This window comes from Microbulbifer sp. MLAF003 (assembly GCF_030012965.1).
Classification (GTDB): domain Bacteria; phylum Pseudomonadota; class Gammaproteobacteria; order Pseudomonadales; family Cellvibrionaceae; genus Microbulbifer; species Microbulbifer variabilis.
In genome coordinates this window covers 2,006,886-2,468,258 of sequence record NZ_CP120232.1, presented here as the reverse complement: position 1 = coordinate 2,468,258, position 461,373 = coordinate 2,006,886, and the positions used below count along the sequence as shown (strand labels likewise).

The 461,373-nt window shown below is 48.0% G+C and carries 400 protein-coding genes, 3 tRNA genes and 14 pseudogenes (2 of these 417 running past the window's edge); 152 read left to right on the top strand and 265 right to left on the bottom strand.

Annotated elements, in window-relative coordinates; genetic code table 11:
• From P3339_RS11890 to P3339_RS11880, 3 genes are all read right to left on the bottom strand, one after another.
• On the bottom strand, nt 1–2,066 hold the 5' portion of the coding sequence (locus tag P3339_RS11890) for an efflux RND transporter permease subunit (RefSeq protein WP_282950588.1). It extends 1,075 nt beyond the left edge of the window; only the first 2,066 of its 3,141 coding nucleotides appear in the window; the start codon lies at nt 2,064–2,066; its stop codon lies beyond the left edge, outside the window.
• Nucleotides 2,060–3,595 carry an efflux RND transporter periplasmic adaptor subunit gene (locus P3339_RS11885; RefSeq protein ID WP_282950587.1) on the bottom strand — a complete coding sequence of 512 codons (1,536 nt, stop codon included), beginning with the start codon at nt 3,593–3,595 and terminating at the stop codon, nt 2,060–2,062. The genes P3339_RS11890 and P3339_RS11885 overlap by 7 nt, the downstream gene beginning before the upstream one ends.
• 184 nt (nt 3,596–3,779) lie before the next feature.
• Nucleotides 3,780–4,181 carry a hypothetical protein gene (locus tag P3339_RS11880; protein ID WP_282950586.1) on the bottom strand — a complete coding sequence of 134 codons (402 nt, stop codon included), beginning with the start codon at nt 4,179–4,181 and terminating at the stop codon, nt 3,780–3,782.
• A gap of 506 nt (nt 4,182–4,687) precedes the next feature.
• On the opposite strand from P3339_RS11880, the gene P3339_RS11875 reads away from it, so the two are divergent.
• Nucleotides 4,688–5,173, top strand: coding sequence for a hypothetical protein (locus P3339_RS11875; RefSeq protein WP_282950585.1), 486 nt, complete (start codon nt 4,688–4,690; stop codon nt 5,171–5,173).
• Between the two features lie 83 nt (nt 5,174–5,256).
• On the opposite strand, the gene P3339_RS11870 is transcribed toward P3339_RS11875, so the two are convergent.
• From P3339_RS11870 to P3339_RS11845, 6 genes are all read right to left on the bottom strand, one after another.
• The gene (locus P3339_RS11870) at nt 5,257–6,246 is read right to left on the bottom strand and encodes an alpha/beta hydrolase (RefSeq protein ID WP_282950584.1); all 990 of its coding nucleotides are present in this window, start codon (nt 6,244–6,246) and stop codon (nt 5,257–5,259) included.
• A gap of 129 nt (nt 6,247–6,375) precedes the next feature.
• The gene (locus tag P3339_RS11865) at nt 6,376–6,942 is read right to left on the bottom strand and encodes a DUF1993 domain-containing protein (protein WP_282950583.1); all 567 of its coding nucleotides are present in this window, start codon (nt 6,940–6,942) and stop codon (nt 6,376–6,378) included.
• Between the two features lie 85 nt (nt 6,943–7,027).
• Nucleotides 7,028–8,194 (bottom strand): AMP-binding protein, encoded by a 1,167-nt coding sequence (locus tag P3339_RS11860; protein WP_282950582.1) that lies wholly within the window; start codon nt 8,192–8,194, stop codon nt 7,028–7,030.
• Between the two features lie 23 nt (nt 8,195–8,217).
• A complete protein-coding gene (locus P3339_RS11855) occupies nt 8,218–9,240 on the bottom strand; it encodes a methyltransferase (protein WP_282950581.1) in 1,023 nt (340 codons plus the stop codon).
• A gap of 234 nt (nt 9,241–9,474) precedes the next feature.
• A complete protein-coding gene (locus P3339_RS11850; protein ID WP_020415438.1) occupies nt 9,475–9,888 on the bottom strand; it encodes a GNAT family N-acetyltransferase in 414 nt (137 codons plus the stop codon).
• Nucleotides 9,889–10,140: 252 nt separating this feature from the next.
• On the bottom strand, nt 10,141–11,355 hold the full coding sequence (locus P3339_RS11845; RefSeq protein ID WP_282950580.1) for a CaiB/BaiF CoA transferase family protein: 1,215 nt from the start codon (nt 11,353–11,355) through the stop codon (nt 10,141–10,143).
• Nucleotides 11,356–12,078: 723 nt separating this feature from the next.
• Here P3339_RS11845 and P3339_RS11840 point away from each other — a divergent pair.
• From P3339_RS11840 to P3339_RS11830, 3 genes are all read left to right on the top strand, one after another.
• Entirely contained in the window at nt 12,079–12,909 is an 831-nt protein-coding gene (locus tag P3339_RS11840) for a TauD/TfdA dioxygenase family protein (protein WP_282950579.1), read from the top strand.
• 318 nt (nt 12,910–13,227) lie between these two features.
• The gene (gene pcp / locus P3339_RS11835) at nt 13,228–13,896 is read left to right on the top strand and encodes a pyroglutamyl-peptidase I (RefSeq protein ID WP_020415443.1); all 669 of its coding nucleotides are present in this window, start codon (nt 13,228–13,230) and stop codon (nt 13,894–13,896) included.
• A 33-nt stretch (nt 13,897–13,929) separates the two neighbouring features.
• Nucleotides 13,930–14,841, top strand: coding sequence for an SMP-30/gluconolactonase/LRE family protein (locus P3339_RS11830; protein ID WP_020415444.1), 912 nt, complete (start codon nt 13,930–13,932; stop codon nt 14,839–14,841).
• A 94-nt stretch (nt 14,842–14,935) separates the two neighbouring features.
• On the opposite strand, the gene P3339_RS11825 is transcribed toward P3339_RS11830, so the two are convergent.
• The 4 genes from P3339_RS11825 to P3339_RS11810 form a co-directional block, all read right to left on the bottom strand.
• Complete coding sequence (locus P3339_RS11825) at nt 14,936–17,815, bottom strand: fascin domain-containing protein (RefSeq protein WP_282950578.1); 2,880 nt, start codon at nt 17,813–17,815, stop codon at nt 14,936–14,938.
• Between the two features lie 182 nt (nt 17,816–17,997).
• Nucleotides 17,998–18,384 (bottom strand): hypothetical protein, encoded by a 387-nt coding sequence (locus P3339_RS11820; RefSeq protein ID WP_282950577.1) that lies wholly within the window; start codon nt 18,382–18,384, stop codon nt 17,998–18,000.
• 733 nt (nt 18,385–19,117) lie between these two features.
• On the bottom strand, nt 19,118–19,417 hold the full coding sequence (locus P3339_RS11815) for a single-stranded DNA-binding protein (protein ID WP_282950576.1): 300 nt from the start codon (nt 19,415–19,417) through the stop codon (nt 19,118–19,120).
• A gap of 732 nt (nt 19,418–20,149) precedes the next feature.
• Nucleotides 20,150–20,734: a DUF6940 family protein gene (locus P3339_RS11810; protein ID WP_020415448.1), complete on the bottom strand. Its 585-nt coding sequence runs from the start codon at nt 20,732–20,734 to the stop codon at nt 20,150–20,152.
• Between the two features lie 622 nt (nt 20,735–21,356).
• Between P3339_RS11810 and P3339_RS11805 the strand changes: the two genes are divergently transcribed.
• Complete coding sequence (locus P3339_RS11805) at nt 21,357–21,977, top strand: hypothetical protein (protein WP_020415449.1); 621 nt, start codon at nt 21,357–21,359, stop codon at nt 21,975–21,977.
• A gap of 393 nt (nt 21,978–22,370) precedes the next feature.
• Here the strand turns inward: P3339_RS11805 and P3339_RS11800 are convergent, their stop codons facing one another.
• The 4 genes from P3339_RS11800 to P3339_RS11785 form a co-directional block, all read right to left on the bottom strand.
• Nucleotides 22,371–23,624, bottom strand: coding sequence for a tyrosine-type recombinase/integrase (locus P3339_RS11800; protein ID WP_282950575.1), 1,254 nt, complete (start codon nt 23,622–23,624; stop codon nt 22,371–22,373).
• A 110-nt stretch (nt 23,625–23,734) separates the two neighbouring features.
• Nucleotides 23,735–24,007 (bottom strand): class I SAM-dependent methyltransferase, encoded by a 273-nt coding sequence (locus P3339_RS11795; RefSeq protein WP_282950574.1) that lies wholly within the window; start codon nt 24,005–24,007, stop codon nt 23,735–23,737.
• Nucleotides 24,008–24,100: 93 nt separating this feature from the next.
• Complete coding sequence (gene proA, locus P3339_RS11790) at nt 24,101–29,899, bottom strand: anti-phage protein ProA (RefSeq protein ID WP_282953533.1); 5,799 nt, start codon at nt 29,897–29,899, stop codon at nt 24,101–24,103.
• Between the two features lie 1,672 nt (nt 29,900–31,571).
• Nucleotides 31,572–32,120, bottom strand: coding sequence for a cysteine hydrolase family protein (locus tag P3339_RS11785; RefSeq protein WP_282953532.1), 549 nt, complete (start codon nt 32,118–32,120; stop codon nt 31,572–31,574).
• A gap of 114 nt (nt 32,121–32,234) precedes the next feature.
• Here P3339_RS11785 and P3339_RS11780 point away from each other — a divergent pair, with 114 nt between their 5' ends.
• The 3 genes from P3339_RS11780 to P3339_RS11770 all read left to right on the top strand — a co-directional run bounded on the left by P3339_RS11780 (nt 32,235) and on the right by P3339_RS11770 (nt 35,644).
• Nucleotides 32,235–33,197, top strand: coding sequence for a GlxA family transcriptional regulator (locus P3339_RS11780; RefSeq protein ID WP_282953531.1), 963 nt, complete (start codon nt 32,235–32,237; stop codon nt 33,195–33,197).
• Nucleotides 33,198–33,800: 603 nt separating this feature from the next.
• Nucleotides 33,801–34,814: a cytochrome-c peroxidase gene (locus tag P3339_RS11775; RefSeq protein ID WP_282953530.1), complete on the top strand. Its 1,014-nt coding sequence runs from the start codon at nt 33,801–33,803 to the stop codon at nt 34,812–34,814.
• 653 nt (nt 34,815–35,467) lie between these two features.
• Nucleotides 35,468–35,644 (top strand): hypothetical protein, encoded by a 177-nt coding sequence (locus P3339_RS11770; RefSeq protein WP_282953529.1) that lies wholly within the window; start codon nt 35,468–35,470, stop codon nt 35,642–35,644.
• 333 nt (nt 35,645–35,977) lie between these two features.
• Here the strand turns inward: P3339_RS11770 and P3339_RS11765 are convergent, their stop codons facing one another.
• The 6 genes from P3339_RS11765 to P3339_RS11740 all read right to left on the bottom strand — a co-directional run bounded on the left by P3339_RS11765 (nt 35,978) and on the right by P3339_RS11740 (nt 40,616).
• Nucleotides 35,978–36,280 (bottom strand): hypothetical protein, encoded by a 303-nt coding sequence (locus P3339_RS11765; protein ID WP_282953528.1) that lies wholly within the window; start codon nt 36,278–36,280, stop codon nt 35,978–35,980.
• Between the two features lie 68 nt (nt 36,281–36,348).
• Nucleotides 36,349–36,984 carry a hypothetical protein gene (locus P3339_RS11760; RefSeq protein ID WP_282953527.1) on the bottom strand — a complete coding sequence of 212 codons (636 nt, stop codon included), beginning with the start codon at nt 36,982–36,984 and terminating at the stop codon, nt 36,349–36,351.
• Between the two features lie 181 nt (nt 36,985–37,165).
• Nucleotides 37,166–37,459: a PAAR domain-containing protein gene (locus P3339_RS11755; protein ID WP_020413592.1), complete on the bottom strand. Its 294-nt coding sequence runs from the start codon at nt 37,457–37,459 to the stop codon at nt 37,166–37,168.
• 2 nt (nt 37,460–37,461) lie between these two features.
• A complete protein-coding gene (locus tag P3339_RS11750; protein ID WP_020413591.1) occupies nt 37,462–38,040 on the bottom strand; it encodes a DUF6931 family protein in 579 nt (192 codons plus the stop codon).
• A 16-nt stretch (nt 38,041–38,056) separates the two neighbouring features.
• On the bottom strand, nt 38,057–39,964 hold the full coding sequence (locus P3339_RS11745) for a type VI secretion system Vgr family protein (RefSeq protein ID WP_282953526.1): 1,908 nt from the start codon (nt 39,962–39,964) through the stop codon (nt 38,057–38,059).
• Between the two features lie 163 nt (nt 39,965–40,127).
• Nucleotides 40,128–40,616: an Hcp family type VI secretion system effector gene (locus P3339_RS11740; protein ID WP_282953525.1), complete on the bottom strand. Its 489-nt coding sequence runs from the start codon at nt 40,614–40,616 to the stop codon at nt 40,128–40,130.
• 435 nt (nt 40,617–41,051) lie between these two features.
• On the opposite strand from P3339_RS11740, the gene P3339_RS11735 reads away from it, so the two are divergent.
• Entirely contained in the window at nt 41,052–41,246 is a 195-nt protein-coding gene (locus P3339_RS11735; protein WP_282953524.1) for a hypothetical protein, read from the top strand.
• A 306-nt stretch (nt 41,247–41,552) separates the two neighbouring features.
• Here the strand turns inward: P3339_RS11735 and P3339_RS11730 are convergent, their stop codons facing one another.
• Nucleotides 41,553–42,497: an urea transporter gene (locus P3339_RS11730; RefSeq protein ID WP_282953523.1), complete on the bottom strand. Its 945-nt coding sequence runs from the start codon at nt 42,495–42,497 to the stop codon at nt 41,553–41,555.
• A gap of 490 nt (nt 42,498–42,987) precedes the next feature.
• A complete protein-coding gene (locus tag P3339_RS11725; protein ID WP_282953522.1) occupies nt 42,988–45,033 on the bottom strand; it encodes a S8 family peptidase in 2,046 nt (681 codons plus the stop codon).
• A gap of 544 nt (nt 45,034–45,577) precedes the next feature.
• On the opposite strand from P3339_RS11725, the gene P3339_RS11720 reads away from it, so the two are divergent.
• Nucleotides 45,578–46,075, top strand: coding sequence for a hypothetical protein (locus P3339_RS11720; protein WP_282953521.1), 498 nt, complete (start codon nt 45,578–45,580; stop codon nt 46,073–46,075).
• 182 nt (nt 46,076–46,257) lie between these two features.
• Here the strand turns inward: P3339_RS11720 and P3339_RS11715 are convergent, their stop codons facing one another.
• Nucleotides 46,258–46,824 (bottom strand): carboxymuconolactone decarboxylase family protein, encoded by a 567-nt coding sequence (locus P3339_RS11715; RefSeq protein WP_282953520.1) that lies wholly within the window; start codon nt 46,822–46,824, stop codon nt 46,258–46,260.
• Between the two features lie 138 nt (nt 46,825–46,962).
• On the bottom strand, nt 46,963–47,625 hold the full coding sequence (locus tag P3339_RS11710) for a peroxiredoxin-like family protein (protein ID WP_282953519.1): 663 nt from the start codon (nt 47,623–47,625) through the stop codon (nt 46,963–46,965).
• Nucleotides 47,626–47,826: 201 nt separating this feature from the next.
• Between P3339_RS11710 and P3339_RS11705 the strand changes: the two genes are divergently transcribed.
• Nucleotides 47,827–48,720, top strand: a complete 894-nt coding sequence (locus P3339_RS11705; RefSeq protein WP_020412755.1) for a LysR family transcriptional regulator — start codon at nt 47,827–47,829, stop codon at nt 48,718–48,720.
• 173 nt (nt 48,721–48,893) lie between these two features.
• Here P3339_RS11705 and P3339_RS11700 read toward each other — a convergent pair whose 3' ends face one another.
• From P3339_RS11700 to P3339_RS11630, 15 genes and pseudogenes are all read right to left on the bottom strand, one after another.
• A complete protein-coding gene (locus P3339_RS11700) occupies nt 48,894–49,643 on the bottom strand; it encodes an alpha/beta hydrolase family protein (protein ID WP_040628594.1) in 750 nt (249 codons plus the stop codon).
• Between the two features lie 315 nt (nt 49,644–49,958).
• Complete coding sequence (locus P3339_RS11695) at nt 49,959–50,855, bottom strand: peroxiredoxin family protein (RefSeq protein WP_020412757.1); 897 nt, start codon at nt 50,853–50,855, stop codon at nt 49,959–49,961.
• A gap of 746 nt (nt 50,856–51,601) precedes the next feature.
• On the bottom strand, nt 51,602–52,171 hold the full coding sequence (locus P3339_RS11690) for a dihydrofolate reductase family protein (protein WP_282953518.1): 570 nt from the start codon (nt 52,169–52,171) through the stop codon (nt 51,602–51,604).
• A gap of 12 nt (nt 52,172–52,183) precedes the next feature.
• Nucleotides 52,184–52,402 (bottom strand): hypothetical protein, encoded by a 219-nt coding sequence (locus P3339_RS11685; RefSeq protein WP_282953517.1) that lies wholly within the window; start codon nt 52,400–52,402, stop codon nt 52,184–52,186.
• Nucleotides 52,395–53,138, bottom strand: coding sequence for a DUF899 domain-containing protein (locus P3339_RS11680; protein WP_282953516.1), 744 nt, complete (start codon nt 53,136–53,138; stop codon nt 52,395–52,397). The genes P3339_RS11685 and P3339_RS11680 overlap by 8 nt, the downstream gene beginning before the upstream one ends.
• Nucleotides 53,135–53,617 carry a VOC family protein gene (locus P3339_RS11675; protein WP_282953515.1) on the bottom strand — a complete coding sequence of 161 codons (483 nt, stop codon included), beginning with the start codon at nt 53,615–53,617 and terminating at the stop codon, nt 53,135–53,137. Before P3339_RS11675 ends, P3339_RS11680 begins: the two co-directional genes overlap by 4 nt.
• Nucleotides 53,618–53,738: 121 nt before the next feature.
• Complete coding sequence (locus P3339_RS11670) at nt 53,739–54,098, bottom strand: cupin domain-containing protein (RefSeq protein WP_282953514.1); 360 nt, start codon at nt 54,096–54,098, stop codon at nt 53,739–53,741.
• Between the two features lie 151 nt (nt 54,099–54,249).
• Entirely contained in the window at nt 54,250–54,876 is a 627-nt protein-coding gene (locus P3339_RS11665; protein ID WP_282953513.1) for a YdeI/OmpD-associated family protein, read from the bottom strand.
• 37 nt (nt 54,877–54,913) lie between these two features.
• Entirely contained in the window at nt 54,914–55,381 is a 468-nt protein-coding gene (locus P3339_RS11660) for a VOC family protein (RefSeq protein WP_282953512.1), read from the bottom strand.
• Between the two features lie 19 nt (nt 55,382–55,400).
• Nucleotides 55,401–55,793 (bottom strand): YciI family protein, encoded by a 393-nt coding sequence (locus tag P3339_RS11655; RefSeq protein ID WP_282953511.1) that lies wholly within the window; start codon nt 55,791–55,793, stop codon nt 55,401–55,403.
• 47 nt (nt 55,794–55,840) lie between these two features.
• The gene (locus P3339_RS11650) at nt 55,841–56,491 is read right to left on the bottom strand and encodes a dihydrofolate reductase family protein (protein ID WP_282953510.1); all 651 of its coding nucleotides are present in this window, start codon (nt 56,489–56,491) and stop codon (nt 55,841–55,843) included.
• Nucleotides 56,492–56,599: 108 nt separating this feature from the next.
• Entirely contained in the window at nt 56,600–57,073 is a 474-nt protein-coding gene (locus P3339_RS11645) for an SRPBCC family protein (protein ID WP_282953509.1), read from the bottom strand.
• A 313-nt stretch (nt 57,074–57,386) separates the two neighbouring features.
• Nucleotides 57,387–57,731: an ArsR/SmtB family transcription factor gene (locus tag P3339_RS11640; protein WP_020412768.1), complete on the bottom strand. Its 345-nt coding sequence runs from the start codon at nt 57,729–57,731 to the stop codon at nt 57,387–57,389.
• A 260-nt stretch (nt 57,732–57,991) separates the two neighbouring features.
• Nucleotides 57,992–58,372 (bottom strand): annotated as a pseudogene (gene arr / locus P3339_RS11635) (NAD(+)--rifampin ADP-ribosyltransferase); the annotation flags it as partial.
• A gap of 15 nt (nt 58,373–58,387) precedes the next feature.
• A pseudogene (locus P3339_RS11630) lies at nt 58,388–58,684 on the bottom strand (NAD(+)--rifampin ADP-ribosyltransferase); the annotation flags it as partial.
• A gap of 626 nt (nt 58,685–59,310) precedes the next feature.
• On the opposite strand from P3339_RS11630, the gene P3339_RS11625 reads away from it, so the two are divergent.
• Nucleotides 59,311–59,799: an SRPBCC family protein gene (locus P3339_RS11625; RefSeq protein ID WP_282953508.1), complete on the top strand. Its 489-nt coding sequence runs from the start codon at nt 59,311–59,313 to the stop codon at nt 59,797–59,799.
• Between the two features lie 339 nt (nt 59,800–60,138).
• On the opposite strand, the gene P3339_RS11620 is transcribed toward P3339_RS11625, so the two are convergent.
• The gene (locus P3339_RS11620) at nt 60,139–60,912 is read right to left on the bottom strand and encodes an SDR family NAD(P)-dependent oxidoreductase (protein WP_282953507.1); all 774 of its coding nucleotides are present in this window, start codon (nt 60,910–60,912) and stop codon (nt 60,139–60,141) included.
• 431 nt (nt 60,913–61,343) lie between these two features.
• Between P3339_RS11620 and P3339_RS11615 the strand changes: the two genes are divergently transcribed.
• Nucleotides 61,344–61,658: a hypothetical protein gene (locus P3339_RS11615; RefSeq protein ID WP_282953506.1), complete on the top strand. Its 315-nt coding sequence runs from the start codon at nt 61,344–61,346 to the stop codon at nt 61,656–61,658.
• A 41-nt stretch (nt 61,659–61,699) separates the two neighbouring features.
• The gene (locus P3339_RS11610; RefSeq protein WP_282953505.1) at nt 61,700–62,560 is read left to right on the top strand and encodes a M12 family metallo-peptidase; all 861 of its coding nucleotides are present in this window, start codon (nt 61,700–61,702) and stop codon (nt 62,558–62,560) included.
• A 227-nt stretch (nt 62,561–62,787) separates the two neighbouring features.
• Here the strand turns inward: P3339_RS11610 and P3339_RS11605 are convergent, their stop codons facing one another.
• Nucleotides 62,788–65,280: an HAD-IC family P-type ATPase gene (locus P3339_RS11605; RefSeq protein ID WP_282953504.1), complete on the bottom strand. Its 2,493-nt coding sequence runs from the start codon at nt 65,278–65,280 to the stop codon at nt 62,788–62,790.
• 3 nt (nt 65,281–65,283) lie between these two features.
• Between P3339_RS11605 and P3339_RS11600 the strand changes: the two genes are divergently transcribed.
• The gene (locus P3339_RS11600; RefSeq protein WP_282953652.1) at nt 65,284–65,409 is read left to right on the top strand and encodes a hypothetical protein; all 126 of its coding nucleotides are present in this window, start codon (nt 65,284–65,286) and stop codon (nt 65,407–65,409) included.
• On the opposite strand, the pseudogene P3339_RS11595 reads toward P3339_RS11600, so the two are convergent.
• A pseudogene (locus P3339_RS11595) lies at nt 65,409–65,519 on the bottom strand (hypothetical protein); the annotation flags it as partial. The gene P3339_RS11600 and the pseudogene P3339_RS11595 sit on opposite strands and share 1 nt — an antisense overlap.
• Before the next feature lie 113 nt (nt 65,520–65,632).
• On the bottom strand, nt 65,633–66,280 hold the full coding sequence (locus P3339_RS11590; protein WP_282953503.1) for a hypothetical protein: 648 nt from the start codon (nt 66,278–66,280) through the stop codon (nt 65,633–65,635).
• Nucleotides 66,281–66,893: 613 nt separating this feature from the next.
• Between P3339_RS11590 and P3339_RS11585 the strand changes: the two genes are divergently transcribed.
• Both P3339_RS11585 and P3339_RS11580 read left to right on the top strand, forming a co-directional pair.
• A complete protein-coding gene (locus P3339_RS11585) occupies nt 66,894–68,246 on the top strand; it encodes a hypothetical protein (RefSeq protein WP_282953502.1) in 1,353 nt (450 codons plus the stop codon).
• A gap of 184 nt (nt 68,247–68,430) precedes the next feature.
• Nucleotides 68,431–69,000 carry a carboxymuconolactone decarboxylase family protein gene (locus P3339_RS11580; protein WP_020412778.1) on the top strand — a complete coding sequence of 190 codons (570 nt, stop codon included), beginning with the start codon at nt 68,431–68,433 and terminating at the stop codon, nt 68,998–69,000.
• A gap of 3 nt (nt 69,001–69,003) precedes the next feature.
• Here P3339_RS11580 and P3339_RS11575 read toward each other — a convergent pair whose 3' ends face one another.
• From P3339_RS11575 to P3339_RS11510, 14 genes are all read right to left on the bottom strand, one after another.
• Nucleotides 69,004–69,600 (bottom strand): LysE family translocator, encoded by a 597-nt coding sequence (locus P3339_RS11575; protein WP_282953585.1) that lies wholly within the window; start codon nt 69,598–69,600, stop codon nt 69,004–69,006.
• Between the two features lie 80 nt (nt 69,601–69,680).
• A complete protein-coding gene (gene hypE / locus P3339_RS11570; protein WP_282953501.1) occupies nt 69,681–70,718 on the bottom strand; it encodes a hydrogenase expression/formation protein HypE in 1,038 nt (345 codons plus the stop codon).
• The gene (gene hypD / locus P3339_RS11565) at nt 70,681–71,811 is read right to left on the bottom strand and encodes a hydrogenase formation protein HypD (RefSeq protein WP_282953500.1); all 1,131 of its coding nucleotides are present in this window, start codon (nt 71,809–71,811) and stop codon (nt 70,681–70,683) included. Before hypD ends, hypE begins: the two co-directional genes overlap by 38 nt.
• A complete protein-coding gene (locus tag P3339_RS11560) occupies nt 71,808–72,056 on the bottom strand; it encodes a HypC/HybG/HupF family hydrogenase formation chaperone (protein WP_020412782.1) in 249 nt (82 codons plus the stop codon). The genes hypD and P3339_RS11560 overlap by 4 nt, the downstream gene beginning before the upstream one ends.
• A gap of 5 nt (nt 72,057–72,061) precedes the next feature.
• Nucleotides 72,062–74,368: a carbamoyltransferase HypF gene (gene hypF / locus P3339_RS11555; protein ID WP_282953499.1), complete on the bottom strand. Its 2,307-nt coding sequence runs from the start codon at nt 74,366–74,368 to the stop codon at nt 72,062–72,064.
• Nucleotides 74,358–74,630: a hydrogenase/urease maturation nickel metallochaperone HypA gene (locus P3339_RS11550; RefSeq protein ID WP_282953498.1), complete on the bottom strand. Its 273-nt coding sequence runs from the start codon at nt 74,628–74,630 to the stop codon at nt 74,358–74,360. The genes hypF and P3339_RS11550 overlap by 11 nt, the downstream gene beginning before the upstream one ends.
• Nucleotides 74,612–75,115: a hydrogenase maturation protease gene (locus tag P3339_RS11545; protein ID WP_282953497.1), complete on the bottom strand. Its 504-nt coding sequence runs from the start codon at nt 75,113–75,115 to the stop codon at nt 74,612–74,614. Before P3339_RS11545 ends, P3339_RS11550 begins: the two co-directional genes overlap by 19 nt.
• Nucleotides 75,093–76,403: a Ni/Fe hydrogenase subunit alpha gene (locus P3339_RS11540; RefSeq protein ID WP_282953496.1), complete on the bottom strand. Its 1,311-nt coding sequence runs from the start codon at nt 76,401–76,403 to the stop codon at nt 75,093–75,095. Before P3339_RS11540 ends, P3339_RS11545 begins: the two co-directional genes overlap by 23 nt.
• A 15-nt stretch (nt 76,404–76,418) precedes the next feature.
• Nucleotides 76,419–77,123 carry an NADH-quinone oxidoreductase subunit B family protein gene (locus P3339_RS11535; protein ID WP_282953495.1) on the bottom strand — a complete coding sequence of 235 codons (705 nt, stop codon included), beginning with the start codon at nt 77,121–77,123 and terminating at the stop codon, nt 76,419–76,421.
• A 94-nt stretch (nt 77,124–77,217) separates the two neighbouring features.
• Nucleotides 77,218–78,024 (bottom strand): FAD/NAD(P)-binding protein, encoded by an 807-nt coding sequence (locus P3339_RS11530; RefSeq protein WP_040628575.1) that lies wholly within the window; start codon nt 78,022–78,024, stop codon nt 77,218–77,220.
• Entirely contained in the window at nt 78,021–78,503 is a 483-nt protein-coding gene (locus P3339_RS11525; RefSeq protein ID WP_020412789.1) for a cyclic nucleotide-binding domain-containing protein, read from the bottom strand. Before P3339_RS11525 ends, P3339_RS11530 begins: the two co-directional genes overlap by 4 nt.
• Complete coding sequence (locus P3339_RS11520) at nt 78,500–79,402, bottom strand: 4Fe-4S dicluster domain-containing protein (RefSeq protein WP_282953494.1); 903 nt, start codon at nt 79,400–79,402, stop codon at nt 78,500–78,502. The genes P3339_RS11525 and P3339_RS11520 overlap by 4 nt, the downstream gene beginning before the upstream one ends.
• 35 nt (nt 79,403–79,437) lie before the next feature.
• Complete coding sequence (locus tag P3339_RS11515; protein WP_282953493.1) at nt 79,438–79,674, bottom strand: hypothetical protein; 237 nt, start codon at nt 79,672–79,674, stop codon at nt 79,438–79,440.
• Nucleotides 79,675–80,017: 343 nt separating this feature from the next.
• Entirely contained in the window at nt 80,018–81,151 is a 1,134-nt protein-coding gene (locus P3339_RS11510) for a hypothetical protein (protein WP_282953492.1), read from the bottom strand.
• 412 nt (nt 81,152–81,563) lie between these two features.
• Between P3339_RS11510 and P3339_RS11505 the strand changes: the two genes are divergently transcribed.
• On the top strand, nt 81,564–81,980 hold the full coding sequence (locus P3339_RS11505) for a YbaN family protein (RefSeq protein WP_020412792.1): 417 nt from the start codon (nt 81,564–81,566) through the stop codon (nt 81,978–81,980).
• Between the two features lie 914 nt (nt 81,981–82,894).
• On the opposite strand, the gene P3339_RS11500 is transcribed toward P3339_RS11505, so the two are convergent.
• Together P3339_RS11500 and P3339_RS11495 are read right to left on the bottom strand one after the other, a co-directional pair.
• Nucleotides 82,895–84,046, bottom strand: coding sequence for a hypothetical protein (locus P3339_RS11500; protein WP_282953491.1), 1,152 nt, complete (start codon nt 84,044–84,046; stop codon nt 82,895–82,897).
• A gap of 98 nt (nt 84,047–84,144) precedes the next feature.
• Complete coding sequence (locus P3339_RS11495; RefSeq protein WP_282953490.1) at nt 84,145–85,284, bottom strand: hypothetical protein; 1,140 nt, start codon at nt 85,282–85,284, stop codon at nt 84,145–84,147.
• A gap of 459 nt (nt 85,285–85,743) precedes the next feature.
• Here P3339_RS11495 and P3339_RS11490 point away from each other — a divergent pair, with 459 nt between their 5' ends.
• Genes P3339_RS11490 through P3339_RS11480 form a run of 3 tightly spaced genes read left to right on the top strand, consistent with a single transcriptional unit; the run spans nt 85,744 to nt 89,916 of the window.
• On the top strand, nt 85,744–87,381 hold the full coding sequence (locus P3339_RS11490) for a VRR-NUC domain-containing protein (protein ID WP_282953489.1): 1,638 nt from the start codon (nt 85,744–85,746) through the stop codon (nt 87,379–87,381).
• Between the two features lie 10 nt (nt 87,382–87,391).
• Nucleotides 87,392–89,566, top strand: coding sequence for an ATP-dependent DNA helicase (locus P3339_RS11485; protein WP_282953488.1), 2,175 nt, complete (start codon nt 87,392–87,394; stop codon nt 89,564–89,566).
• 5 nt (nt 89,567–89,571) lie between these two features.
• Entirely contained in the window at nt 89,572–89,916 is a 345-nt protein-coding gene (locus P3339_RS11480) for a helicase C-terminal domain-containing protein (RefSeq protein ID WP_282953487.1), read from the top strand.
• A gap of 53 nt (nt 89,917–89,969) precedes the next feature.
• On the opposite strand, the gene P3339_RS11475 is transcribed toward P3339_RS11480, so the two are convergent.
• The 4 genes from P3339_RS11475 to P3339_RS11460 all read right to left on the bottom strand — a co-directional run bounded on the left by P3339_RS11475 (nt 89,970) and on the right by P3339_RS11460 (nt 96,588).
• On the bottom strand, nt 89,970–91,937 hold the full coding sequence (locus tag P3339_RS11475; protein ID WP_282953486.1) for a hypothetical protein: 1,968 nt from the start codon (nt 91,935–91,937) through the stop codon (nt 89,970–89,972).
• Between the two features lie 401 nt (nt 91,938–92,338).
• A complete protein-coding gene (locus tag P3339_RS11470) occupies nt 92,339–95,161 on the bottom strand; it encodes an efflux RND transporter permease subunit (protein ID WP_282953485.1) in 2,823 nt (940 codons plus the stop codon).
• The gene (locus P3339_RS11465; protein WP_282953484.1) at nt 95,158–95,457 is read right to left on the bottom strand and encodes an efflux RND transporter permease subunit; all 300 of its coding nucleotides are present in this window, start codon (nt 95,455–95,457) and stop codon (nt 95,158–95,160) included. The genes P3339_RS11470 and P3339_RS11465 overlap by 4 nt, the downstream gene beginning before the upstream one ends.
• Nucleotides 95,458–95,466: 9 nt before the next feature.
• Nucleotides 95,467–96,588: an efflux RND transporter periplasmic adaptor subunit gene (locus P3339_RS11460; protein ID WP_282953483.1), complete on the bottom strand. Its 1,122-nt coding sequence runs from the start codon at nt 96,586–96,588 to the stop codon at nt 95,467–95,469.
• A 95-nt stretch (nt 96,589–96,683) separates the two neighbouring features.
• Between P3339_RS11460 and P3339_RS11455 the strand changes: the two genes are divergently transcribed.
• From P3339_RS11455 to P3339_RS11435, 5 genes and pseudogenes are all read left to right on the top strand, one after another.
• Complete coding sequence (locus tag P3339_RS11455; RefSeq protein WP_282953482.1) at nt 96,684–97,250, top strand: TetR/AcrR family transcriptional regulator; 567 nt, start codon at nt 96,684–96,686, stop codon at nt 97,248–97,250.
• Nucleotides 97,251–97,269: 19 nt separating this feature from the next.
• Nucleotides 97,270–98,169, top strand: coding sequence for an ABC transporter six-transmembrane domain-containing protein (locus P3339_RS11450; RefSeq protein WP_282953481.1), 900 nt, complete (start codon nt 97,270–97,272; stop codon nt 98,167–98,169).
• 388 nt (nt 98,170–98,557) lie between these two features.
• Nucleotides 98,558–100,798: pseudogene (locus P3339_RS11445) on the top strand (ribonucleoside triphosphate reductase).
• Between the two features lie 2 nt (nt 100,799–100,800).
• Nucleotides 100,801–101,427, top strand: a complete 627-nt coding sequence (locus P3339_RS11440; RefSeq protein ID WP_282953480.1) for an anaerobic ribonucleoside-triphosphate reductase activating protein — start codon at nt 100,801–100,803, stop codon at nt 101,425–101,427.
• Nucleotides 101,428–101,555: 128 nt separating this feature from the next.
• The gene (locus P3339_RS11435; RefSeq protein ID WP_282953479.1) at nt 101,556–102,344 is read left to right on the top strand and encodes a CLCA_X family protein; all 789 of its coding nucleotides are present in this window, start codon (nt 101,556–101,558) and stop codon (nt 102,342–102,344) included.
• On the opposite strand, the gene P3339_RS11430 is transcribed toward P3339_RS11435, so the two are convergent.
• Nucleotides 102,271–103,044 carry an FMN-dependent NADH-azoreductase gene (locus P3339_RS11430; RefSeq protein ID WP_282953478.1) on the bottom strand — a complete coding sequence of 258 codons (774 nt, stop codon included), beginning with the start codon at nt 103,042–103,044 and terminating at the stop codon, nt 102,271–102,273. The genes P3339_RS11435 and P3339_RS11430 overlap by 74 nt on opposite strands.
• A gap of 121 nt (nt 103,045–103,165) precedes the next feature.
• Here P3339_RS11430 and P3339_RS11425 point away from each other — a divergent pair, with 121 nt between their 5' ends.
• On the top strand, nt 103,166–104,044 hold the full coding sequence (locus P3339_RS11425; protein WP_020412806.1) for a LysR family transcriptional regulator: 879 nt from the start codon (nt 103,166–103,168) through the stop codon (nt 104,042–104,044).
• Between the two features lie 85 nt (nt 104,045–104,129).
• On the opposite strand, the gene P3339_RS11420 is transcribed toward P3339_RS11425, so the two are convergent.
• The 4 genes from P3339_RS11420 to P3339_RS11405 form a co-directional block, all read right to left on the bottom strand.
• Nucleotides 104,130–104,339: a cold-shock protein gene (locus tag P3339_RS11420; RefSeq protein WP_020412807.1), complete on the bottom strand. Its 210-nt coding sequence runs from the start codon at nt 104,337–104,339 to the stop codon at nt 104,130–104,132.
• 300 nt (nt 104,340–104,639) lie between these two features.
• On the bottom strand, nt 104,640–105,467 hold the full coding sequence (locus tag P3339_RS11415; RefSeq protein WP_020412808.1) for an SDR family NAD(P)-dependent oxidoreductase: 828 nt from the start codon (nt 105,465–105,467) through the stop codon (nt 104,640–104,642).
• Between the two features lies 1 nt (nt 105,468).
• On the bottom strand, nt 105,469–106,437 hold the full coding sequence (locus tag P3339_RS11410) for an SDR family oxidoreductase (protein WP_020412809.1): 969 nt from the start codon (nt 106,435–106,437) through the stop codon (nt 105,469–105,471).
• A gap of 13 nt (nt 106,438–106,450) precedes the next feature.
• Nucleotides 106,451–107,794, bottom strand: coding sequence for a flavin-containing monooxygenase (locus tag P3339_RS11405; RefSeq protein WP_282953477.1), 1,344 nt, complete (start codon nt 107,792–107,794; stop codon nt 106,451–106,453).
• A gap of 117 nt (nt 107,795–107,911) precedes the next feature.
• On the opposite strand from P3339_RS11405, the gene P3339_RS11400 reads away from it, so the two are divergent.
• The 5 genes from P3339_RS11400 to P3339_RS11380 all read left to right on the top strand — a co-directional run bounded on the left by P3339_RS11400 (nt 107,912) and on the right by P3339_RS11380 (nt 114,337).
• Complete coding sequence (locus P3339_RS11400) at nt 107,912–108,199, top strand: AraC family transcriptional regulator ligand-binding domain-containing protein (RefSeq protein ID WP_282953476.1); 288 nt, start codon at nt 107,912–107,914, stop codon at nt 108,197–108,199.
• A 5-nt stretch (nt 108,200–108,204) separates the two neighbouring features.
• Nucleotides 108,205–108,915, top strand: a complete 711-nt coding sequence (locus tag P3339_RS11395; RefSeq protein ID WP_282953475.1) for an AraC family transcriptional regulator — start codon at nt 108,205–108,207, stop codon at nt 108,913–108,915.
• Between the two features lie 294 nt (nt 108,916–109,209).
• A complete protein-coding gene (locus P3339_RS11390) occupies nt 109,210–110,862 on the top strand; it encodes a radical SAM protein (RefSeq protein ID WP_282953474.1) in 1,653 nt (550 codons plus the stop codon).
• Nucleotides 110,863–111,146: 284 nt separating this feature from the next.
• Complete coding sequence (locus P3339_RS11385; RefSeq protein WP_282953473.1) at nt 111,147–111,692, top strand: hypothetical protein; 546 nt, start codon at nt 111,147–111,149, stop codon at nt 111,690–111,692.
• 407 nt (nt 111,693–112,099) lie between these two features.
• The gene (locus P3339_RS11380; protein WP_282953472.1) at nt 112,100–114,337 is read left to right on the top strand and encodes a multicopper oxidase family protein; all 2,238 of its coding nucleotides are present in this window, start codon (nt 112,100–112,102) and stop codon (nt 114,335–114,337) included.
• A gap of 216 nt (nt 114,338–114,553) precedes the next feature.
• Here the strand turns inward: P3339_RS11380 and P3339_RS11375 are convergent, their stop codons facing one another.
• The 4 genes and pseudogenes from P3339_RS11375 to P3339_RS11360 all read right to left on the bottom strand — a co-directional run bounded on the left by P3339_RS11375 (nt 114,554) and on the right by P3339_RS11360 (nt 118,233).
• On the bottom strand, nt 114,554–114,988 hold the full coding sequence (locus P3339_RS11375; RefSeq protein WP_282953471.1) for a MarR family winged helix-turn-helix transcriptional regulator: 435 nt from the start codon (nt 114,986–114,988) through the stop codon (nt 114,554–114,556).
• A gap of 258 nt (nt 114,989–115,246) precedes the next feature.
• Entirely contained in the window at nt 115,247–116,056 is an 810-nt protein-coding gene (locus tag P3339_RS11370) for a MipA/OmpV family protein (protein WP_282953470.1), read from the bottom strand.
• A 325-nt stretch (nt 116,057–116,381) separates the two neighbouring features.
• On the bottom strand, nt 116,382–117,446 hold the full coding sequence (locus P3339_RS11365) for an FAD-dependent oxidoreductase (RefSeq protein WP_282953469.1): 1,065 nt from the start codon (nt 117,444–117,446) through the stop codon (nt 116,382–116,384).
• Nucleotides 117,447–117,688: 242 nt separating this feature from the next.
• Nucleotides 117,689–118,233: pseudogene (locus P3339_RS11360) on the bottom strand (MarR family winged helix-turn-helix transcriptional regulator).
• Nucleotides 118,234–118,719: 486 nt separating this feature from the next.
• Between P3339_RS11360 and ectA the strand changes: the two are divergent.
• The 11 genes and pseudogenes from ectA to P3339_RS11305 all read left to right on the top strand — a co-directional run.
• A pseudogene (gene ectA, locus P3339_RS11355) lies at nt 118,720–119,169 on the top strand (diaminobutyrate acetyltransferase); the annotation flags it as partial.
• A 42-nt stretch (nt 119,170–119,211) separates the two neighbouring features.
• Complete coding sequence (ectB, locus tag P3339_RS11350; protein WP_282953584.1) at nt 119,212–120,507, top strand: diaminobutyrate--2-oxoglutarate transaminase; 1,296 nt, start codon at nt 119,212–119,214, stop codon at nt 120,505–120,507.
• A 112-nt stretch (nt 120,508–120,619) separates the two neighbouring features.
• Nucleotides 120,620–121,024: an ectoine synthase gene (locus P3339_RS11345; protein WP_282953468.1), complete on the top strand. Its 405-nt coding sequence runs from the start codon at nt 120,620–120,622 to the stop codon at nt 121,022–121,024.
• A gap of 24 nt (nt 121,025–121,048) precedes the next feature.
• A complete protein-coding gene (gene thpD / locus P3339_RS11340; RefSeq protein WP_282953467.1) occupies nt 121,049–121,966 on the top strand; it encodes an ectoine hydroxylase in 918 nt (305 codons plus the stop codon).
• Between the two features lie 62 nt (nt 121,967–122,028).
• Nucleotides 122,029–123,459, top strand: a complete 1,431-nt coding sequence (locus tag P3339_RS11335) for an aspartate kinase (RefSeq protein ID WP_282953466.1) — start codon at nt 122,029–122,031, stop codon at nt 123,457–123,459.
• A complete protein-coding gene (locus P3339_RS11330; protein ID WP_282953465.1) occupies nt 123,444–124,361 on the top strand; it encodes a TPR end-of-group domain-containing protein in 918 nt (305 codons plus the stop codon). The genes P3339_RS11335 and P3339_RS11330 overlap by 16 nt, the downstream gene beginning before the upstream one ends.
• Nucleotides 124,362–124,427: 66 nt before the next feature.
• Nucleotides 124,428–125,846: a sodium/proline symporter gene (locus P3339_RS11325; protein ID WP_282953464.1), complete on the top strand. Its 1,419-nt coding sequence runs from the start codon at nt 124,428–124,430 to the stop codon at nt 125,844–125,846.
• Between the two features lie 528 nt (nt 125,847–126,374).
• Entirely contained in the window at nt 126,375–127,838 is a 1,464-nt protein-coding gene (gene betB / locus P3339_RS11320) for a betaine-aldehyde dehydrogenase (RefSeq protein WP_282953463.1), read from the top strand.
• A 12-nt stretch (nt 127,839–127,850) separates the two neighbouring features.
• Complete coding sequence (gene betA, locus P3339_RS11315; RefSeq protein WP_282953462.1) at nt 127,851–129,524, top strand: choline dehydrogenase; 1,674 nt, start codon at nt 127,851–127,853, stop codon at nt 129,522–129,524.
• A 123-nt stretch (nt 129,525–129,647) separates the two neighbouring features.
• Nucleotides 129,648–130,865: a BCCT family transporter gene (locus P3339_RS11310; protein ID WP_282953461.1), complete on the top strand. Its 1,218-nt coding sequence runs from the start codon at nt 129,648–129,650 to the stop codon at nt 130,863–130,865.
• Nucleotides 130,866–130,928: 63 nt separating this feature from the next.
• On the top strand, nt 130,929–131,642 hold the full coding sequence (locus P3339_RS11305) for a TorF family putative porin (protein ID WP_282953460.1): 714 nt from the start codon (nt 130,929–130,931) through the stop codon (nt 131,640–131,642).
• Nucleotides 131,643–131,698: 56 nt separating this feature from the next.
• Here the strand turns inward: P3339_RS11305 and P3339_RS11300 are convergent, their stop codons facing one another.
• On the bottom strand, nt 131,699–133,330 hold the full coding sequence (locus P3339_RS11300; protein WP_282953583.1) for a BCCT family transporter: 1,632 nt from the start codon (nt 133,328–133,330) through the stop codon (nt 131,699–131,701).
• Nucleotides 133,331–133,647: 317 nt separating this feature from the next.
• Here P3339_RS11300 and P3339_RS11295 point away from each other — a divergent pair, with 317 nt between their 5' ends.
• The 4 genes from P3339_RS11295 (at nt 133,648) to P3339_RS11280 (ending at nt 138,154) form a co-directional block, all read left to right on the top strand.
• Nucleotides 133,648–134,592, top strand: a complete 945-nt coding sequence (locus tag P3339_RS11295) for a M15 family metallopeptidase (protein ID WP_282953459.1) — start codon at nt 133,648–133,650, stop codon at nt 134,590–134,592.
• 221 nt (nt 134,593–134,813) lie between these two features.
• Nucleotides 134,814–136,115, top strand: coding sequence for a diaminobutyrate--2-oxoglutarate transaminase (ectB, locus tag P3339_RS11290; protein ID WP_282953458.1), 1,302 nt, complete (start codon nt 134,814–134,816; stop codon nt 136,113–136,115).
• A gap of 64 nt (nt 136,116–136,179) precedes the next feature.
• Nucleotides 136,180–136,956, top strand: a complete 777-nt coding sequence (locus P3339_RS11285; protein WP_282953457.1) for a hypothetical protein — start codon at nt 136,180–136,182, stop codon at nt 136,954–136,956.
• Nucleotides 136,931–138,154: an acylphosphatase gene (locus P3339_RS11280; protein WP_282953456.1), complete on the top strand. Its 1,224-nt coding sequence runs from the start codon at nt 136,931–136,933 to the stop codon at nt 138,152–138,154. The genes P3339_RS11285 and P3339_RS11280 overlap by 26 nt, the downstream gene beginning before the upstream one ends.
• Nucleotides 138,155–138,241: 87 nt before the next feature.
• On the opposite strand, the gene P3339_RS11275 is transcribed toward P3339_RS11280, so the two are convergent.
• Together P3339_RS11275 and P3339_RS11270 are read right to left on the bottom strand one after the other, a co-directional pair.
• A complete protein-coding gene (locus P3339_RS11275; RefSeq protein ID WP_282953455.1) occupies nt 138,242–139,939 on the bottom strand; it encodes a BCCT family transporter in 1,698 nt (565 codons plus the stop codon).
• A 291-nt stretch (nt 139,940–140,230) separates the two neighbouring features.
• Nucleotides 140,231–141,292 (bottom strand): DNA-binding protein, encoded by a 1,062-nt coding sequence (locus tag P3339_RS11270; RefSeq protein WP_282953454.1) that lies wholly within the window; start codon nt 141,290–141,292, stop codon nt 140,231–140,233.
• Nucleotides 141,293–141,485: 193 nt separating this feature from the next.
• Between P3339_RS11270 and P3339_RS11265 the strand changes: the two genes are divergently transcribed.
• From P3339_RS11265 to P3339_RS11240, 6 genes are all read left to right on the top strand, one after another.
• Nucleotides 141,486–142,493, top strand: a complete 1,008-nt coding sequence (locus P3339_RS11265; protein WP_020412830.1) for a site-specific integrase — start codon at nt 141,486–141,488, stop codon at nt 142,491–142,493.
• A 334-nt stretch (nt 142,494–142,827) separates the two neighbouring features.
• Complete coding sequence (locus P3339_RS11260) at nt 142,828–143,526, top strand: SDR family NAD(P)-dependent oxidoreductase (RefSeq protein WP_282953453.1); 699 nt, start codon at nt 142,828–142,830, stop codon at nt 143,524–143,526.
• Between the two features lie 69 nt (nt 143,527–143,595).
• Nucleotides 143,596–144,342, top strand: a complete 747-nt coding sequence (locus tag P3339_RS11255; RefSeq protein WP_282953452.1) for a flavodoxin family protein — start codon at nt 143,596–143,598, stop codon at nt 144,340–144,342.
• A 680-nt stretch (nt 144,343–145,022) separates the two neighbouring features.
• Nucleotides 145,023–146,321 carry a thiamine pyrophosphate-binding protein gene (locus tag P3339_RS11250; RefSeq protein ID WP_282953451.1) on the top strand — a complete coding sequence of 433 codons (1,299 nt, stop codon included), beginning with the start codon at nt 145,023–145,025 and terminating at the stop codon, nt 146,319–146,321.
• Nucleotides 146,258–146,728 (top strand): thiamine pyrophosphate-dependent enzyme, encoded by a 471-nt coding sequence (locus P3339_RS11245; protein ID WP_282953450.1) that lies wholly within the window; start codon nt 146,258–146,260, stop codon nt 146,726–146,728. Before P3339_RS11250 ends, P3339_RS11245 begins: the two co-directional genes overlap by 64 nt.
• Nucleotides 146,729–147,069: 341 nt before the next feature.
• Nucleotides 147,070–147,915: a mechanosensitive ion channel family protein gene (locus P3339_RS11240; protein WP_020412834.1), complete on the top strand. Its 846-nt coding sequence runs from the start codon at nt 147,070–147,072 to the stop codon at nt 147,913–147,915.
• 68 nt (nt 147,916–147,983) lie between these two features.
• Here the strand turns inward: P3339_RS11240 and P3339_RS11235 are convergent, their stop codons facing one another.
• Nucleotides 147,984–148,871 (bottom strand): LysR family transcriptional regulator, encoded by an 888-nt coding sequence (locus tag P3339_RS11235; RefSeq protein WP_282953449.1) that lies wholly within the window; start codon nt 148,869–148,871, stop codon nt 147,984–147,986.
• Between the two features lie 137 nt (nt 148,872–149,008).
• Here P3339_RS11235 and P3339_RS11230 point away from each other — a divergent pair, with 137 nt between their 5' ends.
• Together P3339_RS11230 and P3339_RS11225 are read left to right on the top strand one after the other, a co-directional pair.
• Nucleotides 149,009–149,737: an SDR family oxidoreductase gene (locus tag P3339_RS11230; protein ID WP_282953448.1), complete on the top strand. Its 729-nt coding sequence runs from the start codon at nt 149,009–149,011 to the stop codon at nt 149,735–149,737.
• Between the two features lie 91 nt (nt 149,738–149,828).
• Nucleotides 149,829–150,326 carry a DUF1097 domain-containing protein gene (locus tag P3339_RS11225; protein ID WP_282953447.1) on the top strand — a complete coding sequence of 166 codons (498 nt, stop codon included), beginning with the start codon at nt 149,829–149,831 and terminating at the stop codon, nt 150,324–150,326.
• On the opposite strand, the gene P3339_RS11220 is transcribed toward P3339_RS11225, so the two are convergent.
• The gene (locus P3339_RS11220; RefSeq protein WP_282953446.1) at nt 150,323–151,249 is read right to left on the bottom strand and encodes a LysR family transcriptional regulator; all 927 of its coding nucleotides are present in this window, start codon (nt 151,247–151,249) and stop codon (nt 150,323–150,325) included. The two genes, P3339_RS11225 and P3339_RS11220, sit on opposite strands and share 4 nt — an antisense overlap.
• Nucleotides 151,250–151,352: 103 nt before the next feature.
• Here P3339_RS11220 and P3339_RS11215 point away from each other — a divergent pair, with 103 nt between their 5' ends.
• The gene (locus P3339_RS11215) at nt 151,353–151,946 is read left to right on the top strand and encodes an FMN-dependent NADH-azoreductase (RefSeq protein ID WP_282953445.1); all 594 of its coding nucleotides are present in this window, start codon (nt 151,353–151,355) and stop codon (nt 151,944–151,946) included.
• Nucleotides 151,947–152,024: 78 nt separating this feature from the next.
• On the opposite strand, the gene P3339_RS11210 is transcribed toward P3339_RS11215, so the two are convergent.
• Both P3339_RS11210 and P3339_RS11205 read right to left on the bottom strand, forming a co-directional pair.
• Nucleotides 152,025–155,195, bottom strand: coding sequence for an efflux RND transporter permease subunit (locus tag P3339_RS11210; RefSeq protein WP_282953444.1), 3,171 nt, complete (start codon nt 155,193–155,195; stop codon nt 152,025–152,027).
• Nucleotides 155,196–155,206: 11 nt separating this feature from the next.
• Nucleotides 155,207–156,382 carry an efflux RND transporter periplasmic adaptor subunit gene (locus tag P3339_RS11205; RefSeq protein ID WP_020412842.1) on the bottom strand — a complete coding sequence of 392 codons (1,176 nt, stop codon included), beginning with the start codon at nt 156,380–156,382 and terminating at the stop codon, nt 155,207–155,209.
• A gap of 249 nt (nt 156,383–156,631) precedes the next feature.
• Here P3339_RS11205 and P3339_RS11200 point away from each other — a divergent pair, with 249 nt between their 5' ends.
• Entirely contained in the window at nt 156,632–157,315 is a 684-nt protein-coding gene (locus tag P3339_RS11200) for a TetR family transcriptional regulator (RefSeq protein ID WP_282953443.1), read from the top strand.
• 380 nt (nt 157,316–157,695) lie between these two features.
• On the opposite strand, the gene P3339_RS11195 is transcribed toward P3339_RS11200, so the two are convergent.
• The 18 genes and pseudogenes from P3339_RS11195 to P3339_RS11110 form a co-directional block, all read right to left on the bottom strand.
• Complete coding sequence (locus P3339_RS11195; protein WP_282953442.1) at nt 157,696–158,109, bottom strand: hypothetical protein; 414 nt, start codon at nt 158,107–158,109, stop codon at nt 157,696–157,698.
• A gap of 301 nt (nt 158,110–158,410) precedes the next feature.
• Nucleotides 158,411–158,725, bottom strand: a complete 315-nt coding sequence (locus P3339_RS11190; protein ID WP_282953441.1) for a hypothetical protein — start codon at nt 158,723–158,725, stop codon at nt 158,411–158,413.
• Between the two features lie 54 nt (nt 158,726–158,779).
• A complete protein-coding gene (locus P3339_RS11185) occupies nt 158,780–159,316 on the bottom strand; it encodes a pre-toxin TG domain-containing protein (RefSeq protein ID WP_282953440.1) in 537 nt (178 codons plus the stop codon).
• Nucleotides 159,317–159,353: 37 nt separating this feature from the next.
• Nucleotides 159,354–159,818: a hypothetical protein gene (locus P3339_RS11180; protein ID WP_282953439.1), complete on the bottom strand. Its 465-nt coding sequence runs from the start codon at nt 159,816–159,818 to the stop codon at nt 159,354–159,356.
• A 9-nt stretch (nt 159,819–159,827) separates the two neighbouring features.
• Nucleotides 159,828–165,953, bottom strand: a complete 6,126-nt coding sequence (locus tag P3339_RS11175; RefSeq protein WP_282953582.1) for an RHS repeat-associated core domain-containing protein — start codon at nt 165,951–165,953, stop codon at nt 159,828–159,830.
• A gap of 233 nt (nt 165,954–166,186) precedes the next feature.
• Nucleotides 166,187–166,387, bottom strand: a pseudogene (locus P3339_RS11170) (SpvB/TcaC N-terminal domain-containing protein); the annotation flags it as partial.
• 1,370 nt (nt 166,388–167,757) lie between these two features.
• Nucleotides 167,758–168,732: an isoaspartyl peptidase/L-asparaginase family protein gene (locus P3339_RS11165; protein ID WP_282953438.1), complete on the bottom strand. Its 975-nt coding sequence runs from the start codon at nt 168,730–168,732 to the stop codon at nt 167,758–167,760.
• A 68-nt stretch (nt 168,733–168,800) separates the two neighbouring features.
• Nucleotides 168,801–171,560, bottom strand: coding sequence for a TonB-dependent receptor (locus P3339_RS11160; RefSeq protein WP_282953437.1), 2,760 nt, complete (start codon nt 171,558–171,560; stop codon nt 168,801–168,803).
• Between the two features lie 163 nt (nt 171,561–171,723).
• On the bottom strand, nt 171,724–172,419 hold the full coding sequence (locus tag P3339_RS11155) for a gluconate 2-dehydrogenase subunit 3 family protein (RefSeq protein WP_282953436.1): 696 nt from the start codon (nt 172,417–172,419) through the stop codon (nt 171,724–171,726).
• Nucleotides 172,419–174,215, bottom strand: a complete 1,797-nt coding sequence (locus P3339_RS11150; protein WP_282953435.1) for a GMC oxidoreductase — start codon at nt 174,213–174,215, stop codon at nt 172,419–172,421. The genes P3339_RS11155 and P3339_RS11150 overlap by 1 nt, the downstream gene beginning before the upstream one ends.
• A gap of 266 nt (nt 174,216–174,481) precedes the next feature.
• A complete protein-coding gene (locus P3339_RS11145) occupies nt 174,482–175,396 on the bottom strand; it encodes a sugar phosphate isomerase/epimerase family protein (protein WP_282953434.1) in 915 nt (304 codons plus the stop codon).
• A 10-nt stretch (nt 175,397–175,406) separates the two neighbouring features.
• Nucleotides 175,407–175,610, bottom strand: coding sequence for a twin-arginine translocase TatA/TatE family subunit (locus tag P3339_RS11140; protein WP_282953433.1), 204 nt, complete (start codon nt 175,608–175,610; stop codon nt 175,407–175,409).
• 4 nt (nt 175,611–175,614) lie between these two features.
• A complete protein-coding gene (locus P3339_RS11135; RefSeq protein ID WP_282953432.1) occupies nt 175,615–176,328 on the bottom strand; it encodes a 3-keto-disaccharide hydrolase in 714 nt (237 codons plus the stop codon).
• Between the two features lie 79 nt (nt 176,329–176,407).
• Nucleotides 176,408–177,418 carry a LacI family DNA-binding transcriptional regulator gene (locus P3339_RS11130; RefSeq protein WP_282953431.1) on the bottom strand — a complete coding sequence of 337 codons (1,011 nt, stop codon included), beginning with the start codon at nt 177,416–177,418 and terminating at the stop codon, nt 176,408–176,410.
• Nucleotides 177,419–177,474: 56 nt separating this feature from the next.
• Entirely contained in the window at nt 177,475–178,794 is a 1,320-nt protein-coding gene (locus tag P3339_RS11125) for an MFS transporter (RefSeq protein WP_282953430.1), read from the bottom strand.
• Nucleotides 178,795–178,850: 56 nt separating this feature from the next.
• Nucleotides 178,851–179,912, bottom strand: coding sequence for a sugar phosphate isomerase/epimerase family protein (locus P3339_RS11120; RefSeq protein ID WP_282953429.1), 1,062 nt, complete (start codon nt 179,910–179,912; stop codon nt 178,851–178,853).
• Nucleotides 179,913–180,135: 223 nt separating this feature from the next.
• The gene (locus P3339_RS11115; RefSeq protein ID WP_282953428.1) at nt 180,136–181,287 is read right to left on the bottom strand and encodes a Gfo/Idh/MocA family protein; all 1,152 of its coding nucleotides are present in this window, start codon (nt 181,285–181,287) and stop codon (nt 180,136–180,138) included.
• 292 nt (nt 181,288–181,579) lie between these two features.
• The gene (locus P3339_RS11110) at nt 181,580–182,836 is read right to left on the bottom strand and encodes an FAD-dependent oxidoreductase (protein ID WP_282953427.1); all 1,257 of its coding nucleotides are present in this window, start codon (nt 182,834–182,836) and stop codon (nt 181,580–181,582) included.
• 268 nt (nt 182,837–183,104) lie between these two features.
• On the opposite strand from P3339_RS11110, the gene P3339_RS11105 reads away from it, so the two are divergent.
• From P3339_RS11105 to P3339_RS23450, 8 genes are all read left to right on the top strand, one after another.
• The gene (locus P3339_RS11105) at nt 183,105–183,647 is read left to right on the top strand and encodes a lipocalin family protein (protein ID WP_282953426.1); all 543 of its coding nucleotides are present in this window, start codon (nt 183,105–183,107) and stop codon (nt 183,645–183,647) included.
• A gap of 787 nt (nt 183,648–184,434) precedes the next feature.
• Nucleotides 184,435–186,534, top strand: coding sequence for a carboxy terminal-processing peptidase (locus P3339_RS11100; protein WP_020412860.1), 2,100 nt, complete (start codon nt 184,435–184,437; stop codon nt 186,532–186,534).
• An 85-nt stretch (nt 186,535–186,619) separates the two neighbouring features.
• The gene (xthA, locus tag P3339_RS11095; protein WP_020412861.1) at nt 186,620–187,435 is read left to right on the top strand and encodes an exodeoxyribonuclease III; all 816 of its coding nucleotides are present in this window, start codon (nt 186,620–186,622) and stop codon (nt 187,433–187,435) included.
• A 104-nt stretch (nt 187,436–187,539) separates the two neighbouring features.
• Nucleotides 187,540–187,959, top strand: coding sequence for an arsenate reductase ArsC (locus P3339_RS11090; protein WP_282953425.1), 420 nt, complete (start codon nt 187,540–187,542; stop codon nt 187,957–187,959).
• A gap of 19 nt (nt 187,960–187,978) precedes the next feature.
• Entirely contained in the window at nt 187,979–188,323 is a 345-nt protein-coding gene (locus P3339_RS11085) for a metalloregulator ArsR/SmtB family transcription factor (RefSeq protein WP_020412863.1), read from the top strand.
• A gap of 85 nt (nt 188,324–188,408) precedes the next feature.
• Nucleotides 188,409–189,416 (top strand): ArsJ-associated glyceraldehyde-3-phosphate dehydrogenase, encoded by a 1,008-nt coding sequence (locus P3339_RS11080; RefSeq protein WP_282953424.1) that lies wholly within the window; start codon nt 188,409–188,411, stop codon nt 189,414–189,416.
• 57 nt (nt 189,417–189,473) lie between these two features.
• The gene (locus tag P3339_RS23455; RefSeq protein ID WP_353056905.1) at nt 189,474–190,001 is read left to right on the top strand and encodes an MFS transporter; all 528 of its coding nucleotides are present in this window, start codon (nt 189,474–189,476) and stop codon (nt 189,999–190,001) included.
• Complete coding sequence (locus P3339_RS23450) at nt 189,941–190,717, top strand: MFS transporter (protein ID WP_353056926.1); 777 nt, start codon at nt 189,941–189,943, stop codon at nt 190,715–190,717. Before P3339_RS23455 ends, P3339_RS23450 begins: the two co-directional genes overlap by 61 nt.
• A gap of 457 nt (nt 190,718–191,174) precedes the next feature.
• Here the strand turns inward: P3339_RS23450 and P3339_RS11070 are convergent, their stop codons facing one another.
• Complete coding sequence (locus tag P3339_RS11070; protein ID WP_282953423.1) at nt 191,175–191,780, bottom strand: cytochrome b; 606 nt, start codon at nt 191,778–191,780, stop codon at nt 191,175–191,177.
• Nucleotides 191,781–192,018: 238 nt separating this feature from the next.
• Here P3339_RS11070 and P3339_RS11065 point away from each other — a divergent pair, with 238 nt between their 5' ends.
• From P3339_RS11065 to P3339_RS11055, 3 genes are read left to right on the top strand one after another with little or no spacing between them, the layout of a single operon-like run.
• Nucleotides 192,019–193,458 carry an alpha/beta hydrolase family protein gene (locus P3339_RS11065; protein WP_282953422.1) on the top strand — a complete coding sequence of 480 codons (1,440 nt, stop codon included), beginning with the start codon at nt 192,019–192,021 and terminating at the stop codon, nt 193,456–193,458.
• Nucleotides 193,459–193,511: 53 nt separating this feature from the next.
• Nucleotides 193,512–194,606, top strand: a complete 1,095-nt coding sequence (locus P3339_RS11060; RefSeq protein ID WP_282953421.1) for a sensor histidine kinase — start codon at nt 193,512–193,514, stop codon at nt 194,604–194,606.
• Between the two features lie 15 nt (nt 194,607–194,621).
• The gene (locus tag P3339_RS11055; protein ID WP_282953420.1) at nt 194,622–195,338 is read left to right on the top strand and encodes a LytR/AlgR family response regulator transcription factor; all 717 of its coding nucleotides are present in this window, start codon (nt 194,622–194,624) and stop codon (nt 195,336–195,338) included.
• Nucleotides 195,339–195,456: 118 nt separating this feature from the next.
• Here P3339_RS11055 and P3339_RS11050 read toward each other — a convergent pair whose 3' ends face one another.
• The 8 genes from P3339_RS11050 to P3339_RS11015 all read right to left on the bottom strand — a co-directional run bounded on the left by P3339_RS11050 (nt 195,457) and on the right by P3339_RS11015 (nt 201,728).
• Nucleotides 195,457–196,860 (bottom strand): FAD-binding oxidoreductase, encoded by a 1,404-nt coding sequence (locus P3339_RS11050; protein WP_282953419.1) that lies wholly within the window; start codon nt 196,858–196,860, stop codon nt 195,457–195,459.
• 214 nt (nt 196,861–197,074) lie between these two features.
• Nucleotides 197,075–197,593, bottom strand: a complete 519-nt coding sequence (locus tag P3339_RS11045) for a DUF6962 family protein (protein ID WP_502867331.1) — start codon at nt 197,591–197,593, stop codon at nt 197,075–197,077.
• 447 nt (nt 197,594–198,040) lie between these two features.
• A complete protein-coding gene (locus P3339_RS11040) occupies nt 198,041–198,466 on the bottom strand; it encodes a hypothetical protein (RefSeq protein WP_282953417.1) in 426 nt (141 codons plus the stop codon).
• A gap of 89 nt (nt 198,467–198,555) precedes the next feature.
• Nucleotides 198,556–198,681, bottom strand: a complete 126-nt coding sequence (locus P3339_RS11035) for a hypothetical protein (RefSeq protein WP_282953416.1) — start codon at nt 198,679–198,681, stop codon at nt 198,556–198,558.
• A 62-nt stretch (nt 198,682–198,743) separates the two neighbouring features.
• Nucleotides 198,744–199,844: an alanine racemase gene (locus P3339_RS11030; RefSeq protein WP_282953415.1), complete on the bottom strand. Its 1,101-nt coding sequence runs from the start codon at nt 199,842–199,844 to the stop codon at nt 198,744–198,746.
• 98 nt (nt 199,845–199,942) lie between these two features.
• Nucleotides 199,943–200,014 carry a hypothetical protein gene (locus P3339_RS11025; protein ID WP_282953581.1) on the bottom strand — a complete coding sequence of 24 codons (72 nt, stop codon included), beginning with the start codon at nt 200,012–200,014 and terminating at the stop codon, nt 199,943–199,945.
• 25 nt (nt 200,015–200,039) lie between these two features.
• Nucleotides 200,040–201,332: a D-arabinono-1,4-lactone oxidase gene (locus P3339_RS11020; protein WP_282953414.1), complete on the bottom strand. Its 1,293-nt coding sequence runs from the start codon at nt 201,330–201,332 to the stop codon at nt 200,040–200,042.
• A 6-nt stretch (nt 201,333–201,338) separates the two neighbouring features.
• Complete coding sequence (locus P3339_RS11015; protein ID WP_282953413.1) at nt 201,339–201,728, bottom strand: c-type cytochrome; 390 nt, start codon at nt 201,726–201,728, stop codon at nt 201,339–201,341.
• Between the two features lie 716 nt (nt 201,729–202,444).
• Between P3339_RS11015 and P3339_RS11010 the strand changes: the two genes are divergently transcribed.
• Both P3339_RS11010 and P3339_RS11005 read left to right on the top strand, forming a co-directional pair.
• Nucleotides 202,445–202,630: a hypothetical protein gene (locus P3339_RS11010; RefSeq protein ID WP_282953412.1), complete on the top strand. Its 186-nt coding sequence runs from the start codon at nt 202,445–202,447 to the stop codon at nt 202,628–202,630.
• 123 nt (nt 202,631–202,753) lie between these two features.
• Nucleotides 202,754–203,167, top strand: a complete 414-nt coding sequence (locus P3339_RS11005; protein WP_282953411.1) for a hypothetical protein — start codon at nt 202,754–202,756, stop codon at nt 203,165–203,167.
• Between the two features lie 486 nt (nt 203,168–203,653).
• On the opposite strand, the gene P3339_RS11000 is transcribed toward P3339_RS11005, so the two are convergent.
• Nucleotides 203,654–204,223 carry a DJ-1 family glyoxalase III gene (locus P3339_RS11000; protein WP_282953410.1) on the bottom strand — a complete coding sequence of 190 codons (570 nt, stop codon included), beginning with the start codon at nt 204,221–204,223 and terminating at the stop codon, nt 203,654–203,656.
• 241 nt (nt 204,224–204,464) lie between these two features.
• On the opposite strand from P3339_RS11000, the gene P3339_RS10995 reads away from it, so the two are divergent.
• A complete protein-coding gene (locus P3339_RS10995; protein ID WP_282953409.1) occupies nt 204,465–205,370 on the top strand; it encodes an aldo/keto reductase in 906 nt (301 codons plus the stop codon).
• Between the two features lie 14 nt (nt 205,371–205,384).
• Here the strand turns inward: P3339_RS10995 and P3339_RS10990 are convergent, their stop codons facing one another.
• The gene (locus P3339_RS10990) at nt 205,385–205,783 is read right to left on the bottom strand and encodes a hypothetical protein (protein ID WP_282953408.1); all 399 of its coding nucleotides are present in this window, start codon (nt 205,781–205,783) and stop codon (nt 205,385–205,387) included.
• Between the two features lie 160 nt (nt 205,784–205,943).
• Nucleotides 205,944–206,771: a S1/P1 nuclease gene (locus P3339_RS10985; protein WP_282953407.1), complete on the bottom strand. Its 828-nt coding sequence runs from the start codon at nt 206,769–206,771 to the stop codon at nt 205,944–205,946.
• A 239-nt stretch (nt 206,772–207,010) separates the two neighbouring features.
• On the opposite strand from P3339_RS10985, the gene P3339_RS10980 reads away from it, so the two are divergent.
• Nucleotides 207,011–210,148: a TonB-dependent receptor gene (locus P3339_RS10980; RefSeq protein WP_282953406.1), complete on the top strand. Its 3,138-nt coding sequence runs from the start codon at nt 207,011–207,013 to the stop codon at nt 210,146–210,148.
• A gap of 78 nt (nt 210,149–210,226) precedes the next feature.
• Here P3339_RS10980 and P3339_RS10975 read toward each other — a convergent pair whose 3' ends face one another.
• The 17 genes from P3339_RS10975 to P3339_RS10895 form a co-directional block, all read right to left on the bottom strand.
• Nucleotides 210,227–210,661, bottom strand: coding sequence for a response regulator (locus P3339_RS10975; protein WP_282953405.1), 435 nt, complete (start codon nt 210,659–210,661; stop codon nt 210,227–210,229).
• A complete protein-coding gene (locus P3339_RS10970; protein WP_282953404.1) occupies nt 210,633–212,435 on the bottom strand; it encodes a sensor histidine kinase in 1,803 nt (600 codons plus the stop codon). Before P3339_RS10970 ends, P3339_RS10975 begins: the two co-directional genes overlap by 29 nt.
• 45 nt (nt 212,436–212,480) lie before the next feature.
• Nucleotides 212,481–212,684 carry a DUF2788 domain-containing protein gene (locus P3339_RS10965; RefSeq protein ID WP_020412887.1) on the bottom strand — a complete coding sequence of 68 codons (204 nt, stop codon included), beginning with the start codon at nt 212,682–212,684 and terminating at the stop codon, nt 212,481–212,483.
• 108 nt (nt 212,685–212,792) lie between these two features.
• A complete protein-coding gene (locus P3339_RS10960) occupies nt 212,793–213,065 on the bottom strand; it encodes a hypothetical protein (protein WP_020412888.1) in 273 nt (90 codons plus the stop codon).
• A 204-nt stretch (nt 213,066–213,269) separates the two neighbouring features.
• Nucleotides 213,270–213,755, bottom strand: a complete 486-nt coding sequence (locus P3339_RS10955; RefSeq protein WP_020412889.1) for a type II secretion system protein M — start codon at nt 213,753–213,755, stop codon at nt 213,270–213,272.
• 45 nt (nt 213,756–213,800) lie between these two features.
• Nucleotides 213,801–214,205 (bottom strand): GspL/Epsl periplasmic domain-containing protein, encoded by a 405-nt coding sequence (locus tag P3339_RS10950; RefSeq protein ID WP_282953580.1) that lies wholly within the window; start codon nt 214,203–214,205, stop codon nt 213,801–213,803.
• A gap of 41 nt (nt 214,206–214,246) precedes the next feature.
• The gene (gspL, locus tag P3339_RS10945) at nt 214,247–215,020 is read right to left on the bottom strand and encodes a type II secretion system protein GspL (protein WP_282953403.1); all 774 of its coding nucleotides are present in this window, start codon (nt 215,018–215,020) and stop codon (nt 214,247–214,249) included.
• 130 nt (nt 215,021–215,150) lie between these two features.
• On the bottom strand, nt 215,151–216,875 hold the full coding sequence (gene gspK, locus P3339_RS10940) for a type II secretion system minor pseudopilin GspK (protein ID WP_282953402.1): 1,725 nt from the start codon (nt 216,873–216,875) through the stop codon (nt 215,151–215,153).
• Between the two features lie 5 nt (nt 216,876–216,880).
• Nucleotides 216,881–217,264 (bottom strand): type II secretion system minor pseudopilin GspI, encoded by a 384-nt coding sequence (gene gspI, locus P3339_RS10935; protein ID WP_020412893.1) that lies wholly within the window; start codon nt 217,262–217,264, stop codon nt 216,881–216,883.
• On the bottom strand, nt 217,254–217,841 hold the full coding sequence (gene gspH, locus P3339_RS10930) for a type II secretion system minor pseudopilin GspH (RefSeq protein ID WP_282953401.1): 588 nt from the start codon (nt 217,839–217,841) through the stop codon (nt 217,254–217,256). The genes gspI and gspH overlap by 11 nt, the downstream gene beginning before the upstream one ends.
• A 21-nt stretch (nt 217,842–217,862) precedes the next feature.
• Nucleotides 217,863–218,291, bottom strand: a complete 429-nt coding sequence (gene gspG / locus P3339_RS10925; RefSeq protein ID WP_020412895.1) for a type II secretion system major pseudopilin GspG — start codon at nt 218,289–218,291, stop codon at nt 217,863–217,865.
• A gap of 186 nt (nt 218,292–218,477) precedes the next feature.
• Nucleotides 218,478–219,695, bottom strand: a complete 1,218-nt coding sequence (gene gspF / locus P3339_RS10920) for a type II secretion system inner membrane protein GspF (RefSeq protein WP_020412896.1) — start codon at nt 219,693–219,695, stop codon at nt 218,478–218,480.
• Nucleotides 219,696–219,697: 2 nt separating this feature from the next.
• A complete protein-coding gene (gspE, locus tag P3339_RS10915) occupies nt 219,698–221,194 on the bottom strand; it encodes a type II secretion system ATPase GspE (RefSeq protein WP_020412897.1) in 1,497 nt (498 codons plus the stop codon).
• Nucleotides 221,191–223,218, bottom strand: a complete 2,028-nt coding sequence (gene gspD, locus P3339_RS10910) for a type II secretion system secretin GspD (RefSeq protein ID WP_020412898.1) — start codon at nt 223,216–223,218, stop codon at nt 221,191–221,193. The genes gspE and gspD overlap by 4 nt, the downstream gene beginning before the upstream one ends.
• A gap of 58 nt (nt 223,219–223,276) precedes the next feature.
• The gene (locus P3339_RS10905) at nt 223,277–223,960 is read right to left on the bottom strand and encodes a type II secretion system protein N (RefSeq protein ID WP_282953400.1); all 684 of its coding nucleotides are present in this window, start codon (nt 223,958–223,960) and stop codon (nt 223,277–223,279) included.
• Nucleotides 223,961–224,170: 210 nt separating this feature from the next.
• On the bottom strand, nt 224,171–225,100 hold the full coding sequence (locus P3339_RS10900) for an electron transfer flavoprotein subunit alpha/FixB family protein (RefSeq protein WP_282953399.1): 930 nt from the start codon (nt 225,098–225,100) through the stop codon (nt 224,171–224,173).
• Entirely contained in the window at nt 225,100–225,849 is a 750-nt protein-coding gene (locus tag P3339_RS10895; protein ID WP_282953398.1) for an electron transfer flavoprotein subunit beta/FixA family protein, read from the bottom strand. The genes P3339_RS10900 and P3339_RS10895 overlap by 1 nt, the downstream gene beginning before the upstream one ends.
• A 353-nt stretch (nt 225,850–226,202) precedes the next feature.
• On the opposite strand from P3339_RS10895, the gene P3339_RS10890 reads away from it, so the two are divergent.
• Nucleotides 226,203–227,840 carry an electron transfer flavoprotein-ubiquinone oxidoreductase gene (locus P3339_RS10890; RefSeq protein ID WP_020412902.1) on the top strand — a complete coding sequence of 546 codons (1,638 nt, stop codon included), beginning with the start codon at nt 226,203–226,205 and terminating at the stop codon, nt 227,838–227,840.
• Nucleotides 227,841–227,974: 134 nt separating this feature from the next.
• On the opposite strand, the gene P3339_RS10885 is transcribed toward P3339_RS10890, so the two are convergent.
• From P3339_RS10885 to P3339_RS10865, 5 genes are all read right to left on the bottom strand, one after another.
• Entirely contained in the window at nt 227,975–230,704 is a 2,730-nt protein-coding gene (locus tag P3339_RS10885; RefSeq protein WP_282953397.1) for a TonB-dependent receptor domain-containing protein, read from the bottom strand.
• Between the two features lie 120 nt (nt 230,705–230,824).
• Nucleotides 230,825–232,474: a beta-helix domain-containing protein gene (locus tag P3339_RS10880; protein ID WP_282953396.1), complete on the bottom strand. Its 1,650-nt coding sequence runs from the start codon at nt 232,472–232,474 to the stop codon at nt 230,825–230,827.
• Between the two features lie 471 nt (nt 232,475–232,945).
• A complete protein-coding gene (locus P3339_RS10875; protein ID WP_282953395.1) occupies nt 232,946–233,509 on the bottom strand; it encodes a DUF1285 domain-containing protein in 564 nt (187 codons plus the stop codon).
• Nucleotides 233,502–234,185 carry a TetR/AcrR family transcriptional regulator gene (locus P3339_RS10870; RefSeq protein ID WP_020412906.1) on the bottom strand — a complete coding sequence of 228 codons (684 nt, stop codon included), beginning with the start codon at nt 234,183–234,185 and terminating at the stop codon, nt 233,502–233,504. The genes P3339_RS10875 and P3339_RS10870 overlap by 8 nt, the downstream gene beginning before the upstream one ends.
• A gap of 345 nt (nt 234,186–234,530) precedes the next feature.
• Nucleotides 234,531–235,277 (bottom strand): hypothetical protein, encoded by a 747-nt coding sequence (locus tag P3339_RS10865; protein ID WP_282953394.1) that lies wholly within the window; start codon nt 235,275–235,277, stop codon nt 234,531–234,533.
• A 280-nt stretch (nt 235,278–235,557) separates the two neighbouring features.
• On the opposite strand from P3339_RS10865, the gene P3339_RS10860 reads away from it, so the two are divergent.
• The 6 genes from P3339_RS10860 to P3339_RS10835 all read left to right on the top strand — a co-directional run bounded on the left by P3339_RS10860 (nt 235,558) and on the right by P3339_RS10835 (nt 239,495).
• Nucleotides 235,558–236,406 (top strand): acyl-CoA thioesterase, encoded by an 849-nt coding sequence (locus P3339_RS10860; RefSeq protein ID WP_020412908.1) that lies wholly within the window; start codon nt 235,558–235,560, stop codon nt 236,404–236,406.
• 71 nt (nt 236,407–236,477) lie between these two features.
• Nucleotides 236,478–236,554: transfer RNA gene (locus P3339_RS10855), tRNA-Pro, on the top strand.
• Nucleotides 236,555–236,786: 232 nt separating this feature from the next.
• Nucleotides 236,787–237,236 carry a phosphate-starvation-inducible PsiE family protein gene (locus P3339_RS10850; RefSeq protein ID WP_020412909.1) on the top strand — a complete coding sequence of 150 codons (450 nt, stop codon included), beginning with the start codon at nt 236,787–236,789 and terminating at the stop codon, nt 237,234–237,236.
• Between the two features lie 305 nt (nt 237,237–237,541).
• Nucleotides 237,542–238,756: a hypothetical protein gene (locus P3339_RS10845; protein WP_282953393.1), complete on the top strand. Its 1,215-nt coding sequence runs from the start codon at nt 237,542–237,544 to the stop codon at nt 238,754–238,756.
• A gap of 487 nt (nt 238,757–239,243) precedes the next feature.
• Nucleotides 239,244–239,317: transfer RNA gene (locus P3339_RS10840), tRNA-Cys, on the top strand.
• Between the two features lie 91 nt (nt 239,318–239,408).
• Nucleotides 239,409–239,495 (top strand) — tRNA-Leu (locus tag P3339_RS10835).
• A gap of 359 nt (nt 239,496–239,854) precedes the next feature.
• Here P3339_RS10835 and lepB read toward each other — a convergent pair.
• Together lepB and P3339_RS10825 are read right to left on the bottom strand one after the other, a co-directional pair.
• Nucleotides 239,855–240,505: a signal peptidase I gene (lepB, locus tag P3339_RS10830; protein WP_282953392.1), complete on the bottom strand. Its 651-nt coding sequence runs from the start codon at nt 240,503–240,505 to the stop codon at nt 239,855–239,857.
• Nucleotides 240,506–240,699: 194 nt separating this feature from the next.
• A complete protein-coding gene (locus tag P3339_RS10825; protein ID WP_282953391.1) occupies nt 240,700–241,248 on the bottom strand; it encodes an NADPH-dependent FMN reductase in 549 nt (182 codons plus the stop codon).
• Between the two features lie 247 nt (nt 241,249–241,495).
• On the opposite strand from P3339_RS10825, the gene P3339_RS10820 reads away from it, so the two are divergent.
• From P3339_RS10820 to P3339_RS10810, 3 genes are all read left to right on the top strand, one after another.
• Complete coding sequence (locus P3339_RS10820; RefSeq protein ID WP_020412931.1) at nt 241,496–242,035, top strand: Dps family protein; 540 nt, start codon at nt 241,496–241,498, stop codon at nt 242,033–242,035.
• A 523-nt stretch (nt 242,036–242,558) separates the two neighbouring features.
• Entirely contained in the window at nt 242,559–243,101 is a 543-nt protein-coding gene (gene sigZ / locus P3339_RS10815; RefSeq protein ID WP_020412932.1) for an RNA polymerase sigma factor SigZ, read from the top strand.
• A gap of 65 nt (nt 243,102–243,166) precedes the next feature.
• On the top strand, nt 243,167–243,868 hold the full coding sequence (locus P3339_RS10810) for a glutathione S-transferase family protein (protein ID WP_026305039.1): 702 nt from the start codon (nt 243,167–243,169) through the stop codon (nt 243,866–243,868).
• Nucleotides 243,869–243,949: 81 nt separating this feature from the next.
• Here the strand turns inward: P3339_RS10810 and P3339_RS10805 are convergent, their stop codons facing one another.
• Nucleotides 243,950–244,369 (bottom strand): GFA family protein, encoded by a 420-nt coding sequence (locus tag P3339_RS10805; RefSeq protein ID WP_020412934.1) that lies wholly within the window; start codon nt 244,367–244,369, stop codon nt 243,950–243,952.
• Between the two features lie 148 nt (nt 244,370–244,517).
• Nucleotides 244,518–245,681: a dipeptidase gene (locus P3339_RS10800; RefSeq protein ID WP_502867324.1), complete on the bottom strand. Its 1,164-nt coding sequence runs from the start codon at nt 245,679–245,681 to the stop codon at nt 244,518–244,520.
• A gap of 187 nt (nt 245,682–245,868) precedes the next feature.
• Between P3339_RS10800 and P3339_RS10795 the strand changes: the two genes are divergently transcribed.
• Complete coding sequence (locus P3339_RS10795; RefSeq protein ID WP_282953389.1) at nt 245,869–246,342, top strand: LEA/WHy family protein; 474 nt, start codon at nt 245,869–245,871, stop codon at nt 246,340–246,342.
• Nucleotides 246,343–246,458: 116 nt separating this feature from the next.
• Here P3339_RS10795 and P3339_RS10790 read toward each other — a convergent pair whose 3' ends face one another.
• The 14 genes from P3339_RS10790 to P3339_RS10725 form a co-directional block, all read right to left on the bottom strand.
• Complete coding sequence (locus tag P3339_RS10790; RefSeq protein WP_282953388.1) at nt 246,459–247,415, bottom strand: lipid A deacylase LpxR family protein; 957 nt, start codon at nt 247,413–247,415, stop codon at nt 246,459–246,461.
• A 56-nt stretch (nt 247,416–247,471) separates the two neighbouring features.
• Complete coding sequence (locus P3339_RS10785) at nt 247,472–248,041, bottom strand: alkaline phosphatase family protein (RefSeq protein WP_353056904.1); 570 nt, start codon at nt 248,039–248,041, stop codon at nt 247,472–247,474.
• A gap of 40 nt (nt 248,042–248,081) precedes the next feature.
• Nucleotides 248,082–249,179: a sulfatase-like hydrolase/transferase gene (locus tag P3339_RS10780; protein WP_282953386.1), complete on the bottom strand. Its 1,098-nt coding sequence runs from the start codon at nt 249,177–249,179 to the stop codon at nt 248,082–248,084.
• 257 nt (nt 249,180–249,436) lie between these two features.
• Entirely contained in the window at nt 249,437–250,003 is a 567-nt protein-coding gene (gene pgsA / locus P3339_RS10775) for a CDP-diacylglycerol--glycerol-3-phosphate 3-phosphatidyltransferase (RefSeq protein WP_020412939.1), read from the bottom strand.
• 104 nt (nt 250,004–250,107) lie between these two features.
• A complete protein-coding gene (uvrC, locus tag P3339_RS10770; protein WP_020412940.1) occupies nt 250,108–251,922 on the bottom strand; it encodes an excinuclease ABC subunit UvrC in 1,815 nt (604 codons plus the stop codon).
• 41 nt (nt 251,923–251,963) lie between these two features.
• Nucleotides 251,964–252,617 (bottom strand): response regulator, encoded by a 654-nt coding sequence (locus tag P3339_RS10765; protein ID WP_026305042.1) that lies wholly within the window; start codon nt 252,615–252,617, stop codon nt 251,964–251,966.
• Between the two features lie 601 nt (nt 252,618–253,218).
• Nucleotides 253,219–254,235 carry a UDP-N-acetylmuramate dehydrogenase gene (murB, locus tag P3339_RS10760; protein ID WP_282953385.1) on the bottom strand — a complete coding sequence of 339 codons (1,017 nt, stop codon included), beginning with the start codon at nt 254,233–254,235 and terminating at the stop codon, nt 253,219–253,221.
• A gap of 12 nt (nt 254,236–254,247) precedes the next feature.
• Nucleotides 254,248–255,015 (bottom strand): 3-deoxy-manno-octulosonate cytidylyltransferase, encoded by a 768-nt coding sequence (gene kdsB / locus P3339_RS10755; protein ID WP_282953384.1) that lies wholly within the window; start codon nt 255,013–255,015, stop codon nt 254,248–254,250.
• Entirely contained in the window at nt 255,005–256,039 is a 1,035-nt protein-coding gene (lpxK, locus tag P3339_RS10750) for a tetraacyldisaccharide 4'-kinase (protein WP_282953383.1), read from the bottom strand. The genes kdsB and lpxK overlap by 11 nt, the downstream gene beginning before the upstream one ends.
• A 9-nt stretch (nt 256,040–256,048) precedes the next feature.
• Nucleotides 256,049–257,629 carry a lipid A export permease/ATP-binding protein MsbA gene (msbA, locus tag P3339_RS10745; RefSeq protein ID WP_282953382.1) on the bottom strand — a complete coding sequence of 527 codons (1,581 nt, stop codon included), beginning with the start codon at nt 257,627–257,629 and terminating at the stop codon, nt 256,049–256,051.
• On the bottom strand, nt 257,581–257,877 hold the full coding sequence (locus tag P3339_RS10740) for a hypothetical protein (protein WP_282953381.1): 297 nt from the start codon (nt 257,875–257,877) through the stop codon (nt 257,581–257,583). The genes msbA and P3339_RS10740 overlap by 49 nt, the downstream gene beginning before the upstream one ends.
• 87 nt (nt 257,878–257,964) lie before the next feature.
• Complete coding sequence (locus P3339_RS10735) at nt 257,965–258,384, bottom strand: ExbD/TolR family protein (protein WP_020412947.1); 420 nt, start codon at nt 258,382–258,384, stop codon at nt 257,965–257,967.
• A gap of 15 nt (nt 258,385–258,399) precedes the next feature.
• Nucleotides 258,400–259,023 carry a MotA/TolQ/ExbB proton channel family protein gene (locus P3339_RS10730; RefSeq protein WP_020412948.1) on the bottom strand — a complete coding sequence of 208 codons (624 nt, stop codon included), beginning with the start codon at nt 259,021–259,023 and terminating at the stop codon, nt 258,400–258,402.
• A 177-nt stretch (nt 259,024–259,200) separates the two neighbouring features.
• Complete coding sequence (locus P3339_RS10725; RefSeq protein ID WP_282953380.1) at nt 259,201–261,555, bottom strand: DNA internalization-related competence protein ComEC/Rec2; 2,355 nt, start codon at nt 261,553–261,555, stop codon at nt 259,201–259,203.
• Between the two features lie 372 nt (nt 261,556–261,927).
• Here P3339_RS10725 and P3339_RS10720 point away from each other — a divergent pair, with 372 nt between their 5' ends.
• Nucleotides 261,928–262,866, top strand: a complete 939-nt coding sequence (locus P3339_RS10720) for a porin (protein WP_282953379.1) — start codon at nt 261,928–261,930, stop codon at nt 262,864–262,866.
• A gap of 133 nt (nt 262,867–262,999) precedes the next feature.
• On the opposite strand, the gene P3339_RS10715 is transcribed toward P3339_RS10720, so the two are convergent.
• Nucleotides 263,000–264,484 (bottom strand): bifunctional 2-methylcitrate dehydratase/aconitate hydratase, encoded by a 1,485-nt coding sequence (locus P3339_RS10715; RefSeq protein WP_282953378.1) that lies wholly within the window; start codon nt 264,482–264,484, stop codon nt 263,000–263,002.
• A gap of 340 nt (nt 264,485–264,824) precedes the next feature.
• Here P3339_RS10715 and P3339_RS10710 point away from each other — a divergent pair, with 340 nt between their 5' ends.
• The 13 genes and pseudogenes from P3339_RS10710 to P3339_RS23445 all read left to right on the top strand — a co-directional run bounded on the left by P3339_RS10710 (nt 264,825) and on the right by P3339_RS23445 (nt 276,663).
• A complete protein-coding gene (locus P3339_RS10710) occupies nt 264,825–265,442 on the top strand; it encodes a Crp/Fnr family transcriptional regulator (protein ID WP_020412953.1) in 618 nt (205 codons plus the stop codon).
• 118 nt (nt 265,443–265,560) lie between these two features.
• Nucleotides 265,561–266,121, top strand: coding sequence for a cytochrome P460 family protein (locus P3339_RS10705; RefSeq protein WP_282953377.1), 561 nt, complete (start codon nt 265,561–265,563; stop codon nt 266,119–266,121).
• Nucleotides 266,122–266,345: 224 nt separating this feature from the next.
• Nucleotides 266,346–267,644: a prephenate-dependent tRNA uridine(34) hydroxylase TrhP gene (gene trhP / locus P3339_RS10700; protein ID WP_444901520.1), complete on the top strand. Its 1,299-nt coding sequence runs from the start codon at nt 266,346–266,348 to the stop codon at nt 267,642–267,644.
• A gap of 499 nt (nt 267,645–268,143) precedes the next feature.
• On the top strand, nt 268,144–269,394 hold the full coding sequence (locus P3339_RS10695) for an efflux RND transporter periplasmic adaptor subunit (RefSeq protein WP_282953375.1): 1,251 nt from the start codon (nt 268,144–268,146) through the stop codon (nt 269,392–269,394).
• Nucleotides 269,395–269,429: 35 nt separating this feature from the next.
• A complete protein-coding gene (locus tag P3339_RS10690; RefSeq protein ID WP_282953374.1) occupies nt 269,430–270,146 on the top strand; it encodes an ABC transporter ATP-binding protein in 717 nt (238 codons plus the stop codon).
• Nucleotides 270,143–272,578: an ABC transporter permease gene (locus tag P3339_RS10685; protein WP_282953373.1), complete on the top strand. Its 2,436-nt coding sequence runs from the start codon at nt 270,143–270,145 to the stop codon at nt 272,576–272,578. The genes P3339_RS10690 and P3339_RS10685 overlap by 4 nt, the downstream gene beginning before the upstream one ends.
• A 93-nt stretch (nt 272,579–272,671) precedes the next feature.
• Entirely contained in the window at nt 272,672–273,148 is a 477-nt protein-coding gene (locus P3339_RS10680) for an alpha/beta fold hydrolase (protein ID WP_282953372.1), read from the top strand.
• Nucleotides 273,149–273,159: 11 nt separating this feature from the next.
• Nucleotides 273,160–273,624, top strand: a complete 465-nt coding sequence (locus tag P3339_RS10675) for an alpha/beta fold hydrolase (protein WP_282953371.1) — start codon at nt 273,160–273,162, stop codon at nt 273,622–273,624.
• Nucleotides 273,621–273,896: a TehB family protein gene (locus tag P3339_RS10670; RefSeq protein ID WP_282953370.1), complete on the top strand. Its 276-nt coding sequence runs from the start codon at nt 273,621–273,623 to the stop codon at nt 273,894–273,896. Before P3339_RS10675 ends, P3339_RS10670 begins: the two co-directional genes overlap by 4 nt.
• Before the next feature lie 204 nt (nt 273,897–274,100).
• Nucleotides 274,101–274,559 carry a nuclear transport factor 2 family protein gene (locus P3339_RS10665; RefSeq protein WP_282953369.1) on the top strand — a complete coding sequence of 153 codons (459 nt, stop codon included), beginning with the start codon at nt 274,101–274,103 and terminating at the stop codon, nt 274,557–274,559.
• Nucleotides 274,560–275,105: 546 nt separating this feature from the next.
• Nucleotides 275,106–275,714 carry a hypothetical protein gene (locus P3339_RS10660; RefSeq protein ID WP_282953368.1) on the top strand — a complete coding sequence of 203 codons (609 nt, stop codon included), beginning with the start codon at nt 275,106–275,108 and terminating at the stop codon, nt 275,712–275,714.
• 50 nt (nt 275,715–275,764) lie between these two features.
• Nucleotides 275,765–276,262, top strand: a complete 498-nt coding sequence (locus P3339_RS10655) for an arsinothricin resistance N-acetyltransferase ArsN1 family B (protein ID WP_282953367.1) — start codon at nt 275,765–275,767, stop codon at nt 276,260–276,262.
• Between the two features lie 84 nt (nt 276,263–276,346).
• Nucleotides 276,347–276,663, top strand: a pseudogene (locus P3339_RS23445) (heavy metal-binding domain-containing protein).
• Nucleotides 276,664–276,741: 78 nt separating this feature from the next.
• Here P3339_RS23445 and P3339_RS10640 read toward each other — a convergent pair.
• Nucleotides 276,742–277,203: an FAD-dependent oxidoreductase gene (locus P3339_RS10640; RefSeq protein WP_282953365.1), complete on the bottom strand. Its 462-nt coding sequence runs from the start codon at nt 277,201–277,203 to the stop codon at nt 276,742–276,744.
• Nucleotides 277,204–277,217: 14 nt separating this feature from the next.
• The gene (locus P3339_RS10635) at nt 277,218–277,802 is read right to left on the bottom strand and encodes an FAD-dependent oxidoreductase (protein ID WP_282953364.1); all 585 of its coding nucleotides are present in this window, start codon (nt 277,800–277,802) and stop codon (nt 277,218–277,220) included.
• Nucleotides 277,803–278,335: 533 nt separating this feature from the next.
• On the opposite strand from P3339_RS10635, the gene P3339_RS10630 reads away from it, so the two are divergent.
• Together P3339_RS10630 and P3339_RS23440 are read left to right on the top strand one after the other, a co-directional pair.
• On the top strand, nt 278,336–279,451 hold the full coding sequence (locus tag P3339_RS10630) for an agmatine deiminase family protein (protein WP_282953363.1): 1,116 nt from the start codon (nt 278,336–278,338) through the stop codon (nt 279,449–279,451).
• Between the two features lie 18 nt (nt 279,452–279,469).
• Nucleotides 279,470–280,045 carry an EamA family transporter gene (locus tag P3339_RS23440; protein ID WP_353056925.1) on the top strand — a complete coding sequence of 192 codons (576 nt, stop codon included), beginning with the start codon at nt 279,470–279,472 and terminating at the stop codon, nt 280,043–280,045.
• 65 nt (nt 280,046–280,110) lie between these two features.
• Here P3339_RS23440 and P3339_RS10625 read toward each other — a convergent pair whose 3' ends face one another.
• The 8 genes from P3339_RS10625 to P3339_RS10590 form a co-directional block, all read right to left on the bottom strand.
• Nucleotides 280,111–280,356 carry a DUF2164 domain-containing protein gene (locus P3339_RS10625; RefSeq protein ID WP_020412969.1) on the bottom strand — a complete coding sequence of 82 codons (246 nt, stop codon included), beginning with the start codon at nt 280,354–280,356 and terminating at the stop codon, nt 280,111–280,113.
• A gap of 172 nt (nt 280,357–280,528) precedes the next feature.
• Complete coding sequence (locus tag P3339_RS10620) at nt 280,529–283,156, bottom strand: TonB-dependent receptor (protein WP_282953362.1); 2,628 nt, start codon at nt 283,154–283,156, stop codon at nt 280,529–280,531.
• A 444-nt stretch (nt 283,157–283,600) separates the two neighbouring features.
• The gene (gene prpF, locus P3339_RS10615) at nt 283,601–284,779 is read right to left on the bottom strand and encodes a 2-methylaconitate cis-trans isomerase PrpF (RefSeq protein WP_282953361.1); all 1,179 of its coding nucleotides are present in this window, start codon (nt 284,777–284,779) and stop codon (nt 283,601–283,603) included.
• Nucleotides 284,780–284,782: 3 nt separating this feature from the next.
• The gene (gene acnD, locus P3339_RS10610; RefSeq protein WP_282953360.1) at nt 284,783–287,380 is read right to left on the bottom strand and encodes a Fe/S-dependent 2-methylisocitrate dehydratase AcnD; all 2,598 of its coding nucleotides are present in this window, start codon (nt 287,378–287,380) and stop codon (nt 284,783–284,785) included.
• Between the two features lie 126 nt (nt 287,381–287,506).
• Nucleotides 287,507–288,634, bottom strand: a complete 1,128-nt coding sequence (prpC, locus tag P3339_RS10605) for a bifunctional 2-methylcitrate synthase/citrate synthase (protein ID WP_282953359.1) — start codon at nt 288,632–288,634, stop codon at nt 287,507–287,509.
• An 84-nt stretch (nt 288,635–288,718) separates the two neighbouring features.
• Complete coding sequence (gene prpB, locus P3339_RS10600) at nt 288,719–289,597, bottom strand: methylisocitrate lyase (RefSeq protein ID WP_282953358.1); 879 nt, start codon at nt 289,595–289,597, stop codon at nt 288,719–288,721.
• Nucleotides 289,598–289,600: 3 nt separating this feature from the next.
• Entirely contained in the window at nt 289,601–290,101 is a 501-nt protein-coding gene (locus P3339_RS10595; protein ID WP_282953357.1) for a GntR family transcriptional regulator, read from the bottom strand.
• Complete coding sequence (locus P3339_RS10590; protein ID WP_282953356.1) at nt 290,101–290,265, bottom strand: GntR family transcriptional regulator; 165 nt, start codon at nt 290,263–290,265, stop codon at nt 290,101–290,103. Before P3339_RS10590 ends, P3339_RS10595 begins: the two co-directional genes overlap by 1 nt.
• Nucleotides 290,266–290,583: 318 nt before the next feature.
• On the opposite strand from P3339_RS10590, the gene P3339_RS10585 reads away from it, so the two are divergent.
• Entirely contained in the window at nt 290,584–291,108 is a 525-nt protein-coding gene (locus tag P3339_RS10585) for a DUF2062 domain-containing protein (protein WP_020412976.1), read from the top strand.
• On the opposite strand, the gene P3339_RS10580 is transcribed toward P3339_RS10585, so the two are convergent.
• From P3339_RS10580 to P3339_RS10550, 6 genes and pseudogenes are all read right to left on the bottom strand, one after another.
• On the bottom strand, nt 291,101–291,514 hold the full coding sequence (locus P3339_RS10580) for a hypothetical protein (RefSeq protein ID WP_282953355.1): 414 nt from the start codon (nt 291,512–291,514) through the stop codon (nt 291,101–291,103). The two genes, P3339_RS10585 and P3339_RS10580, sit on opposite strands and share 8 nt — an antisense overlap.
• 11 nt (nt 291,515–291,525) lie before the next feature.
• Complete coding sequence (locus P3339_RS10575; protein ID WP_020412978.1) at nt 291,526–292,785, bottom strand: lipoprotein-releasing ABC transporter permease subunit; 1,260 nt, start codon at nt 292,783–292,785, stop codon at nt 291,526–291,528.
• Nucleotides 292,778–293,530, bottom strand: coding sequence for a lipoprotein-releasing ABC transporter ATP-binding protein LolD (lolD, locus tag P3339_RS10570; protein ID WP_282953354.1), 753 nt, complete (start codon nt 293,528–293,530; stop codon nt 292,778–292,780). Before lolD ends, P3339_RS10575 begins: the two co-directional genes overlap by 8 nt.
• A gap of 72 nt (nt 293,531–293,602) precedes the next feature.
• Nucleotides 293,603–294,844, bottom strand: coding sequence for a lipoprotein-releasing ABC transporter permease subunit (locus P3339_RS10565; protein WP_020412980.1), 1,242 nt, complete (start codon nt 294,842–294,844; stop codon nt 293,603–293,605).
• 51 nt (nt 294,845–294,895) lie between these two features.
• Nucleotides 294,896–296,533, bottom strand: coding sequence for an alpha/beta hydrolase (locus P3339_RS10560; protein WP_020412981.1), 1,638 nt, complete (start codon nt 296,531–296,533; stop codon nt 294,896–294,898).
• A gap of 131 nt (nt 296,534–296,664) precedes the next feature.
• Nucleotides 296,665–298,198 (bottom strand): annotated as a pseudogene (locus P3339_RS10550) (alpha/beta hydrolase).
• 273 nt (nt 298,199–298,471) lie between these two features.
• Here P3339_RS10550 and P3339_RS10545 point away from each other — a divergent pair.
• The 3 genes from P3339_RS10545 (at nt 298,472) to asnS (ending at nt 301,221) form a co-directional block, all read left to right on the top strand.
• The gene (locus P3339_RS10545) at nt 298,472–298,750 is read left to right on the top strand and encodes a hypothetical protein (RefSeq protein ID WP_282953351.1); all 279 of its coding nucleotides are present in this window, start codon (nt 298,472–298,474) and stop codon (nt 298,748–298,750) included.
• Between the two features lie 434 nt (nt 298,751–299,184).
• On the top strand, nt 299,185–299,658 hold the full coding sequence (locus P3339_RS10540; protein ID WP_020412984.1) for a L,D-transpeptidase family protein: 474 nt from the start codon (nt 299,185–299,187) through the stop codon (nt 299,656–299,658).
• Nucleotides 299,659–299,814: 156 nt separating this feature from the next.
• Complete coding sequence (asnS, locus tag P3339_RS10535; RefSeq protein ID WP_020412985.1) at nt 299,815–301,221, top strand: asparagine--tRNA ligase; 1,407 nt, start codon at nt 299,815–299,817, stop codon at nt 301,219–301,221.
• A 60-nt stretch (nt 301,222–301,281) separates the two neighbouring features.
• On the opposite strand, the gene P3339_RS10530 is transcribed toward asnS, so the two are convergent.
• On the bottom strand, nt 301,282–303,003 hold the full coding sequence (locus P3339_RS10530; RefSeq protein ID WP_282953350.1) for a GMC family oxidoreductase: 1,722 nt from the start codon (nt 303,001–303,003) through the stop codon (nt 301,282–301,284).
• Between the two features lie 947 nt (nt 303,004–303,950).
• On the opposite strand from P3339_RS10530, the gene P3339_RS10525 reads away from it, so the two are divergent.
• The 3 genes from P3339_RS10525 (at nt 303,951) to P3339_RS10515 (ending at nt 305,715) form a co-directional block, all read left to right on the top strand.
• Nucleotides 303,951–304,334: a hypothetical protein gene (locus P3339_RS10525; protein ID WP_282953349.1), complete on the top strand. Its 384-nt coding sequence runs from the start codon at nt 303,951–303,953 to the stop codon at nt 304,332–304,334.
• A 286-nt stretch (nt 304,335–304,620) separates the two neighbouring features.
• Nucleotides 304,621–305,262, top strand: coding sequence for a hypothetical protein (locus tag P3339_RS10520; protein WP_020412988.1), 642 nt, complete (start codon nt 304,621–304,623; stop codon nt 305,260–305,262).
• 183 nt (nt 305,263–305,445) lie between these two features.
• Nucleotides 305,446–305,715 (top strand): DUF1330 domain-containing protein, encoded by a 270-nt coding sequence (locus tag P3339_RS10515; protein ID WP_282953348.1) that lies wholly within the window; start codon nt 305,446–305,448, stop codon nt 305,713–305,715.
• Between the two features lie 134 nt (nt 305,716–305,849).
• Here P3339_RS10515 and P3339_RS10510 read toward each other — a convergent pair whose 3' ends face one another.
• From P3339_RS10510 to P3339_RS10460, 12 genes are all read right to left on the bottom strand, one after another.
• On the bottom strand, nt 305,850–306,722 hold the full coding sequence (locus P3339_RS10510) for an alpha/beta hydrolase (RefSeq protein WP_282953347.1): 873 nt from the start codon (nt 306,720–306,722) through the stop codon (nt 305,850–305,852).
• Nucleotides 306,723–306,905: 183 nt separating this feature from the next.
• Nucleotides 306,906–308,258 carry a M23 family metallopeptidase gene (locus P3339_RS10505; RefSeq protein ID WP_282953346.1) on the bottom strand — a complete coding sequence of 451 codons (1,353 nt, stop codon included), beginning with the start codon at nt 308,256–308,258 and terminating at the stop codon, nt 306,906–306,908.
• An 18-nt stretch (nt 308,259–308,276) separates the two neighbouring features.
• Nucleotides 308,277–309,773 carry a M23/M56 family metallopeptidase gene (locus P3339_RS10500; protein WP_282953345.1) on the bottom strand — a complete coding sequence of 499 codons (1,497 nt, stop codon included), beginning with the start codon at nt 309,771–309,773 and terminating at the stop codon, nt 308,277–308,279.
• 21 nt (nt 309,774–309,794) lie between these two features.
• Nucleotides 309,795–310,172: a BlaI/MecI/CopY family transcriptional regulator gene (locus tag P3339_RS10495; protein ID WP_020412993.1), complete on the bottom strand. Its 378-nt coding sequence runs from the start codon at nt 310,170–310,172 to the stop codon at nt 309,795–309,797.
• 461 nt (nt 310,173–310,633) lie between these two features.
• Complete coding sequence (locus P3339_RS23435) at nt 310,634–310,798, bottom strand: GNAT family N-acetyltransferase (RefSeq protein WP_353056902.1); 165 nt, start codon at nt 310,796–310,798, stop codon at nt 310,634–310,636.
• 815 nt (nt 310,799–311,613) lie between these two features.
• Entirely contained in the window at nt 311,614–312,063 is a 450-nt protein-coding gene (locus tag P3339_RS10490; protein WP_282953344.1) for a L,D-transpeptidase family protein, read from the bottom strand.
• A gap of 513 nt (nt 312,064–312,576) precedes the next feature.
• A complete protein-coding gene (locus P3339_RS10485; protein WP_282953343.1) occupies nt 312,577–315,705 on the bottom strand; it encodes an efflux RND transporter permease subunit in 3,129 nt (1,042 codons plus the stop codon).
• Nucleotides 315,702–317,063 carry an efflux RND transporter periplasmic adaptor subunit gene (locus tag P3339_RS10480; RefSeq protein ID WP_282953342.1) on the bottom strand — a complete coding sequence of 454 codons (1,362 nt, stop codon included), beginning with the start codon at nt 317,061–317,063 and terminating at the stop codon, nt 315,702–315,704. Before P3339_RS10480 ends, P3339_RS10485 begins: the two co-directional genes overlap by 4 nt.
• Complete coding sequence (locus tag P3339_RS10475) at nt 317,053–317,745, bottom strand: TetR/AcrR family transcriptional regulator (protein ID WP_282953341.1); 693 nt, start codon at nt 317,743–317,745, stop codon at nt 317,053–317,055. Before P3339_RS10475 ends, P3339_RS10480 begins: the two co-directional genes overlap by 11 nt.
• Before the next feature lie 321 nt (nt 317,746–318,066).
• A complete protein-coding gene (locus tag P3339_RS10470) occupies nt 318,067–319,464 on the bottom strand; it encodes a tryptophanase (RefSeq protein ID WP_020412999.1) in 1,398 nt (465 codons plus the stop codon).
• An 875-nt stretch (nt 319,465–320,339) separates the two neighbouring features.
• Nucleotides 320,340–320,705: a VOC family protein gene (locus P3339_RS10465; protein WP_020413000.1), complete on the bottom strand. Its 366-nt coding sequence runs from the start codon at nt 320,703–320,705 to the stop codon at nt 320,340–320,342.
• Nucleotides 320,706–320,893: 188 nt separating this feature from the next.
• Nucleotides 320,894–322,033 carry a CaiB/BaiF CoA transferase family protein gene (locus P3339_RS10460; RefSeq protein WP_282953340.1) on the bottom strand — a complete coding sequence of 380 codons (1,140 nt, stop codon included), beginning with the start codon at nt 322,031–322,033 and terminating at the stop codon, nt 320,894–320,896.
• Between the two features lie 143 nt (nt 322,034–322,176).
• Between P3339_RS10460 and P3339_RS10455 the strand changes: the two genes are divergently transcribed.
• Nucleotides 322,177–322,494: an Mpo1-like protein gene (locus P3339_RS10455; protein ID WP_020413002.1), complete on the top strand. Its 318-nt coding sequence runs from the start codon at nt 322,177–322,179 to the stop codon at nt 322,492–322,494.
• A gap of 7 nt (nt 322,495–322,501) precedes the next feature.
• Here the strand turns inward: P3339_RS10455 and P3339_RS10450 are convergent, their stop codons facing one another.
• Nucleotides 322,502–323,926, bottom strand: a complete 1,425-nt coding sequence (locus P3339_RS10450; RefSeq protein ID WP_282953339.1) for a TyrR/PhhR family helix-turn-helix DNA-binding protein — start codon at nt 323,924–323,926, stop codon at nt 322,502–322,504.
• A gap of 195 nt (nt 323,927–324,121) precedes the next feature.
• Between P3339_RS10450 and phhA the strand changes: the two genes are divergently transcribed.
• From phhA to P3339_RS10430, 4 genes are all read left to right on the top strand, one after another.
• Nucleotides 324,122–324,928 (top strand): phenylalanine 4-monooxygenase, encoded by an 807-nt coding sequence (gene phhA / locus P3339_RS10445; protein ID WP_020413004.1) that lies wholly within the window; start codon nt 324,122–324,124, stop codon nt 324,926–324,928.
• Nucleotides 324,929–325,230: 302 nt separating this feature from the next.
• A complete protein-coding gene (locus P3339_RS10440) occupies nt 325,231–325,401 on the top strand; it encodes an Lrp/AsnC family transcriptional regulator (RefSeq protein WP_282953338.1) in 171 nt (56 codons plus the stop codon).
• A complete protein-coding gene (locus P3339_RS10435; protein WP_282953337.1) occupies nt 325,350–325,706 on the top strand; it encodes an Lrp/AsnC family transcriptional regulator in 357 nt (118 codons plus the stop codon). The genes P3339_RS10440 and P3339_RS10435 overlap by 52 nt, the downstream gene beginning before the upstream one ends.
• A gap of 86 nt (nt 325,707–325,792) precedes the next feature.
• Complete coding sequence (locus tag P3339_RS10430) at nt 325,793–326,962, top strand: cation:proton antiporter (protein ID WP_020413006.1); 1,170 nt, start codon at nt 325,793–325,795, stop codon at nt 326,960–326,962.
• 21 nt (nt 326,963–326,983) lie between these two features.
• Here the strand turns inward: P3339_RS10430 and P3339_RS10425 are convergent, their stop codons facing one another.
• Genes P3339_RS10425 through P3339_RS10415 form a run of 3 tightly spaced genes read right to left on the bottom strand, consistent with a single transcriptional unit; the run spans nt 326,984 to nt 332,796 of the window.
• Nucleotides 326,984–330,139, bottom strand: a complete 3,156-nt coding sequence (locus P3339_RS10425) for an efflux RND transporter permease subunit (protein ID WP_282953336.1) — start codon at nt 330,137–330,139, stop codon at nt 326,984–326,986.
• Nucleotides 330,132–331,361 (bottom strand): efflux RND transporter periplasmic adaptor subunit, encoded by a 1,230-nt coding sequence (locus P3339_RS10420; protein WP_282953335.1) that lies wholly within the window; start codon nt 331,359–331,361, stop codon nt 330,132–330,134. The genes P3339_RS10425 and P3339_RS10420 overlap by 8 nt, the downstream gene beginning before the upstream one ends.
• Nucleotides 331,351–332,796, bottom strand: a complete 1,446-nt coding sequence (locus tag P3339_RS10415) for an efflux transporter outer membrane subunit (RefSeq protein WP_282953334.1) — start codon at nt 332,794–332,796, stop codon at nt 331,351–331,353. The genes P3339_RS10420 and P3339_RS10415 overlap by 11 nt, the downstream gene beginning before the upstream one ends.
• Nucleotides 332,797–333,116: 320 nt before the next feature.
• Here P3339_RS10415 and P3339_RS10410 point away from each other — a divergent pair, with 320 nt between their 5' ends.
• The 5 genes from P3339_RS10410 (at nt 333,117) to P3339_RS10390 (ending at nt 337,843) form a co-directional block, all read left to right on the top strand.
• Complete coding sequence (locus P3339_RS10410) at nt 333,117–334,301, top strand: acyl-CoA dehydrogenase (RefSeq protein ID WP_020413010.1); 1,185 nt, start codon at nt 333,117–333,119, stop codon at nt 334,299–334,301.
• 222 nt (nt 334,302–334,523) lie between these two features.
• Nucleotides 334,524–335,141, top strand: coding sequence for a trimeric intracellular cation channel family protein (locus tag P3339_RS10405; RefSeq protein ID WP_020413011.1), 618 nt, complete (start codon nt 334,524–334,526; stop codon nt 335,139–335,141).
• 60 nt (nt 335,142–335,201) lie between these two features.
• Nucleotides 335,202–336,881 (top strand): alpha/beta fold hydrolase, encoded by a 1,680-nt coding sequence (locus tag P3339_RS10400; protein WP_282953333.1) that lies wholly within the window; start codon nt 335,202–335,204, stop codon nt 336,879–336,881.
• A gap of 129 nt (nt 336,882–337,010) precedes the next feature.
• Nucleotides 337,011–337,379, top strand: coding sequence for a sulfurtransferase (locus P3339_RS10395; RefSeq protein WP_282953332.1), 369 nt, complete (start codon nt 337,011–337,013; stop codon nt 337,377–337,379).
• Between the two features lie 107 nt (nt 337,380–337,486).
• Complete coding sequence (locus P3339_RS10390) at nt 337,487–337,843, top strand: sulfurtransferase (protein WP_282953578.1); 357 nt, start codon at nt 337,487–337,489, stop codon at nt 337,841–337,843.
• 151 nt (nt 337,844–337,994) lie between these two features.
• Here P3339_RS10390 and P3339_RS10385 read toward each other — a convergent pair whose 3' ends face one another.
• The gene (locus P3339_RS10385) at nt 337,995–338,735 is read right to left on the bottom strand and encodes a YopT-type cysteine protease domain-containing protein (RefSeq protein ID WP_020413014.1); all 741 of its coding nucleotides are present in this window, start codon (nt 338,733–338,735) and stop codon (nt 337,995–337,997) included.
• A 325-nt stretch (nt 338,736–339,060) separates the two neighbouring features.
• Nucleotides 339,061–339,684: a peptide-methionine (S)-S-oxide reductase MsrA gene (msrA, locus tag P3339_RS10380; protein ID WP_020413015.1), complete on the bottom strand. Its 624-nt coding sequence runs from the start codon at nt 339,682–339,684 to the stop codon at nt 339,061–339,063.
• 164 nt (nt 339,685–339,848) lie between these two features.
• Between msrA and P3339_RS10375 the strand changes: the two genes are divergently transcribed.
• Nucleotides 339,849–340,376, top strand: a complete 528-nt coding sequence (locus tag P3339_RS10375; protein ID WP_282953331.1) for a DnaJ domain-containing protein — start codon at nt 339,849–339,851, stop codon at nt 340,374–340,376.
• Here the strand turns inward: P3339_RS10375 and P3339_RS10370 are convergent, their stop codons facing one another.
• From P3339_RS10370 to P3339_RS10360, 3 genes are read right to left on the bottom strand one after another with little or no spacing between them, the layout of a single operon-like run.
• Nucleotides 340,377–341,171 (bottom strand): methyltransferase domain-containing protein, encoded by a 795-nt coding sequence (locus tag P3339_RS10370; protein ID WP_282953330.1) that lies wholly within the window; start codon nt 341,169–341,171, stop codon nt 340,377–340,379.
• On the bottom strand, nt 341,161–341,499 hold the full coding sequence (locus P3339_RS10365) for a nucleotide pyrophosphohydrolase (protein ID WP_282953329.1): 339 nt from the start codon (nt 341,497–341,499) through the stop codon (nt 341,161–341,163). The genes P3339_RS10370 and P3339_RS10365 overlap by 11 nt, the downstream gene beginning before the upstream one ends.
• Nucleotides 341,486–342,217 carry a DUF599 domain-containing protein gene (locus P3339_RS10360; protein ID WP_020413020.1) on the bottom strand — a complete coding sequence of 244 codons (732 nt, stop codon included), beginning with the start codon at nt 342,215–342,217 and terminating at the stop codon, nt 341,486–341,488. Before P3339_RS10360 ends, P3339_RS10365 begins: the two co-directional genes overlap by 14 nt.
• Before the next feature lie 175 nt (nt 342,218–342,392).
• Between P3339_RS10360 and P3339_RS10355 the strand changes: the two genes are divergently transcribed.
• The 4 genes from P3339_RS10355 to P3339_RS10340 all read left to right on the top strand — a co-directional run bounded on the left by P3339_RS10355 (nt 342,393) and on the right by P3339_RS10340 (nt 348,722).
• Complete coding sequence (locus P3339_RS10355; RefSeq protein WP_282953328.1) at nt 342,393–345,302, top strand: insulinase family protein; 2,910 nt, start codon at nt 342,393–342,395, stop codon at nt 345,300–345,302.
• 119 nt (nt 345,303–345,421) lie between these two features.
• On the top strand, nt 345,422–346,165 hold the full coding sequence (gene cmoA, locus P3339_RS10350) for a carboxy-S-adenosyl-L-methionine synthase CmoA (protein ID WP_020413022.1): 744 nt from the start codon (nt 345,422–345,424) through the stop codon (nt 346,163–346,165).
• A 6-nt stretch (nt 346,166–346,171) separates the two neighbouring features.
• On the top strand, nt 346,172–347,149 hold the full coding sequence (gene cmoB, locus P3339_RS10345) for a tRNA 5-methoxyuridine(34)/uridine 5-oxyacetic acid(34) synthase CmoB (RefSeq protein WP_282953327.1): 978 nt from the start codon (nt 346,172–346,174) through the stop codon (nt 347,147–347,149).
• Nucleotides 347,150–347,336: 187 nt separating this feature from the next.
• Nucleotides 347,337–348,722 carry an L-serine ammonia-lyase gene (locus P3339_RS10340; protein WP_282953326.1) on the top strand — a complete coding sequence of 462 codons (1,386 nt, stop codon included), beginning with the start codon at nt 347,337–347,339 and terminating at the stop codon, nt 348,720–348,722.
• Between the two features lie 121 nt (nt 348,723–348,843).
• On the opposite strand, the gene P3339_RS10335 is transcribed toward P3339_RS10340, so the two are convergent.
• Nucleotides 348,844–349,743, bottom strand: a complete 900-nt coding sequence (locus P3339_RS10335; RefSeq protein WP_282953325.1) for an NAD(P)/FAD-dependent oxidoreductase — start codon at nt 349,741–349,743, stop codon at nt 348,844–348,846.
• 116 nt (nt 349,744–349,859) lie between these two features.
• Between P3339_RS10335 and P3339_RS10330 the strand changes: the two genes are divergently transcribed.
• Nucleotides 349,860–350,273, top strand: coding sequence for an Rrf2 family transcriptional regulator (locus P3339_RS10330; protein ID WP_282953324.1), 414 nt, complete (start codon nt 349,860–349,862; stop codon nt 350,271–350,273).
• A 302-nt stretch (nt 350,274–350,575) separates the two neighbouring features.
• Here P3339_RS10330 and P3339_RS10325 read toward each other — a convergent pair whose 3' ends face one another.
• The 9 genes from P3339_RS10325 to P3339_RS10285 all read right to left on the bottom strand — a co-directional run bounded on the left by P3339_RS10325 (nt 350,576) and on the right by P3339_RS10285 (nt 358,894).
• Entirely contained in the window at nt 350,576–351,499 is a 924-nt protein-coding gene (locus tag P3339_RS10325; protein ID WP_282953323.1) for a DMT family transporter, read from the bottom strand.
• 173 nt (nt 351,500–351,672) lie between these two features.
• Nucleotides 351,673–351,876, bottom strand: a complete 204-nt coding sequence (locus P3339_RS10320; protein ID WP_020413028.1) for a Sec-independent protein translocase family protein — start codon at nt 351,874–351,876, stop codon at nt 351,673–351,675.
• A gap of 276 nt (nt 351,877–352,152) precedes the next feature.
• Nucleotides 352,153–352,806, bottom strand: coding sequence for a hypothetical protein (locus tag P3339_RS10315; protein WP_020413030.1), 654 nt, complete (start codon nt 352,804–352,806; stop codon nt 352,153–352,155).
• A 1,002-nt stretch (nt 352,807–353,808) separates the two neighbouring features.
• The gene (locus P3339_RS10310) at nt 353,809–354,267 is read right to left on the bottom strand and encodes a hypothetical protein (protein WP_020413032.1); all 459 of its coding nucleotides are present in this window, start codon (nt 354,265–354,267) and stop codon (nt 353,809–353,811) included.
• Between the two features lie 836 nt (nt 354,268–355,103).
• Nucleotides 355,104–355,436, bottom strand: coding sequence for a hypothetical protein (locus P3339_RS10305; protein WP_282953322.1), 333 nt, complete (start codon nt 355,434–355,436; stop codon nt 355,104–355,106).
• A 682-nt stretch (nt 355,437–356,118) separates the two neighbouring features.
• On the bottom strand, nt 356,119–356,583 hold the full coding sequence (locus P3339_RS10300) for a DUF2489 domain-containing protein (RefSeq protein WP_282953321.1): 465 nt from the start codon (nt 356,581–356,583) through the stop codon (nt 356,119–356,121).
• Nucleotides 356,583–357,194, bottom strand: coding sequence for an AEC family transporter (locus P3339_RS10295; RefSeq protein WP_282953320.1), 612 nt, complete (start codon nt 357,192–357,194; stop codon nt 356,583–356,585). Before P3339_RS10295 ends, P3339_RS10300 begins: the two co-directional genes overlap by 1 nt.
• Entirely contained in the window at nt 357,119–357,511 is a 393-nt protein-coding gene (locus P3339_RS10290) for an AEC family transporter (RefSeq protein ID WP_282953319.1), read from the bottom strand. Before P3339_RS10290 ends, P3339_RS10295 begins: the two co-directional genes overlap by 76 nt.
• A 6-nt stretch (nt 357,512–357,517) precedes the next feature.
• The gene (locus tag P3339_RS10285; RefSeq protein WP_020413037.1) at nt 357,518–358,894 is read right to left on the bottom strand and encodes a DNA recombination protein RmuC; all 1,377 of its coding nucleotides are present in this window, start codon (nt 358,892–358,894) and stop codon (nt 357,518–357,520) included.
• Between the two features lie 228 nt (nt 358,895–359,122).
• Here P3339_RS10285 and murI point away from each other — a divergent pair, with 228 nt between their 5' ends.
• The 5 genes from murI (at nt 359,123) to P3339_RS10260 (ending at nt 366,184) form a co-directional block, all read left to right on the top strand.
• Nucleotides 359,123–359,956: a glutamate racemase gene (gene murI / locus P3339_RS10280; RefSeq protein WP_282953318.1), complete on the top strand. Its 834-nt coding sequence runs from the start codon at nt 359,123–359,125 to the stop codon at nt 359,954–359,956.
• A 102-nt stretch (nt 359,957–360,058) separates the two neighbouring features.
• On the top strand, nt 360,059–361,954 hold the full coding sequence (locus P3339_RS10275; RefSeq protein ID WP_282953317.1) for a hypothetical protein: 1,896 nt from the start codon (nt 360,059–360,061) through the stop codon (nt 361,952–361,954).
• Entirely contained in the window at nt 361,924–362,757 is an 834-nt protein-coding gene (locus P3339_RS10270) for a PD-(D/E)XK nuclease family protein (RefSeq protein ID WP_282953316.1), read from the top strand. Before P3339_RS10275 ends, P3339_RS10270 begins: the two co-directional genes overlap by 31 nt.
• On the top strand, nt 362,754–365,291 hold the full coding sequence (locus P3339_RS10265) for a UvrD-helicase domain-containing protein (RefSeq protein ID WP_282953315.1): 2,538 nt from the start codon (nt 362,754–362,756) through the stop codon (nt 365,289–365,291). The genes P3339_RS10270 and P3339_RS10265 overlap by 4 nt, the downstream gene beginning before the upstream one ends.
• Nucleotides 365,207–366,184, top strand: a complete 978-nt coding sequence (locus P3339_RS10260; protein ID WP_282953314.1) for a PD-(D/E)XK nuclease family protein — start codon at nt 365,207–365,209, stop codon at nt 366,182–366,184. Before P3339_RS10265 ends, P3339_RS10260 begins: the two co-directional genes overlap by 85 nt.
• Before the next feature lie 368 nt (nt 366,185–366,552).
• Here P3339_RS10260 and P3339_RS10255 read toward each other — a convergent pair whose 3' ends face one another.
• From P3339_RS10255 to P3339_RS10230, 6 genes are all read right to left on the bottom strand, one after another.
• Complete coding sequence (locus P3339_RS10255; RefSeq protein WP_282953313.1) at nt 366,553–367,761, bottom strand: PDDEXK-like family protein; 1,209 nt, start codon at nt 367,759–367,761, stop codon at nt 366,553–366,555.
• A 207-nt stretch (nt 367,762–367,968) separates the two neighbouring features.
• Complete coding sequence (locus tag P3339_RS10250; protein WP_282953312.1) at nt 367,969–371,100, bottom strand: type I restriction endonuclease subunit R; 3,132 nt, start codon at nt 371,098–371,100, stop codon at nt 367,969–367,971.
• Nucleotides 371,093–372,274, bottom strand: a complete 1,182-nt coding sequence (locus tag P3339_RS10245; protein ID WP_282953311.1) for an AAA family ATPase — start codon at nt 372,272–372,274, stop codon at nt 371,093–371,095. Before P3339_RS10245 ends, P3339_RS10250 begins: the two co-directional genes overlap by 8 nt.
• A gap of 1 nt (nt 372,275) precedes the next feature.
• On the bottom strand, nt 372,276–373,424 hold the full coding sequence (locus P3339_RS10240; RefSeq protein ID WP_282953310.1) for a restriction endonuclease subunit S: 1,149 nt from the start codon (nt 373,422–373,424) through the stop codon (nt 372,276–372,278).
• A complete protein-coding gene (locus tag P3339_RS10235; RefSeq protein ID WP_282953309.1) occupies nt 373,421–374,965 on the bottom strand; it encodes a type I restriction-modification system subunit M in 1,545 nt (514 codons plus the stop codon). Before P3339_RS10235 ends, P3339_RS10240 begins: the two co-directional genes overlap by 4 nt.
• Before the next feature lie 101 nt (nt 374,966–375,066).
• Nucleotides 375,067–375,270, bottom strand: a complete 204-nt coding sequence (locus tag P3339_RS10230; protein WP_282953308.1) for a helix-turn-helix domain-containing protein — start codon at nt 375,268–375,270, stop codon at nt 375,067–375,069.
• Nucleotides 375,271–376,882: 1,612 nt separating this feature from the next.
• On the opposite strand from P3339_RS10230, the gene csrA reads away from it, so the two are divergent.
• On the top strand, nt 376,883–377,071 hold the full coding sequence (gene csrA / locus P3339_RS10225; RefSeq protein WP_282953307.1) for a carbon storage regulator CsrA: 189 nt from the start codon (nt 376,883–376,885) through the stop codon (nt 377,069–377,071).
• Between the two features lie 166 nt (nt 377,072–377,237).
• Here the strand turns inward: csrA and P3339_RS10220 are convergent, their stop codons facing one another.
• The 8 genes from P3339_RS10220 to P3339_RS10185 all read right to left on the bottom strand — a co-directional run bounded on the left by P3339_RS10220 (nt 377,238) and on the right by P3339_RS10185 (nt 382,274).
• Nucleotides 377,238–377,513 (bottom strand): hypothetical protein, encoded by a 276-nt coding sequence (locus tag P3339_RS10220; protein ID WP_282953306.1) that lies wholly within the window; start codon nt 377,511–377,513, stop codon nt 377,238–377,240.
• 341 nt (nt 377,514–377,854) lie between these two features.
• Nucleotides 377,855–378,145, bottom strand: coding sequence for a hypothetical protein (locus tag P3339_RS10215; protein WP_282953305.1), 291 nt, complete (start codon nt 378,143–378,145; stop codon nt 377,855–377,857).
• 401 nt (nt 378,146–378,546) lie between these two features.
• Complete coding sequence (locus P3339_RS10210) at nt 378,547–378,780, bottom strand: hypothetical protein (RefSeq protein WP_282953304.1); 234 nt, start codon at nt 378,778–378,780, stop codon at nt 378,547–378,549.
• Complete coding sequence (locus P3339_RS10205) at nt 378,777–379,196, bottom strand: Tse2 family ADP-ribosyltransferase toxin (protein WP_282953577.1); 420 nt, start codon at nt 379,194–379,196, stop codon at nt 378,777–378,779. Before P3339_RS10205 ends, P3339_RS10210 begins: the two co-directional genes overlap by 4 nt.
• Nucleotides 379,197–379,932: 736 nt before the next feature.
• On the bottom strand, nt 379,933–380,094 hold the full coding sequence (locus P3339_RS10200) for a hypothetical protein (protein WP_282953303.1): 162 nt from the start codon (nt 380,092–380,094) through the stop codon (nt 379,933–379,935).
• A gap of 82 nt (nt 380,095–380,176) precedes the next feature.
• On the bottom strand, nt 380,177–380,482 hold the full coding sequence (locus tag P3339_RS10195; RefSeq protein ID WP_282953302.1) for a hypothetical protein: 306 nt from the start codon (nt 380,480–380,482) through the stop codon (nt 380,177–380,179).
• Between the two features lie 91 nt (nt 380,483–380,573).
• Complete coding sequence (locus P3339_RS10190) at nt 380,574–381,581, bottom strand: hypothetical protein (RefSeq protein WP_282953301.1); 1,008 nt, start codon at nt 381,579–381,581, stop codon at nt 380,574–380,576.
• A gap of 87 nt (nt 381,582–381,668) precedes the next feature.
• Nucleotides 381,669–382,274 (bottom strand): hypothetical protein, encoded by a 606-nt coding sequence (locus tag P3339_RS10185; protein ID WP_282953300.1) that lies wholly within the window; start codon nt 382,272–382,274, stop codon nt 381,669–381,671.
• 917 nt (nt 382,275–383,191) lie between these two features.
• On the opposite strand from P3339_RS10185, the gene P3339_RS10180 reads away from it, so the two are divergent.
• Nucleotides 383,192–383,515 (top strand): hypothetical protein, encoded by a 324-nt coding sequence (locus tag P3339_RS10180; RefSeq protein WP_282953299.1) that lies wholly within the window; start codon nt 383,192–383,194, stop codon nt 383,513–383,515.
• Nucleotides 383,516–383,717: 202 nt separating this feature from the next.
• Here P3339_RS10180 and P3339_RS10175 read toward each other — a convergent pair whose 3' ends face one another.
• From P3339_RS10175 to P3339_RS23805, 5 genes are all read right to left on the bottom strand, one after another.
• Complete coding sequence (locus P3339_RS10175) at nt 383,718–384,233, bottom strand: YcxB family protein (protein WP_282953298.1); 516 nt, start codon at nt 384,231–384,233, stop codon at nt 383,718–383,720.
• A 480-nt stretch (nt 384,234–384,713) separates the two neighbouring features.
• The gene (locus P3339_RS10170) at nt 384,714–384,923 is read right to left on the bottom strand and encodes a hypothetical protein (RefSeq protein ID WP_282953297.1); all 210 of its coding nucleotides are present in this window, start codon (nt 384,921–384,923) and stop codon (nt 384,714–384,716) included.
• Between the two features lie 3 nt (nt 384,924–384,926).
• Entirely contained in the window at nt 384,927–385,340 is a 414-nt protein-coding gene (locus P3339_RS10165) for a hypothetical protein (protein ID WP_282953296.1), read from the bottom strand.
• Nucleotides 385,341–385,969: 629 nt separating this feature from the next.
• Complete coding sequence (locus tag P3339_RS10160; RefSeq protein ID WP_282953295.1) at nt 385,970–386,212, bottom strand: hypothetical protein; 243 nt, start codon at nt 386,210–386,212, stop codon at nt 385,970–385,972.
• Nucleotides 386,213–386,319: 107 nt separating this feature from the next.
• Entirely contained in the window at nt 386,320–386,673 is a 354-nt protein-coding gene (locus P3339_RS23805) for a DUF6559 family protein (RefSeq protein WP_502867323.1), read from the bottom strand.
• Nucleotides 386,674–387,169: 496 nt separating this feature from the next.
• Here P3339_RS23805 and P3339_RS10155 point away from each other — a divergent pair, with 496 nt between their 5' ends.
• Nucleotides 387,170–388,051, top strand: coding sequence for an SDR family oxidoreductase (locus P3339_RS10155; RefSeq protein WP_282953294.1), 882 nt, complete (start codon nt 387,170–387,172; stop codon nt 388,049–388,051).
• Here the strand turns inward: P3339_RS10155 and P3339_RS10150 are convergent.
• On the bottom strand, nt 388,046–388,951 hold the full coding sequence (locus tag P3339_RS10150) for a LysR family transcriptional regulator (RefSeq protein WP_282953293.1): 906 nt from the start codon (nt 388,949–388,951) through the stop codon (nt 388,046–388,048). The genes P3339_RS10155 and P3339_RS10150 overlap by 6 nt on opposite strands.
• A 101-nt stretch (nt 388,952–389,052) precedes the next feature.
• Here P3339_RS10150 and P3339_RS10145 point away from each other — a divergent pair, with 101 nt between their 5' ends.
• Nucleotides 389,053–389,487: a PACE efflux transporter gene (locus tag P3339_RS10145; RefSeq protein ID WP_282953292.1), complete on the top strand. Its 435-nt coding sequence runs from the start codon at nt 389,053–389,055 to the stop codon at nt 389,485–389,487.
• A 95-nt stretch (nt 389,488–389,582) separates the two neighbouring features.
• Here the strand turns inward: P3339_RS10145 and P3339_RS10140 are convergent, their stop codons facing one another.
• The 3 genes and pseudogenes from P3339_RS10140 to P3339_RS10130 form a co-directional block, all read right to left on the bottom strand.
• Nucleotides 389,583–389,921 (bottom strand): hypothetical protein, encoded by a 339-nt coding sequence (locus P3339_RS10140; protein WP_252085638.1) that lies wholly within the window; start codon nt 389,919–389,921, stop codon nt 389,583–389,585.
• A 114-nt stretch (nt 389,922–390,035) separates the two neighbouring features.
• Nucleotides 390,036–390,827 (bottom strand): annotated as a pseudogene (locus P3339_RS10135) (IS1595 family transposase).
• 209 nt (nt 390,828–391,036) lie between these two features.
• Nucleotides 391,037–391,204 carry a hypothetical protein gene (locus P3339_RS10130; RefSeq protein ID WP_282953291.1) on the bottom strand — a complete coding sequence of 56 codons (168 nt, stop codon included), beginning with the start codon at nt 391,202–391,204 and terminating at the stop codon, nt 391,037–391,039.
• 211 nt (nt 391,205–391,415) lie between these two features.
• On the opposite strand from P3339_RS10130, the gene P3339_RS10125 reads away from it, so the two are divergent.
• From P3339_RS10125 to P3339_RS10090, 8 genes are all read left to right on the top strand, one after another.
• Complete coding sequence (locus P3339_RS10125; protein ID WP_282953290.1) at nt 391,416–391,772, top strand: hypothetical protein; 357 nt, start codon at nt 391,416–391,418, stop codon at nt 391,770–391,772.
• 397 nt (nt 391,773–392,169) lie between these two features.
• Nucleotides 392,170–392,607 carry a transposase gene (locus P3339_RS10120; protein WP_282953289.1) on the top strand — a complete coding sequence of 146 codons (438 nt, stop codon included), beginning with the start codon at nt 392,170–392,172 and terminating at the stop codon, nt 392,605–392,607.
• 1,096 nt (nt 392,608–393,703) lie between these two features.
• Nucleotides 393,704–396,583, top strand: a complete 2,880-nt coding sequence (locus tag P3339_RS10115; protein WP_282953288.1) for a hypothetical protein — start codon at nt 393,704–393,706, stop codon at nt 396,581–396,583.
• 2 nt (nt 396,584–396,585) lie between these two features.
• The gene (locus P3339_RS10110; protein WP_282953287.1) at nt 396,586–396,834 is read left to right on the top strand and encodes a hypothetical protein; all 249 of its coding nucleotides are present in this window, start codon (nt 396,586–396,588) and stop codon (nt 396,832–396,834) included.
• Between the two features lie 200 nt (nt 396,835–397,034).
• Nucleotides 397,035–397,514 carry a hypothetical protein gene (locus tag P3339_RS10105; protein WP_282953286.1) on the top strand — a complete coding sequence of 160 codons (480 nt, stop codon included), beginning with the start codon at nt 397,035–397,037 and terminating at the stop codon, nt 397,512–397,514.
• A gap of 67 nt (nt 397,515–397,581) precedes the next feature.
• Entirely contained in the window at nt 397,582–399,252 is a 1,671-nt protein-coding gene (locus tag P3339_RS10100) for a hypothetical protein (RefSeq protein ID WP_282953285.1), read from the top strand.
• The gene (locus tag P3339_RS10095) at nt 399,249–402,584 is read left to right on the top strand and encodes a hypothetical protein (RefSeq protein ID WP_282953284.1); all 3,336 of its coding nucleotides are present in this window, start codon (nt 399,249–399,251) and stop codon (nt 402,582–402,584) included. The genes P3339_RS10100 and P3339_RS10095 overlap by 4 nt, the downstream gene beginning before the upstream one ends.
• Complete coding sequence (locus P3339_RS10090; RefSeq protein WP_282953283.1) at nt 402,482–404,764, top strand: hypothetical protein; 2,283 nt, start codon at nt 402,482–402,484, stop codon at nt 404,762–404,764. The genes P3339_RS10095 and P3339_RS10090 overlap by 103 nt, the downstream gene beginning before the upstream one ends.
• A gap of 174 nt (nt 404,765–404,938) precedes the next feature.
• Here P3339_RS10090 and P3339_RS10085 read toward each other — a convergent pair whose 3' ends face one another.
• From P3339_RS10085 to P3339_RS10075, 3 genes are all read right to left on the bottom strand, one after another.
• A complete protein-coding gene (locus tag P3339_RS10085) occupies nt 404,939–405,613 on the bottom strand; it encodes a hypothetical protein (RefSeq protein ID WP_282953282.1) in 675 nt (224 codons plus the stop codon).
• Nucleotides 405,614–405,873: 260 nt separating this feature from the next.
• Entirely contained in the window at nt 405,874–406,956 is a 1,083-nt protein-coding gene (locus P3339_RS10080; protein ID WP_282953281.1) for an alpha/beta hydrolase, read from the bottom strand.
• A gap of 20 nt (nt 406,957–406,976) precedes the next feature.
• Entirely contained in the window at nt 406,977–407,660 is a 684-nt protein-coding gene (locus P3339_RS10075) for a C1 family peptidase (protein WP_282953280.1), read from the bottom strand.
• Nucleotides 407,661–408,499: 839 nt separating this feature from the next.
• Here P3339_RS10075 and P3339_RS10070 point away from each other — a divergent pair.
• The 3 genes from P3339_RS10070 to P3339_RS23800 all read left to right on the top strand — a co-directional run bounded on the left by P3339_RS10070 (nt 408,500) and on the right by P3339_RS23800 (nt 410,691).
• Nucleotides 408,500–409,867, top strand: a complete 1,368-nt coding sequence (locus P3339_RS10070) for a hypothetical protein (protein ID WP_282953279.1) — start codon at nt 408,500–408,502, stop codon at nt 409,865–409,867.
• Nucleotides 409,867–410,316 carry a hypothetical protein gene (locus P3339_RS10065; protein WP_282953278.1) on the top strand — a complete coding sequence of 150 codons (450 nt, stop codon included), beginning with the start codon at nt 409,867–409,869 and terminating at the stop codon, nt 410,314–410,316. Before P3339_RS10070 ends, P3339_RS10065 begins: the two co-directional genes overlap by 1 nt.
• A gap of 204 nt (nt 410,317–410,520) precedes the next feature.
• The gene (locus tag P3339_RS23800) at nt 410,521–410,691 is read left to right on the top strand and encodes a carbon storage regulator (RefSeq protein ID WP_502867330.1); all 171 of its coding nucleotides are present in this window, start codon (nt 410,521–410,523) and stop codon (nt 410,689–410,691) included.
• 311 nt (nt 410,692–411,002) lie between these two features.
• On the opposite strand, the gene P3339_RS10055 is transcribed toward P3339_RS23800, so the two are convergent.
• The 5 genes from P3339_RS10055 to P3339_RS10035 all read right to left on the bottom strand — a co-directional run bounded on the left by P3339_RS10055 (nt 411,003) and on the right by P3339_RS10035 (nt 414,996).
• Entirely contained in the window at nt 411,003–411,527 is a 525-nt protein-coding gene (locus P3339_RS10055) for a hypothetical protein (protein WP_282953276.1), read from the bottom strand.
• Between the two features lie 74 nt (nt 411,528–411,601).
• Entirely contained in the window at nt 411,602–412,024 is a 423-nt protein-coding gene (locus P3339_RS10050; protein ID WP_282953275.1) for a hypothetical protein, read from the bottom strand.
• A gap of 590 nt (nt 412,025–412,614) precedes the next feature.
• On the bottom strand, nt 412,615–413,067 hold the full coding sequence (locus tag P3339_RS10045; RefSeq protein WP_282953274.1) for a hypothetical protein: 453 nt from the start codon (nt 413,065–413,067) through the stop codon (nt 412,615–412,617).
• Nucleotides 413,054–413,728 (bottom strand): response regulator, encoded by a 675-nt coding sequence (locus P3339_RS10040; RefSeq protein WP_282953273.1) that lies wholly within the window; start codon nt 413,726–413,728, stop codon nt 413,054–413,056. Before P3339_RS10040 ends, P3339_RS10045 begins: the two co-directional genes overlap by 14 nt.
• A complete protein-coding gene (locus P3339_RS10035) occupies nt 413,728–414,996 on the bottom strand; it encodes a sensor histidine kinase (protein WP_502867322.1) in 1,269 nt (422 codons plus the stop codon). The genes P3339_RS10040 and P3339_RS10035 overlap by 1 nt, the downstream gene beginning before the upstream one ends.
• Before the next feature lie 189 nt (nt 414,997–415,185).
• Here P3339_RS10035 and P3339_RS10030 point away from each other — a divergent pair, with 189 nt between their 5' ends.
• On the top strand, nt 415,186–416,013 hold the full coding sequence (locus P3339_RS10030; RefSeq protein WP_282953271.1) for a DUF2306 domain-containing protein: 828 nt from the start codon (nt 415,186–415,188) through the stop codon (nt 416,011–416,013).
• Nucleotides 416,014–416,370: 357 nt separating this feature from the next.
• Here the strand turns inward: P3339_RS10030 and P3339_RS10025 are convergent, their stop codons facing one another.
• The 4 genes from P3339_RS10025 to P3339_RS10010 form a co-directional block, all read right to left on the bottom strand.
• Nucleotides 416,371–417,135, bottom strand: a complete 765-nt coding sequence (locus P3339_RS10025; protein WP_282953270.1) for a hypothetical protein — start codon at nt 417,133–417,135, stop codon at nt 416,371–416,373.
• Nucleotides 417,136–417,225: 90 nt separating this feature from the next.
• Nucleotides 417,226–417,438, bottom strand: coding sequence for a GNAT family N-acetyltransferase (locus tag P3339_RS10020; RefSeq protein WP_282953651.1), 213 nt, complete (start codon nt 417,436–417,438; stop codon nt 417,226–417,228).
• Nucleotides 417,387–417,731, bottom strand: coding sequence for a GNAT family N-acetyltransferase (locus P3339_RS23425; RefSeq protein ID WP_353056900.1), 345 nt, complete (start codon nt 417,729–417,731; stop codon nt 417,387–417,389). The genes P3339_RS10020 and P3339_RS23425 overlap by 52 nt, the downstream gene beginning before the upstream one ends.
• Before the next feature lie 89 nt (nt 417,732–417,820).
• Nucleotides 417,821–418,105, bottom strand: a complete 285-nt coding sequence (locus P3339_RS10010; protein WP_282953269.1) for a hypothetical protein — start codon at nt 418,103–418,105, stop codon at nt 417,821–417,823.
• Between the two features lie 684 nt (nt 418,106–418,789).
• On the opposite strand from P3339_RS10010, the gene P3339_RS10005 reads away from it, so the two are divergent.
• A complete protein-coding gene (locus tag P3339_RS10005) occupies nt 418,790–419,284 on the top strand; it encodes a DoxX family protein (protein WP_282953268.1) in 495 nt (164 codons plus the stop codon).
• A 437-nt stretch (nt 419,285–419,721) separates the two neighbouring features.
• Here the strand turns inward: P3339_RS10005 and P3339_RS23420 are convergent, their stop codons facing one another.
• From P3339_RS23420 to P3339_RS09935, 14 genes are all read right to left on the bottom strand, one after another.
• Entirely contained in the window at nt 419,722–420,114 is a 393-nt protein-coding gene (locus tag P3339_RS23420; protein WP_353056924.1) for a VOC family protein, read from the bottom strand.
• Nucleotides 420,115–421,100: 986 nt separating this feature from the next.
• A complete protein-coding gene (locus tag P3339_RS09995; RefSeq protein ID WP_282953266.1) occupies nt 421,101–421,547 on the bottom strand; it encodes a GNAT family N-acetyltransferase in 447 nt (148 codons plus the stop codon).
• Nucleotides 421,548–421,593: 46 nt separating this feature from the next.
• Nucleotides 421,594–422,229: a LysE family translocator gene (locus P3339_RS09990; RefSeq protein ID WP_282953265.1), complete on the bottom strand. Its 636-nt coding sequence runs from the start codon at nt 422,227–422,229 to the stop codon at nt 421,594–421,596.
• Between the two features lie 76 nt (nt 422,230–422,305).
• Nucleotides 422,306–422,770, bottom strand: coding sequence for a thioesterase family protein (locus P3339_RS09985; RefSeq protein ID WP_020413081.1), 465 nt, complete (start codon nt 422,768–422,770; stop codon nt 422,306–422,308).
• Entirely contained in the window at nt 422,767–424,164 is a 1,398-nt protein-coding gene (gene sthA, locus P3339_RS09980) for a Si-specific NAD(P)(+) transhydrogenase (RefSeq protein WP_020413082.1), read from the bottom strand. The genes P3339_RS09985 and sthA overlap by 4 nt, the downstream gene beginning before the upstream one ends.
• 144 nt (nt 424,165–424,308) lie before the next feature.
• Nucleotides 424,309–424,551 carry a (Na+)-NQR maturation NqrM gene (gene nqrM, locus P3339_RS09975; protein WP_020413083.1) on the bottom strand — a complete coding sequence of 81 codons (243 nt, stop codon included), beginning with the start codon at nt 424,549–424,551 and terminating at the stop codon, nt 424,309–424,311.
• On the bottom strand, nt 424,551–425,609 hold the full coding sequence (locus P3339_RS09970; RefSeq protein ID WP_282953264.1) for an FAD:protein FMN transferase: 1,059 nt from the start codon (nt 425,607–425,609) through the stop codon (nt 424,551–424,553). Before P3339_RS09970 ends, nqrM begins: the two co-directional genes overlap by 1 nt.
• Before the next feature lie 14 nt (nt 425,610–425,623).
• Nucleotides 425,624–426,847, bottom strand: coding sequence for an NADH:ubiquinone reductase (Na(+)-transporting) subunit F (gene nqrF, locus P3339_RS09965; RefSeq protein ID WP_020413085.1), 1,224 nt, complete (start codon nt 426,845–426,847; stop codon nt 425,624–425,626).
• A 17-nt stretch (nt 426,848–426,864) separates the two neighbouring features.
• The gene (gene nqrE, locus P3339_RS09960; protein WP_020413086.1) at nt 426,865–427,473 is read right to left on the bottom strand and encodes an NADH:ubiquinone reductase (Na(+)-transporting) subunit E; all 609 of its coding nucleotides are present in this window, start codon (nt 427,471–427,473) and stop codon (nt 426,865–426,867) included.
• Nucleotides 427,474–427,476: 3 nt separating this feature from the next.
• Nucleotides 427,477–428,133, bottom strand: a complete 657-nt coding sequence (locus P3339_RS09955; protein WP_020413087.1) for an NADH:ubiquinone reductase (Na(+)-transporting) subunit D — start codon at nt 428,131–428,133, stop codon at nt 427,477–427,479.
• 2 nt (nt 428,134–428,135) lie between these two features.
• Nucleotides 428,136–428,918, bottom strand: coding sequence for a Na(+)-translocating NADH-quinone reductase subunit C (locus tag P3339_RS09950; RefSeq protein ID WP_020413088.1), 783 nt, complete (start codon nt 428,916–428,918; stop codon nt 428,136–428,138).
• Nucleotides 428,911–430,122, bottom strand: coding sequence for an NADH:ubiquinone reductase (Na(+)-transporting) subunit B (locus P3339_RS09945; protein ID WP_020413089.1), 1,212 nt, complete (start codon nt 430,120–430,122; stop codon nt 428,911–428,913). The genes P3339_RS09950 and P3339_RS09945 overlap by 8 nt, the downstream gene beginning before the upstream one ends.
• 2 nt (nt 430,123–430,124) lie before the next feature.
• On the bottom strand, nt 430,125–431,465 hold the full coding sequence (locus P3339_RS09940; RefSeq protein WP_026305059.1) for a Na(+)-translocating NADH-quinone reductase subunit A: 1,341 nt from the start codon (nt 431,463–431,465) through the stop codon (nt 430,125–430,127).
• A 394-nt stretch (nt 431,466–431,859) separates the two neighbouring features.
• On the bottom strand, nt 431,860–433,323 hold the full coding sequence (locus tag P3339_RS09935; RefSeq protein WP_040628710.1) for a glyceraldehyde-3-phosphate dehydrogenase: 1,464 nt from the start codon (nt 433,321–433,323) through the stop codon (nt 431,860–431,862).
• 301 nt (nt 433,324–433,624) lie between these two features.
• On the opposite strand from P3339_RS09935, the pseudogene mfd reads away from it, so the two are divergent.
• Nucleotides 433,625–437,103, top strand: a pseudogene (gene mfd, locus P3339_RS09930) (transcription-repair coupling factor).
• A gap of 130 nt (nt 437,104–437,233) precedes the next feature.
• Nucleotides 437,234–438,205, top strand: a complete 972-nt coding sequence (locus tag P3339_RS09925) for a CsiV family protein (RefSeq protein WP_169337107.1) — start codon at nt 437,234–437,236, stop codon at nt 438,203–438,205.
• 623 nt (nt 438,206–438,828) lie between these two features.
• On the opposite strand, the gene P3339_RS09920 is transcribed toward P3339_RS09925, so the two are convergent.
• The 6 genes from P3339_RS09920 to P3339_RS09895 all read right to left on the bottom strand — a co-directional run bounded on the left by P3339_RS09920 (nt 438,829) and on the right by P3339_RS09895 (nt 445,030).
• Nucleotides 438,829–439,044, bottom strand: a complete 216-nt coding sequence (locus P3339_RS09920) for a cold-shock protein (RefSeq protein WP_020413094.1) — start codon at nt 439,042–439,044, stop codon at nt 438,829–438,831.
• Nucleotides 439,045–439,343: 299 nt separating this feature from the next.
• Complete coding sequence (locus P3339_RS09915; protein ID WP_020413095.1) at nt 439,344–440,426, bottom strand: mechanosensitive ion channel family protein; 1,083 nt, start codon at nt 440,424–440,426, stop codon at nt 439,344–439,346.
• A gap of 213 nt (nt 440,427–440,639) precedes the next feature.
• Complete coding sequence (gene nagZ / locus P3339_RS09910; RefSeq protein WP_282953263.1) at nt 440,640–441,554, bottom strand: beta-N-acetylhexosaminidase; 915 nt, start codon at nt 441,552–441,554, stop codon at nt 440,640–440,642.
• Nucleotides 441,555–441,595: 41 nt separating this feature from the next.
• Nucleotides 441,596–442,228, bottom strand: a complete 633-nt coding sequence (locus P3339_RS09905) for a TetR/AcrR family transcriptional regulator (protein WP_020413097.1) — start codon at nt 442,226–442,228, stop codon at nt 441,596–441,598.
• A 381-nt stretch (nt 442,229–442,609) separates the two neighbouring features.
• Nucleotides 442,610–444,034, bottom strand: coding sequence for a class I adenylate-forming enzyme family protein (locus P3339_RS09900; RefSeq protein WP_282953575.1), 1,425 nt, complete (start codon nt 444,032–444,034; stop codon nt 442,610–442,612).
• 357 nt (nt 444,035–444,391) lie between these two features.
• The gene (locus tag P3339_RS09895) at nt 444,392–445,030 is read right to left on the bottom strand and encodes an LOG family protein (protein ID WP_020413099.1); all 639 of its coding nucleotides are present in this window, start codon (nt 445,028–445,030) and stop codon (nt 444,392–444,394) included.
• A gap of 164 nt (nt 445,031–445,194) precedes the next feature.
• Here P3339_RS09895 and lexA point away from each other — a divergent pair.
• A pseudogene (gene lexA, locus P3339_RS09890) lies at nt 445,195–445,799 on the top strand (transcriptional repressor LexA).
• A 77-nt stretch (nt 445,800–445,876) separates the two neighbouring features.
• Here the strand turns inward: lexA and P3339_RS09885 are convergent.
• The 5 genes from P3339_RS09885 to P3339_RS09865 all read right to left on the bottom strand — a co-directional run bounded on the left by P3339_RS09885 (nt 445,877) and on the right by P3339_RS09865 (nt 450,151).
• Nucleotides 445,877–446,134: a hypothetical protein gene (locus P3339_RS09885; RefSeq protein WP_282953262.1), complete on the bottom strand. Its 258-nt coding sequence runs from the start codon at nt 446,132–446,134 to the stop codon at nt 445,877–445,879.
• 105 nt (nt 446,135–446,239) lie between these two features.
• Complete coding sequence (locus P3339_RS09880) at nt 446,240–446,728, bottom strand: DUF6586 family protein (protein WP_020413101.1); 489 nt, start codon at nt 446,726–446,728, stop codon at nt 446,240–446,242.
• Nucleotides 446,725–449,412 (bottom strand): type I DNA topoisomerase, encoded by a 2,688-nt coding sequence (topA, locus tag P3339_RS09875; RefSeq protein WP_282953261.1) that lies wholly within the window; start codon nt 449,410–449,412, stop codon nt 446,725–446,727. Before topA ends, P3339_RS09880 begins: the two co-directional genes overlap by 4 nt.
• A 215-nt stretch (nt 449,413–449,627) precedes the next feature.
• Nucleotides 449,628–449,933: a hypothetical protein gene (locus P3339_RS09870; protein WP_282953260.1), complete on the bottom strand. Its 306-nt coding sequence runs from the start codon at nt 449,931–449,933 to the stop codon at nt 449,628–449,630.
• Nucleotides 449,885–450,151 carry a hypothetical protein gene (locus tag P3339_RS09865; protein WP_282953259.1) on the bottom strand — a complete coding sequence of 89 codons (267 nt, stop codon included), beginning with the start codon at nt 450,149–450,151 and terminating at the stop codon, nt 449,885–449,887. The genes P3339_RS09870 and P3339_RS09865 overlap by 49 nt, the downstream gene beginning before the upstream one ends.
• Nucleotides 450,152–450,293: 142 nt before the next feature.
• Between P3339_RS09865 and P3339_RS09860 the strand changes: the two genes are divergently transcribed.
• Nucleotides 450,294–450,737, top strand: coding sequence for a universal stress protein (locus tag P3339_RS09860; protein ID WP_020413104.1), 444 nt, complete (start codon nt 450,294–450,296; stop codon nt 450,735–450,737).
• A gap of 40 nt (nt 450,738–450,777) precedes the next feature.
• On the opposite strand, the pseudogene P3339_RS09855 reads toward P3339_RS09860, so the two are convergent.
• Nucleotides 450,778–452,648 (bottom strand): annotated as a pseudogene (locus P3339_RS09855) (ATP-binding cassette domain-containing protein).
• 158 nt (nt 452,649–452,806) lie between these two features.
• On the opposite strand from P3339_RS09855, the gene P3339_RS09850 reads away from it, so the two are divergent.
• On the top strand, nt 452,807–454,819 hold the full coding sequence (locus tag P3339_RS09850) for a transglycosylase SLT domain-containing protein (RefSeq protein WP_020413106.1): 2,013 nt from the start codon (nt 452,807–452,809) through the stop codon (nt 454,817–454,819).
• Here the strand turns inward: P3339_RS09850 and P3339_RS09845 are convergent, their stop codons facing one another.
• Nucleotides 454,820–455,077 (bottom strand): glutaredoxin family protein, encoded by a 258-nt coding sequence (locus P3339_RS09845; protein WP_020413107.1) that lies wholly within the window; start codon nt 455,075–455,077, stop codon nt 454,820–454,822.
• Complete coding sequence (locus P3339_RS09840; protein ID WP_282953258.1) at nt 455,077–455,940, bottom strand: FHA domain-containing protein; 864 nt, start codon at nt 455,938–455,940, stop codon at nt 455,077–455,079. Before P3339_RS09840 ends, P3339_RS09845 begins: the two co-directional genes overlap by 1 nt.
• A 334-nt stretch (nt 455,941–456,274) precedes the next feature.
• On the opposite strand from P3339_RS09840, the gene P3339_RS09835 reads away from it, so the two are divergent.
• Genes P3339_RS09835 through P3339_RS09825 form a run of 3 tightly spaced genes read left to right on the top strand, consistent with a single transcriptional unit; the run spans nt 456,275 to nt 459,602 of the window.
• Nucleotides 456,275–457,207: a PP2C family protein-serine/threonine phosphatase gene (locus P3339_RS09835; RefSeq protein WP_282953257.1), complete on the top strand. Its 933-nt coding sequence runs from the start codon at nt 456,275–456,277 to the stop codon at nt 457,205–457,207.
• A gap of 17 nt (nt 457,208–457,224) precedes the next feature.
• Nucleotides 457,225–458,925: a serine/threonine-protein kinase gene (locus P3339_RS09830; RefSeq protein ID WP_282953256.1), complete on the top strand. Its 1,701-nt coding sequence runs from the start codon at nt 457,225–457,227 to the stop codon at nt 458,923–458,925.
• On the top strand, nt 458,913–459,602 hold the full coding sequence (locus tag P3339_RS09825; protein ID WP_282953255.1) for a formylglycine-generating enzyme family protein: 690 nt from the start codon (nt 458,913–458,915) through the stop codon (nt 459,600–459,602). The genes P3339_RS09830 and P3339_RS09825 overlap by 13 nt, the downstream gene beginning before the upstream one ends.
• An 82-nt stretch (nt 459,603–459,684) precedes the next feature.
• On the opposite strand, the pseudogene rlmKL reads toward P3339_RS09825, so the two are convergent.
• Nucleotides 459,685–461,373: pseudogene (gene rlmKL, locus P3339_RS09820) on the bottom strand (bifunctional 23S rRNA (guanine(2069)-N(7))-methyltransferase RlmK/23S rRNA (guanine(2445)-N(2))-methyltransferase RlmL); it runs 500 nt beyond the window's last position.

The window sequence follows — 461,373 nt, the reverse complement described above, 5'->3', positions numbered from 1 at the left end:
AAGACTTTAATCCCCAGCTGGCTGCGAATCCCTGTGGCGAGCATTTCAGTACGGGTTTGGATTGGCATCCACCAGATATTGGGCATACCGGGGTAGCGCAGCTTTTCATCCATTTCCGCCAGCAGCTGGTCCCAGGTCATACCGGGGCGCCATTCATTCTTGGGTTTTAGGGTAATCACTGTCTCCACCATGGATAGTGGTGCAGAGTCAGTAGCACTATTGGAGCGGCCAATTTTGCCAAAGACACGCTCGACTTCCGGAAAGGTTTTCAGTTCTTCATCCATTTGCTGCAAAACTTTTCCCGCTTCGGTAACGGACATTCCGGGTAGCGCGGTAGGCATATACAGGATACTGCCTTCATTGAGCGGCGGCATAAATTCACCGCTCAACTTGCTGATGGGGTAGGCCACGGAAACCAGAGCTAATACTGCGAGAGTGGCTACAACTTTGCGTTGCCGTACGCAGAAGTGAATCACTGGCTGCAGTGTATGAACTAGGGCGCGGGAAATTGGGTTTTCCCTGGTGCGAATTTTCCCGCGCATTAGCAGTACAGCGAGGGCTGGGATCAAGGTGATTGCCAATAGGGCGGCGAAAGCCATGCTGTAGGTTTTGGTATAGGCGAGGGGTTTGAATAATCGGCCCTCGGTAGCTTCCAGTGCGAATACCGGCAGGAAAGAAACCGTGATAATAATCAGGGAGAAGAAAATACTCGGTCCGACTTCCTGCATTGCCCGAACGATTAGCGTTCTTTTCTCGCCCGGAGATAACTCCTTATCGCCATCGGCTGCCAGCTTTTTGTGGATGTTATCCACCATTACCACTGCCGCATCCACCATGGCACCGATGGCTACGGCAATGCCTCCCAGAGACATAATGTTGGCGGTAAGCCCTTGTAGGGACAGTGGAATAAAGGCCAGTAAAACAGCAATCGGTAGAGTGATTACAGCTACCAATGCGGAGCGGGCGTGGAGCAGGAAAATAGCGATCACGGCGGCGACCACTAGCATCTCTTCAATCAGGGTGTTTTTGAGATTGTCGATCGCGCTATTAATCAATTGTGAGCGATCGTAGGTCACTACCAGCTCAACGCCTTCCGGTAGGCCTGCACGGATTTGCTCGATACGCTCTTTAACTCTCTCAATAACCTTTAGGGCATTTTCACCGTAGCGCATCACTACGATGCCACCTACGGTCTGGCCCTCGCCGTCCAGTTCGGCAATGCCGCGCTGCATTGCGGGCCCCAGGGTGATATCCGCTACTTGATCCAAGGTTACCGGAATCTTTGCCGCATTGACCCCGATCACTACCTCTTTGAGATCATCGATGCTGCGGATATAGCCGCGCCCTCGCACCATGTGTTCGTGGCCTGCGATCTCCAGTACCCGCCCTCCGGTATCGTTGTTACTGCGGCGAATAGCCTCGACCACTTTGCCAAGTGGGACCTTGAACATCTGCAAGCGATGGGGGTCGATTTGGACCTGGTACTCCTTTTCGTAGCCGCCAATCGAGGCGACCTCGGCAACGCCCTCGACAGAAGTTAGCCAATAGCGCAATTTGAAATCCTGCAGCGCGCGCAGCTCTTGCAGGTCGTTGTTACCGCTTCGATCAACCAGTGCGTACTGGAACACCCAGCCGACTCCAGTGGCATCGGGGCCTAGAGTAGGCTGAACATCCTCTGGGAGTTGGTCGGCTACCTGGTTGAGGTACTCCAGAACCCGTGAACGGGCCCAGTAAATATCCGTGCCATCTTCAAAGATGGCATAGACAAAACTGAGACCGAAAAAGCTTTGGCCCCGCACATATTTGACCTTGGGCAGCCCTAGCATTGCGGTGGAAAGCGGGTAGGTGATTTGATCCTCCACCAGATCCGGGCTGCGACCTGGCCAGTCTGTCATCACGATCACCTGGGCGTCAGACAGGTCCGGAATAGCATCCAGGGGAACACTGGTTAGCGCCCGATATCCGGCCAGGGCGGCGATAGCAACAAGCATCAGAGTGATCCCGGGCTTACCGGCACAGGCCCCAATAATTCGGGCAATCAGCCCTTTGGGTTCGGAATTTACCATTGTTGTACCCCTGATTTGAGGCGGCTTTCTGCCGCGATCAGGAATACCCCAGAGGTGACAATTTTATCCCCAGCCTGGAGGCCAGAACGAATCACAATTCGTTCGCTGTCACCGTAACCAGTGCGTACCTGTACGGGCTCCAGACGGCCCTGGCCCAGGTCCCGAAAGACGATACGCTTCTTACCGGAAATCAGCACTGAATCCCTGGGTACCACCAGGAGATTTCCCAGCTCGGCACTCAACATGATGTCCGCAAACAGCCCTGGCCGAAGTTCACCGTTGGTATTGGGCAGGGTCACACGTAACCGTGCACTGCGGTTGCTGTGATTCAGGAAAGGGTCAATCTGGGTGAGAGTGGCTGGGATTTCCTCATGGTAGACGTTGGTTAGACGCACCTTGGCCGGCATCCCTTTTTCTATCAGCGGCAGCTGATCTTCGTAGGCGTGGGCTTCAATCCAAACCTGGCTGAGGTCGGCAATACGAAGGAGGTTGTCCCCCTTTTTGAATGCAGAACCCGCAACGATGTTCCTCTCAATAATGACACCACCGGCAGGTGCGAAGATCGGGATATAGTCCTGAGCTTTTTGCTGTTCAACCAGCCAGTCGATTTGCTCTTCTGATAGTCCCCACAGAAGCAGGCGCCTTCGCGCCGCTTTCTCCAAGGCATCGCCACGGCGGCGCGCTTTCAGATATTCATCCTGGACGGCGAGTAGCTCCGGGCTGTAAACAGAGAACAGTACTTCGCCACGCTCAACCTGCTTGCCTTCAAAATCCGCATCCAACTCACCAATCCAGCCGTCGAAGCGCAGGCTGATATCCCGCAAACGGGTTTCGTCATAGGTCACCTGGCCGTGCAGGTGGATGGGTAGGGTGAAAGGCTGTCGTTCGACGATGCCGGTTTTGATGCCAATAGCTTGGCGCCGACCGCTATCTACCACGATGCTGCCACTTTCGAGTTCATCGTGGCTAACTGGCTGGAGGTCCATACCGCAGATGGGGCAGGTACCGGGCTCTGCAGCGCGCACAGAAGGATGCATGGCACATGTGTAGTAAGCAGTATCGGAGGCTTCCGGTGCTGACTTTAAGCGCAAGCCTTTGCGATTGGTGCTCATGTCAAAGGCCAGGTCTACATGGCGATCGTGGCCAGTTGCCACATCAACCACCATGGGCCAAGAGCCTACCATGGCTAGCTCTATCTCCCCTGAGAATACTCCGGGGCTGGTTTCATAGACTTCGGCTTGAGCACGCATTGCCGGCATGGCACCCATGGCAGGCATCTCAGCCACTGCGCGGACTTCAGCGCCTGTAACTGGCCGGTTCTCCATATCTCTCACTTCAATACGAATCTGGTTCTTGCCAGCGCGAGGCTGCAGTGGGTCCACGGATACCGCAATCCGGAAAGGGCCAGCAGGAATAAACTCCACACTGTCGGATACAACCAATCCGGCTGTTTTCTTCCAATAGAAAGCGGTACCGACCGCCAGAAATACAGCGAAAGCAACTAAGCCCAGCATTTTTGAGCGGCTCATAATACACCTCCAGAAAAGGAAGTGATGAGTATTTGGGCGCCAAAGGCACCGACCATTTCTTTGCTACTGGGGGTAGCAATGGCTTGTTGGGAAATCAAAGGGTTCACTCCTGGAACAATCTTTCTGAAGCCCGTCAGCAACAATGAGGCTGCGGGATATTTCGCACATCAGAGAGAGGGAGTGATCAGATACGCAAGCGCAGAGTTTCAAGCCAGGTACGATTACCTGGAGAGGCATGAGAAGAAAGGGGTTCGAAGTCAGGTGATTCCGCTGGCGGAGCCAAAATCTGGGGCCACCGATAGGATGGCGGAGGTGCTAACTGGGGTAACTCAAGGTTCAGGAAGGCGGCAGTGAGAGCGACTTCATGGTCATCTAATGAGGTCTTGAGGGAGACCTGGGCATCATACTCGCAGCAATCTTCATCTGATTGAGAGCCTTTGGCCAAGTGGTCACAACAGCATTCTGCTGCCGGCTCCGGGCTATCCATCATTTCGCAAGCGAGCACGGTCTGCACCTGGAACATCAGCAGGAGCAGGGCCGCCATTGCAACTAGCTTGGCGCGGAATGTGGATGGGTAGCTCTTCATTACCTATAAATCATACAACAAGGACAGTCTGTTCGACAAAGGCGAGATAATCGAGCCCATTTTGTAACTCTAGGGCCTATGACACTAAGTAAAGGAAACGGTAGTGCGCATCCCGTTAGGGTAAATGGTTCTGCCGAGGGCTCAAGGAGCTGTAATGACTCTCGTCAATTTTGTAGAGGTCCCTCTTAGACTGCTTTCGATTGGGCTGTAAAAAGCCCAAGGAGCCGATATCGACTGGTTAAAGCCAATCTCAAAACGATATGAAGGAAAAAGGATTTGCAGTGGCGAAAAATTAGGTACTCTTCAAACACCAGTCAGGGCTTCTAGCTTCCCGCATTGAGACACTTGGGTTTTTCATTCTTGATTATACTTACCTATGATTGATAACTCGCTTATTGATCATGTGGCAAGGCCTTGATTTTGTGGTAGTAACAATGGCTGGAAGATGGATCTTAACTTGTCTTGTCGCATTTCTCTTTTCACTGCCCGCCCTATCTGAAGACTTTGTGACCGAACCACAAAACTACAGTCCAATCGCGAAAATGACTGATCTTTGGTTGAGGGGTGAAATATCCAGAAGGCAGATCAGGGAATTGGCCCTACGAGGGCGATATGTAAACAACTCTGAAGCCAACAATGCCTATGTATCCTTTTATCTTGATAATATGCAGATAGTGGCTCGCGGAACTTCTGTGTCTGGGCGCTCTGCGCAAATCAATATTCAAGTTAATGAATCCAAATTTGACCTGGATTATGATCTTGTATCAATGCACTTACTCATAAACGGACATGGTAGTGGCCTATCCAACGAACAAAAGTTCCTCTTGATCGTTATGAGTTACCGGCTGGCGGCGGAAGGGTGGAGCAAATCTTTGGGAGTAGATCAGATGGAGAAAAGCCTTATCTACCGCACACTGAATTATCTTTCCAAAATGCCGACAGACTACAAAATGTGGGGTATGGCTAAGGAGATCCAATATCCATTGCATTAAAGTACAATTCTTATGCTCCCAATAAAAATTTCAATGGGGCAATTGCTGATTCAATGACTTTAGAAAGTATTCTGGCCCTAAAGTTAATATGCGCTATTTGTATTGAGCCACTTGATAACTGCATTATGCTCGTTCTGTCCTATTGTAGTCATACTCAAGTGATTCCTATTGTGAACTTGGATTAACTCGAGATTTTTTTTATTTAGGCCCTTATAGTTGCTGTAAGGAGAAATACGATCTGAATCTGAGGATATTAAAAGCACAGGGACCTTTGAGGACTTTATAAGAGATAATATGTTTGTTTGATCCAGGTCAATATTCGATTTTTTCAGAGCTAAGGTAGCACTTTTACGAATGTCTTTCTCTGGGATAATTCTGCTAAGCAATGGGTGACTAACCCTCGCGTAATTATATAAGGCCTGATCAAATTGGAGCATGGGCGCTAATAAAATAGCCCCACTGATATCTACTCTCATATTAGAGATGTATGCAGCTGTTAATGCACCCATTGAACTCCCGACAATATATATATCTTCATCCTTGATTACTCCTTCTTCGATCAGTTTATCGATAAGGGAGTTAATATACTTACTATCATCAACCCCATATTTTTTGTTACCACTTGAGTCACCATGGCCGAGAAGATCTGGGACAACAACCTGGAATCCAAGAAAGCGAAAATATAGTGCTGAATTCAGCATGAACTCTTTGGAAGCACGAAACCCATGTAATAAAAATACAGTGCCAGAAAATGTCTTTTCTAAAGAATCCCTATTTAAATTAAGGTTTACAATACTTTCATTGCCATCTGTCTCAAACTTGACAGAGTATTGAAGTTTTTGTTTGTTTAAAGGTGGTCCATAATAATAGCTGATGCAAACATCTTTTTTTGCTGGGCAATACCTCTCCTTATTGAAACCTAAATCTTCAATTTTCTCTGTGGTGATTATTTCAGTAAAAGGAAAGCTCTCTGAGCTTTCTATAAGGCTGGCAATTCTTTGAGAGCAGGCAATAAGGGCCGGGCATAATATGATGGCGGCGAATAGTATATTTAAATTAATTCTAAATTTCATTGTTATACTATTTTATATTTTCCTATTGACGATTTTGGTGTTTAATTTTGGTCTGTAAGTTAAGCAATTCTTTTGTGAAAAAGTGTGAGATATACAGGAGTTTCTGATAAATGCTTGAATAGTTATATATTAATCGTGTTCAGGATGGTAGATCCTAAGATAAGTAAATGCATGCTGGACATAGTCCGCTTTTCCAAGATCAATCTTCTTTGCCCTTAAAATGGCATATGCTGTATTAAGATGAAAATAGAATTGGGGAAGGGCCCAATCTCTCGCATATTGCTCGCCTGTCATATCGAAAGTCATTCCATTTGGAAGCTCTAATTCGATCATTTGATCAGTACACATATCAAGCGCACCGGGTTCAAGACTGCGCAGAACTGTTAGTGCTTCGTTGATTCGTGTGCAAGCTGCTGAAATAGAACCTGGTTGAGCCCCTGCATTCTGACCTTCGCGTGCTAAGTGGTCTAAATGGTCGGGAAAAAGCTCTCTTCTCAAGCGAAATTGGGCCTCTTGAGCTTGCAGGCACGCAAAGCGTATTTGGGATGAAAGAGGGTACATATCCGGTGTGAGTCTGGCAGACAGCAACTCTTGAGCCTCTTTTTCAGGGAGCTGCTTACAGGCCTTATCCAGCCAGCTCGATAAAGCCTGTAACATTTGTATATATGTGGGTATAAGGAGGCTTGATAGTGACATGGTCATTTTCCTTTTACATTAAGGGTAGCTCCTTATCAATTAAACACAGTACTCCCCCTACATTGAGCACTAAAACCAGAGAGGTCTATTTATTGCTATCACTTATATGAACGATGGGAGGCACTTTGTTAGTCCTTTTGACTCTCCTCAGCCTTTCAACTTGCTTTACGATAAAGGCTCCAGGGTATTGCTGTGCAACCGATGCCAAGTTGTGAATCCTTGTCAACACTCGATTACGAATCACTTCGGGATCGGCGCTGCCGGTAAATATCAATGTAAGCTCGCTTGCAGATTTACGTGTTTCCCCATTTTGGGTGAGAACCAGCTGGGCCTCCTCCACGTCATTCTCCCTTGTAGCGATATCAAGTATTTGCCCAATACTTAATAGTGCACTACATAGGCTCACATCATCGTCTGCACGCCCCTCAACCAGTAACGCTCTTGGGCGGCCACACCGACAAGTGGTTTGCTGTATTAAATCTCCTAAGCGATAGCGTATTAATGGCACCGTCCAGTCGTTACCTATCCGGGTGAGTAATGCACCCTGCTCGCTCGGCTCAATGAGCTGTCCTTCAAGCAAATGATACTTTTCCAAGTCACATTTTGGCGTGTTTATTGCAATACTATTGGTTTCCACGGAGCCGTAATCACACCAGAAGCCAGCGTTTGGAAACACGCTTTGTACAGTATCGTATTTGGCTTTCGTCCAGGGTTCAGCCATCCAAATGATCGTATGGATAGGGAGATTACCGCCTGAGTTTTTTAGCCCCTGGGCGAAGTCGGCGAGGCCTGTAGGTGCGCCAGCTAGTGTATTTACGCCAACATCTTGTAATACTTCTAACCAGGCTGTGAGTTCCGATGGGATAAATGGGCCCGTGGGTGCGCTTACTGACTGGCTTTTCTCGGCAAGGGTCTGGATAAAATAGTGGGCTCCCCACAAGCGGCCGGGATTGAAGAGGTTTAGTACTACGCTGTCTGGCCCAAGAGGTCTCCATTCCCTTAGGAGTCTCGCAGTAGCTTGGTGATAGGGAGTGTAAGTAAGTTTGGGTTTTCCGGTCGTACCTCCACTAGACATCAAGATTGCGCCGGCCGTAATTGCATTCGCTTTTGATACCTGGAGAATTTCTTCGGGGCCGCTGATGTGAAGGTCTTCAATTTTTGAGGCGGAATCCGGCACAGTCAAAGCGCCAAGCCGGGAAAGTTTTTGAGCCTGTGATAAGACTTCTTGCCAGTCTAAATGCCCAATGGACATTAGAATCTCTCCCATTGTTTAAGTTACGGCTTTATAGCTGAGACTACGGCAAAATACCCAAGTGCTTTATGACATTGAGGGTTCTCAAATCCTGCTTGATTAAGTAACTGGAATAGTTCCTCTAAAGAGAGGAGTTGCGCTCCATGATTCATGAAAAGATGAAAACTAAATAAAACTGGAGTAAGTTTGGTTATATTAAAGAGCATGTCATGAATAAGGACACTACCGCCTTTTGGCAAGGCCGCGTAAGCCTTACTCAATAGCTCTATGCTGGTGTCTGGTTTCCAATCGTGCAGCACATTGCTAAAACAGACCCCATCGCAACCAGTTGGCCAATCTTGCTTGAAGAAATCTCCCTCTACTATGCTTATCTGTTGCTTCTTAGCAAACTTATCTACATATTTTTTGGCTGTCATACAGACAGGAGCAAGATCAAAAAGAAGAGCATTGCGTTCCGGATATGCATCACAAAATGCCAATGCGATAGTGCCTGACCCAGCACCAGCATCGAGTAAGGTTTGAATATTGCTAAAGGCACCATTCTGAACCGCTGAAACAGCTGAGGCAAAACCTTGTGAGTGCATCAGGTGGGTGAAAGCCGCCGCTGAATCACCATCCATTTCATCATGTCGCCACATATCTGTTACAGAGCGACCCCTGCATTCAAGCTCGTATTCATGTTTCAGGCTGGTGAGAATCTTTTTATTAAGATGGTTTACATTATAAATATTGAACGGATCCAGGAGAACTTCTCCCCAGTAGTACTGGCTATTCCTATCCAGATACTGCTTGGCGAGTTCCGTATTTTTTAATTGATTGCGTGTAACATTGATATACCCTAAGTGTTGAAGCAGCAAGATAAACAGGTAGATTCCTTTACGGCTTAATTGCAGTTTGTTGCTCAGCTTCTCGCAGGTATCAAAGCCACCGTCAATAAGCCCAGTTATATCAAGCTGAGCTGAGACCATCAGGCAGGCAAAGGTGTAATTACCCATTAAGAGGTCCCACATTGGGGCATCTGATGTTGTAGGCGCTTTTATTTGCATCAGGCTATCCTTTTTGTCAGTAGGTGCCCAAATTCACAAGATAAATTAGCCTAAACAGCTGAAACTTTCAGTGAAGTTATCTCAATTAGATGTCTCCAGCTGAAGATAGGGATCATTTGATTAATTTTCCGTCAATGACAGTCAATAGGGCGACCGCTCCTTGATACTTATCCTTGTGTTCAAGTTTGAGTGAATCTGGGATGGCACTATGCCAGCCCTCTTTATTTGCTCAGACTACAGCTCCTTGACCATAAAGTACTTACATCCTTCTTTAGGGTATCCCTCTTGAACCCACTTAACTTCATAGCCCTGATTTTTATAGAATGGCATGGCCTGGAAGTTCAAAGTATCTAGTAAGCATTTTTTACAACCACGTTGTTTACCGGATATCTCAATTTTGCTCAATAGTTGGCTACCAATATTTTGCCCCCTTAGCTCTTCAGATACCCACAAAGTGTCTAGTAATAGCCAATCACCGAATGACCTTGCGGCTGCTCCGGCTATCACTTCACCAGAGGCATTTCTAATCTGAACAGCAAGGGGAAGCCTTTCTTTAACTTCCCAGTTTCTCCAGTTGAATTCATCAAGTTTTTTATCCAGAAAGTCGATTAATTCTTGTGCTGGGTTTTCAAGTACTTCTATATCCATTGTGATTGCCTTCCGGGCCAGAGTATAAGTTGAAAAAATTTTAGTTAATTTTTTCCGTATTTAATAAAGTTTGCTCTAAAAAATCAATCTTGATTTTGACTGCACCTGAAAGGAATACTGCCTGAAATAGCCAACCATTTAAAATAATTTTTACATGAACTGTGCTTAAGGTAATCAAGGATATGCGGAACAGGTCTCCTAATTGTAAAAGTGGTCAAGTTGATATAGATTCGATGTTGTTGTGAATTTACTTTATTGGCAAAAGATAACTCCAGCTTTTTGGAGATTGTTGATTTCTTTCTCTGTTATTCCAGCTTCAATTAAAATGTTTCGTGTATTCTCACCATAAAGAGGTGCTGTCTGGAATTCCACCGAGGGCGTACCCGGTATAGAAAAAGGCGCACAGAGGAACTCAATACTTTTGCGATCTGTACTACGGGAGTAGGGAACAGAGAGAATTTTATCGTTGTTGCGGACGTAGGGGTTGTCCAGGGCTTGTGCAATATCATAAACGGGTGCGCAGGGAACCTTACCTTCCATCTGGGCAGCCCAGTTAGCATTTGTTTTCTTCTGGAAATGATTGTCAAGCGATGCCGTTAGCTCCTCCCGGTGCTTCATTCTACTCTCGTTGGTTAGAAAACGTGCATCGTGCTTAAGAGAATCATCCCCCAGTTCTTGGCACAGAATCTCCCAGAACTTCTGTGTTAAACAAGCTACATAGAACCAGCCATCGGCGGTTTTTACCAATTGGCACGGTGCTTGTGATGCGTGTGCGGAGCGAGGCTGCTTTCCTGGAACTATCCCCTCATTGAGAAACCATAGGCCTTGATAGCACAAGCAGTTCAGTGCAACATCGAACAAGTTAGTATCAAAGTCGCCACCTTTTCCTGTAATTTCGGTACGCAGCAGTCCTGAGACTGTACACAGGGCGGCATACACGCTGCCTAATAAATCAACAACAGATACACCAACTTTGGTAGGTATTGATCCCGGCTCGCCGGTTACAGACATCCAGCCTGTTTCAGCCTGCATAAGGAAGTCATAGCCAGGCCAACTTTTCCTTTCATTGTCCCGGCCATACCCTGAAAGATGTGTACAAACGATTCTCGGGTTGACGACTTTTAACTTCCTATAAATAACTCCTAATTCTTCCGGCAGGGAACCGCGGAAGTTATCGATTACTGCATCTGATTTCTCAACAAGACTGAGAAAGACCTTTTTCCCCTCTGCCGACCTGATATCCAGGGCCAGGCTCTTCTTATTGTGCAAAGTAGACTCGCCAGATTCATTATCTTCCTGACTCTCATCAAGGAATAATGTGCCCATTCTTCTTAAGGGGTTCCCACTTTGTTTGGGATCCTCAATATTAATTACTTCGGCGCCCAGCATGGCTAACAGAGTGCCATGGAAGGAACCTGCTCCCCAGGTTTCGAAGGAGAGAATGCGCTTATTTTTTAGCGGCAACATGATGGAAATTTGAACTCTCAGGCAGTAAATGGCACACTTTTGCGGATTTTCGCAAAAGTAACTTGTATCGTTAGATTACTTATAGACCACAGTGTTTATAGATAGGCACGGACAACCCTCTAATTGCAACCTTGTGTCCAACCATCATTATCAATCTGTGGGTAAAACCCCAAGCAATAACAATAGGATACTCGATAGAATTTGTTTGAATAAAATAGTTTACCTGCTGGAATTGGGCAGCTTTTTCCAATCCTATGCCAGTATCTATATGCATCCTGGAGAAATGAATCTTTAAGTCTTTGCTCACTTCATCTCAGTAACTTTAAACTTTGTTAATTTATGTAAATAACTTTATTCTTTGGCTTTTATTTTAGTAGTTATTATTTAATTTTTAATATAGGAAGCTCGCACTGCTCGAAATAGCAATGCTAAATCATAGGTTAACTCTGTAAGTTTGAATGTTTATACCCAAAATGACCACGTATTTAGATGAAAATGACATTGAGTTCTTGGTAGTCATAGGTCAAATATGTACATAGGATGGCGTTAATATCAACCTTAAAGGGTCAGAAAATATAAGCAACTATTTGAAACAGGCTAATGATTGAATCTGTAGATGAATTGATATTATTTTAAGGAACGCCTGAAGTTCATTATATCGGGTTGATCATCTTGCTGAATAATTTATTATGCGGGTGACATCTAAAAAAAGCGATTCCTATCATGAACATCTCCCAGTATTCAAAAGGCTGTGGTGCACTCGTGGAAGGCGTACAGCTGGCCAATTTATCCGATGCCGAGCTTGGTGATCTACGCCGGGCCTTCGCCGACCATGGTGTGTTGTTTTTTCGTAACCAGTCCCTTTCCCCCGATGATCATCTAACCTTCGCCCACCGCTGGGGTGAAATTGTTATTAATAAGTTTTTCACACACACACAGGAATACCCTGGCATTGCTGAAGTACGTAAGGAAAAAGATCAGGAGACTAATATTGGCGGCGGTTGGCACACAGACCACTCTTATGATCAAAAACCCGCCTTAGGTTCCATCCTTGTAGCCAGGGAGCTACCCAAAACCGGCGGCGATACTCACTTCGCTAATCTGCAAAAAGCTTATGAAAGTTTGTCCGACGGTCTTAAGAAGACGCTGGAAACACTAAGAGCCGTGCATTCTAATGTGCATGTTTATGGTGAAGACGGTTACTACCAGTCGACAGACCTTGCTTCGCAACTTGGCGGCGTTGATGATGTGGGCGAGGCAATACATCCGGTAGTGATACAACACCCTGATACTGGGCGCAAGATTCTCTACGTCAATCCAGGGTTCACCCTTTGCTTTGAGGGGTGGACCCCGGAGGAGAGCAGGCCACTCCTTAACTACCTGTTCGCCCATGTGCTTACCAATGGATTTACCTGTCGGTTTAATTGGGAGCCTGGGTCGGTTGCATTCTGGGATAACCGCTCTACCTGGCATTCCGCGGAAAATGATTATCCAGGCCAGTTCCGCCTGATGCACCGTATCACACTTGCTGGTGGCGCATTACAGGGGGTGTGATATGAGGGTGGGTGTTAAATACACCCACCCTCAGCGAGGGCGCGTGTCGCCAGGCATTGGACGACATGCCCAGGTATAAGCCTACAGATAGGGCTTTAGTTAATGGAGCCCCAGTTCACGTCTATCTGAAAACGCTTCTGCTGTCTTTCTACAGATCTATGGTTCAAAACAGCATCTTAATTGGCATATTGTGCCAATCAAACACATCAGCAAAGTCTTTCTTTTAAGTCTGAGGCCTTAAAAGTTTCTATTCTTGAGAAATAGAATCAGACAACACATTTCTGAAGGCCAATTTCAAACTGCTCAAAGAGTATTGTCATGAAAAAGGTTTTAGTGACCGGCTTTGAACCATTCGGGCATACGCCAATAAATCCTGCAGAGTCGGTAATGCGTGTTTTGGATGGTACCCGTATTGGGAATTCAGATGTATTTGGAATCCTGGTTCCTAGTAGCTTCTTTGAGTGTATTGACGTAGTAACTAGCGCTATAGATGAGCTCCGTCCACAAATAGTGATAATGATGGGTGAATATGGTGGGCGATCGATGGTTACTGTAGAGCGAATTGCTCAAAATTTTAACGATTCTACTCGATATAACCTGAAGGACAATCGTGGCGTAGAGATGCAGGGCGCACCTACGGTTGCCAATGGACCGGTAGCCTATCGTAGTAATCTTCCTCTTAGAGCTATGGTAAGGGCAATGCGTGAAGCTGGAGTGCCTACAGATATTTCGGATAATGCCGCCACTTTTTGCTGTAATCACTTGATGTATGGCGTTTTGCACTTTATTGCCAGCAATCAGCTGGATATACGCGCAGGGTGGATTCACCTTCCGCAATTACCTCAAGTAGCAGCTTTGCCCGAAAACCTTGGTACACCCAGCATGTCCAGAGAGACCTCAGCACTTGGTGTCCATGCTGGAATAGAGGCCGCATTGCTACATACTGAGGATATTGATGTTCCTATTCCATCCAAATTTCAAGTCTAAGATTTACTGAAACTATTAAGAAGGGTTCTGACAATGGAGATTGAATGCCTTTGGGAGTGTAACGATGGATTGGGAGAAACACCCATCTGGCATGCAGAAGATACTTCTATCTACTGGGCGGATCATGTCGGCCCTTCGGTTGATTTAGCTGGGCCTCGGCGGCCATCGATTCGGCGGCTAAACATCTCTACTGGTGAAAGAAAGACCTGGGAAATGCCGGAGCAGGTAGGGTCCTTTGGTTTCCGTAAGGGAAGAGGGTTAGTTGGTGCTGCCAATACTGGGTTTTGCACCATTGACCTCGAAACAGGAGAGTTTGAGACAGTTGTTGATCCGGAACCGAATTTACCCCAAAACCGGTTAAATGATGGAAAAATTGACCGAAGAGGGCGTTTTTGGTGCGGTAGTATGGATACGCAATTGAAAGGTAAAGTCTCTCATTTATATTGTCTTGAGCCTGATTTTAGCGTGCGCAAGGTTGCTAAGGACTTTTCCTTTGTATGTTCCAATGGGATTGCCTTCGATCCGGAGGACACTCGTATGTACTTCGGCGATACCATTGGTGGTATGGTCTATGTATTTGACTTGGATATGGATGAGGGCCATATCAGTAATCGAAGGCCATTCTTTTCAGTTGAAGATCGCAAGCCCGCGATTGTAGATGGCGCAACAGTCGATGCTGAAGGGTACTATTGGTTTGCTTTGAATCTTGGCGGTAAGATTTTAAGGATTGACCCTAAGGGCCGCCTTGACCGTGAGATTGACCTACCGATCCGGAGTCCCACCTGTGTCACATTCGGTGGCGACAATTATGAAACGCTCTACGTTACTTCACAGCAATCATTTGTAACTCCTGAGGAGCTGGCCCGCCACCCGCAGCCAGGTAGTATTTTTGCTATTCATGGCCTTGGTGTTCAGGGGCTCCCGGAGCCAAAATTTGGAGCTTGAAAAGCCCACCAAATAATTTTCTAGATGCATAATCCCCCAAGATTAGGGCACCCAAACCCAGTAAGAATGGGTGTGGGTGCCCGCTTGGTGCTTGTTAGTTACCGTTTAGGTCGTAAACAACAAATTTCTCCCAGGAACCTAATGCTTTGCGATTCGCATTAGCCCGGCCATCTGATTCCGCAACGATATAGTTACCATGTTCCGGGTTGTATAAGGAAATTACGTCACCATTTTGTAAACAGCCCGAATTGTCTGAGTGATTGATCAACTTAAATGTTTCCCAGCTGTACCGAGCGGTTCTATCGACATCTAAAGCACCACTTTGTTGGGCACTGTAATAATAACCATCGGTGCTTTGCAGCCACACTTCATCCCCGTCAATCAGACAACCCTGTTGCAGGCTATTTCCTGTAAGGACAATAGTCTCATGGCTACCAATTACTGAGGCATTGGCGTTGGCTGTTTTTCCATTACCTCCATTACCTGCCGCGCCAAGATACTTCCCATGGGCTCCTTTAAGTGCCACTTTTAAGGATTTAACTGGGGGCTTTCCGACAGCCATATAACCTACAACTGCCTTTATAGTTTCCTCTTTATTACTGTTTGCCTCCTGTACCATCAGGCTCATTTCAAATGTGCCAGTTTTCTTATTTCTGACACGTGTGCTTAGTGTTTCATCCCTGTCACTACCTTGTACTTGGCTGATCAGTAAGTAATCCTGTAAGTCGACCCCGACAGTTTCAAAGTCCGGGGAGCCACTCAAATTATCTTCCAGTGCAACAGCGCCAATATGAAGCTTCAATCCATTGGCAATTGAGTAACTACCAGCCTCCATCACCACATAATGCACCACTTCCGATGTATGGATGCCGTCGTTCCAGGCAAACTCTGCAACACGCACATCGAAGCTGGTTGAAGTGATATTGCGAATCTCAGTTGTTATCGGGTCAGTGCCGGCAATACCAATGACTGAAGCAAACACCACAGGGTTTTCATAACTGAAGTCCAACTCTATAGTGGTCCATTCGTGATTTATTCCGTTAGCCTTATCAGCCTCACCACCAACAAAGCGCCGGTTAGTAAAACGCACTACATCGACCTTTTCACCTTCATGGATCAATTCCATATCTTGTGACTGGTCTTCTACGTTAATCAGATAGCATTCACCGTTATCGGCCTCTGCCATACGTAATATTGTTGGATCAAAACCGTTAAAGCTTACATTTTGATGTAAAAGCACATCGTTTGAACTCTCGCAATTACCATGACCCGTATTAGTTTCTGTGTCTGTTACATTATTGACCTGGAATCCACTCACCGAAGCCATTTCGATAGTAGATGTGTTATTAGCACTGGCCAGTTCCCACATTTCTCTATCAGTCAAATCATCTACGTTTGCTTCCCAGCCAAAACTTAAGGTCTTTCCATCGACCTCTAAAGTTGTCTCCCATACATGGCGGGTCTCTGCCCAGCTCCAGTACCATTTGCTTTTGATCTTGGCTTGCGAAACAGTGAAAATGAAATTACTAAAGCTTTCGTGAGTCTGGGTATTACCAACAACTGTTGCCCAGACTTGTTCATCAGCACTACAGCTGTAAATTTCTACAACCTCCTCATTACGAATAAAGGTTTTGGTATCCAGGCAGTGACGATAAACAGCCACATAACCATCACCCTCACGTGCAAACAGCCAGTTCTGGAAACTGGTTGTTTCATCGAATTGCTCCGTTGGCCAATGCAAATTTACTGGTGCAGTTAGAAAGTCATCTACAGGTAAAAAGTCCGTTGCTCTGTTAACACCATCCATAAAGCGCAGCTCCATCGCAGGTTTATACAAAACCAGGGCTACATTCTCATTTTGCTTTATATAGGGTAAGTGCGTGTTCATTTGCTCCTGGCCACCAGCCTTCCAGCCTCCGTATTCCGCACCTGACCGAGTGTAAACCGGTATAGTACCGGTTGTTGCTATCCAGGGCAGCTGCTGCCAACCTGCATTCCCCGCATGGAAATCCTGGTATGAGGATAATTGCACATTGCCATGGCGATACAGATCCATGGTTTTTTCTGAAATAATTGAGCTTGTGGTGAAAGGTGCACTGGTTTCAGTAAGAAGAACACCTGACATATCGACTACGTCATCTGCCAGGTTAGACTCCACAATCAAATCTTCCAAAAAGAAGTTCAGACCGGCAAGTGGATTCAGGTAATATTCCAGCATCTCATCAATGAGTTCTGGATGGGCATAGGCGCCGGCAGATTGAGAGAAAATCAACTTATCTTGGAGGTCCAACCCAGCCCATACGGTATCAACTTCAGAGATAGGATGGCCTGAAGAATAGCTTATGTTAATCTCACCATTCAGTTTTTCAAGGCGATTATAGGCAACACTGCTTACATCAAGTGTAGTCATGGCAAAAATATCCATATGGGTACTACCCGTAAAATCTTGTGGACCTTTGCCAGTAATCAAAGCGGTATATCGTGCGAACTTATTATTCAAGAAGTTAAGATCTTGGTGAACACCCTCATAGGTCCTTGAATCGACGGCTATAGCAGCACCAAGGTCGTTGGTGACCATAGCGATATCATTAAGAAAAATAAGGGCAACCTGTCCAGCCAGGGTTTTAATCTCTGTATCCTGGGCATAGTCGTATAAATTTAACAATGCTGTCAGGGAAAATGGGCTATAGACATTTGAAGTGGACTCATATATTCCAAACTGCTTTTTAACCTCCAGATAACGTACGAGACGCTCCCTTAGTTTTTCGGGTCCACCACCTATATCCCAACCTTCCATTTCAGATAGTAACCAGCTGGAAGATAGCCACATAAGTACGTGATTTTCAGAAGTGTAAACTCGCTTTCCTTCAGTATCTTCGTCCTGCCAATAAGGGAGTTTGATAATTTCACTCAGGATAATATCATCGTACTCATCACTCTCCGCCAATAGCCTAATATATTCTATCAGGCGCATATCAGGGTTTTTGTAAGCGTGCTTTCCTGGTGTAAAAAGATCGGTCAGCCCCCGAGCCAGAGCCTCTTTATCCAGTGGTAAATCAAAATAAGCCCTGAGTACATAATGATCGTTATTAGGTTCGGCTTTGGCTGAATCAAGAACGCGTTCGATATAAGCTACCTGCCGATCACGGAAGGCATTTAAATATGCAGGATGCGAGGAAGTATCATAGTCTGTAAGGCTCCACTGCCGCGCACCGTCCTCGGAATTCTGCCCCCCGTGGTGAACCAGTCCGATATATCGAGATTCAGGCCGAAGTAATTTAATGCCGTGACTGTACCATCGGCAACGCCGTAGAAGAAATTAAGTGAACCTTCAACCACGGTCGTTAGTCCATCGTATATCCACTCACCGGTATCTACAAAGAAACCAATTGCTGCCGTTACACCATCCTCTACCGTTGTAACTATATCCTCAATAACCTCTTCAACTCTCACTTCAACAGTGTCCCAAGTATCAACAACCCAGGTTGTAAATTTGTCCCACAATCCTGCATGGGCGTATGCTGGTAAGATTAGAACAAACATAAGTGCGATACATACACCTATTTTTTTGAGCTTCATGATCAAGTCCTATATTATTTTTTTGACCAAATAGAAGTAACTCTTTGGAGGAAGAACATATTTCGTTAAAAATTAATCATATAATTTAGGGGGTCCTATAAGTTTCATGTGATGCCGCATATTAAATTATTATTGGCTAAAAGAAATAATGGATGCTGGCTGTTCGAACTTCAAAATTCGTTCAGCAATGTAAGACCTTGTTGTTGATCGGGTCAAACAGAGATGGCGTATAGTGAGAAACTGATCTCACGAAGCTCTTAAAAGTTGTTTCTACAGTCTCATGAAATATAGCGTTAACTATTTCGTAATATTTGTGGGCTTCTGTGTTGAGAAAATGACTTCGAGGGGCTCGTGCAAATGGTTTATCTAATTTAACCTAATTAGTAGAGGCATGACTGTCGCAACTAAGATGTGGGGTGCCAAGGGGCTAGTACCTAAATTGGTCTTACTCAAGTACAGTAGATGTACTCAGTAGTATAAGCATGCGAAGTAACCACTGCCCATAAGTTTTTCTCATATTCCGATTTTGGTGCTTTAATGAAGGGGCGAAATTTATAGTGACTTATAATAAAACCTGGATGTACAGTAGAGTAGGGTGGTCATTTTATTGAAACTACTTTTCATACTGATGCCGGAATTACTCAAGGGAATGATATCTGCATGCTCTATCAAGAAGGTTATAAGGGGTTAAATTTAACTAACAGTTCTCAATTTTCCAATCATCAATAATTTGCACATCCTTAATTACAATTTCCGCAGTAGTACGATCGTTGCCTTGCTGATCTTTTCTCATTCGATGCTGCAGCTTTCCTTCTAGATCAATCAGCGAGCCTTTGCGCCCATAATTAAGCAGATATTCAGCCTTGTTTCCATACGCAATACAGCGATGTGTTTCTGTCTTTTCTTGTGCTTTTCCGGATTGGCGGTCAGACCAAGTTTCACTGGTAGTGACATTGAATGCTATTGCAGTTTTTTTAGGCGATACTCTCAAAGTCAATTGTTACCCTGCCCATTAAGAATATTCTATTTTTTGAGCGGCGATGTGCCATAATTTAAGTCCGTGCCAGAATTTTAATTAATAGCTTAAGGTGCAAATAGTAGGAGGTGTATAGCTATTCTGGTGTCGGGTTGTCACTTTTATTAGGCTTTTGTTGCCTGCTGGATTTGCGGTCTTCATTGGAGTTCTTTTCAGTGGGGAAGTTTTTATTTTTTGAGGGGATATTATTTTTCTCTAAGTTCTTTTTGGGTATATTTTTGTGGTATGACTTTATTATTATCATTTTTGCTCCTGGTAAGAGAGTATGTTGAGTTTTGTGAATAATATAGTGACTTGTTTATTTTCCGGCCTTGTCTGCTGTTGCTTCCTGTTTTTGTTCAAATCAATATTGTTTTCTCAAGGGGATAGCGCAAAAGATAATTATTTTATATTTACGATTGATGCTGATTGCTGGATCACAGCTTCTTGCATATCTGACGTTATTTTCTTTACGTTGGCAGATTAGAGAATTGAGCAAACTGAGTATTTGCTCTATGCAAAGAATGTATGTAACAGAAACGCAGAAGTTTACTGCAGCGATGAAACCGGCATTCGCAGTAATTGCTAACTAAGCGTCGCTATACGCCAAAAGCGAAAACGCGAATTATGAAGTTAAGTGCTAAGCGCACTCAATCTAATAATGTTCAACCTGTGGCGTTTCAAGGATATGCGTCAGGTTTAGGCTAAACTAATCTATTTATTGGGCGGCTTTCTGAACTCTGTATAATGATAATATTTTGGCCTACTATCGAAACGAATGTGTAACCATGCAACACCTCCGCCCGCTGTGCTTAACCAAACAGGATTATTTGAAGCTAGCTTTAGACCTAAGCCACCAACTGTACTCCAAAGTTCATGCTGCTGCCTACTGGGTGCTGTATTGGTAAAGGAGGCTAAGTGACAATAATTTACAGCGGTTTCTTGATTTGAAGGCACTACAATAGTGGCATCTTTGCCAAGATTTTGAAACCAAACAACGGACTTTGATGTATCACGAATATATGCCTCGAAAGGGCTTGAGTTGGGTGTTTGATCTAAAGATGGCGCATCTAAAACGACAAACTCAAATATTCCTTGCAGTGATTTCTTGGTAAATCCTGGTGTCTCCCATCTATACGCCTGATATGGAATCGCCTGAAGCGAAGAGATTAAAAAGTTCCTAAATTTCGCGTTATCCCGAAGGTACTTCAGCGCCTCATAAAATGTAACAGCCTCTCGATTATTATTAATAGTAAAGTGATACCCATTACTTACCTTAGATTTACTTAGATTCCACATATTACTTACCACTGACCTTGCTCACAAAAAGTAAACAAAAATTTACTTGCATTTTGCATTGTTCCAGCAATTATCTTTCTTAATCATGAAAAGCCGAATGACCTAACTTGACAGCAGGTGTTGATCTCTTAGCGACACTATACATTGCGATAACTAATATATTTACAATTACTTTTTCTTTTGCACGAATTTAGCTCTATATCTGTTTTTGTTTTTTATGGTAACTGTCGTATAAGTTTGAGACAAATTTTCTCAACAGCATGGCAGAAGTGCGAATTCTGCTTCAGGGCTATCTCACACATGTTAGTAATAGCTAAACGCCCTAGAGCGTCATCAACAGAATAGACAGAGTAAATTATAGACAATGAGGACGTTTCTAGTATCAAAGGTTTGTGATATGTGACTTCCATCAAAGCAAAAAGTTACAATCGCATTGACTTTTTTTTCATGGCGGTACGATCGCCTCATTGCAATGGATTTGAATAAAAATGGATTGCAATTGAATAATAACGGTACTTACAAAATGGAGTACCACAAGGATTGTCTTACAAGGTTGTGTGTGATAGCAGTTTTGGGCTGCTATTAGTTGACTACTGCTTTGTATCTTAGGAGTTTTCGCCTTATGGCAAGAGGCTATTTGAGAAGTTACCCGTTCTCAGTTAGGTTAAGCCCGTCTGCACTCAGTAATTTAGCGATTGTACAGTTGAATTACGCATATACGGGTGTGATGGAAATCACAACTGGAATCATTGATTTATGTGGCGCAGCCGGGACTAACCCGCACTACAACACGAGAACACCTATAAAGCATGATATTTTTCCTCAATTCGTCGGCACTCATAATGTCGCTCCAATTGTACATGGAGGAAGAGGTAGCGGTAATACGAGCCATCAACAGTTAGCTCGTGTCATTATGGCTCAAAACAATCGCTTAGCATCGTCGGAAGATGATTTTTGTGGTTTCACTATTAGGTTCAACGGTAAGCCAAACGCGGATTTTTCAGGGACATCTCGATCCTTGAATATGGGCATCGGATTTTCCAATGGAGAGCTCGAACTCTGCTTGAGAAATGCCATTATGCAAAAAGTTGCTTCCGTAATCCGTTTATACGGGTGGACCAATTTGACTTACGCTCCACCTCGAGCTGACCCTAATGCGGCCAATGCTGCACGAGGCCGCGGGATTCATGCCGCTGGACTGCTTGCCAGTATTCAGCAACTCAACCGCACGCCAGCTATTTAACGTGCTCCATTTTGGAAAAAGAGTACGGTTAATATACTGATCACTTAATTAGTGATAATGCAGGTGTAGAAATTTTCTGACAAAACCCTGTTATTAGTAGAGGGTGGTTGGAGCGCCGAACAAGGAATGTTTGGCGATATACCGTCTGTAGATGGCAGGAGCTTGTATTAGTAGCTAATAGCTGAAAAGGCGTGAATTCGATACTATCATCTAAAGCTAAACTAATTACTACTGATTGGCTTGATAGCTTCTGCCGAATAAATCACATTGCTTGACCTTGGACTGACAGAACACCTTCTGAAAACTACCAAATGTCAGATCAACTTTGGATTACGACAACTTAGGCTGTCATTTAAAATGGAAGCTTGTCGGTAGAGTAGGGCGGCGGTATTACTACCGCACTTCCTTTACTCGTTTAGTTCGTCCACTCTCGTGCCGCTCACGCATATCTGAATCAATATACCGATCAGTGGTGGCCATACTGGCGTGGCCAGCGTCATCACGGACATGCTCACGGGGCCGGTATTTTACATCCTCTGAGATGCCGGTATGCCTTAACCAGTGCACTGTTGCCGCTTTTAAGTCCTCAGCGTCCTCTCCCAAACCTTCTTCAACCATCCTCTGGTAGGCAGCATCAAAACAGCTCTGTACGATGATCCGTACTTGTCGGGTGCTGGTAACAGGTCCCTTGCCGCGGGACTTTTGTAACAAGGGTGTTTGCTCGTTGATACTCGGAAAAGCAGGCAGTTGTAAGTGGATTCTATAGCGTTTCAGTGCATTCAACATTTGATCGCAAACAGTGATTGCTCGCCCTTTGTTACCTTTACCTGTGACATGGAACCACCAGTTTCCGTCGCGATCTTTCTTGAAATCGCCCATAACAGGTGCAGACCTTTCATCGGCAACCAATTCCGAGATTCGCAGGTACATGGCGAATAGGGCGTTCATAATAAACAATGTACGTTCATGGTCACCAGGTGACATTTCAGCCATGACTTCGGCCGTTTCCAGTACATAATCCCATTGCAGATTACTGATACGTCGTACGACTTGGTTTTGCTGTTGGCGCCGCACAAACTTACTTTTCTGTCGGATAAGAGCTACGGGGTTGGCTGGGACCAAGCCTTCCTGATAAAGGAAATCAAACAAGGATGATAATGCGGTAAAAATACACTTGATGGCAGCCTGGGACGGACGAAAGTCTTTGGGTGAAGGCGTTTTGCCAGCTCGAAACTCAACCTTGGAAACATTGACCACAAATGGTCGCCAGTCTGCATTCACAAAGCGCTGACCATTTCTGGTTTTAAACCTGGCTACATTCTTAGTACCGATCCAAGCAATCGGCGGTTCAATGCAAAACTGTACAAAATCCTCAATGTGTTCACGCTTCAGCGTCATAATCGAAATTTCCTCTACGCGCCACGCCCATTGCAGCAATCGTTCGATCTCTCGGCGGTAACTGTTAAATGTTGCTTGGCTGCCGTTATAGCTGTAGAGAAACTTCAGCGCGAATTCCAGATCAGTGTCAGCGCCGGGAATCTGCTTGTTAATATACTGGCTCGATGAAAAGCTCGTGTAGCGAAATGGATTCTCAAGATTGCTGAGGTTGTCGATGATTGGCGCAGGCGGCTGGTTGGTGGCAGACATAGAAGTTTTAAATTGTTGTTGGAATGCGGCCAATTATACGTGGAAAACACTCCAATATAAATATTCCGATATTCACAAATATCGGAATTAACACAACCCATTGATCTCCCTCATGTTTTCAATTTTTTCTTGGCAGCTAATTCCGATAACCAAGTCTGACCCTGTTTTCCGAACGATTGATCGCGGTGTTCGTACCGAACCGTGATCTGGTCAAGCTCTCCGATGATTTCCTGTAGTGCTCCCATGATGCTCTCTGTCTGTTTTAAGTCCCTGGTTGTTAGGTTAACCAGGTCGGTGTTAATGCTCGCGAGGAAGTCCCGAAGTGGCTGAACCTCGTTAGCAAAAATGGTTAAGTGCAGATCGAACGGCGCTGGGTTATCCACTAAGATTCCAGCTCCTGCACATCCGTCGCAAAGTCTCCATTGCCTGTCTATGCCTATCCCTGCGCATGTACTACAAAGCCTCAACACTTTCAGCTAGTTCACGGTTGATTCCTCAGTAACCTGGTCAACCCATGCTTGAAACTGCTGCAGCGTCTTAGAGTGTCGGCGTTTCAACCGGAATTCGTTGCATATGTATTCGACAGGTTTTTTTGGCGATTTTTCAATGGCCAATCGAGCAAGTCCCAAGGCTTCGGGATGAGGTATTTCTGCCCAGTCCCTCTCCTCTTCCCAAGGTGCGAGCCCTCGCCAAGGGATTTCATCGACGATGTCATTCGGTGATAGCCAAACTACGGGCTTATGAATGTTATCTCTTTTAATTCCTGCCCAGGGGGTGAGCAATTCCAATATGTGCTTGAGCTGTTTTTTACTTGTCCTTGATAGGCCATGCAGGTTGGCAATATCAAGTGCCAATTCATGAAGTGTAATACCATTTTTCTGGGAGAGAATTGATTTCGCTATACCCACAAGTGTTTCCTTGTGGTCATCGTCGAAGTAGCACAAATGGCTATATTCGTCGGATGATATCATCTCTTCTGTGCGCTCGGCCTCTTCTGCCAAAATATCTTTCACAGGTTCATTGTTAGCTGGGCTAATCTGCTCGACGCCTGGGGCTGACCTTCTGTCCTCTTCTAGTATTTCATTTAACCTGCGATCAATTTTATCGATCGCCTCTTCCGGATCTTGAAAATAGTCTGTAGACCACAGTCTTACTAATCGCCACCCAAGGTTTTCGAGAACAGCGTGACGCACTCGATCGCGATCTCTTGCTGAAGGAGATCCGTGATACGTTGCTCCATCACACTCAACGCCTGCCAAATAAACACCTGGATGGTCTGGATGTATTATTCCCAGATCAATTCTGAACTTACTAACTCCAATCTGAGTTTGAACCCTCCACCCCTTATCTCGTAGTGCCCAGGCTACAGATTGCTCAAAATCGCTATCGAATTGGTCTACCCCATAATCTGCGGTCGCTTGCTCTGCTAGAGCAATAGGCCCCTTCTCAGCAAATTCTAAATAGTGTTTTAGATGTTCAACTGCCAATGCCGACGTACGGCTAAGATCAATCATTGAAGAGTCAAAACTCGAGAATATCAGTACTTCACTGGTAGCCCTTGTGATCGCTACATTTAAACGGCGTTCGCCACCGGACTTATTCAATGGCCCAAAGTTCATACTCATCGTTCGGCCATGTGCTTCGGTAGGTCCGTAGCCCAGGCTGAGGATAATAATGTCACGTTCATCCCCCTGCACAGACTCCAGGTTCTTAACAAAAACTCCATCATAAGTATCAGTAGACTGAAAATATGGTTCTATGTGGGGATGTTTTCTACGGGCATCATCCAGTAAATCTTCTACTGTTCGCTGTTGCTCGGTATTCAGAGTTACGACGCCGATAGTCTGGGAAGTGTTTGCAGGATTGGTCAAACGTCGAACAATTTCATCAACGACTGCTGCCGCTTCAATAGGATTGTTCCTTCCTTTACCTTTTGAATAAACGCCATTTACGCGATGTAGTGTAACTGCAGACTGCTTGGTGTCGGACGATGGATATGTAACGAGCGAGTTCTCGTAATACTTACTGTTGGAGAAGGCAATAAGTGTTTCGTGCCGGCTTCTATAGTGTCCCTTCAGTCTCAAATGAGGCAGTCGTGCGGCTAGAGCCTGATCCAGAATAGATTCAAGGTCTTCTTCATCTGGATCATCTACATTCACTGCCCCACTAAAGAAGCTGGTCGGCGGCATCTGTTTAGGGTCACCGACCACAATCACATTTTTCCCTCGGGCAATTGCCCCTACTGAATCCCACGTAGTCATCTGCGATGCTTCATCAAAAACGACCAAATCAAAACCGTTAAAATCTGAGGGTAAAAATTGGGCAACTGACAATGGTGACATCATCATACAGGGGCATAGGTCCAGTAATCGCCCGCCCATTTCATTGAATAATGAGCGCACTGGCTTATGGCGTGTTTTTTTCTGCAGCTCCCTAGCCAATAGCCCAAATTCTTTAGGGCTACTTTTGGCGAATGGATCCGGAACCGCCTTTGCTGCGATCGCTGCCACATAGTCACTGGTTGTTATGGAAACTTCTTCGTCGAGCTTTCGGAAGTCATCAATCAATTGCTCATGTGTAGAGGCCTTAAACTGCCGCAACTCTTCACTCTGATCGATGAGCTGTGGCGCCAACCAGCGACAGAATGCCGTGAGAGCCTGATCTTCAGCATCGTCCGACAGAATAGTTCTGGCTTCTAGATCTTTGGTGAGATTATCGAGCTTGTAACGTGACAGTTCTTCTTTCGCTGAAAGCCATTCACTCCACGCCTTGAATTTGACTGCTCCAGTGAGCAACTGCTGAATAGCTGGTATTACCTCTTCTAACGTGGCGTTTTCATCAAACGAAAGCTCTAGTTTTTCAGCTTCTTCAGCTATTGCCTTGTAGGTTGACCAGTACTGTTTAAACTCATGTTTCTGTTTTGAAATATTAGAGTTTTCGAGAAAATCACGTCCATCAACTAGCCTTGACTTAATCGCAGTAAGCAAGACGGCAGGATCGTCGGTTAGCGCTACTGCGTCGACCAGAGCGTGATACGCTGATTTTCCTATTGATGCTGATTGTTGAAGGCTTTCAGAGCTGGTCTCCCAGCCATGCCAGATGTTGTCAGATTCGAACCGGCCTTTAAGGGAGTTTATGTCCTCCTGAAGTGCAGCAGCTTTTCCCAGATCAGGAAGGACGTCAAGGTCGCTGAATTTAGAGTATCCGAGCTTTTTCACTGCCCCGTTTATCTTGAATTTGACCAAGACCCGCTTAAACCAACTCTCTTTGGCTTCCTCGTACATTTCCACCCATTCGGATACAGGGCTTTTAGCTAGCATTTCTGCTGTAACCTTATACTCTATAGTCTCGAGGGCTTTATCAAATGAGGCTTTAGCTCTGCTTAATTCTTCTAGATCGTCTAACGATTCCTTCACGCCTCGTTTAACGATATAGCCGAGGGAGTTTGATTCGGCTAGCTCAACGAGGTTTGCCAGCTGATTGGCACGAACAAGATTGTGCGGTGTGTTTTCCGGCAGCTTAAGGTTGAAGCTGGATACAAGAGTCGCTGCAGAACGGTAGACTTCGTTGAGCGACGTTTGATATCGGTTTAAACAGTCCAAAACCTGGTTTTGCCACGCGTTAGACCAGCTTTTTGCGCGGATTATACGAAACGGTGTAGGATCCAATCGGGATATATCGTTATACGCCAATGCAGACTCTTTAACTGCAGCCAGCATATCATCTAGCTTTTCTTGGCTGTTAACTGGTGCACTGTCGAATCCAAGGGGCCAATTAATACTTAGTGAATGTTTGTCTTTGTAACGCACATCTCTAGCAATCGCATCACGAGCGGAGATGCCATATATCGATTTTTTGTGAAGTACCTTTACAAAACCATTGAGTTTATCTCGTTTCTCTTTGAGTGCTCGAACGGAATCAACCCATCCGGCGCTCTGCGACTCGTCGCGTTTATCGGTAGCCATCCTCAGCTGTTCCAACACGGCTTTTTTATTGGCTTTATTACTGTGTAGCTCGAGGCACAAATGGTCGAGTCCAACCTTTTCCATGCGCCGATAAACAACGTTTAGGGCCGCCATTTTCTCGGCGACAAATAGTACCTTTCTACCGAGTGCAAGATTGTGGCAAATGATATTTGCAATGGTTTCCGATTTACCTGTGCCAGGAGGGCCTTCAAGCACGAAATCTTGGGGTCTACCAGAGGCCTCTACCGCAACTAATTGGGAGCTGTCGCAGTTGAGGGGTGTGAATACCTTTTCGGGATCGACCTTCTCATCAACTTCATCCCTTAGAACGAAGCTAGCGTCCTGAACATAGGCATCCTGGGGATGGTCAACGAGGTGTTTAACAAAAGGGTTATCTTTCAAGTCGTCGAGGCGATCTTTCAGATCCATCCACATTAGATATTTCGCAAAGGAAAACGACGCAAGCACCAACTCTTCGACAACTTCAAACCCAGGTTGTTCAGCAATCGCTGCACGTACTGTGTTCCAGACAAGAGCCACATCTACACCGGACTCATCTTCAGGCATAGATTCTCTGAACTGATTCAGGTCTATATTGTGCTCAGTGTTCAGAAACTCAATGAGCGTCATATTAAAGATCGGGCTTTCATCAGGTAACTGACGAACTTTGACGGGTGCTCTCGCACTGCTACGTGTAAGTTCTGCCGGGATCAGGATTAAGGGGGCTCGGTATGAACGATCATCCTGCGGATTCTCCTTCCAGCGCAGCATGCCCAAAGCCAGATATAGCGTGTTAGACCCGCCCTCCTCTAGATCATTCTTAGCCTTCCGAAGAAGATTGACTGCATTTTGCTCGAGTTTCTTCCTGGACATGTTGGCAAGGAGAACATGCTTGTTGAGCTGCTCTAAAGCGTATTCCCGATGAATATCGGACCCAGCCTGTAGACGAAAGGTCTCTCCACTGCGCTCCCTGTCATTGAGAGGACTTTCTTCTGAAGATAGGAATTTGAACGACGCGCCGTCAGCGAGACTATCCTCCATTGCACCGATATCAGGACAGTAGAGCTTTATTGCCACAGCGCGGTCTTTTAATGACAATAATGAATTGCGTTTTGTTAGATCAAGCAGCTTCCTTTGCCAAGTATCAATACGTGTATCTGGTGTTTCATCGATAACTTGTTCATCCGCTCTGACCGGAGGAAGCGGCGGAATAATCGGTAAGCTCAGTGCTGTATCTGAGTCGGAAGGCTTTTCCTCCGGCTGTTCTTCAATGGTGGAAATTGGCTTAATCTTTCTCGCACGGGCCTGTTTAATGTCAATCAAATAGACGAAGTCGACCTCTTTGTCCTCGCTGACTAGGTTCCGTGCGTGCTCCTTAGACTGCTCAAAGGTCACAGGCGAATCATTAGTGACAAGCGTGCTTTCAAAAAGTACTAGATCGCGTGCATCAATACGTTTACGTAGATCCATTGGATCATCATTGGTTAAAACAGGAAAATGCTCATCGATAAGCCAGACACCAACGAATGCGTGATTTTTCGTTATCGCTACCACCGGATTTAGGCCCATTGCTTCTAGGCAGCTGGCAAAAAGCAGCGATGTGTCAAGGCAGGCCGCAATTTTAGAGGCGCTGATGTCAGCGGCTAGCCGTATACGTTGTCCGTACCTGGCAAAGCCCTGCGGTGGTGTAACGTAGGCAATTCGTTGAGCGAATATAACGTTCCACAATGCTGCGGCCATCATGTAGGGCTTTTCACGAGTATTAGATTGGTAGCCATCGATGCTTCTTCCGTGTCCACCGTTTTCCAGCATTTCCGCGACTTGCCGTAATAAAGATTCAACATACAGCCCGTTGGGTTTCACGAAGGCAGCCAACAGGTCTGGCTGTCTACTTTCCCCGCCCCAAAAGTTGGCCGGAAGGACCTCAATGGTAAATCTAGAAGTCGTTAAGGCCTCATCAGTGTTGTCTCGTAAATTGACTGAAAGTGAAACGGAAACCTTCATTTCTTCTGTTAAATTAAGCAACAAGTCATGTGACACGTTGAGCGGGCGTTTTTGAAGTGAGATCACCTGTCCTGGACGAATTTCATCGATAGACCATTCTTCTGGCGCGAAGATTTTGGGATCCGAACGTAGCGTGACAACCAAGTTCTTTAACGGTGCAATTGGTGCATTTTCCACTGGCTTTTCGGGTGCCGTCGGCGCGTACAAGCTAATAGACCTGAATATGGGATACGCATTTTGCTGTGCGGCCAATGAGAAGGTGGATAAGTGATCTATCTTTAACTGAACAGCGGGCTCAGATGCCATTGGTTCATCCGTATTCGTAGAATTCATGTCAGAACTTTTCTTTCAGAATATCTTGCTAAAAAATTATTGCTATACCGCAACCGCGGTTCGATCAAATACCAGTCGCAATGGCAGTTTATTTAATGAGCCAGAACAACGCGAGCCGTATGGAGGCCGCTTCTGCCAAGGCCTTTTAGCCCAACTATTTAGGCTCTATGAAAATCCACTCCGTCCAAAAAATGTGCCTCATCCACAGTCAGCATATTGGTGTAGATTTCTGTATTGTCGACCGACTTATGCCTCAATAGCTGACTCACATATTTCAGCGGTCGACCATGTAACAACAAATGGATGGCAAAGGGCGCGCCTCCTACTCTTTCGACCAATGCATGAATATTCCGATTGACCGCTTGTCGGCACATCGGAAAAACTCGCTCTCTTTTTTGAAGTAGCCCGCGTAGAGGTAACTCTGGAAGTGATGTTCCAGAGTGAGCTTGGGTGAGCGCTGCAGGGCCTTTTTGGTCGACCTACTGGGACGCTGTTTCAGCGTTTTCAAACCCACAGGATGAAAGAATTGGTTTGATCGAAGGGTTGGAAACCCGCTGTCGCTGTACCTTTTTTGTACCATTTCGTCCTTGGTCCGTGACGCAGTCCAAGTCCCATTATGCGCCTCTATTTTACCTGGTACAATTGATAGAGATCAAAAAATAGCGGTTAAAAAACGATCCACAACCGGCGCACCATTTTACTTATATATGGTGCACTTATGATCAAATTTTCAACACATAACTCATTGGCACCGCAGTAACACCATACTTCGGTAAAACCACAGCGAGCATTTGACTTTCGAATGTACTGGGCTTTTAAGTATCCACTGGCAAAATCAGAATTCCATTTATTCGCCTAGTAACTTAATACAAGTCTTTTAATTGACGATATTTACTTAGGCCACAACTTTGCCCCTAGATCATTAGTGGTGGGTAAGTGTCACTTCTTGGATAGCAATCGTAGCGGGATAGGTGAACGACTATCTTTAGTTTGTGTAAATGAACCTCATAAAGCATGAATCAATAAGCGAGATGGAGGGGCGTCACTAGGTTCTAGAGGAATACTGTACACTTATTGATCCAATGTCAGCGTCAGGGTGCCTCCCCGCATTAAGAGGTGTCTAGAAGGAAGCTGATCAAGCTAGCTTTCAAAGAGTTTCCAACCTGTAGCATCCGGGTCCGGATATCTTACTTTTCCCACCTGTTTGAGGTGTTACCTGAATTTGCGTACTGATCCGCTCTTTCAAGGCAGAGATATGCGAAATCACACCAATAAGTTTGCAAGCTTGTGAGAATCTCCAAAGCCGTATCGAGTGCTTCCTCACCATGAATGGTGCCACCCAACGGGTTGGCATTGGACAGTGGTATCACGTACCGGAAATGTGGAGTCCTCCACGACCTTTGAAGTCGAAACAGATGAAATTGAATTTTAGTTTCAAGATAAAACAAGCTAAACCTCTTCACGCACATAAACTATGTGCTTTAAAAGCCAAGTCGACAATCTTTAAGTATAAAGAAATTTATCAAGAAGTAGAGCTGTTCATGCAGCTCGAAGAAGGACTTTAGGCTTATATAGCCTAAAGTCCTTAGCGATAAAGGTATAGCAGTATCGCGTGTGGTTTAACTCTAAGGTGCAGGCAAGTTAATTACTTTGCTAAGTATTCGTCAGCACTGATCACCTCTGCATAAGCAAATTGCAGTGCAGCCATATAAGCTGCATGTATATGTGCAGCGGGAATATCGACACCATTGAAGTACATGTCCCGACTGGCGCAAGCATCGTGAATAACGGTATTTTCATATCCAAAATCACTTGCCGCTCGGGTGATAGCATCGATACACATATGGCTCATCGCACCGACAATGACCAATTTATTAACACCTAGCTCATCCAAGCGCTTTTTAAGATCCGTACCTTTGAAGCTGTTAACTTCATTCTTGAGTACTACCGGCTCACCTTCAACAGGCAGAAGGCTTTTGTGAATTTTCGCACCCTCACTACCGGCAATAAAGAATGGAGCATCCTCACTGAGAAATTCATGGCGAACATGAATAACTGGCCACTGCTTTTTGCGAAACTCAGCCAGCACTTTTGCGGCTTGGTTTGACGCTTGGCCAATGCCTTCAAGAGTCCACCCTCCTCCTTCAAAGTAGTCGTTTTGCATATCGACGACGATTAGCGCTGTCTTGCTCATAAGGTTGTCCTTTGGTTGTGTCTTTGAAATGTACAAGCGCATGTTAGGGCGATGGGCTAAGATACAGACGTGGCAAGACCGACATAAAACAGGCAAGAACTGACAGGGGGGCTAGTGACCCAAACAATCCACATTGCAATACTGATGATCCCCGGAGCGGCTCGGTCGGCGACTTATGGCCTAATCGATCTGTTCCAAACCGCAAACCACATCTGTCAGGAGTCAATTCCAGAACCCAAGGCGCTATTTGAGGTATCACGCTGGCTAATTAATGACGGAAAAGTCATACCCGAGAAAAAAGGGGCTTCTAAAGACCCAAATATCGTTATTGTACCGCCGGTACTTGAAGGTCAGGAGTACATGGAGCCACCGACAGATGTCACTACCTGGTTGTTAAAGCGACACAAAGAGGGGGCCGTAACCTGTTCCGCTTGTGCTGGGGCTTTTATGTTGGCCGACGCAGGACTATTAGATGGACGCCAGGCGACCACTCACTGGCGACTGGCCGATGCCTTTAAGCAGAAGTTCCCGGATATAGAGCTGAATATCGATTCCATCCTGATTGCAGACCCGGATGTTGTCACCGCAGGAGGTGTAATGTCTTGGATTGACCTTGGGTTACATCTGGTCGGACGATACATGCCTCCCCATATAGTGATGGAGTTGGGACGTTTCCTGTTGGTGGATACGGGAACCCGTTACCAAAGTTATTACCGCAGTTTTCTACCTCCTGTAGATCATGGTGATAAAGCAATTTTAAAAGTACAGCAGAAAATTCACCGGGATTATCAACAACCAATCTCTGTTGCAGAGATGGCTCAACTCGCCAACCTGGGCGAGCGCACCTTTCTACGAAGATTTCAAAAGGTTACCGGCTATAGACCCGCCGAATATCTTCAACAGCAACGTCTGCAAAAAGCTCGCGAACTATTGGAAACAGGCACATTGCAAGTCGAACAGATCGCTTGGCAAGTGGGATATGAGGATGTCAGCGCATTCCGGAAAATGTTTCACAAACAGACCTGCCTCTCCCCTAGGGAGTATCGACAGAGATTTTCAGGTGGCTACAAAATGTAATTTTCCGAAAAGGAGGAAGAGTGGTGCTAATTGGAAAAGTAACCAATCTCACTAAAGAGATGGATCGAAGAGATTCTTGTTAAGCCCGGTAGCTTGATAGGTAGCGGAACGCCTCTATTTAGGATACGTAGACCAATATAAAAGTTAAATAGATATAACAATAAGATTAAAAGCTTCCTAAAACCTAAAACCTCTAACTAAAAAGTTGACCACATTCAGATAGTTAAGGAGTCATTTATCGTTCGAGAAAATATCACACCACCAACCGGCTAGCAGAAATACGAATCATTTCTCTTTGGAGATACCGATAAGTATCCCCTCAACCCTACACTTCCTCGCCACCTCAGAAATTGCCCTGCAATTTTAAAGGTAAATAGCAATACTTCAATCTCGCCAAACCCAGTGCACTCAATGTATAGGTCAAGTTCTGAATAATATTTGAAAAATATTTTGTGAACAATTCTGGATATTCTAAAAATCAACAATTTTTTTGCTAAATCATGGTATCAGCTGAACGAGCTACCCTATATAGTGGCACCGCCTAACTTTGATTAAAAGTAGGTTAGTTTTCATTGTTTTTTGAGAAGTGGGAGAGATACCAAAGTGATTAAGATAATTTTTTTGAAAAGAGATCTAAAGCTTCCAATCATTGGCGGCTTGATAGTGGCAGCAAGCTTGCTATCAACAACGGCCACGGCCGAAGTTGATATAAATCAATTACGTCAACAATCAAAAATTATGTTCGGCACTCTCTCAGAAACTATGCCAGGCAGTGAGAATGACACCCCAGCTATGGTTGAGCTTGGAAAAACACTGTTCATGGACAAACGGCTTTCAGTCAATGATAGCCAATCCTGTAACAGCTGCCATCAAGTAGGGAACTACAACGGCTCGGGCGTTGACAATGAAACGACATCACCGGGAGCTTTACCTGGTACCAAGGGTGATCGAAACTCTCCAACGGTCTGGAATTCAGGATTCCAGATGGCTCAATTTTGGGATGGACGTGCAGAGGACCTGAAGGAGCAGGCCAAAGGTCCAATTCTAAACCCTGTAGAGATGGGAATGCCTTCAGAAGAGGCTGTTGAGACAAAGATTTCAAAAATTGCCGAATATCAAGAAAGTTTCAAACACGCCTTTGGTAAAGAAAATGCTATCTCTTACGACAATATTGCTCAGGCCATAGCTGCATTTGAGCGCACCCTGATTACGAATGATCGGTTTGATGATTTTATGAGTGGCGATGATCAGGCTATGACAAAAAGTGAGTTAAAGGGCTTGCAAACCTTTATCAACACTGGTTGTTCAGCATGCCACAATGGTGCAACCTTGGGTGGAAACATGTACCAGAAGATGGGGCTAGTCAACCAATATCCACACCAAGAAGATTTAGGTCGTTATAAAGTTACAGGCCTTGAAAAAGATAAAATGATGTTTAAAGTTCCAATGCTACGCGATGTAAGCAGAAGCGCTCCTTACTTCCACGACGGGCGTGTAGAAACCATTGAGCAGGCAATTTACGATATGGCTTGGTACCAATTGGGACAGAAATTAAGCACACAACAAGTAGATGATATTGCAACTTTCCTAAACGCTTTAGAACATCAAGCTCATTAAGCTATTTCCCACCCTTCGGGGTGGGCCCCTTTCGCTCTATTTAATTTTGGCTAGGCTCGCGGATTTCAAATCACTAGCTCATTGATAACTTATAATCATTCAGCCTTGCCTTTGTGTATCAGCCACATTCAGAGATAGCAGCTAGCAGGCTAAACAGTTTCCTGATTGCTAACCAGCTGATAATGTATAGTGCTCTAACAATATCTATACCAAGTCGGAAAACTGAAATCCATAGGGAGATGTACAGTTTTCAGCTACCGATTTGCGGCAGCTCCATTGAATTACTGTTCACTACCTGAGTATTCAGTCGCCAGATGTCTTTATCCAGGATTATGGGCACGAACAATTACGATACTTACTCAAGAGGCATTTGATTTAGCTAGTGAAAAGATAACGCGAGATGGTTTTGAGGATGATGCGAAAGTTCTCCTGCCCACATCGACTCATTGGCTTCGTCATACTGGTGCCTCAATGGATGCAGAAAGTAGAGATCTTAAAGACCTATCGGCAGACCTAGGACATGGGAAACTGTGTACTACTGATAAAGAATATGTTCACACCGATGATAAAAAGCGTGCAGTTTCAGGGAGAACGAGGCGAGTTTGAAAATAAATTATGCATCAATAGATTGCAATTAATAGAAAAATAGTATTTTGAACAATGATGTATTGGTCGTCGACGCGCGCTATCACTTGATCTTCCCCCAGACAACTGCAACAAGTCGAGCCCTAATGATGATCGCGGCCAACAGCGGATTGCTTGAGGCCGTTGTGATGGTACTCAGTAATGCAGCGCTTCCATTCTGGGTTGAGCTTCTCGCGGCCAGATAGGAAGTGGTTTTATATCTCATCGATAAAGACATCATTGCCTGACGTCTCCCAAATACTTTGCTTCTGTAGGCCCGCCCTCTTCTCAATATCGAGCTCCTCATTATGATATACGCAGATTGAGAATCTGTTCTAGCATAATGCGGGGGATGCTGGTTAGTTCTGCAAACTTATTGTGATTGATACCTTCGATATTGGTAACTACCCGTCGTCCTTTTTAGGGTACGCTTGGAATTCTGGGCACAGTTCACTTAAATACGGGCTAGGATATCCTATTGCAGTAAAGGAAATTCTTCAATGATTTAAAATTAAGTGAACTGTCCCCCGGATTTTTCTTTATTGGTTAAGCAAGCTCGGATGTATTTTTCGATTACCCAAAATATTTCCTACAACTTTCCCAACTTCTTGCTCAGTGGGAAGTTGTGCTACGTCATACGCGAACCATGCCAGTGAGTCTGCATTATTCACCGCATTCATCACACCAATTTCTTGCATTTTTCTAGCCGCATTATCTTGTCCACGTAACATTTTTAATGCCTCTTGCTCAACGATTTTGAATACTTCATCACTAGACTTGTCCTTATGAATATTAAGATATAAAGGACCAAGTTTACCGATTTCTTCATCTAATTTATCCACAATGCTTCCATCATCCTTGAAGTACTCATGATCCACTGTATCCGCGAATTTATGTGTCCCCTCGTGTATCAGAGTGACGGTGCAGTATATATCACCTTTTGGCCAAATTTTTTGAAATTCAAATGGACGGGGTGATAGTGAGGCTTCATATAGCCCCCTCCATTGAGTTTTCCCCCCAACATCGAGATTAAGCTGTTGCCCCCTTGCCATTGCGCTTTCTTCATCTTATATGTTTTTGAAATATAATTGGGCACGCTTTCAAAAATGTCCACCCACACAAAACCCGCCATATTATCCGTGGGGTCCCCCCAACCTATTTTCTTCATGACAGAAGTCTGAAGTTTTGCCACGATGGGCATCTGTTCCCTGTCTGCAAGCTCCACCCCCTTTTTCAAACCCGCCTGAGTTCTATTTAACCGAGAAATTATCGCGTTTAAACAAGGGATGTATTTTTCTGATGAACTATCTGCGGGAAGGCCGAAGTAGTAAGAAAGTAAATTATGAAATGTACCTGGAACCTTATCAGGGGTAACAAGAGCTGTGGCGCATACTTTCATCGCCCGATTCAGAATTGCCTGTGCTTCATCCAGCCAATATCCACATGATTTTTTTACTTTCGTTTGAAAGAGGGCCGATGCATCATCCTCGACCAACACGGAAAAGCTAACCCCATGCTTAATGCTGCGACTAATTAGTTTTGCCATGACGATTCTCCTATGATCCCTTATTTTTAGGTAATAACTGCAATTGGTTCACACAGCGAGTAGATCATCTCGCTGCCCTATAAATAATATATTCGGCTTTATTTCACCCCTGCTTGCTCTTGGTCGACGGTTTAATCGGTTCATAATAAATACACCTTGATAAGCAATGATGACGTGAAACTTAACCGCCAATCAAAACTGTCGGACATCCGATTACAATCTTGCCGCCATGGCCAGTTGTATCTCCCATGCGGGCAGCAGGCTTCTTTTGCAGCAGTACGGTAGTGCTGCCCATAGCCACAGTATCTGGTGGTCCTACACAGGTACAGGCACTGCCAACCGTAGCTGAGGGCATTCCGCCGATAATGACCGTTGGAGCACCTGGGCTGAGGATCGGCCCGCCGACGTGAGGTACAGTACCTGTCACCATCGGACAGACATGCATATCAGTAATTCGTGAAGCAGGCTTGCCCATATTTAGTCCTCTATCCTGCCATTACCGCCACGTGCCAGATCCAACCCTTGATTCATGTATCTTGCGAATCTTTTGCCGGGATCCACTGGATCAGATAAAACTGCAGCGAGAGTGACACTACCAGCGACGGCGTGTGCATAAAGATGTTCTGGCGGCTCAACCACAGGCTCACCTTCCGCCGCCAGACTTCCATGGCACCAACTCGCTGCTGTAGCAGCCCAGCTCGCTGGGGTTTTGTGCTTGGTTTTATCGCCCAGGGTTTTGCACTTTAACCGAGTCTCTTCGCTGGGCTTTTTGGCCCAGCTTTCCGCAGCGACTAATGCATTTACATTGTCTTCATCAGTTTCTGGGCTTTGAATATCCCGAGCTGCGAGACAGGCCCACCAAACAGCTTCCCGTTTGGGGAGCCCATGTGCCAATAGTTTGATCGCATCGGGATAAAGACCCGCGTCAACCAGTTGGTTAATGCTGACCTCGGGTGCAGTATCGGGCACCAGGTGCTCTTCCGCTTCTTCACTCACCTCAAAATTTTTTAGCAGCTCCGCCGCGGTAAGTGCTTGTACTTTGATCAGGTCAGTCATTCTTAGTTAATCCCCATCAGTTGATCATAGTCACGCCGCCTTTCAGGGTAAGCATGCCGCCGCCTTTAACTTCAGCTGTAGCATCTCCCTTGCAGGAAAGCATTGTACCTTTGATGGTGATTCCCGCTGGGGTTAGCTTGATACTACTGCCCCCAACCTTTAATTCAATTGAAGCTTTTGAGGATATCTTGATAGCTCCCATGGCATCTGTGGTTTGCGAGCCTTTGCTAATCTTGAGTGTGTGATTGCCTGAACCAATCGTGACAGTCTGGTTTCCTTTATCCACATTCAATTTTTGGTCACCTTTGGCAATGGTGACTACTTCGCTACCATCAGTTACGGTAATGCTACGATCCTGTTTAACTTCCAGAGTTTGCTTGTTTTCTATTTTGCCAGTTTGGTCATTATGGATAACAAAGTTGTGATCCTTACCGGCTTCCATATAGATTTCTTCGTTGCCACCTTTGTCATCAAAGCGCAACTCGTTAAAGGTGCTGCCCTCATACTCGGTTTTCCAGCCACTTTGGGTGGCGGTATAATTGGGGCCTGGATTATCGCCGTTATATACTGCACCGGTAATCAATGGTCTATCCGGGTCGCCATTAATGTAGGTAACAACCACTTCCTGGTTTACCCTGGGTACAAAGTTTGCCCCCCAGTTTTTTCCGGCAAAAGACTGCATCACTCTGACCCAGCAACTATTTTGTTGTGAGTTCCAGGGGAACTTCACTTTCAGTTGGGTGTAGGGGTCCTGAGAGCTGTCGGATGCGGTTGCTTTTACTTCCAATACACGTGCCACTTGTGGTGAGTGTATTTTCTTTGCAGAAACATTCGGCTGTGGGCGTGGCATTACCGCAGAAGGAATACAGCTGAAGGTATTGTGGAAGTGGGTTTCGTTACTGTTACCGTCTGCAGCTGAAACATGCACAGACGTAATAAGATACTTCCCCTTTTCTGACGACAGGCTGTGATCAAAATTAAAACGTCCGCCGGCAGTAAAGGAGGGGCAGTCGCTACGTCCATGGCTGACATCAAATAGCGCTTCCTGTGCTTCCATAGCACGTTCTGCCAGTGCTTTATGGTAGCTATCAGTAAATTTGTGTTTGTGTTCACCATCAGCCTGGAAGTGGTTCAGGCCATATAAGCCGCGCATGTAGTTAGAAACATCATTCAGCTTACTGGTGGTTTTAACTTGCTGCTTATTGTCTTTGGTAGCAGTAAATTCACTGTAATCTTTGAGCTCAAAACCGCCGCCATGGTAGTTGAAGTTTCTTCTCCAGCTACTCACTGTGTTTTTTGTGGGATGGCTACCGCCTCCGTCATACTCAATTTTTTCACTTTCACAGTCGTAAAAATCTTGAGGATCATCGCAGAGTACAAGCTCATGCTGCCCTTCAGAGTGCTTGAAGTAGTAGGAAATACCCTCTTCAGCCATTAAGCGATTGATAAATTCAAAGTCGCTTTCATCAAACTGTACACAGTATTCACGGGTGATGTATTCGGCATTTAGCTTTAAGGTCAGTTTGATAACCTTGCTGTATTCACCGAGCACTTCTTCAAGAATTTGCTTGGCGGACTTCTTTTCGAAAACTCTGTTGGAGCCTCCGAGGCTCGTGAACCACAGGCCAGGTTGAAGAATTGCGCTATAACTACGCACGCCTTCGGCGTTTACATCGTGAAGGGAGAACTGGGTAACATAGCCGTTAATATGGCGTGGTGTCTCAGAGTGGTGAATCGAAACAGTTACTGGTTTGCCGACAAGATCTTTTTGCTCAATAGCGTGATCATCAGAAAGAAGTTGTACTTCATAGCGGAATAGCTTGGAGACATGCTCCTCGCCTTGTAAGGTCGTTGCGATCAAAGCATCCGAGCCGACTGGGCTGTCGACCGTAATCATTCTTTTATCTTGATTGAGTGTAGCCATGGGCAGCCCCAACTATCCCTACGGTGCCAAATAAGAAATGAGATTTTAGAAATCTGCAGTTCTTTAGGTCAGTGCTCGTATAAGCACTCAGCTAAAGAACTGGAGGGCGGTAGCCCGCAGGTACTCTGCAGGCCACCGTTCAACCCGAAAAGAGTCGAACCAATTACAGCGGAGTCGCTGTGGTGAGGTCGTATCCAACCTTCATGTTCTTCGGGTTCTTGTTAGTCTTATCAGCGTGGTCGAGTTCGGCTTCGATTTTGGCGAAGCTCAGAGAGATGGACTCCTGAGGAGCGCCACCGGCAGAAGCACCAATGCTGTAAGAGGAGATGATTACGTCAGTCAGCTTGTAAACCGCGTATTTTTCTACAGAGTTGGCGCCGGTCTGTACAACATGAATCTCTACGGGCACACCTTCGTCACCAGTGACAGAAGACTTGAACAAGCCGCCGGAAGCTGCGTCGATGCGCTTGGTGAGAGTAACTTCGCTCAGGCTTGGGCGAGAGGCTTCACGGTTGGAGGTAGCACCGGCTTCCATGGTGATACCGCGGCCAACACCAAAGTTGAAGCTGTCAACTTCGATCCAGTCTTCGTAACCTTTGGCGGTGACGTTGCCTTTAGTGGCTTTGTTATTGAAGTTCAGGTAGATAGACATGGGGATTCCCTCTTGTTTGGCTTTTGATATTGGTGGTTAACCCTTTACCACGGCGATGAGTCAGTAGCTCAGTTAACGTCGCAGTGGTAACTGGGGTGATTTAAACAGAGAGAAAAGCAAAGAAAAACTATAATTTTTCGTTATTTAATCGACTCTGGCACCAATTATCCGAAGCCCTTTTACTATTGTTGGGTATATGCCCGCTGAGCGTATTCGACTCTGACACCAATTAAATATACAGAGAATTACAGTTTAATTTTCCGTCTCGCAAAAATTTAGAAGGATTTTGAAAATTTTAAGAATTGCTAGCTCTCTTATATTAATTGAAATTATTTTAATAGAGGGCGGAGTTGAACGATAAGATACGTATTGTTTGGCCGAGCGGCTCTTCGCCTGGCCCAGAGTAAGCTGAAAGTGGGTTAACGGAAGATGGTGATGTCACTGTCGTTGTGCGTCAGGATGCTGCCGGTTCCAATGACCGTCTACCAATTCCTGGAATTGATCATCACTGGTAGAATTATTAATATGGAAGAAGCTTGCCGCATTGGATTAACCAACGAAGTGGTGCCAAGGGGAACCGCTTTAAATCGTGCAGTTGCGCTGACACAGTTTATCTCTCCCCTTCCCTAGCCAGTTATTCATTCCGATAAAGGGGCTGCCATTCGCAGCTAAGGACAAGGTCTTAAAGACGGTCAGAGTATTGAAGCTGAATGCTTAAGCAACACACGGCACATGCAGCAGTTGCAGGTACCCTAAATTCTTCCGATCGTCGAACCATTATTCGGATGAGTGAAGAATTCCTTTGGAGTTACTTTCGATTTTACCGAGCTGATCAGTGGACCTATCGTCTATTCGGAGTAAGTGATTGTTGAAGAGGTTGGTGCCCTATCATGCCAATAGTTTTCGTGGTGATAGCGCTTGTTCTGATTTGCTGAATTAACGACCTATTGCGAGCTCCCTCTTTAATAACAATATAATCCAGCTGGAAATAACAAATGGAGCGCTTAAAATAATAATATCAGCACCCATAAGGGCCATCGCAATTGGAACGGTTAATACACTACCTGCAAGAGGGGCTAGCCACTGCTTACTTCCATTTGATAGTGCAATAGCACTCAGAGATGCGTTGTAGCCAAAGATTCCAGCTAGGATTAGTGTTGGTGGTAAAGCTAGGAACATGGCCAGGAATGTGGCAAGCAGTCCACCAATTATGCTCCAAAGCGCATGAGACTTATTCGAAATGAAAAGTCCAACTAAAAAGCAAATACCGGTAATGGCATTGTTTTGAAATATAATCTGACCTATACCTTCAAATATCCCCCATGTTGAAATTTTTTCATTCATGGATGTTACGGCTGGCGCTAGGTCCTGTGTTGGGGCAAATATCCATATAGCCCATATCACCAGAATGTATGGTGCAGTATAAGGCGGAAGGAAAATGTGAAGCATCATAAAGCGTATGATCAATACTGTTAGAGCGCTTCCACCAATAATTAATAAAATAGTAATTGGGGATGGAGCATATAATAAGAATATGACTATACCGATCAAGGCTCCATTGTACCCAAATAATCCCTCTTCAATGTGTTTCACAGGGTAATGCAAAATTCCTGCACAAACGGTCGCTGTGATAACACCAAGTACTGCTCCAAGAGCCATGGTAACCGAATTAACTGCTACTCCGGATAAGAATAAAACACCACTTAATGCGTTTTTTTGAAGGATGACTTGGCTTACGCCTCTGAATAGACTAACTAGATAGTATCTGATTTTTGTAGGTGTCGACTTTGTCATTGAGATTTTACTAGGGACTTTTGATGAGGTTTTTACTCTTCGGGCAATCGTCAGCAAGTGCTGCCACTTGATTTCGGTAATCTTCATTTAGGATTGCTATGTACAAACTATTGCTCCTATTTTTCTACTTGATTATGAGATGCTCTATTAAATTATATGGTGTTCTCGAGGAAGCTTTGAAGTTAGAGTGAGGGAGGTTGTTCTCATTAAATTTCTGTCATGATGATGTGAGTAAAATGCGACGCTAGATACAGCATGTAAAGGCTACTCTCTGTGTCCAGCTGTAGTGACTACGGCACGCTAGGTGATTAGGTTGGAGCAATATGTCGCGATACGCTCGGAAACGATAACCTCAGTATGGCCCGGCCTTCGTCCTGCCAAAAAGACGAGAGTGTAATTTCCAAGTGCTGTAAAGAAATAGTCGATGCGCTATACCCTAACAAAATACCAGTCAGCTTAGCTGACTGGTATTGGGCTATATTGGTCGCCTTTTATGTTATTTGATCACAGTTACCTGGGCCGGACTGGTATGGACCCACCCTACAGAAAACTAACTGTAGGGCGGGTGTCAGCCTAATTACTGAGCACTAGCGCTAAGAGTAACGCCGGAGTAGTCTGAGTAGGCGCGAATGCTGATATACCAGGTGCCTGCATCTGGATTGCTGATATTGCAGCTTTCATCATTGCCCCATTCGTAGGGACGGCAGTCATATGCCGTGCGGGAAGGCTCTTGGCCGTGGCGCACGTAGAGGTCAGCATCGCCAGAGCCACCTTCCATAACGGCGCTCAACGTTGAGGCTCCGCTATCAACATCAATGGTGAAGTGCTGCCAGCTGTTGCTGGAACCAGTAAGGCCAGTCTGTTCCCAGTTATCGCTACCGCCACCGCCGTTACCTCCGGTGTAGCTACCTTCGAGGCTCACGCCGGAGAAAGAGCTATAGCCACGCACCATGACGTGATAAGTTCCGCCCTGCACGTTAGCGATGTCACAGGTTTCGTTGTTACCTGATGTGTAGGGGCGGCAGTCATAAGTGCTGGTAGTCGGTGCGCTGCCAAAGCGAACATAGAGGTCAGCATCGCCGCTTCCACCAGATATTTTAAAGGAGAGGTCCGTGGCATTTTCGGGGACATCCAGGGTGAAGTAAATTTCCTCACCACTGCTACCCTCGATACCGGTCTCAGTGACACCGTTTTCGAGTTCTCCGCCATCGTTACCACCACCGCCACCATCACCACCGTTGGCCATGGCTACGGCCGCAGCTGCATCGACTATACCGGTACCACAGCTGTTGCACGAAGCAGGGAAACTCCTCGCGGTGCTCGTGAGAATTGATTCGACTTCGTCTGGTGTAAGACTGGAGTCTACGGAATAAAGCAATGCCGCAGCGCCTGCAACGTGGGGCGCAGCCATGCTGGTGCCCTGGATGTAATAGTAACTGTCACTGCCGGGGTCAGTGGTGCCGTTGTTATAGGTGGAAAGAATGCCATCGGAATCGTTGGCGAAGCTCTGTGCTCCTCCTGGCGCTGCAACGTCTACCACATTGCCGTAGTTAGAGTAGTAAGCACGGCCGCCACTGCGATTAGTCGCAGCGACTGAGATCACCCCATTACAGTTCGCAGGGGTAAATTGGCTTGCATTAGTATTGCTATTACCGGCGGCTACAACAACGGTAGCGCCGAGGCTGCGAGCGGTATTGATGGCATTCTGCGTGGTAGTGCCGCAGCTGCCGCCGCCGCCAAGACTCAGATTAAGCACCTGGGCAGGATTGGCGTTGTTCGGCAGGCCACTGACAGAACCGCCGGCGCCCCAGATCATGCCATCGGCAATATCTGAGGTATAGCCCCCGCAACGGCCGAGTACGCGTATTGGGACTATCTTGGCCTCGTAGGCGACACCGGCAATGCCTATATTATTGTTGGTAACCCCAGCGATAGTGCCAGCGACATGGGTGCCGTGCCAGCTGCTGTTGCTTGAAGAGCTATCGCCGCAAGTTCCAGAACTATACCAATCACCTGGATCGGTAGCATCACTATCGCGGCCATCGCCATCCACTGAGACGAAGGTATCGGAAATCATATCGTAGCCCGGCAGAATATTGTCTGCCAGGTCGGCGTGGGGACGATAACCAGTATCGAGCACTGCAACCACTGCCCCATTGCCCTGGGTGACATCCCAGGCTAATGGAAGATTCAAACCGCCGGTGGTTTCATAGTAGTGCCACTGATTGAGATAGCTTGGGTCATTGGGTACAGCCATCGCTCGCATGATCAGATCCGGTTCTGCGTATTCAACATCCGGGTCCTGGTTCAATCGCTCGATAATTGCGTTTACTTCAGCTCTATTTTTCCGACCTTCCAGGCGCATTACCTGGGCGCCAGTAGCCATACGACGTAGGTGCTGCATTTTATGGCCGGCACGACGGGAGGCTTTTTCTACCGTTTCCTTTGCCATGATCGCAGCCCGTCCGACCTTAGCGCTTTCCTTGTACTTCACAATGATGCGATCAGTCAGCAGTGTGTTGTCCGCCTCTTCCGCATGGGCAGCGAAAGGCGCTGTACAAAGTAACGAAATTGCACTTGCCAGAGCTGTCTTTTGCAAAAGAATTTTCAATGATGATTTCATTATTGTGGTTTCTCCGAAGTTATTTTTATCCAAGTATCAAAAAATATTTTGATATTTGAATACTTCTGAACCGCCCTGTCTTAGCTAAATAAATTCGCTAAAAGGTAAACCCAAAAACTGCTCAATTTAGGATTATTTAGTTAGCCAGGGCGAAGTTGGCACCACTGTTTCATTTTTGGTGCGAATCTATAACGACTTAGCAAATATTGTCCTCATCGAAGACTCTGAAAGTGACGTGACCTACAGCGACAAATTTAAACTTTTCATAAAAAATTTAAGTGATGTGTAATTTTCCGCAAAAAAATCGTGATGTGGTTCACGGGGGATGCCAAGGAAAGAGGTTAATAAAACTCTTATGAAAAAAATTATGATTCACTTTCGTTGAAATAATATAATGTTATATCATATCAAAATAATTTTTCTTAACTAGAATTGCCAATAGTTGGGAAGCCGCCTTAGTAGGGTAAAAAGTTGCCTTTCACATCTGAGATAGCAAAGAGTTCCTGTTGATATTTCCTCAACATTTCAACTTATTTGTCGGGGCGTGGGTCGGGATATTGCCACTGGTGTACTTTATCTTTTCGATATAAAAGGCGGTGCTGAAGAAGAATATGAATATACTCTCTCATTGCCTGAAGGATTACCCAAAAGCGAGACAGAAACCCTGGGTGTTGTTTCCCCACTTATCGAGCCCAAACAAATCGCCCTGCCCTCGGATTTTTATCTTGAAGATGAATACATCGGTTGGTATGGCTACAATCGGGAAGTTTATCTAGAGCCGAACAAAGACCAAAATGGGGCTACCCTCCACATCAAGGAGCATGACCTCTGGCATCAGTTTTTACTGATTCACAAGGGGCATGCCGGACCTGTGTTTTGGTTGTCGGCAATTATGTTGGGGGCAAGCCTGGTGTTTAGTTTGATCAGCGGATTGGTAGTTGCTTTTGCTGTACCAAAATTCAGGAAAGCTGCCGTACAGTTTACCTCGCTTGGCCTCATCTCCCTGATTATTGCTTTTTTTATGGGAGGGAGCGGGATATAACTATATCTGGCATATCAAGGTTTTAAAAAAATGGCGTATCGGAGTGGTTTACCATCACAAGCAATCGACCTGATACGCCAAGGGCGTCCCATTTTATAGATGCTTTACTTTTGTTGGTTCGCCCTCTTCATTAAGTCTGATTCTGGTAAGGATTGTGAAGATGATGCGTCTTAAGTTGTATCTTAGCTAGCTGAATCCATATTCTTACTCCAGGCCATAGGCAAAAACGCATCATCAAGACTGACTTTAAGATTGTGAGTGGAATAATTTGAGAGCACTTTAAGGCTGGTGCCAACAATCACTTCTAAAACAGTCTCCTTGGTATAACCAGCTGCGAGAAACCTCTCAACCTCTTCTTCTGTTGCCCATCCACGTTTCTCATTGATAAGGATGCAGAAAGTCCGTAACGCCTCGAGCTTAGGATCACCAATTGGCGTGCCGTTGCGTAGTGCCTTGACTACCTCCTTATCAACACCAGCCATTTTGGAAACTGCCGTATGTGCAGCCATACAGTAGGTGCACCCATTCAGGCGACTATTTGTCATCAAGATTATCTCCCGCTCTGTTTCACTCAAACGAGATTTATCAAATAGCTCCATAAGCGTTAGATAGCTCTCTACCATTACGGGTGATTCAGCCATGGTGGCCATTAGGTTGGGCACAAACCCCATTTTTTTCTTAGCGGCTTCTAGGGTTTTTTTAGAGGCATCTGGAGCTGTTTCAATTGTGTATCTTGTAAAATTGACCATGAGCTTTACCTTTATATTGCTCGATATAAAATTGCATTGAATATCCACAAAGTTTTGAACCATCAAAGCAATTATCTCAAATTGCTCTGTACCTCTTTGGCACTTGTTTTGTGTTAAAGAGGTACAGATGTTGTCCCACTATGCAGCCGTAGACTGACTCAACTTATCAAGCACTGGAAATAGGTCATTCGGCTCAGGACGACGTGTATAGTCAGGATTGACTTCCGCATAGGTGATAATTCCATCAGTACCTATGACATATCTTGCGGGCATAGGTAAATTCCATTCTCCATCACGGTGGATGATTGGGAGTTCGACTTTGAACATCCTGTGGAACTCAATTACATAGGGTTGCAATGTCCAGCGGATACCAAACTTGGCAGCGAGTTCTCCTCCCTGGTCAGTAAGAATTGGGAAGCTCAATTTGTTATCTCGCTGGGATTTACGACTTTCAGCGGGGCCTTGCATGGAAATAGCTACCAGGGTTGCACCACGAGCTCTGATTTCGTCGGCAACCTCTTCCAGTGCCCGCAGCTCAATATTGCAGTAAGGGCACCATACCCCGCGATAAAAAGTTAGAATGACGGGGCCTTTAGCGAGGAGTTCATCCAAGACAACTTCTTTGCCTTCAGAGTCTTGCAATGCAAAATGTGGGACTTTCTCTCCTACTTTGATTGACTGCTCAACCTGACCACTATCAGCCAATTCCTTGGAGGACCGAGCAAAGGCTTCGAGCGCACCTGCTGGGGCCTGCTTCTTAAACACCTCTTTAAAAGCATCTAGTTTCTCTTGAAGAGACATAATCTATTCCTCTAATCGTTTAAATTTTCAGCCTGGGGCGATGGGTAAACTCCGATGTAACCAAAAGGTTACGAACATGACTCTTGAATTAGCCTTCAAGTAAGTATCTACGCCAAGCCACTATCGAGAAGATTAGTTACTTTGAAATGTGCTATAAACATGCTATTTTGAAACTCATTGTATCCACGAAGGACACAATCAATGTTTCAGCAAGCTCATTTGAACGAGATAGTCGTATTTATCGCTGTAGCCGAGCATGGGAGCTTTACAAAAGCTGCAGCATCATTGAACTCAACCAAATCAGGCACGGGTAAGGCCGTTAAGAAGCTTGAGGAGGAATTGGGCCTTAAGTTATTCAACAGAACAACACGCAGTATCAGGTTGACAGAAGAAGGCAAGATATTTCTTGATGCCGCTAAACATGCGATTGAAACAATCAATGACGCTAGGTTACTGCTGAATGCTAGAAAGGATGAACCCGCTGGGCGCTTACGTATCAATTTACCGATAGGAATTGGTCGAAATATTGTAAGTGCTTTAAAAAACTTCACGCAGTTACATCCCAAGGTTACTGTCGAGGTTTCTCTTTCAGACAGCCTAGAAGATGCTATCAGAGGTGAATGGGACGTCGTTGTGAGAATCGGTAAACTAGAAGATAGTTCTTTTATCGCAAAAACATTGTGCGAATCCAAACGTATCCTGTGTGCTTCGCCAAAATATCTATCACAAAAAGGTAAACCTAAGACTTTAGAAGAGCTGAGAGAACATGACGCCCTTGTATTTCGAGCACCTACTGGAAAAGTGAGAGCCTGGTCATTTCGAGAAAATGATGGTTCAATTATTGAGTTTTCCCCTTCCCCGCTGGCAATATTTAGAGATGGACGAACTTTAATAGACGCAGTTGTTTCTGGTATGGGTATAGCCCAGGTATACGATAAAGCACTCGACTCTTCTATTCAGAGTGGAGAAGTTGTTGAGTTATTTCCGGAGAAAGTGGTGCCTGGCCCACCTGTTAGCGCACTGATTCCTAGCGGGAGAGCTATGCCTGCAAAAACAAGGGTTTTCATCGATTTTTTGAAAAATGAGCTTAATTAAGCTTCCGGATACTAAATGTAATAATCCAAATACTATCTGGTGCTGGCTCTGTTGTTTGATCCAAAGGTTCCAGGAAGTCTGTAAAGCTCAGCACTACAACTTAATCCTTAGCAGACGAGTCCCCATTTTTATTGGATTCTCAGCTCCAACATTATTCTCTATTATATGTCATATTAACTAACATATCTTTGAGCCCAGGCTCCAATAACATTGCCGACATATTCAGCATCTGATTTCTTCATAAGCAAGTGATCGGCTTTATCTAAGGAAATAAAACTTTTCGGATGGTGCGCAGCGCCAAATATTTTTGCAGCATGATCAATAGAGACAGTACTATCTAGTGGTGAATGCATAACTAGTAAAGCTTTCCTTAATTCCTTAAGATTTACCAAGATGTCTGCTTCATTGATGTCATCGATAAACTGCTTTTTTAGTGTAAACTCTCGGCCAGCAAGCACCACTCTTGCCTGTCCTGTTTTATTGATGTTATCGAGCTCATCTTTAAACATATGCTGGATATGTTTAACATCACTTGGAGCGGCTATAGTAACAACAGCTTTGGCTGTCTTTAACATACCAGCAGCTTTTAATACGGCAGCACCACCAAAACTATGGCCAATTAGCAATTTTGGTGCTTCAAAGCGATTTTCAATTTCATTGTAAGCACTAAGCAAGTCCTCAACATTAGATGAAAAATTAGTATTGGAAAAATCCCCATCACTGTTGCCTAACCCAGTAAAATCAAATCTTAATACTGATATTCCTTTACTAGTTAATGATTTGCTAATAGCGCTCGCAGCAATGATATCTTTTGAGCATGTGAAACAATGAGCAAAAATTGCATAGGCCTTTGGATTCCCGGCGGAATTCTCTAATTTACCCTTTAATTCTACGCCGTCACGATTTGGAAAATTAAACTCCATAATACTATCCAATATATGTTGATTATAAGGCATTCTAATCTTAACAAAGAAAACCCCTCTCTATTATAGAAAGGGGTAAATGAGTAGGTGATAGTCTTCTATGTACCAATTGATACAAGATATGCCTGTTGCTTAGCTCGATAGAATATTCCTGCTTCATATAATCGATATCCGCTGATTTGAAGGCACTCTTACTATCTTTACTTGATCCAGTTAATATTTCCGAATCTCCAACAATGTCGCTAGCTAGAAACTGATCCTTCGCTCTCCATGGACCAATAGAAATCCTTTATAAAAACATCAATAGAAGCTTTGTTATGCAGTACTTTTAAGAGTTGGGGTAGCTTTTAAAGTCTGCGGCTTTGAGCTTTCAAAAACATGCAGGAATGTTGTAGGGTTTGGGCGTCTCCGATAATTATCTGTCTCATCGCCAAATAGCACCTTACCCTCTTCATCTAAAGCTATCACTGTCGCCATAACCGTATCTTTAGGATACCCAGGCATTCCCACAGGGGAACCATCAATGTCTTCAATACCTAAAATTTTTGCTCCCTTCAGATCTTCATCTTGAAGAATTTCAAAGTGATTAGGCAAGTCAAGTTTCCGCGCAAGATTTTGTGAATTATCGAAGCCCTGATTTGAAATAAACTTCACACTCACATCATATTGCTTCAACTTTTCAGCATACTTCTTTACCTCTTTTAACTGGTTCATACAGAATGGGCACCAGTTTGCTCGAAAGAAAACCAATAGCGTTTTGGTCCCACCAAAAGATGATGAAGAGACATCAGTTCCATCCAATCGATTAAAATGCATTTCAGGTAGTTTCTGACCTTTTGATATAGCTTTGCTCTTTCCACGATTGTAGTAGGAAAATGACCATATATACCAATGAAGAGACACAAAGCCCAGAGCAGTAATTGCAACAGAAACATATTGAAGCAAAGACAGTGGAGCCTGATTGAAATAAAGTGTATAGGCAACTAATGCAATACCTGCAAAGTTAATCACCTGAATAACCGGTAATCTTTCTGACGTTCTTGAAATACTGAACACATTTGTTATTACCATCAAGAAAAATGGTAAAGGCAAAGTTGCTAAAAGTGCTCCTATCCAAATCGGGTTGCCCCCAGACACATAGATCATAATGCCAGCCGCTATGCCACTTAGCATATTGGATAGAATCATTGGTAAGATAAGTTTTGTTTTCATTTCAAGCTCCTAAAGCATTTGGTTAATGTTCAAAACTAGTGATCTACCATAGTGCACAGTGTTAATTTGATAATCCTCTTAATCAGAGGAACAGAGTTTCCCAAATGGACACAATCGAGCTTACTCGATAGATCCATGGTCATAAATATCAGGACTTACATCAATATGTATCTAGGATTATATGAGGTTCCTGGGATATGTCTGCTTTCAATAACTGACCTGATAAGAGGCGACCTCAGTTGTTTGCCCTGTGGGAGTAAGCTCCTTATGCGCGCTTTTGCCACCTGAGGGGACACATATCTTGCATTGCATATCTGCTATGGGATGGCCAATAAGTCAAACGATGAGATATTTGAAGCTATAGTAGTGAAAAAGAAATTATCAATGTTGCTTTGACAACGATGATCCGCATGTTAATCATGGGTTGACCCCCAATCTTATCCCTAATGAGGGAAAGACACCCCATTGTCCGCTCCAGCTACTTCAACTATTGCATGGACCTACAAAGCCGCATTTGACTTTGCCAAAGTAATTAATGGTCGTATCGCTTTCTATTCGAATCAAGTGGTAACCGAAAAGGTTGATGCCTTATCATAATATTATAAATATTGGTGATTACACCGGTATAAGATAGACGGCTATTAGAACTGTACCGATCAATCCATCTGACAGCTGGAATACAAGTATTCTACGGATTTCCTTGAAGGCTTAATGCGCCCTAAAGAAAGTAGAAACTTTGCCATTTGTTATACTTCCCTACCTTTCTGCTGGCACTTGTAGCGAAGGATCACCCCGCCCGATTTAAGGGCGTCCGCCCGCATGAGCTCGAAATTCTTCTGGATGGCGTCAGCTTTGAAGAGAGGTGAGCCTGCTCCAAGTACGATTGGTGCAAGACATATCCGGTATTCGTCTACCAAGCCCCTTGCGAGCAGAGTAGCCACAAGGTCTGCGCTTCCGAAAACGAAGATATCTCTCTTCCCTGTCTCCTTCTTCAGCTTGCTAACGTGTTCGACGGCCTCGCCTTTTAAAAGGCGAGTGTTTGACCAATCGGCGGTCTCAAGTGTGCGCGTGATGACAGCTTTCTCAAGTGAGTTCATCATGTCCGCAACCGCCCCGGTTTCATTCCGCCAATGACTGGCCATCCCCTCATAGGTGCGACGTCCAAACAACAAGGTGCCGATTTCATCGCCCTGCTGAAGAGAGAAAGCTTCTAACTCGTCGCCCCACACGGTTCCGTGATGGTCCAGCGCCCAGGGCGTAGTGCCTTCAAAGTACCCGTCCAACGTCATCACATTCCAAACAACTAAACGCCTCATATCCTGTTTCTCCTAAACAAGCGCAAGCATAATCTTGAGCAACAATCGTAAAATGCAACCTTGAGATCGCGTGCAATCAACTGCAGCATAAAGTGCATAACCAATATTCAGCACGCCCGCGAGCAGACCGCCATTGAATACCGCTTTTACAAGCAACCCCTTTTTTAAATGAGCAGATGAATCCTTCCCGTTGTAGCTGGGTGATGTGTGGCAGGCACCCGTATTAGCCATATTCGTTGTGTCTCCGCCACCAATGATACGGCTGTGTCTGCTGAGTGCCGTCGGGAGCCTCTTCCCAGTTTTCCTGACGGCCGAGCGGTGTGATATCCAAAAGAGTCCACACCGTGCCAAGTGTTTCGACACCTCGGCCGTTAGTGAAATAGGTTCGATAGAGGTCCTCTCCATCGCGATAGAAAACGTTGATACCAAATCCGGTAGCCACATCGAAATCAGCGTTGAAGTTGTCCTTGGTTTCATACCAGGGGATTGCCCAACCCATACGTTTCCGGAATGCCTCTATCTCAACGATCGGCGCTTTTGAAACAAAGACGAGAGAGGTGTCTCGGGCATGCAGATGGGCAAGATGAGGGATCTGATCGGCGACCATGCAGCAGCCTTCGCACGGGCTGGGATCAGCGGGTTTCAACATATGGTGGTAAACGATTAGTTGTGAGTGGTCATCGAACAAGTCAGCCAGAGTCGCAGTGCCTCCTGGACCCGCAAAGGCATAATTTTGTTCGATCTTCACCCAACCTGAATACCGTCGCTTTTCTGCCAGCCGGTCGTGCGCTCGGGTCAGCTCCTTTTCTGCTTTGCGGAGTTCAGCCAGTTCATCCTTCCAGGCCTCTGGTGACAGGATCTGCCGGACGACTCCGGAGATCTCCTTAGTTTTCCTGCCCTGAATTAAAGTCATAATCAGCTCCAGGTCTTGAGTTAAGTTGAGAGGAGTACTTCCCCATGAACTCATACCTCCTCGGCCGCCGCCTCGATCGTGGCGATATCGATCTTACTCATGGACATCATCGCCTTAAAAGCACGCTTCGCTTTGTCACGATCAGAGTTCGTAGTCAGATCCAGAAGTTGTCTCGGTGTAATTTGCCACGAGTGGCCCCAGTGGTCCTTGCACCAACCGCAAGCGCTTTCCTGCCCACCATTACTGATGATCGCCTCCCAGTAGCGGTCGGTTTCTTCCTGATTCTCGGTGATAACCATGAAACTAACCGATTCATTTGGAGTGAAACTCGGGCCGCCGTTCACGCCAATAAACTTGCGCCCGAGTACGGTGAATTCGACAGTCAGTTCACTGCCTTCCTGACCGCCGGGATAGTCGGTCACCGCTCGATTAACTCGGTCTACATGACTATCTGGAAAAGTTGCAGCGTAGAATTCTGCCGCCTTCTTTGCTTCGCCATAGTCAAACCACAGGCAGTTTACGAGTTCGGTCATATGTATTCTCCTATGCTTTGGACAGTTTGATTGTTTGCACTAATAAAAATCTTTGGTATTTACAGTCATATCGCATCCTCCGTCGGATGCTCTGCAAACCACTCGACGATTTTGGACATCTTCATCTCAAATGGTCCGCCAATGTAAACGTTGAGAACGCCGGTGCGTTGATTGCTACGGTTTTCAAAGTCGTGCTGGACGCCGGGGGGATCAAAATGACAGTGCCTTTTTTTGCATCGCGCCACTGCTGGCCTACCAGGAAAGACATGGTGCCTTCCAACACATAAAACAGTTCGATCTCAGCCTCATGTGAGTGCGCGCCGAAGCCTTTGGTGTTCGGCTCAATCCACCATTCCGACACTGAGCATTGATTTGCGGTCTCTTCACCGTCAGCTTTGAAAATTGCTGCAATGCGCCCCATATCGTAACTGCGTCCGCGTTCAGGTTCGATAAAGATCCCTGCTCCTGTTGTATTAGTCATGAATGACGGCCTCCGTTCCTCCCGAAGAGAATGTTCTGTTACCTCACTCAGCATGAAAAATATTGTCTAGGACCGCTTAGCCAAATCAGCGCTATACCAAAGACCGCTCTGCACGATAGTGAGTCGTGGTTTGTTCACCCATGCTTCGCTTTTATCGTTCCATAGCGCCTTTGCCAGCAATTATTTTTTCGCGGAACTTCGCTATTCTCGAAATGCGTGTAGCGGATTTCTTGGCTGAACTAAGGTTAAAGGTATAGCTTCGCTGACGCCCCGGCGTTAATGCATGAAACGCTTCTGCAAGCTCAGGATCTCCATCCATGGCTTCTACCAGCTCATCAGGGAGTTCGATATCGCGTTCTGCTCTTTGGGGCTTAATACCTGCTCTAGCGTATCCTTTCGCTTCCTCGATATATGCCCGTATGATTGGTGCAAGCTTTTCCACCTGATCATTGGCCTTCAGGAGGATCATGTGCGGATACTGCGTATTCGCGCCTCGCTTTTGAAGAACACCCTCATGATCCTTCATCAGTGCAGCATTCATAAAGCTAATGAGGAATCCCTCTCGAAATGCCCCCAGGATGACAATATTTCGACCGGCAAATATATAGCAAGGCTGCCCCCACTTAACGGACTCTTCCAGATCCATGCTCAGGCAAATCCGTTGCAATTCAGTAAGGCCAGGTTTCCATTTCTGGGTTGAGCAATCGGGCGTTGCGAAACGCTCACAACGTCCACAACCTTTTGAAAAATAATCTGCGATATCTGAAATCATGGCCATAATTGGTTGTCCCGCACGAGCAAAGTCGCACCCACTATCAAACTATCATTTTCCCGGAGTCCGATTTTGATGCCCCCTCCCCTACGGCTTCTGTCTTTGAACCCTCGTAATTCAGCATCCATGGCGTTCCATATTTATCCGTGAGTAAAGCAAAACGTTCAGCCCAAAATGTTTCGACGGGGGCCAAATCTATGGCTTTTGCTTCCTTTGAGAATACGTTATAGATACGATCAAATTCCCTGAGCGATTTAGGCGGAATAAAAATACGGAAACCTTGCGGTTTCTCGTACATTTCGCGGGAGTTATCAGAAGCCATCAGGGTGGCACTGCCCAGTGTCATGGCCATATTCATAACCATATCGTCGCCACCGGGCATTCTACTTTCGGGGTTGGGCGCATCTGCATTTAGGAGGGTGCCCCAGATCTTGCCACCGAGTGTCTCGGCATAATGCGTCATCGCCTCAAGGCAGTTTCCATTGAATGTCAGGTAAATGATGGGTTCCATAACTATCGAGCTCCTTTCGCTATTGTCTCAACGTCAGCTTCTGAGTTTTGATTCCATCTAAACTTGAAGTCTCATAAAGGGGGCGGACTTCAATTTCATATGCACCTTCCATAGGGTTTGGACACCGAGCTGCCCATACCATCGCTTCTTCAATATCACGTACTTCCCAAAGCCATAAACCTGATACGAGTTGCTCGAATTCCGGGAATGGACCATCAACTACTGATATTGCACTCCCATCAGATACAAGACGCTTCCCTTCTGCCGTGGGCTTGAGGCCTACCGCCATGCGTCGGATATCGGCGTCGAGAAGCTCTTCATTAAAGCGGTCCATCGCGTTACGAATAGCTTGCGGCGGCAACTTGCCTGCCTCAGTTGCCGCCGTGGCTTTGATCAGCACCATAACCAGCATTCAAGATCTCCTATCATTTACACCAGCTTGCGATTGGGCTGCCAGCGCTAATCTTGTTGAAGGGAGAAGTCTCCAGTGGTGATACTTCCATCCCGAACATAGGTCACGCAAATAGTGCCACTGTCTGTCATCGTAGATTGTTGTACATGGAACCCAATAGGGATTACACCGGCACCAAAGAGGCGCTTTCCTTTGCCCAGAATCACAGGAAAAATCAGCAATTTAAACTGATCAACCAGGTCTGCTTTGAGTAGAGTCTGGATAAAGTCAGCACTGCCCGGTACCAGTAAGTCAGGACCATTGTTGGCCTTGATTTCACGAAGCCGTGCGACCGGGTCATTACCCAGCCATTCGCTGCCTTCCCAGGTAAATTCGGGTTTTGTGCGGGAGGCGACATACCGTGTTGTACCATCAATTTTTTTGGCCATCTGGATTTCGCCATCATCAACACCCTGAGGCGGCGGATCAGCAGCTACTCTCGGCCAATGGGCAGCAAAAATATCGTAAGTCCGATGGCCAAGCAGCAGCTCGAATGGGGATGCGAACACATCCCCCATAAATTTACCTACACCTTCATCGAAATAGGACGCCACCCATCCACCATGCTCAAAGCCCCCTGAAGTGTCCTCCTCTGGACCACCGGGAGCCTGCATCACGCCATCCAGACTAACAAACGTGTTTACAATGATTTTTCGCACACAGTTCTTCCTTGGTGATTTTGTTGATCAAAATGGCGTCGCGAGTTGTGCTTAGGCTATTGCTTTCAATCACCATTGAGACTTGAAGAGATAGGTTATTGATCTTCTTTATTCGACTTCCACCCTTGTTGCTTCCAGGTAAGCGGCGAGATTAGAAAGAGCGCACTGCCATCCATTGCGTGTTCCGTCGATCATTCCCAAACCGACCAGAGAGGCGATCTGTATCGTCACCTGGAGTTCAGTCGCGCGCTTATTTTCGCTAATCGCCACGGTGATCAAAGAGGCACTCAATAAAGAGTCGTCTGTATATACACGCTCGGTAAAAAGCAGGCGATGCGGCCTACGGATGTCGTAGTAGTGTGTTTCGACCCGGAATTGCAGATCATTCTTTTGGCCGCACTGATGTACGTCAAGGCCTCCGGCGCGAAAGTCGTTTTGAAGAAACTCGATTGCCTCATCCTTAGAGGGTGCCCCCCATAATGAGCGGGTTTTTGGGTTTTCCCATGCTGAAAAAACCTGTTCTGCCGGTGCTTTGATTGTTTTGCTGATGGATATGGTGTCATGCGATAACTGTTGGCTCATGTTAGCCCCTTTGCTTAATAGCGGTTCCCAGGCTACCGACTAATAGTTAGCTGATTGGATAACTATAAAAAGCAATAATAGTTAGGTCAATGGATAACTTACTAGTGGCGCAAAAGAGTAAGAGAATTGACCTCTATCTGCTCAAAGTGAAGCGCAACGACATAACAACTATGATCGGCAATGTCATAAGGGGGTGCGATATGTGAACCGATCACGCCCTTTATTTCTTTAACAGAAGATCAAGTAGCCGGCTATTGGGATGGAGGGATGACCTACAGGCTTTGTAATATGGCACCCTGTATCTTTATCGTACTCAATCATCCTGTCCTTCAGCGCCAAGTGCTTCGACAAAGCTCGCCATTCGTGCCATTCGGCCTTCCCATTGGGCCGTCTGTTTATTAATCCAAGTTTCTGCAGCTGTCAGTTGCTTCGGCTTGATCTCGCAGGTTCGTACGCGGCCAATTTTCTTGGATCGGATCAAACCCGCATCCTCCAGCACACCAATGTGCTTCATAAATGAAGGTAGTGCCATTTCAAACGGTTTAGCGAGCTCGGTGATCGATGCCGGTCCGCTGGTCAGGTGCTGAATGACAGCGCGGCGCGTTGGATCTGCTAAGGCTTGGAAGACTGTATTCAGATTTTCGTGATTGTTACCCATTCGACTAAGTATATAGGTGTAAAATCGTTAGGCAATGGCCGCAGTTTGGTAATGCCCGTTAAAATCACCCTAATAAAAGTGCTTCATCCCATCCCTATACCAGCCGTTATTTGGATGCACCGTTGTGGAAATAGAATTACTGCAGGAAAAAGCTGACATACCGATAGCAACCCGGATCACCTTATCGGTCAAGGCAATGAAAACTTTTCAGGTTCATCAGTGAAAAGCTAATGGCCAGTATGTTCAAGCCTGCCATCCAGTCAGTCATCAAGAGGACCTATGCCTTGTTTGGCCAGTTCTGCTATGCCGGCTTTCATGGCTTCTAGCGCTTCCTTAGGATGGCCCTGCCATTCCTTCACCTCGCCGATAACGCGTAAAGGTTTATGAGACCGGAATGACTTTGTAGGGTTACCGGGAAACCTTTTATTGGTCACATTGGGGTCGTCTTCGATTGGACCCGTCGCCTCGACGATGTAAATCCGTTCTGGCCCGTCACCCAGCGCTAGTTCCGCTCCCCAAACCGCAGCATCAAGTGTTCGCGCGAGGTAAATATGGCCGAGCGCCTTTTTGCCGAAATTCGGATTACCTCCCGGCATAAGCATATCTCCCATTTCGAGGTCCGCGCGCGTTCCGTGATAGTAAGTCCATTCACGAACTTCCGATTTAACTCGTACCCGCCCTTTCGATCGATGTGACATATAAGGGTGGCGCGGTGCACTCTCAACTAAAAGCTCGGTCGCATCCTCTATATCACCTTCCGTCTCCACGATATACACTTTCGGTGGTCCATTGCCTTCGGCGAGTTCTGCGGCCCATATGGCTGCATCCAAATTGGGCGACATGTAGGTATGCGAGGTCTCAACATTGTCACCTGCTATGCCAAATGGGCCGCCGGGCGTGACAACATCTCCTGGGCTGAGATTTTTTCGGGAGCCGTGGTAAAACTCCTTCATGCCAGAATGAACCGTATGGCTCTCTGATTCGCTGCTTGGCTGTTTATCATTCATGCTTAAGGAACCTCCATGTATTTTGAACTGGTCATGATTGGCCTAAGATCATGAGCCACCAAATTTCGATTACGCCCTGGGCAACCGCTTAAGACATTTGGGAGACTGTAATAATCCTCTCTTCGAGGTAAGAGGTTGGTCCTGTCTATGAACGCCTTACCTGACCGGTTTTCCGTCAATCTAGTCATATTTTGAAAATCGTCTTTACCGGCGCTTTCGAGAGCAGCAATATCGGCATTTTTATTTCCATCATGGTTTGTTGGCCACTTCCCGTGCTTTCCTGTCGGGCAACGTGAGCTCTTAAATCAGTACTCCCGGGGCAAAATGATTGCCAGGGGCTGAAACACTGATGAGTGCGCTAGCTGAGGTACAACTGAGTTGCCATATTGATTATAGTTAGCCTACAGGGTAACTATAGTGGATAACAAAATTAGGTCAACATATCACTATTTACGGCCGAATATAGGAGGATAAGCCCCAAGTAGCCATGATATCTCTGGAGCGCAGTAAAGATATGTTTTAGTGTTAACAGAAAGCAGGAAACCCCCTGATAAAAAGAACAAGGTATCATCGTGATCGATTTTTCCTATCAAGCGAATGTTCGAACCAAACCTATCTCCTACACGGTCAGGGCAACACCGGAAGCGGTCTTTACTGCCTGGGTTACGCCGAGCATGGTTGAAAAATGGTGGGGCCCCGACGGTTTCACTACGCGCGTGCTCAATCTCACGGCAGAGGTTGGCGGGAGTTTTGCTTTTGAGATGACAGCTCCAGACGGCAGCTCTTGCGTAATGTCTGGAGTATATCGTTGCGTCGACAGACCGAAGTTACTGAGCTTTGAGGTCCATGAACATTGCAATCTCAACTTGCCACATGGCACCGAACCGCAAAAGAATTCGTCATTGGTCGAAGTTGTGTTTAGAAGCAGTGAACTTGGCACTGTCGTTTCGCTTACGCATACACTTCTTAACCCTGACTACGCAGAGTTGGCGGTGGTCAGCTGGGGCCAATCACTTCGAAGTATGGACGCCCAATTTTCTGGATCGGTAAATCTGATCTGAGATGGCAAGGTATATTGATGGCAGTCATGAGTCTGTACACAACTTACCACGCTCACTAATTCTTAGACTAAACGCAAGTCAGCGTACTGCAGTGGTCAGTTTACACAATTGTTCAGCCGTTCTTACTTTCCATCCCTACGGCTGGAATTAAGGTTGGCTGTCTCTCAGCACATTGAAAAGAACTAATAGCTTTGACTTCTTGTAGTGTTCCCACTTTGGGCATCATTTCTAAAGGGCCCTTAGTTTTGGGTTAACTGGTTCGGTTCCACTTTATTTCGATCTCAGCGCCCTATCCATCACAATAGTGAGTAGCTAGCATCAGACTCAACTTAATTGCTTTCAAGTATTAGAAAGAGCATTAAAAGCCGGTATTGAAAGGCCAGCACTATAACCACCATCTACATTAATGGCTTGACCATTTATAAATCCACAGTCACTTGCTGCTAAGAAGTGTATAAGCGCTGCGATTTCTTCAGGTTTTGCTATGCGTTGCAAAGGAACCGCGGTTTTTTCCATTGCAAGCTGTTGCTTCCCTCCTCTTGCATGAGCCATTGGTGTATCAACTGAAGTAGGGCATATTGCATTAACTCTAATATTCCTGTCTCCCAATTCGAGCGCTGCCGTTTTGGTAATACCAATGATCGCCGACTTTGAAGCAACATATGGCCCCAAGTAAGGTACTCCTGATATTCCGGCAACTGACGCGATATTAATAATTGCCCCACCTTTTTTCATATATGGCGCGGAATACTTTATGCTATAGAAAACCCCCAAAGTATTAACCTTAAAATTCTTCATAAAATAGCTATAACTACTATTGCATAGTGAATCATAGCCCTCATTAATTCCCGCGCAATTAACTACGGCATCAATCCTCCCATATTTCTTTTCTGTCATTTTCATTAGCTCTTCAACTTGGGGCTCTATAGAAACATCTGTTTGTATATAATGCCCTCCCCCAATCTCCTGTAATACTTTTTCTCCTCTTCTGCGTGCTGCAATAACAATTGTTGCGCCTGCCAAATAAAAACGTTTTGCTGTGCTCAAACCTATCCCAGAGCTTCCTCCCGTAATAACAGCAACTTTATTCTCCAGGCTAAAGAAATTACTCATGATGTTTGGGTCCTACCAAAATAAAATTTCAGACACATTAATCGAGAACAGCTCGAATATATATGTTCAGTATTATTGATCAAGCAGAGAAATTCTGAGATACCCCTTAATTAAATTCATTTGAAAAATAAATGGTTGATCTGTCATATGCTAATAAGCTTCAAGTATTAAACTAAGTGCATTCAAGTCTGGCCCTGTGTGACTTAGTGAATCACCTCAATTGACATATCCCTATAACGATGACGGCAATATAGGGCTGACTATAAAATTGGTTCACATTAAGAAGCATGCGGCTCTATGCTTTTTGGAAATTCATTGCAATTTTATATTGCGATTCATAATATCTGGTGAAGCTTAATGACGGGCTGAAAAATAAAACAACAACACGACTATAATTATTAAACATTATTATAATAATATGGAGAGGACCTATGAGAAGTTATTTAATATCCGCTTTTTGTTTGCTGTTAACATTGCCTCTTTATTTGTCGGCAGATGACGGTAAAAAGTATCGTTTGATGGAGGAAATCAATTCCGATCAGGTAGATTTCAAAGATTCTCAGAAAAATAGAAAATCAATAGTAAAAAGAGGAAGGTTTAATGGTGAGTTGCGAAAAATAGTAACTGGTGATGAGTTGGAGGTTCTCATAGATGGTAAGTTATCACAATTTAAAACCAAGAATGTTAATAGGAAAAAAATAGAATCTCTTTTGCTGCATTTGGTCAGAGGAAAGGGGATTTTGTAACGATTGCCGAGAATAATGGTAATGTTGTAGGGTCTATACAAATGTCCGGAAAGCTATACAAAGTTAGGCCGGGTCAAGGTAATACTACAGATATCATAGAGGTGCCTACCGCTACCCTGATTGATCACGATATTAATTATTACGAAGATTTCCCCATGGATGTAGGCGAAAGACCTTCAAATATTGATTCTAGCTTGGGGTCTTTAGATTCAGCCGAAAAAATTACTGTTATTGTCGCATATACCAGTAATTTTGAGAGTGACGCTGGTGATGTTGTCGCTTATATGGATCTATTGGAAGAGGAAACAAATATTTCCTTCTTAAATAGTAATGTAAATACATCCGTTGAAATTGTACACTCATACAAAACAAGTTATGAAGGTAGTGGTGACTTTTATGTTGATAGAGATTTTTTCTCTAACTCAGAAAACCCAGAAACATCTGAGTTACTTCGCCTGAGAGAAACATATAAGGCGGACATCATGATGGTATTGACCGGGAATTCTGGTTATTTCTATTGTGGCGTAGCCAGAGAGATTGGTGCAACCGAATCTACAGCTTTAGCCTTAGCCAGAGAAGGATGTGCAGCTGGATACTTCAGCTTTGCACATGAGATTGGCCATCTATTCGGAGCAAGGCATATTATAACACGTGACCCCAGTATGGAGCCTTTTTCATATGGCCACGGATATTGCAACTCTACGCCATCTACATGGAGAACAGTAATGGCTTATGGTTGCCCATCAAATACTGGTGGCCCAAGGATCCAACAGTGGTCTAATCCAGGTGTATTTATCAATGGTGAAACCACTGGTTCTATTAATGTGGAAGATAATGCCCGAGTTTTAAACGAACGAGCATTAGAAGTTGCTAACTTCAGGGTATCTGAGGCTTCTGAGTAATATCTAAAGCGTTCAAAGTTATTTTCGCGGGTAGTTTGGCAGCTCGGTTCGTATATTCAATGAGAACTGAGCTGTCATATCCCACCCTCTCCTATCCCACCTGAGCTGGATGGAGATAAGCATCACTCAGAGAAAATTACTGCATATACATTGACCATATCAATCAATTCCAATCGAAAGCAGATTTTAGAAAAGATAAAGCCCATTGACCAACGTCATTTCTGATATCACGATTCGAGCTCGGGCCCTTGATGAGAACCACCGGTATCCAAGGGACGGGATAGGCGTATTCGAATCTGTTTCTCAATCTCGATAATTGCAAACAGCGCAACACCTATACCAACGATAAGTATCCCATCCTGAAGAGATACGGCTTCGGTGGAGAAGATGCCTTGCAAAGGCGTGAAGTAGGTGATGGCGAACTGGCCTATGGTAACTACGATCACCGCTAACCATATGACCCTGGTTCCGCATACCGCTTTCCATGTTAAGGAAGTACCGTACATATTGCGGATAAAGAAAAGGTGGAATATTTCCATTACCACCAGTGTATTCATTGCCATAGTACGAGCTAGGTCGAGGGAATACTGCCGCTCAATTGCATAGGTGTAGACCCCGAATACGCCGCAAAGAAACAGGATGCTCACCAGTGCGATATGCCATATCAGTACGCCTGTGAGCAGTGGCTGGCTGCGAGGACGAGGTGGGCGGCACATGGTATTTTCTTCGGTCGGCTCGAAAGCGAGGGCAATACCGAGAGTGACCGCTGTGATAAGGTTTACCCACAGAATCTGAATAGGTGTTATCGGCAGCACCATACCAAACATCAGTGCCACAATAATGGTTGAGGCCTCCCCAGCGTTGGTTGGAAGGGTCCAACTGATTACCTTTTTGATATTGTCGTAAACCGTACGCCCCTCACGTATGGCGGCGTCAATCGAGGCGAAATTGTCATCGGCCAACACCATTTCCGCAGCTTCCTTGGCTGCCTCGCTCCCTTTTTTGCCCATCGCAATGCCGACTTCGGCACGCTTCAGTGCGGGCGCATCGTTAACACCATCACCGGTCATGGCAACGGTCATTCCGTGGGCCTGCAGGGCAGTTACCAGTCGCAATTTGTGTTCGGGACTGGTGCGGGCAAAGATGTCGACGTTCAACACTTCTGTTCCCAGTACCGTATCGTCGAGATTATCAATATCCACACCGGTCAGCGCATTTTCAGTGTTTTGCAGGCCTATCTGTTGCCCAATAGCTATGGCGGTCGCCTTGTGGTCACCAGTGATCATCTTCACTCGGATACCGGCCCCTTGGCATTCCGCTACTGCCAGAATCGCCTCCTGGCGGGGTGGGTCAATCAAGCCAACCAGGCCGAGAAAGATCAGCGCATTATCCAGGTCAGTTTGTTCCAATACGGTATGTTCAGGTTTTACGGGCTTGGTGGCCAAGGCCAGCACCCGATAGCCTTGTGCTGCAAGTTCATTTACCCATTCCTGCCAATAAGCCTCATTCAGCGGAGCAGTGCCTCCCTCAGCGGTACGACTGCTTTCACACATCCCCAGAATCTGCTCTGGTGCCCCTTTTACTGCGATTAGCGCATGGTTTTCATGGTTATGGTCCAGGGTGGCCATGAACTTGTGTGCGGAATCAAAGGGAATGATATCTGTGCGAGTCCATTGATGGCGCGCCTCCCCGCCATCCATTCCTGCCTTGGCGGCAAGCGCCAGAAGTGCACCCTCCATAGGGTCACCTTCAACAGTCCAGACACCTTCGAGTTTTCTAAGCTCTGCGTCGTTACATAGGGTTGCTACGCGGGCCAACTCGAGCAAAGGCGAAGGGCCTGATATGGAGGTCGGACTATTCTCGTTTGAGATATCCCCTAGTGGCTCATAACCAACGCCCTCTACGGTATACCGGTGCTGAAGCGTGATCACCGATACGATGTTCATCTCGTTGCGTGTAAGGGTTCCGGTTTTATCTGTGCAGATCACCGAAACCGAGCCCAACGTCTCAATGGCTGGAAGACGGCGGACAATGGCATTTCGTCTCGCCATGGCCTGCACGCCAACTGCCAGCGTAATGGTCAATACTGCCGGCAGGCCCGCCGGTATGGCTGCCACCGATAGACTCACGACGGCCATAAACAATTCGGAAAAATCGTGATGTAAAACAAATAGCCCGAAGGCGAAGATGAGCGCGGCAACTGCTAGGATAAAGAATGCCAGCCATTTGGCGAATATTCCCATCTGCTCCACTAATGGGGTTGTCAGGGTTTCGACCCTGGCAAGCATACTGCTGATACGCCCGACTTCAGTTTGGGCTCCGGTCGCTACTACCACGCCCATGCCCTGCCCGCTGGTAACATTGGTACCGCTGTAGGCCAAACAGGTACGATCACCTAGTGCAGTTTCGATGCCAACCGGATTGGTTCGTTTTTCTACGGCAAGAGACTCCCCTGTCAGTATTGCCTCCTGGATCTGCAAACCGTGAGTCTTCAACAGCCGAAGATCCGCTGGTACTTTATCACCAGCTTCAAGTAATACTATGTCGCCGGGAACCAGCTTCTCGCTATCAACGGTATATCTCTGGTTACCACGCAATACCCCAGCCCGCGGTGCCAGCATATGCCGGATAGCATCCATCGCCTTTTCAGCCTTGCCTTCCTGAATAAAGCCGATAATGGCATTGACGACAACCACGGCGAGAATTACCCCGGTATCCACCCAGTGTTGAAGCAGGCTGGTGATAAACGCAGCCCCCAGAAGGACGTAGATCAGTATATTGTCGAAGTGCGAGAAAAACGTCGCAGCAGCCCCTTCCTCGGTGGTGCTGGCAAGCGATTGGCCCCATAGATTTTGAGCCTTGCGAGTGCTTCACTTTCGCTAATACCTGCTGAAGTCGTCTTCAGTTCGGAAAGGACTTCATTTTGTGGCAACGCATGCCAATTCTTCTCAGGTCTCATCTCGAATCCCTGGTGGATTCCATTTTATCTCCGGCTGAGAATAGCAATAACCTGAAGCCTTCTGGGCTGTGCAACATACAGGGTGCATGAGCTAGAGTTGTCTATCTGCAGATTTAAGGAATTCCATATTTCTCTGCCAGCCGATCAATTTCTGCCTTGGACCTGGAATTATCGGGGCATTTAGCCCGAAACCATGGATTTAAGTCGCTATTTGTGTTTCCAGGTGGCAAGTCTTTAACATTAAAACATCGGTCCCCAACCTCAACAAAAGTGCCTGTAGTCGTTGTATACATGGCTTCTGTGCGTTCAAGCCGCCGAACTCTATTGCGTTGCTGCGCTAACTTTCTCTCTAAAACCGGATCAAAAACTGCGGGTTGGCTTCTGGTTTCAGAGTCGCCAGATGCTTCTAATGTTGGCGTCGGCTTTTCCATACCTAGGTGATCAGGATTCTGCGGCTGATCGATTTGCTTACTGATTGTTGAAGAGGAATCTGCATTGGTTATTGATCCGCCATTGATATTAGGTGTCGAAGGCGCTTCCTCTATTACATTGTTGCCGATTGTTTCCGCAGTATAACCCTTAAGCTCCTGGGATTTTATATGGGAAGGAGGTAGTTCGGTGTCATCCGTTCTGGGTACTTCTATTTTCTTATTCACCGACAAGTTGATTTCAAGCGGAGATGCAATGCCTGGTGACGTATCTGGTGCAATTGACATCGGTATAATGAGCAGCCCTATATGCACAGCAACAGCAATAACCAATGATATAGCCAGTCGCCGGACATTTATTGTTGTCTTGCTATTGCTGCACAAAGAAGCCGTTATGTTTAAATCCATTTACTTCGTGGACCAAATACTCAGTAAATTTGATCAAAATCCTTGTTTCAAAAGGCAACTGATGATCGGTAAGCTTGGAGATAGGACTCTTTAAAGGCTCGAAAGTTCTAACTCTAATTATAAGATTACAATTTGCCTGCCGACAAAACTAATGTTCAACCTTACGTTCAACCACTATTTACTTATTGAGAACCAAAGACTGAGTGATAGAGGGAAGGCTTTCCAGATTAGACTGACGGAGAGTTTTTATTGAAAGCGAAGCTTGGTTATTACTCATATTCTCTTTTTATATATTAATTTTGCGAAATAGTTCTCACGAAAACCTAAAAACCTTCCAGGGTGAGTTAATCTTTTTGCAGACTCTTTTAGATATTATCTCAGTTGTAGGTATCGACTTGTTAAGGCAGTTGTACTTTCGGTCATACAGTATGACATTTCGAATGTTACCGACAGCAAATACCTATAAGCATTTAATAGTCATATGAGACAGCACAGTAAGAGCTGTTTAGAAATTACTAATAAAATAACAGGAATAATAATGAAAAATATCCGCATAATATGGTTGTTTCGACGCTTGCAATCGGTTTGCTTGGCATTAATGGTCAGTACTGTTTTTATGGGTTCGCCACTTGTAGCGGAAACTGATCCGTACACAATGTTGGTGCAGTTCAATCTCTATTACGATTATGAAACTGAACAACGCACCGATGATCATGCTAAATACGCCTTAGAGCTTCAGCGACGTCTTACATACTCAACACCCATTCGCTACACCCAGGTATTGGCGACACATAATAGTTATAACTCTGATGCTTATGGTGCAATCTGGGTCGGTGCAGAACAATCCCTTAGGGTAAAAGATCAGATTGATGTTGGGGCGGAAATTATAGAATTGGATTTACATCAATTCAGTGGTGAACAGGTTTTTTGTCATGGATCATTTTATTGTAACTTCTGGTTCGACCCTCAGCGTGTCCCCATTGCAACAGTACTGGGAGATTTGAGAGACTGGGCCTATAAGCAAGATCAACACGGCACTAATCGAACAGTAATAGTACATATAGAAAATGCAGTATCCTCTGGTGCTCAAACCACTTTTAAAAATCATCTTATCAGCCAAATTGGCCTGGATTATATTTACACACCGGAAGACTATAAAGAGGACTTTCCCAACGGCCTTGAAGTGGCTAATCACAAGCGAACCTCACTTCCTTCCCGTGAGTTATCAAGAGAAAAAATTCGGCAGCATGATGGTCTGAATGGCAAGAAAAGATTCGTATTTTTCTGGACAAAAAATGACAGCGATACCGATGATAATCATGAAACATTCGATGTAGTATTTGATGGCTGGGGCGGATTGAACCGGCACTGGAAAAGTGGCGACGATGATAGCCTGGACAATTGGGATGATGGCATCAACACGGTAGAGCACTACGATGTTAGTGCCACAGATAGCCGGTTTCAAAATAAAGGCCTATGGTCTTGGGGCGAGGGTGAGCCCAATGACCATGGCACAGGTGAGGACTGCGCCGCTATTAGAAGTGATGGGCGCTTCAATGACCGCCGGTGCGACCGAACCAGTGTATTTGCCTGCAAAAGACGTTTAAATGGCGCCTTGCATGCAGACGATCTAAAGGATGATGGTGCCGCAGACTATCCCCTTATGTGGTCACTGACAACAACAAAAGGCGCATGGCCAGATGGAGAGAGTGAGTGTCAGGCACTGGGCTCCCAATGGCATTTTGACGTACCGCGCAATATGGTGGAATCCCTAACATTAAAGGATAAGTTAGCGGCTGCTGGTGAAACGGTTGCCTGGATTGCTTACACCGACCAGGATAGCGAGGGTACGTCGGAAGGTGACTTCGTTATAACAACTGTCGACTACTAATAACTTTATGTTCTTCGCCTAACCACCACCATGTGGTTAGGCTCTCTAACCCCTCCCTCCTTCTTTCACCCTCATATGCGAGAGAGTTAAGAGGCGAGATATTTGTCGTTATCCTTAAAATTCGCCAGCTAGACTTTATCCAATCAAAATTAAGGACTAGGCACGACTTCTAAGGAACTCATCTATGCGTATTCCCGCTATCTCTCCAGATGATCTTAACGAAGAGCAGATACCTCTCTACGACGACATGAGCGATGAAATGAGTGGCTACTTCTCTGGATTCGTCAAAAAGCGTAGGGATGGTGCTCTGCTTGGCCCTTGGGCACCGGCTCTCTACTATCCGCAATTTGGCAAACCCTGGTGGGAAAATATCAAAGCCATTGCCGCTAAACCCAAGCTTCCAAAGTTGGCTCGGGAAGTTGCCATCCTAGCCACCGGCGCTCACTTTAAGGCGGGATATGAACTCTATTCTCACACTGCTATCGGTGAAAGCCTTCACTTGGATTCGGATAAAATTGCCACCATTACTGCAGGGCAGCGTCCCCACGACCTGACCCGGGATGAAGGGATCGCCTACAGCATTGCTACCTCGCTTGCCTCTGGAGGCAGGCTTCCTGAGGCCACCTGGATAATGGCAGTGGACGAATTTGGGGAAGATGGGGCTGCAGAGCTGATCTTCCTGATAGCTGGATATCACCAGTTATCAGCGATTTTAAATGGCTTTGATGTTGCTATTCCCAGTGAAGATACTTAGGTCTTAGCCTCTGGCTGCAACAAAAATTCCACTACTAATCAATAAAGCTCCTGAACCACACTTCAGAGCAGGAGCCTTGTTTGAATTTCCGAATGAGAACTTTGCCTTGATGGAAAAGTAGGCATAACCTGCCATAACACTGCCCACTGACAATGTTGCTATCGTGAAGATAGCGAAGATATCGGTTGAAGTAACACTGGTCAGGTCGAGAAATGCTGGGAAAAAGCTCGCATAGAAAAGGATAGCTTTCGGGTTGCCCAGGGTTGTTAGCAGGCCTAACAAAAAGCTCGAAAAGATACCGCTACCACTTGACTCTGGTACTTTCTCTTCATTTTTGATGGCCTTTCCTTTGCCAGAAGTGAGTATCAGGTTCACTCCGAGCCAGATAAGGAATGCCGCTCCCGCATATTTAATGATGACAAAGAGGCTACCCATGGCCTCGGCCAATGTGCTTAGCCCTAGTAGAGCCAATAGGATAAATAAATAATCGCCTGCAACAATTCCGGCTGCAGCGATCAAGCCCTGACGCAGGCCTAATGTAAGGCTACGGGATATCACTGCCAACACGCCAGGCCCTGGAATAAGGGCTAGCACCAGCATTGAAGCGAATAAAGCAAAGGAAGCTGAGATAGTCATGTACGTTATCAGTTGGCAATTTTCCCTGCCAGCGATTCTAGCGTTTAACAAATCCTAGGCAACTGTTCTCCGGGTAATCGCTGTAACAAACGGTCACAACCCAGGCTGTTCCGCAGAATTACCTGGGCGTAGCCCTCGCCTTCAACACGACCTATGATTTCGCAAGACGTACCCACGTCAGTTTCCCGCAAGGTTGCGATAGCCAATTCGGAAGCGCTTTCGGGAATGATGGCTACAAAGCGCCCTTCATTGGCAACATAAAGTGGATCTAACCCCAGTATTTCACAGGCTCCCTGCACTGCCTCACTAATGGGGATGCTGCTTTCCTCCAATACAAAGCTCCTGTTGGAACTCTCCGCCAATTCAACTAGTGCAGTAGCCAATCCGCCACGAGTAAGATCCCTCAGGCAGTGGATTTCAACCCCGGCTCGCAACAGTTTGGATACAGCGCCGTTGAGTGGAGCACAATCACTCGCCAGGCTGCTTTCGAATTCAAGGCCTTCGCGGCTGGCCATTATGGAGATTCCATGACGACCAATATCTCCCGAAAGCAGGATCAGATCCCCTCTGCGGATACGACTGGGGTCTATAGATTGATTGCTCTCCAGGACGCCGACTCCACTGGTATTGATGTAGATACCGTCACCTTTGCCTCTTTCCACCACTTTGGTATCGCCGGTAACCAGCTTCACTCCGGTTTTACTGGCTGCTTCTGCCATTGATATCAGCACCCTTTCCAGTATTGCCAATGGCAGTCCCTCTTCCAAAATGAGCCCACAGCTGAGGAACTTCGCTTCAGCTCCTCCCATTGCCAGATCATTTACGGTGCCATACACCGCTAGCTCACCGATGTTGCCGCCGGGGAAAAATAGTGGAGTGATTACAAAGGAATCGGTGGTAAAGACCAACCTATCGGCATCCCAGGGAAGAGTTGCGCTGTCATGGGCTTGCGATACCCAGGAATTATTAAATAATGGCTGGATATAGTTTTTAAGCAGACGCTGCGTCATCTCTCCGCCACTGCCGTGGCCAAGCTTGACGATCTCATCCGTTTTTGTGGGCAACGGACACTGGATGTTCACGGGGTTTTTCCTGTTGGCTGTAGCGATAATAGGCGGAGCAGGCGCCCTCTGAAGAGACCATTGGAGCACCCAGAGGCTGCTCCGGGCGGCACCCCTTTCCAAAGTGGGGGCAATCTTTGGGTTTTTTCTGGCCCAACATAATTTCGCCACTGATGCATTGGTGACACTCGGCAGTGCTAATGCGTATGAGATCAAATTTTGACTTGGCATCCAGTGCGGCGAACGCATCATTAAACACAAGGCCGCTCTGAGGAATCCAGCCAACACCACGCCATTGCTGCGCTGAAACCTTAAAAACTCTCCTTATCAGTTCCTGTGCTTGCCGGTTGCCAGCTTGCTCTACCGCGCGCAGATATTGGTTTTGTACGCGGTAGGCACCCTGCTCCAGTTGGCTGATGCACATCAGGATTCCCTCAAGGATATCAAGAGGTTCAAATCCGGTAACAACAATGGGAATATGGTGCTTCTGTGCGAGTGGCAGGTATCGCTCATAACCGGTGATTGAGCAAACATGGCCCGCTGCGAGAAAAGCCTGCACACGCGATTCTGGTGAGGAGCAAATGGAATCAATTGCTGGTGTAACCAGAAATTGCGACACAAGCATGGAAAAATTATCCAGTGCTTTATGTTGGGCTTGGGAAGCCGCTATCGCATTGGCTGCTGCCGTGGTTTCAAACCCTACTGCGAAAAAGACCACTTCCCTGGATGGATTTTGCTCGGCAATCTGCACTGCTTGTAGTGGTGAGTAGACAATTCTGACATCGCCACCCTGGGCTTTGACTGCAAGCAGATCACTTTCCGAACCCGGTACGCGCAACATGTCTCCAAATGAGCAGAAGATAACTTCAGGTATGGATGCAATGGCAATTGCGCAATCGACCATTTCAAGAGGGGTCACACATACCGGGCAGCCGGGACCATGAACCAGCTCCAGCTCTTTGGGGAGTAGTTGGTCCAAACGATGTCTGACGATCGCATGGGTCTGGCCACCGCAGACCTCCATTAGCGTCCAGGGCTTTGTGGTGACTTTGCGGATTTCTGTAGCTATTTTCCGAATGTTATCGCTTTGGCGATACTCATCAAGGAATTTCATGGCCTCTCCAGGGTGCCTGACTCGTCCAGAGCATCCAGGTAACGAAACACCCGCTCGGCTTCTGCTTCCTGAATCTGGCTGATAGCGATTCCCACATGGACAATCACGTAGTCACCGACTTGTGCATCGGGCACCAGCGATAAGTTGATTTCCCGTGCTATACCGCCGAATCGTACCTTGCCCATGCGTTCCAGCGGCGAGTTGCCGGTGATTGCTTCTACCAGGCCGGGGACCCCCAGGCACATAGTGCTTAACCTCCCAGTGGTTGGCCGGCAGCGGCCATGCAGTGGGCGTAGTACACCTGGCCAAGGGCAATACCTCCGTCATTTGGAGGTACCTGGCTGTGTGAGTGCACCGTAAAGTTGTACCGCTGAAGCAGAGAGGTAACCGTTTCTGTCAGCCGTTTGTTTTGGAAAACCCCACCCGACAAAAAAATTTGCGGCTCAGCAACTTCTCCAGCTACAGACAGGATCATCTGGGCCAGGGTATTGTGAAATGCCACTGCGCGCTGCGGTAAGGATCTTCCTTCATCATAAATTAACGCACTGACACTGGGTGCCCAGTCTAGTTGCCAGCGGTTGCCCCGTTTTTGCAGGTCAAATGGATAGGCATCCCGGCTTTGGATACCGCGAGCCGAGTGCTCCAATGCCTGTGCAGCCTGCCCTTCATAACTGGTATGGCTTCTGAGACCAAGCAGAGCGGCAACAGCATCAAATAAACGGCCGGCACTGCTACATTGTGGGCTGTTTATTTCCCCTTTCAACATAGTGACCAGGTTTTGCCGCTCACCGCGGGAAAAACAACGTTTGATTAAATCGTGCTGCAGGGCCACGAAGCCGGATATTTCGTACAATAGCCCGGCTGCGGACCGTCGTGGTTCACGTACGGCTTTCTCACCACCAGGCAAAGGAAAAGTCCGCAGGCTGGCAATATTTTTGACTTCAGAATCGCCATTCCAGTAAAGGAACTCGCCTCCGCGAACCACACCGTCAATATCATAACCAGTGCCATCCCAACAAATACCAAGTGCGGGGCCACTGTGGTTATGCTCTGCCATACAGGAGAAAAAGTGCGCAATATGATGTTGCACACCGAGTTTTGGGGTTGGCTTACTCAGCGCCCAGCGATGAGAGTTAAAGCCGGGGTGCAAGTCGTGAACCAGGGTATGTGGCTCGCACTGCTGAAAGGCAGTCAGATCCTCGATAGTTTTGTCGAAGCGCTCAACACTGGTGGCGTTCTCCAAGTCACCAATGTGTTGGCTGGAATAGATCCAACCGGAATGAGATAGGGCCACTGTATTTTTTTGATCTGCTCCCAACCCCAAATAAATGGCTGGGTGCTCAGTACTTTCCTGCGTAATTTGTGGGCGCATGAGTGGAAGAGGCGCAAAACCACGGGCTCGGCGCAGCATGACAGGACGATTATCAATCACCCTGAGTACGGAATCATCAAGGTGGCGCAAAATCCCGCGATTATGCATAAGGAAACAATCGGCAATTTTGCCAAGCCGGGTCAGTGCTTCATTATTTTCAGTACAGATTGGCTCATCGGCCAGATTTCCACTGGTAGCAACCAGCGGTGCACCATATGTCTGGACCAAGAGCTGATGTAAAGGCGAAGCAGGAAGCATCACCCCCAATTCTGGGGAATCAGGAGCTACCAGGTTATGTATTCGCTGCCCGGCATCAGCTTTTGCCGCTAGTAGAACAATCGGCCTTTCGGGAGACGTAAGTAAGTCGGCTTCCACTTTGGAAACCTCGCAATCCCGGTGTACGGCTTCCAGTGAAGGATATAAAAGCGCAAAGGGTTTGTGTGGACGCTGTTTCCTTTTACGCAGCTTCTCCAGTGCTGCGCCATCAGCTGCATCTACAAGCAATTGGAAGCCACCAACACCTTTTAACGCAACGATCTGTCCGCTGGATATCTCCGTCACGGCTCGTTCCAGAGCGTGCTCATTTGGAGCCAGCACTTTGCCTGTGCCATCAGATAATTCCAGTTGCGGGCCACATTCCGGGCAGGCATTGGGCTCAGCATGAAAACGGCGATCGGAAGGGTCTGTATATTCTTTGTGGCAACTGTCACAAAGGGGAAATGCAGACATGGTGGTATTGGCCCGATCATAGGGGAGCTTATCGATAATGCTGAAGCGTGGGCCGCACAGGGTGCAGTTGATAAACGGATAGTTATAACGCCGGTCGTTGGGGTTTGCCAATTCGGCCAGGCAGTGATTGCACGGCGCTAGATCCGGAAGGATAAGGGTGGACTTTTCTGCATCCTTTGCACTTGCACGTATCTCAAACCCGCTGTCCCCTTTTATAGGAACGAGTTTGGTGAGGACACTAAGGATTTGACTGTGAGGTGGTTTTTCCTCCGGCACCCTGCGCAAAAACCCCGCTATATTCAGGGGATCGCCTTCTACCTCTAGCCGTACGCCACCACTATGGTTGACCACCCAACCATTGAGTTTACATTCCCTGGCCAAGCGATAGATAAATGGACGGAACCCAACCCCCTGCACCAAACCTGTAATTTCTACTTGCTGGCGTTCATTGTCCATCCTTGGCCTCAAACTGAAGATTCTCCAGGATAATGTCCTGGGCCTCGGCATGATGGATATCAGTGAGTACCTCAATTTCCAGGCGCAAACCTTCCAGGGCGGTACCGAAAATTTCCTGCTCGAAGTGCTCGCGAAGGTGTGTTGGGGAAATATGTGCCAGTGCCCCAAGGCGCAACTTAGCCCCAACAACCTTGCCATCTTCATCGGCGGAAAGTTGTTGAATCTTTTCGATCAGGTTCTTAATCAGTGATTGTTCGTGCATTGCTGACCTCCATTGTCAGCCTGTACAAGTTCAGTGATTTGTTGCTCCGCGAGAACTGCCCCCCTCTTTACTTCAGCCGAGAGGCGATTACCGCAGGTAAAGTTCTCTGCGCATATAGCGAAAATCTCCAGCCGTAGGGGCAGTAGCCGTACATTCTTTCCCAGCTCTATGGCCTCTTTCAGGTTGAAGCCATGACTGGAGGTATTGCAAAAGCTGGGTGCCAGCAAGTCTGCCAATCCATTGGCACGGATTAAATCTCCCTGCTTCCGCCCACTCACTTGAACCGCATCTACCAGACAAACCCGGCGATCTTTCCACTGCCCCAGTAGACCAACCATATCCCCGCCGCTTTCATAGAATTCTGCAGCATGGCCTAGGGATGCTTTTAACTTTTGAAGTAAAAAGGGACCTACTCCATCATCGCTGCGAAAGCGATTGCCCAGGCTGATGAGTAACCAGCGTTCAGAGACTTCCTGGTTGGTCATGTTGCAAATGTAGCTGCAGGAAGTGGGTTGAGCAGGAAATACAGGGGTCATAGTTACGAATGGCGCGCTCACATAAACCTTGTAACTGGTCCTCCGGCAAGTGCATAAACTTTGGCAGCATCAGGCGCAGGTCTTGCTCGATTGTTTTCTGGTTTTGTGAAGTGGGAGCAACAATTTTTGCGTGGGTTATCTTGCCCTGTGCGTTGATGCCGTAGCGGTGGTACAAAAGTCCACGTGGAGCTTCGGTAGCGGCGCAGCCACTGGCCTTCCGTGGTTTGACGGTAAGGTAGGGATGGGCTGGAGGCTGGTAATTCTCGATAATCCGAAGTGCCTCATCGAAGGCATAAAGCACTTCCAGGCAGCGCACCACAATGCTCTTGAATGGGTTGGTGCAGGGCGGCCTAAAATCCAGCTCTTCTGCCACTTGCTTGACCCTAGAAGAGAGGCGGGAATAGTTAAGATTGAAGCGCGCCATTGGCCCGACCAGGTAGGCGCCGCGTTCGATCAGAATACTGTGAAGAGCGGTGCTGTGCGGTACCTGCTCTTCACGAAAATATTGCTCATAGTCACCTGCTGAAATATCCAGTCCCCTACTCGATTGAATGCGACCTTCATTCATCGGGTATTCGTCTGGATTGACTAAGGAAACAAACTCAAACTCCTGGTTGTTTTCCGGGAATGGCAATTTAGCTGACCATCGACACATTTGCTCGGCTAAATCACGAGCGGCCAATAGCTGTTCGCGCAAGCTCTCGAATTGCTCCGGAGTAGGTGTTCGATAGAAGCCTCCAACCCGGACATTGATCGGGTGGACCTCCCGCCCTCCAAGCAGTCGCAGCAGCGCATTGCCTGCTTTCTTTATCTCGAGAGCTTGGCGGACTATCTCCGGGTGATCCTTGGCCATAGCTACAGCACTGGGGTAACCGAGGAAGTCTGGCGCATGCAGCATACTGACATGCAACATGTGGCTCTCAATCCACTCCCCGCAGTAGAGCAACCGGCGCAGGGTCCTTAGCTCTGGCGTGGGCACCAAGTCCAGAGCATCTTCCATAGCATGTAGGGCACTCATCTGGTAGGCCACTGGGCAGATGCCACATATGCGGGCAGTAATGTCGGGAGCCTCAGTGTAATCACGTCCGCGCAAGAAGGCTTCAAAAAAACGCGGAGGCTCAAAGATCTTCAGCTGAACATCGTGCACTTGATCATCATCGTATCGAATAAAGAGCGCCCCCTCGCCTTCAACCCGCGCAAGATAATCAACTTTGATGGTTTTGCCTTTACCCGACACTCTTCATAAACTCCTTTAAGTAGTACGTTTTTTATTCACTTCCAGATTTTCACCTATTTTCTTAAAAGAACCAGCTAATGCATTGTAATTTCTAATATTTTCAATAATTGTTGCTTTGTCTGTACCCAGTTTTTCTGCCCACCAGTGGCAAAGAGATTCTCCATTAGGGTTTTCCTTTGGGCCATAGCAGGCATAGCAGCCACGGTTATAGCTTGGACATAGCGCGCCACAACCTGCATGGGTGATTGGCCCCATACAGGGGGTACCGTGAGCCACCCAGACACAGACATTGCCTTTCAACTTGCACTCAATACAAACGGAGTGTGCAGAAACCTGCGGTGCCCGTTGATTCAAAAATGCACTGATTACTTCCAACAATTGGAGCTTGTTGATTGGGCAACCCTGTAACTCAAAGTCCACCGGAACATGCGCAGAGATAGGTGTGGAATCTTTCAGGGTTGCTATGTAATCAGGCCGGGCATACACAACGGATGTAAATTCAGTGACATCGGCAAAATTGCGCAGAGACTGGATGCCCCCAGCGGTGGCACAGGCGCCAATAGAAACCAGGAACCTGGATTGCTTTCTGACCTTCTGAATCCTTTGTACATCATCAGGTGTGGTGATTGAGCCCTCCACCAGGGAAATGTCATAGGGTCCCTCTTCCACCTTGCTGGACGCTTCCAGGAAGTAGGCAATCTCCACTTCCTCAGCAAGCAATAGGAGTTCGTCTTCACAGTCAAGCAGACTCAGTTGGCAGCCGTCGCAGGAAGTAAACTTCCATACCGCCAGCTTGGGTTTCCCTTTTCGGTTGCTATAAGCCGTGGATCTGGAACCATGCGCGGATATCCTGGTAGCAGAATACGGGGCCGTCCTTACAGATAAAGTTTGGCCCCCATTGGCAGTGTCCGCAGAGACCAATGGCGCATTTCATATTACGCTCCATAGAAAGGTAGATAGCAGATTCAGGAACCCCTTTGCGCAGCAGCACCTGAATGCAAAAGCGCATCATAATTTCCGGCCCGCACAGGAAAGCGACCGTATTGGCGCCGTCGATATCAGAAGCCTGTAGAGGATCAGTAATGACGCCAATATGCCCAGGCCAGGCGTTGTCGCCGTGATCAACAGACATCACCACATCCAGCTTTGTTATCCAGTGTGGAATTTCATCTCCATAAAGAAGCTCTGTTGGGCGACGTGCACCGTAGAAAAGCCGGGCCCGACTGGCCTTCAGTTTCCCTTGCCAAGCCCTGTAAACGACAGGTCGCAAAGGTGCCAGGCCCAGGCCACCTGCTATAAGCAGCAGCTCCTTGCCCTCAATGCCCTGTAGTGGCCAACCTCTTCCAAACGGGCCGCGAACTCCCAGTGAATCCCCTTTCTTTAATCGCTCCAGTGCTCGAGTCACAGTCCCTTGTGCCCGAATGGTATGAACCAACAGACCCTCCTCCACTTCCAGACCACTGAATGAAATAGCAGATTCACCAGTACCAAAGGCATAGAGCATATTGAACTGGCCTGGCCCGTAGACCATGGGTGGTGATGCCGGACTTTCTAGATGCAAGGTGAAGGTTCCCGGGTACTCTTCCTGCCTGTGAATCACCTTGTAGACTTCGGGGATCACGGAGTCGTACCCGGCTCAGGTGGGGTGGAGCCATAGATATCGAGTAATTGAATACGAGCGGACTGCAATCGCTCGGTTGCAATCCGGGCAAAGCGCTTCATCAATTCGAAGCCGAGACGAGGTTCTGTTTCGCACTTTTCCCGCAAGCAGGCGCCACCGAGGCGTATGCTGCGAACTTCCTCCAGAGCACGTGCATCGAAGGCTGAAATGTAAGGTGGAAAGAGCCAGGACCAGCCGAAAATATCGCCGCCATGTAGGGTCAGCAGGCATAAGGCGCCGCGGTTAGGCACAAAGGTTTCTACCGCCACCCGCCCACTGCGGATCAGAAAGAAATGATTGGCCGGCGTATCCTCCTTAGCGAGATGTTCTCCCTCGTGGTAGACGCAGTTTTCCGCACATGAGGCAAGAAACTGCAGATCGCTTTCTGGCAAACCATGAAAGAAAGGGTGTTCATGCAGCAGGTTGGCAATAGTCTTCATGGCTGTTCCAGGTTGCGAATAGTCCTGACTTCCTCTGTCAGGTCGATACCCACCGGACACCAGGTGATACAACGGCCGCAGCCTACACACCCAGAGCTATCAAACTGGTCATGCCAGGTAGCAAGCTTATGTGTCATCCACTGCCGATAGCGTGAGCGCGTGTCTGCGCGCACCGAGCCCCCGGTGATATGGCTGAAGTCCGACGTAAAGCATGAGTCCCAGCGCTCCCAGCGCTCGGCATTTTCTCCGCTGAGGTCTGTAGTATCTTCAACGGTAGAACAGAAACAGGTAGGGCAGGCCATGGTGCAGTTGGCACAGGATAAACACCGTTCCGCCACTTTATCCCAACTGGGGCTCTCAACATTGCGGTACAGTAACTCCTTTAGATCAGAGCTATCGAAGTGACGCGGTCCCTGTCGCATTTGAGTTTCAGCGCTTTCTATGCCCTTCTGTGCCTGCTGCTTCTCCTCTACCGTGGAGGGCTTGAGTGGTAACTGCGCCAGGATCTGCGCTCCTAACTCGGTACCGCTTTCAATCAAAAAGAAGTGGCGCTTACCCTCCAATACTTCTGTCATCGTTAGATCACTGGTAAGAGTCACGGCAGGACCTGTTTGCATAGCCGTGCAAAAGCATGTGGGAGCCGCAGTGGTACAGTTTACTGCTACGGTAAATAGCCCACTTCTTCTGTCTCGATAATTACTGTTGGGGTAGTCACTCTCTATCAGGACACGATCTTGGATAGCAATGGCGTGTAGCTCACAGCTACGCACGCCGAGGAATGCCAGCTTGGGGACGTCCTCCTTGATTTCGATAATTTGAACTTCTTGTTCCTGACGAGAGGATTTCCAAATGGGTCGATGAGGTAATTGCAGGTATTTTTTCCACGAGTGGGGCCCCACGACATAGCCAAAGTAGGCATTGTCCGTACGGCGCTTTACCCGGTAATGCCCCCTTCTTGTTCATCAGTCCAACCTTGGGGTAGATCGGCCGACGAGAGAATCTTGCCATAAGTGATGGCCTTATCGACCAATGTAGGACCATACACCTCATATCCATGCTCGAGGATCGCTTGAATTAAGTCATCCAGGTCGGCAGCTTGTAACAGGTGTTCATAGCTATCCATATTTGCTGAATCAATTTGGCCCAGGTTAGCCATGCTGCCAACTCTCATCTTACTCACCACTGAAGCGAATAGCGCTTAGGATTGCAATTGAGAGTAGATTGATAAGGAACTCAGCTGAACAGCTAATTAGGCGGAGAATGCTTTCAAATCTTTGTCGTTAAAGTTGAAGTGGAGTCACCTCTACAGCATTTCATCCTTAGAGAGTTCCTACTGCTTGTCTGGCTTTCTAGGTAAAATAGAGGTGACACTGGAAGTATAGCGCTGGGTTGCGGAAGTTATCTTTAGGAAGAAGGTCTCAAAAAGCTGGGAATAAAGTTTAAACATATAGGGGTAATCAGCTTAGTAAGAAATTCCTATATTTCTATTGTTCATAGTTAACTAAATAATACTGCTATTGCGAAACTACGATGATATTTCCCGTTCCATCCTGAGTAGTGTAAACAGTATTACCATTAGTAGCCTGGTTGATATTTAATGCATTCGATGCGCCAGCCTGAATGACCACTACAACATTCGATGCTCCAAGCTGGTTAATTGTTGCCGTATTTAGCGAACCGGTTTGGTTGGCTACGACAGAATGAGAACTCCCTACCTGGGTGATAGACAAGGAATTATTTGCACCTTCTTGGCTTAAATAAGCTTGAATATAAGAACCTGTTTGTAAGAGTGAGACAACATTTGTATCACCAGTTTGATTAATCTCAGCAATACCGTTGGAAAGTAGTTCCTGCTCGATTATCGCGGTGTTTGATAGTCCGGTTTGTGTCGTTGAGGCAACGCTGTTAGAAATAGACCTTTGTGACGTTGTTGCGTTATTGCTGTCTCCATCCTGGCTAATTGACAACGTATTCGCTAGACCCAAGGTTTGCAGAAACTCTGCTGAATTGGAGTTACCTTTTTGAGAGACCACCACTTTACCAGAGCTTTCTTTTATCTGGCCTCCTTCTGCACTATTGTTATCCCCATGCTGATTAATTACGATCGTATTGTTTGTTGTCGTTTTCTGAACAACTGAAACCAGGTTCGAGGATTCCTTTTGACTGATTAGTAAACTGTCATTATTTGAATTTACCTGCGAGCTATAAGATTGGTTTCCACTTCCCTCCTGTAAAAAAGTTATTGCGCTGGATACAGTATTATTTTGTAGCGTTTCTGCCAGATTGTCGTCACCAACTTGATGAATTTTAACTGATGCTTCATTACTACTGTTTTGCTCAATGACTGGAATCAAATTACCAGTTCCGCTCTGGGTAGTGGAAATTGTATTATTTAAGCTGTTATTCACTTGATAAGTGGTAACGGAGTTACTGGTCCCGTTTTGGATTAATGTACTGACATTTCCATTTGTATTTGCGCCCGCTTGAATTGAGCTTGCAATATTCTCCCATCCGGTTTGATACAGATCTACCGAATTGTTAGCGGCAAAAACATTTCCATTGAACATAAGTGCGGCTATAGTCAGGAATTGAGCGTGAGATTTCATATTAACGACCTTTGTATAAAAGGGCTTCGTTTGTTCTGGCATGCTTAAAGCAAGCTCTTAAATCTGAAATGCAGCCGAATGGGTAATCGGGCGGGAAATACTTTGTAAATTTCCTTAAGATCGATCAGTAACTTCCATGCCGATTGACGCATAATGGCATTAATTCGTTAGGTATGGAGACAATAAATAAAGATTAGTGCCAGTGGCGCTTGTATGCTGTAGGAAGAAAATCCTATTTACATGAGAAGAAAGTTTGGAAATAAGAAATGACTGATAGGCCGCCCTGGATCCTGTATTGAGCTGGATTGTAGCGCCACTCTCCCTTAGTATTGGGTCAATCTAGGAGGTGGAGGTCCTATTTAATACTGGGCTTAATCAGGAAAAATCAGGGTTCTATTTGAATAGATACCTGGATTATCTTCCTTGTTCAAAATAGGGGTCAGGAGATATAACTTTGAAACAGAGCAGCGATGATATCGCTTATACATCGACGCCCCCATTGGCTAAAGGGTGGCTGCGCTGGTTGTGGGGTGCCCTAGCCTGTTTCTTTTTGATAGTGGGGATAATTGGGGTTATATTGCCGGGCTTGCCTGCAGCCGTTTTTATTGTTCTAAGTGCCTGGGCAGCTTCACGTAGCTCAGAGCGTTTGCATCAATGGATTGAGGATCACCATCTATTTGGGAACCTGATAAAAACCTGGCGGAGCGGCCATATCAGTCGTAGAACCAAGTGGCTGGCAACATTAACAATGCTATTGTCCATGGCCGTTGCCCTTCATCATTTCAGTAATCTCTACTTATTAATCTTTATCGTGGGTGGCATTGGTTGCGCAATGCTTTGGATATGGACGAGGCCTGAACCCAAAAAGTGAACAAGCATTATTCAGTGGCCTTTATAGTTTTTGGTTTCCTAACTTGTAAATGGGATATTTGTACCGAATAGATTGTGACACCTGACTCTTTATGACAAATAAAATCTTCAACTTATTACCATTAGGCGACTACCCCAAAGTAGGTATTTACCTCGTCAAAAACCACTTCAAACAGTATGAATTTGAATAAAAACAACAAAGTTAAAGATTAATGTCTCAATGTGGTTAAATTGGTGTTGTAAGCGGTTGACATTGACGTTGAGAGGAATATCCTCTGCGCCCTTCTGTTGATTGGGACGCCTGGTGTGCCCCGGCGCTCTTTATAATGGAAAAGCATCGAGAAGATCTGGCTACAAGAGCAATTTAATAAACTTTGCTCACTAGGCAATAACAACAAGGATGTTTTATGCAGGATGTGTATCAGGCAACGGAAAATTCTCTCAGTGATGAAACATATATCTATAAATCCAGTTTCACCTGGAAGATATTGTTTTTTTGCTGCTACCTATTGAAATCTTGTCTCAATATGAAGCATTCGTTCTGAATGAATACAATCAATCGGTTTGGTGGTTGATTGCCAGCTTCATTATCTATAGCACCTATTTTGTTGGCTTTTATGGTTTGGCCTTTGCAAGGCGAATCGCCACACCGAGATTTTGGGGTTCTTTCTGCCACTCATAATGGTGACAGACATTTATGAAATAGGGACGGTAGTTGCCACTATGAATATGGCAGTGTTGAGAAACCAGTTAATCCTGTTGTGTATTTCCCCAATTGTACTTTTTTTGTGGTTTATTATTTTTAGGTATCGCAAAGTCCTACGATACATGAAGTAAAAGCCAGCGCGTATAGTCACAAATGTCTTAGTGATTACATAGCTGGCTATTATTCAATAATAGAAACGTGGCACAAAGCTATTGCAAGTGCGTTCCCATATTGCCGGTGCCAAGTTGAGTAACGCTGATTGATTCATTTGTACCAGATTGCACGGCTGTTTCCATATTGGATGTGCCAATTTGTGTAACTATAAGACTGCTGCTAACAGTACCATTCTGGGAAAGGCTGACATCATTGAGTTCACCAATCTGATTTGCGATTAGCACACTAAAAAAGACAGAACCTGATATGCCTTGATCCACGTCTGCTGTATTTGAGGTTCCAGTTTGAGCCAAGGACGCAAAACTAGAAAGGGTTGTTAATGGCACATTTTCATTGCCCTGATCCAGGTCGGCAAAGTTAGAGGTCCCAGATTGAATAATCTGGCTTGTCGAGGAAGTTGTTGCCTCCTGGTCTACGCGTCCAGTGTTTGAATCTCCAGTTTGCACCACTACCGCCACACTGGAAACTACGGCACCCTGATCGCCCTCCTGTTCTATATTCCCAAAGTTTGATGTGCCATTCTGGTCAATGATTGCAATACTGGAAGTAACGACTTCATCCTGTTCCATGGAAGCACTGTTTGAGCTACCGACCTGGGATACTGATGCCAGGCTTGTGGTTACATCCCTGTCCTGGTCAAAATTTACAAAGTTTGAATCACCGATTTGATTCACAATAGAGATACTACTATCCACCCTTTGAAGCTGGTCTAGAAATATGTCGTTGGAATTGCCTTGCTGATTGATAAGGATAATGCCTCCGTTTATATCGTCATTTTGATTTACGACTGCACTATTCATTTCGCCACCTTGGATAATTGTGGCTGAGCTCAACGTGGCATCACCTTGCAAAAAATCCAGGGTATTGTTGTTTCCAGCCTGAGTGGCAATTACTGTACTGGTAGTTGTGCCATCTTGCTGAGTAGACGTTACTGTATTCAGTGAGCCAATCTGGGTTAGGAAGGCAGAACTTCCGTTAGTGTTGGTTGTTTGGGTTGCGGTAGAGGTATTGCTATTACCAATTTGGGTTTGAACAATAAGATTGTCGTGGACTGTTGGATCACTTTGGTCAGGATTTGCAGTATTCCCGTTTCCTTGCTGTATAACAATGGAAGTATTGTTGTTCGCTATAGCATTATTGCCAACAATCACTAATAGCGCTGCGGCTATTGATGTTAACCTTTTCATGACAAGTCCTTTTACTTCATTAACTCTCAGAGAGAAAGCTGGCTAACAATTTGGAGTAGTCAGCTGTTACGGAGACCCTTTCCAGGGATCACCCGAAACTATTGCAGGTTTGTACCCGTGTTTCCTGTACCAATTTGGATTGCAGTGATTGACTCATTGGAGCCAGCCTGACTGGCAAGGTAATCATTAGAGGTTCCAAATTGGGAGGCTAGGATACTGCTTGAGTTTGTATCGTTTTGACCGATAACAGAGGTGTTCATAGCTCCAGACTGTAACAGAATTAATGTGCTGAAAAATGCTGAGCCACTTGTCCCCTGATCTACATCAGTTTCATTCAGTGAACCTAATTGGGTAACAGAGGCAAAACTGGACACAGCTTCAGAGCCAGAAAAATCTTCACCCTGATCAAGTCTCGCAAAGTTGGAGGAGCCTGATTGAAATAGTAGCCCTGTGGTTGATATAAGTGCTTCCTGGTCAATATCTGCGAAGTTTGAATCACCAAGTTGGATAACTGAGCCAAAACTAAATGAAATGTCCTCTTCCTGCTCATTAAATGCAGTATTGTTAGTTCCTACTTGCTGAATTGAGGCAAAGCTAGCAGTAATAGTCTCATCTTGCTCCATATCAGCCATATTGGATGAACCAAATTGATTCACTAAGGCGGTACTGAATACGACATCCTGATCCTGCTCAAAGATGGTGGAGTTTGAGTCTCCCACCTGATTTACTACCGAAAGACTGAGATCAACTCTTTGTAGTTGCTCCAGAAAGACAGAGTTTCCAGAACCAAATTGGCTAACAAAAACCGCGCTTGCTGTGATGTCTTCTTGTTGTATCATCGTTGCGGTATTGGAATTACCACTTTGTATAATAACGCCAACCGTTTGAGAAATATTATTATTCTGGCTTGCATCCGCTACATGGTTATCCCCAAATTGATTGACAAGAATTAAACTACTATCGGTTGTGTTTTCCTGCGTGGTAGTTACAGTATTCATAGAGCCAACCTGAGTAAGGATGGCGGCACTGTTGGTTGTGCTTGTCGCTTGGGTTGCTGTGGAGGTGTTGTCATCCCCAATTTGGGTTTGAACAATCAGGCTATTGCTGACAGTAGGATCACTTTGATCGGGAGTTGCGGTATTTCCATTACCTATCTGGTTAATAATGGAAGTGTTGGCGACTGCAATATTGCCAACAGCGAATAGTACTGTGGCTGCGATCGGTCTTAACGTCTTCATAGTAACTCCTTTTACAATATTTTGACGCTAATAAAGGGGATACCAATCCAAAGGGGTGGACTGACCGGTGAATTGGGGCTGGTGGTAACTCCAGATTCTGAATTCAATCAGGAATAGAGCTTTCAATGGATGGGTGGCTCCCGTAACTGCTAACTTCTTGAGGCATTAGATTTGCTCAAAGCCGCACGTACAGCAGAACCATTGCGAATTTGTTTATAAATCGTGCAGTAAGCCTGGACGATCTCACCTCTTCCGACCATGGGAAAGAAGGGCCGTTTTACTGAGAAAAAAGCCTGGAGTTTGGCAGTTAACCCCCTTGGACACAGCTTGACTCTAAACCCTCTCCAAATAGCTATGCGCATGTGGTGAACGGATGGTGATTGGTGGGTCAGCCGAGGAATTTGTCCATCCAATCAACTTGCTGTATAACCATACAGTTTTTTTGTTGCCCATATCCCCATGACTGTCGCCGTAGAGCTTCCTGCTGATTACTACTTGACCAACTTCTTAACCTTGATGAAGTTTGTCACAGCCCGTTATAAATCATTGCTGTCAGCAGGAGAGGATCAATTTTACGAGCGCTTTATGTCACTTGGCATCAGTGGCCAAAAACTATATGTAAGACTTTTGTCTCGCAAAGGCGCCCCCTCATCAGCTGGGGCCTTGTTCCGTCTCAGTAAATTGCAATATGCAGAAATAGAAGATCTGGAGCATGCATGTCGGGAACTGGAGGTAAGTGGATTATTGCGACTAAACCCTCAGATATCTAACCAGGAGTTGTTACCTCTTTTCACCAAGCCTGAACTATTCAGAGCGAGTAACAAGCCTCTACCAAAAGCACTTAAGCGAGCTGACCTGATAGCTGCCCTCATGGAACATGGCGTGGATTCTGGAATACACAAATTACTGGCCGCTGATACCTTATTAGCTGTTCAGCACGCCAGTTGCTTTGAAACCTTCAAGCTTTGCTTCTTTGGCAACCTTAACCAGGACCTGACAGATTATGTTCTGCGGGATCTGGGGCTTTTCCGTTACGAAGATTATCCATTGGATCTACAAAATCTGCCTTTCCAGAACCGGGAACAGATAGATCAGCATTTGAACTATTACCATTGTCTGGATCTGGCCGAACAGGCGTTGACGGGCGAGACATCTGATATCGTCACCCTGGCAGAGCAGCTGCCATCAGGAATAACGGGGGATACAGCGCTTCACCGGCGCCTGGATCGCCTGCGTTTAAAACTGGCCCGTCAGCTAGAGCGTATGGGTGAACTAGCGGCAGCAGATCGGCTATACAAAATGTGCCAACGGCCACCAGCTAGAGAGAGGCGCGCACGTATTGCAATTAAGAATGGCGATACTGGCAAAGGGCTTGGACTTTGTCAGCAGATTCTTGAAGCACCTCTGGATGAAGCAGAAAAAATATTTGCCGAGAGTTTTGGCCACCGTACAGCCAAAGGCCTGGATTGCGCTAAAGAATGGCCAGCGCCGAAGCGCTATCGCCCTCCTACGGAAACGATAGTCCTGCCCCAGAGTCCTGAGCGAGTAGAGATTCAGGTTGCCTTACATCTGGAACAGTTGTCAGAGGGCAATTGTTACTATGTTGAGAACTGCTTGCTAAACGGCATTCTTGGTCTCTATATCTGGGACATCTTGTTTGCATCGATACCAGGGGCTTTCTTTAACCCCTTCCAGTCTGCTCCCAGTGACTTCAGGACAGCTGACTTCTATCTTTCCCGCCGTACCCTACTTGATCAGAGGTTGGCTGAACTGGATAAAGATACCCTGCGAGAGAGGGTATGGTGTAGCTATCGCGATAAGTGGGGGATTTCCAATCCGCTGGTTGCCTGGGATGCTCTGCCCAAGGAATTGGTAACTACCGCAATGGAAAGAATACCAACCTCCCATTGGCGCTCCCTCTTCCAACGGATACTGAGTGATATTGCCCATCACCGCAATGGACTGCCGGATCTTATCCTGTTTCCTGCAGCTGGGGACTACGAACTGATAGAAGTGAAAGGGCCCGGAGATCGGCTGCAACAAAACCAGCAACGCTGGCTTACATTTTTGCCAGCCAGCGGGTGCCCCATAGGGTAATTCACGTGGAGTGGCAATAGTCTTGAATGAAGCGGCCATAGAACTCCACTCAACGACAACCATTAGTGCTACTAAACAGGCCTCGTTCCTGCGCCTTTCGGTTGGTGAGCTGGTCGCATTTTCCTGTCGAAGCGGCGACCTGATTAATGACGCAGGTTCCGGCCCCTCCGCCCAAGAGGGCATTCGCACACACCAGAAACTGCAAAAGAAGCGCCCCAAAGGCAGTGAAGCTGAATATCCATTGCAAGTTCAAGTACGATGTGAAGGCTATGATGTGGTTCTTACTGGCAGGGTGGATATCTTTCACCCGCAGGCAGATCTGCATACCCCTGAACAGATCGATGAGATCAAAACCACTTACTGCCCTCCTTCCAAATTACCAGAGGCTATTCGGCAGTTGCAGTGGGCTCAGCTAAAAGTCTACGGATTCTGTTACTTGTTCCAGCAAAGGCATGGGCAAGGAGGCACCGGTGAGGGCAGCGATCGTGTGGCACTGCAAATGCTCTGGTACAACCTTAAAGAGAAGAAGCCTTACCCGGAATTGCAGGAGTTCAACTGGGAAGCACTGGAGAGTTTCACCCTCGCTGCGCTTGCAGATTATATCCAATGGCACAAGAGCTGGCAGGAACATCGTCAACAGGTGGCTACCAGTGCCCAAGCCCTGGCATTCCCCTTTCCCAAGTATCGGCCAGGCCAACGTCAGCTAGCCGTAGCCACCTATCGTTGTTTGAGAGATGGTGGCGAGTTGGTCGCAGAGGCGCCCACGGGAATCGGTAAAACCATCAGCACCCTATTCCCTGCCATCAAGGCCCTGGGAGAAAAGCAGCTAGACCAGCTGGTTTACCTTACTGCAAAAAACTCAGGACGGCAGGTAGTCAGGGAAACCGTAGAGAGCCTACATAAGCGTGGCCTAGAGTTATCCCTGCTGGAAATACAGGCCAGGGAAAAAACCTGTGCCTGTAGTCTTGGTATGTGTAGCCGCGACCAGGAGGGTGTTTGCCCACGCACAATAGGTTTTTTTGACCGATTGCCGGCTGCGCGCAAGAAACTTCTAGGCTCACCTCTTCTCTCTCCGCAACTGCTGGCAAAAGTCGCAGAAGAATTGCAGCTGTGCCCCTTCGAGCTGTCCCTGCAAATGCTGCCTTGGGCAGACCTCATAGTATGCGATTTTAACTATGTATTTGATCCCCTAGTGCGACTGACGGCTCTACAGGAGCAGAGCCAGCGCCGTGCGCTACTTATGGATGAAGCCCACAATCTCAGTGACCGCGCCTGTGATATGTACAGTGTGACCCTGAGCCGCAAGGAAACCCGCCGTGCCGCGGCAAGCTGTAAAGGAAGTCACCCCAAGCTGCAGCGCAGCATCCAGGCACTGGTGAGGGCGATTGACCGGTGGGTTAAACAGCTTAGAGATCCTGAAGCCACCAACAAAAGCCACGCTCAATTAAACAAATCAGGCTCCGAAGTGTGGGTGACTTCTCTCACATCGCCAGAAAACCAGCCGGTGACCGTTTCCAGGGCAGCCCATAAAGTGCTCTTAACAGTCAGTGAGCTATGGGAGAGCTCTCAATCGCCGCCAGAGGAAATTAGCGAATGGCTAAAGTCCATTTACCGCTATGTATGTATTGAGCAAGACTTATCTGAACAACATCAAGCTCTCACTCGGGTATTTGACGCGGGCACGCCCTGGCAGGAGCAGCAGTTCAAGCTGCTTTGTTTGAATGCCGCTGGGTATATCCAGCAAACTATTCGCCAGTTTCATGGAGTTATCTTATTTTCTGCCACCTTGCGCCCGGCAAATTATATCTTTCAGCAACTGGGGGTGAACAGCTCGGCTCCATACATGAAGCTACCCTCTCCCTTTCTTCCATCACAGCAAGGCGTCTTCCTCTGTCCATATGTTGATACCCGCTATAAATCACGTAATCAGGCTACAGAAAACTTGGTAGAGATCATCGCTCGTACTTACCAGGGCCATCCAGGTAACTATCTGGTGTTTTTCCCCTCGTACCGATTCCTCCAACAAGTGGCAGTCGCATTTAAGCAAAGCTTTCCTGAAGTGGATTTATTGCAGCAGGAACCTGGGGCCAGTGAAAGCCAGCGCGCAGCATTCCTGGCAGCCTTCACTGAAGGTTCCCGTACTTTGGGCTTTGCAATTATGGGGGAGTTTTTGGAGAAGGCGTAGACTATGTGGGTAATAAACTGATCGGTACCATCATTGTGGGTACCGGCCTGCCACAAGTTAATGAAGAGCAGGAGTTGATCCGCAAGGGTTTTGATGATGGAACCCCAACCACGGTGGGTACTGGTTTTGATATTGCCTACCGCTATCCAGGGTTAACCAGGGTTTTGCAAACAGCAGGGCGAGTAATTCGCTCAGAATCGGATCGTGGAGTGATTGTCCTGGCTGATTATCGCTTCACTGACAGGTTTTATCAGTCACTTTATCCGGAACACTGGAATCTCGAAATATGCAGTAACGGTACAGCACTTTCGAAAAGTCTGGAGGCTTTTTGGAATAGCTGGCTGAAATAGGCAGTTTCACGAAAAAACTGGGGCAAGTAAAACCTTGCCCCAGCCGATCAGGACTAGTTCACACTTTTTGAGTGGTAAACAATCGCTTGCCAGACGTTCTGCTGCCCGCCGATGTAGTTCTCAAAGGTGGGGTTCTTGATATAGTTCCAGGCAACTTTACCGTTACCCAGATACATTGGCTCATCCAGTCCGCCCCACCCGTAATCGGTGAGTTTTACCGGCCCCTCGAGCACATTCAAATCCGCATCAATCTCCATCACATAGTAGGCTTTAGGTACCAGCATACGCATGGCCTCGCCTTTCTTGTTATAGCTACGATTGTATGGAAGGTTATCGGAAATACACTGGAATTGTGCATAGCCAAACAGGTAGCGTCCATTCTTCAGGTCGACCAGTTGCGGGTCGCTAATCTGGCAATCTGAGTCTTCAGCCAGCCATTTGATGCCGACCCCCTCAATATTGCCTTCCCAATCAACCTTGGCGATACCCACGCGAGTTAAGGAAGATTTATCCAGGGCGCCGCCAGAATAGAGTCCTTGCCTTGGTATCAGTGAATAGTCACCCTCATCATATTCGATTTCCTCGAGATACGAGAAGAAGCAATTCTTATTGGCCTTATCAGCACATTGATCATCAAAGGGACCATCTCCACTGGTATCAATACCGAGTGTATCCTGTAAGAACCTATCCATATCCTCATCTTCGATGTACTTCGGTGAAACGATAACAGATAAATTAGTATTAGCATCAACTGGGACTACTGTGTGCCCTCCCCCGTTGGAAATCATTGCACTTGTTGTAGGAACCACGTGATTGTAGGTGCCTTCAAGGACTGAGGAGCCATCATCTTCCATTTTGATAGCAATTGCATTCAAGCCAGGAGAGGGATGATATTTATTCCCATCACTGGTACAGAGCGCACCAAACATTTCGTTGCCAGGGTTATAGAAAGCCCGGATATTCAGTACATGACCATGTCCACATAGCCAATACCACCCCCTACGCTCATCCCCCGTCATGGTCATTGACCAGTCATCCCGGTCGATCACTGTAAGTCCCGCAGAATAGTGAGAACCGCTAACCAGTACTCGAGCAGTCACGGAAAATGCATAACTGGTTCGTCCCTTACTGTCATCCTCAACATATAATAGTTCTTGGGTGCCAAGATGAGTGCCACCATGCATTTTATTAACGACGTAAGCATCAGGTACTTCGGACAAAGGCTTGTTATCCCACTCCATCAGCCAAATCTGATCGTTATACTTTTTCTCATTATCGGTACCTGCAACAGCGTCAAGATTGTCCTCAATCTTCATCCAGCCAATACCGTGCTCTTCAATTAGATCTTTCTTAACATCGTATCGCTCACTAGCCTTATATTCTGTGTTACACAAAACAGCAACCCTGGAGCAGTCTGCGCTAGCTGTTATACCGTGAGACTCATAACACTGTTTCAGAATCGTGGTATTGCCAGTTTGATCAAAACTTGAAGTTTCAGGGTTGTATTGGAGTTCATAGACGGAGCCATAGGTTGGATTTGAGGCACTTTGTCCTTCAGATAAGGTCGTGGATACAAACATCCTAGGCTTATCTGTATCAGTCGCGCAGGTCGCAGTGTAGCTACGAATAGGGATATCGATATTTTCTTCATCTTGCTCACTATCTGTTCGGCCAATATAGTGTGCAAGCTGGTAAACTTCCCGGGCGTTTACCATTGCATCAGGCAGGGTGATATCTGTAGCAGTTATTGTGGCAAACCCCAGATCGGAAGTAGAAACATCTCCGACCGTTACGGTTGAGGGATCATTATCTGGAAGCGGAGTGTTACTCCCAGTATCGCCGGACCCACTACCATCTCCCTGGTCTCCGCTACCCTGATCACCACCATTGTTGCTGCCACCATCCCCTACGGCTGGTGTCTCAGGTTCGGAGTCTGAAGAGCCCCCACCCCCTCCACCGCAAGCTGCCAACGCCGCGGTTAATGCCAGTACCAATAATTTCTTGCTAAATAACTTGTCCATAAACGCCTGAAGTTCGTGTTTTTTTGATTTTGAAGTTAGGTGGAGATTAAGAGATTAGTTCCAGTAAGTCGCGAAATGAAAATACGAAAAGAATTTTATTTTTTCGTGAATAATTTTCTGTGTCGCATTTAAAAAAATGAAGAAACTAAAGCCTGCCTATATCGGTGCTTTTCTGACGATATTTGTCACCTATATACAAATTGGGTGAAAAATACACTCCGCTAACAAAAAGACTCATGAAAGCAGCTGATCATACTCGCGTAGCTACTTTCCAAAGTTGACTTAAAGGGATTCCAATTTTGATTCTTACCGAGTAACCGGTAAGCTTAATGGTCAGACAATAAGCATTTAGTGATGGATCTAATAAGCACTTAGTAATGAAGGGATCACAATTGCCTCACTTACTGAAGTAAACTTTGCTCAGTAAGTGAAGCGCTATCACTCCTAGATGTATTTTTGTACTGCCCAAAAGAAAGTAACAAAGGGATTAAGATTAGGGTAATCGGTGTAGCAAATAGCTCCCCGAATACCAGGGATATAGCCGCTGGCTTTAAATATTGGGCTTGCTCGCTGGTTTCGGCTAATAAGGGTAGCAACCCACAGATAGTAGTCACCGTAGTTAAGAAAATTGCCCTTACGCGACTTTTCCCAGCTTGAAGTAGCGCTGTTTTTACTGGTACGCCCTGCGCGTAGAGCTGATTAAATCGGCTCATTAAAACCAGGGAATCGTTAATCACTACCCCAGTCATTGCCATCATTCCAAACAAGGATAATAAGCTTACTGGGAAGCCCAACAGGCCGTGTCCAATAATTGCCCCTGCAAAGCCCATTGGAATCACCGACATAATAATCAAAGGTTGCCAATAGGATTTTAGTGGTATCGCCAACAAAACGTAGATAAGTAAAAGCGTCAGCAACATGGACTTTTTAAATCCAGCCTGTACTTCTACTATTTCGGCGAATTCACCAACGGCTTTAATTTGGACACCCGGATAAAGGCGCTCCAGTTCTGGCACCAGCTCTTCTTTTAACCGCTCCCAGTTGTTTTCCGGTGAACTGACAGAGCGATTCTGACGCCAATAGATACTGACCACTTCATCGCGATTACGTCGATAAATAACCTCGGGTTCACGCTCGTACTTAAGCTGGGCAATTTCGCCTAAGCTTACATAGCTGTTGTTATCCAGGTTAATAGGTGTAGCTTTTAACTGCTCAAGTGTTTTAGTTTCTGTTTGAGGAAAGCGAGCCAACACTAGAGTTTCTTCACCTTTATCCAACAGGCGATGTATCTCAATCTGGCCGAATGCTCCCCCTATCAGCACTGCCAGATGACTTTGATCAATTCCCAGGCTGGCTCCCCGCTCATTGACCGTAATTTTCAGCTGTCTTTTGGCAAGTTGGCTATCATCGTATACATCGTTCACACCGGGTAACTCTGCGAGTAGAGCCTTGAGGCGGCCAGCCACTTGTTTCGCCTGATCTCGATTGCTGGCAGACACCGCAATGGCAGTATCCCCCGCCGGCTCTTCCGTAAGGCTAAACTTCACTGCATAGCTTCCCTCCAGGATACCTGTTTGCAGCCGCAGCTCCTCTAAAAAGCGGTTGCTCTCTACTCTGGCCAGGGCATCATGTGTTAATTCCGCTGTCAACTCTATGGTCTTGGTGCCTTCCTTTGACACGATATATTTGCTAACAGGTGACTCCGGCAACCCATACTCCTGTTGCAACCTATTTGCGGTGCGCTTGATGGCCTGTTCAAGTTGATCGGTATTACGTTCCGTTAAAGTATTTGCAGCTCCATGCTGCATAGTGACTTTAACCGTGGCATAGCGTCCGGGAATTTCAGGGAAGAATACTGAGGCGATATGCCCCTTGAACATAGCGCCATAGGCCAGCAGCAGAAAGGTGGCAAATAGACTAATGCTTATTTTCCGGTTTGCCAGGCTCAATGACAAAAGCGGAATATATATCTTATCCGAAAATCGATTTAATAAACGGTTACATTTCTCTCTGGCAATCTCAATCCATCGTTTTATTGCGCCACTAGTTTGAGCATGTGTATTTGGATAGCTTAAATGCGCAGGTAATATAAATTTGCTCTCAATTAATGAAAATATCAGTGCAAATATCACTACAGCAGAGAATCCTGACAGCACCTTTGCCAACTCATTTTCAATCCATAGCATCGGTGAGAAGGCCGCGATTGTAGTCAATACGCCAAAAACTGTGGGCACGGCTACGGCTTCAACCCCCTTCCAGGCAGCTTCTTTGGTGTCAGTTGTATTTTGTCTCGCCTGGTGAATACTTTCACCGACCACAACGGCATCATCTACCAATATCCCCAGTACCAAAATCATACCGAATAAAGTGATATCGTTGATGCTGTAATCCAGGGAAGGAAAACCCATCAATGTAATCGCACCAGCCAGGGATATGGGAATACCTAAGGCAACCCAAAAGGCCAGCCGCGTATCTAAAAAAAGCACCAATAGCAATAAGACGATTAATAATCCCTGCAAGGCGTTGGAACTTAGCAAGTCTAATTGCTCGGAAATATAGGGAGACATATCCGCCATTACATCCAACTGCATGTTCCTGGGTAATGTCGATTCCAATGATTCTAATACTGATTTTGTGGCTTCATGGATATGAAACAGGTTGTCTTTTTGGCTGGTGGATACCATCAGTGCGACTGCAGGTTGCCCTTGATATCGAACAATACTGTCGGTTTGCTCATAATCTCGCTTAACAGTAGCGATATCACTGAGTCTCACTCGTGCCGTCGATGTAGTGATAATGGGGATATTCCTCAGTTCCGCCAAGTTGTCAGCCAGGGAACTGCCCTGCAGCACAATATTTCCATTGGCCGTTCTTAATTCACCACTGCGATATTCCACTGACCACTGGCGAATACGTTCCGTTAGGTTCTCAAGAGACAAACCGTAGCGTTGAAGTTTCCTGAGGTCTGGCTCTATAGCCAATAGTTGCTTTCTTTTCCCCAGATTTGTCACTTTGGAAATAGCAGGATGTTTCTTAAGCACTCGCTCTACTCGTGAGGATACCTGCTGAAGCGAATCATTATTGTCACCACCGTAGACCATGACAAACGCCGCAAGATTCGTATATTCACTGCGATAAATACGCGGCCGCTCCGCCAATGCGGGAAAGCCTTCGATACTTTCAACTTGATTGCGAATATCTTCAATCAAACGATCCAGCTTCACATTAGTATTTTTTTCACTACCAATGAAGCGTAACCTTTGCTTGATTGGCTGGTTATGCGCTTTATTCCTGCAACACCACTAATAGCTTCCTCAATACGCTGTGTAATGCTCTCATCGACCTGGCGGGCAGTGCCGCCGGGGTAGACAACGGAGATTTCGACTTCCGTAGGTGGAATTTGTGGAAAGCTTTCCACCCGCAGATTTTGAAAGGTCAGCAAGCCTGCAACCAGAATGAAAGCCATGAGAAGGTTAGCGGCAACTGGGTTATCCAGGAACCAGCGTGAGAGTGTTTTCATTTCCAGGCCTTAGTGGATAGTCATTGCAACCGCTTGACCTTCTACAAAGTTGGTCAAAGGAAAGCGAATAAGCTGACGATTCTGGTGGGGTCGATTCTTGTAACGAAATAGAACCGAATCCGGCCGCATATCCAGTAGCTCTATCTCTTCCAAAAGGAGTGATTGTTCAGAAACGCTCCATACTTTCCCATCTTCTGTAAGAACCGATGCCGGTGCACTGACAACATAGCTCTGCGTGTTGCCTCCAAACACTACATCAACCTGCTGATCGGCGAGCAAGGGAATTTCGCGCTGAAAGGGGTTAGCCACTTGCAACATAAGGCTGCGCTGGCGGGTGTCCGCATCCATGATTGGGCTTAGGTAACGGACCGAGGCCTGCCATTGTTGTCCGTCAGGCGCCTCTATAGTGATTTTGCAGGGATCTTGCTGAAGGCCGTTTAACCGCTGCCAAGTCTGCTCAGAAAGCTCAACTTGGATATCCAGGTACTCACTGGCTGCTACTCGAAAGAGTACATCCCCCTCATTTATCCATTGGCCAGGATGGATTAAATCGGCAATAATCACCGAGTCAAAAGGCGCTTTAATTTGTGTATCAGCCAACCTCTGCTGTGAGGATGCGAGAGCTCCCTTCGCCGCTTCTCGATTTGCCTCTGCGGCTTTGACATGCGGCTCCAGTCGGCCAAATGATGACTTCGCTTTATCCCCTCGTTTTGCCACGTATTGACGCGTGAGTATCTCGGCCAAGTTGAGTTCAGCCTCTGACACTCTGGCTTGAGCAGCACTGAGCTCAGCCTGATAAAAAGTATCCTGTAGCGACGCCAGTATTTCTCCTTTCCTAATGAGATTGCCCGGCATTGCGTGGTTAGCAATATGGGTGACACGCCCGCTGACTGAGGCGATAACTTCAGTCGCCCAGCGGGGTTGTGTTATGCCTGTTGTTTTGACTTCAAGCTGAACATCCGCCGGTACTGCCTCCACGACAGTAACAGTAAGGCCAAACTCTTTGGGCTTCTCCACCATGGCTGCTGGCTGTTGCTCAACCATAAGCCACAGCCCCACCAAGACCAGCAAGCTGGTGGCAGCAATACCTGCAGCCCGCCGCTTTAACCAGATTCCCGCAATTTTCATCATGCCTAGACAACTTACAAGTTATGGAACACACTTGCACCATAAATTGTAAGGCATTATGATACAAGTATGTTCCATAAAGTTCGGGTAATAAATCCATGACTGATCACCTAGATGCGCGTATTCAGAAGTCACAAACTGCGATCATGAAGGCAGGTATGGAACTCCTGAGTAAAAATAGGGAGGCATCCTTTAGCGATATTGCCCGGGCGGCCGGAGTTGGGCGCACTACCCTTTACCGTCTTTATGACACGAGAGAAAAGCTGATTAAGGCGGTTGCGATTCACTGCCTGGAGGCATTTGATAAAGCGACCGAACACTTGGAAAGCGAGGCTGAATCGGCTCTGCAAGCCTTCCACCTGATGTTTAAAGCGATTTTTCCGCTGTCGGCCGAAATGGAGTTTTTAATGAAGTTGGGAGACTTTGATGAAGATGACCCAGAGCTCACCGCTATCTATGAGAAACAAGAGAGTGAAATCGCGACATTGGTGGAATACGCAAAATCTGAAGGCAGCCTGCCCAAGAAACTTCCTACTTCCTGGGTGGTAAACCTGATAGAGGGGCTGCTTTATACATCCTGGCTAACAAAAAATGCAGAATCCATAGATCACGATACGCTGGCCGATTTAGCGTTTCACACATTTTGCAATGGCGTTGCTCGTTAAGCATTGAGAGAGTTGTTAAATGACTCAGCCAGTTACCACTGTTTCAAAATCAACAGATGATGATTATACGAAAGGCAAGCACAAACATTCTTTACTTTCGATTTTTACCCGATTTAAGTGGCGAGTATCTCTGACCCTATCGCTGGTCGTTATTGAAACACTCCTCGAACTACTTTTTCCACTTGCCATCGGCTGGGCTATCAATAGTCTATTAGAACAGTCCTATGATGGCATTTATTTATTGGCAATCTTGGGCACTATCTCTGTCCTCATGGGAAGTGCTCGAAGATTTTACGATACACGAATCTATGCACATATTTACCAGGTAGTTACGTCGGAAATGGTGGCCCGTGAAAAAGCAAAAAGGCAGTCGGTGTCGACTATCACTGCACGCTCCAGTTTATTAACTGAAATTGTCGAATTCTTTGAAAATAGCCTGCCAGAAGTTATTACCGTTTCTATTGGTATGGTGGGTTTGCTCATTATCATCAGCGCTATCAATCTCAACGTCTTTCTGGCTTGCCTGGCAATTCTCGCTTTGATTATCCTGATCTATTGCGTAATCGGAAATACCAATTACCAGCTGAATGAATCTTATAATAATGAGCTGGAATATCAGGTTGATGCGCTTAAACAACCAAATGTTGAGCATGCAAAAGCCCACTTCCGGCGCCTTATGCGGTGGAATATTGAATTGAGCGACCTGGAAACAGGCACCTACTTTATATTGTGGACTGGGATAGTCGCTTTGTTTGTTTACGCTCCCATAGCGGCAATCGATGAGGGCCTGGTTAATTACGGATTAATAGTTGCCTTATTGATGTACGTTTTCGACTTTATCGGGAAGGTCTCTGCGTTACCACTCTATGTTCAGCAGGTTATTCGTTTGAAGGAGATTTCTAATCGGATTGGATCATAAGAAAAAGAGGCGGGAATACAGTGTCTCGCGACTGGGAGTATGAATTAGAGTCAATTTTTATTCTTGCCTTAAAAGCTGCTTCAATTAGTCGAATAGGAATCCCTGTACTCCAATCACTTAAACGAAAGGACCACTAGACAATTGTTATCTAGCAGCAAGTGTGAAACTCGCTACTACTTGTGCAACACACCCCAAAATACTGCACCCTACCCCTATTACCCTAGTACTGACACCTTGATATTTAAATGTTTTTCAACTAGGCAGCTTGTCATCCGGGCACAACATAGTGTGCCAATTGAATCATAAAGCACCATATATAGTGATCCAGATCAAGCACTCCTCTCTTGCACTTCTTTAAGCTTCCCGCACAATCTGTGAAGGAAGGCCCATGACAAGTACCACTACCCCAGAAATTGACAGTGCGATATCTCCTACTCAAAACCTAAGCAGTTTTCTGGTGCGAAAGCGGGATGGGCGCGCTATGGCTTTTGATTCTCAACGTATTACTTCAGCACTTGTGCGAGCCGGGCGGGCTACTGGTGAATTTGGTGAGGATGAAGTTGATTGGCTAACCCAGGGCATCCTGAAAGTGATTAATCATCGCTTTGATGCAGCGACACCAGTCGATATTGAGGAAATCCAAAATATCGCCGAGCAAATATTAATCAATTGCGATTACATAGATACAGCACGGGCCTACATCGCCTATCGGGAGCGACATGCTCGCATACGTAATGATCGCCAAACACTGGTAGATGTTGGGGCTTCCATCGAAGAATATCTGGAGCAGGCGGACTGGCGTGTCGCTGCTAATGCCAACCAGGGCTACTCTCTCGGCGGCCTGATTTTAAATAGTGCCGGTAAAATGATTGCCAATTACTGGCTAAATCATGTCTATTCCCCGGAGATTGGTGCAGCCCATCGGGATGGCGATTTACACATCCATGACCTGGATATGTTGGCCGGCTATTGCGCAGGCTGGTCACTTCGCACCCTGCTGCACGAGGGGTTGAATGGGGTTCCCGGCAAAGTGGAGTCTGCACCGCCCGCCCACTTGACCAGTGCAGTTGGGCAGATCGTTAACTTTCTTGGCACATTGCAAAACGAATGGGCTGGAGCCCAGGCATTTAGCTCCTTCGATACTTATCTCGCACCCTTTGTACGCAAGGATCAGCTGGATTACGCCAGTGTGCGCCAGTGCATGCAAGAGCTGATTTTTAACCTGAACGTGCCATCCCGCTGGGGCACCCAGACTCCCTTTACCAACCTCACTTTCGATTGGGTTTGCCCTCAAGACTTGCAAGACCAGGTGCCGGTGATTGCCGGCAAAGAAATGCCATTCACTTATGGTGACCTGCAGGTGGAAATGGACCTGATTAACCGCGCCTATATTGAGGTGATGAGTAAAGGGGACGCGCGCGGCAGAGTCTTCACTTTCCCAATTCCAACTTACAATATCAGTGAGGACTTTCCCTGGGAGAGCGAAAATGCCGAGCGGCTATTTGCCATGACTGCCCGCTATGGACTGCCCTACTTCCAAAACTTTATTAACTCAGACCTCAGTCCAAACATGGTGCGCTCCATGTGCTGTCGCCTACAACTGGACCTTCGAGAGCTGCTTAAACGGGGCAATGGATTATTTGGCTCCGCGGAACAGACCGGCTCTCTCGGTGTAGTAACGATCAACTGTGCACGTCTGGGCTATTTGTATAAGGGGGACTGGGACCTCCTGCTCGCCCAGTTAGATAAACTACTGCTACTTGCACGGGATTCCCTGGAAGTGAAGCGCAAAGTGATTCAGCGGCATATGGACGCCGGCCTGTTTCCCTACACGCGTCGCTATCTTGGCACACTGCGTAACCACTTCTCCACCATTGGCGTTAACGGCATTAATGAAATGCTGCGAAACTTTAGTGAAGACCGTGAAAGTGTCGTCACAGAGCCTGGTAAAAAGCTTGCCGAGCAGTTGCTCGATCATATTCGTTTGCGAATGACAGAGTTCCAGGAACAAACCGGCCACCTCTATAATCTCGAAGCCACACCGGCTGAGGGAACTACTTACCGTTTTGCCCGCGAAGACCAAAAGCGCTATGAGGACATTATTCAGGCTGGCAGCACGGAAGCACCTTACTATACCAACTCATCCCAGCTGCCAGTCGGCTTTACCGATGATCCTTTCGAAGCGTTGGCTCGGCAGGAATCCCTACAATCCCGTTATACGGGTGGCACTGTGCTGCACCTATACCTGGGCGAACAACTGCCAGATGCCGATAGCTGCCGCCGCTTATTACAGCGCGCCCTGAAAAATTATCGGCTGCCCTATATCACAGTAACTCCCAGCTTTTCTATATGCCCAGTACACGGCTACCTGAGCGGCGAACACGAATTCTGTCCCCGCTGCGATGAGGCTCTGCTCGCTCGTGAGCAATCTTGCTGCAGCGATTAAAACCAACCACCAAGGAGAGACATCATGAATAAACCAACCTCACCACTCAAAAATGAAGAGCGCACCCGCTGTGAAGTCTGGAGCCGGGTGATGGGCTATCACCGCCCAGTTTCCTTCTGGAATCCAGGTAAACAATCGGAACACAAGGAGCGCCGCTTTTTTGTTGCTGGTAGTGACAAATAACCATGACTGAAAAGCTGCGCATTGGCGGTTTTACACCATTTACCGCTATCGACTTCCCTGGTGAATTGGCCGCGGTGGTCTTTTGCCAGGGATGTTCCTGGCGTTGCCGCTACTGCCATAATGGTGATCTGTTGCCGGCCCGCGCGCCCAGTGCCTACGACTGGGACCAGATATTGGGGTTCCTCGCCAGCCGGCAAGGACTGCTGGATGCGGTGGTATTTTCTGGCGGAGAGCCAACTGCCCAGGGGGCACTGGAAGCAGCCATTGCCCAAGCCCGAAGCCTGGGGTTTAAGATAGGTTTACATACTGCCGGGATCTACCCTCGGAAACTGAGTCGTTTGATCCCCAGTTTGGACTGGATTGGGCTGGATATAAAAGCGTTGCCGGAAAATTACCCTGCCATTACCGGGGTAGATGGTAGCGGTACAGCACCCTGGCAATGTGTAGAGCTACTAGTCGAGGCGGGAACAGCAATGCAAGTACGCCTTACCAGGCATCCTCACCTCACCAGCGATGAGGAGCTAGCTCAAATTCAGGAGAAGCTTCGCAAATGCGGTGTTCATCATTTAGAGGTGCAGCGCTGCAATACCGAGCAAGCGCTTGACCAAACTCTGAATTTTATTTCATAGGGCTAGCAAGTTTGGCGGGCGCTTGCTGAATTGGCCTGACCTGACAAGCATCACTCGCTGCCTTGTTGATGGAACAGAGGCTGTATTAATATCCAAACTTCCCCAATAGACCCCTGCCCTAATCCACTATGGTGTTGTCCCGACAGTTCTATCGCCAAGGCCCCAGCCGGCGGGATAATTCACTGGTCTCTTTTGCCGATGTCAGAAGGCGCTTTGGCTTCAGATCTATAGCAGTTGGGCGCTGGGTAACCGATAAAGAGCGAGATCGAGCTGCGGGCCTATTTTACGATGCCCTTGTTGATTTAATGGCCATCCTCAAGGGGCCAGAAGCACTTATATCCCTAAGAGGCAGCTTGTCTTTTCAATATGGAATCGGCGGTCGGCCAGGCATGTCGGCTTTTTATGACCCTTCTGCACGTAGCTTTTCACTAGCTAAAAACGCCGGACCCGGATCTATCGCCCACGAATGGTTCCACGCGCTGGATCACCACCTTGCCCAGAAGGCATTCAGTGATACTTCTCAAAGTATGTATGCCTCAGACGCCTGGCTCCGCGGTGCGACTCCCGAACCCCACCCGCTAAATGATCTTCTTTTCGCATGCTTCAAAACCATTATGTTAGACGAGGAAGGCAGCAATCCCAGCGATCTGGTTACTGCATCCGTAAAGGCTGATAAGACAAACGGTTCCATCTATTACAGTGAGCCAGTTGAACTTTGTGCCCGTGCCTTCGAGGCATTTATCCAGGATTCCAGTATCAGCAACAACTTTCTGGTGGCGGGCTCAAAGGCCAGTAAAGAGGCCAAGCTTGGCCTCTACCCGATAGGACACCAGCGCCAGCAGATCAATCTTGCATTTGAGCAATACTTTGCTTTCTTAGGGCGAGCGCTTTGGGCTGAGTTGAATGAGAGTGAGTAAGTTGGCTTTTGAGTTTAGTAGCAAGCTCTTCGGCCAATGACTGACTTTGCAATAAAGCCTGGTTTACCGAATTTCGATGCCGTTCATCCGCAAACTCCTGGAATTCCGCATTGATTTCATGGACTTGATCGACCCCCAGGTAATGGCTCAGTGTCCTGATATGAGGACCCAAGTGATTCATGTTCTCGCGTATTCCCCCCTCTGCAAAGCCAAACTCTCCGGCAGAAGTAATTAGCACCAGAACCTTCTCCGACATAATGGGCTCAAGCGGATAGTCTCCACGGGCCAAGTCAAAGGTGAAGGTCTTGTTGATGCGTATCACCTGGTCGAACCAGGCTTTTAAAGCCGCCGGCATACCGTAGTTATACATTGGGGAGGACATTACTATGACATCCGCCTGGTCGAGTTCATTGATCAAAGTATCCGATAATGTAACCAACGATTTTTGCTCTTCACTACGCTGATCTTCTGGAGTGAATACAGAGGCAATCCAATCCTGGGTAATGAATCCTGGCGGGGTCTGGCCAACATCCCTATAGATGAGTTTATCTTTTGGTCTTAGCCCAAGCCAACGCTTCACAAAACTTGCGGCAACGGCCTTGGAGATAGAGGAGTGTTTTGGTATGTCCCTATACTCCTCCGGTACCTGAATAGTCCAGAAAATCTGGGCGCTGGCTTCAATATGAAGAAGGGTTTTCATTTACTAGACCTCGAAAAATTCATCATTTGGTCCAGCGATAGTGCAGTCTACAAGCATTCTTGACAAATGAGATATTTTTCCTTATAGATGAATTAATTTCATCTATAAGGAAGAGTAGTCCATGTATCCAAGCCTACCCTCCCTCAATTCCTTAAAGGTTTTTGATGCAGCTGCGAGGCTCGGTAGCTTCAAGAAAGCTGCAGAGGAACTCTTTATCACTCCTACAGCAGTATCCCATCAGATAAAAAGTCTGGAAGAAACGCTAGACAGCCAGCTGTTTGAGCGTAAAACCCGCGCAATACAATTAACAGAAGAAGGAAGGCTACTCGCAGAAACAACTTCACGAGTTTTTCAGCAACTTGCCGCAGCAATAGGTGAAATCGCTAACTCAAATAGTGTGATTGCTGTCAGTACAACTTCATCTTTTGCTGCACTGTGGCTGGTTCCCCACCTGGAGCGCTTTTATCAGAAGCATCCTGGTATCGAGATATCCATTTCGACCGGTGAACAGATAGATGATATTGAGCGCGACCGACACATTGATGTAGCTATTCGCTATGGTGAATTTGATCCAAAAGCCAAAAATAGCACAAGGCTTATTACTGAATCAGTGGGTATGTATGCTACGCGGAACTACTTATCAAACATAACCGACCTCGAGCAGGCGCAGCTATTAGAAACCAAATGGATCAACCAATCTTTAACCCCATTCAGTTGGAAATCCTTACTTGGCGACTTCAATAAAAACCTTACCATTCGTCAATATGATCAGGAGTATCATGTCATACAAGCCGCACTAGCGAGCCAGGGGATTGCATTAGTCAGTTCCCTACTGATTCAGAATGCCTTACAGAACGAATGGTTGGTGCCATATAAAAGCGCAGCAGCTACAAAGCAAAAGGCTGAAGGGCTTTCATACTGCGCAGTAATCCCAGACCGCAATATAAATAACAAGCAGGTTAGTGTGTTTCTTGATTGGCTACTTGAAGAAATAGAATAAACTATGTATACGATATCGCCCTTACGAGCAAAGCTCGAAAGGGCGATAAACAAGCCATCACTAAAAAGCAATAAGACTTAAAAATTTAGAGGCAAATAATATTTTCTGCCTGAGGGCCCTTGGCACCCTGGGTAACTGTAAACTCTACAGCTTGCCCTTCCTGCAATGTTTTAAAGCCACTGCTGGCAATGTTGCTGAAGTGTGCAAAAACATCGGGGCCGGATTTTTGTGCAATGAAGCCAAAACCTTTGGCTTCATCGAACCACTTAACAGTACCAGTCGTTGTGTTAGACATAATAAATATCCTGAGAAAATAAATTGATCATAGTTGACCTGTTGGTCGAGCGGGCAAAAACTGAGAATTTAAAAGAGACAGAACGAAGGATTATGACTAAAACCACGAGTTGAACTAAAATAAAAACTGGGCGTTTATACCAGCTATCGGGATAGTAGCACCTAGAGCTAACTCGTGTCTATAAAAATAGAAATTAAGGATAGGAATGAAGCAGATAACTCAATAGCTGTATTATAAATGGCCTATTTTAAAGATTTTCCGCTCTAGCTATAGTTCACTCTGTGTCCTAGAGAGCTCTCACTAGGGAGTGCTACCTAGCTCCATACGAAAACGCCTTCTTAATTGTTTGAGAAAGGTCATCGGGGCCAGCCTGTACAAGTAGGCTCCAATCAGGCTTATATCTTTTGGAAACCAACGCTCCCTGCCCTTTTCCAATGCCGTCATAATCTGATTGGCCATCCACTCAGGGCTACGCACCGCTCCCACGGTGCTCCTTTGGTGCCGCGCCTGCCCACCATCTCCAGCTAAAGCGTTCTGCTCAATCGTTGTAGCCAGGAAACTTGGGTAAACCATTAATACACTAACTCCATCGTTCCGCACTTCCTCACGGAATACCTCAAAATACTGGTGCAATGCACTCTTGGCTGCGCAATAGCCCGCCCGCCCCAATACCGGCATCCATCCAGCCATTGAACTGATATTTACCACACAGCCTGATGCCGCTTTTAGCTCCGTAAACAAGCCTTGAGTAAGCTCTACCGGGACATGGTAATTCACCGCCATCACCTTGCGAATAACCGCGCTGGACGTCTGTGTAGAGAGGCTTCGGTGTGTAATGCCAGCATTGTTTACCAGCAGATCGACTCTTGAATGCTCATTCCGTAAGGATTGAGCCAGCTCCTCTAATGCCAAGCAGTTTGATAGGTCAACGGTATATATCCTGACTCGAACACCGATAGCCCTGAGTTGGGCCTCTCTTTGACGAAGTTTTTCAGCTGAAATATCGACCAGAACAAATTCAGCTCTATATTTTTTTGCAAGGCACAGGGTAATCGCCCAACCCAAGCCTTCGGCAGCCCCTGTAATCACAAAAGTCTTCTGTAAATTTTCCGACTGATTTGTGTCCATCTCAACTCTCCTCCACAGACAAGGGAGTTTTACTGGAGAGTGCTACTATGCCGAGTGCCCTTTCTGCAAACAGGTGAAAAACCTCTTTTGAAGTCTTCTCCGGAATAAACCCCAACTCTTCTTTTAAACGGCGATTATCCAGTACCGGCCTGTATTGCAAAAAGGCCACGTGGTCTGGGTGGGTATCCGTTAGGTGGAGGCTGTAACCCAGCCAGAGAACCGCTTTTATCAGCCATACTGGTGGTCTCATCAGTGGTTTGGACAGAATTTGACCTATTTCCTTGGGGCTGAGACTGCCATCACCGGTTAGATTGAATATGCCACTGTTCCCAGTACTCACACCAAGCGTGAGTGCGCGGATCACATCCTGGTCCCAGATAAAGACAAAGGGGGAATTATGCCCACCGGGGTCCAGAAGTACTTTTCGGCTAAAGAGTGCGCTGATCTTATTATTGGTGTTGGCACCTAAAACGGAAGACACGCGAAATACCAGTTGCTTGAGATACGGATACCGCTCACGGTATTCAGCCAGCAGCTTCTCAACTTTGCGCTTGTTATTGGAGTATCCAAATTCAGGGTTCCCCCTCAAAGGGTGATGTTCCTCGAGTTTGGGTGGATTATCCGGATAATAACCATAGGCGGCGCCACTGCTTGTTACAGTGATATGTTCAACTCCCGCGTAGAGACAGGCCTCCAATACATTTCTTGTGCCTTCCACATCTATACGGTATTCAGCAGCGTGGTCACGTCCCGCAGCCATCACTGATGCTAGATGAATCACATGGGTTATAGATTCGTTCTGAATTATCTTACCCAGGTCTTTATCACAGATATCATGAGCAAGAATTGGAAAACTCGCGATTCTAGTTCGGATATCAATCCCGGTCACAGGAAAAGTCTTACTCAACTGCTCCCCAAGCTGGAGACCTATATATCCCGCCGCCCCAGTAATCAAAATCCGCTTGTTCATTTTGAGGCTCCTATCAGGAAGTTGCTTCTGGCCTGCTTGTGCAGAAAACCTCATCTTGTGGTAGGAGATCTTTTTGTAAATCTGCCTTATGTGTTCTGAGTGCCCTTAAATAGGCGTCTTTGTGTACATAATACGCCATGCGCTCAAGTTCCAGATAACGTATACCGCCGTTTACACGTTTTGCCGATCTCTGCTGGATGATTTTCCTAAATCTACTAGCAGACGGTGCGCCAGAAATTAACTGACGAATAAAAAGTGCAACAAGTTCCGCTTGCTTATTGCGTCCTTCCCATCCCAATCCAGCCGCCTCTACCATACCCATCATAAAGAGGTTGTCGGACTCCGGATGGAATACATTCAGATACAGGCTTGGTGCATGACCACCCCAGTTCAGCTCGCTGCTATCCAAGAACGGGTAATGCAATTTGTAACCGGTAGCTTGCACGATCAGGTCATACGCTCCGCAACTTCCATCTGCGAATCTCACCTTATTCTCATTGACTGATTTGATATCAGGCCTGGGATTGATATCTCCATGGCCAATATGATGCAGGAGCAAGGAGTTGACTACTGGGTGAGATTCAAAGAATTGATAATCAGGCTCTGGCAAGCCGTATTGAGATGGGCGACCCAATGAAAATTGGGTCAGCGCCTTTGTAAGGCGCCGCTTAACAAAGAGAGGTAACTGTAGTTTGCCGCCTAACTGATCGATAGGTTTGCCGGCAATGTACTTCGGCAGAAAGTAATAGCCACGGCGCAGGCTGATATCAACGCTTTTCGCTCTATGTGCTGCGTCTACAGCAATATCCGCCCCACTGTTACCACAGCCAATCAACAGGACTTTTTTCCCGGCAAAGATTTCAGAGGACTGATATTGCGCAGAATGTAGTAACTCTCCAGCAAATTGGCCCGGAAGTTCAGGCTGGTTGGGGTGGTGCAAAGTTCCGCTGGCAATGAGTAGTCCGCTAAACTCCCGAGTTCTTTCCTGCCACTTTCTACGAGTGGTAATCAGCCAGTTTGGCCCGCTACGTTCACATCTCAAGACTTCTGTGTCGAACTCGTAATGGCCATAAAGACCAAATTTTCTCGCATAGGATCGGAAGTAATCACGCATCTCCCTGTGACTTGGGTAGTCAGCGACGCCCTCCCCCATCGGAAACTCAGCAAATTCGGTCATCTTCTTGGAGGAAATAAGGTGCGCCGATTCATACATTGTGCTGGTGGGGTTATCGATATCCCATAACCCCCCGACATCACTGTGCAGCTCAAAGCCAATACAAGGAATTCCATGCTTGAGTAAATTTCGAACGGTACAAAGGCCCATAGGACCGGCACCAATCACTGCATAGGGTTTCACGGCAGCTCCCTTTCCCTGTTTATTCGTTATAGCGCCAAGATAAAAGGAATATACCGTGACAAATCAATTACAGATCGTCATTATCGGGCATGTACTGGTTAATTTGGGACATTTTTGATGGATTTGACCGACACCAGAAGTGTAAACCTTAACTATACCAGGGCCTTATTCGAGGCTCTGACCAGCTTGGGTCTCGCCATACCAGAGGGAGCGAGCAACTTACTGTCCCAAATAAACCAGGAAGAACGTATTCCAATTTACCTGCAGGACCTGTTGTGGGAGTCGGTAATCGAGAGTTATCATGACCCTTTATTGGGGGTAAGGCTTGGGCTTGCCATGCAAGCGAGCCAAATCGGCATAGTGGGTTACCTCCTGATGACCCAAAAAATTTGGGAGAGGCGATAGAGCAATTGATTACCTACCACCCGTTGCTGGGCGAAGGTGGTCACTTTGAAATGCGTCGCGATGCATTTGCTGTAAACCTGTGTTACCACCCCAGCTTTTTAAGCTTTGCAAAAATCCGTGTAGAAACAGTGCTCACTGCTTGTATTGCTCAAACACGAATCTTGACTGGCGGAAAGTTTCAACCCCTCAAACTACTTCTCTCGTACCCTGCGCCTAGCCTTGCCCTACAGCAATGTTATCAGGAACTTTTACAACTACCACTTGAGTTCAACGCCAAGGTATCAGCGATTCAATTCACAGCTAAAGACTTAGCTCTACCGTTAATTGCGGCGGATGAAGAAGTCGTGGCCTGCTTAAAACCCAAAGCAGATGTTCTCTTACAGACGTTTGCCGCAAAGACCCTACACCGAAAGGTAACACTTTTACTTCAGCAGGCCCCAGGTTTAACACGTGAGAAAGTCGCCAAGCATCTTTGCCTAAGCCCTAGACATTTGGGTCGTAAGCTGCAGGAAGAACAGATCAGCTTTCGTGCTCTTCAGGATGAAGTGCGTAGTCACTATGCGAAACAATGGCTTAAAGAAGGGGAAAAAACAATTGTCGAAATTGCCTCGACCCTAGGATACTCCGATGAAAGTGCCTTCGGTAAAGCATTCCGGCGCTGGGAGAGCATTTCTCCTGGCTCTTATAGACAGAGTCTTAAACACAAGACAATTTGATTCTTCAATAGTAGAAGCCGATCTGTTCACTAATACTGGCCTTCTTGTAGCCAATTTCTTCCTCATACTCCCTCAAAAGTAAGGGCGCGCTCCATATTTGGGCGGCTATATCCCGATCATTCCGTTTAACCAGAGCAGGCGCTACAAACATCTCCATTGAAAGCGCTAAATCTAACCTCCCAAGAATAGTTAATAAACACAAGCGGCACTTTATCCGACAAAGACCCGGCCACTACACAGAGGCTATGATCAAAATTCGAACACTAGATTTTTTTTGTAAGGAGTTCGATATCAATGAAAGGCGGAATTTTTTCTAGGGCGCAATTTAGCAACTTAGGTGATTACAACTCAACTGATCCTTTTATTAAACGATTTCATGCCATCAATAAAGATATTCGGACCAGAACTTATGGCAATTTTCCACCCTTGAGGGGAAATTACGAAGATTGGAAGAGCTTTATTGAGGACGCTGTGGCCGAGGATGCCAAAGCAAGTTTTGAATTGATTGAAGCCAACCAGATACTTGCGGCCTGGGAAACTGCACTGGGTATTGGAAAAGTTTCATCATTTCCAATCAGTATCAGTGCGAGTATTACTGACATCTGTAACGCCCGGTGCAACTTTTGTGCATACCTGCCTGAACGGGTATCAAATCAGAAACTGTCATTTGATCAATTTCAAAAAGCCAACTGGCTTAAATTTTGTCGTGCTTTCAGGCCCAATGGCGGAGGACTTGGTGAACCTTTTGCCCACCCAAAAATTCTGGAGATACTGGAACAGCTTAGGGAAACTGCACCATATTTGTCTCTAGGGTGTGTCACTAATGGCTCAATTATGCGTCCAGAGGTGGCAGATATTGTCGCGCAGTATTTTTCATACCTCTATGTATCGGTAAATGCCGCGCGCAAGGAAACTTATGAATGGACCATGGCCCCATTAAAGTGGGAGCGGTTCGTAGACAATATGGATCGACTTAATGACTTAAAGCAACGACACGGCAGAGAGCGCCCATGGCTAAGGGCTGGATATGTTGTTCATAGCGGCAACCTTGATGAACTTCCGGAATTACCAGCTTTGCTACGCAGGTTTGGCTTCAAGGATTTGAACGTTAATCCAATGGTTCCGCCACCCCAGTATGGCCGCAACCAATTGCTGACTGAGGAAGCCAGTATTTTCAAGATTCCTCATAGGGCAGATTATGTTTTCCGGCAGCTTGAACAAGAGTGCGCTATCCACGGCATTGCACTTTCAAAAGCTCTTCCTAGTTTGAAGAAACTGCTTGGTGCGGCAGAAGGCGATAGAGTATGTCCACAGCAGAATAACCCCTCAATCGTAGCTACTGATAGAGAGTATCACATCACACCCAGCAGTCATAAAGTACCAGGCATGCTGAGCAATACCCCAAAGTCGCTAGTAATAACCAACAGGTTATCCAAGAAACCGATTGACAAGAAAGTTAATACTGCCAATGCCGCATTGAGAGCGAGTAAACCCAAAATCAGGCCAGTCATGGTCTCCATGCCTCAGGCGACAGGCTTAAACCTAGCAAAGGTAGTGGTAAGTAACAGTGACCTGGAGGCTATGGCGGAGACTGGTGATGGTGTGTCCTACAGCTACGAGTGGTCTGTTTTTGAGAACCAGAACCTAATTCCTATCTGCTGGGCCCCATGGAGAGCTCTCAAGATAGATATCTTTGAACGTACTCAAGTCTGCTGTAACTTTTTCCGGAAATTACCAAAATTTAAATGGACCAACGCCAAGGACTTCCATAGCGAAAAAAACATGTGGAATCACCCTTATATGCAGCATCTGCGAGAAACAATGGGTACACCTGAGGAGGTACCTTTTTGCACATTATGCAAGTCAACTGATAAAAGGCATTTAAAGAACGACAAAGAAAAACGTTCAATAATGCTGAAAAGCCAAAAAAGTATTATGAGATTGTAGCCAAAGTATCTGGTGTAGAGCTATGTGGCAAACTTGACTCTGTAAAGTCTCCACTACCTGATTGGAGCATCAAAAGTTCATTGCCCGATCAAAGGCCAATTTCACCATACACAAAGGGGATTGATTATTACAGGTACTCAGTCTTTCAACATGGATTCCATAACATTGGTAAAGTGTTGATGCTTGCAAGAGTCCCTGCAGTCTGGGCCCCCTTTCTCGCAGAAGTCAATGAATCGGTACATATCCTAAGCCCGCGACGAGGCCAGTGTGTTATCGCTGAGGATGTGTTAAAAGCATTTCAATTTAGTAATTACAAATTCACTCGTCTCGAGCAGCAACTTCTCGTAGCTGCCCCAAGTAAGTTAGATTTGTATGATGCGGTCTGGCTGGATGGGCTTATTTTTGAAGCCTTCAGCCGTGACGAGGTACTCTTGTGGGTACGTAAGATGCTAAAAAATGGCGGGAGACTTAGAGTAATTGGCGCTCCAGGCATTGGCAAAGTTGCAGAATCAATTCTTTCTAATCCTGAAAGCTCATCAGGAAAATTAGAAACGTTACGAGCTGGCATCCAGTTTTCTGGTAAGGGCAGCTATTTCACTCAGGATGGTGTTCTAGGTGCACTCAAAAAGTATAATCTTGCTCTAGATCGCCTGATGCCGCCCTCTGGTAGCCGTATTGTGCTTGCAGATGGTGTAAAAGGCACCGAAAAACTGAGTGAAACAGAGTTGATCAAAAAACTGGAGCTATTTGTCAGCGGCGGTGAATTAAGCCCCCAAAAGTACTTGGCAGGTATGGACCGAACAGTATCTTTTGCAGCACTAGCGGTCTAACTGCAGAAAAACTGACCTGACAAAGGCCGCCTAAATAGCTGTAAAGAGGCGGCCTTTTTCAACCGCTAGAAATTAGCAATACTGACATGCATCTGGATTAATGATGCGAATTTTTTAATGGCATATTATAGGGTGACAAATTAGGTGAAATTACTTAATTTTTTTCTTTTCTTTTAAAGAAAATTTCAGATTTAGAATTTCTACTGCTAGTGTTATTCATAAACCTGAGAACCATAAAGATCACCAATTTGAACCATGGATACGTCAGAGTCGAAAATAGACGAAGTTAATTCGTCAGGTCTTACCTGCACATGAAAAACAAAGGGCCTTATAGGTAATTAAGGGAACAACGCATTAAACACCGGCGCCAACATTGTACATAGAATATGGATATTGAGAGGCAATTCATGAGACGAGGAAATATACGTTTACTGATGGTAGCTGCTGGGGCCTGCTCACTCTTAGTCAGTAGTCTCGGGGCTGCGAATGTGGATGAGAGTGACGGCGATACGAGTAACGAAGTCACTTATTTCCAGACTAAGCTGGTAAAAGCCGAAAAAGTTTGCAAATTTGAGAATGATCTACCAATCCCAGCCACTATTGATGTTCGTGACGCTATACCGCCTTTCAATAGAGTCAACCTTACCGTTGAAAAGACTCAGGCTGATTTGGGGCTAAAATATTGTGATGGCTCCAATCAGGTGTTCCCCAAGGCAACAGTCTACGGTTTCAGATTGGAGGGAGAAAGTGAGGTACATTCCCCTGGCCCAACATTTCTAGCGAAAGAAGGTTACCCTATTTCTGTTGCCTTCGATAATAAATTGCAAGGACCCCACTTATTCCCTGTTGACACTTCCATACATGTTCCATATGTAGTCCGGAAAGATCCTGATGCGCGCCCCATTGTAATTCATCTACATGGTGGGCATACAGAACCTCGCAGTGATGGTCATCCTGAAGCTTGGTACACAAAGAATTTTGCATTTACAGGGAAAACATTTGATCTTGATAACTTCCGCTACAATTATTCGAATACTCAGGATGCCACAACATTATGGTATCACGATCACACAGTTGGGCTCACCCGACTCAATAATTATGCGGGTACTGCTGGCTTCTATCTAATTACAGATGACCATGAACAGGAGTTGATTGCCGAAGGAAGGCTTCCAGATGATAAACATACTATCCCAATTATGGTGCAGGACAAACTGTTTAGCACTGACGGACAACTCTACTACCCAGGGGTACATGGTGAACCCTTATCACCGTTTCCCAATGTTGACATACGGCCGGAATGGCCCAACCCAACGATTCTCGATGAATTCTTTGGCAATATTATCTTGGTAAATGGGAAGGTATGGCCGAAGCACCAGGTAAGCCCTACGGTATACCGACTTCGCTTGCTTAACGCATCAGATACGCGAACCTATGTGTTTAAGTTTGAAACTGAATCCAATGATGCGGTGGAATTTTATGTAATTGGGTCTGATGGAGGGTTATTAGAGCATCCTACCAAGGTCGATCAACTGGTGATGTCTCCAGCTGAGCGGTATGATATTTTGGTGGATTTTTCGCCTTATAAAGGCAGTCGTGTTTTCTTGCGCAATGAGGGGGCTGATAGCATGTTTAAGGGGTATTTTAATCCCGAATTGCCAGCTCCAAACGGCCAGACCGAACTGCTGGTCTTTAAGAAAGATGAAAGCTGGTTCTTGCTTAGGAAAGACGATGAAATAGCTCCGCCTACAGAGGTTGCCAGGGATATCTTGCGCTTCGATGTAGGGAATGATCTTGATCAGAGAGACCGTTATTTTGAAGAAGACTGTAAGCCTAACTGCATAGGGAATTTAAATCTATCCGCTGATACTCAACTAGGCAATCCGCCAATCCTGCCTCAAGTAGTCGACCGGCGCCGGAGACTATCTCTATTTCGAGTTTCGGACAACGAGGGGGACACATTAGATCACGGCCGCAGCTTGCTTATGCTAGGTACTTTTGAATTTGGCAGCCTCTCTTTTCAGGATCCGCTAACAGAGATCGTCCAGGTAGGTACAACAGAAATCTGGGAGTTCCACAATACTACTCGCGCAGCACATCCGATTCATGTACATCTCGTAGAGTTCGATATACTGAACCGGCAGCAAGCTCTTTACGAGCTGATTGATAGGCCGCAAGTGGACCCCTCTGATCCTTTCGGACAATTGATTACTGGCGCGATTATCAACCCATTAACATTCAAGCTTACGGGGGACGAGGTGCTGCCCCAACCCAATGAGTCCGGCCGTAAAGACACTGTCATCACTCTTCCTGGCTATGTTACTCGGATCAAAGCAAATTTTGACTGTACGGGAATCGATTGTACTAACGGAGAGTATGTGTGGCATTGTCATTTGCTGTCCCATGAGGACTACGACATGATGCGCCCTATGAAAATGTATGGCAGAACTTTAGGAGATAAAAAAAGACCTATTCCTTATCCGCTGAGTTCGAGAGAGCAGGATTCAAACTTCAGCTTTCTTGAAACTCTCTTAGGTAAAAATGACGAGCCGACCTGGCCTTTCTACACCAAGAGTTTCAAGCAAAGCTTGAAAACCAGCGATGCAGGCAGCCACCTCACCTGTGAACTCACCAAGAGAAAGATGTAAGAATAGATCAATGGATGGCGGTCACGTGGCGTTCCGACTGACTGATAAATGAGACTGACAAGCATGATTTCTTAAGTATATGTTATTAAGCAATATACAAACACTTTTTACATAGTGAGCGTCGCAATTGTGACGCTCTTTTTTAGAAATCCCGCTATTTGGAGCGACACTCAACCCCACAATCAAGCAAGTCTTCTGTAAGAACAAATAACATGCTTAACCCACATTGCATAAATTTTCTGAAAGTTGATCAGCTACTGAGAAGAATACTTTCAAGTCTTCCTTGCTAATACCTTTAGTTAATTGCTGTGAGAATTCAGCTTCTATTTCTTCTATGGTTTCGAAGAATTTGTAACCTTTCTTGGTAAGTTTTAGCAACTTACTGCGACCATCATTAGGGTTGGGTACTCTCTTTACCATATCCAGACTACAAAGTTCATCTACAAGTCGGGTGACCTGTCCTTTGTCGCGTTTCAGCGTAGCACTCAGTTCAGCCAGGGTGGACTCTTCCTTAGTCCAAATTTGCCGCATGGCCCTCAGTTGTTGGGGAGCAAGCTTCATGCTCAGGCGGCCAAGTTCCGGGGCTATCTGCAAGCTTAAGTCATAGCTCAAACGAAATGCAGCTTCATGAACCGTTCTGTTTTTTGCCATTGGCACAACTCCATATTCAATGGTGAGTACAGCAGGTGCGAAGCACCCGGCTCCATTATTCCTTAACTCCGTTAGTTGACAAGCAGCAATTGCTTCAATATAGATGACATATATCAACTAGATTGATTTAGAGAAGATATTGCAAAGTAAAACACCAGCAAATTTGCAGGAAGTATTAGCGGCCGTATAATCAGAATCTGCCCCTCCTTCAAAGAGATGGTTAGTTAGACAGCACTAATATGCCCCGGAAGAGTATGCCTAAAACCAGTAGTTCAACATAAGTGAAACCCGGCTCGCACTGTTCACTGCCACTATAGGGCTATTACTAATCTCATCACCATACCAAGCATGTTGAACTTTCCCCAATAGCATCAATCTGGGAGTAAAGCCATAGCCGGCTTGCAAGCCTAGTTTAGAGACAATGCCGGCATCCGCTTTATATGCAGCCCTATTTAATGTGGCTTCATCGGTATTCACGCCATAGTAATAATCCAAGGTCTTCTCACTCTGCCAACTGGCATTTAATTCAGGCTTGATAATCCAATTTCCATACTTATAAGGCAGGCTGTAGCCAGCAGATAGACTGTATCCGTCGTGGATACCGCTAATATCCTGAGACAATCCCACCTTCCAAAGACCCACTGATCCGCGGTACTCCATAGACAAACGCGCAAGGATAGCGATATCCAACTCCTCCATATCAGCGAGTTCATCACTATCACCGCGGTCTTTATCGCCTACAAAGTCGCCCCCAACTCCGAATTTCACATTAATTCCATGATTGCGATACAAATTAGCTCCTAGCTCAAAGCCCTGGAAATAAAAACGTTTATAATGGGCGGAAAGCAAAGGAAATATGCGATTTTGGTTCTCGCCCCCTACGTAGATAGACTCTGAACTAAAGGCACCAATCCCCAGCGAATAGCCGGCTTCAGCCTGCCTTGGGGACTGTTCAACTTCTTCTTTGGCCCAAACGGACTGTGACAGAATCGCGCTACAAAGTACGAAGCAGGTCCGAAAGGCCGGCGAAGTTGAAAAATGTCTGCACTTATCTCGCGTAATTGTCATGAGTTGATACCTTAATTATTATTAGTTGCAAATCCTTGTGAGCATTGTATCCATCGCAAGTGAACATTTCGCAACCAGCGTCACTTCCAAGGCAAGTTCATCGTTAAGAATTGTTTACCTGAATACGAGTCCAATACCTATTTTTGCTGATTATTGATATGGGCAGGTCCAGATGCACTTAGCATATTAAATTATGTATAGGTTGATCTTTAGCGGCCTTCACAAAAGTTGGCAACCCAAACAGGCAAAATTTAAATTTTTTTCAGCAAATCTTAAGGCTGGCTGGCATATTTACTTAACCTTCGCACAATCAGAGAACTGCTACTTAAACTGAAGTCCACTGCTTCATAAATGCGCGATGGAGAGGAGGTATAGATGATATGCATTTGGCGGAGAACCAAAATAAAGATTTTGCCAGCGGGTTCTCAGAGGATATCAGGTATCTTGCGATTTCTGTTTTCTTAACAACAGAAGCGCCCACCTTACGACGCGTATAAGAATATTGATCAACATTTCCATAGACTATAGACATTGCGGCAGCAATAGCATCTGCCATACCCAGGTTCATCCCTTTCCCGCCTACTGGAGAATGGCAGTGGGCAGCATCGCCAGCCAATAGAACACGGTTTTTACGATAGGTTTCCGCCTGCCTGATAGAAATTTGAAAGGTTCCGGTGCGCCGGACACTGCCAATATTCAGCGGTAATCGCATATTTCCCAGAGCGTCCTCAGTTGATGAGGCAATACGGGCACGATACTTCTCAATTGGCAGGATTAATGTAAATTGGCAATCTCTACCATAGAGATCAAGAGTAATCTCCTCGGAATCAAAATCTCCAACAATATCTACATCCGCAATAGACCACTTTCCTGGTAGATCTATTCCAGGGTATCCGATCTGTAGCTGCTCCCGGACGGTAGACTGGATACCATCTGCCGCAATAACCCAGTCAAACTCACCGCTGGTATTATCTGAAAAATGCACTTCTGCTTTGTCTGCACTGGTAGAGATTTTCGTTACAGAAAGATCATATTCCACCTGTACACCTTTATCCATCAAGGCATCCCTTAAAATACCCTCCGTTCGATTCTGAGGCAGCCCCAGCGGAACCCGGTCTCTATATTCGTTTCCACTATTATCCAGATAAACCAGAGTCTTCTCATCGCGCAGGACATGCATCTTTCGCAATGGCATGGCTTCTGCCAGAAACGCATCTGCAACTCCCAGGGATTTCAAAGCATCAATCGTTACCGGCATTATGCCAACGGCACGAGACAACTCTGAGGGCTCACTTTTACGCTCTACAACACGACAAATGATTCCCTTGGAGGCCAAAGCTGTCGCAGCTGTTAACCCGGTGGGACCCGCACCTATAATTAATACGTCCATATTCACGATTTTCAACCGGAAAAGTCTAGAGAAAAGGTAAATGGAAAGGATCGACAGGTATCAAGTTCGACCCGCTCTAAGAGGTTCTAGTTGAAAGCTTAGACGAATGTCCATGGGGAGTTACAGCCATAATAAGATCCATGGTTATCTATAAAATCTTGACCAGTTGCTACGATCAACCGGCAATTTCCTGATTCAAAGTAAGGCTAACTGTGCGAAACAAGAGTTTCGCACAGTTAGCCTTACTTTTTATCTTCGGATTCATTAGAAGCTTCACTGTAGCCCAGTGCAACCCCCTGCTTATCCAAAGCTGCTCCCTGCCGATCCAATACGCCGATATCCAATACTGGTGAAGCATCGATATGTTGCGCATCCATCATTTGAGCAACTCGCTGCAGCGATGCGATGATCATGCTTTGCTCCCAATCCTTCAGGTCACCAAACTGGCGAGCAAACTGGTCTTGGAGTGGGATGGGGGCATCGCGCAAAGTTTCGGCAGCCTCTTCTGTAAGGTAGGCATGCACTTTGCGCTTATCTGCTTGAGAGCGCTGCCGGTATACAAACCCCTCTTCTCCAAGCGATCCAATATATTAGTCACTGTGGCCTGACTGAGGCTGACTTCATTCGCAAGCTCGCCAATTGTCACCTCACCCTTATTTCGAATGGCTTGTAGCAGTAAAACTTGTGGAGCGGTCAGACCTGTGGTTTTAGCCAAGTGCTTAGAGTGTAAATCTGTTGCTCTTATCACGCGCCGCAAGGCCACTAACACTTGTTCAATACTGTTCAAAGCTACCTCTCAATCTCAGAGTTAGGGTAATCCGGCAGATTATATAGGTCCGCACCATATTCACTAAGAACTTCTGATATTGCAGCGAAATGGCATCTTCTCAACATGGAGAAAACTATAAGACCGCTCCTTTCGTGTTCATTTTTTATACAAAACTGATTTCACTTGGAACTTTTCATCGCTAATCGATGGGATAAATTGAAGTCAATTTCGCACAGCAATAGGCCAAAAATCCCAAGAAACTGCACTTTCTTAGGGTAAATATTGTGACCAGCTTCGCTAAAGCAGCCCTAGACTTTAAATTTAATTTGTGTACGATGTTTAGCACTCAAAACAATTTAATCTAGATTTTGAAGAAAAAACACCGATATAGAGTGATATATAAACAAGTTGAGTAATTTTCAAGCAAATAAATATTTAGAAGTGAAATTATAATTTACTGGTAGGGAAGGTTTTTTGTCTACTCCAGAAAGTATTTTGTTAAGAATGCCATCCCTTGAGGATGGAATGGATGTTCATCGGCTGATTGAGAGCTGCCCACCATTAGATACCAACTCCAGCTATTGCAACCTTCTTCAGTGTGATCACTTTGCCAATACCTCGGTGATCGCAGAGATAGATGGAGAAGTGATGGGCTTTATTTCGGGATATATCATTCCCGACCGAACAGACACTCTTTTTGTTTGGCAGGTTGCGGTATCCCAAGTAGCGAGGGGGTTGGGGCTCGCCTCCCGTATGCTGAGAGATATTGTCGATCGCCCCCAATGCGAGTCGATTAAATTTATCGAGACAACAATCACGGAGCACAACCTACCCTCCTGGGCTCTTTTTCAGAGTGCAGCAGAGAATCTCTCTACCAATCTCCATTCCTCACCCTGGATGGACTCTATGGCTCACTTTGATGGGCAGCATGATTCCGAAATCCTCGTCCGCATCGGACCCATTACTCGAATAACTAAACTTCACAAAGAGAAGAGAATGAAAATTTTTGATGAGATTGAATCAGAAGTGCAAAGCTATGCCCGCTCCTTTCCGCGAGTTTTCAATCGCGCAAAAGGCGAGCTGATGTGGGATGAGGAGGGAAATCAGTACTTAGACTTTCTGGCTGGTGCTGGCACTCTCAATTATGGACACAACAACCCTCTGTTTAAACAGGTTCTACAGGATTACATTCAGGATGATGGCATCACCCACGGCCTCGATATGCACACCAAGGCCAAGGGTGAATTTCTACAGGCACTGAATGAAAAAATTCTTAAGCCGCGGAATATGGAATACGTGGTGCAGTTTACCGGCCCGACAGGGACGAATGCGGTAGAGGCGGCAATGAAAATTGCCCGCAATGTTACCGGGCAGCAGAATATCGTCACCTTTACCAACGGTTTCCATGGCGTAAGCCTTGGCTCGCTGGCCGCCACCGGCAACTCGCATCACAGGGATGCGGCTGGTGTCAGCCTCAATGGCACGCATCGCATGCCCTTTGACGACTATCTAGGCAAAAATATCGATACCACCGAATACCTCGACAAGGTCCTCTCAGATTCTAGCAGCGGTATTAATTCTCCCGCAGCAGTGATTGTTGAGACAGTTCAAGGGGAAGGCGGTATCAATGTGGCCAGCATCGAGTGGCTAAGAAACCTTCAATCCGTCTGCAAAAAACACGGCTTACTTTTTATTGTCGATGATATCCAGGCGGGCTGCGGCCGCACGGGCAATTTTTTCAGCTTTGAAGAGGCCGGTATCGAACCCGATATCATTACGCTATCCAAATCCCTCAGCGGCTATGGGTTGCCATTTGCGCTGGTGCTAATGAAACCAGAACTGGATCAGTGGAAGCCCGGTGAGCACAACGGCACTTTCCGTGGCAACAACCTGGCTTTTGTAACTGCGAAAGCCGCTATCGATCATTACTGGTCTGACGAAAACTTCTCACGGGAAATCAAACGTAAGGGCAAGTACATTTCCGAGCGCTTGAATGTGATTGTCAGCCGATATGGTGAGGGCAACTTCACCACCAAAGGCCGGGGTATGTTTCAGGGTATCGACTGCATCAGCGGCGAACTTGCAGGAAAGATCACCAAACTCGCATTTAAGCAGGGACTAATTATTGAAACCAGCGGAGCCGATGACCAGATCGTTAAGCTCCTTTGCCCACTGATTATCACCGATCAAAACCTTAAAAAAGGGATCGACATTATTGAATCCGCTATTCGGGAAGTCTGCGCCGGAGAGCAGGATATGCCTGAGGAAAGAGTCTTTTTTGAAGCCTGCTAGACTTTAAGGGCCTCAGAAAAGGTTCACGTAAAAAGATCCAACTGCGCAGGCTGCAAATTAAGAATATTGCTGACCAGCCAGACTCGAACACACACGAAACAGCGAAGTACCAATGATTGTCAGAAATTTACAGGAAGCTAAAAAATCCGGCCGCCGGGTTGTTTCACCGGATAACAACTGGGAGAGCACCCGACTCCTGCTTAAAGATGATGAAATGGGTTTTTCTTTCCATATCACCACTATTTATGCCGATGCTGATTTCCAAATGCACTATCAAAACCATTTGGAAGCGGTTTACTGCATTTCCGGCAGAGGTGAGGTAGAAACTCTTGAGGATGGCAAGAAGCACCCTATCGAACCTGGAACTATCTATATTCTAGATAAGCATGACCGGCACATTTTAAGAGCCTTTGAAGAAATGACTATGGCCTGTGTATTTAACCCGCCTTTGAATGGCAAGGAAGTACACAATGCTGAGGGAGCCTACGAACTTGAGGCTGATAAGATTGATGAATAATTAGTCAGTCATAGGGCAGTATCCATGAAGTACCTTCCAGATAGCTCAAGTGTTACCAGGGAAGATTGCTACCCCTCCCGAAAACCGGGCCTTCTGGGTGGTGCCATGGTGCGCAAAGATCCAATTGTGTATGGGGGCTGCCAGCCCCTCTCACCACTGACACCATCTCAACTCAAGCGCTATGCAGAGCGGGGCTTTGTTGTACTGGAGAATATATTTTCCCAGGCAGAGATTCACCTTTTTACGCAAGAGTTGACTGAGATTAAACAACGCAGTCACACTGAAAAATCGGAAGAAATTATCACCGAACCTGAAAGTAACGAAGTGCGCTCAGTCTTTCGTATCCACAAAAGCAGCCGAATTTTTAACCGGCTTTCCAGGGATCAGCGGCTATCAAGTATTGCGAAATGTATTTTGGGTGATGATGTTTATATCCATCAGTCTCGCGCGAACTACAAACCTGGTTTTCGCGGGAAAGATTTTTATTGGCACTCCGATTTTGAAACATGGCATGTCGAGGACGGCATGCCCCGTATGCGCGCACTCAGCATCTCCATTACCTTAACAGAGAACCATCATTTTAACGGTCCGTTAATGCTGATTCCCAAGTCCCACCGCCATTACATTGCTTGCGATGGTGAAACACCAAAAAGGAACTACCTCAGCTCACTTAAAAAGCAAGAACTTGGTATTCCCTCAGATAGCCAATTGAGGGCTCTGATATCCAGTGGTGGGATATCAGCTATTACAGGCAAGCCCGGCAGTGTTGTTGTGTTTGACTGCAATTTAATGCATGGGTCCAGCAACAATATCAGCCCCGACCCGAGATCTAATTTGTTTTTTGTTTTTAATGCCTTGAGCAACAAGGTGGAGGCTCCGTTTTGCGACTTACCTCCCAGGCCGGAATACATCTGTGCGAGGAAATCAATTTCTATTATCTGAAGCGAATCTCAATTCAAAGCACTCACCCAGTATTTAAGAGAAAGAAGGACCAGTAAGAGACGATGCATACGATAGAAAAGATTGGCGGCACCTCTATGACGGACTACGAAGCGGTCCGGGATAATATTATCAAAGGTGACTCCAAGGGGATCTACAATCGTGTTTTTGTAGTCTCTGCCTATGGCGGTATTACTGACCTGCTTCTAGAGCACAAGAAAAGTGGTCAACCAGGTATCTATGCCCTCTTCTCCAGCAGTATTGAGGACGATAGCTGGCTGGTTAAGTTTGATGAGCTTCGAGCAGCACTGCGGCAAATCAACGAGCGCCTTTTCGGGCATGGCGATCTTCTCGCGGAAGCCAACCTGTTTTTGGATGAAAGGCTGGAGAGCGCTAAAAAATGCCTGAGAGACCTGCAAAGCCTCTGTCAGCACGGCCACTTCTCCCTCGACGCCCACTTGGGCACGGTAAGGGAGATGTTAGCCAGCCTCGGTGAGGCCCACAGCGCATGGAACACTTCGAAACTGTTGCAGCGGGATGGTGTAAATGCCTGCTTTGTCGACCTGACTGGCTGGCGGACCAACAAGCACATTCCCCTGGATGAGCGTATCCGGGATGCCTTTGCCACTATCGACTTAAGTAAGCAGCTACCCATTGTTACCGGCTATGCCCATAGCGATAAGGGCCTGCTGATCTCATTTGATCGGGGCTACAGCGAGATGACTTTCAGTCGTCTCGCCGTCCTCACCGGGGCAAAGGAGGCGGTGATTCACAAAGAGTTCCACCTGAGCAGTGCAGACCCTCGCCTGGTGGGAGAGGGAAATGCAGTACCCATTGGCCGCACCAACTATGATGTGGCCGACCAACTGGCAAACCTGGGTATGGAAGCGATTCACCCAAAAGCTGCCAAGGGGTTGCGCCAGCAAAATATTCCTCTCAGGGTAAAAAACACCTTCGAACCTGAGCACGCAGGCACCCTGATTACTGGTGACTATATCAGTGACTCTCCACGGGTTGAGATTATTGCCGGCTGTAAAGGGGTTTATGCCCTGGAATTATTTGACCAGGATATGGCGGGTAGCATCCACGACTATGACCGCGAAGTGCTACTGGTGATCAAACGCTTCAAGGCCCATATTATTTCCAAAGACACTAATGCCAATACCCTTACCCACTTCCTCTCCACCAATCTGAAAACAATTAAGCGGATTCAGGCTGCATTGGAAGAGCATTTTCCAGAAGCCGAACTGAACCAGCGCAAAGTCGCCATAGTTTCAGCCATCGGTAGCGATATGCAAATCCCCGGCGTGCTGGCCAAAGCGGTGCAGTCGATGTCCAAAAGCAACATCCGCGTGCTCGCCATGCACCAGTCCCTGCGTCATGTGGATATGCAGTTCATCGTTAGTGAGCCAGACTATGATGCAGCCGTTCGGACTCTACACGAGGCACTGGTAGAGATTTACAATCACGGGACGGCGATATGCCTCGCATCCTGAGCCTTTGTGCCCTGCTCTTTTTATTAACTTCCGCCACCTCTATTTCCCAGGAAGCGGAAGAAAAGAAAAAAGACAGTGCGCAAAGCGAGGTCGACACCCTTGAGAGGCCCTTGTACACACCCTTCGTCGAGCGCTATGTGCTAGACGAAATTAAGCAGCTGCGAATCGATCAGGCTAATGCCAAGCAGGAATTGATTCAGCAAATTGTCGATCGTGAACACAACTCTGTCGATCGAGCCGTAGCCTACGCAACCGATACGGTTACCTACTTTTTCTACTTGATAGCCGCCGCCACTTCAATTTTGGTTTTAGTTGGTTGGCGGTCATTTCAGGATATTAAAGAGCGGGTGCACTCCCTGGCCGATGAGGAAATCTCAAAGCTGGTCCAGGAATACGAAAAGCGTTTGGAAGTTATAGAGAAGCAGCTTCAACAGAAAACACAGCATATTGAAGAAAACCGCGAGGAAATCGAGCTAACCCAGGAAGTGCAGTCCCTGTGGCTGCGCGCCCAACAGGAATCCTCAGTGGCAAATAAAATTGCCATTTACGACGAGATTCTGCGCCTTCGTCACGAGGATGTAGAAGCCCTTACCTATAAAGCTGATGCGGTGCTGGAGCTTAATGAACCCCAGTGGGCCGCCAATCTTTGTCACCAGGCCCTGGGTATTGATCCGGATAACAGCCATGCCTTCTACCAACTGGCATGCGCCCATACTGCCATGGGTCAATTTGATGAAGCGCTGCGTTATCTGGCTGAAGCCATCAAAAGGCGGGAAAGCTACCGCGACGAGATCCTGGTTGATAGCGCCTTACAGCCTTTAGCGGAAAGTGAAGTATTTGAGGAACTCGACCAGGTTATTGCCAATACTCCCTCGCCGCAAAGTGGTGGCAAGGGAAGCTAGAAATATTCGGATAACCTCTGAAGACCACCCCATAAAAAATACGGGATAAAAATAATAGGATTGCCGATGATCTATTCATTTCTTGGTTTTTTACTTTTGTTCACTCTGGTCGGCCTCTCCTCTGCGATGTTCAGCCGTCAAACCAAAGCCGACTATTACCTTGCCAGCAGTGGCGTCTCCCCTTGGCTGGTAGGCTTGTCTGCCGTGGCAACGAACAATAGCGGTTATATGTTTATCGGGGTTATCGGCTATACCTACACCACCGGGTTGGCCTCCATCTGGTTGATGGTGGGGTGGATTGCCGGAGATTTTCTGGCTTCCCTCTATGTACACAAACGATTAAGAACCGCTACCAGTTCAAGTGGTGAAGTCAGCTACGCAGGTGTTCTCAGTAACTGGCACGGACAGAAGTACTCAGCCCTGCAGCGCCTGATCGGCATCATTTCCCTGCTGTTTTTACTAACTTATGCCTCTGCCCAAATGGTTGCCGGCAGCAAAGCCCTGCACGTACTGCTGGATTGGCCCCTCTGGTCCGGTGCTGTAGTTGGAGCTGTGCTTGTTTGCCTCTACTGTTTAGCTGGCGGCATCCGCGCATCCATTTGGACTGATGCGGCCCAATCCATCGTTATGATGGGGGCTATGGCAGCACTTCTAGCCGTCGCCCTTGCCAATTTGGGCGGCATCACCAGTGCGGCGATACAAATGCAGGCTATTGAAGGTTTTACCCATTGGTTTCCCGAGGGGCTCGCCTTTGCGGGCTGGGGCGGGGTGATACTCTTTGTGATCAGTTGGGGGTTTGCCGGATTGTCTGTGATTGGACAGCCCCACGTTATGGTTCGATTTATGACCCTGAGGGATTCCAGCAAGATGAACCGGGCAAGGGCCTGGTACTATCTGTGGTTTATCCTTTTCTATTGTATGGCCACCGGGGTCGGCCTGCTATCCAGAGTGTTTATTGCTGACACAGGGAGCTTTGATGCAGAGCTTGCTCTTCCCACCATGGCTATGGATTTGTTGCCCCCTGTTTTTGTTGGGCTGATCCTTGCTGGTATCTTTGCCGCAACCATGTCCACCGCAGACTCCCTGCTTCTCAGCTGCTCCGCAGCCATTACCCACGATATTCTTCCGCACAAGATTGAAAAAACCTGGTTCCTCAAGCTTGTCACAGTTGCCATAACCGGCGGCGCATTGCTACTGGCGCTCGCCAATAGCCAAAGTGTGTTCAGCCTAGTTATTTTCGCATGGTCGGGACTTGCCAGCGCATTTGGCCCCCTACTCCTGGTATTGTGCTTTGGGGGCAAGCCATCCCAGGCAACCTCTATCGCAGCAGTAATTATCGGCTTTACAGCAGCGATTACCTGGCGGCTACTGGGGTATCACGGCGTGATCTATGAGGGATTGCCGGGTATTGCAGCTGGGTTAGCAGTGCTATATCTGGCCAGCCTGAACCGCCAAACCTCCACTTTACGCGAGGCAAACAGTTAAATTCACTCAAAGTAATTCTGGGGAGGTAGAGCCTCCCCACCTGCCAGACCTTCACCAGCTAGAGCCTCCTCCCCCAAAAGCGACAAATTCTATCTCCTGCCGCCCAAAGCCCCTCCTTACGGGCACCTGACTTGATCCCGAGATCGTCAGATTGAGCAAAATTCATACAGTACTTTTTATAGAGTTCAAATGAGATTTTTGGCCCAACCCAGCCCACTTTTAACCTTTGAAAATGCGGATTAACTCTGTAGTCGCTGAAAAATAAATCCTCCTACGAATCCGCCAGCTTTGTTGCATTGAGTGCTAACAATTAGAGTTCAAATTAAAAATATGTTACATTTTGTGTCATATCGCTCGATAAACGACTATCGAGCCTGGGCTGGAATCTGACGATTAGGGACAAATGTCTTCGTCAGACCGGCCCTTTTTTATGATGACTGGACCTTCACGATCGGCCCATTGCGCCCTTCAAGTCCATCGCCAATGAACAACCGACTGACCCTCTGTTAAAGCAGTATGGAGAGACAGATGTCACTGGACAAACAACGGAATTTTGTAGACGGCCGCTATCTGTCGAATGAGAGCGGCGAGTGCTTTGATGTATATAACCCGGCTACCAACGAGGTCAGCTATCAGGTTGAGGTTGCCGACGAAAAGGTACTCGCAGAAACCATCGAGAGCGCCAAGCGTGGTTTTGCCCAGTGGTCAGCGATGATGCCGGTCGAACGCGGTCGCATCCTGCTGAAAGCAGTAGCACTGTTGCGCGAGCGCAACGACGAACTGGCAGCTATCGAAGTGGCTGATACCGGCAAGCCCTGGCAGGAAGCCAGTGTTGTCGATGTGGTGACTGGGGCCGACTCTATCGAATTCTTTGCCGGCCTGGCCGCAGGCATTGAGGGCAATCAACAGCAAGTCGGTGAGGACTTTTACTACACCCGCCGCGAGCCCCTGGGCATCTGCGCTGGAATCGGTGCCTGGAACTACCCCTTACAAATCGCCTGCTGGAAAGCCGCCCCGGCCCTGGCCTGCGGTAACGCCATGATCTTCAAACCTTCCGAAGAGACCCCCAAAGGCGCTTTGAAGCTGGCTGAAATCTTTATTGAAGCGGGCATGCCCCCGGGTGTTTTCAACGTAATCCAGGGCGATGGCGCCGTGGGTGCCTGGCTCACTAACCACCCGGATGTCGCCAAGGTTTCCTTTACCGGCGAAGTGGGTACCGGCAAGAAAGTAATGGCCGCAGCGGCTTCCAACCTGAAAGAAGTCACCATGGAGCTGGGAGGCAAGTCCCCGCTAGTGATTTTTGATGATGCCGACATGGAGCAAGCCGTTTCTGCTGCCATGCTGGGCAACTTCTACACCCAGGGCGAAATCTGCACCAACGGCACCCGGGTATTTGTACACCGCAGCATCCACGATCAGTTCCTCGCTCGCCTGAAAGAGCGTGTTGAGCAAAACATTATTGCCGGTGATCCGATGAATCCGGACACCAACTTCGGCGCGCTGATTTCTGCCAAGCACCAGCAACTGGTGATGGACTACATCAGCAAGGGTAAAGAGGAAGGTGCGACCCTGTTCTGCGGCGGCCACACCCTCTCCCCGGAGAATTCACCTAACGGTTACTTCGTTGCTCCCACCGTATTCACCGACTGTCATGACGATATGACCATCTGCCGCGAAGAGATCTTCGGCCCGGTAATGTCGGTACTGGTTTTTGATGATGAAGACGAAGTGATCCGCCGCGCTAACGATACCCGTTTGGGCCTCGCCGCCGGCGTATTTACCCGTGATATCACTCGCGCCCACCGTGTGATCCACCAGATGCAAGCGGGTATCTGCTGGATCAATGCCTACGGTGCTTCGCCGGCAGAAATGCCGGTGGGCGGATACAAATTGTCCGGAATCGGACGCGAAAATGGACTTGCGACCCTGAATCATTACACCCAGCTAAAAGCGGTGTATGTGGGCCTGGCACCACTGGAAAGTCCATTTTAAGCGGTACCCTGTATGAGTGAGTTTGACTATATCATTGTCGGCGCCGGGTCTGCCGGCTGCGTTCTGGCCAACCGCCTGTCTGCCCAGGAAGATAAAAAAGTCCTCCTGGTAGAAACCGGCGGTAGCGATCGCAGTATCTTTATCCAGATGCCCACCGCACTATCCATTCCGATGAATACCGACAAGTATGCCTGGCAGTTTATGACTGAGCCAGAGCCGTACCTGGACAACCGCAGCATGCATTGCCCCAGAGGCAAGGTGCTCGGGGGTTCATCCTCGATTAACGGGATGGTTTACGTGCGCGGGCACGCCAAAGACTTTGATGAGTGGGCACAGCACGGCGCCGAAGGCTGGGACTACGCGCACTGTCTGCCCTACTTCAAACGCTCTGAGACCTGGGCTTTCGGCGGTGACGATTACCGTGGCGACGAAGGTCCACTGGGGGTCAATAACGGCAATGAAATGGCCAACCCCCTTTATGGAGCCTTTATCGAAGCTGGCAAAGAAGCTGGCTACGACTACACCGCAGATTACAACGGTGAGCAGCAAGAGGGCTTTGGTCCCATGCATATGACGGTAAAAGATGGAAAGCGCTGGTCTACCGCCAACGCTTACCTGAAACCGGCCATGCAGCGCCCCAATTTGACGGTATTGACCCACGCCACTGTGCATAAGGTGATTCTGGAAGGTAAACGGGCAGTCGGAATCAAACTTGAACGCAAGGGAAAGATCCTGGAATTCAAGGCGCGGCAGGAAGTCATCCTCAGCGCAGGTCCCATCGGCTCCCCTCACCTTCTTCAGCTCTCCGGAATCGGAGACCCCGACACACTGGCAGAAGCCGGTATCGAACTCCAACACGAACTCCCCGGCGTCGGCCAAAACCTGCAGGACCACCTGGAGTTCTATTTCCAGTTCCGCTGTAACCAGCCGATTTCCCTGAATGGCAAGCTCGACCCCTGGAATAAATTCCTGATCGGCGCTCGTTGGATACTGAAGAAGGATGGCCTTGGAGCCACCAACCATTTCGAGTCCTGCGGTTTTATTCGCTCCAAGGAAAACGTGGAGTGGCCGGACCTGCAATATCACTTCCTGCCGGCAGCCATGCGCTATGACGGCCGCGAAGCTTTCGATGGCCACGGCTTCCAGGTACATATCGGGCACAACAAGCCCAAGAGTCGCGGCAGGGTCAAAGTGGTGAGCAGTGATCCCAGGCAATCCCCTTCCATCCTGTTTAATTATTTACAGGAGAAAGAGGATATCGAGGGTTTCCGCGCTTGTGTGCGACTGACTCGCGAGATTATCAATCAGCCGGCTTTCGACGAGTACCGAGGCGATGAAATCCAGCCCGGCACCGATATCCAGACTGATGAACAAATTGACGCTTTCGTACGGGAATCCGTCGAGAGTGCTTACCACCCATCCTGCTCCTGCAAGATGGGCACTGATCCAATGGCAGTGGTAGACCCGGAAACCCGTGTACACGGTTTGCAGGGTTTGAGAGTTGTAGATTCCTCCATCTTTCCAACCATTCCCAACGGCAACCTGAATGCGCCCACCATTATGGTGGCGGAGCGGGCTGCTGACCTGATTTTAGGGCGCCCCGTATTGGCGCCCTCCGAGGCACCGGTAGCGACCAAAGCTACCAGCACTCAGCGACCTGGCCGCCCTGCGCGCTCTGTGAGCTGAATTTACGTCGGCGCTCTGGCAGAGATTTGACTGCCCCCTTCAAACGCGACGGGGATATTCAAATCTCGCACAGCAATGCCCTTTGGGGGCGCCGGCATACCAATAACTAGCTGGAGACTCAGCATGACAGCTTGGCTTTCCGCGGGATTATTGTTTACCTTCACGGCAATAATTTTCTCGCTGATTAAATGGGGAAATGTGAAGATGGTCGGGGTAACCCCGGTCAAAACCTTCACTTTTATAGCGATCCTTTTCACCTCCGGCCTTGATGTAGGCCTGATCATGTTCCCCCTCACCGAGTTCGGTGGCTACGCAGACTTAGCCAATAGCCCAGAATATGGTTTCACCAACCCACTCGCGATTGAGTTTGGTTTTTGGGCCTTCCTGATCTGGGGCTTCTACTTCCTCACCTGTTTTTACTTCTGCATTATCGAGCCCAAAGTTAAATTCTTTGAGTTGGGCCCAGTAAAGCTGATCAACAATGTGGTGATTATCGGAACCTGTGCTTTTACCGCCTACTTGCTGCTCAGCAACCTGCCCTGGTACCTGCCGCAAGTTGGCGATGGTGAAACCATTGTTGGCACCTTCTACCTGATCGTCTTTGCAGTGATCGCCGCTGCGGTCTACTCATCCACTAGCCTGCGCTATGTACGCTTCCTCAGCCTGGCGACTACCTGGATGTTTATTGGCCTGATCGCGGTCATGTGGGTAGGCGCCTTTACCGGTGAGAATGGCAACGTTGGAGACTTTGCTTCCACCTTTGCACTGCTCGGCGGTTACTTCGGCAATATCCACCAGTTCGTGCTGCCGTTAAATGACTACCACGAGTTCTACCTGTTCTGGTGGTTTGCCTGGAGCATTATGATTGGCCAGTTTACCTCCCGCTTTGTGGGCGGCCTGCGCACTTACCAAGTACTGGCGGCGATGCTGATCTTCCCATCTATCCCCATCGCGCTCTGGTTCACCGTGCTCTACTACTACTCCAGCCAAGGCCTGGATACCAGCGGCTTCTACAACCTGGCTATGGTGATTGTGGGTATTACCTTCGTGATCAACTCGCTGGATTCCCTGATTCGCCTGTACACCGATAATCTGGGCATGACCGTTGCGCGCCTGGGCAAGTGGAAGTACTTCGTGCTGAACCTGGCTGCAATGAGCCTGCTCACCCTATTGTTCAAGCTGGACTTCCTGCAAATCCAGTGGATCGGCGCTCTGGTGATCGGCATCTTCTTCTGCTGTCTGGGTTACATCCTGGTGAAGCGCTTTAGAGCGGTAGCAGCTATCGACTCCTCGCCTAAAGAAAACAAAGTCGACTTTAACAAGATCGAACTGGCGAGCTAACTGTAGAAATCCCCCGCCTAGTTTGGCGGGGGCTACAAAATATAAATAAGTGGTAATTGAACAATGAAATCGACGTTGAAACTTTCTGCACTCACTTGTGCTTCCCTACTGGTACTTGCTCAGCAATCCCAAGCGGAGCTGTCTTCTACTGTAAATCTGACCACCGACTACACCTTTAACGGTGTTAGCCAGACCCAGAATGACCCAGCACTGCAGGCTAGCCTGGACTACGGCTTTGATAACGGTTGGTATATTGGTACCTGGGCTTCCAACGTGGACTTTGGCAAAGGTGATGACACTAACTTGGAGTGGGACTTCTACGCAGGTAAGTTCATGCAACTTACCGACAAAGTGAGCCTGGACACCGGAATCGCTTATTACACCTATCACGGTGATAATGATTTCTCTGAAGAGTACGCTTACCCGGAAGCTTATGCCAAGTTTGGCTACAGCTCTGCACTGGGCGATTCCGAAGTCAACGGTTGGTACAGCTGGGATTACTTTGGCCAGGGTGGTGGCCACTACATTATGATGCTGGCCCATACCTTTGAGCTTGCAGAGGGTCACAATATTCGCTTCAGTGCTGACCGCTCCACCAGCGTCAATAAAGATAACTGGACCTGGGAAGGTAAAAAAGCCTACAACCACTACCGTGTAGAGTACATGACCTCCCTGAACGGCTTCGACCTCAATGTTGCAGCAGAAAACACTACTCTCGATTCTGAGAATGCCGACGAACGTATTGTTTTCTCTGTTGCCCGCACCTTTAACTTTTAAGTTAAGAATGCAAGCCGGGGCCTAAAACGGCCCCGGGGTTCCTCGCCAGGCAACTCCTAAGGCAACTCCCCTTCACTTCCCTTGCCGAGCTTCTCAGCAGATTTCATCATCACTTGTTCTTGCGCAGGCGCCCCATTTGAGTTCCGGTGTTCTTCTTTTGGCAGGCCCTCTAAAACGATTTCCTTTTCAGCCAAGGCCGGATGTAAAGCCAAGTCGTGCCGGGCAACTTTGACGATTGAGATACAAAGTAAAAGTGCGATTAGCAGTAAAGGTACACCGGCAATAATACTTGCGGCCTGCAGTGCTTCGAGCCCACCGATAAACAGCAAGGCGATTGGCATTACTGCCAGAGCAAATGCCCAGAAAATTCGATTCCACCGAAGAGGCTCACCATCGACCTCCTTCTGCACAACGGCCGCAAGAATGTGAGAAATGGAGTCAAAAGTAATAACCGTGAAGACCAGTGCGATCAGTGTGTATAGCAACACAACCAACTGGCTTGCCGGGAGCGTATCCAAAATCGCAAAGATCGTGCTATTAGCGCCTTGCTGATTCAGCATTTGCACCAAATCCAACTGACCCGAGAAATGCAGGTAAACCCCGTAGTTGCCCAGCACCATAAAGAACAAGAAGCATCCGAGAGTGCCAAATAATATTGAACCAAGGATCATTTCCTTGATGGTCCTGCCTCGGGAAATACGCGCAATAAAAAGGCCAATACTCGGCGCAAAAACCAGCCACCAAGCCCAATAGAAAACGGTCCACTCCTGGGGAAAACGGGTGTTGGGAAACTGCTGGAAATGAGAGAAGGATTCAGTCCAAGTGGCCATCTGCAAAAAGTTATGCAGGGCCCTGCCCAGAGAGTCCAGCCCGCTGTTAAGCATAAATAGCGTTGGGCCAACGACAAATACAAAGAATAGCAGTGCAAGGGACAGAAAAATAGTGAAGTTCGAGAGTGCGCCAATTCCCCGTTTCAAACCTGCAAGGGCACTGTAGCCAAACAACAGTGCACATATCACAAGTACGCCAACCTGAACCCCCAGTCCGGTAGGCATGCCAAATATCTTATAAAGCCCCAAAGTAATCAGCGGCGCAGCAATACCAAGTCGCGTAGCGGCACCTCCGAGCATCCCAAACACCAGGGAAATATCTATAGCCTTGCCAATGGGCCCATTTGCTCTCCCCTCTCCCAGCACAGGCGCAAGTGCTTGGCTAAATTTCAGGACTTTACGCTGGCGTACATAATAGAAGTAAGCAATAGGCACCGCAGGGATCAAATAAATGGACCAGGCTAATGGCCCCCAGTGAAAAATTCCGTAAGAAACGGCCCAACGGGCGGCTTCGACTGAGCTCGCTTGAACTTGGAACGGCGGCTGTTGGTAGTAGTAGATCCATTCAACCATCGACCAATATAAAATCGAAGCGCCAATGCCAGAAGAAAACAGCATGGCAGCCCAGGACACAGTTGAGAACTCTGGAGCTTCCTTTTGGCCTCCCAGTTTTATCCGGCCGATATCGCTAAATGCGACATATAGCACAAACAGCATCGCCCCTATGCCAAGTAGAAGATAAAAAACACCTAACTTTTCTGTTACCAGGTCTTTCACTGCCAAGAGCCACATAGAGCCAGCCTCGGGATATAAGATCAGAGGCAGTGTTGTCACTAGCAATATTGTCAGAGCGCCCAAAAAGGTGGGCCAGTCTATTAGATCTTCCGATCCCCTATTCAATAAATCTCTCCGTATTAATTGATATTGGTGGTCAAAAGAAAAATAACATACACCAGTATCACTATTATGACTTGAGCCTTTTATAAACCCCCTACGCAACACTACCGAACATTAATACGCCAATCTTTTAGGAAGACAATGTGATGCCAAAAAGTATACTGATATGACATTCATATGGCGAAATTCACTACTAACTTTCCTTACCAAACACAGATCGGCACATATTCAAACAGCTTTGAAAGTTAAAAATTTCAAAGTAAAAGAGAAGGATCGATATGTATAAATTGGCGATCACCATTCTATTTGGCTTAGCTCTGTGGGCGTGTACAAAAAGTCCTTTAAGCGATATTGATATCTATGACTTCAGGCCTGAATCCGAAATAGGTGTTTATGATGTCTCCCAAAAGGATTGTGAGCTAATGGGATATAGGCAAGTTATCAGAAGTGATTCTCCTATCGGCTGTGGACGTCTAAAGAGAGTAGTTTTTAATTTCTATCCACTCTTACCTAACCCGACAGAAAAAAGTAATGCAACCAGTAGTAATAAAGGTGCCACAAGTATCAATCAAACAAGTACTATTAAGACCCCTGAAAAAGGGGCAATTATTGTACTTGATGTCGTTGCCGCTGAAGTATTGGATCTTTTTACAGAGCTATACCAATTGCATTTTCCGATAGAATCAGCAATACCAATTGAGTATTTCACGAAGAAAGAGCGTCTTGCAGATGATATGAATAACACGCTCGCCTTTGATTCCCGGCCCATCACCGGCGGAAATAAATGGTCTGAGCATGCTTATGGTGTTGCCATTGATATCAACCCCCTACAGAATCCCTATCTACATATAGATAAACACTCAAAAGCAGTGGTAATCCCGAAGGATGCAGCAGAGGGTTATTTAAACCGAGCAAAATACCGGGCAGGAAAGCCGATACGCAAAGGAATGTCTGAAGATATAACTACAGTTTTTGCCAAGCATGGCTTTGCTGTCTGGGGAGGAGATTGGAATGCTCCGATTGATTATATGCACTTCCAGGTTGGTACCCGCCAGTTTATTAACCGGCTCGTTTCTTTACCGGTAAAGGAAGCAAAGCTGCTATTCAACCAGTATGTGAGCCTGCTTAATCAGTGTTTCAAAGAGAACACGCTTATCAATAACCCCACTCACCTCAGAAAATACTGTGTAGATCGGGTGACGCCTGCATTTGGTTCTCAATAATGTAACTGTGGTAAATAGCGGCTAAATTGGCGCCATATTTTTAGTAGCATATCTAAGACGTCATCTTAGAGGTACGAATCGTAAAATATCACGCCTTTATAATACAAGCTAGAAGATCCAGGCAGCGTTGTATCAAATGGCAATTTTAGCTCCCATATAAGTACCCTATTTGGGATACCACTACACTCATTTAAATAGCCAAACTTCATTAAGAGTACAGAATGAAGATTTTCGATGAGGTTGAATCGGAAGTGCAAAGCTATGCACGATCCTTCCCAAAGGTGTTCTGTCGCGCAAAAGGTGAATTATTGTGGGACCTGGATGGAAACCAGTATTTAGATTTTCTGGCTGGAGCAGGTGCACTCAATTATGGGCACAATAACGCACTATTCAAAGGGGCTCTATTGGATTACATCCGGGCCGACGGTATTACACACGGTCTGGATCTACACACCAAGGCCAAGGGAGAGTTTCTCCAAACCTTTAGTGACAATATCCTTGCCCCCAGGGGCATGGAATACATCATCCAATTTACAGGACCTACAGGAACTAATGCAGTAGAAGCCGCCATGAAGGTTGCCCGCAAGGTCACTGGACGGCAAGCCATTATTGCCTTTACCAATGGTTTTCATGGTGTAAGTCTTGGTTCCCTCGCAGCAACGGGAAACTCCTATCACAGAGATGCGGCTGGTATTCTACTAAATGGTACCCATCGAATGCCTTATGACGGCTACTTGGGGAACGGCATTGACACAACGGAGTACCTGGATAAGGCACTATCGGACTCCAGTAGTGGTATCGGCTCACCAGCTGCCGTTATTGTGGAAACAATTCAAGGTGAAGGCGGTATTAATAGTGCCAGTATAGGATGGTTAAGAAATCTACAGAGTGTTTGCAGAAAACATGAATTGCTTTTGATAGTTGACGATATCCAGGCTGGCTGTGGACGAACTGGCGATTTCTTCAGTTTCGAAGAAGCGGGGATTGAGCCCGATATTATCACTCTTTCCAAGTCGCTTGGAGGTTATGGATTACCGATCGCACTAGTCTTAATGAAACCCAAGCTGGATCAATGGAAGCCAGGGGAACACAATGGTACCTTCCGCGGTAACAGCCTGGCATTTGTAACCGCAAAAGCGGCAATTGACCACTACTGGTCAGACCCTAGCTTCTCTGAAGATATAAAGCGAAAAGGCAGCTATATCTCCTCACGTCTTAACAGCATTATTAATCAATACGGCGAGGGCCTACTGAAAAGTAAAGGTCGTGGTATGTTTCAAGGCATCGACTGCGTAACAGGCTATCTGGCCAAAAGGGTATCCGAGTATGCGTTTGAACATCAGCTGATTATTGAGACCAGTGGCGCCGATGACCAGGTTCTTAAACTGCTTTGCCCCCTAACTACCAGTGATCAAAACCTTCAAGGCGGTATCGATATTATTGAAAAAGCATTTCAGGAAGTCTTTGCCAGGGAAGAAAATATACTGCAGACAATGACCAACATTGACACCTGCCGAATATAATTTATCCAGCGGACCAAGAATAGAAAACACCTAGAGCCTATAACATACATGGATGTATATATTTATGTTGAATGAGAAACAGATAAATTTAAGTAATATTCTCACTGAAGAGAATGACTATTCCAACTCCCCTTTTCTTAAAGTAAAGGAGAGAGATCTTAGCCTGCCAATAATAACTGCAGAAGCTGAAAGGTTAGGATGCACTTTCAAGTTTCATGAAAAATCTATTTACGAGATCATCAATGGGGACCTGCGAGTCCCATTCTTGAGCAACTCCCCATCAAGCTCCTGTGTTCATAGCTACTGTGCAAGAATCAAGAACATTGCAAAGAAGATGTTAACTGAGAATGGAGTGCCGGTTCCGGAGGGGAATGTTTTCAAGGATATTAAGAGCGCTCTTGCCTATTTCAAGAACTTTAATGGCAAGGTTGCCATCAAACCAAACAATGCTTCCATGGCCAGAGGTGTTACCACCGGTATTTGCACCGAAGAAGAATTCATTAGCGGCTGGGAATTTGCAGCAAAGTACAGTAAGGAAATTATTGTTGAGAAAAGCATTGACGGATATGATTTAAGGGTCTGGGTAATTGGAGGCAAAGCCGTAACAGCATTTGTTAGAATTCCTGCAAATGTAGTTGGCGACGGAATAAGCAGTATCAGGCATTTGATAGAAAAGAAAAATGAACGCAGAAAGCTCAATCCTAATCTGATTCATGACCCGATCAATCGGTTTGACTTGATCGATAGGAAGGGCCTCACTTTAGATTATGTCCCCGAGCATAATGAGCGAGTATGGCTTACAAGCGTAGCAACAGTTGGGGGAAATAGTCAATTTTATTGACCACGTAGATAAGGCAACACTTGAAATTGCAGAGAGGGCAGCCGCTACTTTTCCTGGAATTATACAGGCAGGCGTTGACTTGATTGTGGATACAGAAAAGGAAAATGCCAGGGCCGTTGTCCTTGAGGTTAACTCCAATCCAGATATATCTTCCCCTACATTTCCGGGATACGGCGATCAGATTAACACCCCTAAAGCACTACTTGAATATGTTTTAAAACACCCATCTGCGGCCACTGGAAACAAAAAGGCTAGCTACAATCCAGCCCCTCAATACTCTTACACCATAAGTGATAATGCATCACTTAGAGAGCTTGGAAACTCAATAAAATTTATCAAACAGGCTGCCCTAAGGAAAGGAATCAAAACTGAGGATGTAGATGACAATGTGTTTATTGCCAAAAATAAAAAACAATCGCACCTATTTCTTGGCTGCATGCCAGAAAGCACATCTTTAGTATCGCGAATAATATGCAATGATAAAAGTTTTCTCTCAAGCTTCCTGAAGTACAAAAAAATACCTTACTTCAGTAAAAATGATGTAGGTGAAAAACTAAAGATATACAGGCTGGTACTAATAGATGGTGCGGTAGTGTCCGTACTTCAAAGCATTCATGAAGGATACAAGCTAAATACAGAGCTTGGAGTAAACCATAGATGGCAGGAAGTAACCAGGGAGATACATTGCAAATTCACGGAGATTGCGAGTCATGTTATATCAGAGTTGTTCCACCCCTACCTTTCCGGGGTAACTATTATTGCCGAAGATATATCTGCATCTCCTAAAGACCAGGAATGGGCAATTAGAGATGTCACATACAAGCCCTTTCTGGCTTGGCATCACCATCCAGATATTGGTATTGGTCGAGATGTAGCTGGCGCTTTACTGGACTCTTTATTTGAAAGTGAAGATCAAACTATAACCATTCAAAAATCTATACATATCCAACTAGGTAAAGAGGTATCTTTTAAAGATCTTGCTGAAAAAATACAGAAAAGTGCGGCAAGATTTGGCATTTCAGGGTGGGCGAAAAACATCCAAAATGAAACCTTGGAAATGCTTTTAGAGGGGGCGCCCAGAGCTCTTGATGACTTTCTTACCACCTGCCAAGACCTCATGGGAGCAAACTATGGAGATATAATTCGAATTGAAGAATATAGTAAAATTCAACATTCAAGCTTTGTGGTGGTTAGCTAATGGCAACTCCTTGATTTTTTAAGAGTGATCTAGAAGGCACCTCTAGAAAAAAGTGCCTTAGAGCGCTCACCAGAGCATTACCTGTTCTTATAACCTGGACGGATGGCTTCCAGGGTCACCTTCAATATGGGGCTTATCGTCATGTGATATCCCATGGGTGCCATGACTGGGTATCTCCCAGTCCCCTTCCTTAGTCCAGGGGTCTTCCTTCGGGAAGTCTTCGATATAAATTTCCTTTTCCTCATAATCAGGCTGGTAGCGCAAATCATAATCAGCAGCTTTAACGATCGATATGCAAAGCAGGAGGGCAACAATAAGCAATGGGACTCCACCAATAACGCTGGCAGTCTGCAGAGTGTCTAATCCACCGAGAAACATCAAAGTCACCGGCATCACAGACAAAGCAAAAGCCCAAAATAGGCGATTCCATCGCGCTGGTTCCTCATCTACTTCCTTCTGCACCACAGCAGCGAGAATATAAGAGATGGAGTCAAAGGTAGTTGCTGTAAAGACAAGCGCGAGTATGGTGTAAACCAGGATGACCAGCTTACTGGCGGGAAGTGTTTTAAGCGTAGCAAAGATAGCCTCTGTAGCCCCCTGCTCATTTAATATCTGTACAACATCCAATTCACCGGAAAATTGAAGATAAACTCCGTAGTTACCCAACACCATAAAGAACAGAAAGCAACCCAGGGTACCAAAGAAGATAGAACCGACTACCATCGTCTTGATAGTCCTGCCGCGAGAAATGCGAGCAATAAATAAACCAACACTGGGTGCAAAAACCAACCACCAGGCCCAGTAAAAGATGGTCCAGTCTTGCGGGAAGTGTGTATCCGGGAACTGCTCAAACCTGGCAAATGGCTCAGTCCAGGATGCCATATGGAAGATGTTGTCCAGCACACGGCCCAAGGCATCTAACCCGGTATTTAGCATAAACAGGGTTGGACCAACAAGAAAAACAAATACCAGCAGGGCGATCGAAAGCCACATGTTCACATTGGAAAGCGCCCGAATACCCTTCTTCAGACCTACAAATGCGCTATAGCCAAAGATCAGCGTACAGATCATTAGTACGGTTACCTGGGTACCCAGCCCAGTTGGCACACCTAGCAGTTCATGAGCGCCTTGGGTAATCAAAGGAGCGGCAATCCCTAAGGTAGTGGCACCACCTCCCAGCATGCCAAACACAAACAAGACGTCAATCAGCTTGCCAATACCCCCTTGCGCCCGCTGCTCCCCCAAAACCGGCATCAGTGCTTCACTGATCTTCAATACACTGTGATTGCGTACATAGTAGAAATAGGCAATAGGTAGTGCCGGTATCAAATAAATAGACCACGCCAAGGGCCCCCAATGAAATATACCGTAAGCGACCGCCCAGCGTGCAGCCTCAGGCGTTCCCCCTTCAACCTGAAAGGGCGGAGACTGGTAGTAGTAGATCCACTCGACCATGGACCAATAGAGGATTGAGGCCCCAATGCCCGCGCAAAAAAGCATGGAAGCCCAGGATAGTGTTGAAAATTCAGGGTTCTCTTCAGGGCTACCCAGTTTGATCTGACCTATATCGCTAAATACGATGTAGACCATAAACAGAATCGCCCCAACTCCCAGCAGCAAATAAAAGACCCCTAATTTGTCAGTGACAAAATTCTTAGCCACCAGTACCCAGGCTGCGCCGACCTCAGGGTAAAGCACCAAGGGCACAGTCACCATTATCAGCAGCGCCAGCGCTCCAAAGAAAGTGGGCTTATCAATAATCTCTCTAAAGTTACTGGACAACACTTGCCTCCTGTTTGCCATAAAAAACTGCGGCAAAATAAAAGCAAGTGAGACTGTATATAAAGAACTGAAAATAAGGCGATGTTATTGAGCTAGAACTTATATAAAAGAAGGAATCAGAATGAATTGCTTTTTAGTTTTGCTTTTATGCTGGTGGATTTTATCAACATCTCACTGAAGTTCAATGCAGACTCCACTTTCTCCTCGTATATGCATTCTGGACCACGAGAGTCAACGCCTATTTCAGCCCGCTTCTCTCATAACCTCAACGACATGAACGTTGCCACAAGGCTTTCACTTCTGAATTTTCAGGGAGTTCTCCAGCTGGGTGAACTGCCCTTGTATCATCGCCTTTTCCTGCAGCAGGATACGATTTTCATCCGCCAGCTGCTCTATGCGGTCCTTGGATAAAGTCAAATCTATTTCGAGCTTTTCCATGGACTGATATTGTAACTGTGCCTCTTTGGCGAGAGCTGAGTAGTCACTTTGCAGTTGGGCTAACTGGTTCTGTAAGCTGGTTATCTCCGTAGCTCTAGCCATGTCCAGCTTGCCCTGATCTTCAGCCTGCCTTCTAAGCACCTCGACTTCCGCTTGAGATGCTCCAATCTGTTCACATAGATCATGCTTTTCTCGATTAACTTCTGCCACCAGTGCCTGCCCGTGTTTATTCAGCAGCTCCTGCTCACTTAACTTGCGCTCGGTCAGTGCCAACTGCTCAGTAAGTATGGCGACTTGACCTTTCAACTGCTCATTTGCGGAGCGGAACTGATCCCTTTCATGCTGACGATCGCTGGCTGTTCGCTGCTGGAAATGCTCGAAGTGCTCACGAATATCACGGTTCTCGAGCCTCATTTCCTCAATGGACTCTTTCTGCTCCTGAATGCGGCCCAAAGCCTCTTCACGTTGAAATTCGCTCTTCTCAACCGCTTTCTGCGTATCATCCAGAGCCCGCTTTAGCTGGCGCTTTTCGGTTTCCGCAATCGCCAGCTTCCGCTCCAGCTCACGGACACTGGCCGCCTGCTTGGAGTTTTTCTCCTGAACCTCGCTGAGTTGGGCGGCTATTGATTCTTCCTGGGCCCTAAATTCCTGCTGAACCTCTTCAACTCTTTGGTCCGCCTGCCCCTGGATGCGCTGGTGTAACCCTTTGAGAGCCTCCACCAGGTCCCTAGGGAGGCCGCTAACATCTGTGTCATTGGCAATCTCGCTACGCCAACGCTTTAACAGTGGCGCGATAGTGCTTTTGCTGCCAGTTCCCAGGTGAGATCGCACCCGATCTACCGTTGGCTCTTCCCCCAGGGCCTTTACCGCTTTCGCAGCCTCAACAATATCGAAATAAGTAACCCCTGCACGTGCCATTAGCCTTTCCTTAGATTATTTCGTTACAAATTACGTAATACGTAATATTACATAATCTTTTACAATTAACCAATTCTTGAATTTACCTTCATAACATTCGATAATGATCCTTATCGAAGGTTATATTTATAAGAAAGCCCGCATTTCCCGTACCACCAGTACAATCAATACTTCTTAAGGTGTCTTGAAAATCATGGGAATCCAGCCCTCCCCGCCCGGGATACCCCCGCTAAAAACCAGCTCTCTTAGTACAACTGGACAGGCTGACGCTCTGCTATCAGAAGAGGACATCCAGAAATACCTGCGTGCGGCCACCTCTGACAGTACGCGCAAGGCTTACCGCTCAGCTATCCGCCAGTTCGAACGGTGGGGCGGCAGGCTGCCTACCGATGGCCACTCACTAGTGAGCTATCTGATGAGCCGGGCAGACAAGTTGAACCCTCGCACATTGGATCTGCACCTTACCGCCATTGGCCAATGGCATCTGTATCAGGGAATTCCAAATCCAGTCACCGAACCCTTGGTACAAAAGACTATGCGCGGCATTCGCCGCACGCATGGCAAGCCCAAACAAAAAGCCAAGGCTTTGAGCCTCCAACACATTGCCACTATGGCTAATCAGTTGCGCTCGCAACCGGATTCAAATAAGAAGGCAAGGGATCTCGCTCTGATTCTAATCGGCTTCTTTGGGGCATTTCGGCGTAGCGAGCTGGTAGCGATCCAGGTGGAAGACCTGGTTTGGGAGGAGGAAGGCCTGATTGTGCGTCTACCTAAATCCAAAACGGATCAAAACGGTCAAGGAATTATGCGTGCCCTCCCCTTCGGTAAACCAGAATCCTGCCCAGCTCAAGCCCTCAAAACCTGGCTAAAAGTAAGTGGTATTGTTCGTGGGCCGGTATTCAGAGCGGTTAACCGCTGGGATACAGTTCAGGACCGGCAATTAAATCCCACTGCCATCAATGACCTACTGAAGAAGCTTGGGGCAGATTGTGGATTTGACTTCATCAATGAACTCAGCAGCCATAGCTTCCGCCGCGGACTATCTACATCTGCAGCCCGGGAAAAGGTTGGTTTTGAGCTGATCAAAAAGCAAGGTGGCTGGAAAAGTGATGCCACAGTTTGGGAGTACATTGAGGAAGGGCAACAATTCACCGAAAACGCCTCAGCAATTCTTATGAAGAAGATGGCAGAATTACTTTAGCAGCTATGGGAGCCCGGAATCTGCCTCAGGCTCCCGAAAAAAGCCTGCTAAATCTGTAAGCTTGAGCTGAATCGCCCTATGGGAGCACCAATACCCACCCTGCCGATCCACTTTCCATCTATCTCAGGCTGTCTACACTGACAAGCTCATAAAATCAGCCACGCTCGCCAATAAACACCTGGGACCAACTAAACTCTCCGGGCAGCAACGGGCAATATCTACTAACTAACCCTAATTACCACAGCACTCTTGTACCCAGGCGCCAAAATAGTTCTTTTTGAGCCGTAAATTGGCCCGGGTCAGGACTCACCAGCTTTTCCTGGAGACACCAACCATGGCTAAACACACCTGCGTCGTTGTAGGCGTCGGGCCTGGAAATGGGGCCGCCTTTGCCAAGAAGTTTAATCACGAAGGCTACCAGGTGGCGCTTCTTGCCCGAAATAAAAGTTACCTAGATAAATTGCAGGCTGAGCTGCGCCAGGCAAAGAGTTACATCTGTGACGTTACCAAACCTGATCAAATTGCCGATGTATTCAGCCGTATCCAAGCTGAAATGGCCCCAATCGAAACATTGATCTACAACGCTGGCTCTGGCCACTCCTGCACCATTGAAAATCTCGATATCTATGAATATGAATCGGATTGGAAGATAAATTGCCGGGGCTGCGCTCTATTCGGCCAACTGGTGACTACTGAGATGATCCAGCATGGCAAAGGAAACATCATTATTGTGGGGGCAACCGCCTCCCTCCGCGGCGGAGCGAACTTTGCTTCTTTTGCATCAGCAAAGGCTGCGCAGCGCAGTCTTGCCCAATCGATGGCCAGGCATCTTTGGCCCAAAGGGGTACATGTAGCCTACCTGATCATTGATGGGCCGGTAAGTAAAAGTCGCACACTAGATGGAAGCACAAGAGATAATCAAACATTTTTGCAGCCACCAGATATCGCCGACACGGCCTTTTTCCTGACAACCCAGGCCAAATCCGCCTGGACTTTCGAGGTGGATCTTAGGCCCCATGTGGAGAAATGGTAACAACTATCAGCTAAGTTAAAACTGCTCATTCTGATTTGCCGGGAACCAGATTTTGCAAGGAGGCCAATAATGACCCTTAACAAGAAACAAATTGAAGAGTGTGAATCCAGCCGTTGGGACTTTTCTGACCTGAAAGCTGTATTTCTTAACTGCACTCTGAAGCCTACGCCGGAACTATCCCATACGGATGGACTGGTTACTATCTCCCGAGAAATCATGCAAAGAAACGGTATATCGGTACAGGTACTGAGACCAGTTGACCACGATATTGCCTTCGGCGTTTACCCAGATATGACTAAACACGGCTGGGAGAACGATGACTGGCCACAGATATTTCAACAAGTGATTGAGGCCAATATCCTGGTTATAACAACACCTATTTGGCTGGGGGAAAAATCATCCGTATGCACCCAGGTTATAGAAAGGCTTTATGCCAATTCATCTGATCTGAATGACCAGGGACAATACGCCTATTATGGGCGAGTCGGGGGCTGCCTTATTACTGGCAATGAAGACGGAGCCAAACACTGTGCGATGAATATCCTCTACTCCTTGCAACATCTTGGCTATGTTATCCCACCCCAAGCAGATGCAGCCTGGGTTGGTGAAGCAGGCCCTGGCCCCTCATATCTGGACCCAGGTTCTGGCGGCCCGCAAAATGACTTCACCAACCGCAACACCACCTTTATGACATGGAATTTGATGCACCTTGCGAGAATAATAAAAGATGCCGGTGGTATCCCTGCCCATGGAAATCAGCGCTCGGCGTGGGATGCAGGCTGCAAGCCCGATTTTCCCAACCCCGATTATCGATAGGGACGCCCTCCCCCGTTGATCAATCTGTGTCCATCGATTGGCGGGGAAGTGTAAATAAATCGAAGCATGATGTATCAATGCCTTACCTTGGCTCTAAGTCAGAAAGTAATAGCCTTTTGCTGAGGATATATCTAACCATTTCGTATCGCTATTGATCGGCACTATTGAAAGTTGCCCTCAGAACTTGCCACATAGAAACCAGATAGCGGTACTGCCAGTCTTATGACCAAGAAACCCAATGTGTCTGCTTCATGTCATAGGCAGTTTCACGCGCGAAAGCCAGTGGTCAATTTGCGCATTATCCATTTCGCGCTGGAGCATTCATCCTCGAAACCTAATACCATCATACTAAATATCCAACGCTCATCGCCTTAGCCTTAGCCTCAGCCTCAGCCAAATCACTCTTTCAGGAGCTCATCACTGCCCATAGAAAATTCAATAGGACACGGCTCACTGACTGATAAAAAGACACTCACAAGCAGATGATTTTTGAAAAAAACAATAGGATAAAGCTCCAATAAAAATAACAGTTACTTTCTTTGAATTAAGGTTCATAACGATGATGACCTATTAGCCTTTATAGCAACTTAAAAATAGAAACGAACTAAACTATAAGAAACAAACGCAGAAAATCGATCAATATGAACATGCAAACAGGGATATAGAAGGCAAACTTATTTATGAGCCATTCTACAACACGTCCAATATACAATGGCGCTAATGCCATAATTGATCAATTAGATGCAAACAAAGTAGATTGTATTTTTGCCTCGCCCATCGCCATTATGGCGCCAGTGTGGGAAGTATTCGCTGCTAGAGAAAATAAAATAAACATACGCTATTTTCGTTGTCGTCATGAACTATTGGCTGTCAGCCTTGCCTATGGATACTTTAAGGTTAAGGGAAAGCCGCAGGCTGTTTTTCTCCCTTCCAGTCTGGGAGTATTAAACGGCTCTATGGCACTAAGGTCCTCATTACAAGAACGAATCCCGATGCTCGTTATATCACCTGATTCATTAACCTACGGTGAGGATGCTACAACCGATCCAGGTCCGGAATGGCCCTCTTTACTTGTTGATTTTGCAGGCCCAGCAATAGAGGGAGAAAGAGTCGTCAAATGGTCAAAAAAAGCAATAACTTCTTCTGATCTAGTACAAGAGCTTAATCGGGCCCAATTTATTGCAAATGCTGTCCCGCGAGGGCCCGTTTTACTTGAAGTATCTTTCGATATATTACTACATGAAGCACCCAAGTCTCTGCCTCCCGTTCTGGCTTCAAGTCCGGTAGTGGCTACAAAAAGCCATATAGAAGAAATAACAAATCTGTTAGCAAGTGCATCATCACCTATTATTATCACAGAATATGGTGGACGAACAAAAGCTGAAAAAGAACAACTAATCCATATCGCTGAAACTCTTGCAGCTCCTGTTTTCGAGTTCATGATGCCTGCGTATCATAACTTCCCCAGGTCTCACCCGCTGTATGGATTTGAAATTACAACTGAAATCCTCAATAAAACTGACGTCATTCTGCTCATTGGCTGTAATGCCCCCTGGCATCCTCCCCACCGGGCATTAATGCCTGATTGCACTGTCATTCATCTTGAAGAAGATCCATTAAGACCTCGTGCGCCCTATTGGGGTTACAAAACAACCCATACTATTGCAGGTGACCGCTTTCTCAATATGAAGCAAATATCAGCCTCACTGGAAGACAAAAAAATTGATAACAAAAAGCGTGCTAATGATTGGTCACGTTATTCAAACTCAATACGGGAAAAAACCGTAAAGATGCACAAGAAGTGTTACAAGCAACGAAACAAGGTATTCCGGCTTCAGAATTATTCCGAGTTTTACATGATACTTTACCCGAAAACTGCGCATGCATCGATGAGATTGTTGCCCAGGTTCCTCAGATGCTGGATCATTTGTACAGTGCTAAATTATTTCAACAATTTAGAGGCTGGTGTGGTGCATTAGGAACCGGACTGGGCACAGCATTAGGGGTAAAACTTGCGAGCCCCGACAGGCTCGTCGTTTGTATTATTGGTGATGGCGCCTGGCACTATAATCCTGTTCCGGCTGCGCTGGGATTCTCTCAGGAATATGGATTACCGCTTTTCATCGTCTTATGTAACAACAACCAGTATTTATCGCAAACTTGGAATATACAAAAGTACTTCCCAAATGGTGCAGCAGTTAAAAATAATCATTTTGTTGGCAATCTTATACAGCCTGAACCTGATTATTGTAAAACGGTCGAGTCTTACGGAGGGCAAGGCCTGCGAGTAAAAGAGATAAGCGAGTTAAAAAAAGCTATCAACAAAGGATTGCAAAGTATTCAAACCGGGAAAACATTTTTGCTCGATGTTAAAGTTGTGCCATAAACTAGAGAACCTGTATCAACTCAGACCTGGACATGTGTCTAATTCATCTAATAATGTTAACCAACGGATGAGATGTTTCGATAACTCCCCCGACTCTAGCTATCGATAGAGATATCCTATATTTGGTCTTTTTGGGGTGTCTATAGCCTAAAAATATGGGCATTTGGCCAATCCTATCCACATTTTTAGCAAGCTATTTACAAGATTCACAACCAAGGATAGATTGCCCGCCTTCGTGATTTTTACCAGTCCCCACCACTCTGACTTTGTATGCCCGCCTTCATCGAGAAGTCGAGCGTTGATATGGTGGCTTACCCATCTCCGTGAGGTCCCTTTTCCGAATGAAACCAGAGTTCTTGGAACACATCCTGGATAGCAAACTATTTGTCACTGTATGCCTGGTTACAGCCATTATGCTGTTGCGCGGCTTGCTTACGCTAGCAATTGCCCGAAGTAGCTGGCAGAAAGCTGATAAACGTCGCCGTATCAATACTGTACATAATATCGGCAACTTATTGCTGGTAGTCGGTTTAATGGTGATTTGGGTAAGTGAACTTCGGGATTTTGCCCTGTCTATTGCCGCTTTCTCTGTGGCAATTGTTCTGGCACTTCGTGAGGCTGTACAGTGCTTGGTTGGCGGTCTATATCAAGCCAATATGCGCTCCTTCACCGTTGGAGACTGGATTAAAGTTGGCGACCAGTTTGGTGAGGTCACCGACAGTGATTGGTTAAGCACCACACTTTTGGAAATCGACCCTCACGGACTTGGCAATGGTTATACTGGAACCACCCTTTACATTCCCAACAATGCGTTCTTCACCCAACCGGTAAAGAACCTGAACTTCATGCGTCGCTATATCGAGCACACTTTCTCAATAACTCGCGAACGCAGTGAAATAAACCCTTTTGAGGCCAAGAAGTTTATTGCAGAACGCTTGAAGGAACACTGTGATTCATTCCGGGAAGTTGCCGAGCGCTACTGCAAGCTGATTGAGAGTCGTATGGGCGTGGAGCTATCTGGCCCTGACGCGAAAGTGAGTGTTACAACCAATGATCTTGGTCATGATGTGATCACCGCTACAATATTCTGCCCTCGTGAAGAGGCAACAAATATCGAACAGCTAGTGACCGAAGATTTTTATAATTTCTGGTTTGAGAAAACAAAAAATTTGAAGGCTGGAAACTAACAACGGCATTCTATCTCAAGCACTGGTGGATAGCTTTTCCCAGTGCTTGGGTTGCTCCCACCTACACCCTAATGATCAGCAAAAATTTCTGTTAACCATTCAATAAAAGTCCTAACTCTAGGCGACAGGAAACGATTCTGAGTAAAAACTACAGAAACCGGTTCACTTGGTGGGCGAATGTTAGGTAACACTTCTATTAGATTGCCCTCAGTTAGATCCTTTTCAACATGAAACCTGGGGAACTGGGCCAGGCCAATCCCTAATTTAACGGCATCCCGATAACTCTCCGTACCCGTTACCGTGATAGGCGCTATAGCTTCCATGGTTTCAACCTTGTCACCAACGCAAAATGATAGCGGCGTAGACTTCCCCGTTGTTATCGAGCGGAGGGCCACTGCGCGATGATGGCTCAAGTCACGTAGGGATTTCGGGGTGCCATAGCGCTCAAGATAACCCGGTGAAGCACAGGTGAGTCTGTCCAGCATTGTCAGACGCCTCGCGATCAACTCACTATCGGCTAAATGACCATATCTGATCGCACAGTCCACTCCTTCCTGGACCAAATCAACCCAGCGATCCCCTTCGCTCATCACCAAAGTAATATCGGGGTAACGTTCAAAAAATTGCGGAAGCTTAGGCATAACGAAGTAGCGAGCAATTGTTCCCTGTACATCGACACGAACCTCCCCTTTCGGCAACGAGCCCTTAAATGCACCTTCCGCTTCTTCTACATCCGAAAGTATCGATAGGCATCGCTGGTAATACAGTTCCCCATCCAGCGTTGCTTTTACCTTGCGTGTGGATCTCTGTAACAACCTCACACCAAGCTGCTTTTCAAGCTTATTGATCACTTGTGTAGAGGTAGATCGCGGAACATCCAAGTCGCTAGAGGCCGCGGTAAAGCTGCCACGCTCAACGATTCGAACATAGAGTCGCATTGCATCCAGCTTATCCATATTAAGCCCATTGTTTATCTATTTAGAACAATAGGTTCCATTTTAGCTAGATTATCTACTCAAACCACGAGTTTATTCTCTTCGGAAACATTACTCATAGAGTCACAGCTGTGACTCCAATCAGCTTGGAGGTCATTTTGGAAAAAGTTGCACTAGTCACCGGCGCTTCCAGAGGCATAGGTGCGGCTATTGCCACCCGACTGGCAAAGGACAACTTCACAATCTTGGTTAACTTCGTTGGCAACTTCAATGCCGCTGAAAAGTTGGTCAATCAGATTGATGCGGCTGGAGGAAAGGCCGTCACCGTTCAGGCAGACGTCAGTGATTCCAGCGCAGTTACTAAATTATTTGAATCTGTGGAAGCCACCTTTGGTGGTATTGATGCTGTTATCAATAGTGCTGGCATCATGAAGTTAGCAACTTTAGCCGAAAGTAAAGAAGAAGACTTCGACACCATGGTTGCCGTCAACCTTAAAGGTACATTCAACACAATGCGGGAGGCCTGTAAACGCCTTAGACCAGGTGGGCGAATTATCAACTTGTCCTCAAGCGTTGTAGGCCTATATATGCCCACCTACAGTATCTACGCAGCAACCAAAGCCGCCATTGAGGCGATGACACAGGTAATGTCCAAAGAGATGCGAGGACGAAATATTACCGTTAATGCTGTTGCCCCGGGACCAACAGCAACCGAACTTTTCCTCGATGGCAAAACTGATGAGATGGTGAACAGCCTCGCCAACTTGTCTCCACTGGAGCGACTGGGAAGCCCGGAAGATATTGCAAACACGGTTGCCTTTTTGGCCGGGGAGCAAGGGGGATGGATCAATGGGCAGGTGATTCGGGTTAATGGTGGGATTATATAAATCCAACCCTAAGCCCGGCTCATTACTCGCAGCAGTTTAAGAAACTTTAGCTGCTGCTATTGATTATTTTTCTGACTTGGAAAGAAAGCCGATGTCCTCCCTAATCCAGGCGTTAAACCTAAAGCACAGCAGAGATACCTTTATTGCTGCAACTATTACCAGTGCCGCCGCCTTTACCTGCCTTGCAACAAATTTACCTCCGTGGGCAATGTTTGTCGGCTGGGTTGTCTTTTTCACCAGGCCCACCTCTATATCGAACACATTAACCAGTAGTATTTGTGTCACTTTGGGAATTTTACTCGGCGTAATTGCTTCTGTAATAAACAGTGTGTTACTGCCTGTAATGGGTAAAGCTGCCTTCGCTGCGACAGTATTTATTGTAGCTTTTATCGTGGTTTCCCTCAGTGGAAAGCCCATTATCGGCAATATTGCCGCTTGGTTTCTGGGGTTAATTACCTTTTTTGCTGCACATGCCGAGACCACTTATATAGGAATAGCCTCACTGATCGCCCCTGTTCTCCTGGGAATATCCTCAGGCCATTTATGTACCTATACACAATCCCTACCAGGAAAAAATAAAGCGGATTAATCTGCTTCCAATTCTCTTAGGCGCAGGCGAATAATTTCAGCCAGCCTTCTTGCTCCTGGGCCTGTAGTCTCGCGATCGGCAAATATCAGGTACATAGACACCTGCCTTTCATTGCCACCGCGTAAGGGCAGTGGCTTCAAGGTGCCCTCTTCCAGTTCCTGTCTAATTTTCTCCTCCGGCAGCCAGGCAAAACCATAGCCACGGCAGGCCGCGCCAATGGAGGTGGCCATATTGCTGACAGTCCAGCGTTGGGCCACATCTACCGTATGGGTCCGACTGGTTCTCTGTGAGCCTGTATCCCGCACCACCAGGTGGCGATGATTGCGTAAGTCTCGCAAGGTCAGCTCTCGCCCCAATTGGTGTAAAGGATGATCCGGGTGGGCAACGGGAATGATTCGTACCGGGCTGTAGAGCAGCTCACCATTGAAGCCTTTGGGAATATGTGGGCTGATAGCGAAGTCGATCTTGCCCTGCTGCAGTGCTTCAGGCCCACCGCCGATAACGGTTTCATAAACTTCAATACGGGTCTGCGGGCTTTCCTCGCCAAACTGGTCAAGGCACTCCAATAATAACCAAGTGGGAAAAAAGACCTCTATGCCGATAGCAATTTCTGACTCCCAGCCAGCAGAAGCCTTACAGGCTGCAGCCTCTAAAGATGCGGCATCCTCCAGCAGCTGCCGTGCATGGCGGTACAGCATATCGCCCGCTTTTGTCAGCACTGCTTTGCGGCCACTGATAGTGAATGCGGCCACACCCAGCACAGACTCCAGTTTTTGCACCGCATAGCTTACGGAGGACTGGCTCTTATGCAGGCGTTCCGCCGCCTGGGCGTATCCTCCGCCCTCAACAACCGCTACCAAACACCGCCATTGCTCGAGCGTAATTTTCGGGTTTGAAGATGATCTGGCAAACTGATTAGTCATAAATCGGATATTTCGATAGATTTCAGTGAAATTTTCTAATTTTTAATCGAATTAACCAATGTTTCAATAGTGTTCAAGCTAATTGATTCACTAGGAACCAGTCATGACAAAGTTGCTCAATATCCAATCCAGCATGTTCCAAGCCGGAGGACAGACCTCCCAGCTGGCTGCAAAGTATATCGAGAGCTGGAAAACGAATAATCCGGATGGCGAACTAATTCAGCGTGATCTGGTGGCAGAGCCGGTGCCCCACCTGTCTCTGGAGCGCTTTCAGGCCTTCACTACCCCGGCTGAGCAGCGCACCGCAGATCAGCAAGCTATTGTTGATTTTTCGGACAAACTTATTGAAGAGATTACTTCGGCAGATGTGCTGGTACTGGGTGTACCTATGTACAATTTCACAATCCCCTCCACCCTGCACACCTACTTCGACCATATCGCCCGAGCCGGCGTCACCTTCCGCTACACAGCGAATGGTCCTGAAGGATTGCTGAAGAACAAGAAAGCAATCGTCTTTGTCGCTCGAGGTGGCTATCACGGTGACGATCATGCGCAGAGTGCCTTTCTACGTCAGTTCCTCGGCTTTGTAGGTATCACCGATGTTGAGCTTGTTTACACGGAGGGGCTTGCGACCGGTGAAGAGGCAAAAGAAAAGGCCGTCGCAGCTGCAAATGAACGTATTACTGAGCTTGCTTAAACCTGCAAGTGCTACCGCATTCATTGGAAATAAAAAAGCCAGGCCCTATTATCCGGCCTGGCTTTTTCAGATATAAATTTATACAGCTTCTACAGCCTCAGTCTCATTGCGTTCAGGAGCATCAGCCTGAGATGACTCTTTATTATTAGCCTTTCTCCCAAACAGCCTCTGCACCACCACAAAGAACAAAGGAATAAAGAAGATTCCCAGCAGCGTGCCCACAACCATTCCCCCCAGTACCCCGGTTCCAATTGCGCGTTGCGCGCCAGAACCTGCACCAGTGGCTATCGCCAGCGGAAGAACTCCTAAACCAAAAGCCAAAGAAGTCATCAGGATAGGACGCAGGCGATCGCGTACTGCACGCATAGTAGCCTGCACCAGCTCCATACCATCCTCTAAGTTTTGCTTGGCAAACTCCACAATCAAAATGGCGTTCTTACTGGTTAAGCCCACAGTGGTCAACATGGCCACCTGGAAATAGATATCCCTTTCCATCCCCCGCAAGCTATTCGCCAGCACCGCGCCAAGAATACCTAAAGGCGCCATTAACAATACGGCTGTTGGTACTGTCCAGCTCTCATAAAGTGCGGCAAGGCACAGGAAAACAATCAGTAATGACAGGGTATAAAGCAGTGGTGTTTGTGCTCCGGCGGCACGCTCCTGATAAGAAAGGCCACTCCACTCAATACCAACACCCGCCGGCAACTGAGCTACCAGTCTCTCCACTTCTGCCATGGCCTCACCAGAGCTGACTCCTGGAGCTGCCTGGCCGTTGATTTGCATGGATGGCACGCCGTTGTAGCGCTCCAGGCGAGGAGATCCGTACTCCCAGGAGAAGCTGGCAAAGGAAGATAGAGGCACCATATCGCCTTTATCATTGCGCACAGACCAAAGCTGGAAGTCTTCCGGCACCATGCGATATGGCGCATCCGCCTGCATATAAACCCGCTTCACCCGGCCGCGGTCGATAAAATCATCGATGTACGAGCCACCCCAAGCGGTACTCAGCGCGCTGTTAATATCGGCAATAGACAAACCTAGTGCCGCAGCCTTGGCGTTGTCAATTTTCACCCGGAACTGCGGCGTATCCTCCTGGCCATTGGGGCGTACGTTAGAGAGTAATTTGCTCTGCCCGGCCATTCCCAAGAATTGGTTGCGGGCAGCGGTCAGCGCTTCGTGCCCCAGGTTGCCGTTATCTTTTAAGTAAAAGTTAAAGCCACCAGAAGAACCCAACTCTGGCAGAGGCGGCGGCGCAAAGGCAAAAGCCATGGCATCTTTGATTTGCATCAGCGCGCCCATTGCGCGCATGGCTACCGCTCCGGCACTTTGCGATTCCTCTTCCCGGTCGGACCAGTCTTCCATATTTACAAAGGCGATACCGGTATTCTGGCCGCTGCCAGCAAAACTAAAGCCCTGTACCGAAAATACCGACTTCACGATACCCTGCTCGTTGTCCAGAAACTGATCTTCCACTTTGCGGATAGATGCCATGGTGCGTTCCTGGGTCGCACCTACAGGTGCCTGCACCATAGAGAAGAGCACGCCCTGGTCTTCATCCGGCAAGAAGGAGCTGGGTAAGCGCAGAAACAGGAAGGCCATCACGGCCGAAAGGGCCACAAACAACAGCATAAAACGGCCGCTGCGTTTTAGAATGCCCTGCACTCCGCCCTGGTAACGCTGGCTGCCGCGCTCAAAGTTCCGATTAAACCAACCGAAGAAGCCTTTCTCACCGTGGCTTTCCCCTTTTGAAAGTGGTTTCAGCAAGGTGGCACATAGTGCGGGGGTCAGGATAATCGCCACTAATACGGACAAGGCCATGGCAGCAACAATGGTTGCTGAGAACTGCCGGTAAATTACGCCAGTGGCGCCATCCATAAATGCCATAGGCACAAACACTGCCGAGAGCACCACGCCGATACCTATCAGTGCCGCAGTAATCTGCTTCATGGATTTTTTAGTTGCTTCCTTTGGTGACAACCCCTCTTCACGCATCACCCTTTCTACGTTCTCCACAACCACAATGGCATCGTCCACCAGCAGGCCGATGGCCAACACCATGGCGAACATAGTGAGCATATTGACCGAAAATCCCAATGCCGCGAGAACCGCAAAGGTTCCCAGCAGTACTACTGGCACTGCAATCGTGGGAATTAAGGTTGCACGGAAGTTTTGCAGGAACAGATACATCACCAGGAAGACCAGCACAATGGCTTCAATCAAAGTACTGATCACACCTTTGATGGAGACCTCAACGAAGGGCGTGGTATCAAAAGGTACGACCGAGGTAAGTCCCCGCGGGAAGAAAGGCTCCAGCTCCTTGAGCTTTGCTTTAACGCCCTCTGCGGTATCTAACGCATTGGCACCAGTAGCCAGGTTAATGGCAATACCCGTTGCCGGTTGGCGGTTGTAGCGGGAGATAAACTCGTAGTTCTCTGCCCCCAATTCAACACGGGCGATATCGCCAAGCCGCAGCAGGGAGCCATCATCATTGGCACGGACCACAATTTCCCGGAATTGCTCCGGGGTTTGCAGGCGTCCCTGTGAGGTAATGGAGGCATTGAGTTGTTGCCCCGGCACTGCCGGCGCACCTCCAAGGCTGCCCACGGTAACCTGGGCATTCTGTGCCCGCACTGCTGCGGCGACATCATTCGGTGTCAGGTCGTAAGTGGTCAGCTTATTGGGGTCAAGCCAAATACGCAGTGCATACTTGGAGCCGAATACCTGCACGTTTCCAACGCCCGGTACCCGGCTAACCGGGTCCACAATGGCTGAATTAATATAATCGGCAATATCGTTGCGATTCATACTGCCGTCTTCAGATACAAAGCCCGCAACCATCAGGAAACCGCCGCGGGACTTACTGACGTTGACCCCCTGTAGCTGTACCTCTTGGGGCAACAATGGCATTGCCAACTGCACCTTGTTCTGGACCTGTACCTGCGCGGTATCTGGATCGGTACCATTCTCAAATGTCAGAGAAATGGAAGCACCACCGTTGGATTGACTGGTAGCAGACATATATAGAAGGCCATCCAGGCCTTTCATATTCCGTTCCAGGATCTGTGTAACGGAGTCTTCGACCACCTTGGCAGAAGCGCCTGGGTAGTTCGCCTCAATATTGATAGAGGGCGGTGCAATATTGGGATAACGCTCCACCGCCAACTTGCTGATGGACAAAGCACCAGCCAGCATTGTGATAATTGCCAGAACCCAGGCAAAGATGGGTCGGTTGATAAAAAAACTCGCCATAACCCCTACCCTCAGGAACCCTGCTCAGCTGTGGTTTTTTCATCGCCAATTGCTGCAGGTGGCTGTTTGTCCTCACGCTCACTCGGCTGCACCGGGGCGCCGGGGCGGATTTTCTGCAATCCAGCCACCACGACACGGTCGCCGGGCTCAAGCCCCTCTTCTACCAGCCATCGATTGCCAACTGTGCGGCTTACCCGTACTGAGCGCTGAGCAACGATATTCTCTTCATTGACCACCATGGCTGACGTATTGCCTTTCGGGTCCCGCGCAATACCTTGTTGAGGCACCAAAATAGCGTTATCGCGTACACCGCTGCCCACTATTGCACGCACATACATGCCCGGCAGCAACATATTATCCGGGTTGGGTACAACTACCCGTAGCAATACGCTACCAGTTGAGGGATCAACACTTGCTTCGGCAAACTCGAGTTTGCCCTGGTGTTCAAACTCACCGCCATCTTCCAGCAGGATCTTGACCGGCAGATGAGTGGCATCCGCCAGTGTGCCGGCCTGGAGAGCCCGGCGAAGGCTTACCAACTCTGCAGCCGACTGAGTAACATCCACATAGATGGGGTCCAGCTGTTGCACTGTGGCCAAAGTTGCGGCCTGATTGGCCGTCACTAGTGCCCCCTGGGTTACAGAGGATTTACCAATTCGGCCCGTAATCGGGGAAGTAATTTGGGCGTAGTCCAACTGTATCTCAGCCCGGTGCAGCTCCGCTTTAGCCTCGGCTACATCTGCACGAGCTTCCTGCAAATCCGCCTCAGCCGCATCATTTTCCTGCTTGCTAACGGCTCCATTACTTATTAAGCCTCTAGTTCGTACCGCCTTCAATCGCGCGATATTCATGGCGGCGTTGGCACGCTGTAACTTCGCGCGGGCACTGTCCACATCCGCTCGGTAAATGGCATCATCCAGCTGATAGAGCGGCTGATTTGCATCGACACGGCCACCTTCACGGAACAATTGCTGTTTTATGATGCCATTAACTTGCGGGCGAACTTCCGCCACCTTGAAAGGGGAAGTGCGCCCCGGCAACTCCCTTGTGAGGGTCACTGGCTCAGATTCCAGCGTGACAACTGTAACCTGAGGCGCCATCATCGGCGGTGTAGCGGCCTTTTCATCGCAGGCCGCAAGAACAGAGGATGCGACCAGAAGACTGATTAGCGCTTTTTTATTGAACATGGTTACCTCAATAAGGGCTGACTACCGGTATTGCGGGTCAGTTGCGGGGAAACATGAAAAGAGACAGGAAAGTCTAGTTCTAGTTGCTTGACATTTTATGTGCACGCATGAAATTCAATCAACTGTTCATCAGCGCGTAATAATCGACTAAGATGCACTTTCACCCAGTGTTTTCAAGGGTTTGCACGAATATCTCATTTAGCTACCGTGCGGCGAAATGCGGTGAATATGCGGTCAGATGAGACAAACATGATTAGAAAAGAAGCTGCAGTCCCCATGACCAAACTCAGAAAAGAGCAAACAGCGGCAACTCGTGAGCGTATCCTGGACGCCGCGATGAATGTATTTCATGAATTCGGAGTATCACATGCCTCCCTTGCAGAGGTGGCTGAACTGGCCGGGGTAACCCGTGGCTCGATCTACGACCATTTCCGCAGTAAAGCTGGATTGCTTAATGCCTTGACAGAGCGCATGGAACTTCCCGGTGAGAGACTATGTGAGACTGCCGGGAAAGAGCTGAGGGAAAACCCTTTGGGAACCTTGCGTACCCGCTGGGTTTGGTTGTTCCATGATATTGCCTGCAATGAACAGTGGCAGCGGGTCCTCGAGATTATCTTCCTACCATGTGAAGCTGTCAGTGAAGTGTGTGAATCAACCCGGCGTATCAAGCAGGGCCGCACTGCTGGCTTAGAGCGCATGGCCAACTTAATGAAGATGGCAGTTACTGCAGGACAATTGCCTGCTGACTTAGATGTAGATCTGGCGCAACAGATGCTACATGGTGGTCTTTTTGGCGTATTGGAAGACTGGCTGCAGTCTCCACGAATTGAGGATTTGGGTGAACTGGGCGAGCGTTACATCGACACGCTACTAGATATGATTCGCTTTTCTTCTACTATGCGTTTGGACCGGCAGCAGCGAACCTTGCACTGATTTTGAATACTCGCGCACAAGATGTTCATTAAAACTCGAATTCGGTTTCTATGGCTGGCTGGCAGACGCCGCCGATATCCATGTGACGCAGATTAAGAGGTAGGAGGCTGGTAGCACACAGCCCAGCCCACCTTGGAAGGACTGGTCAGCAGGCCAAGCCCAACGACGAAACTATTCGATAAGAACGAGCGCGGCCCCAACGACAGAATCCGGTGGCTGTTCGAGGCCATTGAGCAGTTATTGGGCGAGGAACAGCAGATTATCCGGGAAATGATGGAAGGGATGATCTTTCGGCGCTGGACGCGTACCGGATAATAAAAGCCCCGCCAGATTACTCTGCTGGGGCTTTGTGGGTTTTCTGGAGTGATGATTTCCTGAATTCAATCAATCCGCTTGGCTGCTTCTAAACCCAATAACAATATAACTTCTGGTTCGGACTCGAACTGAGACAAACGCACCCCAGGGAAAGGCCCATTTACCCGCCGAATACGCGCCGAGAATACAATGCGCTCGCCAATTTGAGTATCAGTCCAGGAAGACTTCTGAGCGCCATCAACATTTAAAAAAACATTATTAGCAATCAATTTTTTTGAGTCGCCCAAAGTTATTTTCGGATCATCCATTTCGACTGACACTCCGAGGGCATACTCATTCGTCAAGTCTATGCTTTTCACAACCCCAGACCAATCAACCTCTTTCCCGCCAAACACAGCGCTTAGGTCACGATCATCAGCCCCAGACAAATACTGCTCAACTAGGGCTCTCAAAAATTCTTGCCACGACAAATGACTCATATTAAAACTCTCACTCCCAGGGCCCGAATGTTCCAGCATTAATCGAATCCCTCAACATGTTCGCCCTCTGTTGCACTTCAAAAGCAGCTCTTGGGGCACTGCCCCGATAGATTACACTGCCGAGGCTTTTTCGGGATTTATATGCTCTGAGTTTCAAAGCTAAGGATTTTCAACCAGCCACGCCTTCCGAATTAGCGATTCTCATTCTAGGAATGAGGTAAAGCATCGGGTGAAAGTGATAACTATACCTACACTCGATTCCGCTCCCAAAATTCGAAAAAGTAAGAGTCATACTTTACTCTTACTCACCCTCATCAATCTCTAGAATGACTCCCTTTCCCACAACCCTATCCAACTCCTGTATTAAAAATACATCACCAACTTTCACATCTTCTTTTATATGTTCCCAGCTAGCAAAGTTTATATTTGCATTGATCACCTCACCCGGGAAATGCTTTTTATCATCCCCATATGAATGCATACCGCTAACTAAAAAACTTATACCGTCAAATTTATGATGGGGGTTATATCCACTCCTAACACCATTTGTCTTTGGACTATCCACATCATTGCACAACTCGACCCGAGCCAAAACATGCCTTGTAAATTTTCCCACAACTTACTCCAAATGATTAACTACTGATATTACTGCGGAATTGAGGAAATCTAATTACTTTTGCCCGTTAACGGTAACAACGCCACCTTTAAAAATAAATGGGTCAATTTTTCCTTTTGAAAAATGAAATTGTTTTAAAGAATTTTTTTGGACAGTTACCCTCAAGATAGCCGCATATTCAGGATTTGTATTCGCATACTTAAGAACCTCATCAAAACTCATTCCGAATTGCTTCATTTCACTACCATTGGGACCAAACTCAAATTTTCCCCTCATGGTTATAAGGCTATGGTATTCATCGGGGCCTACTGCCCGATATAAATCAACCATTTTATCCCCTTTGGTTAGCGTCTTACCAAAGGGAACCATCCCTAATAAAATACCTCCCCCTTCAAGCCATCGATTGACAGGTTCTCCTGTTATCAAATCAGTGCCAGTAAAAACTTGCCCCAAGCTTTTTGCTGAGCCAACTCCCGGAAATAAGTCTGCAATTAACGATGCACCTGCATCAACGCCAGAGCCGTCAAACTCAAAATTTGAAGTCGGGTGGCACGAATCGCAAGCGACATTGGAAGACCCAGTAATGGGCATGAAATCATTACTATGCCCATTAAATCAACTACTTAGGTTAGTCTCGCAGTTTTTCCCCAGCAACCAACCTTATTTGATCAGAACCCTTACACATCTGAATGAACTCCTCCCGAGTATCCGGTGGAGGGCTATCGAATCCCACATAGCCATATTCGCCACCCACCAACTCCGATAGTTTGTTAAGCCAACTCTCACTCCCATCAGCCGGAACAGTTATGCCTGCAATCATACATCCATCTTCAGTAAAAAAACTCATCGCACTCTTCACAACACTATTGCCGGTGCCATCCCAGTAAACTGAGTACGATGCACTTTCGTCTTTTTCTAGTACTTGAAGGAGTTCATCACTGGTATCGTACACACATTCAGGCTCATCACTATACTCTGGATATGGATAATCCTCCGCGACCTCTTCTCTGCTAGGAAGCAACTCATCCAAGAACCTCAACACTAATTTTTTAGTTCTTTCCTTGCAAAGAACATAAATTTCTATCAGCTCCACTTATATCCCCTATCTAGCCTTACCGGCACTGATAAATTGACCACTCATAGTTTCGTAGTAATAGTAGTTAGTACCTTGTAGATTTGATTCGTAGTAGTTCACGCGAGTTGATTTTCCATTAAATGGTTTCATTCGAGTTCCTAAGTGAGTACCTGTTTCTCGAATATGCCCTACAACGGAGTTGAACTGCTTCCTCAACGCTTCCGCATTTCCCTGCTTCCATTTTGGCAGTCCAAGTTCAGCAGCATGACGAGAGTAGGAATGTTGAAAGGCTCTTCGTTGCGCCTTTGTCATTTCCGCCCAAGGTACAGTGTGTCCTATACGGAGGTGCCCTAGAGCTTTCGGTCCTGCCTTTGTAGCACTACTTACTTGCCTCATAGCCCCCATTGGGTTTCTGGCAAATAACCCAACCAATATCGAAGCCGGCAAAGCTAAATCATGGCCAAGCTGTGCCTCTGGAGAAACCGGCGCTTCAAATGGAGACTCATAATCAGCTCCCACTAAATTTGCAGGTGACAACTCCCCCGGGTAAAGCTCAACAAAAGGGTTAGGTGAATCGTACCAAGCCGAGGAAGCAAAAAGGTCAAACATACCTTTGAGGAAGCCACTACCTATTCCATCGGAGTTTCCACCACTCTGCCCAGATGAACTAATCTGCCCCCAACCTCCACTTTCTGAAGAAGCAAACCCAGATGCACTAGGCGACTGACCCAATGAAATTACTGAATTAATATAAGTCTGGCCAGTGAAAGTTCTTCCACCCGGTCCGGTTGGGCAGGACCCGCCTTCAGCACAGGGTGGTAGACAACCTCTACTTTCTAGATTACACCTACTTCCGAAATTTACGGACATATACCCTGTCGGGTCTACAAGAGAAAGAGGGTTATTTAAAACGTAAGAATAACGGTTATAACTTTGCGAATTTTTTGGGCTTTGAATAAATGGATCAGGACTCAAAAATCTGCCAAGACTTGGATCATATACACGCCCATTCATATGAATGAGCTGAACACCATCCAAATGCTCATGATCCGTATAGCCTCGAGCCGTAACAAAGGGCACATAGTCTTCACCCTCTTCTGCGCCATTCCATAATGTATCACGCCTCTTTCCCCAGGGGCCATTTGACATCCACTGCACATCATCATTACTGTCAGCGTTAGCTCCAGATTTTGCCACTATAGAGCCAATGTGATCACGATGTTGGTAAAGGTAATAACCAGATGAAGCATCACCTTCTTGTATATATAACGCATAATCCCCTACATAATGAATTTTTTGCAGGATTCCGTTAAAGGTGGTTTCTTCATAAACACCGAGGCTCGCATAGATAGTTGAGCGGCCGCTACTATCAGTACGCTTAACACGACTCTGATCTGGGCCATACGTGATTTCGGACCAACGGGTTACACCATTAACAGTATTTTCTATGCGGGTAGGCTTGTTAAATGCAGCATAATCTACAGCACGGTGATTGTTACTGTCCTTAGTTGAGCTGGTCAAACTACCATTCTGATTATAATAGTTGGTATATCCACGAGCGCTGGTTACCGCATTAGGACCCGCCCCGTTTTGACCGTATTGATAAATATCAGAATTATCATACAGTGTTTTTACATTACCCAAAACATCATAGCTAAAGTCGTTGGGTGCGCCAATACAATTGGTAAAACATGATTTTGACAGGCGATTCACAGAGTCATAATAAAAGCTCTGGGTTAAGCCGTTCTTATTATCTCTGCGCTGGTCCAGATTACCTAAACTATCAAAATCATACTCATGACTCTGAATAAGGAAACTCCCCTTTTTTGCTACAACACTATCAATATATCCATTCGTTGGCTTGTATATTTGCTTGGTTACAACTCCGTTCCCTAAGGTGAACTCTGTTAGGTTTCCGCGAGCATCTTGCGAGTTCGCACTCCATAACACTTGACCATCATGAGCATTTTTTACTTTAACCATATGTCCATGGCTATTGTAATGATTTGCGATCGTATATCCTGTTGGATAGGTGGTAGCAAATGCCCTATTAAATGAATCATAGTGTTGACGAGTTATATAGCTTTTACCGTCAATAACCTGTTCAACTGACTCTGGTTGTGAAAAAGACGAATAACTATAATTTTCTGTATAGGCCGAGCCGTCTGAATTATAGCCACTGAGCGTTCCCAGTAGCCCAATACCATAAAGTTTATCGTCATAGGTCCAGCTGTGAGTAAGACCTGATGAGCCGTGAACCGCTGTAGCATTGTCAGTTCGCGCAATAGTACGCTCCAATTTATCGTAACTAAACCGAGTAACATAGCCTTCTGCATCAGTTTGAGCTGCTATTAAACCTAGCGGGTTATAATCATATAAGACTGTACCTGTGTTCGGATCACTCAGTAATGTTTTTCGCCCCAGTATATCGTACTCAATATTAATCAGAGTGTTATTATCATTATCAACCTTGGTTGACTGTAAATCTCCAAATGGCCAATAAGTATAGTCAACTTGAGTTCCGGCATTGTCCAAAGTTTTCATTGTCCAACCAGCGCCATTCACAAACAACCTGGTTGTTTGTACTTCCGACGGACTATGCTCTGATAGAACAGTTTTGGCAACTACTGTTTCAAGACCTTTATAGGTTGTTTTAACAGTGGATGAGTCCGCTTTTGTCTTTAGTTCTTCTCGGCCAAGCAAATCATACTTAGTGCTAACTTTATACTGTGGATCGTTATTATAAAAGGGAGCAATCTCAGAAGTAATGAGTCCTTGCCCATTATAGGCCTGATAACTGTAAATAAGAGCGCCCAGCATATCCTTTGTTCTGTTCCCTAGCTCTCGCTCGAAACTGTCAAAGTATGTCCTAACAGAAGGCGACCCTGTCGTTTTGCTTTGAATATAAAACTCAACATTTGGGTTATAGCTAAAACAGCTATTGCCACAATTTCGATAATCAAAATCTGTACGAGTATTATCAGGATGATCTATATGGTCCACCCGCCCAACACTATCATATGATATTTTTGTAATAAGATTATTTAGATCCTGAATTTCAAATGGCAAACCAAAATCTGCACTAAATTTAGTGATTGCACTTTGGCCTTTAGGGTTGGTATGGGTTACTTTGCGTATACCATTGGCATCAAAGTTTTCAATATAACTCTCCGCACGAACGGTAAAATCCAGACCATCATAAGCGAAGCTATTAAAGCTTTCAGCGATACTGCTTATGGAGCCATAGTTGTTATAACCATACGTTGTAATTAGTTTTAATGAAGCAGAGCCCTCAGGTTCAATTGTTTTTGTTTTTATTGTTCCGTTGTTATTATAGGAGTAAGCTGTAGTTCGTTTTTTGCTGCTAACTGAAGTGCTACTGGCACCCACTGATGCAGTATCCTCTACTCTCTCAGGCAAACCCAGTATCCAGCTATCATCTGACTTTGTACTGAATATTTGGCTTTTTTGTTTATGATGTGCAGTCACACTAGCCTGGCTAGCATAGGTATCACAGATTACCTTGTGGGAATTGAGCAACACACCATCGGTATGATAATCCACATCACTAGTTGTAGTGAGTACAATATCAATATTTTCTACAGGACTACAAGAAAAGCTTGCAGAATTATGGTTTCGAATAATTGTATCGGAAATTTTACTACCATTATATAGGCTATTTCTTACCGTACTTTGCTCGTATACATAAGGAAAATAATGCGGACTACTAAAACCAGCATCCACATCATCACTATAAGTACGAATTTTCCACCGATACTTAGTGTCACTTAGTACATCTAACGTACAAGTGGAAGTATCAGCGGAATTAGAGCAGTTCTTGAAACAGTCTACATAGGAGCCATCTACCGCACAGACTTGCTGTCTTTTAAGTTGACCGGCCAAAAGATAATTATCTTGAGCCACCTGATGGAATTCTGACACTGTACGTATTTTTTTAGCCTGCCCCTCGTGGCTCACAGTTTCTATAACTCTGGCAAAACCTAAAGAACCATAGCCCGTGCGGTGCCTAACAGGAGACTCATATTTATATTCCGCAACTGTGGTACCACCAATACCATTACTTTCCTCTAGTATGGTTACAACATACGGTAAACTAGACACGGGGACTGTATTTTTGGGGCCTGCACCATCAGGCGCTATATCCTCATTATCGTGAGAATCGTAAACTTGCCTTATACCCAGCAAATTACAGGAGACATTCCCTTTGATCGCCAGATCACACGCTGTATCTAGAGGTCGATATTGAACCTCCAATTGTTCGCGGCCATCAAAATTAACACTTTCAATACGAGGCTTTCTAATATTATTGCTAGTAGTAGTTAGCCCCTGTGTATCATTAGCAGTAGAGCTACCATCATGATCAGCAAAAAAATCGACCATACCGTCACGGTCAAGATCCAGCCATGCGCTAGTTCGCCAATCGGGAACGGCATTAATATGTTCGTAGTTTTTAGGTGAACTATGAAGTAATTGACAACTGGAGAAAGATTCTCCCTTATTAAAGCGCACAGCTAAGTATGCAGATTTTTTATCTTCTCGCTCAGTGAGATATTCACAATTAGCATTAACTATATACAACTTATCAGTTAACCCGTCACCATTATAGTCAACGAGAAATCTTCCAAGAGTGCTCTTACGTTGCTCTTTGGGTACTTGAGTTGTCGCGCTCTCAATTCCGGGGTCTGTCGGAGCAGCAACCCAATCATCCCCTGTAGAATACAGGATCCGATTGTAACTAAACACCATATCTGCCAAGCCATCCCCATTCATATCCTGCAGTTGCAGGTTATCTACTATATCGGGAAAAGGCTGAGCGGGTCCAAAGCGGGTAAACTCACCATCATAAGAATAGTCTTCTGGTGATTTTAAAATAAATCCATTACCGGTATTAATCGAGACATTTCCCAGTACATCAGCCATATCGGGTAAGCCATCACCATTAATATCCCCTATCCGTGTTGAGGGGTGAGATGACTCTCCATGCCACCATTGCGCAAACTCCGAAAATCCACTACCCGTATTCAAGGCTACCGAGCGATCTTTTAATGGACCCTTTAAATAATTTCGATAACGCCCGTCAGTCGATAAAGTGTAACGACCAATACCGTATCGAAAAACATCAACCAAGCCATCACCATTCATATCCTTAAATACTAGGCGATAAGGCTCAGGGGCTGTGACACTTTGTATTAATGTTTCTGGCCAAAGATGCGATTGCGAACCTGGACTTCCTGTATGCAAGGTGATTTGCTCAGAAGTAAGGGAATAAGCTCCACTATAAACGTAACCACTACCAGTATTGAGAAAAGCTTTAGTGCCAGCAAGCCCCATCCAAGAGTTTGCTATGAGATCAAGTTTACCATCTCCGTTTATATCCAACGGGATGAAACCAAAATATCTTAGATCTCTTGTTGTCGGGATAAGTGACTCCGAGAAACTTCTATTATATTGATAATAAGTAATAGTTCCCGGTGAGCTTACATCACCTACTTTCACCATAGTGCCCGTTGCATCTTTAACGTAAAGAGTGTCATTTCGGACAACAGGGTAATCTACTTTATAATCGCCATTAAAGTCAGCTAACCATTCTGGAAATACTACTTCATCAAGAACCCAGCGATATTCACTACCCAAAGGTTTATTGGCATATGTGCTACTCGATGAGGAACTCCAATCAAAAGATAACGGCTGCCCGCAATCTGTGGTCGACCCTCCATAGCATAATGTGACATTTTGCAGCTTACTGGTACTGGTTGGATCAGCATTGATATTTCCATCAACAGCTTGGTAGTTGAGACTATAACGGCGAACTATATGACTGGCGCTACTCTTTACTGTTATATTTTTTAGGCGCTTATCTACTCTATGCTTTCTACCTGCTATATAGCTTTCGCGAACATCTACTCTGGGTTCATAGGTGAAAATCAGCGCATTATTAGTCCCTTGTGCAACATTGTGCTTGGTATAATCAATCTGACTGATTCGATGGACACCTGCAGAGGTATCTTTTTCATAGGTATACACCATGTAATTGCCGAAGACGTCCTCACGCTTAGCAATCCGCCAGTGAAGTGTTTTATTATAACCGTCTTCAAATTCAGCATTGGCCGAGCCCTTCGCACCATAATGAATTTTTCCCCCATCCCTTGACTCAACTCGCCAATAGTCTGGTACCGCAGCCTCCCCCCATAAGCTCTCAGGCGCTGAAATGACTCTGATTCGGTACGATATTCACGATAACTTATTCCCCCGTGAGAACCTGAACCAGTCTGAACAAGACGGTGTCCATCCAGACAGAATTTATAAGCATCTCCCTTATTAATGCCGCTTATCGTACCATCTCTCACTTTACTAGCGCGACATCGTGATATCTTTGACTGGCCACCAATATCCCATCCCCAACCCACTACGCCATTTCGACGATTACTGTTGTAATTCAAATTGACTTGGGGCTGCAGGCCATTAATACCAGGTGGAACCTCAATAGGGATCGTATAGTTAAACGATCCATCTTTACCCACCAAATGCTGACCGGTGAGTTTACCTCTGTATAAAGATTCGGTCATCAGGTCATTCGCCGGGTCTGTCTGCGTGATCGATAGATTACCTATCTTATCAATGAAGACATTGGTAGCGATTATATCCGGCGTTATTGCATCGCCTCCTGCAATTACAGCGTTATGTAGCATACTGCCAACCTTGGCAATATAAAGATCTGTATTACCATCGCCACTGTAGTCCAGATATTGCAAACTTGTCGGCGGTACTTTTTTCAGTAAACTGATATCAATATTTTCACTGACAACCGGAGAGCCATAACTACCGCCTTGAGAAGCATATAAATAACTAGGGTTTATCGGGGGCAGTACGAGAGGTACAACAACCTCTCCATGGATCATTACATAAAGGTCTCTAGCTTTGAGATAAATATCATCTACCCCATCACCATTGACATCACCATAGTAAACATCGTAGTACGAATCATCGATATTCTCCGCAATTAAACTTCCTGCTGAGAATAGTAAAACAAGCAATAAAAGCCTGGATACTAAAGGAACACCCTTCATATAACATCCTAATTATAATCTTATATAATAATTTTTATGTCTATACGCACAAATGAAGCTTAATATTCAGCACATAAACTAAGCTTTCCCTAAGCTGTATGCTCGCACCATCTAACTCTTAGCCGAAGTAATAACGTGGGTACGCATTCTACACGGCAACGTCAAAATTATCGTTTTGCACCACCAAACACCTCCCATCATTTTCGCTGTTATGGCTTCACTTTGGAAGCCCTCCATGTCAATAAGTTAACAACTTCAACTGAAAATTCAGCTTAACTAGCACTACCCTTCCAACTACAAATTTATCCAAGCTCTTTCCCGCTAAAGAGTAGCCATCAAGATGCAGACCATGCGTTTACTTGAAACTACGCGAAAGATGCAATTAGGCATACGATGTCAGTGTTGCTTTCACTCACAATATAAAGAATGGAACTTTCTTCACACCTTACTCATAGCCCATAAAAAGCTAGCAGATGTCAAATGCAACTAGGCACTAAAACCAATTAAAGGGGCATAGAGGGGCGAGGCATCATAAGCCTAAAGCTTTAATAACGATCGCTTAATAAAAGTATGAATTAAGGGGTACAAAAGTACATAAATACTATACGTTAGGCAGGATACTATTTGCTTTGTTTAGTAACAGGTTTAAGAACTCGGCTTGACTAGTTCCAATATCACCCAAAAGCCTACCAAGAAAAATCCTCTAAGTTTTAGTATCACATTGATGAGCGACCAGCTTTCTGAGAGCCATTATTACTAGCTTTAATAGCCAGTGATTTACAGCACCCAGCTATAGTTTGGGTTTTTCTGCCGCAAGCAATGACCGGCAAATCAGAACGAAGTTAATATAGGCAGCTTATTTCAAAGAGTCACCCTAACTTACTTTCTGAATCAATCATTCGCGCACCATCCACATCACGCACCGCATAATTAAAACCCGGGTGAATACAGTGAGCACCATAATTACCGGCTTTATCTAAAGCCAGGAAACCCACCTGGAACTTCTTATAGTCCCCAAGCTTGCGTGCAATACGCTCCACCGCCTCACGACAGGCTTCTTCCGGTGTATAGCCATGACGCATCAGCTCCACCACTTGATGGCAACCGACAGTTTTGATCATTAGCTCACCCATGCCGGTGGCGGTAGCCGCACCAACTTCATTGTCGACATAGAGCCCGGCACCAATAATTGGTGAGTCCCCTACCCTCCCATGCATCTTGAAAGCAGCGCCGCTGGTAGTACAAGCACCTGAAAGATTGCCGTCCTGATCCAAGGCTAAGATGCCGATAGTATCGTGGTTTTCAATGTTGATTACCGGCTGGTAACGGGACTCGCGCTTCCACTCACGCCAGGCGGCTTCGGCTTTCGGGGTTAGCAGGTTCTCAATTTCAAATCCCTGTTCAACGGCAAAACGTTGCGCACCCTCTCCAACCAACATCACATGTGGAGTTTCCTCCATTACCTTTCGCGCAACCGAGATGGGATGCTTGATACCCTGTAAAAAAGCCACTGAACCACAATCTTGTTTGTCATCCATAATGCAGGCATCAAGAGTCACTACACCATCGCGATCGGGAAAACCACCATAGCCAACGCTGGTTACCTCAGGATCACCTTCCGGCACTCGCGCACCGGCCTCGACGGCATCCAAAGCCCTGCCACCCCCAGTGAGAACCTGCCAAGCTGCCTCATTGGCAGGGCCCCCATGGTTCCAGGTTGATATGACTACCGGCTTTTTTCCCTTCTTCGTATAACGCCTTGCCATAGCTGCCACTGAAGATGTTGCCAGAGCACCAGCAGTGCCCAGGAAGGAATATTTCAGGAATTTTCTTTTGCTGATCACGATAATTTATCTCAAATGGAAAGCGCACAGATACAGTAATGTATCTGTGCGCCGTAGTTATGGCGAGATCAGAAGCTGTAAGTCAGCCCCATGTAGGCGCGGCGGCCTGAGTAGGAGGAACCCAAGACCCTGTTTTCCTCGCCCCAATACCTATCCACCTTCTCTTCGGTGAGATTAATAATGGAGGCAGTGAGAGTAAGATTTTCCATCAAACTATAAGAAGCATTTACATCAAGTTGATCATACTCATCAGTAAATGTATTCACGCCGTTGCTATAGCCATCCGCATAGGCGCTGCGATAGTTGTAGGAAGCTCTCACACTGAAAAGGTCATTCTCGTAGTACACCGATAGGTTGTATTGATCTTTAGAAGTGCCCGCAATTTCTGTTTTGATTGTTTCACCGCTTTCGAGGTCGAGGTTGGCCAGTTCGGTATCCGTATAGGTGTAGTTGGCTAAAACCCCAAAACCGTTATCAAAGGCATATTGCACAAACAGCTCGGCACCCTGGGCGGTGGCATCGGTGCCATTAACAGGCATCGACATGTTGACATTCCAAGTGTCACCATCGATTTCCCTGGTAACCAGGGAGCTGCCGTTAATTACGAATGATGCAATATCCTTCCTGAACAAGGTCACTCCCATTGCGGAAGCATCGTCAAAGTACCACTCCAGGCCTAAATCAAACTGATCTGCCTTATAGGGTTCTAATTCGGAGTTCCCCGCAAATCCATCTCTCACAGTCGCTCCTGGCAATGGAGCGTGTATGGATTCAGAGCCACCGAGGTCATCATAATTCACTCGGGCAACAACCCTTGCGAGGGCTGCACGCATTACCAAATCATCGTTAATATCCCAAGCAATATTGGCGCTTGGCAGAAAATCGGTGTTACTGCTGTCGCGAATATTGGGCTCATCTTGCAAAACCCCGTCAATATTGTCATAAGTGCGGGCATATTGTTTGGTTTTTACCGCGCGAACACCAAAATTACCGCGCAAAGTGGCAGAGGTAAAATTCTGCTGTACATAGGCTGCAGTAACTTCCTCACCGATACGATAATCCTGGTCCCGCTCTACGATAACTGTAGGATCACCATAAGTCTCATAGAGAAACTCTTTTAGCTTCTCAAACTCCAGGTAGGCAAAGTTGGGCACTTTTACGCCACCAATAATATTGTCGAGTGGGCCACTGGAAAGGATATCAATCGTATCCGGAACGCCATTAGGGTCAGTGTGGAAAGAATCATCCGGCCACCAGGGATAACAGGCCCCCTCAACTCCGCCCCAATTAATAGTAGGGCACGGTAGGTTATCGTCGTCCCAGGATTGTTTGGTGATCCTACGATTAATTTCGTGATCGCGGTATTTAAGTCCTACATCAAGGGAAGTCAGCCAGCCGTAATCCATATCAATAGAAACATCTAGCTGGTAATAGTTTTCATCATCCTCACTGCTGGTCCAATGAGAAGAGAACCAGTCGTATAAGGGGTAAGTATTGGGATCTCCCAGATCCGCACTGGTATCAATCTCTGCTGTACCACTGCTTAGATCCCAGCTCCAGTCAGTCACAGTGCCATAGCGAGAGTTTACTGAGGCAAACAATTTCTCGGAAGGGCCGCCTTCCGCACTTGTGCTGCCCACAACCATTCGCACGCTATAGCCATCCCCTTGGTAAATAGCATTAAAGTCCAAGGTATCTGATACATACTCTGCTCGCGTGTAGTCACCGGCTACCTGAGGAGACTGCAATTCTGCCTGCCCTCTATCCAGCATACCAATACCGAGTAAGGTATCGCCATCTTCATCAAATTTAAGGCTGCCGGGAGCAATTGCATTACCGTAGTTCCACTCAGGAAAAACAATACGATAATTCTCCGAATTACCACCCTGTTCAAAGCGAAAATAATTGACACCAAGCTCAAGTTGCTCAACCGGACGCCACTGGGCACTGAGCTGAATTCCCTCTCGGGTACGCTCCTCCTCAAAGACACTACCTACTACTGCTCTGGGTGCATAGAAATCTCGGTACTCATTACCGTCGATATCTACCATAGCCCCCCTGGCCTCTACGCCATCGTGCGGCTTTTCATCACCTTGCCATCCCCAGTTTTCTGTAGTGGTGCTAATCACCCGGTTCTGACGATCCTGCTTGGAATAACCCACTAATACACCAAAGGTTTCCTGATCATTTTTCCATGAGTAAAAACCTGTGTATTGTGGTTCATACTTTTCAGTGACATCCGCATAGGTTGTCTCAACTGATAGCATGCCCTCCCCCGCATCTAGATCCAGAGGTTTGCGGGTGTGCAAAATGACAGTCCCGCCGATTCCGCCTTCATCCAGCTTTGCCTCAGGGCTCTTATAAACATCTGTACGAGCAATCATTGTTGCTGGCAACAAAGAATAATCTAGTGAGCGTGACGGCTCATCTCCCGGAGTGGCAATATAGTTACCGTTAAGTTGAGTAAAAGTAAGTTCAGGGGCCGTACCACGAATACTTACCCGGGCACCCTCACCGCCACTACGGACAATAGAAACTCCCGGCACTCGCTGCAAGGCATCGGCTACGTTTTTATCGGGGAACTTGCCAATATCCTCAGCGGTAATTGAATCCACCACAGCATTAGAAAAACGCTTCACATCAAGGTTTTTCTCCATACTCTGGCGAATACCCATCACCTCTACTTCTTCGAGAACCAAGCTTTCCTCTTTTGCTTGCTCCGTATTCTGTGCTTGCGCCATACCAACAACACTAAATAACACCAGTGCGCTGGCAGATGTGCGTAATAGTTCCGCCCTACGATTTGTATAAAGGGTTTTCTCTTTCATTGCTGAGCATCTCTTTTATTATAATTCTCGAGCTTTCCGTACACCCTCTTGACTCGGCATATCCACATACCAAGCTCTCGGAATAACCCGGGTTTTAGGTCTGCCTGTCCCTGGCTTATTTTTTTGAGCCCCCTTCCCTGGGGGTTAAGGCCATGTACAGCTATCAGCTATCCAGGCCAAGTCGCTTTAGTACTTCAGGCGGTGCTCCAGGGAAGCTGGCCATAGGTCTGTTACCCACATAGCCGATATCCGCCATACCTTCCTCGGTGGTATAGAAAGCGGTAGATGCGAGAACCCTCACTTTGGCAAAGAAACGCGCACCGGCCTGGTATTCTGGCTTCGCGGTGCGAGTCCATTTGATGTCCTCACAGATGGCCGTTTTTTGAGATTCACTCAACTCGACAAATGAGCCTTGAAATCTGCGCCTAGACTCTCCCTCGAGCCAGACAACCCCACCGCGAATCGTGACAAGATCTGCTTTATTATTGGAATAAGGCGCACTCACGTATTCATTGATGTAATGCTGAGCACCAACAGAAGAGGCGCTCGGGGAAATTGCATCCGTGGGAATAATGACATCACAGAGCGCAGCCAGTACCGCTAATTCATTCTCATCTAGCTGCATTTCCCAAGGCACAACTGGATTAAGAAGGTCTGGATCCGTGGGCGTCCCCCTGGCTAGCGTTTGTTTCGGAGCATCCAGGTTTTTAACTGCAGGTTTTGCCGCAGGTTTGTCCTCCCTCACTACAACCTTTTCAGCTACTTTCTCAGAGCAGCCAATTACCGGAACTGCAGCGGCGGTGGTAGCAATCAAACGCAGGGCATTACGGCGACCAAGGTTGGTTTTTTCCTCGCTCATCAGATATTCCTCTTCTTGAATTGGTCCACGATGTAGTCACAGGTACGCCAAGCCAGGGCCATAATGGTCAGGGTTGGGTTTTTATCGGCATTAGAAACAAAGGGGGCGCCGTCAGTTAGGAAGAGGTTGGGAACCTCCCAGGACTGGCAGTAAGGGTTGAGCACAGAATCTTTTGGGTTGGAGCCCATGCGCGCGGTGCCGACCTCATGGATGATGGCACCACCGTTGATAATTGCCTTGGCACCATCGGTCTGTACGGTTGTGGTCACATTGCCGCCCATACCTTCGATAATTTCGGCAAAGGTTTTGTGCATGTGGGCAGCCTGATTAAGTTCCTGGTCACTCCATTTCCAGTGGAATTTCAGAACCGGGATACCCCACTGGTCGACCTGGTCCTTATCAATTTCACAGTAGCTGTCATCATTGGGGATCATTTCCCCACGACCGTCGAACCAGACAAAGGAACCGTAATAGCGTCGGCAGGCCTCTTTTAAATCCTTACCGTAGGCACCTTCGGTGAAATCACCCATACCGCCGAAGGCACCAGCTCCAGGCATACTGCGGCCACCACCGAATTCAATGTGATAACCCCGAGCAAAATCCAAGTCTCCGCGCAACTGTTCTTTGTACAGCCACCAGGGCATATACATATGCATTGCCGACGCGCCATCTTCGTTATGAGCGGGCATGTTTTCCAGGGCTGGAATCTGGCCACCTACTCCCGCGCCCACAGTATCCATCAGGTATTTGCCTACAACACCACTGCCGTTGGCGAGACCGTCTGGGAATAAAGTGCTTTTTGAATTGAGAAGAATGCGTGATGTCTCGGCGGCACTGGCCGCGACGACAACTGCGCGGGCACTGGCAAACTTTTCCTGACGGGTGTTTTTATCAATGTAAACAACCCCGTTGGCTTTGCCTTTCTTATCAACGGTAACTTCGCGCACCATTGCGTCAGTTATGATGTCAAGGTTGCCTGTGGCCAACGCAGGAGGCAGCAGTACTGTGGTGGACTGGAAGTTCGCCTTAATGGAACAACCGCGACCACAGGGTGTGGCCCAAAAACAGGCAGCACGGGATTTCATCGATTCACGGGTTACATCCTGGGCAAGCTTGTTATCGGGGAACAGTTTCTGCGGAATATTTTCATGGTCGAGGCGCTCACTGAGAATGGCCAAGTGTGAAGGGATCACGGGGATACCCAACTTGTCACAAGCTTTTTTCGCTAGCAGTTCATAAGCGCGAGGGTTGGGGGGCGGCAATAATACGCCATCGGAAGAATCCGGGGTATTTTCCAATCCCTCATTGGTGCCGTAGACACCAATGAGCATCTCGGTTTTATCGTAGTACGGAGCCAGATCTTGATAGCTGATAGGCCAGTCAAAACCGAGTCCATCCCTTGAGTACGGCTTAAAGTCGTATTCCCCCATGCGCAGCGAAATACGCCCCCAGTGGTTCGTGCGGCCACCTAGCATACGCGCTCGCCACCAGTCGAAACGCCGGCCTCTCTCCCGGGATCCCTGGGTATAGGGCTCGCCTGGCACCTGCCAGCCACCATCCACTGTCGCATCGTAAAAACCGAATGGTTTTTCCGGCGTGCTACCACCGCGCAGGGGGGCGTCTTTGGGCAGATTAAACATAGGGGTTTCCTTGACCGGGTCATAGGACCGCCCCGCTTCCAGCAAAAGTACCTTTAAACCTGCTGTGGCCAGCACATAGGCAGCCATACCGCCCCCTGCACCAGAGCCGACTATTAAGGCGTCGTACTCTTTATTCTCAATATCTTCACTCGCCATAACATCTCTCCTGCATGACCATTTATTTTTCTTCTGACCGGCTAAATTCCATCAATTGGGAATATTTTTCTGTAACCGGTTACATTATTAGAATATTTTTCTGTTTGGGTGAACAACTATCAAGTCTGAATTTTTAATTTATCGGTGTTAAAGACTGATTTCTTGAAGAAAGCAGACATTAAAATACATATTTTCAGGTTAGGTAAAATTAAAAATATGTAACCGGTTACATTTGTAAGTAAATTTTATCAATTATTTTCATTTAATTACGTGGACACCTCCATCTTCCTACCAAGATGTTCTAGCAACTGTTTTGTTGCCATAATTCCGTGGTCCTCATCTCCCGGCCCTTCAAATTCAATCCCAACATAACCCCGATAACCCGCGTCGCGAATGATCCGTAACATTCGAGCAAAGTCCGTGTTGATTTCACTTCCCGCTGAATCGAACTCAAAGCTTTTGGCACTGATACCCTGGGCAAAGGGCATAAGTTGCTGAACTCCCAAATAGCGATCGTAATCTCCGAAGTTTCCAAAGTCCGGCAAACTGCCACAGTTGGGCATATCTACACGGTGAAGGACCTGTGACAGCCACTCCCCGTTAGATGAGTAGCCACCATGGTTCTCAACAATCACATTAATATTAAAATCCTGGGCAAATTCCGAAAGCGCGCGCAGCCCCTCAACAGATGCTTTAGCCACTTCTTCGCGACTCCCCTGTCCTGCGGCATTTACTCGTACAGAATGACAATCTAGATGTTTAGCCGCTTCGATCCATTTGTAATGGTTCTCTATCGCCTGCTTTCTCTTGCCTTTATCAGGATCACCCAGGTCGCCCTCTCCATCAACCATAATTAACAGACTGCGAACATTATGGTCTTCTGCCCTAGCCTTCATTGCGGTGAGAAACTTCAAGTCCTTTGCCTGATCTTTAAAGAACTGATTTACATACTCAACCGCTCCAATTCCAAAGACTTTGCGCGTTTTAACCGGAAAGTCCAGAACCTTGAGAGTACCACTTCGCAGTTGCCGATGCAGGGACCACTGAGCTAAGGAAATCTTAAAAAAGCTTTCACTTCCCGCGCTGTGGCTACGACCAACAAACCCCATAAAAGGGGCAGCCAGTCCCAAAGCTGCCAGGCTTGTGCTATTTGCCAAAAACCGCCTTCTATTGATAGTCATTACCGCTCTCCTATTTGGGAAAACTCTGCAATGGGTTTCGAGGGGTTATCGGTTGAAGCGCTACCCTCTCGGTTTCCTTGCAAAGAACGGCGAAAGCCACTGATTGCTCCCCCAGATCTTCGCCCAAACGGCGAATCTTGCCGCTGCCAAACAATAAAACTGCAAGCACCAGTACTATCAGGATTTGCCACAGACTGATTCCTGAAATACCCATTAGCTTATAGCTCCCGGATTTTTATATTGCGATACCAGACCTTATCGCCATGGTCCTGCAAAGCGATATAGCCACTTTCAGACCGCGCAAAATCTGGATAATTTGAGAACTTGCTGCCCGCCAAACGCTTGCCCCAATCTTCTGACCAAAGCTCGTAGCTAACAATCTTGTTGCCATTTAACCAATGTTCTACCTTGCCGTTCTCTACACGAATACGAGTTTGATTAAACTCTCCCGCAGGCTTAACGCTCTCTTCACTGGGCGCATACATATCAAATACTGAGCCGGCGCTGTGGCTTGGCTTTTCCAGATTGGGAAACGCGGCATTGTCCAACACCTGGTATTCCATGCCACTCATCCAAACTGGTGCATCTCCATCAGCGACGCGATAAATAATGCCGCTGTTACCGCCCTCAGAAATTTTCCACTCCAGCTGCAATTCAAAATCTGCAAACTGCTCAGCGGTTACCAGGTCCCCAGCCCCTCCCGCGGTCAATACCAGATTGCCATTAACAACCTGCCAGGCACCCCCAATCTGCGAGCCATTTGTTCCAGTCCAACCCTGTAATGTCTCACCATCAAACAGGTAACGCCACTCTCCATCCGCTTGTTGGACGCTCGACTCGGGCACCCGCTCGCAACCTGCAGCACCCAGCATCACTGCTGCTGCAATCGCTACGGATATTTTGGATCTGGTTTTAGTAAAGTTTTTCATCATTATTATCTCCACACCTATTGGCTGTTATCTAATCAATGCCATGCTTTTCAAGGCAACGGTCCTTGGGAGCCTGCAGTTCTCAGTTGTCCCGACAAGAGGCTGTGCTTTCCCGCTCCACTAGCTCAAATGGCAAAATAGTCCGGCTGGATTTCAATGGCTTACCATCGATAATCAATCGCAGCGTTTCCATTGCGTAGCGGCCTAACTCCTCCGCGGGCTGGTTAATCGTGGTCAAAGGCGGATCTGTAAATTGGGAGAATTCAATATTATCGAACCCGGTAACAGACACATCTTCCGGCACCCTGAGGCCCATCCTCTTCACCTGATGCACTGCACCAATAGCCATCTCATCGTTCATACAAAAAATGGCAGTTGGCCGACGGGGAGTAGATAGCAAAGTCTCTGCGCCTTCCTGTCCAGATGTCATAGTGAATTCCCCATGAACAACCATTTCAGGATCTAGTCCTAACCCACGTTTTTTTAGTGCATCATAAAACCCAGACAGTCTGTCTCGGACTATGGGGCTTTGCGAGGGCCCGGTAATAACCCCGATGCGGCGGTGCCCCATCTCCATCAAGTGCCGCGCAACCTCCTGTGCCGCGCCATGGTTATCCAACTCCACCACCGGATACCGATCATCTTCTACTATGCGCTCACAGGCATTCACCAACGGAACAGATGCAGCCAGGTTTGCATCCTTCTCTGCAAACGGATAACGACTACCAAGCTGGATAACACCGTCCGCTTGGTTGGTTAACGCCATACCTGCATAAAATTGTTCATTGGTGGAATCCCCTTTTGTATCCCCCAGCAGCACCGAATAGCCTTGATCCTGCGCCGCTTTCTCAATTCCGCGAATGACCCGGGAAAAGAATGGATTGGCTATATTGGGAACTAATACCATCACTGCGAATGACTTTCCCGAACTGAAGTTCCGCGCAAGGAGGTTCGGCCGGTATCCGGCCTCCTCCACGGCTTTAAGCACCCGCTCTCTGGTTCGCGGAGAAACCATCTGCGGATCTTTTAACGCCCGGGATACGGTCGCGACCGATACACCGGAGCGACGTGCAACTTCGCGAATATTTGACATAGTTTCCTGCTAATTTCTTATTAGTAGGGGGTTATTTTCGCACAGACGGATATCATCTACTGGTTACCCGTAACTGCTGCTTCCGTTTTATTGGCTGTTTGCCTTCGATCCCACAGCCAAATAAAGGCAAAAATAGGGAGCAGGATAAGTGGGACTACTGCCAAAGACTGGAATGACTCTACAGAAGCGGTTGCCAATACCGCATCCAACTCATCCCCACTCAGCTTTTCAAAGGCCTCCAAGCCCCCCGCTGCCTCAATCTTGGCATTGTCAAAAATAGCCCCAAGCTTTGGCAGAACAAATTGGATAGACATACCACCGGCAAAACCCAGCAACCCCAGAAACAATGCCCCTCCGCGCACAAAACGCTCGGAGACTGTGGCCAGCATAGTGGGCCACATATAACAAACACCAATGCCCCAGACAGTCGCTGCCAAAAATGCAGTTACTGGCGTCCTAGCCATACCCAGGCAATAGAGCCCAATTGCGGCAAGGAGACTGCTTAACCATAGAAGTCCGATAGGAGACAGTTTCTTTGCCAGCCGTCCGGCAAAGTGGCGCATCACAAACATCAACATACTGACATAAACAAGGATAAGGATACCCTTCATGCCAACTACGCGTGATAGGGTCAGGTCTACCCACTGCCCAGGGGCCAGCTCGGTTGCGGCGGTCAGCCACATACACACCCAAAGCAGGATAAACATCGGTTGCTTGAATACCTCTTTAAACATTTCGCCATAACTGATACCGGAAGAAACCCGTTCAGTAACTGGGAAATCTGTTTTAGCCACAAGCCAGGCCATAACAACAGCCGGCAGTGCCAACACGACAAGGTTCAACTGCCAGGGAAGCTTGAGGGCAGAGATTGACAACCCCAGTAATCCTCCAACCACAATGCCCGCAGGCCACCAGGCATGTAGTACGTTTAAACGTTGCGTTTTATTTTCTGGATCGACTGCAGCAACCATAGGATTACTGGCTGCCTCCACGGCACCCCAGCCCAAGCCTGTCAGTAACAGGCCAGCTAGAACCAGACTCTCTACCCCCTCCCCTGGAGTCACCATAGATGCCGCAATAATAAGCAAACTGCCCAACACATAACCTATAGATGAGAGCATCAACATTCGCTTGATGCCGACCAAGTCCACAAGTGCGCTTCCAAATAGAAGTGTGAAAGCAAATCCAGCAAAGGTAATACCAATTGCTTCACCGAGCATAGTGGTGGAGTTAGCTAGGTCTATATGGTTATAGATATCTTCCTGCAAGTTAGTGGCTATCACCGTCCGCACAGCCATGCCCAAGCCAATCATAAAAATGGAGAGATTACCCACCAAGAATATTCTCTTGTTCTGGGGCGTTATCATCGTACTCATTTATCCAGTCTCCGCATGATTTATTGTTATTGGTTATTCACTTGGTTTGGAAAAATTTAATCCAATCCTAAAATCCGACGATTTCGCGCGCGATCTGTTTCTGCACCAGCAAAATCATCAAAGGCCTTCCCTGCCACAGTAATCAGGTGATCCTGAATAAATGGTGCACCCTCACTGGCCCCCTGCTGTTGATCCTTAATACAACACTCCCATTCAAGTACTGCCCAGCGATCGTAACCGTATTGGGTCAAGCGGCTGAAAATCCCGCGGAAGTCCACCTGACCATCGCCCAGGGAACGAAAACGGCCAGGTCTTTCAATCCAGGGAGCATACCCACCATAAACTCCAGCCCTACCACTCGGATTGAATTCAGCATCTTTCACGTGAAACGCCTTGATTCGTTCGTGATAGATGTCGATAAAAGCCAGGTAGTCCATCTGCTGCAAAAGCAGGTGACTGGGGTCATAGAGAATATTCGCTCTTGGATGGTCCTCCACTTCGTAGAGAAAACGTTCAAAAGTCAGCCCATCGTGCAGATCTTCACCGGGGTGGAGTTCATAACAAACATCAACCCCAGCACTGTCAAACGCATCCAATATGGGGCGCCACAGCCGACCCAATTCGCGAAAACCTTCTTCAACCAGCATTGCCGGGCGCTGGGGCCAGGGATAAAAAGTATGCCAAAGTAGTGCGCCAGAAAATGTAGCATGGGACTTTAGCTTTAGGTTCGCACTGGCCCGAGCAGCCAACATCAGTTGATTGCTTGCCCACTCGGCACGGGCTGGCAAGTTGCCTCGCACTTCCTCAGGGGAAAAAATATCCAGCATCTCTTTATACGCTGGATGCGCTGCAACCAGCTGGCCCTGCAAATGCGTGGACAGTTCTGAGATTTCCACCCCCGCCTTCTCACAGACCCCCAGAATATCGTCACAGTAAGCCTGGCTATCGCTGGCCAGCTCGAGATCAAAGATGCGCTTGTCCCAAGTGGGAACCTGAATGCCTTTGTAACCCAGATCCGATGCCCAGCGGGCCATAGACTCCAGCGAAGCTGGTTGATCGCTCGGAGGGAGGAACTGGGCGAGAAATATTCCGGGCCCCTGAATTCTGGGTGCCTTCATTTATTCTTATCCTTTTTACTGCTGTACTTATTTACCTCTGCAACCAATCAATCCTTCCTGGGTGATCCGTTTGCTCCTTTTGAAAAAACACAGTGCTGCCTTTTCAAAAGTGGACTGGCACTGGGCCGACATCGACACCTCCCTGTGCCGTACTAACTGCCGGACTTCCACCCTGCCAGAGGTTCCTAACTTGTTTGAAAATGAATCGGTACGATTCAGCTGTCTATTCCCAATACGGTGCCAGAGACACCCAAGAAGAGTTCGCGCGACTGCTTTCCAATGCACCGCGTACAAATGCCATAGCTCGGACACCCGCATCAATATTCCCAACGACAGAACTATTTTTAATGGGCAGTTCTTGCCGGCGGCATCGAACCTGGGCTGCAAAGTCGCGGTAAATATTCGCAAAGGCCTCTATATAACCTTCGGGATGCCCCTGCGGGGTACGGCAAAGAGCTCGGACATCGTCATCCAGATATTCACAGTCAGCACCAGCCTTCAAAAAGGCCACTGGCTGACCCCTACGCTTTAACTGCAATTGGTTAGGAGATTCCTGCTCCCAGAACAGTGAGCCATGTTCGCAATAAACACTGATATTCAGGTTATTCCCTTCCCCACCACAGACTTGGCTGGCTGTAAGGGTGCCGCGCGCACCCTGATCTAATTTAAATAGCGCCGCGCCATCATCATCCAGCGCCCTTTTGTCGACTACCGATTGCAAGTCCGCACAGACCTCAGAGATACGCTGACCGGTAAAAAATTCGACCAGGTGGTGAGCGTGGGTACCAATATCGGCAAAACAGCCACTTTCTCCCGAGCGTGTGGGATCTGTTCGCCAACTGGCTTGTTTACTTCCGCTGGAGTCACCAGCCAATGCCAACCAGCCTTGTGGATAGGCAACAGTTACCCGGCGGACTTGCCCAAGCTCTCCCCTGGCTAAGATTGCCCTGGCCTGCGTCACAAGAGGATAAGCTGCATAGGTATGAGTCAAACCGTAGAGATGGCCACTCCGCACGACCTCGTTTTTGAGCGCAAGAGTTTCCTCAAGAGTGCAAGCGGCTGGCTTATCGGAAAGAACATGAAACCCCGCCCGCAGTGCAGCAATAGAGACTGGTAGATGTAAATCATTGGGTGTTACCACGGAAACAAACTCTATGCGCTCATCAACAGCACGCTGGGATTCCTCCAGAAACATCTGCTCATAACTCTGGTAAACGCGCTCGGGGTTAAGGCCCAACTTCTCTCCGCTGCTACGGCCACGCTCGGGATTACTGCTAAAACATCCCGCCACCAGCTCTATTTCACCGTCAAGGGAAGCAGCCATACGGTGGATTGCGCCAATAAAGGCACCCTCTCCACCACCAACCATGCCCATTCTTATTTTTTTCCCATACCACTTCCCATATAGCTGCCTCTGGCAACCTGGTTCTTATTGTTTTGGGTTTCTACCCGGCCAAATACCTTGCCTCCATACTCAGGTCTTGTACTTCTTCCAAGAACCCTTTCAGAAAATGTAACCGGTTACATTTGTTTTTAAGATACAGAAAAAACTTACAGTTGCAAGCGACAGTTTCATTGCATGTTGTTTATTTTCCCCAGAGATCAGGGTACCAATATCCACGAGTGCAGAGGAGTTACACTGGTTTACTCATTCGAGGTGTTAATAATCAGTCGTGGTAACCCACTTTTCGGGCGAAGTCTTCCCAGGATTGCCAATTAAGCTCCTGGCTCTGCCACCTATTCTCTATCGGGTGGCCGATCCCCGGGCCTGGGGGTAATCCACTGTCGGCGCCCGGCTGGGGGTGGCAGCTTTTGAGCTTGGTACGCACCCACTTCCCAGCATCTTCAGCGACGTTAGCGGCCAATCCCCAATGGTTTGGCCACACTGCAAGGAAGTTTTGCAGACCAAAATCGTCCAGTTGATACGGAGTGGGATACTCCAACTGCACCAACAGATCACCATCTGGCCCTGGTGCATCAGTTTTCCAGCCTGCATATACCGACCACTGGCAGCCCTGCGCCCAGGCCTCAAAGGCCACCATCGCACTGGAAAGGCGCTTAAAAGATGCACAAAGTAGATCATTCTCTATTTCTGGTGGGATGCACATATCGACAACACCCGCTTTGAACTTGGGAACTTCTGGGTTAAGTGTAAGAATCCAAAGCCCCTCCCCACCTTCCAGTGGGTGGTACATCACTATCAAGTCGATCAAGAAAGCTGAAACCGGGGGAATATTGGGACCGCGAGCCAAAAGCATATGCAGAGGCCGTACTAGCTGCGCATTTTGTACCTGCTCTTCCGCCACACCCAACTGCCGAATCACCTCTGCGTTGCCCGCACCGCAGGCAGAAATCACAAGCTCTGGCCTTACTTCGCAAGAGCGGCCACCGATATCCAGGGCTACCTGTTCAATAGCTGAGCCCGCGAGCTGAAATGATGCCAGCCGTCCACTATAAATATGTTTTCTCATGGGCTCGCTGACACTGAGGTAGGCTGCGGCTCCATCGAAAACAAGATCATCAGGAAATCTGAACCTGCGATTTGGTGGTAAACCGTCCGGATCAAAGATCTCCGGCAGTTCCACCTCCTCTGAGGGAATAGCCGCTCCAGCCCAGTTACCTTCAACTGTCTTTAGAAAGTCTGGAGTCAGCGCTGCATGGAAATCTGTTATTCGACTATTCACACCGCTATTAGCAAGTTCTTTGTGCCAATGCTGCGCGGCTGTCCTATAAATCTCAGCAGCTTGGGGGTTCGCGGCGTTCCAACCAGAGGAGAAGTAACCGTGGAAATGCAGAGATTCGGCATCACCCAACTCGTCATCGACCAGTATCACCGAATACTCTGGTATCAGCTGTCTCATCAGGGTTACTCCCTGAATCCCTCCACCAAGAATCAAAACATCAACAGGGATAGTCTGTGACATAGGTGAATCCATTTAAGTTGAAAGGAGTGACCTCAATAAGCCTTTTAAACTCTCTGTTGCTGGGTAAATAGTAGCCTGCCCTCTCCCTATCAATACTGAGTTCCCATCCTTCTTTCGGTCTATTACGAAGAATATGTGAACTTAATGTGAAAAGTTCACCCCACTAGCAAATTAGTTAATCCGTTCCAGTTAACTCTCCGTAAAGAGGGGGTCGCTACGGCACTACAGCAGTAGTGATTGAACAAGCAATCAACAAGGAAGCGTAACTATGAATGGCTTTGCAAAAGGTTTGGGAATCGTTCTATTGGCTTTTGCTGCTCAGTTCTCTTGGGCGGAGGGAGATTCAGAGCTTGAGACAGTACCCTACGTGGATGTTCATCAGTATGTCGGTAAGTGGTATGAAATTGCCAGGCTTCCACAGATATTCCAACCCGCATGCACCGCTGTAACCGCGGACTATGGGCTGAATGATGACGGCAGCATCAGCGTGTTCAACTTCTGTCGAATCCTGCACCCGAAATACGGGTTCCCTATTAGCGTGCAAGGCACTGGTGTTCCTATTGATGAAACCAATAGCAAACTTGCCATCTCATTCTTTAACGGCCAGTCCACTGGCGACTACTGGATATTGGAGCTGGACCCAAATTATCAGTGGTCACTGGTAGGTGATCCCGATCGCAGCAGCCTTTATCTCCTGAGTCGATCTCCCCAGCTGGATGAATCAATTATTGATGAGCTGCTTGGTCTTGCTGTCACTAAGCATGGCTACAATATCGATCACATCATAATGACTAAACAGCCAACACATTAGGCTCTCTTTCATTAGCGCGTGGGCTTCTCCTGCTCACGCGCCCCGTTAATTTAATAAATTACATTAACTTTATTTAATTTATAATATTCATATAGTTACGATGTATATTGAAAGTAATTTATAGAAAATAAAGGCTTAATTTTCCCTGGCTACCAGACTGACAGGTGGCACCCTACCCCCAGGAAATAGTCCTCCCCCTGCAAAGCAGACAAACTTCCCGACTAAAAAATGATCAACCAAGACCCACCCAGCGGGTAACTGGCCGTATGGCTCATCAGCTGCCAATCGACTGGAGTTCTGTGGGTGCACTAAAACCGGGGCTCGAGAGGGGTGACAGCAATCGCTGTCAGTTCAACACTATGGTTTACGCTCCAGTGCCCAGTTCCACTGGACACCCGCGCACCAGAAGATGTATCAGAGCGGGACTATTAGCTGATCAACCCTGCGGCTCTTTTCTGACACCTCCTGGGAGTTACTCCAGTTGACGTTCAGGGTGTACAACCGGGCGGTCAGATAGATCAGATTGACTATTTAGTGGTCGAAGTCAGTAGTGATTATGGTGATGACCATACATATCTGTCGTTCATAATTGAGAAAAAATGCCCTACGCGACAAGAAAAAGGGAAATCTATTTTGCTAAATCTGCCCAAAGCGGGAAGGATCTATCTCTGAATAGAGGTATTTCATGCCCTTCGGAGCTTTCAGCCTTTATACTTGTCCTAAGCTATAGGTCGCCAAGCCATAAAGGCTGGCCTCCTATGAAGTAGGACGTATAAAGAGACTCCCTATGCTTACCAATCGGATCGCCGCACTATTTTCCGGCTTCTTGGTCATTGGCCTGCTTTCCACAACCGCTCTGGCAGAGGCCGAGCGCCTGGCCCCAGAAAAGGACCAGGGCAGCACCGCCAGAGAGATAGTCAGCAAACTCGAAATGCTGCACTACAACAAAATAAAGGTCGGAGACGAAATGTCAGAAGACCTCTGGAATGAATACATTGATGCTTTGGACCCCACCAAAAGCTACTTCCTCAACTCAGACATCAATGAGTTTCGTGAGTGGCAAACCAGGATGGACGACCAGTTGCGCGCTGGTGACGTAAAAGCGGGCTTTGAAATTTACAATCGCTTCCGCCTGCGCATGGGCGATCGCCTCGACAATATTTTGTCCCAACTGGAGAAAGGCCTCCCAGACTTTGACTTCACTCGCGATGAGTCACTGGAACTTGATCGAGAGAAAAGTGAATGGCCGAAATCAATCAGCGCTGCCGATGACCTGTGGCGTAAACGCCTGAAAAGCAGCGTTCTGAACCTGCGTCTCACAGGAAAAACCGACGAGGAGATACGCGATCTTCTGGAGCGCCGCTATAAAGGCCAGAAGAAGCGTCTCGAGCAGCAGAATAGCGATGATGTATTTGAGCTCTATATGAACTCACTCACACGCCTCTATGATCCTCACAGTAATTACCTGTCCCCGCGCTCATTGGAAAACTTCAATATGAGCATGTCCCTCTCGTTGGAGGGCATCGGTGCTGTACTTCAGGCAGACGAGGAGTACACCAAGGTGGCCCGCTTGGTTGCAGGTGGCCCGGCTGATCGCACTGGCAAAATAAAGCCCAACGACAAGATCGTGGGTGTTGGCCAGGACAAAGAAGGTGAGATGGTCGATGTCGTAGGCTGGCGCCTGGATGATGTGGTTGACCTGATCCGCGGTAAGGCCGGCACTTTTGTTCGTCTCGAAACGATCCCGACGGGCGGTGACGGCACTCACAAGACCATCCTGATCAAACGCAGCAAAGTGAAGCTGGAAGATCAGGCGGCTAAGAAAGCTGTGTTTGAATTCTCCGACGGTAGCCAAAACTACAAGATTGGCGTGATCAACCTGCCGACCTTCTATATAGACTTTGATGCCTATCGCCGCCGTGACCCCAACTACAAAAGCACCACTCGTGATGTGGCCAGGCTGTTGAGTGAACTGAAAGAGGAGAATGTCGATGGCATTATCCTCGACCTGCGCAACAACGGCGGTGGCTCGCTGCAAGAAGCCACCATGCTCACCGACCTGTTTATTGACCAGGGACCGGTGGTGCAGATCCGTCATGCCAATGAGCAAATTTCGCGGCATAACCGCTCACGCTCCCGTGCTATGTACCGCGGCCCGCTGATGGTATTGATCAACCGCCTGTCAGCTTCTGCCTCTGAGATTTTTGCCGGGGCTATCCAGGACTACAACCGCGGCCTGGTTGTCGGCAACCAGTCGTTCGGAAAAGGTACGGTTCAAACCATGGCACCCCTGAAAGAGGGACAGCTCAAGATTACCCAGTCCAAGTTTTACCGCGTGTCCGGTGACAGCACCCAGCACGCCGGGGTAAAACCGGATATCCCCATGCCACAGCTGATTGACGCTGAAAGCGTTGGGGAGAGCGCTTACGATACCGCTCTACCCTGGGATCGCATCCATGCCGTGCCTCATGCAAAGTACTTCAACCTGAAGACTCTGATTCCCAATTTGATGACCAAGCACAACAAGCGTACGGCATCTGATCCGGACTTTATCTTCCTGCGCGACCAGTTCGAATTTGAGAGCGAGCGCGCTGATAAGAAGTACCTTTCTCTCAATGAGGTAATGCGCGAACAGGAACGTGAGAACGTAAACCAGCGCCTGCTCTCTATGGAAAACCGCCGCCGCAATGCGAAGGGTCTTGAACCCTACGAGAATTTCGAAGCTTACGAAGAAAGTGAGTCAGAAGATGTCGCAGCTATCGGTGGTCCGGTTGAGATCAAGCTCGAAAAAGATCCAATCTTGAATGAAGCCGGCTATATAATGGCGGACTTTATCGGGCTAGCCACTAAGGCCAGCAAGGCCCCGCCTCAAGTAGCGAACTTCTAATTTGTAGCAGGTGCGCCTTGCGTGCCTGCTCCGCTAGTAACTCCAGGTCGGGCAAGCCCGGCCTTTTTTATTTTTGGGGGAATAAATGAAAGTCGTTTCCTTTAACGTCAACAGCATTCGTACACGCCTGCATCAGATGGAGGCACTGGTAGACAGCCATAAGCCGGACATAATCGGCTTGCAGGAAACCAAAGTTACCGATGAAGATTTTCCGGTAGATGCGATCCGGGACCTTGGCTATGAGCTGATCTACTTTGGCCAGAAAACCCACTACGGCGTCGCCCTACTCTCACGCCTTCCCTTTGTCGATCGAGAGTACGGCTTCCCCACTGATGATGAAAATGCCCAACGCCGTATGGTTATGGGTAAATTTGATATCGGTGGCAAGGAGCCGCTGACAGTGATTAATGGCTATTTTCCCCAGGGTGAAAACCGCGAGCATCCGGTAAAATTCCCGGCCAAGCAAAAGTACTACGCAGACCTTGATACCTTTTTGCAGACCACCTGCAAACCCAATGCTCCAGTACTGGTAATTGGAGATATGAATATTTCCCCCAGTGATCTCGACATCGGTATTGGCGAGCCCAATCGCAAGCGTTGGCTTCGCGACGGCAAGTGCAGCTTTCTGCCAGAGGAGCGCGAGTGGCTGCAGAAAATCGAGGCATGGGGATTGGTGGACACTTTTCGTGCACTTAATCCAGAAACTAACGATGTGTTTAGCTGGTTTGATTACCGCAGCCGCGGGTTTGATCGCGATCCCAAGCGTGGTCTGCGTATCGACCTGATCATGGCTAGCAACCCTCTCATGGAAAAGTGCATCGCTACTGGAGTAGATTACGATATACGCGCTATGGAGCGCCCTTCTGACCACGCCCCGGTTTGGGCCGAATTTAAGCTCTAACCACCTTCTAATGAAAACCGGGATCTGTTCCCGGTTCTTTTCCTCTTTGAATATATGATTTTCCATATATAATAGAAAGAGATAAAGCTGGCAGGTGCAACGCTGTGAAGAAGCGGGTTTTGTTTATCTGTGCTGGGAACTCAGCCCGATCGATTATTGCTGAGGCGCTACTGCGTTATCACTCCGGGGGCTTCTTCGAAGTTGCCAGTGCAGGTACCAGCCCAGAACCCGTGGATATTCGGGCAATCAGCGCCTTGAAACGCTTTGGGATACCCATACAAGGATTGTATTCCAAGTCTCTGGATGAAGTATCCAACCAGAGTTTTGACTTGGTGATCACCCTGTGTGACAAAAGCCAAAGAGAGTATGTACCTTCGCCCACCCATAGCAAAATAATCGCTTGGGACTTTGAAGACCCGGCCACGCGCCATTGCTTCAAGCCATTTTACACAACGGTGAGAGAGCTAAGCACTCGCATTAAATTGTTTGCCTTGGTGCAAACCAAAACTGCCAAAGCGGCCTGACAGAAGCCCGGGGGAAACTTTGAATCCAGTTCAGTTTTATAAGTGCCTTGCTGACGATACCCGCCTTCGCACCCTTCTATTAATCGCTTATGAAGGTGAGCTTTGCGTGTGTGAGTTGACCGCTGCCCTAGGCCTTAGTCAACCGAAAATTTCCCGGCACCTGGCCCTTTTACGCAGCGCGGATCTTTTACAAGACCGGCGTCAGGGACAGTGGGTTTTCTACCGTATCAATCCAGCTCTAAGCGACTGGACAAAAAATATCCTTCAAGACACTTTACAAGCAAACCAGCAGTTCATCGCCAAGGATCTACGGAATCTGTTCCAGATGGGGGAAAGGCCCGAACGTGCGAGTCTGTGTTGTTGATGGCCCTAACAGTACCCTATTAACTGTAAAAATTTGTCTGTATATATATGAATTTCCATATATATGGATTCAAGGAGAAATATAGATGACGATAAAAGTCGGAATCAATGGTTTTGGCCGTATTGGTCGATTGGTACTGCGCGCAGCATGGGACTGGCCGGACATAGAGTTTATTCAGATTAATGACCCCTCAGGCGACGCCCATACCCTGGCCCACCTCCTGAATTTCGACTCTGTCCATGGCCGCTGGCACAACACAGCGAAATCCACTGATCACACTATTGAAATAGATGGCCTCAAAGTAGCGTGCAGTGCGAATACCGAAATCTCCAAGACCGATTGGAGCCGCTGCGATCTTGTCATTGAAGCCTCTGGTAAAATGAAAACCTCTGCAATTTTGCAAGCGTACCTTGATCAAGGCGTAAAAAGGGTGCTTGTCTCCGCTCCTGTTAAAGAGGCCGGTGTGCCCAATATTGTCCTGGGGGTGAATCAGCATATTTACGATCCCGACAAACACCCTATTGCTACTGCTGCCTCCTGTACCACTAACTGTCTAGCGCCAGTTGTGAAAGTCATTCACGAAAACCTGGGTATTAAACATGGCTCCATCACGACCATTCACGATATTACCAATACCCAAACAATACTTGATGCCCCCCACGCAGATCTGCGCCGGGCCAGGGCTTGTGGAGCCAGCCTGATCCCGACAACTACAGGATCAGCCACAGCTATAACTGCGATTTTCCCTGAGTTGACTGGCCGGTTAAATGGCCACGCCGTACGTGTACCCCTGGCAAACGCCTCGTTGACCGACTGTGTTTTCGAAGTCGAACGCCCCACCACTGCCGAGGAAGTTAACCTGTTACTGCAAACCGCCTCGAAAAGAGAGCTGAAAGATATTCTCGGCTATGAGGAGCGCCCTCTGGTATCGGTGGATTACAAAACCGACCCACGCTCCAGCATTGTCGACGCTCTCTCGACCATGGTGATCAATGGTACCCAGGTTAAAATTTATACCTGGTATGACAACGAGTGGGGGTACGCGAATCGTACCGCGGAACTAGCCCGGATGATCGGAAACATGGATCGCTGATTAAATCTGGGGAACCTAGAAGCCAGCAATATTACAATATTGGTAAAGTTCAGTTCGATGCAGTTACTTTCCTCTTTGCCCCCGCCAGTTCGCCAGTATTTGCTGGTAACTGGCAACTATTGGTCATTTACCTTGACCGATGGCGCCCTGCGAATGCTGGTGTTAATGCATTTCCACAAATTAGGCTATGCCCCGCTGGAAATCGCATTGCTCTTTCTTTTCTATGAATTGTTCGGGGTGATCACCAATCTTGTTGGAGGTTGGCTGGGTGCCCGCCTCGGCCTCAACCGCACCATGAACACAGGGTTGATGCTGCAGGTAATAGCTTTACTAATGCTGCTAGTACCCTCAAATCTGCTCTCTGTCCCCTGGGTGATGGGTGCCCAGGCCCTGTCAGGCATCGCCAAGGACCTCAACAAGATGAGTGCGAAAAGTGCTATCAAGTTGTTGCTCCCGGCACATGCCCAAGGTCCGCTCTACCGTTGGGTAGCCCTGCTTACCGGCTCCAAGAACGCCCTTAAGGGATTGGGATTTTTCTGGGTGGGGTCCTGCTCGCTCTGGCGGGATTTCGCGGTGCTATCCTGATCATGGCCATATGCCTGGCAGGGGTTTGGATTCTCAGCAAGAAATTTCTACGCAGGGATTTAGGAAAGGCTAAAGCCAAGAAGCGCTTTCGCGACGTATTTTCCAAGAGCCGAGCAGTAAACGCCTTAGCTGCCGCTCGGCTATTCCTTTTTGCTTCCCGTGATACCTGGTTTGTCATTGCCCTGCCAGTTTTCCTGGCGAGCCAATTTGGCTGGGGGCATTGGCAGATAGGCACTTTCCTAGCGGTCTGGATAATCGGCTATGGAGCTGTACAAGCATTAGCCCCAAAAATCACAGCCAGTATTTCCCCGAAAGCCCCAGATGGCAGGACCGCCTTATACTGGTCAGCTGCACTGGCAATGGTCCCAGCAACAATAGCCTTGGCATTGCACTCCGGTATTCATCCCCTGCTTACAATCCTGTCGGGACTGATGGTTTTTGCCTTCGTATTCGCAATCAATTCCTCACTACACAGCTATCTGATTGTCTCCTATGCGCGAGAAGATGGAGTTTCAATGGATGTAGGCTTCTACTATATGGCAAACGCCATGGGGCGCCTACTTGGAACCCTATTGTCCGGGTGGATTTTTCAGATAGCAGGAATTGAAGCCTGCCTGATAATTTCTTCTATATTCTTAATGGCAACTGCGCTGATATCCCTGGCTCTGCCAAAACAGGGAGATGAAGATAGCCCTGCCGCCACTGTTGTCAGCTAAGTGCAAATTGATTCCTCAAAGCCGACTAATTCAGCAACGGGATAGATCCTTCCCGCTGAATCACAGCCAGTGATCATCACCAAGGCACCAAACAAAGTAACTTTTGATGTTATCTGGATCCAACTCCACATACATCCCCCTGCAAAACACAAGCTCCAGACTTGCTCTGGGCAAAATCAATCCATAAATCCGCAACTCTCCCAACGGATACCTAATCCATGGAAACTTTATTCATTAAAAGCCATTAAGCCTAAAAGGAAAGGACTTTATCGGGGCCAATGCTGACCAAGGAACAGTTGCCCCAACAGGCAATAAACCTGCAAGAGGGACACCTGGCGGATAAAGCTTCCACGTGTAGGGTAGGAAATCGGCCCGTATCTTTCCATGCCAAGTTAGCACCAATTTCTGCCATTGGCGGACATAAGCCTAAACTTCCCAAATCATCTACTCAGTGGGACTACTCCCTTCCCCGGCTATCTCTATCAATCGTCATACGTAATAGAGTTCGATCTTTCTTGATAAAGTGATGATACAAAGCGGCCAATACATGCCCGAGGATTAGCAGCCAAACCAGCCACTCACCCAAGACCTCCTTATGGATAAAGTCCACGGGCTCCTCAAATTGTTCAAAAGTCATACCAAGACCATTCTGTACCCATGAACCAAAGAGCCAAGTATCAGCAAACTTGGGGATTTCAAACAAGAAGAAGTAATCCGTGTTGACCCCCGTACCCAGATAGCCGGTCAATGGCGTGATGATCATTATCAGATATAAAGCAAAATGGCCAATATGTGCTGCTACATGTTCCAAGCGAGAGCCGGGCTCCAGTAATGGTGCTGGATTCATCAACCTCCATAAAATACGGAGAACAACCAGTGAACCTATGGTTACCCCAATAGACAGGTGAAACTGCAAAGCGACCAAATTCTCAGGGGTTTCCTCTTGAGTGAACCATTGTCGATAGTAAACGCTGATATAGGAGCCAAGGAATAAAAGGGCAATGGACCAGTGAAGCCACTTGGCTATTGAGCCGTAGCTATGATCGCTGTTTCTAAGGGGCATCAATCACTACCTATCACAGAGTAATTCTCACAAGATAGTAGTTCGTACTACCCAATAGCAACTGGAGAATTTAGGATAAGATATTCAAATTTTTGAATAGATAGGAGCATCCAGTTCCTTCCCCACTCCCTGTTACCGTTCGCCAGCTATATAAGCCACTCATCCTACTTTTATCACAGGAAAAAAATCAGCCCCTAGAATGCCACTCATTCAGTGAAACAGCACAGGCAAAACACTTATGCAAATTCTGCAATCTGGAATAAATAGCGTTAAATTGGGATTAAAATCTCTTATCCTCGCTACAAGCCTATCTTCCACTTACGTCATGGCTGGAGGTATCGATGGTATCTGGAAAGCAACTTTTCAGGTTGCTAACGAAGAAACGCTACCAGTAGTAATTCATATTGACCAAGAAAATGGCGAATGGACAGGCGTATTGGATAGCCCCTCCCAAGGTAAATATGGAATGGAGATGTCTACGTTAGAGATAAGATCGAATAGTATTGCATTCGAAGTGGAAGACTTACATATCAAGTATGAAGGTGCATACAATAATGACGTTGACCTGATCTTTGGTACCCTCACTCAAAGAAAATCATTGCCTCTAAACTTTAGAAGGGCAGCTGACGGTACTAGTGATACACCTAAAAACCGTCCCCAGACACCAAAACTTCCTTTTCCATACGCTGTCGAGGAGGTTAGTTTTAAAAATAAAACTGCCAATATCACCCTGTCTGGAACACTGACAAAGCCTACATCCACTGTTAAAGCAACTGCGGTTCTTATTAGCGGTTCCGGCCCCCAGGATCGGGATGAAACCCTATTCGGGCATAAACCATTTGCAGTAATCGCCGATTACTTGACACGCCAGGGTTACGCAGTCTTAAGGTATGATGACCGTGGAATTGGTGAGTCTACCGGGGATTTTTTTACGGCAACTAGCGCAGACTTCGCCAGCGATACCAGCGCTGCAGTTGACTACCTCAACAGCCGCAGCGATCTTCCCAAGGGCAAAGTCGGTTTAATTGGACATAGCGAGGGAGGCATGATAGCTCCCATTGTTGCCAGCAACCGTGAAGATATCGCATTTGCTATCTTGCTTGCCGGTCCAGGTGTTAAAATACCACAACTTCTCGTGGATCAGTGGTATAGGGATAGGAAATTTAATGGTTTAGATAAACAAAAGCTCAAAAAACTCCGCGAGTTAGACAAAGAAATTTTCAACCTGATTAGCCAGCTAGAGGAGAAAGAGACTATCAGCGGAGAGATTCACCAACTCCTCCTCAAGAGCGCCAGACTCGAGGGAAACCAGGATGACGAACTGGAGGCAGAAGTTGAGCAATTAAAGAGGCAATACTCTACACCTTGGTTTCGGTATTTTCTCAAGTTCAACCCTGAGCCCTATTTAGAGCAAACAAAGGCCCCATTACTGGCTCTCAATGGCTCTCTGGATTTTCAAGTAAATGCGAAGATGAACTTGGACAATATGCATAGAGTTTTAAGCAGGACAGGTCACCCCGACTTTCAAACTTTCGAGCTCGAACAGATGAACCACCTGTTTCAAATAGCAAATAAAGGCTCCTCTTCTGAATATGCCGAAATAGAGGAAAGCTTCTCTCCAAAAGCCCTGAAGATAATGTCTTTATGGTTAAACGAGCGCTTTGGCTTAAATCCTTAGTAGTAAAATGCGGCTCCTGCTTAAGGAGCCGCATTGCCAATATGTAAAATTTTATGCAATTTCTCAAGTCCCCTACTCCAACAGCAAAATTTTTGACCTACCACTTTGGTGGCTGGTTAATATTCGCTTTGGTGAATACTTTTTCACTTGGATTACTTACCCAGCACAATTTTGAAAAAAATGCCATACAAGTAGCAACTGTAGTAATAAGCCTTGGCTTATCCACTTTATTCATCCGAGAAATCATATATCGTTTCGATCTTATCAATACAAGCTGGCGTAAGCAGTGGATATATTTCCTCACCACTTCAATCCCTCTTGGGTTCATATGCGCCTTTATTGCCATTAGCTTTGTATATGCATATTACATCCATGCCGGATACGCAGTTCCGCCATCTTTCTGGGGAACTGTTCTTGACAACTGGCTTTTCCTTGTCCTTCTTATGATCGCTTGGACTTTTATTTACATTACAACTGTTAATAAGGATCGATTACACAAAGCTGAGCAGGAAGCTATACAGCTCAAACTGCAGCTCAATGAAGTCAAAATGAGTGCCCTAATGGGACAGCTCAACCCCCACTTTCTTTTTAATGGCTTAAATAATATCCGCGCATTAATCCTAGAAGACGCTGCGAAATCCAGAGAGATGCTAACAAACCTATCTGGCTTGTTACGTTATACGTTAGTGGCTCATAAACAGAAAACGGTATCCTTAAGAGATGAGCTGGAAATTGTATCCCAATACGCTGAGCTCTTAAAAATACAATATGAAGATCGTCTACGCTTCAACCTGGAAGTTGATCCGGCTTTAATGGAAGAGTCAATACCACCACTTTTAATACAGTTACTTGCTGAGAATGCAGTGCGCCATGGAATTGATAAATCCAGGATGGGAGGTGAACTATTGATTAAAATTTTCAAAGAGAAAGACCATATATCGATCACAGTAACGAATCCTGGAACTTTAGAAAACCTTAACTCTGAAGTAACAACAACCGGTGAAAGGAAAGTCCAAAATACCGGACTTGGATTGATCAATATTAAAAAACGTCTATCTCTACAATATGGAAATAGAGCCTCCTTTAATCTACAACAACAAGGTTTACTAGTTGTTGCCCAATGTAGCATACCCTCTTCTGCTTTTTAATTGACGGTATAAGAAGTGAAAGCCATTATCATTGAAGACTCACGACTCGCACGTAACGAATTGAGAGAATTACTTAAGCCCTATAAAGATATTAATTTGGTTGCAGAGGCCCAAGATTGTGAGCAGGCCGTTACACTTATTTCCAAGGAACAGCCAGATTTGATTTTTCTGGATATCAACTTACCGGATGGAAGCGGTTTTGATATCCTGGATAAACTAGACTCTATCCCTAATATCATTTTTACAACGGCCTACGACGAATATGCAATTCAGGCTTTCGAAGTAAACGCTCTGGATTACCTGCTGAAACCAATTCATCCGGAGAAGTTAGAACGCGCTATCAATAAGGCCGTAAGTGATACCTTACCAGCTGCCAGCTCCAGCCAGGAAACCTATTTAAACACTAACAATAAAATCTTTATTAAAGACGGCGAGCGCTGCTGGCTTATTGAGCTTGGACGTATAAGATACTTTGAAAACTGTGGCAATCATGCACAGGTCTTCTTTGATAATGATAAGGCTTTTATCTATAAGTCACTGGTTAAAGTTGAACAGCGCCTAAACCCGGAAACCTTTTTCCGCGTAAATCGACAACAAATTATCAATCTTAACTTCATTAAGGATATTCAACCCTGGATAAGTAACGGGCTACTTGTAACCATGACAGATGGGAAAGAAGTAGAAGTCGCCAGGCGTCCCGCTACCCGCTTAAGGGATATGTTAAGTTTTTAGTCAACTTTTAACATATCCCACTTTAGAAGCAGGTGTTTCAGGTTATGGCAATATCAAAGTTAAATTTTTACTTTACTGTGATGTTGCCGTATTCGAACTCTTAATTTGTAAAATAGCCCTATGCTCTTTCAATACTCTGTGGATAGTTAAACCGATTACCTGGATCAAGTACACTTTTTAAACGCTGTAATCGGTCATAGGAATCCCCATAGTAGGCATTTTCATAATTCTTGATATTAATATCAGGATAATTCACATAGTGCTTAGTTATACCACTTTTGTGGAGCAACTCTTGAAGGTGAGCCATACTCTCCAGTCTTTGCACTTCATCAGCAGGTTTTTCCCAGTAACACTGAGCTTCTCCCAAATAATTGGCGTCCCTATGGACATAGGCCCCCTCATTTTCTTGGTGCAAACGACTTATCTCACCCCCCAATGTATTAATTTGAAAAACCGCTCCGGGGGTTTTACCCACGAGGGTAAAAATTTCCTCTATAGACCTACTGATATCATTAAAGCCACTATAATAACCAGCACTAAAATTCTTAAAATACATAGCATTGGAACGGCCATAGTAATACTGAATACCCACCTCCAGAGGATCCGGCTTTAACTGGGCATTTTCATCCATTCTTTGGTCAAATTTTGACAAGATCCTTGTCATTACTCGATCATGATCTGTCGATGTTAGCATTACTGTCAATGTATTGCGGTTCAAGACAAAGGCAGAAAAGGCGTGGTCTGGTAATAACTCACACTGGTCAAACCAAAATCTTGCCAAATCAGCTGCGGCTCTCGGCGAGAGCTTATAAGACCTAAATCGGTGCTGATAAAGTGTTGTTGGTGCGGAAACCGTATCAAAACGCATTTCCGTTATCACGCCAAAATTACCATTACCACCTCCACGACAAGCCCAAAGCAGTTCTGGAACCTCATCTGAATCTACGGCGATACCCTTGGCATCTATCAGGCGCACGCCTTTCAAGTGGTCACATGTCAGCCCAAACTCCCGCGCAAACAGCCCATAACCCCCACCTAGCGTGATACCTGAAAGCCCTACTGTCGCACAAGAGCCCGATGGCAGCAGGCGTCCCTTTGGTAGGCAATAGCTATATAATTGAACAAGCCTAACTCCAGGACCCGCTATCAACCTATTATCCGCTCTCAGCTCCAGCCCACTCATAAGGGAAACATCAATAACCAAACCATCATTATTTAAAGAAAAACCCTCGAAACTATGGCCTCCACTTTTGATATTGATGTCCAGGCTGTGTGTATTTGCGTAATGCACCGCTTGCTGAACACCCTTCTCGTTTTTGCATAACGCAATAATTCTTGGAAGGAAATCGATTCGCTTGTTAAATAGGCGTCGATAGAGATCAAATACAGCACTATCTCGCTGGAGGAACTCTACATCATCTTTAGAGTAATCCCCATATACAGTTCCAATTGGCAGGTACCCTGCAGGAATGCCCATTCCCAAGGTTTTGACAAAGTCTCTGCGGCCTACTGTTTGCTTCATTCTATTTCCAACGACGTTCATGGGCTCTGCTACTTATGCCGTATAATACAGAGATCAACTTCAACAGGAAACTTTAGCTGTTAACATACGAAGCACCTAACCTCTTGAGCAATAGGCCGCTATACATAGAGACAATATCAACCAAAACGGTATCTCTTCCAAAGCTCTGCTCGCTCAAATAAGGCAATCAACTATATACAATACTTTTAAGAACCTACTGGTTATTTAGGAGTGCCCTTCTAATACCTAAAAAGAAGAGAATAACTGCTACGCTTTGCACCATATGATAAATCCCATTATGGTCAAAATCCCAGATTAACGTAATATATAGTGAATCTTTTGTTTGAATATATATGGCAATTAATGAAAGCAAGCCACCCAGTGCCATATACCAACTTCCATTTAACTTATTCAGCCAGGCTAACCTGCCATATCCAAATATAATAATAAATGTAATAGAGAATTGATAAATCACGTAAGCAAGAAACCCTTCAGGCCACAATAAAGTAACAACATAGAAGGCAATCCCGATGAGCGGAATATAAGGTAAAACTTTTTGCGTCGCCTTCTCGCCTAATAGATCAAAGCAAATTGCAGTGGTAAATGCTATTAGAAATAAACCAAGAAAGAAAAATAAGACTCTCCAGAGCCTCTGACTTAGCTGCACCGACAACTCTAAACCATGAATTGTTGCGGCCAATACAGTGACAACAATTGTCAGAAAGAAAAAAATTTCCAGGCCAGATACTTCCTACCGCCCTTTGGGCTATATCGAACCAAATAAATCAGTGCCACTAATGCGATCAGGGCCAATATAATGTCCGTTGCGGCCGACGTCAGCTCTGTTTGCAGACTACTCAGTTTCATTGCTTTTTCAGGGCCCACTGATACCCATAGTTAATGATATATTGAACGGAAGATTAGTGATCCTAAGACTCTATATCACAATTCAAGATTATAGGTTGATACTGGTATGACTTTGGCCATACTGGCATCAATTACGACAGCTATCCAGTAGCTTCTCTCGGTTTAATAGTGTCACACTCATATCCCTGATCCATGACCCATAGTTATTCTATATAATCTAACCAACCGTATATTTACCAGAATTAGGAACTACAACTCCTCCGTTAATAGAATCTCATCCAACAAGAAAACTTCCTTTACTCAAATATACAAGTTATAAGTAATACCAAATCGCGACAAAGAGGTTTAGCAGCATCATTAGAAAGTCAACAATAAAAATAAAGCGCATTACCCCTTTAACCTGCCAGGCTCCTCCACCACTACGATTTTGAAGAGCAACAGGCACGTTATAAATAAACTGTGAGCCATGCGTGACTGCAAAAGCAAGTAACAGTACTGCCCTCTGAATATCACCTGAAAAAGTAGAGAGATTAATTAACAACAAAATATTGAGGAAGGCCAGGGAAAAGTTGAAACCACCGAGAAACTTTCCAGATTCAGCTAAGATACCAAAGACGGGGGTATCCCTATGCTCCCTGGGCACTACCAGCTTGGCAAAGATCTTTCCTCGTAATGAAAAAACATTAAACCCCATAAGAAACCAGATGGTATTTAATACTAAAACTATTACAAATATCATGTAAATTCTCCGATAATTATTTTTATAAAGATCTGCTAAAAATTAGCTATCTACACATAGCTAAATATATTCTAATCAATTATTAAGGTTTAGCTGTTACTCAATACAGGCCAGCGATCCACTATCTCTCCCCTGTCATATACTGCAATATCACCGAACTGAAGAAATACTGATTCACTTTGAGTTGGGCGCAGGAAAACCCAGTCATCTTCCACTAAGGTCACCCTGTCAGAGGCATTTAGCATTTCCTGATTTGTAGAGCGGCCATAAATAGGGTTTATTGATAATCCAGCAGGAGACTCAGGTAGTGCTTTCCAGTAACCCCCGAAATAAAAAAGGTCTGAGCACGATTTGGGTTCAACCAACGCATTGCACCGGTAAGGTTTTCTATTCCCGGTATCTGGGTATGAGGTAACCTTTTGAGCACTGGGCTCGCAATAAACGCTGCAGGGATATGATCCGATAGTGTGGGAATATCAAAATCCGTTGGCTTGACCAGACAAGAGCCAGCCGCAAGCTCGGTGCAGGGAGCAGTATTTCTCCTGGACTGGTACAGCTGGTAAGTCGGACTCCCCGCGCCATTTAACGTGAGTTCCGATGGAAATACAGCACCTAGCTGCCGTTTTGCTTGCTCCAATCTCTGCGAGTAGATATTGAGCCCCCGATCTATTGCCTTATCAGGGCCACCCAGTAAACCCGGCATCTTGGCAGCATGGGCGTCATAGCCCATAAACCCCGCAAGCTCCAATCCCTGCTCTCTCTGGATAATATTGAGCATTTCAGTAAGGGCTTGATCACTAGAAACCCCTCCCCTGTGCAAGCCAACGTCCAGTTCAATATTGATACGCAGTGATTGCCCAAGGCTATTGGCCAGCTCAGCATACTGCTGTAATCGGCGGGGGCTATCAATCAACCACTGCAACTGTTTACTAGGATCAAAACTGTTGCCTGTCGGTTTCGCATAAAAATCCTTGGCAGCAGCTATCGGTAAGGGTTTACCCAGCAGGATATCCGCCGATGGCTGGGCCTGAGCAAGCTGCCGTAAGAATGGCAAGTGAAATACCATGATCCGCTGTGTACCGGTTCGCCTGGCTACTGTTTCCAGTAAGCCAAGTGCGGGCAATGACTTTGCAACAATACGGAAATCATAATTCCCCTGAAGGTGGCTCGACAATGTATCGGCATTGTTCTTTAATCGATCGAGGTCAACCACCATGGTCGGACTCGACATGCCAGCTGTGTGCAGGGCTCTGGAAATTGATTCGAAATACTCACTATGCCCACCCTGCCCCAAGGCTTTTGGCCGCAACATGGGTACCGCTGCGGCAGCTCCCAGAACCACTCCCCCAAGCAACAATTTTCGGCGCTTGCTATCCAAAATATTTTCCTTTTGGCCTTTAGGGCAATCGCTACAAGATCATTTAATAAAAATAATTTATCAGCATTTTGCCCGAATAGAAGAGTTGTCAAAAAACATCAAGCAATTAGTGATTTTAAGTAGGAATTCAGGAACTTTCCGCTTGGGTCCAATTCTTGGCGAACTTTCATAAAGTCCTGCCAGCGTGGATAAAGCTTAGCGAAGTCCCCCCTCCAAAGTGTTTAACTTTCCCCAGTGCGGCCTGCCCCCATACTTACGCATAATTGGCTCCAGCACTTTGAACAGTGGCTGGTGATCCTCTTCAAAGTAACGGTGAACGGCTATCGAAATAGAATCCTGCTGATAGAAAGGACTCAGCCAGATATCATCCTGCTTAACGAAGCGGACCTCGATAGGAAAGAAAACATTAAGGTTGTTTTCTTCAATAGTGCTTTGAATCTCAGCAAATGCCGCTAAGCCTGCCTCCCTGGGCAGGTGGTATTCCATCTCATTAAAGCGGACATTGCGTTCGCTAGCATAGTTACGCCAGGAGGACTCCACTACTACTTCCTTTTCAATGTCTTCCATGGCGGACTGCAAGGCAAATCGGCGCAACTTGGGGGACCAGCCCAGCCAGTCTCTTACACTCTTAAGAGTCATCACTGCTTCATTGGTATCCTCACGCTCAGTGGAAAAGATATCCTCTTCTGTGAGCTGATGAGAATCAGCCATGCACATCCCGGAGAAAGGGATGTAATAGAACTCAAAGTTTCGATTAGAGTTCGCCAGCGATTCAGCTTGATCCAAAATCTCTTGCATAGGCGCCACCCAGGACTCACTGCGTAAGCGATAGCTGGGCTGATTTTGCATACGCACCTTGGTCACCAGGCCAAGGCACCCCAGGGAAACCTTGGCCGCAGAAAACACCTCCGGGTTATTCTCTGCATCGCACCAGAGGATATCACCATCGGCCATTACCATTTCCAGACCAGTAACATTACTGGACATGCAACCCAAATTCGCACCGGTGCCATGGGTGGCGGTTGCCAGGCATCCGCCAAGGGTTTGCTCATCGATATCTGGCTGGTTAATCAAGGCCTGCCCTACCTCCTCCAGAGGCTGGCCAATATCTGCTATGCGTGTGCCCGCATAGACCGTGGCTTGGGAGTTTTCGGCATTGTGGTCAGATAGTCCGCTAATACGACCGAGAGAAACTATCGTATCTTCTGTTGGCACCAGCGCAGTGAAAGAGTGACCAGCACCCACTGCACGCACAGTACCACTAGCCTCCGCCACTATTTCCTGTAATTCAGTAATATTTTTTGGTGCCAGGCGCCTATCGGGTATGCACTCCTGGGACCCCGACCAGTTTCGCCAGCGAATCTTACGGGGTTTAGCAGCATCAGCTGCCTGGACTAAAGTACGCGCTATTGATGATATTGGGGATGCTGCAAAAGCTGCAGATCCGGCAGCCAGGGTAGTGACGAAACGGCGACGTGATTGATGCATACTTCCCTACTCCGCCGTAGCCATAAAAGCGATCAACTGCTCAAACTGCTCTGGTGAGCATTCAAAGCAAAGGCCTAGCGGGGGCATCCCCTGAAAACCATTGATAGCATTATCTACCAATATATCCATTCCCTTATCCATACGTGGCTTCCAGTTATCCAAGTCGCCGGTTAAAGGCGCGGCACTAGCGCCGGTACCATGACAGCTACGACAGGTCCGAATATATATTTCTGCAAGATCAGAATCAGCTGGTGTCAGGGAAAGTGCGCGCTCACCCAGAGCTGCACGATTGGCAACTGTGCTCTCTGGTGATTTAGAGCATCCACTTGTAAGGAGGGCCAAAATTAGAAAGATGCCGACTAACCCAAGGCTTCGGCGCAGGCTTACCAATTCCATGTATGTACACCGACTACATTATTGTTAATTATCACTCAGAGATATAAATCTGAGAGGGTTTGTGTACTTAATTTTGTCACCATTGTTAAACAGACTGACCTCTAAAACAACTAGCGGAACTGGCCGGTCTGATAAGGGGGCGTTAGCCCAATTTTGTTGCGTACCAATTAAAGAAACTTTTACCGCTAGATATCATTACTCTCGCAACTTATCAAACCCCAATCGATACCTCACGTGTTTGTGCCCTTTCAAGAGGTCAGAAGTACTGGATACTTAAGTTGCCATAACCTCACGGTTTTTAGTGAAGTTCCTGAAAGCCAAGCAAAATAATTATTATTGAAATAAATTCCTGTGCAAAATTATAACCATACCAAAATTAAAATACCGGGAAAGCAACCATTCATTTATAGCCTACATAAATAAGCTTTTAACTATTTTGAATCCACTGATAGGAACCTGCCTCTAGAACCACCTACCTATACAAAAAGATAGAAACCACCTAGCAACTACCTCAAAATTGACCTTTTGGTCAAGCTAGGCTTTGAACGCAAACAGCAATATGTGGCAAGACTACACTCTGCTGACTACACATCCATAGTTATCCCAAACACCTTGTTTGTCACAACAAACGAAAACGATAAGAAGGCCCTTAAGATTTTAGTTGACATATATCAACCTTATGGTTTTAATGGGGCTCTACAGTACAGAAGACAGCCATGAAAATCTTGGGGTCCATCGATATAGAACGCACTAACAAAGCGAATTCAAAAAGTCTTCGCCAAGGTTTTTGGCCATGGCAAAAAATTACTGAGCATTATTTATGTTCTCTTATTGTGAGCGGCGAAAGCCAAATCAGCCAGCCAAGTATCCGTCATTTTTTAGATACGCTATTTGTACAGTAAGAACACGTGGCCCGCACCAACACTGCACAAGAAACATGAAGGAACTCAATATTTATACTTAAGGAAAATAACAGACATAGCAGACCAAGCCGTTTTTCGTTTACATACTATAAAGGAAGCACCGTGATACGCTTTGCACAAATAATTTCTACAATTTTTGTTTTTATCTTCACCTCTGCAGCTATAGCCTGTATATTTTTTCCCAGCTCAATTAGCGAAGCCAGTGGGTTTAATGCCGTCTCAGACTATGGCCTGACTAATGTGCGCACACTCGGTGCTCCTCTACTTATGTTAGCTGTGGTTACGGCAATAGGAACTTTCCGCCGGGATTGGATAATTCTTGTACCAGCCTCACTTTATTTCCTCTTTAATGGGCTAACTCGTGTTCTCTCTCTTTTCCAGGAGCAATACGATCCTATTATGATACGAGGGCTGATACTGACCTTTGTATTATTTTCTCTCTCTCAGGTTGTTATTCATACTTTCCGAAAATCAAAAACTAACTTAAAGCAAACCAACCAATTAGTCTCAGCATAAAGGGACGGGAACACAGAGTCCTTCAGGGGTTTTCAATGGGAGGATTTGGGGCAACGAAAATTGGTTTCAAATTTCCTGAGTATTTCTCTAAGATAATCTCCTGGGATGGCGCCATCCACAGCCGGAGCACCCTTAAGAGCACCCGCCCCAGCATCGTCGAGCAAATGTTTGTCTCTGAAACTAACTTCAACAGTCACTCCCCTGGTTCCAGGTAAGCCAGTGGTCTAAAAAACGCGAAGAAATGCCTATGGATTTAGTATTCTTTACAGGTACCATGGATGCACCTGCAAATTACACCACTAGCTTTCTGCGAGAATTGCAAAGCCTGGATATCCCTTTTCAGCACATTGAAACCAGTTGTCCCCACAGCCCTTTTAGCTTTTTTAGTGAAGACCGCATAAAAATAGCGTATGGCAGCAAGTAATCATGAGATGCGAATATACCATCTCAATAAAAAGCTATGTGCACAAACTAAAATCGATGCAGTTATTCCGGCGGTAGATAAACATTCACAGTTTGAGCAATCGATTTTGATTGCTCCTCCCCAAACAAGCAGGTGACTAGTTGAAAAGCAAACTCTATCGCAGTACCTGGAGATTGACTAGTGATTAGATTTCGATCAACCACCACTCGTTGGTCGCTAGTCTCCCTCACATATTGACTGAGTTCACGACGGAAAGTCCTATAACAAGTTGCTTTGAAATCAGTTATTAGGCCATGTCTACCAAGTACGATTACAGGAGCGGTACAGATTGCTCCTAACCAGCGCCCAGACTCAATTTGCTTTTGGATTAGCCTCATTAGAGGCTCCGAGTCATGCATATGCTCCGCCCCCTCCTTGCCTCCCGGTAGCGCAATTAAATCCCAAGTAGTATCCAGGCATTCCTCTAGACTTCTGGGTGCCTCAATGACAAGGTCACGCAGGGTGGTTACACGCCTACTCGGCATAATTGATGCCAAAGTCAGTTTCGCGTCAGTTCGGCTCAAAATGTCGTAGATGGCAATAGCCTCGATATCTTCGTTACCATCAGCGATAGGAATCAGTATTTTTGACACAGTTACAGCTCCCATAAATACAGGGCTTAAGTATTTATAGACCTAACGTTTACAATCCACACACTTGAACCAACTCTTGACCATAAGGCTACTCCCGGTTCTCCAGATGTACGCAGTGGCCTACTCTACCGATGGGAAATTGTGCCCTGGTGACACTACTGGCTTAATGCCGCTCTGGATTCCTGTTAAGCATGCATAGTTCAGGCATAATCAAGATTTTTGAACTTTGACAGGAATGCTGATGGCTGAAAGTATCACACGCCCCCAGGGCCCATACCTCTCCGAACTGGTTCAGGGTTATTGGAGATTGGCTGACTGGGAAATGAAACCCCAGCAACGCCTTAGCTTTCTTGAACAACACGTAGACTTGGGAATTACTACCATAGATCACGCCAACATCTATGGTGACTATGAATGTGAGCAACTCTTTGGCGAAACATTAAAACTGCAGCCGGGTATGCGAGGGCAGATTCAAATAGTGACCAAGTGCAATATCAAGTTGTGCTCAGCCAAATTCCCCCTTCGAAAGGTTAACCACTACGATACCAGCTCTACACACATAATAGAGTCCGTTGATAACTCCCTTTCCCTACTGGGGACAGACTACCTTGATGTTCTTCTGCTCCACCGGCCGGATGTCTTGATGAAAGCTGAAGAAGTTGCAGAAACTTTTACCGAGCTCCGAAAAGCTGGCAAGGTCCTGCATTTCGGAGTATCCAACTTTTCACCGAGCCAGTTTGCCTTGCTGCAGTCACGGCTGGAAGTGCCATTAGTAACCAATCAGGTTGAAATAAATCCGCTTAACTTTTCCGTGGCCCATGATGGCACCCTGGATCAATTGCAAATGCACCGGATACGCCCTATGGCTTGGTCCTGTCTCGCAGGGGGACGATTACTCAGTGGAGGTGATATACAGGCTCAAAGAGTGCTTAGTGAACTTGAATTACTCAAGGAAGAAATTGGTGCCAAAAGTCTCGACCAGGTGATTTACGCCTGGGTTAGACAACTGCCAGCCAATCCATTGGTTATTATCGGCTCAGGAAAAATAGATCGCTTGAAAGCTGCTGTGGATTCACTAAAACTCGAATTATCCCGGGAACAGTGGTATCGGATATGGGTTGCATCCAAGGGACATAATGTCCCCTAGTTAAAAAGGGGCGCCTAACTATCCCCTTCTCCTGCAGCACGAGACTTACGCCACTCTGAGTGTGCGGCAAGTATTGCGATGAGAATGAAAATGTTGATCGCGATCATCACCCATGGCCGGACTGCCAACGGAAACCAACTTGCGACAAATGGTATTAGGGGTATCGAAAAACCTATGGTTGCAAGCAGGGCAAAGCAATAAAAGACAAGGAAACCCCACCCCTTGTATGCCAGTAGGCCCACAGCGCTAAAGATAGCGAGTGCCAGCAGCAGTAACCCCAAACTGGCCACGCCGGGTGATGTTCCGAACATACTGATGCTTATGAAAAAAGACTTCCAGTGCACGATCGAAGTTAAAATAACAAGTACCCCGACTATTCGGGCCAGGTTTCTCGCCTGAGTTTTCATAATCACTTTAACTCCACCTTGTTGTGCTTGGCCAGCTCCCCAGCTGACAATTGCAGGGGAGCTGTATTACTAGATTATTAGCATAATCAAACAGGAACAATCAGTTCACGATCAAAACTAAGGCAATGGGAAGTGCTGATAGCCAAGCTTTACAACATTTCAAGCATTAATTGTCTGCGATGTTAATACCTCTCTCACCAAGGGCTTTATTCAACACTGCGGCCAAACGCACTCCACCTTGTTGCAGGCGCATTTCCACAGATTCCTGGCAACGCAGGAAGTACTTTTCTCCTAATTCGTATTCACTCGTATAAGCGAGTTTGTGGGCTAACTGGTGGGATTCCCGAGCCCACTGGGCCTCTGTTGTGGATTGCCACAAGTGGCGCTGGGCTGCGTTTATCTTTTCTGTTTGCTCTTTTGCATAACTGTGCCAATCGGAAACTATCCTGGATACTAAATGTATGTCCCATAGGGCATGTAAATTGGTGTCAATACCTAAAAACCGGACTTGGACATCATTGCCACCTTTATCTGAATACAGGCCTGTATGGAGTGGCTGATGCAGATCGCCGACAAAATGAGCGATAAACATTAAGGCTTCTGCACGCTCCTCTGGTTTTCTGTTTCTATCATTTAAAATCTGCGAGAACTGCTTGATTGCCTTGAGGATGCAGCCCGCAGGCGGGCAATCCCTGGCCTCAACATAACTGGTCCACTCTTTGGACAAATTAATGTAGTGCATTGGAGCGGCCCAGTCGTATTGTTCATTAGAGCGGATACGATCCGCCCAAGTTGCTGACTCAGCCAAGTCCGGCTCATTTGCTCTTTGCAAAAGCAGCTGAACTTCACCAGCCACCTGAGGCTCCAGGTAGTGCCAGGCAATCTCACCCACTACCCGGTGCCCATCATCCCCCCAGGCAACAGCCTTATTATTCAGCCCGAGAGTACTGAGCAGGAGTAGCGCTACTCGAAAGACATTAACCAGCCCGTTCATTGATTTTTCCATTGCAGTATTTTGTCGCCAACTTTAATGAGAGTTTGTGACAACTTGGCATCTATAGCCAACCTCTTCCGTAATCGTTACAGAACTGCAACAAATCGTTAACCAGTCCTTAAATATCACCCGCTAAAAAGCTCACTGGCCGGGACCTGGGGAAAGTGTCTCGGGAGCCGATTACAACCAGTACTCTCAAAGCCACTTTGTTGGCTCTTTTTTAAGACCAGGACTTAGTTATGAAACCCTCCATTTTCCGGCGCATGTGCCTATCCGCTGCAATTATCTCCGCGATTGGCACTTCACATGTTTCCCATGCACAGGAAACAGCCGCAGCTATTCGCGGCTCTATTACTGGCAGCGGTGGCGAAGTAATAAGCGATGCGAAAGTAACGGTGATTCATACTCCGTCTAACAGCCGTCGTGTAGCGCAAGTGGGGGAGTCCGGTCAGTTTAATTTGAGTGGTCTGCGTGTTGGCGGCCCTTACACGGTGACCGTTGAATCCGGTCAAGGCAAACGGGTACTCGAGGACATTTACTTATCGGTAGGCGATACCCTGCCGCTAATGCTAACCCTGGGTTCATCCAACCTTGAGGAGGTGAGCGTGCTTGGCCAAGCTTTGAGCAGTTCACGGCTTGCAGTAGGTCCCTCTTCCCACTTCAACAGCGACGACCTGAAAAGTGCGCCTGCTGGCGGTCGTGACATCAAGGACCTGCTGCGCCTAGACCCTCGTGTTTATATAGATGAGGCCAACGCAGATTCAGTCCAATGCGCCGGTGCCAACCCACGCTTCAACAGCCTGACTGTTGACGGCGTGCGTATGAATGACAATTTCGGCTTGAACAGTAATGGCTACCCAACCGAGCGCATGCCCTTCTCCTATGACGCTATCGACCAGGTGGCCGTAGAGCTCGCACCGTTTGATGTACAGTACGGAGGCTTCAGCGCTTGTAACATTAATGCTGTGACCAAGTCTGGCACTAATGAATGGCACGGTTCCTTTTTCTATGACTACACCGATGATGGCTTTCGTGGGGACTCCCTGGAAGGTGAGGACATTAACGTAGCCGAGTTTGATGAGAAGCGTTACAACGCTACTCTAGGTGGCGCCATTATTGAGGACAAACTGTTCTTCTTTGCTGCTTATGAGAAGCTTGAAGGCGTAGCTACTTTTGACCGGGGGCCCGCTGGAAGCAGTGCCGCAACTGAAGTCCAGGGCGTATCCCAAGCCCAACTGGATGAAATTGTGCGTATATCCAACGAAGTCTACGGCTACAACCCAGGTGGTCTGCCCAGCAGCCTTCCAGAGGAGGACGAGAAGCTGCTGGTTAAGTTCGACTGGAACATCTCTGAAAACCATCGCGCAGCATTTACTTACAACTACAACGATGGCTTTTCTATCGCTGAGGCCGATGGAGATCCAGATGAGCTGGAGCTGTCCAATCACTACTATGAGCGCGGCGCAGAGCTGAACGCCTATGTAGTACAGCTCTTCTCAGACTGGAGCGATATCTTCTCTACTGAAATGAAGATCGGTTATTCCGAACTGGATAACCGCCAAAATTCCCTGGGAGGTACCGATTTTGGTGAAGTACAGATCAGCACCTCCTATGACCATGACAACGATGGCAGTGATACAGATGCAACCGTTTATCTGGGTGCTGATGATTCCCGCCACGCAAATATACTGAGCTATGACAACTTGACCTTTAAGCTCGCCGGCAAGCTCCTTTTAGGTGAACACAACCTTACAGCTGGCTACGAGCACGAAAACTTCGATATTTACAACCTGTTCATCCAGGAGGCCGCTGGTGAATATCGCTTCAGTAGCATTGAAAATTTTGAGCAGGGCGTTGCCGACTTGATCATCTACGAGAATGCCACGGGTACCAATAATATCTTGGATGCCGCAGCTGAATTTGCTTACAGCATCGACACTCTCTATGTGCAGGATGAATACACTTTTGCTGACGCTGACCTCACAATTGTAGCCGGCCTGCGCTACGATCGCTACAGTAGTGACGACAGACCTGTCGCTAATACAGATTTCGCAGCAGCCTATGGCTTCTCCAACCAACACACCATGGACGGCCTCGACCTTCTGCAACCCCGACTGGGCTTGAGCTGGAATGTTGATGATAACCTGGAGCTACATGGTGGAATTGGCCTTTACTCTGGCGGCAATCCGAATGTATGGATTTCCAATAATTACTCCAACAATGGCGTTATACAAATTGAAGCGAGTGATGGCAGCGGCACGCCATTATTTGATATGGACTGGGCTGGCAACGGCGCCCCAATTTTTGATGTACCACAGTCCCTATATGATCAGGTAGCCAGTGGAGATGGCACTTTAGGTGGTGTGAATATGATGGATCCGGATTTTGAAGTTCCATCGGTTTGGAAATATGCAATTGGCGGTAGCTATGAGTTTGAATCTGGCTATTTGCTCTCTGCCGATTACCTCTATAGTGATTATAAGGATGCAGCCATTATTCGGGACCTGTCACTGGAGCAGGTGAGTAGTACCGTCGATGGCCGTGCGGTTTACGCTAACACCAATGGTCGCAGGGGCGACTATATGCTCACCAATGTTGACGGCGATTCTGGCTACTCCAGCGTCTTCTCATTAGGACTCAGTAAATCTTTCGATTTCGGCCTGAATGTAGCAGTGGGTTACGCCTATACCGATGCTGAAGACGTAAACCCCATGACCAGCTCTGTAGCCTACTCAAACTACACCACCATCGCCACGGTAGATGCCCAGGACCCGGGTACGGCTACTTCAAACTATGTAGTTCCGCACCGATTCACTTTGAAGCTGGATTACGCCCAGGAGTTTTTCTCTGGGTATGAGACTCGCTTGACCCTCTTCGGTAGCGCTAACGAAGGTGTGCCCTATTCCTATACTTTCTCTGACCGTATCTTCGGTGATGGCGGAAGGGGCCGTGGGCTACTCTACGTTCCAACAGGCATGGGCGATGCGAATGTTGTCTTTGGGGATGACTTCGATACAGAGGCATTCTTCGCCTGGGTCGACTCTGAAGACCTGGACAGCGGTACTATGGAGCGCAACTCCCTCAGCAGCGATTGGTGGACTAAGTTCGATCTGCGTATTGACCAGGAGTTGCCGGGCTGGCGCGCTGACGACCGACTCAATGCTTTCTTTGTTATCGAGAACCTGGGCAACTTACTGAACGATGATTGGGGAGTAATGTACGAAGGTGCCTTCCCCCGCTTCCAAGCTGCCGTTGATGCCAGCATAGATGATCAGGGGCGTTTTGTTTTCAATGAATTCAATGATCCTGCTGGCCAAACCCGAGTCGCCGACGCCTCGCTGTGGAGTGCACGCATGGGAATTCGCTACGAATTCTAATCATAAAAAAGCCGCGGCAGTTGCCGCGGCTTTTTTACTTCCAGCCTGCTTAACAAACCGCAGCTGGTTTTTTTAGACTTACGCACTCCCAAGCCAACGGGCTAAGGTTTCTCTCAGTAAATCTTTACTTAAAGGCTTTGTCAGGTAGTCGTCCATTCCGGCGGCTAAGCAGCGCCCTTCAAACTGCTCTTCAGTAGTACTGGTCAGAGCAACAATTGGCAATCGATCGTCGGGCCGGTGTTCAGTTTCCCAGCGGCGCAACATCTCAATAATTTCCGCGCTGTGGTCAGTATTTTGCTGGCAATCTACCAACACCAGGTCATAGTGGCCTTCGGAGAGGCGAATAAGGGCCTCATCCCCATTGCCTGCAACATCCACCTGATAGCCTAAGGCCTGCAGCATTTCCTCTGTCACCCACTGGTGTGGACGGGACTCCTCTACCAATAACAGTGAATATTGACGTGGCTGATCAGCCCCCCAGTTACTACTCTGCGTGTAGTTTTTTAATTCCACCAAATATGCGCTCGACAATTACGTCATGTAACTCTTTGCGAGTCACTGGACGGCCGAGGTACTGAGCAGCAGGTACTGCGTGCTGTAGCTGGGCAAAGGAGGACTTCTGGCCAAACCCACCCAGGCAGATCACCGGACACTCCTTGCCTTCAGTGTGTGCCTTGTACATATACGGCGTTAACGAGTTAAAGAGCGTGTCATCTCCCATCGCCGGCACCAGGATTACCAGCTGATTGCGCTCCAAAGCCAGCTTAAGCAGCTTCTGTACCTCGCACTCGCAACCTTCACACCAACGCAGGGATTTCACATCCATACCAAACGAGCGTAATACCTGCACCAGCCCGGAAATAAACAGGCCCTTCTGGTGAATCAGCAATACTTCGCTATCCTGCAGACGGCGATCCGGGGTCAGGTAAGTGCGCTGGTTCGGCTCCATATCGAATTTGATTACCACTTGATAGCGATTGCCATCGGGAGTCGAGTGCAATTGCAGGTAGCCTCCCATCGCTTCTGCCAGCCCTTTGGCAATCGATAAACCCAGGCCGGTCGTAACCTGAGTGGTGTCCATTCGTGAGAAAGCACCGAACAATTCGCTTTCATCAGGGAGAATCTCACCACGCCCGTCATCCATCAGGGTAATATTCAACTGGCCTTCCACTGTCGTGATTGGCGTAAAGCTAACTTCCCCCCATAACTCACCGCGCTGGGCAATACCTGTTGCTGAATCTACCAAATTACGAATTAGCTGGGCCGTCTTGCGGTTATCCCCGGTAACCATTACTGGCAGATTGTCATCAATCTGGAAATTGAACTCCAAATCCTGGCCGTGGGCGGAGCGGGCGGCAAACTTAAAAGATTTCTCGATGGTTTTGACCAGATTAAAAGGTCCCTGGCGCAGGCGGATATCCTTTCGCGCCACTCGAGTGAATAACCCAACATTATCCACCAGCTTGAGCTGCTGACTATTGGCGGTTTTGGCAAGCTCAACCCACTCCCGCTGGCGGTCGCTGAGAGGCTCCGCTTCCAATAATGCCATTGCGCCAAGAGCATCTGATAGCTGGCTGCGAAACTCCTGACCGATATTAACGATAAACTCGTTAGTCAATTCCACCGCAGCTTCTGAGTGCTTGCGCGCGGCAGCCAGACTGCTGGCACGCTGCTGTAGCTCCTGCATGGCCGACAGTCGCTCCCAGTAATTTTCTGATTCGCGCCGCCCCTGGTGTGCAGTAAGCCAAATAAAAGCAAGGGTCAGGGTGCCGTAAATTGTGCCGAGGACCATTCCCGAGAACAGAGCCATCAGAGCCGCTGGCAGTAGAGAAGTGGCAGTAAACCAGGTGAGAAAACGATGATATGGAGAAAATACCGTAGTCACACTTGAGCAGAATATAACCGAGTAGATCCACAGAAAGTGCGTTTCAGGCGCAAAGCCCATCAGGTAGACAAAGTAAAACAGTGTCAAACCCCACCAAATGGAGCCGAGAATAGAGACGAAGAAATAATGGTTTCGCCAGCGGTTCGGTCCCGCGCTGTAAAGGGAGTCGAAGCGGAATACGTAGTAGCCCCTGATCAGGGTGAGTATCACCAAGCCCCCACCCAGGATCAGTAAAAGGCGCGGTGCTTCCAGGCGCATATCCCCGATTGTGGCGGCAATCAGGAAGGCACAGAGGGAGAGCAGCATACCGCGCCGGCTGTATTTAGCGATACGCATATCAGTGGCGCGACAAATACGTCGGTCTTTCTGAACCTTCAGTTCAGGGCGATCAAATAGTGGCATTGCGACCTTCCCTGGGAGATTGGGTATATAGTGACATAAAAGTCCCTACCCTATCCCAAGCACTTCAACCAGTACTGTTTTTATAATAAATCCAAGCAATCCGAGACCCAGTGCCAAAAACAGGATAAAGGTTCCGAACCTCCCCGCCTTGGAATCCTTAGCGAGGTTCCAGACGATAAACACCATAAACATGATAAGTGCGCCGATTCCCAACCACAGGGAATACTCTTCAAACTGCTCAAAAGTCATGCGGATCTTCACTTAAAAAATTGGCGCGCATTGTACAGTGCTTAGTGACTACTGATAAGGCTTGCCAGAATACGGTCAGCCAGCGCTCCCCCGGACATGACTAACTATTCACGCCCCTTGATAGTAGTCACCATCCTCCTGGGCGTGAGTGCCACAGCGCAAACGGCGCACCTCCTTCTCACGATAACGACTATCGTGCCAGCAACGAGGCAGCGGCTCACCAGACAGAAAGCACAGGTCAGTTTTGTCGAAAACCTCTGGATCCTGGATCTCCTCACCCCAGAGATAGCGGCCAACCACAGTTAACTCATAGGGATTTGAAAGCGTGACAACGTCAGCCACCTCAACCAAATGCTTGGTAGTTACATCTTTAAAAAGCATAGTGGCACCTATTTCCTCTTTCACACTTCAGTATAGGGCCTTTAGCGGCTATTCCGGCTAAATCTATATGCTTGTGGGCCGAAAATCTGGGATGAGGAGCAGAGCGCCCTACCCAAAAGGTATTCATTACAGAGGTATGCTGGGAAAGTCTTCCCGCTAAAAACCGACAGTGATCACTGGCGGCTTAAGCGGGAGCAGATAGGATTACCCTTCTATTGTCAGGCGAGCGGAGACCATACCTTGCTCAGCGAGCGCATCCAGATTGATAGTACGCACCGATAGCTTCTCTTTCATCAGCTGGTTGAGCCATGGCTGCAGATCCTGGTAACGCACCTCCTCAATCCAGAGGCGGATACGATTCTCCCCCTCCGGCTCAAAGCGCTTAATGGTAATCCGGTTGTTCTTTGCCGCAGTGGTCACCCTTTGCAAAAGAGTGCCCGACGCATTGCCAGCGGAACTATTAGGCTTGATCCGGGCAAGTACCGGACGCTGGGACTCCATCCATTGCACTAGCTCCTGGGCTTCTTCAGCGCGACTGCGAGACTCCTCAAAAAAGCCCTTGGCAGGACTGTAGAGGCCATAGACTATAAACAGGCCCCCAGCAAAAACAGCGAGAAGAGCGAGAGCGCGCTGGTCACTGGAAGACAGTGCCTGCCACTTCTGTTTCCACTGTTCAATTTGTTCTTTCATGCTTCAATAACTACCAATCTTATTCTGCACATCAATATGTCACTATCAGCGCACGCGCACCCGTCCGGATACACCTTTCTTCAGTTCATTGGCCCCGAGTAAGTCAGCTTTTAAGCCGTTACCAGACAACTTACTAACAAATGTATCAAGATCCGCCAGGTTAGAGGCCTGTAACTGCAACACCATTTCACCCCGCTGGCCATCAAAACGCAGGGATTGCAACTTGAGTTCCTTACCCCGTTGCTCTGTCCACACCTTACTCAGCTGTTGCATCTGTGTGGTAAAGGCGCCGCCTTGACTGCCCGCACTCTTAAGAAAACCATCCAACTGACGGCGCATTTGCGCAGAGGGTCGGGTATTGGGAAACAATTCAGTAAACATGGTGCGCGCCTGCTCTTCGGCCTTCCCAGCCTGCCACTGAAAATAAGCCCCTGCCCCCACAAAGAACAGCAGTTGGGCGGCAAAACAAAAAGTGGCAACTTTTGCTGGTTTCAGCCACCAGGCTCCTTCAACTTCTCCCCTGAAAGCTGGTAGTCGCCGCTCAATAAACTACTGAGCTTGCCAGCTTTAAAGCGCTCCAGAAAAACCTCTTCCGGGGCTCGCTGGTTGCGCTGTAGACGATCACCAAATAGCGTCTCCAGTTCGCCTACAATCAGGTTATCACTCTCTTGCGCTCCCAAGAGCAGCAGGCTTTTCTCCTCAGCTTCATCCTCTACTTGCTCAGATTCTTCTAAGGTTTCGCTTTCCCCCAGTAAGGAACTGAGCATCGGCTGCAGGTATTCACGGCGAATTGAAAGCCCCTGCCCACTGTCTTGCCAGATATGCGCCTGTTCTCCATCTAGCCATAGAGCAAGATCGCCCTCGAGCAGACCAAGTAGCTGATATTCAGCAACCGCAGCCACCAGCGGCCACTGCAAGCGCTCAACCTGGCTGTGCAGCGCTTCCATTTTATCTTTGGCTATGGCATAGACACTGCAGAGATCACCATTCTGTGGCGTACAGACAAAATGCAAATCTTCAACGTCCTCCGCCAGATGCTCTTCCACCATATAGCCAATGGCATTGGCCTGCCGTCGTGCAGCTTTGGGAATAGTTTCCACACCGCTCCACACCCAGTTGCCAGGTAATAACAACAAGGCCTTGGCCCCATCGGCAAAGCTCAAGGGAGCAGTTTCCTGAGAGAACTCTGAAGTTTCAAATTCAGGGGTAAAAGCCGCAATAAATTCATCATCTAATGCAGCAGGCTGCCAGGCACCCCCTGCCACTGATGGAGTGTGAGCTTTCTATCCGCATTTTCAGTGAGTCTCAGCATTACCAGCGATGGCTTTGGTGGATCCGCAGGCATGCCTATTTCATTCAGGCTTTTCTTTTTAAACATACGATCTTATTGACTACCTACTCTCGTTCTTCTGCCGTGCCGTCATAGTCGAGTAGCTCCTGCATCATTGCACCGGAAAATGTCCGGCGTTGGCGCTGCACTACTTTCACCGTTACTTCTCCGCCTTCCTCAAGCCGGAGCACAGTCTCCCAGTACTGGCGGTGGTCTTCGCCATCTCCCAATTGGACAGCGATACGCGCCAGAAAGTGCTGGCTATGGAATACAAACGAATCTGTCTTGGTGATATTGATTGAGGATAAGTCCCCAGAGTTACTAAAGACCTCTCCCGATTCACGAAGCTGTTCCAGTTTCGAAATACTTGCTGAAGGGTCAATCGCCTCTACCAGTTCTTGGGAGGCAAAATTGATATTGATCTTGGATCCGGTTTCCGGCAATGCACAGAGAAAAGGAGCAAGTTTTTGCCAATCCTCGGCTTCTATTCCCTGTACTGAAGACAATTCAGAAACATCACTGATCGAGGTATCCGGAGTACGGTGTGAGATATCCCTACCGAGATAGCCGTCATCCTCGGTTGCGGACGAGCGCGGTGTATCGTCGTCATCCACCCAATCGGCAATAATCACCGCCAACTCCGGTTTACCAGTGACATTACTCACCAATCTACGAAAAATATCAAACTGGTCATTAGCCGACCTATCAACAAGATTATTGACATTAAAACATGAATTTAAGTCTTTGATATTAATACGAATTTTTCCGTTATCGGGATTGAATTGCAACGCTGGAGAAGCCCAGACCTCCAGAGCGTGGTCCGCTGCTTCCTCGGCTTCCTTATCCTCTTCAAAGTCTTTCAGCAGTGCCACTCGGCTCCAGGCTTCGGCCCCCTCAACAAACTCGGCCAGCTGGGTATTGGCAAGCAATGCGCCACTGCGATTAATGGATATTTGATCTCGAACGATCGCATGAGAGACCAAGGCAATAGCAATCACCATCACCAACAAGACAGTAATAAGTGCAACACCTCGCTGGCCACCAAGGATCTTCACAGTCGCCTCTCTTCGCACATGATTAATCGCCCCCACCAGGTTGAGAACCAGGGGCTCTACGGTGGAGAAAGGAAAAACCCGGCGAATCTCACCGTACTGCCTGGTGAGTAAGACAAACTCAATGGCCTTAGGTAAGCGGGGGTCTGCGCCATTAGGTGGGTTATTGTCATTGGAAGCCGGGGGCCATTGCGAAACCCACGCTTCGCTCTCTGGGTCGAAATAGCGCAGGGTAAGGCTCTCAACCCCCATCATCAGGGGCTCAACAATAGGCTCGGAATCCGGCCCCCGATCCAGCACCTGCCAGCGGCTTCGCAGCAGTAGCGCGCCTGGATCTTCCTCCTCTGTAGTGCTGAAAGAATCGCGCTCGTCGGATTCCGGGTAGCCAATGCTGTACCCAAGGCGCTGCAGTTCCCCTCTGGGCTCAGCAGTCAGATTGGCCGCGCCCAGTCGGGTAAACTCGAATTCATCTTCATCCCCGCGCAGTGCTGGCTCATAGCCACTGTAGGCATTCTTGATCGGCCTTGCCGTCAGCTGGCGAAGATCATCTTCCAGGCGGTATAAAGCCATAGAAAAGCGGCGTAATTCCTCCGCACGCTGCTCAACTACATGGTCTGTACTTCTAAAAATATCCAGCAGGGAGAAGGAGCCGACGCTGATAATAGCTACCAATACCAGCACAACCATTACTTCGACCAGGGTGAAACCAGACTGCGCTTTTAGTTGGCGGATCATCATTGCAGCTACTCCTGTGCCGCCCAGGCATCCAGTGTCAGAGTCGGGTTCTCAGCATCGGGATAGCCCACTTCGATGGTGATATGGCGAAGGCGCTCTTCACTGGTTGCTTCAACTCTTGCGGTCACTTCCCATTCCCGCTCAGCAAAGGTCACCTCCTCCTTTTGCTCACCGACGGGTGGCCAGGGTGTTTGCAATCGCACTTGGGAAAGTATTTGTTGTGCCACCCAGTTGGCAGCGAGCCGCTCTTCCATAATGCGTTGCTGGCGCACACTGCGCTGCATGGCCTGCAACACACTGGCTGCGATTACCCCAAATATCACTAATGCAACCAGGACCTCCACCAAGGTAAATCCCCGCTGGGCAGAAAATCGTTGCGCACTAAAATTCATCAGCCTGCCATTCCAGCTGTAAACCGTAGAGGCTGTTGTAAGTAATTGTCGCGCCACGAGCGAAGTCACCCTCATCAACCAGGTACATCACCAGTTCCACAGGCAGGACCTCACCACTGGACAAGGCGACAAAATGTGGCTTCGCGCTTTCCTCATCCGAACTCTCCTCCTCGGCAAACTCGGTAGACTCTGTCGATGGAAGTTCTGCCCCGGCAATCACCTCAAGGCGTACATTGGGAGGGAGCTCGTGAAGCGCGAAGCGCTGGCTGCGCTTACCGGCAGCAGCATCCGGCGCCTGCCAGGTCATGGTGGCGGGATTAAAGCGCACCACAGTGTAGGATTCCGGTTCCAAAACCACGCCATAGTGGCTCTTATCGATCAAGGCGCGATCTGAGATCAACTGTAGCAAAGCGGAGAGACGCCTAACCTCACCTTCCCATACGCGCACGCCGGAGCTACCCAAAGACATAACCGCCATCCCGGCAAGAGAGGCGATGATCACAATCACCACCAGGATCTCCACCAGGGTAAAGCCCCGGTTACGCGTGAATTTCAGTTGATCTTTCCGGCTGTACATCAGTTGTCGCTTGAACCGGATTTACAGGTCAGCGGCAAAAATATCAGCGTACTCACCTTCACCACCCGGTTTGCCATCGGCACCCAGGGAGAACAGGTCGAAGGGACCAGAGCTGCCGGGGCTGATGTACTGGTATTCATTACCCCAAGGATCTTTCGGCGATTTCTTCAGGTAAGGCTCAGTCCAGTTCTTGGCCTCCGGGAAACCTGACGGACGGGAAACCAGTGCCTGCAAGCCCTGATCAGAGCTGGGATAAACGAAGTTATCCATACGGTACATATCAAGCGCTGTCTCGATTGCTCGCAGATCAACGCGAGCTGCTTTCATACGCGCCTCACCAGTCTTGCCGAGTACACTGGGCACGACCATGGCGCCAAGGACACCGAGGATTACGATCACTACCATGACCTCAATCAGAGTGAAGCCGCGATTTTTGCTTAGGTTTTGCATTTTTTCTCCAAGTTCAGCCGTAAGCTGGGAACCCCAAGGGCCACAATATCCTTCGTGACCCCACTCTAAAATATTGACTCACTTCAAGGAAGGCATCCCCCTTCACCCGAGTCAGCAGGTATCAGAGAAACCCTGACAGAATCAGGATTAACAGGAGACACTGCCCCTAAGGCTTCTCTTTGAGCCTTACATGGCCAGTTCGTTCATGCCCATAATCGGCATCATAATAGCCATCACGATAAATAGTACGATAGCGGCCATTACCAGCAACATCAGGGGCTCGAACAAACTCACAAAAGCGGTAACCGCACCCTGTAAATCCTGCTCCTGGGACTCTGCCGCCCTTTGCAGCATCTCATCGAGGGTACCGGAGGATTCACCACTGGCAATCATGTAAACCATCATTGGTGGGAAATACCCGATATCTTCCAGCGCTCTGTGCAGGCTACCACCCTCGCGCACAGATTTCTGCGCGCCTTCCAATCTATCTTTCAGAAAATCATTGCTCATTACTCCGCCGGCAATGCCCATGGCCTGTACCAGCGGTACGCTACTCCCCGTTAAGATGGCCAGGGTTCCCACGTAGCGAGCGCTCTGGGCACCACGTACCATCCACCCTATTACCGGTAAATCCAGTAAGCGATGGTGGAAACGGTAACGTATTGCCGGGCGCTTGAGCAGAAAGACTATGCCTATGATGATGGCGCCTAATACCGGGGGCACCAACCAGCCCCAGGCAGAGATGAAGTCACTCAGGGTAACCAGGATTCTGGTAGGTACTGGCAATTCCTGGCCGGTACCAGTAAATACCTCGATCACATCGGGTACCACATACACCATCAGGCCGGTCACCACCAAGACACAAATAAACACCAGCACCGCTGGGTAGATCAGTGCCAGCTGAACTTTTTGCCGAAACTGCTGCTGGCCTTCCGTGTAGTCACCGAGGCGCTCCAGAACTGCATCGAGATGGCCAGAGTGTTCACCAGCCTCTACCGTGGCGCGGTAGAGCTTTGGAAAAGCGCGTGGGAAGCTCGCCAGGGCGAGAGCAAAACTATGCCCCTCAAGGATCTTGCCTCGAACCGCCAGAACAACCCTGCGAATTTTTTGGTTACGAGTTTGATTGGCGATTGCCCCGAGCGTCTCCTCAAGGGGAATACCGGCACGCAGCAAAGTGGCAATCTGACGTGTTAGCAGCGCCAAATTTTTAATGCTGAGGCCTGGGCTACCAGACATAAGTCCACCGGCACTCTTTTCAGATTGCTCAGTAGCAGGAGCCACATCCAGGGGTACCATCCCCTTGGCACGCAATTGTTGGCGCGCGGAACGGGCACTATCCGCCTCAAGGGTTCCCTTGCTCTTCCGACCGGATGCCGCAAGGGCTGTATACTCAAAAGCTGCCACTTTCAGGACTCCTGGGTAACTCGCATCACTTCCTCAAGGGAAGTCCTACCCGCCAGAATCTTGGCGATACCATCATCACGGATGCTCGGCCCCAATTTACGCGCTTCGGCCACCAGTTTGCTTTCCGACGCACGATCGTGAATAAGCTGGCGCATCACCTCATTCAACGGTACCAGCTCATAGATGCCAATACGGCCGACATAACCGCTATGGTTACACTCCTCACAACCGTTGGGGCGATAAATAATGGTTTCCGCATTTGGGTCCACACCGAGCACTTGCCGCTCGTTTTCATCGGCCACATGGGGCTGCTTACACTCTGGGCAAAGTACCCGCACCAAGCGCTGCGCGAGCACACCAATCACGCTCGATGACAGCAAAAAGGGCTCGATTCCCATATCCACAAGTCGGGTCACTGCGCCAAGCGCGGTATTGGTATGCAGCGTGGATAATACCAAGTGGCCAGTCAAACTTGCCTGAATGGCGATTTGCATTGTTTCGAGGTCACGGATCTCACCCACCATCACCACATCGGGATCCTGGCGCAGAATTGCCCGCAAACCGCGAGCAAAAGTCATATCCGCCTTGGTATTCACCTGGGTTTGGCCCACACCTTCCAGGTTGTATTCCACTGGGTCTTCAACCGTAAGGATATTTTTCTCACGGCTGTTAATACTGCCAAGGCCAGCATATAAGGTTGTGGTTTTACCTGAGCCTGTAGGTCCGGTTACCAAAATAATGCCGTGGGGATGGGAAAGCAGTTCCGTCATTACACTGAGATCGCGCTGCGCCATTCCCAGCTTGCTCAGGTCCATCTTACCAGCCTGCTTATCCAGAAGACGCATAACCACACGCTCCCCCGCAGAAGAAGGCATGGTGGATACACGTACATCCACTTCGCGTCCAGCCATCAAAAGAGAAATACGGCCATCCTGGGGAACACGCTTTTCCGCGATATCCAGCTTGGCCATAACCTTAATCCGGGAGACCAGTAAAGGCGCTAGTGCACGGCGAGGCTGCAGTACCTCCCGCAGAACGCCATCAACCCTAAAGCGCACAACCAGCCGCTTCTCAAATGTCTCAATATGGATATCCGAGGCGCCCTGTTTAAGCGACTCGGCGAAAATTGCGTTGATCAGCTTAACGATAGGTGCATCGTCTTCCTGCTCCAACAGATCTTCAGTTTCCGGCAACGAATCTGCAACCGCGGCAAGATCCAAATCCTCACCAAGCCCCTCCACTTCCGAGAGGTTTCCTCCTTCACGGTTTTCATACAGTCGCTGTAGAGCAACCTGGAAAGCCTCTTCCTCGACGGCCTCCAGGCTCACCACAGCACCATTGATTCGCTGTACCTCGGCAACAGCCGAGGGATTCAACGGGGCCACATACTGGCATATAGGCTGGCCTTCCTGCTCCACTAACAGAACCCTGTGACGCTTGGCGAAAGCGTATGGAAGGCGGCGAATTATTGGAGTTCCTGTTCCTAGTTCAGCCGTCATTTAGATTCTTCGACCTCCAGCACCTCAACATCAACCTCACCTGGCACCCCCTCCAGGGCTTCCTCCAGGTTATCAACGGCATTGATAGAACCATCTACCGGGGCCGGGCTTTCGTTATAGGTTCCTGTTGGCGGCATTAAGTCAGGCAATGCATCTCCACGGTGCCAATCCCACAGCAGGCTTGTACGATCTTTGATATAGATCTGCTTCTGCTGCAGATCCATGTAACGTTTGCGGGTCTCCTCGTAACCTGCCACTTGCGTACTCAGGATCTTCGGCTTCAGGAACACCATCAAATTAGTTTTGAAGACTTCCTTTTTATTATTGCGGAACAGGCGGCCTATCCCTGGGATATCCCCTAACAGGGGTACCTTTTGCACAGAGTCTTTAACGGTATCTTCAATTAATCCACCCAGTACAAGTATTGCACCATCGTCGATGAGTACCTTGGTGCGTATTTCCCGCTTGCTAGTAATAATATCCGAAGCCCCGACAGCAGCATCAGCCGCGGCCGAAGCAAGGTTTTCAACTTTTTGCTCAATTTCCAGGGTTACAGAGTTGTTATTATTTACCCTTGGAGTCACTTTGAGTGTGGTACCAATATCCTCACGCTGAATGGTGGTAAAGGGATCATCATTACTACCCGACAACAGCTGTTCACCGGTGATAAAAGGCACATTTTGACCAACGAGGATCTCAGCCTCCTCATTATCCAAAGCCATAATTGTTGGAGTGGAGAGGATATTCGTGTTGCCTGCAGTGGCAAGAGCATTCACTGCGACACGAAGGTCGGTGCCACTCAGGTAACCTAAATGTAATGCATTCGCCCCAGTTAGACTTTCAAGAGGTAGTGAGAAAGGGTTGATATTTCCATCGGCATCTTTAGCCGGAAGGTTATTCCAGCCGGCAACAACATTATCATCCGCCCCAGCAATCCAGCTGATACCCAGCTCGTTATTGGTATTTTCATTAACCTCAACAATAATCGCTTCGATCAACACCTGAGCACGACGCACATCCAGACGAGCGATAACACCTTTCATGGTTTCCAGCAGTGCTGGAGGGGCAGTAAGAACCAAAGCATTGAGTGATTCATTGACTTGGATACTGACTTCAACATTCGCCGCCTGCTGATCTTTCTCAGTGTTCTGAATACTGCCACTCATACCTTCCAGGATTGGCTTGAGGTCTGCAGCATTAGAGTACTGGATATAAACCACCGCAGTATTGCCATCTCCATCCAGCGGCTGGTCAAGGCGAGCAATAACAGACCTGATCTGCTGGCGAGTTACCGGGTCACCGGTCAACAAAATACTATTGGAGCGTTCATCCACGGCAATACGCAACGGCTGTACTTCCTTACCAGCCCCTTTACCACCACCCGACTGCAAAAGATCGGTGAGAATCTGCTTGACCTCTTTTGCGGAGGCAAACATCAAGGGCACGACTTCAATATCAATTGCACCAGCACGGTCCAATTGATTAACCAACCTTACGATCTGGTCAATATTAGCTGCGCGATCCGCAATAATCAGGGTATTGGTATCAGCGTAAGCCGCTAGATGGCCAGTCTGAGGAATCAGGGGGCGCAGCATGGCAATCAATTGCGATGCGGAAATATTTTCCACCCGCACAGTACGGACTACCAGAGACTCAGCCGGCGCACGGGTGTTGGCATCAGCTACAGGAATCGCTTGCTGTTTTGCTAATGCATCAGGCACTACTTTCCAGGTTCCGCCCTGCTCTACAAGACTAAAACCATTTACCTGAAGCACCGACATAAAAACATCGAAGGCTTCTTCATGGGTCATGGGATCACCGGCAACAACGGTGACTTTTCCCTTGACATTGGGGTGAACAATAATATTTTTTCCGGTGAAATCCGCAGCCCAGTTAATCAGGTCACGAACATCCGCATTATCGAGAGAAAGGGTTACCCTCTCCGGGCCTTGAGCCAGCGTTGCAGTAGACACAAAAAAACCAAATCCGACCGCAATCAGCCGTCGATAAAACATCTTCATCATTATTTATCTGGCTCTAGTAAATGTTCAAAAAACTCAAAACAATCTAGGTTGACAGTTTTTATTGGGGCTGACGTTGCGCTCGCCGTTCGCGAGCAAGTTCACGCAGCTTTTCCATCCGCTCCCGAATACTCTGCTGATTTTCTCCACGCTGCGCAGTATTACTGCTTCGGCTACTCTTGCGAGCAAGGCTGGAGTAATTCTTAAGCGGAACATTCGGTCGACCATCCACTTCTGGATAGGTCAGTTTTTCCATCCTGCCATTACGACGAAGAACTACATGATCTACCTCAACAGAATAAAGTTCTGCGCCACTCGGCAGAGAATCCCCTACATACAAACGCTTCGCAGGTTTTCCTTTTTCGGCCACAAGTGCGCTAGCTTTTTTCTTGTCACTACTGTCTAAAACGCCAGATAAGACAATATTCAATTGGGTGATAGGGAGATTGGAAAGATCGACTTCAGGGACGTCTACTTTTTCCTTGGCATCGGCGAGGCCAAAGAAAGGGGTATTTGGTATCGAAGCGGCCTGGGGCGCACTCACTCTGGAGTTCTTGCGCTCAGCCAGCAGAGATTCTTCAGTTTCTGCAGGAATAAACAGGGAACCATAGGCGAACAGGTTGCCAGAGACCCAAAGCAGACCCACTGCGGATGCCGCCATGGTGCCGCGGGAAATCGCCTTTCGCGACTCACCCTGGCCAAAACCGGTGCCAACTGAGCCAAAGGCTCGCTTTAATGGGGACATGAACATACCCACATACAAGTTCAACTTTTTTGAGGTTATTGGTTTTTGACGCCTATTTTGTTGCCTAAGTCTTTGAAAGGCAACGCTCCTGCCCAGTTAAACGCTGCAAACCTTAAATTCGTCCCCGAAATTGCACACTAGTTCCGCCTCAAATAAAAAAGGCGGCTACCCGCCGCCTTTTCCAGTACTGGTCAGTATAGTAATCAAGGATTACAGCTTTGCTTCAAGCTCGGGAACAGCTTCAAACAAATCAGCGACCAGACCGTAATCGGCAACGGAGAAGATCGGGGCTTCTTCGTCTTTGTTGATCGCAACAATAACCTTGGAATCCTTCATACCTGCCAGGTGCTGGATAGCGCCGGAGATACCGACAGCAATGTACAAATCGGGAGCGACGATCTTACCGGTTTGACCAACCTGCATATCGTTGGGAACAAAACCGGCATCTACCGCAGCGCGAGAGGCACCAACGGCTGCACCAAGCTTGTCAGCCAGCTTGTACAACATCTCAAAGTTGTCACCATTCTGCATTCCGCGCCCACCAGAAATGACCACGCTAGCGGCAGTTAGTTCCGGACGATCGGATTTGGCGAGCTCTTCGCCGACAAAAGTTGAGACACCGGCATCATCACTAATATCAACTGACTCAACGGCCGCACTACCACCTTCTACTGCAACAGCATCAAAAGCAGTGGTGCGAACAGAGATCACTTTGATAGCATCTGAACTCTGAACGGTTGCAATAACATTCCCTGCGTAGATCGGACGCTTGAATGTGTCAGCACTCTCTACAGCGATAATGTCGGAGATTGGCTGAACATCCAGAAGTGCGGCAGCACGCGGCAGCATGTTCTTGCCAGTGGTGGTGGCGGGAGCCAGGATGTGGCTGTAATCCTTACCTAGATCAGCTACTAATTTGGCAACATTTTCAGCCAGTTGGTGCTCATAGGCGGAATTATCAGCCAGCAGCACTTTACTTACACCTTCTACCTTTGCTGCAGCTTCTGCTACGGCAGCACAACCAGCGCCGGCAACCAGCACTGCGATATCACCACCAATGGCTTTGGCTGCGGCTACAGTGTTCAGCGTAGCGCCCTTCAGCTCGGCGTTGTCATGTTCAGCAATAACCAGGATGCTCATCAGATTACCTTCGCCTCGTTTTTCAGTTTCTCTACCAGTTCCGCAACGTCGGCTACTTTAACGCCTGCCTGACGCTCAGCCGGCGGCTCAACATTCAGGGTTTTGGTGCGAGGAGTAATATCTACACCCAGCTCATCTGGAGTAGTAGTATCGAGGGGCTTCTTCTTGGCCTTCATGATATTCGGCAGAGAAGCGTAGCGCGGCTCATTCAAGCGCAAGTCGGTGGTAACGATCGCAGGCAAATTCAGTTCAACCGTCTGCAGCCCGCCATCAATCTCACGGGTAACCTTAACGGCATCACCCTGCACAGTCACTTCAGAAGCGAAGGTGCCCTGCCCCATTCCAGTCAATGCGCCCAGCATTTGCCCGGTTTGGTTATTGTCACCATCGATGGATTGCTTACCCAGGATGACCATTTGAGGCTCTTCCTTATCAACAATCGCCTTCAGGCACTTGGCCACGGCCAGAGGCTGCAGCTCGGCATCGGTTTCTACCAATATGCCGCGGTCAGCACCCAGGGCCAGCGCAGTACGAATTTGCTCTTGGCATTGCTTGGAGCCCATGGAAACGGCGACTATCTCGCTGACAACGCCTTTTTCCTTCAAGCGTACCGCCTCTTCAACTGCGATTTCGCAAAAGGGGTTGATAGACATTTTGACGTTGGCTGTATCAACGTCAGTGCCGTCCGCCTTAGGGCGAACCTTGACGTTGTAGTCAACAACGCGTTTCACAGCTACAAGAACTTTCATGGAAATCCCGTCTTAAATAAGCTTTTTAACAGCCGCGACTGACGATTCACATCGCGAACGGATACGGTGTTCTGGTCAAACAAGTGTTTGAACGGCGTGTATGGTGGCGGTTCTATACGGCAAAATCAATAGTCAAATAGAAGTCATCACTGCCATTCACAAAATCTATTTCCAACCATTGGGGTAGTCTATCCCCTATTCCTAACCTGTTGAAATACAGCGCATTTGCCATAGCAAATGAATAGTCATGCAATTGGTAGGGTTGATTAAACGCCTATATAATCAGCCACCAATATAAATGATAAGGCCGGAATGGCCGCAAAAAGTTGAATGCAACTGCTGAGGAGAGTGCCGTGGAACGCGAATCAATGGAATACGATGTAGTGATCGTGGGTGCCGGCCCCGCCGGATTGGCAGCGGCCTGCCGTATTCGCCAGCTCAATGAAGACATCTCAGTATGTGTCGTGGAGAAGGGTTCCGAGGTCGGTGCCCACATTCTTTCGGGCGCAGTTTTTGAACCTACTGCCCTGAATGAACTTTTCCCTGATTGGAAAGAGCGCGACGCCCCACTGAACACCGAAGTCAAGGGCGATGACATCTACGTCCTGCGCAGCGATGAAAACTCCATTAAAGTGCCCAATATGTTTGTGCCCAGCACCATGCACAACGAAGGCAACTACATCATCAGCCTTGGAAATCTATGCCGCTGGCTGGCGGAGCAAGCAGAAAATCTGGGAGTGGAAATCTTCCCTGGGTTCGCCGCATCTGAAGTGCTTTATAATGAAGACGGATCCGTAAAAGGCATTGCTACAGGTGATATGGGAATCGGCCTGAATGGGGAGCAGAAAGACTCCTACATGCCCGGCATGGAACTGCACGCAAAGTACACACTTTTTGCCGAAGGCTGCCGTGGCCACCTGGGCAAACAGTTGATTGAGCGCTTCAAACTGGATGCCGATACCGACCCACAACACTACGGCATAGGCATAAAGGAAATCTGGAAAGTACCTGCTGAAAAACACCAACAGGGCTTGGTAGTTCACACCGCAGGCTGGCCTCTGGATCAAAGCAACACCCACGGTGGCGGCTTCCTTTACCACCTCGAGGACAACCAGGTAGTGGTCGGCCTGATTACTGATCTGGCCTACAGTAACCCACATGTCAGCCCCTTTGATGAGTTCCAGCGCTACAAGCACCACCCGGTGATTAAGCAATACCTGGAAGGTGGCGAGCGCGTGGCCTATGGCGCCCGAGCTATTGTTAAAGGCGGCCTACAGTCTCAGCCAAAAATGACTTTTCCTGGCGGGCTTCTAATAGGAGATAACGCCGGCACCCTGAACTTTGCCAAGATCAAGGGAAATCACACTGCGATGAAGTCTGGCATGATTGCTGCAGAATCCGTAGTGGAAGCTATTGCCGCAGACCGCAACAGCGAGGAGCTGACCGATTATACCTCCAGGTATCGTGACAGCTGGGCCTGGAAAGAGCTACATATGCAGCGCAACTTCGGCCCTGCCCAACACAAGTGGGGCAACATCCTTGGCTCCGCTTATGCCTTTGTGGATATCAACCTGTTCAAAGGCAAGTTGCCCTGGACCTTGCGCGATACTAAGGCAGATCACGCACAGCTCAAACCCGCAGCAGACTGTGCAAAAATTGACTACCCCAAACCCGACGGTGTACTTAGTTTTGATAAGCTGTCCTCTGTATTTATTTCCAACACAAATCACGAGGAAGATCAGCCCTGCCATCTGATCCTGAAGGATGCGGAGATTCCGCTGAACCACAACCTGCCAATCTATGACGAACCGGCACAGCGCTACTGCCCCGCCGGCGTATACGAAGTTGTTGAGGATGCCAACGGCAAGCGATTCCAGATAAATGCACAGAACTGTGTTCACTGTAAGACCTGTGACATTAAAGACCCAACCCAGAATATTGTTTGGGTTACTCCGGAAGGTGGCGGCGGTCCCAACTACCCAAATATGTAAACCCATCGACTTAAATGGCGCCTTCCGGCGCCATTTTTATATCTACTTTTTCACTTGAACTCTCTGCAACGTGAAAAAGTAGAGAAAATTCCTGCGGGCGAAAAAGAGGCAGCAGAAATTATTGAGAGAGAAGATCAGAATTTATATTGAGCGTTTATGGCAAAGGTCTGGCCCGGCTTTTCTTCAAAGACAATAACGCCATCTCGCTCAATCTCAATTGATTCATCCAGAAGGTTTTGCATCTTGGCTTTTATCGTCACCTCCTCAGTAGGGTACCAGGAGTAAGTTAGGTCAAGCGAATGGAAAGGTTGCTCGTAAGAATCTGGATCCAAGTTACGGCCAGCCAGATGCAGGCGCTCTCCAAAAACGTTGTAACCCAGCGTCGCAGAGTGATTGCCATCAGGGCTGTCGAAACCCATCAACATATTCACAACGTATTCGGATGCTCCTGTCATTTCACGCACCGGATTCGTCGGAGCATCAGCCTCATCTCCAGCAACCAACTCGGTTTCCTGCAAGGTTACATTGCCCTGCACAAAGAAGCTCTCCATATTATCGCCAAGGAAACCAAGTTGCTTCATGCCTTCGATTTCAATACCGGTAATCTTTCCAGACTCGGCATTAATAATCTCGCGAGCCACATTGGTATCACTGGAGGCAGCCTCGAAAAACTCAATTGGGTCAACCACATCCTTATAAAAAGCAGAAACTGTCAAACTGTCCCCGCTGTCAAAGAACCACTCAGCACGTAAATCATAATTGTTGATTTCTGAAGGCCTGACATCGGGGTTCCCTTTCACCTGCTCATCGGTAATAGGGTCAATATAGAACGCATCGGTAATTTCACGAAGATCAGGGCGCACGGCTGTTTTTGAAACCCCCAAACGAAGCTGGAACGTCTCCGCCCAAAATGACCCCATATAAGTCAGGGAGAAAGATGGGTAAATGTCATCTTCAGCATAAACAGCCTCCAGCAACTCATCCGGGTCAGCTGTTACTTGCGGGTCATCTATCGTGTAGCCATATGGGTTCCACTCAAGTGCCACCTGGCTGTAATCCTCCCAGCGCGCCCCTGCCGAAATTCGCCAAGCTTCATTGAACGTCCAATCGAATTTACCAAACACTGCATCTGTTGCCGTTGCAGCTAAATAGCTTTGCTTGTTGCTCCCCGCCAAGTCAAAAACAAAGTCATTATCGCCGCTGATAATATTATCATCACTAAATACTTCATCTAGGGGGCTGCCCAACACATCCTCATCGTTCACACTGAAAATATCCAAGCGTAGCTCAGTTTGCCTGTATGAGCGTCCCTTCTCTATCCTGGCAAAACCACCGCTTAACTCCAGGCTGGAAGTGGAAAATTCCAAAGGTAAGGTGGCCGACCAACCATAATTTTTAACGTCATCCTCAAGCTCTGTGAAGCGGAACCCCGCGCTTCGCGAGCCTGTACTGACCTTCGAACTCAACACTTCGCCTGTCGCAGGATCAGTAACCGTATCGGAAATAACATCCACCTGATTAGGAATATCCGTGGTCGCTGTCGCGTCCGAATAGAACCAGTCGAAAACCACCTCTTCCGGAACCCAGTTGAAAAAATCAAAAGGAAGGATAGCTTTGGTCTCAGGCCCCAAGGAGTGGCTACCCTTGACCTGATTCAGGGCCAACTCCCTCTCTTCATATTTCAACAAATACTCACGATAGCCAGAACCATCTGATACCTGACGATTTTCATTAAAGTAATCGGTGATAGAAGTTTCATCATCAGTGTTACGTAGAAAGAGGCTTGTATTTTCGATTACATGCTCATCCGCAAAGCGCAAACCTAAATTTAAGTTTCCGCTGATATCCACTGAGTATGTAGACTTGCTACGGTTGTTTAATTGCTCATTGGGAGCCCCGAAATTGCGCAGAGTTCTCTCAGACTCTCTCCACTCGCTTTTATATGAGGCACCAGCCAGAAGCCCCAACTCCCATTTATCACCGAGATAAAAACGATTACCTACACTCGCTTTCACATCACCATCAGGATCGCTGGACTCCTCTTCGATGGCAATATCACGATTAAGGTTTAGGGCCAGCTCACGATTTAGCCCCCGGGCTGCAGCATCAGCTTCCTGCTCACTGGAATACTGCTTTCCCTCCTCAATCAGAATTTTTCTAATATCAGAAATTCCCAAACCACCCCTGAAGCGCTTTAACGCAACAGAGATTTCGCCCGGTAGCGCCCTGGTTCCGTCATCGGTTCCGAAGTGATCATTACCCCCTCCCCGATAGCTCAGAACTTCACCGCTGGTTTCTGAGTTGGCTCCTGTCCCCAATTCAATTGAATACGTAAGATCATCTGGAATTCCCTTTGTCCGAATATCCACATTTCCACCGCCAAAACTCGCGGCCTGGTCAGCAGAGTAACTTTTCTGTACAGCCAGCGAATCCACGATAGAGGTGGGAAATAGATCGAGGGGAATCACATTTCTCGTCAAGTCCGGTGAGGGTACCGTAGCGCCATTCAGCGTGGTACTGGAGTAACGCTCTCCCAATCCCCGCACATAAACAAATTTATCGCTCACTAGCGATAGTCCCGACACCCTGCGTAACGCCGCAGCCACCGTTGAGTCCCCTACCCGACCAATCATCTCAGCACCGAGGATGTCGGTGACCACCTCCTCTTCCAGGCGCTCACTAACCAGAGATTCCGCCGAGCCCCTTAAACGCCCCTGGACCATTACTTCTTCAAGACTTTGTATCGAACCAGTCTCTTTTTCCACAAGATCTGCATCCTGGGCAATTACACCAGGAGCAATAGCAGTGGCCGCGGCAATAGCCATTACCAGCGGCACCCTCTGAAAATTTTCATATTTAGCCATCACATAGGCCTCTTATCATTCCCATTATTGGGTGTCTAAACCAAGCAGGGCGCCGACTCCATCAGCGAAGGCGGCGCCCTGCAAGATCAGGAGAGCTTCCCTAACCACATCTTTGGCTAATTATTCAAACCAGAGAGGCTGTGCACGGCTGCCTTGATGTAAGCCATAAGTCCAGCCTTGAGTCCAATCAGTACCGTTGATATCAAGTGCACCCAAATAAGCACGCTCAAACGCGGTGACAGCGGGTTCCGCGTCGTTGATTCGCTGCTGGTCGGCGCCCACGGTATAGATTGCTGGAGTGCCGTCTAGCAGAATAAAGTTAGTATCAATGCCGATAGTTGGGCTCAACGCTCCTGAAATTGGAGCAAACTGATTGCCGCTATCTACAGCCCACGCCTCCAGATCAAAGGTATCTTCATCTGTCTTGGTGCGATCCTCACAAGCAAAGATGTTGGAGGTCAGGGCTACTTCCGTACCAGAGGTTGCTTCATTGCGCGTTTGAACACTCTCCATACGCAGACAGTAATTGCTACCATCATCTGACGTTTCATCAGCTTTAAAAGAAGCAACAATTATGGAATTCGTAATCATTGGATAGATACCCTCACGCAGACGCCAACCTGCACCCGGATCATGAGTACCTTCTTTTTGAGCAGAAACGATACAAGTCAGACCATCAATCATTGGGCGGCTGTTCAGACCCTGATCAATCAGAGCGGTATAATCAATCGTATCTTTGTAAGAACCGATTCCATCTGCCTCAATACAGTGGTTCCCATCATTTTCACTCTGTACAACCAAGGCATTGGTAATCCTTCCACGATAACCTTCATCAATATCGATTGAATCATCTCGCACATAGAGAGCAACATAATTGCTAACGTCTACTGCACCACCAAAGAACTCAATTCCATCATCAAAAGTGGAATAAGTTTGCAGGTTATTTATCACTGTGCCGCTGCCAACTGCATCAAAAGAGATGCCATTTAATTCATCACCACTAGCAACCAGGGCACCCGTGTGCTTTACAACAACATAGGAAAGCTCGCCAGAGTTATCTCCATTGTTGTCTCCACCGTAGTATGAGGTGTTATCGTCAGTGGAACCTTCAGCGGCAACATGACACTCGCCATCCAAGGTGAGATCTCCACCGGCAATTGAGCCTGAGTATTTGCACTTATTGGTTACACCAAAACCGTTGATAACCATTCCACCCCACTGGGATACGGCGTCTGCAGTTACAGTGCCGCGCACATCGGTTTCAGAGGTAAATGTAATTGGTGCGGATTCAGTACCACGGGCAAAAACCTGTGAACCACGATTTACAACCATAAAGGCTGAGTTATCCTTAAAGGCAACGGTTGCCCCGGCTTGTATTTCCAATTTGACGCCATCACCGCCCTGGGTAATATCGGCAGCCTGTAAGTCGGCATCACTGGAGTAGTTTTCACCAACAAAGAGACTACCGTCAAAAATGTGCGCGCCATCATCTGAAAGCGCAGGAAGATACAAGTCCTCGGTTAAAGGATTAGACGCGGAAACAAAGTCGGCTCCATATCGACAGTTACCGCTTTCAAAAGAGCCTTGTACCCCCGTACTTTCGATCATTGCGCAGGGATTTTCAGAAGATCCGCCACCAGAATTATCGACAGAGTTGTCTACTGAATTATCAACAGTCTTAGGCTCAACACTCACTCCACCACCGTCACAACCCGCCAGTAAAGCTGTAATGGCGGCAGCCAGAATGATCTGATTTTGTATGCGTTTCATATCTCCCCCACAGGAATGTAATCCTTGAAAAACAGTCAATCAGTACGAAAAGCTATTGGATAGCCCTACTAAGCCAAACAACACACTGTTGACTGCCTAAATTTCTGTTTAATTTATTCGCTTAAGCGGTTAGGACGCGGGGGAGTGTAGAAATGCCGTGTTGCGAACTTGTTAACTTTTTATATATTTTCAGTAATTTTTGCAATAAAACACCCAGCTTTACACTTTTTGGAATGTTTTATTGCTTTCAAATTTCATTCAGCTTTCAAGTAAATGAATAAAATATGGATATTTAATAAATCCGTATCAATTAAGTAATACGTACAACATTCAGTACATATAGAAAACCAGCAAGGAGAGAAAACAGGAAAAGCAAAAGCCTCCGGCTTAATATAAGACTAAGTAATAAGGCAAAGAAAAGAAGCTTAGAGCCAGCAGAACGCTGGCCCTAAAATGGCAGTTTTTCAAAAATCAATTATAAGAACCGAGCAGAAAATCCTTGCCGGCACTACGCACAAAAAGTTTCCCGGTATCACTGGGGCCATTATTAGCTTCTTGAGCCCAATCGACCAGCTGGTAGAACACATCACGGGAAACCCTGGCTTGAAGGCCACCACGAACCTCCAGGTAAGGAATTAGTTGCTGGGGGGCGCCAAACTCCTTTAGGTGCCAATTGCGGTCTTCGTCTAGTGCGATCACATCACCCACATTGGTTGTGAAAAGTAAGGTCTGAGCATCACTATTCGGATTACGTGCCACCTGTGTCGCCACAAAAGGTACATCTTCCACCAGTATGCGCAGCTTCTCCACTGGAGTCACCAGGAAATATTCATCCCCTTCCCGCTTGAGGATGCTCGCAAACAGCTTAACCAGTGTGTGCCGCTTTATTTCTGTCCCTTCATGAATCCAGCGACCATCATGCTTGATGACCATATCCATGTCGCCACAGAGGTCGGGGTTCCACTTTTCAACCGGAGGATATCCGTGGAACTCCCTCTGTAGTTTTTGCAGCTGCTCGAAAAGTGGCTCAGCCAAAGGACGGCCCCGCAGCTTGACCAGTGGTATGACTGCTTGCCGGTGGCTTGCGGGAGGAAATATCTCCGATATGGACCCCCACGTCCATGATGAACTCCATCAGGCCCTCTCGGTCCTCAATCACGTCAGCAAACGACTTGGAGTGATAAAGCTCTACTGCACCCTGAACCAGGGCCCAATAGGTTGAATAGTAATAGTAGGCAGGCACCTTCTTCAGCATGCCCTGCTCCATCCTTCGTTCAAACACCCGGTTCAGGGCAGAAGCATTGGAGTTGCGAATGGCATGTAGCTCAGAAATCATCTCCGGAGCTAAATTGAGGGTGATTATTTTCTCTTCCAACCGCTGGAAGAGCCTGTCCTTGCCCGGATCAGCCATACGGGACTCAAAATAGGCTCTGGCTGGAGCTGTGATATCGCCTTTTTCTTCAGCATTCTCAACAGCTACCTTCAGGCGTTCAGCGAGGGACCTCTCGTAGTCCATCAGCAAACGCATGTAAATCTCTGTCTTTGAAATGAAGTGCTTGTAGATGGTGCCCTTACCAATATCTACCCGCTCGGCGATCTGCTCGACCGTGACCTTTTCTTCACCGTGCTCCAGCAGAAGCTCCAGAGCCGCATCCAGGATGCGCTGCTCTCTCGCGCGAAACCTCTGAACCTTCTCTTTTGCCTTATCCATACTTCCGACCTTCTCTGCCCGTAATAATGGGGACTGAAATTGACTATTCATTCATGAATGATAGGCAATTCAACTCGGTTGGAAAAGTGAATCGAGAAATTAGACACTCAAATATTAAAAATTTTAGCCTGTTTTGCTCAATTTTTGTGCTATTAGTGCAAGATACAGAGTGTGGAGGGGAACGTCACCCGAAAAAGTTGGCGCCAGTTATCGAAGACATAGAATTCTCAGAGTAGGAGCTTACGGGAATAAAAAACATTGGAGCTATCAAAAATTTTGGCAGGTAGTCCATTACCCACCCGCAAGCAGGTGCTTTCCCAAAACAGCGCTTTAAGCACCTGCCCCCTAAACCGACTTCATCTTAAGCTCCAGTAAGGGAGCTACGACATCGTTGTCCTGAGTACGAATCCAAAGCATCTCTTCCTCACTATAAAGCTCCGCCACAATAGCGTTTGCCAACTCACAGTCATGGGATATGAGGTGCTGAGCCAGCCATTCGGCGGCAAATGTGCGCTTCTTGCCAAGAGTCCCTTGGGCGCGCTTATATAGATTCTTTATCGCTTTGCGGCTGTACTCTAAAGTGGAAACTCCCGGGGTGGCTTCTACCATCTTGCGGTGCAGCTTTTTCGTCTTTTGCTCAATAATATAGGGCAGTACCTGCCCCGAAATATAATCGTGTGCAACAGAGCCCTTACATGTACATTCAAAAGATTTTCTTTCTTGAAAGATCTTTTTAAGACCATTGAGGTGGTTGTGAGTTTTGTATGCTGACCTGGCGGCCAAGCCAGCGTAACCGACAGAGAGCGCCGTCCCGGCAACGATTAAGCCTACGCCCGTAGCCGAAGTGGCTACAGCAGCCCCGGTTGCAAGGCCTGTAAGTGTTGCACCCGTAGCGGTTTGTGCACCCCAGGTGCCATAGTAAGCTGCGGACCCTACCACTCCAGCCACCGCCTTTGCAGTACGATGTCTGCTAACTACCTTGCCAAAGTTTTGCGGTGGACGAATATCAATATCGTGATGTGGCATCTGGCAACATTCCTTTCCCGTTATTGCATTTTTATCGGTAATTAATCGGCCGGGGTTACGCCTCAAGACATCTCTCCCAGGCACTATATGGCGCGTTATATCACATCAATAAGCACACAATCGACAAATTGAAAAAATCAAGAGCATATTTTTTCAAATTTAATGGGTTATATGATTTGGCCATACACAACTGCGATTCGGTATTGGAGTGACCAGTCGATCGAATTCGTTCAAAATGTGAATGGAGATAGTACATTTGGCTGCTATCATCGCCGCTTCGGGCAAGATTGAAATGCCTGCCCGGATTATTCCGACTATCACTATTAGGTAACAGGTAGAGTCGTCCATGTTGGAAAAGCTGAGCAAACTACTCGACGTAGAAGAGCTGGATCGCAATCTCTTTCGCAGTCGTCACCACGTCGAAAATTATCGAAAAGTACTATTTGGAGGCCAGGTGCTTGGGCAAGCACTGATGGCCGCTACACGCACTGTTGAAGATCGTTTGCCACACTCCCTGCACTCCTATTTTTTGCGCCCCGGCTCCAGCGAACTACCGGTGATCTATGAGGTGGACCCTATCCGCGATGGAGGTAGCTTCACCACTCGCCGCGTTGTCGCAAAGCAACGAGGTCGGGCAATTTTCAACATGTCTGCTTCGTTCCAGATCAAGGAGCCCGGATTCGATCACCAGGCTGATATGCCATGCGAAGGGATTCCTGCCCCAGAGAACCTAAAGAATACGCAGCAACTGGCGCTTGAGGCAGGCTTAGTCAGCCCACAATATGATCAGCGCCGCTATATGATTGACTTCCGCCCGGTAGATCCTAAAAGCTACTTTGGTGCCGAGCTAAGTGAAGCGAAGTGCATGTTCTGGCTCCGCGCCGAGGGTGAGATGTCTGATGACCCTATGGAGCACCGCGCTGCGCTCTGTTACGCATCGGACATGGGATTGCTTGGAACCTCCTTACAGCCACACCATATTTCTTTGTTCGACCCCCACTTAATGCCGGCCAGCGTCGATCATGCGATGTGGTTCCACCGGGACTTCCGCCTGGACCAGTGGCTCCTCTATGTAACCGACAGCCCTTCCGCTACTGGCGCACGCGGATTTGCCCGTGGCCAGATTTTTACCCGCGACGGCGTACTGGTAGCCTCCACTGCGCAAGAGGGCCTAATTCGACAAATTAAAAGTTAAATCAATGGTTTACAGTAAAAAAAGGTTGCTATAATGCCGCCCACTTCGCTGATGAAGCGAGACCAATAAGTCGGTGAGTAGCGCAGCCTGGTAGCGCACTTCGTTCGGGACGAAGGGGTCGGAGGTTCGAATCCTCTCTCACCGACCAGATCTCAAAACCCGCACTAAGCGGGTTTTTTTGCGTCTGGATGACATCTATTTTCATCGCATAGTGGATTGATAGCTCTTTTCATCCAGATAACTCTTCTACCCACAACTTCCTGCTATTTTTCAACCACTCTCCCTTCAATCCACTGAAGTAGTCCAAATAGCTGACCTGGTGGTTTTGACATATATTCAAGCTAAAGCATCACCCTGCCACCAGGGAAAGAGAAAGGCCCATGAAATACGAAGAAATTCATGAGGAACATGACGACCCCCTGATCAATCAGCTGCACCGGGCGATCAAGGCAGCGGTTAGATTTCTAGCCATTCTTATGGTCATGGTTATTTTTTGGACCATTGCCGATGTGATTTATGTGCTTTATGAGAAACTCAAGTCTCCCCCATTCCTCCTGCTCGACATGGAGGACATCCTCGCAACATTCGGAGCCTTTCTGGCTGTCCTGATCGCAATCGAGATTTTTACCAATATACGCTTGTATCTGGGCACCAATGTCGTACCCGTCCAGTTAGTTCTGGCTACTGCCCTTATGGCTGTGGCCCGTAAAGTAATTGTTCTCGACCTTGGACTGGTAAGCTCTGAACAGATCATAGGTATCGCCATGGTCACTATCGCACTGGGCGTTTCCTATTGGTTAGTACAGGAAAAAATCAAACGTTCAGCGTAAAACCCACTACCGGTTCCTTTACACACATGGTTTACGACCTCGTAAATCAGGGCTCATAACCCTTCTCCCCCGTTATTGATTAACAAAGAATGGGGATATTTCTGGTGTTGTCAGATTTGCACATTGATAACGACTTTATAAGTGTATACTTTTTGTTAGTGTTTAATGCTAATTGATAACTTCAGTCACCGGGAGCTGGTAGACACAGGTGCCTTACTCTCGCCAATTTGCTTGAAGGTGACACTTGGGCACCTGTAGGCTTGGAAGCTGTCCAAATCTCAACCTGTTGGATTTCCTGCCAAAAAATGATGCTTACAAGACTGCTTACTCTCTCCATACTCCTCCTTTCTATCACCCCGGCCACCTGGGCTTATGACTTGCTTTACACAGCGAAAATAGACCCGGAAACCAAACTCGCGCGGGTGGAATTGGCACTTAGCGGGAAGAGTATCCCCAGTAAACTCACGATCAATTTAAGTTCGGGTCGCTACAAGGATCTTAAAAGTACAGACCCTCTTGAGATTAAAGGTGACAAGGCAGTCTGGCGCCCTAAAGGCCGTCAGGCAAAGCTCAGCTACAGCTTTGTGATAGACAACCAGAGGAGCAATGGCGGGTATGACTCCAGAATTACCGAAGACTGGGCAATCCTCCGCAGTGACAAGTTAATAGCCCCCATCTCTGCGACCAGCCGTGGACGTTCAAATGCACGCCTAAAGCTAGACATGCCCAAAGGCTGGTCATCTGCCCTGCCCTATCCAAAGATTGAAAATAATCTATACCGGCTATCTGATCCAAAACGTCGCTTTGTAAGGCCCAAAGGGTGGATGATCGTGGGCAAAATTGGCAGCCGCCAGGATATCATCGCGGGAACCGAAACCCGGATTTCCGGCCCCAAAGACCAAAATATACACCGCCAGGATATCCTCGCCTTCCTTAACTGGAACCTGCCGGAGTTAAAGAAAATTTTTCCGCTTTTTCCCGATCACTTATTGATCGTTACAGCAGATGATCCAATGTGGCGTGGCGGCTTATCAGGTACCCGATCATTATTTATGCATGCTGATCGACCACTAATCAGTGGAAACCGTACCAGCAGCATGATCCATGAGCTGGTACACGTCGGTACAGGCATCCATGGGGACGATCGGAGCGATTGGATTGTTGAAGGCTTGGCTGAATTTTACTCGCTTGAAATCCTACGTCGCACCGGCGGAATTAGTGAGGACCGCTACCAGGAGGCTATGGATAAACTAGCACGCTGGGGCAAAAAGGCCCCCTCTCTTTTGGTTAGACGCTCTTCGGGCCCAGTCACTGCCCGTGCTGCCGTAGTTATGCTGGAGCTGGATAATGAAATTCGAAAGGCTAGCGGCGGAAAAGCCAGTATTGATAATGTAGCGCGGGAGCTGGCAAGCACCCGGGGAGAAGTGACCCTGGAACGATTCCGTGAGCTATCCGAACAAGCTGCGGGCCAACCTATAAAAACCCTGGCGGTGGAAAACCTTACCGACGAGGGTCGGTAAAACGCCAAAACGCAAATAAAAAAAGCCCTGACGACGGGGGAGAGCGTCAGGGCCAAGACCATTAGGAGTGAAACTTGGAGGATTTCATCCTTGCTACACAGAGAGCAAGCCATTTCAGTCTGCTCTACCGGCGCTACTAAACACGTTTTGGGGGAGACGTGCTAGCCAGATAAAGACAGTATCGAACACACATGAAAGATTGCCAGCAGCGCTGAAAATAAATTTAGAACAAATGGAAATAGGTTCATTGGGAGCAGTGCTAAAAGTTATTACGCCTTCTGCCTAACCGTTCCACAGGAACTTTCCCGACTTTTTCACCTTTCTTTTTCATAATGTTGAAATCAACGCTTGACTAATCTCCGGGAGTCCATAGAATAGCGACCTCTTACGCAGCCAAGTGCACGTAAGTATAAGAAAACGCTAGGATTTTTCAGATTTATCAGATAGAATTCGCAGCGTTCCATTTCGCACTAAGTGTGAAATAAAAGGCTAGGTGGCAGAGTGGTCATGCAGCGGACTGCAACTCCGTGTACGCCGGTTCGATTCCGACCCTAGCCTCCATTTTCCTTTTCATCGCAAAGTCCTGTGAATTGCGCTGGAAGTGAGGATGAAGGACAGAGCAAAAAGCTAAGGTCCCCCTCGCAAAGGAACTGCCCGGGTGGTGGAATTGGTAGACACAGGAGACTTAAAATCTCCCGGCTTCACGGCCGTGCCGGTTCAAGTCCGGCCCCGGGCACCACACAGCACTTCAAAGTTAGATAGTTATTGTCCCCTCTAGTAGGAACGCTTCTCTATATTTTTTCCTCAGAATTTGAAGCCCCAGCCCCACTTCAACTCAGTTTTAACTTGATCAAAAAGTTGGCAGCTTACATAAGAAACTCATCACTCAATGAAGAGTCAAGCAACCCTTCGGTAGATCCGGCCATACCAGTCATAAATTCCCTCAAGTGATTTACTAAATATGACCCAACAATACGCATTGGGGTTAAGTTACTGGCGAACCCCTACTCCACGCACTTACTAATTACGATTAAATATACTCCTCAGATCCAAACCCCTCCCTTGAAGTTTATGCCTCTTCCAGGTTGCCCTTAAAATTTACAACGACTTCAAAAAACGCGCTTCACGAGGAAGAAAGCGATTCTCATAGTCCAGAGAAAAAACAACACGACTTGCCCTGCCGACTATTTCCTTTCGGGGAATAAGACCTATGACCCTGGAATCAGCGCTGTTATCTCTGTTATCCCCAAGGGCTAAGTAATGACCTGAGGGGATAGTGCCAGCGCTAAAACTCGACATTGGGGAAGAGTGTTTGTCAACTCTGACGAAGTGCTCAACACCTAGCAGATTTTCTATTTTATCCAGGCTATCACCATCAGCTTTAACAAGCTCATAATCAAGCCGCCGCCCATTAATTGTTAAAATATTATTTTTCATCCTAACATTATCCCCTGGAACACCAACAACACGTTTTACTAGCCTCTTTCCGGAAACTTTAGAATCAAAAACTACTATATCCCCCCTATCTGGGTTGGAAAGTTGATAAAGGGAAAAATGTGTAAACGGTACACGAACATCGTAAGCCATTTTATTGACAAGGATTCGATCACCTTCAACAATTGTCGGCCTCATAGAACCTGTTGGCACATCGCTCCAATCAGCTACAGCACTTCTGAAAATTAACATTAAAGCCAAAAATAATAAGATTGATTTATTCGATCCCCAAGCTCTAACCATAAAATTCTTCATCGCAATTCCTTTTTGCCTGACTCACATAAAATCTAGCATCCAGAGACTAGAGATGATAAATATCGAATGCAAGACACCCCATCGCAATAGGCATATCTACTCAGCGCAAATCAAGATAATATCTATCTAAATGGATCATATTTATGAATGTATGTAATTCTTATAAACGAAGACGGAATTTACCACCCTGCTCCTCATCCCCGGTGGACCATTCTGGATAAGTTCTGCATCTGGCTTTGCACGAGCTTTTCAACCCTATCATCGACCAATCGCCCATACTGATCGAAAGCCCTGGAGGCATCACTTACCATAATTTCTGGCTCATTGAGAACCCACGCTTTCAAAAACACCATCACCTGCCGCAAATGATACTGACACCGACAAGTACCCATACGGCCAGGGCTAGCCCCCATGATTGCAACCGGCTTATTATAAAACCCTTGTGGTTCATACCGAGACAACCAATCAATCGTATTCTTTAACACCCCAGGCATTGAATAATTATATTCTGGCGTGACAATCAGCACGGCATCAGAAGCAAAGAGAAGCTGATTTAATTGATCAACACTTTTTGGAAAACCAACATTCTTTACATCTTCATTGTACAAAGGAATATCATCAATTTTCCTAAGGTAAAATTCTAATTCCTTCGGCGCTAACTGAATGGCTTGATGCATCAGCTTTTTATTAAAAGATTCTGTTCTGAGACTACCACACAAAGCCAACACATTGATGGGAGCCATATAAATTCCTCTAACAGCCTTCTTGTGCCAACCTTAACCAGAAGATCGATACCTTTTAATATACTATAGGTACCTTGCACTACTGTTATTAACGCTTAAGATTTGACACCCGCCCAGATACCAACCTGCTTCTTGAATATCGCGAATGGCTAGTCACGTCACCACTGTCTACCCTTAGCCTGATTGGCATATTTTTCTTCATTTTGGTTTCTCTCCTTTTCTGAACGTGAAAGACACGAGGTTTACTATGAGGAAGTCAGCAAGAGAAACGCTGCGTACTAAAGAGCTCGCACAACTCAATACCCCAACAGACTTGAGTGAGAGCGCGCGTGAAGACATTACCAGCGCAGTGAATACATTGCTGGCAGATACCTTCGGGCTGTTTATGAAAACCAAGAATTTCCACTGGCATGTGAGCGGCCCACACTTTCGCGACTACCACTTGCTGTTCGATGATCAGTCAGAAGAAGTATTGGACATGACCGACGCGCTGGCTGAACGTGTGCGCAAGCTGGGAGGCACCACATTGCGTTCCATAAGTCATATCGCCAAATTGCAACGCTCAACTGATAACAACTCCGACTTTGTAGACCCACAAGACATGCTAGCGGAATTATGCGAAGACAATCAGGAGCTTGTTGCTTTTATGCGTGAAGTGCATGAGTTGTGTGATGACCACCATGATGTTGCAACAGCGAGTTTACTGGAAGAATTTATTGATCAGTCGGAAAAACGGGCTTGGTTCCTGTTTGAAGCAAGCCGGAGATCAGGTCTAACACGGCATTAGATTTCTCATGTCCCTAGACTTTAGAGCGGATTACATCCTATGGCACTTTAGGAAATATATCGTATTACAGGCCCGCTAGGATTAACATGACAACTTCAGTTCATAATCGGCGGGTCTCCAACCTATCAAGCTCATCATTATCCAGAAAAAGAAGAATTAGATTAAGATCATCACTTCTGTAAAATGCTTTACTTTTATACACCGCGCTTTGCATTTAGCATTTAGGAAAGTCACATTTCTAAATGCGCTCTCAAGACATTATGCTACTATCCCCCACCACCCCAAACCGCATGCCTTCCAATAATTGCTGACACATAGGATTCTAATATTGTTTGCAATCGAGAATACGAACGGCGGCTACCAGTTTCACTAGGCTATATGGCCTTTAAATATGATTGACAGCGTAACATTGCTAAAATCATATGGTTCAATTAAATGCCGCTAGTATTGCGGCAACTATAATTTTTATTGCTCCGTGAAGCTTATGACCCTCTGCGGAGAGACTGAAAAGCAGTAATGAAATATGACCATTGATTCTATCTGGAAGAAATACAGCGCAGCCCTCAAAGCTTTCCTCCATTCCAGGATCTCATCACCCGATATGGTGGATGATATTCTTCAGGAGATTCTGATCAGAACCCACAAGAATATCCATACGATCAGAGACCAAAAGAGTATCAAGTCCTGGTTATTTCAGGTCGCCAATCACGCGGTGATTGACTTCTATCGTAAGAAAGGAAGAGTAAAAGAGGTGACCCTAGACGATTCTTTTACGATAGAGGAAGACACCAATACACAACAAAGTTTATCGGCATGTATAGAACCCTTCATTAAAGGGCTGCCACCTCAATCGGCAGAACTGCTGATAGTAATCGAGCTAAATGGCCAGTCGCAAAAGGCTTATTCTGAGGAACATGGGATCCCCTACTCTACTGTCAAGTCCCGGGTACAAAAAAGTAGAAGGGAACTGCGCAGTCTATTTGAGGATTGCTGCCACCTGACACTCGATAGTCACGGAGCCGTGATTGACTACGTTCCTAAGTCCAATAAATACAGAAATTGTTGAAATCTTATCGTCCTTTTTAAGAGTGGCCCGTCTTATAGATATATACACTAGAGATGAGGATCAAAATGCTTGAGGTCATTAGCTTTAAAATTTGCCCCTTTGTACAACGGGTGACCGCTCTTCTTGAGGCCAGAAAGATTCCCTACAAAATCCAATACATCCGGCTTAAGGACAAACCACAGTGGTTCCTGGATGTGTCTCCGAACGGGCAAGTGCCAGTACTCATAACGGAAAGTGGCATAGCTCTATTTGAGTCCGACGCAATCGTTGAATACCTAAATGACATCTACCCCCGCCTGGAACCAGACATCAGCCCTGAACAGCGCGCCCTTGATAGGGCCTGGAGTTACCAGGCCGCAAAGCATTACCTGGTGCAATGTTCAGCTCAACGTAGCGCCGATAAGCAGACCTTGGAGGAACGTAGCAACAAACTTGACAAAGCCCTTGAGAAAGTCGAAAAAACTATTGGAAATGGGCCTTTCTTTAAAGACGCAAGGCTAAGTGACGTCGATATCGCATGGCTACCAATACTACATCGTGCCGCCATTATTGAGCTCCATTCGGGATATGATTTCCTGGCGGACTTTCCGAAAATGAAGGCTTGGCAGGCCAAGATGCTGCAGACGGGGCTCGCAGAAAAATCGGTGCCTGAAGATTTTGAGCAGCAATTTGTAGATTTCTATCTATCAGAAAATACTTACTTAGGTACTGGTAAAATTAGTATCAACAATCAAGATAACTCCTGCGCGAATCGCAGTTGTTGTTAAAGAACTTTGTTGTGCCCCTTCTTGGGGGCACAGACAATCGCTAATCAGCCTGACCCCTAATATCAAAGTAATGGATGTATTCTAATCTGCCCCTCCCTTACGTCTACTCGGCTCATGGGCCTCATAGCGAGGCAAGATATCCAGACTGTCCCAGTTTGCCCTTGAAGTTACAAAGTTGTGAGAAATTGGGCGCTCCTGAATATCTGAATCAAGAATGCCAAGGCGAAGGCGGAACCTTGAAGGGTCTTCAGAATTTGAGCTGTAGATCGGCGATGCACATACCTTACAAAAGTGCCGACTCTTTCCCGGGCGAAGCTCGAATGAGCCGATCAGATGCCTCCCTTGATCAATTGTTAATCCGCCTGCGTCTACGAAGCCATTGGTAGCAAAGGCAGTTCCGCTAGACTTACGACAAAGGGAACAATGGCAGTGAATAATATCCTTCACTCCACCACGGATAGAAATCTTAACGCCTCCACAAAGGCAGCTCCCTTTGTACATAACATCTCCATTAGTTATTAATAGAATTGGCCATACGTGCCGAAAGGACAACCCGAAGCCATTGCACACATCTTCCACGTGTAATAAACACACAACTTCGCCATTACACCCCACCCTATAGCCACTTCAGGAAGCAAATTAAAACGCTTTAGGGCAGATACTTCAGGAAAAACTCTTGTATATTTTCTCCCATAACCTTGCGGATTTCTCTCTCTGTAAATCCTTGATTCAACATTTCCCCAGTCAACAGATCCAGGTCGCCAACATCAAACGAAACCTCAACACTACCGTCATAATCTGATCCTAAAGCAACCTGATCCACTCCCAACAACTCTACGGCATAGCGAATTGTTTTAACAATATTATGGGGGCTGTTATCGCAAACTGCCCCTTTCCAAAAACCGATACCTACTAAGCCTCCACGCTCAGCTATCTCCTTCATAAGGTCATCGCTAATATTTCGCGGCGAGTTACAGCTGCCTTTCAATCCTGTATGAGAAACAATCAAAGGCCGTTCTGTCAGTGCCAACACATCTCTAACAACGGTTTCAGAAGAATGGGCTACATCAATAATAATCGAACGACGATCCATCTCCTGAACAGCCAGGCTTCCAAACTCCGTTAAACCGCCTTCACTTTGCCCATGAAGCGATCCACCCAATTCATTATCAAAAAAATGCTGTAATCCCATCACCCGAAAACCAGCATCGTATAAGCGATCTATGTTAGATAATTTACCCTCCAGTGGATGGGCTCCTTCAATACCGAGAATTGCCGCGAGAGTGCTGGCTCCTCGCTCCCGGGCCTGAAGGACTTGGCGCAGATCTTCAGCGGTGTGTACAATGCGAAACTGCTCCGGGAAAGATTCCTGTAGAGCAGTGGCCCTTTCGGAGTGGAAGAGCGCACGCTCTACAAGGCTATTCCAGGTTCTCGGTGGCCAACCTTGAGCGACCGCTAATAGCGTTATGTTGTCTCCGGCATCAGCAGAATTTTCACGATAGTTTTGCCCTCTGGGAGACTTGGTGACTGAAGTAAAAACCTGTATTCCGAGATTGCCGCGCCGGGCTCTGGGTAAATCAAGATGACCATAACTGGCGTCATTTGATAAATCTCTCGCCCAGAGGAAGCTATCCGCGTGCAGGTCACCAACAATAAGTGATCTATGCAATGTTCTAGCCTGCTCGGAGGTCTCAGAATAACCAGCAGAACCTATTTTGTTTAAATTTCGTTCGACCTCTGGAAGTAAAAACCACCTCCAACTCGAGAACAATATCAGTGCCAGTGCTGTCAAACTTGCAAGCCACGTCTTCATAATGAGTCTCGGTAGTCAATAATGTTGCGTAAAGTTGCCGTTATAACCTAAGAAGTTGTGGTATGTCAGGAACTTTAGGGGTCAATTAGTAATCACTGGGCAAATGAACCGGAAAGCTCGAACTAATTACGCTAAGGTTCAGCAGCCCAGTGTAATAACTAGCAGATAGGAAGACTAAGGAATAACAGTGGCAAAATACTATCGACTCACTCTGTTAATACTGATTACGGCACTATTCACTGGTTGTGCAGCACTTTCGCCTAACTTTCAAAAACCCGAGGTAGAAGTGATCGCAGTAGAACCACTGCCCGCAAGAACTGGCAACAACCTGAAGTTTCGAATACACCTCAGGGTCTTTAACCCAAACAATAGTGAGCTGGCACTATCAGGACTTTATTACACCTTACGCTTAGGAGGACATAAAGTGCTGACAGGCACCTCCAACAACCTCATGCCCATTGCTCCCTACGGTCAGGATGATATTGCTGTGGATGCTACTGCCAGCCTGGTTGGGTCTATCTTTGCTGCTGTCGACCTTATTAATCAAAATCAAGATTCCATACCTTATGAGCTGGAAGCAAAAATAGGCTTGAGTAAATCGCTGCTCCCTTCAATCAGGGTGAATAGAAGTGGTGTGATTAGCTTGAATCAGTATCAATAAGTCTTCTCCAGGGTTCATTACTCAGCATTACTACTTCAGTGCCGTGTCTTAATTAAAGCTTGTAGCGCAGCTATTCAGGAGGGCAAGTAGATATCGTCCTCCTGACAATGAAAAACTCATAATTGCTTAGTGACAATCAAAGACATTACAAAGTTACCCATCGGGGCACCATTGTGGCTCAGAAAGCCTTCATCAGGACGAACCTGGGAAGTATAAATTTTCGTGTTGTACCTGATATTGAAGCCAAATTCATAGGTATTACGCCCCCAAAAAGCCCCGATATTTGCGAGGATCACTTCTTTCTCTGGGACTACACCATAACTGAAAACTTTTACTCCCCTCTTAATCTCGGAGTTTCCCTCCATTAATACATTTCTCTGAACTGCTTTATGTTCCATCCCCAGCTTAAAATACCAGTATTGATTCCCTACTCGCGGTAAAGATATCGCACTGAAAGCTGGTAAAGAACTACCCAATAATAAGGTGATTCCGGCAGCATAATCTCGGACTATGTTGCCGGTTTTCCAGCGTAAGTAAGGGACCAAGCGATAGTTCATGCCTCCAAGATTCACTTTAGGTAATCGGTAATCCAGCTTAAGCTCCGGCATTAGCCCCCATTCATTAAAAATCTGGGAGTCCCACCCATGTGGAGGTGGCGAGGAGACAATCCAGTGTAGAAAAGTCTGTGTGAGACGAGCACCAGACCTAGGACCAATAGTCCCCGCATCAAGAGTGAAATCAACAATCCAGCGATTAGAGAACTGATATTTGTAGCTTGCGCCTAAATAGCTCCAACCAGCATATGGATGTTCATCATTGATTGGTGCAGATCTACCGAGATGGTCCGGGGTATAGATCTCCTGGCCAAGCCTTAAAGTGTAGGCTTTGCCTAGAGGACTCCAACGGATAAAGAGACCACCGGTATAGTCCCTATCAGTTTGGAAAAATGCATCATTAACCAATTCCAGCTGGAGTTTCCCCCTGGGAGAGTCATTCGCATTGGCCAATGAGTGATAACAGGCAGTAACCAAACTAACAATAAAAATCGGGAGTTTTTTTATATTCCTCAGCACCCTTAACCCGCCCCTTCATCCGTTGAAACCGGTACATCAAGTTAGTAGCCCTGTGATTAATTGCCCCAGTCACCAACTTTATCAGCCCCAGGAATTTCAAACTCAAGGTACTCCTGAATGCTAAATGGCATTTCTTCCATAACCGCTCTAACCCGCTGCCCAATGGCTTTGGTTTCGGGGCGCGCATTGGCCAGTCCGGTGTAGGGGATACCCTTCCCACTGGGCACATCCGGGTACTTCTTTTTAAAGAGCCGGTGCCGGGCTACCATGTGATTGAACTGCCCCTGGGTATAAATTAAGGGCACTAATTGCGGATACTCTTCACGAGGGTCCATATATAGGTCGTAGTAAGCCTCCGGCATTCCTGAAGATGCGACCTCACCAGCACCAATCCAGTGACGCTTATATCTCCCTTTTACCGTAGCCCCCAGATTGTGACCGGCATAGATAAAAACATAATCCCGACGGCTGTAGGTGTCACCATTTAGCAGCAGCGCTGTCTGGTCCAGACCATCCACTACCCTATCGGTGGGAATATGCTCAGTCGCACCGCCAAGCCTTGCAAATGTGGTGTATAGGTCCGTGATATGAATGATGTCCCCAACTGCCTGACCGGGCTGAATCATGCCCGGCCACCAAGCAAAAGCCGGTACTCTCACACCTCCCTCAGTAAAATCCCCTTTCCCCCCGATATAACATTGGGAGCATGCCCCAACCTGCCGGCGGGCTATGCACCATGGGGCCATTGTCTGCCATGGCGACAAAAAGGGTATTCTCCGCAATACCCAGCTCTTGCAGCTCTGCCATCAATTGGCCAGTGAAGTCATCGACTTCGGGGAATGAGTCTGCCACCATCAGACCAGAAACTGAGGGTTTGGGCATAAAGGCAGCCATAAAATTCAGAAAATTGGGCCAGTAAGCCACAAAAAACGGCTTTTTGGCTTCGGCATTCTTACGGATGAATGCCATGGTGCGACGCTCCGCCTCCGGGTCAAACTTGCTAAAACACTCGTTGGAAGTACCGCACCACTCCCTACCCTGCTGCCCTTTCTCACCCTCAATGTTCATTACCCAACCGGAGGGAATCAGGCCTGGATTGTCTAGGCGATAAGGATCGGGAGGGTATATCTCAGGAAACATACCAAGTACTGCATTTACAGCATTGGCCTGGGGATTGAAGAGAGAGGTTATCTGGTTCATGGGAGTAAATAACGCCTCATCAAATCCCTGGTTATGCAGATAGCTCTCCTCGATATCTCCCAAGTGGCCCTTCCCAAAGAATCCCGTGGCATAGCCGGCCTTTGACAGTACCTCCGCAATGGTTACCTCTTCAGCGCGAAGACCGGAAAATTCGTGGGGCATTCCCACAGTCCCCATGCCATACCGCACCGGATGACGACCGGTAAGCACAGCTGCTCGGGTAGGCGTACAGGAGGGTTCGGTATACATACGTGTAAAGTTGATACCCTCTGCCGCCATCTTGTTTAAATTGGGTGTTGTGTAACCAAAGTTCTTTTGAAGTACAGGAAAGCCAACAGCACCAAAGGCGGTATCATCCCAAAGTAGGAAAATGATATTGGGTGGCTGCCCATGCTTTTCCCGCAGGGCCTGCAAGCGTTTGGCTATTTCAGAATCTTCTTTTTGCCAGCGCCCACCATTTTGCATCTTCAGCACGTAATATTCGGCATCATGCACCACCTGCGCCTGCGGTAACATTGAGCACAGCAGCGCCAGTAGCCCTGCCAGAGATTGCCTCACTAACACACCCACCCTCCTATATTTATTTTGGCTGGGACAGCAATACTTTGATGAATTGAGTTACAAACCCAATTCATCACTCTAGAAGAACGACCCAATGGCAGCGCTATATGTGACGACAAATAGAGAGTTTTTGTAAATGGTTGGACGTTACAAGCTCAGTAATTACGTCAGGAAGGGTAGACTTTGAGATGTGGAGAGCCCCCGCCTCAAGCAGGGGGACACCTATAAATAATAAGACCGGTAATATGAAGGGATTTAGGTCATGGAGACTTATGATTGTCCGCCATTAACACCGGCCAAGCTGCGCGCAGGTACATCACCATGGTCCATAGAGTGAGCGCTGCGGCAACATACAGCAACAGGTAGCCCAGTGTTTCCATCACTGGAAAGTCTCGGACATCAAAAGCAAGAAGGACTATGATCGCTGCCATTTGTGCGGTCGTTTTTATCTTACCTACATAAGAAACTGCAACGCTGCTACGCTGGCCCAACTCTGCCATCCATTCCCGCAACCCAGAAACAGCGATCTCACGACAAATTATTACTGCGGCCGCCACCGTAAACCAGGCGCTCTTATGCAGCCCAACAAGTAACACTAGAGCAGTGGCCACCATCAACTTATCTGCAACCGGATCAAGGAAGGCGCCAAAGGCTGTACTTTGGTTTAGTTTTCTCGCCAGGTAACCATCCAACCAATCTGTGGCTGCAGCGGCAGCAAAAATCACGGCAGAGGCGATATAGCTCCACTTATAAGGTAAATAGAAAACCAAAACCAGGACCGGAATCAGTGCAACGCGAAGCAGTGTCAGTTGATTGGCGAGTGTCATACTTTTCTCTGTTCTTGTGGAGGGCGTACGTTAACAAGCCATCGCACAAAATGAAACGCTCAGTAGGAAAGCCGGATAATTTTTTCGACAACTTCAGCTGTTTATCATTCGTGATGTAAGGCCGAATATATATCTTGTGCGAGTTTGCGACTTATTCCTTCCACGCTGGCAATTTCTGTCACCGTAGCCTTCTTAATTTCCTGCAAACCACCAAAGTGGCGCAGCAATGCTCGCCGACGCGCAGGCCCTACCCCACCAATGCCTTCGAGTGGGGACTCTCGCCTCTTTTTATCCCGACGAGCTCTATGCCCCGTAATAGCAAATCTATGGGCCTCATCTCGAACTTGTTGAATCAGGTGCAATGCAGCTGAATCAGCGGAGAGCACGAGTTCTTTATTGCTAGAAACAACATGCAGAGTTTCAAATCCAGCCTTGCGAGTGGTGCCCTTAGCCACACCTATAATTTGTACGCCAACAACCCCAAGCTGATTGAGGGATTCAACAGCCTGGCTCACCTGGCCTTTACCCCCATCGATTAACAGGATATTTGGAAACTTACCCTCCCCATCAGACAGTCTTGTATAACGTCGCTTAAGGGCCTGTCCCATTGCGGCATAGTCATCCCCGGCCTGTATTCCCTTGATGTTAAACAGACGATAATCCGTTTTAACAGGGCCGCCGGTATCGAACACAACACAAGATGCGACCGTTGCTTCACCGGATGAATGGCTGATATCAAAACACTCCAGTCTTTCTGGCAGCTGCTCTAACCCAAGTACCTCCTGAAGAGACTCAAAACGACCAATTAACTTTTGCTGGGCAGCTGTACGGCTGCTTAAATTCTGTTGTGCCGCCTGCTGTGCCATTTCTACCCAGGTAGCTCTTCTGCCTCGCAAACGATATACGATCGCAACGTCCCTTCCTGCCTGTACACCGAGAGCCTGCTGTAAAGGCTGCATATCTTCAAGGGCTTCCGAGACCAATATCTCGCGAGGAATTTCACGAGGATTGCCAATATAGAATTGGGGTACAAAAGCAGAAAGCAGCTCCACGGGGCTCAAGCCGAGACGTTCACTGGGGAAGTAACTGCGACTGCCCAAGATACGCCCCTGTCGAATAAACAGAACGTGTACACAGCAACTTCCCCCTTCACTTGCCACCCCGAGCACATCGACATCGCCACTATCACCCTCTACCACCTGATCGGCCTGGAGGCGGCGCAAAGCAGAGATCTGATCCCGCAGGCGCGCAGCTTTTTCAAACTCCAAGGCTCTGGAGGCATCATCCATTTGGTCGGCAAGTTCGCGGATTATATTGTCGCTCTTGCCGGTGAGAAACATTTCCGCATGCCTCACATCCTGTCGATACTCATCCTCACCGATAAAATTCACACAGGGCGCAGTACAGCGCTCAATTTGGTATTGAAGACAGGGCCGGGAGCGATTGCGGAAGACGCTGTCTTCACAAGAACGGATACGAAATGTCTTCTGTAGGAAATTCAGGCTATCGCGAACCGATGAGGCATTAGGGAAAGGGCCGAAGTAGCGTCCCTTCTTACGCTTGGCTCCACGATGCAAAGCAATACGTGGGAAAGTATCGCTGCTCGAGAGAAAAATGTAAGGATAGCCCTTATCGTCTTTCAACATCACATTGTAAGGTGGATGCTGGGACTTGATCAGGCTTTGCTCAAGTACTAAGGCCTCTGTCTCGCTACGGGTGACAGTGACTTCAATATTGCCAATACGCTGCACCAACGCCATGGTCTTTGCGGTAAGGCCTGAGCTTCGAAAATAACTAGAAAGCCGGTTGCGAAGGTTTTTCGCTTTACCCACATAAAGGATCCGGTTATCCGCATCAAACATCTGGTAAACGCCAGGCTTGCGGGTAACCGAGGATAAAAAACGCTTGCTATCAAACATCTGGCAATCGGTACAGTGGGTTCATCAGGTTCCCACAGAAATTAAAGAGCCGCTTCTGGGTCAAGTATCTGGTACTTAACGGCAAGCAAAGTTAGCTCCACATCGCTGTTAATATTCAGCTTCTCAAATATCCGGTAGCGATAGCTATTTACGGTTTTCGGGCTTACGGAAAGCGACTGGGCAATCTCTGCGACTTTAGCGCCGTTAACAATCATATCAGCGGTCTGTAATTCACGTTTGGATAGTTTCTCGAAAGGAGACAGGTTTTCCGCCTGGCCAGAGACATTCCGCAAAGCCATTTTGGTGGCCATGGAGTTACTGATAAAGACACCACCACTGACAACAGTACGAATAGCGCGAACCATCTCCTCCAGGTCTGCCCCCTTAGTGACATAACCCATGGCGCCGGCCTGCATTAATCGACCAGGGAATAGGTCATCATCTAGGGCACTAACCGCGATCACCTTGGCCCCTGGACAGCGGCCGAGCAACTTTCGCGTTGCTTCAAGACCACCCATTCCAGGCATTTTAACGTCCATCAGGATGACATCGACCTCAGACTGGCGCACAAACTCCAAGGCTTCTTCGCCACAGTTTGCCTCGCCAACAACCTCTATATCCGCGACGTCACTCAGCATGCGCGAAATCCCCATTCGCACAAGATCGTGATCATCCACCACTAAGACTTTGATCAAATTATCCCCAACTACGGATAAGTGCAGCGGCTGCGCAGCGTATTAGTCCCCATCGCGCGCTCCCTCAAACTGCGTTCTTCTTTTTACTCACGAGGAAACTACCCCGTGTAGATCCACCCCAAGAATCCTGTCGCAACATACCAGACAAAAACGCTACTGCAAAGCAATACTGCCGTTTCAAATGCTGCCGAAAAGACATTTGGCCACAGGATCTTGCTGCCTTTATAACCATTTATTATACCGTAAAAACGTACCAAGTTATTTTTCTGCGATCAACATTCTCCTTTCCGCACTATTTGCGCCCTTTGATACGGATATGTGAAGAAAATGTTTATGGTACAAATCGAAATATATGAATCATGCTGCATTACTTTTGGTTATATAGTTACAGTTTGGAAAGGGCAGCATAAAGCCCTGTTGGGGATGATAGTTTTCTGGCAGTCAAACTCAACTGGCCCGGGAACTTTTGATCAGGGTAACTACGACCAACAAAAGATTGACTCTGCGCACGATTAACTGTGCTTAAGGAGCAGCCCCCAAATGAAGAGCCTATGAAAGAAAAAAGAGTCCGTGAGCTGCAAGCAAAAGCACCGAAGAGATGTTAGGGGTAGTAACGGGGTTCCGGCTCCAGGGATACACCAAATTTAGCATGGACATCTTCAGCAATATCTTCAGCCAATCGCGTCACTTCAGCACCGGGTCCTCTACCTGGATTTACCAGTACCAGAGCCTGCAACTCATGAACCCCGACAGCGTCACGCCTGACACCGCGCCAACCAGCCCGATCTATTAACCAGCCTGCAGCTAACTTCCAACAATCCCCAGCAGCAAATGCAACGAGATCCGGGTGCTCTGCCTTGAGATTCAGATAGCTATGGGTATCGACAATAGGGTTCTTAAAAAAGCTGCCGGCATTTGGGATTTTATCCGGCAACGGCAGCTTACTGTTGCGAATATAAATTACCGCCTGAGCAACCTGTGAGGGTGTAAGCCTATCAACATTCCAATTTTGTCCAGCTACATACTGGCTTAGCGCGGGGTAATCAATATGCGCTTGCCATTTCTTGGGAAGGCACAAGTTCACCTGGGTAATAATATATTTGTCCCGGAGTTTCCCCTTAAAAACACTGTCACGATAAGCGAAACTACAATCTTTTGCTGCAAAGTTTCGCAATTCACCGCTTGCGATCTCCATTGCCTGGAGACTCACGAAGCGATCACACAACTCAACTCCGTAGGCACCAATATTCTGGATTGGTGCAGCACCTATCTTGCCAGGAATAAGGGCAAGATTCTCAAGCCCTCCCAACTCCCCTTGCACCGTAGCCATTACTATTCGGTGCCAATTTTCACCAGCCGCCGCTTCTAGAATATGGCCCGAATTGTCAGGCCTAATAGAAAAACCACGAAGGTCGACCTGAATGACCAGGCCCGGATAATCACCTGTTAAAACTATATTACTACCACCACCAAGGGGCAATATTGGCAGGGAGCGCTCGCGGGCAAATGCTAATGCCTCACGCAACTGCTCCAACGTTTCCACCCTGGCAAAGAATGCACTGTGCGCAGAAATTGCCAGAGTATTATGCGGTTGCAGATCAATATCATTCTCTATCATTGAGGTTCAGCTTTAGCCGAGCAGTGAGCGCATGCGCTGAAGATCCTGTTCAGTATCTACACCGCCAGGTACCTCTGCACAAGCATTAGCCACATGAATATTCTCATCGTGGTACAAAAAGCGCAGCTGCTCCAGAGCTTCAAATTTCTCCAGAGGGGCCATTGGCCAAGTCACAAAACTTTGTAGCTGCGCCACTCGATAAGCATAGATTCCAATATGCCTACGTGGTTCCAGGCCTGCAGGTAGGTCGCTGCTATCCTGAGCAAAAGCATCCCTGGGCCAGGGAATGGGAGCACGTGAAAAATAGCGGGCCAAACCGGATTCTGCAGTTACAACCTTAACGATATTCGGGTTATGGAAATCCTCCAGGGTAAGAATTGGCTCTGCCAGAGTAGCAACGCCCGCATCGGTATTTTGCGCGAGATTGGAAGCTACCTGATCGATAACCTGAGGCGGAATCAAGGGTTCATCCCCTTGTACATTTACCAGGATACGATCGTCGGACAACCCCAGGTTTGCTGCCACTTCTTGTAAGCGATCAGTTCCTGACGCATGCTCCGTGGATGTCATACACACTTCACCACCAAAAGAACGTACAGTCTCCGCCACGCGCATATCATCAGTAGCGACAAAAATCCGCTCTGCACTACTCTCACTGGCACGCTCGTAAACATGCTGAACCATAGGCTTGCCGGCAATATCAGCCAGGGGTTTACCAGGTAACCGGCTTGAACCGAAGCGAGCGGGAATAATTACGTCAAAAGAGAAACTATTTTTCATGTTGGCAAAACTGTTGCAGGTGCTGATGCACCTTCTGATAGAAAAGGTCTGGTAATTTCGCTCGCACCTCAAGTGCCCACCAATGGCTCTCCCAGAAATCCCGGCATTTCACCGCGTCTTTCATAGTCATTAGCACTGGGGTTTCGCCATCAAAATGCAGCTCCTGTGGACTGAACTGATGATGGTCCGCAAAGGGCTGCTCCATCACCTTGTAGCCAAGTTTCTGCAGTTCGCGGAAAAACCGCTGGGGATTACCTATTGCTGCAACTCCATGACAGGGGCCGATCTCTGGTCCGGAAGTCAGTCGCAGGGTGGAGGTCTGGTCTAGATTGAACTGGTGCCAACAAGATGGCTCCAGTGTCATTTGGAATTCGAGCAAATCACCACACTGCTGCTTTACCTTGGGCTCTGGCTCGCCATTACTAACCACAATATCCACACTTTGCAGGCGGGTGGCGGGTTCCCGTAGCGGGCCCCGCGGCAACATATGGCCGTTGCCTAGGCCACGATGGCCATCCACTACGCAAATTTCCAGGCTCCGCCAGAGACTGTAATGCTGTAAACCATCATCCGAGAGAATCACATCGCACTGGTGGTAGTCGATCAGGGCCTGGGCGGCTTCAGTGCGTTGTGGGGAAACCATCACTGGAACTCCAGTGATCAGGTGCAGCATCAAAGGCTCATCGCCAGACTCCAATGGATGTGATTGCGCTGTAACCTGATAGGGGTAACGCTCAGCTCGCCCGCCATAACCGCGACTGATAATACCGGGGTTGTGGCCCCGCTCTTTAAGCCAGCGCGCGAGCTCTGCCACAAGTGGTGTCTTGCCAGCACCACCAACGGTAATATTCCCAACCACAATAACCGGTACTGAAAGAGGTTCCGGTGGCGTACGTGAGTTTAATACCCGACGCCGCCTACTCACTCCACCGTAGAGCATTTCCAGTGGCGTCAACAGGGAGAGGGAACGCCCCTTCCCTTTCTCCGGATACCAGCGCTTGTTAAACCAGTCTTCCAGTGACATCCAAGTGCCCTATCCCATTGTCTGCTGTTGCAACAAAGTGGCGTAACGCCCCCCGCGAGCGAGTAACTCTACGTGGTTACCACTCTCTACGATGTGTCCTTTCTCCATTACCAAAATACGATCGGCATTCTCGATGGTAGTTAAGCGGTGGGCAATAACAAACGTAGTGCGATTTTTCATCACTTCTGCCAAGGCAGCCTGGATATGCCGCTCTGATTCATTATCCAATGCAGAGGTTGCTTCATCCAAAATCAAAATTGGCGCATCCTTAAGCAGGGCCCGAGCAATTGACAACCGCTGGCGTTGGCCACCAGAAAGCATCTGCGCATTATCACCCAGAACAGTTTCCAGTCCCTGAGACAGCTCTTCAATAAAGTCTGCTGCGTGCGCCTGCTCAATTGCACGCAATACATTTTCCTTTGGCGCATGTTCAAGCTCACCGTAAGCAATATTTCGATAAACTGTGTCGTTAAACAGCACAATATTTTGCGACACCATACTGATATGCCTGCGGAGATCTTGCAAAGGTACCGATGAAATATCGGTACCATCCACCAGAATACGGCCACCTGTTGGCTCGTAGAAACGTGCCAGCAGGCTCACCAAAGTACTTTTACCGGAACCGGAGGCGCCGACCAATGCAATAGTCTCACCCGGCTCTACTGAAAAGCTGATATCAGATAGCACCTGGGGCGCGGATTCATCGTAGCTAAAGTCAAGTGCCTCAAAGGAAACCGAGCCACGAACTGGCTTGGGCAAATCCACATTTCCGCCTTGCGACTCCTTCGGCGCATCCATCACTTCGAAAATACTCTCCGCCGCAGCAATACCCTTCTGGATATCAGCAAAGACTTCCGACAGACTGCGCACCGGTTTTGCCAGGGAAGCCGCCGCGCCAATGTAGGCTGCGAAAACACCGGCAGTCATCGCCTCCACCATGCCCGGGGCCAACGCCAGCCATACGATAGTGGCAGTTGAGAGCCCTACCAGGATTTGGATCACAGATACACTGGCGTTGTTGGCTACCACCAGTTTCATAAACTGCCTGCGATTGTTATCGCTGGCAGACTGGAATCGCGAATTTTCGTATTTCTGACCACCATACATGCGTACCACTTGATAGCCATTAATTGCCTCTTGGGTAACATGTGTTACGTCACCCATGGAGTTTTGTATCCTGTGGCTCAACTTGCGGAAACGCTTGCCCACCGTACGCACAATCAGGGCAATAAACGGCGCAAACAAGAAAAAAGTCAGTGTCAGCTTCCAGTTCACTAGCAACAGGTATGCCAGCAAACCAATAGTGGTAAAAGACTCACGAAATAAAACCTTTACGGCCTTAGTGATAGAGTTAGTTACTTGCTCGACGTTATAGGAAACTTTGGAGATGAGGTAGGCGCCCGTGTAGCGATCAAAATAAGCACTGGGCAGCTGGCCAATCTTCTCAAACAGCTGGGCTCGCAGCTCGTGAATCACCGCACGACCCACATAAGCCAAGCCGTAGCTGCCGACAAAGTTTCCAATTGCTCTCAACACAATGATCAAAAGCATCGCAAGAGGTACCAACCAACGAGCAGTCTCCTGGGGCATAACCCCCCGGGATAATGGGATGCTACAAACTTGGATAGGAACCCCCTGCTCTCCTGAATACCTGCACCAACAGCGTCGAGCAATAGCTCAGTAACAGCAATCAGGCTCACGCCCATGATGGAGAACAGGAAAAATCCCAGTACCGCAACAGCAAAAATGGCCAGATGCGGTCGGGCGTAGGCGAGCAGGCGTCGATAAGTGTGCGCCCCGCGCTGTGGTGTGCTCGGGGGCAAGGTTACTTTCTTCATACAGACCAATGACTGGACCCACCCCTAAGGGGCGGGATCGCACACAAAACCTACAACCAATCGCAGTACCGAGGCAGGCTTTGCGCGCTAGTTCTCTTCCGGTTGCCGTGTAGTAATGCTTAGGTTGACAAAGCCCAGCTGTCCAGCGGCATCCATTGCACGAACCACGGCCTGGTGGTGGGCTGTGGCGTCGGCGGTTATAACAAGCGGGCGATTGTACTCGCCTGCGGATACTTCCGACAGCGCAGATTTCAAAGTGGTCAGTTTTTTATTGATCAGTGCCTGACCATCCACCGAATAGGAGCCATCTGCACTGATCAGAATTTCTACAGCTTGCGGTTGATCCGCTGCCTGAGGGCCCGCGGCCTCAGGCAGGTTCAACTTGAGATGGCTCTCTTTGGTGAAAGTAGTAGACACCATAAAAAATATGAGGAGCAGAAAGACCACATCGATCAATGGCGTTAGGTTTACCCCATCCTGCTCTTTGGTTTGGCGGCGAAACTGCATGGATTGCTACCTCGCTCAGGCCGCATCTTCGATTTTGCGGTCACTGTGTAAAGCATCCACGAGTTTTACCGCTTCCTGCTCCATAGTCACTACGATGGTATCTACCCGGCGCTGAAAGTACCTGTGTGCCATCAGTGCAGGAATCGCGACAGTCAAACCGGCGGCAGTGGTAATCAGAGCCTGGCTGATACCTCCGGCCAGTACACCCGCGTTTCCGGTGCCTTCAAGCATAATTGCCGTAAACACCTGGATCATACCGATAACAGTACCCAATAAACCAATCAAAGGGGCAACAGCAGCAATCGTGCCCAATGCACCCAGGAAACGCTCCAGGTCGTGGACCACTTGGCTCGCAGTTTCCTCAATACTGTCTTTCATAACCTCCCGCCCATGACGGGAGTTGGAAAGCCCTGCAGCAAAAATGCGCCCTAAAGGACTGGAGTCACGTAACTCTTTTAACTTGTCGGCGTTTACCTGGTTGCTTTTCAGCCACCCCCAAACATCTCCTAGCAAAGTACGCGGTGCAATACGCTGGGGATTCAAAGTCCAAAGGCGCTCAATACAAATTGCAATTACGGCAACAGAACAAAGCAGGATCGGCAACATCAGCCAGCCGCCAGATTTTATTATTTCAAACACTTTTTTGGCCCCAAACAGCGAGAGGGATTTTCGTAATTTTCTTCTGCACTTGAGATGCAGGATGGGCACTTTATCACAGCTACTCCCGGCGGCTAAGTCTTCCAGGTAATCCTTCGCTATCAGTGTGACTCGCATACCAAAATCGCGGAGCCGACCGCGCGATAAAAATTTCAGGTTCTAGAGCGTTTTCCCCCAGAAAAATTCAACCGCGCCACTGTCGGCAGTATTGAAAATTCGCGCACCAACTTCATGATACCGCGCAACCACATCTGAGTGTGGATGACCAAAGTGATGACGAAATCCCGCACTGAAAACAACATGTCTGGGCTTTGCCCAGTTCAACAAAGCCATGGATGATGAAGTCTTTGAACCATGGTGAGGTGCCACCAGTACATCCACTGGAACAAACTGCGGATAAGTCATTACCAGGCGGCGCTCTACTGCAGCACTGATATCACCGGTTAGCAATATCCGTACCTCACCCCATTCAACCAGGGCAACACAGCTGTGGTCATTCTCCTCACCAGTAACTGTTACTTGCTCGGGCCAAAGCCAGCGGATATTAATATCACCAAATTTTTCTTCTTTGCCCGCAACGCAAGTTTTGGAGAATACATCCAAGCCAGCCGCTAATTTTTGCCCTAACTTTCCTGGTGCGTACAGGTTGCTAACAGATTTACCAGACAACACCCCCTCAACGCCCCCGGCGTGATCCTGATCACCATGGCTGACAATCAGCGCATCCAGTTGATCAATTCCTCTACCACTGAGAAACGGTGCAACAATTGTATTTCCCGCACTCCATCCGGAATTCGAAACCGGCCCGGCATCAACTACCAGCTTACCCCGTGAAGAATAAAGAACTAAAGCCAGGCCCTGCCCTACATCCAACACAGCAAATGTGAGCCCCTCACGCTCAGTTGCAGGTAGAGGCAATACCGGTTGAATCAGAGGTAACAGGAATAGCCACCCCAGGTTTCTTCCCGGCATTCCCCTCGGCATCAGTAACATCAGCAGGCACCCCGCGACAACTGATAACATCAACACACCCTGGGGAGGGCTCAGAGCCTGCCAGGTGGGCAAGTATCTGTCAGCTCTCTCCAATAGCTGCAAGAGAAGGTCCAGCTGCCATCCGGCAAAACTGAGAAACAAATGCCCCAACGCCGTGTTTATTAACAAAGCCCCCAACATCAAAGCTGGCAGGATTAGCAAGCCCAACCACGGAATAGCGAGTAAGTTAAGCAGTAATCCGCCGCTGCTGTAACCGGAAAAGTAGACAACTGAAGGTAGTATCAAGCCCAGCGCGACCAGCCATTGGCTACGTAGCAGCTGAAGAAAAGCATTGAGAGTATCTGCAACCCTGGGTAACGACCGCCAACCCCCTTCCCTACCTTGGTCCTGGTGTCCCTTCCCAATCACCTGTCGCCCACCGAAGCCGAGGAGCAACGCCGCTACTGCAGCGAATGACAGCCAGAATCCAGCTTCGTAAAAGGCAAGAGGCTGAATCACCAGTACAAGCGTCAAAGCCAGAGCGAAAGCAAATCCCGCACCTATCCTACGGCGCCACTGCCAGGCGAGTAGCAACACCCATGTCATTACCATCGCCCTCTGGGCTGATAGCGGTGCGCCAGCCAGCAGGGTGTAAACCAAGACCCCGGAAGACGCCAAGATGACCGGAAGTAACCTCAGGCTAGCGCCAATAAACACACCAGCACTTCGACTAATCATATTACCGATCAGCAGTAGAAAGCCCGCAACCATCCCAACGTGAAGTCCAGAAATGGCCAACAAGTGCGCTGTCCCCGTCCGCTGCAATATTTCACGTTCCTCTCCACTGAGCCCACTGCGATCCCCTAGTAGCAGCGCAGCCGCCAGTGCAGGCCTTTCAATCGGCAGTTCTCGAAGAGCTTCACGAAACACATCGCGTATTTTCGCCAGTCCCCAGCCCTGCCCCAACCATTCTGGATTTAGATCTTTCGGGCGAACATAGCCAGTTGCATACACACCACGACGCAATAACCAGCCCTCGTAGTCAAACCCATAGGGGTTTACACTACCCCGCGGTCGCTTTAGACGGACGGGCAACCTCCAATGACTGTTACCTCGCAATTGAACAAGAGCGCTCGGAGTTACTCGGTACCAGGTGAGATAGAGAAGACTCCCAGAGACAATATCTTCATTCGTAGAGACCACTTTAGCCTGAAAGCGTATATTGACACCCGGATCTCGCTGCCAGCTCCCTCCGTCTACTGAGCGGATTTCTGGCAAAGAAGTGACTTCTATATCCAAGAAATGATCTGACCCATGAGCCCAAAGAGGCAATCGTTGATCCAGGACTGCCTGGTTGGAAAATAGTGCCCAGGACGACCCAGCAAAGGACACTAAAAGAATGCCCCATAGACTGATACGCTGCGAAGACGGTGCCACAACAAGGCTTACTACCAGGTAGCCACCCAATAGCTCTGTGGGCCGGGGCAATACGGGAAGTAGCCCAACCAATACAATTGACAGGGAAAACACCCATAGCCACACAATCGGCCCGCCAAGTATCGGTACCCTAGATCCACCAGCTCTTCTTTCTCCTTTGGCGACAGGGGAACCTGTCAGCCTGCGGCCCATTGCTATCAATAAGAAATACTCCCTGTAAGGAATCCACACAAAGGCTTCATCTACAAAAGATATACAGCTGCACCACTCAAGGCTTAAAACGACGTGATTTACAATTTTCAGGCTGCCTTAACTGTTATTAATGGCACCGCCTGGTCATATTTTTTTAAGAAAAGTGCCATCTTTAACATGTTTGTAATATTCAAGTCGCAAAATCCGCACCAAATAGAGGGACAGCCAACAAACAGAACGGAAGGCCACCCCTCAACCCAAAACCATAAACTGTGCGAGACGACTATGAATAAGACCGCTCTCTCTCTGGCCATCGTTGCCATGATTCCTACAATGGCCAACGCCCAAGATGAAGGCGATGTACTCGACTTTTACGGCAAAGCCAATGTCACCTTCCAGGCTGCTGATGAGGGTGATGGCTCTGAAACTGACGTTCAGAGCAACGCTTCCCGCCTGGGCGTTAAGGGTGAAATCGCCCTGACCGACGGCATCAAGGGTATCTACCGTATGGAATACGAAGTAGATATGGACGGAGACGCCGATGACACCTTCTCCCAACGCAACATCTACGCTGGCCTGGAAGGCGGCTTTGGTCAGGTTATCGCGGGTAAATTTGACACCCCGCTGAAAGTTGCGCAGAAGAAAGTTGACCTGTTCAACGACCTGGAAGGCGATATCAAAAGCCTGATTACCAGCAGCGACAACCGCGAAGAAGATGCCCTGCAGTACACTACTCCTTCTTTCGCTGGCTTCAAAGCTTCTGCTGCTTATATCAGCAATAAAGGCGAAGTCATTAACGAAGAAACTGGCGAAGAGCGCAACAACGGTATCTCTGCTTCTGTTGCCTACGATAACAATGGCGTTTTCATGGCCTATGCATTCGACCAGGATGTTGAAGGCCAGGACATCGACGTTCAACGCTTTGTAGCCCAGTACAACATCGGCCCTGTACAGGTAGGTGCGTTGTTCGAAGACCAGGAAGACGCTGCTGGCAACAGCACCGACGGCTGGATGGGCTCTGTAGCCTACAAAATCGAACAGTGGACTATGAAGGCTCAGTACGGCCAGTCTGATATTAAAAAGGAAGGTGGTGAGACCTACAGCCTGGGCCTTGACTACAAGTTCAACAGCTCTGCCAAAGTATTCGGTTTCTACACCGACGAAACTGCTGATGGCGACTACGACCGCAGCTATGCCGGTATCGGTGCTGAGTACAAGTTCTAATTATTGCTTTATAGGGCAGTCATCCAAATTGGGTTTGGGTTGAGCAGTTTGGCTGTCATATATCTTTAGAACTTAAGAAAAGGCGGCCTCTGGCCGCCTTTTCTGTATCCACTTTAAGCGAAAATTGAATTGGTCAAATTACCAATAAATCCATAAATCTATTTACCGGCGTCTCCTCAAATTTCTTTTGTGCTTTGAAGAGATCAATGATTTTTTCCGCCCGATGAGGAGGAAAACGCGAGAGCAGGTTTGACCTGAACTTTTCCTCTAGCAACGGCATACCCTCCTTACGTCGGCGTCTGTGCCCCAATGGATATTCCACTTCAATCTTTTCTGTCTCGCTACCATTCCTGAAAAATACCTGGACCGCGCTGGCAATAGATCGCTTGTTCGGGTCGAGATACTCATCGCTATAACGCTTATCCTCAACAACTTCAATTTTTTTACGTAACTCATCTATTTCCGGATGATCCTGGTGAAAATCATTCTCATAACACCCGGCGGACAAATCTCCAAACAGCAGGCCGACTGCAACAATATATTGAAGACAATGATCTCTATCCGCGGCATTAGCCAAGTGACCTGTTTTGGAAATAATCCGAATTGCCGACTCATGGGTAGTGACTACAACCTTATCAATATCTGCAAAACGTCCTTCAATCTTTGAATGCAGAATAATCGCCGCCTCACAAGCTGTTTGACTGTGGAACTCGGCTGGGTAAGAAATTTTGAACAAAATATTTTCAATAACATAGGAGCCGTACTCCCGGGAAAAGTGAAATTGGCGATTTACCGGCGCCTTTATTTTCTGATCGGCATTGGTTTTACTGAAAGAAACATCATAGAACCCCCACTGCTTTGCTGTCAGCGCGCTAGGCACCCCCATTTCCCCACCCAAAGCCATTTCAGCCAGACGCACTCCCCGGGATGTGGCATCTCCTGCAGCCCAGGACTTACGGGAACCAGTATTAGGCGCATGTCGATAGGTACGTAAAGCACTGCCATCCACCCATGCCAGAGAGACTGCAGCCATCACCTCTTCCCGGCTCCCCGCTTTTAACCAGGCCGTCACTGCCGCCGAAGCTACCCGCACAAGTAAAACATGATCGAGTCCCACACGATTAAAGCTGTTAGCCAGTGCCAATACACCCTGGATCTCATAGGCTTTAACCATTGCCTCCAGGACTGTTCGCATCTTTAGCGGGGGCTCCCCAACGGATATCTTCTTCCGGGAAAGATAATCACTGACCGCCAATATGGCCCCCAGGTTATCAGATGGATGCCCCCACTCTGCCGCAAGCCATGTATCATTGTAATCCAGCCAGCGAATGGTAGCGCCTATATCCCAGGCGCTCTTTACCGGGTCCATACGGAATTGGGTACCCGGCACACGGGCCCCATTAGGCACCACAGTGCCCTCTGCCAGAGGACCCAATAATTTAGTGCATTCAGGAAAACCTAATGCCAGACACGCACAACCCAGAGAATCCATCAAGCAATAGCGGGATGTTCGCCAAGCCTCATTAGAATCAACCTGGAATTTGAGAACATAATCAGCAATATCCTGTATCACCTGATCATAATCTGGGCGGTCAGCCCGGCTTGAATCAGAACACATAGCTAAGAGCCTGATGCAAAAAACAAAAGGAAATTACACAAGTTTAGCTGTTTTCGACAACGCCACTAATCAGTTTGAAGTGAGATTCTCGACCCGAAGCTTGATAATCGAGAAAAATATCTTGATGATACTGGCTCCTGGAATTTACGACCGCCACATTAAGTCGGCCTGCCAGACCATTACTATTTAAGACACCAGCTTGTGAGGGATTTAGGGTGCACCCGACGCGATATTGTTTGAAATTAGACATTAGGCTAAGGGTTCAATTCCCCCCAAAAAAACTAACTCGCTCGAAACAAAGAGACCTAACTTTAAGAGCCCCCAGCAGGATTATGTTAAATTGCAAGAAATAGCCGCTAAAACAAAAAGAATATACTGCGCTAAAGAAACAGTATTATTCCGCCAGGGACAAGAATCCAGAAAAATCTATTTTATTCATACAGGCTATGTTCTTATCCATAAAGTGGATTTTCAAGGCAATTCTGGGCTTGTAGACTTATATGGACCAGGCTCCTGGTTTGGCCCCGGCCTAGGCGGGAATTCACAAGATATCGAAGCAATTGCCAAAATAGGCTGTGAGCTAGAGGTAACCTTTCCAGAAAATCTCAATACACTGATGCTTTCTCTGTCACAAACCCCAGAAGACCTTATAGAGCATTTAGCCAACAGGGAATCCCTGTTGCAGCAGCGTATATTTCAGCATATCACCGCACCACTGCCTGTAAGATTAGCAAGCTTGTTATCTCAACTCTTTTATTTTCGGGGGCAACCCTGCGCCCACGGGCATGAACTGGACGTTAGGCTTTCCCAGTCTGAGTTAGCGGCTATGGCCGGCGGCAGTAGACAAACTGTCAGCCAGCTACTTAACCGTTGGAAACAGGAAGGCGTAATCGATTACACACGCCAACATATATGTTTACTTAACAAAAACGCCCTCAAAGACTTAGCGCAAGGCTAAATCCAATTTTTTTGTCAGCTAGCTGACAGTTCATCACCCCTCGCCTCCCTATACTTTCAAAATATTGAGGGCCAGAGTTAATCCTCATCTCTATTGAATCAACATAGGAAGAGACGTCATGCGGACCATCTGTTTAGCGACACTGGGAATTCTCTTTAGCTTGCAGGCCATAGCCAAGGAAAACCTAAAGTCCACATTCAGTGATTTCGTCGATCCACGGGGAAATATCACCTTGCCTAAGGATTACCGCCAAAACTGGACCTTTCTCGGCTCTTATCAGGTAAAGTCCTCGAATGGCGAGGGATGGGATACCCACAATGTTTACACCCAACCTGCGGCAGTTAAAGCCTTTCGTAACACCGGAAAATTCCCGGATGGCGCAGTACTGGTAAAAGACGTCAACAGCACCAAATCAGAACCACTTACTACTGGTTTGGCATACTACTCCTCTGATCTCCAGTTCACATTTATGATGGTAAAGGACACTGAAGGGCGATTTCCCAAAAACGAGGCCTGGGCCGAAGGCTGGGGATGGGCTTTATTTAAGCCAGGAATAGCCAAAAGTGAAACTGAAACCTGGAAAGGCACCGGGCTTAACAACTGTTTTGGATGTCATTTGCCTGCCAAGAATAATGACTGGGTATACACACAGGGTTATCAGCAGGTCCTGCAGAACTAAAAAGTAAACAGCAAAAATCAGAGGTTAGAGGTCTATTATTCGGCTAGAGTAACAGCATAGATTCCCTCCATAACAGCTTATCACCCCCACCCCAGCGCTAATTGATTTATATCAATTAGCGCGATCTTGAATACCGTTAACATGCGGCCGCGTCCGACTATTCCACTATGAGTTTTTCCGTGTTTAAACCTGAGTTACTGTCCCCCGCAGGGACTTTAAAAAATATGCGATATGCGTTCGCCTATGGTGCCGATGCCGTTTATGCCGGCCAGCCCCGCTACAGCTTGCGTGTGCGCAATAATGAATTTAAAAATATTGAAACCCTGCGCCTAGGCATAGAAGAAGCACACCAGCAGGGAAAACAGTTCTATATCGCCTCTAATATCGCCGCTCACAACGACAAAGTTCGCAGTTACCTGCGGGACCTGGAAGAAATTGTCGAAATGGGGCCTGACGCCCTGATTATGTCCGACCCAGGTCTGATAATGATGGTAAGGGAGCGCTGGCCTGATCTGCCAGTCCACCTATCCGTGCAGGCCAATGCGGTAAACTACCAAACCGTAAAGTTCTGGCATCGCCAGGGGTTATCTCGGGTGATACTTTCCCGGGAACTGTCCCTGGATGAGATTGAAGAAATTCGCCAGAAAGTGCCCGAGATGGAGTTGGAAGTCTTTGTCCACGGTGCGCTCTGTATCGCCTATTCCGGGCGCTGCTTGCTATCCGGTTATATGACCCATAGAGATGCCAACCAGGGCGCCTGCACCAACTCCTGCCGCTGGCAATACCAAGCTCATGAAGCCAAAGAGAATGAAGTTGGCGAGTTGATTCATGTGCAAACCCAGGAACCTATCCAGCAACCCGCCCAGCAACCCACCTCCGCCAGTGAAAGTACTTCCCAGGCCTTTTTACTACAGGAAGAAGGTCGCCCTGGAGAATATATGCCGGCCTACGAAGATGAGCACGGTACCTACATCATGAACTCCAAAGATCTGCGGGCCGTACAGCACGTCAAGCGCCTCTCGGAAATGGGCGTTCACTCTTTAAAAATCGAAGGTCGCACCAAATCCCACTACTATGTGGCTCGCACTGCTCAGATCTATCGTCGCGCGATAGACGATGCTGCAGCAGGAAAAGACTTTGACATGAAGATGATGGACGAATTGGAAACCCTCTCGAACCGGGGCTACACGGAAGGTTTCTACCGTCGCCATCCACCAGCAGAATACCAGCAATATGAAAAGGGGTTGATATCAACTCCGGGCCAACAGTTCGTAGGCGAGCTTATTGACGGAAGTCCTGAGTATTTGACGATTGATGTTAAAAATCGCTTTGAGCGCGGTGATCAATTGGAGTTAATGACTCCCAGCGGTAGCTTGTTCTTCCCCTTGGAGCAAATGGAGAATACGGAAGGCAAAGCGATCGATGTAGCTCCGGGATCCGGGCATATCGTGCAAATACCCCGACCAGAGGGGGTTGATGACGATCAACTTCAACAGGCGCTATTGGTCAAAGCTCTGGGATAACCCTCGGCCTGTAATTTGCACTATGGCTTATCAAGCTCTTCGTTTTGCAAATATATTTTGTTAAAGGTGTAGTGGTTTAGACAATCTACCGGATTCACTAAGCCACGACACCTTTATTCCCACTACATCTCCACAATTTTACTTGTGAACCTATCCTCAAAATGCATTGGGTAATCGTTAAACCTCTCAAGTGACTGCCCACCTCATAATATTCAAACCGTCCTGTATTTCCCCACCATTCACCGCAAGCAACTGGTTCTTGTACCAATTTTCCTGCATTTTCAGCCTCACCTAAAACCCTTTTAAAGCCCTGAGTTTTGATCACAAAAATATGCTCGACAGTACTAATTACAAGATAAAAATCCGCCCTACCTCGGAGTTCCAACAGGAATACACCCTTTTTAAATAGTTATGATTTTCCACCTCTAACTCGCCTCTGCATCAAGGTTTCACAGTAGAAAAGCGTGCAACGATTGCTTAACCAAGGAAATGCCGCAATATGGATATTCTTAAACCTAAGAAACGCCCCCTGATTAAGCACCCTTTAATGCTAGGTGGTGCTGCTCTTGCTTTTGTGGCATTTACCAGCACCCTGTTGTTACTTCCTGACAGCGCCTACAAGGTTGAGCGGGAACAGCTGATGTTGGGTACCGTCCAACGGGGAGACCTGCAGGTTGTGGTAGATGGCTACGGTAGGCTGCGTTCAGACAAGCAGACTTTAATTACCGCCCTAACCGCAGCGAATGTTGAAAAAATCATGTTGCGTCCCGGTGCAGAAGTACAAAGTGATAGCATCATTATGCAGCTGAGTAATCCAGAGTTAATGCGCGACCTGGATGCAGCCGAAACCTCCCTGGAACAAGAGGAAGCTAATCTGCGTCGGCTTGTTCTGAACAACCAGCGCGATGTTCTCGCGGAGGAAGCCATACTCGCGGAACTGAACTCCAATTACCAAGTGATCAAGTTGCGTCGCGAAGCTGAGGACGAGCTGGTAAAAAGTGGAGTGGTTTCCCAGCTCACCTACCAAACCACCGTCTTACGCCAGGAACAGATGAAAAAACGTGTGGACCTGCAAAAACAGCGTATCAACCATCTGCGCAAAGTCGCCGTCGAATCAGAGTTAATCCAGCGCGAGCAAATCAACCAAGCCCAGACCCAATTGCAAAGTATCCAGCAACGTACAGACCGACTGACAGTACGCGCCGGCCTGGACGGCATACTGCAACGACTACCGGTAGAGCTGGGGCAAGGTGTCGATCCCGGCCAGGAGCTGGCATTGATCGGCAGCGAGACAGATCTACTCGCCCTGGTTCAAGTACCACAATCCAAAGCAGAGCAACTGGAAGTTGGCCAGCCCGCTGAAATTGATACCCGCAGGGAAAAAGTCGAGGGTGTGGTAACCCGTATTACTCCTGAGGTTCGGGACGGCAATATTGAAGTGGAAATTGCTTTTAGCGCGGGCGCCCCGGAGTCTGCCAGGCCACAACTCAACGTCGATGCCCGGATCTTCACCGCCACGATGGAAGATACACTGTTCGTCGAGAGACCTATCAATGTGCAAAGGCACAGTGAGACCAACCTTTTCCTGATTAACGAAAACGGGGAGGAAGCGGCACTCCAGCCCATCAGCTTCGGCGAGGAGTCGGGCCGATACATCCAGATCACCCAAGGCGTCAATGAAGCGGACCGCATCATCCTCTCGGATATGGCCAATTTTAATGAAGCTGAGCATATCCAGATTATTGACTAAAGCCTGAAACCCAAAGCGAGAACAGGGAGTTCGCTATGTCCAAGCCAATCCTTCATATGGCCGGGATCACTAAGGTGTTCAGCACCGAAGAAATGGAAACTCACGCCCTGCGGGGCGTTGACCTGAGTATTTACTCGGGGGAATTTGTTTCTATCTGCGGCCCCTCGGGTTGCGGTAAATCCACACTTCTCTCGATTCTCGGCCTGCTGGACCTCCCCACCAGCGGCAGCTATGAGATTGAAGGCACTGAAGTCGCTCAATTGACGCTAAGTGAGGCGGCAACAATTCGTAACGAGAAAGTAGGCTTTATCTTCCAGTCCTTTAACCTGATTGACGAACTCTCTGTCTACGACAATATCGCCCTGCCCCTGCGATACCGACGCAATCCGATTTCCAAGTCTGAAGCCGACAAAAAAGTGAAACACTGCCTGGAGAAGGTGGGGATGAGTCACCGGGCCTCTCACAAACCTAACCAGTTGTCCGGTGGCCAACAGCAGCGAATCGCCATAGCCCGGGCGCTAGTTGGCAATCCGTCCCTGCTGCTGGTAGACGAGCCCACCGGCAACCTGGATTCCCACAATGGCGATGCGGTAATGAAAATGCTGCGGCAGCTCAACAATGAAGGTACCACCCTGTGCATGGTGACCCATGACCCTCGCTATGCAGATATGGCCAGCCGTCAATTGCATCTGCTGGATGGAAAAATCTCAACGCCGCAGCCCATACTAGAGCCCCATGAGATGGCCCTATGATCACCACAAAGGACCTGTCCATTGCCCTCCAGTCCCTCAATCGGGCGCGGAGCTACGCCACCACTATTATTCTGACCCTGGGTATCACTCTCGGCGCCCTGGTAACACTATTTAATCTCAACTACCAACTGTTAGCCGCACCCCTACCCTACCCGGACGAAGATCGGCTGTATGTCGTGAATGGTAATCTCTACCAGAACAAGCAGCTGCGGCTGGAAAACAACAGCCAATACCCTGCCCTGGTTGAAATCTATAAGAACGATAGTTTCTTCGAGTCCAGCGCCCTGGTGTACTTCTGGGAAGATGTGGTTCGCAATTTATCCGGATCACCACGGATTAATGTTTCCTATGTCTCTCCGGAATATCTCCAGCTGGCTGGAGCACCCCTGGCCCTGGGCAGACAATTCAATGCCGATGAAGGGCTCGACAGCCGAGTTCCCGTGGCGGTTATCAGCTATCAAACCTGGGAGCAGATGTTCCGGCGCAACCCAAATGTCTTGGAGCAAAGCCTGCAATTTGGGGAGGTGGACTTTCGCATTGTCGGCGTCACCGCCAAAGACTTCATTGAACCCCAAATCTATAAGCAGGGCCGGCAAACGGCGGTCTGGCTGCCCTGGGACTTTAACGATACACAAGTAGAGCGCAGAAATAATTGGAGAGGCTTCCTGCCTTTCCGCATGCTCACAGGAAAGCTGAAGCCGGGCATTGACCCCGCCAGTGCGGGGCATGAATTGAGCACATTAATGGATGCCCAGTATCAAGCGGCCCTAGCCGGGAGATCCTCTTCGGTAGAAAGGTCCGTTGAATACCGACTCACCCCCTTCGCCAATAAAATCCTTGGTGACAGCGCCACGCGAACCCTAATGATTATGGGCGGCACACTGGTACTTCTGTTAATTGCTTGCGCCAATGTTACCAACCTGATTCTTTCTCGCGCAGCCAAACAACAACGCAATATGGCGATACAGGTCGCGTTGGGCGCACACAAAAAACATATCTTTTTGGCCCTGCTATGTGAAATCGGCCTACTTATGTTAGGGGCTGCATTACTTTCTCTACTTTTAGCCCTGGGATCGACGGAAGTATTAAAGGTGATGGCTACGGAACAGATTCCTCGCATTCAAGAGCTCACCTTAAACTGGCAGACACTGGTTTTTGCACTGTTGTGTGCCTCACTTCTCGCCCTGTTCTTCTCAGCCATAGTCAGTCGACAGGTTAATTACCGCGCACTGAATCAAATGTTGCAGAGCAGCGGCAAAGGCTCCGGTGTACAAATTTCACCACTGATCCGCAAAGTCCTTATCAGCAGCCAAGTGGCGATGACCAGTTTGCTTATCGTCGCCAGCTTGCAGATTTTCCTGCAAGCTAACCGACTGATTAACCAGCCCTTTGGCTTCCCCTTGGACAACGTTCAAGTGATGACTCTGAATATCGGCAATCTTAGGAGCGCCCCCACTGCCGAACGGGAGAGTTACCTGAAGGCCATCAGGCAGAGATTGCTGGAGCACCCTAAAGTACAAAATGCCAGCCTGAGCCTAAACACTCCTATCTCTATCAGCCGGCCACTTTGGACCACATCCCTGAGTCATGATGCCAGCCGACAAAACCCGGTGATGGCCAAGACCACAGTTGTCGACGAAAACTACCTTTCCATTTTGCGTATGCCACTGGTAGCTGGCCGCCATATCAATGCGGCTGAGTTTTCCGATAACAATCACATGATGCTCGTCAACGAAACCCTGGCCAAGCAACTGGAGCCGGATGGAGAAGTATTAGGCAATCGCTACTACTGGCGAGGTGACTTGCCCTACCAAGTGGTCGGTGTAGTACGCAACGCAAGCCTGCCCGGCAAAAAGGAACCCGCCCGCTTATTTGTGCGCGGTATCAACGTGAGCTATCCCCTACTCGTACTTAGACATAAGCCTCACCAACCGCTCAGCACCACAGAGATTAATCGGGAGTTTGCCGAAGTAAACAGGCAGTACAAAGTTTCTGAGCTATTCACCCTGGAGCAGGCGCGAGACCTACTCCTAAGCAATGACCGGGTCTCAGTTTGGGTAACCACCGCCCTGACATTACTGGCACTTAGCCTCGCTGCCATCGGTATCTTTGGAGTGCTCAGTTACAGTGTACAACTGCGGCGTACTGAGCTTGGCGTGCGCATGGCAATCGGCGCCCGCCCAGCGACGATTTTCTATCACACCCTGATCGATAGCCTGATTCCCGTCGTTATCGGTATCGCTGTAGCGACTTTGGTCCTAGTCCCTCTGGCGCTTTGGCTTGAGCAAAGCGAGTTCAGTATTGAAACCAGCCTATGGGGCTGGCTGCTACCACCATTGCTTATTATCGGCCTAACCGCCTCGGTGACCCTGCTTTCAGTATGGAAGATAATCAACAAGCCCGCAATTTACGCCCTGCGTGGCACAGGGTAGTTACTCTTTACGCCAATATCCGACACTGCTTGAGATTGTACTCGCTTCATGCAATCTTTGCTGCGAATACAACGATAAGAAATGGAAGAACCAATGCAGCCTCAACAGTGGTTATCAAGTGGCCAATACTTCAGCTACCAAAATCACCGGTTATTCTATATCGACAGCGATCCAAATAACCTTCAGAAGCCAATACTATTGATGGTTCACGGCTTCCCAACAAGTAGCTATGACTGGCATAAAGTTTGGCCACAACTTACGGAAAATTTCCGGTGTATTGCCATGGATATGCTGGGCTTTGGGTATTCTGACAAACCAAAACAACACCGGTATAGCATCCATGAGCAAGCCGACTTACAAGAAGAGCTTCTACATCGCCTAGAAATCACTTCATTACATCTATTGGCACACGACTACGGCGATACCGTTGCCCAGGAACTGCTCGCTAGAGACAATAGCCGGGAAAAGAAGCTTTTCCGTTCTACGTGCTTACTGAATGGTGGTCTCTTTCCTGAAACGCACAAAGCACGACCCATCCAGAAGTTACTGATTTCCCCATCGGCCCCCTGATCAACTTGCTAGTGAACTATCGTCAATTCTGCCGCAGCTTCAAGGTGCTGTTTGGACCTGCCACCAAGCCCACAGAGACCGAATTGCGTGAACTCTGGCAAATTATCCAGTACAACGGCGGCAAATACCGTTTCCACAAACTGATAAATTACATGCAAGAACGACTCGAATACCGCCAGCGATGGCTGGATGCCCTAAACCAGTACCCTGGCCCACTCCAGCTCATAAATGGCTCATATGACCCGGTTTCAGGCGCACATATGGTAGCCCGGTTCCGCGAACTGATAGAGCGGCCAGCTGGCATCGTAGAACTGGCAAAGGTGGGACACTATCCGCAGTGGGAAGCACCAGAACTTCTCGCATCAACCTACCTAGGGTTTATTGAGAACCATTCAAAAAAGTGGCTCCAATCAGCCTATAACCAAAGGCTAGATTGCCAAAATTCTATCCAAACAATAAAAGGTTGCCGTCAATGAAAGAGTTGCCCCCAGGTATAACCCCCTATAAGAAAACCCCTGAATTCACTGAAAAAGACATCCCTCCAGGACTACTGAAAGATCACAATACCAAGGAGGGAGTATGGGGGAAAATTGTAATCCTCTCCGGATCACTAGAATATACGATTCAAGAGCCTGAAGTGGAGATTGTTGAGTTGAGTCCTAAAAAATTTGGCGTAGTAGAACCAACTATAAGGCACCACATAAAACCGCTAGGGAACGTAAAATTTTATGTTGAGTTCTATCGATAAAAATCATCCAATCCAGCCATCTTGATAGATAGATCTGGTACAGCCCTGCTTCCTCAAGTCAAAGAAGGCAGATAGACACAGGATACATTTCAGCCACCTATATAAAAGGACAAGATCAACTTCAATGATAAGTAACGTGGATAGTTAGACAGATATTCTCAACCAGAATATAAAATAAACCTCAAAAAATCCAAGGGAGTATTTATGTATCGGATTACATTGCTCACTTTATCTTTCCTGATCGTCAATGCTGTAACTGCAAATTCACCAGATGATAAGAAAAGCATAGAGAGGGCTGTACTCGACTATATTGAATCACAACACCAGGTTAAGCCCAAATTAATGGGTAGGGGTTTAGATAAAAAATTAGCCAAAAGAACCTATTGGAAAACTAAGGATGGTTCAGAGTTCATAATGGAGACAGATTATGAAACCATGCTTTGGATAGCCGAAAACTACAATAAGGATGGAGATAAGTTTCCACCTTCCCCTAGAATTGATATAGATATCCTTGATATTGATAATCGAGCTGCATCAGTAAAATTATCTGTAGATGAGTGGATTGACTACATGCACTTATATAAAAATGATAGAGACGAATGGAAGATAATCAACGTTCTCTGGCAATACCATGACAACAATAGACATGTAAGCAAGAAATAAACTGGGGCAATACGGGCCTAAAGCAAATGGACACTTCTGTATATCATGTGATTTCCAAATGCACTCAAGCCCAAGACAGAAAATCACAACTTCCTGCCTCTCAGAAAACTATCAGTTTAAAATCACTACTTGCTGGTTTGGACCCTGGAGCATTTTAACTACAGCTGGTAAATTAAGATATCCGAGGTCACATAATGCTTAAGCAGAATACCAAGATGACAAAGAGATTCATATCATCAGCATTTCTACTTATTGCTCTCGTTGGGTGCGCACACCAGGAAGACACCCTGAATAATGAATTGTGGCCAGGGGATCTAAACATGTATCAACTTAGCTACTCAAATGATCCTCAGCCAGGTAATACCCAATCTCTATACACGCAACCTGAAAATAATGAAAATAAGAACAAGCAAAAGCTTATTTCTGACTCTATAAACTGGCATATAAGAGCTGGATACCTAACATTTATCCTACGATAGCGATATAAAGAAGTAGTATGGGGCTATCAGCCCCATACTTCACCATTAACAGCACAAAAGTAATTGCATGAAAAAGACCCTGATTAAAATTCTAATTTATACTTGCTGTATTACAGTTCATGATTCGCTTGCAGATCACGGAACAGGTATAGATAAGGCATCTGAGAGCCGACACCTACAGGAAAATGAGCATCTAACCCGTTTATTTAACCAGGATCAGATTGCACGCAAGCTTTCACACGACGAAATCGACTGGAATGTACTTAATCATAAAGACAAGAATCGACGTGAAAAAGTACTAAAGATGCTAGCAGAGGGCCGAATTAAGACTTCAAAAGACTTCTACCATGCAGCACTTATTTTCCAGCATGGCAATAATGCGGAAGATATTAGGCTCGCTCACGCACTTACCACCATAGCAGCCACCCTTGCTGAGGACAAAAGCAAGGCAAATTGGTTAAAAGCAGCTACATGGGATCGATTAATGATGAACCTAAACCAACCACAATGGTATGGCACCCAGTTTGTGAAAGACCCATCGGGAAACTGGAGCCTGTATGATATAGATCCTGATATAATCTCTGATCAGCAACGAATAGACTGGTCAGTTCGAGTAATAGAAGAATCGAAGGCTTTAGAGAAATCACTGAACAACACCAAGGAAGGCAAGCATTAATTAAGCTGACCATTTTTCTTATTACGACAAGGGAAGAACTAAGAATAAGCATGATAAGACTAGTTACTACTTTAGACTCCGCAGAGATTGCTGAAATCTACAATTACTATATAGAAAGTACTTTTATTACTTTTGAGACCGAGCCTGTTTCAACTGAAATTATCACCAACAGGATCGAAGAATGCTCCAGAAACAAACTCCCCTGGCTTGTCGCAGAATATGAAGGTCGCATAGTTGGCTATTGTTATGCCAGTAAATGGAAGGGGCGCTGTGCATATCAGCACTCAGTAGAAGCTACCGTATATTTAGATACAAATTCAATATCCAAAGGCTGGGGTTCGAAGCTTTACGCAGAATTATTAAAGCAGTTGATACAGCTTGATGTTCATGCAGTTATCTGCGGTATAGCACTACCCAATGCAAGTAGCATCGCACTTCATGAGAAATTTGGCATGAAGAAAGTCGCTCATTTTAAGGAAGTGGGATACAAGTTTGGGCAGTGGGTGGATGTTGGTTATTGGCAATGCTTACTTTCCTCAGGAAAATAATTAAGATATATAACCATTCGATTACGATAACCACGTATTAGATATATACTTTTACACTAGATTTCGCCATAAGAAGGAAGTCAAATGATTTTTTCAACTACGGAAACAGTACCAGGGAAGGAGATCTCAGAGGTGCTGGATATCGTCACAGGTAATGTTGTTCAGTCAAAACATATCGGTCGTGACTTAATGGCAGGGATCAAGAGTATTGTCGGTGGAGAGATCCGCGGCTATACCGAAATGCTGACCGAAGCGAGAAAAAAGCTTTTCAAAGACTGAGCGATAGCGCAACACAGAAAGGTGCTGACGCCGTAGTGGGTATTCGCTTTACTACAAGTGCTATTATGGACGGCTCCTCAGAGATCCTGGTTTTTGGTACAGCAGTTAAGTTAAAAAGATAGGCTGTTGGCATCAAAAAATTTGAACAATTTCCCTGTATAGACTTAACCCAAGCTAGAAGCTGCTACTTATTTACACGACTAAAGCTCTACCGCAAACTGCCCCAACTTTCTCCGCACCGCCGGCAAAGAGTTAGCGGCAGCTATAAGGGCCCTGAATTCAAATCTTGCCTTAAGGGATTGCCCAGTGACTATTTTGCGGCCATGCTCGGTAATGTCAATAACCTTCTTGTCCTCCCTGTGACGCAATTCTGAGTACCCAGTGAGCCGCCCTGCTACAACCCGCGCTGCTAGCTCAGCAGCATCGGCAATCCCCAAGTTCATACCGCGGCCGCCTACAGGAGAATGACAGTGGGCGGCATCTCCAGCAAGATGTATTCTGCCTTTCGAGTAGGTCTCAGCCTGGCGAACAGAAATATTAAAGGTTCCCTGACGACGAACCCTCTTGATATCCAATGCCATTGGGAAAGCCCCTATGGCATCGTCACAGCTTGCCACCAAACGATGGCGCCCCTCCCCTAAAGGCACTGCAACAGCTACCACTCCGGACTCCATTTTTACCAATGTGAACTTTCTTTTGGGGGCCAACCATCGGTATCGACATCGGCAATCGACCATTCTTCCTCCAGGTCAAACCCAGGATAATTAATACCTGCAGCCTCACGAACAGTGCTGTGGATACCATCCGCTCCAATCACAAGATCGAAACGCGCCTCCTCACCCGCATTAAACTGGGCTACCACTCCGCCTTCAGATTCAGTAAGAAATGTAAGCTCTTTCTGATATTCGACCTCAACACCCATACCTGATAGTACCTGGGCCATAAGGGATTCGGTCCTGTCTTGAGGCAATCCGAGAATAGTGGGGAAATAGGTGCGATCGGAGTGAAGGGGGAATTCAAGCGCTAGTCGCGTATCCAGATAGATACAGGCAGCTTGAACAGCAATACCTTCAGCTATCAATTTCTCTGAAACGCCTGACTTCGAAAGCAATTCAAGACTGCGGGAAGTAATACCCACAGCCCTACTTAGAGTGGATGCGCTGTCCCGACGGTCAATAATCCTTGGTGACAAACCAAGGCGGGTAAGCTCAATGGCAGCGGTAAGACCAGTAGGTCCCGCCCCAACAACCAATACTTTCACAAGCCACCTCGAATAACTTCACTATCAGGCCACTGCTATCTGCGTAAAGTATAAACATGAACTCTCGGTTTCACCCCTATACATAAAGCTCAGGTGGTTATCGATACAAAGGGCACACTTCATCAATGAAAGGAGTAATTATGCCCCCTTACAACTAAAAAGAGTGCTGAAATCAGGAAGCTTTAGCTACTAAATCCTGGACATTATCATAACCACCCCGTGATATGTAGCGACTAATACGAACCGAGCACTGCAGAAATAAATTATTTATTCATTTTAATATTTGATTAATTATATCTTAAATTAATAAAAAAATTATAAAGATATAGACCGCCAACCCACAGGATAAACCCTCCCCTTAGATGCAGCTAGATGCAGCAAATCCACCTAAAAAGAAAGAATCAGCAAGCCCCTTAAACCATCACTTTCCACAGAAATATCACATAAATATGTAGCCTAAGACGCAAAAGAATATTAAACTCAACTTCATAAAACTGCAAAAAAGCAACAATCTGAAAAAACAGAAAACCACCATGATTGACCGAAGACTATTTATTAAGATTAGCAGCCTTTTACTTGCAGCCCCGCTATTCGCAAAAAAATCATTAGCCATGCAGGACTTAACCTTCAGCTCGCTGCACATGCCAGATGAAAGCGATCAACACAAGAGAACATGGATGGCTTTTGTTGCCAATGATTATATTTGGTCACATAAGCAAATTCCTGAGGTAAAAAGGAATCTGGCATTAATTGCAAATACAATTGCCAAATATGAGCCCGTATCTCTCCTGGTGAGCAGAAAAAATTTACATGAAGCAGAAGAGTTACTGGATATAGATAATTCAAATTTTAAAATCGAGCTTCATACTTTTGAAGTCGATGATCTATGGCTTCGTGACACGGCCCCTATCTTTGTAAGATCCACCTATGGGGAGAAAATTGCACTGAATTTCAATTTCAATGGTTGGGGCAACAAACAGGAACACTCGTTAGACAAACAAGTCGCCAGGTATATTGCCAATACATCTGGAGCAATCCATGAGAGAGCCAACATTGTACTAGAGGGTGGGTGCTTTGAAGTTGATGGAAATGGCACAGCGATTATGACTGAGAGCTGCATCCTCAATAAAAACCGTAATCCAGGATGGTCAAAAATAGATATTGAAAAGGAACTCAAGGCACTGCTCGGATTACGTAAAATTATTTGGCTCAAAGGCATTAAGGGAATGGATATCACAGACGGCCATACCGATTTTTACGCACGTTTTATCAAACCTGGGGAAGTTATAGTCAGCAGGGATAATTATCAATCCTCCTATGACTATGAGGTTACTCGCGAAAATATCAACACATTAAGCAATAGTGTCGACGCAAATGGAAATCCGCTAAACCTACACGTCCTGGATACACCAGAAATTATTAATGAGAGATTTGGTACTAAAGACTTTGCCGCAGGCTATATTGGTTACTATGTTTGTAACGGCGCAATAATTGCTCAAAAATTTGGCGATAGAAATGCAGATGAGAAAGCCAGAGCTGTTTTGCAAAGCGCCTTCCCCAATCATATAATTGAGCAAATAGCAATTGATGGAATTGCTTCAGGTGGAGGCAGCGTCCACTGTTCTACACAGCAAGAGATTATTGTTTGATTCTGCTTTTCTTTAAAAATTTTCTGCATCACTTGCAAAACTTTCCATAAGTACCCAGAAAATTATTGGGTTATTTCTGGGAACCCTGGGTGCAGCCTGGATAGGCTTCAAGAGAAATATGGCTGCATTAACACTGGACCTAAACCGGGGGCGAGCTGGATCTTCTTATCAGGTGCAATTTCACTTAGCCTGTATAACCCACTGGTTAAGCTGGTTCACTCTGATGAACCTACAGAGGTCATGGCCTATTGGGTAATTTTATTCGGTGCACTCTGGTTATTGTTTTTTACCCTCCCCCTCTTAGGCACCATAAACTGGCAAAATACATCTTTTCAACTCAATGGCAGCTTACTTTATTTAGCGCTATTCACCACACTAATGAGTTTCTTTCTGCTGCAGTTCGACACGGTAAAAATTGGTCCCACCAAGGTAGCCGCTTATGGATTCTTGAACCCGATTTTTGTACTGGCACTAACCCTGCTTCTGGAAATGTCAGAATTCAGTAGTTCCTTTTTCCAAGCATTATTCTGGTCTTCTTGGCTATGTTATTTATTCAGGCAGAAAAGACAGCATAAAAGGCACCCCAAATATTGAACTACAGATCACTGCTGTACCCTCTTAACCCTCCCCTTACCCACACTGCAGGAGGAGTGATAGATCTAATTCACAGGCTTCTCAATCTCATAAATTGCATCAGATATATCTTCCAGTTTTGAAGACACAATAGCCAGTGCATCATGCAGCCCTTGATTGTAGAAGCCAGCCCCCATCTCCCTTGCAAGAAAATCGATCAAGAACTCCACCTCAAAGCCACCAGCTTCGAGATCAAACTCCTCAGAAAGGTATTTCCTTATCTTCTCCACCAATACAGATTTACGTTCTTTTTCAAGTACAATTTCTGGCATAAGAATAACCCTGTCATTACTTCATTTTTACCCGGAAAAGCTATTAAACATATACTGGGATATATTAGTAAACAAAGACTACGATGACTTCCATAGGTATACAAGACAGAATGAAAAAATCCGAGCAGCCCAAGGCTGCTCGGATTTGAGTGACCCTTATTGGGAACTTTACTTAAAAATTGTAGTTGAAACGTACTCCGTAGCTCACAGGTGTGGAGAATGGACCGGATACCAGGCCATCACTTCCATCTGCGTAGTACGGAACAATTTCATCGGTAATATTGTTACCATAAGCTTCAACATTCCACTGATCATCTGGGCTTGCATACTTGATGGACGCATTGATCATCCAGAAAGAATCTCGGCCATCATCATAAGCCGAAGTATCACCAGCCGGGAAATCATGCTTATCAACATTCCAATAAGTCAGGTAAGACTCATCCTCCCAGTGAATGCCGATAAACGGAATAATTGCACCGCCGTGGGCCAGCTCAAAAGTGTGATCGTAATTGATAGTGAAGCTGAACTCCGGTGATACCGGCAACTCATTATCCTTCAAATTTCTGAAGAGTCCTTCATTAGTATTGTCATGAGCTAAACCATAATCCGAAAGTTCAAACAACGCTTGGTTGTTGAAATTCCAGCGGTTCCAAAAATCAGAGGTGATTTCTGTTTGTATCCAGGTAGCAAAACCACTGATTCGGCCATTCGGATAGGGAGCCCAGTCAAACTCTAACTCTAACCCCATAATTTCTGCGCTAGCAGCATTCTTGGTAAGGTAAATAACAACGGGCTCGGTCGTAATTTCACCGGCATTCTCACCTTCTCGCTCTACCGCATAGTACGAGTACGCGGTATCAGGTGCAGCTAGCTGCATATCCTTATAGTCGGAGAAAAAGAAGGTACTGGCCAGATTTAGGCGTCCATCCAAGAAGGTACCTTTTGCTCCTAGCTCCCAAGTAATGACCTTCTCCTCATCATAGCTAGTGTCAATTACCTGTTGAACAACCCGATTTCCTTCATCATCGTAGATGTACTCAGCCGTACCCGGGTCTTGCTCATATTGGATGACAACGTCACCCAAACCTCCGGATTTAAATCCACTTGCAACATATGCATACAGCATGACGTCATCTGTCAGGTCATAATCAAGACCAATTCGGAAGTCTGATGAATCCCAGCTCTTGCTGACATCATTGTAAGTATCGATTGTATAAATTGAACTATCGGCGAAGTGACTAATAGAAAAGCTATTAAAGGTGTCCTGTAAATAGGCAGGGAAGCAACCATACACTTCATCTGATCCAGTGGACCAGTCACGAGTACAGCTCAGGTTATTACCACCTTCATCACTCTTCTTATCTTCAGTATAGCGACCACCAAGAGTCAGGTGCAGGGTATCAGTAAGGTCATAGGTAGCCTGAGCAAATACCGCGCTGGCCTCTACAGTTCTGTCTGGCTGTCTCCAAAATACGGCATTATCTAATGAGGCCAGGAAGTAGCCATTCAGATCAGTGGTCTCATGGAAATAAAACAAACCTGTAATCCACTGTAGGGGACCATCACCTGTAGATTGCAGCTGCAACTCATGGGAGTAGGAGGTATTTTCTGAGTCTGTAATGCTCATACTCATATCCCAGGTATTGCGACCAGCATCAATATCAATCAGATTACTTCGTTCCTGAACTGCATATCCGGTGTTATACACAAAGGCCATTGTATCGCTGAGATCCCAGCGGAAGTTAGAACGGAATGAAGTCATGGTGAGATCAAGTTCACCTGGTACATTCACCGCTACGGTGTACTCATCAGCACCGGAGCCGTAGTAGGTTTCACAAGTTGTTCCATCTTCGCGCTGCTCAGCCTTTTCACAGTCGATAGTGTTGATGCCGCCTGCACTACTATCCTGATAGTGTTCCGCTACGGCATACCAAGAAATATCGTCAGTCGGTTCCCATAACGCACCTATACGCACCGCTTGCTGATCAACATTCCCATAAAAATCTTCAGCATCCGCCCTGACCAGCTGATAGTCTGTGGCTCCTTCAGCGTTATTCGCCTGAATAAAAGTTGTGATTGCGTTATCAGCTAATACACCCGCACCTACAGAGTCAGCATCAATATAGCGATTATCCCACTGGTTAACGTCATAAAACCCGGTAAGGTAGGAATCCCGTGTCTCATCCATAAAGGACGCACGAAGAGCAAAGGTGTCTGAAACTGGAATATTGATAACACCTTTTACCAGCTCTTGATTCCAGCGACCGAACTCAACTCCAACTGAACCTTCGAACTCATTAATTACCGGTCTTTTTGAAATAACATTAATGGCACCAACGGTAGAGTTACGCCCATAAAGGGTGCCCTGCGGCCCACGCATGGCTTCAACCCTTTCGGAGTCAAACATCATTGCCATAGCAGACTGGGGGCGTGATGAGTAAATACCATCGAAGTGCAAACCAACAGCTGGGTCACCAAACTCAGTGGTGTTAGTAGAGCGCACGCCCCGCATAGAAATTACAGGGGAGGACTGGGAGGCATCATAGCCAATATCCACATTGGGGATAGTGTTGCCCAAATCCTTTACGTTCTTTACCCCTTGTCGATCCAGCTCTTCTTGAGTAAATGCACTGATCGCTACCGGGGTTTCCATCAGGTTGGTTTCGCGCTTGGTTGCGGTAACCGTTACTTCTTCTAGTACCCAATCATCATCCTGTTGGCTTTCTTCCTGAGCCCAAGCCGACACTACCGCAACATTTGCCATTGCAATCGCAAGGGTAAGTGGTTTTTTAATTCTCATTGATGTCTCTCCAATCTGCTGTAAAAGGAAAGCCAAATTTGATTGTTATACGTGGCTAACCCTAAAGGCCGTCGGCTATACGGCGACCAGATTAAAATCTCAGAAAGGAGAGCTCTGTGAAACCAAGATACGACGGGAGGGATCGCGATTAGGACAAATCGGACCAATCTGCGTTAAGCCAGGATATCAGCCAACTACTTAAATATTTGGAGGAATGGAAGCAGACTCTAGAAATATTTTTTTATTTTACATAAATTAAGGAGACAAATTCCCACAGAAAGCCGTGAAATTTTTTACATCAGCCAGAGAAAAAAATGTCTTGGCTTCAGAGCAAGCTTATTCAATTGGAAAAAGCACTTATTAAATAACTAGAAGCAAAGGAGATAAGAAGTGAAAAATAGCGGGAACCTTACAGGGCCCCCGCCAAAGTAACGCCAATTAACCCTAGAAACTATCGCCAGGCACCCTTACCCACCCCTCCATCAGGATCCGGGCACTGCGACTCATAATGGCTTTGGTGGCAACCCACTGGCCATCAACAACTTTCGCATGGGCTCCAACCCGCAATGTGCCTGAAGGATGGCCAAAGCAGACGGAACTGCGCTCACCACCACCAGCGGCAAGATTCACCAAAGTACCAGGAATAGCCGCAGCTGTGCCGATAGCTACCGCTGCCGTGCCCATCATGGCATGGTGCAGTTTGCCCATCGAGAGCGCACGCACAAGCAAATCAATATCTTGCGCCGCTACCTTTTTTCCACTGGAGGCGATGTAGCCCTGCGGCTTGGCGACAAAGGCAATCTTCGGCGTGTGCTGCCGGGCCGCGGCTTCCTCCACCGAAGAAATCAGGCCCATCTTCACTGCACCGTAGGCGCGGATGGTCTCGAACATGGCGAGCGCCTTGCCATCGCCATTAATGGCATCCTGCAACTCAGTGCCGCTATAGCCAATGTCTTCCGCATTGACGAAGATCGTGGGGATACCGGCATTGATCATGGTCGCCTTCAGCATACCAATCCCGGGCACGTCCAGATCATCGACGGGGTTACCGGTGGGAAGCATGGCACCCTCGCCGTCCGAGGGATCCATAAACTCAATTTCTACTTCGGCTGCCGGGAAAGTTACGCCATCCAGCTCGAAATCCCCGGTTTCCTGCACTTCACCATTGGTAATAGGCACATGGGCGATAATGGTTTGGCCAATATTGGCCTGCCAAATGCGCACTGTACAAATACCATTCTCTGGAATCCGCGCAGCATCCACAAAGCCGCTATTAATCGCAAAGGCTCCAACAGCCGCAGTGAGATTACCGCAGTTGCCGCTCCAATCGACCATGGGCTTATCGATGGAAACCTGGCCAAACAGGTAGTTCACATCGTGATTGGGCTTATCACAGGCAGACAGGATCACCGTTTTGCTGGTGCTCGAAGTGGCGCCACCCATACCATCGGTTTGCTTACCGTAGGGGTCCGGACTGCCGATTACCCGCAACAGTAAATTATCACGGGCCTCTCCTGGAACCTGCGCAACTTCGGGTAGATCCTGTAAACGGAAGAAAACACCCTTGCTGGTTCCCCCGCGCATATAAGTCGCGGGGATTTTTACTTGAGGAATAAACTTCATAACTCAGGCCGTCGCTTCTGCTTCGAGGAAATCTTTAGCAAAGCGCTGCAAAACACCCCCAGCCTCATAAATGGAAACCTCTTCTGCGGTATCCAGGCGGCATGTAACTGGAGCCTCAACTGTCTCACCGTTGGCGCGGTGGATCAGCAAGGTCAGCGTGGCATGGGGAGTGCGCCCACCAACCACATCGAAAGTTTCAGTACCGTCGATACCCAGGGTTTCACGGGTAGTGCCCGGCTTAAACTCCAGCGGCAACACGCCCATGCCAATCAGGTTGGTGCGGTGAATACGCTCGAAGCCTTCGGCAACAATCGCCTCCACGCCGGCCAGGCGCACACCTTTCGCAGCCCAGTCACGGGAAGAGCCCTGCCCGTAATCAGCGCCTGCAATGATAATCAGCGGCTGCTTGCGATCCATATAAGTCTCGATCGCCTCCCACATACGGGTAACCTGCCCTTCCGGCTCGACACGAGCCAGAGAGCCCTGGCGAATCTCGCCCTTATCATTGCGTACCATTTCGTTGAGCAGCTTCGGGTTGGCGAAAGTTGCACGCTGGGCAGTGAGGTGGTCACCACGGTGGGTTGCGTAGGAGTTAAAGTCCTCTTCCGGCAATCCCATCTTCGCCAGGTATTCACCGGCAGCACTGCTGGCCAGAATGGCATTGGAGGGAGACAAGTGGTCGGTAGTGATATTGTCACCCAGCAACGCCAGCGGGCGCATGCCCTTCAAGCTGCGCTCGCCTGCCAGGGCACCTTCCCAATAAGGTGGACGGCGAATATAGGTGCTCGTTGGACGCCAGTCATAGAGTGCGTGACCCTGCTCTTCTGCGGCATCCCGCTCTTCAAACATGGGAATATACACATCGCGGAACTGCTGCGGTTTCACGCTCTGACGTACGATCGCATCGATCTCTTCGTCGCTGGGCCAGATGTCTTTCAGGGTAATCGGGTTGCCATCGGCATCGTATCCCAGCGCATCTTTTTCGATGTCGAAACGGATGGTACCGGCAATAGCGTAGGCAACGACCAGCGGAGGTGAAGCCAGGAAAGCCTGCTTGGCATAGGGGTGAATACGACCGTCGAAGTTGCGGTTGCCAGACAGGACTGCAGTAGCATACAGATCGCGGTCGATCACTTCCTGCTGGATTTTCGGATCCAGGGCGCCGCTCATGCCATTACAGGTGGTACAGGCGAAAGCCACTACGCCGAAGCCCATCTGCTCCAGATCCGGTAGCAGGTCGGCCTCTTCCAGATACATTTTTACCGTTTTGGAGCCCGGTGCCAGGGAGGATTTCACCCAGGGTTTGCGGGTCAGACCGAGCTTGTTGGCATTGCGGGCAATCAGGCCTGCGGCAATCATATTGCGCGGGTTACTGGTATTGGTGCAGCTGGTAATCGCGGCAATAATCACAGCACCATCGGGCATCTCACCGGCTTTCTCTTCCCAGGCTTTAGCGATACCGCGATTGGCCAGTTCCGAGGCCGGCAGCAGCGCGTGGGGGTTGGAAGGGCCAGCAAGGTTGCGACCCACTGTGTCCAGATCGAACTCCAGCACGCGCTCGTATTCGGCATCCTTCAAGGTGTCGGACCAGAGGCCCGTTTCCTTGGCAAACTTCTCTACCAGGGCTACCTGCTCATCATCGCGGCCGGTGAGCTTGAGGTAGTCGATGGTCTGCTCATCGATAGAGAACATGGCCGCAGTAGCGCCATACTCCGGAGTCATATTGGAAATAGTGGCGCGATCGCCCAGGGTCAGGTTGGAAGCCCCTTCGCCGTAGAACTCCAGGTAGGCACCAACCACGCGCTCGCGGCGCAGGAATTCAGTGAGAGCCAATACCAAATCGGTACCGGTAATACCTGGCTGCAACTTTCCGGTGAGTTCCACCCCAACAATATTCGGCAGACGCATATAAGAGGCGCGGCCGAGCATCACACTCTCAGCTTCCAGACCGCCAACGCCCACAGAAATCACACCCAGGGCATCTACCATCGGTGTGTGGCTATCAGTGCCGACACAGGTATCCGGGAAAGCTACGCCCTCGCGCACCTGCACCACCGGAGACATTTTCTCCAGATTGATCTGGTGCATGATGCCGTTACCGGGGGGAATCACATCGACGTTTTCAAATGCGGTTTTGGTCCAGTTGATAAAGTGGAAGCGATCTTCGTTGCGGCGTTCTTCTACCGCACGGTTTTTTTCAAAAGCATCCTTCTCAAATCCGGGGTGCTCTACCGCGAGGGAGTGATCCACAATCAACTGGGTGGGAACAACTGGATTTACCTTGGCGGGATCACCGCCTTTATCGGCAATGGCATCGCGCAGACCGGCGAGGTCTACCAGTGCGGTTTGACCAAGAATATCGTGGCATACAACCCGGGCTGGAAACCATGGGAAGTCCAATTCGCGCTTGCGTTCGATAATCTGTTTCAGGGAGTCGGACAGTTTTTCCGGCTCGCAGCGACGCACCAGGTTTTCCGCCAGAATACGTGAGGTATACGGCAGTTTGGCATAGGCTCCGGGCTGGATCGCGTCAACGGCGGCGCGGGTATCGAAATAATCGAGGTCGGTACCGGGCAGTGATTTGCGGTAATCAGTATTCATAGCTAGGTAAATCAGTCGAATCTTTTTTAAAATCGTGTCTCTTCTGAGAATGGCTTCAGGCCACCAATCACTGGTAACCTGAAACCTGCACACTGGGTGTGCTTCACTTCAATAATGAAATGAAAATTAACCACGCTCGGCGATTGGAGTGACTGTACGAGGCTCAACACCTACGTACTCTGCACTCGGGCGAATAATGCGATTGTCAGCGCGCTGTTCAAATACATGTGCAGCCCAGCCAGTAACGCGGGACATTACAAAAATCGGTGTGAACAACTTTGTGGGAATCCCCATAAAGTGATACGCGGAAGCGTGGAAGAAGTCTGCATTGCAGAATAATTTTTTCTCGCGCCACATCACTTCTTCACAACGGACTGATACTGGGTAAAGCACAGTATCACCCACATCTTCAGCCAGCTTTTCAGACCAGGCCTTGATGATCACATTGCGCGGATCGGACTCGCGATAAATAGCGTGCCCAAAGCCCATAATTTTTTCTTTACGCTCCAGCATTCCCAGCAGTTCTTTTTCTGCCTCATCCGGGCTGGAGAAACGCTCGATCATTTCCATCGCCGCTTCATTAGCACCACCGTGCAAGGGCCCGCGCAGGGTACCGATCGCTCCAGTAATACAGCTAAACAGGTCAGACAGAGTGGATGCACAAACACGTGCGGTAAAAGTAGATGCGTTGAACTCGTGCTCTGCATACAGGATCAGGGAAACGTTCATAACCTGCTCATGCAGCGCGTTAGGTTTTTCGCCACGCAGCATATGCAGGAAGTGACCGCCGATGCTGTCATCATCGGTTTCAGTTTCAATACGCACATTGTCGTGGGTGAAACGGTACCAATAGCAAATAATGGATGGGAAAGCGGCCAACAGGCGGTTGGCTTTCTCCAGTTGCTGCGCGAAAGACTCTTCAACTTCCAGGTTACCCAGCATGGAGCAACCGGTACGCATGACATCCATCGGGTGGGCATCAGCGGGGATGCGCTCAAGAACTTCTTTCAGCGCTTGCGGCAGGCCGCGCATGCTTTTCAACACCGCCTTGTACTCAGCAAGCTGACCGCTAGTAGGTAACTCTCCGTAGAAAATCAGGTAGGCCACTTCTTCAAACTGACAGTGCTCAGCCAGATCTTTGATATCGTAACCACGGTAAGTTAGGCCGGAACCGGATTTGCCCACTGTAGACAGTGCAGTTTTACCCGCAACCTGGCCGCGCAGACCGGCACCACCCAATGCTTTCTCTACCATCTTCTTATCTCCCCTTTTTAAATACGCAGTTTCTTTATTCGTTGAGTAAATACCACGCTGGTATCTACTCGAAACGAAAATCCGTTACTTCTTGAACAGCTCGTCGAGTTTCTGCTCAAACACGTGATAATTGAGGTAGTCGTACAGCTCCTCACGGGTTTGCATGGTATCCACAACCGCTTTTTGGTCGCCATTTTGCAGAATGCTGGTGTACACATTTTCCGCAGCACGATTCATAGCGCGGAACGCCGACAACGGATACAGTACGATATCTGCACCGGCGTCACCCAACTCTTTGGTGTTATACAGTTCGGTTTTACCAAACTCGGTAATATTTGCCAAAATCGGCACGTTCAATGCCTCTTTAAACGCTCTGTAGTGCTCTAATTCAGTGACTGCTTCAGCAAAGATACCGTCGGCACCGGCCTCAATGCATGCCTGGGCACGCTCAATGGCCGCATCCAGCCCTTCCTGAGCAAAGGCATCGGTGCGGGCCATAATAAAGAAGTTATCATCGGTACGGGCATCTACTGCAGCCTTGATACGATCCACCATTTCCTGCTTGGAAACGATTTCCTTATTTGGGCGATGGCCGCAACGCTTTTGTGCAACCTGATCTTCAATATGCACTGCACCTGCGCCTGCACGAATCATCTCTTTAATGGTGCGAGCGATATTGAAAGCACCGCCCCAACCAGTATCTATATCTACCAACAGCGGCAGGTCACTGGCAGCGGTAATACGGCGAACATCCTCGAGTACATTGTCGAGGCTCGTCATACCCAGGTCGGGCAGACCATAGGAGGCGTTGGCAACACCTGCACCGGAAAGGTAAATTGCCTTGTGGCCAATACGTTCGGCCATGATCGCGGAATACGCATTAATGGTACCGACTACCTGTAACGGTGAATTTTCTGCAAGTGCGGTGCGAAAACGCGCGCCGGCGGAAGGCTTTTTGCTCATACTCTACCTCAGTTTATTTTCAATATTCTGCCTGGAAGCGCGGATATGCCGGCGCATTAATAACTCTGCCAGCTCCCCATCCCCCGCTTCTATGGCTTCGATGATATGGCTGTGTTCGCGAAACGCACGCTGGGCCCTGGGACTAGCCATACCCAACTGGTAGCGATACATACGAACACGGTAGTAAAGACGATTGCATAGCGTGTCGATCAGTAAATCATTTTTGGACGCCTGCACTATGCGAAAATGAAAGTCGAAATCCCCTTCCGGTTGGAAATAGGCCTTGCCAGCCTGCAGCTCCTCCTGTTGCTCGTGGCCCGCAAGCATTCCGCGCAAAGCCACCAAGTCCTCGTCACTGCGCTGTTCAGCTGCCAGCCTACAGGCCATGCCCTCAAGGGCTTCACGCACCTCATAGAGCTCCAATAGGCCCCGCTCACTCAGCTCGACCACACGGGCGCCCACATTCACTCTGCGCTCCAACAAACCCAGGGACTCCAGGCGCATTAGAGCCTCGCGCAGGCTCCCCGGCTTGCATTGAAACGCCGGGCAAGCTCAGGCTCACTAATTTTGCTGCCCGCAGCGATGCGCCCCTCTACAATCTCACCGCGCAGTGTCAAAAAAAGACGCTCAGCCAGACTCTGATGGGCTTCACGTATCGGGACGTTCATACCAATAGTAGCCATTTGCCCTTAACATTGTCGACAATCTTAAAATCCCGCAGACCTTAAAACACTACGACCTGAGCGTCAACTAATGTACTTAAGACAGATTGTTGACAATTTGAAGTGAAGAATGACTTTTGCGGCAGCAGTAGTCTTGCAACACCGAAGTGGGCATAATAGCGCCCGCGCCAGATACGCCATGCTCCACTACCGGGGGCGCTCTATGCTTATCTGGGGTGGGAAAAAATCCCTAGCAAGAATTTCCAAACCCCGGTACAGCGCTCATTTAAAAAGGCTGCCAGCACCCAGGTTTCAGACAGAGTTATGCCGAAGAGTATTATCAGGCGATGGCTGCCAAGCCCCGAAGAAATCCGAGCCAAGAACGGGCTCAAGTTTCTGGGGACTCTTCTCCACGATCCCAACCTATTTCATCTGAATAGGCACTCGGTTTCAGTTGCATTCGCAGTTGGCGTATTTACCAGCTTCTTGCCCTTGCCCGGACAGATGATTATTGCCGCACTGTTAGCCCTATGGCTGCGCTGCAATTTGCCGCTATCGATAATTCTGGTGTGGATTAGCAATCCTCTCACCATGCCGGCTATCTTCTACAGCACCTATAAACTGGGTGCCTGGATTCTGGGCACCCCACCAGTGGACTTTGATATCGAGCTATCCTGGGAGTGGCTCACGGAAGAAGTAGGAAAGATTTGGATGCCGCTATTTTTCGGCTCACTATTGGCGGGTATTTTCTTTGCTACCCTGGCCTATTTTTCTATGCGCGCCCTTTGGCGCTGGCACGTGGTAAAACGCTGGAAACTGCGCCTGGAACGGCGCTCCGCTGTCAGCTAGCACCCCTACGGCAAAACTGCCTGACACTCCATAAAGCCCCTGCGCCCACACCAACAGCTACTAGCGCGGGTAGAGAGTAGTCGGTAGCGATACCCAGCCCCAGTGCAGCAAGAGCCCCAAACAGGAAAGCTATGGTTGCCGCCTTTGCACGATCTCCGCTGGCAGAAAGTGCAACGACCCAAATAACCGCAAGGGCAGAAAGGGCGGCTCCCATACTCACCAACCAGAGAGGGTGCATCTCCCACACCTCCGCATAACAGACGGAACCTTCACGCAAGCCAGGTGGACAGAAGGTTTTCACCCGCCACTCATCAAACCACAAAGTACCGAACAATACTGCTACCCACGCTGTGGCCGCCAAAGGAACAGGTAATAATTTACGCATCACTCCGGCAACGCTTCTCACACTTGGGCCCTCTACTCATTGCGTAACGCCGCGGCTGGCTGCACACGGCTAGCCTGCAACGCAGGGTAGAGAGTAGCCAGGAGACTGAGCAGGAACCCTGCACCTACGACTAACGCTACATCTGCCCAGGATAATTCCGAGGGCAGGTAGTCCACCGGATAGACATCAGACTTGAGGAACTGGATACCAAAGAGTGACTCAAGGCCCGCCACCAGGTCTGTCACTGTGAGCGAACCCAAGACCCCAAGGGCACCGCCAACTAGAGCCCCGACCAGGCCGACTAATGCGCCCTGGCTAACAAAAGTGAGCAGGATCTGGCGGGTGCTGGCACCCATGGTACGCAGAATGGCGATATCCGTGTGCTTATCTATCACCACCATTACCAGTGTGGAAACCACATTGAAGGCAGCGATGGCAATTATCAGCAAGACCAGCAGCCCCACCAGATTGCGGGACATCTGGATCGCCTGGTAAAGATTGCCATGGGTTCGACTCCAGTCCGTGCCATAGAAACCCTCCCTGGGCAGCTCCTGCAGCAGTCGGCGCATAATCCAATTGGCCTCCAGCATCTCTGTAACGCGCAACTGCACCCCTGCTCCGCCCTTACTGCCTGCCAGTGCCTTGGCCTGGTCCCAAGAGACCAGAGCCAGCGTTTGGTCAAGGGCGGTTCCAGAGTGAAACACCTCCGCAACCCTAAAACCAGCCACCCTGGCAGCACGGCGACCACCAGAGGCCGCATCGTTGTTTGGCACAATCAGGGAGAGGTAATCGCCCTTTTCCACCCCTAGCTTCTCGGCGATACCACGCCCGAGCACTACGCCGGGCTCAACAGTATTAAGCATTGCCGGAAATGCCTCGGGGCTCAGAAACTCGCTGATATTCGAAACTTCAACAATGGTTTCCGGGTTAACCCCCTGGACCAGCAGTGGTGTTACCTCGGCGCCACGCCGAGCTAGTGCGTTTACCTGCCAAACCTCAGCCGCAGACAATACCTGAGCATCGGCAGCCAGCTTTTTTCGCATCGCTGCCCAATCTACCTCGGAGCTGGCGTTGTAAATGGTTGCATGGGGCATAATGCCGAGAATTCTGTCGCGCAGCTCACGATCGAAACCGTTCATCACCGACATCACCACAATCATCAGAGCGACGCCGAGGACTAGGCCGATCATCGACAAGCCGGAAATAAAGGAAACCAGTCCGGCGGAGTCATCACTTCGCCGCTGGGCGCCGGCATAACGCAGGCCAATAAATGCGGGAAGCGGCTTAAACATGGTCACCCTGATGCCAGTCGCTGAGAAGTTCGCCATCTATCAAGTGCAAACAGCGATCCAGTGCTGCAGCAAGGTCCGGGTCATGGGTAACGATTACAAAACTGATACCCATATCCTGGTTGAGTTGATCCATCAGCCTGTGAATTTCCTGGGCTGTTGCCCTATCCAGGTTGCCAGTAGGCTCGTCCATTAACACGCAGGCTGGACGGGTAACCAGCGCACGCGCGATAGCCACACGCTGGCGCTCACCACCGGAAAGCTGCGAGGGCTTATGGCCAATTCGCTCGCCTAGACCCACTGCCTCCAACATGGCTTTTGCCTCGGCACGGGCATCCGCCACACTGTGCTTTCCAATCAGCAATGGCATAGCCACATTTTCCAGGGCGGTGAATTCATTAAGAAGATGGTGAAACTGGTAGACGAAGCCAAGACTGGTATTGCGCAGCCAGCCGCGTTCATTGGCATTCAAGTCCGCCAGATTTTGGCCCGCCACCCGCACTTCGCCAGAGCTTGGCGTATCCAGGCCGCCCAACAGATTGAGCAGAGTGGATTTACCAGACCCGGAAGCACCAACAATTGCCAGCTTTTCGCCACGCTTCACTTCCAGCTCAACACCTCGCAAGACCGCGAGATCCCTACCCCCCTGTCGGTAGCTCTTGCACAGCTTATGACAGGCCAGCACGGCATCATGGGTATCCAGTGCCGGACGAGCTTGCTCGGTATCTATTTCCACTCGGCTATTCATCAATCTATTCGTCGTCTCTCAATTCGTATAAATCATGTCAACAATCATTACTAATCAATTGATTTTTGACATTTATTCGTAGCGCAAAGCTTCTGCAGGCTCGATCTGAGCCGCGCGCCAAGCTGGAAAAAGGGTCGCCAGAAGACTCATGCAAATAGCCACGGAAAGCACAACAACGGCGTCACCAACTCGGAATTCTGATGGCAGATAACTGACAAAAAATACCCGCGGGTCAAATATTTTGGCCCCCAGCAGGTTCTCAACCCAAGTAACCATCTCGGTCAGGTTGAGTGCTATCAATATCCCCAATACCGCGCCACTAAAAGCACCTATCAGGCCGATTGCACTGCCCTGCACCACGAACACCGCCATAATCTGCCGGGATGTAAGTCCCAGGGTCCTAAGCACTGCGATATCAGAGCGCTTATCTGCCACCATCAAGACTAGGGCCGATACGATATTAAAAGCAGCGACGGCAACGATAATCATCAGCATCAATGTGACTACCGTCTTCTCCATCTTCACCGCCTGGAACAGGTTGCCCTGGGAATGGCTCCAGTCTTCACCGCTAAAACCCTCTCCCAACTCGCTGGCATACAGGGGAACCCTACCTAAAGCGTTATCCATATCATCGAAGCGCAGCTGCAGCCCCTGGACCTTGCCCGGTATGCGCATTAGACGGGCCGCATCTTCAATATTCATCAGGGCAATATTTTGATCCACCTGGGCACCAACGGAAAATACGCCAGCTACTGTAAAACGTTTAGTACGGGGAAAAATACCGGCAGGGGTTACCGAAACTTGAGGCAGAGTGAGTATCACAGACTCACCGGGCATCACATTCAACTGCTGAGCCAGGATACGGCCAAGCACAATGCGATAGCTACGCGGCTTCAACTCATCCAGGCTGCCCAAAATCATGTTCTCGCCCACTTGGGAGACATTGCGCAAGGCAGCCGGTTCCACTCCCTGAAACTGCACTCCATGACTGTCACCATAGGCGCTCAACAGAGCAAAACCCTTAACGAAGGGGCTGACCGCCTCAACGTGGGGCTGCTGCTCAATCTGCTCTGCCACCCCTTGCCAGTTCTGTAGTCCCCCTTCACGCTCAATAAAACCGTGGGGAACCACACTGAGAATCCGTGTTTTAAGCTCACGATCGAAGCCATTCATTACAGAAGTCACAACGATCAGCGCAAGAACGCCCAGCGCCATGCCCACCAAAGAGAAGCCATTGATAAAGGAAATGAACTGCTGCCGACGCCGGGCAGCCACATACCTCAGGCCGATAAATAGGGGTACAGGTTTTAACATAGAGCAGATTTAAACGGAAAAGGACTAAGAAATCCAAGCATTTACACAACATCAGCGCTTTGACTGAGTTTTTAGCGTCATCCGCAGGCGTTTGAGTTCCGCTTCACTCCAATCGGGAGGCTCCGTCAGGGCTATCCAAGCGAGGGTGTATCCAGCCGGTGAATAGCGATGCCCAAAATCCCGCGGTGTTACCCCCACATTAAAGTCCGCGATCAACTGCAGCATGGTAACTACAGGAAACCACCGAAGATCCGGGGACACATCCGGTCCTCTGGGGCGCTCCAGCCAATCAGGCCTTCGGAACATCCAGCGTAAATCAAAGAAGACTATTGGATCACTGGCGTGCTGAAGGAATGCAATGCGGAACCTACCCCAGGGTTCTTGCCCCAAGTAGCCACCGTATTGATTGCCAAAGCGCACTACCTCACCACCCTTAAACTGAGGTAACCAGGCGGGCGTGCCTGGATCACGATTATCGGTAATCATTCGCCAGACGCCCATTCCAAATGGAGGCCCTGCCCAAAGCGCACCGTCGATGGGATTGTCGATAATATCGTAGAACTCAAATGAATCCTCGGAAAGCTGTGCACCCAAACTAAGTCCAAATAGATAAAGCCTTGGGCGCGTACTGGCAGGCAAAGTCTCCCAGTAATCATAAATCACCTTAAACAGCCAGCGAGCCGACATTCGGATATATTTGTCATCCGTCAGCAATGCGATCGGACCCGGCAAGTATGAGTACTGAGCCGCTATCGTGGCCACATCACCCCGATATAGGAATTCGAGGGAATTCACCGCACCCGGATCAACCCAACCATCCCCTACCGGAGTTGCAATCAGCAAAATTTCCCTTTCAAACGCTTTGAGTCGCTTCAATTCCTCGAGCGCCAAGAGAGCGCGCTGCTTAGGAGTTTCAGCAGAGTGCAGACCCACATAAACCCTAATAGGATCTATTCCCTCTCCGGCAATCTCCTTGATTTCCTCAGCGGTAGGTCCCAGCGTCAGAAATCGGCGCCCCTGGTGTCCCATGCTGTCCCAAGACAAAAACGAATTTGCCCCACCTGTCTGGTTGGGATCTTCCGGCGGAGGCAGATCGTCGGCAATAACCTCATCTAACTGTTCATAAACAACTGAAATTGTATGCAGACCCGACTGCAGAAGTACTCCGTTTAAAATGCCCCAGTAAAGCAACAGTGCCACCAGCAGCCCAGCAAGAATTGCCACCCGCTCAGGAATCCTTTTTCCCAGCCGTGCCGATACTGCAAGAACTATCTTGTGGAAGCCTTTACCTAGCTGCCTGAAGAACACAAATATAGCGAATGCCACAACCCCAATCGTAATAAGGCCGGTACTAGATACCGCAGGCATACCCATCAATGAGCGCACAGAGTTCTGCCAGTAGGTACCCTGCCAGAGAAACCCTGAAATCAGGAAAAAACCAAAAATAATTACCCAGCGCTTCAGTATTTGCCGCTGCCGATTATTTAGTGGAATATCTGGAATATCTAAGTACTTCCAAAGTCGGCGAAAAAGTACACCAAAGGAATAGCCGACGGTAAAAGAGACTCCAGAAAGGATGCCTTGGACAATAGCACTGCGCGGAATCAGTGAAGGGGTCAGGCTCAGAGCAAAAAAAATCGCGCCCAGCAGCAGGCCAGAAACTGAAAAAGCGACTACTGTTGTTCGCATCCATGCCTGCCTGCTAGACCAAGCTTAACGTCAGCCTAGCATAGAGCCCCGCAACTTAAGGCGGGTAGATCTTTAAGCCACAAACTGCTTTTAACAAGAAAAACCCACGGACTCATGGCGTCTGGGAAATCTCACCGCACCGGATAGGATCTCAGTTTTACGCGCAGACGCTTTAATTCCTCTTCACTCCAATCCGGGGGTTCGGTCAACGCCATCCAGGCCAATATATACCCGGCAGGGGAATATCGATGTCCGAACTCCAGGGGGGCTATACCCACATTCAGGTCCGCCAACAGTTGTAACATTGTTACTATAGGGAACCATTGCAGATCCGGCGATACATCAGGCCCCCTGGGGCGCTCCAGCCAATCGGGTTTACGAAACATCCAGCGCAAGTCGAAAAAGACTATGGGATCGCTGGCATGTTGCAAAAACGCAATACGGAACCGGCCCCACGGCTCCTGCCCCAAATAACCACCATACTGATTGCCAAAACGTACTACCTCCCCCTTTAAACTGGGGTAACCATGCCGGTGTTCCAGGATCGCGATTATCGGTGATTATGCGCCAAATGCCTGTACCGAAGGGAGGGCCTGCCCAGAGAGCGCCATCCAGGGGATCATCGATAATGTCATAGAAGTCAAATGAATCTTCAGATAACTGCGCACCCAGGCTAAGACCGAATAAGTAGAGCCGAGGGCGGGTCTCTACGGGAAGGTTCTCCCAATACTCATATATCACTTTGAACAGCGCCCTGGCGGACGTCAATCCATACTGATCATCAGTAAGCAGAGCCACCGGACTGGGCAGATAGGAATACTGGGCTGCAACCGTCGCCACATCCCCCCGATATAAAAACTCCAGTGAGTTGACCGCACCTGGATCGATCCAGCCAGCCCCCGTGGGCGTAGCAATCAGGAGTATCTCCCTGTCGAAGGCCTGAAGGCGTTTCAGTTCTTCCAGGGCCAGGTATGCTCGCTGCATCGGGGTTTCGGCTGCATTCAGCCCCACAAACACACGTATTGGTTCAATGCCTCGCCCTGCTACTTCCTTGATATCCTCTTTAGTTGGGCCGAGTGAAAGGAAGCGCCGCCCCTGGTGCCCAACACTGTCCCAAGACAAAAGGGAATGTGCTCCACCAGTCTTATTTGGGTCTTTTGGTGGTGGTAAACCCTCGGCAACTGCGGTATCGACTCTCTCAGATATCAGCGCAATCGTATGTAGCCCCGCGTTAAGAAGTACGCCATTTAAAACACTCCAATATAGTATTAGGGCCACAAATAACCCCGTGAGCAAGGCCACCCGCTCAGGGATATATTTTTCCAAACGGACCGTGACTACCCGAATAATCCTACGGAACCCTTTACCCAACAACCAAAAGATTAGAAAGACCAGGAGGGCAACCACTCCTACGGTCACAGGCCCAACTCCAGATACTGGCGCCATCCCCATCAATGCACGAATTGAGTTCTGCCAATGAGTTCCCTGCCAAAGAAAACCGATGATCAGACAGATGCAAAAAACTAAAGCTCCACGTTTCAATATACGCCGCTGCCACTGATTAACCGGGATATCAGGAATCTCCAGGTAATTCCATAACCAGTGCACAAACAGACCGAAGATATAACCAAAGGTGAAAGCCGTACCAGCCAGAATGCCCTGCATAAATGCACTGCGGGGAATCAGGGAGGGCGTAAGGGACAGCGCAAAAAATATAGCGCCAATCAGCAAGCCGAAAACCGAAAATATTCTTGTAAGTCGCATCCGAGCCTGCTCGCAGGACCAAGCGTACTAGTCAGCCTAGCACACCCTATCCATCCCTTTTCTTTGGTCAAAATGCTTTTTGACAATGAAAAACGTGAAGAAAGCCAAGTGTTTTGGCATTATTTCTGTTCTAATGAGGTGGCGTAATCGAACACCAAAATTGGAGAACAATAAATGTTCAGCAGAAATCGCAACGGGGTCGCCCATATTGCTGGTACCGTCGCACTGCTTTTTGCATTCGGCGCCCAGGCAAAGCCCATCGAGATGCCAGTGGGCACTCAGGGTGGCGAATCCTCCTTCGAGGAAGTTCGCGGAATGAAGAAAAATGACGTAACCACAAGACTGGGTGAGCCCCTGAGCATCAAGGGCCCTATCGGTGAGCCAGCTATCACACGCTGGGAATACACCGATTTTTACGTTTTTTTGAGCAGGATACCGTTTTACATACGGTAGTTAAGCCCCGAGGCTAAGCTAAAGCTCCCATAAGCTACACCGGGCAGGATTCCCTGCCTGGCTCCCAACGAACCTCAAGCAGGCTCCCTCAAAATTAACCCAACTCAAAAACACAGTTAACTACAGACCTGAAAACCGGGAGAGGCCAGCGACTACTAGCTTCAATATCAGTCAGCTGGTTGGTTTACTTAAGAACATCGACACTGCCCAACACTGGCATCTCAACTGAAAAAACTGGCAGCCAATATCAACGGCTTTGCTCGCATTACCCTCTCCACTAGATTTCTGGCCCATGCGATTTCTCCAGGGACATCGGTTAGCAAAAAATATAAATCTCCCAGAAAGCCCCCGCAGACCACTCATGGTCAAACAACCTACTTACCACTCCTTTCCTCTTTATTTCTGCAAACATTAAATAACCAGAGAGCCCAGGAATGAAACCTATTGCAATTTTACTCCTGCTTTTAACTAGCTTTGCCAGAGCCGAGGTCACTCTGGTTCGAGTTATTAAGTCGGAAAACAAGATGTTACTTATGGATGGACTGGGGGTAGTAAATACCTACCGGGTCGCCTTTGGTGCATCCCCTAAGGGGCACAAGTCAGAGGAGGGAGATGAGAAAACGCCTGAAGGGCGTTACATACTGAATCATAAAAAAGAGGACTCTTCCTACTACCGCACTATGCATATCTCCTACCCCAACGCTCAAGACAAGGCCCAGGCTCTGCAACGAGGCGTTTCTCCAAGAGGCTTTATCATGGTGCATGGCCAGCGTAATAGTCTGGGCTGGCTTGCGGCACTCGCCCAACGGATTAATTGGACGGATGGCTGTATCGCTCTCAGCAACGATGAAAAGGATGAGTTTATGGCCCTGGTACCAACCGGAACACCCATAGAGATTTCCTGGTAACCCCCTGCCCTCTGGGCACCCAAATGGTCAAGGGACTGGATTTCCCCTCGGCAACAGGTCAATATGCCCGCCGTAACTTCAGCTTGGTGGATTGTACAACTTTTAGGCAAGTTGGCGATATTCCACCTTTTAGGACCAGCGAGAAACCGATAGAAAATGACAGTAAAAGTCGAATCCGTAGATAGCCTATTGAAGTCCAGCGGCCGCGAAGGAGAACAAGTTCGCGTGCAGGGCTGGATCAGAACCCGCCGCGACTCCAAGGCCGGCCTATCCTTCCTGGCCGTGCATGATGGCAGCTGCTTTGACCCGATCCAGGTAGTCGCTGAGAATCACCTGCACAATTATCAGTCAGAAGTGCAGCGCCTGACTACCGGCTGTGCAGTGGATATCCTCGGTACCATCAAACCTTCTGAGGGTAAGGGACAATCCATCGAGCTGCTGGCCACAGAAGTTCGAGTTGTAGGCTGGGTTGAAGACCCGGATACCTACCCTATGTCGCCAAAGCGCCACACCATGGAGCACCTGCGGGAGCACGCCCACCTGCGCCCACGCACCAACGTTAGCGGTGCCGTAGCCCGCGTACGTAACTGTATCGCCCAGGCTATTCATCGTTTCTATCACGAGAACGGCTTCCTCTACGTGCATACTCCAATCCTCACCGCTTCTGACTGTGAAGGCGCCGGGGAAATGTTCCGGGTCAGTACCCTGGATATGGAAAACCTACCGCGCACTGATAAGGGCGCTGTGGATTACAGCAAGGATTTCTTCGGCGAGGAGAGCTTCCTCACCGTATCCGGCCAGTTAAACGTGGAAAGCTACTGTCTGGCCATGTCCAAGGTATACACCTTTGGCCCTACTTTCCGCGCAGAAAACTCCAACACCACTCGCCACCTGGCGGAGTTCTGGATGGTTGAGCCAGAAGTCGCCTTTGCGGATCTGGCAGATGTAGCCGATCTCTCCGAGCAAATGCTGAAGTACGTTTTCAAAGCGGTACTGGAAGAGCGTGCCGATGACATGGCCTTTTTCGCCCAGCGTATCGACAAAGAGGCTATCAGCCGCCTGGAGAACATCGTTGATAATGACTTTGCCCGCATCAACTACTCCGAAGCAATCGAAATCCTGGAGAAGTGCAAGGAGAAGTTTGAATTCCCTGTATCCTGGGGTATCGACCTGGCTTCCGAACACGAACGCTACCTGGCCGAGAAACACTTCAAGAAGCCGGTTATCGTGATGAACTACCCGAAGGATATCAAAGCCTTCTACATGCGCATGAATGACGACGGTAAGACCGTTGCCGCCATGGACGTACTGGCACCGGGAATCGGCGAGATTATCGGCGGTGCCCAACGGGAAGAGCGCCTGGAGAAACTCGATGAACGCATGGATGAAATGGAAGTTCCCAAGGAGCACCTGGACTGGTACCGCGATCTGCGCCGCTACGGCACTGTGCCCCACGCCGGCTTTGGCCTGGGCTTTGACCGCATCGTATCCTATGTTACCGGGATGGGTAATATCCGCGATGTGATCCCCTTCCCGCGCACGCCAAAGAACATCTCGTTCTGATGCAATAAAGCCCCGCACGCGGGGCTTTTTCTTTTCCTGCTTTTATTTAAACGGGATACCTCAGGCAATTTGCCCCGTAGCCGTTGCGATAATGTCATCGCTGGCCTTCTCGCTGATCATATAGACCGGCACTACGATAAAGAATCCGGGGATCCGAGGGAACACAGAAGCATCCACAACCCTCAGATTATTGGTACCGTGAACTCGGAACTTGCTATCAACCACCGCCATGGGATCACTGGCAGGCCCCATTTTGTTTGAGCAGGAGGCGTGATGCCCCCAGGATTGGTTTTTAACGAAGTCACCAATCTGTTGATCTGATTGGATGTCAGCCCCAGGTAATAATTCTCTTGATACCTTCTTGCCAACAACGGGACCAGACATTATATCTCTGGAGATCTTCACCCCCTCGATAACAGCCGCAAGATCATCACCCGAAGCATCATTACCCTCACCGAAATAGTGGAAATTGATATCCGGTGTATCTCGTGGATCAGCAGAGCGCAACGTCACCCGCCCAGCCGTATTGTTTGTATGCCCTTTCAACACAATCCAGGAGAAACGGTCCTTGTAATTCCTTAGCGCCTCTGAGTAACCGGGGAAATAACCATGGAAATCTGAAGGTACTCCAAAGATAAACAGATCTGGATCTTCCAAATCAGGTTTTGAACGTTTCACCAGGGATAGCACTGGGCCATTGCCACTATAGGGGCCCTTATTCAACCAGCCATAGCGATATCGGTTCAAGCAGGGATCACCCTCCTCCCCCCAAGTGCAGTCTTTCAGCAGAGCCAGGTCTTCTGTCATCTCACTGACCACACCCACCTCATAACGATCCTGAAGGTTCTCACCTACCCCGGGTAAATCAACAACCGGCTCAATCCCGTAATCTCGCAGCTCACTCGCAGGACCAACACCGGAGAGCTTCAGTAACTGAGGGCTGTTGAAGGCCCCTCCCGACAGTATTACCTCGCGAGTGGCACGCACTTGCCGCAAAGTACCAGCGGAGCCACTTTCATTGTAATAAGGGTCTGCTTTATACAAGCTTGCCCCATCAAGAAACTCTACACCCACCGCAGTTTTGCCTTCAAACAGCACCCGTGTAGCCAGGGCATTAGTGCGTATGTGCAATAAGTTGGGATAAATCGCCTGTGTATCCAGCAAATGCTCACGTACACCGCTGCGCCGACTCTTACTATCAGCCGCCATGGGTGCAATAAACGGCCCCTCTAAACCGCTGGCCACATCCCAATGATTGATATCAAGGTTCAAGCTGCCCGTAACTATCTGGTCGATAGCTCCTTCCAAGCCATATTTGGCCAAGGCCGCCTTAAAAATTTTCAGTATTGCGGGGTCTTCCAGTAACAAAGCCGGATTACCCCGATTGGTAGGTAACCAACCATCAAACCCATGCCGTGAAGGGTTAGAGAAAACCGGACGGGACACATACTCGCAGCGCTCTATACGCTGGAAATATCGCCGCATATTCCAGCTTTCCCAAGAGCTGTCCCCGGTACTCTCTGCAATACGATCAAAGTCATTATTGTGGGGATAGACGGTGATCAGCGCATGGTGGGTAGTACATCCACCTATAGTGGCTGCTCTGGGATACAGAATACCTTTGCCAGGTATATATTTACTATCCAGTTTTTGCTGGCTTAGATCTGCATAGTGCTTAACGAAAAAATCCCAGCTGAGCTTACGGTCCTCTGATGCGAAGGGATGCCAGGCAGGGATATTATGTGTGTTATCACTAGGATCATTGGCACCCGCTTCCAGCACCAGAACCCTGAAGCCGGCTCTCGCTAAGTTTGCAGCCAGTGGGCCACCCCCGCACCGGACCCCACTATCACATAGTCATATTCATCATAGAACTGATTTGACGTATCAGACAGTGCCGAGCTAACACCTGTAGCTACAGCTCCTGTTGCCAAACCGACTTGTAAAGCTCGCTTGGCGAAAGTTCTCCGACTAACGCTTTCTATTTCATTTTTTTATCCGGTGTTTTTTTACTATCCATACTGATTGTTCACCCTAATAGTTTGAGGATCGCATTGCGCGCTATGAGAGGATGTAAACAGCACAACCTTAAACAGCCACTGGAATTTACAACTAAAACGCCTCAAACTTAATGCTCCCGGCTTCTTTAGCAACAAGAAACTTCTCGCTTTTCAACAGACATCTCAAAAAAACAGCAGAAAAAATAATTCACTCTCCCCATTTTTCAATTACATAAACCAACCAATCACAATGAACCGCCGGCCCGCCAGCTCCAACCATCCTGAAAACGATCGGTTATAAAACCACAACAGGAAAAAATGAAGGAGTGATTTGTGCACTCAATAAGCCTACCTAGGTTCTTATTAAGTACTTACTCCAGCCACGCCCTCACCACGAGCACTCACTGCTTATTAAAAAATATTTATATAGATAATTTTTGATTAACCCTCAACAAAAAGTGCCAGCCAGTTACAAAAAGCGACGAATTGATACAAGGTGTGAAATTTACACCCGCCCTTCCTCAAATTATCTAAAATATTACTGTTAAACAGTTGTACTTGTTGCACCAAAGAACTTGGCACAGTTATGATTCACCAAAAGAAGTTAAATAAAAACAAAAAAATATCTTCCATTTTGAAGCCAGGTAGAAACCGGGAATTGACCCTTAAACATTAGATTACCAACAACATAAAAGCCTATTGACCGAGCTATTTTTCAGGGAGATCAAAATGCCCCTCAGCGAAATTTATATAGCCTCAGATTCCCTACCTAAATATGGTCTCCACAAAAGCGAGAAAACTTCTGAGCTCTTGACAGCCAACCTTGACACAACCTTGCTGAACGACAGGAAAATCATTATTGCAAATGGCAAAGGAGTGAGGATTTTTAACCAAGAAAGGATCAATCAGTTAATCCAAGATGGCTGGATTTGCCGATTTCCCGCCGGGACAACTCTTCCAGAAGGCCTAAAAATTGTCGAGCAATCTCCGGGAGAGTTTTATATTTCTCCAGAAAAAAATATGGCCGAGAGGCAGTTTATCGCACTATTAAAAGAAATGTCTCTCAGAGCAATAACGATATTTAAGAGAGCTGATAGAGCCGTACAAATATGAATTTGCACACGCTAAGAGCACCCACATCTAGCCAAAGCAGAGCATAGATATTGATTACAGCAAAAAATAAAACCCTCACAAGGGTGCTCCGATAGAATAGCTCCCTATTTCAATTCTGGGGAATTACTCTTAGCTCCGAGCAATGATCATTAGGCAGACCTTATAGAGATCAATATGTAAGCGACCAATATAACTCAAAGCTAACTTCAATAAATCGCTAAAGAGAAAACCTATTAAAAAACCACCTTAAATTTCACCCCCCATATGCAAGAAAGGAGAGCAAGCAATGCCTAACCTTGTACGGAGCCGCACCGTTGCGACCAGCTGTAATGACCTGCTGGCTGATCTGAGCGCCGCGCTTGATGTAACCCCAGCCAATATGCGCTGTGTCGGTGTAATGATACAAGCGGGAAAAACACTAACTTCACTTAGCAATATAAAAAAGACCATGGGTGGCGGGCACGTTTCTCCATTTGTAGTGAATGCGAATGGACTTCAAAGCTGGGACGAAGTCTGTGACAGCAGTTGGCAAACTTGGGCGCAAAATTCAGCTTCCGGTGAAACTCATGGCACAGTGAATGATGTGATGTTCTACCCAAGCTCAGCAAATGACATAACTGTCTATGTCCACCCGGCAAGTGACACCGAAGTAGCCACCGTAGTAACCAGAGCCCAACAACTCTTGAATGCCACCAATCTCGTGTACAATCATAACCCTACCCTAACATCCAGCTTCCCAACCAAAGGGGACTGTGTAACAAAGAGCGCATGGGTAATGGGATCCTTCTCCTATTCTAAGCCCATGCAAGGAGCTGTGACGCCCTGGGGTCAAGCGGTTATCTATGAAGCCTACACATCGCCAGTCAACTTTATGAGCAAATGGGTAAAGATTAAAAACAAGGGCTGCAAACTTGGTGTGATGAACTAGTCTTCTCCCGTAAGAAAAATTTCACATCAGGCAACCTAGCTTTCATAACCCGGCAATGAAATAGATGAACTCTTATTCTCTACTTGCCGGGTTCATAGCACCTCACCTCATAACCAAGTTATTCAATGCTATAGTTAAATCGATTGACAGCACGGACTTAAAAATCCAACTGAGAGACATAAAATGATCTATCTATTTATGCATGCCGAGGTAGAGGATTTTAGTAGATGGCAGGAAATACTTACAGATTTTAAACCGATACTGAATCAAATGGGGGCCACCAATACCTCGATATATCAGGAGATAGGTAACCTCAATAATATTACTGTGATTCATGAGTTCCCCTCAAAAGAAAAAGCCGAAGCTTTCGTCAATAGCAGTGAACTCCACAAGGCAAGAAAAAAGGCCGGGGTCATTGGTGCGCCTAGAGTTTGGTTTACTGAAAAACTGTAGTTACATTACCTTCAAGCACGATAAATCACCACTCAAGGAACAATCAACTAGATCAAGAAACAGACAAGTAACTCAACGCATATCAGAGCAAATCATAACTTCATCGACTCACTTCAGGTTATACTTTTTAACTGCTAAGGCAGGTTCCATTGGTCCTGATAAATCCACCTGAGGCCTTTTGCCAAACCAATGGGAAAAGTCGAGTAATGATCAGCTCCACTTACTATCTCATCGTTGATAGATATGCCTGTATACTTTCGCGATCGTAAAATCTCGACAAACCTCTTATGACCATCCACCATGTCATTACTCATTCGGCCATCTTCTTTGGTTTCCAGAGCTCCGGTAGCCAAGTAAACATTGGCATTTAACGATTTATACTTCTTTGAATACTCTTCCTCAATATCAAAAATCATTTCATTCTTATACCAAAGTGACGGACTCGTCAGGACATAGCTGGAAAACAATTCCGGCTTGCTCAACAGCACCCAGACGCCAAATGATCCGCCTAAAGATTGACCAGCCAAAATTCTCTTCGCAGGATTTGCACGATAATTTACCTCAACAAACGGTATCACTTCTTCTTCGATAAATCTCAGGTACTCCGGAGCACCTCCAGTCCTATAGCGCTTCCAGCTCTCATCAAGTACAGGAGTAAGGTCACGCACTCGACTAAACTGCCCATTCTCTCCATGGGCAAAAGAGATACCAACCAAAATAGCCTTATTCATACTTTTTAGGTGTGTAACACCTGCAGCAACTTTAAAGGCATAAGGCCCATCATTAAGATATAGAACCGGATACTTTAATTTCTCCGCAGCCTTATCATTATATCCTGCGGGGGTTTTGATATATAAATCATATTTTCGCCCCAGAATCTTTGAATAAACTGTAAAAATTTCAGAGCCTTTTATATTAAATTCCCCAGAAGTCTCAACAACAAGTTCTTCTGCCACGGCAAAATCAAAAGATAATAATATTGCTAACAAAAAAGTGAACCTACGCAAACCCCTCCCCCTCTATATATCCTAAATAGTCGAAAACTATATTCCTGAAAGATTGTATTCTGCCCACAATATTGAATCCCTATTAGCACTGAAATTTCATAGATAAGAAATCTATAAGGACATTGGGGATGAAATCACATTAAACTCATGGAGCTGGATATTACAAAGAGCTACAACCCGTTATCACTTTACAGCTCTATGGACATTCAAATCTTTATCTACCGCTTTAACATATTCAAAAAAACGATCCAAAGCCCTCCCCGATAAATTATTAGAAGCTGGGAGATCTAATCTGAGAGGATCAACTGGCCTACCATTTTTATGTATTTCGTAATGCAAATGCCGCCCTTGAACCCTACCTGTAGCGCCCAGATAGCCTATAACCTGCCCCTGCTCTACTCTCACACCTGCCTTTATACCTTTGGCATAACCTCTTAGGTGTGCATAAATGGTTTGGACTCCCGATTGATGACCAATTCGAATATAGTTACCAAAACTACCAAAATATGAAGCCCTCTCAATAATACCATCACCTGCAGCCAGTATAGGAGTGCCTAGAGGCGCTCCAAAATCTAGTCCTTTATGCATCCTGGTAAAACCCAGTACCGGATGCTTACGTCTACCAAAATATGAGGATAACTGAGCATTCTCTAGAGGGGTTTTCATTAGGAAACTTCTTGAACTTTTCCCATCAGGGTGGAAATAATCAACCACTCCTGAATCGCCATCCTGATAGCGATAAAGAGATATCACGTCATTCGACAATGACACTTCTGCAAAATGTATCGATTGAAAAACTTCGTCACCCTTTAACTCATCCCGACGAGTACTATAAAAAACAGAGAAGCTATCTCCAGATCTAATCTCGCGCTGAAAGTCTACTTCATAGCTCAATATTTCATTCAATTTAACCAGTACCGCATTATTTAGACCAAAGTTTAGTCCTGTATTATATAAACTACCGCTGATCTCTCCCTCGACATAGTAATTTTGTAAGGTCGTTGGATTTTGTTGTTTTACAGAAATCAATTCTTGGCCATCTTTCTTTATTTCCAAACTCTCAGCAAATGCTAAATTTACACTAAGGCTTTGAAACCGTGACTCTTCATCGAAGGCCAATAGAAACTTCTTCCCAACCGCTACTGCATTGATATCGAGGTACTCTGATAAGAGCTTTACAATCATTAAAGATTCTTCTTTCCCTATTGAGTTTTCAGCCAGTAACGAAAGCACTCCTTGATTTTTTGAAAGAGATACCTCTTTTACCCTGACAACCATGCTCTCTAAGGCAGAAGAACCCTCTTGATTTACACCTACTATTGGCCCGTTTCCTAGCCTCAAAGGCATTTGACTGGGCTTTGAAGAGAAAAAAATTGTCAAGATATCATTATTGATCTTAAAAAAACCTTCATGCTGAGATAAACCCTTTGCTTCCATCACCGTTAACGGGGATATCACCACCAACAAAATAGAGATACACTTTAGAATCGTTTTACTACAGGAGCTAAAAAACCAACCGGATGTGACATTACTCATTAGAACCCCGGCCATAAATCAACCAAACCACAACTTCAGTAAGTATTCAGGATTTACTCTCTCACCTTGTTTTATCAGCTCAAAGTGAAGATGAGGGCCTGTTACTTTTCCAGTAATACCAACTGTTCCAATCTTCTGCCCCATTTTTATACTTTGTCCTACCTTTACTTCCCGAGTATCTAAATGTGAGTAAAGTGTTTGGATGTTTTGCCCATGATCAATGATAATAATCTTTCCATAATTTTTGTGTCTATAGTGATCAGTTGAAACGATAACAACTCCTCCAGCAGGAGCTACTATCTCTGTACCGAGCGGCGCGGCAAAATCAGTGCCTCGATGTGAATTATTTCTAACTTTATTTAAATCGCCAAATAGGCTACTGATACGAGCATTTTGAATTGGCACTATCCAATTCTCTACTTCAGGATTAACTATCGACAAGCTTGGTTTTGCCATAGCCCCCACAACCGTAAAAAACACTGTAAAGAATATAAGTGATACCCTTAAAACTCCCATTTTAAACTTGTTAGATGAAGCACTCTCTTGAGCAGCATCTCTGATATTTAACATTCTCTTTTTAATCAAGGATAACTGGCTGGTCTTATCAAATATTGAGAAAGCCACAACACCATTGCGATTATCTGGCCCCGAACACTCCTGTAATGTGCGAAGCATTGCTTGAGCGTATACTTTGCCTAAACCCATACCAGCGGTCCTCAAAACCTCTCGATCGCAACTTAGCTCAATAGCCCACGACAATTGTTCTTTAAACCACTTCAAAAATGGAATAAACCATAAAAAACAGCCCAATATATGAGCAGCCATAATCAACATCGGGTCATGTCTTCTTATATGTGTTAGCTCATGCTCCATTACTAGCTGCTTTTGTCCTGCATCCATCGATAATAAGTAACTAGGCAAAACGAGATTCAACTTGAAAAGACCGAAAACAAATGGAGAGCACTTAGCCTCTGTAACAATCACTCGTACATTGTTCTTAGACAAGTATTCATATTGCGCGCTAGTTAATAGGCTACCAATGACTTTTTTCTTAATCACTGTTTTAGCCGTTGTCTCTAAGCCTCTAAGCAGCCGATAATGCCTTCGAAACATCAATGATAGGCTCAGTAATGTTCCACTAATATAAAAAATCAACCAGCCGCTGGCCAAAATATCGATATCACTTAACTTTCGCGCTCCATCCTCCAATAAAGGGCTTGCTCCCAGACGATGGCCAAGATTTACATCGAGTGGAGCGACTTCATAACTGACTTCCGGTACCAACCCTGTTGGTGAGATATCCAACAATTGCGAAAGGAAGAATGGCAAGCTAATCACGCATAAAGTACATATCCAGAAGCTACGCCAGTAGTAAACAATCTTAATCCTGGTGCTAACCAGAGAGGATATTCCCCTTACAACGATATATATGAGGCATGCCCAAAGAAAAGAAAATATAGATACAACCAGAAGATTGAAGGCAAAGGGTGACAAAGAGGATATTAATTCCAACATATTACTTCACGCCTCTTGCCTTCAATCTGCATCTGGCCAGCTATTCAACATTTCTTGCAGTTCTTCCAGTTCCTTTTCATCCACTAGCTTACTGTTAGCAAACATGGCTATAGGAAGAGGGCCATCCAGCTCAAGAACCCGCGTTGCAAAGTCAGTAGCATAGTGAGCTAGTGTTTCAACCTTATCGAGAGCCGCCTTATAGACCTGAATACCATGCACCTCAGACTGAATCACAAGTGATTTATCACGCATTCTGTCCAGCGTTTTTCGGGTGGATGAATAGGACCATTGGAGTTCAGATTTCACCTTTTCATGTATTTCTCTTGCACTAAGGGGACTTTGCTTCCAGAGCGCTTTCAGCAGAGCCAACTCAGTGGGGGAAGGTTTAATTTCTTTCATATATTTTATTCTCGCGACACTTGGTGTATTTTCGCTACACAGAAGGCAAGTATGCGACAAGTGTCGCATTGCGTCAAATCTCAAGTTATGACAAATGCCTGCCTGCCTTTGATTGATTTTTAATCAAAGGCAGGCGATAGAGAGGACTCTTAATAAAAGTTACTACGCATAAAATATTTAGAGGCGCTGACCCAGCGACTAAAAGGAGTAGTGCAAAAGAGAAGTAACAGGCTAAAAAGAGCAGCTATGCATAAGCATTCATAAAGGCGATACGAAACAATCTGATTAACTCCGCTTCACGGTTTTTAGAACTAACCCCAATGGAGAGGAATCGGGATACCTACCGCCCCTGGGGTAACCATGGTTTAAACCTGCCGTAAGAGTTTTATTCTTGCACATCGGAAATCATCTGTGTACTTCCCATATTTAAAGATAGCCTTTTTAAAAACGCCTTCCAATTCCTAACCAGATTTTTCCAAAACTCTTATCGACGCTCTATTTTCAGGTGCTACTGAAGCAAACAGCCCAACGATGGGTCCCTTTGAAAAGATATAATTAATAAATTTATCAAGGGCTGTAGATCCAATTCCCTTTCCCCAGAAATCACGAGCAATCCTGCACCCCATTTATGCAGAGTGAACATGCTCATTAGCTTGACTATTAGCAATAATTACCCCGCAAAAAATTCCTTCAAACTCAATAATTTTTACAACCCCAATTTCTTTACTTCCGGTACGTACCCACCATTCAGTATCTTTAAGTATATAGGGTTGAGGTATTTTGGATGATAGATATTTAACCGTTTTTTGACATTCAAGTATTGGACTAGCATTGCTTCATCCGCTTCGCTCAAACCTCTAAACTTAATCATCTTCACGCGCCAGCGCGTTTAATTGCTCCAGACTGTTCCCGTCGAGCCCTACGTTTATCAAGAGTCATCATCAGAGCGCACCTGATCCAATTGCCCAAGTGCAAATTTGCCCCTCTCAGATACGGAATCTGACTTATCACTAGCAAAATGCTCAGCTAATCTCCGTCCCTATTGTCCTAACTTATCAAAGCCCCTGATAGGAATTCAGCTGAAACACGCCTTACAAAGGAAGAGGGATCTAATGCAGTTTTTTTAACAAGGAAAGCACTGCTATAGCTCTATTTAACTTCCTCTCTGCAACAACAGCTTGCACTCCACCTTCACAGTAACGAATATCCGTCTATACCCACTACTTTGGAAGTAAAAGGCCTATAGCTTGTTTAGTGAGTGCTTGAGTTTGCATCTTACTTGAATCCACAAACCCAAATTATACCCCAAAAACATATTTACCTTGCTCCACCTCAACATTTGGTGGCCTGCCATGAACCAGAAAGTACTTATAGCCACCTTGCAAATTTCTCCAAAATTCATACCACCTATGATCCCGATACTTATCTAAATTTTCATCTGTCAATTTGAACGGAAAAGCATGCACCCTGAAGAACGGCTGCCCCCTTTGAGAGCTTCTGTTGCCAATGTATATATTTCATTAATATTAGTATCTGTCATGGCATAACAACCAATAGAAACGCAATCACCATGAACCATTAAAGCGCTGCCTGTCCTACCCTGCATACGGTCATATTTATTCGGGTAGCCTAAGTTAAATGACAGGTGGAATTGACTCCAAGGATTTAAGCGACCTGCGTTAACAAAGTAAAACCCTTCAGGGCTTTGTAGATCCCCCTCCTGTTCTTTTGGCCCCAAATCTCCGGAGTAGGCACATATCTCATACTCTTTGAATAGCTTGAACCTTCCATCATTAGACTCCATCCAAAGCTCCAAAGTGCTTGACCCTTTGAAAATCCTGATGAAAATCGGGGCGCCATACTCCAAATTTTGTGCAGTCAGCTCACTCATGAGCCTACTCTTTACACTCTTAGTAGCAGCTTCAGATCGCTCACTCGAGGGAAGCGTGGAAGCCCCTACTTCTCCAACTAAGAAGCTTAAAACCAAAAATAAAGTTAAGTTATTCATTTTCCTAAACAAGTAAAAACAAGAATCTGTGGCTTTGAAAAAATCGCATCAAGAATTTTCAGTTATCCAATTGTTACTATTTTGATAGGCATTACCAGTTCAAAGAACTAATCACTGTACATATTTTCTAGTGAAGGCCAATTTCGGGCAATCACTTTATTCAATTTCACTGGCACGGCATTTACTGATAGATAAATAGTCAATCTGTTAACATTCTGAATGCCTACCGTTCATTTCAACTTTATCTGACAATTCAAAGGGCGCCTCAATTTATTCTTTGAGTTCATGACACTTATTGCACGCAAAGCCCTATAAAAAAGCCAAATGATCTCTCACGCGGCTATCTGCAGATATAAAGCACCTGGAAACCACTAACTATACTTAAGCATATAGTCACTATGCCACTACAACTGTTCCCTTATGAGACGAATCTGCTTTTTCTTCCTCTTCTTGTGGCTCAGTAAACCCAAAGTCTTCCAGTATCCCATACAGTGCTGGAAGCACCAGCAATATTAAAATGGTTGAGCTGCTGATACCAAATACAATACTGGTTACCAGAGGCACTAACACCTGGGCCTGTAAGCTCGTTTCAAACAGCAGGGGTAAGAGGCCAGCAATAGTTGTAAGCGAGGTTAGGAAGATTGCCCGGAAGCGGTCGCGACTGGCCTGGCTTGCAGCACTGTGCACGGCCATACCCTCACGTACTCGCCGTTTTACAAATTCCACCAACAAGATGGAATCATTCACCACTATGCCAGCAAGGGAAACAAATCCCATCATGCTGGGCATAGACATATTCTGCCCCATTAGCAGGTGCCCCCAGATTACGCCGATCAGCGCCAACGGAATCGCAACCAATACGATAAAGGGCTCCACATAGCTGCGGAATTGCAAAGACAAAATCAGGTATATGCCAATAGCACCTATCAGGAGTGCGCGCCCTATGGATTTACCGGTTACTTCACTGTTCTTCAACTCCCCCTGCATATCCACACGCAGACCGGGGAACTCTTCCGTGAGCTCTTCCAGAAATTTTTGCTTGGTATCCCCAAGTACCTGCCCTGCGTTAGCCTTCTCGGTGAAAACATCAGCGTACACGCTCACAACACGTTCACCATCTACGCGCTGAATGCGCGCATAATCCCGATTCATTTCAATATCTGCAACGGCTATCAAAGGGACCCGCTGCTTGGTAACCGGGTGAATAATTACCAGTTCATCGAAGCGACTAAGAGCTCCACGGGAATCCGCATCCATACGCACTTGAATCTCATAGGTTTCCCCAAGGTATTGAACTTCATCGATCTCCATACCCTGGTAAGCGGCACGTAGCTGGTTCGCAACATTGCTGGCATCTAACCCGGAAGCGTATGCACCTTCACGCATTTTTACAGTTAATTGCGGCTTCCCTGGGCGCAAGTCATCCACTACATTCACCACTCCGTCGTATCCGCGCAGCCAGTTTTGCAGACGGATAGAGGCTGCTTTCAGTTGATCCAGTTCCAGCCCGGCAAGGCGCAAGTGGATGGCACGACCTGCGGGACCGAGAGCGGGCTCTTTGTAAAGTATGGCGATAGCTCCCGGTGTTTCACCAGCAGCCTCTCGCCAGGCGTGGCGCAATTCATCCATACTGGTATTGCGCCCCTCTGCTGCAAGTAGGTCCACATTAATAGTGGCCACATGAGGCCCAGTTTCAAAAGCATCTCCATTTACGCCGAAGGTTACGCTGGTATGATTTACAAGGGGTGCGCTTTCATTTCCAGAAAGTTCATTGGCAACCCGGTCTAAAGCATCTAACTGCCGATCAACCAGGCTTTCCATATCTACCAGAGAAGTCCCCTGGGGCATCAGAATACGGGCCTGTAAAAGATCCCCCTCAAGAGTTGGAAACCCCTGAAACTTTACAACCCCCGCAGGCAGCAAGCTCACCGTTAAAAAGAACAGGCCCAGCACACCCCCAACAAAGGCGTAGCGATATTTAACAGCCCAGTCTGCCGCGCGGCCCATGCTCTCACGCCAGCCTTCAAAGCGCTGAGCGAAAGCCTGTTTCCAGGCTGGCGTACGGCTTTCTTGATCGAGTGCATGGCGCAGGTGCGCCGGTAAAATTAAGAAGGCTTCCACCAAGCTCACAAGCAGAACAGAAATCAGGACAATCGGCAGTACCTTAAGCACCTGCCCCATATCTCCCTTAATAAAAATCAGCCCACCAAATACCATCACAGTAGTAGCGAAGGAGGACAACACCCCGCGAGCTACACGCTTGGTACCATTGACAACTGCTTCGAGCGGAGAAAGACCATCGCGGTGTTCACTAGCGATGCTTTCCGAGAGCACGATGGCATCATCCATCAAAATACCGATGGCAATCAGTAAACCTACCAGGCTGATCATATTAATGGACACACCCATGGCAGTAATCAGCGCAAAAGAGCCGAGGAAAGATACCGGTAACCCCATCACCACCCAAAATACATAGCGGCCACTAAAGAAAAGATACAAGGCGAGAGCCACCAGGATCAGGCCCTGCCAGGCATTAGAGATGATCATTTGCAGGCGATCTGCGACGATGGAAGCACTATCTTGGGTGAGGGTCATCTTCATACCCTCTGGCAACTTTTCATTTTCGCGATCAACAAAAGTGCTTACGGCTTCCAGTACGCGCAGGCTGTCATCTACGCTGTTCTTTTCAACATTGAGCAATGCTGCGCGGTGGCCATCGAAAGTAATCTTGTCTTCCGCCAATTCAAAATCATCATAAATTTTCGCAATATCACCGAGACGCACTTCAGCTCTATCATCACCTTTAATAACAACCAGGTTTTCCAGCTCTTCCACAGTGCGGCGTTCTTCAGTAAAGCGCACCTGATATTCACGATCCGGTGTAGATACTTTGCCGGCTGGCATATCGACCGCTTGCTGATCGATAATATTGGCCAGTTCCATCACACTGAGCCCGTACTGGCGCAGGTTGTAATCAGAGATTTCGATCTGTAGTTGGTGGTCCGAGAAACCCGAGATTCGGACGATCGGTATAGCGGGGTCACGCAGTAATTCACGGCGGTAGTGCTCTGCCATCTGGTTCAGTTGCGGCAATGGCAAGTCAGCACTAATAGCAATACTGACAACCCCTTGAGTACGCCCCAGCTCTTCAATTACCGGGCGCTCGCTCTCTGCTGGCAGGGAGTCGATGCCGTCTACCGCAGATTCAACATCCGCAAGAAACTGGTTCATATCACCAGTTTCTTGCATTTTTAGGGTCATCAGGCCTAGGTTGTCTTTCGCTTCACACAAACGCTCATCAACAAAGCTAATCCCATCGGTGGCCTCTTCCAATGGAAGACAAATACTATCTTCCACCTCAGCAGCTGCAGCACCGGCATAAGGAACAGAAACCTGCACCTCAAACTTATCGATTTCCGGCATGGTTTCGCGTTTCATACTGGGCAGGACAAACAGGCCACTCAACATCAGCGCTACCATCAGCAAGTTGGCCGCAGTAGGGTGGCCGGCAAAAAAACGAATCACTGCTGCGTACCTCTTGGACTCAGCGCCACTGGCTGCTGACCGCCGGCTACAGAAACCGCCATGCCATTAATCGCCGGAATTACATCGGTGACAATTACCTGCTCACCGGGGTTCAAACCGGCACGAATCACTGAGGTATCTCCCTGATGATAATCCACCTGCACAGGACGAACGCGCAATTGGCCATTTTCAACCAGGTACACCCTACCCTCGTGCAATGCCCGACGAGGAATAGCCAGTGCCGACGCAGCAGGAGCAAGCAACTCTACGCGGGCATACATACCGCGAAATAGCGGTGGTTTTTCACCCGCAAGGGCTTCGCCATAGGGATCGTCAACTGCAACAACAACGGAAAGGGTACGACTGGTACTGTCAAGAGTTCCGCCCAATCGAACAACCCTGCCCTGCCACTCGTTTTCCCCTGGGCCACCGACCAGGGTGATGCGGGCCTCTAAGCCCAGCAGCATTTTGGGCAGATCATCCGGCGTTGGAGCACTGCCTTCTCCCGGCCTGAGGTTTCGCAACAGTGGGGCCACATGAACCATAGGAAGCTCTGCGGCAATCTCCACCTGCGCAAGGCCACTGGCGTCAAACAAGCGCGCGTTACCGGCTACATACTGATTTTCCTCCACATGGACGTCTCCAATACGTGCATCGAAAGGCAGGGTCACTTGGGTTCGTCCCAGGTTGTACTTACTATCACGCACCTGGGCCTCAGAGCGTGCTATCTGGGCTTCGATTACTTTGCGGCGCGTGGGAAAGAGTGACAGCTGACTGTTCTGGTTCTGCACTTCCTGGCGTAGGCGCAGCATGTTTTGCTCTTCAAGATCTACTGTGGAGCGGGAGACAGTGCCCTTGGCTACCAGCCTCCGCTTGCGCGCCAGTTCTTTTTCACCCAGCTTTAGCGCACGCTCGGCAATATCCAGAGAGCGCTGACTATTGGCTTCTTCTACATCTAACTCCTGTAAATTAGCCCGGTTAGCCGCCAGATCACTCTCAGCCTGGGCCAGGGCCAACTGATAACTGGTGTCATCAATCTTCAGAACCAAAGTACCCGCAGGAATAATATTTCCGCGCTCCAATTCTGGGGCTATGTAAACTACCCGACCGCTAATTTCAGCATTCGCCTCCAGAAATGTACTGGGCTTTACCTCGCCGTAAGCGACAGCCTTAGCTCGCAACTGCTGTTCCTGCACCTCCACCACCTTAACCGGCGTTATCAGTGCTTCTATCCCATCGTGTTTCGGTGGGCGCTTGCTCATCACCACCGCTGCAGCCAAAAACATACCAATGGTAATCAGCGCAGGTAGTGCCAGGCGACGGCTCATCTGTTTTTCCAGTTGGGCTTTAATTCTCACCGCCTGTCTCCTGCTGTTCAGCTATAGAAGTATTTGCTACTCCGTGGAGCAACATCTGTACTGTGTGATCAACCCACTTCTCGCTGTTATCCCCATCTACCATAAAGGCGAACACTTTCTTCAGGGGGTCTCCCGCTATAAACGGGAATGCAATCAGGCTGATAAAAGAAATGGGCATCAAGTTGATATCGAGATCTTGACGCAGACAACCGGCTGTCTTGAGCACACCCAGTAATTCACGAAGCTTGGGCCCCAGCTGGGATGCCAGCCTATCTGCAAACAAGTCACGCATACGGCCCGGTTTAGACGCCACTTCGTCAACAATAAGCCTGGGAATCCAGGGCTCACGAGTGTAAAGGCGAATCATTCTGGCCATCGCCTCCTTCAGCATATCTAAGGAAGGTTCTTTTCCATCCAGCCCCACATTAAGGAATGCAGGGCCGTACTGCAGGAATTGGCTTCGCATTACCTCAATAATCAACCCTTCCTTGCCGCCAAAGTGGTAGCTGATCATTGCGGAATTCACCCCTGCCCCTTTGGCAATCTCGCGGATAGAAATATCGCGAAAGGCCTTCTCACGCAGGAGCACATAGGCAGACTGTATCAAGGCCTCGCGCACCTGCATTTCACGTTCCGGATCCCTGGGCCGTCCGCGGCCACGGCTGGATATGGATTCACTCACCTTAAATAACCAATTAATTAATCACTTGATTAATTAAATAACAGACCTCAAATAAGAACAAGCTAAAAAATCGACCTAATAGTCATATTTTTGGGCTGCACAAGGCAATTAACCCTTTGGGTGGCACACTAGGCTTGCTTCCCTTTTTTGGTCAGTCGCCCTTTTGCAGGCTTGAGAGCGTTGGCCACGATATCTCGCGGCACTATGAAGATCTAAGCGATTTTGTAAGAAAAGAAAAAAGGCCCACAAGGGGCCTTTTTAGAGGGGAGAGGCTTAATAAAGGCAACAAGGTCCTATCCCCTGCTGAGCACAAGCCATATATCAGAGAGATTTAAATCTCGCCGTGAAATGTCGTAAAACCGGCGGCTCATACTCAAAGGTCAAACCCTTCAATTCATGGGCTCGATTTTGCAACTCAATAATGGCATCAGCGATATAATCCATATGATCATTGGTATACACACGGCGCGGAATGGTTAAGCGCATTAATTCCAAATCCGCCTTCTTCTGCTCACCTGTTTCCGGATCACGCCCCAACAGTAAAGAGCCAATCTCCACCGCGCGAATACCCGCCTCCAAGTACAGTGCATTAGTTAAAACCTGAGCAGGAAATTGCTCCGGCGGAATATGTGGCAGAATTTTGGCAGCATCAACAAACACTGCATGGCCACCTGTCGGGTACTGGATAGGGACTCCGCCCTCTCGCAAACGCTCACCGAGATACGCTACCTGGCTAATACGGTAGTGTAGGAAGCTCTCATCAGCTGCCTCATAAAGACCTCGGGCCAAAGCCTCCATATCCCGCCCGGCCATACCACCATAGGTAACAAAGCCTTCCATAGGTACACAGCGTGTGCGTACGGCCTGGAACAGCTCTTCATGATCGCGAATACAGCACAGACCTCCGATATTAACCATTGGATCTTTTTTAGCAGACATAGTCAGCATATCGCCGTACTGATACATCTCGCGAATAATTTCCAGGATCGACTTATTCTGGTAGCCCTCTTCCCGCTGCTTGATAAAGTAGGCATTCTCACAATAACGAGCGGAGTCAATCACCACTGGGATATCGTATTTTGTGGCTATCTCATAGACTGCGCGCATATTCGCCATGGAAACCGGCTGCCCACCAGAACTGTTACAAGTTACCGTAGTGATAATTGCACAAATATTGTTCGGCCCATGCTCTTCAATCGTTTCAACCAACTTTTCCAGGTTGAAATTTCCTTTCCAGTCATAGGCAGTAGTGGTATCAAAGGCCCGCTCATCCACCACATTGATCGCTTTACCACCATTCAGCTCAATGTGACCAGCAGTTGTGTCAAAGTGATAGTTGGAAATAAAAACCGGCGTAGTGCCGCCACGCACTTGGCGCATACGCTCAATCAACGCAGGGAACAGGATTTGCTCAGCACCACGCCCCTGATGTGCGGGAACGGTTAATTTATAACCAAAAAAATGTTCAACCGCTTTACACAGATTGTAATAGTTGCGGCTACCTGCATAAGATTCGTCACCCAACATCAAGCCAGCCCACTGGTTATCGCTCATGGCGCCTGTACCAGAGTCAGTCAGCAGATCGATGTACACATCATCACTACGTAATAAGAAAGGGTTCAAACCAGCTTCCGCCAAAGCCTCTTCCCGGTCGGCCAAGGTTGTCATTTTGATCGGCTCAACCATCTTGATACGGAATGGTTCAGGAATACGCTTCATCGTTATTTTCCTTATAAGTCCTGACAGCGGGAACTAAATCTTGATCCTTAGTCACACCGCACACTGTTTTAACGCGGGTATAGTACAGAGGACGGGGGAAATAGGCGAATGAGGAGCTCGCCATCACGGAAAACTATTCTTATAGCCGGCTATCAGGCATAAATTATGTTCATTTTATATACCCGATACCGCCAGCTCTTTTCTGAATTAGCTGAAAGCAAATCCAATTTCCACGAGAACAGCTGCTAGCTTTAAAGCGCTTCCCCTTCTGCCCAACGGTTTGAGTTAGCCCCCACCCAAAACCCCAGTATAATTCAGCTTGGCAATAAGCTACATTAAAAGAGTCATACTTTCTGCTTCCAAGTTATATAAATCTATACTTTGTCTAACAAACAAACCTCTTTTTTTCCGTAAAGTTATCAGAAAAAAATATGGCTTACGAGCGCTGTATTTTTTATCAAAAAAATATTCAACGTTCATAATCCAAGTTCATATTGAGTAAAATCCTTATCATTAATATCATTTAGGCTATTACAGTCAAAGAAAATAACCGCAAAATAAAAACCGGATTATCTAAAACTTTAAAATGGAGCGCCCGACTAGAGCATACCCATTGATCGACATGGGGTATCATCCTGCCAGTTATCTTGCTGCTAAAAAATGATAAATTCTAAGGAGAGTTTTAGATGTCCCCGAAAACTATTGGATTTTGTGAGGAACTCTAAGGATAGAATAAGACAGAAGCGCAATAGCATTAAATATAATCGGAAATAATCTTCTGTAAAAGCCACCAAGATAACTAAAAAAGGAAATTATCGACTAGTTGAGAAAACAACCTTCATCCCGCTCCTATCAACTGCCTATTTACCCTCGATCTATATTCTTGCATTCACCTCAATCTTAATTCCCACCGGATCAAAAAACACCAGCTGCCGCATATCTCGCCCCGGGATATCCATTTGCTTACTGTCGACTCCCAAAGAGTCCAACTTGGCCTTAATAGGTTGAAGATCATCCGTATGGAAAGCTACATGATCAAGATGCGGCTTAGCCGGTTGTTCACTAGCAACCTCTCCCTCAATCAAATGGAGAATAGGTTTCCCATTCCCATATAACCAAAACCCCTTACGATTGAAGTTCGGGCGCTCACCCTCGATCAGACCGAGAACCTCGGTATAGAAATCCCGCACGCGGATCAATTGCTCCATAGGTGCGGTAATGTTGAAGTGATCCAATTGCATAACGCTTCCCTGTATTAACCAGCTGACTGAAAAGCGGCGCAAAATGCACCGCTTTGCTATGCGAGCCCCAATTCCGAAGGGTGTACTACCGGCCAATTAGGAGGCTCTACACAATCCCTTTTTGGCGCAGAGCACCAATCTGGTCTTCGTCTTTACCTAAGAAGTCCCTCAGAACTCCTTCAGTATGCTCACCCAATACGGGGGGCTTGCCGATAGTCGAGGGCAGTCTCAGAAAAGATAACCGGGTTACGCACGGTTTTTACCTTACCGGCTTCCGGATGATCCTGCTCAATCACCATGCCACGGGCTTGAACCTGAGGGTCGGTAAAGACCTCTTCCAATGTATTAATCGGTCCACAAGGTACATGATCATCGCTGAGTTTTTCGAGCCACCAGGCAGAGCTTTGCTGGCGAGTCGTCTCCTCTATTTGCGGTATCAGTTCCTCACGGGCAATCACTCGCGCAGAGTTGGTGGCATAGGCAGGATTATCTGCTAGCTGCTCAATGCCAGCGATCGTACAGAAGCGTTTGAACTGATCGTCGTTGCCTACCGCCAACATAAAATAGCCGTCTTTTGAGGGTACTGCTTGGTAAGGCACGATATTGGGGTGGCCAGTGCCCTGCCGCTCCGGGCTTTTACCAGAGGTGAGATAGTTTTGCGCTTGGTTGGCAAGCCAGGCCACCTGGGTATCCAATAAGGCCAAATCGATATGCTGTCCCACTCCGGTCTGTTGGCGATGCACCACCGCCGCTAGCACGGAGGACACGGCATACATACCAGTCATCAGGTCGGCAACCGCCACCCCCACTTTTTGCGGACCGGCACCAGGCTGGCCTTCCGGCACTCCGGTAATGCTCATCAGGCCACCCATACCCTGGATCATGGCATCATAACCAGCACGATTCTTGTAGGGGCCAGTCTGGCCGAAGCCGGTGATGGAGCAATAAATGACACCAGGGTTAATTTCCTTGATGGATTCATAATCCAGACCGTACTTTTTAAGTCCGCCAACTTTGTAGTTTTCCAGCAGGATATCGCAACGTGCTGCCATTTGCTTAATCAGCTCCTGGCCCTCTTCCGTGGTGATATCCACTGTGACGGATTTTTTGCCACGATTGGCGCTCAGGTAGTAAGCCGCATCGGCAGTATCATTACCCTGCCCATCTTTCAGGTAGGGAGGGCCCCAGTGACGGGTATCATCCCCTCGTTCAGGGCGCTCCACCTTGATCACTTCTGCGCCAAAATCGGCGAAAACCTGCCCCGCCCAGGGCCCAGCAAGAATCCGACTGAGATCAAGTACCTTTAAATGCGCGAGCGGACCTGCCATAACTTCCTCGTTTCGCTAATACAGGGAATAAACCGGAAAAATTTTTGCGGCAGCCTAACAGATATTTAACGCCCACGCCCAACTTGGAAGCTGGCAAAATTCGCCGTACACTGAGGTGCGCAATAAAAATAAGGAGGCGCAGCATGGCCGCTATAGAAGCCCAAAAATTTGGATCTTTTCGCGACTTTTATCCGTTCTACTTACAAGAACATAGCAATCTCACTTGCAGAAGGCTTCATTTCCTGGGCACCACCCTGGTTTTTGCAACCGTGATTGCAGCAATCATTTCCGCTAACCCTATGTGGTTCGCGGCTACCCCCATTGCAGGTTATGGATTTGCCTGGATCGGACATTTCTTTTTTGAGCACAACCGTCCAGCCACTTTTAAGTATCCCTTTTACAGCTTTTTGGGAGACTTTGTGATGTTTAAGGACATGCTCCTGGGCCGTATTGAGCGCTGACCTACGCTTATTTTTTGTCCGCCGACAAGCCATATTTACGCAGCTTGTTGGCTACAGCGGTGTGGGAGATTCCCAGTTCTTTGGCAAGCCTTCGTGTTGAAGGACGCCCGGCAATCAGCTCTCTGAGCAATGCTCGCTCCATGTGCTCCATCATTTCCTTATAGCTGAGTCCTCGCCCCCAGTCTTTCCAAGGCAACTGGGCTTGCACGGTCAAATCCGGCAAATGCTGCAAGGCGATGCTGTCCATACCGTGCCTCCGGCAATTCCCAGCAGCAGCCACAAAATAATCACGTAATCCGTTGAAGTTATCCGGCCAGTCGTGGCGGCAAATCAAGTTCTCGACTTCTTGATCCAAAGCCAAGTCCGCCTCGTCCGGGCACTCCTGTCGCAGCAGTGTCTTGGCAAAACGTGAGATGGCGGGGCGCATATTACGTAGCGGCGGCAAAGTTATAGAAAGCGAAGAAAATAATTGAGCCAGGGCAGGATGCAGGGTTTTAGGGGTACAACAGGTGGCCACCAACCGAATGGAAGGAGGCAGAGAGCGCAGACGACGCAAGAGTAAAACTTGTGCCTCACTGCTCAAACGATGAAGATCCTCAAGGATCAGAGTTCCACTGGAACGTAAGTGCAACGGGACTTCCATCCGGCCTTCTTGGGGGACAACCCGGTAGCAATCTGCTCGGGCAGCAGCTGGGGAGAGGTAATGTACCGCACCCGCAAAAGTGCTCTTGCCAGTACCCCGCTCGCCGGTGATCAATAACGGGGAGGCCAGCTCAGCAATATCTTGCAACTGCAGGCAACTGTCTCTGCGCAGGTCGAAATCCCATAAGGCCACAGGCCTGGGCAGCTCAGCATTAAACACACTCCTATCCCAGGATTGCATGCGCAATACTGCCCCCGCGAGGGAATCTACATCACTGGGACTATCCAACGCTAAGGGCGACCAGTCCACTCGAAAATTTTGCCCACGCACCACTACTGGCAGACCAAAGCGGGGAACGGCAAAATCCCTCAACAGCTCTGCCACCTGCATTAATGGAAGAAAGCGCTGTAACTGCAAACCCGGCACCTTATCCAGGCTTACGCCGAAAGCTCGTGCCGCTGCCAGATTTGCAGCCACCACCCTGCCCTCACGGTCCACACTCAAAACCGGGTCGGTCACATGTTGAAGCAGTGTATCAAGCTCAAAATAACGCCTTTCTAATGGCAGCAGTGAGATGCGGCGAACTCTCTGCACCCCTGGAACCCTGTAGAGGGACTTCTCTATGGTCTGGTACTGAGTGCCAAGCATCCCCGGCGCGAGCAGATACACCTTGTCGCCACTATCACCACCGAGCTCCCCAGAGGTAACGTTTATACGATATTCGCCGAATATTTGCATAATTTCATGCAAAATGCCGACTCGATTAGCACAAGTTATTTCAATCCTCACCGGTCCACCTGTAAAGATAACTTTACAAGAAGTGTAAATTGACTGCCACAAGCGGCGCAATACAGCCCTCTCCACTCTCCCCTCCAGGCATCTGCCTGACTAAAAATAGAGGAGAGACATAACAACAAGGTTCAGCGGCAGGGCCAGGCTTACCCGGTACTTATTGGGGACTGGTGGACCGCAGGAGACGAGCGCATGAAAAAAGAAGCAGCCAAGAAGGGCACCAAGTACGTAGCACGCGAACCCAATGAGCAGGGTTTTATCGAATATACGGATCTGGAACACCAGACCTGGCAGCGCCTGATAGAGCGCCAGTTGGAAGTACTGCCCGGTCGCGCCTGCGATGAATATATGCACGGCCTGGATCTCCTGGACCTTCCCCGCGATCGCATTCCCCAACTGGAGGAAGTTTCCAGCGTTTTACGCCGTGAAACTGGCTGGGAAGTGGCTCGGGTTCCCGCTCTGATCGGTTTTGAAACATTCTTCGGTCTGCTCGCCGACCGCAAATTCCCGGTAGCTACCTTTATTCGCACTCCGGAGGAGTTTGACTACCTGCAGGAGCCGGATATCTTCCATGAGATTTTCGGCCACTGCGCCATGCTCACCAATCCCGCATTCGCCAATTTCACTGAGAAATACGGGCAACTTGGGCTACAAGCCACTCCCAAAGAGCGCGCGTACTTAGCCCGTCTCTATTGGTTCACCGTAGAATTTGGACTACTCAATACCAAAGATGGCCTGCGGATTTATGGTGGCGGCATCCTGTCCTCCCCAAAAGAAACACTGTACGCGTTGAGTAATCAACCAGAGCGTTACGACTTCTCTGCGATTGATGCTCTGCGTACACCTTACCGGATCGACATCGTACAGCCGATTTATTACGTACTGGATGGCTTGCAACAGTTACAGGACCTCACAGAAATTGACCTGATGTCCAAGGTACGCGAAGCCATAGAGCTTGGCCTGTTCGAACCGCGCTTCCCGCCAAAAGACGCCGCCTAAGCACTACTTTACCGGGCTGTAAACTGCAGCCCGGTAAAGCCCTCCCCGCCCCGTTATTTCCTGCATATGGAAAATTTACTCAAACCACTCTCATAAACATTGCACTTGGGGAAAATTCCACTACCGGCACAATCGGCCTGAGCCTATCGTTACAGCAGGTTGTGTAGTGGGAGGCCAACTACCTTTCAGCTCTGCCTACACCCGGAACGCCAAACTAACATTCGGGGCGGCATGCCAGCGGACGGCTTTAAAAATGCGTGCAAGGACACAGAACCCCGTAGTTTTGGGAGCGCTGTAGCACTATGTCCTCACTTGACGCGATTGATAGACAACTTCTTGCTATCCTCCAATCCGACGTCAGCCTTTCAATTGAGGAGCTGGCGGAGCGTGTTGGTCTAACCAAAACCCCTGCTGGCGCCGGGTGCAAAAGCTGGAGAAAAGCGGCATTATCCGCCGCAAAGTTGCATTGTTGAATGCGGAGATCCTGGGCCTACCTGTCTCGGTATTCGCCCAGGTAAAGACTGACCAGCACACACCGGAGTGGGCGGATGCTTTTGCCGAGCATGTGGCCCAACTGCCAGAGGTGGTAGACTGCTACCGAATGGCCGGTGATTACGATTACCTGCTCAGGGTAGTCGTCAGTGATATCGCCGCTTACGACCGCTTCTATAAGGAGCTGATCAGGCGTGTAGGTATCAGTGATATTATTTCGAACTTTGCCCTGGAGCAGATTAAGAGCACTACTGAACTGCCGATCCCTGCGGAAAACAAGGATTAATACACGGGAGATAATCGGCGAAGACTACCGGCTGTCCACACAACTATGGATAATGATGGAATCTCGCTCACTCGCAAGGATGACATGTGGCGGACAGCTCTCTCTTCCAGTCTTTCTTTCTAATTTTTAGTGGCGCGGCGATATTCGCCACCCTGGCTCTCTTCGGCCGCCAGCCGCTATTGGTCGCCTATATCGCCCTGGGTGTACTGCTCGGGCCATCCGGGCTTGCAGTGATTGATAACCTGCGTCTGCTTTCTGACATGTCCAGTGTGGGCATTATATTTTTGCTGTTCCTGCTTGGATTAGACATGCAGCCGCAGGCCCTGATCTCAGTACTGCGAAAAGCTACCTTCGTTGGAATTGTGAGTTGCGCAATCTTTCTCGGACTGGGCTTTTGTATCGGTGAGCTATTTGGTTTTACCACCACAGAGAGCTGGGTAATCGGCATGGCCCTGATGTTTTCCAGCACCATTATCGGTATCAAGCTACTGCCCACAACAGTACTGCACCATAAACACTTGGGTGAGTTGATGGTGGGGCTGCTACTTTTCCAGGATTTTGTCGCCATCGTCTGCTTAATGATCCTGCTCAGCGACAGCACCGGGGATATGCATCTGGGACAAATTGCACTCTCTTTTGGCTCACTGCCTCTGATGGTGCTATTCGCCTGGGTAGTTGTGAAATATCTTTTACTACCGCTGTTCAGCCGTTTCGATCGATTCCACGAGTATATTTTCCTGATGGCCCTGGGCTGGTGCATGGGGATGGCTGAGCTGGGGGAATCACTAGGATTATCGCGAGAAATTGGTGCCTTTATTGCCGGTATTACTCTTGCTGCCAGCCGGATTTCCCAATATATCGCCCTAAACCTGAAACCATTACGGGACTTCTTTCTAATCCTATTTTTCTTCAGCCTTGGAGCTCAATTCAAACTGGCCATGCTGCCGGAAATCCTGGTGCCGGCAATAGTCACTGCTACGGTAGTTTTATTGGCAAAACCGGTGATTTTCCGCTATTTGCTGGGCAACCAGAGCGAGCTTAAAGTTCTGGCCTGGGATATTGGCTTCCGCCTGGGGCAAATCAGCGAGTTTTCCCTACTCATCGCCTTACTTGCCTATAGCCAGAACCTAATCGGCAGCGCTGCCTCTCACTTAATTCAAGCTACGGCAATTATTACCTTCCTGGTCTCCTCTTATATCGTGGTGATGAATTTTCCCAATCCCATCGCAATCAAAGACGAGCTGCGCAGGGATTAACCTTGCGCAGCTGGCTTGTATTTAATTTCCGGCTCGAGCGGTGCCAGTAAATGACTCAAGGGCGTTTTTCAGGGCGCTAAATAGACGGGGGATGTCTTTCCCAAACATCAGGTACAAGCAGGGCACCAATAAAAGTGAAATGGCCGTAGCTGCAAGGATTCCATAGCCCAGGGAAATGGCCATTGGAATCATAAATTTCGCCTGAACCGAGGTTTCAAAAATCATCGGCATTAAGCCACAGAAAGTGGTTACCGTGGTTAAAACAATCGGTCGGAAACGGCGCGCTGCCGCACGCTTGATTGCAGTCTCAACATCAACGCCTTCCTCTCGCAGGCGATTACTGTACTCGATCATTACCAGGGTATCGTTAATCACAACACCAGCAAGAGCGACCATCCCCAACAAGCTCACCATGCTCATGCCATACCCCATGACCAAGTGCCCCAGGATTGCACCAATAACCCCAAAGGGAATCGCCACCATCACAATTAATGGCTGCATATAACTTTTCAAGGGAATTGCCAGCAACAGATAAAGCACAGCCATAGCCAGCAGGAATGTCAGGCCAAGGGAAGCGAGCCCTTCGCGCTCATCCGCCTGACGCCCTTCGTACGAAATAGTAAGACCGGGAAATTCTGCTTGCAGCTGCGGAATAACACTGCGATCCAGCTCATTGATGACCAGTGCCGCCTGATCACTGGGCTCTACATTGGCAGAGGCAGTCAGCACCCGGCGCCCAGCACGACGGTTAATAGTTGCATAAGCGCGCCCCTTATCGATAACCACGAGATCCGTAAGAGGCATCCATAGACCGCTGCCCGCGCGAATCATAATGTTATTGACGTCATCCATACTGACACGCTCGCTCTCCGGCAAACGCACCATGACCTTGACCTGATCTCGGCCGCGCTGTTGCCGCAGCGCCTCATCACCATAGAGAGCCGCACGTATCTGCCGGCCAATCTCCTCAGCCGACAAGCCCAGACTCTTGGCGGTTTCAGTAAGTGTCAGGTCAAGCTGGGTTTTTCCCAGGGTAACGCCCGCATCGATATCGCTGACATTGGGAAATTTTGCCAGCTCGGCCCCCAATCGCGCCGCCGCCTGATCCAGGACTGCTGTATCGATATGGCGCAGCTCAACCGTGAGAGAAGAACCTGCGCCGGGCCCTCCCCGATCGGAGGCCGTAGTCGCACTTAAAGCTCCGGCAATTACACCAACTTCTTTCCGCCAGGCACGGACAAACTCACCGGTGGAAAATTCTCGCTGATCCGATGGCACGAAGAAAAAGTCCACCTGGACTGAGTCATCTCCCATCAAACCGCGATTACCGAGAAATACAGCGTCGCGATCGTATTGCTCCAGAACCTTGTTGCCACCGGCAATAATCTGGGATCTGGCTTTCTCCAGCTGGTGTTGCGCTGTTCCCGTGGGGAAAGTCACCGCAAAGCGACCGGAATCCCGCTCTACCCTGGGCATCAACGTAAAGCCCATACGACCACTGGCGGCATAGCCACCAACTACCAGCAGCGTGGAAATGGCAATAGCGATAGTGGTGTATCGGTGTCGCACACAGGCTTCAAGCAACGGGCGGAATCGCTCCTGTACAAATCGATCCAGGCCACGAGCCAATCTCTCCTGGCGGGCTGCAAAACGTTGCGCCCGCGGACTGTTATAGCCTCGGCGCGAATGGGCCAGATGCGCGGGAAGAATAAACAGTGCTTCAACCCAGGAGATAATAAATACCGAGCCCACAACGAAGGGAATAACGCCAAAGATTTTGCCCATAAATCCAGGCAGCGCCATCAACGGGATAAAAGCGACAATATTGGTGAGGATGGCGAATGTCAGGGGAACGGCCACCTGCCTGGCACCAGCAATTGCCGCCTGTAAATTGCTATAACCCTTCTGGCGCCACTCGTGAATATTTTCGCCGGCAATAATTGCATCATCCACCACAATACCCAGGGCGATGATAAAGGCGAACATACTCACCATACTGATAGAAATATCCAACCCGGGCAGGAAAAGCAACGCGCCGAGGAAACTAATTGGAATACCCAGTGTTACCCAGAAAGCCAGGCGCAATTCCAGGAAAGCCCCAAGTACAACAAAAACCAGCAACAAACCGATAAAGCCGTTTTTTAGTAACAGCGATAAGCGCTCCTTAAAAATCTCGGAATCATCATCGCGGATAGTGAGGCTCACTCCCTGCGGCAACGACGCCCGAACCTCATCAATAACTTCCCTTGCAGCATCGCTCACACTCAGTGGAGTCTGGTCTCCCACCCGATAAATTTTGATACCAACGGCCGGCTCACCGTTAAACACCATATTGCGGGCCTCATCCTCGAGGGCATCGCTGACAGTAGCGATATCACGCAAATAAACCGCGCCACCGCCACCACCCTGGGTAACAACAATATCGCCAAATTCCCGCGCCCAATCACGCCGTTCGGTAACCCGCACCAGAATTTCACCGGCATCGGTTTTAACACTACCGGTGGGAATATCCACTGCAGCGTTTTGAACAATTGTGGCCACCTGGGCCAGGGTCAGGTCATAGCGGCGCAGGTCGTCACGGTGTATTTCCACCGCCACTTCCAAATCGCGGACGCCCTGGGCCTCCAGCTGGGTTATGCCACTGTGGGCCTCCAATTTGTCATATACCTGCATGGCAAGTGCGCGCAGGCTCCGCTCATCCAGGTTGCCATGGAGGACCAGATCCAATACATCGCGCTTGCGTTCGGCCAGGTTCACCTGGGGCCGCTCAATATCGGCGGGAAATGTCGTTACCGAATCGATCGCCTGTTGGATATTTTGATAGACAAGATTGGCGTCGGCATCACCTTCCAGCTCCAGGTTGAGTACGGCAGAGCCTTCCCGGGCACTGCCACGCATCTCCTTAATACCCACCAAGCCCTGCACCGCCTGCTCGGCCGCTACCAGCACCCCGCGTTCAACTTCCTCCGGACTGGCGCCAGGATAAGAAATGGAAACGCTGACCAAGTCCAAACTGAATTCAGGAAAAACCTCTTTCTTGACGATCACGGAAAATATCAGCCCGCCGACAAGAAACACCAGCATCAGCAAGTTTGCGGTGACATGATTTCGCGCCATCCAGGCGATGGCGCCCGTTTTGGTATCGATACCTCCGTCTTCCACTCTCAGCTCATTCATTCGCGCCTCCGCCACGAGGGCCTTTTCTGGTGGAATTTTCGGCTGAGGCCGCTGCATCTGCCGGTGGCAGACGGGACAGGTTAATCTCTCCAGCGATCCGCACGGGCATTCCCTCGGTCACTGTAATCAGGCGCGTAGTCACCAGAGTTTCACCCCCACTGAGACCTTTCTCCAGTACTGCGTAATCCCCGCTGGTATAAGCCACTTCAACCGGCAAAACCGCAGTGCGGTTATCCCGCACTACCCATACGTTATCGCCATCCTGTAGTGCGCTTAATGGAATCCGCACACGCTCCTGCGCACTTTGGGAAACAATCTCGACCCGCGCGAGATCATTCAGTAACAACTGGGGCTGCGATGGATCCTGAACAGATAGCGGGTCGTCTAATTCCACCAACACACTGGCAAGCCTGCCCTGCTCTTCCAACACTGGAATCACGCGAACGAATTCACCACGACGATAAATACCTGCGGGCCATTGGCTGCCATAAATACGCACTTCAATATCACTGCTATTCAGGCGATACAGCTGAGAGGCTGGCACTTCCACAGCAATCTGGAAGCGATCGGCACTGGCCAGGCTATAAAGCGTATCCCCGGGAGATACCCGATCACCCACATCCACACTGCGACTCACTACAAGTGCATCGAAAGGCGCTCGGACCTGAGTGAGACGGAGGTTGCGCTGGGCAAGTGCGACATCGGCCTCTGCAGCCTCCACGCCAGCCTCGGCAGCGGCCTGCTGGGGTTCACGTAGCACCAGTGCGCGGTCGGCATCTGAGAGAGTTGTGCCAAGCAGCTCATATTCCTCCAAAGCCACCTGCTGCTGGCCACGCTCCTGCTGGAGTTCCGCTCGGCTTTTGGCAAGGGTACTTTGAGCAGTTTTTAGCGCCAGCTGATAGGGTTCCTGCTCTATACGAAGCAGCACCTTACCTTTTGGCAGAACCGCACCTGGCCCCAGATCGTAATCAAGCCATTCAACCTGTCCATCCACCTGCGGTTCCAACTCCGCCTGTTCGCGCGCCGCCACTGTTCCCAGGGCACTCAGGGTAAAAGAAAAATGCCCCTGCTCTGCCAGGGCAACATCCACCGCCGGTGCTGACACCTTGCGCTCACCACGTCCCACGGTGGGTTTCTCACGGATCAACCAGCTGGAAAGCAAAAATGCCAAAACCAGCAAAACTAAAGGCATCAGCAAGCGCCAATTGAATTTATTCAGCATTAAGAATTTCCCTCCAGGTACAGCTCCAGATCCACTGGCTCAGGTACGGGGAGGTCCTCCTGAGGAAGCCCCCGGAAAGTGCGCGGTAAAGTGTCACTCGGTTTTCAATCAACTGGCGTTCAGCGGAAAGCACCTCACGCGCCAGATTTTGGTAATCGGTCGTCGCAGTTAGAACATTGAGGAAGTCCACAGTGCCATTGATATAGGCGCGACTGCGCCGCTGGGCAATCAATTCCGACAGGCGCTCACGCTCCCGCAGGTGCCCAAGCTCCTGTTCAATGGCGCGCTCGCGAATTAAGGCCTGTTCAACTTCTGATAGCGCTTCATTCACCGTACTGCGATACAGCGCCCAGCTCTCCTGCAAGACCGCACCCTGCTGATCTCGCTTGGAAGCCAGTGCCCCACCATCAAAAATGACACCCTCAATAGACGCGGCAATCGCAATCAGCCAGTTCTCGGTAATATCGCTTATCAGACTGGTGCCATTACTGGCGACAGCGGACAAACTGAGTACAGGAAGCCGATCCGCCCAGGACTGGTCCGCCAAGTGGTAATCCTGAAGCAGGTTGCGCTGGGCCTCACGCACATCCGGGCGGCGCAACAATAACTGGGAGGGAATACCGGTATCCGGCAGTCCTGGCAATACAGGCAAGCTTGCCGCCTCTTGGATATAGCCTTCCAATTGGGGCTCATTGGTCCCAAGCAGAGCAGCTAACTGTACCTTGAGCGTTTCGATATCGGATTCGGTCTGTTCCAGTTCCTGCTCTGACCTCTGAACAAGCTGGCGTTGCTGCAACACATCGGCAGCATCTGTGACACCGCGACCAAATCGCAACTCCAATACCTTCAGACTCTTGCGATTGGTCTCAAGTTGCTGCTCCAGCAAATCGCGCTGCCCCCACTGCTCGCGCAGCTGTAACCAGGTAGCAGACACTTCAGAAGCCAAACTGAGAGCCGCAGTCTGAAGGTTTTGTTCCTGTGCCAGGAAGCCCGCCTCAGCAGCACTGGCACCGGAGCGTACGCGCCCCCACAAATCCACTTCATAACTGGCAGCGATACGGGTGCTCCAGCTGTTGCCCTCGTTAGACGGGTCAGTAAATTCACCGGATGAATAGCGCTGCTCGGTATTTTCCACCTGGGCGGTCACACTGGGCCAGAATCCCGAGCGCGCTCCCCGGGCCGCGGCGGCAGCTTGCTCAAGACGCCAGTAACTGGCCTGCAGGCTCGGATTGTCCTGCAGGGCCAAGTGAACCAGTTGATCTAATTGGGGGTCATTAAAACTACGCCACCAGCGCAATTCCGGAGCCACACTGCCGGAAGCACCAAAAGTTTGCGGCAGCCCTAAAATTTCCTGCGATTGAGGGGGTTCGACAGGTTGCGAAGAACAGCTGGCAAGCAAGGGAATACAAATTGCCAAAACGCGGTAAAAGCACAAGGAATATCACCGAAAAAGAGTTTTAAGCCATTAAAAGTAGAGATTTATTGCGTGCATTATCTCCCCGAAAAAATGCCCGGCAAGGCGTTTTACTCTTGTTTACAAACCGCGGGGAAAATCCTGTGAAATTTTGCCGTCCGTAAGAGTGCCCCAACGCAACTACTTAGGTATGATGCGCCACACTAAACTGAATGGTCACCGGGATTCGCCGCGGGATTCTTCGATAGTCCCCATGACAATCGGTGTTGGCCAGGCATCCATTAAGCCTGACCAGCTGGACATCCGGTGCAGATTAATAACGGAAGTAGAAGAGACAAGCCATGAGTAAACATCAGCCCCTCGCCCATTGGGACGACATTTTGCTGCTGGATCAGCAGCTGACCGACGAAGAGCGTATGGTGCGCGACGCCGCGCGCGAGTACTGCCAGGACAAGCTGATGCCCAGAGTCCTCGAGGCAAACCGCCACGAAATCTTTGACCGGGAAATCATGAGCGAAATGGGTCAACTTGGCCTGCTCGGTTCCACGATCGAGGGCTACGGCTGTGCCGGTCTCAACTACGTTTCCTACGGCCTGGTAGCGCGCGAAGTAGAGCGCGTGGACTCCGGTTACCGCTCCGCCATGAGCGTACAGTCCAGCCTGGTTATGCACCCCATCTACGCCTACGGCAGCGAAGAGCAAAAGCAAAAGTACCTGCCCAAGCTGGCCACCGGTGAATGGGTTGGCTGCTTTGGCCTGACCGAGCCGGATGCAGGTTCCGATCCCGGCGGCATGAAAACCCGCGCCAAGAAGGTTGACGGCGGCTACCGCCTGAGCGGCTCCAAGATGTGGATCACCAACAGCCCGATTGCCGATGTATTCGTAGTCTGGGCAAAAGACGATGAAGACATTATCCGCGGCTTCGTACTGGAAAAAGGTATGGAAGGCCTGTCGGCTCCTAAGATCGAAGGCAAGTTCTCCCTGCGGGCCTCCATCACTGGTGAAATCGTGATGGATAATGTTTTTGTACCGGAAGAAAACAAATTCCCGGAAATCGGCGGCCTGCGCGGCCCCTTCGGCTGTCTGAACCGCGCCCGTTACGGCATTTCCTGGGGCGCCATGGGTGCCGGTGAGTTCTGCTGGCACGCCGCTCGCCAGTACGGCCTGGATCGTAAACAGTTCAACCGTCCGCTGGCTCAAACCCAACTGTTCCAGAAGAAACTGGCAGACATGCAAACTGAGATCACCCTGGGCTTGCAGGCCTCCCTGCGCGTTGGCCGCATCATGGACGAGAATAAGCAATTCGACCCCACCATGATCTCCCTGGTGAAGCGCAACAACTGTGGCAAGGCCCTGGAAATCGCCCGTATCTCCCGCGATATGCACGGCGGCAACGGTATCTCCGACGAGTTCCACGTAATTCGCCACGTGATGAACCTGGAAGCGGTAAACACCTACGAGGGCACCCACGACGTACACGCCCTGATCCTCGGTCGCGCCCAGACCGGACTACAGGCTTTCGTTTAAGGCCCGCATACAGGCGCACCCCCGGCACTTGCCGGCGGGTGCGCCAATACCCGTTTCTCTGCTCTTTCCCGCTTTTTAGCTCGGTATCTCAATATTCGATTTCAATACGGTTCTCTCTCCGTACCAGTTGATTCTGTCACACACTGTCGACCCCTCTCTCCCCATGCCAAATAAGGAGTGCTATTCTCCCCTGCTTTGCGAGTCTGTGGATTTAAAGACACTATGGATCAACTGCTGCATTGGTTCGACCTGATCGGCATAGCGGTATTTGCCTTCAGCGGAGTGCTTGCCGCGGGACACAAACAAATGGACCTGTTCGGCGCCGTAGTACTCGCCTGCGTCACCTCGACGGGTGGAGGCACCATCCGCGACATCATTCTCAACATCCCGGTTTTCTGGCTACAGGAACCTTACTACCTGTGGATTGCCGTAATCACCGGTGTGGTCAGCTTTTACCTGATACGCTATTTACAGGTACCCATGCGCCTACTGATGTTTGCCGATGCTATTGGTCTTGCAGTATTTGTGGTGATCGGTACCCAGAAGGGCCTCGAAATGGGTTATTCCGCCACTATCGCCATAGTAATGGGAATGATGACAGGCACCTTTGGTGGTGTTATCCGCGACGTGCTGTCCGGGGATATTCCCTTGCTGTTGCGCAGGGAAATATATGCTACTGCAGCCCTCACTGGCGCAGCCGTTTTGGTTGCTTTAGATGCCAATGGCAAACTGCCAGGCGATTTGGTGGTGGCCATTGCAGTGCTTGTCACCCTGTCTATCAGGCTAGCTGCCATACGCTGGAATCTTTCCGCCCCCATAGCCCGGTTTGGTAATCATTGACTTTGGCCAACTCCGAAACCCAAACATCAGTATTCGACACTGCTCACAGGAATAGACCCAGTGCGTAACTTTCGCCCGCTCTCCGCCCTACTTTGCTTTCTCTGCCTGGTGCTGAGCGCCTGTGAGCGATCAGACCCGGACGCGAAACCAGGTAAAGACAAGGAGTCCAAGAGCCATACTCGCTTGATCTCCAAGCCCTGCTGGTTTGAAACCGACGACAGCTGGCCCTTTACCCAATGCTTTATGATGGAAGTCCCAGAGGATTATGCCCATCCAACACGGCGGAAAATCCGCTTTCCGGTTATCCGTTTCCGCGCCAAAGAGCCCGATGCCAGCAAACCGCCCCTGCTTCACTTAGGAGCCGGCGGCCCCGGCGCAAGCATGGGCCTGGAACCAGAGAATGCCAGCGACTGGCTATGGCTAAACTACGCCGCCATGACGGTCGAAGACGGCCGGGATCTTATTGTGATCGACCCCCGGGGCACCGGCATGGCGCGGCCACGCCTCACTTGCAGTGAATTTATTGATGATGCCCAGACCGCTTTCCAGCGCAAGCTTTCACCGGAGGAGGAGGCGCGTGTTTTCGCTTTCAGTATGGAGCGTTGCTACAGTCGCCTGAGTAAAGGCGCCGATATGGCCCAATATAACAGTACAGTGGTAGCGCGGGATGTGGATGAGCTGCGCAAGCTACTGAAGCTCGATGAACTCGACCTATACGGTGTTTCCTATTCAACCCGGTACGCACTCACCTATGCCCGGGATTACCCTGAGTCTGTACGCGCACTGGTACTTAACAGCGCGGTATTTCCCAACATCGCCTACACCCAGCAGCTAGCCCAGGATTCGCTGGCAGCTTATGAGCGCGGCCTCAAACATTGTACTGAGGATAAAAAATGCAATAGCCGCTACCCGGATCTCCGTCGCAGACTGGAAAACCTGGTGCAAACCCTCGATGAGGAGCCCCGCACCATCCATATCAAACACCGCTATTCAAAACAGACCTACCCGTTCGTTCTGAACGGACAGCGTTTGCTGCGAGTGCTTTTCCAGGCACTGTACAACGAGAATTTCTACAGTGAACTGCCAAAAATGATCGAAGGACTGGAGAGCAGTGGCGATGAAGGACTTAAACCTGCACAAAAAGCCATCGGTCACTTTATGGAAATTGTGCTTGACCCCTATTTTGGCGATGCTGCCGGAGTCAGCCATTTCTGCTATGAAGAAGCGCCTTTCGTGGATTTTGACCAAGCCCGCGCCAGTGCCGAAAATACCGGAATCCTTGGTGGCGCCGTACGCTCAGACCTGAGCCTGCTACAGCTGCAGTGCCGTATTTGGGCGATTCCCTCAGCACCACTACTGGAATCTGAGGCCATTGAAACTCCCGCACCGGTAATGGTGCTGCATGGAGGTCTCGACCCGGTATTGGCTGCGGAGGATGTAGATGCTGCACGCAAAGCCCTACCCAATCATCAGTGGCTACTTTTCCCCAAATTGGCACACGATATTATTTCCGCCAGCAGCTGCGCCGAGAAAGCTGCCGGCCGCTTCCTGGACAATCCACTAAAAGATCAAACTCAGGCCACCATGACTTGCCGTGAGCAGGAACTCGCCGAGCAGGAGGCAAATAAAGAAGAGGACCAGCAGGCAGAATCCAGTGAGGCTGAAAACCAGACTTCCGAACCCCCGGTGGCATCGCCAACACAACCACCAGCAGCCTCGGAAAGTGGCCAGCTGAATTAACAACAGCATGGCTTTCCACCTACTCAACCAGCCAGGCCTGTACATACTCAGAACAGCTGGCAAAAACCAAGAATACAGGCTGAGCTAATTTGCCAACCTGGAGTCAGGCAAACCAAGGGAATTGAGCAGATGCAAACGGATGACAATACTGCACTGATTGAAGTAGCTGACCTGGTAACACTTCAAAAAAGTTCTGACCCCGTAATCCTTGACTGCCGTTATGAGCTGGCTGACCCGGAGAGTGGTGCTCGAGATTACGCTGCGGGACATATTCCTGGGGCCCACTACGCCAGCCTACACCGGGATCTCTCAGCCCCAACGCAACGTTTTGGCGGGCGGCATCCCATGCCCACCAGCGGCCAGTTCCAGGAATATGCCCGCAGCCTTGGTATCAATGACGATGCATCTGTCATCGTCTATGATGACAACCGGCTGGGTTTCGCCGCGCGAGCCTGGTTCCTGTTTTATTTTTTGGTCACAAGCCTGTCAGCATCCTAAATGGGGGGCTGAAAGCTTGGCTTGATGCTGGAGAGGCGCTTAGTACCATTGAACCCATTGCCCCAAAATCTGGATCCTTTACTGCAAGACCCAAAGAAAATCTGTTGGTGCACTATGAGGCGGTCAAGGAAGGTTTAAACGGCGCGTCATGGCAGCTTGTTGATGCGCGGGATAGCCAGCGTTTCAATGGGATTCAGGAGCCCATTGATCCTATAGCCGGTCATATCCCTTCAGCTATCAATCAACCCTGGCAGAATGTCACGGACAAAAATACCGGGAAAGTAAAGTCAACTCAGGAACTGCAAGCTCAGTTTGGCAGTCTGGGAGAAGGTAAACCGCTGCTTAACTATTGTGGTTCCGGTGTCACTGCCTGCGTGAATTTCTTTGGGCAATACCTGGCCGGTCGAAAAAATTCTCTGCTCTATCCCGGCAGCTGGAGCGACTGGTGTGCGCACCAACAATGAGTGAGTCGCTCGTGTTTACCTATCCGGTCCAGGTGCGAAGGAAGGCGGTAAATGGGGACCCTAGTCCCTGAGTGTTGCCGGAAAATACATTGCTGTGAGGGCAGCTATATCTACCCCCACACCTATTCAATGGCAACAATCACTCAATGCGTCACCACACCCTGTTGATGTAGGCATCAACAGACCAATCACTACGAAATTGTATCCAACCACGCATATAGGCATGCCGGTAATACGCATCGAAAAAGTTGAGGAAGTCTCCTTTTGTCGCAAAGCGGTACTCTCCATAGTTTGGATCGAAAAAGAGCGCACCTATATCAGAGTTCACCCTGTCATCTGCAACCCAGGCTGCAACAGCGTGCCCTGCTCTGCGGCCAGAGAAAGTAATATATCCATACGCATCTCGTAAACTGCGCAGCGCATTTACCAGGCTCGTATTAATTGGCGGAATTGGCTGAACTGGAGGTACTGGCTGGCCCGGTTGAATAACAACCATATTGTTCAATGCAACAGCAATTGCACTTGAACTCCAGCGATCTTCTTTATGCAAACCCTGATTTATTAGCCAGTTTTCGATATTTAATCCCTGTCTACCACCTCCATAAGTCCAGGTACGAAAATCCCGCCCCACCTTTATTAGCTCGCCAATATTTAGGGACCGATATGTGCGAAAACTAAAAGCACCAGCATTATGGACCCGGGGAGTTAAGCCTAATTTATCCGGCAAACTTTTATCGTCCAGTGCGTTGGTCTTTATCCAGTGCGCAGCTAGAGATGCGCAAATTCCAAACTTACCAAATCTGAAATAATGAATATAAGCCCGTGGTGAGGACTGGGAGAAGCCCCAGGTTTTTACACCATTGTTACGCCTGGCTATACGATCAACCCCCATAACAGTATTCCTCCTGAATGGATAGTTTATTAATCATGACAAACACGAGTGATACACCTACCTTCCAGTGGAGATGAGGCTCTCTTGTAGCTCATGTCATGAGCCAGACTTTACGAGAGCGCATAGCCTTCTGCTTTAGATCCTGAGCGTATTTTTTTAGGTTTTGGTCTTAATTGATTTTTTAAGGAAAGTACTGGCAGTATTTGAGCGCCGGAACGTTTATTGGGAGGGTTTTTATAAAGGCAGGGAAATGAGGGGGGACGTAAATCACATCAAAAAATAGGCGGCACTTTTCATGCCACCTATTACTGATTCAATATGGGGTCTAATCGTGCATGGGATTGCGCAGGATCGGACAAATCGCTTCCTTATTTTTCGCCATATACTGCTGGTGATACTCCTCAGCGTAATAAAACGGCTGCGCCATACTGATCTCAGTAGTCACCTCGCCACGCTGTTTTTCATCCAGCGCCGCCTGCACGGCATCCCTGCTGGCCTCTGCTTCTTTCTTCTGCTCTTCACTGGTGCAGAATATGCATGAGCGATACTGGGAACCAATGTCGTTACCCTGGCGCATACCCTGGGTTGGATCATGCATGTCCCAAAACAGCTTTAGAAGCTCCGCATAGCTGACAACCTTGGGATCGTAAACCACCTTAACCACTTCAGCGTGCCCGGTGCGCCCGCTGCATACCTCGTCGTAATTCGGGTTTTCTGTCGCCCCGTCGGAGTAACCAACGGCGGTGGCAAAAACACCATCAGTTTCCCAAAATATACGTTCGGCGCCCCAGAAACAGCCCATACCAAACATGGCAACTTCCATATCTTCCGGGAACGGCTCTTTGATAGAGTTACCATTAACGAAGTGGACGCCAGTGATTTCCATCGGCTGCGGCCGACCAGGCAAAATCTGATCCGCATCCGGTATCTGGAATTTGTCGTATTGCATACTGTTATCTCAAGTGCTGAAATTTTCTTCAAACAGGATAGCCATAAGCTGCTAATCCGCCCAGAGCCATACTTAGGCCAGTTTAACCCAGTGATCAAACAGGTCAGAGAGATATTTGATCACTGGGTTAAAAATTGGCAGATCAACAATAAAAGGAGTCGCCATTGGCACGCTTAATCTTACTACTGCTTATCTTGATTGGAGTCTGGTATGCATGGCAGAAAATCAAGGCCAGCTCACCTGAAAACAAGCGCAAGCAGATTTTTCTGGCCACAGTTTTAGCGGCTGCGGTAGTCGTCGTTTTACTCGCACTGAGTGGCCGTCTGCACTGGGTTGGCGCCGCTGTGCTTCTGATCCTGCCGGTGCTCGGCCGCCTGCTTAACCAACTCACCCGTTTATTGCCCTGGATGGCACCGTTCTTTGAGCGATATTCCCGCAACCGACAGCAACAAAATCAACAACAGGGCGAGGAAAACTGGCAGGGGCAAAAAGCAGCTCAAAAGGATCAGGGCCCACCTCTCACCGAGCATGAAGCCCGGCGAATCCTGGGAGTGAGCGCCAATGCGGGAAAAGATGAAATTATTGGCGCACACCGTAAGCTGATTCAGAAATTACACCCGGATCGTGGCGGCAATGACTACTTGGCATCCCGGGTAAACGCCGCCAAAGAGTTATTGTTGCGTATTTTGTAATCAGGGCACCCTGCAGAGGAGGTGCATATAGCGAGCCAGCTGCCGATATGGGTCGAGCTGAGAGTACTCCAGCTCCTTTTGCACAATCGCCGCCGCTGGCAATTTTTCTCGAATTGAGGGCGTCATAAAATCGTGGAAACAGCGAATGCCACTGTGACACTTAACATCAAAGCCAACTTCTCCCAACCATCCTTCCACCCACTCTGGTAACAAGGGGTTTTGCGGGGTGAGACTGCCCGGATGCCCTCCCCAGTAGTCCTCTCCAATGTTGCGTTCAAGCTGACGAAAGCTACCGCGCTGCAGCAGACGAAACTCCAGCGCACGGCGATTGTAAAATGTCAGTGACAGGTATCCGCCGGGCTTCAGCAATCGGCGCAAATGCTGCAGCGCCTGCTGCGGTTCTTCCAGCCACTCCAGCACTGCATGGCAGATCACCAGATCCGCCTCGCGCAGCTCTGCCTGTTCAGGCAATGCCTGTAACGGCTTATGCAGGAGTGTCACCTGCTTTTGCAGTTGTCGCTCTTCGACCTCAGCTGCGGCATGCTCTAGCATCTGTGCAGAGATATCGGCCAGGAAAACCCTGTGTCCAGCCTGCGCCAGATCCATAGCGAAATGCCCCTGGCCACCACCGGCATCCACCACTTTTAAAGAGTCTGACCTTCCATTGAGCAGCGGCGCCAGATCCCTGTTCAGCACCGCCAGGCGAATATCCCCCTTGAGCCCCCCATAGATACGGTTGCGAAAACGGTGTGCCAGGTCATCAAAGTTGCGATCGCTAAAACGACTAACGCTCATCGGCTTCCTCATTACACAAAGCTATCTCGCAGCGGCGACGATTCTCATCAATTTTGTCGCGTAGGGCGGCATCCAAATCCACCCCCAATACCGCAGCCAGCTTGATGAGATACATCTGGATGTCCGCAAGCTCCGCGGCGATCCCCATCGAATCTTCAGTTTGCATCAGAGCCTGTATTTCGCTGTTATCTTTCCACTGAAAATATCGCCCAAGCTCAGCAACCTCTACCGACAGTGCCATTGCCAGGTTTTTAGGAGAATGTAACGGTTGCCAACCGCGCGCTTCGGCCACTGCGTCGAAGGCCGCCAGGATTTCACGATGGGTCATCAAATTTCTTCCTCTGCTGACGTTCCAGACCGCCCTCACGTGCTGCCAAAATGGAGTTCAGTGCCTTGGACAAGAACTCACGCCGATACAGTACGCAGACCACAAAGAGGTAACTCGCAATAAAGAGCAGCGGATGGATAAACCAGCTCAACACTGACATAGAAAAGTAATAGGAGCGCAGGCCGTAATTGTAACTGTGGCCCGCGTGATCGATCACCTTGGCAATGCTGATCGCAAATCTGCGGCGCTCTTCCTCAGAGAGATCACCGGTTTCCGGCGGCGGCGCAGCGCCAATCAGGACGTTGGCAAAGGAGTACTGGCGCAAAGACCAGGTGAAATTAAAAAAGGCATAGATAAAAATCAGGATCAGCAGCATCACCTTGAGCTCAAACTGCTCGACGGAGGTTGGCTCAGCAAAAGGCAGGCTCGTAATCACTTCGATAGCGGCCTTATTTGCGGTTAGGGCTGTTACCAAACCCGCCAGGATCAGGATACTGGTAGAAGCGAAGAAGCCAATCACCCGCTCCAGGTTACTCATGATCGCCGTGTCGGCCATACGCATATCCCTGTCAAGCATGCGCAGCATCCACTCCACCCGGTACCATTGCAGCGAGGACGTTAGGCACCAGGTTTCCTTGGCTTTTTTTCGCGCAAATATGGTGTAGCCGACCCAAGTAATAAAAAAGCCAGTGACGCTGGCGATATCCAACCAGGACAACCTCTATCTCCCTGTTCGTCTACATTTATGCCGGGGCTTTGGAAGGCGAAGTCTTCGCCTTGCTGGCATCCTTGTCAACACTGTCTTTCCGGTGTGTGCAAGCGGTAGAATAGCGCCCTTTCGCCAGCGACAGAGGCTGGCTAGAAAATTTCCTATAACTCCAGGGAGCTGTCTTTTGAGCAACTCACATCCTGCATTCAAACTGGTTACCAGCGCAGAAATCGATTCTCTCGGCGTGCGAGTCGAGGAATACCGCCACAATACTACCGGTGCACAGCACTTACATATCGCCGCAGACAACCCGGAAAATGTTTTCCTGGTCGCCTTGCGCACTGTGCCGGAAGACTCCACCGGTGTGGCACATATCCTTGAGCACACCGCATTGTGCGGCAGTGACAAGTACCCGGTGCGGGACCCGTTCTTTATGATGATCCGGCGTTCGCTCAACACGTTTATGAACGCCTTTACCAGTTCCGACTGGACCGCCTACCCCTTTGCCAGCCAGAACCGCAAGGATTTTGACAATCTACTGGATGTCTACCTGGATGCTGTATTTTTTGCGCGCCTGGACCCACTGGATTTTGCCCAGGAGGGACATCGCCTGGAGTTTGCCGAGGCAGATAATCCCAAAAGTGAACTTGTTTACAAGGGCGTAGTGTTTAATGAAATGAAAGGCGCCATGAGCTCTGTCAGTTCACAGCTGTGGCATACGCTGAGTAAATACCTGTTCCCTACTTCCACTTACCACTATAACTCCGGTGGTGAACCTACTGATATTCCCAAGCTCAGTTACGAGCAGCTGGTGGCCTTTTACCGCAGCCATTATCACCCGAGCAATGCCATCTTTATGACCTTTGGCGATATTCCCGCCGCAGAGCACCAGGCAGCGTTCGAAGAAAAGGCCCTGCACAAGTTCGACCAGCTGGAAAAAATGATTGCCGTTGGGCGCGAGGACCGTTACCAGGCGCCGCTCAAAGTTGAGGAGCACTATCCGCTGAACGGAGAGGCACTGCAGGGTAAAACCCATATTGTCCTGAGCTGGCTACTGGGTGACGTCACCGACTTGGAAGAAGCCCTTACTGCTCATCTACTTGCAGGAGTGCTACTGGACAATAGCGCCTCCCCACTGATGAAGCTGCTGGAAACTACCGACCTGGGTACTTCCCCATCCCCGCTTGTAGGCCTGGACGATTCCCAACGCGAGCTGGTCTTTGTCTGCGGTATTGAAGGCAGCGAGCGCGACAGCGCCGACGAACTGGAAAAGCAAGTACTGGCAGTGCTGCAGGAAGTTGCGGAAAAAGGGATTCCCTACGAACAGGTTGCCGCCAGCCTGCACCAACTGGAGCTGCAACAGCGCGAGATTGGTGGCGACGGCTACCCCTACGGCCTGCAGCTAATCCTCACGGCCCTCACTGGCGCCACCCACCGCGGCGACCCCATCGGCCTGTTAAACATTGATGCCACTTTGGAAAAACTGCGCGAGCAGATTAAAGATCCCAGGTTTATCGCCGACAAAACCCGCGAACTGCTGCTGGATAATCAACACCGTGTGCGCCTGGTAATGAGCCCTGACGACCAACTGGCTGAACGCCGGGAGCAGGCGGAAAAAGACCAGCTGGCGCAGATCAAATCCCGCCTCAATGAAAAAGACAGGGAGCAAATTGTCGAAACCGCCAAGGCCCTGGCCGACCGGCAAAATCGTGAAGACGACGCCTCTATTCTGCCAAAAGTTGGCATCGAGGATATTCCGGCAGAACTGCCGGACGTAGAGGGAGAAAAAACCTCTCTCGGCAACCAGACATTAACCCGCTACAGCGCCGGCACCAATGGCCTGGTCTACCAACAGATGGTCAGCGCCCTGCCGGAGTTCACTGAAGAAGAAAAACAGTTACTGCCTTACTACTGCCAAGTACTGAGTGAAGTTGGCTTGGGAGACAAGGACTATCTGGAAGTACAACAGTGGCAGACACGCGTAGCCGGAGCCTTACATGGTTTCACCAGCAGCCGCACTGCCATTGATAACCTCGATCATCTTTCCGGCCACTTTATCCTGTCCGGCAAGGCGTTATCGCGCAACCAGGAGGAACTGACTGAACTGATGCAGGCCACTATGGAGCAGGTCCGCTTCGACGAGCATGCCCGCATCAAGGAATTATTACTACAGACCCTGGCCCGCCGCGAGCAGGGCGTAGTTGGTAATGGTCATGCCCTGGCAATGGCCGCAGCGAGTGCCGGCTTTAACCGCGCCGCCTGGGAAAGTCATGCCACAGGCGGCCTGCTGGGCCTGCGCGACTTAAAAGCACTGGTCGCCAACCTGGACAAAGTGGAAGGCCTGCAGAAACTTACCGCGCAGTTCCAGGCTATTCACCAAAAGATCCTGGCTGCACCACGCCAATTCCTGCTGGTAGGTGAAGAAGATAAAATTGACAGCTTCAGCCAAGCGCTGTCGCCGCTCACTTCCAACCCCAGTACCACCGCGGCAAATCCGGAAGCACCTTTCGAACGAAAGCGGGTTGAAGAACTTTGGATTGCCAACAGCCAGGTGAATTTCTGTGCCAAGGCCTACCCAACTGTGCCCATGTCACACCCGGACGCGGCACCACTGTCTGTTCTGAGTGGCTTCCTCCGCAATGGCTTCCTGCACCGCACCATCCGCGAACAGGGCGGCGCCTACGGCGGCGGTGCGGCACACGACAGCAATATTGGAGTGTTTCGCTTTTATTCCTATCGCGATCCGCGTATGGGAGAAACTCTGCAAGACTTCGATGCCTCTCTACAGTGGCTGGCTGAAGAAAAACACAAGGAAGAACAGGTTGAAGAAGCCGTTCTCGGTGTCGTCGGCGGACTGGACAAGCCAGGCTCCCCCGCCGGCGAAGCCAAGAAGAACTTCCACTCGGGCCTTTACGGTCGAACCCACGCAGTACGCCAGCAATTCCGCAAACAGGTAACAGAAGTGACCCTGCAGGATCTTCAGCGAGTGGGCGCCACTTATCTGGACCAGAGCAAGGCGAGTACCGCTGTAGTGACAGGTCCCCAGGGCCAGGCTGCCGCAGCAAACCTCAACTTGCAGGAAGAAAAACTCTGACAGAGCCCTGTGCTCTATCCCCGGTAAAGTTATTGCCGGGGATAGATCCCGCAGCCGACGCGCATCCGGCAGGCCCCAGGCCTGCCTGTTAATCGCAGTAACCCTTCAGCGAAATTCAGATGAGTAAACACGACAATATTTACGCGAGTCCTCTGGGCCAGGTAGCCGGTTTTGAGTTCGATCGCCAGGTAGTGCAAGTATTTCCCGATATGATTAAGCGCTCGGTTCCGGGCTATACCACCATCGTCGCCATGATCGGCACCTTGGCTGAGCGCTATGCCCAGGCAGGCAGCCGCTGTTACGATCTCGGCAGCTCTTTATGCGCCGCAACCTTAGCCATGCGTCACCGCATCCCCGCAGCAGATTGTGAAATTATTGCCGTAGATAACTCCAAAGCCATGACAGATCAGGCGCGCACCGTGCTCGAAGCCGATAGCGGCGAAATACCTGTACAGCTTATCTGCGACAACCTGCAAAACGTCACTATTGAAAATGCATCTGTAGTCGTACTCAATTTCACCTTGCAGTTTATTCCGGTGGAAGAGCGCGAGGAAATTCTAAGAAAAATTCACGATGGTCTACGCCCCGGCGGCATCCTGATTATTTCAGAAAAAGTGGACTTCGCCGATAAAGCCCATAATGAATTAATGATTGAACTGCATCATTCCTTCAAGGCTGCCAACGGTTACAGTGCATTGGAAATTGCCCAAAAGCGCTCAGCCCTGGAAAATGTGCTGATCCCGGAAACCCTGGATACCCATCGCAAGCGGCTAAAGAACGTCGGCTTTACCAGTGTTGATGTCTGGTTCCAGTGTTTTAATTTCGCCTCACTCATTGCCATTAAAGGCAGCCCCGAAAAGTAAGTACCCGTGATCGACTACTCCCAACTCTACCAAGGCCTGCAACATATCCCTGATCTGCGCTCCTGGCTCGCGCAGCTGCCCGATCAGGTGGCCGAAAACCTGAGCCCCCATCGCTGGGGTGACCTGCCCGACTGGCGCGCAGCCATGGAAGCCTTACCGGATATCAAACCCTCAGATATAGAGCTTGCGCAAAGCGTCCGCATTGGCAGCGCCAGTGATGCAAGCTCTGAACAACTGCACTTGCTGGAACAGGAACTGAGAAAACTACACCCCTGGCGCAAGGGCCCATGGGAAATTTTTGGCCTTCCTATTGATACCGAGTGGCGCTCAGATTGGAAATGGGATCGCGTATTACCCCATCTGGCCCCTATGGAAAATAGATTGGTACTGGATGTGGGATGCGGCAATGGCTACCACTGCTGGCGCTCTTATGGTGCTGGCGCCCGGCGTGTGATCGGCATAGATCCATCGGCAAAATTTGTTGCCCAGTTTTATGCCCTGAAAAAATACCTCGGCAAAGAAAAACCGGTAGACCTGTTGCCCCTGGGTATTGAAGCCCTGCCATCCAATCTACGATCCTTCGATACCACTTTCTCTATGGGCGTGCTCTATCACCGCCGCTCACCCATGGACCATCTGCGCGAGCTCCGGGAAACCTTGCGCCCCGGAGGCCAGTTAGTTTTGGAAACTCTGGTGATCGATGGTGGCCTGGGGGATTGCCTGGTGCCGGAGGGCCGCTATGCAAAAATGCGCAATGTTTGGTTTTTCCCCAGTTGCGCCACCCTGGAAAGCTGGTTACGCAAATGCGGATTCCGCAATCCAAGAACAGTGGACCTAAATGTCACCAGCCAGGAGGAACAGCGCCGCACTGACTGGATGCATTTTGAATCACTGGAGGATTTCCTGGACCCACAATCACCAGATAAAACCATCGAAGGTCACCCCGCGCCCAAACGTGCCGTTCTGGTCGCGGAAGCGCCGTAGCTTCTCTTACGCTACGAATCAGGAAGATCATAAATTCCGCAAAATCCGTAACAAATAGAATTTTGTACGGAATGCTGACTGCCACCTTGATTGTTGCGCCTTGTAAGGCAAAGTGCGCCCCCAATTGGTGCAACTATATCCTTAAGGGAGGGCTGTGAAAGTAGACAGCCCAGCGCAGAGAAAATTTATGAGCATTAGTGTTTTTGAACTCTTCAAAATTGGTGTCGGCCCTTCCAGTTCCCACACTGTGGGCCCTATGGTCGCCGCCCGCCAGTTTGTGCAGGATCTGCGCTCTCGCTCCCAGCTAACCAGCACTGATCGTGTACAGGTGCACCTGTATGGCTCCCTGGCGCTAACCGGTGTGGGCCATGGTACTGATATGGCCGTACTGATGGGCCTTCTGGGGCAGGCTCCAGATACGATTGATGTGGATAGCATCGAAGACAAGATGGCTGCGATACAGAGTGATCGCGCCCTTGTGCTAAACAATGACCACAGTATCGAATTCGTTCGCGAACGTGACCTGGTCTTCCATATGGAAGAGTTCCTGCCGCAACACTCAAACGGGATGACCTGCCAGGCATATTCCGGATCTGAACTACTGTTCGAGCGCAGCTATTTTTCCATTGGCGGTGGCTTTGTACTGTCCGAGGAAGATTTTGCTCACAAAGAAGAGATAGCCACCCTGCTTCCCTATGATTTCAGCAATGCTGAGCAATTAATGAAAACCTGCGAGCAGCACGGCTGGACCATTGCCGAACTGGCAATGGAAAACGAGAAAGCCTTTCGCAGTGAGCAGGAAGTAAAAGATCGCCTGTGGAATATCTGGAAAGTCATGGACGCTTCTATCAAGCGAGGCTGCCACCAGGACGGAATCCTACCCGGAGGCCTGAATGTACGCCGCCGTGCAGCCGAACTCTATCGTGAATTGAATAAGCAGAGCCAGGAAGAACGCAACCACGGCCTCGCTATCCTCGATTGGGTCAGCCTGTTCGCCCTGGCCGTAAACGAAGAGAATGCTGCACGCGGACGTATCGTGACTGCCCCCACTAACGGAGCTGCCGGTGTTATTCCCGCGGTAATTGCCTATTACGTAGAGTTCGTACACAACCCGGATATTCACGGAGAGCTGAAAGACCAGGTAGTAAAATTCCTGCTCACCGCTGGCGCCATTGGCATGCTATTTAAAAAGAATGCTTCTATTTCCGCTGCTGAAGTCGGCTGCCAGGGAGAGATCGGCGTAGCCTGCTCCATGGCATCTGCAGGGCTGGCAGCAGTAGAAGGCGGTACTAATCAGCAAATTGAAAACGCCGCCGAGATCGGTATGGAGCACAACCTAGGGCTCACCTGCGACCCTATTGGCGGACTGGTACAAGTACCCTGTATTGAGCGCAATACCATGGGTGCAGTAAAAGCCATCAATGGAGCACGCCTGGCTCTGCGCGGTGATGGTGCCCATATAGTTCCACTCGACAGTGTGATTGAAACCATGCGCCAGACCGGTATCGATATGCAAAGCAAATACAAGGAAACCTCTCTCGGAGGGCTCGCTGTAAACGCGGTTAACTGCTGAGTTTTTAAGGCCGGGGCAAGTAACTGCCTCGGCCACAACACAACTCCCCCTACATCAGCTCTTAGCCCATTGCTCCCACCTAGAAATAAGGGATTTTGATAACTCTCACACGGTGCATTTACTAGTTATTAAATATCAGTGAACGATGTGCAGCGACACCAGCCATAGTACCGGACGCGATCGCAAATGTTCCGCTCTGCATTGGGTTGGACAGGTCCCCCGCAACAAACACCCCATTAACAGAACTTTCTTTAAAAGCATCAACTTTCACAATACTGCCAACTAGAGAGTCTTCCAGTGCTAAATCCAGCATTCTTATAAGCGGCGAAGCCAGCATAGCCTTTGGAGAAACATAAAGACCCTCCAGAGGTATTTCCCTCCCATCAGCTAACAAGACAGCTTGCAACTGCCCTTTTGCTCCCAGCAAATTGGTAATCGGTGTCTCCTCTAGTACTACACCTCGATCAATCAAGTGCCCCAGTACTTCTCCCTCTGGGTTGAATTGCCCCTGAGTAAAAAGGGTTGTCGCCCCCCAATCTGGAATCATTGCCGCCTGATGAAAAGACAATTCACTGGTCGCAAACACACCCAAGGGGCGATCACTTAGCTCATAACCATGGCAATAGGGGCAGTGAATAACGCTTTTACCCCAGAACTCTTTTACACCTGGAAGATCTGGCAACTGGTCTGTGATACCACTGGCAAGAATCAGTTTCTTTGCGCGGTAAACGGCATCACTCTCTGCCGCTACCTCAAACCCGCCTCGCAATTTCTCAACACCTACAGCCGCATCCTCAACCAGCTGAAAACCGGGATAGAGCGCAAGCTGGGATAGTGCGGTAGCCCGAATCTCGGCGGGGCTTTTTCCATCCAAACCAAATACACCGTGAGACGCACGAGCAAAGCGATTGCGTGGTTGGTTTGTATCCAACACCACTACTTTACGCCGCCCACGAACAAGCTGCATCGCGGCAGACAAACCTGCAAAACTACCGCCAACAATCAAAACATCGATATCCATGGTCACCTCCCAATCATCATGTAACTTTAATTGTTACACAATATTTTTAAAAATGGCAACACACGTAACACCAAATGTTTCATGATATACTACGAGCTCAATGACTAAGGTGAACTATGCGAAAGGACAGTCGGCTTTCCCGGGTGCTACATGTACTCATCCATCTTGAAATGACTGATCAGCCAGTCACATCAGATAAAATGGCTGAAATGCTTTCCACCAATCCAGTAGTGGTTAGGCGTACCATGGCTCTGTTACGCGATCGGGGATATGTACGGTCGAGCAAGGGGCATAACGGAGGTTGGTCACTGGCCAAGCCCCTAGATGAAATCACACTATTGGATATCCATAAGGCTCTGGGTGAAGCATCGGTTTTCACTATTGGGCTAACTGACGAGCATACCAACTGCCCCATTGAGCATGCGGTAAACGCCTCCTTAAAAGACGTTATGAATGAAGCTGAGAAACTGATGCTGAAGCGTTTCGGAGAAATCACTTTGGATTTACTAGGAGCGGAATTTAAGACCTGAACTTTTCCATACTGTGCGCTATTTCTTCTTGACCCAAGATTGAATTCGCCATAATGATCGAACGCCCAATTCCTGAGCCGCCGAGACAGATCTGGATGCGCAGGGTTAGTGCATCCAGATCCTCAATTACATTATTTACGATACAAATTTAACTGCCGACTTCTTCACCCCGTAGGCCACCTTCCCGCTCTTTTCCTAACAGCAAAAGGTCCGAATTTACGGATGCTATTTTTGAGTACCTGCTTATTCAGAAGCTGCGAGCGATTTCCTGCTCCCAAACAGAAACCACTACAGTGCAGAGACTAATTCACAGATTTAGACTCACGCTGGATACCCCGCCACCTCCTTTTGAACGCAACCGATAGAGAGCCACTCAATGAGCGACCTGCGTCCGAAGCATAGAACCCTGCTCCCAATACTACGGCAGCACCAAGTAGCGTGAGTCCATCGGGTAGATCACCAAAGATAATAAAACCAATCACGATGGCCCAAAACAACAAGGCATAGCTGAAGGGCTGTAAAACTGTTGCGGGCGCATAGGAAAGGGCCTTGATGAGCAAATAGTGACCCATTGCACCCAATAGTCCATTCAACATCAATAATTGCCAACCTGTTGAGGTCGGTTCTACCCAGTAAAAGGGTGCTAATCCGCCGAAGACAATCAGACCAATGAAAGCCGTATAGAAGGCCGTTGTACTGGAGCTATCGAACTGCGCGACACGGCGTGAAAGAACTTGATATGCAGCCCACAGAATTGCCCCAGCTATCGGTATCAAAGTGTGCCAACTCATTACCCCCAATCCAGGCCGAATGATGATCAAAGCACCTATAAAGCCTATAGCAACACCCACCCAACTTCTCGTGTCTATCTCTTCACCCAGGTACCATCCCGCCATCAATATTGCAAACAGCGGTGCCGTTGCAGCGATTGCATGGACATCAGCTAACGGCATCATACTGAATGCAAAGATAAATACTGTCACCTCGATCAAAAGCACAAGAGATCGAAGTATTTGGGTACCGAGAATCTTACTTCGAACTTGTTTGAGCTTGCCTGTTAATCCAGCCGTGACGATCACGATGAAAAAAAACATCGCAAAGCGGACTGCCATAATTTGAACAATGGGATAGGTTTGGACGAGTAGCTTACCGGTTGCATCCATACCGGCTAAACAAAGCATCGCCATAATGCTCAAAAGTATTCCGCGACCACTTTTTACATTCAATTTTTCAGTTCCTGAAGATAGAGCCCGGCCAACCCTGGGTCCTGGTAAAACCATTATGATCAGGTAAGGAACACCTTATGCAATCCGGCTTCCCAACCTGCATTCAGGGGGTGAAAGAAGTATAAATACAATAGAGATTTAACCAACTTCGCTGAGAATAACGCTCAACGTTATTAAGAAGCCTCTTCCACTGGCCACTTGACGAATGCAAGCACCCACACCAAGACTATATTGACAACAGGAACTATAAGTAACAAGCCCCACCATCTGGAAAAGCCAGCCTTCTTAGCTACAGAACCAAAGATTAGCAGCGGGCCGAGAAGGATTACAAAAATGATGATGAGTTGCCAAAGACTAATTCCGCCAACGCCCATCATTGTACCTCCTCAGTTTTGGTGCTGACACTCCACCTAGATGCAGCCAAAACAGCACCAGCTACCAGAAACCCTAAAACTGGTATGAACAACGTAAGACTATAAATTGGATTCAGTCCAACACGCTTAAATATTCGCCACACTGGGTATAAGAGAAACAAGGCCACAACTAACGCTTCCACCACAAAGCTACCCATGAACTCTCCTTTTGATGAAGCCCAATCCCAAGATCAGTAGAGCACTAAACTAATGGCATTATGAGTCAACAGTACTCTCTGGTTAGGCGGGCAAGTCTATGCGCGGTATCGCCCAACGCACAACCCCCGCAACCCAAATAAATCCAATAAGACCTCCAAGATAAACATTCATAGTTCCACCTGGGGCTATAAAGCCACTGTATCCGAATACAGTGATAGTTTCGATTGCCTGCTCAAGAAAGAAAATAACACTGAGCGACTTAAGCCAGCGTGGGACCTCAACAGATGTGCCAGGCCCTATAGCTAAAAACGCTACCGCCATCGCTGTTGTTGACCCATTCACCAGAGGCCCCCAATAAGAAGATATGCCGAAGATTGTGCGAGCAACTGCTGGCTCCAGCCCTTCTGGATGAAGTGCTAACCCCGCCCATAGCCAAGCTTGAACCTGGGCTGTGATGGCAAATCCAAGCACGCCTGCAAGAAAAATATACCGACTCGGCTTCGGTAACAATGTAGAAATCTGCCCACCAAAGATGGCGAGGCCAAGTGAGAAAAAAGCCGCTGTCCAAGCATAAAACCGGGCGCTCAGTTCGTTAATTGAAAACCAATGAACAATCTGCTCGCCACTTGAATCGATAGTTGGATACGAACTGCCTAGTGCGACAAAACCGGCCACATAAAATGCAGCAGTCATCAGAATATTTATTAATAAAATTCGTGATGGTTTTATGCTCATACGAGGCAAACCTTTATGAAGCTTTCAGCACCACTTAATGTAGACCTTGGTGGTTGGTATTTCACATCTCTATCTGAACTTGCCAGGGTATCCCGATATTAGAAATACTAAGCAAACAACTGTAGCTAAGCACAAGAAACTCTCCCTCGGGGAAGGACAACAACAGCTTAAAATATCAAGATTCTCCGGGAAGATGAATCTCTTTCAAGCTTAAGCCACAAGGTTCGCAGATAGCGACATAGCTAAACTTAAAGTTAACAAACTTTCCAAAGAATACGTATACTTTATGCCCAATACGGTAATACCAGTACCCAACTACTAATAGGCTTGGCAGCCCAATAAAGACTATTTGAGTCATACCTTCAAAAGCAAATACTTCCTCTAAGAAAGATTCAGGATATAGGGTTATAATGCATAAGTATGTCATGAAGCCTATAGGGGCCATTAAAGCGACAGACAAAAAAATAAAACCGATTGGATCTTCACCTGCAACCCATAGCTTGATCTTAGACTTTCCTCTTTTCCCACATCTATCACAAATATACATTCTCAGTAGTTACCTATAATATAGCCTAATAGAAGTGCACCCTAAATTGGGGTTGTCACCTTCCAAATTTTTACGCATCCAAAGATTACATCTTTCACCATTTTAAAGGGTCCATGATATCTTCTAGAAATGCTTATCTTTGGCCATTCTGCCGTCGAGCAAGCCAAAGTCTACGAAAACAAGAAAAATGTGCGACTCCTCATCTCACTTTAACACTTCAATGCCTCAATGCTTGGATGAAATGTAGCCATGAAGAAGAGCCCCTAAGCGTAGACACTAGTCGAATTACCAGGAGACTTAACTCTAATGATTATATTGTAACTGCTGAGTAGTCAGGTACTTGATCATGAAGTAAATATTAAGCGTTTTCTCTTAAGTTAAGCTCAGCAGTCATGGCAAGCTAAATTAATAAAGTCCGGTGAAGACTGCTAGCTAGGACATACTACAACCCTTTATCAGCATGTCGCATGGGCCTGCAAATCCTCATTATATTTTTCAATTCGTCTGGATGCAGCAGCTATCCCATTTTCGTACCTATTGATATCCCCCTTCTGCTCACCCCACTCTTTCAAATTAGCTATACGCTGCTCCTCGCGATCAATCAGCGCTGTAATTGCTGCTACCTTTGCAGTTTTCAACTGTTCTTCGATACTTTTATTTATAATTTCTATTTGTTTAGACTGTTGATCAAGAGCAGTTAAAGTATACTTTTCAAACTGATCATTTTGCTTCTGTTGCAACACCATAGAATAAATTGCTAAGGCCAGAGCAAAGCTGGAAAACAGAGATGAGATCGCACCAAAACTTTCTCCAAAGTTACTCGCCTGATCCAGACTCTCAAAACCATAAAATGCAATGATTCCTGAAATAACCCACAATACGATCGATATGAATATCAAAATTCCCAGCCTCATACTCCCTCCCTAGATTAATGCTAAAGCTAAAAGCAATACTATGCATTCAATGCATTGGATTATTAAGCCAACCGCTTATCCTTCTATGCGTTTAATTAATGTATAAACTCCACTCAGGCTTAAACCATTCATGACGAAAACGATATTCATAAAACTTCAAATAGAGAAGCTTTTCCTCTACAGCATCATATTACACCATTTATACTAACAATACGTTACTAGCGTGTCACTGCCGCAGTCACCAACCATCCATAGCCGAATACAGCCAAACTATAAATAACTATAAGTACTGGAATCACAACTGCAGACAACTTACTGAACCGTTCCATTTCTATAAATGCATTTTTTGGGGAGCTGGGCATTACACGCACCGCCACGCTTCCCCCTCTTTATATCGACTCAGTAGATCATGCTCGATATTGTTATTTTTAAACAATTGGGGGGACCTGAGTAATGGAGTATCTGAACTATACTTGACGCCCATGTACTCATACTCAAACTCGATTTGTGCCTCGTATACCCTTTGCCCCTCCGCATTCGTAAAATTATTTAATTTTGAGGTTTTTATTTTTGCATCAACTACAGGGAGAGAATTCCATTTTTTCTTTACTCTTTGATAAACAAAGGTTTGACCAAACCCCAAACTTACGATTATCACAAGTCCAATATACTTCAAAATTCCAAACATCGTATTTTCTCACTAGATAACTTAATCCCCGTTAAAGAGGCTATCGATACTACTCATTTATCATGCAAACTGAGAGCACAGAAATCAAACAAAGCGTAAGGTGTTCTGCCCGGAGCTGCACTATCTATCTTTATTATGTCAATTTACTTTATGGAGCCGCCCTATAAATACCAGACCCATTGATTAATACGCCATTAGATAACATGTATACAAAAACCACCACAGATAAAACTACTACAGCCCAATGAAATATGACAGCTAAGCTTATATATTTTGAAAAATAGCTCATACTATTTTCTGAGCCCGCCACTGCAGCAGCAAATGGCAAGAGTACAATTACTGCAAGCCCTGCCAGGAAAAAATAAGAAAGGTATTCCTCATAGTAGTAGGGAAACCATGACTCATAAAATGCCGAAAACGTAAGAAAATATGCAGCAACCGCAAAAAAGAGCGAGACAAAGTATATTAATAATTTCTTCAATTTAGACACCAAAACTTTTAACGTATGCGCAAAGCTTCAAAGGAAAGTCAATCAGCTTATTTAAGTGTGCTAACGACTTGACGTAGCATCAAGTTTCTTACTTTCTTGTTTAGAGCATTTTGTTGCTACTTAAGGATAAGCCCTGTTAACAAGTTCACATTCAGGCCAATATGACGGACGCTCCGATAGCGATCAAAAACGCGATCCAGTACCAAGCTCCAGCCCCCTCAAGATGATCAAGCAGCTTGAATACACCTAACGCGGTGACAAATGAAATTACGGTGCCAATGAGTACATTCAAATGGAAACCACCAAAAATAAAGTTCAACGAAAGTACACCGGCACCCCAAAAATTGCCGAATAAAGCTAATTTGATGAACGTGCGAAGTATGTCAGCACAGCGATAAGCAGGACTACTTTTAAAATCACTTACTAATTCTCACTGAATACTGCCAGTAGAGTCAGTAAATTTTGATTTCATTTTGCGAAAAAATGGGATCAATAAGTTCCGCGCAAATGCAGTATGCATAAAAAATAAATTTTAAGGCGGGTTAGCACCTACAAAGTAACCTTTGCAAAAAGCTAGAAATAAAAGAATTAAACTCTCCAAACAACGGGCAGATTACTACCCGTTGACTAACAAATAAAGAGCTATCCCAGCCAATCATCTGGCTACCCAACTTCAAAAAGTACGGCCAAGGATACGTTTAGCGGCATCTATCGCAAAGTCTTTATAATCTGCCTCTATTTGTGCCATTTCTAACTCATATTGAAATTGTTCTTTACGCGGCAATGCCTTCCAGTCTTTTAGAATTGGGATATGACTGGTTTTCTCTGCGATGGTATAAAAAGCAACAAACTCTTCACGTACTTTGTCTTCCACCTGAAGCGCATCCAAAAGAACGCGAATACGAATCGAAGCTTCGGTAAGCCCTACTCCATCATCCAACAAGGTGCGGGCAATAATCTGGATGCTGTCGTTTACTCTTTGGCGCTGATCTTCGGCAGCTTGCTCCAGCTCCGCCAGTTGTTCGGCCTGTTTCTTTTGCGCTACTGATAGTTTGCGAAGATAGTAGCCAGCCACAATAGCGAGAGCAAAAATGATTACTGCTGCAAGAATAAGCAACCAGATTGGGAAAACGGTCATTAAAAATACACCTTAAGCAATGCCAGCCCGATACTGGCAGTAACAACAGAGAGCAATGTGCTGAGCCCCACAATATTGGCCGTAAGCTGGCTGTTCCCACCCATAGCATGGGCCATTACAAAGGCCGAGATCGCACAGGGAGCACCCGCCATCAGGATCAAATATCCCAAGTACTCAGGGCTCATGCCCAATGCCAAACCAATCAACAGGCAGACAATCGGGGCAACAACCAGTTTAAGTAATGAGGCCGCCAGCGCCGTAGGGGAACTGCGCATCAGTGTTCGCATTTTCATGCTGGCACCAATACAAATAAGCCCCAATGGCAAGCCCACAGATGCAAGATACTGAATGGTATCGTGCAGTACTTCCGGCAGCCTTACAGCCAATAAACGGCACACAATGGCTGCAATGACACCGAGGATTAGAGGGTTCTTGACCAGCTCCCACAGCATCACCCGCCAGCCAAATTTTCTGTCCTTATTGTAAAGCACGAAAAGAGCGACGGCGATAACATTAAACTGAATCGTGAGTGCCGCTACCAACCCTGCGGAATTGGAAACACCCTCGCTTCCGTAGGCTTTTTCGATCCAGGCAAGGCCGACAATCGCCACATTTCCACGAAAAGCCCCTGGATAAAAGCGCTGCGATCCATTGGCGATACCGGCCGCGCCAGCAACCATGCCAAAGGGAGCATCACAAAAGTGCCGAGAACCCCTGCTACAAGCAGGTCTATTTCTTGCGCGGGGTTGGCATCCGAGGAATAGATATTAATAAAAAGCAGTGCTGGTAATGCCACGTGGAAAACAAGCCTGGAGGCATCATCAATAAAGCTGTCTCGTACTATCCCTTTATATTTGAGCAGGTATCCGCCAATAATCATCAGGAAAATCGGCCCTGTGACTGATAGCGCGAATACAAGATTTTCCATAAAAAATTATTCTTCCGTGGCGGCTTCCTCAGCCTGTGGCAATCCCTTTACCTCAGGCTGATCCGCTCGCTCCCTTAAATCCGCAGAAATCTGCTTTCGGGTTTTAGCACCCAGCTTACGCAAGCTGTCGATACGCTTCACCGCATTACCACGCCCTGTCGCCAGTCGCTTATAGGTCTGCTGGTAGGCATCATCCGCTTGGCGCAGGCGGTCACCAAGAACATCCAGTGACTCCAGCACCATAGCAAACTGATCGTGCAGCTTGCCGGCTTCGTCAGCGATTTTTTCCGCGTTCTTGTTTTGTTTCTCGTAGCGCCAGATATTCTCGACGGTGCGCAGGGTCGCCATCAGGCTGGTGGGGCTCACCAGGACAATTTGCTTCTCATAAGCGAAACGGAACAGGTCAGGGTCCGCTTGCATAGCCAACATATACGCAGCCTCAATAGGCACGAAAATAAAGACGAAATCCAGGGTGCGCACACCCTCCAGCTGCTCGTAGGCTTTCTTGTTAAGGCCGGTGATATGGGCGCGCAGGGAATTCACATGCTGTTTCAGGGCTTGGGTGCGCTCCTCATCGGTTTCCGCCGAGCTGTAGCGCTCGTAATCCACCAGGGAGACCTTGGAATCGATAATCAGGTCTTTGTTTTCCGGCAGGCGCACAATCACATCCGGCTGGCGCCTGCGGCCATCGCTCGTCAGGGTTACCTGGGTTTCGTACTCGCGCCCCTTCTGCAAGCCGGACTCCTCCAGCAAGCGCTCCAGCACCACTTCACCCCAGTTACCCTGAATCTTGCGGTCACCTTTTAGGGCCGAAGTCAGGTTCAGGGCCTCATCGCTGATGCGCTGGGTTTGCTCGCGCAATGCTTTAATCTGACCCAGCAGGCTGTTGCGCTCAGCATTTTCGCGATCGTAGACATGTTCTACTCGCTTACGGAAATCCCCCAGCTGGCGCTCCAGCGGATCGAGACTTTTGCGCAGGCTGTCTTCACTGCGGCGCACGAAGCTTTGCTGCTTCTCTTCAAAAATCCGGTTGGCCAGATTCTCGAACTGCTCACCCATGGCTATACGCATTTGCTCCATCAGCTTGCGCTGCTCCGCCAGGGCCGCCTCCCCTTTTTCTACCAGCACTTGGCTTCGCGTGAGCTGCTGGAGCTTGTCCGCCAACTCGGTACGCAGGGATTCCACCTCAACCCCAAGCTGGGACTCCCGCTCGCGGCTGCTATCGATACGCGCCTGAGCCACCTGCAAAGCGGCTTGGCTTTGCAATAAAGCGCGGCGGCTACTGGCTCGCGCCAACCAAAACACCAAGCCCAACAGAAACAAGATGGCAACAGCCGCCATCACCGCATGATCGGCATTCAATTGCAGCGGGAACGCTGGCATAGAGTGGTACTCCCAGACCCGGAAAGAGGTGGATAAATCAGGATTTTGCCAGGGGCCTATCCCCACTGGCTTGCCTAGCTAGAGGCGAAACCACCATTCTACCAGTTTGACTATGGAAAGTGCGTCCGCCAGAGGATGCTATTGCTCCCTGATACCTGCAACGGGAATTTTCGTGGAGTTTTGAGGTATTCTTGGAGGATTGGTTTCGATGTTGGTACTCCAGAACGCATGCACAAACACAGCGCCCACCCAGATAGCCCAGCCCCCAGCGCCCTGATCTTTGATTCCGGCGTGGGCGCCGTCAGCATTGCGCGGGAAATCCGCCGCCTGATACCGGGCCTGACCCTGCACCTGGGTGTGGACAATGGCTTTTACCCCTACGGCAATAAAAGCGAAGAAGAGCTGCGCCCCCGGATCGTCCAGCAGGCCCAAGCCATGATGGAGCACTGCGGGGCCGATATTTTAGTGGTGGGCTGCAACACTGCCAGCACCCTGGCCTTGCCCCAACTGCGCGAATCCCTGAAGAAACCCGTAGTGGGCGTTGTGCCCGCGGTGAAACCCGCCGCTGCCGCCAGCCGTTCCCGCACTATTGCCCTGATTGCCACTGAAGGCACCGTCAATCGCCGCTACACCCGCGAACTGATCGAGCAATTTGCCAACGGCAACCGGGTAATTAATGTGCCCGCACCAGAGTTGGTGCATCTGGCGGAAAGCAAACTGCGCGGCGAAGCCATCACCGCAGAGGATTTGGAGCCAGTCTTGCACCGCGTATTCCACACCGCCGGCGGCGACCAAGTGGATATTGCCGTATTGGCCTGCACCCACTTTCCCCTGCTGCGGGAAGAACTGGACCAATTCGCCCCTCGCTCAATCCAATGGCTGGATTCCGGCGAAGCCATCGCCCGGCGAGTGCGCTGGTGGCTGGAAGAACTTGAACTGATGCTGCCGGACGCCCCAAACACTGGCCGCCTGATCACCAGCACGGTTGACCTAACCGGCAATATAGAACGGGCCTTTAGCGAGTTCGCTCCAGTTGCCGAACCCCTCGCATCTAAACCCTAACAACAAGCCATTACATGATGAGAACCGCGCAACGGAGTTGACAGTTCCGTCACAAACCGCGACCGTTCCCCGAATAACAAGCCCTTACCGGTACCCGAATTCATGCTGAAGCCGGCATTTCCCGCTCTCGAAATATTTGCGCAGCTGCCCCCCGGAGGACTGCTGCTCACCCCCAACAACCGTTTGCGCAACCGCTGCCAACAGGTGTTTGCCGCGCAGCAGTCGCCCGGTGCCTGCTGGATGCCGCCGCCGGTGGAATCCCTGCGCAGCTGGCTGGACAAACTCTGGTTCCAGCTGCAACAGCGCAACTGGCAGCCCGCCTTGCAGCAGGTATTGAATCGCGAGCAGCGGCAGTTACTCTGGCAGCGCGCCCTGGATGAGTCCTTGGACCGGCAACTGCTCAACAGCCAGCAACTATGCCGGGATGCCGATAGCGCCCTGGCGCAGCTGCTCCAATGGCAGCTGATCTCCGATCTATCGCAAATAGATGAAGCGCTAACTCCCCTACTGGAACAGTTCGCACTCTCTATGCGCAGCGACGAACTGCCGCTATGCGCCATGATCAAAGCCTTTGCCACTGAGCTTCAGGCCCACAGCGCCATCACCCCAGACCAGCGCGATCAATTGATCCTGCGCGCATTCCAGGAAGGCATTCTGGAACCCGTCGAGCAAATTGATACCGCCGGCTTCGCCCAGATTTCGCCCCTCGCCAATGCCCTGATTCACGCAGGTGCAACAGCCGTTAATGAAAGGCCGGGACTCACCCAGCAGAGTGAATTATCCGTAGCCGCCTGCGCCGATTTGGATGAAGAACTCTATCAGGCGGCCCTTTGGGCCGGGCAAAAGCTCGCCGAAAACCCCGGCCACAGTGTTGGCATAGTGGTGAATAATCTGGGCCAGTGCCGCGCCCAGGTGGAAGCGGTATTTTCCCGCGAGCTCGAACCCCAATACCTGGACCCCCAGCAACCGCGCTATACACTGCCGTTTAACTTCTCTGCCGGTACGCCCTTGGCACAGACACCGGTCGGCAGCGCCGCCTTACAATTGCTATCGCTACTGCAAGACGAATGGGATTACCCCCAATTGCAAAACATCCTGTTCAGCCCTTTCTGGGGCGACGACAGTGAAACCTGGTTGCGCAGCGCCCTGTTCCGCCGTTTACAAAAACTGGAACTTCGCCGCATCGACGGCGCAACCCTGCGCTACTGGGCCGAACGCACCGCAGAAGTCCTCCACTTGGAATCACCGCAACTGCCCCGCCAACTGGAACAAATGGCCGAACGCGCCCGGCGATGGCAGCGAGCCCCCGCAGAAATTTGGGCCGCGCGCTTTTCCGAAACCCTTAGCGCATTAAATTGGCCCGGCAGCCGCAACCCGGACAGCCAGGAATACCAGCAGCTGATGCAGTGGGAATCCATCCTGGAAGAGTTCGCCGCGCTCAGCGCCTGCGGTGGCAACCTTACCCTCACCCAGGCCCTACAATTGCTGCGTCAGATTGCCAGCCGCACCCCCTTCCAAGCGGAAACCCGCGATGGCCCCCTGCAAATTCTCGGGGTACTTGAAGCCGGCGGCCTCGCCTTCGATCACCTGCGCCTGGTCGGTTTCGGCCAACAGCAATGGCCGCCGGCACCGGCGCCCAATCCGCTGCTGCCAATTCAATGGCAAAAACACTGGAAGATGCCCCGCGCCAGTGCCGAGCGGGAATTGGAGCTAGCCCGCGAACTCACCGCCGACCTGCAGAATGCCAGCGGCGATATCGTCGTGAGTTACACCTGCGAAGAAGACGGTGTGCAGCAAGGCCTGAGCAGCTTGTTTGAAAGCCCGCAACAAGCCCAGCACTTTGCCGAAGGCGCCCTGCACAATCACTACAGCCAACTGGCGCAAGCCTGTCAGCTGGAAAAAATCGAAGACAAAAGCTACCGCCTCTCACCCCCGCCGAATGCGAACGGGTGCGCGGTGGAGCTTCGGTGCTCAAGGCCCAAGCCCTGTCCCCGTTAAATGCGCAGTTGCGCTTCCGCCTTGGCGCCAGCAGTTTTACCCAACCGGATATCGGCCTTGGCCCCGCCGAGCGCGGTAATGTGGTGCACCAGGTACTGGCGGAATTCTGGCAACAGTGCGGCACCCTCACACAACTGCAAGCCATGGACGACGAGCAACGCCAAGCGCAAATCGAACGCGCAGTGGAGCGCTCCCTCGGCAGTGTGCGCAAAAAATACAATCACCTGCCGATCGGATTTTGGGCCATGGAAAAGCAGCGCCTGGAGCGCCTGCTGCAACAATGGCTGTCCGTCGAACTGGACAGGCCCAATTTCTCCGTAGAAAAAGTCGAATGGGAACAAGCCGTGGAAATCGGAGGACTGCACTTTAACCTGCGCCTGGACCGGCTGGATCAACTCGCCAGCGGCGAGCAACTGGTAATTGATTACAAAACCGGTATTCCCAGTATTCGCGACTGGCTTACCCAGCGCATCCGCGAACCCCAGCTGCCGCTCTACGCCCTCTTCCAACCGGACGCCCACGCCATCGCCTTCGGCCAGGTGCGCAACGGCGACTGCAAATGGAATGGCTGCGGAGACCTGGAGCACCCCATCACCGGCATTAAAGCCGTGGGCGATACCGAAAAGGAATCCCCCTACGGCACCTGGAGCAATCTGGTGGAGCACTGGCGCTACAGCCTGGAATCCCTCGCCACAGAATATCGCAGTGGTGTAGCCACCCTCGCCTTTGATCGCCCCACCGATAACAACAGTGAACTCTGGCCCCTAAACCGCTGGCCGGAAAGGGAGCAAATAACCGAATGAACGAAGTCGTGACCACTCCCGCCCTGCGCCGCCCCATTGATGCCGACGCCCGCAGCCAAGCCCTGGATATCAACCGCAGCTTTGCTGTATCTGCCCCGGCGGGCTCCGGTAAAACCGGCCTGCTCACCCAGCGCGTATTAAAGTTGCTCGCCGCCTGCCAGCAGCCGGAAGAAGTGCTGGCCATTACCTTCACCCGCAAAGCTGCCGGTGAAATGCGCGAGCGCCTGATCGACGCCCTGCACAACGCCCGCGATCAAGCCCGGCCAGATAACCCCCACGATGCCATCACCTGGGATTTGGCCCGCGCCCTGCTGGAGCGGGATCGCGAACTGGAATGGGAACTGCTGCAAACACCCCAGCGCCTGCGTATTCAAACCATCGACGGCCTCTGCCGCAGCCTCGCCAGCCAACTGCCAATCGAAAGCGGCCTGGGCGCACCGGGTGAACCCCTGGAGCGCACCCAAATTGCCTTCGAACTGGCCGTGGTGAACCTGCTCAAACACCTCGATGGCGAAACCCCAGACGCAGACCTACAGCAACTACTGCTCCACCTGGACAACGACCTGGGCCAGCTCAATAAATTGCTGCGTATTTTGCTGGATAAGCGCGAGCAATGGCTCGGCCCACTCTTGAGCGTCAACTTCGACGGAGCCCAGGACTATTTTCATTTTGTTATCGACGAACTGGTAGCAGAAAAGCTGCAAGACCTCACCACAGCCCTCGGCAGTTACGCCGGGGAACTGCTGGAGCTAGCCAGTTATGCCGGCAGCAATTTACAAAAGGAAAACCCCAGCCACGGCCTGTGCCTCTTCGCCGAATTGGACGATTTCCCCAGCGCAAACAGCAGCGGCCTGCCCGCCTGGCTCGCACTCGGCAGCCTACTCCTCACCACCACCGGTGATCTGCGCAAAGGCGGCGGCATCAATAAAAAACTCGGCTTTGGCTTGCCGGATAAAAAAGATCCCGAGCGCCCCATCGCCGAAGAATACAAACAGCGCATGAAAGACCTGCTGGCGGAACTGGCCGGCAACGAACCACTGCTCTCCGCCCTGCGGGAAGTGGGCAAGCTCCCCAGCGGACTGCAACAGAGCCAGTGGCAACTGCTGCAAGGGCTCGCCCAGGTACTGCCCAAATTGGTCGCAGAATTAAAACTAGTATTCCAGCAGCTGGGCGCCACCGACTATACCGAAGTGGCCCAAGCTGCACTGATCGCCCTGGGCGATAGCGATAACCCCACAGACCTGGCGCTGAAACTGGACCTGCAAACCCAGCATATTCTTGTGGACGAGTTCCAGGACACCTCCCATACCCAGCTACAACTGCTGGAAAAACTCACTGCCGGCTGGCAGCAGGGAGACGGCCGCACCCTATTTATTGTCGGCGACGGCATGCAATCCTGTTACGGCTTCCGCAATGCCAACGTGGGTATTTTCCTGGATGCGCGCGAACGCGGTATCGGTGAAGTGCCCCTGGAAGCCCTCGACCTCCAGGTAAATTTCCGCTCCGAAAGCGCGGTGGTGAACTGGGTCAACGAGACTTTCCAAAGGGCTTTTCCGCAAGCGGACAATATCGGTCGCGGCGCTGTGCGCTATCTGCAATCCGAAGCGTTTAAAGGCAGCAAATGGGCCGAGCCCTCGGTCAATTTTTACGGCTGCATCGATGACGAAGACCGCAATCGCGAAGCCACCCAAGCGGTTGAACTGGTGCAGCAATTACAAGCGCAAGATCCGGAAAGCCGCATCGCCATTTTGGTGCGCAAGAAAAAACACCTGCAAAAAATTCTGCCGGCCCTAAGTACTGCCAATATCGCCTTCCAGGCCCCAGAGCTGGCGCCGCTTGCCAGTAAAATGGTGGTGTTGGATTTACTCAGCCTCACCCGCGCCCTGCTCGACCCCAGCGACCGAATCAGCTGGCTGGCCGTACTCCGCGCCCCCTGGTGCGGACTGCAACTGTCAGACCTTTACACCCTGGCCAACTGGGGCAATGGGGATATCACCGTAACCGATACCAGCGCGCGCCCACTATTAATGGCCTTGCAGGAAGTGGACGATATCGCCCTGCTCAGCGATGAAGGGCGCACACGCCTGGCCCAAGTGGCTCCCAAACTGCTGCTCGCCTGGCAACAGCGCGGCCGCAAACCCCTGCGCACCTGGATTGAAGGCCTTTGGCTGGAACTGGGCGGCCCCGCCACCGTAGCGCAAAAATCCGACCTGAATAATGTGCAGGATTTTCTGCAATTATTAGAAGCCTTCGATACCGGCGGAGCCATTACCGACTGGCAACAATTCACCCTCGCCCTGGAACAGCTCTACGCCCGCCCCGCCCAGGATGCCAAAGTGCAGGTGATGACCATTCACAAATCCAAAGGGCTGGAGTTCGAACACGTACTGATCCCAGGCCTGGACCAGGGCGGCAAACCCGGCAGCGACCAACTGCTGCGCTGGAGCGAATGGCTCAGCCGCGAAGGCGAAAGCCGCTTTCTGCTCGCCCCCAAAATGCACGCGGCGGCCGCGACCCGGTTTTTGAATACCTGAAGCACGACAACAGCGAGCGCGAACGCCTGGAAGGCACCCGCCTGCTGTATGTAGGCTGCACCCGAGCCATCCGCTCTCTGCATCTTTTGGCCTGCATCAACCGGGATGAAAAAAAGGGCCACCTAAAAGCCCCCGGTAGCGCCGCCCTACTCGCCGGCATCTGGCCCAGTGTTTTGCACCATCAGGAAAGCGACTGGTGTCACTGGCTGGAAGCAGAAGCACCCCTGCTAAACCAGGACGAAGCTAGCAGAGATCACAACTACCTACTGCGCCTGCCCAACCAATGGAAACCCCAGGCCATGCCCCGGCAGGAATGGCTGGCCCAATACCGCATGCCAGACTACCAACCCAAAACTGAGGAAGAAGACAATATTCCCGAACTGGGCCAGGTAGCCTTGCGCTGGCTCAAACACGCCGGCACCGTAGCCCACGAAACCCTCGCCACCATTGCCGAGACCAATATCAACGACTGGACACCTAGCAAACTGGAAGCCCAACGCCCCCTATGGCAACTGCGACTAAAGCAATTGGGGCTATCCGCCACCAGCCTGGACCGTGCCGCCGAGAAAGTGGAAATCGCCGTACGCAATAGCCTCAACTGCCCCACCGGCCGTTGGCTATTGGATGGCTCACTAAGAGAATCTGCCTGCGAACTGGAACTCCACAGCGGTGGCCGACAGTTACGGCGCTCCATTGTGGACCGCACTTTTATCGATAACGAAGGCACCCGTTGGATTGTCGATTACAAAACGGCTGAGCCCAGTGGTGAGGAAAGCCAGGAAGAGTTTATTGCGGCTCAACTGGAGCAGTATCGGAATCAGCTGGAGAATTACCGCAAGCTTTTCTATGCGCGGGGGAGCGGAATATTCGGTGTGCGCTGTATTTTCCATTGATGCAGAGGTTGGTGGAGTTGGATTAAGGAGATTATTTACACCCGTAATTAGTATGGTACAGAGCGAAGCTATAAACCCTCTGATCTAAACAGTCTGGAACCTCACCAAGACAACGATTAGCAGCCTTGGTGAGGTTATAATTATTACCTATGTCTTCCACTACCCCGTTACAGTAGGGCTGAACTAGTCAGTGTTAAACTTCCTATAAGAACATCGCCTAATCTGACTCAGTAGATTGTTTAGCCATAATCAAGACTTACCGCTCGTCTAGCGTTATTAACGGACGAGGACAAGCCGCGTTCTACTTCTGATTTGTGCCATTGGGAATGGCAAGCGTCGCCACTGCATTTTTTCTAAGGGTAAGTTCATCACTCGAAGCTACTAAGTAAGCCTACAATTGACTTATTTTCCATCCAAGCCTTTTCCCACATATCTTTCACCATTTTCGCTACGTACTTATCCTCATCCTCAATGCCACCCTCCTCATTGACTTTAAGCGGTTTGGTGATAGTGGATATACGGGTATATTTAGCCTCTTGCCTAAAACCCTTCTCTCCAATCTTGAAGCCGCCATCTCGTAATGCGGATAGTAATGCAATGCGTTTCTCCGAGTCGTCCATCGGACCAACCTCTAGTGTCAGCTGCAACTTACCATTCTTCTTCCTATGATAGAACCACCATTGAATGGGATAACGCTCTTCCAGAAAACTCCAACCGGATAGTTGTGGTTCCTGGCAGACCTTCATTTCTTCTGGGATAAACCAAACACGTCCTCTAGCAACAGTGGTGTTACATTCCAATATGTTTTCCATGGTTTCTTGGCATACATCCAAGACACGGTTCTCGATGCCATACTGGACGATCATGTCGATGGCCTCGCGGTGCTTTCTATATATCGCTTTGCAAAGCGACGACAGCTCCTCGTCCTGCATAAGCAGTCTCCTTAATACCTTTACATAATGGTCCAAAAAGACCTTCACATCGTCCGTCATTCTGGATTCATACTGCTGAGACAATGTCACCAATAGCTCCAATACATGGCCATGACTCAATCCGATAAAGCCCGCCTCACTGCCTGCCTCGGAAGGATCATCCCCGTCCAAGGTGAGCAGTATTGGTATCACTTTAAAATCTGGGTACTCATCCATAACAATTTTTTTATAGCGGTTGAGTTGCCCTAAAGATTCGCGGCTCTTAATTTTGTTCTCAATCAGTAAACAGAGCTTATTGGCCTCACTCTTCACCAACACATCGATATGCTTCCATTCACGATAGACAACGGCATCATCTAGGCTCATTAGCTCTACCTGAGCCGGACCTAGATCAACTTCCGGATTTTCGTTTTCCATTAGAAGTTTGGATATGAAGCGCCTCAGGAAGCGATCACTAAAGCCGTGCTCCCCCTTAGGGTCCAGTAACCAGGCAAGGATATTGCTGTGCCGCAACTCCGATTTGTCGGCCTTTAGTATATTGAATAGGTTGAATTCGGACAGCTTGGCTGTGAGTGCTTCCAGTTCCTGATTATCTACCAGAAATGCATCTATTGTTTTCTTTACTTCCTTATTGTTTTCAGACATTAGCTTTCCTTGTCAATAGGTATCAACGTATCTATAAACTGGTTTACGGCTTAACGGCTGACAATTAGTCAACCCCAAAGCTCGGGATACATTTCAAGTTGTTAGCTGAAAAATTACCTCTAAATTTATTGTGCAGACCTGACAGATGAAGTCCATGCTACTAAGAATCACATCAGGTGGTTGATTTACCTCCGCTCTCCCCCTTGATTACACCTGACCGCCCACACCCTTAAACTTCTCGACGAACGCAGCGATCTTCTGGAATACACTTTGCTTTTTAGTCAGGTACTGTGGGTTTAATGGGCTCATCTTGGGTAGAATATCATTGAGCTCGGTACCTGCATCGCTTGCATACTCCCGCTTTAGAGAATTCACGATATAGCGCTTCGCAGCTTTTTGATTCAGTCCCTCTGCATCTATCAGGTCTTCAGCTTCTCGCTGTTGCTCAGCCTGGGCAAAGGCGAAGAAAGCTTCAATAACACCGGCTTTATCCCCCACAGAATCAAGATCGGTCTGATTGATAAAATCCACCAGTAGGCTTTCTTTGGCACGGTTGCCAAGGCTGGCACGGATAACCCGGCGCACTTCATCAACCAGATCAGCTTTACTTTTGGTTTTTTTGTTATGTTCAAAGATGAGTTCCAAGATGTAGTCCAGGTTGATCTCCTGAGACTTCAACAGATCTATCTCAAACACCACGTCATTCCAGTCGATAGTGGATTTTTCTTTCTCTTTGGCTGATTTCTGGCGACGCTGCCAGTCCCGTATGTCATTGTAGGTAGAACGGTAATCCTGGATTTTGCGATCGGCAGGAAGACGTATTGTTTGCAATTCGGCCAGCTTCTCATCATCCAGATAATGTTCGGCCTTAAAGGCTTCAACTGCCTCAGGGTCATTAATATCCACGTTTTGCAGCGCTTTCAGGCTGGCAAACTCATCATAGTTTTGCAGTACATTTTCTACCCTCAGGTATTCACCGAAGAGTTTGGCAAAGGCTTTTTTATCCGACTCTTTTTCAATCCCCGATGGGCCGGGAAAGCGCTGCTCTAGCTCGCACACCACATCCATAAACCCGCGGCGTGCTTCACCGGTGACCACATCGGTAAAACCTTCCATGTATTCCTGGTAACTCTTCTCCAACACAATATTTTTGGTGTTTTTATCACCAAATAAAGTAATGGCATCGACGGTCGCCTTTTCCAGATCGCGGAAGGTGACGATATTGCCGAAGGTTTTTGTCGCATCATAAATACGATTAGTGCGTGAAAATGCCTGCATCAGGCCGTGATAACGCAGGTTTTTATCGACAAACAAAGTATTAAGCGTCGGCGCATCGAAGCCAGTCAAAAACATGCCGACAACAACCAGTAGGTCAACTTTCTCTTCGGGCTTTAGCTTATTGCCTTGAGAATCCTCACCCTTTACACGCCTGGCGAGGTCACGGTAATAATTCTGAAAGCCTTTGCTGTCTATGCTAAAGCTGGTTTTAAAGAAGCTGTTATAGTCATTCACCGCTTTGGCAAGAAACTCCTTGGCACTGCTATCCATGTCCGTAGTTTCAAAGCCTTCATCCTGAATATCGCCTACCGCGTCCTGCTCTTCATTGGCGGTGTAGGAAAAAATAGTGGCGATTTTTAGCGGTCTGTCACTGCCGACTTGCAATTGATTCAAAGTCTCATAATACAGCTTGGCAGCATCGACGCTGTTCACCGCAAACATGGCATTAAAGCCTTTGGCATTAGCCAACAGGCGATGGGTTTTCTGGCGAAAGTTGTTCAGGATGTACTGAGATATCTCACGAATACGCTCCGGATGCTGTAGCGCTTCTTTATTCTCAGCGGCGGTCAGCTTCTTCTCGTCCTGCTCGGTTTCTATATGCTTGAACTTTGGCCGCACATCGTTGTAGTCCACCTTGAACTTAAGCACTTTTTCATCACGGATAGCATCGGTAATAACATAGGAGTGTAATTCCCGGCCAAAGACACTTGCCGTGGTTTCAGCCCCCAAGGCGTTCTGCGGGAAGATCGGGGTGCCGGTAAAGCCAAACTGATAGAAGCGTTTGAACCTCTTATTTAGGTTTTTCTGCGCCTCACCAAACTGGCTACGGTGACACTCATCGAATATAAACACCACCTGCTTGCTGTAGATAGAAAGCTCAGCTTCCGACTTCATCAGGTTATTGAGTTTCTGGATTGTGGTAACAACAATCTTGTTGTCATCTTTGTCCAAGTTTCGTTTGAGGCCAGCAGTACTATCAGAGCCATTGACGCTATCGGGTGAGAAGCGCTGGTACTCCTTCATGGTCTGGAAGTCGAGGTCTTTTCTGTCTACGACAAAGAAGACCTTGTCGATAAAATCCAGCTCTGTAGCTAAGCGTGCCGCTTTAAAGCTGGTTAATGTCTTGCCTGATCCTGTGGTATGCCAGATATAGCCACCACTTTCTGGTTTACTCCAGTTTTTACTCTCGAATGAACTCTTCACCTTCCATAAAGTACGCTCAGTAGCGGCAATCTGGTAGGGGCGCATCACCAGCAGCGTATCACTGACATCAAGTACCGAGTAATGTAGCAGTAGATTTAGTAGAGTGTTTTTCTGGAAGAAGGTAGCGGTAAAATCTTTTAGGTCCTTAATCAGGCTATTGTCTGACTTTGCCCAATTCATGGTGAAATCGTAGCTGTTTTTATTGCGCTTGGTAGTATTGGCAAAATAACGGCTATCGGTCCCATTAGAGATCACAAATAGCTGTAAGTATTTATACAGTGAGTTATCGCTATTAAAACTCTCTTTACTGTATCGGTGAATCTGATTAAAGGCCTCACGAATTGCTACGCCACGCTTTTTCAGCTCCACCTGCACCAGCGGCAAGCCGTTGACCAGAATAGTCACATCATAGCGGTTGGCATGACTACCGATTTGCTCAAACTGCTTGATTACCTGCACCTTGTTGCGGGCTATGTTCTTTTTATCCAGCAGGTAAATGTTTTTAATCTGGCCATCGTCAAAAACGAAATCATAAATATAGTCATCGTGAACCTTGCGGGTTTTATCAACGATGGTATCGCTAGGCTTATCCAGGTAAGCCTCTACAAAGCGTGCCCACTCGCCATCTTCAAACTGCACGCTGTTTAGGCTTTGCAGCTGCTCACGCACATTGGCCAGCATGGCCTCGGGGTTATTCAAGCCTTGCAGGTATTCATAGCCCTGATTGACCAGGTCCTGAATCAGCTCCCGTTCCAGGTCATCTTCGCTCTGGTAGTTTTCAGCTATCTGCCATTCTTTGCTGTACCTATCCAGTACGATAAAGTTATTCGATTCGGCGATAGTTTTGTAATCAGTCACTTTGTGCTTCCTGCCTCCAGAATCCATATTCACTGCTCAAGAAATTAACGAGTTCTTCCAACTTAGCTTTATCATTTGCTTCAACTTCGCCTGTTTCTTCACCAGCATGCGCAGAGTGACTAGAAAGGTTAAGAATCCTGTTCGCAAAAGGGTCTGGGGTACCATCTTCTACTGTAGGAAGAAGATTTTCCCATTTATCGTGCCCTAAAAAGGTTGTAGTTTTCTCAAGGATATTTCTAAGGAAGTTAAAGTGGTATTTTTTTATTTGATCACTACTAATAGCCTCTCTAATCTCAGAAAGTAATAGCAAGTGGTATGAAAATGGTGTTTTTCTATCTAGTGTCGTGAGGTCAAAGGTCCCATCGGAATTCTTATCCAAACGGGATTTTTCAGATTCTCGAGGCTTATATGCCCACTCGATTGTCTCAGCATTTGGGTCTATGGATAATTTGTTATTAAATTCATTTGAGAGGACATTATAAAAAAGTGGATTATGCGTCGTGATGATAAATTTTAATCCCGCAGTACAGGACTTAACTAATTTCGCCAAATCAACCGCAAGCTCAATTAGATGATTGTCATCGAGAGAGCTTACAGGATCATCAATGAAAACATAACGTAAGTTATTAAAATCAGTACTACTTCTCTCATCTTCAGAGCTGTCTAACTCCTCTATAACCAGCTCTAGGAAACTGTAAAATATACTCCAAACCAGATTACTTTCTTCACCTTTAGAGATCTTTATGGGTTGACCTCCCTCATCATCTCTTACTGTAAATGAAATCTCTGAATAATCGGCACTAAACAGAGGTTCTACATTACTATTCGTCAGCCTCTGAAAATGATCAATGATAGTTGGAGCTTGACCCTGATCTTCTAGTACCCATTTAGTAAAGGCGTTACGATGAATCTTAAGCTTTCTATCCTCATCCCCTTCCAAGTCGTTATCCCAGTAGAACAAATCTTCTGTGAAAGCGTTATAGTAGAGAACATTTTTGCGAGCCAGCTCTGATTGCTGAACAGTCTCTCCCTCACTGTTCATTTCTGACGCTAATAGCTCTTTGAATTCTCTGGACAAGCGTGTTTTACCCGTACCATTGAAGGCATAGATTAACTGCACTTTTTTGTCAGCGCCTCTTAATTGCTCGGCAATTTCCGTTAACGTCTTGCTCATATCAGGCCGCCACCTCCGCGTCCGGCTTCGGGAAGCTCAACAGTAAATCGCGGTAATACTCGTATTGCTTTTGGCGCAATTCGATTTCGCGGGGGAGGCCTTCGCTCATAGAGCTGGTTAATGCATAAAATTTATCAAGAACAGTAACGATGTACTCTTTTTCTTCAAGTGACGGGCTTGGAATTCTGATACTTTCCAAATTCTTTTTATTTAGCTTTGGCTGAGCGGCACCTGATATATAGGGCGTTAGGTCAATACTATTTAGATAGTACTCAACATACCTTCTCTCAGCATAAGTATTGAATTTAAGTACGTGGGCATGATTATTCACCCAGGTCTTGCCACTGATACTGAACGCTATTGGAGTATTACGCGCCAATAGATTCGCGCCATCTTCAGATATGAGCAGAAAGTCACCATCAAAAATGTAGCCTTTCACATAATCGACAATGCCTGACGCGCCGTAGTAGGGAATACTGCCAGCTTCCCTCAAGCCGCTCTTGATTGGCTTTCTCTTGGAATCGTGATTTTCTGCCAATTCCCCCAACGTCCTCCATTCAACGCCCCCTTCCTCAAAGCTAAACAACTTATCACGATAGAAGTTGTATTGCTTTTTTCGCAAGCTAAGCTCGGTGGTCAGCTCGGTGGTCATGGTGGTAAATGCGTCTAGGATACGGACGATTTCGGACTGAACGGCCAGTGATTTCTCGGGGTTATCTGGGCAGGGGATGGGTATCTGAAACTTTAAAAACATTGGTCTTCTAAGCGAAGTTACCGAAGCGTGCACCGATGTCTTTTTTATGTAAGGATAAAAGTTTGCAACTATATAATGATATAAATATTTTGGGTTTAAAGCCTCAGATGGAGCAATACGATACGCTCTCTGATGAAGCGCATATTTACCCTGTGCGTAGTGAAATACTTTCCCAACTCCAACACCATCTCCAGCAGTGATGATAGCAGTTTCGTCAAAATCGAAATCATTTAGCTTCAGCGGCTCACGACCTCGTGCATAGAATGTATAGCTGCCATCGTCAATAGCATCCTTCGTATCATGGCTGCCAGTTCCAATTTCAGCTACACTCCCTAACGGTCGCCACTCCACCACAGCACCATCCAGCAGCTTTTCCATAAACCCCAACTGACTCATACCGTAATCTCCGCCACAATCCCATCAATCTCCGAGCGAAGCTGATCGATTTTTTCCACGGTGGTTTTCAGTTCGTCATTGAGCGCTGAAATATCAATCACTTCACGGGTATCTTCAGCTTCTACATAACTGCTGACAGACAGGTTGTAATCATTCCCGGCAATCTTTTCAGAAGCTACCGACTTGGCCAGGTGATCGACATCCTCTTTGCTATCGAACACCGCCATGATCTGCTTGATGTGATCACCTGTAAGAACATTGTTATTGGTCTCTTTTTTAAACAAGCCACTGGCATCGATAAACTGGGTATTGGTGTCGGTTTTGTTCTTCGCCAGCACCAGGATATTCACGGCAATCGTAGTGCCATAAAACAAGTTGGGGGCCAGCGAGATCACTGTTTCCACATAGTTATTATCCACCAGGTATTTGCGAATTTTCTGTTCGGCACCACCGCGGTAAAAAATACCGGGGAAGCAGACTATGGCGGCGCGGCCCTTACTAGAGAGGTAGCTGAGGGCATGCAGCACAAAGGCAAAATCTGCCTTGGATTTGGGGGCTAATACACCTGCTGGGGCAAAGCGGTCGTCATTGATCAGAGTAGGATCATCGCTACCCACCCATTTCACCGAGTATGGCGGGTTAGAGACGATAGCGTCGAAGGGTTTTTCATCCCCAAAGTGCGGGTCAATCAGGGTGTTGCCCAGCTGTACATCGAACTTGTCATAGTTGATGTTGTGCAGGAACATATTCATGCGGGCCAGGTTGTAGGTGGTGTGATTGATCTCCTGGCCATAGAAGCCATCTTCGATAATATGGTTATCGAAGTGCTTTTTGGCCTGTAACAGCAACGAGCCGGAGCCTGCGGCTGGATCATAGATTTTATTGACACTGGTTTGCTTATGCATGGCCAGCTGGGCGATGAGCTTGGAGACGTGCTGCGGGGTGAAAAACTCACCCCCAGATTTACCCGCATTGGCGGCATAGTTTGAGATCAAAAACTCATAGGCGTCGCCAAAGAGGTCATTTTGATTATCTTCAAAGCTCTCGAGTTCTAAACCCGCAACGCCTTTAAGCACATCCGCCAGACGCTTGTTTTTATCCTTTACCGTATTGCCCAAGCGGTTGCTGGTAGTGTCGAAATCGGCAAACAGGCCTTTGATATCACCTTCGGAGGGGTAGCCATTGGCCGAGGCCTCAATATCATTAAAGATTTTTGCCAGATCGGTATTCAGGCTTTCATTGGTATTGGCACTGGCGGCGACGTTAGTAAACAGCTGGCTAGGATAAATGAAATAGCCCTTGGTTTTTACAGCATCTTCTTTTACATTGGCGATTCTTTGATCGCCATCATCCATGGCAGCGTAATCGGCGCTGCTATCGCCCCCTGTAATATAATCAGTGAAATTCTCGCTGATAAACCGGTAAAACAGGGCGCCCAGTACATACTGCTTAAAATCCCAGCCGTCTACCGCGCCACGGACATCGTTGGCAATCGCCCAGATTTGGCGATGCAGAGCGGCGCGCTGTTGTAAACTTGTCATTGTGTTGTTCCTATCTCTATTACAATCAGCCTGCTGTAGGCTTTTGCCAGCGACTATCAAGGTGATTGCTGGCTAATAATTAGTCTTTACGGCGGTGCTATTTAGGTTTGTGCCAGCTCAAGCATGTCACCCACCTCACACTCAAACAGCAGGCACAGCTTCTCAATGGCTTCAAGATCTATTTTCTGCGCAGTTTCTTTGTAGAGCAGGGTCACCGTGGCACGGCTTAGGCCCGTTTCTCTGGCAACGTCGGCAATACGCATCTTATGTTCGCCCATCATACGGGCTAGATGACAGCGGATCATGGCTGTGCCCCTAACAGTCCGGTCTTATTAATAGCGCTGGAGCATATCACAATCTTGACATTTAACTAGCATTTTGCGAGTTGAAATTAAATTTTTAAGGGCCGATAGGTGTGAGGTCTACGCTGTTTAATCATTCACCGGATCGATTAAGTTATGAACTTGAGCTTGCATATTTTCAGCAACTTATGGGCTTTTGCCATTTGATATTGGCAAACCTCGAGATACTAAAGAGACTGCTCGCCCTGCTCTTAGAGCGTACGGATCGAAGTAATTGGTAAATAAGCGATGATACAAACCAGTGCAATTCTGGACACCCACAAAATAGCGAGATGGGCAAGGCAGTAGTAGCCAAATGATAAGATTGGCACCGAGCCCATGAAAATGCTTTAAATTCAATGGGTTACAGTGGAGTTTCAGTTTAGGGCCACTAGCCCTCACACTTCCCTATTCCGCTCCACCATAGCCACTCCCCAACCGGTAAGCAGCATTTACCAAGCTCTCACCTGCAAAGGAATACCCACCCACTGCTTGGGAATTAGCAGGTAGTAAACAAGTTGATCATATAGCGCCGAACCGGCGAAAAGCTAGAAATCAGGATGAATATCCCAATGACGGTACAGGAAGTGAAAGGCAATCCAAAATCCCCGCAACCTCCCTCCCTACCATCGAAAGGAGATCCATATAAGGGTCGAAACGCACAAAAAGTGGGCAGAAGAGACAGTGAGAGCGGATTCACAATGACAGGAGCCCAGCCAAACCCCCTCCCTTTTTTTATCGTCATAGTGGCATCTTTGTGAGCACACTATCTCCACACGAATCAGAATGCAGCTTCCCAGGCTCTATAAGTGAAAAATCAACACTAGCCGGAATGATCAGCTGAGTTCACTATATAGCTAACGTTGCTGCAATCTGTTTACACTAACTTTTATCAGTTACCTTTTCCTATTCATATCCGGCTAAACGAAAGTAGGCCATCAGCGTAAAGAGCAATCCTGGACACCGACCAATTACAAAATATAACCCCCAACCCTATCGACTAAAGCGTTAATCAGCACCAAATACGGGAGCGCAATGAGCAATTAAGGAAACCAGCCTTTCAGCACAGAATCTTAGAGAAATATTGGCGCGCAAATTTTCTTATTGGAATATATTAAGTTTTATTCAGTGTCACGGCTGAGTAAACTTAACAGATATCTATTTGCATGACGGGTCGCGATCAAGCAAATTTCCACGGCCGCAGCCCTCTACCAAAGACCCCCAAATTTCTGAAGCGTCCACACTATCAATAAGAGAACCACAAGGTGAATTAAGAGTAGAGAGAAGGCGCTGACCCAAGGTGCTGCAACACCAGGGGCCAGCTAACCAAATTGATAAACTCACTATCAAGATGGCTGTATGCATACTACGCTAGAAACCCGCTCGTCTTCAATAAAGTGGAGCACAATCAGCAGCTTGGAGCAATTCCCCAAGCTCTGGGAGCCTAGCGCCCGCCTTTTCCTATTCTGCGCCCACCGCCCCCGCGCCCCACCCCACTCTTCCACCAAGTATCACTTACCAAGCTTCCCCACCAAGGAGTGCCCACCCACAGCTTGAGTATCACTAGGAAACAAATATGTTGATCCTAAAGCGCCGAACAGGCGAGAACCTAAGAATTGGAACGAGTGTCTCGATCACAGTGCTGGAAGTGAAGGGAAATCAAGTAAAGATAGGCATCCGCGCCCCCAAATCCCTCCCCGTCCATCGTGAAGAGATTTATGTACGTATCAAAAGAGAACAAAAAGTAGGCAACGGAAGGCATTGAGGGAAGGTTCCCCAAGGAGGGAGGCTCCAGACGATCCTCCTTCCTTTACTTAACAAATCTAGCTCTTTGCTGAGCCGTAACCTAATAGTTAGGGCCTGAGTTTTGCTAATGCTTGCTCGGACAAGCAACATTGAGGGCAATACATCAGCACAATAACTTGTTAGAGCTAAAGTGGTTCCCTACTGAAATTGGTAATTTGTTGACCAAAAACTTCTATTGCTTGATTTTCTAAACGTTCCTTGAGGCCAATAACTTCTAGATAGTCATTCCCAGCATCTGCCACTTCATCCTCATCTTCAGATTTTTCACAAATAGACTTTAGACGCTCAGCTTCATGAGTTATTGCTTCAAGTATTATCCGGGTTTCCCAATCACATAGTGATGAGTTCATTTCTTTTATATGTGTCATAACGCAATCTGCTTTTTGAATACCTTCTGACATTTAATTGCCAATCTTGAAAGTAGACCCTTGAATTCATCCAGAGGCATATTTGCCGTTGGAGCGATACTATTATGCCTATCAAAAGAAAAAAGTAGACACTGAAAGGCCGCGGGACCAGATTCACAATGGAGGGAATCCCACCCAAATCTCCTCCCCTCTTTCATCATCATAGTGGCACCTTTGAGCGCACACTATTTCTATGATGGGAAATGTCACAGCCATACAGTTACTTCCAAATGTATTAGAAAACAGCTGCACACACTCTATAAGTGAAAATCGACACTAACTGGGGAGATCAGCTGAGTTCAAGACATAGCTAGCATTGCTGCAATCTGTTCACACTAATTTTTATCAGTTACCTCTTCCCATTCATCTTCATAACCGGCTGAACGAAAATATGCCATCAGCGTAATGATGATTTTCTCAAGGATATATTCACTACTCTCACCTTGCTTTTCATCTTGCTTATTAGACTCACTGACAGTTCTCCAGAAAAACTCAGCGAAGTGAATGGCCTCTTCTTTATTAGCCAAAGATCCCGATTTGATTATATCGAGGCTTTTTTTATCATTGAGTAACTCTGCATAATGCAAAAGAAACTCCTTTTCCTCGGGCAATTTATAATTAATCACCCTATCACCTTCGTACCATCTCTTATTACACTCATGCGATCAGCAACCATCTGGAGCTTTTGGACTAGTTGAGAAGCCGTCATTCTCCTCGTAATGGTTAGAAAGTAGTGTCTATTATCTTTCTGATCTTGCACAAATTTCAGATCAGGCGGCAAATCTGACTTCTCCAAAACCCAAAATACGTCGACATTTTTCCCAGGGTTTTTAGATGCTTTCAGCTTATTTATTGATTTGAGGTGCTGCCAGTTTGCCGAAAAGCTGAGTCCCGTCTGATTATGAGGAATCACCCACTCGTGCTTCCTCTATAGAGATTTAACTTTGGTGTATCAAACTTTGGTTACCGTACTATCGCCATAAAGAGGCGCATAACGTTGATCGCCGACTGTAATACCCTAGTAAACTCATAGTAGTTCGCGTGAAAAATTAACTATATTTTTTCCGTATTTTTCAACTGCCTTCTCTTTAAGAGGCTTTAGTAGGAGCCTTACTTCAATAAGATCATTACCAACATCCGCGATCTCATCTTCATTATCCGATGTTTCGCAAATATTGGACATTTTTTGTTCCATTTCTATCAGCGCTTCCAGGATAATCTTGAGCTCTGATTCTACTAGGCTTAATTGAAAGTCATTCATACCACTCTACCTTCTTTCTTAAAAACTCTTGTGGCGCTAAGGGCCATTTCTTCGAGAAGTCCTTTAAATTTATCAACCGGCATATTCTGGGTGGGAGATATGCAATAGTGATGGGCCTTATCTTGAACCATCTTGAGGCCCATTGGTGGTTTAGTATTTGGTTGAAATCTCCAAACCCAACCCGTCATCGGGGATTCATTAATCCCTTCCCGATCAAAAACACTTATACCCTTGCCGTTAGCGATAATTACTCGAATGCCATTGACCTCCATTGTATCAACATCCTTTGGTCTAACATTTGATAACTTTGGGCTTGTTGAATTACCGAGCCTAAATAGCTCTTCTGGAACAATGAAGAACTCCTTTGGGAACATGATGATCTCCTTTTCAAGATACTGAATTAATCCTGGCCCCACACCGAACAAAAGTATAAACCGCCAAGGCTATTGGCTGAAGAGGATAATTATACAAAAATTTGGTATTTACGATCCCTTATTCGAAAATATTAAGCTTTTTACCTCTAGGGGCAATTCTGGACACCCACCAAGTAGAATAGCGAGCAGAGCAACAGTAGCCGGATAAGAAAATTGGCATTGAAAATATAACAAGTTGTAAACTCAATAAGTTATATTAGCTAATCAATTCAGGAACACTTATATCCACCCTTCCCTATTCTGCACTATTACGACTGCTCCCCATCCGCAAAGCATCACTCACCAAGCTCCCGCAGTAAGGAATCCCCCCACATCTTGAGTATCTTCACGAAGTAAGTAGGTTGACCATAAAGCACCGAGCCGGCGAAATCCCATAAGCTAGTACAAGTGTGCTAGCTGCTGTACTGGAAGCGAAAAGCAATCAAGAAAAGATAGGCATCCACACCCCCAAATCCCCTCAGCCCATCGTAAAGGGATCTATGTGCGAATCGAAAGGTAAGCAATAGAAGGAATTCTCCAAGGAAGGAGACTCTACCCCAATAGGGCTCCAGAGAGGCGCTATTGATAGCTAGCTATCTTTCAGGTAACGGGCGGCATGCTCATAGAACCCTTTTCACACTTACAAGGAATTACCTCTCTACAAAGCGGAAAAGACAGTACAAGTTAGAGTGAACAAGTAACCTAGCTACTTAGCAGAAGACTTTGATCGTTTTTCAACCTACTCCTCCTCATCAATACGATCTATTAGGTTTTGTGGTGAACCCAAGGTACTGTCTTTTTCAAGCTCTTTCTTGATATCTTCAGGAAGTGGCTTGAACAACTCTTTTGCTCTCCCTTCAGCATTCCTTTTTACTTTCTCGTATCTTGGTTGGCGCTTCATGAAATTCCTATCAACAAATTAAGGTTAATATAGTTAACCAATGAACCTGAGGCGGAGCTTATAAATCAAGCAGGCAATGCAACTAGCGAGCGAGTGAAATATCGACTACCTGACAGTTTTCACGGTGTAGTTTCACAGTCGGCTGACCACCGCCACGTCCATACTTTGATTCTTCCTTCGGAATCACTAAATAGAAACTGCCATCAACAATCAACTTGTAGTCCCCAACTTTTGCGCTTTTGGCTGGAAACTTTGTAGCAATTTCGGAAACCCCTTTTTCAAGCGCAAGTTTATCTGAACACAAGCAGGCGCTTGCAATGTGGGAACAAACTGTCAACGCCATGAAAACTATAATTTTTACATTAAACTTATAGAACACTTTAAACATAGCAAGTTACCTTGTATGTATGGCTACCCATTTAGTAATACAGCCTTCTTGTTGGAGCAAAACTGAAAGCGAGTCTATCAATATACACTCGTTAAGACTCATTGACAGATGCCATTCCCTCTAGTTTTCTTTTCGCAAACTTACCCCTTTCTGATACAGGGTGAGACTCATCTGAAGCAAACTTGTTAGCTAACTCCTTAGCAATAACTGCTTCAATTTTACCCAGCTCTCGTATCAAAATCTCAGCTGAAACTCGTCTAACGATAGACGAGCGATCAGTAGATGATAATTTCAAAAAATCGAGTATAGGGAGCTTGATGTCTAGTTTTCGTTCACCTACGATGGGCCTTACCCTACCTTCACAATAGCGTATATCTGTCCATTCCCATTTCCGGCCCTCCATCCATACAATACGGCCTTCAAATAAACTACGATATGCCTTAGCTCTAACCGAAGGTTGAATAGCTAATCTCGCTATTTCCTCTAAATTCTCATCAAGAATAGGTGTGCGCCCAAGCTGGGAAAAAAGTGATGGCATGGGCCCAGACGCAGACGAAATTAACTTACGCCGAAGCGACTCTGCTATATCTTTTTCACAAATGATTTGAAGAAGAATCTGCTTGTCTTCTTCCTTGATTCTACCCCATGAGTTCCAATTTGATAGTGCAATACATAGTGCTTCAACTACACATTTTGGATCAGTTAATTTTGCTATCTCAGGAAGCTTTTCTCTTGCAACCTCACGCACTTGAGGTACCCAATCATTCAGCCTACGAACGGCAAGCGAGAAAAAGAATGTATTTGGCGCTCCTCCCGAAAGAGCTCGTAGAGCTTTCTCTCTTTTGTAACCATCCCAACTTATTAGGTCAAGCCAAGTTGTCAGCTCCTTAGGTTTTGACCAAAGTTTCCACTTGGGAGGCGTGGATTCTCTTAATGCTGAAGAGAACTCAGTGCGTATTAACCGTTCCCAGTAGTCAAAACTGGAAAGAGATAACTGACTCGTCACATCAACTAATGCAGACATATCAGCTACAACCTTGCTCCCCGAATTTATCGAGTTCACAAAGTCCTTAACTGCTAAAATAACTTTCTCTTCCATTATCTTCAACTGTTGCACCTATTTCACGGCTTGATAACGCTCAAATCAGCGGAGTTTCAGTTCCGCTGTATTTTCTTATTACATGCCCTACGCCATCTCTCTTAGCAAGTGAATAGATGTATTTTTTGGCAACCCCATTGAGCTTGCCAAACCATCTATACGATTAGCCACCATGGTAATCTCTGACTCGGCCACCCCTATCGCTTCATACACAGCCTGATAATCAACCTCAATTTTTCTATCTGTGGCGGGGATGAATGGCTCGTCATCAATGCACTCAATTATTACTTTATCGCCCTTTCTAAACGCACGCGGACTTGGATGCCCCTCAATGGCTATGTAGAGATCGGATTCCGACTTCAATCGCACCCAGGACTCAAGATCAGCTATAGTCCCACAACATTGGGGAAATATTTTATTAACTCCATTTATGACTAGAGCAAAGCCGCCAAAGAAGGCGCAACAATCTTTGACTTCAAAATCTGATATATGCAGTTCAATTGCGCGCGCCAAATTGTTGTCATTAAGCTTACTTAACGAATGAAATTGATGATCAGCTGAATATCCGACCAAGTCTCGATATCCACTTACTGTAAGTAGCTCGTCTCTTGCAGTCGAGCTGCATTCTTTCCTAAGATCGTTAGCCTGATCTGATATTGGCAACTCTATTAATACTTCTAATTTTACTTCCATATTAGTGCAATTCTGGATACCCACTAAATTGAAAGTATAAACCGCAAGAGCTATCAGACTGAAGAGTAGACTCAAATAAAACACCATGGGACAGCTGGATCTAGAGGCCTAGCTTCGCATATTCTTACTCTGGACCTACCACCTCCTCACCCACCCCATTCCTCTAAGGGCTTCACTTATCAAGCTTCTCTACCAAGGAATGCCTACACACAGCTTGAGAGCCAGCGCGAGGGGGAGCATTTTGACCATGAGCCAGTAAGCCGGCGAAAACCTAGAAGCTGGTACGAATGTTTCTATTGAGTGTGATAAACCCGCAATAAGTTGCTTGTCCGAATGGCAAATATTATGCTTTTACAATCAATAACATCGAAATGGAATTCAAAAATAGGTAAAAAGAAGATACCTTTCAAACATCAGCTAAAAACTGTACAAGACATTACTGACCGCATATCCAGAATCTATTTAGAAGCACTGGAGTGAAAGGAGAGAGCATTCTTTAGGACTGTCATAGATCCGAATGAAGCTATTATATAAGGAAGGCTCACATGGTAGAGGCGGGATAAGTAAAGGGGTTAGGCATTGTGACGACAAATTCTCAAATTCAGATCCTATGTGGATTGAACCCCGTGACGAGCACGGTTTGTCTTTCTCTTCAACGGTTAAGCATGCTGTCTCAACAATGGGATTTCTAGGCAGATTTTAAGAAAAGAGAACTAAAGTTAACTGTGCCTATTGGATTATAGAAGACAGTCAGCATATCCCTTCTGGGATGAAATTTGTACAAGATCCTGACAACTCCGCTCATTATTTACTGGCGGTAACAGAACGCATGCGAGTTGATGAACTCGTTTTCAAACTAAGATCTATATCCGATAGAATGGCTATCATGACAGACCTGCAACTGGAGGCTTATAAAAGTGCTTAAATTTAAAGAATCTGAGTCTGATGCTAAAAGCCTCGCTTTACATTATGCTAAAGAAATGAATGATGAACTTCTTGAAGAGTTTATAAATTCAAAAGTGCAAATTAATTCGACCGAAATGGCAGCTTCATTAACAGAATCATTTTGGAAAATGACAGACTTAGCAATCAAAGATAATGAAGAGCAAAAAGTCATAGAGGGAATTACTGATATAGAGTTCTGGATGCATAAACTCTTTAACAAATTTTCTGGCTACATGCTTATTAATGGTTTTGAAGAAATTTGGGAAAGTACATCAAGTAAGATACGTGCTAATTAAAACCTGGTATTGCCTTGCTCCAATTTAAGGGAGTATGGCTTTCCCACACCCCCTTGGTCTGTCAGTATTTTGAAAATAACTACTCTTGTACTTGGCGACTCCCATGTACTCTACTTTATTTAGAAGCTAGGGCTTCCTACAAATAGTATTTTTCTTAAAAAGGCCAGATACCTTATTCTGGCCTAAATGTATCTTCGGTGTATCATGTATGCATTTTCAATGTATCTAAAAGATCATCTTTAAAATCAATTTTCTCTAATGATTCAGCTGTAAAAATCAAAGCTAATGCTTGATCCACAAAAACATAAATTGCCCCATTAACTTCCTCCACCTGCTCAACCACTGCCCAACTATAGAAACTATGGCCATGTTGACAAGTTTCTTTAATACCCTCTGGAGTAATCTCATACTCTTTAGAGCCCAATATTATTCCATCTTTGTTTGGTGTAAAGCACTCGCCTATTTTTACAGCCAACAACCTACTAAGAGCAACATAAAAAAGAAACGCAAGTGATATTACTATAACTAATATGAACGGACTCAGCTCAATTTTCCCAGCCTTAAACTGAACACAAGACATAAATATTAAACCGATAGCCAACCAAACAACTAAGATCTTAAGAATCGATATCCATGTATGAGATTTCAAACGACTACATACCACATAGTCACAAAAATTATTATGGTCAGCTTTAGAGGTTACTACTTTAAGTTTCAAACGAATCTCCACAATCTACATCATATATAAAGGTCAATCTACCTTAAGCCCAAGCGTAAATTCTTTGGACACACAGCGAAAGCTAATCACATCACTATACTTCTACTCCCTGAGGCGCTTTTCTTGCCTTAATAAAACTTCTGAACGTATATACCATTACGGCAATATAAAGGGCAATTACTATCGCCATAGCAGAAATATCATAGACATTTATCACCCAGCTTTCTGGGTGTTGATCTCCTTGCACCAATAGCGTAGTAGTTAGAAATGCCACTAACAGCAGCAGTATAAATACAGTAGTTATCATAGAAGTTTGCATGCCAGGAGTATAAATCTCTTCATAAAACAAAAACCCAGACTAGGCAGTTGAGGGCAGATGCAACCTGTACCTATATTTGTCTAAATAATTAGCTCAATACGACCTCCCTACATAAGGGAGGCCTTAACTACTTTTAACCTTTTTACTTTATGTCCTGACCTTTAGACAGAGGTTAAAGTGGGGCCCTTATTCTCCCATTCGTCAATCATTCTTTCGGTCAGCGCCCTCAAGCGTCCCATGTACAGAATATCTTCTTGAAGCTCTTCAGCTTCTTCATCATCACATTCGTTAATATCAACATCACACAATTTTTCTTCGTAGCAAGCAAGGGCTTCTCGTATGTAGTTCAAATCTTTGTAGTTATAAGACATCACTTAACTCTCATATTTTTTTAAGGCGGCAAGCTTTTCAAAATACTCGGAAACAGGCATGTCGATTTCCGCTTCAATCGAGTAGTGGGTATTGCCTTCTGCATCGGGAAACATATCTTTTGCAATAAACAATCCTGATTCCAATCTCGCATCTTTGGTAATTATCCACCGAGCATCCTTTCCCTCTCTAAATGGAACTTTGCTACTGATACCATCAAAAAGTGATACCCCACCCGATTTAGTCAAAATATACGACTCTGAAGAGCCTGGCATCCGATAGGATACGATATCGTTTCGTTTGGGCCTCTCTTCGCCCGCTCTCTTGTTTTTCACCATCATTGGCCGATGGTCCTCACGATACCTAACCTTATCGATCTGCGGATTATCAAGCTTTCCTTTCCTAAGCACCACATCCACATCAAATCTCTTCATATAGACTTGATTGGCAAGTTTGTGGATTTTGCGTGCCCTAGGCATCATCCCGTGTAAAGCCCAAAACGTTTAGATTTGTTTACTCACTCCATAAGTTTCAATCCGATGTTGGTAAGCGATATTACTTCAATACTTAACGACGAGCCATAGCCAGCCGCAAACCCGATCCCCTTTGCCATTAGAGCCATAGCGAATCCAATTAGTTAACTCAGTAGCTTGAAGCGACTCCCCAACTTCCCAGTACCTAATTCCCGTCTTTTACTGATCCACGTCCACAACCCCAAACCGACAAAAATCTACAAGCTGGGACATACGTCTTAGCAATAGTGCTAGAAGTGATAGGAAATTAAGTAAAGATAGGCATCCACGCCCCCAGGTGAGAGATCTATGTCTATATCTAAAGCGAACGAAAATTAGGCTATAGGGGTTGTCCAGGTCAGGCTTCCCAAGGAGGAAGGCCCTACCCCTCTCTGTAGAAGTTAAACTTTATTTGGCAACGAGATACATATCTCCACGCCCTGCTCCAGCCTTTTCTTGAGTAAACTGTACAAAATGTACATAAAGTAAGTTGTTCCAAAAAGGCCCGAAGAGCCGTAGCATATTACTTGTGCTTGTTAGGCACCGGGCTCACCAGAAAGAAGGAAGTATGCTGTGTAGGCTAATCCAGCTACTAACAACCAAAATGAAATACTGACAATCACCACCAGAAACCCAATTGGCTCTCTCCCTTTCTTTGTGAAAGGTTTACAAATTAGATTGCCAGGGAAATGGAACATGACCTCGACAATGATTGTAAATATAGTCTCAACAATAAATCGACCGAGAAATCTAAATACACCGCCTATTACTTCTTCCACTAATTCTCTCTCCGAACTCAGGATTTTTGACGCCTAAAGCACTTACTGCAAAATCAAATCGAAGCAACGGTTTTTACACCGTATGCCTTTTCGTTTTAAATGTGAGCTCAATCCGAACCTCCTGAGTCAGAAAATTCGTTGCTACAATTGGATTCTACTAGGGATGAATCACTTCTATTCATAGAAATCACAACAGAATCAATTTCTTTCCTGGCCTCGATTGAGCTAAGACTTACGCCAGATTCTGTACAATATTTATCAAACTGCTTTTTATCTGACCACATGTATATTGCGTACATTTGATACTTAGTCAGTTTGGGATAGTGGTTTTGAACACTATTAGCTACCTCAGAGGCTAAATACTTTCTCTTATTCCCCCAATCATTTGATAATTTACGCCTTAAATCCCTTTTGAAGATCCGTATGGCCTTGCGTTTACTTGACAATTTTAAAAACCACACGATCGGGTACCTTTACCGATTAATTCAAAAGCTACATCTGTATATCATGCTTCTCTCTAATTCTAAAGCTCATATATCCTACAACACAAAAAGATACAGAGAGTCAAGAAAGCACCTTTAACTGATAAGTATGTCAAATAAAGATATAGAGCAACCTCTTTATCTTTCTGTACTTTCTTTGCTCTGTATATTTTAGAAATGCTTTATGGGGCAATGAGGTTACCCACAAGTAACGAACCGGCAAAAACCTAAAAATTGTTACGAATTCCTCACTCACAGTGTTGAAGTAACTGGAAAATAAGTAAAGATATGCCTCCCACCAATAACCCCTTGTCATCTATCGAGGAGACACCTACGTGCGCATCAAACATGAACAAAAAGTAGGACTAGAGAGCCCTGCTGTAGTATCTATTTGATAGATGGTACATAACTGTAGGATTTTTTAGAACTTGGGCAAAGTATGGGCTATCCCATTCATTGCTTTAAAGGTTGAATCATGCAGAAAACTATTACGATTATTGGTGCCACAGGCCATTTAGGTCGTCAGGTAGCACGAAAACTGGATCATAAAGGTGTAAAGGTAACTGCGATCGTGAGGGACGTAATTAGTGCTCGCACTATCCTCCCAGAGAGTATCCAGCTTGTCGAAGCAGATGTCTCGGATAAAGAGAGCCTGGTGTCTGCACTAGTTGGTACCAAAACACTTTATATCACCCTGAATACCACGTCACTCGACCCGACTTTACCCTTTCATAGTGAGCGTGAAGGTGTGATTAATATCGTGGAGGCTGCAAAGATCAATGGTGTGCAACACATCATGCAGATTGCTGGTATTGATTATCTCCACCCAGAGTTTGCGGACAAGGGGCTTGAGTACAAGACCAATGTAATCCGTAAGCCAGGGATAGAGGCCATTAAAAGTTCGGGCATTAATTTCACTTTCTTCTTCTGTTCATTCTTCCTGGATTCTTTCCCCACATTCATCGAGAGCGGCCAATTTTCTATCATCGGCGATCATGTCCACCCTATCTACTACACCAATACAACAGATCTGGCAGAGATGATCGGTAATGCTATCGGGAATGAGATGGCCTACAACCAGAGTTTTTCAGTTCAGGGTACTGAGGGGATGTCTTTACCAGAGGCGGCCAGAACGTTTGTAGAGGCAAATTCTCCGGGAACAGAAATTGCCGTTCACCCTATCGCGGCCATTGCAGAAATGGGACTGCCCGAGGAGCAGGCAGTATTTATGGAAAATATGCTGACTTACGTAGAACAGCTAAAGGAGCAACCAGTGAGTCAAAAAACTTGGCAGGTGTTAGGTAAGCCAGATACAACTATCACAGATTTTGCCCGAGATCTGTCAAACGCTTCATAGCGACTGATCCTTGTTCAGTATTGCGTCCTCTGTGCTCAGCCGCTTCATCAAGTCAGTGGCTGCAGGACCTAGTGGACGCTTACTGGACCAGATAATATCTACACCGTGTGACAACTCTTTCTCCTGCTCAAATACTAGCGGGAGCTGTATCAGTTTTTTCGCCGCTATCCCTTTCGCAACCACGTGTAGTGGCAATACTGCCCAGCCCAAATTGGCGTTGACAAGGTCAAGTGCATCATCGACACGTGACACACTCCACACGTCGGGAGACACCAGCCAGCGAGTTTGGCTGGATATCTCAAACTCCTGCAATAAGATTTGACGGTATTGTTTCAGGTCTTCCCAGGTTACTTCAGTAAGTTGTGCTATCGGGTGCTCAGCACAGGCGACGCCAGTGAGCTTCAGATGGCCCAGGGCTCTGAAATCGTACCCAGTGGGCACATCTTCTTGCTGCGTAATAATCCCGAGTTGCGCCACATCCCGTTCGACCCAGGTCTGTACATCCTGAACACTTCCCGCTCTGAGCGTAATTTGAACATTTGGATATTTGGTCTCAAACTCTTGAAAGAGTCCACCCAGGTTTTTAATCCGCACATGCTGGGCAATAGCTAACGTCAACCGGGCCTCGACATCCAGAGACAACCCCTGTGCGATCGCCATCAAACGCTCGCGTTGCTCGATAAGATTCCGTGCGCGTTCCAGCAGTGACTCACCAGCGTCCGTCAATCGCGGGTATCGTTGACTTCGATCAAATAGATTGACTCCCAAGTCAACCTCCAGATTCGATACCAGTGAGCTGATTACCGACTGTGCCTTTCCACATTTACGTGCAGCCGCTGAGAACGAGCCAGCCTGCTCGGTTGCTACAAATGCTTCCAGTTGCTCAATAGAAACTGCCACGCGCCCAACCTATCTGTTTAAGGTATAGTATCTAACTTATCCCACCTAAAATAACTATATATCATTCAGGCATATTTTCTCAACCAGAGTGAGTATGGCTGATGACTAAATCATTGAAGAATCGTTTATTCCATGCGGTTTCCTACGAGTTTTTTCTGCTGCTGACAGGTGGCTTACTGGTGGTGCCAGTGTTTGATCTGGAGGTACACCAATCGCTAGTACTTGCGGCTGGACTATCACTGTTTGCGCTGGTCTGGAATATGGTTTTCAATCACGCCTTTGACTGGTACTTATTGAATATACGTAAAAACCCGGAGAAGACGTTTATCGTTAGAGCCATGCATGCGTTATTGTTTGAAGGGGGTATGTTGGTACTGACGTTGCCAGTAATCGCCTGGGGCTTTAATCTGACTATCCTAGAAGCATTTATGCTTGAGATAGTCATGGTGATTTATATCGTGATATATACCTATGTATTCAACTATTGGTTCGATCAGCTGCATAGCTCGTTTCAAGTTACTGAACACAAACGTTAAAGGTCTTCTCCACTTTCTATTTTAGATGAAATGCAGGACCAGTTAAGATACACATCGCCGGAATCACCCGATGGGGGCAGAGATACATGCTTTTACTATGTGCTTAGCTCAATACCGATACATCTTAAATTTGTTAGCAGTTCTTTATATTGATCGGACTTGGAAGATAAGTATTGTAACTTACGATGCCTTTTAACTTCCCAATTACCAATGACAGAGTCAATTTTTGTACCGGATGCCGATGGTTCATCATCGAAACCAAACTCAAATCCACAGCTACATATCTGAAAAGAGCCACTACCATCCTCTAAGTAAGCAGGAGATCCCAACTCAGGACTACCACATACAGGACAATGCCAATATCCATTGGCATGCTTGAACATGGTAGCTTTTTCACCATTTCTAAATGTGACATCTTTTATGATCTTACCCATCAACGACGAACACTCTCTTAAGCGATAAACTACGCATTGAAGCATATATCTCAATAAAAGTACTAAAGGAGGCCTGCCCCCTACTTTCTCTATAGAGGTTTACTTAATTACCACTTATGCTAAGCCAATTTTTAGCAACCTTTCCGGCATCGGTGGAGTCCGAAGAGAGACGTAAACCACGTCTTGGAATGAGTGCCGATAAATCAAATCTTCGATTAAAGCGATATTGAAATTCTGCCAAATAGCGCTTGCATATTTCGGCCTAATAGCATGGTAAGTGCTACGCAGCGCACTCTTTCAATTATCAAGTACCATATTTACCCAATAGAACTCAGGCTCTTCAACAGAAGCTCGGCCACCACCACAAACATTTTTTTCATGCACACAACCTGCCTCCTTAATGGCATTGAAGCATGGAAGGCCATCTGAGATGACTGTGCTACCACTACAAAGAGAGTTTTACCCTTGGCTCCGCGCCCCATCCAGCACGCCCACCACCGAGATAGGCATCATCCAGTTCAATAAAACCGGACAGATTGTATCGCTGGTCCCGCTCCATCATCACTTGCATGAGTTTCTGCTTCATACGCCATGCTGCGTTGTAAGAGATACCCAGATATCGAGATCGCTCCAAACAGGAAACACCCTTCTTATCTTGAGTAATCAGGAAGATACCGAGAAACCAGGTGGTGAGGGAGAGCTTCGTGGAGTCAAAAATCGTACGGGAGGTAATCGATGTCTGACGTCGACACTGGTTACACTGCTTAGGCTTGCGATAAGCGAGGTCGCTATGCTTGTCATATCCGCAGTAAGGACAACTAAAACCATTGGGCCAACGCCATCGCGACAGCGCATCGAAGCACTGTTCCTCGCTGCCGTACATGTTGAGGAATTGGTCAAACTAATCCCCTTCTGAAACTATACCTTGTTGCGAGCCATGGTGTATTCCCTTGCAGATCAACAAGATAACTGTATTTATATAGAGCTAGGCTTAACTTAGCAAGAGTGGTAATTAGGAAATCCTTTATTTTAAAAGCTGTACCATCTTCTTTAACTAGCTTAAGCAAAAAGGTCAGCCTTTTATCATTTAACTTGGTCTCTAGACGTGAAATAAATCAGTCAAACTCACCATTAAAGCCACCATCCTTAAAAACCATTGCCCCAAACTCCTTATGTTTCGCATTCGCTGTTGATGATACAAAGTTAATTTTCCCATAGACGCCCTTCATTAAACTCGATTGCTTAATCAAGGGTTGCAAAGTAGTTTTGTGAATTTTTTTCATAGACAGTTAAATTATTCTTGTTGCAAATATAGTTATAAACCACTTCTATACTGAAAAATACAGGGGAGTCATATGCAACCTAATCTAAACCAGGATTATACTTTTTTTATTTAACAACACTTCGGACAGTTTTAAGAGGTGAAATGGGTAGAAACCATGGACAAGTATGGAAAAATAAGGTTCTCAGATCAAATTGACGCAGTACCTGCCTATGGAAAACAGAGTTAAAGCTATTTTCGTTCGAATGTCCAATGTCAAAAAACCACGAAGAAATTTCATACTCACGCTATTTGCTGTACTGATGGTTTTTCAGGGGAAGGCGACATTTCTGAACATGGAGCGATACAGTTTAGCCAGTGAAAAGCGCTATTGTCGATGGTCTCGTCGGAATTTTGACTTCGTTAAGTTAAATGCAGAATTATTTATGCAGACATTCCCAAACAACGATGAATGTGTGGCGGCTATAGATGCTAGTTTTATCAATAAACCAGGAAAACAACAGAGGAAGTTGGCTGGTATTACAATGGTCGTGCCGGAGCCTCACAACGTGGCCTTGAAATCTCTATAATCAGCATCACTGACCTGAAGTCGAATACTGCCTATGCCATGGATGCGCAGCAGACAATAGACGAAGAAGGCCGATCCCGAATTGAGCAATATGCTCACCATGCTGTCGAGCTTGCACCAACACTCCTTGATCTCGGCATTAAGTATCCTGCTGCAGATACCTAGTATAGCAAGGTGAAATTTGGTTCGACCAACATTCCAACGGAGTTACACATCGTTGGCAAGTTACGATCTGATGTAAACCTGCTATGGCTATATGAAGGCGTTTACAGCGGCACTGGACGCCCCAAAAATACGATGGAAAAGTTGACTTTATAGCTGGCCTGAACCGTTTTGATCATGTTGGCGCTCTGAATGATACGACTGAGGTTTATACAAAGGCTGTCTATGCAAGTTTTTTGAAAAGAGTTATTCGCGTTGTGATGCCGAGGTCTACTAACGGCGACAAAGATGGGCATGCACCGCTGTATTCGACAGATACAGAGCTAGATGCAATGAAACTGATCGCCTATTACAAGTCAAGATTTCAAATAGAGTTTTTGTCCTGGGATGCCAAACAGTACACAGGTCTAACCCACTGCCAGTCAACTCGAAAAGAAGCTATCGGTCTACAAGTAAATGCAACACTGACAGCCCTAAATTTACTGAAAGCTGAGGACAGAAAAGCGAAGAAAACGGATAAAGCAACGGTTATTTCAATTTCCAGCTGGAAGCGCCGCAAGTTCAATCAGCACCTTATGAATAGACTTTTTGACGAGTTAGATCTGGACCAAAGTTGTGGAAAAGATGCCAGCATTTACGAGCGGTATAGTGACTACGGTACTATAGCTGCGTAAAACTGCTCGAAGTATTGTTGGGATATAACACCCAATAATTAATCTATAAATTAATATATGATTTTTTAATATGCCAGCAAAGGGTACTGATCCCCAGTAAAGAATGCTGGTAGTATCGACTAAGGCTGTGAAAATATCTTTAGGTGGCGTTATATATAACCACCAAGGTATCAAATGTTTTTAAGGGGTAAAAATCATATCGAGACAGCTTTTATGCGGCCGTAAATATCGCCTACGAGGTGATGAACGTTAATTTGGTGTTTGTGCACCGCTATGGCGAAAGTTGTTTTCTGTTAATTTCGGATAATAGAATATGAGTGAAAAGCATGGAGCAAAAAGTTTTGCCGGCGTCTTATCAGAAGAGTTAACGGAAATTTGCCAAGGATTATACTTAATTTCAGCGCCACCAGAGAACCGCCCTTATATTGGCGAGCAGTCACTGTGGGTATACTTTTTACTTTCACCACCCTCTTTAATTCTTGCCCAGCATAGCTCCCAACATTCGCCAAAACATGCGAAAGTTACACTCGAACACACTTGGAATGAAATGTCAGGTTGGTATATTTTTATAGGCGTAGAAGTGAGTCAACAAGAAGCGCCTGACTTTATCGAGAAAGCTAAAACCTGTTTTCCCGACCTTACCGGTACTATACAACCTGAACATGCACTTGTATGGCTGCAAAATCAATCATTACCAAAGGATATACCAGCTATCAGCATACTAAACACAGAGTTTAATTTTCAAGTACGATGCTCTGAAAACTTATATTGGTCGCAACTTAAATTAGAGTTTATACCAGGAAGTAAGGCTGAGCTCATTGGGGTGGAAGAAGGTTCTCCTGTTCTGAGGTTTTCGTTACCGGGAACTATATCACCATTCCAGCTATTTCATTACGATTCAGATAAAGAGCTCTATGTTGCGTGGCCGGATCTATCCCCCATAGGTTCGGCAATACAGCTGTACTTTTCTGGACTGGCTGCCGGTAGCTTGAATTTTCCATTTGGATTGAGTGATTGCCACCTGCGTAAACTAGTAGCCGCAACTGGCTGTCATTTTAAATATATCCCTGAAATCTCCTCGAATGGCAGGAAATCCGTGTCGGATGAGATCCAATTTCCTATGTTCGATTTTACAGATGTAAAAGGAACAGTCGGTTTTGATTTTTGGTTAAACCCCGTTCTTCCTACGAATTTCTTCGCTACACGCTTACAGTTGGATGTCACAAATCGTTCTGATAATCAGGAATGGGCAACCGAAGCCAAAGCCATTGCTTCCAGCTATTTTTTCACTACCGAAGGTGCTCCGGTAAAATTATCACCCTATGATCCGGGTACAGTTTTACCCGTCAACGGCGAAATCGGTGCTGGATTTGGCTTTTCAAAAATGCAGGATCAAGATATAAGTGGCTTGCCCGCTCACTTTCCCAGCAACTTATATCTTTCGCCCGTAGGGATTTTTACACTTGAAAATATAGAAGCTGATGGCAAGAACTCGATAATAGAGCTTATGCCCGGGCTTTATTCACAGGAATTCCTGCGAATTTCTGAGGGTACTAAAATACAGTTTATCAACGATCAGCCTGCCTATGCGCGATCATTCTCGGTTAGCGGATCTCCATCTGACTCACCACCCAGTAATTTGGATTTACTTCAGAACGACTACACCACATCCTGGATGCAGGTACTGACTGAAGAGGGGCACTACTTTGGCGAACCTAGCTCTGGAAGCTTTTTTATTGAACAGGATGGTGGCCCCTTTTCAAATAGCGTCGATGCTCGCCTGGCAACTTTATCTAACAGTACCGCATTCCCCTGTGTGCCATTGGGCGGTATTTTCTCCGCTCCTTCCCCTTTAAACAGCGAACAAATCAGTCGCTTTGAGGCGACCATTCTCAGCAGTGCCCGCCATGGTAAATTGACTTTACATTCTGAGGGACCAGTATTTCTCCCTGGGGGCAGTCTGCTGGGCCCTTCAAGTATGCTTAGCTCTACTACGCCCCAAGGGCTGCTAATTGAGCTCAATGACGATGGTAGTTGGAACAAAGTGGTGCTGGCCAAGCAGCCAGCTATGCTGAATGCCGACCCTCCGATTCCGGAGACCCAGCTGCAGTTTTTATCCTATGGTTCCCCTCCAAAATTCCCTGCAGACCTGTCGCTGATACTGACACAAAATCAGCTTTTTTTTATCGTAACTGAACCCTCTGAATGCTGGAGCTTTGACTCGACGATTTTTCTCAGTGGTTTTCAATTTGAGCTGGGTTTTGATAGTGAAAATCCGGACGCACAGCTCATTATGATTTTTAAGTTTAATACTACAGCCAGTGTCGCAGAGCTGGTTGCTAATCCGGGGCTATGGACCGGTGCAGAGCATTATAATAGTGATCCAGAGGCGACCTCAGCACTGATCGATGACTATATTACCTTTGCTCAGCAACGAGTGCCCGGCGATCCTTTCGAACACTTTAATAACCTGGTGAATGATCCAGCCTGGACAGGAGTGTTATTTCTCAACACAGGTATTAATGGCAATGGCATGCCGGCAGATTTACAAATGCTCCTGGGAGGCGTTAACGGGCCCCTGCGTGCGCACCATTTGGGTATTCAGGGTAATATGATGGATGTTGAGGCCAAGTCTGGGAAATTAGAGATCGATCAATCGTCCTTATTTGGAGTTATATTTTATAACGGCAATGGCCAGCCTTCGAACCCTGATTTGTGTGATACACCAGTGGATTACGAAACAGAAACACTGGTGGTGGTGTTTAGTAATTCCAGTATTACACAGTTTAATACCAGCGTTGGGCTCACCCTCAACCAATTGATGGGTAGAGATGTTCAATTGATCCATCCCCCAGTCGATTCCAAACTGAACACCATAAGTATCAAAGGGCAGTATCAGGCCGGTAGTGATGGTGTCGGCCGGATGACATTTATTAGTGAACAGAAGTTTAAATACAAATTTATAGTAAATGATCCCAATATTGATCCAGTAGTGCCCAACGTAAGAGTGTTGGAGAAAGTAGAATTTAATCAGGCAAGTCTGGTACCGGTGAGCAGCCAGCCGGTACAAGAAAAAGGTACAACCGAGGTCCGTGCGCGCTTCAGTTTAAGTGGTGCCTTGTGGTTTTGTCCCAACCCGTTCCCAGACAGTGATCAGCTGGATTTGTTTTCCTATGGGTGCAAGGATGGGCCCGATGTAGGTTTGGCAATCTCAAATCTTTCTGTTGATGTAGATTTTACTCTTAATGAAGTGGGTATAACGGTGCCTGATAGTAAACGAGTCACTCTGGACTTGACGGCTATGACTGCAGATCCGAGTACTGATGCCATTCGCCCTAATAGTCTGCTGTTCAGCATTCCGCTAAAATTCAGCCGTTTTATTGTTGGCGAAGAAGAGGCAATTAATGCCACCAATACCGGATCTACCGCTGTGAATATCTTGCAGCTGGAATCCAACCCAATCAATGCGGATTCACTTGTACAGCCAGCATTGCTGGATTCTCCCGACCAAGCCGCTAGTCCGCCTAGCACTTACGTTACCAGCGCGCCGAGATATGCTTTGGAGTACGACATGTTACTCGGCTCGCTCGGTGCTCTTGGTGCGGATGCCAAGCTGGAAGCTAAGGTGCTTTTGGCCTGGGGGCCTTCATCCACCATACCGGATAACGACGCCGCCGCACTTTTTATCCAATTGCCACAGTTATCCGCCGGTGCTGGTGGTTTTGAACTCGAAGGTGTACTGAAGACAGCATTTGGTGATGCCAACCTGCTTAAAGTCGACCTGGAAAACGGCAGTCAAACCGTGTATGCCATATTGTTCAATAATGTTCAACTGAGCGCTTTTGGCTACAGTTTCCCCCCAGGGATAATGGTTGACTTCACGGTTTTTGCTGGAACAACAACACCGGGGCAAGTCATTCCCACCTATGCTAATAACTTGGCATGGTTTTTATCAGCTAAACCGGAGAATGATTAATCATGAGTTCCTCTAGCAAAATCGTAGACGATCTAATGCTATGGCTCAATCAAACCTACGGCTTGTCATTACCACTGCTGCCGTTGACAGGTTGGCCAGCTGCTGTTGTTACATTGTGGAATAAGGTGGTCGACTGGCTGCCCGGAGAAGGCCCATCCCCGCAGACTGTGGTAGTGGAAGGTACCTGGAAACCTTTTGGAAGTGGAAACTTTGTATTTGAAGATCTGAGGATCAATATTTACAGAGATTAGCCTGCTTACGTAGAGGCAAATTACGATTAACTTAGCCAACTAACCAGTTAATGGGTTAATGCGGCACAAGGATGTACCGCCCTTGGGATAGGCCGATGCGAATCCGTGAAATAGATGATGATTTATTGATTTTATTGCCTGATTTATAAATTAAAAATTTCCGTAACAAGCAATAAGCAAAAACTTAAAAGGTAATCGCTATGAATACGCTCCCTCTCGAAAATGCTAATAATGGTTACAATGTAGCTATCAGCGCTACATTTGATTACAATGGTGATAAAATTCCCGTCACAAGTCAGGATCTTAATAAGATTACTGACGGGATTAAATTTAGCTTAAGCAATCCGGTGACGCTTGGAACTATCAATGACTTTCTTAACTGGCTCGATGACAAGCTAAGTACAGGCCTTAATGAGGAGGCGCTCCAAGGATTAATCAGTTCAATCCCAAATGTCAGCCCATTGGATAAAATAAAAGCTGGATTGGGTATAATTTTCCAGGCTGACATTACGATCAGGAGCTTATCGGTGGATACAAAAAGCCATGACTATAGTATCGGTGTCACTGCGACCCCGGAAACTCCAATCGAAATCGTTAGCAGCCTTAGCTTGGACTCTATTGGGGTTGAAATCAGTTCAACTGGTGATGAGCCTCCGGAGGAAGAACATATCAATGGCTAGGATTGCTCACTAAACGGATCAATACTTAAAATTCCCAACCGGTATCGAATTTCATTCTAACAGCACCATGACAAATCTCGTACTCAAGGCGACAGGTAGCGCATTTGATGTTCCCCTAGAATTAGATATGCAGTTGTTGGGGGGACCTCTTTCTTTGACTCTCGCAACAACTCAGTCACTATCTATCAATGATGTCTGGAATCTTTTTAGCAGCCAACTGGAGTCGGCGACGGGGGTTTCACTTCCGGACATCCCTGCCGGGCCTTGGCAGGCTATCATGGATCTGAACATCACGCCTTCGCTTAGCGTGACACCCAGCACAGCGCAGGGCAATACTGCCGCCTATCTTCAGTTGGCACTCGATCAGCCACTGAATATAGGCGGTACCGGCCGTTATGGTCCCGTTGAGATTACTTTTGAGCCCAATATACAGGTATTGGCTATATTAATTGGCTATGACGGTGATGGTGACGGCCTGACAGTAAAAGCAAAAATCAAAACGCCCACAACGCCATCAGCTTTGGGAAAAACTATTAGTCAGGATGCTGGCGCTACTGAACAACTGGTTAATTTTCCCTTCCCAATACCTTCCCAGAATTCAATTTCGGCTTTCAAGCTGCACTATTTAGGTATCGGTCAGCGGGTAGGTCCCAGGCTTCAGGTTGCCGAATCTGCTAACCCCATGGAGGAAATATTCAACCAACTGGAAAATCAGTTGGTGGACGATGATCCGGCTACCATCATTACTGAGCTGGCTAAAGAGTTTTATCAGCCCGATCGAGACTGGTTTATTGCTGTAGATCTTTCGCTGCGTGAATTCCGCTTGAGAGTTCTTTTCAATGATCCAGTTATGTATGGCCTCGAAATTTCGGTGCCTATGTCCACACCACCTTCGTTTTTCAGTGGCCTGCTGTTTGAAATTCTCTACCAGAAGCTAGGACCAAATCTCGGCGTTTACTATGGCTCCCTGACGTTGCCCTATGCGATGCGTCGAATTCCGCTTAATGGGTTTATTCTTATACTGCCGAGCTTTTCCATTTGGGTTTACACCAATGGTGACTTTCGGATAAATGTAGGCTGGCCCGTGAGCCCCGAGCGGTCTATTGGTATCTCTGTCAGTGTTCTTACCGGTTGGGCTGGATTCTATTTTGCGAAGTTGCGCAGCGGAAATAACCCAGGTGCAACTCCAAGTGTCAATTACAATCCTATTCTTGAATTTGGTATCGGCATTCAGGTAAGTGCAGGCTTGAGTATCAAGGCCGGGCCATTGAGTGCGTCCTTGGCTGCTACAGTAGCGGTCTCAATGCAGGGCTTGCTGGCTTGGCGAGCCAATGAAAATGGTTCGGGGAATTCCTTAGCCAAACCGCCAGATCACTATTGGTTTGCCGGCGCCGCCAGTATTGCAGTGTTGTTAAAAGGCTCCGTGAACCTGGGAATTATTAAGGCCACTGTGACAGTGAGCTTCACTGCCACTGCAGGTATTGCCTTTGAAACGGGCTATCAAACAGTCATTCCTGTCTCGGCTTCTGTGAGAGTGAGTGTCTCAGTTAAAGTGGTATTTATACGTATCCACTTGTCATTCCATACTACAGTGACCCACACTTTTTATGTGGGAAGTGGTACACCGGCGTCTATTGACGGTCCTTCAGCACCTAGTCTCAGCTTCCCCGAATTTAGTGTAACGGACATACTAGCAGAACGGGCCAAAAACGCTTCCTACGTATACGTAGAGAAATGAAACAGCCTGTCCAGCTTTTACATAATTTCAGTGTTCCAACTCGTTTTATACGTGAAGGTTTTGACAAAGAACAGTTTACTGATGCACCCATAAAATCGAGTCTAGCGGAGCTGGAAGTGGTTTTCCTGCTTCAACCTACCGTGGTTTATAGCGAGAATACAGCATCAATCAAACTTATTGCTTCGCTGGTGATGGAGAGCCCGGCACCCGGTGAAGTGCCATTGAAGTCGCCTGGGACGGCTACCGGCTATGAACAACTTATTATTAAGCTGGTACACTGGTTATTGACATTTGTCCCTCCAACACCTGTTGAAGTACCGCTTTCACAAACCTTACAAATGCTTTCTGATAATCTCGGTACCGGAACAGAAGAGCCCGGTCCACTATTCGGCGGCACTGATGGTTTTGTGGAAAAACTCAAAGCTTATTTTGAAGATAATCTGGTTTTTAGTATCAGCAGCTTTCAACAGGTTTCTGAAGAAGCTCTGCAAACAGCAGCTATATTACCCATGTTCGATGAATTACGCCTGCAGAGCGGCGACAATAGTGTAGATTTCAGTGAATTGAATCGCACCCCGGCCAATTACCTAGAGGCCATCGACATGTATTTTGACAATCTGGGCCTCATCGGTTCAGAAGTGCCGGGGGTCGGCTCAGAAATTCTCGAAACAGCAGAGACCTCGCCGTTAACAGGTCCCAGCATGGCGAGCTTTTTGTTTACAGATTACTTTGTTTTGATCGCGCGTTATGTTGTTTCACTGTTGATTCCGGCAGCTCAACAGTATGAGCAAGATATCGATCAAAGACTGCAAAAAGATATTGCCAATGCCTCTGCAGCTTTGTCGGAAGACCCTTTCCGGTATGTTGATTTAGTCAGCGCCCATGCCGCTGCCAGTGATCCAGGGCAGGAACTCAGTACTTTGCTGGATGAACTTGACTATGCCAGTGTTGCGGGGTTCGGTTCACGTTATCTGATGTCAGGCTTGCAATTACCTGAGCCAGATAAGGTACCGCCTCAATTGAGCCCCGAAATCATCGCTGATTTTCCCATGGCTTCCCTATTCGAATTGTCTGGCCAGCAATTTTCGGCCAGTGAAGGGAGCGCTACAGAGGAAGCCTGTTTGAGCTTCTCACCGGGCCAGTCGGCCGCTTGGATTAGCTTTAATGGTGTTAGTCCCGATATGGTGCAAACGGAGATTGAATTACCTACTGAACTACCTTCGGCCCCAAACCCCAACTGGCAGGCGGTTAGATCATCAACCCGATCCACCAGTCCCGCAGAAAACACCATTGATTTCCGTGCACTGCCACCGCTGACAGCCACACCCTTGGGATTCAACTTAAAAAATAGCCTTGCATGGGACACGCCGGGTGAAGCGCGCACCCTGTATACCCTACCTCAGCCGCTGATGAATCTAGTTGCGCAGAAGCAGGGCGTGCAACTCGCACTGGAAAGGGTCGACAGCGGAGCAGCTATTCTTGGGGCGGATGTAGAAGCGATTCCAAGTTTGGCTATTCCGCTGTCACTACGTCAAGTTCAAAGCCCTACAGAGAGCGCTATGGGCCGCTCATCGGGGTTACTCGCGGAAGCTGACTACTCAGCGAATATCTACCAACTAAACGGCACTGATGAAGCCACCCGGGATTTGATTGAACAGGCGTTGAAAAGTGATTTGTCGGATGCAAGCATCAGTTTACTCTACCAGTGCCCCGGCAGTGACAAACTGCGTTCGGACGATTTGGACTCCAGTGTACTGCTGGCCAAATTGAACCTCTCGACTTTAAATCAAGTAGAGCAAGTCAGTGCCTTGCACGCCCACACGTTTAGCGTTTTATCAGGGGCAGATAATTCCGACTTCGCTCCCTTAAGCGATGTGAGAAATTTCCTGCGTCTAATATGGGAGCTCAGCGTTGTTCGGGCCCAAGGCTTTTATCTCTATTATAAAACTAGCTCGGGTGAGGGCTTGCCCAATGATCTGTTTGCGGATACCGCCAACGCTACTGACTCTCCGACTGACCCCAACCAAGGCACTGTTCTAGGCACTTCTGGTGGAACCGCTGATTTTACTATTTTGGTTCAGTGTCAGAATGCTGGGAACAATAGGGTGGCTCTTGCCCCCTATGAAAACTCCTTGTGGGTGGAATGTGACAGTCCGGCTCCCACCCTGACTGCCGAAGTATTCGATATGAATGGTGTGCCCCTCACCAATTATCAGCCCACCTATGAAGCCGGCAATATAGGCTTTGCCATCAATTGGACACCTGTTAGTGATGATGATTTGATCCAGATTCCGGCGAACGGTGATCTGCCGCAGATTCGGGTCAATGAACTTTACCACCTGCTTCAGTATCAGCTAATAGGCAACGGCACTTATCGTGCTTCGGTCTGGAGTTTACCAGTGGGCCCCACCCAGAGCGAGGATGAGCTTTCCCCACAGGCAGATGGTTGTTTGCAACTGCGCCAGGTCATTCCGGTGTTTGCCTTTCTACAGGAAACATGGCCAGAGGTGGATTCCCAGATAATAGCCAATCGCTACGATATTATCGGCCAACAAACAGATTTGGGATTCCGTCTGTGTGATTTATACGGCAACCCGCTGAACATACAACACAGAGATACGATTACGCCGCTCTATAACGATCCTCTTATCAGCCCCGGAGAGTGGCCGGGGGTGGAGAGTGGATTCTTTTTTATTGATCATAACAACAATACGGCACTGCTGAAACTGTCTATGGAGTTTAATCCAGGCATAGTCGGGGCTACACACTCACCAGAATTCTCCTCACTTGCTGCTGATGAGAAACAGCAGTGGCAAGCTATTCAAACTCGCTATCGTTTGATCATTGACCAACTTACCGATAGCAATACCTCCCTAGCGGTTACTACCAGCCTGACCGGAAGTGTGAGCATTGGTAACCCTCAAAGTGAACTGCTTAACTTTGCAGAGCAGGTACTGGAATATATCAACCAGCAAGTCAATGATGCTGTTTTCAGTGCGGTGCCCTCATTGACTGAGCCTACGATTAGCACACAATTTAACTTTCCCGTCGCCTTTAGTGATGTCTTGGAGCAACCAGATGATATTGTTGAGATCACGGCATGTCTGACGATGAAGCGCGACAGCTCACTGGTTTATCCGTTGGCAAAGACATGCTTGCCTGCAGCCGCTGAACTGCAATTTCATATCCCGGCAAAACTTAACTTACCCCTTTCCCTATTGCTCAGGGGATGGCTACAGACTGGATCGCGGAGGACAGTAATCGAATCACTAACTTTGCCCGTTATTTCGAAGCAGCGTTTGCTGATTTTGATCAGGCTGGAGGCGTATTGAAACTGGCGCAGAAATCAGTCCAACAAGTGGCCGATGACAGTAATCAAGTTCCTGATTTATGGGCCGTTCGCTTCAGTGAAATTAAAGGCTTTGATATAAGCTTTTGCAGCGATCCGGTTTATTTTGCGCTTCGGCCACTGAATACGACACCACGCAGCGGTATGGTCAATGATATCCAGTACAATGATATCGATATGGATGCATGGGCCCAAAGCTTTTTGATGGCTGTGGAAGCATTTCTAACGGCAGAATTTGGTATCGCAGTGGCGCTGCTGGATCAGCGTTATAACACTGATTACTACGATCAGTTAATGGCGAGCAAACAAACTCTTGCTACATCAATACCTAGCGGACTGGTGTCGATTTTAGAGAAGGATGAAGGACAGGGTGATATCGGAGAAGCTCAGGAGCGGTTGCGGCAAGCGCTATTAGTAAACCTTACCAGTGCCTACACCATTTCCACTGTTGTTCAGGTGCCCGCTGATATTAATGCATCAGAAATTATAGATGGCACTCACCCACAAAAGGCACCACAACTGTTTGGCAGCATTGCCCAACCTAATGATGATGCACTGAATAAAAGCGACGCTGATATCGACAAGTTATACCAGTTCTCAGCGGTTTATCTGAGCCTTGATACAGGCCAGCAGTGGGCAACTTCTTTGCTTAGTGTTACCACACCGGAGGATCACTCCAGTATTCAGCTACCACTGCAATACAATGTCAGCTACTTGCAACATAACTTTGAAGAAGGTAGCAAATTTCTCGGCTACGTACCCAGTTCCTGGGTAAAATTTGCACTGCCCGAAGAGGCGCCCCTGCTGATGCCTATCACTGCCCAGGCGTCACTCAATACGGATGCTATCATCCCGATCCCCCTGCCTTTTGAGCCAGCCTTGCCAACACTGTTGTCCCACAGTGGCACTGGAGCCAAACAGTTAACGGAGTTATCCGGCTCTTCAGAGCTTCGCGATGAAATTCTCGATGCGATGGAGTGGACCTATACGGTGCAAATAAGCACCGATATTGCCAGTCAAGATGACCTGTATTTTGATATTATCCGCAACCAACCGATCGCGCCGGGGCAACGGCGAATCACTGAGGCCAGAAAAAATCTAGGAGTTACTGATGCCTTATTTACAGCTCTTGCAGAATTTCACCAAGAGTATCCGGCCTTGTCGGCCCAATTAAATAATATTTTGTCTGAAGCCTATAGTAGTGGTACCGCTTCCCAGGGTAACACTAGTGGGGAAGCATCCGAGCTTGTTTCAAGTTTTGTCACACTGGTAAATAATGTTGCAGAGTCTTGGCCCACCAATTGGGATATCGCCGAAGACTTGTTAGTTGAAGATAATGAGATCGACCATTTCCATCTCACTCTGAGCGGAGACCCTGGTGTCAACACCGCACTGAATACGCTGACACTGCAAGGGCAAACTGATCGGGATAACGAGAATCCTGCTATCTGGCCTTCTCTCTCCTTTAAGGATCTTATGAATGAAGATAACCTTTGGGAGCCGGATTCTAGCCAGGCTACGGAAAAAGACGGATGGTGGGAGCTTCAACACAGTATTCCAGCTGACCCCCTGTTTAGTCCTCTAACTTTAACTTGGACACCCCTAGATATACTGGCTTATCAGTCTGCCAATTTCACTTCATGGATTGTTCGCAACGCCGAGTTAGTACCCAATGAGAAAACCAATCCACTGTTTATTTACACAACGGATGAAACCTCCTTTGTAAATGCAACTATTCCGTTAGTTGAACGGGAGTCACTTAATCCCGTCGATGTTGGACCTATGAGTGAGGCTACTTTACAGCAAGTGATGGAAGATATTATCGAGCCTATTTCTTCGGTCAACTTTGCTGCTATTAATCCCAGGATTAATTTGCGAATTAGTTACGCCTACTCGCTGGTAAGTGATAACAGCGGTAGTAGCCATTTGATGGCGGAAGCTTCCGTTTTGTTAGCCAACGCGCTTGAGTTAGACACGTTGTCTCCATCGACGACAGCGCGGAGTGTTGCGTCACAAGTCTGGCAGTGGTTCCAGGATAGCCAGCTCCCTTCCGATAATGCACGGCTCAATATCGGATTTACCTTATTTGGCACAGTTAATGGGCAGCAACTACCATTAGTGCAAATTAATAGGATTACGGTGATATTTGGAAGTACTTACTAAAAAGGGGGAAGGAATACACTGTGCTCGGGACCCTGTGAGGCATGGTTGCCGATTACGAGCTAACAGGGGTGTATTCACAGCGTGTCTCGAGTGCAGTGTATTCTTTACTTCTGACCCGGTGGTAATAAAGGCGGTGGAGTTGATGATAAAATCATCTGCAACAACCCGAGCGGGTTAGAACAATAGAACCTGGATGTCCCCCCGGCGTAAAGACACTGGATTCGAGTCAATCTCGAAGCGGATATCTGTTGTTGATTGGGATAAAATTCTTCTAACTTCAGGAAGTATCCTTTCCCCTCGTTCTGTGTAAACCACCCATGCTACATTGTTTGGAAATTGTTGTTTTACCTCCTCTAGATCAGCCTCAGTTGCAGAAGTTTTAAATCCGGCTTCAAGTAAATCTTTAGTAATAGTCTTTGCATTTTCCTGCTGTGCGGCCTTGTTGAATATGAGGATAGAGTAATGCGAATTTCTTTCAAATTTTTCCCGAGTTGCCCTTCTTTCTTTTTCTTGCGCTGGGCTAATAGTTGCACGTGGAAGATGTTCGGCCATTCTTTCAATATCATTTCTATTGGTGGTCAATCTCAAACGCAGCTCTTCCAGCTGGTTATTGAGTTCCGCTTTCTCTGCACCAAAATCCTCCTTAAGTTGAAATTTTGCTCCAGAACCTCCTACCCATATTTCCACGGACCCCCAGATGGATAAAGCAAGTAGCATCGAGCCAAACATTACAAGTACGACACCTCCCAACCCGAAATTTTGATGCTTAATGTGGTTGTATACCGCAGCGAGGAGGCAGATTCCTCCCAAGAGGATCCCCACTATCATTGTGGCATTTTCAATGATCATGTATGTCACCTCGCTTTCTCATTTAATATTAATGCTAGGGTCGACTAAGTACAGCTGAAGGTGTTCCAGGAGTCACTTAATGGAATCTTAATCGGTGAAGTGGGTCGTATAGTCAGAAAATAGTATGCGGTAGATATGGTTGCTCCAACAAATGTAATTTATTCAGGTTGAATTCATCGAATGTCTCATCATCCTGCTGTGCATGGCTGACATAAAGTGATTTCTATAAATGTCTTCAAGCTACTAGAGTACCTTTCCAGTCAATATTCCAAATCTCCAGCAGTGAATGGTCGTGGCGGTTTTTTACCTAAAACTTTGCGTAGCAGACTATTCATCGTCGCCGGATCTTCATCGAACCCACCATGTGTTTTACTCTTGGTGGCATTGGAAGGACTGTAATGAATTTTTACCTCGTTCATTGGAATCTGATCGTTGTAGATCTGCATGCCCATGAGTGCTTCTCCACGCTTTTCCTCAAAAGCATTGGAGACCAGATATAAGAGAGATTTACCATAGACTCGAGCGACATTGTCATCTTCTTCCTCTTCTGCGGACAGATTGTAAATGGTGGTTGATTCTAATTTTTGATTCTTAATCAGTGGTTTGTAAATATGCTGGTAGAGGTCATAATTGGCGGCCGGTGCCAGCAGGGAGCAGCTGGATACTTTGTTGAACATATTACCTCTAAATAAACGTTTTAACAGGTGTGCTTGAAGTATTGCTCCGGCACTGTGACCAGCCACATGTACCTGCTTATTGCCTATTTCATTCAGCGTGTTCAATATGTGTTTTAGTGTGCGTGAGCCATGGCTATCTTGACTTTCAAAAGGTTTCGCCGCATTTTGTTTCATTTCATCCCATATAGCTCGACCCGGAAAACGAGTCATATTTTCAATTCGACGATCGAACCAGTCTCGTATGCCTCCTGCAATGCGCTCGGCACGGGCAGATTTATCAGTCAGAATACTCTTCATAATCTCAAGAAGGCCAGTGTCCCACATAAAATGAAAGGGGTAGATGCGGTTCTCAATAAAAACATTTTTCATCGCTGCGATACGACGCGCCGAGTCCTTCGCAGTATTTAAGCCACCATGTGCATAAAAAAGTAAATGATCGAAATTTGTTTTCTCTCGGTGTAGGTTATCTGCTATAGCCGCGATATGAGATTCATTGCTCCAGTATTTACCGCCGTCACGGAAATTACCATCATTAAGATGTACAAAGTGTCTCCATATCTCATTGCGGCTTGGTGTAGCGGATGCTGCGAGATTGGCAGTGGACCGGGTACCGGCTCGGCGTAATTGGTCAAATATCTGCGGCGTGGGCAGGGCAATTTGTACCACCCAGGCATCCAGTACTGAGTTTAACCAGTCTTCGTAAGGCCAGAGGGCTTTCCCATTGCCCCCCAATCCCTGCCCCAGGAATTCTGAACCCAAAATCCCTCGGTGTTATATCCAACTATGGCGAAAGCATGCCCGCCTATCTGTTGTTTATTGGCTGGTATAACGTATTCGCCGTTAGGGTTTCTGCGAAGTTTAAACCAACCATCATGGATCATTGCTGATACGTATATGATGTAGGTCTCCTGAAGTGCATAGTGCATCTCAGTAATATCCGGGCGTATTCGATAGTAGGCGCCGATAGTTCGAGACTTAGCATCTTCCAGTTGTTCAAAATTTGGGGTGTCGCCATCTTCTTTCTTGTAAAGGGAATCGAGACAAACACCGGTATTCAACCACCCCTTAATCGCTCCCCGACAACTTGACCCCTCATAGGTTTCCCCAGGCCACTCGTCGTATCTGCGCGCCATGTTGTAAATCATCCAGGGGCTGACTAAGACATTTTGATTCTGTTGTTGATACAAACGATTAATTACAGCAGCCAAACCAAATCCGGTACAGGCTCCATCCTGCCCCTGATTGAGAATAGTGAGGTCTTGGGGAGGGGGCATCTGGCAGGGTATGGGAGACAGGCGGGGCTCATAATAGCGATCCCGTAGATCCAGGGCGTCACTAATGACATTAAATTGCTCGCTCAGCTTCTTCATGGCAATTTCTCGGTCTATTAAGCGGACATTCCTTCACTGAGGATAATTCGGGAGTAGCACGATTCCAGCTATTGGTAAGAATAGTAGTTAGATTCTATATCTACTTTATTATCATGATTAATACAGGATAAACTACCGACTTGGATACTGATATTTTACTGATCTCTACTATTCCGACGCATAAGATGAGAATAGGAGATTAAAGGCTGGCTAGCGCTATTCAAAGAACGCTTTTGTGAGGTTGCCAATGCCGAACTGACACCAAAAATTATCAAGCTTGCGGCAGTGTGTTTTTAACTGAATTTATGAAATAGTTCCTTTTTGAGAAGCTTTACCATAAGTTTTGGTAGAATATCGAGATTGGGCCATCAATAGACAATTGTGGTGCGGAAAACACTACGAAGTTGATTCTCAACTACGACAAGTGAGCTTGGAACATTTGCGCAGGTGATTCTTAAAAGTTTCTCCTTAAAAGGGTTTTTAAACCGCTCCAATAAGTTTCTGTCTAAGTAATGGGGTATTCTGTCGTCAATTTTCGGCTTAAAAATCGCGATAATACTATTGGCGACACGGTTAATTTATCGGAGCCATGGGTGTGGAAATAGATGCCTGATTAGCTGCCAGCCACTGTAAGCAAAGCAATCCATAGACCACAGTTGCTTTGAGGAAAGGTAAAGTTACTACTGGGTCAGAAGGAAAGAATACACAGCGCTCGAGGCGCGCTGCGAGTACATCCCTGTATGCTCGTAATCGGCATCCATGCTTCATACGGTCCGAGCGCAGTGTATTCTTTCCTTCCCCTTTTTATTACTTACAAAAACTTTTTAGGGAGGCTTTTTATGGATCGTGCAATATTCTACGACGGTATTCGTGAAGATCTATTCGAGGGACGCCTGAATCTTGAACAGGTTGAAGGAATGGAGGCGATCCTTAATCTCTGGGAAACCCCGCCCGTTCAGCCGACTGGGGATTTGAAGTCTCATTGGGAGGTTCGCCATATCGGTTGGCTAGCTTATATGCTTGCAACGGTTTTTCATGAAACGGCATTCACTATGCAACCGGGCACAGAGTTTGGCAGTAATGAACGCTTTACTCAGTTATATGAAGGCCGCAAAGATCTGGGCAATACCAAGGAAGGTGATGGTGTAAAGTTTAAAGGGCGCGGCTATCTACCGTTAACCGGGCGCCGTAATTACGAGCAAATGACCTTAGTCGTTCGTGAATTTTATCCGAATTGTCCTGATTTTACCACGGACCCCGAAGCGGTAAGAGATGTACGGTATGCGACGGTAATACTGTTTTACAGTATGATTTTGGGGTTCTTTAATGATAAGACACTGAAACAATATATTGGCAACCCAGATAAGGGACAGATAGTCGATTACTTCCATGCACGTAAAGTCACTGGCAGCATGCATAAGGCACGTAGTATTGAAATCTATGCTAAGGAGTTCGAACAAGCGTTACTACAAGCCGAGACCAGTCAGGCGTCGCCACTGCCTATAGAACCACAACCGGCTCCATCGGTACCCGAAAAGCCCCCAGGAACTGCTCTTCAAATGGAAAGGTCAACTTTCTACGAAGATATACGCAAAGGCATCTTCAAAGGCAGCTTGACCCAGGAACAGGTTAATGGAATGGAGGTTATTCTGAATTTCTGGGAAAAGCCGCCGACTCAGCCGAGCGGAAATTTCAAAATTCAGTGGGAAATTCGTAGCATTGGTTGGCTGGCTTATATGCTCGCAACGACTTTTCACGAAACGGCATACACTATGCAACCAATTACGGAATATGGCTCTAAATCTTATTTTACCAGGTACGACTTCCGAAAAGACCTGGGGAATACTGAGCCAGGCGATGGATATAAATTCCGGGGTCGCGGCTTTGTGCAGCTAACCGGGCGTCGCAACTACGAGAAGCTGACACCGGTAGTACGTGAACATTACCCTCAGTGCCCAGACTTTACCCAAGACCCCGATGCTGTGAAAGTTCCAAAATATGCAACGATCATCCTTTTTTACGGCATGTTCCTAGGAATCTTCACCGGGAAAGCACTAAGGCATTCCATCGGCGATCCAGAGAAGGGACAGATGGTCGATTACCGCTATGCGCGGCAAATTATCAACGCTATGGATAAAGCGGACAATATAGCGCGCTACGCTGAGGAGTTTGAGCAGGCACTGGTCAATGCCGGAGCTACAGCCTAATGCAAAAAGCGGCATGTGCGCTCATTGTATCGGCTCTTATTGGCTGCGGCCAATCACTAGATAATCATCGAGAAGCACCGACACAATTCACGAACTCTTCGAAAAATACTGTTTCAGCTGAATCCTTAGTTAATTGCGACCAAATAAAGAGGCCTCTTAATCCATCGGAAAAACCATCCCGTGGGGAAAAGGAACTGGACAAGCATTTCCGCCTCGCTTTCTATTACGAATCTGCTGGCAACTTTGATAGCGCTATAGAACATTACCGGGCAGCTGAAAATTTAGCCATCTGTGATTGTGACCGCGCTCATGCCCTAGCCGGTATAACGGCAGCCACAGAAGCGAAAGAAATATTTCAGCAAGAAGGTATAAATGCCAAGCCAACGCAGTATTTTTGGGGGCGCCTGCAGGACTTGACCCAAGATCTTCCTTGTGTAGACGTCCAGTAAAATGCTTTTGTTGACCATCTATCAATACTTCGGACAGTTTTAAGTGGAAAACAGGTAGGAACCACGGACAGATACTAAGAAAATTAGGTTCTCAAATCAAAACAATATCTGCCCATGGAAGATGTAGTAAAAGAAGCTGTTCTTGAATTATGATATATAGTACAAGGCATAACCGCCAAACTACCCACTCATAGATTGAGTTTCATTAGGAAACAAACAGGTTACCTTAACGAGAACCTTAGAATCGGAACAAATCTCTCAATCACAATGCTAGAAGTAAAAAGCAATCAAGTAAAGATAGGCATCCACGCCCTCAAATCCCTTCCCGCCTCTCGTAAAGAGGTTTATGAGCGTATTGGAATGAAAGACAAGTAGGCAATGGAAGATGGTGAGGACAGATTCTTCAAGGAAAGGGGTACAGCAAGCATCAGCCTCCATTAATCAATGACGATAACAGCTTCCAAGGAGAAAAATATGCTCAGGACAGGTGTAATTGTGCCTATAGCTATATTTCTTCTAGATAGTTAGGTCAATTGGTTTCCCTAAACAAGGGAGGCTATAACTACCTTGACATAACGGTTACCTTGAACTCTATCCATCCTTCTATACAATTACTCAGTGCTTCAATAGGGTGATTTGGCTATCCAATCCCTAGGAACGCTGTTTATGTACCTTGTAATATGTATTCATGGCAAAGCTCCCCTAAGCGCCAACCAATCTGTAAAAAATTCGTTTTCCATATCTATATCTTTAAGCAGGGAGATGAGGCCTAGTAGGTTTTTAAAACTCCTTAATCTCGCGATATCTTCGCATGATTGCAACTCTCGCCAATTCTCGGATATATCTGCTGGGTCAGTGCTACAAAGTTTTGACTTAACAGCTAAAAATATATAGTTAGGGTCTAGTAGTCCGCCTCCTACGCCATAAATTTTTATAAGACGCACTCTTAGATTTAACTCCTGCACTAAAAATGAATTCATATCTGAGGAATTCTCACCTTGTAAGTGAGAAAGTATTTCGACGGCAGCTTCAGCATAACTAAGGTCTGTCGTTTCTGAGTCCCCTATTCGCGCATAAAGCATTTCATATAGATAGAGCCATTCATTGGTGCTCATATTGTGAGCGCAAACCCCTTCTATTATGGATCGAACTAAGCTTAATGATTCATCTGGACTAACATTCTTTATTTGCTCTCCTAGTTCTCTGTTCATAGCTGGATTACTTATAATGCTAAGTAAAAAAGTGAAGTACGCAGCACTTTGTCCCACATGCGCGCTTTGTTAGCTCATTCGCAGGCACCGGCTATATCTCCGATTTTTAGTGCCGCATTAATCCAAGGGGTGGCGTAACTACTATTTGCTCCACCCTCAAGGGTGATTGAGCCACTTATTCTATCGGAGTAATACTCCAATCGGTAGCTGGGGCCATCCATCACGATGATCTCTAACTCAGCAGCCTGTTTAATACCAGCAAGAATCTCTGATGTTTTAAATATTGCACGTTGTAGATCTCTGATGCCGGTTTCTATTTGAGGGCAATCTGAAATTTTGACAATGTGCTTATCGTGACCATCTTCAGGGACATGAGCTATATAGACCGTACCATCATTAATATGGTAACCGTACTCAGAGCCCGGCGCATACCAAGGGCCTGTTAAAAAAGTGATGCCACCGAAGTAATCGAGGTTATCCCCGTATGCAGACTGCAATATATCCTCTTTCTTCTCTTGTGACGCGCAAGAAGACAGGAACGTTATCAGCAGTAATGTAAATACTCGAATATTCATAGAGAGCTAATAGTTAATTCAAAAGCAGCATCTATATATCACGCTTCTCTGTAACTCCAAAGCGTGTCAGCCCGGCGATACTAAAAGATGTAGAGGATCAAGAGTTTACCTTTAATTGATATACATATCCAAAGAAAGTTTTCGATAGCACCCTGAACGAGGATACGCTGGTCTTAACGTTAAGAATCAGACATCCAGATTTTGTTTCTGAAAAGTTTGTGTGGGAAGCTCTCGAACGAGTCGAGACGAAAAAATAACAAGCTTACCGGGGAAATTCGGTTCGAGTCATTTTGTGATAGCCCTAACGTACAGTTGCTTCATATTGGAAGTTTTGATGGTAAGAAAAATGATTTAGACGGGTGGAATTATTTTGCGAAGAAAATGACTTAGTCAGTGCCTCAAAGTTACACAGAGAAATCTATTTATCTGACTTCAGAAAGAAACTAGCAAGTAAAAAAACAACCTTGAGGTTTAAGATATCGGGTAGCTAGTGCAATCCCCGAGCGTATACATTACTGCATGCCCTTCTCAACCGATGCTTCTGTTACCGCAGGCCAGACCAGTCCCGCCCTTGTTGCTACGAGCAGTAATACAAAAGACATCTCCAATGCGAGAAAAACGCCTATAGGGTGATTGGGCACGCCGCGTATCATCAGGTAGAACAAGTAGCACATAGCAAGCAGATTACCCGCGAGCGTAACGTTGAGGGCGTAGCCACGTACTTGCCAGAGTGGTTTGCAGAGCAGGAAGTTCAACACCGCGGTGCCGGCGAGCATCACGCCGGGCAACATCAACAGCAAGCGACGGGATAAACCCATTCCGTCGCTGGTTACCAGTGGCCAAACGGCAGTAAAGTGACCTTGAGCTCCGAGGGTGAGGAACAGCCCCAAAATTACTGCGCCGATGGCAGCGAGCCGATACAGTGCATTCCACTGCAAAACACGTGTTGATCTAGAAGCCGACATTGCGCTCCCCTACTGTGGCCAGGCCACATTCGTAAGCGAACACTACCGCCTGTGCACGATCGCGCAACCCCAGTTTGGAGAGCAGGCTTGAAACGTGGGTTTTCACGGTGGCGGGCCCAATAAACAGGGCCTCCGCAATCTCGGCATTGCTCTTGCCGGCGGCGATAGCCTCAAGTACTTCGCGCTCCCGAGTAGTGAGGCGCTCCAGGCGTTCTGCCAGATTGCGCCCTGCCCCCAATTTCTGTGCGAACTGGCTGATCAGGCGTTGAGTGATGCCGGGTGCAAGCATGGCACCGCCCTCTGCTACGGTGCGTACTGCCTGCACCAGCGCCTCTGGGGGAATATCCTTGAGCACAAAGCCACTGGCCCCTGCCCTCAGCGCACGAAACACGTATTCATCGGGATCGAACGTGGTCAAAATAATGACACGGCAAGTTGCATCACTAGCTTCCAGGATGCGTGCCGTGGCTTCCAGCCCGTCCATCTCCGGCATGCGGATATCCATCAGGATAATATCCGGCTGATGCGCTCGTGCAGCTTCAACTGCCTCAATGCCGGTACCGGCCTCGGCGACCACCTCAATGTCGGGCTCGTTGTCCAGGATCAGGGCAAAACCACGCCGCACCAAAGCCTGGTCATCCACCACCATCACTCGCAACATTATGTTTTCACCATTCCTGTCGGTAGTTGTGCATATACCTCAAAACCACCATCGACCACGCCTGCATGCAGATGGCCACCGAGCAGTTCCGCGCGCTCGCGCATGCCTGCAATGCCGTGCCCACCGCCGGGTTGCCCGTCAATAGTTGTTTCCACCATGGGCCTGTCGCCAGTGGTGTTGCCATCATCGCCTACATGAATCACTAGAGTGTCATGGTCTAAGCGCAGGCTCACTTGAACCCGCGCTGCAGCTCCAACGTGCTTGATGACATTAGTGAGGGATTCCTGAACGATACGATAAGCGGTGAGCGCGACGCTTGTCGGTACATTCTCCAGCGTGCCGTGGGTTTCGTAGTCGACCTCGGTTAACACCTGCCGGACCTTTTCAATCAGAACTGGTAAATCATTGAGACCCGGTTGCGGCGTGAGGGCAGTGTCGCCGCTGGTCGGGCGCAGTACGCCCAGTAAATGGCGCATTTCTGTCATGGCCTGACGGCCAGCAGCCTCCACAGAAGCCATGGCTTCACTGGCGGCTTGCGGGTTATTGCGGCTGATGGCCCTGGCGGCACCGGCCTGCACAGTCATAAGGCTCACCTGGTGCGCCACCACATCATGCATCTCGCGGGCGATTCGGGTGCGCTCGGCCGCTACCGCGCGCTCGGATTCGGCATTGCGTTCGCGCTCCAAATACTCAGCTCTCTCTTCCAGTAAGCGGAGATATTCGCCGCGAAAACGCAGCCGGCGACCGATATACCACAACGCCCATACCAGCATCACCGTTACTGTGCCTGCCGCGGTTGGTTGAACCGGAATACCCTGATCAATCGCCACAAAAACCAGCGTTGCGATGACTCCGATAAAACTGGCCCGGGTGTTGGCCTCGTAGCGGCCAAGGCTATACAGCGAAACCGCCATGGCGACAATGCCATCCGCCGGTAAACCCAGTTCCAGCAATATTGTTGCGCCGAGAATAACGGCCTGTACCTGCCAGGGGTGTGTGCGACGCCACAACAGAGCGAAGGAGCCAATGAACGCACACTGGAAAGCAATAACATCCCCCAGATTTTGCATGGCCAGCACTTCCCGCGCCTCGTCGCGCGACCACATCAGTAGCGTCAGCAAAAACATGAGCAAGGCGATGAGCAGATCAGTCAGGTGCGGCCAGCGTTCGAATGGCCCGCGGAAGGGCTGCCACACCGGAAGCTTGGGTAGTTCCGAGCTGGTGTTGAGCGGATTCGACGCAGGTGTATTTAGGGACGACGATTTCATTTCCGCATGCTAAACCAGGCGCAACCAGCTGTCATGGGGCTTTCGAGGGAGGCGGGAGCAGTCGCATCTCCACCTTTTGGGGAGGTCAGATTCCTGCCTGTGGCCGATGTGCGTGTGCCTGAAAAAACCGAACATGCTCGGCAGGCACATTCAGCCCAAGCACGCACCATAAACGCCTGGAGAAACCCCATGAACGACGCTGTACTCAGCCAAACACTGCCGCGATCATTCGACACCCGGCGGGCCGTTTACCTGTCGGTAAAAACCTGGTTCTGCATCGCGGCCATCGGCCATGCGATCTTCTTTGCCTATATCCTGGCCGTCTTCTACCCACCCATTGCCGAATCGGGGGTGCACGGCTTGAAAGGACTGCACCTTCCGGCAGGCTTCCGCGAGGGAGATACACTGGGTAATCTCGCTTCGGTGAGTCACGTGCTATTGGCCGCAATTGTAATCGGCGGTGGGCCCCTGCAGCTGATCCCTTCGGTGCGACGGCATGCCCCCAACTTCCATCGCTGGTTGGGACGCAGCTATCTGCTGACAGCCGTCATCGCCAGTATTGCGGGGCTCTACATGACCTGGACGCGGCACACCATTGGTAATCTGGTATCACAGATCAGCATCACCATGGACGGCATACTAATTTTGGCGTTTGCCTTTCTGGCGGTGCGTACCGCGATAGCCAGGCGCTTTGCTGAGCACCGTCGCTGGGCCTTACGCCTATTTATGGCTGCCAGTGCGGTGTGGTTCTTTCGTGTAGCCTTGATGGGCTGGGCAATGCTCACCGGCGGCTGGGGGGTCGACTGGGAATCTTTTACCGGGCCATTCCTGTATGCACTGGGCTTCGGCCAATACCTGCTCCCGCTGGTCATGCTGGAATGGTATTTTCACTGTCAAAAGCGTGGAACCGCACAGGGAACCCAGATTGCTTTTGTCAGTACCCTGATACCTCTGACTGTGTTTATGGCCATTGGTATTTTTGCCGCTACGATGGGAATGTGGTTGCCACGGATCTAAGCTTACATAGCCAAATTATCGTGAATGAAGCTCTTCCGTTAGTTTGGCTGTAGAAGTCCAGGGTTTGTGAATCTAGCTGTTGCAGAGATACTCAAATTACTGACTGCACTGCGAGAGCTAAACAAAACACTATGAGCCAGCTAACTAAATGGAAGTAGAGACTTACTACTAAAAACTCGCGGGGATCTCCTTATCATCCACAGTATAAGAAAGCAGCTTCAACCACCTTGTACGACAGCAAAAAAAACTGTAAGGATTGGTAGCTTAAAAGCTTGAAAAAGTAGCAACGTCAATTTTTATACTAATTCAGATAAAGCTTTATGATGAATATTAATCAGACTGTGCTATGAGACATAGTTAACTAGCAGCTTTCAAATTATCCCAATAATCTGCGCTGTTATCTGTCCAAAAGAAGCGATCTGGATTCGATTGACTTCGCGCATATGTATAATTTTTAACCACTCTTTTATTAAATAAGAGTTTTACTGACTTTAATTCATTATGAATCCTATAATCAGCCGAATCTGGACCTGAGCATAATTTGTTATAAAATATTGACTCAAATACTTCTAAGTCTCCATCAATAATTTTAATTTCGGAGCTATCTGACTCACCAATGATTGAGGTTTGATCAACCTCCACAACACCATTCTCATCCCACAACCTTATATAGTTACTCGCTTTAAAAGTGGAGGAGATATCACACAGCAACGTATTCTCAGAGGTTAGTAAACTATCATTACACCTTTCACCAAGTAATTTCTTAATAAAACTATGTAACTTGTATATATTTCCGTTAATTAATATTTGGTTTGCAGAATATACGGCAGGCCTGTAGCTATCTTGGACATTAAGGTGAGCAAAGCAATCATGAAAACCACCTTCGTCTGACGTCAATAGCCAAACATCATTATGGCTGAGTATCTTATCCAAATTAGGAGGGTCAAAAGGTCGCCGTGAACAAAATACAAAATCAGTAAAGTTTCTGCCGGTGCCAACGGAGTATAAAATTTTCCCGTAGCTAAAATGGTTAATTTCAAATAAAAGCATCTCAATTAAAGATTTGCTTATCTTATTGTTTTTTGGGGAAACACGTATCCGATTTGTAATAACATTTGTCAATTTAAAGCCTCCTTGACAAGCTGATAGAAAAAGACTTAAAAAAACGGCAAGGCTTAACAAGGCTAAGTAGCCAATCAACGTGGCCGATTCTTAACCTTGTACCCAGAATGCCTCGTGGTACGCAACCTCTCCCTGCGGAAAATTGCCACTAAACGACAATGCCTGGAAGTACTCTGCTGGAACCCCTGGCAAAACCAATCCATCGATCACCTTGAAGCCAAAGCGCCCATAATAATTAGGATCCCCAAGTACTACACAACCCTCTGCCCCCTTTTCTTTAAGGTCTGCAAGAGCTTTCTCCATAAGTTTCGAGCCAACTCCCTTCCTTGATACTCTGGCAATACCGAGATCGGCCCAAGTCCAAACCAGTTGGTCGAGTTATCAGAAATGTTTACTGGTGAAATGGCAACGTGACCTACAATTTCTCCACCTGACTCAGCCACCAGAGATAAAGATAATGCACCTGCCTTGCGAAGACCCTCCACAATAAGCTGCTCAGTGTGATCACTATGTGGAGCATCCCGAAATGCTAGGGCTGTAACTCGGTGGATTGTCTCAGCATCTCCACCACTTTCATTACGAATTTTAATATTCAATTTATGATCTCTTAAAGAGGTTAACAGTTAATTCAAAAATAGCTGTTCTATATTATGTATCTTTATATTTACAAAATTTATCATACCTACTATAAAAAGAACACAACCCTGTCCCTACCTGACCTTCCGGCTTTAAGCCACTTTCCAAGCGAACTCATCAAGGAATGCCCACCGCAGTTTGAGCACCGGTAGAAAAAAAGAGACTGGTCAAAAATACCGAAACGGTAAAGAATAACAGTTGGGGATAATATTTCGGTTACAGAAGAGGAAGCAAAAGGGGCAAACCTTTGAAGAAGAAAGAGTATGCTTTTTTGCGCTTGTTTTTGTCCGAGTTTCTTATAAATTCTTGAATTAAGCCAGGCGGCATTTTTCATTTGTACATTTCTCCCCGTTAAAACCTCTCTCCTTGATATAGCCACTCACTGTTTCCTGTTCCTTACCAATTTTTTATTCACCACGATTGCAAAAGGACTACAGGATATTCTGATCCATCTCCACGCTTGACCATGAGTGAGTTCCGGCAAAAATTAGAAATAGCACCAAAGCTTCCATTGGATAAGGAGGTCTGTGGGCTTCCTAACCACAAACACGTCATATGGCGCGGAAAAGGTCAACCATCGATTTGATTTGCCCTGACATTTAAATAGGCTAAGATGGTGGAAGCATTGCGAATTGTATTGCATTTGTCGTGTTTTTTAATATCTCTCTAGCTTTCGTATCCGAAGGTAAGTGCGCAGCCAAGATAAATCGCTTGCATTTAGGATATGCGCAATCATGCCGATTCGATGTATAACGAGTAAGGCAATTTGCGTCTGCGCCAGCTAATTTAGCTGCGCTTAATACCTAAATAAAAATAATTTATTGACGACGCAATATTAATGACTGAGATGATAACCTGTTAGCAAACGGCCCCAATAAAAAAGACGTTAAAACATACGCACCTCTGAATAAGAATGAAAAAGGTGAGAATGAAAATACTCCAACATTTGGTACAGGCTGCAGGGAAGACTTTAAAATTAAAACTGACAGTTAGAATATAGCTATATAAGAGGGCGCTTATGTTTACACAAGATTCTCCACTGACAAAGAAAATACTTGTTGGTGCTCATAGCTGGGAATGGATACCTATCTTGGTGGCACGTGTGTCATTGGGATTATTCTTCTCAGTATCTGGGTATAACAAGCTATTTGTACCCGAGAGGCATGCAGATCTAATAAATTTAATGAAAGAAATAGGAGTGCCCTTTCATGAATTTATGGCTATATTTTTAGCTTCTGTAGAATTTTTTGGTGGATTACTGTTAATAGTAGGGCTTTTTTCAACAATTGTTGCGGTTGTATTAATTATCGTAATGATTGTCGCTATCACCACCGTTGAAATTGAGCAGGTCATTCCCAAAGACATAGGGCCATTGGATTGGCTGAGCTGGTTTATTTACTTACCCCAAGTTTTATATATTATTTTATTTGCATGGTTAATAACTACAGGTCCCGGTCGATTTAGCTTAGATTATCTAATCGCTGATAAGTTAGGCATTAATAACCACAATTAAGGAAATTGGGCTGCTGTCATAGTTAGTACAGTTATTTATTCAATCTTAATCAGAATCTGGCAACCCTATTGAAAACATGTACCCCTGGACACCTACAAAACAGAAGTACAAATCGTCTAGTCTAATGGCCGAATAGAATACTTAGAAAAATTGAGAATCAGCTACATCCTTTAATATGAAATTCGAGTACCCTGAATAAATTGAAAAGCCCCCAAGCTTTAAGAGCCTATTGCCCGCCTTCCCCATTAAAGCCCATCACTTACTCTGCCGCCAGGCACCAGGCATCGCTCACAATGCTTCCCCACCGGGAAACACCCCGAATTGATCTTCAATAAAGATAAACAGGTTGAACTTGATTAGACTGCAAGATGCATCAAGTCTGGATTGTCGAACTAACTTGCTAAGTAATACACAGCTATAGCTATTAGCTGTCTTTTTTATTTATTGTTACCAGCCGCAGTGCCTGAAAAATTATTGTAGTATTTAAACTCTAGTAAATTGCCCGCCGGATCTTTAACCACAAATTTACCAGCCTCACTTTCAGAATCCTCACCTCTCACTAGTGGTTCCAGTACAAATGGGATCGAATTGTCTTTGAGTAAAGCTAATATTTCACTCCACTGTTTTTTCTCTAGTAATGGGCCAAAGTGATCTATAGGCTTGGCTACCATTCCATCCTTTTCTTGATGTATAGTAATTTGATGCCCATAGAATATTATATCAATCCATTCTCCTGTATCTCGGCCTACAGCACAGCCAAGTAGGTTTACGTAGAACTCCCTTGCCTTTTCTAGGTTTGGAACAACGAACGATAGATGAAACGGCTTGATATCTAGCTCTCCTTCCTCAAAAGTATAATCGCGGCAACCATGGACTACCCACTAGTAAAAGTATAAACCACCAAGACTATTGGCTGAAGAGGAGAGTTAAACAAAACACCAAGAGCCAGCTAGCCAAATTGGTACGACATAAAAGAGTAAAGTATATTCAACACCCCAGAACAACTCCTCAATCATCAGAAGCCTAGCTCCCACCTTTCCCTACTCTGAATCCACTGCCCTTGCGCTGACCAAACTGCGACTACAAGCATCACTTACCAAGATATCCCCACTTACGTAATACGGCTTCCGCTGCCTGGTTCAGCCTTAATATTGAAAACTTCGGCACAAACGCTGCCTGAGGAAAGTAGCAACCAAATATATAATAGAATTTTTTCATCGCCCACTCCAAACTAAAAATTAGCTCCTATTGTGTTGAAATTGGGCCGGATGAATATGTTCGATATTACCAGATTGTAGTTAAGATTCGTAATTAGAGTGCAGGAATAGCGCCATGAAATGCCAAGCCTTGAGAAACTTAAAGGACTGTGTCACTAATAGCCAGGCATGAATACATTTAAGTGGCGAAAGTAGACTATGAGTGAGCGGAGCCAAAAATTAATACACTCCGGAAACACACGCAAGATCAATAACAAGTAAAATTATTGTGCTTGCCACTTAAATCAAACCCTACTTTAGCTGCTCAGTGGGATCGTGAAAAATATTGAAAGCAATTTTTTAGCTAGATATGCTTTACCATTAACCCAAAAACAGAATCTTCAATTGATATTAACCCATAATCTTAAAATGAAGTAAAACCTGAAAAAATATATCAACCCTACAAAGACCTAAGGGCAATGCTACATTTACTTATCTCGCCATTCTTCCCTAGCTTAATATTAAAAAACAAATTCAGCCCAAACAATGGATCGGACACCCATTAAGAACTCATTATTTTTGGCGCACATTACATATGTGATTAAAGAAGCAATAGACCTTTAACAAGGTACTCTGTAGTACACATTGTCATGATCGATTTCGAAGCCTAAGGAGTGATATAACCGCCTCGCACGGCTATTTCCTATCTCTGTTTTAAGCTCAATACGAATGGCTTTTGTTTCCTTTGCAAAATTTATCGCAGTCTGAATGAGTTGCTTAGACACTCCTCTTCCTCTAAAGCGGCTTGATACTCCTAAATCATTAAGAATCCACAAGCGCGAGAGTGCAAGGGAAGAATAGCTTGGATAGAGATTTACAAAACCCATTATCCCTGCAGTCTTCAAATCTACGGCGATAAAAAGAGCGGAGGCTTTGCTAGATAACAATTTACCTAGAAATTTCTCTGTTCTCACCAAATCCGATGTGTAGCCACAAAACACTCTATATTCGTCAAAAATGGAAGCCAAATCTGATACGTAGCTTTCATCGCACTGAATAATTTTCAAAGCTTATTCCCTGTTAGAAACTCATATACCCAAAGTAAAGTATTTCTCAAGCATCCTGACGAACAACCAAGCCACCAAAACCTATGAGCAAACTCCCACTTAAGCGTAAAATCCAGCGTTGAAACTTGCCTCTGACTGAGGACTGCTTCCATTTAGACAGCACCAAAGCCATTCCTAAAAACCATAGAAATATAATAGAGGCATGAACAGAAACCAGCAGGAATGCCTGATAATAACTTGTTGTTTCCACCTGGATAAACTGGGGGAAAGCTGCAAGATAAAACATTGATACTTTGGGATTGAGGATCTGGGTTAAAAAGCCTTCAACAAAATTTATATGGGAGGCTTGTTGAGCTGCTCCTAGCTTTGGTCTATTTGTAAGACTGTGCTTCGCCTCCTTCGAGAAAGTAGAGACAATTGTCTTTACACCCAAATAAACTAGGTATGCTGCACCGAGGTATTTTATTACAGTATAAAGCTCAGCTGACTGCACAATAATCGCCGACAAGCCGAGAATGGAAATAGCTCCGTGAGCGAAGGTGGCTGAGACCAGTCCAAGAATATTATCCAGGCCCGGCCTTAACCCCTGGCCTGTTACAGTCTTGAGTATGAGGACGCTATTTGGCCCCGGAGATATAACCAATAAAAGCGATATAACGGCAAAAGCGAGTATCTCACTCATGGTACAAGGCGTCCTTTAAAAGAATAAGTGGCTAGAAAGCTTGGTTGACCAAACCTATCTCTGGCTCAGCCGCCATTCAATATAAAAAGGTTGCTGTGCCAGTAGCAATCAACTCTTCCTTATCATTACTTAGCTCCATACGTGCAACTACCAGCTTGTTGCCTGTACGTAGGATAGAACCTTCACAGAGGAAGTGCTCTCCCCTGCCCGGTTTTAGGTAGTCCACACGCATATCCACGGTACCTAACTTAGATAAGCGATCAGCTTTTTCCTTCCAATGTACGTCACCCATACGCTGGTAAGCGGCTACCATAGCAGTAAGACCACCGACGGTATCCAGGGCGGTGGCGATTACGCCACCGTGAAGAATTTTTTTCCAGACATTGCCAATCAATTCCGGGCGCAGATCAAACCCCGCTGAAAGTGTGAGTGCCTCCAGGTCCAGGGAGCGCATTTCAAGTCCGATTTGTTGGTTAAAAGGAATCTTTTCAAAGAACCCTTTCACCAGTTCCTGAAACTCATGTGGTGAGGGCTCTGTCATAGTCGTGCAACCCGATTAAGCCCATCCAATGCAGCACTGCGGTACGCTTCTGCCATGGTGGGGTAGTTAAAGGTGGTGTTTACGAAATAATCAATCGTATTATGCGGTGAAGGCTGCTTCATTATGGCCTGGCCAATATGCACAATTTCTGCAGCCTCAGCACCAAAGCAGTGAATACCCAGAATTTCATGGGTTTCAATATGGAACAGGATTTTGAGCATACCCACCCGCTCACCGGAGATCTGCGCACGTGCTGTGTGCTTGAAAAGTGCACGGCCGACTTCATAGGGTACTTTAGCAGCAGTCAGCTCAGATTCGGTTTTACCGACCGAGGAAATTTCTGGAAGCGTGTAAATACCTGTAGGTGCATCTTCGATTACACGGTGACCACGCCCTGCAATGGCAGCCGCCACAGCCCGCCCCTGGTCATATGAAGCACTAGCGAGGCTCGGCCAGCCAATCACATCCCCTACCGCGTAAATATTTTCCACTTCTGTACAGTAATGGTCATCAACACTTAGCTGGCCGCGGTGATTGGCTTCTAGGCCAACATTTTCCAGGCCTAAGGAGTTGGTATTACCAGTACGGCCGTTACACCAAAGCAATGCGTCAGCGTGGATACGCTTACCGGATTGCATCTCCATAATCACGCCCTGCTCGTTGGGCAGTACTTGTGCATACTCTTCCTGATGGCGAACGGTTACGCCCATATCTCGCAAGTGGTAGCTCAATGCATCTGAGATTTCATCATCCAGAAATTCCAGCAAACTGCTGCGGGTATTAATCAGGTCCACCTTTACACCCAAGCCGGCGAAAATTGAGGCGTATTCACAGCCAATCACTCCCGCACCATAAATCATGATGGAATGCGGGGTATGCTGCATATCCAAAATCATATCGCTATCGTAGACGCGCTCGTGACCAAAATTTACATCTGCCGGGCGATACGGACGGGAGCCAGTAGCAATAATAAATTTCTTTGCGGTAACAATTTCTGTGGCACCATCCGGCAGCTGCACTTCCACACTGTTAGCATCGCGGAATTTGGCTTCACCAACAATCAACTCAACACGATTACGCGCATAAAAAGAAGTGTGCATTTCCACTTGGTAGGAAATGACCTTGTTGACCGTTTGCATCACCTGCGGGAAAGTAAGGCGACGAGGCTCACCCAGTGCGCGAAACACGCTTTGAGTGTTGTAACGCATCAGCTGTTTGACCGAATGGCGCAAGGCCTTGGAAGGAATAGTGCCCTTATGAGTACAGTTGCCACCTACTACTTGGCGCTTTTCAATAACTGCTGCGCGCATGCCCTTCTTAGCGGCACTCATCGCGGCGGCCTCACCTGCAGGGCCCGAACCAATTACAACCAGATCAAACTTTTGCTCTGCCATCAAATGCTCTAAATTCTGTTTTCCAAACGGAGTGAGATACGCGAGAGCGCTGCTCACTCATTATTTAATTACGATTATCAGCAACAATATGCCAATGACATAAAACAACAAGCCCGTTGATCCCGGGCTTGGGAGGGAAGATGCTTACTTGCGCTTGGTTGCGTCATAAGCGAGATCTTCAGTAGCCATGCCTTTTTGGCGCTGGCGCTCTTGCTCTTTTTCGCACTCGTCATCGTTGCCACCACAAATGGTGCAGTCCTGCTTCATGCCGATATTATTCAGCCCGCCACAGGAACCCTTCAGGGGTTTGTTTTGAACCATGGCACCAAGGGCCATCCCTGCAACGACCAGTAGCATGGCAACAAATGCAAATATAAATATTGTCACTACTCAGACCTCTCAAGGTAAGGGGCAAAAGCAGCGCTATACCGCTCTTCAAACCCCTTGTCAGTTTTCACCAGCATAAAGACAGCCAGCTTTTCACGCTCTGCCAAAGCCATTCCCGCTTCGGCCCCAAGTACATTCAGTGCAGTGGCCAAACCATCTGCCTCAGCACAGGTATCCGCTATAACAGTCACCGACGCCAATCGGTGCTTTAGCGGGCGACCAGTACGCGGATCTATGCTATGCGCATAACGTACCCCGTCGCGCTCGTAATAATTGCGATAATCACCACTGGTGGCCACTGCTTTACCACTCACAGCAATTGATTCCTGAACCATTTGCCCCGTTGAGTCAGGCGCCTCAATGCCAATTCGCCAAGCCTTACCTTTTGGATTCACACCAAGGGTACGCAGTTCACCACCGATTTCGACCAGGTAGTTAAGAATTCCCTGCCGCTCCAACAACATCGCAACCCGATCCACGCCGTGCCCTTTGGCGATGGCCGACAGGTCAATCTCCACTGGGCGCTCACGAGTAATAGTGTTCGGCTCTCGCGCCACCACAAGTGCATCGGAACCGATGACCTTTAGCAGACGGGCAATATCCGAATCTGAGGGAATAAGTTCGGGCTCTGGCTGGGGACCAAATCCCCACAAGTTAACCAGGGGTCCCACAGTCACCTCAAAGGCGCCTTCGCTGCGACGATAGATATCCAGAGACATCTGCACAATATCGGCGAGCGGTTCGCTAACCGGAATGGCCTCACCCACAGGACTGCGATTAAAACGCATCAACTCGGAATCATTGATGTAAGTGGACATCTCCTGGTTGACCTGTTGCAGCTCACTATCGATTAGCGTCTGCAACTGGCTGTGCCCAACACCTCGAGGAACATCGACAACCGTGATGTGATAAGTGGTGCCCATGGTGCGGCCACTGAGTTGCCAGTTCTCAGGTGTCGGTGTACAAGCAGAAAAAATTACAGCCACACAAAGCAAAAACAGGGCCGGAAGAACGGGCCCTGTTTTTGCTTTTTTCGGGGCTTTGATTGCGTTTAGCAAACTAAGCTCCCCGTTTAACCACCGAAGTCATCGAGGAGGATATTTTCATCCTCCACGCCCAAGTCTTTGAGCATATTGATTACTGCGGCGTTCATCATGGGCGGCCCACACATGTAGTACTCACAATCTTCCGGAGCCGGGTGGTCTTTCAGGTAGTTTTCATACACTACGTTGTGAATGAATCCTGTGTAACCAGTCCAGTTGTCCTCAGGTTGTGGGTCGGACAGAGCCACGTGCCACTGGAAATTGTCAAACTCAGAAGCCAGGCCGTTGTAGTCATCTTCATAGAACATTTCGCGCAGGGAGCGAGCGCCATACCAGAAGCTGATCTTGCGCTTGGAGTGCAAACGCTTGAGCTGGTCGAAGATGTGTGAACGCATCGGTGCCATACCGGCACCACCACCGATAAAGACCATCTCGTTATCGGTTTCCTTGGCGAAGAACTCACCGAAGGGTCCGTATACCTTGATCTTGTCACCCGGCTTGAGGCTGAACACGTAGGAAGACATCTGGCCAGGGGGCACACCTTCCGTGCGCGGCGGCGGAGTCGCGATACGGATGTTGAATTTAACAACACCCTTCTCTTCCGGGTAGTTGGCCATAGAGTAGGCACGTACCACAGGCTCAGTAACCTTGGACTCCAGCTTGAAGAAGCCGAAATGCTCCCAGTCACCGCGGTATTGGTCTTCTACTTCGAAGTCAGCAAATTTTACGTGGTGGGGCGGAGCCTCCAACTGCACGTAACCACCCGCACGGAAGTCAACGTTTTCACCTTCAGGCAGACGCAGGGTCAGCTCTTTAATAAAGGTGGCTACGTTTGGATTGGATTCCACAGTGCACTCCCACTGTTTCACACCAAATACCTCTTCCGGTACTTCGATTTCCATATCCTGCTTAACAGCAACTTGACAGGAAAGACGCTTACCTTCCTTTGCATCTCGCGGAGTAAAGTGTGCCGCTTCGGTGGGCAGCATATCACCACCACCCGCAGTCACTTTACATACACATTGCGCACAGCTGCCGCCGCCACCACAGGCGGAGGCCAGGAACAGGTTGTTAGCAGCCAGGGTTTGCAGCAGCTTGCCGCCGGCCGGTACGGTGAGAGTCTTCTCACCATTAACCAGGATATTGACGTTGCCGGTGTTTACCAGGCGCGAGCGGGCCGCAAGGATCACCGCTACCAGCGCCAGTACGATAACGGTAAACATCGCTACGCCGAGGATAATTTCAATACTCATTCTATTGTTTTCCCCGCTTAGATATCGATGCCGCCGAAGGACATGAAGCCCAGGGACATCAGACCAACGGTTACGAAGGTGATACCCAGGCCTTTCAGGCCATCCGGTACGTCACTGTACTTCAGCTTTTCACGAATACCGGCCAGTGCGGTAATCGCCAGTGCCCAGCCGAGGCCAGCACCGAAGCCATAGGCAACACTCTCACCAAACGCATATTCCCGTTCAACCATGAACAGAGAGGCACCCATGATGGCGCAGTTCACGGTAATCAGCGGCAGGAATACACCCAAAGCGTTGTAGAGCGCCGGTACGTATTTATCCAGGAACATCTCCAGGATCTGAACCAGTGCTGCAATTACGCCGATGTAAGACAGCAGGCCGAGGAAGCTCAGGTCCACGTCGGGGTAGCCGGCCCAGGCCAGCGCACCGTCTTTCAGCAGGTAGGTGTAGATCAGGTTGTTCACCGGTACTGTCAAAGTCAGTACCACAATAACCGCAACACCCAGGCCAATAGCGGCCTCAATCTTCTTCGATACCGCCAGGAAGGTACACATACCGAGGAAGAAGGCCAACGCCATGTTTTCAACGAAAACGGCGCGGATAATCAAAGAAATATAATGTTCCACGGATTAGGCCTCCTGCGCTTGGGAATTAGGCGCAATCTTGAACTCATCCTGCTCAACCTGGGCAGGCTTCCAGGCGCGAATTGCCCAAATGAACAAGCCGATCAGGAAGAATGCACTCGGCGGCAATAACAGTAGGCCGTTAGGGATGTACCAACCACCATTGCTCACGGTAGTCAGGATATCCACACCAAACAGTTTACCGGCACCGAAGAGTTCACGGATTACCGCGAGACCGATCAGGATTACGCTATAACCCAGACCGTTTCCAAGACCATCAAAAAAGCTGGGCAGTGGCGGGTTCTTCATAGCGAAGGCTTCCGCACGGCCCATTACGATACAGTTGGTAATGATCAGGCCAACGAATACGGACAGCTGCTTGGAGATGTCGTAAGCCAGGGCCTTGATCAGCTGGTCAACCAGGATTACCAGGGAGGCAATCACGGTCATCTGTACAATGATACGGATGCTGTTCGGGATCTGGCTGCGGATCAGAGATACCGCAACGTTGGAACAGGCCACAACCGAGGTCAGAGCGATACACATTACCAGGGTAACCTGCAGTGAGCTGGTAACAGCTAGTGCAGAACAGATACCCAGGATCTGCAGCGCGATCGGGTTGTTGTTAAAAATCGGCTCTAGCAGAGTCTCTTTGATTTTCATGCTTATGCCTCCCCTGCTTTCAGGTTTTTCAGGAAGGGACCATAACCCTGGTTACCCAACCAGAAGTTCACCAGGTTATCAACACCCTTACTGGTCAGAGTCGCACCAGACAAACCATCTACTTCGTGAATCGCATCTGGGCTGTCAGGGTTTACCTGTCCCTTGATCACGTTGATGTCAACGTTGCCATCGGTATCGAAGACCTTTTTGCCAATCCACTGGGCTTTCCAGTTGGGATTGTCCACTTCGCCACCGAGTCCGGGAGTTTCCTTATGCTCGTAGAAGCCGAGGCCTGCTACGGTGTCGAGATTGCTCTCGAGTGCGAGAAAGCCATACAGGGTGCCCCATAGGCCGTAACCACGGATAGGCAGAATGATCTTATCCAGCTTGCCGTCTTTCTCTACCAGGTATACCTCTTTAGTATTTTCCCGACGGATAATTTTGGCCGTGTCCTCATCAGCGGGCAGCTTCTCGCTGGCAGAGGCAATTTTGGAAGCGGCACGACCGCTACCACCAGCCGGAGCCTGATCGGTGAACTTGCCGGTATTCAGGTCAACATATTTGATCTGAATATCCGCGAAGGCCTTCTCAACCTCAGCTTTGCTAGCGTGGGAATCCTTTAGCAGGCCCCCTGCCATCAGTACATTGCGCTTCATGTCCAGCTCGGCATTCGCCTGCTGGGCAGGCTTCAGCATTACCGCCGCAGTGGAAACCACCACGGAGCACACCAGGCACATTACCAGCGCGACAATCAGAGTACCGGTTACGGAATCTTTATTAGCCACGTGCCAACCTCCGTTTGATATTGGACTGCACCACAAAGTGGTCAAACAGCGGAGCGAACAGGTTGGCGAACAGGATCGCCAGCATCATGCCTTCCGGGAAGGCCGGGTTCACCACACGAATCAGGACAACCATCACCCCAATCAGGATGCCGTACCACCAGCGGCCGATATTGGTCATCGCTGCAGATACAGGGTCAGTGGTCATAAAGATCAGACCGAAGGCGAAACCACCCACTACCAGGTGCCAGTACCAGGGTACCTGGAACATTGGGTTGGTTTCGGAACCGATCATGTTGAACATAAACGCAGTGGCCATCATGCCCAGCAGAGTGCCGGCTACGATGCGCCAGCTGGCGATCTTCATGCCCATCAGGATTACGCCGGCAATCAGGATGGCCAGGGTAGAAGTTTCACCAATGGAACCATGGATCTGACCGAAGAAAGCGTCGAACCAGGTTACCTGGCCAACAGCAGCATTGACGATACCGTTCTGGATACCTTCGCTGGCCATAACAGACAGCGCAGTAGCACCGGTATAGCCGTCAACCGCAGTCCATACTGCATCGCCAGACATTGCTGCCGGATAGGCAAAGAATACGAAGGCACGGCCGGTAAGAGCCGGGTTGAGGAAGTTCTTGCCGGTACCACCGAATACTTCCTTACCGATAACCACACCGAAGCTGATGCCCATAGCCACCATCCACAGAGGCAGATCCGGCGGACAGGTCAAGGCGAACAGGATGGAGGTTACGAAGAAGCCTTCGTTCACTTCGTGACCGCGCACAGCGGCGAACAACACTTCCCAGATACCACCCACAATAAAGGTGACCGCATAAATCGGCAGGAAGTACATGGCTCCGTAGACAAAGTTGTCCCACAGGCTAGCTGGGTTGTAGGAGGTCAAAGCACCAATAATGGCGTGGCGCCAGCCGGACAGATCCGGATTGGTCATACCTTCGAGAATGGTGTTGGCCTGGAAGCCGATATTCCACATACCATAGAAGGCAGGGATCATCGCACAAGCCCAAACCGTGATCATAATACGCTTCAGGTCGATACCATCGCGCACATGAGCAGTAGTTTTGGTCTTGTCTGCCGGCTGAAACAGACCGGTGTCAATCGCTTCAAACAGGGCGTAGAACTTTTCGAACTTACCGCCTTTATGAAATTTTGGTTCGATTGAATCGAGGAATTTACGCAGCATACTTACCCCTCCTTCTCAATACGGGTCAGGTTGTCCCGCAAAATGGGGCCGTATTCGTACTTGCCCGGACACACAAAGGTGCACAGCGCCAGATCTTCCTCATCCAACTCCAGAGCACCCAGTTTCTGGGCCATAGCGGTATCACCCACGATCAGGGAGCGCAGTAGCTGGGTCGGCAGTACGTCCAGCGGCATGACCTTCTCATAAGTGCCAACCGGTACCATGGCACGCTCGGAACCGTTGGTACTGGTAGTGAAATTGAACAGCCTGTTCTTGAACAGGCGCGAGAGGTAAATCGGGAATACGGAGAAACGCTTGTTACCGGCACGCAGGTAGTGCAGGAATGGGCGCTCATCGCCCTCTTCCAGAACAGAAATCTGGTTGTGGTAACGGCCCAGGTAACCCAAAGGACCTTCAGCAGTACGACCGCCAAATACCGAGCCGGAAATAACGCGGTCGTTATCACCTTTCAACTCACCGGAAGTCAAAGTTTCCAGGCTGGCGCCGAGACGAGTGCGCAGAAGACGCGGCTGCTTGACTTGAGGGCCGGCCAGGGAAACAACGCGATCGGTGAACAGTTTACCGGTGGCAAATAGTTTGCCTACGGCAATCACATCCTGGTAATTAATGGTGAATACACTGCGAGAACCGGAAACCGGGTTCAAGTAGTGGATATGGGTACCGGACAGACCTGCCGGATGGGGGCCGGCAAAAGCTTCGCGGCGAATATTCGCAGCGCTCGGTACGGGGATATCTGCATCAGGGGCGGTACAGACGTAAGTGGTTTCCGCCAGCTTGGAAAGAATCTCAACGCCCTGAGAGAAGGCTTTGGGGTTCTCGGCAATGACCACTTCTGGGTTGGCAGCCAGAGGATTGGTGTCCATCGCATTGATAAACACCGCTTCCGGTTTAGCGTCCAGGGCGGGAACGCGGCTGAACGGGCGGGTGCGCAGTGCGGTCCACATACCGGATTCAACCAGGTTCTCAACGACCTGTTCGCGCGTCAGACCAGACAGTTTATCTGCGCTATAGCTTTGGAACTGTTCTGCTGCATCGCCGTCAATGCCAATCACAACGGATTGCAGAACACGGCGGGCACCGCGATTAATAGCAACAATACGACCAGCGGCCGGCGCTGTGTAGCGCACACCTTCGGTTTTTTTGTCACTGAACAGTAGCTGACCAAGATTGACGCGATCCCCTACAGCCACCGCCATTGTCGGTTTCATCCCGTGATAATCGGGACCGAGAACAGCAACGGTCTTGATCGCAGGCCCTTTGTGGATGACCTGCTCGGGCGCGCCGGATATGGGTAAGTCCAATCCCCGACGGATCTTTCTCATACGCCTATGCCTAAGTTTCTAGTTTATAAAATTGCAATACGGCCCACCGTTCCGGGTTCAAACTGACAAACAGTCGATCCCAGACTGGCGAGCCATACTGTGGAATTCCATGTAGCGAGGGCTTATGCCGTTTCACCCGTAGACCGGGCGGAAGGAAGCTAACTAAAAGGTTGTGCGCGCTAACTTCTCGGCGCACGGCCGCCCCGCAAAATCGCGCGCATTATAAAGATGGGACAGAGGCTTTACCAGCCTGGGAAGTCTCTAACTAACACTAAGTTGAGAAATTTTTACTGGAAAAACAGGGATTTGGAGAGATCCGGGCGGACGGCTACGAGAGCCGCCTCACCCCACTGGCCGGCCCCTGAGACCGACCTGGAGACTTTCAGCTGACGCCTCAGTCTTTCTTGGGGAACAACTCGTAACGAACGCCGGCCATATCTTCCAGGCAGCGAACCACCTGACAGCTGTAACCGAACTCATTATCGTACCAGCAGTAAAGCACCGCATTCTTACCGTCAACGATTGTTGCATTGGAATCGAATACGCAGGCACGACGGGAGCCAACAAAATCGCTGGACACTACTTCCGGAGAGTTGGTGTAGTCGATCTGCTGACGCAGCGGAGAGTGCAGAGCCACTTCGCGCATGTACTCATTCAGCTCTTCCTTGGTGGCCTCTTTGCCCAAATTCAGGTTGAGGATCGCCATGGAAACGTTCGGGGTCGGAACACGAATCGCATTACCAGTGAGCTTGCCCTTTAGCTCTGGCAGCGCCTTGGCGACAGCTTTGGCAGCGCCGGTCTCAGTCAGAACCATATTCAACGCAGCTGCGCGACCGCGACGCTCACCCTTGTGGTAGTTGTCGATCAGGTTCTGGTCATTGGTATATGCATGCACGGTTTCCACGTGGCCATGCTCAACACCGTAGCCGTCCATCATAGCCTTCAGTACCGGCACGATAGCGTTAGTGGTACAGGATGCTGCGGAAAGGATCTTGTCTTCTGGCTTGATGTCACCGTTGTTGATGCCGTAAACGATATTCTTGATATCGCCTTTACCCGGAGCGGTCAGGATCACTTTGGAAGCACCTGGGCTTTCCAGGTGCTGACTCAGGCCATCTTCGTCACGCCATACACCGGTGCTATCCACGATGATTGCATCGTTAATGCCGTGCTCGGTGTAATCCACCTCCTGCGGAGAGTTGGCATAGATGACCTTGATCTCATTACCGTTGCAGATCAAGGAGCTTGTCTCCTCATCCACGCGGATAGTGCCCTGGAAGGCGCCGTGTACGGAATCGCGACGCAGCAGGGAGGCGCGCTTCACCAGATCATTCGGGGCCTTGCCCTTACGCAACACGATTGCGCGCAGGCGCAGGACGTCGCCGCTGCCAGCTTTGTCAACCAGCAAACGAGCAACCAAGCGACCGATACGGCCAAAGCCGTAGATCACTACATCCTTGGGCTCAGGCAAAGGCTTGCCAGCACCACTGGCATCCGCCAGTTCCTCACGCACGAAATCGTCTACAGACAGATTGCGATCGTCGCGCATAAATTTATTGGTCAGGGTTCCCAGGTCAATGTGTACAGGACCCAGGTCCAATTTGCAGATAGCTTCCAACACAGGGAAGGTTTCAAACTCGGAGAGTTCATTCTCCTCAACCTGACGCACGAAACGGTGCGCTTTCATAATGCTCAGAACTGAGCGATTTACCAGGTTGCGGCCGTACATATAAATACCGACGTTTTGCTCGCGGTTGAGCTTTCCGATCATCGGGATCATGGATTCGGCCAGCGCTTCACGCTGCTTCCAGTCCTTGAAAAAGTCCGCGGGCTTCGGTCGCTTCTGAGTCACTGTCAGACACCTCTGCAAAATATTAATAGGCAGGAAATCACGGCCTGATACCTCACCAGGGCCATGTGGCTGCGCATTATCAGTATTCACCTATGCCTACGCAACTGGGCAAAAAAAGTCAAAAAAATGTAGTAAAACTACCTTTTCGCTAGCCCGCTGCCGGATGTAGTGCAATATCAAAAAAAGCGTAGCCGTTCGCAACCCAAAGCACAGGCACGGTTAACATAGACTGCAGCCAGACCCTTTCACGGCTACAATAGCCGCCCCTGGCACTACAGCAGATGAAAGCGCGGATATATAAGGAAAGATGACCGATATACAGCCCCTGACTCCACCAAAGTTTCTCAACAGCAATGACCGGCAATTCTGGGGGCAGCTGCATGGCGCAGCGGCCGCGCTCGCCGTATTAAACGCAGCTCGCAACAGCAAATCCCCGACACTGCTGATCACTGGAGATAGCCTTGAGGCGCACCGATTAGAGGTGCAATTGAAATTTTTTAACAAACCTCAGCGAGATGACGGCCCGGAACAGCCACTTGAGATCTTTCATTTCCCTGACTGGGAGATACTTCCCTACGATACTTTCTCACCCCACCAGGACATCATTTCCGACCGCCTTGCCACCCTTTATCGAATGCCCAAAATGGGCAGCGGCATTGTGATAGTGCCGGTAAGTACCCTGATGCACCGCCTACCCCCGTGCGACTATGTTGCCGGCAACGCCCTGATCCTGAGCGAGGGGCAACAATTTGATATCGACATCCAGCGGCGCTTATTGGAGCAGGCGGGCTATCACTGCGTGGACACCGTTTATGAGCATGGTGAATTTGCCGTGCGCGGCTCCTTAATGGATATATTTCCCATGGGCAGCCCGCTGCCCTATCGCATCGATTTGTTTGACGATGAAATCGAATCCTTGCGTACTTTTGACCCAGAAACCCAGCGCACTGTGGACAAAGTGGAAACGATTCATCTGCTCCCCGCGCGGGAATTTCCCATGCACAAAGCCGGACTTTCCGGCTTCCTGCAGAACTGGCATGAGCAATTCCAGGCCGACCCCAGCCTGGTACCTATCTACCAGGATATCAGCGCGGGCATAGCCCCAGCGGGTATTGAATACTACCTGCCGCTATTCTTCGATAATAAATGCGCGAACCTCTTCGACTACCTTCCCGAGAACAGCCAAGCATTCATTCAGGGGGATATCCAAGCAGCAATAGAAAGCTTCTGGCGTGAGGTCAGCAATCGCTATGAGAGCCGCTGCGGCGACCTGACTCGCCCTATACTACAACCCCGTCAGATCCTGCTCGATGTGGATGAATTCAACGGTGCCCTCAAGTCCATGCCGAGAGCCATTTTCTCCACCGATACTCTGCCGAATAGTCAGGGCAACTACAATTTTGCCACCCTGGTACCGCCGACCCTACCCGTAGATGGTAAAGCTGAACAACCCATGGCAGCTCTGGAAAGCTACCTGATGGAATGCTCTGGGCGGGTGCTTTTCTGCGCGGAAAGTGGCGGGCGCCGTGAGGCATTGCTGGAACTCCTCAAAGGCATTCGCCTGGCTCCCCCAGCCTTTGCCAGCTGGGAGGCGTTCCTGCACAGCGATGAAGCCATCGGCATCACCGTCGCCCCCTTGACCAAGGGCTGCTACTTACTGACCCCTCCATTAATTTAATCGCTGAACCGCAGCTATTCGGCGAACGGGTACTACAGCAGCGTCGCCGCAAGAAAGCTAAGGACGACGCAGACAATGCAGTTAAAAACCTGGCGGAACTGCGTATAGGCGCCCCGGTAGTACATATTGATCATGGCGTGGGTCGCTATCGCGGCTTGCAACACCTGGAGATCGACGGCCAACCCGCTGAATTCCTAACCTTGGAGTATGCCAATGAGGCCAGGCTCTATGTGCCCGTAGCCAGCCTGCATCTGATCAGCCGCTACTCTGGCGCTGATGAAGCCCTGGCTCCATTACACAAAATGGGCAGTGAACAGTGGCAGAAAGCCAAGCGCAAAGCCGCTGAAAAAGTGCGCGATGCCGCCGCCGAACTCCTGGATATTTACGCTCGCCGGGAGGCACGTGTCGGCCATGCCTTTGCCGATCCCAAGCTGGCTTACCGAGAGTTCTCTGCGGCCTTCCCTTTCGAGGAAACGCCAGACCAGCAGCAGGCCATTGAATCCGTGATTGGCGATATGCTGTCGAAGAAACCCATGGACCGATTGGTCTGTGGCGACGTGGGCTTTGGCAAAACCGAAGTCGCCATGCGTGCGGCATTTGTCGCCGCTCATGCAGGCAAGCAAGTGGCCATGCTGGTACCAACGACCCTACTCGCTCAGCAGCATTTTCAATCTTTCCAGGACCGATTTGCAGACTGGCCTATCAATATTGAAGTGATCTCACGCTTCCGATCAGGCAAGGAAGTGGACAGCGTGAAAGAAAAAGTAGCCAGTGGCAAAGTGGACATCCTGGTCGGCACCCATAAGCTGCTACAGAGTGACCTGGACTTTAAAAATCTGGGACTGCTGATTATTGATGAAGAACACCGCTTTGGCGTACGCCAGAAAGAACGCCTCAAGAGTTTGCGTGCAGAAGTCGATATTCTCAACCTGACTGCCACACCAATTCCTCGCACTTTAAATATGGCAATGGCCGGTATTCGCGACCTCTCGGTGATTGCCACTCCTCCGGCGCGCCGCCTATCGGTAAAGACCTTTGTACGTGAGCGCGATGACGCCCTGGTAAAGGAGGCCATACTCCGGGAAATTCTGCGTGGTGGTCAGGTATATTTCCTGCACAACGAAGTCAAGAGCATCGAGCGTATTGCCCGGGAACTGCAAGAGCTGATTCCTGAAGCGCGTATCGGTATTGGCCACGGGCAAATGCGCGAGCGCGAGCTGGAACAGGTCATGAGTGACTTCTACCACAAACGCTTTAACGTGCTGGTGTGTACCACCATAATTGAGACCGGTATCGACGTCCCCACCGCCAATACCATCCTGATTGAGCGCGCAGATAAGTTCGGGCTGGCTCAGCTTCATCAGCTGCGCGGCCGAGTAGGACGCTCCCACCACCAGGCCTACGCTTACCTGTTGACACCCAACAAGCGCTCCATGACCAGCGATGCTGTAAAGCGACTGGAAGCAATCAGTGAAGCCCAGGATCTGGGGGCAGGCTTTACTCTGGCCACTCACGATCTGGAAATTCGCGGTGCCGGTGAGCTACTTGGCGAAGAACAGAGCGGGCAGATCCAAAGTGTAGGCTTCAACCTGTATATGGAGATGCTCGACCGAGCAGTAAAGGCAATTCGCGAGGGGCGCACACCCAATATCGATGAACCTCTGGAGTCTCCTGCGGTTGATGTCAATCTGCGAGTGCCGGCACTCATCCCTGAAGACTACCTACCCGATGTGCACGGCCGCCTGATGATGTACAAGCGCATTGCCAACGCTGTCGATCGCCAACAACTCAAGGAGCTGCAAGTAGAGATGATAGATCGTTTTGGCCTGCTGCCGGAGTCGGTAAAGCACCTGTTCCGCACCACTGAAATCAAACTGAAGGCGGATAAAATGGGCATTCGCAAGCTGGAAGCCTCTGCCGCCCGCGGCAGAATAGAGTTTGCTGACACAACCCAGGTAGACCCTCTCACCCTGGTAAAGCTGGTTCAAACCCAACCTGGCCGCTATCAATTGGCAGGCGCCAACCAACTAAACTTCAGCCTTGATGAGGAAGGTCCAGATCGCAAGCTGCAGGAAATCAATGAAGTTTTGGAGCGGCTAGCGCAATGATAATATCTCGCAGCCAGTGAGGTGATCGATCGACACCAGCAATTCCTGCTGCCAAAATTACCGACACCAAAAACTGGCTTCGGCCGCTCCTCCAGGCACCGACCATAGAAAGATGAAAAGTGGTAACTCCATGACCGTGAAAAGGATAACTCGCCTCTGCTCCACCCTAGCCCTGGCGCTCGCTGCTGCAGGCACGCAAGCCGCCAACTATGCAGGGAACACTTTCGAAATCGAGATGATCATTTTCGAGCGCCCCCAAGGCATGGCGCAGACTAGTGAAAACTGGCCAGCAAATCCACGCCTGGAGTACCCTTCCAACTGGGTGGACTTCGAGACCCGCCAGGAAAACCCACAACCGACCCCCTCTCCAGAAGCGGTATCTCTAACAGAACTGGCCGGGGAAGAAGTCAGCACCGATGAGCCGTTGGGATTTGAGCCGCTGGAAACCAATGGCGATAAGGTAGAGTCAGGAAGTCACTCCAGTTTACTCCTCTCGCCCACAGCAACCCTACTGGGCAACAAGGCTACTGCCCTTGCAAGAGGTGGTGACCGGATTCTGTTTCACAAGGCATGGCGCCAAATATTGAAGCAAAAGCGAAACTCCCCCGCCATTCTGATCGACGGCGGCGACACCTTCCAAGGCCACAGCCAACTGGGAGGCTCGATCACCCTGAGCGTCTCCCGCTATCTCCACATCAGCACAGACCTCTGGCTAAATGATTTTTCCACCCCAGCTTCCGTTGATGGCGTATTGTTGCCACAACGACCAAGGGTCGCCGTCGAAGCTCCACTGGAAATAAAAAGCAGGGCACAGTCTGAAGAAAACTATAAGAGCGTTGCGCTACAGGATGTCCCAAATTCCTTGTCAGACTATGAACCTGTAACGCTAAGCGAGCCCCAGCTGGAAACTGAGCATATGGTTTATGCCGCTCACACTGCCCGCTTGCAACATGAACGCCGCTTACGTAGCGGACAATTACACTATATCGACCACCCCGCCTTCGGTATTCTGATTGAAGTCCGCACCGTAGCTAAACCGACAGAAGAAGATATAAAAGCAAGCAATACCATAGAGAATAATATTTCGAATACTGGAAACTGACTAATAAAACCTTAAGCTAGCCAACTTATCCCCCACAACAATGGGGGGTATTACTTTAATCCTTTACCTCGCCAATCTACACTCCCCAAGATACAACCAAATTTAAAGTCAGTTAATAAATTTCGAATTAAGTACATTGCATGCAAAAAGACTAAAGAATAATTTTTTATAAACTAAATACAGAAATCAGCTCTTATAACAAACCACTTTTTTCAACATACGCTTAATTATCAATTTTCTTTCCTTACATCCTTTTGATTGGACAATACATTTTCACTAACCGCAGAATTTTGGGGCACAATTGGGAAAGAAGCCTATAACATTAAACAGGTTTCAAATTGATTAATTCTAAAAATTAATGAGAGGTTAATTCAATTGGATTAAGCGAGAGAATAAAACGAGAATCAAAATATACTGGCGGCGGGCATTTAGACCGTAGCAATATCAACAGTCACAAAATAGCCAACCTCTTAACCTACGGAAAAAAGGAACCAATCCAATGAAGGAAACGGAATAGAAAAGCGGACCTTTCAGCCCACTTTTCCAGAGGCGCTGGCAGAGCTGGCAGCAGGTATCTGCACAACCCTACACGACAACAGTTCTTTCAACGAGCGATCCGTAAATCACTCACAGGGAACAACATCTTCCGCCAGCAGTCCTTTGTCACCTTGTTGCATTTCGAACTCTACCGCCTGCCCCTCGTTAAGGGTTTTATAACCCTCGCCGCGAATGCTGCGATAATGAACAAAAATGTCTTCAGTTCCTTCTCCACAGGTGATGAAGCCATAACCCCGTGCGTTATTAAACCACTTCACAGTACCTGTAACGCGATCACTCATTGAGAAAACCTCATTATTGTTATTGCGCCTACCTCAATTACCTCAATACTACTTTCGGCAAGAGGGGCAAACGCCACCCCATTGTTAACAGACTGCTTCATGCAGAATGCTATCTTGCTTAATCCTTTAGGTAGGTACCCAAAGGACGTACCCTGATTCTTAGATAAAACAGCGCCAGTGTCTAGGTTTCTATGTGAAATAAATACTACGTTTTTACCAGTATGGGTAATTAACCGTCAAAATATCACTTAGAGACCATATATAAACTAATCATTTGTACCTTATTGCACTCCCTATACTCAACTGTCTAACGCGGCCTCACGGGCTAATGAAGGAATATCGGCAATATGAATAGTCGAAGTCGGAAACGCACAGGAGGCACCGTGTTTTTCGACAATTTTTAGGATAGTTAACAGAACGTCCTGTTTGATTTCGTGATATCTCACCCAATCTGTTGTTCTGGTAAAGGTATATATAAAGAAATCCAACGACGATGCAGCAAAACTATTGAAATTGACTATAAGGGTTCGATTAGAGTCAATTTCAGGATGCTGCTGTAACATTTCTTTAACATCCGCCACTATTGAAGCCATTGAATGGGCATCTTCATAACGGATGCCGATGGTCTCAAAGATCCTGCGATTGAGCATTCGCGAGGGGTTCTCCACAGAAATCTGAGTGAAGATGCTATTGGGAACATACACAGGGCGCATATCAAAGGTGCGGATGCGTGTCAGGCGCCAGCCAATATCCTCAACGGTACCCTCAATTTCCTTATCAGGAGAGCGTATCCAGTCGCCCACGGCAAATGGGCGATCCAAGTAAATCATCAGCCCGCCAAAGAAGTTGGCCAACAGGTCCTTGGCTGCAAAACCCACTGCCAACCCACCAATGCCGCCAAACGCTAACACGCCACTGACGCTATAGCCAAGAAACTGCATGATGACTATGCCGGCAGTGATAGCGATGGAGGCCCGCACCAACTTTCCGATTGCCCGCACTGTAGTGGCATCCATCGGCTTGCCAATATAGCGAGGGTTACACAGGTTGTGCTCAGCGCTATGGGAAAATCGCCAGGCAAACCAGGATAAAACCAGGATAAGCCCTATCTCCCGTATTGGTTCAGCCAGAGAGAAAATCTCAGCCCCGGTAGCCTGCCCTGCCCGCTGCGCGGCAACAGTCAATCCCACAAGCCAAACAAGCACTGGTCCAGGTGGTGACATGGCCCCAACAAGAGCATCATCCCACGGATTAACCGTCTTCTCGGCTCTTGCCGCTAATCGCTGTACAAAGCGCCCAAAGGCCCAGGCTCCCAAAGCTGAAGCCAGCACAATAAGGAAAACCCATACTATCCAAACCCGGTTCTCACCGAGCCAAGACATTAGAATGCTATCTACGGATTCCACGAATACCCCCTCCGCTCATCTAAATCTGAGCTCGACAATCTTTTTGATACTCCCAGATAATTTGGGCGGGCATCAAAATTTCGAGCCCTTAATGCATTATCGACGCCAACCAGCCACGGGTTCTATGCCAACGCGCACTCTTTTCAAGTTCCGACCAGGATGTTATCAAGGGCCTGCCACGCATAGCTTTCAAACGCTCGCTGGATTCTCTCTGAGGTATGTAATCCTGCAGGGCGGCCAGCGCCTCCAAGGCGCCGTCTCGGTTGTTACAAATAACCCCCATATCACATCCCGCCTCCAGCGCTGCACGAACTCTCCCTCCATAACCGCCTGCAGCACCAGCCCCTCCATCGACAGGTCGTCACTAAAGATAACACCGCCAAAACCCAATCGCCCTCGCAAGATGTCTTGTAGCCAGTAACGGGAAAATCCGACCGGCTGACTGTCAATATTCACGAAACGAATATGTGCTGGCATTATTGCATCCAATTGAGAGGAGGCGATGCAGTCCACAAAAGGTAAGGCATCGGACTCCATTACCTGCTCCAGTGAACGCTTGTCTTCAGGAAGCTCTACATGGCTATCTTCTAGTACATGGCCATGACCAGGGAAATGCTTACCCGTTGTCGCCATGCCTGCTTCGTGCATTCCTCGCATAAATGGACGTGCGAATAGCTCCAAACGCTTGGGATCTGCACAAAAGCTGCGGTCGCCGATCACTCGGCTGTGTTGATCATCAGCATCCAATACCGGGGCGAAGCTGAAGTCCACCCCTACCGCCAACAATTCAGTGGCCAATAGCCAACCCACGTCCTGCAACTGCTCCTCGCTGGCCTTCGCTGCCAATACTTGCATAGATGGCAAACGGGTAAACTCGCAACGAAAGCGTTGAACCCTGCCCCCCTCCTGATCAACAGCTACTAAAATCTCAGGGCGTACAGCTCTAATATCCGCTATCAAGCCTTGCAGCTGCGCGCGATCCCGGTAATTACGTGCGAAGAAAATCAACCCGCCAACAAGGGGATGACGCAGAAGCTCGCAGTCCGCATCGGTAAGCTCTAATCCCTCAATATCAACCATGACCGGTCCCAAGGGTGCAGACATATTCTATTCCTCTGTTATCAGCCAATAAGAGCCACTTAAAACTAGATAGCCTCCACCTTCAACATTGCAGAGGCCGCCGGAACCAACCGCTCAAGGGTCTCCGGCAGGCTGCTCTGTGCACCAAAATCCTCTCTCAGGATAGCTTCTATGGCATCGTAACTCGACAGGGTGAAGATCGTAGCCCCCAGCATAAAGTACAGGCGCCAATAAAAGGTTACAGGGTCCACACCCGGTAAGGCCTCAGCCAACAAGCCTGCAAAACGGCGATAACTATCCCCGTATCGAGACACTATAAAGCGACGTAAGTGCCCCTGGAACTGCGTATAGGCCAGCCCCAATAGGCGCATAAAACGCTGTGGATCGAGCCCTCTGTCACTCAAACCACCGAGGCCCACTCGATAGAGGCTCTCTAATAATCCCTCCACGTGCAGCTCTTGGCCGGTGGCGATACGACGATCTAACTCGGCCTCAAGGTCTTCGGTAAAGGGGGTCAAGAATCGCTCAAAAACCGCCTGGATCAACTCTTTCTTTGAACCAAAGTGATAGTTAACCGCAGCCAGGTTAACCCCTGCAGTACTCGTAATTGTGCGCAGGGAAGTCTCAGTAAAACCACGTTCTGCAAACAGGGCCTCGGCTGCATCCAGAATGCGGCTGACAGTATCCGTCTGGCTCATATCTCTCAAACCATCATTTAAAACAGTTGTTTAACTCTGGCCAGAGTAGCACATTCCATTGCTCAGCCAACGGCACTCATCTCCTTCATCAGCTGGAAGCGGTTACAGTGCTTCACCCTAAGTCACATTACACAGGTATATAGAGGACGGCTCGGAAAAATATCGGAGGGCTTCTCGATTCATCCTATAGAGCAAAAAAGCCAGATCTGAGATTTTGATTTGCTGGAAGCACAAATACGGAGGTGCCTTCGCCTGTGACACCAGGCCCCAAATATATTCACTTTTCCTTGCCTTGAACCAACTGGGCTTCGGCAAGCCTCTTTAAGGCCACCCTGTCAATTTTTCCTGTTGGATTAATTGGCATATCCGCCAGAATTTCGACTACCTCCGGAGCCTTGTATCCAATACGTTTTTTTGCAAAACGAATAACTTCACTGACACTTGGCATAGGTACATTTTTTTCAAGGTGATAAAAGCCCAAACGCTCTCCCCGTGCGTGTCATCACGAATACCGATTACGCCTGCTAGATTTACAGACGGATGCTCCATGAGAGCTTCCTCTACTTCCTGAGGCGATATATTTGAGCCATCGTGGACAATAATTTGCTTCTTTCGACCGCGAAACCAAAAACAACCATCAGAGTCGACACGCATAACATCGCCCGTATCAAACCAACCATCAGATAACACCTCCCTATTTGCCTGGGGGTTTTTCCAGTAGCCAGTCATAACTGGCGACCCACGGAGCCAGAGATTGCCATCAACATTAGGTGCCACTTCCTGGCCTTTCTCATCGCGCAGGCTAGCAACGTAGCCTGGAGCAACAGTACCTACAGATCCAGCTTTATCTGGTGAGAGCGATTGATTGAAAAGGCAGTCGGGAGCTTCTGTCAGTCCATATCCTTCCTGGATCATATGGCCGGTTTTGTTGGTAAATTCTTTAGCAATATTTACTGGAAATTTGTCTCCGCCTGTGAAGCACACTCGAAGAGATTCAAAATCTTCACGCCTGGCTCCCGGATTGCGTTCCATTGCAATAAATACTGCCGGAACCATAACCAAAATAGTTGGCCGGCTACTCCGCAATATCGACAGAATTTCCTCACCATCAAAACTTTGTGGAATAACTGTCTTCGCACCCACGGATAGAGCTGCCAGGGCCGTTGAAAGCGACCCGACATGTGCGATTGAACCTCCAGGCAGAACGATATCGTCCCGAGTTAACTTCAGGGCAGCAACGAAACCAGCTACGATAGAACCAAAGGATAGCAAGCTGTGCACAACGGCTTTTGGCTTGCCAGTACTTCCAGATGTAAAAAATAAAAATGCAGGATCACTGATACTGGATACAGGAATTTCAGCAGGCTGCCCACCGGCATTGATTAGACCTTCATAACTTCTTGTATCTTCGAACACACCACCAAAGTAAAGAAACCCTTTTTTTAATTTACCAATAAATTTACTATCCTGGATATCCTCACTCCGCTCTGCACCTATAATTAGCGCAACTGCGCCACTCTTTTCAAGAGCGTAGTCAATCTCCAGAGTTGTGTACCTGTAGTTTAGCGGGACAACCACCAGCCCCACTTTCAAGCATGCGAGATAAAAAACGAGCATTTCACCCCGGTTAGGCATCAGGGTTGCGACCCGATCACTTTTGTGTAATCCCATTGTGATCAACCCCTTGGCCAGAGCATCAATATCCTTCTGCAACCCCCTCCAAGTCCATTCTCGACTTCCTGAAACTAATGCCTTTGTATCCGGCCTGCTATTCAGGGGCAGAGATAGCAGATCCCCCAAGTTCACAGGCCTCGACAATCGGGGGCCGAAAATTGGCACAATTCAATCTCCAAAAAAATAACCTTAAATAATCTAAGAAGCTGGAAGGAACTGAATAAAGAATAGACTCTATGGAAGTTCCAACGCTTTAAGAACTAACTTTGAGCAATGAAAGAATTTGAATTATTGCAACTTCAACGAAAAGGCTACCGGGACCTTGCCTAAAGCAGCTACCATTTTTAGCAATAAAAACGCAAAGAGGGTTTATCTCTTATCAAGAAAATTTGAATTGAGCTGACTAGACTACAAAACCCATTAAATCACTGGCCAACTCATTGTGGAGCTTTCAGTATCAGATGTTGGCATTTATAGAGTCGCGTTTGATCAGTCCCTGGTCCGCATATATTTCATAATCAGGTCCGCTGTCTCTTCGACGGTATCCACGATATGAAATAAATCCAGGTCACTGGCATCAATACAATTTCGTTCAAGTACTGTATCTACCAACCAATTGTAGAGTCCTGCCCAATAGCGCTTACCCACAAGCACGATGGGGAAGCGACGGACCTTTTGTGTCTGCACCAATGTCAGCGCTTCAAACAGTTCATCCAGCGTTCCGTAGCCACCAGGCAAGCCCACAAAGCCTACTGCGTGCTTAACAAACATAAATTTACGAACAAAGAAATAACGAAAATTTAAACTGATATCCTGGTATGGATTCGCCGCCTGCTCGAAAGGCAGCTCTATGTTTAACCCAATGGAGGTGCCTGGCTGATCGAAGGCTCCTCTATTACAGGCTTCCATAAGGCCGGGCCCTCCACCTGTAATCACGGGCACCCCCTCCGCAGCCAACAGCTCTCCCAGCTTTACCCCCTGTTGATATTCAGGGCTATCCTCGGTAAACCTCGCCCCTCCAAAAACTGTTACTGCTCCACTGAGCGCTACCAGGCGCTCTATTCCATCAACCAACTCGGACTGAATTCGCAGAACCCGCCATGCCTCTGGCATTTTCACATCTAACATTATTTTTTTCCCTCGTTGTCAGATCTTTCAACGATTACTCTCATTACTTGTTTTCATAAACAATGTAGCAGCTTATGAAGAGGCGGGTGTTAGGATTGCGTGAAGCTTAATTCTGTATATAATCCCAGCAACTGTATATAAATACAGAAAAGCTAGGTAAATCTATGACCAATCTCACCGCACGCCAGGCTCAGGTATTAGAGCTCATCAAAGCCTATCTCGATGATACTGGCTACCCTCCCACTCGAGCGGAAATCGCTCAGGAACTGGGGTTCCGCTCACCAAATGCAGCAGAAGAGCACCTGAAAGCACTGGCGCGAAAAGGGGCCATTGAGATGGTTGCCGGCGCCTCACGTGGAATTCGTATCCCCGATCACCAGTCGGGGCTTCCCATTATCGGGCGTGTAGCCGCAGGCAACCCAATTCTTGCTACAGAGCATATTGAGGATTACTGCGACCTTCCTGCCAGCTTCTTTCACCCCCTGCAGACTTCCTATTGCGGGTTCATGGAATGAGTATGCGCGATGCGGGGATTCTGGATGGGGATTTGCTTGCAGTACAGAAAACTGAGCAAGTCAGGAATGGACAGATTGTCGTAGCGAGAATTGACGAGGAAGTAACTGTTAAGCGTTTCCGCCGTAAAGGTAATCAAGCGACTGTTCAACTGCTGCCAGAGAATGAAGACTTTGAAACTATCCAGGTGGATATGCGGGATAAGAACTTTGTGATCGAAGGCTTGGCAGTAGGCGTCATTCGTCAAACACCATAACCTGTATTTATCTCAAAGCTAAAACAACAACAGCGGCCAATGGCCGCTGTTGAATCATATCTCTGTTAACCATTCAATCAATGGATAGTATGGCTAACCGGCATCGACTCATCTTCTTCTTCAAAGTAACCAGGCTCCAGATCATCCAAATTCTGTACAGTTTCTATACCTGCTTCCAGCATTGCACGCGCAACAGCCACTTTGTGTTTTCTCAGGAATTGTAGACTCTCAGCTGAGAAATGAATACTCACCAGAGGGTCCTCCTTGTGACCAGCACGACGCAATGCCACATCGCCATTGGCCAGCTCAATAATTTCGAAAGTTTCGGAGGACATTCGCTTTTCCTTCACTGCACATCAGTTTGCGCACAGTGTACCACAGGCAAATTAGAAGTATCAGGGGCCTAAAAGCTGAGAAACATGGTACGAAAGTACCTGCGACTAACACTCTTCCAGATTGGCCCGCTGCCTACGAATCAACTCAACCATAGATTTATGCCATTGCGTGAGCCCTTGAACGGTAATTGTTACCGGTTCCCGACCAACATTATGTATCGGTATCAAATTGGGCGCTTCGCGCTTAACCTCAGTATTTGACGGCAATGACAATAGCAAAGTCCAGGCTTGCAGCAGCTGATTTAGCCAACTATCGGGCTGCTCATTCAATTGCTGTAACTCTTTCACCTCATTACTGGCCCTGCCCTGAGTCTCAAGGCTGTCAGCTATCATCTGAAGGGACTCCGGCTCAAAACCCAGCTGCAGCTGATGCGAAAGCTCAACAAGAAAAGCTCTGTATGCTTTCCAGAGCTGCAACACAACCGCCTCCTCAAGTGCGGCACTTTGCAGCGGTGACACATCACTGGTCAGCTGCAGTAACAGCTGGGCTTTGCGCAGAGCCGAGGCAACCTGCCCTGTAAAAGGATTACTCATTTACTTTTTGCAGCTATTTTTTTACGCACTGGCTTGCGCTTCGCTGTGGTAGCCTTACTGCCGGCCTCAACCTGCCAATTACCATCGCGGTAGAAGGCTCGCCACCCCGTTGCCTTGCCCTCCTCCTCAGACTGTACATACTGCTCTTGGGTCTTGCGGCTAAAACGAATTACTGTATCCCGTCCCTGATCATCCTCAACAGGAGCAGAGAACAGAAAAGTGTATTTAGGATCAATCTCACTCTTATGCGGGAGCAACTCCCTCACCAGTGGTGCGCGAGTTTCACGATTTTTAGGGAACTGGCTGGCAGCAAGGAACAAACCCGAAGCCCCATCACGCAGGATATAGTGATCCTCCACTTTTAAGCAGGCCAACTCTGGCATAGATACCGGATCCATTTTCGGGGGAGCCGGTTGGCCATTTTTCAAAAGCTTACGGGTATTCTTACAAGCTTCATTGGTACAACCGAAGTATTTTCCAAAGCGACCGGACTTTAGCTGCATATCACTGCCGCATTTATCACACTCGATAATTGGGCCATCATAACCCTTGATTTTGAAAGTTCCCTGCTCCACTTCATAGCCACTGCAATCCGGATTGTTACCACAGATATGCAGCTTGCGGTGTTCATCGACAAGGTAACTATCCATCGCTGTACCACATATGGCACAACGGCGCTTCTCACGCAGCAGCCGGGATTCTGCTTCTTCATCTTTATCTGCATCCACCGCTTCATCACCAGAAACCAGATTCATGGTATTGGTGCAACGCTCCTTGGGTGGTAAAGCATAACCGGAGCACCCCAGGAAAACTCCTGTGGAGCCGGTTCGAATCTGCATATGGCGGCCGCACTTTGAGCACTCAATGTCCGTATCTGTCGGGGTATTGCGGCGCATGCCCTCGTCAGTTGACTGTGCCTTCTCAAGGCGCGAGGAAAAGTCCTGATAAAACTCATCAAGTAACTGTTTCCAACCCTTATCTCCATCGGCCACCGCATCCAAGGATTCCTCAAGATTCGCGGTAAACCCATAATCCATCAGGTTCTTGAAGCTCTCACTAAGGCGATCGGTAACGATATCGCCCATTTTTTCTGCATAAAAGCGACGGTTCTCCAACCGTACATATCCGCGATCCTGGATGGTGGAGATAATCGAAGCATACGTAGAGGGGCGGCCAATACCACGTTTTTCCAGCTCTTTTACCAGGGCTGCTTCGCTGAAACGGGCTGGGGGCTTGGTGAAGTGCTGTTTCGGGTCCAGCTTTTCCAAAGCCAACTTATCCCCGACCTTCACATCCGGCAACACAAGGTCTTCGTCTTTTTTGCCAGCGGGAGGAGCCACTTTAAGGAAGCCATCAAAGCGAATAACACGGCCTCGTGCGCGAAGCTCAAACTCCCCTGCTGTCACCACTATCGAGGTGGAGGTAAATTGAGCGGGTGTCATCTGGCAAGCAACAAACTGTTGCCAAATCAGGTTATAGAGTCGCTCCGCATCCCGTTCAGCTCCGGAAAGCATATTTGGCGCAATACGAACATCAGATGGACGAATTGCCTCGTGAGCTTCCTGGGCACCTTCCTTGCTGCTGTAGCTGTTCGGTGTGTCAGGAAGATACTTACCACCGTAATTTTCACCAATATATTCACGCGCCGATTCAACCGCCTCCTTACTGAGGTTGGTTGAATCAGTACGCATATAGGTGATGTGGCCGGCTTCATACAAGCGCTGGGCCAAGGTCATGGTCTTTTTGACACTAAAGCCCAGGCGATTACTCGCAGCCTGCTGCAGTGTCGAAGTAATAAAGGGAGCGCCAGGCTTGGAACTGGTTGGCTTATCATCACGACCACTGACTACAAACTCACTGGATTGCAGCTTCTGCGCAGCACTACTGGCATCAGTCTCGTTAGTGGGACGGAATACCTCGCCAGCCTGTTTTTTTACTTCAAGGCGCAGTTTGTTTGCTTTATGTGTCGCCGTATCTGCAAATAGGGTCCAATACTCTTCAGGAATAAATGCACGAATTTCACGTTCACGCTCAACTACCAAGCGCACAGCAACAGACTGTACGCGTCCAGCGGAGAGCCCCCGCGCTACCTTTTCCCAAAGCAGGGGCGACACCATATACCCAACTATACGATCGAGAAAGCGGCGAGCTTGCTGGGCATTAACCCGGTTGATATTTAAACGCCCAGGGTCTTTAAAAGCCTCCTGGATTGCCGACTTGGTAATCTCATTAAAAACTACACGTCGGTAGCGATCATCATTGCCGCCTATCGCCTCGCGCAAATGCCAGGCAATAGCCTCCCCTTCGCGATCCAAATCCGTCGCGAGGTAGATGTGGTCGGCACTCTCAGCAAGCTTCTGCAGCTCACTTACGACTTTTTCTTTGCCCGGTAGAATCTCATAGTGCGCCTGCCAACCGTGATCGGGATCGATGCCCATACGCTTGATAAGCTGCTCGCGGTTTTTCTTGCGCTTGTAAGCTTCCTTTGCCTCAGGGGAGAGCTTGCGAGTTTCAGCTGCACGCCGCGCACGCTCCTTCGCGTCTACGGGTTGCTTGTTACCCCCACCGGTTGGCAAATCGCGAATATGACCGACACTGGACTTCACAACGAAGTCCTTACCGAGGTATTTGTTGATCGTTTTCGCTTTGGCCGGTGATTCGACGATGACCAGTGATTTACCCATAAGCCTTTGATTTCAAATGAAAATTTTACTGCTATCCGAAGCCTTTCAGGTCCCTTCATCGGACCTGTGCTGCGCGAATATATAAGCCTCACTTCCTGCGGGGTCAAGCAAAGCTGACAATTTTCCGTACCAAGTCAGGATTAATTGCCCCTCAAAACCACTTGTGAGAGTGCCTTCCGACGCCAAATTTCGGCAGCCGTACCCCCCTTGAAGACCTAGTCTTCCGGGAGTTTTATCTGGCTCACTTTACGTATTGCTTCTTCTATATGGGGGGTGTATTCCGCCAAAGAGGTAGAGAGCTTTTCAAAGGCTTTATCACCTCCATTTTCACTCCACTGCACCCCCAATCCGATATCTGTAGCAATAACTGCATAGCTTCCGGAGGGTATCGCGTCGAGTAATTTGTGCAGATATTTCCATGCCGCCTTGGGTGCAGCACGACCATTACTCCAATCCCAACTCCCGGCAAAGTTCAGCTCATGCTCCACCCGCTGGCGCTGGAGGGTCCAACCAATTTGCAACCTCTTGCGGTCATTCCACCGGTAGTAATAAACCGCAGCAGTGCCTTTATCAAGCGCGGGGGAAGTGCCTGGATCTGCACTGTAATCCCCTTCTGCGCCGCTCGACCGCGCAGATCAGCCAAGCGGGAGTCACGTTGATTGGGTTTTAGCCACATCACCGGCCCCAATACCAGCGCGATGGCAAAGCCAATAATAATCACCGGCAACCACTGGGACATAACGGCTCCTTAGAGGTAGAAATAAATGACTATTGTGCGGTGCCTTGTGTGATCTATGTCAATCAGTTTTTTTACGGTAGACTGAAAATGTCTGTCGAAAAGTGCACCCAAAGAGCACGTATAAGGGACAGGAGTAAAAATTATGGCGAAATACCAACAAATTTTGGTTGGACTGGACCTCTCGGAGGAATCCTCCCAAGTACTGGATAAGGCCGCCGCACTGGCCGGAGCATTTGGAGCTGAGCTCAGTTTGGTTCATGCCATTGAGCCGCTGACTTTTGCCTATGGCGGGGATATCCCCATGGACCTGTCTGAAGTTCAGGACCAACTTCAAAGCCAAGCCAAGGAACAGCTACAAAAAGCCGCACAACCGCTCAACATTCCCTCCGAAAGACAGCATGTGATCCTGGGACAACCCTCGACTGAAATTCACCGCCTAGCCAAAGACCTGGAAGCAGACTTGATTATTATCGGCAGCCACGGCCGCCATGGGCTAGCACTCTTACTTGGCTCAACCGCTAACGGGGTTTTGCATGGTGCCAAGTGCGATGTGCTGGCTGTAAGAGTGCATATAGATGACGAGTAATTAAATAATGGGCTGTATCAAAAACAGCCCATTCCCTCGCTTATTCTTCACCACCTTCAAGTTCAGACCAACGCTCAAAAGCAGCTTCCAGCTCCGATTGCTTCTCTGCGAGCAAGTTGAGGCGCGCCTGAACCAGGGTTTGCTCCTGTTGATAAAATTGAGGTTCGGCCACCTCCATCTCAATAGCGCTAATTTCATCTTCAAGCTGGTCAATCAGAGCGGGCAGGCTATCCAACTCCCGTTGTAATTTATAACTCAGCTTCTTTTTCTTTGCTGGCGCCTTTTCCCTTACTGCAGACTTCGAGTCGGTCTCTACTGGCTTTGTCTCTTGTTTATCTACTTTTGCATCCGCCGCAAAATTGCCTCCCTGACGAATAAAATCTCCATAGCCACCCACATATTCACAAATTCGCCCATCACCTTCAAAAGCCAGGCAGGAATTCACCACATTATCCAGGAAAGCACGATCATGGCTCACCAGTAACACGGTACCACTGAACTCCAGCAACAACTTCTCCAGCAGCTCCAGGGTTTCTACATCCAAATCATTGGTAGGCTCATCAAGTACCAAGATATTGGCAGGCTGACTAAACAATTTTGCAAGAAGGGCTCGATTACGCTCTCCTCCACTTAAAGCGCCAACCTTTGTTCTGGCCTTAACTCCACTAAAGAGAAAATCCGACAAATAGGACATAACGTGACGACTTTTGCCGCCAACAGTTACGGAGTCCCGCCCCTCAGCAATGTTATCCAATACCGTAAGTTCAGGGTTGAGCTGATCACGGCGCTGATCAAAGTAAGCCACCTGCTGCTTGGTACCCAGGCGTACATGACCGGATTGCGGTTTCAAATCCCCTAGCAACACGCGAATCAAGGTACTCTTGCCGACACCATTGGGGCCGATCAAGCCGACTTTATCACCCCTCAACAGGGTGAAGGAGAGATCCTGAATCAGGGAGGGCTCACCTGGGTAAGCAAAGGAAACATCGGTTAACTCCGCCACCAGCTTGCCGGACAGCTCCCCACTATCCAGGGACATCCGGGCAATACCCTGCTGGCTCCGGCGCGCCTCTCGTTGACGCCTCAGTGCTTGCAGAGCACGGACACGCCCCTCATTACGGGTTCGACGCGCCTTGATACCCTGGCGAATCCAAGCTTCCTCTTGAGCAAGCTTCTTGTCGAACAGGGCATCGTTTCTCGCTTCCTCTTCCAGGAGCTTCTCCTTTTCTTCCTGGTATCGCTCAAACTGACAGCGAAATACACGAAGGTGACCACGGTCCAGATCCCATACTGCACTGGAAAGCCTCTGCGCCAGCGCCCGATCATGGCTGACGAAAAGCAGGGCGCCTCGATAGTTGGCCAGGAATCCTTCAAGCCACTCCACCGCAGCAATATCCAGATGGTTAGTGGGTTCATCCAAAATCAGTAAATCGGGTTCAGTCACCAGTGCTCGGGCCAGGGCTGCACGACGCTGCCACCCCCCGAGAGGTCTGCTACCCGCTCATCTGCTGAAAGGCCCAAACGATCCAGGACACTGTCAATACGTGGTAATAGGTCCCATCCGTGGCCAGCTTCTATGCGCCCTTGCAATTCAGCAGTGGGGGTATCACGATAATCAGCCAACACTGTACCTATTTCACCCAACCCCTTAGCAACATAGCTGTAAACGGAGTCAGTACAGCCCACCGGCAACTCCTGCTCCAATGTCGCCATTACCATACCACTGGCCCGGACGATTTCTCCGCCATCAGGGTCCACCTGCCCCGCTATCAATCGTAACAGGCTAGACTTTCCCTCCCCATTTCGGCCCACTAAACAAATGCGATCACCTCGCTCAATTTTTGCACTGACGTTGTCGGCAAGTACTTGGGTCCCATAGCGGAGACTAACCCCATCCAAAAGAAGCAACATAATTAGGCACTACAATTAACAAACCCGGAAAATGGATCCGCAAGATGAAATACGCGAAACTGTTATTACGGGTCCTGTGGAAAATCCGCTATTTTACGCTTTTTTACCGAGCCGTCTCGCAAACTTGCAAGGGCGCAAATTTTAACAGGGTAACTTTGATGACAGCCGACACAAAGCAATTGACCCTACTCATCTCACTTTTACTTGTTTGGAGCTGCCTTGCTATTCCAGTATCTGCTTTGACCGAAGTCCGTGAACAGGGGCGGGAGAAGGGATCAACTGAGCTACCGGTGGTCATTGCCAACCAGCGTGAGAAGCTGCGTAGCGCCCGGCTTGCGATCAAGCACAACAACCAGCATCAGCTACGAGAGTTGAAAAACCAACTAAAAAACTATCCGCTGGCTCCGTATCTTGAATATTGGGCCATCAGCAGAAAGTTACGCCAACTGCCCTTAAAAGAAATTGACCAATTTCTGACCGAAAATGAAAGCAGCGCTATAGGTGACTGGATGCGGGTCAGGCTACTTAAAGAGCTTGGCAAACAACGCAAATTTGACACTTTCTTAAACTACTACGAACCTGAGAAAAATAATCGCGCCAGTCTGCGCTGTTATTACGCCGATGCTCTAAGCCGTAACGGCAGCAAGGAAGAGGCCTACCGTCTTGTAGGAGAACTTTGGCTGGTTGGGCACTCCCAAGCTAAGGAGTGTGACCCAGTCTTTACCCGCTGGATACGAGATGGAGGCCTCACTCAGGATATGGCCTGGAAACGCCACCTACTCGCGATTAAAGAGGGGAACTTGCCGCTTGCAGCCTATATCTCCAGGAAGATGGAGGATTCCTATAGCCGCAAAGCAGCGCTATTACGCGAAGTGCACAAGTCCCCCAAACAATTGCTCAACTATTCCAAATTTCTAGGCAACCCAAAGCAAAATAAAGATATTATCCTGCACGGTTTACTCAGGTTGGCCCGCAAAGATGCAGCAAGCGCTGAACAAGCTTGGCAGCGCTACAGTGCCAGCCTTCTGTTCAGTGATGCGGAACAGAATGACATGCTCCGTCACTTGGCGCGTCAATATGCACGTCAAGAGGATATGCCCGGCCTGTTACGCCTGACAAAAAGACACACGATCAACGATAATCGCTCTATCGAGTGGCTAGCGCGGCAGTCGCTACGGGAGCTGGACTGGGAACAAGTCGCATTCTGGATCGACAGACTACCTCAAGAAACTCAACAGCATGACCGCTGGCTCTACTGGAAAGCCCGCTCATTGGATGAGCTCTATGGCAAAGAGCGATCAGAGGCTTCCTCAGTCCTATACCGCAAAGCCGCGCGGGAACGCAGCTATTATGGTTTTCTCGCCGCCGATGCTCTGGGACAGAATTACAGCTTCGTTCACCGTCCCGCCCCAATCACACCAGTGCAAGTAAAAGAGATGGCTAATCGCCCCGGCCTACAGCGTGCCCGCGAGTTACAAGCTATTGGTGAACTCTTTCACGCGCGCAGGGAGTGGAGTTATGCCACTAGAGCCATGAGTCATGAAGAGCTACTTGCAGCCGGCAAGGTCGCCAGTGCCTGGGGCTGGTATCACAAATCCATACAGTCAGTACTCGCGGCCGACTACTTAGATGACCTGGAATTGCGCTTCCCCCTGGCCTTTGCGGATATAGTGCGCGATGTCAGTGCCCAGATTGGTCAACAAAGCACGCCACTTGAGCCTTACATGATCTATGCAGTTGCACGCCAGGAGAGCCATTTTAGCCACGATGCAAAATCCAATTCCGGCGCCCTGGGACTAATGCAGTTACTCCCCTCCACCGCCCGTGCCACAGCACGGCGTGCCGGAGTGCGTTACCGTCGCAGTTGGGATTTACTGAGCCCCAGTACCAATATTGCTTTGGGTAGTTTTTACCTGAGCACCTTGCTCAACCGATTTGATAATAATCGATTTCTCGCTGCCGCTGCCTATAATGCGGGACCAACCCGGGTAGCGAAATGGCTGAAAGAAACCCGCAAACGCCTGCCTCACGATGTCTGGATTGAAACTATCCCCTACAGTGAAACGCGCAACTACGTACAAAATGTACTGGCTTATACGGTAATTTACGCTTATCGCAGCGGTACCAAATTGCAACTACTCAGGGAGAACGAGTCCCGGACCAAACTCTGATTAAATTAAGCGTTGCGCTAGCCACTCATCCAGTTGAGACTGGCTGAATGGCCAAGCGCGTACATCATCAGGGTTGCCAAGGCCAACGACTGGAATTGACAAACGAAATCGCTCAAAGAGTTCATCATCATCGGCGATATCAACCTCCTTCAGTCGCAACCCATACTGTTTAAGCAAAGGCCAAATTTCCAACTTGGCCTTTTCGCACAAGGTGCAACCAAGGGTGGTATAAAGCATCAACTCAGCAGATGCACTCATCAGATAACCCCCTGGGTATTCGCCCAATAATAAGCAGCCGCACTCGCTACCGATAATAAAATCAGGCCCAAAAATCGAATACCTGGCCTGCGATCGGTCTCATTACTTATGGGAATATCTTGCAGTTCACCGCCCGGAGTAACAAAAGAGGGCTGGGTAACATCTACAGCCTCCGAACCGCCAGAGGGCATTGCAACAGGCTTCATGATCTCCATTTCCGGGAGGGCCGGACGCACTGCAGTCCGATCAATATCATCTGTGGGCCCTACTACAGAAAAACTGAGGGTATCAAAGCGCAGATCATCGCCTCTGCGCACACGACACTCTGTGATTCTTCGGTTGTTAACATAAGTCCCATTCGCCGAACCAAGGTCGACAACAAACAGTAACCCCTCCCGCACTTCCAAACGAGCGTGGCGACGTGATAAATGGGATAGTGAAAAGGCGATATCGCACTCATCCGAGCGGCCAATAACCGAGCTGTCTTTCACCGGGAAAACCTTACCGGCAATAGCTCGGTGATTCGCCCGCAATGCCCAGGCCACATTTTTAGCCCCAGCAGATTTAAGCTTAGTCACTTTGGGGTCAATAATTTTAAGTATACGGGTACCAACTGTGATTTGATCATCAAGTTTTAACCGGCAAGCAGCCTCTATAGGTTTGCCGTTGACCAGAACCCGGGAGCCTCCAGAAGTGTTGCCGAGAGTTAATTGCTCTCCCTTTACTACGATTTTCAAGTGCAGCTTCGCTACGGAGTCGTCAGCAATAGAAAAGTCACAGCCTTGATCACGTCCTACAGTTACTCCAGGTGAAACCAGCCAAACACTCTGGCTCGGGTCTTTTACATCACAAAGTTTGAGCATTGTTATCGCTCCTCAGCCCGAAATAGACATTAAAAAATAGGCGCTATCCCAGTAAAATTGCTTTAAAACGAGGCACTGTAAGCAACTGTAATAAGCCCTTTTTAGAGTTGCTAATGATTTTAACATGGGCGATATCATTAGCGTGTGATTGGGTTTGCAGCTTACTGCGGCACAAAAGTCTAGTATTCAGCCAATACAGGGATGACCATTGTCGCTGTCACAGGTGTGGTTATTTAAAGTACACTTGCAGCATCATATGAAAGAGATAGTCGGCCTTAGAGCTGGCCATCACCATCGATCGAATTGAGAATACATTACAGGTAGTTGCACGCCAGTGAGTGAAGCCAAAGTACGCGAAGTATCGCGGCAAAGCGAAGTAGTTCAGCGCACACCAGGCACTATACGTAGTGCAGGCTCCACCCATCCTGGCTACCGGCGTGAACAGAATGAAGATGCCTACTGGGCAGATGAGCAGAAAGGCATTTGGGTTGTTGCTGATGGCCTCGGCGGCCATCATGCTGGAGAGCTTGCCAGTAAAACTGTCGTAGAGGAAATTGCCCAGTCCGCATCTACCGACCGCCACTACGAACGAGCGTTGCAGAAAGCCCACGCCCTACTCCTAGGCGACGAACATAGTACCGCCAATATGGGATCGACTGCTGTTGTTCTCGCCGAGGAAGGAGATTACTTTCATATTTACTGGGTAGGCGATAGTCGCGCCTATTTATGGACGCCAAATGAGCAAAATGGTGAGTTCAGCCAGTTAACCAGTGACCACTCCTATGTCCAGATGCTCATGGACTCAGGCGCAATAAATTCTGAAGAAGCAGCTAATCATCCTAACCGCCATGTAATCACACGATGTATCGGTGGCAGTACTAACCCCAAATTAGAAGTAGATCGAGTTTCCTATCGCTGGGCCGCGGGTCAAAAACTACTCCTCTGCAGCGATGGCCTGAGCTCGGAAGTGGCAAATGAGAAGATTACACGAATCATCGCAGAGAATACCGATAATCAACGGATAGTAGATCTTCTTATCAGCGCCGCCCTTGACGCTGGTGGCAAAGACAACATAACCGTACAAATTATAGACGCCCCTCCCCAAGCCCCCACTTTCATAACGAACCCCAACATTCTCCCAGAGGATTTCGACCAAGCCCGTGAAGTGGAGGCAAACAAGAAAAAAATCTGGCAAATTCTGTCAGTCTTACTTATTGCTGCGGGAACCATTGTTACCCTGGCAATTGGGCTTCCCCACCTGATGTGACTGAGCAGCAGCACATAATGGAAGCCATTAATGGCGGCAACTCGCCGCTGCAAATACCTGGCTATCGAATCGTCAGAAAAATAAATCAGGGCGGTATGTCCACAGTGTATTTGGCGATCCAACGTAGCGTAGGACGCCAGGTGGCCCTGAAGGTTATGTCACCGGTTTTGAATGCCGACCCCATTTTTAGCGAGCGCTTTCAGCGAGAAGCCAACATTGTCGGGCAACTGTCTCACCCCAATATTGTTGGCATTCACGATATCGGCCGCTATCGCAGTCTCAACTATATCGCCATGGACTATATGCCAGGCGGTTCAGTATCCGAACGACTTGCAAAAGGTCCACTGGATCCGCTGGAGGCCCTAAATGTCGTGCGACAGATCGCTATGGCATTAGACCACTCCCATAGCAAAGGCTACGTGCATCGGGATCTCAAGCCAGAGAATATCCTGTTTCGGGAGGACGGCTCTGCAGTACTGAGCGATTTCGGAGTAGCACGAGCTGTGGCTCACACCACTCGTATGACCAATAGCGGCATGGTGGTGGGAACACCCTATTATATGAGCCCAGAGCAGGCCCGCGGTGCTGCTATCGACGGCCGTGCAGACTTGTACAGTCTCGGTATAGTTTTTTACGAAATGTTAACCGGTGCAGTACCTTACCAAGCTGAAGAAGCCGTGGCCATTGCTATCAAGCACCTCACCGACCCTATTCCCAAATTGCCGGCGCGCCACGCGCTGTACCAACCGTTAATTGAACAATTCCTCGCTAAAGACCCCAGTAGACGATTTCAACGCGGGTTGGATGTGGCAGATGCCTCAGACCAATTGGTTGCTACGCTTGCTGGCAAACCAGGCCACCAAATTAGCCAATTGAATAATGCTTCCCTCGGCGTATCCAGCCTGGCTCGCGCCCTGCTACTCACTTTATTCAGCAGCCTCGGTGATCGTTTAACCAGCCTATTGCAAACGAAATCAGATCCAGAGAGTACAAACCCAGGGCGCACAGAGCAGGATACTCTGGTACGCCTACGTCAGCTACTCAGTGAACCTAGCAGGCATAGACGCCCCTGGCTTATGAGCGGAGTCCTCACTGCTTCCCTGATTATCTTTTTGGGTATTTTCAGTCTGATCAGCGCTAATACCCATTGGCGAACTGGGTTGCCATTTTTAGATGGGGCCGGCGATTTCTCAGCCAATCTCCTCGGAATCAATACTCTCGGAGACCAAAACACTAGCTTCGCCGAAAACGACACTGCCGAATCGGCAAGGGGGATCATCCTGCCTACCGATTCACCCTCCCCGTCAGCAAGCTTTAGCCAGGAGCCGCACGGAACAAATCAAGTTTCGAAAACCTCCACGTCAGAGGCTTCCAGTGCATTAATTTTACCTGAGGGACCAGAAAACACTTTTACTGAAGAAGTACCACGCGAAAAACAAAACCCAAAATCTTTCGCTCTTAATGTCAATACAATTCCCACGGATACGCGTATTCGTATCATGAACATTGCTCCGCGCTATGAGCCGGGAATTCAGCTGGAACCAGGAAGATATGACCTGGAAATAAGTAAAAAAGGATTTACCAGGGTTCGCCGCTGGATCGAAATTGAGGATCGGGATATTGCACTATCGATAAAACTCAATAAAGCCTACTTTGCTGGCAAAAAAATTCGCTCCAATTTATCTTCAGGGGCCAGGGCCCCAAAATGGTGGTTGTAGGCGCAGGCAGCTTTACTATGGGCAGCAATCGATATAGTTTCAGTAGCCCTGCTCACCAAGTGAAAATTGAAAAAGCATTTGCCATATCCACTCATGAAATTACCTTCGACGAGTATGATCGCTTTGCGCTTGCCACCGGTAACGCCCAACCAAATGATACTGGCTGGGGTCGCAAAGGCAGGCCGGTTATCAATGTGAGTTGGCAAGATGCCCAGAGATATGTCGAATGGCTATCCAGGGAGACAGGACTTAAATACCGGTTAGCCTCCGAAGCTGAATGGGAGTATGCAGCAAGAGGTAACAGCACTCAGCCACTCTGGTGGGGGAGCAGTGATGCACGCGGTAAGGCTAATTGTCGACGTGGTTGCAATAGCGAATTCAATAACCTGTTTAGTGCGAAAACAGGGCCAACAGGCCACTACCAGGCCAATCCATTTGGATTATTTGACACGGCAGGCAATGTTGCAGAATGGGTTCAGGACTGTTACCAACCTGGCTACGATATAAATCAGAACAGCGCCCGCCCACTGGAAATGGCCAATTGCAAGCTACGCAGTGTTCGCGGGGGATCAATGCGTGATCCGGCAAACAAAATTGGAGCAGATTACCGCAAGGGGCTTAATGACCACAGCCGCAACAAAGATGTTGGCATTCGAGTGGTAATGGAACTCAACTGAATAAATACCCTAAGAAATAAAAAAGCCCGAGTGATTTTCTCTCTCGGGCTTTAAGTAAAATTAGACCTTCACTGGCCACCTGCTACTGGTGTGCAGACCGAATCTCCCACACATTATGAATCTTCGGATTTCTTTGGAAATCCTTATCCAGCAACTGCAGGCACTTAACAGAAAAGTCCCTGATTACATCCTCATCCATCCTAAAACTGCGCAGGTTATTAGAAAAAACCAAGGTTCCCCCCGGTGCCAGTAAAGCCATACATTGGCGTACCAGCTTCCCGTGGTCGCGCTGGACATCCAATACTCCACGCATCTTGGCAGAATTAGAGAAACTCGGGGGGTCAAGGAAGATAAGGTCGTAGTGTCCTTTACGATTTTGCTGTGCTGACATCAGCCACTGCAAGCAGTCCGCCTCTACCAGTTGGTGTTTGTAGGGGTCCATATTATTCGCACGGAAATTACGCGCAGCCCAGGCTTGATATGTTCTAGACATATCCACACTAGTACTCTGCACACAGCCCCCCTGGCTGCCTGTACAGTCGCACTGGCGGTGTAGCAGAACAAATTTAAAAACTTCTTACCAGAGGCTAGTTCACGCAGATACTTGCGCACAGGACGATGATCGAGGAACAGCCCAGTATCGAGATAGCTCCACAAGTCGACTTCAAACTCTGCACCATACTCTCGCACCCACAGAGTAGTTCCCGCTTTTGCCTGCTTCTGGTACTGGCCACCTCCCTTTTGTCCACTCTTGTGACTATGGCGACGTCTCTCTTTGATACTGATATTTGCACGGGGCAACTCCAGAACACACTGAACAGCTCGAAGCAAATCACGCAGTCGATTACGGGCTTTTCCTTCATCAATACTGGCCGGAGGGCGATACTCCTGAAGGTGCGCATACAGAGTTCCATCTATGGTTTTGTACAAATCCACCGCCGCTGAATACTCAGGTAAATCTGCATCGTAAAGGCGGTAGCAATCAACACCATTTCTGTTTGCCCATTTGCCGGTAGTTCGCAGATTTTTACGCAGGCGGTTGGCCACCATTTCAGCTTCGACGGACAGCTTACGCGCCCTGTCAGTCGCTTGGCCCGATTCACTCTGCTGGTGTACTTGGAATAGCAATAATTGGCTGGGGATACTGCCGTTATATAGCTGGTAATGTTTATGAGAACGCAACCCGGTGGAGTAGCCCAATTCGGGATTACCAGTGAAAACACCAACCTGCCAACCGGCAAATTCCGACTTTAGTTGGCGGCCCAGCTCCGCATAAGTTTCGCGCAGGGCCTCTTGCTCACCCAGGCGCTCGCCATAGGGCGGGTTGGTCAGCACCAAACCGGGTTTAACCTCTCGATGGCTTGGCACCTTAAAGGATCCTACAGGGCGACAGCTAACCCTAACCTGGCGCTCAAGGCCCGCCCGGTCGATGTTAGCTTCGGCAGCAAATAGCACCTTCGCATCCGCATCATAGCCACGAATCTCCGGCAGTTTCTTTTCCATGCCTGCGGCGCGGCGCTGTAGTGCTTCCTCCCGCAGGTTATTCCAGATATCACTTTGATGATTGAGCCAACGCTCAAAACCAAAGCTCTCTCGAAAGAGCCCTGGAGCGATATCTGCCGCAATCATGGCTGCCTCAATCAGAATGGTGCCAGAACCACACATTGGATCCAGCAGCGCTCCCCCATCAGCTGCGATCTGAGGCCATCGAGAACGCAAAAGCAACGCCGCAGCCAGGTTTTCCTTCAAGGGTGCCGCGCCAATATGGGTT

Coding starts and splice junctions, on each gene's coding strand:
- P3339_RS11745 (WP_282953526.1), bottom strand. CDS start 39,964: ATGGCTACACTCAATCAAGATAAAAGAATGATTACGGTCGACAGCCCA.
- P3339_RS11205 (WP_020412842.1), bottom strand. CDS start 156,382: ATGTTCAATAAAAAAGCGCTAATCAGTCTTCTGGTCGCATCCTCTGTT.
- P3339_RS11390 (WP_282953474.1), top strand. CDS start 109,210: ATGAAAGGCGGAATTTTTTCTAGGGCGCAATTTAGCAACTTAGGTGAT.
- P3339_RS10880 (WP_282953396.1), bottom strand. CDS start 232,474: ATGAAACGCATACAAAATCAGATCATTCTGGCTGCCGCCATTACAGCT.
- P3339_RS10460 (WP_282953340.1), bottom strand. CDS start 322,033: ATGGCAGGTCCGCTCGCGCATTTAAAGGTACTTGATCTCAGTCGGATT.
- P3339_RS10370 (WP_282953330.1), bottom strand. CDS start 341,171: ATGAGCGTTAGTCGTTTTAGCGATCGCAACTTTGATGACCTGGCACAC.
- P3339_RS09880 (WP_020413101.1), bottom strand. CDS start 446,728: ATGAGTAATCCTTTTACAGGGCAGGTTGCCTCGGCTCTGCGCAAAGCC.
- gspI (WP_020412893.1), bottom strand. CDS start 217,264: ATGAATTTTAGTGCGCAACGATTTTCTGCCCAGCGGGGATTTACCTTG.
- P3339_RS11465 (WP_282953484.1), bottom strand. CDS start 95,457: ATGAAAACACTCTCACGCTGGTTCCTGGATAACCCAGTTGCCGCTAAC.
- P3339_RS10905 (WP_282953400.1), bottom strand. CDS start 223,960: ATGTCCCCATTAAAGCGAGCCTTTGGCTCAGTTGGCACCGGTTTTGGC.
- P3339_RS11510 (WP_282953492.1), bottom strand. CDS start 81,151: ATGCCAGAACAAACGAAGCCCTTTTATACAAAGGTCGTTAATATGAAA.
- P3339_RS11060 (WP_282953421.1), top strand. CDS start 193,512: ATGCAATTTCTCAAGTCCCCTACTCCAACAGCAAAATTTTTGACCTAC.
- P3339_RS10620 (WP_282953362.1), bottom strand. CDS start 283,156: ATGAGAATTAAAAAACCACTTACCCTTGCGATTGCAATGGCAAATGTT.
- P3339_RS11640 (WP_020412768.1), bottom strand. CDS start 57,731: ATGGGTAACAATCACGAAAATCTGAATACAGTCTTCCAAGCCTTAGCA.
- kdsB (WP_282953384.1), bottom strand. CDS start 255,015: ATGAAAAATAGTTTCTCTTTTGACGTAATTATTCCCGCTCGCTTCGGT.
- P3339_RS11335 (WP_282953466.1), top strand. CDS start 122,029: ATGCATACGATAGAAAAGATTGGCGGCACCTCTATGACGGACTACGAA.
- P3339_RS10310 (WP_020413032.1), bottom strand. CDS start 354,267: ATGAGGCTGGGAATTTTGATATTCATATCGATCGTATTGTGGGTTATT.
- P3339_RS11830 (WP_020415444.1), top strand. CDS start 13,930: ATGGAGATTGAATGCCTTTGGGAGTGTAACGATGGATTGGGAGAAACA.
- P3339_RS11435 (WP_282953479.1), top strand. CDS start 101,556: ATGGTGTTGTCCCGACAGTTCTATCGCCAAGGCCCCAGCCGGCGGGAT.
- P3339_RS11015 (WP_282953413.1), bottom strand. CDS start 201,728: ATGGAATTGGTAAGCCTGCGCCGAAGCCTTGGGTTAGTCGGCATCTTT.
- P3339_RS11610 (WP_282953505.1), top strand. CDS start 61,700: ATGTCCGGAAAGCTATACAAAGTTAGGCCGGGTCAAGGTAATACTACA.
- P3339_RS10105 (WP_282953286.1), top strand. CDS start 397,035: ATGAATACGCTCCCTCTCGAAAATGCTAATAATGGTTACAATGTAGCT.
- P3339_RS10985 (WP_282953407.1), bottom strand. CDS start 206,771: ATGAACGGGCTGGTTAATGTCTTTCGAGTAGCGCTACTCCTGCTCAGT.
- P3339_RS10300 (WP_282953321.1), bottom strand. CDS start 356,583: ATGACCGTTTTCCCAATCTGGTTGCTTATTCTTGCAGCAGTAATCATT.
- P3339_RS11840 (WP_282950579.1), top strand. CDS start 12,079: ATGAACATCTCCCAGTATTCAAAAGGCTGTGGTGCACTCGTGGAAGGC.
- P3339_RS11730 (WP_282953523.1), bottom strand. CDS start 42,497: ATGAAGATTACCGAAATCAAGTGGCAGCACTTGCTGACGATTGCCCGA.
- P3339_RS10240 (WP_282953310.1), bottom strand. CDS start 373,424: ATGAGTCAGTTGGGGTTTATGGAAAAGCTGCTGGATGGTGCTGTGGTG.
- P3339_RS11080 (WP_282953424.1), top strand. CDS start 188,409: ATGACGATAAAAGTCGGAATCAATGGTTTTGGCCGTATTGGTCGATTG.
- P3339_RS11820 (WP_282950577.1), bottom strand. CDS start 18,384: ATGTTTGTTCTAATCTTACCAGCATACGCCCATGCAGGATTGTGGGAC.
- P3339_RS10275 (WP_282953317.1), top strand. CDS start 360,059: ATGCTGAAGCCGGCATTTCCCGCTCTCGAAATATTTGCGCAGCTGCCC.
- P3339_RS09925 (WP_169337107.1), top strand. CDS start 437,234: ATGACCGTGAAAAGGATAACTCGCCTCTGCTCCACCCTAGCCCTGGCG.
- P3339_RS10425 (WP_282953336.1), bottom strand. CDS start 330,139: ATGAATGAGCTGAGAGTGGAAGACGGAGGTATCGATACCAAAACGGGC.
- P3339_RS11725 (WP_282953522.1), bottom strand. CDS start 45,033: ATGAAATCATCATTGAAAATTCTTTTGCAAAAGACAGCTCTGGCAAGT.
- P3339_RS10515 (WP_282953348.1), top strand. CDS start 305,446: ATGATCTATCTATTTATGCATGCCGAGGTAGAGGATTTTAGTAGATGG.
- P3339_RS11760 (WP_282953527.1), bottom strand. CDS start 36,984: ATGGCAAAACTAATTAGTCGCAGCATTAAGCATGGGGTTAGCTTTTCC.
- P3339_RS10090 (WP_282953283.1), top strand. CDS start 402,482: ATGGCTACAGACTGGATCGCGGAGGACAGTAATCGAATCACTAACTTT.
- P3339_RS11735 (WP_282953524.1), top strand. CDS start 41,052: ATGTCACTGTCGTTGTGCGTCAGGATGCTGCCGGTTCCAATGACCGTC.
- P3339_RS11860 (WP_282950582.1), bottom strand. CDS start 8,194: ATGTCCATTGGGCATTTAGACTGGCAAGAAGTCTTATCACAGGCTCAA.
- P3339_RS09845 (WP_020413107.1), bottom strand. CDS start 455,077: ATGAGTGCATCTGCTGAGTTGATGCTTTATACCACCCTTGGTTGCACC.
- P3339_RS09945 (WP_020413089.1), bottom strand. CDS start 430,122: ATGCTGCGTAAATTCCTCGATTCAATCGAACCAAAATTTCATAAAGGC.
- P3339_RS11050 (WP_282953419.1), bottom strand. CDS start 196,860: ATGAAGCAAACAGTAGGCCGCAGAGACTTTGTCAAAACCTTGGGAATG.
- P3339_RS09865 (WP_282953259.1), bottom strand. CDS start 450,151: ATGTCCCAGTGGTTGCCGGTGATTATTATTGGCTTTGCCATCGCGCTG.
- P3339_RS11690 (WP_282953518.1), bottom strand. CDS start 52,171: ATGAGGCGTTTAGTTGTTTGGAATGTGATGACGTTGGACGGGTACTTT.
- P3339_RS10960 (WP_020412888.1), bottom strand. CDS start 213,065: ATGCTTTTTAAAGATGTAACTACCAAGCATTTGGTTGAGGTGGCTGAC.
- P3339_RS11070 (WP_282953423.1), bottom strand. CDS start 191,780: ATGCCCCTTAGAAACAGCGATCATAGCTACGGCTCAATAGCCAAGTGG.
- P3339_RS09825 (WP_282953255.1), top strand. CDS start 458,913: ATGGTGGTTGTAGGCGCAGGCAGCTTTACTATGGGCAGCAATCGATAT.
- P3339_RS10465 (WP_020413000.1), bottom strand. CDS start 320,705: ATGCAATTGGATCACTTCAACATTACCGCACCTATGGAGCAATTGATC.
- P3339_RS10500 (WP_282953345.1), bottom strand. CDS start 309,773: ATGTTGGAATTAATATCCTCTTTGTCACCCTTTGCCTTCAATCTTCTG.
- betB (WP_282953463.1), top strand. CDS start 126,375: ATGTCACTGGACAAACAACGGAATTTTGTAGACGGCCGCTATCTGTCG.
- P3339_RS10220 (WP_282953306.1), bottom strand. CDS start 377,513: ATGTCAGAAGGTATTCAAAAAGCAGATTGCGTTATGACACATATAAAA.
- P3339_RS10040 (WP_282953273.1), bottom strand. CDS start 413,728: ATGTTGCGAGTGATGGTGGTGGATGACCAGGCTTTGGTGCGGCGTGGT.
- P3339_RS11105 (WP_282953426.1), top strand. CDS start 183,105: ATGAATGGCTTTGCAAAAGGTTTGGGAATCGTTCTATTGGCTTTTGCT.
- P3339_RS09905 (WP_020413097.1), bottom strand. CDS start 442,228: ATGAGCCAGACGGATACTGTCAGCCGCATTCTGGATGCAGCCGAGGCC.
- murI (WP_282953318.1), top strand. CDS start 359,123: ATGCACAAACACAGCGCCCACCCAGATAGCCCAGCCCCCAGCGCCCTG.
- P3339_RS11495 (WP_282953490.1), bottom strand. CDS start 85,284: ATGAAGACGTTAAGACCGATCGCAGCCACAGTACTATTCGCTGTTGGC.
- P3339_RS11810 (WP_020415448.1), bottom strand. CDS start 20,734: ATGTGGAATCTAAGTAAATCTAAGGTAAGTAATGGGTATCACTTTACT.
- P3339_RS11220 (WP_282953446.1), bottom strand. CDS start 151,249: ATGACTAATCAGTTTGCCAGATCATCTTCAAACCCGAAAATTACGCTC.
- P3339_RS10860 (WP_020412908.1), top strand. CDS start 235,558: ATGTTGGAAAAGCTGAGCAAACTACTCGACGTAGAAGAGCTGGATCGC.
- P3339_RS10735 (WP_020412947.1), bottom strand. CDS start 258,384: ATGCAGTTTCGCCGCCAAACCAAAGAGCAGGATGGGGTAAACCTAACG.
- asnS (WP_020412985.1), top strand. CDS start 299,815: ATGACAGTAAAAGTCGAATCCGTAGATAGCCTATTGAAGTCCAGCGGC.
- P3339_RS11365 (WP_282953469.1), bottom strand. CDS start 117,446: ATGGACGTATTAATTATAGGTGCGGGTCCCACCGGGTTAACAGCTGCG.
- P3339_RS10955 (WP_020412889.1), bottom strand. CDS start 213,755: ATGAAAGAACAAATTGAACAGTGGAAACAGAAGTGGCAGGCACTGTCT.
- P3339_RS10185 (WP_282953300.1), bottom strand. CDS start 382,274: ATGGAAGTAAAATTAGAAGTATTAATAGAGTTGCCAATATCAGATCAG.
- P3339_RS11855 (WP_282950581.1), bottom strand. CDS start 9,240: ATGCAAATAAAAGCGCCTACAACATCAGATGCCCCAATGTGGGACCTC.
- P3339_RS11500 (WP_282953491.1), bottom strand. CDS start 84,046: ATGAAAAGGTTAACATCAATAGCCGCAGCGCTATTAGTGATTGTTGGC.
- sigZ (WP_020412932.1), top strand. CDS start 242,559: ATGACCATTGATTCTATCTGGAAGAAATACAGCGCAGCCCTCAAAGCT.
- P3339_RS11195 (WP_282953442.1), bottom strand. CDS start 158,109: ATGAGTCATTTGTCGTGGCAAGAATTTTTGAGAGCCCTAGTTGAGCAG.
- P3339_RS11805 (WP_020415449.1), top strand. CDS start 21,357: ATGGCAAGAGGCTATTTGAGAAGTTACCCGTTCTCAGTTAGGTTAAGC.
- P3339_RS10490 (WP_282953344.1), bottom strand. CDS start 312,063: ATGAGTGAGCTGACTGCACAAAATTTGGAGTATGGCGCCCCGATTTTC.
- P3339_RS10560 (WP_020412981.1), bottom strand. CDS start 296,533: ATGCGAACAACAGTAGTCGCTTTTTCAGTTTCTGGCCTGCTGCTGGGC.
- P3339_RS10970 (WP_282953404.1), bottom strand. CDS start 212,435: ATGCCACTATTTGATCGCCCTGAACTGAAGGTTCAGAAAGACCGACGT.
- P3339_RS09940 (WP_026305059.1), bottom strand. CDS start 431,465: ATGAGAAAGATCCGTCGGGGATTGGACTTACCCATATCCGGCGCGCCC.
- P3339_RS11120 (WP_282953429.1), bottom strand. CDS start 179,912: ATGAAGGCACCCAGAATTCAGGGGCCCGGAATATTTCTCGCCCAGTTC.
- P3339_RS11670 (WP_282953514.1), bottom strand. CDS start 54,098: ATGACTAATACAACAGGAGCAGGGATCTTTATCGAACCTGAACGCGGA.
- P3339_RS10590 (WP_282953356.1), bottom strand. CDS start 290,265: ATGAACGTCCCGATACGTGAAGCCCATCAGAGTCTGGCTGAGCGTCTT.
- P3339_RS11380 (WP_282953472.1), top strand. CDS start 112,100: ATGAGACGAGGAAATATACGTTTACTGATGGTAGCTGCTGGGGCCTGC.
- P3339_RS11655 (WP_282953511.1), bottom strand. CDS start 55,793: ATGCTGGTTATGGTGCTGATCAAAGCCACGGCGGCAACTGAGGCAGGC.
- lepB (WP_282953392.1), bottom strand. CDS start 240,505: ATGAAGAATTTTATGGTTAGAGCTTGGGGATCGAATAAATCAATCTTA.
- P3339_RS11330 (WP_282953465.1), top strand. CDS start 123,444: ATGCCTCGCATCCTGAGCCTTTGTGCCCTGCTCTTTTTATTAACTTCC.
- hypF (WP_282953499.1), bottom strand. CDS start 74,368: ATGGACAATGAACGCCAGCAAGTAGAAATTACAGGTTTGGTGCAGGGG.
- acnD (WP_282953360.1), bottom strand. CDS start 287,380: ATGAATACTGATTACCGCAAATCACTGCCCGGTACCGACCTCGATTAT.
- P3339_RS11240 (WP_020412834.1), top strand. CDS start 147,070: ATGAAACCAGAGTTCTTGGAACACATCCTGGATAGCAAACTATTTGTC.
- P3339_RS10190 (WP_282953301.1), bottom strand. CDS start 381,581: ATGGAAGAGAAAGTTATTTTAGCAGTTAAGGACTTTGTGAACTCGATA.
- P3339_RS10520 (WP_020412988.1), top strand. CDS start 304,621: ATGCCTAACCTTGTACGGAGCCGCACCGTTGCGACCAGCTGTAATGAC.
- P3339_RS11415 (WP_020412808.1), bottom strand. CDS start 105,467: ATGGACACAAATCAGTCGGAAAATTTACAGAAGACTTTTGTGATTACA.
- P3339_RS11490 (WP_282953489.1), top strand. CDS start 85,744: ATGACTGTCGCCGTAGAGCTTCCTGCTGATTACTACTTGACCAACTTC.
- P3339_RS11685 (WP_282953517.1), bottom strand. CDS start 52,402: ATGGCTAATACGGGTGCCTGCCACACATCACCCAGCTACAACGGGAAG.
- P3339_RS11740 (WP_282953525.1), bottom strand. CDS start 40,616: ATGTCTATCTACCTGAACTTCAATAACAAAGCCACTAAAGGCAACGTC.
- P3339_RS11615 (WP_282953506.1), top strand. CDS start 61,344: ATGAGAAGTTATTTAATATCCGCTTTTTGTTTGCTGTTAACATTGCCT.
- P3339_RS11375 (WP_282953471.1), bottom strand. CDS start 114,988: ATGGCAAAAAACAGAACGGTTCATGAAGCTGCATTTCGTTTGAGCTAT.
- pcp (WP_020415443.1), top strand. CDS start 13,228: ATGAAAAAGGTTTTAGTGACCGGCTTTGAACCATTCGGGCATACGCCA.
- P3339_RS10170 (WP_282953297.1), bottom strand. CDS start 384,923: ATGTCTTATAACTACAAAGATTTGAACTACATACGAGAAGCCCTTGCT.
- P3339_RS10035 (WP_502867322.1), bottom strand. CDS start 414,996: ATGAAATCGTCGTCCCTAAATACACCTGCGTCGAATCCGCTCAACACC.
- P3339_RS11700 (WP_040628594.1), bottom strand. CDS start 49,643: ATGGAGTTTAATTTTCCAAATCGTGACGGCGTAGAATTAAAGGGTAAA.
- P3339_RS10505 (WP_282953346.1), bottom strand. CDS start 308,258: ATGAGTAATGTCACATCCGGTTGGTTTTTTAGCTCCTGTAGTAAAACG.
- P3339_RS11755 (WP_020413592.1), bottom strand. CDS start 37,459: ATGGGCAAGCCTGCTTCACGAATTACTGATATGCATGTCTGTCCGATG.
- P3339_RS11265 (WP_020412830.1), top strand. CDS start 141,486: ATGGGAATCCAGCCCTCCCCGCCCGGGATACCCCCGCTAAAAACCAGC.
- nagZ (WP_282953263.1), bottom strand. CDS start 441,554: ATGTCTGCACCCTTGGGACCGGTCATGGTTGATATTGAGGGATTAGAG.
- P3339_RS11460 (WP_282953483.1), bottom strand. CDS start 96,588: ATGATGAAAATTGCGGGAATCTGGTTAAAGCGGCGGGCTGCAGGTATT.
- msbA (WP_282953382.1), bottom strand. CDS start 257,629: ATGCCCCAGGAGACTGCTCGTTGGTTGGTACCTCTTGCGATGCTTTTG.
- P3339_RS10210 (WP_282953304.1), bottom strand. CDS start 378,780: ATGAATGACTTTCAATTAAGCCTAGTAGAATCAGAGCTCAAGATTATC.
- P3339_RS10365 (WP_282953329.1), bottom strand. CDS start 341,499: ATGACCCATCGTGAAATCCTGGCGGCCTTCGACGCAGTGGCCGAAGCG.
- pgsA (WP_020412939.1), bottom strand. CDS start 250,003: ATGACACTCGCCAATCAACTGACACTGCTTCGCGTTGCACTGATTCCG.
- P3339_RS10670 (WP_282953370.1), top strand. CDS start 273,621: ATGAAAGAGTTGCCCCCAGGTATAACCCCCTATAAGAAAACCCCTGAA.
- P3339_RS10070 (WP_282953279.1), top strand. CDS start 408,500: ATGGATCGTGCAATATTCTACGACGGTATTCGTGAAGATCTATTCGAG.
- murB (WP_282953385.1), bottom strand. CDS start 254,235: ATGATAGAGAATGATATTGATCTGCAACCGCATAATACTCTGGCAATT.
- P3339_RS11475 (WP_282953486.1), bottom strand. CDS start 91,937: ATGGACAAGTTATTTAGCAAGAAATTATTGGTACTGGCATTAACCGCG.
- P3339_RS11260 (WP_282953453.1), top strand. CDS start 142,828: ATGGCTAAACACACCTGCGTCGTTGTAGGCGTCGGGCCTGGAAATGGG.
- ectB (WP_282953458.1), top strand. CDS start 134,814: ATGAAGATTTTCGATGAGGTTGAATCGGAAGTGCAAAGCTATGCACGA.
- P3339_RS09850 (WP_020413106.1), top strand. CDS start 452,807: ATGACAGCCGACACAAAGCAATTGACCCTACTCATCTCACTTTTACTT.
- P3339_RS10245 (WP_282953311.1), bottom strand. CDS start 372,274: ATGAGCAAGACGTTAACGGAAATTGCCGAGCAATTAAGAGGCGCTGAC.
- P3339_RS11750 (WP_020413591.1), bottom strand. CDS start 38,040: ATGACTGACCTGATCAAAGTACAAGCACTTACCGCGGCGGAGCTGCTA.
- P3339_RS11645 (WP_282953509.1), bottom strand. CDS start 57,073: ATGAGCCAACAGTTATCGCATGACACCATATCCATCAGCAAAACAATC.
- P3339_RS11680 (WP_282953516.1), bottom strand. CDS start 53,138: ATGAGTTCATGGGGAAGTACTCCTCTCAACTTAACTCAAGACCTGGAG.
- P3339_RS10810 (WP_026305039.1), top strand. CDS start 243,167: ATGCTTGAGGTCATTAGCTTTAAAATTTGCCCCTTTGTACAACGGGTG.
- prpF (WP_282953361.1), bottom strand. CDS start 284,779: ATGAAGTTTATTCCTCAAGTAAAAATCCCCGCGACTTATATGCGCGGG.
- P3339_RS10685 (WP_282953373.1), top strand. CDS start 270,143: ATGATCACCACAAAGGACCTGTCCATTGCCCTCCAGTCCCTCAATCGG.
- P3339_RS09990 (WP_282953265.1), bottom strand. CDS start 422,229: ATGAGTGAGATACTCGCTTTTGCCGTTATATCGCTTTTATTGGTTATA.
- P3339_RS11150 (WP_282953435.1), bottom strand. CDS start 174,215: ATGGCGAGTGAAGATATTGAGAATAAAGAGTACGACGCCTTAATAGTC.
- P3339_RS10010 (WP_282953269.1), bottom strand. CDS start 418,105: ATGAAAAATGCCGCCTGGCTTAATTCAAGAATTTATAAGAAACTCGGA.
- P3339_RS10695 (WP_282953375.1), top strand. CDS start 268,144: ATGGATATTCTTAAACCTAAGAAACGCCCCCTGATTAAGCACCCTTTA.
- P3339_RS10085 (WP_282953282.1), bottom strand. CDS start 405,613: ATGATCATTGAAAATGCCACAATGATAGTGGGGATCCTCTTGGGAGGA.
- P3339_RS23435 (WP_353056902.1), bottom strand. CDS start 310,798: ATGGGGTGCAGGATTGCTCGTGATTTCTGGGGAAAGGGAATTGGATCT.
- P3339_RS10825 (WP_282953391.1), bottom strand. CDS start 241,248: ATGGCTCCCATCAATGTGTTGGCTTTGTGTGGTAGTCTCAGAACAGAA.
- P3339_RS11235 (WP_282953449.1), bottom strand. CDS start 148,871: ATGGATAAGCTGGATGCAATGCGACTCTATGTTCGAATCGTTGAGCGT.
- gspG (WP_020412895.1), bottom strand. CDS start 218,291: ATGCAAAACCTAAGCAAAAATCGCGGCTTCACTCTGATTGAGGTCATG.
- P3339_RS11560 (WP_020412782.1), bottom strand. CDS start 72,056: ATGTGCCTGGGGGTCCCCGGCCTGGTAGAAGCAATCACCGGCAACTCG.
- P3339_RS10470 (WP_020412999.1), bottom strand. CDS start 319,464: ATGAAGCGTATTCCTGAACCATTCCGTATCAAGATGGTTGAGCCGATC.
- P3339_RS10845 (WP_282953393.1), top strand. CDS start 237,542: ATGATGCTTACAAGACTGCTTACTCTCTCCATACTCCTCCTTTCTATC.
- gspH (WP_282953401.1), bottom strand. CDS start 217,841: ATGTACAGCCGGAAAGATCAACTGAAATTCACGCGTAACCGGGGCTTT.
- P3339_RS10140 (WP_252085638.1), bottom strand. CDS start 389,921: ATGGGTAAGATCATAAAAGATGTCACATTTAGAAATGGTGAAAAAGCT.
- P3339_RS11020 (WP_282953414.1), bottom strand. CDS start 201,332: ATGCATCAATCACGTCGCCGTTTCGTCACTACCCTGGCTGCCGGATCT.
- P3339_RS09840 (WP_282953258.1), bottom strand. CDS start 455,940: ATGCTCAAACTTTGTGATGTAAAAGACCCGAGCCAGAGTGTTTGGCTG.
- P3339_RS11110 (WP_282953427.1), bottom strand. CDS start 182,836: ATGTCACAGACTATCCCTGTTGATGTTTTGATTCTTGGTGGAGGGATT.
- P3339_RS11585 (WP_282953502.1), top strand. CDS start 66,894: ATGAAAAATATCCGCATAATATGGTTGTTTCGACGCTTGCAATCGGTT.
- P3339_RS11100 (WP_020412860.1), top strand. CDS start 184,435: ATGCTTACCAATCGGATCGCCGCACTATTTTCCGGCTTCTTGGTCATT.
- P3339_RS10995 (WP_282953409.1), top strand. CDS start 204,465: ATGGCTGAAAGTATCACACGCCCCCAGGGCCCATACCTCTCCGAACTG.
- P3339_RS11295 (WP_282953459.1), top strand. CDS start 133,648: ATGTATAAATTGGCGATCACCATTCTATTTGGCTTAGCTCTGTGGGCG.
- P3339_RS10005 (WP_282953268.1), top strand. CDS start 418,790: ATGTTTACACAAGATTCTCCACTGACAAAGAAAATACTTGTTGGTGCT.
- P3339_RS11185 (WP_282953440.1), bottom strand. CDS start 159,316: ATGCCCATTACTGGGTCTTCCAATGTCGCTTGCGATTCGTGCCACCCG.
- P3339_RS11400 (WP_282953476.1), top strand. CDS start 107,912: ATGGATTTGACCGACACCAGAAGTGTAAACCTTAACTATACCAGGGCC.
- P3339_RS11140 (WP_282953433.1), bottom strand. CDS start 175,610: ATGGGTATTTCAGGAATCAGTCTGTGGCAAATCCTGATAGTACTGGTG.
- P3339_RS11135 (WP_282953432.1), bottom strand. CDS start 176,328: ATGATGAAAAACTTTACTAAAACCAGATCCAAAATATCCGTAGCGATT.
- P3339_RS10020 (WP_282953651.1), bottom strand. CDS start 417,438: ATGGAGAAAGCTCTTGCAGACCTTAAAGAAAAGGGGGCAGAGGGTTGT.
- trhP (WP_444901520.1), top strand. CDS start 266,346: ATGCGATATGCGTTCGCCTATGGTGCCGATGCCGTTTATGCCGGCCAG.
- P3339_RS09830 (WP_282953256.1), top strand. CDS start 457,225: ATGGAAGCCATTAATGGCGGCAACTCGCCGCTGCAAATACCTGGCTAT.
- uvrC (WP_020412940.1), bottom strand. CDS start 251,922: ATGTTTGATAGCAAGCGTTTTTTATCCTCGGTTACCCGCAAGCCTGGC.
- P3339_RS10980 (WP_282953406.1), top strand. CDS start 207,011: ATGAAACCCTCCATTTTCCGGCGCATGTGCCTATCCGCTGCAATTATC.
- P3339_RS10655 (WP_282953367.1), top strand. CDS start 275,765: ATGATAAGACTAGTTACTACTTTAGACTCCGCAGAGATTGCTGAAATC.
- P3339_RS11225 (WP_282953447.1), top strand. CDS start 149,829: ATGTCCTCCCTAATCCAGGCGTTAAACCTAAAGCACAGCAGAGATACC.
- P3339_RS10230 (WP_282953308.1), bottom strand. CDS start 375,270: ATGATCCGCTGTCATCTAGCCCGTATGATGGGCGAACATAAGATGCGT.
- gspD (WP_020412898.1), bottom strand. CDS start 223,218: ATGATGAAGATGTTTTATCGACGGCTGATTGCGGTCGGATTTGGTTTT.
- P3339_RS10965 (WP_020412887.1), bottom strand. CDS start 212,684: ATGACTTTTGAGCAGTTTGAAGAGTATTCCCTGTGGTTGGGAATCGGC.
- P3339_RS11850 (WP_020415438.1), bottom strand. CDS start 9,888: ATGGATATAGAAGTACTTGAAAACCCAGCACAAGAATTAATCGACTTT.
- P3339_RS11715 (WP_282953520.1), bottom strand. CDS start 46,824: ATGGTCAATTTTACAAGATACACAATTGAAACAGCTCCAGATGCCTCT.
- lolD (WP_282953354.1), bottom strand. CDS start 293,530: ATGAATAGCCGAGTGGAAATAGATACCGAGCAAGCTCGTCCGGCACTG.
- topA (WP_282953261.1), bottom strand. CDS start 449,412: ATGGGTAAATCACTGGTCATCGTCGAATCACCGGCCAAAGCGAAAACG.
- P3339_RS10075 (WP_282953280.1), bottom strand. CDS start 407,660: ATGAAGAAGCTGAGCGAGCAATTTAATGTCATTAGTGACGCCCTGGAT.
- P3339_RS11425 (WP_020412806.1), top strand. CDS start 103,166: ATGTATCCAAGCCTACCCTCCCTCAATTCCTTAAAGGTTTTTGATGCA.
- P3339_RS11580 (WP_020412778.1), top strand. CDS start 68,431: ATGCGTATTCCCGCTATCTCTCCAGATGATCTTAACGAAGAGCAGATA.
- P3339_RS11845 (WP_282950580.1), bottom strand. CDS start 11,355: ATGTTGCCGCTAAAAAATAAGCGCATTCTCTCCTTCGAAACCTGGGGA.
- P3339_RS11010 (WP_282953412.1), top strand. CDS start 202,445: ATGAAAATCTTGGGGTCCATCGATATAGAACGCACTAACAAAGCGAAT.
- P3339_RS11285 (WP_282953457.1), top strand. CDS start 136,180: ATGTTGAATGAGAAACAGATAAATTTAAGTAATATTCTCACTGAAGAG.
- P3339_RS11885 (WP_282950587.1), bottom strand. CDS start 3,595: ATGAGCCGCTCAAAAATGCTGGGCTTAGTTGCTTTCGCTGTATTTCTG.
- P3339_RS11880 (WP_282950586.1), bottom strand. CDS start 4,181: ATGAAGAGCTACCCATCCACATTCCGCGCCAAGCTAGTTGCAATGGCG.
- P3339_RS11420 (WP_020412807.1), bottom strand. CDS start 104,339: ATGTCTAACACAACGACTGGTACTGTTAAGTGGTTCGATGAAGCCAAA.
- P3339_RS10265 (WP_282953315.1), top strand. CDS start 362,754: ATGAACGAAGTCGTGACCACTCCCGCCCTGCGCCGCCCCATTGATGCC.
- P3339_RS10065 (WP_282953278.1), top strand. CDS start 409,867: ATGCAAAAAGCGGCATGTGCGCTCATTGTATCGGCTCTTATTGGCTGC.
- P3339_RS10340 (WP_282953326.1), top strand. CDS start 347,337: ATGAGCATTAGTGTTTTTGAACTCTTCAAAATTGGTGTCGGCCCTTCC.
- P3339_RS10575 (WP_020412978.1), bottom strand. CDS start 292,785: ATGTTTAAGCCGCTTCCCGCATTTATTGGCCTGCGTTATGCCGGCGCC.
- P3339_RS10055 (WP_282953276.1), bottom strand. CDS start 411,527: ATGAACAGAGAACTAGGAGAGCAAATAAAGAATGTTAGTCCAGATGAA.
- P3339_RS23455 (WP_353056905.1), top strand. CDS start 189,474: ATGCAGTTACTTTCCTCTTTGCCCCCGCCAGTTCGCCAGTATTTGCTG.
- P3339_RS10110 (WP_282953287.1), top strand. CDS start 396,586: ATGAGTTCCTCTAGCAAAATCGTAGACGATCTAATGCTATGGCTCAAT.
- P3339_RS10660 (WP_282953368.1), top strand. CDS start 275,106: ATGAAAAAGACCCTGATTAAAATTCTAATTTATACTTGCTGTATTACA.
- P3339_RS10585 (WP_020412976.1), top strand. CDS start 290,584: ATGCCGAAGAGTATTATCAGGCGATGGCTGCCAAGCCCCGAAGAAATC.
- P3339_RS10315 (WP_020413030.1), bottom strand. CDS start 352,806: ATGAGCATAAAACCATCACGAATTTTATTAATAAATATTCTGATGACT.
- P3339_RS10405 (WP_020413011.1), top strand. CDS start 334,524: ATGGATCAACTGCTGCATTGGTTCGACCTGATCGGCATAGCGGTATTT.
- P3339_RS10800 (WP_502867324.1), bottom strand. CDS start 245,681: ATGAAGACGTGGCTTGCAAGTTTGACAGCACTGGCACTGATATTGTTC.
- P3339_RS09920 (WP_020413094.1), bottom strand. CDS start 439,044: ATGAGTGATCGCGTTACAGGTACTGTGAAGTGGTTTAATAACGCACGG.
- P3339_RS11370 (WP_282953470.1), bottom strand. CDS start 116,056: ATGACAATTACGCGAGATAAGTGCAGACATTTTTCAACTTCGCCGGCC.
- P3339_RS10720 (WP_282953379.1), top strand. CDS start 261,928: ATGAATAAGACCGCTCTCTCTCTGGCCATCGTTGCCATGATTCCTACA.
- P3339_RS11040 (WP_282953417.1), bottom strand. CDS start 198,466: ATGATATTTGTAATAGTTTTAGTATTAAATACCATCTGGTTTCTTATG.
- P3339_RS10200 (WP_282953303.1), bottom strand. CDS start 380,094: ATGAAGCGCCAACCAAGATACGAGAAAGTAAAAAGGAATGCTGAAGGG.
- P3339_RS10095 (WP_282953284.1), top strand. CDS start 399,249: ATGAAACAGCCTGTCCAGCTTTTACATAATTTCAGTGTTCCAACTCGT.
- csrA (WP_282953307.1), top strand. CDS start 376,883: ATGTTGATCCTAAAGCGCCGAACAGGCGAGAACCTAAGAATTGGAACG.
- P3339_RS10145 (WP_282953292.1), top strand. CDS start 389,053: ATGACTAAATCATTGAAGAATCGTTTATTCCATGCGGTTTCCTACGAG.
- P3339_RS09860 (WP_020413104.1), top strand. CDS start 450,294: ATGGCGAAATACCAACAAATTTTGGTTGGACTGGACCTCTCGGAGGAA.
- P3339_RS10545 (WP_282953351.1), top strand. CDS start 298,472: ATGTTCAGCAGAAATCGCAACGGGGTCGCCCATATTGCTGGTACCGTC.
- cmoA (WP_020413022.1), top strand. CDS start 345,422: ATGAGTAAACACGACAATATTTACGCGAGTCCTCTGGGCCAGGTAGCC.
- P3339_RS11710 (WP_282953519.1), bottom strand. CDS start 47,625: ATGTCTCTTCAAGAGAAACTAGATGCTTTTAAAGAGGTGTTTAAGAAG.
- P3339_RS10805 (WP_020412934.1), bottom strand. CDS start 244,369: ATGTACAAAGGGAGCTGCCTTTGTGGAGGCGTTAAGATTTCTATCCGT.
- P3339_RS11870 (WP_282950584.1), bottom strand. CDS start 6,246: ATGAAATTTAGAATTAATTTAAATATACTATTCGCCGCCATCATATTA.
- P3339_RS10410 (WP_020413010.1), top strand. CDS start 333,117: ATGAGTAAACATCAGCCCCTCGCCCATTGGGACGACATTTTGCTGCTG.
- P3339_RS11310 (WP_282953461.1), top strand. CDS start 129,648: ATGACAGCTTGGCTTTCCGCGGGATTATTGTTTACCTTCACGGCAATA.
- P3339_RS11250 (WP_282953451.1), top strand. CDS start 145,023: ATGAGCCATTCTACAACACGTCCAATATACAATGGCGCTAATGCCATA.
- P3339_RS11705 (WP_020412755.1), top strand. CDS start 47,827: ATGTTTCAGCAAGCTCATTTGAACGAGATAGTCGTATTTATCGCTGTA.
- P3339_RS10395 (WP_282953332.1), top strand. CDS start 337,011: ATGCAAACGGATGACAATACTGCACTGATTGAAGTAGCTGACCTGGTA.
- P3339_RS11245 (WP_282953450.1), top strand. CDS start 146,258: ATGCTGGATCATTTGTACAGTGCTAAATTATTTCAACAATTTAGAGGC.
- P3339_RS10455 (WP_020413002.1), top strand. CDS start 322,177: ATGGCCGCTATAGAAGCCCAAAAATTTGGATCTTTTCGCGACTTTTAT.
- P3339_RS10785 (WP_353056904.1), bottom strand. CDS start 248,041: ATGATTCAGCCCGGTCAGGCAGTTGGGGACATCATTCATATCACGGAC.
- P3339_RS10260 (WP_282953314.1), top strand. CDS start 365,207: ATGGCTCAGCCGCGAAGGCGAAAGCCGCTTTCTGCTCGCCCCCAAAAT.
- P3339_RS10565 (WP_020412980.1), bottom strand. CDS start 294,844: ATGTTAAAACCTGTACCCCTATTTATCGGCCTGAGGTATGTGGCTGCC.
- P3339_RS10665 (WP_282953369.1), top strand. CDS start 274,101: ATGTATCGGATTACATTGCTCACTTTATCTTTCCTGATCGTCAATGCT.
- P3339_RS11210 (WP_282953444.1), bottom strand. CDS start 155,195: ATGGCGAGTTTTTTTATCAACCGACCCATCTTTGCCTGGGTTCTGGCA.
- P3339_RS11305 (WP_282953460.1), top strand. CDS start 130,929: ATGAAATCGACGTTGAAACTTTCTGCACTCACTTGTGCTTCCCTACTG.
- phhA (WP_020413004.1), top strand. CDS start 324,122: ATGAAAAAAGAAGCAGCCAAGAAGGGCACCAAGTACGTAGCACGCGAA.
- P3339_RS11455 (WP_282953482.1), top strand. CDS start 96,684: ATGACTGATCACCTAGATGCGCGTATTCAGAAGTCACAAACTGCGATC.
- P3339_RS10130 (WP_282953291.1), bottom strand. CDS start 391,204: ATGAAAAAAATTCACAAAACTACTTTGCAACCCTTGATTAAGCAATCG.
- P3339_RS11525 (WP_020412789.1), bottom strand. CDS start 78,503: ATGAAGACTATTGCCAACCTGCTGCATGAACACCCTTTCTTTCATGGT.
- P3339_RS11325 (WP_282953464.1), top strand. CDS start 124,428: ATGATCTATTCATTTCTTGGTTTTTTACTTTTGTTCACTCTGGTCGGC.
- P3339_RS11825 (WP_282950578.1), bottom strand. CDS start 17,815: ATGCGCCTGATAGAATATATTAGGCTATTGGCGGAGAGTGATGAGTAC.
- P3339_RS10195 (WP_282953302.1), bottom strand. CDS start 380,482: ATGTTTAAAGTGTTCTATAAGTTTAATGTAAAAATTATAGTTTTCATG.
- P3339_RS11215 (WP_282953445.1), top strand. CDS start 151,353: ATGACAAAGTTGCTCAATATCCAATCCAGCATGTTCCAAGCCGGAGGA.
- P3339_RS10495 (WP_020412993.1), bottom strand. CDS start 310,172: ATGAAAGAAATTAAACCTTCCCCCACTGAGTTGGCTCTGCTGAAAGCG.
- sthA (WP_020413082.1), bottom strand. CDS start 424,164: ATGGCAGAGCAAAAGTTTGATCTGGTTGTAATTGGTTCGGGCCCTGCA.
- P3339_RS10680 (WP_282953372.1), top strand. CDS start 272,672: ATGCAGCCTCAACAGTGGTTATCAAGTGGCCAATACTTCAGCTACCAA.
- P3339_RS10290 (WP_282953319.1), bottom strand. CDS start 357,511: ATGGAAAATCTTGTATTCGCGCTATCAGTCACAGGGCCGATTTTCCTG.
- P3339_RS10630 (WP_282953363.1), top strand. CDS start 278,336: ATGATTGACCGAAGACTATTTATTAAGATTAGCAGCCTTTTACTTGCA.
- msrA (WP_020413015.1), bottom strand. CDS start 339,684: ATGCAATACGACAAATTCCAGATACCGGATGCGGATCAGATTTTGCCT.
- P3339_RS11515 (WP_282953493.1), bottom strand. CDS start 79,674: ATGAGAGTTGGCAGCATGGCTAACCTGGGCCAAATTGATTCAGCAAAT.
- P3339_RS11345 (WP_282953468.1), top strand. CDS start 120,620: ATGATTGTCAGAAATTTACAGGAAGCTAAAAAATCCGGCCGCCGGGTT.
- P3339_RS09955 (WP_020413087.1), bottom strand. CDS start 428,133: ATGAAAATCAAAGAGACTCTGCTAGAGCCGATTTTTAACAACAACCCG.
- P3339_RS10330 (WP_282953324.1), top strand. CDS start 349,860: ATGCGAAAGGACAGTCGGCTTTCCCGGGTGCTACATGTACTCATCCAT.
- thpD (WP_282953467.1), top strand. CDS start 121,049: ATGAAGTACCTTCCAGATAGCTCAAGTGTTACCAGGGAAGATTGCTAC.
- P3339_RS10715 (WP_282953378.1), bottom strand. CDS start 264,484: ATGTGTTCTGATTCAAGCCGGGCTGACCGCCCAGATTATGATCAGGTG.
- P3339_RS11675 (WP_282953515.1), bottom strand. CDS start 53,617: ATGACCGAACTCGTAAACTGCCTGTGGTTTGACTATGGCGAAGCAAAG.
- proA (WP_282953533.1), bottom strand. CDS start 29,899: ATGGCATCTGAGCCCGCTGTTCAGTTAAAGATAGATCACTTATCCACC.
- lpxK (WP_282953383.1), bottom strand. CDS start 256,039: ATGTCACTGGAAGACTGGTTTAACAAGCGCTGGTATCCGGAGAAAGGG.
- P3339_RS09885 (WP_282953262.1), bottom strand. CDS start 446,134: ATGTCCTCCGAAACTTTCGAAATTATTGAGCTGGCCAATGGCGATGTG.
- P3339_RS10690 (WP_282953374.1), top strand. CDS start 269,430: ATGTCCAAGCCAATCCTTCATATGGCCGGGATCACTAAGGTGTTCAGC.
- P3339_RS11440 (WP_282953480.1), top strand. CDS start 100,801: ATGACTGAAAAGCTGCGCATTGGCGGTTTTACACCATTTACCGCTATC.
- P3339_RS10100 (WP_282953285.1), top strand. CDS start 397,582: ATGACAAATCTCGTACTCAAGGCGACAGGTAGCGCATTTGATGTTCCC.
- prpB (WP_282953358.1), bottom strand. CDS start 289,597: ATGAGCAAAAAGCCTTCCGCCGGCGCGCGTTTTCGCACCGCACTTGCA.
- P3339_RS10885 (WP_282953397.1), bottom strand. CDS start 230,704: ATGGCTAAATATGAAAATTTTCAGAGGGTGCCGCTGGTAATGGCTATT.
- P3339_RS10625 (WP_020412969.1), bottom strand. CDS start 280,356: ATGCCAGAAATTGTACTTGAAAAAGAACGTAAATCTGTATTGGTGGAG.
- P3339_RS11410 (WP_020412809.1), bottom strand. CDS start 106,437: ATGAACAAGCGGATTTTGATTACTGGGGCGGCGGGATATATAGGTCTC.
- gspK (WP_282953402.1), bottom strand. CDS start 216,875: ATGATGATCCGCCAACTAAAAGCGCAGTCTGGTTTCACCCTGGTCGAA.
- P3339_RS11665 (WP_282953513.1), bottom strand. CDS start 54,876: ATGGCCATGATTTCAGATATCGCAGATTATTTTTCAAAAGGTTGTGGA.
- P3339_RS10595 (WP_282953357.1), bottom strand. CDS start 290,101: ATGCGCCTGGAGTCCCTGGGTTTGTTGGAGCGCAGAGTGAATGTGGGC.
- betA (WP_282953462.1), top strand. CDS start 127,851: ATGAGTGAGTTTGACTATATCATTGTCGGCGCCGGGTCTGCCGGCTGC.
- P3339_RS10045 (WP_282953274.1), bottom strand. CDS start 413,067: ATGTCGGCTTCTAGATCAACACGTGTTTTGCAGTGGAATGCACTGTAT.
- P3339_RS10850 (WP_020412909.1), top strand. CDS start 236,787: ATGAAATACGAAGAAATTCATGAGGAACATGACGACCCCCTGATCAAT.
- P3339_RS11660 (WP_282953512.1), bottom strand. CDS start 55,381: ATGGAACCCATCATTTACCTGACATTCAATGGAAACTGCCTTGAGGCG.
- P3339_RS10705 (WP_282953377.1), top strand. CDS start 265,561: ATGCGGACCATCTGTTTAGCGACACTGGGAATTCTCTTTAGCTTGCAG.
- P3339_RS10125 (WP_282953290.1), top strand. CDS start 391,416: ATGGAAAACAGAGTTAAAGCTATTTTCGTTCGAATGTCCAATGTCAAA.
- P3339_RS09915 (WP_020413095.1), bottom strand. CDS start 440,426: ATGTCTTGGCTCGGTGAGAACCGGGTTTGGATAGTATGGGTTTTCCTT.
- P3339_RS10870 (WP_020412906.1), bottom strand. CDS start 234,185: ATGGATAAGGCAAAAGAGAAGGTTCAGAGGTTTCGCGCGAGAGAGCAG.
- ectB (WP_282953584.1), top strand. CDS start 119,212: ATGAAAATTTTTGATGAGATTGAATCAGAAGTGCAAAGCTATGCCCGC.
- P3339_RS11620 (WP_282953507.1), bottom strand. CDS start 60,912: ATGAGTAATTTCTTTAGCCTGGAGAATAAAGTTGCTGTTATTACGGGA.
- P3339_RS11695 (WP_020412757.1), bottom strand. CDS start 50,855: ATGAAAACAAAACTTATCTTACCAATGATTCTATCCAATATGCTAAGT.
- P3339_RS11255 (WP_282953452.1), top strand. CDS start 143,596: ATGACCCTTAACAAGAAACAAATTGAAGAGTGTGAATCCAGCCGTTGG.
- P3339_RS11545 (WP_282953497.1), bottom strand. CDS start 75,115: ATGACCAACCAGGAAGTCTCTGAACGCTGGTTACTCATCAGCCTGGGC.
- P3339_RS11430 (WP_282953478.1), bottom strand. CDS start 103,044: ATGAAAACCCTTCTTCATATTGAAGCCAGCGCCCAGATTTTCTGGACT.
- P3339_RS11865 (WP_282950583.1), bottom strand. CDS start 6,942: ATGTCACTATCAAGCCTCCTTATACCCACATATATACAAATGTTACAG.
- P3339_RS10540 (WP_020412984.1), top strand. CDS start 299,185: ATGAAACCTATTGCAATTTTACTCCTGCTTTTAACTAGCTTTGCCAGA.
- P3339_RS10285 (WP_020413037.1), bottom strand. CDS start 358,894: ATGCCAGCGTTCCCGCTGCAATTGAATGCCGATCATGCGGTGATGGCG.
- P3339_RS11160 (WP_282953437.1), bottom strand. CDS start 171,560: ATGAAAGAGAAAACCCTTTATACAAATCGTAGGGCGGAACTATTACGC.
- P3339_RS11270 (WP_282953454.1), bottom strand. CDS start 141,292: ATGGCACGTGCAGGGGTTACTTATTTCGATATTGTTGAGGCTGCGAAA.
- P3339_RS11130 (WP_282953431.1), bottom strand. CDS start 177,418: ATGTCAAATATTCGCGAAGTTGCACGTCGCTCCGGTGTATCGGTCGCG.
- P3339_RS10320 (WP_020413028.1), bottom strand. CDS start 351,876: ATGATGGGCGTTGGCGGAATTAGTCTTTGGCAACTCATCATCATTTTT.
- prpC (WP_282953359.1), bottom strand. CDS start 288,634: ATGGTAGAGAAAGCATTGGGTGGTGCCGGTCTGCGCGGCCAGGTTGCG.
- P3339_RS10895 (WP_282953398.1), bottom strand. CDS start 225,849: ATGAAAGTTCTTGTAGCTGTGAAACGCGTTGTTGACTACAACGTCAAG.
- P3339_RS11155 (WP_282953436.1), bottom strand. CDS start 172,419: ATGAGCGAGGAAAAAACCAACCTTGGTCGCCGTAATGCCCTGCGTTTG.
- P3339_RS11115 (WP_282953428.1), bottom strand. CDS start 181,287: ATGGGCATGGTTGGTGGTGGAGAGGGTGCCTTTATTGGCGCAATCCAC.
- P3339_RS11200 (WP_282953443.1), top strand. CDS start 156,632: ATGATTAGAAAAGAAGCTGCAGTCCCCATGACCAAACTCAGAAAAGAG.
- P3339_RS11550 (WP_282953498.1), bottom strand. CDS start 74,630: ATGCACGAACAATCACTGATTAAGAACCTGATCGAAAAGATTCAACAA.
- gspE (WP_020412897.1), bottom strand. CDS start 221,194: ATGACGGCTGAACTAGGAACAGGAACTCCAATAATTCGCCGCCTTCCA.
- P3339_RS10440 (WP_282953338.1), top strand. CDS start 325,231: ATGTCCTCACTTGACGCGATTGATAGACAACTTCTTGCTATCCTCCAA.
- P3339_RS10420 (WP_282953335.1), bottom strand. CDS start 331,361: ATGCTGAATAAATTCAATTGGCGCTTGCTGATGCCTTTAGTTTTGCTG.
- P3339_RS11145 (WP_282953434.1), bottom strand. CDS start 175,396: ATGACTATCAATAGAAGGCGGTTTTTGGCAAATAGCACAAGCCTGGCA.
- P3339_RS11065 (WP_282953422.1), top strand. CDS start 192,019: ATGCAAATTCTGCAATCTGGAATAAATAGCGTTAAATTGGGATTAAAA.
- P3339_RS10820 (WP_020412931.1), top strand. CDS start 241,496: ATGAGGAAGTCAGCAAGAGAAACGCTGCGTACTAAAGAGCTCGCACAA.
- xthA (WP_020412861.1), top strand. CDS start 186,620: ATGAAAGTCGTTTCCTTTAACGTCAACAGCATTCGTACACGCCTGCAT.
- P3339_RS11785 (WP_282953532.1), bottom strand. CDS start 32,120: ATGAGCAAGACAGCGCTAATCGTCGTCGATATGCAAAACGACTACTTT.
- P3339_RS10335 (WP_282953325.1), bottom strand. CDS start 349,743: ATGGATATCGATGTTTTGATTGTTGGCGGTAGTTTTGCAGGTTTGTCT.
- P3339_RS11125 (WP_282953430.1), bottom strand. CDS start 178,794: ATGAGTACGATGATAACGCCCCAGAACAAGAGAATATTCTTGGTGGGT.
- P3339_RS10900 (WP_282953399.1), bottom strand. CDS start 225,100: ATGAGCATCCTGGTTATTGCTGAACATGACAACGCCGAGCTGAAGGGC.
- nqrF (WP_020413085.1), bottom strand. CDS start 426,847: ATGAGTATTGAAATTATCCTCGGCGTAGCGATGTTTACCGTTATCGTA.
- P3339_RS11575 (WP_282953585.1), bottom strand. CDS start 69,600: ATGCTGGTGCTAGCCCTTATTCCAGGGCCTGGCGTGTTGGCAGTGATA.
- P3339_RS11450 (WP_282953481.1), top strand. CDS start 97,270: ATGACTCAGCCAGTTACCACTGTTTCAAAATCAACAGATGATGATTAT.
- P3339_RS09895 (WP_020413099.1), bottom strand. CDS start 445,030: ATGTTAGATGTGAAAATGCCAGAGGCATGGCGGGTTCTGCGAATTCAG.
- P3339_RS10235 (WP_282953309.1), bottom strand. CDS start 374,965: ATGACAAGTTTACAACAGCGCGCCGCTCTGCATCGCCAAATCTGGGCG.
- P3339_RS10385 (WP_020413014.1), bottom strand. CDS start 338,735: ATGGGGGTTGATCGTATAGCCAGGCGTAACAATGGTGTAAAAACCTGG.
- P3339_RS10255 (WP_282953313.1), bottom strand. CDS start 367,761: ATGTCTGAAAACAATAAGGAAGTAAAGAAAACAATAGATGCATTTCTG.
- P3339_RS10030 (WP_282953271.1), top strand. CDS start 415,186: ATGAACGACGCTGTACTCAGCCAAACACTGCCGCGATCATTCGACACC.
- P3339_RS10525 (WP_282953349.1), top strand. CDS start 303,951: ATGCCCCTCAGCGAAATTTATATAGCCTCAGATTCCCTACCTAAATAT.
- P3339_RS10155 (WP_282953294.1), top strand. CDS start 387,170: ATGCAGAAAACTATTACGATTATTGGTGCCACAGGCCATTTAGGTCGT.
- P3339_RS10740 (WP_282953381.1), bottom strand. CDS start 257,877: ATGAAGAAAGTAACCTTGCCCCCGAGCACACCACAGCGCGGGGCGCAC.
- P3339_RS11800 (WP_282950575.1), bottom strand. CDS start 23,624: ATGTCTGCCACCAACCAGCCGCCTGCGCCAATCATCGACAACCTCAGC.
- hypD (WP_282953500.1), bottom strand. CDS start 71,811: ATGAAATTCCTTGATGAGTATCGCCAAAGCGATAACATTCGGAAAATA.
- P3339_RS09985 (WP_020413081.1), bottom strand. CDS start 422,770: ATGACAGAGCCCTCACCACATGAGTTTCAGGAACTGGTGAAAGGGTTC.